This is a genomic window from Achromobacter spanius, from assembly GCF_003994415.1.
Lineage (GTDB): Bacteria > Pseudomonadota > Gammaproteobacteria > Burkholderiales > Burkholderiaceae_B > Achromobacter > Achromobacter spanius_C.
Genome location: NZ_CP034689.1, coordinates 453,030 through 907,711 on the forward strand (window position 1 = coordinate 453,030; position 454,682 = coordinate 907,711).

Annotated in this window: 411 protein-coding genes, 3 tRNA genes, 5 pseudogenes and 1 riboswitch (2 of these 420 cut by a window edge); of the genes and pseudogenes, 238 read left to right on the top strand and 181 right to left on the bottom strand. The window is 62.5% G+C overall.

Going from position 1 to position 454,682, the window contains the following annotated elements; genetic code table 11:
• From ELS24_RS01960 to ELS24_RS01970, 3 genes are all read left to right on the top strand, one after another.
• Positions 1-47: the 3' end of a UbiH/UbiF family hydroxylase gene (locus tag ELS24_RS01960; protein WP_050446789.1), read on the top strand. It extends 1,123 nt beyond the left edge of the window; only the last 47 of its 1,170 coding nucleotides appear in the window; its start codon lies off the left edge, out of view; the stop codon is at positions 45-47.
• A 183-nt stretch (positions 48-230) separates the two neighbouring features.
• A complete protein-coding gene (locus ELS24_RS01965) occupies positions 231-1,019 on the top strand; it encodes a DsbC family protein (protein ID WP_050446788.1) in 789 nt (262 codons plus the stop codon).
• Positions 1,020-1,083: 64 nt separating this feature from the next.
• Positions 1,084-2,052, top strand: a complete 969-nt coding sequence (locus tag ELS24_RS01970; RefSeq protein WP_050446787.1) for a D-2-hydroxyacid dehydrogenase family protein — start codon at positions 1,084-1,086, stop codon at positions 2,050-2,052.
• 60 nt (positions 2,053-2,112) lie between these two features.
• On the opposite strand, the gene ttcA is transcribed toward ELS24_RS01970, so the two are convergent.
• The gene (gene ttcA, locus ELS24_RS01975) at positions 2,113-3,102 is read right to left on the bottom strand and encodes a tRNA 2-thiocytidine(32) synthetase TtcA (protein ID WP_127183250.1); all 990 of its coding nucleotides are present in this window, start codon (positions 3,100-3,102) and stop codon (positions 2,113-2,115) included.
• A gap of 2 nt (positions 3,103-3,104) precedes the next feature.
• Positions 3,105-3,464: a dihydroneopterin aldolase gene (folB, locus tag ELS24_RS01980; protein WP_050446785.1), complete on the bottom strand. Its 360-nt coding sequence runs from the start codon at positions 3,462-3,464 to the stop codon at positions 3,105-3,107.
• A gap of 123 nt (positions 3,465-3,587) precedes the next feature.
• Here folB and ELS24_RS01985 point away from each other — a divergent pair, with 123 nt between their 5' ends.
• From ELS24_RS01985 to ELS24_RS02025, 9 genes and pseudogenes are all read left to right on the top strand, one after another.
• Complete coding sequence (locus ELS24_RS01985; RefSeq protein ID WP_127183251.1) at positions 3,588-4,490, top strand: NAD(P)/FAD-dependent oxidoreductase; 903 nt, start codon at positions 3,588-3,590, stop codon at positions 4,488-4,490.
• Positions 4,491-4,652: 162 nt separating this feature from the next.
• Positions 4,653-5,621: a Bug family tripartite tricarboxylate transporter substrate binding protein gene (locus tag ELS24_RS01990; RefSeq protein WP_127183252.1), complete on the top strand. Its 969-nt coding sequence runs from the start codon at positions 4,653-4,655 to the stop codon at positions 5,619-5,621.
• Positions 5,622-6,287: a 3-oxoacid CoA-transferase subunit A gene (locus tag ELS24_RS01995; protein ID WP_127183253.1), complete on the top strand. Its 666-nt coding sequence runs from the start codon at positions 5,622-5,624 to the stop codon at positions 6,285-6,287. It begins immediately after the preceding gene.
• 1 nt (position 6,288) lies between these two features.
• On the top strand, positions 6,289-7,035 hold the full coding sequence (locus ELS24_RS02000; protein WP_240669419.1) for a 3-oxoacid CoA-transferase subunit B: 747 nt from the start codon (positions 6,289-6,291) through the stop codon (positions 7,033-7,035).
• A 35-nt stretch (positions 7,036-7,070) separates the two neighbouring features.
• A pseudogene (locus ELS24_RS02005) lies at positions 7,071-8,032 on the top strand (Bug family tripartite tricarboxylate transporter substrate binding protein).
• Positions 8,033-8,184: 152 nt separating this feature from the next.
• A complete protein-coding gene (locus ELS24_RS02010) occupies positions 8,185-8,724 on the top strand; it encodes a fimbrial protein (protein WP_050446780.1) in 540 nt (179 codons plus the stop codon).
• On the top strand, positions 8,721-9,518 hold the full coding sequence (locus tag ELS24_RS02015) for a fimbria/pilus periplasmic chaperone (protein WP_050446779.1): 798 nt from the start codon (positions 8,721-8,723) through the stop codon (positions 9,516-9,518). The genes ELS24_RS02010 and ELS24_RS02015 overlap by 4 nt, the downstream gene beginning before the upstream one ends.
• An 8-nt stretch (positions 9,519-9,526) precedes the next feature.
• Positions 9,527-12,091: a fimbria/pilus outer membrane usher protein gene (locus ELS24_RS02020; RefSeq protein WP_127183254.1), complete on the top strand. Its 2,565-nt coding sequence runs from the start codon at positions 9,527-9,529 to the stop codon at positions 12,089-12,091.
• Entirely contained in the window at positions 12,088-13,038 is a 951-nt protein-coding gene (locus ELS24_RS02025; protein WP_083447354.1) for a fimbrial protein, read from the top strand. The genes ELS24_RS02020 and ELS24_RS02025 overlap by 4 nt, the downstream gene beginning before the upstream one ends.
• A 48-nt stretch (positions 13,039-13,086) precedes the next feature.
• Here the strand turns inward: ELS24_RS02025 and ELS24_RS02030 are convergent, their stop codons facing one another.
• Positions 13,087-14,859, bottom strand: a complete 1,773-nt coding sequence (locus ELS24_RS02030; protein WP_127183256.1) for a M61 family metallopeptidase — start codon at positions 14,857-14,859, stop codon at positions 13,087-13,089.
• A gap of 39 nt (positions 14,860-14,898) precedes the next feature.
• On the opposite strand from ELS24_RS02030, the gene ELS24_RS02035 reads away from it, so the two are divergent.
• The 16 genes from ELS24_RS02035 to ELS24_RS02110 all read left to right on the top strand — a co-directional run bounded on the left by ELS24_RS02035 (position 14,899) and on the right by ELS24_RS02110 (position 32,867).
• Positions 14,899-15,675, top strand: a complete 777-nt coding sequence (locus ELS24_RS02035; RefSeq protein ID WP_127183257.1) for an enoyl-CoA hydratase — start codon at positions 14,899-14,901, stop codon at positions 15,673-15,675.
• 253 nt (positions 15,676-15,928) lie between these two features.
• Positions 15,929-17,488 (top strand): DUF1254 domain-containing protein, encoded by a 1,560-nt coding sequence (locus tag ELS24_RS02040; RefSeq protein WP_050446774.1) that lies wholly within the window; start codon positions 15,929-15,931, stop codon positions 17,486-17,488.
• Between the two features lie 397 nt (positions 17,489-17,885).
• Positions 17,886-18,389, top strand: a complete 504-nt coding sequence (locus ELS24_RS02045) for an ATP synthase subunit I (RefSeq protein ID WP_230694986.1) — start codon at positions 17,886-17,888, stop codon at positions 18,387-18,389.
• A gap of 87 nt (positions 18,390-18,476) precedes the next feature.
• A complete protein-coding gene (gene atpB / locus ELS24_RS02050) occupies positions 18,477-19,358 on the top strand; it encodes a F0F1 ATP synthase subunit A (protein WP_050446773.1) in 882 nt (293 codons plus the stop codon).
• Positions 19,359-19,475: 117 nt separating this feature from the next.
• On the top strand, positions 19,476-19,718 hold the full coding sequence (gene atpE, locus ELS24_RS02055; protein ID WP_003815363.1) for a F0F1 ATP synthase subunit C: 243 nt from the start codon (positions 19,476-19,478) through the stop codon (positions 19,716-19,718).
• 144 nt (positions 19,719-19,862) lie between these two features.
• Positions 19,863-20,333, top strand: coding sequence for a F0F1 ATP synthase subunit B (locus ELS24_RS02060; protein WP_006227275.1), 471 nt, complete (start codon positions 19,863-19,865; stop codon positions 20,331-20,333).
• 12 nt (positions 20,334-20,345) lie between these two features.
• Positions 20,346-20,885 (top strand): F0F1 ATP synthase subunit delta, encoded by a 540-nt coding sequence (locus ELS24_RS02065; RefSeq protein WP_050446772.1) that lies wholly within the window; start codon positions 20,346-20,348, stop codon positions 20,883-20,885.
• Between the two features lie 28 nt (positions 20,886-20,913).
• Entirely contained in the window at positions 20,914-22,455 is a 1,542-nt protein-coding gene (gene atpA, locus ELS24_RS02070; RefSeq protein WP_006217061.1) for a F0F1 ATP synthase subunit alpha, read from the top strand.
• A gap of 98 nt (positions 22,456-22,553) precedes the next feature.
• Positions 22,554-23,459 carry a F0F1 ATP synthase subunit gamma gene (gene atpG / locus ELS24_RS02075; protein WP_050446771.1) on the top strand — a complete coding sequence of 302 codons (906 nt, stop codon included), beginning with the start codon at positions 22,554-22,556 and terminating at the stop codon, positions 23,457-23,459.
• Between the two features lie 42 nt (positions 23,460-23,501).
• Entirely contained in the window at positions 23,502-24,905 is a 1,404-nt protein-coding gene (gene atpD / locus ELS24_RS02080; RefSeq protein WP_050446770.1) for a F0F1 ATP synthase subunit beta, read from the top strand.
• Positions 24,906-24,914: 9 nt separating this feature from the next.
• Positions 24,915-25,340 carry a F0F1 ATP synthase subunit epsilon gene (locus ELS24_RS02085; RefSeq protein ID WP_006217064.1) on the top strand — a complete coding sequence of 142 codons (426 nt, stop codon included), beginning with the start codon at positions 24,915-24,917 and terminating at the stop codon, positions 25,338-25,340.
• A gap of 196 nt (positions 25,341-25,536) precedes the next feature.
• Positions 25,537-26,376: a helix-turn-helix domain-containing protein gene (locus ELS24_RS02090; RefSeq protein ID WP_240669420.1), complete on the top strand. Its 840-nt coding sequence runs from the start codon at positions 25,537-25,539 to the stop codon at positions 26,374-26,376.
• A gap of 57 nt (positions 26,377-26,433) precedes the next feature.
• Positions 26,434-27,507 carry a uroporphyrinogen decarboxylase gene (gene hemE, locus ELS24_RS02095; protein ID WP_127183258.1) on the top strand — a complete coding sequence of 358 codons (1,074 nt, stop codon included), beginning with the start codon at positions 26,434-26,436 and terminating at the stop codon, positions 27,505-27,507.
• Between the two features lie 352 nt (positions 27,508-27,859).
• On the top strand, positions 27,860-29,950 hold the full coding sequence (locus ELS24_RS02100; protein ID WP_127183259.1) for a primosomal protein N': 2,091 nt from the start codon (positions 27,860-27,862) through the stop codon (positions 29,948-29,950).
• Positions 29,951-29,963: 13 nt separating this feature from the next.
• The gene (locus tag ELS24_RS02105) at positions 29,964-32,024 is read left to right on the top strand and encodes a UvrD-helicase domain-containing protein (RefSeq protein WP_050446767.1); all 2,061 of its coding nucleotides are present in this window, start codon (positions 29,964-29,966) and stop codon (positions 32,022-32,024) included.
• Between the two features lie 15 nt (positions 32,025-32,039).
• Complete coding sequence (locus ELS24_RS02110; protein ID WP_127183260.1) at positions 32,040-32,867, top strand: AraC family transcriptional regulator; 828 nt, start codon at positions 32,040-32,042, stop codon at positions 32,865-32,867.
• Positions 32,868-32,895: 28 nt separating this feature from the next.
• Here the strand turns inward: ELS24_RS02110 and ELS24_RS02115 are convergent, their stop codons facing one another.
• Positions 32,896-33,951: a threonine aldolase family protein gene (locus ELS24_RS02115; RefSeq protein WP_127183261.1), complete on the bottom strand. Its 1,056-nt coding sequence runs from the start codon at positions 33,949-33,951 to the stop codon at positions 32,896-32,898.
• A gap of 122 nt (positions 33,952-34,073) precedes the next feature.
• Between ELS24_RS02115 and ELS24_RS02120 the strand changes: the two genes are divergently transcribed.
• Complete coding sequence (locus ELS24_RS02120) at positions 34,074-34,925, top strand: class II glutamine amidotransferase (protein WP_127183262.1); 852 nt, start codon at positions 34,074-34,076, stop codon at positions 34,923-34,925.
• 156 nt (positions 34,926-35,081) lie between these two features.
• On the top strand, positions 35,082-35,702 hold the full coding sequence (locus ELS24_RS02125) for a hypothetical protein (RefSeq protein ID WP_127183263.1): 621 nt from the start codon (positions 35,082-35,084) through the stop codon (positions 35,700-35,702).
• A 116-nt stretch (positions 35,703-35,818) separates the two neighbouring features.
• On the opposite strand, the gene dapD is transcribed toward ELS24_RS02125, so the two are convergent.
• The 12 genes from dapD to ELS24_RS02185 all read right to left on the bottom strand — a co-directional run bounded on the left by dapD (position 35,819) and on the right by ELS24_RS02185 (position 48,722).
• Complete coding sequence (gene dapD, locus ELS24_RS02130; protein WP_127183264.1) at positions 35,819-36,796, bottom strand: 2,3,4,5-tetrahydropyridine-2,6-dicarboxylate N-succinyltransferase; 978 nt, start codon at positions 36,794-36,796, stop codon at positions 35,819-35,821.
• A gap of 42 nt (positions 36,797-36,838) precedes the next feature.
• Positions 36,839-37,816: an IS110 family transposase gene (locus tag ELS24_RS02135; RefSeq protein WP_127183152.1), complete on the bottom strand. Its 978-nt coding sequence runs from the start codon at positions 37,814-37,816 to the stop codon at positions 36,839-36,841.
• A gap of 542 nt (positions 37,817-38,358) precedes the next feature.
• Positions 38,359-39,489, bottom strand: coding sequence for a M20 family metallopeptidase (locus ELS24_RS02140; RefSeq protein ID WP_050446855.1), 1,131 nt, complete (start codon positions 39,487-39,489; stop codon positions 38,359-38,361).
• A 44-nt stretch (positions 39,490-39,533) separates the two neighbouring features.
• Entirely contained in the window at positions 39,534-40,439 is a 906-nt protein-coding gene (locus ELS24_RS02145) for an alpha/beta hydrolase (protein ID WP_127183265.1), read from the bottom strand.
• On the bottom strand, positions 40,439-41,449 hold the full coding sequence (locus ELS24_RS02150; RefSeq protein ID WP_050446760.1) for an ABC transporter ATP-binding protein: 1,011 nt from the start codon (positions 41,447-41,449) through the stop codon (positions 40,439-40,441). The genes ELS24_RS02145 and ELS24_RS02150 overlap by 1 nt, the downstream gene beginning before the upstream one ends.
• The gene (locus ELS24_RS02155) at positions 41,446-42,429 is read right to left on the bottom strand and encodes an ABC transporter ATP-binding protein (protein WP_127183266.1); all 984 of its coding nucleotides are present in this window, start codon (positions 42,427-42,429) and stop codon (positions 41,446-41,448) included. The genes ELS24_RS02150 and ELS24_RS02155 overlap by 4 nt, the downstream gene beginning before the upstream one ends.
• 37 nt (positions 42,430-42,466) lie before the next feature.
• Positions 42,467-43,384, bottom strand: coding sequence for an ABC transporter permease (locus ELS24_RS02160; protein ID WP_050446758.1), 918 nt, complete (start codon positions 43,382-43,384; stop codon positions 42,467-42,469).
• A 6-nt stretch (positions 43,385-43,390) separates the two neighbouring features.
• Positions 43,391-44,368: an ABC transporter permease gene (locus ELS24_RS02165; protein ID WP_050446757.1), complete on the bottom strand. Its 978-nt coding sequence runs from the start codon at positions 44,366-44,368 to the stop codon at positions 43,391-43,393.
• 88 nt (positions 44,369-44,456) lie between these two features.
• Entirely contained in the window at positions 44,457-45,428 is a 972-nt protein-coding gene (locus ELS24_RS02170; RefSeq protein ID WP_050446756.1) for a succinylglutamate desuccinylase/aspartoacylase domain-containing protein, read from the bottom strand.
• Between the two features lie 93 nt (positions 45,429-45,521).
• A complete protein-coding gene (locus ELS24_RS02175) occupies positions 45,522-47,135 on the bottom strand; it encodes an ABC transporter substrate-binding protein (RefSeq protein ID WP_050446755.1) in 1,614 nt (537 codons plus the stop codon).
• 354 nt (positions 47,136-47,489) lie between these two features.
• Positions 47,490-47,723: a hypothetical protein gene (locus ELS24_RS02180; protein WP_050446754.1), complete on the bottom strand. Its 234-nt coding sequence runs from the start codon at positions 47,721-47,723 to the stop codon at positions 47,490-47,492.
• A gap of 120 nt (positions 47,724-47,843) precedes the next feature.
• Positions 47,844-48,722 carry an NAD(P)H-hydrate dehydratase gene (locus ELS24_RS02185; protein WP_127183267.1) on the bottom strand — a complete coding sequence of 293 codons (879 nt, stop codon included), beginning with the start codon at positions 48,720-48,722 and terminating at the stop codon, positions 47,844-47,846.
• A gap of 115 nt (positions 48,723-48,837) precedes the next feature.
• On the opposite strand from ELS24_RS02185, the gene ELS24_RS02190 reads away from it, so the two are divergent.
• Entirely contained in the window at positions 48,838-49,671 is an 834-nt protein-coding gene (locus tag ELS24_RS02190) for an enoyl-CoA hydratase/isomerase family protein (protein ID WP_050446752.1), read from the top strand.
• Between the two features lie 173 nt (positions 49,672-49,844).
• Here ELS24_RS02190 and ELS24_RS02195 read toward each other — a convergent pair whose 3' ends face one another.
• Both ELS24_RS02195 and ELS24_RS02200 read right to left on the bottom strand, forming a co-directional pair.
• The gene (locus tag ELS24_RS02195) at positions 49,845-50,582 is read right to left on the bottom strand and encodes an enoyl-CoA hydratase-related protein (protein WP_127183268.1); all 738 of its coding nucleotides are present in this window, start codon (positions 50,580-50,582) and stop codon (positions 49,845-49,847) included.
• Positions 50,579-51,550 (bottom strand): NAD(P)H-dependent flavin oxidoreductase, encoded by a 972-nt coding sequence (locus ELS24_RS02200; protein WP_127183269.1) that lies wholly within the window; start codon positions 51,548-51,550, stop codon positions 50,579-50,581. Before ELS24_RS02200 ends, ELS24_RS02195 begins: the two co-directional genes overlap by 4 nt.
• 204 nt (positions 51,551-51,754) lie before the next feature.
• Between ELS24_RS02200 and ELS24_RS02205 the strand changes: the two genes are divergently transcribed.
• From ELS24_RS02205 to ELS24_RS02220, 4 genes are all read left to right on the top strand, one after another.
• The gene (locus ELS24_RS02205; RefSeq protein WP_050446749.1) at positions 51,755-52,378 is read left to right on the top strand and encodes a TetR/AcrR family transcriptional regulator; all 624 of its coding nucleotides are present in this window, start codon (positions 51,755-51,757) and stop codon (positions 52,376-52,378) included.
• A 48-nt stretch (positions 52,379-52,426) separates the two neighbouring features.
• The gene (locus tag ELS24_RS02210; RefSeq protein WP_050446748.1) at positions 52,427-53,575 is read left to right on the top strand and encodes an acyl-CoA dehydrogenase family protein; all 1,149 of its coding nucleotides are present in this window, start codon (positions 52,427-52,429) and stop codon (positions 53,573-53,575) included.
• A gap of 206 nt (positions 53,576-53,781) precedes the next feature.
• Positions 53,782-55,011, top strand: a complete 1,230-nt coding sequence (locus ELS24_RS02215; RefSeq protein ID WP_127183270.1) for a CaiB/BaiF CoA transferase family protein — start codon at positions 53,782-53,784, stop codon at positions 55,009-55,011.
• 89 nt (positions 55,012-55,100) lie between these two features.
• Positions 55,101-56,624: a 3-hydroxyacyl-CoA dehydrogenase gene (locus tag ELS24_RS02220; protein WP_127183271.1), complete on the top strand. Its 1,524-nt coding sequence runs from the start codon at positions 55,101-55,103 to the stop codon at positions 56,622-56,624.
• A gap of 210 nt (positions 56,625-56,834) precedes the next feature.
• On the opposite strand, the gene ELS24_RS02225 is transcribed toward ELS24_RS02220, so the two are convergent.
• A complete protein-coding gene (locus ELS24_RS02225) occupies positions 56,835-57,806 on the bottom strand; it encodes a c-type cytochrome (RefSeq protein ID WP_127183272.1) in 972 nt (323 codons plus the stop codon).
• Positions 57,807-58,037: 231 nt separating this feature from the next.
• Here ELS24_RS02225 and ELS24_RS02230 point away from each other — a divergent pair.
• Positions 58,038-58,112 (top strand) — tRNA-Arg (locus ELS24_RS02230).
• 79 nt (positions 58,113-58,191) lie between these two features.
• On the opposite strand, the gene ELS24_RS02235 is transcribed toward ELS24_RS02230, so the two are convergent.
• From ELS24_RS02235 to ELS24_RS02250, 4 genes are all read right to left on the bottom strand, one after another.
• Positions 58,192-59,358: a site-specific integrase gene (locus tag ELS24_RS02235; RefSeq protein ID WP_127183273.1), complete on the bottom strand. Its 1,167-nt coding sequence runs from the start codon at positions 59,356-59,358 to the stop codon at positions 58,192-58,194.
• Positions 59,359-60,299: 941 nt separating this feature from the next.
• Positions 60,300-61,520, bottom strand: a complete 1,221-nt coding sequence (locus ELS24_RS02240) for a DUF1173 family protein (protein WP_240669421.1) — start codon at positions 61,518-61,520, stop codon at positions 60,300-60,302.
• 71 nt (positions 61,521-61,591) lie between these two features.
• Complete coding sequence (locus ELS24_RS02245; RefSeq protein ID WP_127183275.1) at positions 61,592-62,086, bottom strand: hypothetical protein; 495 nt, start codon at positions 62,084-62,086, stop codon at positions 61,592-61,594.
• Between the two features lie 36 nt (positions 62,087-62,122).
• On the bottom strand, positions 62,123-62,467 hold the full coding sequence (locus ELS24_RS02250; RefSeq protein ID WP_127183276.1) for a hypothetical protein: 345 nt from the start codon (positions 62,465-62,467) through the stop codon (positions 62,123-62,125).
• Between the two features lie 1,641 nt (positions 62,468-64,108).
• Between ELS24_RS02250 and ELS24_RS02260 the strand changes: the two genes are divergently transcribed.
• From ELS24_RS02260 to ELS24_RS02285, 6 genes are all read left to right on the top strand, one after another.
• A complete protein-coding gene (locus tag ELS24_RS02260; RefSeq protein WP_240669422.1) occupies positions 64,109-64,864 on the top strand; it encodes a ParA family protein in 756 nt (251 codons plus the stop codon).
• Complete coding sequence (locus ELS24_RS02265; RefSeq protein WP_127183277.1) at positions 64,861-66,042, top strand: DUF7673 family protein; 1,182 nt, start codon at positions 64,861-64,863, stop codon at positions 66,040-66,042. Before ELS24_RS02260 ends, ELS24_RS02265 begins: the two co-directional genes overlap by 4 nt.
• Before the next feature lie 43 nt (positions 66,043-66,085).
• Positions 66,086-66,454, top strand: a complete 369-nt coding sequence (locus ELS24_RS02270) for an H-NS family nucleoid-associated regulatory protein (RefSeq protein ID WP_240669424.1) — start codon at positions 66,086-66,088, stop codon at positions 66,452-66,454.
• A 56-nt stretch (positions 66,455-66,510) separates the two neighbouring features.
• On the top strand, positions 66,511-66,759 hold the full coding sequence (locus tag ELS24_RS02275) for a hypothetical protein (protein WP_127183278.1): 249 nt from the start codon (positions 66,511-66,513) through the stop codon (positions 66,757-66,759).
• Positions 66,760-66,858: 99 nt separating this feature from the next.
• Entirely contained in the window at positions 66,859-67,065 is a 207-nt protein-coding gene (locus ELS24_RS02280; protein ID WP_205736951.1) for an antitoxin VbhA family protein, read from the top strand.
• Complete coding sequence (locus ELS24_RS02285; RefSeq protein ID WP_240669426.1) at positions 67,019-68,005, top strand: Fic/DOC family protein; 987 nt, start codon at positions 67,019-67,021, stop codon at positions 68,003-68,005. Before ELS24_RS02280 ends, ELS24_RS02285 begins: the two co-directional genes overlap by 47 nt.
• 375 nt (positions 68,006-68,380) lie before the next feature.
• On the opposite strand, the gene ELS24_RS02290 is transcribed toward ELS24_RS02285, so the two are convergent.
• A complete protein-coding gene (locus ELS24_RS02290) occupies positions 68,381-68,758 on the bottom strand; it encodes a hypothetical protein (RefSeq protein WP_127183280.1) in 378 nt (125 codons plus the stop codon).
• Between the two features lie 510 nt (positions 68,759-69,268).
• On the bottom strand, positions 69,269-69,580 hold the full coding sequence (locus tag ELS24_RS02295) for a hypothetical protein (protein ID WP_127183281.1): 312 nt from the start codon (positions 69,578-69,580) through the stop codon (positions 69,269-69,271).
• Between the two features lie 91 nt (positions 69,581-69,671).
• On the opposite strand from ELS24_RS02295, the gene ELS24_RS02300 reads away from it, so the two are divergent.
• The gene (locus ELS24_RS02300; protein ID WP_127183282.1) at positions 69,672-69,869 is read left to right on the top strand and encodes a hypothetical protein; all 198 of its coding nucleotides are present in this window, start codon (positions 69,672-69,674) and stop codon (positions 69,867-69,869) included.
• Positions 69,870-69,879: 10 nt separating this feature from the next.
• On the opposite strand, the gene ELS24_RS02305 is transcribed toward ELS24_RS02300, so the two are convergent.
• Positions 69,880-70,557 carry an SOS response-associated peptidase gene (locus ELS24_RS02305; RefSeq protein WP_127183283.1) on the bottom strand — a complete coding sequence of 226 codons (678 nt, stop codon included), beginning with the start codon at positions 70,555-70,557 and terminating at the stop codon, positions 69,880-69,882.
• 102 nt (positions 70,558-70,659) lie between these two features.
• On the bottom strand, positions 70,660-71,733 hold the full coding sequence (locus ELS24_RS02310) for a hypothetical protein (RefSeq protein WP_127183284.1): 1,074 nt from the start codon (positions 71,731-71,733) through the stop codon (positions 70,660-70,662).
• A gap of 195 nt (positions 71,734-71,928) precedes the next feature.
• Between ELS24_RS02310 and ELS24_RS02315 the strand changes: the two genes are divergently transcribed.
• From ELS24_RS02315 to ELS24_RS02345, 7 genes are all read left to right on the top strand, one after another.
• Entirely contained in the window at positions 71,929-72,993 is a 1,065-nt protein-coding gene (locus ELS24_RS02315) for an IS110 family transposase (RefSeq protein WP_127183285.1), read from the top strand.
• Between the two features lie 444 nt (positions 72,994-73,437).
• Positions 73,438-73,848, top strand: a complete 411-nt coding sequence (locus ELS24_RS02320; protein ID WP_127183286.1) for an antirestriction protein — start codon at positions 73,438-73,440, stop codon at positions 73,846-73,848.
• A gap of 301 nt (positions 73,849-74,149) precedes the next feature.
• The gene (locus ELS24_RS02325) at positions 74,150-75,052 is read left to right on the top strand and encodes an N-6 DNA methylase (protein ID WP_127183287.1); all 903 of its coding nucleotides are present in this window, start codon (positions 74,150-74,152) and stop codon (positions 75,050-75,052) included.
• A gap of 301 nt (positions 75,053-75,353) precedes the next feature.
• Positions 75,354-76,001: a DNA methyltransferase gene (locus tag ELS24_RS02330; RefSeq protein ID WP_127183288.1), complete on the top strand. Its 648-nt coding sequence runs from the start codon at positions 75,354-75,356 to the stop codon at positions 75,999-76,001.
• Positions 75,998-76,252 (top strand): hypothetical protein, encoded by a 255-nt coding sequence (locus tag ELS24_RS02335; RefSeq protein WP_127183289.1) that lies wholly within the window; start codon positions 75,998-76,000, stop codon positions 76,250-76,252. The genes ELS24_RS02330 and ELS24_RS02335 overlap by 4 nt, the downstream gene beginning before the upstream one ends.
• Positions 76,253-76,255: 3 nt before the next feature.
• Entirely contained in the window at positions 76,256-76,450 is a 195-nt protein-coding gene (locus tag ELS24_RS02340; protein WP_127183290.1) for a DUF6900 domain-containing protein, read from the top strand.
• Positions 76,451-76,632: 182 nt separating this feature from the next.
• Entirely contained in the window at positions 76,633-76,968 is a 336-nt protein-coding gene (locus ELS24_RS02345) for a ClpX C4-type zinc finger protein (RefSeq protein ID WP_127183291.1), read from the top strand.
• Between the two features lie 644 nt (positions 76,969-77,612).
• On the opposite strand, the gene ELS24_RS02350 is transcribed toward ELS24_RS02345, so the two are convergent.
• Complete coding sequence (locus tag ELS24_RS02350) at positions 77,613-78,332, bottom strand: hypothetical protein (RefSeq protein ID WP_127183292.1); 720 nt, start codon at positions 78,330-78,332, stop codon at positions 77,613-77,615.
• Complete coding sequence (locus ELS24_RS02355) at positions 78,329-79,231, bottom strand: hypothetical protein (protein WP_127183293.1); 903 nt, start codon at positions 79,229-79,231, stop codon at positions 78,329-78,331. Before ELS24_RS02355 ends, ELS24_RS02350 begins: the two co-directional genes overlap by 4 nt.
• An 829-nt stretch (positions 79,232-80,060) precedes the next feature.
• Here ELS24_RS02355 and ELS24_RS02360 point away from each other — a divergent pair.
• The 6 genes from ELS24_RS02360 to ELS24_RS02380 all read left to right on the top strand — a co-directional run bounded on the left by ELS24_RS02360 (position 80,061) and on the right by ELS24_RS02380 (position 83,885).
• A complete protein-coding gene (locus tag ELS24_RS02360) occupies positions 80,061-80,552 on the top strand; it encodes a hypothetical protein (RefSeq protein ID WP_127183294.1) in 492 nt (163 codons plus the stop codon).
• Positions 80,518-80,988: a hypothetical protein gene (locus ELS24_RS02365; RefSeq protein ID WP_164741201.1), complete on the top strand. Its 471-nt coding sequence runs from the start codon at positions 80,518-80,520 to the stop codon at positions 80,986-80,988. The genes ELS24_RS02360 and ELS24_RS02365 overlap by 35 nt, the downstream gene beginning before the upstream one ends.
• A gap of 72 nt (positions 80,989-81,060) precedes the next feature.
• The gene (locus ELS24_RS30765) at positions 81,061-81,210 is read left to right on the top strand and encodes a hypothetical protein (RefSeq protein WP_164741202.1); all 150 of its coding nucleotides are present in this window, start codon (positions 81,061-81,063) and stop codon (positions 81,208-81,210) included.
• A 26-nt stretch (positions 81,211-81,236) separates the two neighbouring features.
• A complete protein-coding gene (locus tag ELS24_RS02370) occupies positions 81,237-83,222 on the top strand; it encodes a ParB/RepB/Spo0J family partition protein (RefSeq protein ID WP_127183296.1) in 1,986 nt (661 codons plus the stop codon).
• An 81-nt stretch (positions 83,223-83,303) separates the two neighbouring features.
• On the top strand, positions 83,304-83,582 hold the full coding sequence (locus ELS24_RS02375) for a type II toxin-antitoxin system RelE/ParE family toxin (RefSeq protein WP_127183297.1): 279 nt from the start codon (positions 83,304-83,306) through the stop codon (positions 83,580-83,582).
• A 12-nt stretch (positions 83,583-83,594) separates the two neighbouring features.
• Entirely contained in the window at positions 83,595-83,885 is a 291-nt protein-coding gene (locus tag ELS24_RS02380; protein ID WP_198158204.1) for a HigA family addiction module antitoxin, read from the top strand.
• A gap of 535 nt (positions 83,886-84,420) precedes the next feature.
• On the opposite strand, the gene ELS24_RS02385 is transcribed toward ELS24_RS02380, so the two are convergent.
• Complete coding sequence (locus tag ELS24_RS02385) at positions 84,421-86,376, bottom strand: heavy metal translocating P-type ATPase (protein ID WP_127183298.1); 1,956 nt, start codon at positions 86,374-86,376, stop codon at positions 84,421-84,423.
• Positions 86,377-86,707: 331 nt separating this feature from the next.
• On the opposite strand from ELS24_RS02385, the gene ELS24_RS02390 reads away from it, so the two are divergent.
• Together ELS24_RS02390 and ELS24_RS02395 are read left to right on the top strand one after the other, a co-directional pair.
• Positions 86,708-87,043, top strand: a complete 336-nt coding sequence (locus ELS24_RS02390; protein WP_164741203.1) for a DUF4148 domain-containing protein — start codon at positions 86,708-86,710, stop codon at positions 87,041-87,043.
• Positions 87,044-87,144: 101 nt separating this feature from the next.
• Positions 87,145-87,426, top strand: a complete 282-nt coding sequence (locus tag ELS24_RS02395) for a DUF4148 domain-containing protein (RefSeq protein ID WP_127183300.1) — start codon at positions 87,145-87,147, stop codon at positions 87,424-87,426.
• Positions 87,427-88,520: 1,094 nt separating this feature from the next.
• On the opposite strand, the gene ELS24_RS02405 is transcribed toward ELS24_RS02395, so the two are convergent.
• Positions 88,521-88,832, bottom strand: a complete 312-nt coding sequence (locus ELS24_RS02405; protein WP_240669429.1) for a DUF4148 domain-containing protein — start codon at positions 88,830-88,832, stop codon at positions 88,521-88,523.
• A 498-nt stretch (positions 88,833-89,330) separates the two neighbouring features.
• On the opposite strand from ELS24_RS02405, the gene ELS24_RS02410 reads away from it, so the two are divergent.
• A complete protein-coding gene (locus tag ELS24_RS02410) occupies positions 89,331-90,488 on the top strand; it encodes a porin (protein ID WP_127183301.1) in 1,158 nt (385 codons plus the stop codon).
• 122 nt (positions 90,489-90,610) lie between these two features.
• Here ELS24_RS02410 and ELS24_RS02415 read toward each other — a convergent pair whose 3' ends face one another.
• The 3 genes from ELS24_RS02415 to ELS24_RS02425 form a co-directional block, all read right to left on the bottom strand.
• Positions 90,611-91,303 carry a heavy metal response regulator transcription factor gene (locus ELS24_RS02415; protein ID WP_127183302.1) on the bottom strand — a complete coding sequence of 231 codons (693 nt, stop codon included), beginning with the start codon at positions 91,301-91,303 and terminating at the stop codon, positions 90,611-90,613.
• Between the two features lie 383 nt (positions 91,304-91,686).
• A complete protein-coding gene (locus tag ELS24_RS02420; RefSeq protein WP_127183303.1) occupies positions 91,687-93,021 on the bottom strand; it encodes a heavy metal sensor histidine kinase in 1,335 nt (444 codons plus the stop codon).
• On the bottom strand, positions 93,021-93,710 hold the full coding sequence (locus ELS24_RS02425) for a heavy metal response regulator transcription factor (protein ID WP_127186229.1): 690 nt from the start codon (positions 93,708-93,710) through the stop codon (positions 93,021-93,023). The genes ELS24_RS02420 and ELS24_RS02425 overlap by 1 nt, the downstream gene beginning before the upstream one ends.
• Positions 93,711-94,077: 367 nt before the next feature.
• Between ELS24_RS02425 and ELS24_RS02430 the strand changes: the two genes are divergently transcribed.
• The 7 genes and pseudogenes from ELS24_RS02430 to ELS24_RS31135 all read left to right on the top strand — a co-directional run bounded on the left by ELS24_RS02430 (position 94,078) and on the right by ELS24_RS31135 (position 103,802).
• Positions 94,078-95,337 (top strand): TolC family protein, encoded by a 1,260-nt coding sequence (locus tag ELS24_RS02430; protein ID WP_127183304.1) that lies wholly within the window; start codon positions 94,078-94,080, stop codon positions 95,335-95,337.
• Positions 95,338-95,349: 12 nt separating this feature from the next.
• Positions 95,350-96,822, top strand: a complete 1,473-nt coding sequence (locus tag ELS24_RS02435; protein WP_338076769.1) for an efflux RND transporter periplasmic adaptor subunit — start codon at positions 95,350-95,352, stop codon at positions 96,820-96,822.
• 13 nt (positions 96,823-96,835) lie between these two features.
• Complete coding sequence (locus ELS24_RS02440) at positions 96,836-99,994, top strand: CusA/CzcA family heavy metal efflux RND transporter (protein ID WP_127183306.1); 3,159 nt, start codon at positions 96,836-96,838, stop codon at positions 99,992-99,994.
• A 123-nt stretch (positions 99,995-100,117) separates the two neighbouring features.
• Positions 100,118-101,152 (top strand): glycosyltransferase family 2 protein, encoded by a 1,035-nt coding sequence (locus tag ELS24_RS02445; RefSeq protein ID WP_127183307.1) that lies wholly within the window; start codon positions 100,118-100,120, stop codon positions 101,150-101,152.
• On the top strand, positions 101,142-102,602 hold the full coding sequence (locus ELS24_RS02450; RefSeq protein ID WP_240669430.1) for an ArnT family glycosyltransferase: 1,461 nt from the start codon (positions 101,142-101,144) through the stop codon (positions 102,600-102,602). The genes ELS24_RS02445 and ELS24_RS02450 overlap by 11 nt, the downstream gene beginning before the upstream one ends.
• A gap of 162 nt (positions 102,603-102,764) precedes the next feature.
• Positions 102,765-103,109, top strand: a pseudogene (locus ELS24_RS31645) (glycosyltransferase); the annotation flags it as partial.
• A gap of 39 nt (positions 103,110-103,148) precedes the next feature.
• Complete coding sequence (locus ELS24_RS31135) at positions 103,149-103,802, top strand: glycosyltransferase family 4 protein (protein ID WP_240669431.1); 654 nt, start codon at positions 103,149-103,151, stop codon at positions 103,800-103,802.
• A gap of 1,268 nt (positions 103,803-105,070) precedes the next feature.
• Here the strand turns inward: ELS24_RS31135 and mobF are convergent.
• The 33 genes from mobF to ELS24_RS02610 form a co-directional block, all read right to left on the bottom strand.
• Positions 105,071-107,947, bottom strand: a complete 2,877-nt coding sequence (gene mobF, locus ELS24_RS02460) for a MobF family relaxase (protein ID WP_127183309.1) — start codon at positions 107,945-107,947, stop codon at positions 105,071-105,073.
• A 56-nt stretch (positions 107,948-108,003) separates the two neighbouring features.
• Positions 108,004-109,632, bottom strand: coding sequence for a type IV secretion system DNA-binding domain-containing protein (locus ELS24_RS02465; RefSeq protein ID WP_127183310.1), 1,629 nt, complete (start codon positions 109,630-109,632; stop codon positions 108,004-108,006).
• A gap of 479 nt (positions 109,633-110,111) precedes the next feature.
• Positions 110,112-110,819: a StbB family protein gene (gene stbB, locus ELS24_RS02470; RefSeq protein WP_127183311.1), complete on the bottom strand. Its 708-nt coding sequence runs from the start codon at positions 110,817-110,819 to the stop codon at positions 110,112-110,114.
• A gap of 9 nt (positions 110,820-110,828) precedes the next feature.
• Positions 110,829-111,248 carry a hypothetical protein gene (locus ELS24_RS02475; RefSeq protein ID WP_127183312.1) on the bottom strand — a complete coding sequence of 140 codons (420 nt, stop codon included), beginning with the start codon at positions 111,246-111,248 and terminating at the stop codon, positions 110,829-110,831.
• A 690-nt stretch (positions 111,249-111,938) separates the two neighbouring features.
• On the bottom strand, positions 111,939-112,985 hold the full coding sequence (locus ELS24_RS02480; protein ID WP_127183313.1) for a helix-turn-helix domain-containing protein: 1,047 nt from the start codon (positions 112,983-112,985) through the stop codon (positions 111,939-111,941).
• Between the two features lie 64 nt (positions 112,986-113,049).
• Positions 113,050-113,319 (bottom strand): hypothetical protein, encoded by a 270-nt coding sequence (locus ELS24_RS02485; RefSeq protein ID WP_127183314.1) that lies wholly within the window; start codon positions 113,317-113,319, stop codon positions 113,050-113,052.
• 64 nt (positions 113,320-113,383) lie between these two features.
• Positions 113,384-113,617: a hypothetical protein gene (locus ELS24_RS02490; protein ID WP_127183315.1), complete on the bottom strand. Its 234-nt coding sequence runs from the start codon at positions 113,615-113,617 to the stop codon at positions 113,384-113,386.
• Complete coding sequence (gene virB11, locus ELS24_RS02495; protein WP_127183316.1) at positions 113,614-114,633, bottom strand: P-type DNA transfer ATPase VirB11; 1,020 nt, start codon at positions 114,631-114,633, stop codon at positions 113,614-113,616. Before virB11 ends, ELS24_RS02490 begins: the two co-directional genes overlap by 4 nt.
• A 118-nt stretch (positions 114,634-114,751) precedes the next feature.
• Positions 114,752-115,921, bottom strand: coding sequence for a type IV secretion system protein VirB10 (gene virB10 / locus ELS24_RS02500; protein ID WP_127183317.1), 1,170 nt, complete (start codon positions 115,919-115,921; stop codon positions 114,752-114,754).
• A complete protein-coding gene (locus ELS24_RS02505) occupies positions 115,918-116,736 on the bottom strand; it encodes a TrbG/VirB9 family P-type conjugative transfer protein (protein ID WP_127183318.1) in 819 nt (272 codons plus the stop codon). The genes virB10 and ELS24_RS02505 overlap by 4 nt, the downstream gene beginning before the upstream one ends.
• Positions 116,733-117,320 carry a hypothetical protein gene (locus ELS24_RS02510; RefSeq protein ID WP_127183319.1) on the bottom strand — a complete coding sequence of 196 codons (588 nt, stop codon included), beginning with the start codon at positions 117,318-117,320 and terminating at the stop codon, positions 116,733-116,735. Before ELS24_RS02510 ends, ELS24_RS02505 begins: the two co-directional genes overlap by 4 nt.
• 5 nt (positions 117,321-117,325) lie before the next feature.
• Complete coding sequence (locus ELS24_RS02515) at positions 117,326-118,021, bottom strand: virB8 family protein (RefSeq protein WP_127183320.1); 696 nt, start codon at positions 118,019-118,021, stop codon at positions 117,326-117,328.
• Between the two features lie 628 nt (positions 118,022-118,649).
• Entirely contained in the window at positions 118,650-119,543 is an 894-nt protein-coding gene (locus ELS24_RS02520) for a type IV secretion system protein (protein ID WP_127183321.1), read from the bottom strand.
• On the bottom strand, positions 119,543-120,292 hold the full coding sequence (gene virB5, locus ELS24_RS02525) for a P-type DNA transfer protein VirB5 (protein WP_127183322.1): 750 nt from the start codon (positions 120,290-120,292) through the stop codon (positions 119,543-119,545). The genes ELS24_RS02520 and virB5 overlap by 1 nt, the downstream gene beginning before the upstream one ends.
• Positions 120,293-120,294: 2 nt before the next feature.
• A complete protein-coding gene (locus ELS24_RS31140) occupies positions 120,295-121,014 on the bottom strand; it encodes a hypothetical protein (protein WP_240669432.1) in 720 nt (239 codons plus the stop codon).
• On the bottom strand, positions 120,975-122,753 hold the full coding sequence (locus tag ELS24_RS02530) for a hypothetical protein (protein WP_240669433.1): 1,779 nt from the start codon (positions 122,751-122,753) through the stop codon (positions 120,975-120,977). Before ELS24_RS02530 ends, ELS24_RS31140 begins: the two co-directional genes overlap by 40 nt.
• On the bottom strand, positions 122,750-123,190 hold the full coding sequence (locus ELS24_RS31580) for a VirB3 family type IV secretion system protein (protein ID WP_342672805.1): 441 nt from the start codon (positions 123,188-123,190) through the stop codon (positions 122,750-122,752). Before ELS24_RS31580 ends, ELS24_RS02530 begins: the two co-directional genes overlap by 4 nt.
• Positions 123,150-123,479, bottom strand: a complete 330-nt coding sequence (locus ELS24_RS02540) for a TrbC/VirB2 family protein (RefSeq protein WP_127183324.1) — start codon at positions 123,477-123,479, stop codon at positions 123,150-123,152. The genes ELS24_RS31580 and ELS24_RS02540 overlap by 41 nt, the downstream gene beginning before the upstream one ends.
• A gap of 110 nt (positions 123,480-123,589) precedes the next feature.
• The gene (locus ELS24_RS02545) at positions 123,590-124,255 is read right to left on the bottom strand and encodes a lytic transglycosylase domain-containing protein (protein ID WP_127183325.1); all 666 of its coding nucleotides are present in this window, start codon (positions 124,253-124,255) and stop codon (positions 123,590-123,592) included.
• Positions 124,256-124,258: 3 nt separating this feature from the next.
• Positions 124,259-124,825, bottom strand: coding sequence for a TrbM/KikA/MpfK family conjugal transfer protein (locus ELS24_RS02550; protein ID WP_127183326.1), 567 nt, complete (start codon positions 124,823-124,825; stop codon positions 124,259-124,261).
• 73 nt (positions 124,826-124,898) lie between these two features.
• Entirely contained in the window at positions 124,899-125,729 is an 831-nt protein-coding gene (locus ELS24_RS02555) for a hypothetical protein (RefSeq protein ID WP_127183327.1), read from the bottom strand.
• Positions 125,730-125,789: 60 nt separating this feature from the next.
• Entirely contained in the window at positions 125,790-126,518 is a 729-nt protein-coding gene (locus ELS24_RS02560) for a hypothetical protein (RefSeq protein ID WP_127183328.1), read from the bottom strand.
• Positions 126,519-126,739: 221 nt separating this feature from the next.
• Positions 126,740-127,066, bottom strand: coding sequence for a prepilin-type N-terminal cleavage/methylation domain-containing protein (locus ELS24_RS31650; protein WP_127183329.1), 327 nt, complete (start codon positions 127,064-127,066; stop codon positions 126,740-126,742).
• A 66-nt stretch (positions 127,067-127,132) separates the two neighbouring features.
• Complete coding sequence (locus tag ELS24_RS02570) at positions 127,133-127,756, bottom strand: type II secretion system protein (RefSeq protein WP_127183330.1); 624 nt, start codon at positions 127,754-127,756, stop codon at positions 127,133-127,135.
• A gap of 76 nt (positions 127,757-127,832) precedes the next feature.
• The gene (locus ELS24_RS02575; RefSeq protein ID WP_127183331.1) at positions 127,833-128,933 is read right to left on the bottom strand and encodes a hypothetical protein; all 1,101 of its coding nucleotides are present in this window, start codon (positions 128,931-128,933) and stop codon (positions 127,833-127,835) included.
• Positions 128,930-130,723 (bottom strand): ATPase, T2SS/T4P/T4SS family, encoded by a 1,794-nt coding sequence (locus tag ELS24_RS02580; RefSeq protein ID WP_127183332.1) that lies wholly within the window; start codon positions 130,721-130,723, stop codon positions 128,930-128,932. The genes ELS24_RS02575 and ELS24_RS02580 overlap by 4 nt, the downstream gene beginning before the upstream one ends.
• Positions 130,720-131,256, bottom strand: a complete 537-nt coding sequence (locus tag ELS24_RS02585; protein ID WP_127183333.1) for a hypothetical protein — start codon at positions 131,254-131,256, stop codon at positions 130,720-130,722. Before ELS24_RS02585 ends, ELS24_RS02580 begins: the two co-directional genes overlap by 4 nt.
• Positions 131,240-132,601: a type 4b pilus protein PilO2 gene (locus ELS24_RS02590; protein ID WP_127183334.1), complete on the bottom strand. Its 1,362-nt coding sequence runs from the start codon at positions 132,599-132,601 to the stop codon at positions 131,240-131,242. Before ELS24_RS02590 ends, ELS24_RS02585 begins: the two co-directional genes overlap by 17 nt.
• Positions 132,602-132,603: 2 nt before the next feature.
• Positions 132,604-134,295, bottom strand: a complete 1,692-nt coding sequence (locus ELS24_RS02595; protein ID WP_127183335.1) for a type II secretion system protein GspD — start codon at positions 134,293-134,295, stop codon at positions 132,604-132,606.
• 24 nt (positions 134,296-134,319) lie between these two features.
• Positions 134,320-135,060 carry a toxin co-regulated pilus biosynthesis Q family protein gene (locus ELS24_RS02600; RefSeq protein WP_127183336.1) on the bottom strand — a complete coding sequence of 247 codons (741 nt, stop codon included), beginning with the start codon at positions 135,058-135,060 and terminating at the stop codon, positions 134,320-134,322.
• Between the two features lie 40 nt (positions 135,061-135,100).
• Positions 135,101-135,448: a hypothetical protein gene (locus ELS24_RS02605; protein WP_127183337.1), complete on the bottom strand. Its 348-nt coding sequence runs from the start codon at positions 135,446-135,448 to the stop codon at positions 135,101-135,103.
• Positions 135,432-135,599 (bottom strand): hypothetical protein, encoded by a 168-nt coding sequence (locus ELS24_RS30770; RefSeq protein WP_164741206.1) that lies wholly within the window; start codon positions 135,597-135,599, stop codon positions 135,432-135,434. The genes ELS24_RS02605 and ELS24_RS30770 overlap by 17 nt, the downstream gene beginning before the upstream one ends.
• A 570-nt stretch (positions 135,600-136,169) precedes the next feature.
• Positions 136,170-136,415: a hypothetical protein gene (locus ELS24_RS02610; protein WP_006217094.1), complete on the bottom strand. Its 246-nt coding sequence runs from the start codon at positions 136,413-136,415 to the stop codon at positions 136,170-136,172.
• A gap of 199 nt (positions 136,416-136,614) precedes the next feature.
• Between ELS24_RS02610 and ELS24_RS02615 the strand changes: the two genes are divergently transcribed.
• The 12 genes from ELS24_RS02615 (at position 136,615) to ELS24_RS02670 (ending at position 148,169) form a co-directional block, all read left to right on the top strand.
• Positions 136,615-137,739 (top strand): cupin domain-containing protein, encoded by a 1,125-nt coding sequence (locus tag ELS24_RS02615; RefSeq protein WP_127183338.1) that lies wholly within the window; start codon positions 136,615-136,617, stop codon positions 137,737-137,739.
• Positions 137,740-137,853: 114 nt separating this feature from the next.
• Positions 137,854-138,765 (top strand): fumarylacetoacetate hydrolase family protein, encoded by a 912-nt coding sequence (locus ELS24_RS02620; protein WP_050449138.1) that lies wholly within the window; start codon positions 137,854-137,856, stop codon positions 138,763-138,765.
• A gap of 46 nt (positions 138,766-138,811) precedes the next feature.
• A complete protein-coding gene (locus ELS24_RS02625) occupies positions 138,812-140,005 on the top strand; it encodes an ABC transporter substrate-binding protein (protein ID WP_205736952.1) in 1,194 nt (397 codons plus the stop codon).
• On the top strand, positions 140,002-140,916 hold the full coding sequence (locus tag ELS24_RS02630; RefSeq protein WP_050449136.1) for a branched-chain amino acid ABC transporter permease: 915 nt from the start codon (positions 140,002-140,004) through the stop codon (positions 140,914-140,916). Before ELS24_RS02625 ends, ELS24_RS02630 begins: the two co-directional genes overlap by 4 nt.
• Complete coding sequence (locus ELS24_RS02635) at positions 140,913-141,899, top strand: branched-chain amino acid ABC transporter permease (protein ID WP_127183339.1); 987 nt, start codon at positions 140,913-140,915, stop codon at positions 141,897-141,899. The genes ELS24_RS02630 and ELS24_RS02635 overlap by 4 nt, the downstream gene beginning before the upstream one ends.
• Positions 141,889-142,659 (top strand): ABC transporter ATP-binding protein, encoded by a 771-nt coding sequence (locus ELS24_RS02640; RefSeq protein ID WP_127183340.1) that lies wholly within the window; start codon positions 141,889-141,891, stop codon positions 142,657-142,659. Before ELS24_RS02635 ends, ELS24_RS02640 begins: the two co-directional genes overlap by 11 nt.
• Complete coding sequence (locus ELS24_RS02645) at positions 142,646-143,350, top strand: ABC transporter ATP-binding protein (RefSeq protein WP_127183341.1); 705 nt, start codon at positions 142,646-142,648, stop codon at positions 143,348-143,350. The genes ELS24_RS02640 and ELS24_RS02645 overlap by 14 nt, the downstream gene beginning before the upstream one ends.
• A gap of 95 nt (positions 143,351-143,445) precedes the next feature.
• Positions 143,446-144,207 (top strand): GntR family transcriptional regulator, encoded by a 762-nt coding sequence (locus ELS24_RS02650; RefSeq protein WP_127186232.1) that lies wholly within the window; start codon positions 143,446-143,448, stop codon positions 144,205-144,207.
• Positions 144,200-145,084: an alpha/beta hydrolase gene (locus ELS24_RS02655; protein ID WP_127183342.1), complete on the top strand. Its 885-nt coding sequence runs from the start codon at positions 144,200-144,202 to the stop codon at positions 145,082-145,084. Before ELS24_RS02650 ends, ELS24_RS02655 begins: the two co-directional genes overlap by 8 nt.
• A gap of 25 nt (positions 145,085-145,109) precedes the next feature.
• Entirely contained in the window at positions 145,110-146,024 is a 915-nt protein-coding gene (locus ELS24_RS02660) for a LysR family transcriptional regulator (protein ID WP_050449152.1), read from the top strand.
• 156 nt (positions 146,025-146,180) lie between these two features.
• On the top strand, positions 146,181-147,173 hold the full coding sequence (locus ELS24_RS02665; RefSeq protein ID WP_050449131.1) for a Bug family tripartite tricarboxylate transporter substrate binding protein: 993 nt from the start codon (positions 146,181-146,183) through the stop codon (positions 147,171-147,173).
• 51 nt (positions 147,174-147,224) lie between these two features.
• Positions 147,225-148,169, top strand: coding sequence for a succinylglutamate desuccinylase/aspartoacylase domain-containing protein (locus ELS24_RS02670; RefSeq protein ID WP_127183343.1), 945 nt, complete (start codon positions 147,225-147,227; stop codon positions 148,167-148,169).
• Between the two features lie 86 nt (positions 148,170-148,255).
• On the opposite strand, the gene ELS24_RS02675 is transcribed toward ELS24_RS02670, so the two are convergent.
• The 3 genes from ELS24_RS02675 to ELS24_RS02685 all read right to left on the bottom strand — a co-directional run bounded on the left by ELS24_RS02675 (position 148,256) and on the right by ELS24_RS02685 (position 151,367).
• Positions 148,256-148,774, bottom strand: coding sequence for a lipocalin family protein (locus tag ELS24_RS02675; RefSeq protein ID WP_050449129.1), 519 nt, complete (start codon positions 148,772-148,774; stop codon positions 148,256-148,258).
• 95 nt (positions 148,775-148,869) lie between these two features.
• Complete coding sequence (gene gshA, locus ELS24_RS02680; RefSeq protein ID WP_127183344.1) at positions 148,870-150,441, bottom strand: glutamate--cysteine ligase; 1,572 nt, start codon at positions 150,439-150,441, stop codon at positions 148,870-148,872.
• 32 nt (positions 150,442-150,473) lie between these two features.
• Positions 150,474-151,367 carry an alpha/beta hydrolase gene (locus ELS24_RS02685; RefSeq protein WP_050449127.1) on the bottom strand — a complete coding sequence of 298 codons (894 nt, stop codon included), beginning with the start codon at positions 151,365-151,367 and terminating at the stop codon, positions 150,474-150,476.
• Positions 151,368-151,425: 58 nt separating this feature from the next.
• Between ELS24_RS02685 and ELS24_RS02690 the strand changes: the two genes are divergently transcribed.
• On the top strand, positions 151,426-152,073 hold the full coding sequence (locus tag ELS24_RS02690; RefSeq protein WP_240669434.1) for a hypothetical protein: 648 nt from the start codon (positions 151,426-151,428) through the stop codon (positions 152,071-152,073).
• On the opposite strand, the gene ELS24_RS31585 is transcribed toward ELS24_RS02690, so the two are convergent.
• A complete protein-coding gene (locus ELS24_RS31585; RefSeq protein WP_050449151.1) occupies positions 152,066-152,284 on the bottom strand; it encodes a helix-turn-helix domain-containing protein in 219 nt (72 codons plus the stop codon). The genes ELS24_RS02690 and ELS24_RS31585 overlap by 8 nt on opposite strands.
• Before the next feature lie 281 nt (positions 152,285-152,565).
• On the opposite strand from ELS24_RS31585, the gene ELS24_RS02700 reads away from it, so the two are divergent.
• Positions 152,566-153,462: an AEC family transporter gene (locus tag ELS24_RS02700; protein WP_050449126.1), complete on the top strand. Its 897-nt coding sequence runs from the start codon at positions 152,566-152,568 to the stop codon at positions 153,460-153,462.
• Positions 153,463-153,554: 92 nt separating this feature from the next.
• Here the strand turns inward: ELS24_RS02700 and ELS24_RS02705 are convergent, their stop codons facing one another.
• Positions 153,555-154,562: an Ldh family oxidoreductase gene (locus ELS24_RS02705; protein WP_050449125.1), complete on the bottom strand. Its 1,008-nt coding sequence runs from the start codon at positions 154,560-154,562 to the stop codon at positions 153,555-153,557.
• 137 nt (positions 154,563-154,699) lie between these two features.
• A riboswitch (SAM riboswitch) is annotated at positions 154,700-154,781 on the top strand.
• On the opposite strand from ELS24_RS02705, the gene metX reads away from it, so the two are divergent.
• The 3 genes from metX (at position 154,771) to ELS24_RS02720 (ending at position 158,014) form a co-directional block, all read left to right on the top strand.
• The gene (metX, locus tag ELS24_RS02710) at positions 154,771-156,045 is read left to right on the top strand and encodes a homoserine O-succinyltransferase MetX (protein WP_205736953.1); all 1,275 of its coding nucleotides are present in this window, start codon (positions 154,771-154,773) and stop codon (positions 156,043-156,045) included. (Overlaps the previous riboswitch by 11 nt.)
• Entirely contained in the window at positions 156,042-156,656 is a 615-nt protein-coding gene (gene metW / locus ELS24_RS02715; protein WP_050449123.1) for a methionine biosynthesis protein MetW, read from the top strand. The genes metX and metW overlap by 4 nt, the downstream gene beginning before the upstream one ends.
• Positions 156,657-156,703: 47 nt before the next feature.
• Positions 156,704-158,014 (top strand): muropeptide transporter, encoded by a 1,311-nt coding sequence (locus ELS24_RS02720; RefSeq protein WP_428839676.1) that lies wholly within the window; start codon positions 156,704-156,706, stop codon positions 158,012-158,014.
• A 36-nt stretch (positions 158,015-158,050) separates the two neighbouring features.
• Here ELS24_RS02720 and ELS24_RS02725 read toward each other — a convergent pair whose 3' ends face one another.
• Positions 158,051-158,923: a universal stress protein gene (locus ELS24_RS02725; protein ID WP_050449122.1), complete on the bottom strand. Its 873-nt coding sequence runs from the start codon at positions 158,921-158,923 to the stop codon at positions 158,051-158,053.
• A gap of 287 nt (positions 158,924-159,210) precedes the next feature.
• Here ELS24_RS02725 and ELS24_RS02730 point away from each other — a divergent pair, with 287 nt between their 5' ends.
• Together ELS24_RS02730 and ELS24_RS02735 are read left to right on the top strand one after the other, a co-directional pair.
• The gene (locus ELS24_RS02730) at positions 159,211-159,849 is read left to right on the top strand and encodes a trimeric intracellular cation channel family protein (protein ID WP_050449121.1); all 639 of its coding nucleotides are present in this window, start codon (positions 159,211-159,213) and stop codon (positions 159,847-159,849) included.
• 127 nt (positions 159,850-159,976) lie between these two features.
• A complete protein-coding gene (locus ELS24_RS02735) occupies positions 159,977-160,678 on the top strand; it encodes a GntR family transcriptional regulator (protein WP_083447517.1) in 702 nt (233 codons plus the stop codon).
• Here the strand turns inward: ELS24_RS02735 and ELS24_RS02740 are convergent.
• Genes ELS24_RS02740 through ELS24_RS02750 form a run of 3 tightly spaced genes read right to left on the bottom strand, consistent with a single transcriptional unit; the run spans position 160,663 to position 162,880 of the window.
• Positions 160,663-161,694 (bottom strand): biotin-dependent carboxyltransferase family protein, encoded by a 1,032-nt coding sequence (locus ELS24_RS02740; RefSeq protein ID WP_050449119.1) that lies wholly within the window; start codon positions 161,692-161,694, stop codon positions 160,663-160,665. The two genes, ELS24_RS02735 and ELS24_RS02740, sit on opposite strands and share 16 nt — an antisense overlap.
• A complete protein-coding gene (gene pxpB / locus ELS24_RS02745) occupies positions 161,691-162,425 on the bottom strand; it encodes a 5-oxoprolinase subunit PxpB (RefSeq protein ID WP_127183345.1) in 735 nt (244 codons plus the stop codon). The genes ELS24_RS02740 and pxpB overlap by 4 nt, the downstream gene beginning before the upstream one ends.
• 23 nt (positions 162,426-162,448) lie before the next feature.
• Complete coding sequence (locus ELS24_RS02750) at positions 162,449-162,880, bottom strand: VOC family protein (RefSeq protein ID WP_050449117.1); 432 nt, start codon at positions 162,878-162,880, stop codon at positions 162,449-162,451.
• 124 nt (positions 162,881-163,004) lie between these two features.
• On the opposite strand from ELS24_RS02750, the gene ELS24_RS02755 reads away from it, so the two are divergent.
• Positions 163,005-163,862: a LysR substrate-binding domain-containing protein gene (locus tag ELS24_RS02755; RefSeq protein WP_050449146.1), complete on the top strand. Its 858-nt coding sequence runs from the start codon at positions 163,005-163,007 to the stop codon at positions 163,860-163,862.
• A 210-nt stretch (positions 163,863-164,072) separates the two neighbouring features.
• On the opposite strand, the gene serA is transcribed toward ELS24_RS02755, so the two are convergent.
• The 8 genes from serA to phoB form a co-directional block, all read right to left on the bottom strand.
• On the bottom strand, positions 164,073-165,269 hold the full coding sequence (serA, locus tag ELS24_RS02760; RefSeq protein WP_050449115.1) for a phosphoglycerate dehydrogenase: 1,197 nt from the start codon (positions 165,267-165,269) through the stop codon (positions 164,073-164,075).
• 96 nt (positions 165,270-165,365) lie between these two features.
• Positions 165,366-165,821, bottom strand: coding sequence for a DUF411 domain-containing protein (locus ELS24_RS02765; RefSeq protein WP_127183347.1), 456 nt, complete (start codon positions 165,819-165,821; stop codon positions 165,366-165,368).
• A gap of 38 nt (positions 165,822-165,859) precedes the next feature.
• Positions 165,860-166,780 carry a copper resistance protein B gene (locus ELS24_RS02770; protein WP_127183348.1) on the bottom strand — a complete coding sequence of 307 codons (921 nt, stop codon included), beginning with the start codon at positions 166,778-166,780 and terminating at the stop codon, positions 165,860-165,862.
• Positions 166,781-166,807: 27 nt separating this feature from the next.
• Entirely contained in the window at positions 166,808-168,610 is a 1,803-nt protein-coding gene (locus ELS24_RS02775) for a copper resistance system multicopper oxidase (RefSeq protein WP_127186235.1), read from the bottom strand.
• 91 nt (positions 168,611-168,701) lie between these two features.
• The gene (locus ELS24_RS02780; protein WP_127183349.1) at positions 168,702-170,096 is read right to left on the bottom strand and encodes a heavy metal sensor histidine kinase; all 1,395 of its coding nucleotides are present in this window, start codon (positions 170,094-170,096) and stop codon (positions 168,702-168,704) included.
• Entirely contained in the window at positions 170,093-170,779 is a 687-nt protein-coding gene (locus ELS24_RS02785; RefSeq protein ID WP_050449111.1) for a heavy metal response regulator transcription factor, read from the bottom strand. The genes ELS24_RS02780 and ELS24_RS02785 overlap by 4 nt, the downstream gene beginning before the upstream one ends.
• A gap of 131 nt (positions 170,780-170,910) precedes the next feature.
• The gene (phoR, locus tag ELS24_RS02790; protein WP_050449110.1) at positions 170,911-172,218 is read right to left on the bottom strand and encodes a phosphate regulon sensor histidine kinase PhoR; all 1,308 of its coding nucleotides are present in this window, start codon (positions 172,216-172,218) and stop codon (positions 170,911-170,913) included.
• 12 nt (positions 172,219-172,230) lie between these two features.
• A complete protein-coding gene (gene phoB / locus ELS24_RS02795; RefSeq protein WP_006227196.1) occupies positions 172,231-172,929 on the bottom strand; it encodes a phosphate regulon transcriptional regulator PhoB in 699 nt (232 codons plus the stop codon).
• Positions 172,930-173,091: 162 nt separating this feature from the next.
• On the opposite strand from phoB, the gene ubiE reads away from it, so the two are divergent.
• From ubiE to rfaE2, 6 genes are all read left to right on the top strand, one after another.
• A complete protein-coding gene (gene ubiE, locus ELS24_RS02800; protein ID WP_050449109.1) occupies positions 173,092-173,868 on the top strand; it encodes a bifunctional demethylmenaquinone methyltransferase/2-methoxy-6-polyprenyl-1,4-benzoquinol methylase UbiE in 777 nt (258 codons plus the stop codon).
• A 176-nt stretch (positions 173,869-174,044) separates the two neighbouring features.
• Positions 174,045-175,043 carry a Tim44 domain-containing protein gene (locus ELS24_RS02805; protein WP_050449108.1) on the top strand — a complete coding sequence of 333 codons (999 nt, stop codon included), beginning with the start codon at positions 174,045-174,047 and terminating at the stop codon, positions 175,041-175,043.
• Between the two features lie 188 nt (positions 175,044-175,231).
• On the top strand, positions 175,232-175,870 hold the full coding sequence (locus ELS24_RS02810) for a ubiquinone biosynthesis accessory factor UbiJ (RefSeq protein ID WP_050449107.1): 639 nt from the start codon (positions 175,232-175,234) through the stop codon (positions 175,868-175,870).
• A gap of 3 nt (positions 175,871-175,873) precedes the next feature.
• Entirely contained in the window at positions 175,874-177,427 is a 1,554-nt protein-coding gene (gene ubiB / locus ELS24_RS02815; RefSeq protein WP_127183350.1) for a ubiquinone biosynthesis regulatory protein kinase UbiB, read from the top strand.
• Between the two features lie 180 nt (positions 177,428-177,607).
• A complete protein-coding gene (locus tag ELS24_RS02820; protein WP_050449105.1) occupies positions 177,608-178,486 on the top strand; it encodes a ferritin-like domain-containing protein in 879 nt (292 codons plus the stop codon).
• Between the two features lie 84 nt (positions 178,487-178,570).
• A complete protein-coding gene (gene rfaE2, locus ELS24_RS02825) occupies positions 178,571-179,059 on the top strand; it encodes a D-glycero-beta-D-manno-heptose 1-phosphate adenylyltransferase (protein ID WP_050449144.1) in 489 nt (162 codons plus the stop codon).
• A 204-nt stretch (positions 179,060-179,263) separates the two neighbouring features.
• Here the strand turns inward: rfaE2 and ELS24_RS02830 are convergent, their stop codons facing one another.
• The 6 genes and pseudogenes from ELS24_RS02830 to ELS24_RS02855 form a co-directional block, all read right to left on the bottom strand.
• Positions 179,264-180,595: a TolC family outer membrane protein gene (locus ELS24_RS02830; RefSeq protein WP_050449104.1), complete on the bottom strand. Its 1,332-nt coding sequence runs from the start codon at positions 180,593-180,595 to the stop codon at positions 179,264-179,266.
• Between the two features lie 79 nt (positions 180,596-180,674).
• On the bottom strand, positions 180,675-181,355 hold the full coding sequence (locus ELS24_RS02835) for a protein-L-isoaspartate O-methyltransferase family protein (protein WP_050449103.1): 681 nt from the start codon (positions 181,353-181,355) through the stop codon (positions 180,675-180,677).
• 172 nt (positions 181,356-181,527) lie between these two features.
• Entirely contained in the window at positions 181,528-182,370 is an 843-nt protein-coding gene (gene thiD / locus ELS24_RS02840) for a bifunctional hydroxymethylpyrimidine kinase/phosphomethylpyrimidine kinase (protein ID WP_050449102.1), read from the bottom strand.
• On the bottom strand, positions 182,367-183,176 hold the full coding sequence (locus ELS24_RS02845) for a thiazole synthase (RefSeq protein WP_050449101.1): 810 nt from the start codon (positions 183,174-183,176) through the stop codon (positions 182,367-182,369). Before ELS24_RS02845 ends, thiD begins: the two co-directional genes overlap by 4 nt.
• 156 nt (positions 183,177-183,332) lie before the next feature.
• Positions 183,333-184,354: pseudogene (locus tag ELS24_RS02850) on the bottom strand (cobalamin-binding protein).
• Between the two features lie 52 nt (positions 184,355-184,406).
• Positions 184,407-186,608, bottom strand: a complete 2,202-nt coding sequence (locus ELS24_RS02855) for a TonB-dependent receptor (protein WP_240669435.1) — start codon at positions 186,606-186,608, stop codon at positions 184,407-184,409.
• 300 nt (positions 186,609-186,908) lie between these two features.
• On the opposite strand from ELS24_RS02855, the gene metH reads away from it, so the two are divergent.
• Positions 186,909-190,682, top strand: coding sequence for a methionine synthase (gene metH, locus ELS24_RS02860; protein WP_127183351.1), 3,774 nt, complete (start codon positions 186,909-186,911; stop codon positions 190,680-190,682).
• A gap of 151 nt (positions 190,683-190,833) precedes the next feature.
• Here metH and iaaH read toward each other — a convergent pair whose 3' ends face one another.
• Entirely contained in the window at positions 190,834-192,312 is a 1,479-nt protein-coding gene (gene iaaH, locus ELS24_RS02865) for an indoleacetamide hydrolase (protein ID WP_127183352.1), read from the bottom strand.
• A gap of 182 nt (positions 192,313-192,494) precedes the next feature.
• Between iaaH and ELS24_RS02870 the strand changes: the two genes are divergently transcribed.
• From ELS24_RS02870 to ELS24_RS02910, 9 genes are all read left to right on the top strand, one after another.
• On the top strand, positions 192,495-193,223 hold the full coding sequence (locus tag ELS24_RS02870) for a FadR/GntR family transcriptional regulator (protein ID WP_127183353.1): 729 nt from the start codon (positions 192,495-192,497) through the stop codon (positions 193,221-193,223).
• Positions 193,224-193,318: 95 nt separating this feature from the next.
• A complete protein-coding gene (locus ELS24_RS02875; RefSeq protein ID WP_050450253.1) occupies positions 193,319-194,182 on the top strand; it encodes a substrate-binding periplasmic protein in 864 nt (287 codons plus the stop codon).
• Positions 194,183-194,343: 161 nt separating this feature from the next.
• Positions 194,344-195,192, top strand: coding sequence for a substrate-binding periplasmic protein (locus tag ELS24_RS02880; RefSeq protein WP_050450252.1), 849 nt, complete (start codon positions 194,344-194,346; stop codon positions 195,190-195,192).
• Between the two features lie 10 nt (positions 195,193-195,202).
• A complete protein-coding gene (locus tag ELS24_RS02885) occupies positions 195,203-196,240 on the top strand; it encodes an L-idonate 5-dehydrogenase (protein ID WP_050450251.1) in 1,038 nt (345 codons plus the stop codon).
• Between the two features lie 41 nt (positions 196,241-196,281).
• Positions 196,282-196,947, top strand: a complete 666-nt coding sequence (locus ELS24_RS02890) for an amino acid ABC transporter permease (RefSeq protein ID WP_050450250.1) — start codon at positions 196,282-196,284, stop codon at positions 196,945-196,947.
• Positions 196,944-197,603 (top strand): amino acid ABC transporter permease, encoded by a 660-nt coding sequence (locus ELS24_RS02895; RefSeq protein ID WP_127183354.1) that lies wholly within the window; start codon positions 196,944-196,946, stop codon positions 197,601-197,603. Before ELS24_RS02890 ends, ELS24_RS02895 begins: the two co-directional genes overlap by 4 nt.
• A complete protein-coding gene (locus ELS24_RS02900) occupies positions 197,600-198,418 on the top strand; it encodes an amino acid ABC transporter ATP-binding protein (protein ID WP_050450248.1) in 819 nt (272 codons plus the stop codon). The genes ELS24_RS02895 and ELS24_RS02900 overlap by 4 nt, the downstream gene beginning before the upstream one ends.
• Positions 198,419-198,452: 34 nt before the next feature.
• A complete protein-coding gene (gene manD / locus ELS24_RS02905) occupies positions 198,453-199,664 on the top strand; it encodes a D-mannonate dehydratase ManD (protein WP_127183355.1) in 1,212 nt (403 codons plus the stop codon).
• Positions 199,652-201,205: a mannitol dehydrogenase family protein gene (locus ELS24_RS02910; protein ID WP_127183356.1), complete on the top strand. Its 1,554-nt coding sequence runs from the start codon at positions 199,652-199,654 to the stop codon at positions 201,203-201,205. Before manD ends, ELS24_RS02910 begins: the two co-directional genes overlap by 13 nt.
• Before the next feature lies 1 nt (position 201,206).
• Here the strand turns inward: ELS24_RS02910 and ELS24_RS02915 are convergent, their stop codons facing one another.
• Complete coding sequence (locus tag ELS24_RS02915; RefSeq protein WP_127183357.1) at positions 201,207-201,977, bottom strand: class I SAM-dependent methyltransferase; 771 nt, start codon at positions 201,975-201,977, stop codon at positions 201,207-201,209.
• A 93-nt stretch (positions 201,978-202,070) separates the two neighbouring features.
• On the opposite strand from ELS24_RS02915, the gene ELS24_RS02920 reads away from it, so the two are divergent.
• Positions 202,071-202,901 carry a helix-turn-helix transcriptional regulator gene (locus tag ELS24_RS02920; RefSeq protein ID WP_127183358.1) on the top strand — a complete coding sequence of 277 codons (831 nt, stop codon included), beginning with the start codon at positions 202,071-202,073 and terminating at the stop codon, positions 202,899-202,901.
• A gap of 63 nt (positions 202,902-202,964) precedes the next feature.
• On the opposite strand, the gene mutY is transcribed toward ELS24_RS02920, so the two are convergent.
• On the bottom strand, positions 202,965-204,044 hold the full coding sequence (gene mutY / locus ELS24_RS02925) for an A/G-specific adenine glycosylase (protein WP_050450243.1): 1,080 nt from the start codon (positions 204,042-204,044) through the stop codon (positions 202,965-202,967).
• Between the two features lie 172 nt (positions 204,045-204,216).
• On the opposite strand from mutY, the gene ELS24_RS02930 reads away from it, so the two are divergent.
• A complete protein-coding gene (locus ELS24_RS02930; protein ID WP_127183360.1) occupies positions 204,217-207,828 on the top strand; it encodes an indolepyruvate ferredoxin oxidoreductase family protein in 3,612 nt (1,203 codons plus the stop codon).
• A gap of 613 nt (positions 207,829-208,441) precedes the next feature.
• On the opposite strand, the gene glpK is transcribed toward ELS24_RS02930, so the two are convergent.
• Positions 208,442-209,962, bottom strand: a complete 1,521-nt coding sequence (gene glpK, locus ELS24_RS02935; RefSeq protein WP_127183361.1) for a glycerol kinase GlpK — start codon at positions 209,960-209,962, stop codon at positions 208,442-208,444.
• Positions 209,949-211,403, bottom strand: a complete 1,455-nt coding sequence (locus ELS24_RS02940; RefSeq protein ID WP_127183362.1) for a DHA2 family efflux MFS transporter permease subunit — start codon at positions 211,401-211,403, stop codon at positions 209,949-209,951. The genes glpK and ELS24_RS02940 overlap by 14 nt, the downstream gene beginning before the upstream one ends.
• A gap of 101 nt (positions 211,404-211,504) precedes the next feature.
• Here ELS24_RS02940 and ELS24_RS02945 point away from each other — a divergent pair, with 101 nt between their 5' ends.
• The 4 genes from ELS24_RS02945 (at position 211,505) to ELS24_RS31485 (ending at position 214,059) form a co-directional block, all read left to right on the top strand.
• Positions 211,505-211,693 (top strand): DUF3460 family protein, encoded by a 189-nt coding sequence (locus ELS24_RS02945; protein WP_050447026.1) that lies wholly within the window; start codon positions 211,505-211,507, stop codon positions 211,691-211,693.
• Positions 211,694-211,710: 17 nt separating this feature from the next.
• Positions 211,711-212,601 (top strand): segregation and condensation protein A, encoded by an 891-nt coding sequence (locus ELS24_RS02950; RefSeq protein WP_050447028.1) that lies wholly within the window; start codon positions 211,711-211,713, stop codon positions 212,599-212,601.
• A 36-nt stretch (positions 212,602-212,637) separates the two neighbouring features.
• Positions 212,638-213,492 carry a pantoate--beta-alanine ligase gene (gene panC / locus ELS24_RS02955; RefSeq protein WP_050447029.1) on the top strand — a complete coding sequence of 285 codons (855 nt, stop codon included), beginning with the start codon at positions 212,638-212,640 and terminating at the stop codon, positions 213,490-213,492.
• 126 nt (positions 213,493-213,618) lie between these two features.
• Positions 213,619-214,059 carry a response regulator transcription factor gene (locus ELS24_RS31485; protein WP_127183363.1) on the top strand — a complete coding sequence of 147 codons (441 nt, stop codon included), beginning with the start codon at positions 213,619-213,621 and terminating at the stop codon, positions 214,057-214,059.
• Between the two features lie 134 nt (positions 214,060-214,193).
• Here ELS24_RS31485 and ELS24_RS02965 read toward each other — a convergent pair whose 3' ends face one another.
• Positions 214,194-214,949, bottom strand: coding sequence for a copper resistance protein NlpE N-terminal domain-containing protein (locus ELS24_RS02965; protein ID WP_050447030.1), 756 nt, complete (start codon positions 214,947-214,949; stop codon positions 214,194-214,196).
• Between the two features lie 193 nt (positions 214,950-215,142).
• Between ELS24_RS02965 and ELS24_RS02970 the strand changes: the two genes are divergently transcribed.
• The 8 genes from ELS24_RS02970 to ELS24_RS03005 all read left to right on the top strand — a co-directional run bounded on the left by ELS24_RS02970 (position 215,143) and on the right by ELS24_RS03005 (position 228,090).
• On the top strand, positions 215,143-216,012 hold the full coding sequence (locus tag ELS24_RS02970; protein WP_417221133.1) for a prepilin peptidase: 870 nt from the start codon (positions 215,143-215,145) through the stop codon (positions 216,010-216,012).
• Between the two features lie 31 nt (positions 216,013-216,043).
• Positions 216,044-216,661: a dephospho-CoA kinase gene (coaE, locus tag ELS24_RS02975; protein WP_127183364.1), complete on the top strand. Its 618-nt coding sequence runs from the start codon at positions 216,044-216,046 to the stop codon at positions 216,659-216,661.
• Positions 216,662-216,730: 69 nt separating this feature from the next.
• Positions 216,731-217,483 carry a cell division protein ZapD gene (gene zapD, locus ELS24_RS02980; protein ID WP_050447032.1) on the top strand — a complete coding sequence of 251 codons (753 nt, stop codon included), beginning with the start codon at positions 216,731-216,733 and terminating at the stop codon, positions 217,481-217,483.
• 372 nt (positions 217,484-217,855) lie between these two features.
• The gene (locus tag ELS24_RS02985) at positions 217,856-219,130 is read left to right on the top strand and encodes an MdtA/MuxA family multidrug efflux RND transporter periplasmic adaptor subunit (protein ID WP_050447033.1); all 1,275 of its coding nucleotides are present in this window, start codon (positions 217,856-217,858) and stop codon (positions 219,128-219,130) included.
• Positions 219,131-219,142: 12 nt separating this feature from the next.
• The gene (locus ELS24_RS02990) at positions 219,143-222,241 is read left to right on the top strand and encodes an MdtB/MuxB family multidrug efflux RND transporter permease subunit (protein ID WP_050447034.1); all 3,099 of its coding nucleotides are present in this window, start codon (positions 219,143-219,145) and stop codon (positions 222,239-222,241) included.
• Positions 222,238-225,351, top strand: coding sequence for a multidrug efflux RND transporter permease subunit (locus ELS24_RS02995; RefSeq protein ID WP_127183366.1), 3,114 nt, complete (start codon positions 222,238-222,240; stop codon positions 225,349-225,351). Before ELS24_RS02990 ends, ELS24_RS02995 begins: the two co-directional genes overlap by 4 nt.
• The gene (locus ELS24_RS03000; RefSeq protein WP_240669436.1) at positions 225,348-226,892 is read left to right on the top strand and encodes an efflux transporter outer membrane subunit; all 1,545 of its coding nucleotides are present in this window, start codon (positions 225,348-225,350) and stop codon (positions 226,890-226,892) included. Before ELS24_RS02995 ends, ELS24_RS03000 begins: the two co-directional genes overlap by 4 nt.
• A 181-nt stretch (positions 226,893-227,073) precedes the next feature.
• The gene (locus ELS24_RS03005; RefSeq protein ID WP_240669438.1) at positions 227,074-228,090 is read left to right on the top strand and encodes a Bug family tripartite tricarboxylate transporter substrate binding protein; all 1,017 of its coding nucleotides are present in this window, start codon (positions 227,074-227,076) and stop codon (positions 228,088-228,090) included.
• A 130-nt stretch (positions 228,091-228,220) separates the two neighbouring features.
• Here ELS24_RS03005 and ELS24_RS03010 read toward each other — a convergent pair whose 3' ends face one another.
• The 9 genes from ELS24_RS03010 to ELS24_RS03050 all read right to left on the bottom strand — a co-directional run bounded on the left by ELS24_RS03010 (position 228,221) and on the right by ELS24_RS03050 (position 238,014).
• Positions 228,221-229,471: a D-amino acid dehydrogenase gene (locus tag ELS24_RS03010; RefSeq protein ID WP_127183367.1), complete on the bottom strand. Its 1,251-nt coding sequence runs from the start codon at positions 229,469-229,471 to the stop codon at positions 228,221-228,223.
• 93 nt (positions 229,472-229,564) lie between these two features.
• Positions 229,565-231,082, bottom strand: a complete 1,518-nt coding sequence (locus ELS24_RS03015) for an N-acyl-D-amino-acid deacylase family protein (RefSeq protein ID WP_127183368.1) — start codon at positions 231,080-231,082, stop codon at positions 229,565-229,567.
• Between the two features lie 7 nt (positions 231,083-231,089).
• Positions 231,090-231,752, bottom strand: coding sequence for a TetR/AcrR family transcriptional regulator (locus ELS24_RS03020; RefSeq protein ID WP_050447040.1), 663 nt, complete (start codon positions 231,750-231,752; stop codon positions 231,090-231,092).
• 3 nt (positions 231,753-231,755) lie between these two features.
• Positions 231,756-231,923, bottom strand: coding sequence for a DUF7259 domain-containing protein (locus ELS24_RS31655; protein ID WP_428839677.1), 168 nt, complete (start codon positions 231,921-231,923; stop codon positions 231,756-231,758).
• A 351-nt stretch (positions 231,924-232,274) separates the two neighbouring features.
• Complete coding sequence (locus ELS24_RS03030) at positions 232,275-233,237, bottom strand: Nudix family hydrolase (RefSeq protein ID WP_127183369.1); 963 nt, start codon at positions 233,235-233,237, stop codon at positions 232,275-232,277.
• A complete protein-coding gene (locus tag ELS24_RS03035) occupies positions 233,230-234,096 on the bottom strand; it encodes an ATP-binding protein (protein ID WP_127183370.1) in 867 nt (288 codons plus the stop codon). Before ELS24_RS03035 ends, ELS24_RS03030 begins: the two co-directional genes overlap by 8 nt.
• 982 nt (positions 234,097-235,078) lie before the next feature.
• Positions 235,079-236,305 (bottom strand): bifunctional glutamate N-acetyltransferase/amino-acid acetyltransferase ArgJ, encoded by a 1,227-nt coding sequence (argJ, locus tag ELS24_RS03040; protein ID WP_050447043.1) that lies wholly within the window; start codon positions 236,303-236,305, stop codon positions 235,079-235,081.
• A gap of 112 nt (positions 236,306-236,417) precedes the next feature.
• Positions 236,418-237,458, bottom strand: coding sequence for a hypothetical protein (locus tag ELS24_RS03045; protein ID WP_127183371.1), 1,041 nt, complete (start codon positions 237,456-237,458; stop codon positions 236,418-236,420).
• Between the two features lie 61 nt (positions 237,459-237,519).
• On the bottom strand, positions 237,520-238,014 hold the full coding sequence (locus ELS24_RS03050; RefSeq protein WP_050447045.1) for a MarR family winged helix-turn-helix transcriptional regulator: 495 nt from the start codon (positions 238,012-238,014) through the stop codon (positions 237,520-237,522).
• A gap of 338 nt (positions 238,015-238,352) precedes the next feature.
• Between ELS24_RS03050 and ELS24_RS03055 the strand changes: the two genes are divergently transcribed.
• The 17 genes from ELS24_RS03055 to ELS24_RS03135 all read left to right on the top strand — a co-directional run bounded on the left by ELS24_RS03055 (position 238,353) and on the right by ELS24_RS03135 (position 258,704).
• Complete coding sequence (locus ELS24_RS03055; RefSeq protein ID WP_050447046.1) at positions 238,353-239,516, top strand: ABC transporter substrate-binding protein; 1,164 nt, start codon at positions 238,353-238,355, stop codon at positions 239,514-239,516.
• 131 nt (positions 239,517-239,647) lie between these two features.
• The gene (locus tag ELS24_RS03060; RefSeq protein WP_050447047.1) at positions 239,648-240,568 is read left to right on the top strand and encodes a branched-chain amino acid ABC transporter permease; all 921 of its coding nucleotides are present in this window, start codon (positions 239,648-239,650) and stop codon (positions 240,566-240,568) included.
• A complete protein-coding gene (locus ELS24_RS03065; RefSeq protein WP_050447048.1) occupies positions 240,568-241,533 on the top strand; it encodes a branched-chain amino acid ABC transporter permease in 966 nt (321 codons plus the stop codon). Before ELS24_RS03060 ends, ELS24_RS03065 begins: the two co-directional genes overlap by 1 nt.
• Positions 241,530-242,318, top strand: a complete 789-nt coding sequence (locus ELS24_RS03070; RefSeq protein ID WP_050447049.1) for an ABC transporter ATP-binding protein — start codon at positions 241,530-241,532, stop codon at positions 242,316-242,318. Before ELS24_RS03065 ends, ELS24_RS03070 begins: the two co-directional genes overlap by 4 nt.
• Positions 242,318-243,022, top strand: a complete 705-nt coding sequence (locus ELS24_RS03075; protein WP_050447165.1) for an ABC transporter ATP-binding protein — start codon at positions 242,318-242,320, stop codon at positions 243,020-243,022. Before ELS24_RS03070 ends, ELS24_RS03075 begins: the two co-directional genes overlap by 1 nt.
• A gap of 238 nt (positions 243,023-243,260) precedes the next feature.
• Entirely contained in the window at positions 243,261-245,249 is a 1,989-nt protein-coding gene (siaA, locus tag ELS24_RS03080) for a biofilm regulation protein phosphatase SiaA (protein ID WP_205736954.1), read from the top strand.
• A gap of 23 nt (positions 245,250-245,272) precedes the next feature.
• On the top strand, positions 245,273-245,812 hold the full coding sequence (gene siaB / locus ELS24_RS03085; RefSeq protein ID WP_050447051.1) for a biofilm regulation protein kinase SiaB: 540 nt from the start codon (positions 245,273-245,275) through the stop codon (positions 245,810-245,812).
• A 40-nt stretch (positions 245,813-245,852) separates the two neighbouring features.
• Complete coding sequence (gene siaC / locus ELS24_RS03090; RefSeq protein WP_050447052.1) at positions 245,853-246,230, top strand: biofilm regulation phosphoprotein SiaC; 378 nt, start codon at positions 245,853-245,855, stop codon at positions 246,228-246,230.
• Positions 246,227-247,027, top strand: coding sequence for a biofilm regulation diguanylate cyclase SiaD (gene siaD, locus ELS24_RS03095; RefSeq protein ID WP_050447053.1), 801 nt, complete (start codon positions 246,227-246,229; stop codon positions 247,025-247,027). The genes siaC and siaD overlap by 4 nt, the downstream gene beginning before the upstream one ends.
• A 39-nt stretch (positions 247,028-247,066) precedes the next feature.
• Positions 247,067-249,640, top strand: a complete 2,574-nt coding sequence (locus ELS24_RS03100; protein ID WP_230694853.1) for a sensor domain-containing protein — start codon at positions 247,067-247,069, stop codon at positions 249,638-249,640.
• Between the two features lie 1,232 nt (positions 249,641-250,872).
• On the top strand, positions 250,873-253,224 hold the full coding sequence (locus ELS24_RS03105) for a bifunctional salicylyl-CoA 5-hydroxylase/oxidoreductase (RefSeq protein ID WP_127183372.1): 2,352 nt from the start codon (positions 250,873-250,875) through the stop codon (positions 253,222-253,224).
• Entirely contained in the window at positions 253,221-254,012 is a 792-nt protein-coding gene (locus tag ELS24_RS03110) for an SDR family NAD(P)-dependent oxidoreductase (protein WP_127183373.1), read from the top strand. The genes ELS24_RS03105 and ELS24_RS03110 overlap by 4 nt, the downstream gene beginning before the upstream one ends.
• 42 nt (positions 254,013-254,054) lie before the next feature.
• Positions 254,055-254,912 (top strand): enoyl-CoA hydratase family protein, encoded by an 858-nt coding sequence (locus tag ELS24_RS03115; RefSeq protein ID WP_127183374.1) that lies wholly within the window; start codon positions 254,055-254,057, stop codon positions 254,910-254,912.
• A 2-nt stretch (positions 254,913-254,914) separates the two neighbouring features.
• Positions 254,915-256,084, top strand: coding sequence for an acyl-CoA dehydrogenase family protein (locus tag ELS24_RS03120; RefSeq protein ID WP_050447166.1), 1,170 nt, complete (start codon positions 254,915-254,917; stop codon positions 256,082-256,084).
• Positions 256,085-256,145: 61 nt separating this feature from the next.
• Positions 256,146-257,786 carry an AMP-binding protein gene (locus tag ELS24_RS03125; protein ID WP_127183375.1) on the top strand — a complete coding sequence of 547 codons (1,641 nt, stop codon included), beginning with the start codon at positions 256,146-256,148 and terminating at the stop codon, positions 257,784-257,786.
• Between the two features lie 34 nt (positions 257,787-257,820).
• The gene (locus ELS24_RS03130; protein ID WP_050447059.1) at positions 257,821-258,246 is read left to right on the top strand and encodes an acyl-CoA thioesterase; all 426 of its coding nucleotides are present in this window, start codon (positions 257,821-257,823) and stop codon (positions 258,244-258,246) included.
• 50 nt (positions 258,247-258,296) lie between these two features.
• On the top strand, positions 258,297-258,704 hold the full coding sequence (locus ELS24_RS03135) for a RidA family protein (protein WP_050447060.1): 408 nt from the start codon (positions 258,297-258,299) through the stop codon (positions 258,702-258,704).
• Between the two features lie 17 nt (positions 258,705-258,721).
• Here ELS24_RS03135 and ELS24_RS03140 read toward each other — a convergent pair whose 3' ends face one another.
• A complete protein-coding gene (locus tag ELS24_RS03140) occupies positions 258,722-259,708 on the bottom strand; it encodes an AraC family transcriptional regulator (protein ID WP_127183376.1) in 987 nt (328 codons plus the stop codon).
• A 277-nt stretch (positions 259,709-259,985) separates the two neighbouring features.
• On the opposite strand from ELS24_RS03140, the gene ELS24_RS03145 reads away from it, so the two are divergent.
• Genes ELS24_RS03145 through ELS24_RS03170 form a run of 6 tightly spaced genes read left to right on the top strand, consistent with a single transcriptional unit; the run spans position 259,986 to position 265,774 of the window.
• Positions 259,986-261,164: an ABC transporter substrate-binding protein gene (locus tag ELS24_RS03145; RefSeq protein ID WP_050447063.1), complete on the top strand. Its 1,179-nt coding sequence runs from the start codon at positions 259,986-259,988 to the stop codon at positions 261,162-261,164.
• A 60-nt stretch (positions 261,165-261,224) separates the two neighbouring features.
• Positions 261,225-262,469, top strand: a complete 1,245-nt coding sequence (locus ELS24_RS03150; RefSeq protein ID WP_127183377.1) for a dienelactone hydrolase family protein — start codon at positions 261,225-261,227, stop codon at positions 262,467-262,469.
• A gap of 9 nt (positions 262,470-262,478) precedes the next feature.
• Complete coding sequence (locus ELS24_RS03155; protein ID WP_127183378.1) at positions 262,479-263,822, top strand: aromatic ring-hydroxylating dioxygenase subunit alpha; 1,344 nt, start codon at positions 262,479-262,481, stop codon at positions 263,820-263,822.
• A complete protein-coding gene (locus ELS24_RS03160) occupies positions 263,813-264,346 on the top strand; it encodes an aromatic-ring-hydroxylating dioxygenase subunit beta (RefSeq protein WP_127183379.1) in 534 nt (177 codons plus the stop codon). Before ELS24_RS03155 ends, ELS24_RS03160 begins: the two co-directional genes overlap by 10 nt.
• Positions 264,346-264,954, top strand: a complete 609-nt coding sequence (locus ELS24_RS03165) for a cysteine hydrolase family protein (protein WP_127183380.1) — start codon at positions 264,346-264,348, stop codon at positions 264,952-264,954. Before ELS24_RS03160 ends, ELS24_RS03165 begins: the two co-directional genes overlap by 1 nt.
• A 13-nt stretch (positions 264,955-264,967) precedes the next feature.
• The gene (locus tag ELS24_RS03170; RefSeq protein WP_127183381.1) at positions 264,968-265,774 is read left to right on the top strand and encodes an SDR family oxidoreductase; all 807 of its coding nucleotides are present in this window, start codon (positions 264,968-264,970) and stop codon (positions 265,772-265,774) included.
• 37 nt (positions 265,775-265,811) lie between these two features.
• Here ELS24_RS03170 and ELS24_RS03175 read toward each other — a convergent pair whose 3' ends face one another.
• Entirely contained in the window at positions 265,812-267,602 is a 1,791-nt protein-coding gene (locus ELS24_RS03175; protein ID WP_127183382.1) for a DUF342 domain-containing protein, read from the bottom strand.
• A gap of 245 nt (positions 267,603-267,847) precedes the next feature.
• Between ELS24_RS03175 and ELS24_RS03180 the strand changes: the two genes are divergently transcribed.
• Positions 267,848-268,615 carry a lytic transglycosylase domain-containing protein gene (locus ELS24_RS03180; protein ID WP_127183383.1) on the top strand — a complete coding sequence of 256 codons (768 nt, stop codon included), beginning with the start codon at positions 267,848-267,850 and terminating at the stop codon, positions 268,613-268,615.
• A 59-nt stretch (positions 268,616-268,674) separates the two neighbouring features.
• On the opposite strand, the gene hemL is transcribed toward ELS24_RS03180, so the two are convergent.
• Genes hemL through ELS24_RS03195 form a run of 3 tightly spaced genes read right to left on the bottom strand, consistent with a single transcriptional unit; the run spans position 268,675 to position 271,429 of the window.
• Complete coding sequence (hemL, locus tag ELS24_RS03185; RefSeq protein WP_050447072.1) at positions 268,675-269,952, bottom strand: glutamate-1-semialdehyde 2,1-aminomutase; 1,278 nt, start codon at positions 269,950-269,952, stop codon at positions 268,675-268,677.
• A 5-nt stretch (positions 269,953-269,957) separates the two neighbouring features.
• Positions 269,958-270,623 carry a thiamine phosphate synthase gene (gene thiE / locus ELS24_RS03190; RefSeq protein WP_050447073.1) on the bottom strand — a complete coding sequence of 222 codons (666 nt, stop codon included), beginning with the start codon at positions 270,621-270,623 and terminating at the stop codon, positions 269,958-269,960.
• Positions 270,620-271,429 (bottom strand): hydroxymethylpyrimidine/phosphomethylpyrimidine kinase, encoded by an 810-nt coding sequence (locus ELS24_RS03195; RefSeq protein ID WP_127183384.1) that lies wholly within the window; start codon positions 271,427-271,429, stop codon positions 270,620-270,622. Before ELS24_RS03195 ends, thiE begins: the two co-directional genes overlap by 4 nt.
• A gap of 162 nt (positions 271,430-271,591) precedes the next feature.
• Between ELS24_RS03195 and ELS24_RS03200 the strand changes: the two genes are divergently transcribed.
• The 6 genes from ELS24_RS03200 (at position 271,592) to ELS24_RS03225 (ending at position 276,020) form a co-directional block, all read left to right on the top strand.
• On the top strand, positions 271,592-271,756 hold the full coding sequence (locus ELS24_RS03200; protein WP_003814980.1) for a rubredoxin: 165 nt from the start codon (positions 271,592-271,594) through the stop codon (positions 271,754-271,756).
• A 148-nt stretch (positions 271,757-271,904) separates the two neighbouring features.
• The gene (locus tag ELS24_RS03205) at positions 271,905-272,492 is read left to right on the top strand and encodes a YqgE/AlgH family protein (protein ID WP_050447075.1); all 588 of its coding nucleotides are present in this window, start codon (positions 271,905-271,907) and stop codon (positions 272,490-272,492) included.
• A complete protein-coding gene (ruvX, locus tag ELS24_RS03210; RefSeq protein WP_050447168.1) occupies positions 272,485-272,886 on the top strand; it encodes a Holliday junction resolvase RuvX in 402 nt (133 codons plus the stop codon). The genes ELS24_RS03205 and ruvX overlap by 8 nt, the downstream gene beginning before the upstream one ends.
• 22 nt (positions 272,887-272,908) lie before the next feature.
• Complete coding sequence (locus ELS24_RS03215) at positions 272,909-273,943, top strand: aspartate carbamoyltransferase (RefSeq protein WP_127183385.1); 1,035 nt, start codon at positions 272,909-272,911, stop codon at positions 273,941-273,943.
• Positions 273,940-275,283, top strand: a complete 1,344-nt coding sequence (locus ELS24_RS03220; RefSeq protein ID WP_127183386.1) for a dihydroorotase — start codon at positions 273,940-273,942, stop codon at positions 275,281-275,283. Before ELS24_RS03215 ends, ELS24_RS03220 begins: the two co-directional genes overlap by 4 nt.
• Positions 275,280-276,020, top strand: a complete 741-nt coding sequence (locus ELS24_RS03225) for a lysophospholipid acyltransferase family protein (protein WP_050447078.1) — start codon at positions 275,280-275,282, stop codon at positions 276,018-276,020. Before ELS24_RS03220 ends, ELS24_RS03225 begins: the two co-directional genes overlap by 4 nt.
• Positions 276,021-276,032: 12 nt before the next feature.
• On the opposite strand, the gene ELS24_RS03230 is transcribed toward ELS24_RS03225, so the two are convergent.
• Entirely contained in the window at positions 276,033-276,923 is an 891-nt protein-coding gene (locus tag ELS24_RS03230; protein WP_050447079.1) for a LysR family transcriptional regulator, read from the bottom strand.
• 214 nt (positions 276,924-277,137) lie between these two features.
• Between ELS24_RS03230 and ELS24_RS03235 the strand changes: the two genes are divergently transcribed.
• From ELS24_RS03235 to ELS24_RS03260, 6 genes are all read left to right on the top strand, one after another.
• The gene (locus tag ELS24_RS03235) at positions 277,138-277,812 is read left to right on the top strand and encodes an RraA family protein (protein WP_127183387.1); all 675 of its coding nucleotides are present in this window, start codon (positions 277,138-277,140) and stop codon (positions 277,810-277,812) included.
• A complete protein-coding gene (locus tag ELS24_RS03240) occupies positions 277,809-279,026 on the top strand; it encodes an aminotransferase class I/II-fold pyridoxal phosphate-dependent enzyme (protein ID WP_127183388.1) in 1,218 nt (405 codons plus the stop codon). The genes ELS24_RS03235 and ELS24_RS03240 overlap by 4 nt, the downstream gene beginning before the upstream one ends.
• A gap of 63 nt (positions 279,027-279,089) precedes the next feature.
• Positions 279,090-279,917, top strand: coding sequence for an ABC transporter substrate-binding protein (locus ELS24_RS03245; RefSeq protein WP_127183389.1), 828 nt, complete (start codon positions 279,090-279,092; stop codon positions 279,915-279,917).
• Positions 279,918-279,944: 27 nt separating this feature from the next.
• The gene (locus ELS24_RS03250; RefSeq protein ID WP_050447083.1) at positions 279,945-280,646 is read left to right on the top strand and encodes an amino acid ABC transporter permease; all 702 of its coding nucleotides are present in this window, start codon (positions 279,945-279,947) and stop codon (positions 280,644-280,646) included.
• 1 nt (position 280,647) lies between these two features.
• On the top strand, positions 280,648-281,364 hold the full coding sequence (locus ELS24_RS03255) for an amino acid ABC transporter permease (protein ID WP_050447084.1): 717 nt from the start codon (positions 280,648-280,650) through the stop codon (positions 281,362-281,364).
• Positions 281,361-282,086 (top strand): amino acid ABC transporter ATP-binding protein, encoded by a 726-nt coding sequence (locus tag ELS24_RS03260; protein WP_127183390.1) that lies wholly within the window; start codon positions 281,361-281,363, stop codon positions 282,084-282,086. The genes ELS24_RS03255 and ELS24_RS03260 overlap by 4 nt, the downstream gene beginning before the upstream one ends.
• A 327-nt stretch (positions 282,087-282,413) precedes the next feature.
• Here ELS24_RS03260 and ELS24_RS03265 read toward each other — a convergent pair whose 3' ends face one another.
• The 8 genes from ELS24_RS03265 to mpl all read right to left on the bottom strand — a co-directional run bounded on the left by ELS24_RS03265 (position 282,414) and on the right by mpl (position 291,181).
• Positions 282,414-283,247, bottom strand: a complete 834-nt coding sequence (locus tag ELS24_RS03265) for a symmetrical bis(5'-nucleosyl)-tetraphosphatase (RefSeq protein WP_050447086.1) — start codon at positions 283,245-283,247, stop codon at positions 282,414-282,416.
• Complete coding sequence (gene lptG / locus ELS24_RS03270) at positions 283,244-284,422, bottom strand: LPS export ABC transporter permease LptG (RefSeq protein WP_127183391.1); 1,179 nt, start codon at positions 284,420-284,422, stop codon at positions 283,244-283,246. The genes ELS24_RS03265 and lptG overlap by 4 nt, the downstream gene beginning before the upstream one ends.
• 91 nt (positions 284,423-284,513) lie before the next feature.
• A complete protein-coding gene (mtgA, locus tag ELS24_RS03275) occupies positions 284,514-285,239 on the bottom strand; it encodes a monofunctional biosynthetic peptidoglycan transglycosylase (protein ID WP_127183392.1) in 726 nt (241 codons plus the stop codon).
• Between the two features lie 5 nt (positions 285,240-285,244).
• The gene (gene aroE / locus ELS24_RS03280) at positions 285,245-286,108 is read right to left on the bottom strand and encodes a shikimate dehydrogenase (protein WP_050447089.1); all 864 of its coding nucleotides are present in this window, start codon (positions 286,106-286,108) and stop codon (positions 285,245-285,247) included.
• Entirely contained in the window at positions 286,105-287,001 is an 897-nt protein-coding gene (locus ELS24_RS03285; RefSeq protein ID WP_127183393.1) for a TonB family protein, read from the bottom strand. The genes aroE and ELS24_RS03285 overlap by 4 nt, the downstream gene beginning before the upstream one ends.
• 211 nt (positions 287,002-287,212) lie before the next feature.
• The gene (locus ELS24_RS03290) at positions 287,213-289,105 is read right to left on the bottom strand and encodes a ribonuclease catalytic domain-containing protein (RefSeq protein ID WP_127183394.1); all 1,893 of its coding nucleotides are present in this window, start codon (positions 289,103-289,105) and stop codon (positions 287,213-287,215) included.
• A 77-nt stretch (positions 289,106-289,182) separates the two neighbouring features.
• A complete protein-coding gene (locus ELS24_RS03295) occupies positions 289,183-289,785 on the bottom strand; it encodes a YqiA/YcfP family alpha/beta fold hydrolase (protein WP_050447091.1) in 603 nt (200 codons plus the stop codon).
• 25 nt (positions 289,786-289,810) lie between these two features.
• Positions 289,811-291,181 carry a UDP-N-acetylmuramate:L-alanyl-gamma-D-glutamyl-meso-diaminopimelate ligase gene (mpl, locus tag ELS24_RS03300; protein ID WP_127183395.1) on the bottom strand — a complete coding sequence of 457 codons (1,371 nt, stop codon included), beginning with the start codon at positions 291,179-291,181 and terminating at the stop codon, positions 289,811-289,813.
• A gap of 139 nt (positions 291,182-291,320) precedes the next feature.
• Here mpl and ELS24_RS03305 point away from each other — a divergent pair, with 139 nt between their 5' ends.
• The 13 genes from ELS24_RS03305 to ELS24_RS03365 all read left to right on the top strand — a co-directional run bounded on the left by ELS24_RS03305 (position 291,321) and on the right by ELS24_RS03365 (position 302,817).
• On the top strand, positions 291,321-291,854 hold the full coding sequence (locus tag ELS24_RS03305) for a TlpA family protein disulfide reductase (RefSeq protein WP_127183396.1): 534 nt from the start codon (positions 291,321-291,323) through the stop codon (positions 291,852-291,854).
• A gap of 97 nt (positions 291,855-291,951) precedes the next feature.
• Positions 291,952-292,386, top strand: a complete 435-nt coding sequence (aroQ, locus tag ELS24_RS03310; RefSeq protein WP_050447094.1) for a type II 3-dehydroquinate dehydratase — start codon at positions 291,952-291,954, stop codon at positions 292,384-292,386.
• 90 nt (positions 292,387-292,476) lie between these two features.
• Positions 292,477-292,932: an acetyl-CoA carboxylase biotin carboxyl carrier protein gene (gene accB / locus ELS24_RS03315; RefSeq protein ID WP_050447095.1), complete on the top strand. Its 456-nt coding sequence runs from the start codon at positions 292,477-292,479 to the stop codon at positions 292,930-292,932.
• A 9-nt stretch (positions 292,933-292,941) separates the two neighbouring features.
• On the top strand, positions 292,942-294,288 hold the full coding sequence (gene accC, locus ELS24_RS03320) for an acetyl-CoA carboxylase biotin carboxylase subunit (RefSeq protein WP_050447096.1): 1,347 nt from the start codon (positions 292,942-292,944) through the stop codon (positions 294,286-294,288).
• A 95-nt stretch (positions 294,289-294,383) separates the two neighbouring features.
• Positions 294,384-295,310: a 50S ribosomal protein L11 methyltransferase gene (gene prmA, locus ELS24_RS03325; RefSeq protein WP_127183397.1), complete on the top strand. Its 927-nt coding sequence runs from the start codon at positions 294,384-294,386 to the stop codon at positions 295,308-295,310.
• Between the two features lie 27 nt (positions 295,311-295,337).
• On the top strand, positions 295,338-296,630 hold the full coding sequence (locus ELS24_RS03330) for a DUF3426 domain-containing protein (protein WP_127183398.1): 1,293 nt from the start codon (positions 295,338-295,340) through the stop codon (positions 296,628-296,630).
• A gap of 12 nt (positions 296,631-296,642) precedes the next feature.
• Positions 296,643-297,584: a carbohydrate kinase family protein gene (locus tag ELS24_RS03335; RefSeq protein ID WP_050447099.1), complete on the top strand. Its 942-nt coding sequence runs from the start codon at positions 296,643-296,645 to the stop codon at positions 297,582-297,584.
• Between the two features lie 205 nt (positions 297,585-297,789).
• On the top strand, positions 297,790-298,293 hold the full coding sequence (locus tag ELS24_RS03340) for a glycine zipper 2TM domain-containing protein (protein WP_050447100.1): 504 nt from the start codon (positions 297,790-297,792) through the stop codon (positions 298,291-298,293).
• 372 nt (positions 298,294-298,665) lie between these two features.
• Positions 298,666-298,905 carry an acyl carrier protein gene (locus ELS24_RS03345; RefSeq protein WP_050447101.1) on the top strand — a complete coding sequence of 80 codons (240 nt, stop codon included), beginning with the start codon at positions 298,666-298,668 and terminating at the stop codon, positions 298,903-298,905.
• The gene (locus ELS24_RS03350) at positions 298,883-300,070 is read left to right on the top strand and encodes a D-alanyl-lipoteichoic acid biosynthesis protein DltD (RefSeq protein WP_127183399.1); all 1,188 of its coding nucleotides are present in this window, start codon (positions 298,883-298,885) and stop codon (positions 300,068-300,070) included. Before ELS24_RS03345 ends, ELS24_RS03350 begins: the two co-directional genes overlap by 23 nt.
• Complete coding sequence (locus ELS24_RS03355) at positions 300,067-300,219, top strand: hypothetical protein (RefSeq protein WP_127183400.1); 153 nt, start codon at positions 300,067-300,069, stop codon at positions 300,217-300,219. The genes ELS24_RS03350 and ELS24_RS03355 overlap by 4 nt, the downstream gene beginning before the upstream one ends.
• Before the next feature lie 8 nt (positions 300,220-300,227).
• A complete protein-coding gene (locus ELS24_RS03360; RefSeq protein ID WP_127183401.1) occupies positions 300,228-301,355 on the top strand; it encodes an MBOAT family O-acyltransferase in 1,128 nt (375 codons plus the stop codon).
• Positions 301,356-301,371: 16 nt separating this feature from the next.
• Complete coding sequence (locus ELS24_RS03365; RefSeq protein ID WP_127183402.1) at positions 301,372-302,817, top strand: D-alanine--poly(phosphoribitol) ligase; 1,446 nt, start codon at positions 301,372-301,374, stop codon at positions 302,815-302,817.
• A 38-nt stretch (positions 302,818-302,855) separates the two neighbouring features.
• On the opposite strand, the gene ELS24_RS03370 is transcribed toward ELS24_RS03365, so the two are convergent.
• The 5 genes from ELS24_RS03370 to ELS24_RS03390 all read right to left on the bottom strand — a co-directional run bounded on the left by ELS24_RS03370 (position 302,856) and on the right by ELS24_RS03390 (position 312,621).
• Positions 302,856-303,416, bottom strand: coding sequence for a YggT family protein (locus ELS24_RS03370; protein WP_050447105.1), 561 nt, complete (start codon positions 303,414-303,416; stop codon positions 302,856-302,858).
• Between the two features lie 148 nt (positions 303,417-303,564).
• Positions 303,565-304,317 (bottom strand): histone H1-like DNA-binding protein, encoded by a 753-nt coding sequence (locus ELS24_RS03375; protein WP_127183403.1) that lies wholly within the window; start codon positions 304,315-304,317, stop codon positions 303,565-303,567.
• A 347-nt stretch (positions 304,318-304,664) separates the two neighbouring features.
• Positions 304,665-305,861, bottom strand: coding sequence for a ribonucleotide-diphosphate reductase subunit beta (locus tag ELS24_RS03380; protein WP_127183404.1), 1,197 nt, complete (start codon positions 305,859-305,861; stop codon positions 304,665-304,667).
• 19 nt (positions 305,862-305,880) lie between these two features.
• Positions 305,881-308,811: a ribonucleoside-diphosphate reductase subunit alpha gene (locus tag ELS24_RS03385; RefSeq protein WP_050447109.1), complete on the bottom strand. Its 2,931-nt coding sequence runs from the start codon at positions 308,809-308,811 to the stop codon at positions 305,881-305,883.
• A gap of 303 nt (positions 308,812-309,114) precedes the next feature.
• Positions 309,115-312,621 (bottom strand): indolepyruvate ferredoxin oxidoreductase family protein, encoded by a 3,507-nt coding sequence (locus tag ELS24_RS03390; protein ID WP_127183405.1) that lies wholly within the window; start codon positions 312,619-312,621, stop codon positions 309,115-309,117.
• A 130-nt stretch (positions 312,622-312,751) separates the two neighbouring features.
• Between ELS24_RS03390 and ELS24_RS03395 the strand changes: the two genes are divergently transcribed.
• The gene (locus ELS24_RS03395) at positions 312,752-313,201 is read left to right on the top strand and encodes an Lrp/AsnC family transcriptional regulator (protein WP_046806515.1); all 450 of its coding nucleotides are present in this window, start codon (positions 312,752-312,754) and stop codon (positions 313,199-313,201) included.
• Positions 313,202-313,262: 61 nt separating this feature from the next.
• Here ELS24_RS03395 and ELS24_RS03400 read toward each other — a convergent pair whose 3' ends face one another.
• Positions 313,263-314,228 carry a Bug family tripartite tricarboxylate transporter substrate binding protein gene (locus ELS24_RS03400; protein ID WP_050447111.1) on the bottom strand — a complete coding sequence of 322 codons (966 nt, stop codon included), beginning with the start codon at positions 314,226-314,228 and terminating at the stop codon, positions 313,263-313,265.
• Between the two features lie 85 nt (positions 314,229-314,313).
• Positions 314,314-315,192, bottom strand: a complete 879-nt coding sequence (locus ELS24_RS03405; RefSeq protein WP_240669440.1) for an alpha/beta hydrolase — start codon at positions 315,190-315,192, stop codon at positions 314,314-314,316.
• A gap of 104 nt (positions 315,193-315,296) precedes the next feature.
• On the opposite strand from ELS24_RS03405, the gene ELS24_RS03410 reads away from it, so the two are divergent.
• The 3 genes from ELS24_RS03410 to ELS24_RS03420 all read left to right on the top strand — a co-directional run bounded on the left by ELS24_RS03410 (position 315,297) and on the right by ELS24_RS03420 (position 318,197).
• Positions 315,297-316,196 carry a LysR family transcriptional regulator gene (locus ELS24_RS03410; RefSeq protein ID WP_050447112.1) on the top strand — a complete coding sequence of 300 codons (900 nt, stop codon included), beginning with the start codon at positions 315,297-315,299 and terminating at the stop codon, positions 316,194-316,196.
• 189 nt (positions 316,197-316,385) lie between these two features.
• Complete coding sequence (locus ELS24_RS03415; RefSeq protein ID WP_050447113.1) at positions 316,386-316,892, top strand: hypothetical protein; 507 nt, start codon at positions 316,386-316,388, stop codon at positions 316,890-316,892.
• Between the two features lie 105 nt (positions 316,893-316,997).
• On the top strand, positions 316,998-318,197 hold the full coding sequence (locus ELS24_RS03420; RefSeq protein WP_050447114.1) for an MFS transporter: 1,200 nt from the start codon (positions 316,998-317,000) through the stop codon (positions 318,195-318,197).
• A 187-nt stretch (positions 318,198-318,384) separates the two neighbouring features.
• Here ELS24_RS03420 and gltX read toward each other — a convergent pair whose 3' ends face one another.
• Positions 318,385-319,791, bottom strand: coding sequence for a glutamate--tRNA ligase (gene gltX, locus ELS24_RS03425; protein WP_050447116.1), 1,407 nt, complete (start codon positions 319,789-319,791; stop codon positions 318,385-318,387).
• Positions 319,792-319,910: 119 nt separating this feature from the next.
• Here gltX and ELS24_RS03430 point away from each other — a divergent pair, with 119 nt between their 5' ends.
• Complete coding sequence (locus tag ELS24_RS03430) at positions 319,911-322,352, top strand: GNAT family N-acetyltransferase (RefSeq protein ID WP_050447118.1); 2,442 nt, start codon at positions 319,911-319,913, stop codon at positions 322,350-322,352.
• Between the two features lie 55 nt (positions 322,353-322,407).
• Here ELS24_RS03430 and ELS24_RS03435 read toward each other — a convergent pair whose 3' ends face one another.
• The 6 genes from ELS24_RS03435 to yjgA form a co-directional block, all read right to left on the bottom strand.
• Complete coding sequence (locus ELS24_RS03435; protein ID WP_127183406.1) at positions 322,408-323,100, bottom strand: isochorismatase family cysteine hydrolase; 693 nt, start codon at positions 323,098-323,100, stop codon at positions 322,408-322,410.
• A gap of 9 nt (positions 323,101-323,109) precedes the next feature.
• Positions 323,110-323,946, bottom strand: a complete 837-nt coding sequence (locus ELS24_RS03440) for an ABC transporter permease (RefSeq protein ID WP_050447120.1) — start codon at positions 323,944-323,946, stop codon at positions 323,110-323,112.
• 3 nt (positions 323,947-323,949) lie between these two features.
• Positions 323,950-324,762, bottom strand: coding sequence for an ABC transporter ATP-binding protein (locus ELS24_RS03445; RefSeq protein ID WP_050447122.1), 813 nt, complete (start codon positions 324,760-324,762; stop codon positions 323,950-323,952).
• Positions 324,762-325,778, bottom strand: a complete 1,017-nt coding sequence (locus ELS24_RS03450; RefSeq protein ID WP_127183407.1) for an ABC transporter substrate-binding protein — start codon at positions 325,776-325,778, stop codon at positions 324,762-324,764. The genes ELS24_RS03445 and ELS24_RS03450 overlap by 1 nt, the downstream gene beginning before the upstream one ends.
• A 522-nt stretch (positions 325,779-326,300) precedes the next feature.
• Positions 326,301-326,978 (bottom strand): alpha/beta hydrolase, encoded by a 678-nt coding sequence (locus ELS24_RS03455; RefSeq protein WP_050447124.1) that lies wholly within the window; start codon positions 326,976-326,978, stop codon positions 326,301-326,303.
• A gap of 32 nt (positions 326,979-327,010) precedes the next feature.
• Positions 327,011-327,562, bottom strand: coding sequence for a ribosome biogenesis factor YjgA (gene yjgA, locus ELS24_RS03460; RefSeq protein WP_050447125.1), 552 nt, complete (start codon positions 327,560-327,562; stop codon positions 327,011-327,013).
• A gap of 58 nt (positions 327,563-327,620) precedes the next feature.
• Between yjgA and pmbA the strand changes: the two genes are divergently transcribed.
• From pmbA to erpA, 12 genes are all read left to right on the top strand, one after another.
• Complete coding sequence (pmbA, locus tag ELS24_RS03465) at positions 327,621-328,985, top strand: metalloprotease PmbA (RefSeq protein ID WP_050447126.1); 1,365 nt, start codon at positions 327,621-327,623, stop codon at positions 328,983-328,985.
• A gap of 280 nt (positions 328,986-329,265) precedes the next feature.
• Entirely contained in the window at positions 329,266-330,360 is a 1,095-nt protein-coding gene (locus ELS24_RS03470; RefSeq protein WP_127183408.1) for a TRAP transporter substrate-binding protein, read from the top strand.
• 260 nt (positions 330,361-330,620) lie between these two features.
• On the top strand, positions 330,621-331,775 hold the full coding sequence (locus ELS24_RS03475) for an ABC transporter substrate-binding protein (protein WP_050447128.1): 1,155 nt from the start codon (positions 330,621-330,623) through the stop codon (positions 331,773-331,775).
• 172 nt (positions 331,776-331,947) lie between these two features.
• Positions 331,948-332,829: a branched-chain amino acid ABC transporter permease gene (locus ELS24_RS03480; protein WP_050447129.1), complete on the top strand. Its 882-nt coding sequence runs from the start codon at positions 331,948-331,950 to the stop codon at positions 332,827-332,829.
• Between the two features lie 3 nt (positions 332,830-332,832).
• On the top strand, positions 332,833-333,714 hold the full coding sequence (locus ELS24_RS03485) for a branched-chain amino acid ABC transporter permease (protein ID WP_050447130.1): 882 nt from the start codon (positions 332,833-332,835) through the stop codon (positions 333,712-333,714).
• Positions 333,707-334,495, top strand: coding sequence for an ABC transporter ATP-binding protein (locus ELS24_RS03490; RefSeq protein ID WP_050447131.1), 789 nt, complete (start codon positions 333,707-333,709; stop codon positions 334,493-334,495). Before ELS24_RS03485 ends, ELS24_RS03490 begins: the two co-directional genes overlap by 8 nt.
• Positions 334,496-334,550: 55 nt before the next feature.
• The gene (locus tag ELS24_RS03495) at positions 334,551-335,261 is read left to right on the top strand and encodes an ABC transporter ATP-binding protein (RefSeq protein WP_050447132.1); all 711 of its coding nucleotides are present in this window, start codon (positions 334,551-334,553) and stop codon (positions 335,259-335,261) included.
• 317 nt (positions 335,262-335,578) lie between these two features.
• Entirely contained in the window at positions 335,579-336,007 is a 429-nt protein-coding gene (rplM, locus tag ELS24_RS03500; RefSeq protein ID WP_006217309.1) for a 50S ribosomal protein L13, read from the top strand.
• Positions 336,008-336,016: 9 nt separating this feature from the next.
• Positions 336,017-336,409 (top strand): 30S ribosomal protein S9, encoded by a 393-nt coding sequence (gene rpsI, locus ELS24_RS03505; protein ID WP_006217310.1) that lies wholly within the window; start codon positions 336,017-336,019, stop codon positions 336,407-336,409.
• A gap of 213 nt (positions 336,410-336,622) precedes the next feature.
• A complete protein-coding gene (gene argC / locus ELS24_RS03510; RefSeq protein ID WP_050447133.1) occupies positions 336,623-337,687 on the top strand; it encodes an N-acetyl-gamma-glutamyl-phosphate reductase in 1,065 nt (354 codons plus the stop codon).
• A 46-nt stretch (positions 337,688-337,733) separates the two neighbouring features.
• Positions 337,734-338,483, top strand: coding sequence for a DUF6776 family protein (locus tag ELS24_RS03515; RefSeq protein ID WP_428839678.1), 750 nt, complete (start codon positions 337,734-337,736; stop codon positions 338,481-338,483).
• 86 nt (positions 338,484-338,569) lie between these two features.
• Entirely contained in the window at positions 338,570-338,941 is a 372-nt protein-coding gene (erpA, locus tag ELS24_RS03520; RefSeq protein WP_006217313.1) for an iron-sulfur cluster insertion protein ErpA, read from the top strand.
• An 85-nt stretch (positions 338,942-339,026) separates the two neighbouring features.
• On the opposite strand, the gene ELS24_RS03525 is transcribed toward erpA, so the two are convergent.
• Together ELS24_RS03525 and ELS24_RS03530 are read right to left on the bottom strand one after the other, a co-directional pair.
• Entirely contained in the window at positions 339,027-340,106 is a 1,080-nt protein-coding gene (locus tag ELS24_RS03525) for an anhydro-N-acetylmuramic acid kinase (protein WP_127186239.1), read from the bottom strand.
• 133 nt (positions 340,107-340,239) lie between these two features.
• Positions 340,240-341,649, bottom strand: a complete 1,410-nt coding sequence (locus ELS24_RS03530) for a M23 family metallopeptidase (RefSeq protein WP_050447135.1) — start codon at positions 341,647-341,649, stop codon at positions 340,240-340,242.
• A 256-nt stretch (positions 341,650-341,905) separates the two neighbouring features.
• Between ELS24_RS03530 and tyrS the strand changes: the two genes are divergently transcribed.
• The 4 genes from tyrS to nrdR all read left to right on the top strand — a co-directional run bounded on the left by tyrS (position 341,906) and on the right by nrdR (position 346,139).
• The gene (tyrS, locus tag ELS24_RS03535; protein ID WP_127183409.1) at positions 341,906-343,135 is read left to right on the top strand and encodes a tyrosine--tRNA ligase; all 1,230 of its coding nucleotides are present in this window, start codon (positions 341,906-341,908) and stop codon (positions 343,133-343,135) included.
• Positions 343,136-343,207: 72 nt separating this feature from the next.
• Positions 343,208-343,861, top strand: coding sequence for a YbhB/YbcL family Raf kinase inhibitor-like protein (locus ELS24_RS03540; RefSeq protein WP_050447137.1), 654 nt, complete (start codon positions 343,208-343,210; stop codon positions 343,859-343,861).
• Between the two features lie 328 nt (positions 343,862-344,189).
• On the top strand, positions 344,190-345,440 hold the full coding sequence (gene glyA, locus ELS24_RS03545) for a serine hydroxymethyltransferase (protein WP_050447138.1): 1,251 nt from the start codon (positions 344,190-344,192) through the stop codon (positions 345,438-345,440).
• 219 nt (positions 345,441-345,659) lie between these two features.
• Positions 345,660-346,139 carry a transcriptional regulator NrdR gene (nrdR, locus tag ELS24_RS03550; protein WP_050447139.1) on the top strand — a complete coding sequence of 160 codons (480 nt, stop codon included), beginning with the start codon at positions 345,660-345,662 and terminating at the stop codon, positions 346,137-346,139.
• A gap of 41 nt (positions 346,140-346,180) precedes the next feature.
• Here nrdR and ELS24_RS03555 read toward each other — a convergent pair whose 3' ends face one another.
• Both ELS24_RS03555 and ELS24_RS03560 read right to left on the bottom strand, forming a co-directional pair.
• Positions 346,181-347,143 carry a GlxA family transcriptional regulator gene (locus ELS24_RS03555; RefSeq protein WP_127183410.1) on the bottom strand — a complete coding sequence of 321 codons (963 nt, stop codon included), beginning with the start codon at positions 347,141-347,143 and terminating at the stop codon, positions 346,181-346,183.
• A 17-nt stretch (positions 347,144-347,160) separates the two neighbouring features.
• Positions 347,161-347,724, bottom strand: coding sequence for a cysteine hydrolase family protein (locus tag ELS24_RS03560; protein ID WP_050447142.1), 564 nt, complete (start codon positions 347,722-347,724; stop codon positions 347,161-347,163).
• Between the two features lie 196 nt (positions 347,725-347,920).
• On the opposite strand from ELS24_RS03560, the gene ribD reads away from it, so the two are divergent.
• From ribD to ELS24_RS03595, 7 genes are all read left to right on the top strand, one after another.
• The gene (gene ribD, locus ELS24_RS03565) at positions 347,921-349,072 is read left to right on the top strand and encodes a bifunctional diaminohydroxyphosphoribosylaminopyrimidine deaminase/5-amino-6-(5-phosphoribosylamino)uracil reductase RibD (RefSeq protein ID WP_050447144.1); all 1,152 of its coding nucleotides are present in this window, start codon (positions 347,921-347,923) and stop codon (positions 349,070-349,072) included.
• Positions 349,073-349,864: 792 nt separating this feature from the next.
• Positions 349,865-351,781 carry a PrkA family serine protein kinase gene (locus ELS24_RS03570; protein WP_370641244.1) on the top strand — a complete coding sequence of 639 codons (1,917 nt, stop codon included), beginning with the start codon at positions 349,865-349,867 and terminating at the stop codon, positions 351,779-351,781.
• A 12-nt stretch (positions 351,782-351,793) separates the two neighbouring features.
• A complete protein-coding gene (locus ELS24_RS03575; protein WP_050447146.1) occupies positions 351,794-353,053 on the top strand; it encodes a YeaH/YhbH family protein in 1,260 nt (419 codons plus the stop codon).
• Positions 353,050-354,603: a SpoVR family protein gene (locus ELS24_RS03580; RefSeq protein WP_050447147.1), complete on the top strand. Its 1,554-nt coding sequence runs from the start codon at positions 353,050-353,052 to the stop codon at positions 354,601-354,603. The genes ELS24_RS03575 and ELS24_RS03580 overlap by 4 nt, the downstream gene beginning before the upstream one ends.
• Positions 354,604-354,746: 143 nt before the next feature.
• Positions 354,747-354,837 (top strand) — tRNA-Ser (locus tag ELS24_RS03585).
• Positions 354,838-355,132: 295 nt separating this feature from the next.
• Positions 355,133-355,507: a hypothetical protein gene (locus ELS24_RS03590; protein WP_127183411.1), complete on the top strand. Its 375-nt coding sequence runs from the start codon at positions 355,133-355,135 to the stop codon at positions 355,505-355,507.
• A 588-nt stretch (positions 355,508-356,095) separates the two neighbouring features.
• On the top strand, positions 356,096-356,605 hold the full coding sequence (locus ELS24_RS03595) for a hypothetical protein (RefSeq protein ID WP_127183412.1): 510 nt from the start codon (positions 356,096-356,098) through the stop codon (positions 356,603-356,605).
• 2 nt (positions 356,606-356,607) lie between these two features.
• On the opposite strand, the gene ELS24_RS03600 is transcribed toward ELS24_RS03595, so the two are convergent.
• Positions 356,608-356,835 carry a helix-turn-helix domain-containing protein gene (locus tag ELS24_RS03600; protein ID WP_127183413.1) on the bottom strand — a complete coding sequence of 76 codons (228 nt, stop codon included), beginning with the start codon at positions 356,833-356,835 and terminating at the stop codon, positions 356,608-356,610.
• A 116-nt stretch (positions 356,836-356,951) separates the two neighbouring features.
• On the opposite strand from ELS24_RS03600, the gene ELS24_RS03605 reads away from it, so the two are divergent.
• The 3 genes from ELS24_RS03605 (at position 356,952) to ELS24_RS03620 (ending at position 359,662) form a co-directional block, all read left to right on the top strand.
• Complete coding sequence (locus ELS24_RS03605) at positions 356,952-357,431, top strand: hypothetical protein (RefSeq protein WP_127183414.1); 480 nt, start codon at positions 356,952-356,954, stop codon at positions 357,429-357,431.
• A gap of 42 nt (positions 357,432-357,473) precedes the next feature.
• Positions 357,474-357,839, top strand: coding sequence for a hypothetical protein (locus ELS24_RS03610; protein WP_127183415.1), 366 nt, complete (start codon positions 357,474-357,476; stop codon positions 357,837-357,839).
• Between the two features lie 647 nt (positions 357,840-358,486).
• Entirely contained in the window at positions 358,487-359,662 is a 1,176-nt protein-coding gene (locus ELS24_RS03620; protein WP_240669444.1) for a site-specific integrase, read from the top strand.
• A 266-nt stretch (positions 359,663-359,928) separates the two neighbouring features.
• Here ELS24_RS03620 and ELS24_RS03625 read toward each other — a convergent pair whose 3' ends face one another.
• Positions 359,929-360,342: a helix-turn-helix domain-containing protein gene (locus ELS24_RS03625; protein WP_127183416.1), complete on the bottom strand. Its 414-nt coding sequence runs from the start codon at positions 360,340-360,342 to the stop codon at positions 359,929-359,931.
• A 171-nt stretch (positions 360,343-360,513) separates the two neighbouring features.
• Between ELS24_RS03625 and ELS24_RS03630 the strand changes: the two genes are divergently transcribed.
• Entirely contained in the window at positions 360,514-360,969 is a 456-nt protein-coding gene (locus tag ELS24_RS03630) for a DUF697 domain-containing protein (RefSeq protein ID WP_127183417.1), read from the top strand.
• 173 nt (positions 360,970-361,142) lie between these two features.
• Entirely contained in the window at positions 361,143-364,076 is a 2,934-nt protein-coding gene (locus tag ELS24_RS03635) for a DNA methyltransferase (protein WP_127183418.1), read from the top strand.
• Between the two features lie 180 nt (positions 364,077-364,256).
• On the opposite strand, the gene ELS24_RS03640 is transcribed toward ELS24_RS03635, so the two are convergent.
• On the bottom strand, positions 364,257-366,155 hold the full coding sequence (locus ELS24_RS03640; RefSeq protein ID WP_127183419.1) for a UvrD-helicase domain-containing protein: 1,899 nt from the start codon (positions 366,153-366,155) through the stop codon (positions 364,257-364,259).
• Positions 366,152-368,512 carry an AAA family ATPase gene (locus tag ELS24_RS03645; protein ID WP_127183420.1) on the bottom strand — a complete coding sequence of 787 codons (2,361 nt, stop codon included), beginning with the start codon at positions 368,510-368,512 and terminating at the stop codon, positions 366,152-366,154. The genes ELS24_RS03640 and ELS24_RS03645 overlap by 4 nt, the downstream gene beginning before the upstream one ends.
• A gap of 1,231 nt (positions 368,513-369,743) precedes the next feature.
• Here ELS24_RS03645 and ELS24_RS31035 point away from each other — a divergent pair.
• The 3 genes from ELS24_RS31035 to ELS24_RS03660 are packed head-to-tail and all read left to right on the top strand — an operon-like array spanning position 369,744 to position 377,371.
• Entirely contained in the window at positions 369,744-370,910 is a 1,167-nt protein-coding gene (locus tag ELS24_RS31035) for an ATP-binding protein (protein ID WP_240669446.1), read from the top strand.
• An 18-nt stretch (positions 370,911-370,928) separates the two neighbouring features.
• Positions 370,929-372,257 (top strand): HD domain-containing phosphohydrolase, encoded by a 1,329-nt coding sequence (locus ELS24_RS03655; protein ID WP_127183422.1) that lies wholly within the window; start codon positions 370,929-370,931, stop codon positions 372,255-372,257.
• A 29-nt stretch (positions 372,258-372,286) separates the two neighbouring features.
• Positions 372,287-377,371, top strand: coding sequence for an EAL domain-containing protein (locus ELS24_RS03660; RefSeq protein WP_127183423.1), 5,085 nt, complete (start codon positions 372,287-372,289; stop codon positions 377,369-377,371).
• 710 nt (positions 377,372-378,081) lie between these two features.
• Here ELS24_RS03660 and ELS24_RS03665 read toward each other — a convergent pair.
• The 3 genes from ELS24_RS03665 to ELS24_RS03675 all read right to left on the bottom strand — a co-directional run bounded on the left by ELS24_RS03665 (position 378,082) and on the right by ELS24_RS03675 (position 382,064).
• Entirely contained in the window at positions 378,082-378,459 is a 378-nt protein-coding gene (locus ELS24_RS03665) for an H-NS family nucleoid-associated regulatory protein (protein WP_127183424.1), read from the bottom strand.
• Between the two features lie 1,431 nt (positions 378,460-379,890).
• On the bottom strand, positions 379,891-380,766 hold the full coding sequence (locus ELS24_RS03670; RefSeq protein ID WP_164741207.1) for a phage/plasmid replication protein, II/X family: 876 nt from the start codon (positions 380,764-380,766) through the stop codon (positions 379,891-379,893).
• A 347-nt stretch (positions 380,767-381,113) separates the two neighbouring features.
• Positions 381,114-382,064, bottom strand: a complete 951-nt coding sequence (locus tag ELS24_RS03675) for a Trp family transcriptional regulator (RefSeq protein WP_127183426.1) — start codon at positions 382,062-382,064, stop codon at positions 381,114-381,116.
• A 195-nt stretch (positions 382,065-382,259) separates the two neighbouring features.
• On the opposite strand from ELS24_RS03675, the gene ELS24_RS03680 reads away from it, so the two are divergent.
• Both ELS24_RS03680 and ELS24_RS03685 read left to right on the top strand, forming a co-directional pair.
• Positions 382,260-382,574 carry a DUF1153 domain-containing protein gene (locus ELS24_RS03680; protein WP_050446432.1) on the top strand — a complete coding sequence of 105 codons (315 nt, stop codon included), beginning with the start codon at positions 382,260-382,262 and terminating at the stop codon, positions 382,572-382,574.
• Positions 382,541-383,392, top strand: a complete 852-nt coding sequence (locus ELS24_RS03685) for an IS3 family transposase (protein ID WP_165720955.1) — start codon at positions 382,541-382,543, stop codon at positions 383,390-383,392. Before ELS24_RS03680 ends, ELS24_RS03685 begins: the two co-directional genes overlap by 34 nt.
• Before the next feature lie 490 nt (positions 383,393-383,882).
• On the opposite strand, the gene ELS24_RS03690 is transcribed toward ELS24_RS03685, so the two are convergent.
• Positions 383,883-384,683: a transcriptional regulator domain-containing protein gene (locus ELS24_RS03690; protein ID WP_127183427.1), complete on the bottom strand. Its 801-nt coding sequence runs from the start codon at positions 384,681-384,683 to the stop codon at positions 383,883-383,885.
• 90 nt (positions 384,684-384,773) lie between these two features.
• Complete coding sequence (locus ELS24_RS03695) at positions 384,774-386,033, bottom strand: tyrosine-type recombinase/integrase (protein ID WP_127183428.1); 1,260 nt, start codon at positions 386,031-386,033, stop codon at positions 384,774-384,776.
• An 878-nt stretch (positions 386,034-386,911) separates the two neighbouring features.
• On the opposite strand from ELS24_RS03695, the gene ELS24_RS03700 reads away from it, so the two are divergent.
• The 4 genes from ELS24_RS03700 to ELS24_RS03715 all read left to right on the top strand — a co-directional run bounded on the left by ELS24_RS03700 (position 386,912) and on the right by ELS24_RS03715 (position 395,760).
• The gene (locus ELS24_RS03700; RefSeq protein ID WP_127183429.1) at positions 386,912-387,430 is read left to right on the top strand and encodes an Hcp family type VI secretion system effector; all 519 of its coding nucleotides are present in this window, start codon (positions 386,912-386,914) and stop codon (positions 387,428-387,430) included.
• A gap of 146 nt (positions 387,431-387,576) precedes the next feature.
• Complete coding sequence (locus ELS24_RS03705; RefSeq protein WP_127183430.1) at positions 387,577-390,498, top strand: type VI secretion system Vgr family protein; 2,922 nt, start codon at positions 387,577-387,579, stop codon at positions 390,496-390,498.
• A gap of 11 nt (positions 390,499-390,509) precedes the next feature.
• Positions 390,510-395,351, top strand: coding sequence for an RHS repeat-associated core domain-containing protein (locus ELS24_RS03710; protein ID WP_127183431.1), 4,842 nt, complete (start codon positions 390,510-390,512; stop codon positions 395,349-395,351).
• Positions 395,352-395,361: 10 nt separating this feature from the next.
• Positions 395,362-395,760, top strand: a complete 399-nt coding sequence (locus ELS24_RS03715) for a hypothetical protein (RefSeq protein WP_127183432.1) — start codon at positions 395,362-395,364, stop codon at positions 395,758-395,760.
• A 110-nt stretch (positions 395,761-395,870) separates the two neighbouring features.
• On the opposite strand, the gene ELS24_RS03720 is transcribed toward ELS24_RS03715, so the two are convergent.
• Positions 395,871-396,988 (bottom strand): IS3 family transposase gene (locus ELS24_RS03720; protein ID WP_428839679.1). Its coding sequence is split into 2 segments (ribosomal slippage): positions 395,871-396,739 and positions 396,739-396,988, totalling 1,119 coding nucleotides; the frame shifts between segments, so codons are not numbered across the junction.
• Between the two features lie 372 nt (positions 396,989-397,360).
• Here ELS24_RS03720 and ELS24_RS31165 point away from each other — a divergent pair.
• The 5 genes and pseudogenes from ELS24_RS31165 to ELS24_RS31180 form a co-directional block, all read left to right on the top strand.
• Positions 397,361-398,206: pseudogene (locus ELS24_RS31165) on the top strand (RHS repeat-associated core domain-containing protein); the annotation flags it as partial.
• On the top strand, positions 398,203-398,535 hold the full coding sequence (locus tag ELS24_RS03730; protein WP_127183435.1) for a barstar family protein: 333 nt from the start codon (positions 398,203-398,205) through the stop codon (positions 398,533-398,535). The pseudogene ELS24_RS31165 and the gene ELS24_RS03730, both read left to right, overlap by 4 nt.
• Before the next feature lie 121 nt (positions 398,536-398,656).
• Positions 398,657-398,953, top strand: coding sequence for an RHS domain-containing protein (locus ELS24_RS31170; RefSeq protein WP_240669537.1), 297 nt, complete (start codon positions 398,657-398,659; stop codon positions 398,951-398,953).
• A complete protein-coding gene (locus ELS24_RS31175) occupies positions 398,875-399,171 on the top strand; it encodes an RHS repeat-associated core domain-containing protein (protein ID WP_240669538.1) in 297 nt (98 codons plus the stop codon). Before ELS24_RS31170 ends, ELS24_RS31175 begins: the two co-directional genes overlap by 79 nt.
• Positions 399,123-399,239 (top strand): annotated as a pseudogene (locus ELS24_RS31180) (IS30 family transposase); the annotation flags it as partial. The gene ELS24_RS31175 and the pseudogene ELS24_RS31180, both read left to right, overlap by 49 nt.
• Positions 399,240-399,332: 93 nt before the next feature.
• Here ELS24_RS31180 and ELS24_RS03740 read toward each other — a convergent pair.
• The 3 genes from ELS24_RS03740 to ELS24_RS03750 form a co-directional block, all read right to left on the bottom strand.
• Positions 399,333-400,037, bottom strand: coding sequence for a DUF1120 domain-containing protein (locus tag ELS24_RS03740; protein ID WP_050447148.1), 705 nt, complete (start codon positions 400,035-400,037; stop codon positions 399,333-399,335).
• Between the two features lie 45 nt (positions 400,038-400,082).
• Positions 400,083-400,784 carry a DUF1120 domain-containing protein gene (locus ELS24_RS03745; RefSeq protein ID WP_050447149.1) on the bottom strand — a complete coding sequence of 234 codons (702 nt, stop codon included), beginning with the start codon at positions 400,782-400,784 and terminating at the stop codon, positions 400,083-400,085.
• Positions 400,785-400,968: 184 nt separating this feature from the next.
• Positions 400,969-401,688, bottom strand: coding sequence for a DUF1120 domain-containing protein (locus ELS24_RS03750; protein WP_050447150.1), 720 nt, complete (start codon positions 401,686-401,688; stop codon positions 400,969-400,971).
• A gap of 180 nt (positions 401,689-401,868) precedes the next feature.
• Between ELS24_RS03750 and ELS24_RS03755 the strand changes: the two genes are divergently transcribed.
• Complete coding sequence (locus ELS24_RS03755) at positions 401,869-402,570, top strand: response regulator transcription factor (protein WP_050447151.1); 702 nt, start codon at positions 401,869-401,871, stop codon at positions 402,568-402,570.
• A gap of 39 nt (positions 402,571-402,609) precedes the next feature.
• On the opposite strand, the gene ELS24_RS03760 is transcribed toward ELS24_RS03755, so the two are convergent.
• From ELS24_RS03760 to ELS24_RS03775, 4 genes are all read right to left on the bottom strand, one after another.
• Positions 402,610-403,221 (bottom strand): hypothetical protein, encoded by a 612-nt coding sequence (locus tag ELS24_RS03760; protein ID WP_127183437.1) that lies wholly within the window; start codon positions 403,219-403,221, stop codon positions 402,610-402,612.
• A gap of 32 nt (positions 403,222-403,253) precedes the next feature.
• Positions 403,254-405,689 carry a fimbria/pilus outer membrane usher protein gene (locus ELS24_RS03765; RefSeq protein ID WP_127183438.1) on the bottom strand — a complete coding sequence of 812 codons (2,436 nt, stop codon included), beginning with the start codon at positions 405,687-405,689 and terminating at the stop codon, positions 403,254-403,256.
• 104 nt (positions 405,690-405,793) lie between these two features.
• Positions 405,794-406,501 carry a fimbria/pilus chaperone family protein gene (locus ELS24_RS03770; RefSeq protein WP_083447380.1) on the bottom strand — a complete coding sequence of 236 codons (708 nt, stop codon included), beginning with the start codon at positions 406,499-406,501 and terminating at the stop codon, positions 405,794-405,796.
• A gap of 186 nt (positions 406,502-406,687) precedes the next feature.
• Positions 406,688-406,918, bottom strand: coding sequence for a hypothetical protein (locus ELS24_RS03775; RefSeq protein WP_050447155.1), 231 nt, complete (start codon positions 406,916-406,918; stop codon positions 406,688-406,690).
• A 177-nt stretch (positions 406,919-407,095) separates the two neighbouring features.
• On the opposite strand from ELS24_RS03775, the gene ELS24_RS03780 reads away from it, so the two are divergent.
• The 3 genes from ELS24_RS03780 (at position 407,096) to ELS24_RS03790 (ending at position 410,039) form a co-directional block, all read left to right on the top strand.
• Complete coding sequence (locus ELS24_RS03780) at positions 407,096-408,076, top strand: NUDIX hydrolase (RefSeq protein WP_127183439.1); 981 nt, start codon at positions 407,096-407,098, stop codon at positions 408,074-408,076.
• A gap of 82 nt (positions 408,077-408,158) precedes the next feature.
• Entirely contained in the window at positions 408,159-409,043 is an 885-nt protein-coding gene (nadC, locus tag ELS24_RS03785; protein ID WP_050447158.1) for a carboxylating nicotinate-nucleotide diphosphorylase, read from the top strand.
• Between the two features lie 9 nt (positions 409,044-409,052).
• The gene (locus ELS24_RS03790; protein ID WP_050447160.1) at positions 409,053-410,039 is read left to right on the top strand and encodes a tripartite tricarboxylate transporter substrate binding protein; all 987 of its coding nucleotides are present in this window, start codon (positions 409,053-409,055) and stop codon (positions 410,037-410,039) included.
• Positions 410,040-410,091: 52 nt separating this feature from the next.
• Here ELS24_RS03790 and ELS24_RS03795 read toward each other — a convergent pair whose 3' ends face one another.
• Positions 410,092-410,784 carry a tellurite resistance TerB family protein gene (locus ELS24_RS03795; RefSeq protein WP_127183440.1) on the bottom strand — a complete coding sequence of 231 codons (693 nt, stop codon included), beginning with the start codon at positions 410,782-410,784 and terminating at the stop codon, positions 410,092-410,094.
• Positions 410,785-410,942: 158 nt separating this feature from the next.
• On the opposite strand from ELS24_RS03795, the gene ELS24_RS03800 reads away from it, so the two are divergent.
• Complete coding sequence (locus ELS24_RS03800; RefSeq protein WP_050447162.1) at positions 410,943-411,341, top strand: OsmC family protein; 399 nt, start codon at positions 410,943-410,945, stop codon at positions 411,339-411,341.
• Between the two features lie 43 nt (positions 411,342-411,384).
• On the opposite strand, the gene fabI is transcribed toward ELS24_RS03800, so the two are convergent.
• From fabI to gloB, 3 genes are all read right to left on the bottom strand, one after another.
• Complete coding sequence (gene fabI / locus ELS24_RS03805; RefSeq protein ID WP_050447163.1) at positions 411,385-412,170, bottom strand: enoyl-ACP reductase FabI; 786 nt, start codon at positions 412,168-412,170, stop codon at positions 411,385-411,387.
• Positions 412,171-412,294: 124 nt separating this feature from the next.
• On the bottom strand, positions 412,295-413,710 hold the full coding sequence (locus ELS24_RS03810) for a transglycosylase SLT domain-containing protein (RefSeq protein ID WP_127183441.1): 1,416 nt from the start codon (positions 413,708-413,710) through the stop codon (positions 412,295-412,297).
• Positions 413,711-413,717: 7 nt separating this feature from the next.
• Positions 413,718-414,539 (bottom strand): hydroxyacylglutathione hydrolase, encoded by an 822-nt coding sequence (gloB, locus tag ELS24_RS03815; protein ID WP_127183442.1) that lies wholly within the window; start codon positions 414,537-414,539, stop codon positions 413,718-413,720.
• A 20-nt stretch (positions 414,540-414,559) separates the two neighbouring features.
• On the opposite strand from gloB, the gene ELS24_RS03820 reads away from it, so the two are divergent.
• From ELS24_RS03820 to ELS24_RS03845, 6 genes are all read left to right on the top strand, one after another.
• A complete protein-coding gene (locus ELS24_RS03820; protein ID WP_050449155.1) occupies positions 414,560-415,339 on the top strand; it encodes a class I SAM-dependent methyltransferase in 780 nt (259 codons plus the stop codon).
• Positions 415,340-415,391: 52 nt separating this feature from the next.
• Positions 415,392-415,853 carry a ribonuclease HI gene (gene rnhA, locus ELS24_RS03825; RefSeq protein ID WP_050449156.1) on the top strand — a complete coding sequence of 154 codons (462 nt, stop codon included), beginning with the start codon at positions 415,392-415,394 and terminating at the stop codon, positions 415,851-415,853.
• Positions 415,854-416,030: 177 nt separating this feature from the next.
• Entirely contained in the window at positions 416,031-417,116 is a 1,086-nt protein-coding gene (locus tag ELS24_RS03830; RefSeq protein ID WP_050449157.1) for an efflux RND transporter periplasmic adaptor subunit, read from the top strand.
• A 33-nt stretch (positions 417,117-417,149) separates the two neighbouring features.
• The gene (locus tag ELS24_RS03835) at positions 417,150-420,266 is read left to right on the top strand and encodes an efflux RND transporter permease subunit (protein ID WP_127183443.1); all 3,117 of its coding nucleotides are present in this window, start codon (positions 417,150-417,152) and stop codon (positions 420,264-420,266) included.
• 3 nt (positions 420,267-420,269) lie between these two features.
• On the top strand, positions 420,270-420,992 hold the full coding sequence (gene dnaQ / locus ELS24_RS03840) for a DNA polymerase III subunit epsilon (protein ID WP_127183444.1): 723 nt from the start codon (positions 420,270-420,272) through the stop codon (positions 420,990-420,992).
• 61 nt (positions 420,993-421,053) lie between these two features.
• A tRNA-Val gene (locus tag ELS24_RS03845) sits at positions 421,054-421,128 on the top strand.
• Between the two features lie 26 nt (positions 421,129-421,154).
• On the opposite strand, the gene ELS24_RS03850 is transcribed toward ELS24_RS03845, so the two are convergent.
• On the bottom strand, positions 421,155-421,400 hold the full coding sequence (locus ELS24_RS03850) for a hypothetical protein (protein WP_127183445.1): 246 nt from the start codon (positions 421,398-421,400) through the stop codon (positions 421,155-421,157).
• 61 nt (positions 421,401-421,461) lie between these two features.
• Between ELS24_RS03850 and ELS24_RS30780 the strand changes: the two genes are divergently transcribed.
• Positions 421,462-421,629 carry a tellurite resistance TerB family protein gene (locus tag ELS24_RS30780; protein WP_164741208.1) on the top strand — a complete coding sequence of 56 codons (168 nt, stop codon included), beginning with the start codon at positions 421,462-421,464 and terminating at the stop codon, positions 421,627-421,629.
• Here the strand turns inward: ELS24_RS30780 and ELS24_RS03855 are convergent.
• The 5 genes from ELS24_RS03855 to ELS24_RS03875 form a co-directional block, all read right to left on the bottom strand.
• Positions 421,616-422,068 carry a YaiI/YqxD family protein gene (locus tag ELS24_RS03855; protein ID WP_050449160.1) on the bottom strand — a complete coding sequence of 151 codons (453 nt, stop codon included), beginning with the start codon at positions 422,066-422,068 and terminating at the stop codon, positions 421,616-421,618. The genes ELS24_RS30780 and ELS24_RS03855 overlap by 14 nt on opposite strands.
• Before the next feature lie 6 nt (positions 422,069-422,074).
• On the bottom strand, positions 422,075-422,341 hold the full coding sequence (locus tag ELS24_RS03860) for a hypothetical protein (RefSeq protein ID WP_006217385.1): 267 nt from the start codon (positions 422,339-422,341) through the stop codon (positions 422,075-422,077).
• Positions 422,342-422,383: 42 nt separating this feature from the next.
• Positions 422,384-423,886: a TAXI family TRAP transporter solute-binding subunit gene (locus ELS24_RS03865; RefSeq protein WP_050449161.1), complete on the bottom strand. Its 1,503-nt coding sequence runs from the start codon at positions 423,884-423,886 to the stop codon at positions 422,384-422,386.
• Positions 423,883-425,091, bottom strand: a complete 1,209-nt coding sequence (gene gltS / locus ELS24_RS03870; protein WP_050449162.1) for a sodium/glutamate symporter — start codon at positions 425,089-425,091, stop codon at positions 423,883-423,885. The genes ELS24_RS03865 and gltS overlap by 4 nt, the downstream gene beginning before the upstream one ends.
• Positions 425,092-425,253: 162 nt before the next feature.
• Complete coding sequence (locus tag ELS24_RS03875; RefSeq protein ID WP_127183447.1) at positions 425,254-425,760, bottom strand: GNAT family N-acetyltransferase; 507 nt, start codon at positions 425,758-425,760, stop codon at positions 425,254-425,256.
• 235 nt (positions 425,761-425,995) lie between these two features.
• Here ELS24_RS03875 and ELS24_RS03880 point away from each other — a divergent pair, with 235 nt between their 5' ends.
• A complete protein-coding gene (locus ELS24_RS03880; protein ID WP_083447520.1) occupies positions 425,996-427,096 on the top strand; it encodes a glycosyltransferase family 2 protein in 1,101 nt (366 codons plus the stop codon).
• A gap of 33 nt (positions 427,097-427,129) precedes the next feature.
• On the opposite strand, the gene ELS24_RS03885 is transcribed toward ELS24_RS03880, so the two are convergent.
• Entirely contained in the window at positions 427,130-427,522 is a 393-nt protein-coding gene (locus tag ELS24_RS03885; protein WP_050449166.1) for a GtrA family protein, read from the bottom strand.
• A gap of 37 nt (positions 427,523-427,559) precedes the next feature.
• Between ELS24_RS03885 and ELS24_RS03890 the strand changes: the two genes are divergently transcribed.
• Positions 427,560-428,369 carry a ChbG/HpnK family deacetylase gene (locus tag ELS24_RS03890; protein ID WP_050449167.1) on the top strand — a complete coding sequence of 270 codons (810 nt, stop codon included), beginning with the start codon at positions 427,560-427,562 and terminating at the stop codon, positions 428,367-428,369.
• Between the two features lie 18 nt (positions 428,370-428,387).
• Here ELS24_RS03890 and ELS24_RS03895 read toward each other — a convergent pair whose 3' ends face one another.
• Complete coding sequence (locus ELS24_RS03895; RefSeq protein ID WP_127183448.1) at positions 428,388-429,269, bottom strand: LysR family transcriptional regulator; 882 nt, start codon at positions 429,267-429,269, stop codon at positions 428,388-428,390.
• A gap of 98 nt (positions 429,270-429,367) precedes the next feature.
• On the opposite strand from ELS24_RS03895, the gene ELS24_RS03900 reads away from it, so the two are divergent.
• Positions 429,368-429,898, top strand: a complete 531-nt coding sequence (locus ELS24_RS03900) for a multidrug/biocide efflux PACE transporter (protein ID WP_230694771.1) — start codon at positions 429,368-429,370, stop codon at positions 429,896-429,898.
• Here the strand turns inward: ELS24_RS03900 and ELS24_RS03905 are convergent.
• The 4 genes from ELS24_RS03905 to ELS24_RS03920 all read right to left on the bottom strand — a co-directional run bounded on the left by ELS24_RS03905 (position 429,888) and on the right by ELS24_RS03920 (position 433,187).
• A complete protein-coding gene (locus ELS24_RS03905) occupies positions 429,888-430,538 on the bottom strand; it encodes a GntR family transcriptional regulator (protein WP_050449169.1) in 651 nt (216 codons plus the stop codon). The genes ELS24_RS03900 and ELS24_RS03905 overlap by 11 nt on opposite strands.
• 100 nt (positions 430,539-430,638) lie before the next feature.
• Positions 430,639-431,526 (bottom strand): alpha/beta hydrolase, encoded by an 888-nt coding sequence (locus ELS24_RS03910; RefSeq protein WP_050449170.1) that lies wholly within the window; start codon positions 431,524-431,526, stop codon positions 430,639-430,641.
• Between the two features lie 99 nt (positions 431,527-431,625).
• Positions 431,626-432,270: a LysE family translocator gene (locus tag ELS24_RS03915; protein ID WP_127183449.1), complete on the bottom strand. Its 645-nt coding sequence runs from the start codon at positions 432,268-432,270 to the stop codon at positions 431,626-431,628.
• Entirely contained in the window at positions 432,267-433,187 is a 921-nt protein-coding gene (locus ELS24_RS03920) for a DMT family transporter (protein WP_127183450.1), read from the bottom strand. Before ELS24_RS03920 ends, ELS24_RS03915 begins: the two co-directional genes overlap by 4 nt.
• A 177-nt stretch (positions 433,188-433,364) precedes the next feature.
• Here ELS24_RS03920 and ELS24_RS03925 point away from each other — a divergent pair, with 177 nt between their 5' ends.
• The 4 genes from ELS24_RS03925 (at position 433,365) to fusA (ending at position 438,131) form a co-directional block, all read left to right on the top strand.
• Positions 433,365-434,780 carry a PLP-dependent aminotransferase family protein gene (locus tag ELS24_RS03925; protein ID WP_127186243.1) on the top strand — a complete coding sequence of 472 codons (1,416 nt, stop codon included), beginning with the start codon at positions 433,365-433,367 and terminating at the stop codon, positions 434,778-434,780.
• 29 nt (positions 434,781-434,809) lie between these two features.
• On the top strand, positions 434,810-435,154 hold the full coding sequence (locus tag ELS24_RS03930) for a TIGR01244 family sulfur transferase (protein WP_050449206.1): 345 nt from the start codon (positions 434,810-434,812) through the stop codon (positions 435,152-435,154).
• Positions 435,155-435,241: 87 nt separating this feature from the next.
• Complete coding sequence (locus ELS24_RS03935) at positions 435,242-435,706, top strand: universal stress protein (protein ID WP_050449174.1); 465 nt, start codon at positions 435,242-435,244, stop codon at positions 435,704-435,706.
• 313 nt (positions 435,707-436,019) lie between these two features.
• Complete coding sequence (fusA, locus tag ELS24_RS03940; protein WP_050449175.1) at positions 436,020-438,131, top strand: elongation factor G; 2,112 nt, start codon at positions 436,020-436,022, stop codon at positions 438,129-438,131.
• A gap of 27 nt (positions 438,132-438,158) precedes the next feature.
• On the opposite strand, the gene ELS24_RS03945 is transcribed toward fusA, so the two are convergent.
• The gene (locus ELS24_RS03945) at positions 438,159-438,968 is read right to left on the bottom strand and encodes an alpha/beta fold hydrolase (protein WP_050449176.1); all 810 of its coding nucleotides are present in this window, start codon (positions 438,966-438,968) and stop codon (positions 438,159-438,161) included.
• A gap of 158 nt (positions 438,969-439,126) precedes the next feature.
• On the opposite strand from ELS24_RS03945, the gene ELS24_RS03950 reads away from it, so the two are divergent.
• Positions 439,127-439,624 (top strand): YbaK/EbsC family protein, encoded by a 498-nt coding sequence (locus ELS24_RS03950; RefSeq protein WP_050449177.1) that lies wholly within the window; start codon positions 439,127-439,129, stop codon positions 439,622-439,624.
• 66 nt (positions 439,625-439,690) lie between these two features.
• On the opposite strand, the gene ELS24_RS03955 is transcribed toward ELS24_RS03950, so the two are convergent.
• From ELS24_RS03955 to ELS24_RS04000, 10 genes are all read right to left on the bottom strand, one after another.
• Positions 439,691-440,488 (bottom strand): ABC transporter ATP-binding protein, encoded by a 798-nt coding sequence (locus ELS24_RS03955; RefSeq protein ID WP_050449178.1) that lies wholly within the window; start codon positions 440,486-440,488, stop codon positions 439,691-439,693.
• Positions 440,485-441,528 (bottom strand): FecCD family ABC transporter permease, encoded by a 1,044-nt coding sequence (locus ELS24_RS03960; RefSeq protein ID WP_127183451.1) that lies wholly within the window; start codon positions 441,526-441,528, stop codon positions 440,485-440,487. The genes ELS24_RS03955 and ELS24_RS03960 overlap by 4 nt, the downstream gene beginning before the upstream one ends.
• Positions 441,528-442,214, bottom strand: a complete 687-nt coding sequence (gene ybgF / locus ELS24_RS03965) for a tol-pal system protein YbgF (protein ID WP_050449180.1) — start codon at positions 442,212-442,214, stop codon at positions 441,528-441,530. The genes ELS24_RS03960 and ybgF overlap by 1 nt, the downstream gene beginning before the upstream one ends.
• An 85-nt stretch (positions 442,215-442,299) precedes the next feature.
• Positions 442,300-442,800 (bottom strand): peptidoglycan-associated lipoprotein Pal, encoded by a 501-nt coding sequence (pal, locus tag ELS24_RS03970; protein ID WP_050449181.1) that lies wholly within the window; start codon positions 442,798-442,800, stop codon positions 442,300-442,302.
• A gap of 31 nt (positions 442,801-442,831) precedes the next feature.
• On the bottom strand, positions 442,832-444,151 hold the full coding sequence (tolB, locus tag ELS24_RS03975) for a Tol-Pal system beta propeller repeat protein TolB (RefSeq protein ID WP_050449207.1): 1,320 nt from the start codon (positions 444,149-444,151) through the stop codon (positions 442,832-442,834).
• Between the two features lie 16 nt (positions 444,152-444,167).
• Positions 444,168-445,337 carry a cell envelope integrity protein TolA gene (tolA, locus tag ELS24_RS03980; protein ID WP_050449182.1) on the bottom strand — a complete coding sequence of 390 codons (1,170 nt, stop codon included), beginning with the start codon at positions 445,335-445,337 and terminating at the stop codon, positions 444,168-444,170.
• A gap of 39 nt (positions 445,338-445,376) precedes the next feature.
• Positions 445,377-445,838 carry an ExbD/TolR family protein gene (locus ELS24_RS03985; RefSeq protein WP_050449183.1) on the bottom strand — a complete coding sequence of 154 codons (462 nt, stop codon included), beginning with the start codon at positions 445,836-445,838 and terminating at the stop codon, positions 445,377-445,379.
• Positions 445,838-446,518, bottom strand: a complete 681-nt coding sequence (gene tolQ / locus ELS24_RS03990) for a protein TolQ (RefSeq protein ID WP_046807611.1) — start codon at positions 446,516-446,518, stop codon at positions 445,838-445,840. The genes ELS24_RS03985 and tolQ overlap by 1 nt, the downstream gene beginning before the upstream one ends.
• Before the next feature lie 2 nt (positions 446,519-446,520).
• Positions 446,521-446,943, bottom strand: a complete 423-nt coding sequence (gene ybgC / locus ELS24_RS03995; RefSeq protein ID WP_127183452.1) for a tol-pal system-associated acyl-CoA thioesterase — start codon at positions 446,941-446,943, stop codon at positions 446,521-446,523.
• 58 nt (positions 446,944-447,001) lie between these two features.
• Positions 447,002-448,732, bottom strand: coding sequence for a proline--tRNA ligase (locus tag ELS24_RS04000; RefSeq protein WP_127183453.1), 1,731 nt, complete (start codon positions 448,730-448,732; stop codon positions 447,002-447,004).
• Between the two features lie 65 nt (positions 448,733-448,797).
• Here ELS24_RS04000 and ELS24_RS04005 point away from each other — a divergent pair, with 65 nt between their 5' ends.
• The 6 genes from ELS24_RS04005 to ELS24_RS04030 all read left to right on the top strand — a co-directional run.
• Positions 448,798-449,370, top strand: a complete 573-nt coding sequence (locus ELS24_RS04005; RefSeq protein WP_006217428.1) for an RNA pyrophosphohydrolase — start codon at positions 448,798-448,800, stop codon at positions 449,368-449,370.
• The gene (locus tag ELS24_RS04010; RefSeq protein WP_050449185.1) at positions 449,351-450,040 is read left to right on the top strand and encodes a response regulator; all 690 of its coding nucleotides are present in this window, start codon (positions 449,351-449,353) and stop codon (positions 450,038-450,040) included. Before ELS24_RS04005 ends, ELS24_RS04010 begins: the two co-directional genes overlap by 20 nt.
• Positions 450,037-451,569, top strand: coding sequence for a sensor histidine kinase (locus tag ELS24_RS04015; RefSeq protein WP_230694764.1), 1,533 nt, complete (start codon positions 450,037-450,039; stop codon positions 451,567-451,569). Before ELS24_RS04010 ends, ELS24_RS04015 begins: the two co-directional genes overlap by 4 nt.
• A gap of 265 nt (positions 451,570-451,834) precedes the next feature.
• Entirely contained in the window at positions 451,835-452,263 is a 429-nt protein-coding gene (locus ELS24_RS04020; RefSeq protein ID WP_050449210.1) for a tripartite tricarboxylate transporter TctB family protein, read from the top strand.
• A 6-nt stretch (positions 452,264-452,269) separates the two neighbouring features.
• Positions 452,270-453,805, top strand: a complete 1,536-nt coding sequence (locus ELS24_RS04025; RefSeq protein ID WP_127183454.1) for a tripartite tricarboxylate transporter permease — start codon at positions 452,270-452,272, stop codon at positions 453,803-453,805.
• Between the two features lie 111 nt (positions 453,806-453,916).
• Positions 453,917-454,682, top strand: the 5' portion of a protein-coding gene (locus ELS24_RS04030) for a 2-hydroxyacid dehydrogenase (RefSeq protein ID WP_127183455.1). It continues 164 nt past the right edge of the window; only the first 766 of its 930 coding nucleotides appear in the window; it begins with the start codon at positions 453,917-453,919; its stop codon lies beyond the right edge, outside the window.

A 454,682-nucleotide genomic window follows, 5' to 3' on the forward strand; every position in this document is an offset into this window, starting at 1 on the left:
CGCCCCTGATCAAGCGCCGCCTGATCGCCGGGGCCTCGGCCAATTGATACGGCTTCTAGGCGCGCGCCTTGTGGTGCGCGCTTTGAGGTTTTCTTTTGGAACCTTGAAGGGCGGCTGGCGTCTGAAGGACACTCCGCCTTTCCGCGTCGCCCCGGCAAGTCGTCCGGCCCGGCTCCCTGCCGGATGAGTTACGCTTTTCCCCAAAGAACACGATAAGTACAGGAGCACCCATGACTTTCCGCATCTCCGCCACGCTGGCGGCTTGTTTCCTGGCCGGCGGGCTGGGCTTGTCCGCCTCGGCGCTGGCACAGTCGCCCGCTCAAGGCGCCAAGACCATTTCCACCGACTCGGTCGGCCAACCCGGCAAGGGCGAGAAAAGCGTGTCGACGCCGCAGCTCGACGCCGTCAAGGAACGCTTCCAGCAACGTTTTTCCGGCATGGACGTGACCGCCGTGCGCCTGACGCCCTACGGCATTTTTGAAGTGCAATTGGGTATGGACCTGATCTACACCGACGAAAAGGTCACCTGGGTCATGGAAGGTCCGTTGATCGACGCCATGACGCGCCAGGACGTCACGCGCGCTTCGCAAGAAAAGCTCAGCGCCGTCACCTTCGACCAACTGCCGCTGGAATTGGCCATCAAGCAGGTCAAGGGCACCGGCGCGAAAAAGGTCGCCATTTTTGAAGACCCCAACTGCGGCTACTGCAAGCAGTTGCGCAAGACGATGGAAGAGCTTACCGACGTCACCGTCTACACCTTCATGTACCCGATCCTGTCGCCGGATTCCAAGGACAAGGTGCGCAACGTCTGGTGCGCCACGGATCAGGGCAAGACCTGGGACGACTGGATGGTGCGCAACAAGAAGCCAGCCACCGCCAACTGCGACGTGCCCGAAGACAAGCTGCTTGCGCTGGGCCACAAGCTGATGGTGCGCGGCACGCCCACGCTGTTCTTTGCCGACGGCTCGCGCGTCAGCGGCGCCATTCCGCTGGACCAATTGAAAGAACGCTTGAACTGACCGGCGCTGATCGCGCCGGCCGAGTGGCTGGCGCGATCAGCGCCTAGCCACCCGGAGACCTCACTTGAAAATCGCAATACTCGACGATTACCACGACGTAGCTCGGCGCTATGCGGATTGGACCTCGCTGGGCGGTGACGCCGAGGTGCAGATCTTCAATAACTTCATTCCGGTGGAACAGGTCGAGCCCACGCTCGAACCCTTCGACGTGATCGTCGCAATGCGCGAACGCACGCCGTTCCCCGCCGAGCGCATTCGCGCCTTGCCCCGCCTGCGGCTCTTGATCACCACCGGCATGCGCAACAACGCCATCGACATGCAAGCCTGCACCGAGCAGGGCATCGTGGTGTGCGGCGCGCCCGGCAGCGCCGACGCCAGCACGGCGACGGCCGAGCTGGCCTGGGCGCACATACTGGGCCTGTTCAAGAACCTGCCGACTGAAGACGCGGCCATGCGGCGCGGCATGTGGCAAACCGCCATGCCCGAACCGCTGGCCGGAAAACGCCTGGGCGTGCTGGGCCTGGGCAAGCTGGGCGCGGCCGTGGCCAAGGTGGGCTTGGCGTTCGGCATGGATGTGGTGGCCTGGAGCCCCAACCTGAGCGACGAACGCGCCGAGGCCGCGGGCGTGAAGCGGGTCGACAAACATGCGCTTTTTTCCACGTCCGACGTGGTCAGCCTGCATCTGATCCTGTCCGACCGAACCCGCCACGTGGTGGACGCCGCGGCGCTGGCCGCGATGAAACCCACCGCCTATCTGGTGAACACGTCGCGCGCCGGGCTGGTGGACAACGAAGCCTTGATGGACGCGCTGGTGAAGTTTCGCATCGCGGGCGCCGGCCTGGACGTCTATCCTGAAGAGCCCCTGTCGCCGACAGACACCGTGCGCGACCTGGACAACGTGATCCTGACCCCACACCTGGGCTATGTCAGCCGCGAGAATTTCGAGGCGTTCTACCAGAACGCGCTGGACGCCGTGAAGGCGTTTCAGGCGGGCAAGCCGATTCGGGTGCTGAACGCATCATCCACGGCTTGATCGCAGGCGCGCCCGTTCGCGCGCCTGTCCACAAAAAAACTGAGGCCACCGCCCAGGCAACTACCCGCGCGTGAACATCACCTTTTTCTCGATGATGCCGCTTGCGTCGGTCGCTGCTTCGGGAGTGTCGCCGCAAGCCTCGTCCGCGCTGTCGTCCGGGTCCACCGCGTCAAACGCCGTGTCGCCGTTCGCATCCGGCACGCCGGTGGGCTTCAGGCCGACAAAGTCGAACAGGTCGCGATCCATCAGGTGCGAGGGCACCACGCGCGACAAGGCGTTGAACACGTTCCACGAACGGCCGGGGTGCTGCTTGTCCCAGTCCTTGATCATCCGGCCCACTTCCTTGCGCTTCAGGTTTTCCTGCGAGCCGCAAAGATTGCACGGAATGATCGGGAATTGCTTGAGTTCGGCGTAGGCCATCAGGTCCGTTTCGGCCACATAGGCCAGCGGGCGGATCACGGTGTGGCGGCCGTCGTCGGACACCAGTTTGGGCGGCATGCCCTTGGCCTTGCTGCCATAGAACAGGTTCAGGAAGAACGTGGCCAGGATGTCGTCGCGGTGGTGGCCCAGCGCAATCTTGGTGGCGCCCAGTTCAGACGCGACGCGGTACAGAATGCCGCGGCGCAAGCGTGAACAGAGCGAGCACATCGTTTTGCCTTCTTCCAGCACGCGGGTCACGATGGAATACGTGTCCTGCGTTTCGATATGGAAAGGCACGCCCAGGTCTTTCAGGTACTGGGGCAGGATGTGGTCGGGAAAGCCCGGCTGTTTCTGGTCCAGGTTGACGGCGATCAGTTCAAACTTGAACGGCGCGCGCTTCTGCAGTTGCAGCAGGATATCCAGCATGGCATAGGAATCCTTGCCGCCCGACAGGCAGACCATGACGCGGTCGCCTTCTTCAATCATGTTGTAGTCGGACAGGGCGCGCGTCGTTTCGCGGGCCAGGCGCTTGGTCAGCTTGTTGCCTTCGTGGCGGGCCTTTTCCTCGGCCTCGGTACGGTAGCGGACCTCGGGGGAGCGGACGGCGGGGGGCGGAGCAATATCGTTCATGGTCAGCGCGTGATCTGGATTTCCACGCCTACCGCCGCGCAGTCGGAAAAGGCCATGGGCTTGCTGATGCGCAAGCGCAACGAGCGGATTTCCTGAAAGTCGGCCAACAGGCGCGCGGCGACTTGTTCGGACAGGGTTTCGATCAGGTTCACATGCGCCTGCGTGCATTCCTCGACGATGGCCTCGCGCAGACGGCGGTAGTCCAGCACGCTGTGGATATCGTGGTCGTCGACCGAGCGATGGATGTCCACGTCGAACTCGGCGTCGACATGCAGGGGCTGGGTGGCGCGGCGCTCGTGTTCGAGGATGCCGATGCGGGCGTCGAGCGCAAGCCCGGAAAGGATGATGCGACGTGTGGGCATGATGAAAACCTGGGTGGGACAGCCGGAATTGTAAGGGGATGGCGGATCGGGGGCGGCGCGCTGGCTACAATTCAGCCACGTCCGTGCGCCCGTAAGGCGCCGGCGCGGTCAATAAGGGTTCAAATGCAACAAATGCACGATGCGGTGATTGTAGGCGGCGGCCCGGCCGGCGCGTCCTGCGCCCTGTGGCTGGCCAGGCTTGGTTTGTCCCCAATATTAATTGAGGCCAGCGCCCGCCTGGGCGGCCTGGCCCAGGACAACCCCTTCGCCGACGACTGGATCGCGGTGCTGCCTGGGGTGACCGGGCAACAAGTGGCTGACAACATCGACGCCAGCGTCCGCGCGGCCCAGGTGCCGCTGCGCATGGAAACCCGCGTCGTCGGCGTCGTGCCCTGCAAGGGCGGCATTGAAGCCAGCCTGGCCGGGGCGGATGGCAGCCAGACGCAGGTGCGGGGCCGCACGCTGGTGATCGCCTCGGGCGTGCGCGCCAAGGGCCTGCCGGATCACCCCGCTGGCGCGTCATGGCCCGGCGTGCTGATCGGCCCGGGTTCGCCCATCGTTGCGCAAGACTATTCCGGCTTGTCGGTGGCGGTGCTGGGCGGGGGCGACAACGCCTTCGAAAACTACGTCTATGTGCGCAACCGGGGCGCCCGCGCCGTGCATCTGTATGCCCGCAGCGTGCGCGCCCAGCAGCAATGGGTCACGCGCGCCAGCCGCGAAGGCGTGCGCATCGGCCCGTACACCGTGGACCCCGCCAGCCGCAGTGTCGATGGCCGGCAGTACGACTTGATCCTGGTGTTCTATGGCTGGGAACCGCAGGCCGCCTTTGCCGACACCCTGCAACTGGCCCGCGACGAACGCGGCTATATCCGTACCGACTTCGCCACCGCCGAAACCAGCGTGCCGGACATCTATGCCATTGGTGAAGTCGCCCATCGCATGCACCCCTGCGTGGTGACGTCGATGGCCGACGGCGTGGTGGCGGCCAAGGCCATCCAGCGCCGCTGGGAGCGGGCGGGCGACTAAGTCCCCGCGCGGCTGCTTGGCAGCCCAAGCCCGTTGGCGCGACCAGCCCGGCGTTCAGCCCAGGCGAAGCCTGCCCTCCAGATTGCAGAATTGGCATTTGCCCGCGTGGCGCACACACTTGCCTCACAAGTTGGTCACCCATGACCGCGTTCGGAGACAAGCATGTTGCAAGCGCATCGCTGGCTGGCCGCGGGCGTGATGGCGGCCGCCATTGCCAGCCCCGCCCTCGCCGCCTGGCCTGAACGGCCGATCACCCTGATTGTTCCGGCGGCCCCGGGCGGCACCACCGACATTTCCGCGCGGCTGATCGCCGACAAGATGGCCGCCAAGCTTGGCCAGCAGGTCATCGTGGAAAACCGCGCCGGCGCCGCCGGCATCATCGGCGCGCAAACCTTGGCGCGGGCCAAGCCCGACGGCTATACCCTGCTGATGGGCAACATCGGTCCCAACGCCATCAACTACGCGCTGTACAAAACACTGCCCTACAAGCCCACCGATTTCGCGCCCGTGACGCTGGTGATCTCGGTGCCCAACGTGCTGGTCGTCAACGAAGCGTCGCCTGCCCGCAGCGTGAAGGAATTGCTGGCCGAGGCCAGGCGCGACCCGTCCCAGGTGTCGTTCGGCAGTTCCGGCGCGGGCCAATCGCCGCACCTGTCCGCCGAACTCTTCAAGCAGCGCGCGGGCATCGCGGGCACGCATGTTCCCTACAAAGGGGCCGGCCCCGCCGTCGCCGCGCTGCTGGGCCAGCAGTTCACCTTCATGATCGACAACCTGCCCAGCTCGATGCCATTCATCCAGTCCGGCAAGCTGCGCGCGCTGGCCGTCACCAGTGACACCAGGCTGGCCGAGCTGCCGGACGTGCCCACCATGGCCGAGGCGGGCGTCAAGGACATGGTGGTCACGGCGTGGTTCGGCTTGATAGCCCCGGCCGGCACGCCCGAGGACGTGGTCGGCAAGCTGTACGCCGCCGCGCGCGACGTGGTGCGCAGCCCCGACATCAGCGGCCGGTTCAAGGCCATGGGCGGGCAGGCGGGTGGCAATACCCCTGCCGAGTTCACAGCCTTCATCGACCAGGAGCGCGCGCGCTGGAAGCAGATTGTGGATACGGCCGGACTGGCCCGGGAGCAATAGATGATCGACAAGATCCAAGCGTCCATGGCCGAGGCCGTGGCCGTGATTCCCGACGGCGCCTCGGTGCTGGTCGGCGGCTTTGGCGAAGCGGGCGTGCCGTACGAGTTGCTGCAATGCCTGGCGGATGCCGGGCGGCGCGACCTGACCATCATTTCCAACAACGCTGGCACGTTCGAACGCGGCATCGCTGCATTGCTGATCCGCAAGCAGGTCAGGAAGATCATCTGCTCGCATCCGCGCCCGCCCAATTCCGATGCCTTCGCTCGCGCCTACCGGGCCGGCGAGGTCGAATTGGAATGCGTGCCCCAAGGCACGCTGGCCGAGCGCCTGCGCGCGGCGGGCGCCGGGTTGGGGCCGTTTTTCACGCCCACCGGCTACGGCACGGAACTGGCCGAGGGCCGCCGCCAGGAAGTGATCGACGGGGTGGGCTACGTGCTGGAGCAGCCGCTGCGCGCCGACTTCGCGCTAATCCGCGCGCATCTGGGCGACCGCTGGGGCAACCTGATGTACCGGCACGCGGCGCGCAACTTCAACCCGGTCATGTGCATGGCCTCGGGCCACGCCATTGCGCAGGTGGACGAGGTGGTGCCGCTGGGCACCTTCGTGCCGGAACAGGTGATGACGCAGGGCATCTTCGTGAAAGCCGTGGTGCGGGTGGAGGCCTGACATGCAAGACGCGAACAGCACGAACAGCACCAACAACGCCGCGAACAGCGCGCAGGACATCAAGGGCTTGACCCGGCAACAGATTGCGCAATTGCTGGCCAGTGATATCCCGGACGGCTCCATCGTCAACCTTGGCATCGGCATGCCAACGCTGGTGGGCGACTATCTTCCGCCCGACAAAGACATCCTGCTGCACAGCGAAAACGGCATCCTGGGCATGGGCCCCGCCGCCAGCGGCAAGGACGTGGACCCGGACCTCATCAACGCCAGCCGCCAGCCCATTACCTTGTTGGGCGGCGCGTCCATTACCGAACACACGGTGTCGTTCGCGATGATGCGCGGTGGCCATCTGGACTACGCCGTGTTGGGCGCGTTCCAGGTGTCGGAAAAGGGTGACCTGGCCAATTGGAAAACGGACGCGGCCGACGCCATACCCGCCGTGGGCGGCGCCATGGATCTGGCCGTGGGCGCCAAGCAGGTGCTGGTCACCATGGAGCACCGCGGCCGAGACGGCACGCCGAAGGTGCTGCGCCAATGCACGTATCCGCTGACCGGCAAGGGCGTGGTGACGCGCATCTATACCGACCTGGCGGTGATCGACGTAACGCCGGATGGGCTGGCCGTCTACGCCATGGTCGACGGCGTCGACGCCACCTTTCTGCGTTCCGTTACCGACGCACCCCTGAACTTTCCGGCGACGCCACGCGTGATCGTCCTGGACCCGGCCGGCGCGCCGCGCTACGCCTGATTGTTAGCGCCCGGCCCGGGCCAAGGAGACCGTTGATGATCCGTTCCCTGTTCGCCGCAGCCTCGCTCTGCCTGGCGTCTTTGGGCGTCGCGCAAGCCGCGCCCACGTATCCCGACAAGCCCGTCACCTTGCTGATTCCATACCCGCCCGGCGGCAGCGCCGACATGCTGGCGCGCCCCTTGGGGCGGAACTGCAAAAGAAATGGGGCCAACCCGTGGTGCTGGAATACAAGCCCGGCGCGGGTGGGGCGATCGCCTCGGCGCAACTGGCTCGCGCCAAGCCCGATGGCTACACCCTGCTGATGGTGCTGGCGGCCCACGCCATCAACCCCAGCCTGTACCCGTCTCTGCCTTACGACACGCGCAAGGATTTTGCCCCGGTGTCCCTGGTGGCCACCTTGCCGATGCTGGTGGCCGCGCCCCTGGGCACGCCGGCCAACAACATTGCCGAGCTGATCGCCTACGGCAAAAGCCATCCCGGCAAGCTCAGCTTTGCGTCGGCCGGCAACGGCAACACCAGCCATCTGGCCGCCGAGATGTTCAAGAGCCAGACGGGCGCCGACATGATGCACGTGCCCTACAAAGGCAGCGGCCCGGCCGTGGTGGCGCTGTTGGGCGGCGAGGTCTCGTTGATGTTCGACAGCATTTCCACGTCGTTGCCGCAGGTGCAGGCCGGCAAGTTGAAGGCGCTTGCGGTGACGGGCGAACGCCGCTCGCCCCTGTTGCCCGATGTGCCGACGGTGGCCGAGACCGTGCCCGGCTTCGTGGTCAACGGCTGGTACGGCGTGCTGGCGCCCGCGGGCACGCCGCCCGCCGTGGTCAACGCGCTAAGCCGCGCCATCGCCGACGCGGTGGCGGTGCCCGCCTTGAAGCAGCAACTGATGGGCTATGGCTACGAAACCGTCGGGTCCACGCCAGAGGCCTTCGCCAGCCATATCGATCGCGAACTGGATACGTGGAAGCAGGCGGTCGAAAGGTCGGGCGCCAAAGTGAATTGACGCCTGTCGATCACCAGCAGGATATGTGGCGCGGCAACACCACTATTTTTCCAGCGTCTTTCCTTTGAGAACTTTCTCATATTGCTTGCCGAGTGAAATCGAAACAATGACTGCCATCCCTCACATGGGGAAACAGGCATTCGGAGATTTCGGTGAATAAGAAGATTGTTGCGGCAAGTTTGGCCTTCTCGTCCCTGCTGTTGTGCGGCAGCGCGATGGCAGCGGATGTGAAGTTGGTGTTCACGGGCAAGGTGTCTCCGTCCACTTGCAAAATCGCGGATCTGGGCGAGCAAGGTGTCTTTCAGGTGGATCTCACCACCGTCAGCGTCAGCGCGCTGGCCAAGCAGAACGATGTGGCCGGCCGCAAGCTGGTCGCGTTGGACCTGACCGGCTGCTCGGGCAGCAAGGTCACCACGCGCTTTAATTCCGGTTCGAGCGTCGATCCCTCCACGGGCGCCTTGATCAACCAGGCCACGCCCGGCGGCGGTGAGACGCCGTCCAACGCACAAGTCCAGTTGCTGAACAGCAAGTACCAGCCCATCCATCTGTCCAACGGCGCTGGCACCGAAACCGTTAGCATCGAGGGCAACGCTGCAAAGATCGAGTTCTACGCCCAATACCTGGCGGCCACCGCCAACACCACGCCCGGCCCGGTCCAGACCGAAGTCCTGCTGGACCTGATCTACGAATGAAGCCGATCCCCCTTGAGCGCACGCTTGAGGGGCTTCCGGACCGTACCCGCCAGGCCATGTTTCGCCGCTTCTGCGCGTTGCTGTGCCTGGCATGCGCGACCCTGCTGCCCCCAGCCGCCCAGTCCAACGTGGTGATGGGCGGTACGCGCATCATTTACCCCGCCGAAGAACGCGAAGTCACGCTGCGCCTGAGCAATGACGGCAGCCAGCCGGCGCTGGTACAGGCGTGGATTGACGACGGCGACATGGACGTCGGTCCGGATGAAGTCAGCGTGCCGTTCATCATCATGCCGCCGCTTGCGCGCATCAATCCCGGCAAGGGGCAAACGCTGCGCATTGCCTATGCGCCATCCGCCAACATTCCTTCAGACCGGGAATCCGTGTTCTGGATGAACGTGCTTGACGTACCACCCCTGCCGTCCGCCCAGGTTGCCAACCACATGCAATTGGCTTTCCGCAGCCGCATCAAGCTGTTCTTCCGGCCGATGGGGCTGCCTGGAACGGTGGCGGATGCCGCCGCCCAATTGCGCTGGCGGGTCGTGCAGGCGGGCAAGGGTCCCACGCTGCAAGTGCGTAACGACAGTGCTTTCCATGTGTCGCTGACCTCGGTCGAATTGAGGCTGCCGGAGGGGCGGACAATGTCGCTGCCGAGCCGCATGCTTGCCCCTCGTTCCGTCACGGAACTCGACGACGGAAAACTGCCGCATGCGGCGGGCGCCAAGGGCGCCGTGGTGTTTGAATGGATCAACGACTACGGCGCCACGGTTCGGCGCGAAAGTCGTCTTGATCCTTAAACGGCGCCATGCTCCGCCGTCTCTCCATCAGCCGCTGGCTTTTACTGTGCTCCGGTTTGGCCAGCGCTGCGGCGCAAGCCAGCGAAGCGGTCGAATTCAACCCCGCGTTCTTTGGCAATCGCCGAGGGCAGGCGGTGGACTTGTCGCGCTTTCAGCAGGGTAATCCGCTGGAGGCGGGCAGCTATCAATTGGATCTGTACCTGAACGGCAATCGAGTCGGTCGCGAGCAGATCCAGGTCAAAGCCTCGCCTTCGCCCAAGCCCAATGCCCATGCAAGCATGCAACCGTGCTTGCCGGCCAAGGTATTGGCGCGGATAGGTGTAAACCTTGCCGCTCTGGGTTTGGCGTCCGACGCTCTCGCGTCGGATACGGCCTGCCTGGGCCCGGATCATCTTCCTCCCGCCAGCCAATTCCAGATTGACATGGGCGAGCTGCGCGCCGATCTCTCCATTCCTCAGATCTACCTGAAGTCGGTGGCGCGCGGCTATGTGCCGCCGGAAGAATGGGACGCGGGCATCGACGCTGGTTATCTGGGGTATGGCATCAACCTGTCGTCCAACCGCCTTGGCAACCGCACCGAGCGCCAGTTCTTCAGCAGCGCGAACGCGGGCCTGAACCTGGGTGACTGGCGCTTTCGGCACAACGGGTCGTTCAGCTATACCGATCGGCCGGGCGCTCCCCAGCGCAGTCGCTATCAGGCGTTAAGCAGTTATGCGCAGCGTGACGTGACGGCAGCCAGCGCCCAGCTCACGCTGGGGCAGTTCTACACGCCCGGCAATCTCTTTGACAGCATGCCGTACACGGGCGTCCAACTCAGCAGCGACGAACGCATGTTGCCGGATTCGATGCGCGGCTTTGCGCCGGTGGTGCGCGGCGTGGCCGACACCACGGCCAAGGTCAGCGTGCGCCAGGGCGCCAACCTGCTGTACGAAACGACCGTGTCGCCCGGGCCTTTTGCCATCGATGATCTCTACAACACCGGTTACGCCGGGGACCTGGACGTGACCATCACCGAAGCCGATGGACGCACCAAGCAGTTCGTGGTGCCTTATGCGTCGGTGGCGCAATTGTTGCGCCCCGGCAGCGCGCGCTTCAGCGTGACGGGCGGACGGTATCGCGACCACACCCTGGATGCGCCGCCCGCCTTCGTGCAGGGAACGTATCAGCGCGGGCTGTCCGACACGGTGACGGGCTACGGTGGCGTCATCGCGGCGCAGCAGTATCGGGCGATGCAGGGCGGCGTTGCCTTGAGCACGCCGCTGGGCGCGTTGGCGGCGGACTTGACGCAGTCGCACGCCACAATGAAATCCACCGGTAACACCTCAAGCGGGCGCAGTGTGCGGCTCAGTTACAGCAAGCTGCTGGAGCCTACATCGACGAACTTCAGCGTGGTGGCGTACCGGTTTTCCAGCGAGGGCTATCTGAGCCTTGGCGAATTTGCGCGTCTACGCGAATCACGCGGCGCGGCGGTGTTTAGCGGCAAGGAACGCAGCCGCCTCCAATTCAACGTCAGCCAACCCCTGGGTGAAGGCTACGGACACGTGACGCTGTCCGGCGTGTCGCAGAACTACTGGAACCGCCACCAGAGCCGCGATACCAGCTACTACGCCAGCTACGCCAACGGCTACGCGTGGGGCAGTGTCAGCATCAGTCTGGTGCGCACCCGTAACGATCGTGGCCGTTTCGGCAACCAGTATTTGCTTAGCCTCAACCTGCCCTTGGGGCGTGGGCCAAACTCGGCGTATCTCAGTACGTCGCTGAACCTTGATGGCAATGGCAAGCGCGGCGCCAATGCATCTGTCAGCGGATCCGCCGGTGATATGGGGCAGTTCGGGTACAACGTTTACGGAACCTATAACCGCACCGACGGCCAAGGCAGCCGCAATCAGGGTGGCAGCCTGCGCTATGACACGGCGCACGCGAACTACACCTTGTCGAGTAGCGGCGGCAGCGGCTATCGCCAATACGGCGCAGGCATGCGCGGCACCTTGATCGCCCACGCGGGTGGCATCAACGCGACCCAGGCGCAGGGTGAAACGATGGCGGTGCTTGAAGCCCCCGACGCCTACGGAGCCGGAATTGTGTCGGGCTCGCGAGGGCGCATCGGCAGTAACGGCTATGGCGTCATGGCGGGCCTGATGCCTTATCGCCGCAACGAGGTCGCGTTGGATCCCAAGGGCACGTCGCGTGACGTTGAACTGGAAATGACGTCACAGCAGGTTGCCCCGCGCGCGGGAGCGATCGTGTTGCTGCGTTATCCCACCGTGGCGGGCCGGCCGATCTTGTTGAAACTGGTGCGTGACAACGGCGCAACCATACCCATGGGCGCCGAAGTGATCATCACGGGCATCAAGGCCGTCACCCTGGTGGGCCAGGGCGGCCGGGCCTTTGTGCGCGGCTTGCAAGGGCAAGGGCAGTTGGCGGTCAAGTGGGGAGAAGCTGCCGACCAGCAATGCCAGGCCATCTATCAGGTGGACGAGCAGGCGGCGTCCGAAGACGCGCATTACTACCCGCAGTTGGAGTTGTCGTGCACGTCCGTCCAACCCTTTGCTCTACAGGATTCAGCGTCATGAATACAAACTTGCGAAGGGTGGTTTTGGGAGTCGCCCTGTTGATGTGCCTGGCGCGTCCGGCTTGGGCGGCATGTACCGGAATGTCTTTGACGACGACCATCACCGCGCAGCACTTGAAAGAAATGAAGCCACCGCGAGACGCGGCGATAGGCAGCACGATCTACAAGAAAACGATTAACGAGGGTATTGCCTATCTCCATTGCAACACCGTCGGCGAGCGGTTCTCGTATGGTCTGCAGGCGGGTGCGAAAGCGGTGCCAGGCTACAAAAACGTGTATGAGAGTGGCATTCCGGGTATAGGTATGCGGATATTCTGGACGCACGAAGGGGGTGTGTATATGAACTACCCCAGACATGGGTTCAAGCTCGGAAACTACAAGTATTACCCGCCGCAGCATTTCGAGTTCGAGCTCATCAAGATCGGCCCCATCAAATCCGGCGTGTCCTTCGCGCATCGCGCTGATGTTTATTACGGCGCGCTGCGCAGCAATATGGTGGAGTTCAGTAACGTGGCCTACGAAGCCAATAGCAGCGGCTGCACGGTCGGCGAGCAAACGGTGAAGGTGGAGCTTCTTACGATCAACAACCGTCACCTGGGCCATCGCGGCGCCACGGCCGCGGACAAGGCGTTTGGCATCAAGCTGGAATGCGATCAAGGCGTCAAGGTGGCCTATCGGATCGATGCGGATGGCACGCCGGAACACGTCATCAAGAACGCTCATGGGGCCGATATGGCGCGGGGCGTCGGCGTGCAATTGCTGCAGGGCGATCTTGGCAGCAATCTCGTCCAACCGCTTGCGACCCGCACCGAATTCACAACCGCCGTGACGACGGTTGACAAGGAAATGCTGACTATCCCGCTGGTAGCGCGCTACTACCAGACCGATGACACGCTGGTGGCGGGACACATCAATACCACGGCCACCGTGACGCTGTTCTACGAATAGGGACCCGTGATTGGGGGCGGGCGCGGATAAAGCGGCCCGCCCGTTTTCCTACACCGTCAGCACGCAGTCCAGTGCTTCGGGCGCATTCAGCTTGACGCGGAACGCGCGCAGTTCGTCGCGCCGGAACACATGCACCGTCACGCGGTCGCCGGGCAGATACTGCGACAGCAGCATGTCCAGGCCTGCCGGCGAATCCACGCGCAGCCCGTCCAGCGCCACCAGCACGTCTCCCGCCGATAGTCCCCCCTTGTGGCCTGCGCCGCCTTCCAGCACCGTGGCCAGCATCACCGTGTCACCTTGCTTGCGGGGGCGCACATCCAGAGTCGGAATGTTCATCGCCGTTTTCCAGCTCAGCGTGATGCCCTGATCGGCCAGCAGGTCTGCCAAGGGCACATCCGCCGTGCCGTAAGCATGGCGCGCAATGAAGCGGCGGGTGTCGACGCCAGTGGCCTCCCGGATCAGTTCGGGCAGCGCGTCTTCGGGCAGGCCTTGCGGCTTGCCTTGATAGAAGTCGCGGCCATAGCGGGTCCACAGCAGGCGCATCACGTCGTCCAGCGAATGCTGGCCGCCGCTTTCACGGCGGATCAACAAGTCCAGGCCCAATGCCACCAGCGCACCCTTGGTGTAGTAGCTGACCAGCGCGTTCGGCGAATTCTCATCCTGCTTGTAATAGCGCGTCCAGGCGTCGAACGAGCTTTCCGCCACCGATTGCTTGGCGCGGCCCGGGGTGCGGGCCACGCTGGTGATGGTCTTGGCCAGCAAGCGCAGATATTCCGTTTGAGTGATCACGCCGGAACGCAGCAGCAGCAAATCATCGTAGTAGGACGTGAAACCTTCGAATACCCACAACAGGCGGGTCAGGTCGGGCTGCTCCAGATGGTAGGGGGCAAAGGCTTGCGGCTTGATGCGCTTGACGTTCCAGGTGTGGAAGTACTCATGGCTGACCAGCCCGAGAAACCCGCGATAGCCTTCGCCCTGGCCTTGCTGGCCCAGCACGGGCAGGTCTTTGCGCGCGGTCATCAGCGCGGTGCTGGCGCGATGCTCCAGGCCGCCGTAGCCGTCGCCCGTGACCATGGTCATGAAGACGTAGCGGTTGGCGCTGTCCAGGAAGGGCGCGCGCTTGGTGCGCGGTTCAAAGAATGCAATCTGCGTGTCGCAAATCTTCTTCACGTCGGCCGCGATGCGCGCCAGGTCCAGATTGGGGGCAACGCCGGTGAAGACCAGTTCGTGCTCGGCGCCATGGGACGTAAAGCTTGTGACCTGCGGCGTGCCCATTTCCACCGGATGGTCGATCAGCGCATCGTAGTCGGGCGCCTGGTACAGGCCAAAGCCGTGGCGCCGTGCCGCGCCGCGCTGGCCCGCCGCTTCGGGCAGGCTGGTGTAGACCTTCCAGCCGTCGATGCCGCGCGGGGGCGCCAGGTCAACCAGGCAGGGCAGGTGGTCTTGCCCATGCACGCGCAGGAACACGCTGGTGCCATTGAAGAAGCCGTGGGTTTCGTCCAGATGCGCGCCACGCACCGACAAGTCCCAGGCGTAGACCACGTACTCCACGCGCAGCGGGCCGTCGGTGGGGGCGGCCTGCCAGGTGTGGTTGTCGATCTTGTCGACAATCACGCGGCGCGAGCCCGCGTAAGCCGCCACCGATTCGATCTGGCGCGAGAAGTCGCGGATCAGGTAGCTGCCAGGAATCCAGGCCGGCAAAGACAAGCGTTGGCCGTCGGGCGAGGGGGCGTCGATCGTTAGGGTTATCCGGTAGCGGTGTCCGGCCGGGTCATGGGGCGTCAGGCGGTAAAGTACGGGGCAAGCGTTGTCTTTTTTCATGCTCGTATCTTATTTCATACTTCCTACTGGAGACATTCAATGAGCGAGTCGTTTGTACTGGTCGAAACCCGGGGCCGCGTCGGTCTGCTGACGCTGAACCGCCCCAAGGCGCTCAACGCACTCAACGATCAACTGATGGATGAGCTCGGCGCGGCGCTGCTGGCGTTCGAGGACAACGCCGACGTCGGCTGCGTGGTCATTACCGGCAGCGAAAAAGCCTTTGCCGCGGGCGCGGACATCGGCGCCATGAAAGACTGGTCGTACATGGACGTGTACGGCAGCGAATACATCACCCGCAACTGGGAAACCCTGAAGCGGATCCGCAAGCCCGTGATCGCGGCCGTGGCCGGCTACGCCTTGGGCGGCGGCTGCGAACTGGCCATGATGTGCGACATCATCATCGCCGCCGATACGGCCAAGTTCGGCCAGCCCGAAATCAAGCTGGGCGTGATTCCCGGCGCGGGCGGCACGCAACGCCTGCCGCGCGCGGTGGGCAAGGCCAAGGCCATGGACCTGGCCCTGACCGCCCGCATGATGGGCGCCGAGGAAGCCGAACGCGCCGGCCTGGTGTCGCGCGTGGTGGCCGCCGACAAGCTGATGGAAGAGGCGCTGGACGCCGCGACTGTCATCGCGTCGATGTCTTTGCCGTCCGTCATGATGGCCAAGGAATGCGTGAATCGCGCGTTCGAAGGGTCCTTGAACGAAGGTCTGTTGTTCGAGCGTCGGGTGTTCCATTCCCTGTTCGCCACGGAAGACCAGAAGGAAGGCATGGCCGCATTCACTGAAAAGCGCAAACCTGACTTTAAACACCGTTAAGCCTTGTTACGGCCGCGAAATGCCCGCGGCCACGTGACAGGATCCCCAGCGCGCCGACTCCGGCGCGCTTTTTCATGGGCGCCGAGGCCGCGCGCGGCCGTTGCGCCTTGAAACGTCTGGGCAGCACCTTGTTGCAGGCTTCTTCCCTATGCTGGTTAGGCGTCATCAAGAGGTGCCGCGCCAGAGCGGCTTGCCCCACTGGCAAGTCCCGCGCGGCGGCTCGCTAGCAAACAAGATAAAGAAGGAGCCTTGCATGCGTACATTTATTGCTCGCCGCCGGTGGTCAACCGCGGTGCTTGCCGGCGCGTTGAGCGCCTGCGCCATGACCGCCACCCAGGCTCAAGCGCCGCAGTCCACCCTGCGGCTGGTCTCGGAAACGCCGTACCCGGCTTCTTCCGCGCCCGCCCCGCAAATGAGCGAACAGGAACTGCGCGACACGGCGATCGACGCTTACGTCTACGCCTACCCGATGGTGTTGATGGAACTGGCGCGCCGCAAGGCCACCGCCGTGCAGACGCCCCTGGATGGCCGTGCGCCGGTCAACCAGTTCGGCCACAAGACCGCTTTCCCGGATCCGCGCGCCGCCGACACGCCGTGGCCCAGCGCCGATGCGCTGTATTCCAGCCTGTGGTTCGACGTGTCGCAAGCGCCCTTGATCGTGAACCTGCCTGATACCGGCGGCCGCTATTCGGTGCTGTCGGCGCTGGATATGTGGAGCGACGTGTTCGCCTCGCGCGGTACTCGCACCAACGGCTCCGGCGCGCAGTCGTTCGCCATCGTCGGCCCCAACTGGCAGGGCAGCGTGCCCGCGGGTGTCGATGTCATCCATAGCCCCACCTCCACGGGTTGGTTGATCGGCTGGACGCAGGCCAAGGGGCCGCAGGACTATGCCGCCGTCAATCAGATCCAGGCCGGCATGACGGCCTCGCCGATGATGGCGCCGATGGCCGCGACCCCCACCGGCTCTGCGCGCAACCGCAACGCCGGCAACGCCTATCCGCAAACCGGCTCGCGCGTGGGCTCGGCGCCCATCGGCAGTGGCTTGCCCATGCCAATGCCGGTGAACGTGCCTGACGGCACGCCCGCCGAACAAGCGGCCAGCATGGACGCGGCCTCGTTCTTTACGCTGTTCTTTGACGTGTTGCGCAACAACCCGCCGCATGCCAACGACACGCCGATCCTGGACCGCATGCGCCGCATCGGCCTGGACAGCCGCCAGCCGTTCTCGTACGGACGCTTGAGCCCGGCCGTGCAACAGGCGCTGGCCGACGCGCAGCCGCTGGCCGGCCGTCGCATTGCCGACGGGGTGTCGCGCCTGGGCACGCCGATCAATAACTGGAACACGGTGCTGTCGGGAATTGGCACTTATGGCACCGACTATTCGCGTCGCGCCGCCATTGCCTACGCGGGCTTGGGCGCGCCCACGCCGGAAGATGTGCTGTACCCGGTGACCATGTCGGACTCCAAGGGCCGCCAGCTGGATTCGAACGAAGACTACGTGCTGCATTTCGACAAGGGCCAACTGCCGCCGGCCAATGCGTTCTGGTCGCTGCATGTCTATAACGACAAGCATGGTTTTGCCGAGAATCCCGCCAATCGCTACGTGCTGCGCAGCACCGATGAACTGAAGTACAACGACGACGGCTCGCTGGATATCTACATCCAGCGCCGCGATCCGGGCGACCGGAAGCGTTCGAACTGGGTCAGCACGCCGGCCGCCGACGGCCCGTTCCTGTTGAGCATGCGTTTGTATTGGCCGCAGGATACGGCGCTGGACGGCTTGTGGGCACCGCCGCCGGTCAAGGAAGACTGAGCTTGGTCGCGGTTTAGAACCGCCTGACGGAACCAACAGCGGCTCTTCGATGAAGGGCCGCTTTTTCGTGCCGAGGCCACGCTGCGCAAGGCTTGCGCAGCGTGCGGCCAGCCCGGGTTCGCGTCCCTAATTTCGATGCTTGCCGGGACGTTGCGTGCACCTTACAAACTCCCGAAAGTTCATTTGCTTGGGAAAAAAGATTCAAGCTATACTCTGCGGGTTTGACGCTTGCGGGATAAGAACACGTGGCGGCCGGGTAGGCAAAAGTAGTTGAATAACACTGCTTTTGCGCAGGCTAAGCCGGTTCTGACAGGGGCAAGAAGTAGCGGGGTTTTTGATGCATGAGCCAATGCAAAACTCGATGCAAAGCACAGTGCGGGACTCAGTACGAGACACAATGCAAAGTGCGCAGCAGCGAGGGTTGTCGGGCCAGGGTGGGGGTGAAGTTGGCGGGGGTGGCATCAACTGTGATGGCATCAACGATGACGACATCAAGGTCCTGGTTCTAAGCGACGCGGATCGCGTGGCGTTGAATGCTCAGGCAAGCCGCGGTCTCCTGTTGGCACTGGCGGCGCAAGGCGCCATGGGGCTCGCAGCAGCGGTAATTGCGGGAGTTGTCGGAGGGGCGGCGGCTGGTTGGTCGGCGCTGGCGGGGGCGGGAGCGTATTTCATACCCAATGCATTGTTTGCATTGCGCCTGGCTGTCAGTGTTCGGGCCGGCAAAGCCAATCCCTTTACCTTTCTCTCTGGTGAGTTGATCAAGTTGTTCGCAACGGCGTTGTTGTTGTGGATGCTTTCGCGTGTTGCACAGGACAGCCTGGTTTGGCCTGCCGCATTGCTGGGTCTGATACTCACATTGAAGGGTTATCTCTTGCTCTTGATGTTCCGCAAGTTGTCTTAGCGCCGAGCAGTAAGTAGCGGCAAACGTGATCGTGGAATCGTCCGGCTCGCAAGGGTTCGGGCATACAGCAAATAGGGTAGGATTCAAATGGCTGCTGCCAGCGACGTGTCGCCTCAGTCCGCGTATATTCAGCATCACCTGGTGCATCTGAACAATACCGGTGAAAAACAGAGCGCAATTGCTCAGTTCGACATCATCAATTACGACTCGTTGTTCTGGTCCGGCCTGATGGGTCTGATCGTCATTTTCTTTCTGTGGCGCGCTGCTCGCCGCGCCACCAGTGGCGTGCCGACCCGCTTCCAGGCTTTCGTGGAAATGATCGTCGACATGGTCGACGACCAGGCCAAGGGCATCGTCCACAACGCCAAAAGCCGTCTTTTCATCGCCCCGCTGGCGCTCACCGTGTTCCTCTGGATCATCCTGATGAACGCGCTGGACTTGCTGCCGGTTGACCTGTTGCCTTCCATCTGGCGCCTGACCGGCCTGGGTGCCGAGCACGGCGATCCCCTCTATTACCACCGCATTCTGCCGACGGCCGACCTGAACGTGCCGATGGGCATGTCGCTGGGCGTGTTGCTGCTGATGTTCTACTACGGCATCAAGATCAAGCACCCGGGCGGCTTCGTCAAAGAATTGTTCACCGCGCCGTTCCACGCGCATGGCCTGGGCGCCATTGTGCTGGCCCCGTTCAACCTGCTGCTGAACCTGATCGAATACGCCGCCAAGTCCGTGTCGCTGGGCATGCGGTTGTTCGGCAACATGTTCGCCGGCGAACTGATTTTCATGCTGATCGCCCTGTTGGGTGGCGCCTGGACCGGCTTTAACGGCGCCAGCATCGGCTTGGGAATCGGCCACATCCTGGCCGGCTCCATCTGGGCGATCTTCCACATCCTGATCGTCCTGCTTCAGGCCTTCATCTTCATGATGCTGACGCTGGTTTATCTCGGCCAGGCACACGAAGGCCACTGATCCCCCGAATTTCCTGCGCTGGCCACCCGGCCAGCGTGGGATAGCAAGATTATCTTGCATTGAGCTGTACCCCTTATTTTCAATTTTTGACTTCAGATTTCTAACCAAGGAGTTGTCATGACCAACGTCGCTTTCGTTGCCCTCGCTTGCGGTCTCATCATCGGTTTGGGTGCTATCGGCGCTTGCATCGGCATCGCATTGATGGGCGGCAAGTATCTGGAAGCTTCGGCTCGTCAGCCTGAGCTGATGAACGCTCTGCAAACGAAGATGTTCCTGCTGGCCGGCCTGATCGACGCGGCATTCCTGATCGGCGTGGGTATTGCCATGCTGTTCGCCTTCGCCAACCCGTTCGTCGGCTAAGGCAGCGCCCGCCGGCGAATAGGCGGGTCATGACGTTGGCGGCGATGTGGGCAACAGCCCCGTCGCCGGCCAGCAAAGTATCGAGTGCTCCGTGACGCCCCTTTCCGGGTGCGGTCGGAGCCGCAAGGTGTTAAAGGAACGACCGTGAATCTGAACGCGACGATCATTTTCCAGATGCTCGTGTTCTTCGTTCTGGGCTGGTTCACGATGAAATTCGTGTGGCCTCCTCTGACGAAGGCGATGGACGAGCGCCGCCAAAAAATCGCCGACGGCCTTGCCGCCGCCGAGAAGGGCAAGGCCGATTTGGCTCAAGCCCAGGCGCGTGTCAGTCTGATCGAGGCTTCTGCCAAGTCCGAAAACCACGCCCGCATCATCGAGGCCGAGAAGCAAGCCGCCTCCCTGATCGAGCAAGCCCGCCGTGAAGCGGAAGCTGAACGCGCCCGTATCGTGGCTCAAGCCGCTCAGGATGCCGCGCAGGAAGTCCAGCGCGCTCGTGACTCGCTGCGCGACGATGTTGCCGCGCTGGCTGTCAAGGGTGCTGAACAGATCCTCAAGCGCGAGGTTGACGCCCGCGCCCACGCCGAGCTGCTCAACCAGCTTCGCGCGCAGCTTTAATCCGGGACCGTCATGGCTGAACTTTCCACTGTTGCCCGGCCCTACGCTGAAGCGCTCTTCAGCGCAGCGCGCGACGACAAGGCCGGCTTGCCGGCCTGGGCCGACCTGGTCAGCGAAATGTCGCAGGTCGCCTCCAACCCCGACGTGCGCGAGGCCATGGCCGACCCGCGTCTGGGTGACAAGCAGCGCGTCGAGCTGTTCTCCGGCCTGATCAAGGCCGAACTGCCCCAGGCCGCCCGTAATTTCATCGAGCTGCTGGTTGAAAACGACCGGCTGCTGCTGCTGCCCGACATCGCCACGCAATTCGTGGTGCTGCGCAATCGTCACGAGGGCACGGCGCAGGCGGAAATCACCAGCGCGTTCGAACTGAGCGACGCCCAGGTCAAAGACCTGGTCGACGCGCTCGAACAAAAATTCGGCCTCAAGCTCAAGCCCAACGTCACCGTCGACCAGTCGTTGATCGGCGGCGTGCGCGTGGCTGTCGGTGACCAGGTGCTCGATACTTCCGTACAAGCCCAATTGGTCCGCATGCGCGATCAGCTCGCCGCTTAAGGCAACTAACAGGATTCCAGGAGTCAATATGCAACTCAATCCCTCCGAGATCAGCGAACTGCTCAAGAGCCGCATCGAGGGCCTGGGCGCTTCGGCTGATGTCCGTACTCAGGGCACCGTCGTGTCCGTGACCGACGGTATTACCCGCATCCACGGCTTGTCCGACGTGATGCAGGGCGAAATGCTCGAATTTCCCAACAACGTTTTCGGTCTGGCGCTCAACCTCGAGCGCGACTCCGTCGGCGCCGTTATTCTGGGCGACTACACCGGCATCTCCGAAGGCGACCAGGTCAAGACGACCGGCCGCATTCTGGAAGTTCCGGTCGGCCCGGAACTGAAAGGCCGCGTGGTCAACACGCTGGGCGAGCCGATCGACGGCAAGGGCCCGGTCAACGCCAAAGAAACCGACATCATTGAAAAAGTGGCGCCTGGCGTTATCGCCCGTCGCTCGGTGTCGCAGCCGCTGCAAACCGGCGTCAAGGCTATCGACTCGATGGTGCCGATCGGCCGTGGCCAGCGCGAGCTGATCATTGGCGACCGCCAAACCGGCAAGACCGCTGTCGCCGTCGACACGATCATCAGCCAGAAGGGCAAGGGCGTCACCTGCGTGTACGTCGCTATCGGCCAGAAGGCTTCCACGATCAACAACGTGGTGCGCAAGCTGGAAGAGCACGGCGCGATGGAATACACCATCGTCGTGGCCGCTTCGGCTTCGGACTCGGCCGCCATGCAATACCTGGCCGCCTACGCCGGTTGCACGATGGGCGAATACTTCCGCGATCGTGGCGAAGACGCCCTGATCGTTTATGACGACCTGACCAAGCAAGCCTGGGCCTACCGCCAGGTGTCGCTGCTGCTGCGCCGTCCGCCGGGCCGTGAAGCCTACCCGGGCGACGTGTTCTACCTGCACTCGCGCCTGCTGGAACGTGCTGCCCGCGTGAACGAAGACTACGTCGAAAAGTTCACCAACGGCGCCGTCAAGGGCAAGACCGGTTCGCTGACCGCACTGCCGATCATCGAAACGCAAGCCGGCGACGTGTCCGCCTTCGTTCCGACCAACGTGATCTCGATCACCGACGGCCAGATCTTCCTGGAAACCGACCTGTTCAACGCCGGTGTCCGCCCCGCCATCAACGCCGGTATCTCGGTGTCGCGTGTGGGTGGTGCCGCGCAGACCAAGGTTGTGAAGAAGCTGTCCGGCGGTATCCGTACCGACTTGGCGCAGTACCGTGAACTGGCCGCCTTCGCGCAGTTCGCTTCCGACCTGGACGACGCTACCCGTCGCCAGCTGGAACGCGGCAAGCGCGTGGTCGAACTGCTCAAGCAGCCGCAATACCAGCCGCTGCAGGTGTGGGAACTGGCCGTCACGCTGTACACGGTCAACAACGGCTACCTGGATGACGTGGACGTGGCCCAAGTGCTGTCGTTCGAGAAGTCGCTGAAGGATCAGTTGAAGGCCAAGCATGCGGCCATGATCCAACGCATCGAAGACACCAAGGAACTGTCCAAGGACGACGAGGCCGAACTGGCCACCGCCGTTCAGGAATTCAAGAAGCACGGTGCTTTTTAAGAAAGTGATGGGTTAGGCGTCTGCAACGCCTCACCCGTCCTTACCGGATGGTTGAGGCGTGAGCGGAACCCATCGGCCAGTCTTCACAGGAAAGCGCAATGCCCGGAATTAAGGAAATCCGAACCAAGATCAAGAGCGTGCAAAACACGCGCAAGATCACCAAGGCGATGGAAATGGTCGCCGCATCCAAAATGCGCAAGGCGCAGGAACGGATGCGTGCTGGTCGTCCGTACGCCACCAAGGTGCGCGAGATTGCTGCGCACCTGATGCAGGCCAACCCCGAGTACAGCCACCCGTACCTGGTCGAACGCGAAGTCAAGGCGGTCGGCGTGGTCATGGTGACGACTGACAAGGGTTTGTGCGGCGGCTTGAACACCAACATCACTCGCGTGACGTTGGGCAAGCTGAAAGAGTTCGAGAAAAACGGCATCGCCGTGCAAGCGACCGCTTTCGGCAACAAGGGCGTGGGTGTGCTGACCCGTATCGGCGCCAAACTGGTGTCCCAGGAAGTGCAACTGGGCGACAAGCCGCAACTGGACCGCCTGCTGGGCGCGATCAAGGTGCAGCTGGACGCCTACCTGGAAGGCCGCATCGACGCGCTGTACGTGGCTTCGACCCGCTTCGTCAACACGATGAAGCAGGAGCCGTTGTTCTTGCGTCTGCTGCCCTTGGCCAGTGGTTTGGACGATCCGTATCAATCGGGCGCCGAGAGCCTGGCCAAGACGTCGGAAGTGAAGTCGGACTACAGCTGGGATTACATCTACGAACCCGACGCCCGTAGCGTGATCGACGACCTGCTGCAGCGTTACGTTGAAGGCCTGCTGTATCAAGCCGTGGCCGAGAACATGGCTTCGGAGCAGTCGGCCCGGATGGTCGCCATGAAGGCGGCGTCGGACAACGCCAAGAAGGTCATCGGAGAGCTGCAACTGGTCTACAACAAGACCCGTCAGGCCGCGATCACCAAGGAAATTTCGGAAATCGTAGGGGGCGCTGCCGCCGTATAAGGCAGGCAGCTCCCATCTAAAGCTATCAAGCAAGGAATCGACATGAGCAACGGAACCATCGTTCAGTGCATCGGCGCCGTGGTGGATATTCAGTTCCCCCGCGATCACATGCCCAAGATCTATGAGGCGCTTACCCTGGCCGACGACGAGTCCTCCTCGTTCGCCGAGAAGGGTCTGACGCTGGAAGTGCAGCAACAGTTGGGCGACGGCGTGGTGCGTACCATTGCGCTGGGCTCCAGCGACGGCCTGCGCCGCGGCATGCAAGTCACCGGCACCGGCGCCCCGATCTCGGTGCCCGTCGGCACCGGCACGCTGGGCCGCATCATGGACGTGCTGGGTCGTCCCATTGACGAAGCCGGCCCGATCCAACACGAAGAAAAGCGTGGCATTCACCAACCGGCTCCCCGTTTCGACGAACTGTCGCCGTCGGTGGAACTGCTGGAAACCGGCATCAAGGTTATTGACTTGGTCTGCCCGTTCGCAAAGGGCGGCAAGGTCGGCCTGTTCGGCGGCGCCGGCGTGGGCAAGACCGTGAACATGATGGAACTCATCAACAACATCGCCAAGCAGCACAGCGGTTTGTCGGTGTTTGCCGGCGTGGGTGAGCGTACCCGCGAAGGCAACGACTTCTACCACGAAATGGAAGAGTCGAACGTTCTGGACAAGGTGGCGATGGTGTTCGGTCAGATGAACGAACCCCCGGGCAACCGTCTGCGCGTGGCGCTGACCGGCCTGACGATGGCCGAGAAGTTCCGTGACGAAGGCCGCGACATCCTGTTCTTCGTGGACAACATCTACCGCTACACCCTGGCCGGTACCGAAGTGTCCGCACTGCTGGGCCGTATGCCGTCGGCCGTGGGCTACCAGCCCACGCTGGCTGAAGAAATGGGCAAGCTGCAAGAGCGCATCACGTCGACCAAGACCGGTTCGATCACGTCCATCCAGGCCGTGTACGTTCCCGCGGATGACTTGACCGACCCGTCGCCTGCTACGACCTTCCAGCATTTGGACTCCACCGTCGTGCTGTCGCGTGACATCGCTTCGCTGGGTATCTACCCGGCCGTGGACCCGCTGGATTCGTCCAGCCGCCAGCTCGACCCGCAAGTCGTTGGCGAAGAGCACTACGCCGTTGCCCGTGGCGTGCAGCAAACGCTGCAACGCTACAAGGAACTGCGCGACATCATCGCGATTCTGGGCATGGACGAACTGTCGCCGGAAGACAAGCAGGCCGTGGCCCGCGCGCGTAAGATTCAGCGCTTCCTGTCGCAGCCGTTCCACGTTGCTGAAGTGTTCACCGGCTCGCCCGGCAAGTACGTTCCGCTGTCTGAAACCATCCGTGGTTTCAAGATGATCGTGAACGGCGAATGCGACGCGCTGCCGGAACAGGCCTTCTACATGGTCGGCTCGATCGACGAGGCCTTCGAGAAGGCCAAGAAACTGCAATAAGGAACCGATATGGCTACCCTGCATGTGGATGTCGTCAGCGCAGAGGAAGCGATCTTCTCCGGTGAGGCGAAGTTCGTGGTGCTGCCTGGCGAAGCGGGTGAACTGGGCATTTTGCCCGGCCACACCCCGCTGATTTCGCGCATACGCCCCGGGACGGTCAAGATCGTTCGTGCCGACCAAGGCGAGGAAAACATCTTCGTCGCCGGGGGCATTCTGGAAGTGCAGCCGGGCAGCGTGACGGTTTTGGCCGACACCGCTATCCGTGCTTCCGACCTGGACGAAGCCCGCGCCGTGGAAGCTCGCAAGAAGGCCGAAGAGGCCCTGGCGAACGCCAAGGACAAGGCGGACATCGCAGTTGTCGAAGCCGAACTCGCCATGCTGGCTGCGCAAGCCATCGCGGCGCGCAAGCTGCGCCAAGGCGGCCGTTCGCACTAAGCGGCAAAGTAGTACGCCGGGGCTTGCTCCGGTAAGAAGAAAGCGGCCTCCGGGCCGCTTTTTTCATGCCCGCTCGAGCTGCGTCGGCAAGCCGCGCCGGCTCTGCGCGTGGCGACCGCAATGCGTTCGATACGAATAGCTGGGCGGGTTATGCAACAGTAGCCTTCAAGCTTGCCTAACGAGCCTGGGGGAAAGCGTGCGAGAAGTCCTGGATTGCGGGGTGCTGCTGGCGCCCGGCCATGAAGCCGCCATGCGCGACTGGGTGGCGCGGTATCGGGCCGGGCTGCCTCGCGTGCGCCTGCACCTGGTGCCCTTGGCAACGCTGACGGCCGCGCCAACCGGGGCCGGGCCTGACGCCGCCGGCCTGCCCCCGAGCTTGCCAGCGGATGTGCAGGCGCTGGCCCGCGTTGCCGTGTCGCTGCGCCGTTATGACAGCTGCGTGCTGCCGGTGGCGCCGTCGTCGGTAGCCTGGGCGCGCATGGCTCTGTCGCACGCCGGCGATGCGCTGACGACGCCCTTGCTGCTGCTGATGGACGGCATGAAAGCCCCCGCCATCGAAGACCTGCTGGGCCTGGGCGTCACTGATTTCATGGCGCAACCCGCTTGCGTGGAAAGCATGCGCGTGCGCTTGGGCCGTATGCGCCGGCCCAATTCAGGCGCGCATCCCATGTGGCACCAGGTCGGGCTGGAAGAGGCGCCGGCGCGCTACCACTCGCCAGGCGGCAGCCCGGCACTGCCGCTGCAAGGTGCCCGGCCTGTGGTGGCGCCCGAAGTGCTGGAGCAAGGCCTGGCCAACTTGCGCGACACTCGACGTGAAGCCGCGCAAGAATCGTTTCGCCAGGCCAAAGCGCGGGTGGTCGACAGATTCGAACGCGACTACATTCGCCATGCTTTGTCGCGCCATGGCGGCAACGTGGCGCAGGCCGCGAGGGCCTGCGAAAAGCATCGGCGCGCGTTCTGGGCCTTGATGCGCAAGCATGGCATCGAGGCCGCGCCGTATCGGCAGGCGACACAAGGACGCAGGATGCGTGACTAAACCGCCCTTGGGCCTCAAGGGAAGTAAAATCACGGCTTCCGACCAACGAGGATAGTCGTGTCTGCTTCCAGCTTGAAGAACGATGTGTTCTTGCGCTCGCTCCTGCGTGAGCCCGTGCCCTATACCCCGATCTGGCTGATGCGCCAGGCGGGTCGCTACCTGCCCGAGTACCGCGCCACGCGGGCCCGTGCAGGCTCCTTCATGGGCCTGGCTCAAAATCCGGACTACGCCATGGAGGTCACGCTGCAGCCGCTGGCGCGCTACGACCTGGATGCGGCCATTCTGTTTTCGGATATTTTGACGGTGCCGCATGCGATGGGCCTGGGCCTGGACTTCGCCGAAGGCGAGGGTCCGCGCTTTGCGCACCCGGTGCGCACCGAGGAAGACGTCGCCCGCCTGGCCGTGCCCGACATGGACAAGCTGCGCTACGTCTTTGACGCGGTCGGCGTGATCCGCCGCGAGCTGGACGGCAAGGTGCCGTTGATCGGCTTTGCCGGCAGCCCGTTCACCATTGCCTGCTACATGGTCGAAGGCAAGGGCAGCGACGACTACCGCCTGATCAAGACCATGCTGTATTCGCGCCCGGATCTGCTGCACCGCATCCTGGAAATCAACGCCGAAGCCACGCTGCAATACCTGAACGCGCAGATCGCCGCCGGTGCGCAGGCCGTCATGCTGTTCGACAGTTGGGGGGGCGTGTTGGCCGATGGCTTGTTCCAGCAGTTTTCGCTGGCTTACACCAAGAAGGTCGTTGACGGCCTGACCCGCGAAAACGAAGGTCGGCGTGTGCCCGTCATCGTGTTCACCAAGGGTGGCGGCCAATGGCTGGAACAGATTGCGGCTTGCGGTTGCGATGCCGTGGGGCTGGACTGGACAGTGGATCTGGCCGCGGCGCGCCGCCGCACGGGCGACTCGGTGGCCTTTCAGGGCAATCTGGATCCGATGGCCTTGTTTGGCGGCGGCCCCGCCATCCGCGCGGAAGCCCGGCGTGTGCTGGACGCTTTTGGCCCGGTCGGCAAGGGCGGCCATGTGTTCAACCTTGGACATGGAATTTCGCGTTTCACCCCGCCGGAAGCCGTAGCCGAATTGGTCGATGAAGTCCACCAACACAGCCGCACGCTGCGGGGGTAAGTGAGTGAACGCTTCGGTCCCAAGGGCCGACATTTGAGGGCCCCGGCAAGTACTTGTGCACAGCAAGAATTTGCTTGGGGAAAACCCTTTAGAAGCTAGTTTACAATCTTGGAACGTTATATAAGCCACTGTTTTTAAATGGAAAAACTGAGTTTTCCACCGGATTGCAACGTACTGCGCAATCTTGGCTTATTCCTAAAATTGACGTTGCTCCAGCCTTTTCCCCAAAGTTATCCACAGGCGGCGTTCCCGCCGTCCGGCGCGCCCAGGCGGCATTTGTCCGGCGCCGCCATCCCCCATCCTCTATCCGCCATTCGGATTAAAACTCTTTTTATGACCCGTCCAAGCCTCCATGTCTGAACCGTTGCCAGGAACGACTCCCGAAGCCGTCTGCTGGGTGCGGGTGGCGTTGGACGTGCCCTTGCCCGGCCCGTTCGACTACCGCAGCGACGCGCCTGTCGCCGTGGGCTTGCGGGTCATTGTTCCTTTCGGGCGGCGCAAGATGGTCGGCGTAGTGGTGGAAAACCCGGCCGAGCCGTCATACGACCCCAAGCAGATCCGGCCCATCGAACAGGTGCTGGACGACCTGCCGCCCTTTGACGAAGACTGGCTGCGCATGGCGCGTTTCGCGGCGGACTACTATCAGCGACCCCTGGGCGAAGTCATGCTGCCGACCTTGCCGCCGCCGTTGCGCAAGCCCACCGCGTATCAGGGCAAGCGGTCAGCAGGCGGCCCGGTGGCCCGCCTGGACAACCGCAAGCGCAAGCCGGTGCGTGCGCCGGCCAAGGCCGATCAGCCGCCCGAACTTAACGACGCACAGTGCGCCGCCGTGGACACCATTGGCGCACTGACCGGCTTCAAGCCGGTGCTGCTGCACGGCGTGACGGGCAGTGGCAAGACCGAGGTTTACCTGCGCGCGGCGGAAAAAGTGCTGGGCCAGGGGCGGCAAGTGCTGCTGATGGTGCCCGAGATCAACCTGACCCCGCAGTTGGAAGCCGCGCTGCGCGCGCGTCTGGAAGCCTTGGTGGGGCCGGATGGCCTGGCCGTCATGCACAGCGGTTTGTCCGACGGTGAGCGGTTGCAGGCCTGGGCTCGCGCCCAACGCGGCGAGGCGCGCATGGTGCTGGGCACGCGGATGTCGATCTTTGCGCCCCTGAGCAAGCTGGGCTTGATCGTGGTGGACGAAGAGCACGACGCTTCCTACAAGCAGCAGGACGGCCTGCGCTATTCGGCGCGTGACCTTGCCGTGTGGCGCGCGCACGATCTGGATATTCCCGTGGTCTTGGGCTCGGCCACGCCGTCCCTGGAAACCTGGCAGCACGCCGAGCGCGGCCGCTATCTGCGCCTGACGCTGCCGGGCCGGGCGCGCTCCAGCACGCTGCCGTCGATGCGCCTGGTGGACACGCGCCGCCTGCAGATGAAGCACGGCATGTCGCCGCACTTGCTGGAGGCCATCGGCCAGCGGCTGGAACGCAAAGAGCAGTCGCTGATCTTTCTGAACCGGCGCGGCTATTCCCCGGTGCTCCATTGCCAGTCCTGCGCCTGGGTCAGCAATTGTCCGCGCTGCACCGCGTTTACCGTGCTGCATCGCACGGATGGGCGCGGCCATCGGCTGCAATGCCATCACTGCGGCTACCAGGCGCCGGTGCCGCGTGCGTGCCCGGAGTGCGGTGACCAGGACCTGGCGCCCATGGGCCGTGGTACCCAGCGCATCGAAGAGCATCTGGCCGAGCTGTTCCCCGGGGCGCGCATCCTGCGCATCGATGCCGACAGCACGCGCAAGAAAGGCAGTGCCGAAGCGCTGTTTGCCTCCGTGCACGCGGGCGAGGTCGACATCCTGGTGGGCACGCAGATGGTGGCCAAGGGGCATGATTTTGCGCGGCTGGGCCTGGTGGGCGTGCTGAATTCTGATTCGATGCTGTTCGCGCACGACTTCCGCGCGCCCGAGCGTCTGTTTGCTCAGCTGATGCAGGTGGCGGGCCGGGCCGGCCGCCACCAGGGCAACGGCGAGGTGCTGATCCAGACCGGCTACCCCGAGCAGCCCGTGTATCAGGCTTTGCTGCGCCATGACTACGCGGGCTTTGCGCGCCATGCCCTGCACGAACGCGAAAGCACCGGCTTGCCGCCCTTCGTCTATCAAGCCCTGCTGACGGCCGAAGCGCGCGAACTGAAAGTGGCGCAAGCTTTCCTGGAGCGCGCGCGCGTGCTGCCGGAAGGGGAGTGGGCCGTCGACTTTCCCGGCCTGGACGCCATCATGCTGTACGACCCGGTGCCGCTGCGGGTGGTGCGGGTGGCGAATATCGAGCGTGCCCAACTGCTGGTGGAAAGCAGCAGCCGGCCGGCCTTGCAGGCCTTTCTGACGTCGTGGTCGCACCACTTGCCGTATATCGCCAACGAGGCGCGGGTGCGCTGGCAGTTGGAAGTCGATCCGCTTGAAATCTAGCTTAAGGTTCAACATGTCCGCCAACGAAGCCATTGCCCAAGGGATGAACCCCGCTCAACGAGAAGCGGTGCTGTACCTGGACGGCCCGTGCCTGGTGCTGGCTGGCGCCGGCAGCGGCAAGACGCGCGTGATCACGCAGAAAATTGCGTATCTGCTGCGCGAATGCGGCTACATGGGCCGCAACGTGGTGGCCTTGACCTTCACCAACAAGGCCGCGCGCGAGATGGACGAGCGCGTGAAGACGCTGGTGGACCGCAAGCTGTCCAAAGGCCTGATCATCAGCACGTTCCACTCGTTGGGCGTGAAGATGCTGCGCGAGGAAGCGCGCAACGCCGGGCTCAAGCCCACGTTTTCCATCCTGGATGCCGATGACGCCATGTCCATCATCCAGGAACTGCTGGCCACCACCGACAAGGCGCGGCTGCGGCACGTCCAGGGCATTATTTCGCTATGGAAGAACGCGCTGATGGAACCCGACGACGCCGCGCGCGAAGCCGTCACGCCGGGCGACGTGGAAGCCGCCAATATCTACCGCAGCTATGCCGCCACGCTGGCGGCCTATCAGGCGGTGGACTTCGATGACCTGATCCGCATTCCCGCCTTGCTGCTGTCCAGCAACGAAGAGGTGCGCACGCGCTGGCAAAACCGCGTCCGCTACCTGCTGGTGGATGAATACCAAGACACCAACGTGTGCCAGTACCGCTTGGTGCAGTTGCTGACGGGCTCGCGCGCCATGTTCACGGCGGTGGGCGACGACGACCAGGCCATCTATGCCTGGCGCGGCGCCACCATCGAAAACCTGGCCAAGCTGACCACCGACTACCCCAACATCAAGCTCATCAAGCTGGAACAGAATTACCGCTCGGTGCAGCGCATTCTGGCCGCCGCCAACGCAGTCATCGAGAAGAACCCCAAGCTGTTCGACAAGAAGCTGTGGTCCGACCTGGGCGTGGGCGAGCCCATCCTGGTGTCCGCCATGGATGGCGAAGAGCAGGAAGCCGAATCCATCGCCATGAAGGTGTCGGCCTCGCGCTTTGAACGCCAGGCGCAGTGGAAGGATTTCGCCATCCTGTACCGCAGCAATCATCAGTCGCGCATTCTGGAGCAGGCGCTGCGCAACCTGAAGATTCCGTACACGATCTCGGGTGGGCAAAGCTTTTTCGACAAGGCGGAAGTGCGCGACGTCTTGTCGTACCTGCGCCTGTTGGCCAACGACGATGACGACCCCGCGTTCATCCGCGCGGCCACCACGCCCAAGCGCGGCATCGGCCAGGCCACGTTGCAGGTGCTGGGCCAGTACGCGGCCACGCGCGAACTATCGCTGTTGGCCGCCGTGGCCGAGACCGGCTTGGAAAGCCTGCTGGCGCCGCGCCAGTTGGAGCCCTTGCGCACCTTTGCGGAATTCATCCGCCGCATGCAGTGGCGCGCCGGGCGTGGCGCCACCGGCAAGGACGCGGCGCCGGCCGAGCCCGCCGGCGTCATCCTGGACGACCTGCTGGAAGCCATACAGTACGAACGCCATCTGTTCGAACTGTTCGAAGAACGGCCCGCGCAAACACGCTGGCAGAACGTGCTGGAACTGACCGGCTGGCTCAAGCGCAAGGCCGAAGAGGACGACATGACGCTCTTCGATCTGGTGCAGCACGTAGCGCTGGTCACGATGCTGGAACGCGGCGAGGAAGACGAGCCCGATGCGGTGAAGATGTCGACCCTGCATGCGTCCAAGGGCCTGGAGTATCCGCACGTGTACCTGGCGGGCGTTGAAGAAGGCCTGCTGCCGCACCTGGGCAAGGACGACGAAGTGGGCGACCCCGCGCGCGCGGCCGAAAACCTGGCCACGCGCATCCAGGAGGAACGCCGCCTGATGTACGTGGGCATTACCCGCGCGCAGCGCAGCCTGAACCTTAGCTGGTGCAAGCGCCGCCGCCGTGCGCGCGAAGACCTGGTGCGCGAGCCATCACGCTTCATTGAAGAGATGGGGCTGGGCGATGTGCGCGTGCAGGAAGACGAAGCCACCGCCGCCATGAACCCCAAGGAGCGCATGGCCATGTTGAAAGCACTGCTGAAGAAGTAGCGCGCGGCCCGTCCCATGAAAGACGACGTCCGCTATCTGCCCGTGTCCGGCACGCCGGGGCTGGTGCTGGGGCAGGCGCGTCTCAGCGAATTCCAGTTCGACCGCCACTATCACGAGGACTATCACATCGGCCTGGTGACCCACGGTGTGCAACGCCAGCACTTTCGCGGGCAGAGCATTCTGCTGGGGCCAGGGGGTATTGCGCTGATGCCGCCCGGTGAAATCCATGACGGCATGGGGGCGGACGACCAGGGCTCGGCCTATGTGCTGAAGACGTTTCGGATTTCTTCGGCGCTGATGCGCAACTGGATCGAAGACGTATCGAATGCCGCGCCCCGCGAGCAGTTTTTCGGCACGCTGCTGCAAGACGCCACGCTGGCGCAGCGCTTCATGGCCTTGCACAACGTGTGGATGTCGCGCGCGCCGGACGAACCGCTGGCGCGGCAGTCGCAATCACTGGCCTTGATGGCCGACTTGTTCGTGCGCACGCGCACAGTGACGCCGCAGCAGGTCAAAGGCGGCCTGTCGGCGGCGCATCGGCTGGCCGTGCGGGATTACTGCCATGCGCATTTGAGCGAGAAGATCGCGTTGGACGATCTGGCCCGCTTGTGCGGACTCAGCCGGTTCCAGTTCCTGCGGCGCTTCACGCACACGGCGGGCTTGACGCCCCACGCCTGGCTGGTGCGGCTGCGGCTGGAGCGGGCCTGCGCGGTGCTGGCCACCGCGCGCATGTCGGTGGCCGAGGTGGCGGCGGAAGTGGGCTTTTATGATCAAAGCCATTTCAACCGCGCCTTTCGTGCGGCCTACGGAGCACCGCCTTCGGCCTATCAACCGGCGGTGTAGGTAAGGCCGAAAGCGCCCGCCGGCCGGTTCAACCCACCCGCGCGCGCAACGCCGACAGGAAGTGGTCGACGTCTTGTTCCGTGGTGGCAAAGGACGTCACCAGACGCACGACGCCCGGACCCCAGCGGTCGTGATAGAAGCGGAAACCGTCGGCCAGCAGGCCGTCGATGGCGGCGGCTGGCAATTGGCAGAACAGGATGTTGGCGTCGGCCTTGCCTTGCAGCGTCACGCCGGGCAGGCCTTGCATGCCTGCCGCCAGGCGGGCGGCCATGGCGTTGGCCTGGCGCGCGTTGTGCAGCCACAGGCCATCATCCAGATACGCTTCCATCTGTGCGGACAGCAGCCGCATCTTTGACAACAGATGGCCGCCGCGCTTGCGCCGGAACGCCAGGTCGCGCGCACGCTCAGGGTTGAACATCACGATGGCCTCGGCGCCCAGCACGCCGTTCTTGGTGGCGCCGAACGACAGGATCTCGACGCCCGCCTTCCACGTCATTTCCGCCGGCGTGCAGTCCAGGCTGACCAGCGCGTTGGCAAAGCGCGCGCCGTCCATGTGCAGGGGCAGGCCCGCATCGCGGCAGACGCTGCCGATGGCCTGGATCTCATCCAGGGTGTAGACACTGCCGGTTTCCGTGGCCTGCGTGATGCTGACGCAGGACGGCTGCACGGAATGCACGTCGCCCACCTTGCGCCGCGCCTGCTCGGCCAGTTCGACCGGGTCGATCTTGGCGTCGGTGCCGCCCAGCAGCATCAGGCGGGCGCCATGGGTGTAGAACTCGGGTGCCCCGCATTCATCATTGGCGATATGGCTTTGCGCATGGCACAGCACGGCGCCCCAGGGCGGCGTCAGCGCGGCCAGGCTGAGCGAATTGGCGGCCGTGCCGGTGGGCACCAGCAGCACGTCGACCTCGTGCTCGAACAGCTCGGCCAGCCGGCGCTGCACATTCAGGGTGCTGTCGTCGGCGCCATAGGGCTGGGCCTGGCCGGCGCTGGCGCGCAGCAGCGCCTGCATCACTTCGGGGCTGGCGCCCGCGATGTTGTCGCTGGAAAAGCCCATATTGGGGGCGGGGACGGATAAGGGCATGTTCACGGTTGGCGTTGGCGGATTCGGGAAAGTGGCCACTATGCCGGGGCGCGCGCATGCGGGCTTGTAGAAAATTGCGGCTGGCTCCTACACTGGGCAGGTCCATCTTGAAGGAGCGCATCATGTGTCGTTGGCTGGCTTACACCGGAAGTCCCCTACAGATGGAAAGCGTGCTGTTCAAGGCCAAGCATTCGCTTATCGACCAGAGCCTGCATTCGCGCCTGGGCGTCACCACGACCAATGGCGATGGCTTTGGCCTGGGTTGGTACAGTCGGTTGTCCAATAGCCACATCGAGCCGCCGTTCCGCTACCGCAGCGTGCACCCCGCCTGGAACGATCGCAACTTGCGCGAAGCAGCGCGCGCCATCCACGCGCCGCTGTTCGTGGCGCACATCCGCGCGGCCACCGACACGCCCGCGCAAGAAACCAACTGCCACCCGTTTCGCCACGGCCAGTGGCTGTTTGTGCATAACGGGGTGATTCGCGACTACCCCTTGCTGCGTCGCGACCTGATGCTGATGATTGCGCCGGCCTATTTCGGATCGATGGAAGGGTCCACCGATTCCGAGGTGATGTTCCTGCTGGCACTGACTTTTGGCCTGGAGGAAGATCCGATTCCCGCGCTGGCCCGCATGGTGGGCGCGGTGGAAGAAACGGGCCGCCGCCACGGCGTGACGCATCCCATCAACATGACGGTGTGCGCGCTGGACGGCGAAAGGCTGATTGCGGTGCGTTATTCCAGCGAGGCAGAGTCGCGCAGCCTGTTCCACAACACCTGCGTGCGCCATTTGCGCGAGCTGTATCCGCAGGATCCGCAGATTGCCGCGCTGGACGAAGACGCCTTCCTGCTCTTGTCCGAACCCTTGAGCGAGATGCCCGGCGTCTGGAAGGAAGTGCCCGAAGCCACCGCCATCATCGCCGGGGGCGGCGACGTCCGGCATTACCCCTTCGCGCCGATCGCGCCAGGGCCGTAACGGGTATTTTGAGCAAAATCCGGCCAAATATCGTCGAAAATGGCCGATAAATAGGGGTCATCAAGCACGTATCGCCCATATAAGGGAGAATGCGTGTCGCAATGACTTTGCGACGTCCTGGGCCGCGAAAGCACCCCAACTCAATAAGGAAGTTGCATGACAGATAGCAAAACCCCGCAGGTCTCAGACGCATTGGCGGTGTTTACGCACACGGGGAACGCCCCGCTTCGCTTTGAATTGCATGACAAGGGCGTGGTCCACCAGCAAGGCGACACACGCAGCTACACCGCCTTCGCGGATGTACTGGATCTTTGCCTGTTCCCCGCTGAAGCGGGCGCAACGGCAGGCCCGATCCACCAATTTGCCTACCGTACCAGCACGACGCAAGACTGGACCGTGGTGTCCGGCGACGTCAGCAACTTCGCCCAGCTCCTGGATGCATTCCGTTCGCGCTACGTCGCGCAGCGCCTGCCCGTGCTGGAAGCGTTGATGGCCGACGGCAAGCGCGTGGCATTCCGGACGATCAAGTCCGGTGAGTTTCCCGGCTTTGACATGCAGGAACTGGCCCTGTCGGCCGAAGGCCTGCATATTGATGGCGCCACCTGGCCCTATGAATCGTTGCAGCGCATAGACCTGAACGACTGGACCGAAACGATCACCCTGCAAGACGACAACGGCAAGACCGTGTTTTCATGCGTGGCAACGCGCATTCTCAGCTCGGATCTGCTGGTGAACCTGGTGTACGACCAGTTGGGTCAAACGGCGGAATACGCCTGACGGGAGTCGTCCCGCAAGCAGCGTAACGGGCTTGCTTGATACGTAATGATGAAGGGCCGCCCCAAGCGTTACGAGCGGCCCTTTTGCATGGGGTTTGGTGATTGTTGTTACGAGGATCAATGCCCCGCGTGCAGCGCGGGATTCAGCGTACCCCAGGCCGCGGTGCGGACCAGTGTTTCCACGACGCCCGTCTGTGAATTGCGGCGGAACAGCAACCCATGCTGGCCCGCCAGCGACGCGGCTTTCACCACCGCGCCTTCCGGCGTCAGCACCCGCGTTCCAGCGGTGATGTAGCAGCCGGCTTCCACCACGCAGTCGTCGCCCAGCGAGATGCCGATGCCTGAGTTCGCGCCCAGCAGGCAGCGCTTGCCGATGGATACCACCTGCTTGCCGCCGCCAGACATCGTGCCCATGATGGACGCGCCGCCGCCGATATCGCTGCCGTCGTCCACAATGACGCCCGCGCTGATGCGGCCTTCGACCATCGAGGCGCCCAGCGTACCGGCGTTGAAGTTGCAGAAGCCTTCATGCAGCACGGTCGTGCCCGCCGACAAGTGCGCGCCCAGACGCACGCGTGCCGTATCGGCAATGCGCACGCCGCTGGGCACGACGTAGTCCGTCATGCGGGGAATCTTGTCCACGCCGCGAATTTCCAGCGTTTGCCCCGTGGCGCGCAATTGCCAGCGCAAGGCGTCCACCTGATCCACCGCGCACGGCCCCACGGACGTCCACGCCACGTTGGACAGCACGCCGAACAAGCCATCCAGGTTCGCATCATGCGGGCGGATCAGGCGATGGCTGAGCAGATGCAGCCGAAGATAGGCGTCATGCGCATCGGCGGGCGGCTCATCCAGCGACGCAATGGCGGTGCGCACGGCAACGATATCCACCTTGCGGCGCGTGTCGCGGATCAGGGCCGTGGCCACATGTTCGCCCAGCGCCGCGCGGGCTTCTTCAGGCGTAAGGCGGCGCGTGCCGGCAGCGGGCGTACCCTCGGCCAGCGACGGGCGTGGATACCAGGTGTCAAGCACCGAGCCATCGGCAGCAAGCGTGGCAAGGCCATAGGCAATGGCGCTGGAAGAAGCGGCGGACATAATAATTTTCGGTAAAAAAAATAGAAAAATTCGACGTAGATTCTATGGTTTGGCGCAAGCCTGGCTGGCCATAAAGAGGTTTACATCGAAGGGTTTGCGCGATTTCCATACGCCGAAGGCGATGCGTAGGAGTTTTCTGGCGATGATGTTTAATGCCTGCGTTGAGGCCCAGCCCTTGACTCGTAGCGCTGTGTAGAGGGGTTTGAAGGCAGCTGTTCGGCTTGCTGAGGATGCCGCGTTGTAGGCAAGGCTTCTCAGGGCCGCATCGCCTTGCTTGCTGAGTTTACGCAGGCCTTTGTAGGCGCCAGACTCCTTGGGCCTGGGGTCTAGCCCCGCGTAGGCCACCACGGCGTCCGAGGAGGCGAACGGGATGCGGGCGAAGGCGGTCACCAGTGCGGCCCCAGTCAGCTTTCCCACGCCGGTAATGCTGGTGATTAAGTTGAAGTCGTCGGCCAAGGCGGGTTCGGCAGCGATCTGATCGAGCATTTCGCGCTCAAGAGCGTCTGCCAACTGCGTCAAGGCATCCAACGCTCGCTGGACCTGAGCTTGCGAGCCCACGTGTTTGTGCCGATCGCTGGACAGGCGCAGCCTCGTGCGCGTCGTGACCGCCACCTTGCGTAAGCGTTGGATCTGACTCAGGCGCTCGATGTGCTCCGGGCAAGGTTCGTACCTATGCAACCGCTCGTGCTCGAGCGCCACGTAACGCGCAATCATGACAGCGTCGAGTCGGTCGGTCTTGCCCCGTTGAGCCTGCGACTTGGCGTAATGGTGCAGGGCCTTGGGGTTCAGCACGTAGACGCGCAGCCCACGCTCATATGCCAGGTCGGCCAACAGGCGCTCGTAGCCACCGGTGGACTCCATGGCAAGAACGCTTCCGCGCGGCAGCGTTTGCAACCATTTTTCCAAGCCAGTCGTTGAGTTTTTGACGGCCCGGGTCAACGGCTTGGCCGCCCCGTGCATCGCCACAACAACCTCGGATTTCCCCACATCCACACCAAAGAAAGATTGAGACGTTTGCATCTCTAGACTCCCTGCGATAGCGTTGTGTCTGCTGGGGAAGCCGCGCCCGATTCGTTACCTTGCGATCAATCGGCGGTCATGGCCGCTAGATTCTTAATCGACGTATTTGGGCGGGGTGGGATATCTACCGACGTCAGTCCGCTAGTGACGGCTGATGGATGGGTGCGTCCCGATCCCCAGCACCCCCGAAGCAAGATCGGTAAGTGCTATGAAAACATACAAGGATGGGTGAAGCGCGAGATACCGTTCAAAAGAACACCACCGTAGATCGCGCGCAACCCATCAACCGCCCGTGGATCAACCCGTGACCACCGCAAGATGGGTTACGCGCGATGGGCCACCGGCGCCCTTGCCAGGGACCCCGCGCGCTTCACCCATCCTACGATCCGCGGTAACGCGAATCACCCGTTCAATAGAACACCACCGTGCAACGCGCACAAGCCAACAGCCGCCGGTGGATCAACCCGACCATCGTAGGATGGGTGAAGCGCGAACCGCAGTTCAAAAGAACACCGCCGTAAATCGCGCGCAACCCATCACCCCTACGCCAATTCCTTCAACAGCAATTCCCAGAACTTCAGCCGCTGTTCCAGCGTCGACACCAGCACATACTCATTCAGCGTATGCGCCCCATCCCCATCAGCGCCCAACCCGTCCAGCGTGGGAATCCCCATCGCCGACGTGAAGTTCGCGTCGCTGCCGCCGCCGGTCATCGGCGCGTCTTCCAGCAGGAAGCCCGCCCGATCCGCGTAGCCCTGCACCAGCGACAGCAAGGCCGCCGCCTCGTCCGTCTTCACCATCGGCGGGCGGTTCAGTTCAACGTTGATGTCCAGTTCCACATCCGGCCCCACCGCGCACAACTCACGCATGCGGCGCAGCACGTCTTCGGCAGCGCCCATGTCGGGCACGCGGAAGTCCACCACGCAGCGGCACAACGCCGGCACCGTATTCGTGACCGTGCCGCCCGCAATCGTACCCACGCTGACCGTGATGCCGCGGTCATAGTCGGTCATGGCTTCCAATGCCAGCACCTGGTGCGCCATTTCGCGGATTGCACTGCGACCCTTCTCGTGCTGCATGCCGGCGTGTGCCGGGCGGCCCTTCACGTTCAGGTTGAGCATGCCCGTGCCCTTGCGCGCCGTCACGCACTTGCCGCCGTTCGGGCGGGCCGGCTCGCACACCAGCGCGTACTTGGCGTTGGCGGCAAAGCGTTCAATATGCACGCGGGACGCATGGCTGCCCGTTTCTTCATCCGGCACCACCAGGAAGTCCACCGGCAGTTGCGTCGCGCCGGGCCGCGCCACGCCGGCCAGCGCGGTCAGCGCCAGGTAGATGCCCGCCTTCATGTCATAACTGCCCGGGCCGTAGAGGCGGTCGCCATCAATACGCACCGGGTTCTCCAGCAGCGTGCCCACCGGATGCACCGTGTCCATGTGCGCCAGGATCAGGATGCCGGGGCGCGTGTCGCCGGGGGCGCGGTTGGTGGCGTACAGCAGCGGACCCGTGGTGGGGCCCAGCGACGACAGCTCAACCGTCAGGCCCGCGGCGGCCGCGTAGTCGGCGATGATGCGCGCCATGGCGGCGATGCCTTCGGGAAAGTTGGACGGCGATTCGCATTGCAGCCAGCTTTGAATGCCGGCGACGATCTGTTCAGTGCTCTGGGTGTTGGACATGGCGGGTTCGGTGTTCAGCAATGAAAAAGAGTTGGCGATCAGAATCAGGCGACCTGCTGGCCGGCCAGGCGGGCCAGTTCGGCGTCGTCGGGCATCTTGCCGTCAAACCACAGGCTGGCGCAAACGGCCGACATGGCGCGGCCATCGTGGCCGATGCCGGGCACCACTTGCAGCGTCCAGCCAAACGGCACGCCACGGCGCTCGGCCTCTTGCTTGCCGAACTCGTAGTAGTTCTTGGCGCGCGCAAAGCGGTGCGGGCCTTGGCGCATCGCGGCGGGTTCGGACGGCAGGTTAGGGTCGTCGGTGGCGATGTCCTGATCGCCCGCCAGAATCGTCATCGGGTAGGCCAGCAGCTTGACCAGATGCTCTTCGGTCAGGCCCACGCCGTCCATGCCTTCGGGGAACGGGTAGTCGAACGTGGGCAGCGTGTACCAGCCGGGGTTGCCCGCCGTCACGGCCTTGAACGGCGCGTGCGACTGGCTGCTCATCAGGCGGTGCACGAACTGGCCGCCGGCCGAGTGGCCGAACAGGTAGACGTTCTGGCCGTCGGTGATTTCGCCGTCGATCATGTCCTTGATGACGTTGCCCACCAGCGCGTAGGTCCAGCCATCGATGTGGCGCGGGTTGCCACCAGCCGAGAACACGCGGCCGTTGTTGTAGCTTTCAACGCCGGGCCAGATTTCGTTGGAGAAGGTCAGCGCCACGATCAGCAGCTTGTGCTTGTCGGCCGCTTCGACCCAGAAGTCGCGATATTCATCGCCGTTGCGCAGCACGCCGTGCTGCACGATGACGACAGGGCGGTCGGGCGTGTAGCCGTAGGGGCGATATGTTTGCAGCTTGAACGGACGGTCGGAGTTGCGGTCCTCGTCGATGTACTGGATGGTGTTGCGGCCCGCATGGCCCATTTCGATGGCGATGCGGTCCACGTTGGACATGTCGGAGGGTTTCATCAGGCGCTCGCTTCGTTCAGGTGACAGGCCGACCAGTGGCCCGCCGAGATTTCTTTCAGGGCCGGCGCCTGCTCGCGGCAGCGCGGCATGGCGTGGGGGCAACGGGGGTTGAAGGTGCAGCCCGGGGGCGGGTTCAGCGGCGACGGGATTTCGCCCTTGATCGGTGTGAACTTGCGGCCACGGCGGGCCACGTCCGGCACCTCGGCCATCAAGGCCTGAGTGTACGGGTGGTTGGCGCGCGCGAAGATCTCGGCCGACGTGGAAATCTCCACGATCTTGCCCAGGTACATGATCGCGACGCGGTCCGAGATGTGCTTGACCACGCCCAGGTCGTGGCTGATGAAGAGATACGTAAAACCGTGCTGCTCGCGCAGGTCCATGAACAGGTTGATCACTTGCGCCTGGATCGATACGTCCAGCGCGGCCACGGGTTCATCGCACACCAGGAACTTGGGCGCCACCATCAGCGCCCGGGCAATGCCGATGCGCTGGCGCTGGCCGCCGGAAATCTGGTGGGGAAAGCGGTCGCGGTATTCGGCGTCCAGGCCCACTTCCTTCAAGGCCTGGTCGATACGCGCGGGGATCTCGGCTGGCGGCGCCAGCTTGTGGACCTTCAGCGATTCGCCCAGGATCTGGCGCAGGCGCTGGCGCGGGTTCAAGGACGCTTGCGGGTCCTGGAAAATCATCTGCACGCCCAGCGTATAGGCCAGCTTGTCGGCGCCGCGCAGGCGCACGGCATCGCGGCCCTGGTACAGCAGTTCGCCTTCGGTCTGCCGGTGCAGGCCAGCCACGACGCGGCCCAGCGTGGACTTGCCGCAACCCGACTCGCCCACCAGCCCGACGACTTCGCCGCGCTTGATGGACAGGTCCACGCCGTTCACGGCATACACCGTGCGGCGGTCCAGCGGGCGGCCGGTCAGGGCCAGGATGCGCTGGGCCAGGTCTGGGCGCTGTTCGAATCGCTTGTGGACGTTCTTGAGCTCGATGACGGGAGTATCGGCTTGGCTCATGCTTGCTGTGCCTCGCGGGCTATCGGCACGTAGCAGCGGTAGCTGCGCGGACCTTCGGTGGTAACAGAGGGGGCTTGTTCGGTGCAGCGCGTAATCGCCTTCGGGCAGCGCGGCCGGAACGCACAGCCCGACGGGCGGCCGGCCAGGCTGGGCGCCATGCCGTTGATCTGGTGCAGGCGCGCGCCGGGTTGGGTGGCGCCGGGCATCGAATCCAACAGGCCCCGGGTGTAGGGGTGGCGCGGCGATTCCAGCACCTGTTCAACCGGGCCGCTTTCCACGATGCGGCCGGCATACATGACGGCCACGCGGTCGGCCAGTTCGGCCACCACGCCCAGATCGTGCGTGATCCAGATAAGCGCGGTGTTGTGCTCGCGGCAAATCTCTTGCATGCGGTAGAGAATTTGGCCCTGGATGGTGACGTCCAGCGCGGTGGTGGGCTCGTCACAGATGATCAGGTCGGGCTTGTTCAGCATGGCGATGGCGATCGCCACGCGCTGGCGCATGCCGCCGGAGAACTCATGCGGGTAGCTCTTCAGCCGCTTTTCGGGCGACGGAATGCCCACCATCTCCAGCGCTTCGCGGCAGCGTTCCTCGGCTTGTGCCCGGGATACGTTTTCGTGCGTGAGGATGGCTTCCATCATCTGCTCGCCGATGCGCAGCACCGGGTTCAGCGTCATCAAGGGGTCCTGGAAGATCATGGCGATGCGGTTGCCGCGCAACTGGCGCATCTGCTCTTCCGTGAACTTGCGCAGGTCCGTGCCCTTGAAGTTCACTTCGCCGTCGACGACTTCCCCGGGTGGGTCGATCAGGCCCAGCAGCGAGAAACCGGTCACGGATTTGCCGGAGCCGGATTCGCCGACCAGGCCCACGATTTCACCGCGGCGCACGGTAAGGTCGACGCCATCGACGGCCAGATACGCGCCGGCTTCGGTATGGAATGCGGTGCGCAGGCCGCGCACATCAAGAAGAATATCGCTCATTTCAGTAGTCCATTGCGCCACAGGCGACGGGCGGGCGTCATCGCTTGGGATCCAGGCTTTCACGCAGGCGGTCGCCCACGATGTTGATGGAAAGAATCAGCACCAGCAGGGCGATACCCGGGAACAGGCTGATCCAGTAGTCGCCGGACAGCAGGTATTGGAAGCCGTTGGAAATCAACAGGCCCAGCGACGGCTCGGTGATCGGCACGCCGACGCCCAGGAACGACAGGGTGGCTTCCAGCGCGATCGCGGTGGCGATCTGGATGGTGGCGAACACCATGACGGGGCCCAGGCAGTTGGGCAGCAGGTGGAACACCATGATGCGCCAGGCCGGAAAGCCCAGGTTGGCGGCGGCTTCCACGTATTCCTTGCGGCGTTCCTGCAGCGCGCGGCTGCGCATGATGCGGGCATAGTGCCCCCACTGCACCAGCACCAGCGCCAGGATGACTTTGTCCACGCCGCGCCCCAGCACCACCAGCAGCACCAGCGCCACGAGAATGGTCGGAAAGCCCAGGATGAAGTCGACGATGCGCATCAGGATGGTGTCGACCAGGCCGCCCACGTAGGCGGCGATCAGGCCGATGGCGCCGCCGATGGCGGTGGCCAGCACCACGGCCGACAGGCCCACCATCAGGCTGATGCGCAAGCCATACAGGATGGCGCTGAGCATGTCGCGGCCCTGGTCGTCGGTGCCCAGCCAGGCGATGCTGCCGTCCATCAGCGCCTGGCGCGGCGCCAGGCGGCCGTCCAGCAGCGACAGATTGGCCAGGTCGTAGGGATTCTGCGGCGCGAAGTAGGGCGCGAAAACCACCAGGATGATCAGGACGGCTAGCGCGATCACGGAGCCGCGCACGGTGGGACGCGCACGGAGTTTCTTCAGGATGGAGGCACGCTGCGGGGTCTCGGCCAAAGGCTGGACGGTGCGGGTGCGGCCGGAATTGGGAATGTTAGCCATGGCGGATTATTGAGCGGGGGCCACGAGCTGCACGCGCGGGTCGAGCGCGGCGTACAGAATGTCCACAACCAGGTTGATGACCACGAAGATCAGGGTGACGAGCATCACGTAGGCGACCACCACAGGGCGGTCCAACTGGTAGACGCTGTCGATCAGCAGCTTGCCCATGCCCGGCCACGCGAACACGGTTTCGGTGATGGTGGAATAGGCGATCAGGCTGCCGAACTCCATGCCGATCACGGTCACGACCGGGATCAGGATGTTGCGCAGGATGTGGCGGCGCACGATGCGGCCGGGCTTGACGCCCTTGGCGCGCGCGAATTTCACGTAGTCCTGGCTGCGCGCCTCGACCACGCCGGACGCGGTCAGGCGCAGCACCAGCGCAATGTTGGCCAGCGCCAGGTTGATGGCCGGCATGATCAGGTGCGACCAGCCGTCGGCGGTCAGGATGGACAGGCGCACGCCCAGCACGGTGACCGTATCGCCGCGCCCGGTGGCCGGCAGCCAGCCCAGCCACACGGCGAACAGCAGAATCAGCATCATGCCCTGCCAGAAGTTCGGCAGCGAAAAGCCCAGTACCGACGACGACATGATGCCCCGGCCCAGGTAATCGTCGCGGTACAGGCCGGCGACCAGCCCCAGCGGAATCCCGATCACACAGGTCAGCATGATGGCCACGATGACCAGTTCGAACGTGGCGGGAATGCGCTGCACGATCAGTTCAATGGCCGGGATGCCATGCACGAAAGACGTGCCCAGGTCGCCGTGCAGCGCGCGCCACAGGAACCCGGTGTATTGCTGCCAAACCGGCAGGTCCAGGCCCAGGCGGGCGATCATCGCCTCGCGAGCTGCCTGGCTGGCTTCGGGGCTGACCAGCAATTCGATCGGGTCGCCCACGGCATACACCGCGAAAAAGACCACGACCGAAACGGCCAGCAGTACGAACAGACTCTGTATCAGTCTGCGCAGGATGAACAAGGCCACGTGATGATTTCCTTGGTGGGCTCAGGGTTGCTTGGCGCCGAGTGTTGACTTGGCGTGTTTGGCCGATATGGCCAGGGGTTTTTCAAAGTCAGACGATAGCTTGCGCGAGTCGGACCACGGTGACGCCAGGGCGCAGATTGGCGGTGGACGGCATGATCAGCACGCAGTCGTCATAGGGCGTGACAACGGCTTCGCCTTCGGACCAACCGATGACGGTGCCCGCCGTGGCCAAGGTTTCAAGGCCCTTCCAGGGCTGGTCGAAACGGAAGTCCGCGCTTTTGGCGGCGATGGCGTGGGTGACGCGCAGCGCGCGTTGGGCCGTTGCGGCGGGCGCGAACCAGGTGTCGGGGATATCGCCGCGGTCCACCGTGCCGGCTTCTACCAGGAAGCGCGCCATCTGGTCCACCGCCACGCCGCGCGCTTCGGGCGCGCCGTGGAAGCCGCATTCGATCAGCAGCGAGCGCGTGCCGTTGTCGCCGGCTTCGCCAAAGCGGCCGTAGTCGCGCATGCGCACGCCGGCGGCATGGCCCGCGTCCGCGATGATGGTGGCGGGGTTGCCCAGCGCCAGCGCCAGGTCGATATTGCGCTGTTCCATGCCGGTCAGTTGCAGCGGCACGTCGGAATTGCTCATGGAATGAAAGTCCAGCAGCCAGTCAGCCTGTTCCACCCACGGGCGGATCTGCGCGGCGCGGCGGCGTTCCTGGCTGATCGGCACGCTGAGCTTGTCGTCGCTCCAGACGCGGTTCATGTCTTCGTCGACAAAACGCGCGGGCGCGTAGTTGGTGGAGTCGAACCGGTCGAATGCCGCCAGGTTGCAAAAGGCCAGGGTCAGCGAGCCCCGGCGGGGGCGCAGCCCGGCCGCCAGCGCTTCCTTCAATGCCCAGGCGCCGCACAGCTCGTTGCCGTGGATCAATGCGCTCAGCATCACCCGCTTGCCCGGCACGCCGGAATCAAAATGCCAGACGCCGGGCGTATCCGTATTGCCCAAACGCTCCGACGACAAATCCGGACAGGCAAGAAGAAAGGGGCGCGGCTGAACCGCGGGGGATGGCGTGGGCATGAGGAACTCCGATGAAGCGGGGGAATTGTATAGGGATCCGGCAAAAGAAAACGGCTGCGCGAGGCAGCCGTTTTACGGTTCAGACGAACCAGATTACTTCTTTTCGGGCGTGACCGACGTCGCCAGGGTGTATTGGTCGCGGCGGCCTTCGTAGGTGATGCCCTTGCGGAACGCCCAGATGCTGCTTTCAAAGTGCAGGGGAATCAGCGGCACGTTGTCCAGGGCGATCTGGGTGGCTTGCTCAAGCAGCTTTTCGCGCTTGGGGGCGTCAACCGTCACAATGGCTTCCTTGTAGACCTTGTCGAAATCGGCATTGGAGAAGCCGCCGTAGTTGCTGGTGCCCAGGCTCTTGGGCGAATCCAGCGACGCGACCCACAACTGGAACAGCGCCGAGGCTTCACCCGTTTCCGCCGGCCAGCCGCCCATCGAGAAGCTGAACTCGCGCTTGGCGCGCTTGGGGAAATAGATCGAGGCCGTCATGGCGTCCACGTTGGTCTTGATGCCGACGCGGGCCAGGTACTGAGCCACGGCCTGGGCAATCTGGCCATCGTTGACGTAGCGGTCGTTGGTGGACGACAGCGTCAATTCAAAGCCGTTGGGGTAACCGGCTTCGGCCAACAGCTTCTTGGCGCCTTCGGGGTCGTACTTGATTTCCGGGGCCTTGGGCAGCGCGCCGAACATGCCGTCGGGCATGAACTGGTAGGCCGGGGTGGCCATGCCGTCCATGATGCGGGCGGTGATGGTCTTGCGGTCGATGGCCATCGAAATAGCCTTGCGCACACGCAGGTCCTGCAGCGGGTTCTTGCCGTCGGCGCTCTTGACGAACGGGCTCGGGTTGCGCGCCACGTCCGGCTGGAAGAACACCAGGCGGGTGGACGGCGTGGCCACGAAGCCGAACTTCGGGTTGTCCTTCAGGCGGGGCAGATCGCGCGCGGCGGGGTTTTCGATCATGTCGAAATCACCCGACAGCAGGCCGGTCAGGCGCGGGCCGGCGGACGGCACCGGCACGAACTTCACTTCCTTCCAGGCCGGCTTTTCGCCCCAGTAGTTCTCGTTGCGGACGAGTTCGATGCCCGTGCCCTTCACGTAGGACTTCAGGGTGTACGGGCCGGTGCCGATGGCGTCCTTGCCGTTGTTGAAGTCGGCAACCGTGGGCCATGCGCCCGTCACGCCGCAACCCTTCTTGGGGTCGAACGTCAACTTGCCGTGCTCAACAATGCCGTTCCAGATGATGGGCAGCGAGCGGGCCAGCTCGGCGGGCATCAGCGGGAAGGGTTCGGCGGTCTTGATGATGACGGTGTGCGCGTCGGGCGTCTGCACGTCGGCGATGCGCTTGGTCATGTCCATGTAGGACTGCGACACGTTGGTTTCGTTGTTCAACGTGCGGCAGATCGTGAACAGCACGTCTTCGGACGTGAACGGCTTGCCGTTCGAGAATTTGACGTCGTCGCGCAGCTTGAATTCCCAGGTCAGGTCGTCCAGGTTCTTCCAGGACGTGGCCAACTGGGGCTTCAACTTCATGTCGGCGCTGCGGCCCACCAGCGAATTGTAGACGTGCGCGGAGAACGCATCGTTCTGCGTCATCTTGTGATAGTGGGGATCCGCCGAAGTGGGTTCGGCCGACAGGCCGATCTTCAGCGTCTGGGCTTGAGCGGCTGCCAAGGGAATGGCGGCGGCCACAAGGGCCAGGGTGGTGCGCAACTTCATGGTGACAACTCCGGAGGAATAACGAACCGGATCGTGCCTGCGCAAAAACCACCGCGGCTGCGGCCGAACACTTTTTCGGCCGCAGAAAATGGGATGGATTGGCGCCTGGCACAACGGCAAGGGGCCGATTATCAATAGGGGCTTCGCGCGTTGTCAATGAAGAACGGCGAATCTGGCGCTAGGGAAAACGCCGAGAAGAGGGTGCAGCGGGGAACGAAAATGGCGGCAAAGGTGCCAACATCGGCACCGAATGCCTGCCGTTGGGGCGCTTGCCGGGCAAGCGGGCCGCACAACGGCAACGCGCCGGGCGAAACCGCGGATATCTATTGCGGTTTCAGCCCAGCGCGGCTGTTTTTACCACTGCGAGCCGGAGAAGCGCGAGCTGGCGGCGCGAGCCTTGTTCATCGATTCGTTCACTTCGTCGATGAAGGCAAACACGCTGGCGACAGCGGCGATCACGGCTTGGCCGGCCTTTTTCAGGCTGGTCAGCGGATGGGAATTGGGTTGGTTCTCGAGGGCGCCGCGGAGCAGGTCGCGCTCCAGCGCGTCGGTCAGGCGGGCAGTGCTATTCAGGGTCAGTTCGCTCATGGTCTTTCTCCAGTCCGTTTCGTCTTGGTGAAAACCATTATAGGGATAACCCTAGTCACAAGCAATGATCTTTTCAGGGAAAACCCTAGTATGTTGTAAAAATGTTTATTTGACGGGGACTTAGCCGCGGAAGCTGCCCCAGTTTTCGTTCCGCAAGGCGCGGGCGGCGTCAGCGAGTTCACCCGCCGTTAAGCCGATTGGGCCGATTCCCTGGGCCACTAGCGCGTCGGCCGCGGCGCCGTGCAGCCAGACTGCCCCGGCCACGGCTTGGTCCACCGGCAGTTTTTGCGCCAACAACGAGCCAAGCATGCCGGCCAATACGTCGCCCGTACCCGCCGTGGCCAAACCCGGGTTGCCGCTGGTGTTGATCCGTATGTCGCCCGCCGGGCTGCAGACGATGGTGCCCGCGCCCTTCAGTACGATCCAGCCGTGGTAACGCTGCGCCAGTTGCCGGGCCGCGCCGGGCCGGTCGGCCTGGATCTGTGCGGCGCTGACGCCCAGCAAGCGCCCGGCTTCGGCGGGATGTGGGGTCAGCACGAGCGGGCCCGCGCCCCAATTGGGCTGGATGCCGCCCGTGGCCAGCAGGTTCAGGCCGTCAGCGTCCAGCACCAGCGGGGCTTCGCGCCGCAACACGAATAATTCCGACAGCGCGTTGGCCGCAAGCGCATCCGTGCCGATGCCGCAGCCCGCCACCCAGGCGGTCACGCCCCAGTCCGAGTCCAATAGCGAACGGGCGTCGCGCAGCATCAGTTCGGGTTGCAGCGGGTCGCACGCCAACGGCGCGGTTTCCTGGGCGAAGCCGACCAGCACCTTGCCGGCGCCCGTCTTCAATGCGGCGCGGGCGGCCAGCAGCGCGGCCCCGGTCATGCCCGGCCCGCCGCCCACAACGCCGACGGTGCCGAAGCTGCCTTTGTGCGTGTCTTGCCCCCGGGGGGCGAACAGGGCGGGCAGGCTGGCGCGGTCGATGGGGGCGCCGACGGACGGGACGAGGGTGTTCATTGGCTGAGGCTCCATGGGAAAGCGGCGGGGCGGGCGCCCGCGTATCCACTATAGTGCGCAAAAACGCGCCGGGCAGAAGGCTCGCGCAGCGGCTAAAGACAACGCGGAGTAGACAATGACTGATATCACGCTGCAACACTATTCAGCCTATGAATCCCTGAAGCTGCGCCGGCATCCCGGCGGGGTGCTGGAGGTGATCATGGGGGCCAAGGGCGGCCAGCCCGGCAAGCTGTCCACGGCGGACGACCGCATGCACCGCGAGTTGGCCGACATCTGGCGCGACATCGACACCGATCCCGACACCCGCGTGGTGGTGATTCGGGGTGAAGGCAAGGGCTTTTCGGGCGGCGGCGACCTGGAACTGGTGCAGCAGATGGCCGACGATTTCGACGTGCGTACCCGCGTGTGGCGGGAAGCCCGCGATCTGGTCTACAACATCATCAATTGCAACAAGCCCATCGTGTCCGCCATGCACGGCGCGGCCGTGGGAGCGGGGCTGGTGGCGGGTTTGCTGGCCGACATTTCAATCGCGGCGCGCGATGCACGCATTATTGACGGCCACACCCGTTTGGGCGTGACGGCGGGCGACCACGCCGCCATCGTCTGGCCGCTGTTGTGCGGCATGGCCAAGGCCAAGTATTACCTGATGCTGTGCGAAACCGTGACCGGCGAAGAGGCGGAGCGGATCGGCCTGGTGTCGTTGTGCGTGGATGAAGCCGAGCTGATTTCGCGCGCGTTCGAGGTGGCCAACAAGCTGGCGGCAGGCTCGCAGACGGCGATACGCTGGACCAAATATTCGCTGAACAACTGGCTGCGCATGGCGGGGCCAAGCTTTGATACGTCGCTGGCTTTGGAATTCATGGGGTTTGGCGGGCCGGACGTGAAAGAGGGGATTCAATCGTTGCGCGAACGCCGGGCGCCGAATTTTCGGCCGGATTCACCGTTTTGAACGGTGTTGTTTGATGGCGGCTGTTTGATGGGTTTGCGCGGTTGGCGGCCGGGTTCTTTTGTCGGTCGTGCCGCGCCGCACCCATCCTACGTCCCAACCGTAGGATGGGTGAAGCGCGAATGACCCGACGTCAGAACGCCAAAGCCCAACGCGCGCAACCCATCGCTTCGTCCCTATTTCTTAAAAAACTTCGCGAACGCCGCCTGCGCTTCCTCTGTCTGCAGGCGGGCGCGGAACTGCTGGGCTTCATAATCCAGCGTTTCCTGTATGGCCTGGCGGTCCGCACGTTTCATCATGGCCTTGGTCAGGCGCAGCGCGGCGGGCGGTTGGCGCGCCAAATCAGCAGCCGTGGCCTGGGCCGCGGCCAGCGCCTGGCCTTGTGGCGTAACCGACGTCGCCAAGCCGGCTTCGCGCGCGTCTTCGGCGGAAAATGCCTTGCCCTGCAACAGCCATTCGGCAGCGCGACGCCCGGCCAGTCGGGGCATCAACAGACTGGAGGCGCCCTCCGGGCACAGGCCCAGCGCCACGAATGGCATGCGCAGCGTGGCGCCTTCGCCGATGTGGACAAAGTCGCAATGCTGCAGCAGCGTCACGCCGATGCCGATTGCGTAGCCTTCGACCGCGGCAATGACCGGGACCTCGGCGGAGGACAAGGCCCGCAGGAACGTCAGCCCGGCGCTGTCGCCCGCCCCACGCTCAGCCTGAAAGTCGCGCAGGTCGTTACCCGCCGTGAAGTGTTCGCCCGCCCCGGTCAGGATCACCGCTGACACTGCCTGATCGGCGCTGGCCAGGGAAATCTGTTCGGTCAGCGCCGCGTAGGTGGCCGTGTCCAGCGCGTTGCGGCGGTCCTGGCGGTTGATGACCAGGGTCAGCACCGCGCCATCACGGCTGACTGTCAGGCCCGCGCTCATGCGAACGACCTGGCGTTCAGTTGCGCCTTGGCCTCGGCGTATTCGCGGCGCAGCGTCTCGACGATCTCCCGGGTCGGGAGCACGCTGGCGATGCCGCCCACGCCCTGGCCGGCGCCCCAGATGTCTTTCCACGGCTTGACGCGTGTCGATCCGAAATTGGACGCGCCGCTGTCAGGCTGCGGCAGGTTGGCCGGGTCCAGCCCCGATGCGGTGATGCTGGCCTTCAGATAGTTGCCGGGAATGCCCGTGAAAAACGGGGTGTACAGAATGTCGGACGCGCTGGCCTCGACGATGGCGGACTTGTAGCCCTCGCTGGCGTTGGCTTCCTGGCTGGCGATGAAGCGCGTGCCCATGTAGGCAAAGTCGGCGCCCATGGCCAGCGCGGCCAGAACATGCGCGCCGGACGTGATGGCGCCCGACAGGATCAGCGGGCCGTCGTAAAAACGGCGCACTTCGGACAGCAACGCGAACGGGCTGAGCGTGCCCGCATGGCCGCCGGCGCCCGAGCACACCAGGATCAGGCCGTCCACGCCCGCTTCCAGCGCTTTTTCGGCGTGGCGCAGCGTGGTGACGTCGTGAAAGACCTTGCCGCCCCAGTCGTGCACACCCTTGACCAGGTCTCCCGGCGCGCGCAGGCTGGTGATGATCAGCGGCACGCGGTGGCTGGCGCACACGGCCAGGTCCTGTTCCAGGCGGTCGTTGGACTGGTGGATGATCTGGTTGACCGCGAACGGCGCCACGGCAGCGCCGGGGTTGGCTTCGCGGTACGACGCCAGCCCGGCCTGGACTTCGTCCAGCCAATCGGTCAAGAGGCTTTGCGGGCGCGCGTTCAGCGCGGGAAACGAACCCACGATGCCGCTTGTGCACTGCGCAATCACCAGTTGCGGGTTGGACACGATGAACATGGGGGCGCTGATGACCGGCAGGGACATCTGGCCATACAAATCTGTCACAAGAGAGTGGGGCATAGCGTCGTCGCGTTGTGTTCAGGTCAGTCCAGAAAAGGCGTTCCGCGATTGGGCCTTGAGCCTTGAAAGCGGATATGCCTATAATTACCTACCGACCGTCCGGTAATTAATTAATCTTTATTTAACGGCATGCGCCGAACCGCTGTCAATGGAGGCCCGCGCGGCCTGCCCGCAGCCTCAGGCGCGGCCCTTGCAAAGGCTGTCATGGCGACCTCCGCCCCTCCTGCTCAGAAACGCGCCCGCGCTGGCCGGCCCCCCACCCTGGTGGCCCCGCGTGAACGCATCCTGGAAGAAGCCGCCAAGCTGTTCGCGCAAAGCGGCTACGACGGCAGCTCGGTGGCCGACCTGGCCGCCGCCATCGGCGTGTCCAAGGCGGCCATCTATCACTACTACACCACCAAGCAGGACATCTACGACGCCATCATCCTGGGCGTATTGAACGGGCTGACGCAAAACGTCGGCCAGGACGTGGCCGATGCCCAGGGCGCCGCAGACCGGCTGCGCGCGTTCATGGTGGGCCACGCCCGCTACTTTGAACAGCACCACGCCGAATTCGTCACCATGCTGATCGGTTATTCCGGCATGGCGCTACCCGAACGCGAAGACGCCGCCCGCCTGCGCGACGGCTACGAAAAGCGCCTGCGCGAACTGATCGCCCAGGGCGTGGAACAAGGCGTGTTCCGCCCGCTGGACGTGGCCGCCACCGGCCGCGCCGTGCTGTCCATGCTGAATTGGATGGTGCGTTGGTACAAGCCCGGCCAGGGCGATAGCGCCGAAGCCATCGCCGCCGGTTACTTCGATTTATTGGTCGGCGGCATGCGCGCCTGATCGCGCCGCCGTCCGGAAACGCATTGCTTATCTACTGAGACTTCCATCATGGCCCTCGACACCGAAACCCTGAACCTGTTGCTGGACGCCGTGCACCGCTTTGTGCACGAACGTTTGATTCCCGCCGAAGACGAACTGGCCTCTAGCGGCCAGGTGCCGCCGGACATCGTTAACGAAATGCGCGAGCTGGGCCTGTTCGGCTTGTCGATTTCGCCCGACTTCGGCGGCCTGGGCCTGACGATGGAAGAGGAAGTGCGCGTGGTGTTCGAACTGGGCCAGACCTCGCCCGCGTTCCGTTCGCTGGCCGGCACCAATATCGGCATCGGCTCGCAAGCCATCGTGCTGGCGGGCACCGACGAGCAACGCGCGCGCTACTTGCCCAAGCTGGCCAGCGGTGAATTGATCGGCTCGTTCGCCTTGACCGAGCCGGACGCCGGTTCCGACGCCATGGCGCTGCGCCTGTCCGCCGAGCGTGATGGCGACGGCTATGTGCTCAACGGCACCAAGCGCTACATCACCAACGCACCCATCGCCGGCCTGTTCTCGGTGATGGCGCGCACCGCGCCCGAACGCCGCGCCAATTCCATTTCGTGCTTTCTGGTCGAAGCCGGCACGCCTGGCCTGATCATCGGCAAGCCCGACAAGAAGATGGGCCAGGCAGGCGCCTTGACCAGCGACGTGGTGTTCGACAACTGCCGCGTGCCCGCCAGCGCCTTGCTGGGCGGGGAAGAGGGCAACGGCTTCCGGACGTCGATGCGCGTGCTGGACAAGGGCCGGCTGCACATTTCGGCGCTGTGCGTGGGCATTGCCGAGCGCCTGTTGTCCGACGCGGTCAAGTACGCGCTGGAACGCAAGCAGTTCGGCCAGCCCATCGCCGAATTCCAACTGATCCAGGCGATGATCGCCGACAGCCAGGCCGAACTCTATGCCGCCCGCTGCATGGTGCTGGACGCCGCCCGCATGCGCGACCGCGGCGAGAACACCACCATGCAGGCCGCCTGCTGCAAGCTGTATTCGACCGAAATGGTGGGCCGCGTGGCCGACCGCGCCGTGCAGATCCATGGCGGCGCGGGCTATATGTCCGAGTACGCCGTGGAACGTTTCTACCGCGACGTGCGCTTGTTCCGCATCTTCGAGGGCACCTCGCAGATCCAGCAACTGGTGATCGCGCGCGAGACGATCAAGGCGCATTCCTGAGCCGGCAGCAAGCGGAAATCCGGCCAGAGTGTCCAAACAGCTAATATCCGGATTGACGAATGGTGCTCTGGGCGCGACCCTAACGGTCCGCGTCCGGGTATGACGCGCTGGCGGCCCGGGCCGCCAGCATGACGGAATTCCAGTCTGGCTTCGCGCATGGCCGCAAGCCGGACGTTTTCATTTCTCATCTAGCGAAAAGACTACAGATGTCGCAACGTCCTGCTCCCCTTACCGGCATCCGCGTGCTGGACCTGACCCGCGTGCTGGCGGGCCCCTGGTGCACCCAGAACCTGGCCGATCTTGGCGCCGAAGTGATCAAGATCGAACGGCCCGGCGCGGGCGACGATACGCGCGCCTGGGGGCCGCCCTACCTGAAGGACGAAGCGGGCAACGACACCACCGAAGCGGCCTACTACCTGTCCGCCAACCGCAACAAGATGTCGGTGGCGCTGGACATCGCGTCGCCGCGCGGCGCCGAGCTGGTGCGTGAACTGGCGCTGCAAAGCGACATCCTGGTTGAAAACTTCAAAGTGGGCGGCCTGAAGAAATACGGGCTGGACTACGAAAGCCTGAAGGCCATCAACCCGCGCCTGATCTATTGCTCGATCACCGGTTTCGGCCAGACCGGCCCCTATGCCAGCCGCCCCGGCTATGACTTCATGATCCAGGGCATGGGCGGGCTGATGAGCATCACCGGCGAACGCGACGACCTGCCCGGCGGCGGTCCGCAAAAGGCCGGCGTGGCCGTGGCCGATCTGATGACCGGCATGTATTCCACGGTAGGCATCCTGGCCGCCCTGCTTGAACGCGCCAACAGCGGTTTGGGCCAGCACATCGACATGGCCTTGCTGGACTGCCAGGTCAGCATGATGGCCAACCAGAACTTGAACTTCATGACCTCGGGCGTGGCGCCCCAGCGCGCGGGCAACGCGCACCAGAACCTGGTGCCGTACCAAGTGTTCGCCGCGGCTGATGGCCATTTGATCGTGGCGGTGGGCAACGACAGCCAGTTCCGCAATTACTGCGGCGCCATCGGCCTGCCCGAGTTGTCGGCCGACCCGCGTTTTTCCACCAATCCCCAGCGCGTGAAGAACCGTACCGAGCTGGTGCCGTTGCTGGCCGAACGCATGGCCACTGGCGCGCGCGACCACTGGCTGGCCGCGCTGGAAGCCGTGGGCGTGCCGGCCGGCCCCATCAACACGCTGGATCAGGTCTACGAAGACCCGCATGTGCTGGCGCGGCAGATGAAGCGCGAGCTGCCGCATCCGGCCGCCGGCAAGGTGCCGATGGCCGCCAGCCCGTTGAAGTTTTCCGATAGCCCCGTTGAATACCGCCGTCCGCCGCCCATGCTGGGCGAGCACACCGTGCAGGTGCTGGCGGAAAAGCTGGGCTTGTCGGCCGAAGACATCCAGGCGCTGGCCCAAAGCCAGCCTTGATCGCGGCGGGGTGGCCGCACGCCGCCCCGCTTGCCACGCGCCATGCCGCGGCGCGCACCATCCATTCCAATACAGGCAGGAGAGAGTTGATGACGGAGATTCAAACCATCGGCGTCGTGGGCGCCGGGGCCATGGGGCGCGGCATTGCGCAGATCGCGGCGCAAGCCGGATTGCGCGTGCGTTTGTACGACACCAGCGCCGATGCGATCGCGGCCGCGCGCGAATCCTTGCGCCAAACCTGGGACAAGCTGGCGCAAAAGGGCAAGCTGACCGCCGCCGATGCGCAAGCCGCCTTGGAGCGTGTGGAGCCCGCCACCGCGCTGACCGACATGTCGGCCTGCCAGCTGGTGGTGGAAGCCATTGTTGAACGGCTGGACGTGAAGCGCGACCTGTTCGCGGCGCTGGAAGGCGTGGTGTCGGAAGACTGCATCCTGGCGTCGAACACGTCGTCCTTGTCCATCACCGCCATCGCGGCTGCTTGCAAGCACCCGCGCCGCGTGGTGGGCTATCACTTCTTCAACCCGGTGGCGTTGATGAAGGTGGTTGAAGTGATCGATGGCCTGCGCAGCGCGCCCGAAGTGGGCGATGCATTGGCGGCATTGGCCCGCCGCATGGGCCACACGCCCGTGCGCGCCAAGGACATGCCCGGCTTCATCGTCAACCATGCCGGTCGTGGCATGAATACCGAAGGCCTGCGCGTGGCGCAAGAAGCGGTGGCCACGTTTGCGCAAGTCGACGCCGTGATGCGCGAGCAGGCCGGCTTTCGCATGGGGCCTTTTGAACTGCTGGACCTGACCGCGCTGGACGTGTCGCACCCGGTGATGGAATCCATCTACCGCCAGTTCTTCGACGAAGCGCGTTTCCGCCCGTCGCCGATCACGACCGTGCGCCTGGCGGGCGGGCTGATCGGCCGCAAGGCGGGCGAAGGCTTCTACGTCTACGCCGACGGCCAGAAGCAGGTGCCGGCCGAACCGCCCGTGCCGGCGCTGCCGGAAGGCCTGAAGGTCTGGGTCAGCCCCAAGCACGCGGAAGGCTACGCGCGCGCATCGGCACTGATCGAAAAGCTGGGCGCCACGTTGGTGACAGGTGCAACTCCCGATGCCGACGCGCTGATTGTCGTCACGCCGTTTGGTGATGATGTGTCGACATCGGTGTCCGCCCAAGGCTTGAACGCCGGCCGCACGGTGGGTTTGGATACCTTGTATGCCTTCGACAGCGCCAAGCGCCGCACCGTCATGGTGTCGCCCGCCACCGAAGCCAAATGGCGCGACGCCGCGCACGCGCTGCTGGCCGCCGATGGCGTGCCGGTCACGGTGATCGAAGACTCGCCGGGCTTTATTGCGCAGCGCATTGTGGCCATGATCGTCAACATCGCCAGCGACATCGCGCAGCAGCAGATCGCCACGCCGGAAGACATCGATCAAGCCGTGACGCTGGGCCTGGGTTACCCGGTGGGTCCGTTGGCCTTGGGCGACAAGCTGGGCGCCGACCGCATCCTGGAAATCCTGAAGAGCATGCAACGCGTGACCGGCGACCCGCGCTACCGCCCCAGCCTCTGGCTGCAACGCCGCGTCCAATTGGGCCTGTCGCTGCTGAAATCGTCCGACACGTAGGATGGGTGAAGCGCGCGAAAGTCGGCAGAAGAATTCTGACGGGCAACGCGCGCAACCCATCAGGCAGCGCCCCAAGCTTCACCTGATCCAGGCGAGAAAAAACCCCCTGAGTTTCTTCTTCAGGGGGTTTCTTATTTGTACGGTTGCTTGATGGGTTGCGCGCGTTGGGCGGTATCTCAGTGGCATGAATCCTGCCGCGCTTCACCCATCCTACTTGGCGTGGTCGACCATGTATTGGACGGCTGCGCGGATGTCTTCTTCCGAGGCGTTGGCGGCGCCGCCCTTGGGGGGCATGGGCGGCTTGCCTTGCATGGCGACCTTCACCATGGCGTCCATGCCGGTCTTGATGTAGGGTTCCCAGGCGGCCTTGTCGCCAAACTTGGGCGCGTTGGCCACGCCGGTGGCGTGACAGGCGAAGCAGACGCTCTTGTAGAGCTTTTCGCCGGCCGGGTTGACGGCGGCGGCCTGTTGTGGGGCGGCGGCGGGAGCGGCGGCAGTGGCGGGCGCGGGAGCGGCAGCAGGCGTGGCGCCAGATGCAGCGGCAGGAGCAGCAGCAGCAGGAGCAGCGGCAGCAGTAGCTGCCGGAGCCGCACCAGCGGCCGGCGCCGCGGCAACGGCCGGCGCGGCATCGGCCGCCGCGGCATCCGCTTCCTTCTTCGCGCCTTCTTCGGCGGGGGCGGCGGGTTCGGGCAGCGATGCGCCGGACTTGTTGGCCATGTAGACCACCGCGCGCGCGACTTCGTAGTCGGACAGCGTGGGGTTGCCGCCCTTGGCGGGCATGCCGCCCTTGCCGTGCAGGGCCACGTTCAGCATGGTGTCGTAGCCGGCCTTGATGAAAGGCGCCCAGGCCGCGTTGTCGCCCATTTTGGGTGCGCCGGCCACACCGGCGGTGTGACAGGCCGTACAGACGGCGGCAAAGACCTGTTCGCCCGTCTTGAAGACTCGGGGCGCGTTGGCGTCTACCAGTTCAAACCCCGCGACCGGGGCGATGCGCTTGGTAATGGCTTCCGGGGTCAGCGTGTCCGAGCCGGCTCCGGTCTTGTTGCCGGAGACCACCATGTTCACCAACAGGATGATGATGGCGATTGGGATCACGAAAGACAGGACGATCGTGACGACCAGTTGCTTGGGGGTCTTGATGGGGGAGGAGTGCTCTTCTATGTGTTCCTGCTCGTTGCTCATGACCAAATCCTGCTAACGGGTGGGGCGCCTGACGGCGGCAACAGAAAATCAGTAACTGCACAAATCGGCGAACAAGTCGGGCATCCGCCTGCAAGCAAACGCTGGATTATATAACGGTGTCAGGGACGCACGTCCAATGCCTCTGGCCGGGTTTTCGATGAGATTCGCAGAAGATTTAATGCGCTTCATGCAGGCCACTCAAAACTAGGTACAATGTCGCCTCTTTGCGCTGCGCCCGTAGTTCAATGGATAGAATGAGAGTTTCCGAAGCTCTTGATACAGGTTCGATTCCTGTCGGGCGCACCACTAGATCAAAGACTTACGTTTTTTTGGGCCCATTTTGGGCCCAAACCACGCAAATTAACGCGAGTTCTTTAGAGTCCTTTTAGGTCTCTGGTGGGGGCAAATGCTCCGCATATAGCGCTGTCATTTTCGCCTTTTCCCGCTGGTTGGATTCGCCATCGATCCACTTGGAATAGACCCGAAAGAACATCTGCGCGTTCTTGTGGCCCATCTGGCGCGAGAGATACCCAGGATTCATCCCAGCGTGCAGTCCGAGCGTGGCGTATGTATGCCGCGTTTGGCGGGCATCCCGATCCCGGATCCCTAACGCGGCAAGCGTTGGGCGCCACACCTTTCGAACCGCATCCGCCGTATCAACGAACGGCTTTCCTGTATCAGGATTCAGGAAGACATGGCCTCCAGGTTCAAACGTAAGTTGCCTCTGTCGTCTGATAGCTTCCAGCGCCGGCCCTTGTAGGTCCACGTCTCGCGACTTGTACGTCTTGGTAGCTTTGTTGTGGCGCCTTACTAGCGCCCGGTCGATTCGGATTTGCTCCCTTGAAAGATCCACGCGAGGCCACTGAAGGGCGATCTGCTCCGAAGGCCTGACACCGGTAAAAAACGCGACTTCGAAATAGTTGCGCCAGGTCGCACTGAAGTGTTCGTCGATGTATTGGACGACTTGGAGTACTTCCGACATGAGCAGAGGATCGGGTTCCGGATCTTGGCCTTTACGGCTTTCGATCTCCAGCGTGATGTTCTCCGGAGCTTTCCTCATCTTGAATGCCAATGCCCAAACTTGCCGAGCCGGCGTCATGACGTTGTTAAACGTCTTGGCCGCCATGCGCGGAAAGTCGGCCAGGTCCATGGCGAGCTCTTCATAGGTGATCTCCGCGATTGGGCGATTTCCGTACAAAGGGCGCCACCGCGAGTTCAAGAGGTTCTCGTATTCGCTGAGCGTCGTTGGCGCTTTGTGGCTGATGAGCTTCAGCCACATGTCTGCTACCTCGTTGAACGTGACTTTTCTTGTCGCCTCTTTGACTGGAATGCTGGGGGACTGGGGGAAGTAGCGAGCGAAGTCGTCCCAAGTGAAGACGCCGAGGTCGATCGCTTGCAGAATCTCGCTGCGCATGCGTGCCGCAGCGCGCATGTTGGCGGCGGTGGGGCGTAGTGCTACGCGCTCGCGGAAGCGGCGATCATTCCATCGGAAGTCGATTCGGATCGACGTCGTCCGCGCGATGATCCCTTCGAGGTGCTCTTTGATACCCATTCGTCGTACGCTTCAAGATTGATGTGTTGTCGGTTGTCGTCGGACCATTTCCAATGCTTGCCTTCGATCAAGTGGCCGTCGCGGATCAGATGCCGGAAGGAGTGGACCGATCTGCCGGTGCATTCGGCAGCTTTTTCCATTACGACCCACACAACGGGTCGATAGCGTAAAGGCATGAGTCTTTCCTCATAACGTTGAGTAGGCGAAGTAGCCGAATCCGATAAGGGCCTCACTGAGCACTAGGATCCAGGCTGCTCGCGTCTTGGTCATCAGCGCGTATCCCACTGTGCCAACGAACACCAGGGCTGAAATTCCAAAAATACTGGTCATTCCGTTGCCCTCATCTGGATAGCCCAAGCATGCGAGAGAAGACGGGACTGCATTCAGGTTGTCCAGAGGCGCAGGAGTAATAAATCACCCCCACTGCCGTAAGCCCAATACCGAGACCGAGTGCAGCGCATATCAGCATTTCCGGCGTGGTCTGCGCGCGCATGACGCGATTCATTAAGGCCATGGCCGATAGCAAAAGCGAAAACAAGATAGTAAAAGTGAGCACGCTCATCGGTTCCAATTGAACTTCAGGAGGGCTGGGCCAGGTCCGAAGGCCAGCTACATCCAGACAATGTAGTAAGCCGTGGCCGCGGAGATGACGCATACACCGAGGTCGCGTACAAACTCTCTTCGCCCCGACACAACCACGGAGATGCACAGAATCAAGATGGCCGTCGAGTACCAGAAGATGATGAGTAGACGCTCCAATCCGGCCTGAGCCCGCTCGGGCCACATTCCCGAATTCATCACGAATCCCATCAGAGCCGTGGAAACTAGCATTGAGAAAAATACGAAGGCATCTCTCTTCGATCCGCGAATTCCGGCGTTCACGCATCCCGCAACTGACACGCCTACGAGCAAGCAGAGAGCCAGAACTGTCGAATGTTGAATCATTCGTCCACCTGAAGTGAATTGAGGGGTGCGGGGAAATCCGGAACGGGATCTCCGATTGATGCGTTCCAAGACCACCAGCCGTCTTTGCCGTATGTCTCGTCGTAATGAGCGCCCTTCTCCTCCTTGCGCGCCAAGTATTCGGGAGTGCTCATGCCCCATACCTCTAACGGCGCTGGCGTGCGCATGTCGCGCAACCAAAAATCCGGAAAAGCTGCGTCCTCGCCAGCATCAAACCTCAGCGGCTTTTCAAACCGGCGCTTTTCAGCCACGAGCTTGTCAGCGACGAGACCCTCGAAGCCCGAATCGACCGGGATCCAGTCCCGCGTGGTTTGCATGAGAGCGATATCGACGACCTGTGCGCGCATGCTCCCGCCAGAAGACTTGGGCGGATCGGTTTGTACGACAGCGATGACGATATTTCCTGCCCGCCAAGAGTCGATTTCTCGGCCAAAGCGGCGTTCCAAAGGTTCCCAGACGTTCTCGTCGAGATTTAAGTGTGGGATGCCATGAAACCCGGCGATAGGCAGCGTCGCGCTGCCATCCATTCCTTCATGGTGCTGTGCGAGAGGTGCAATCACAACCAAGCGGCGCCTTTGAGTGATCGCTTCCAATGCCTTGGCCTTGTTGTGTCCCGCTTGCTGCCCGTTCGCGGTCGGCGTGGCGATCACGAGGTTTTGAGCCAGTCGAACACGTCCCGCATAGGTGGTCATTGCCGAGCGCATCAAGTGGTAATGCACCACCCCTAGATTGCGCTTTCCTTCCATGCCTGGTGACCATGCGTGCAGTCCAGCCTGCGTCCAAAGAAAATGGAGAAGACCGAGCAGTGTCATGCTGGCTTGACCGGTTCGCGGGCGCGTTGCAGGCATCGACGGCGCGGCGGCGGACGAGGCGTCCCCTTCTTCTGGGGCGGCTGTTGCACGCTGTTGAAGCCCAACCTTCAGCTTAATCTTGACCGCGCCGTCGTCGAGTTCCTGCACCACGCCGCGTCGGTACGCACCAAGACCGGACATGCTCGGATCCACGCCGTAATAAACGCAGTCTTCGCTGTGCTCCGATCCTGTCTCGGGGAAGCGGGCGAGGTGGAAGCGGTCGGAATTGGCGCGGCTGTGGATCGAGAGGCGTTTTTCACCTGCGCCGGAACACGTGCAGCGTACGTCTGCCTTGCCATGCGCCATCAACAGTACGCGTTTCCAGCCGTCCTTGAACTGATCAGCCATTTGGAACTCCGACGAGTACGGTCGGGTCATTCCGGCTAGCGTAACCTCCACGGTATATATCTTTCGATCCATCAGTCGCCTCCGGCCTGCATCACCGCGTGCAGGATAAGGACGGGAACCCCTATGATGATGGGGACGCGCATAACGGCCACAGCGATCTGTTGATAGATGTTCAATTCGCTGAAGGAGCCGTAAGAAAAGTACAGGGAGACGTTAGCGACAAGGAAAATCACTAGACCCGCCACCCCGCTGACGCCCAGCCAGAACAAGACCGCTGCCTTACGCTTTGATGCGTCAGGGGCTATTGGCGGCTCTCTTTCCCTCATGCCATAACTGACCAGCCCGGCCCAAGCAGCGCATGCGACGCCGATTAGTCCTACTGAGACAGCTCCCCAGAGCCGCCCGCCCAGGGAAACCAGCCACAGAACATTTGCCCATTCTTCAATTAGCTTTCCAACCGTGGCCAGGACCACGACGATCAAGGCCAGCCCTATTGCGACCTTTATCGCGGACGAAGCCATTAACGTGCTGTTTGGGTTTCGATGAGTCGGATGTTTTTTGTGCAAGATGTACTCCGTTTTTCGGACTGCCAGCCTTTCGCTTTAGATCAACGCCGTACTCAGCTTTGAGAGCTCCGAGGCACGAACGTAGATAGCTCTCTTGCCGCCGCGCAATCCTGCGACCGTCGACATCAACGCGAGGGCAACAAGAAGTTGCGCATCCAGCAGGATGGCCATAAACGCCTCCTGGAACGCTTCGACGATTGGTACTTCATGGCTGTGCGCATGCCAGATAGCTGTGCCGAGGATGGTCAGGGCCACAAAGTGCGCAGCGGCATTCTTCGTTAAGGCCATCAGCCATCGTCGGTTGGTTGCGCGGCTCCCATCAGCCTGGCTACAAAATTGATACTTGCTGTTGAACTCGCGCTTTCTTTGAAGAGCGTTCATTTGTGTATAGATCTCCGTGAGATGGAGCCATGTGCCATCCGAATCGGAGCGCTCGATTTTCGAAGTGTTTAGCAGCTAAACACCGGGAAAAATCCTGATGAACGCCGATTCGGATGCCGCCGCCGAGATACCACAACGTTGGCGGCTTCCTGCCGACTTGCACGGCACAGGCAAGTTGAGACCCTGCCCGGTGTTCGCCCAACACGTTATTCGCCACGTGGGGCATGTCTTACTTAGGCGCTCGTCTGAATGCCCGACCTCGCTTTCGCGGTCAGTCGGTCCACTTCAGCAGGGATGGAAAGCAACTCCATTCACTGCACGAGATCAATGCGCCCGCCAGGCTCTGCACCTGGCCGGATTTGTACGTCAGCGCTGTCGCTAACGAGCTTCACGGGCCTCGTCTGGCGCATTGAATCTTGCCGCTTCTTTAATGCCCGGGGCCAAGCTTTCGCTCGCGGCAATCTCCCCTACCGCAGCGCTCAATTAGCCGCTGCGGGGCGTTTACTTGTTTCGTCGTGTTAAAGAGCGTGTGAAAAGCACTGTACTCTTTAGTACATATCTGGTCAATACCTTTTAGTACATATTTCGGAAAGTCTCCGATAATCGAGCTTTTTTTATTTATTGATACACTGAGAAACAATACTGATACACATCGCGACTGCCCCTAGAAAGTGGGAAGTCTTAGCCGCCAGCCGAGGGCGCGGACCATACCAATCGCAGGTGCAAGCGTTTGGCGGACGCGTGTGTCCGGCCAACGCTGCACGCATGACTGCTCATGCGAGGATTAGGCCGTTCTTTTTTTCTGGATTGCGCCCGCGATGAATTCCGACACTCGAACGTCTAATTCGTGTCGCTTCTCGGGGCTTAGATGCAGGAAATCGTCGTAAGACGCCAGCCGAAAGGGCCATTCGGTGTGGGGCGACGATGGTGTACGGCTAGGCGGCGTCGCTACCGGCGTGCCTTCCCTCTTCATCACGCCCTCTAGATAGCGCAGTGGCATGCCCACAGTCGCTTCTAGGTTCCTGGCGCGCCGGGAGCCAAAGCTCTTCGTACGCAGTAACTGGGAGATTTCGCTCTCATTGAGATTGTGAGCGATGCAAAACGCGCGCGTGTTCGCATGGTGCGCAGATATCCACGCACGTAACTGGTCCCGGCGGACCTGCATCTCCTGCGCAGCGGCGTCCATGGGCCGGATTCTGCATGACTGGACATCGCTTTACCAAAAAGTACAAGACATATGTGCCAAAAAAATGTACTCTTTAGTACATATGAATGCCGCTAAACGATACCCCCGCATTGAATCCCTGATCAAGTGGCTGAAGGTAACGCCTGTTGCCGAGGCTCGCGCGCAGTGCCTTGCTCAGCACACCACGTGGGAATACCTACGCCAAATCGCATATGGCTACAAGCTCGTCGGCCCTCGCAGAGGCGTGGCCATCGAACGGGCTACGGGCGTCCCTCGTCGCGAGTTGCGCCCTCATGATTATTGGCTTGCCTGGCCTGATCTCCCCGAGCCCTCGGATCAAGAACACACTGGCGAAGCCGAGTTGAAGCGCTTTCCCTAATTCAATGTTTAGCGGCTAAACACATCGCCGCTTTAGCCGCTAAACGCCCGCACCTCAATGCAAAAGAGGAATGCTTATGGAAATGAAAATTCTCGCAGTCGCACAAGGAAAGGGCGGTGTTGGCAAGACCACGACCGCCGTCAACACCTCATTTGAAGCAGCCGAAGCAGAGGCTAGGGTCTTGGTTGTCGATTTGGATTCTGGCGACCTCTCCAAGACCCTGGCTCGGTTCAAGCTGGACATCCCTGCAAGCGCACTCTTTCTCGACAGTCCGCCGGTAGTGCCTACTCACGAATCGAACATCTCCTTGATCGCAGCGGATCAGTTGCTTGCGAACTTGATCTACATGCCGCTTGAAACCGCGCTAAGAAATTTCCGGGTAAATCTGTCGGCCTTCGCTGAAAAGGGCTATGACCTCTGCGTGATTGATACAGCGCCGGGCGTAAGTATCGCCTTGGCAGCAGCGCTCCACGCTGCCGATGCGGTCATATCCCCTGTGGAAATGGAGGAGTACAGCATCGAAGGGATCAAGAAGATGATGCGCGTGATACTCAATGCTCGGCAGCGCAATCCTAAGCTGCAATTTCTTGGGCTACTTCCCAGCATGGTGGACCGGCGGAATCCGCGTCAGGTGCGACATCTGGAAGAAGTGCGCGCTGCACACGAGAAGCTGCTTGCTCCCGTCACCATCGGCCTGCGCAGCAGTGTCGCCGAGGCGCTGGGTATGGGTGAGCCCGTCTGGAAAAGCAAGAAGACTTCGGCGCGTGCGGCCGGCGCTGAAATGCGCGCCCTGGGCCAGTACATCCGCACCAAGATGGGAGTAAAGGCATGATGGATCTAAAAGGACTGGGAGACTTGGCGTCCATCTTGGATATGCCGTCCACTACAACCGGTGAACCGATGATGATCGATATCGACCTCATCGACGAAGATTGCAACGTTCGCTCAGAAGGCAATCCGGGGTTCAGCGAGGAAAGTATTGGCGAACTGCGAGCCTCTCTTCGCACGGATGGGATGGAAAGCCCGATTTCCCTTTATCCCAACCCTGATCGACCTGGTCGCTTCATTATCAACTTTGGTCACCGGCGATTTCGGGCCGCAAAGGCTGAGGGTTGGCGCGAAGTGCCAGGCTTCCTGACGCTTAAGAAAATCAGCCGCCGTGCCCAAGCCGCGGAGAACATCCAACGGGAAAACCTAACTGCCCATGAGATCGCCCTCTATATCCGGGACGAACTGGCAGATGGGCAGAGCCAGACCGCCATCGCTGAGAGTCTTGGTAAGTCCAAGGCATGGGTAACCCAGCACGCCAAACTACTGGACCTGCCGGACCCAGTAGCAGGTGCCGTGGCCTCCGGCAAGGTCACGGACGTAACGTTGGCAAATGAACTCGCGGTCGCGCACAGGGAGGATCCGAAAGCAGTCGAGGACCTGTTGAAAGCGCCAGAACAAAAGCCCACGCGCGCCGCCGTTAAAGCCATCCGGCAAGGTAGCAAGCCGAAGGTCCAATCGGCCGAGCCCAAGGGCCCTACGCAAACCGAAGATCCCTGCGATGATCGGCACGCTGGCCAGCAAGCAGAGCAGGGCGTGGCGATCACGTTTGTTGCGGACACGAATGGCATCCGCTTTCGACGTGAAGTCCCCGATGAGGTGAAAGCCGAATTTCAACGCCGGCGAGAGCAGCTTGCGCAGGAGCAACGCGACAGCGCCAACCCCACGCTGCGCCGGGCCGGTATGGACGCCTTGAATCGCCTCATCGAAATTGCTCGACGGGACACCGGCCAGAGCAAGCGTGTCGCGGACTTTCTGCTTGCCTGGTGGAACGCCACCAGCTGCCGTGGCTTCGACCTGACAGACCTATGGAACGTAGATAAGGAGATCTACGACGACATGCTGGGGGTCATCAACCTGATCCGCCATACTCGGTCCTATCCAGATAGTCTGAGCACGCCTGTGCACGAAGCGTTCAAGGAACTGGTCAAACTCTGGCGGCCGCACCTCGATCAGGACTGATCCGCAGATACGGTGTTTAGCAGCTAAACGTAGGAAACCAAAAATGAAACGTAAGGAAACTGCAATGCCCTTGAACAAACCGCTCGCCAAGCTCAATGCACAAATCCAAGCTCTCCAGCGACGTGCCGAAACCCTTCGCATCAATGGCAGGACGGCAGCTGTACAAAAGATCGTCGCGCAAATGCACGAGTTTCAGATTTCTCCCTCGGATATCCAGGCCGCATATGGCGCAACGAAGTCTGCTCGCCCCAAGCGCAAAAAGGCTGTTGAGCGAACCGAATCCCGTCGCCCGGTCGCGCCGAAATACCGTCATCCTGAATCTGGTTATACCTGGACCGGACGTGGGCGAGCGCCGCGCTGGCTGACTGCTGCGGAGCTCGCAGGAGCGTCGCGCGAACAATTCAGAATCTGAAGCAGGATGGATCAGACGCCATCCTGGAAACAACATTGCGACTTTGGAGATATGTCATGAGCGATAGCCATTTGCGTCCCAGACCCCGTCAATGCCTGGGCAACTTGTGGGTGTACAGGGCGACTGTGATCTGCATGCTGCTTATGGCCCTCGCGGCTGCGATCGGGCTCTTCTACCTCGCATCCATTTTTATGGACAGCCTGGCCCCAGACACAAGGATGTTCGTCGACATTCTCTCGTTCTTCTTTATCGCTTTCCTCATCGTCGTCAGTGCATGCTTTATGTCGCGGCGTTGGCCAGAGTGACTCGGCCGGCTTTACGTCGTGCAGTTTCGTCCACCCGGTAAGTTAGCCCCTAACGCAGGACTTGTTGCAGTAAAATGAAAGACCTTCGGAGATACCCCAATGCTGACTTCTAAAGACGTGATAGAACGGCGCCGCGCTGTAGCAAATGCGGTGGCGAACCAGCGGCTGGAAGGCTTGGAACCCGACTCACGCACAGTTGCCGACCTTGAACGTGCAGCGGCTGGTGAATTGAGCGTGTCGGACGTCCTCCGTACCCTGCATGCCCGCATCGCCGCTGGCGAATTTCGTTCGTCGCCCGCTCGATAGCTTCAATGACCGCATAGGCCAGTTCATGGCCAAATACCCCATCAACGCGCAAGATCCATACGTAGACCCTGTTTCCGGGGTTCTGCGTAATCGTCTTGCAATCACTGACCAGGCCGAACTGGACAAGGTGGAGGCAACCTTCGCCGCCGTGCGCTCTTATGAACTTGCTACGGACCCCATTCGGGGGCAGTTTGACCTGGCGCACCTTCAACAGATCCATCAGCGGTTGTTCGGCGACGTCTATGACTGGGCGGGCAAGATCCGCACGGTCGACATTTCGAAGGGCACAACACGCTTCGCCAGCCACGAGCAGATCACAAGCTATGCGCCCCAGATCACGAGACCACTTTCGCGCGAAGGTCTCCTGAAGGGCCTTGCGCCTGATTCGTTCAGTGAGCGTGCTGGCCATTACTTGGGCGAGTTGAATGTGCTTCATCCCTTCCGGGAAGGCAATGGCAGAAGTATTCGGGAGTTCATCGGTCAGCTTGCAAGGGATGCAGGCTACGGCATTGACTGGCAGGGCGTTGATCGGGGCGAGATGACGAAGGCGTCGATCGAGGCCTATCAAGGAGACTCGCAGCGCATGGCGCACCTGATCCGCGCCAGTCTCCGAGAAGTTGACTGGGAATACGCTCTGGATCTGGCGAGGGCGGTGGCGGGCGATCGCGCACACGTCGTTCAGGCTATTCCTGGGCAGAGTTATGAAGGCGTGGTTATCGGATTGACCGAGCGGTACCTGGTTCAAGAACAAAAGGGCCAGGCTGGGGAGATGGTCCTGCACAGCCGTCGCGCGCTCCTCAACGTGGATCTCGCCCTTCCAGGGCAGATGATCGGAATCCGCTATCCGCATGGTGGCGTCGGCTTGGTGGAAGCATCTCTGTCACAACCAGAGCGAGAGAACTCAATGCAGCTGCAACGCGACCGCGGGCATGAGCGGTGAGATGGACTTGTTTAGCCGCTAAACAATTGGCTGGCCGCTTCACCACACATACAACCCGAAAAGACGTTTATCCGAACCCGTGGATATGTGGATGATCGCTGCGCGACCACCCGGCTCGCTTCGCTCGGCCCATGGACAACCGCTGATGGACAAACGGTGGACAGGCTCCGCCTGACCACGCGCTTGACCACAGGGATTGCCCACCGGCTTCCCGAGTTTCACCCACATACCCACCGGCCCCCACCGACCAAACATGAGATACAGAAGTTCAAGACACGCGCCCGAATGTGGCGACCGACGCAATTAAGTCATCACATTCAGGGTACGGACTGCGAATGCTCGGCCGGTCCTATGACGCGATGCAGAGATCGCCGACTAAGAGGTGGGGCTCGAGGCAGAAGTGATTTCGACCTCGACTTTGCGGGTATTCAGATTCCACGGCTTGTAGTGATATGCCTTGCGTTTCGATTTGAGCCGCTTCTGACGGACCAAGTACACGTGGATAAGGCCGGTGCCCAGGACGCCCATGGCTTTGGGTTCAGACACGGTCGCACGTGCCGTAAGGCCATTGTTCGCCAGCACCCTATCCAGCTTTCCCTGCAACAGACGCGCCGTGGCGTCGTTGACCAATAGCGGGGACTTAAACTTCAGGCCCTCAATCCCGGCAGCCCTTGCCATTCGAATCAGATTGTCGAGTTCTTCGAACGCCCCTTTCCACAATGTGGCTGGTTTATCTGCCTTGAGGAGATTCATATGCACCGTCCACCTGGCAGTCCCGATATTGCTTACGAGGAGGATTCGCCCGTGATAGTTGAACAGAACTCGTCCAATGGCGACCACTGTCAAGCTCAAGCCAGCGCCCACCCAAGGATCCAGATGTAGAGGTATGGCCACCACGAACGCGAACAATGCTACCCACCAAACTCGTGCCCGCGATCGGCTCACCGTCACAAAGCATCGACGGCCCCAACATGTCCTGGATATCGGTCCTAACGCGAATTGCATAGGGACGGCGAGGAAGACATGCACAAGCCAGCCAAGAATTGCAGCGGCGGTGTATCCGATGAAACGAAGCAGGGTCAGGAGTGATTTGCGCATGTAGATATCGATGAAATCAGATATCTCATGATATGTCTAAACGCAACTTAACTGCGCAACGCGCGCGGTTGTTTAGCAGCTAAACGTCGCTCTGAAAAAACGATTCGCCCAGCAGTGGGGCGCTTTCGGGCAGTTTCCAGCCAATGATCTGGCCCTGCGTGCGACCTACCGTGGGGCCATTCCCTTGCGCAGTTTATTTGGGGCTTCTAGCAATTCGCGAATCATCTGTTCCTGTTCGGCCACGCATGGCTCGGCCAGCAAGGTGTTCCACCACTCGTCGTACACAGGCGCCAGCACACCGGCAGGCCGCTTGAATTCGCTGGACAGTTGCTTGGTGCGCAGGATGAAGGATCTGTAGCGCTTGACCTCTAGCAGCAGAGCGAGGACGTCCGCGTCATGGATCTTGCCGTCCGGGCCGCGATGACGATCCTGAATGGCACGAAGCTGGGCAAGCGGAAGGGGAGGTCTGAACGGCATGATAGAACTACTGTATGTATATACAGTATAAACAAGCCTAGAATCCGCGCCATACCACCCCGATTTATGGGGCCGAAATAGGGGCAGCAAGGTGATTGATCCCGAAGAGTGGCGCCGCATGGATGACTACTACTGGGCCGGGCCGGCAGGCTGGACGATCTGTCGCGTATGGGTAGATGGCCGGTATCAGCACGAGCTGTGGCATACCCGTGGAGAAGCAGGGCGGCTTATCGGCATGCGAGCTTCATTCGAAGCCGCGATTGCGCTTTTCGACCATCAGACTGGTTGATAGCGCGCATTCAGATGGGGTCTACGGGGTCAATAGCGTCGGGCAGTTGATACTTCGAGTTGCCAACCTCCCGTCGTACCGGATGCCAGCTAAATGCATCCTCGGGCAATCCGGATTGCAGCAGTTCAAGCGCGTGCTGCGTGGGGAAGTCGGGGTCGATCCAATGGATGGCCAGCTCGGGCGGCAGCGCCACTGGGCGTCGATCATGGACATCAATCATGCCGCCCAGCGCATCGTTGGTCACGATGGCGAAACCGTGGGCTTCATCCTTTTCATCACCAGGCCGCCAGCCGGTGAGTCCCGCAAAAAATAGTGGTCCATCCCCATGAATGTAGTAGGGCTGCTTGGGAGCTTTCGTTCCTGTCCCGAGGGCTTTCCACTCGTACCACCCATCTGCCGGCACAAGGATGCGGCCGTGAGCTACGAGCATCTTCCACGGCCAGCCGCCAGCCAGGACCTTGTCCAGGCGTGCGCAATTCATCTTGTACTTCGAGCCTTGGGGTCGATACGTCCAGAACTGGCGGTCCAGCTCGTCAGCACCGGTCAGGCGATGCAACGTGAGCGGGCGTGTGCCCGGGGGTATGTTGAATCGCGGCCCCGCTGGGTCCGCGAAGATCTTACCCAGGTTGGTAAAGATTCGCTCAACGTAGTCCAACGAGCCAGATTTCTGAACGATTCGACCGCACATTGATCACCTCTCCCCCTATGCAGATGTCAGGCCAGTATAGGCGCGTGAATGCAGTGTCAGGAGTGTCGGGCGTTGAAGGACGGAACATCTATCTAAAGCGAATCACTTGGCTAAGAGCGGCGTATGTGGGAAAGAGTTGACTGTCTCTCTCCATGTATTCGCTCGCTTTGGAATCGCCCTTTGACCATTGTTGAACGAAAAGAAAAATGGATTAGCACTGACAGCGAAGCGCCGGATTCCCGACACGTTCTCTAGCGGCTTAGTGGAGATCATATCAATCACTGCTGTCGCAATTTTCAGCAAGAGCCGCATTAATTCTTTGAAGTCTGCTTCCGACACAATATTGAGCTGGTGCCCGCCCAAATGATGCGGAATGAAGAAATAATTATCCGAGGCGTTGTCTATCCCTACGTGATCGAAGATCTCATAGGTCTGGAGCAAAACTACGTAAATAGTCGTCGCTTCGTCTCCAATACTTGGTTGATCGTTCTTCATCGCCCGCTCAACGTGATTCCAAAGACCATCGTTAATGGATGCTATTTTAAGTCGAATGGCCGCCTCAAAACTAGGCTCGACAGAATAGCTAGCCTCGGCCGTGCCTTTAGCTCCAGGATATATCTTCCGATATAGCAATCGGGGATATGCGACGTAAACCGACGATATGCGATCGTCAGAGTTAAATATCTTTGTTTCGCCAAATTTCCAGGTGGCTACATGCTCGATGAAGTCTTTCTGATGCGCGTAGAAGCCGTCAAGAGAGTTCTTTGCGCTAGCCATTGACAACTGCAAAGCGGCTTGCTGCATCTGCGACGCTGTTTGCGTCGTGCGGTGGATCGCAGCGACTATGGCGGAAAACGGTATCGAAAGCGACAGGAAAGCTAGCGGAAGTTTGCTGATTTCGATGAATTTCGCATAGCCGTTCGGGCTCCAGTCAAATTCATATCCCTGCCATGAAAAGCATCCAAAAAACAAAAACGATGCCGCAGGCACCAAAATGCTGATCCAAAAAATTGGTTGCGCGGACAGTGCTTTTCCGTCGATTCGATACCATTTTCTATAATGGGCAAAGGCTGCAGTTATGCACAGGCCTGCCAGATATACGCCAAGAACTAACATCATCTTTTCCGTTATGTAACGGCATGGAATATAGCGGGTCGGGGAGAATTCTGCATGCACCTGCCGCTGCACCTTCGCGGTGCCGCATCTATTCTCTCGACCTACGTGAGGTCCGACCTGGTGTCAGGCCTGGGCGCATCTTGGCCCTGCGCGCACCGAACGCAAGGGGCTTTCGAATACAAAGGGACTTCCTTCTGATGGCGAACTCCGCAGCCGTACTATCAATCGTCATCTTTATTCCTTTGGAGACGAATCATGGCGCAGATTGTTAGGGTTGGGGTAGACCTGTCGAAAACCGTCCTGCAGATCCATGCTGTTGATGACGCGGGCGCGACCATAGTCAATCGAGCCGTATCTCGAGAGAGATTCTTCGAGTGGTGTATTCAACTTCCAGAAGGATGCGTGGTGGCAATGGAAGCCAGTTCGGGCGCCCATCATATTGGGCGCAAGCTAACTGCGTTTGGCCTGGATGTGAAGATCATTGCCGCGCAGTTTGTTGCGCCGTACCGAATCCAGGGAAAAACCGGGAAGAACGATGCAAACGACGCAGCTGCGATCTGCGAAGCCGCTTCGCGACCGCACATTCATGCGATCCCGATTAAATCGGCAGAGCAGCAGGCAATCATGAGCGTGCATAAGGTCCGCGAGGGCGTTAAGGAAGAACGAACTGCGTGCATCAACAGGATTCGTGGACTTTTGGCGGAATTCGGCATCGGCGTCTCTCGTTCTCCGGAAGTGCTGCGACGTAGGTTAGCGGACATAATCGATGACGCTACCAACGAAATGCCAGCATTTGCACGCCTCGTAATCCGGCAGGCGTACTCACATTGGATCGAGCTTGAAGAGCATCTTGCCTGGTGTGATGACCGCATTAACGAGCATGTGAGGCGAGATCCCCAGGCGCGACGCGCGACAGAATTGGTGGGCATTGGCCCGATTACCGCTTCGGCTCTGGTCGCCTACGTCGGCGACTTTCGACAATTCAAGAGCGGAGCCCAGTTCGGCGCTTGGCTTGGGTTGACGCCCAAGCAGTCCTCAAGTGGAGGAAAGGCCAATCTCGGGAAAATTACAAAGCGCGGGAATTCCTACTTGCGGTGCCTGATCGTCACCGCCGCCAAGGCGGCAATTTTCTCGTGCGCGAAGAGAAATGATCCATCCTCAGTCTGGGCGAAAAAACTATGTGACCGTATCGGATGGCAGAAAGCGACCGTTGCTTTGGCCAACAAGAACGCCAGGATTCTGTGGGCGGTCCTGGCGCTTGATCGGAAATTTGATCGAGCGTACGTGAGTCCTAGCCCGTTCAGTACGTCATCATCCTGAGTCTGTGTAACGCATCGGCAGCTCGCAAGCGAAGATACTAGAACTGGTCAGACCGTCAGCAAGCAAGCTCGTATATGCCGCCGGCGTGAAGTTAGCGCCGACTTTCGAATGGAGCCTTGCTGAGCGGTTTGTATCTGGGTCCGCGTGATGTTAAGCGCACAAGACCGACTGTAGAAGCGCAGTCTGCACCATGTTCGTTCGTCATCTTCGAATCGGCGCTGCGTTCACGTATGCGTGTGTTCGTTCCCGTACGGTTCTTAATTAACGCTTTGATGGCAACTTTTCTATGGCTCTTGCAACGACCAGGAAGTCCCTGTAGCGGCATATAGCCGCTCGCTGTGCTCGCTTTATATTCCACGTCCCCTTGCCTGCGGCGCTTGTTCCGCAGGGCGCCAGTGCTCCCGTCCCGCCACCCGGCCGGGCCCCACTTCTAAGGAGCACGACATGACGCAAGCCACCAGCGCTGAAGCCCGCCTGGTCCCCGATCACGAGCGTCTGGCCTTCTTGCCCAAACACTTCGGCACCCGCCTGATGCTGCGCGGCGAAATTTCGGTCTACAACTGGCTCGATCGCTTGGCCCAGGACTACCGCGGCGGATACTGGCACTACTACGAGATTCCCAGCGGCTTCTACATGGCGCCGGCTGGCTACGACAAGCTGCGCATCGAGTGGCCCATGAACTGGTGCGACCGCAATATGTCCTCTGATGCCGCCGGCATCGTGGCGACGTTGTACGCGCTGAGCGAACTGTGCAGCCAGTATCAGGTCGACGACCTGATCGAGAAGTACCACGCGTTGCGCGACTTCGCTGGCGAACATGCCGAGGCAAGCGCCATCTTCGCTGCCATCAATTGAGAAATGTACTGCCCGCCTATGGCGGGCATTTTTCTTTTGCTGCGTCGGCGCTGGCATGCCGCGATGCCCCTACTAAGCAGCGCTGGCGGGGGGGAGGGTAGCCCTTCGAAGGTAGACCAGTAAAAGCCACAGGGGGTGGCGGGTCTGCATTCCCCGTCAGTGTGCCACGGCGTTCTCGCGTTCAAGTGCGGCGCTGCGCCGGCGCAGCTTGCGGCCGCTGGCCGTCTTCGACACTTGAGCGCTGCGCTGCGCCGTGACTTTAGGTTCCGGGCATTCCCGCCCTGGCAACCGGAGAAACCACATGGCCAAAAGCAGCAAAGCACAACAGCGCAAATTCCTCAATTCGGCCGACGAGCACCAAAAGGTCATCGTCAAGATCATTCAGGAATTGTCTCGTTCGCACGGCATTGACCGTACCTGGTCGGACTGGGTCGAGATGGGCGCGCTGGCGATGGCCAATGCCGTCGACAAAGCCCAGTTCGAAAAGCGCGAGAAGCGCTACATGGAGATCATTTCCCACTACAAAAAGGACGAGGTGCACCAGCTGGCTGAAGCGTTCGCGCATTTGGTCCAGTGCTGGGATATGAGGGTCGCCGTAGGCGATTTCGGCGACGTGCTGGGCAGCACCTTCATGATGCTGGATATGGGCAACTCTGGGACCGGTCAGTTCTTTACGCCTTACGAAGTGTCTCGAGCGATAGGTGGGATCGTCATGGGTGATCGCGAAGCACTGGCCAAGCAGGTTGCCGATCGTCGGTTCGTCCGGGTATCGGAGCCGACGAGTGGCGCCGGCGGGATGATCATTGCTGCGGCGCATGCGATGTCCGACGCAGAGATCAACTATCAGGAAGCCATGCACGTGACTGCGATCGATATCGACCACCGCTGCGTACATATGACGTACTTGCAGCTGGCCTTGCTGCATGTGCCGGCGATCGTCATTCACGGCAACGCGCTGTCGCTCGAGGAATGGGAGCATTGGTTTACTCCGGCGCACGTGCTGGGCGGCTGGAGTGCGCGGCTGCGTCAACGTGAGGCACTGGATGCGATGCGCAATCTAGTGGAGGCACCGTCGGACGCTGGCCAGGCGCACGAGGGACAGCCCGCAGTTGAGGCGCACAAGTCCCAAATCAACGAGTCGCTGTACGCAATGCCGAAGGCAGCACGTCAGGCCGCTGCCGCTGGCCAAATGTTGCTCTTCTAGGCTCACCGCGATGGCCCCTCATCGGGGCCTGGCGCGCTGGCGACGCGCCAACTTTGGACCATGCAGAGCCACAAGCACTGCACGGAGCATACAGTCGCATCCCCCTCCCGCACGGACGCTAGGGCCGCTGCGCGCGGCTTTATAGCCGCGGCCCCAACTTCAAGGGCTTTCGCGGCATAAACCGCTCACTGCGTTCGCTATTTATTCCACGTCCCTTGACCGCGCATTCGTGGGCTGCGCCCGCCTGCCCCGTGCAGTGCAATGCAGATCGGCTGACATTGCTGCACGCAAGGAGCCAACCATGAGTCGTGTTGTCCTGGGCGATTGCCTGTCCGTTCTTCCCACCTTGCCGGATCGCTGTGTTGACCTGGTGTTGACCGATCCGCCGTATCTCGTCAATTACGTGGACCGCTCCGGCCGGAGTATTGCCAACGACCGCACCGACGAATGGATGACGCCGGCGTTTGCGCAGATGTTCCGCGTGCTTCGCGATGATGCGTTCTGCATTTCGTTCTACGGGTGGAATCGCGTTGATCGGTTCTTTGCCGCCTGGCGCGCGGCAGGCTTTCGTGTAGTAGGCCATATCGTGTTCGCCAAGCAATATCAATCGAACGCGCGATTCTTGGCGTACCAGCACGAGTCCGCATACTTGCTGGCCAAGGGCCAGCCCGCGCTGCCGGCGACGCCGTTGCCCGATGTGCTGCCCTGGAAGTACACCGGGAACCGCCACCATCCGACCCAGAAGCCGGTTGAATGCCTGACGCCGTTGATCGAGACCTTTAGCCGCCCGCGCGACATTGTTCTAGACCCGTTCGCCGGCTCCGGTTCCACGTGCGTGGCCGCCCGCCAAACCGGACGGCGCTTCTACGGAATCGAAATGGACCCGAAGTACCACGAGGCCGCAGTGCAGCGTCTCGCACTGGCCAACCAGGAAAGGATCGCAGCATGAGCCGCGATGAAAACGAACTGAAGAATGGGTTAACCGCATACCTGCAAGGCTACGGCCGCAACAATCGGGCCGGTCTATCCGCGATCGCCGCATACGGCGCCTGGCCGGTGCTTGCGGCACGGGAAACCGAACGACGCATGGCGCGATTCCTCGAATCCTTGCCGCCGGACGAGGTGCAGGCCATCGTCCAGTTGGAAGTCAACCTCAACGAGCTGGCCAGCCAGGTGCTGGTCGAACTGGATAGGGAGTAACGGATGGCAAAGCCGCAACTATCCGAGGCCGCGGAACTGGCCATCGAAAACATCGCCCTGGAAATCTTGGACATTGAATGTCTGGAACTCCAGAGGATCCGCTCCAAGGACTATCGCGAAATTCCGGTGTGGGATCTTTGGAGGGCATTGCAGGCGGCGTACTTGGCCGGCATGGTGGACCATCACCGAAACGGCTGAACGGCATAGCCAGGCCTGCCGGCCTGGCTTTCTCACCTCAGCAATCAGACACCAACAACATGCCGAGGGTGGCGCGAAATTGGGATGCAACTAGGAAAAATACGCATCCGGCCTGCCGAGGCCTGTGCTAGATTTCGCACCTACTCTGACCTAGCGACGCGTTGACGCGGACCCTGCGCTCAATGGACGAAAACAATAAAAAGAACCCGCGGAAAAAAGGGCAGCCTGCCCTGCTGCATTGCTCGTTTTGCGACAAATTTCAGAACGAAGTCCACAAGCTGATAGCGCGGGACAATCCTGCCGGCAAGAAGGCGCTCACGATCTGCGACGAGTGCGTTGAGATGTGCACCGAGATCATCAACGAGCGAGGTTTGGTCGAAGCCGAAAATAGCCCCAAAGCTCTGTACAAGTATATCGTTCGGCAGAACGAAATCATCGGCGACGCACGGGATAGGGCAAATAAGGCTTTGGATCTGCTGAATGTCTCGATGCCGCCGGCGTCCGAATCTCAGCACTGAGGTTCTGATCACGAATCCCCGTTAGGCGTGCCCCTCCGGCTTGCGCCTGCGGGTCGGGCTCTCGCGCTGCGCGTCAAGCCTGGCCAACCCCGCCAGTCTTGCCCCTGTGGGGCTTCCATCCTTCCCTCCCGTTGGTCGGCTCACGCCTCCGCGCATGACGGCGCTGCGCGCTATCGCTTGCCAACGGCCTGCGGCTTAATTGAACCCTGCGGGCTTTGAGGCGCTCGCCGCGCGGCACGCCTGCATCTCTCTGGCTATCTCACGGAAGCCTGGTGCCCTGTCAGTCCCCCGCGCCCTAGAAACGCCGACTGTATCACTGCGTTCGTCCCTCCGGGTTCGCTTCGCGAGGTGCGCCCGGTCCTTGTGCTGGGAGCAAGGATGCGGCCTTCGTTCCTGCCGGTCTCCGAACTCTCTTTGTGATCTAGGTCGGCGCGGGCTTGGCGACTCACTGGACTGGCGGCAAAAACCGCGAAGACTTCAGCCGCAGCCGTGACGCCGACGAGACTGCCCAACCGGCTAGCAGCGAGGCCATAGGGTAGATAGCATTGTGTTGATGTCGGGCTAGCCTATTCTCCGTGCGGCCAAGTTCATCGCGCATGGCACGAGCACCAAAAATAATGGCCCCGGTGTGCCGGGGCCATTATTTAAACAGCGTACATTTCGGGATATGCCTTTCGGCGGCGTTCGCGCACGATCTCGGGAACGTAGCGGTTCTTATCCTTTTCGCCTTGGAACCCAAGGCGTTCGTAGACCGATCCGCCAACGCCGGGAATCACTTCCTCCCCGTCTGCGCTCTTCTCGGAGTCGGTAGCGTAACTAACGAATTCGAACTTTCCTGCCACGTCGGCCGGGAACTCAGCCTGAAGTCGCAACTCTGCCCCCTTCAGCATCACGGGAGAGGCGATAAAGATCCGCTTCGGGTTGTTATCCGAAATAGCTTTTGTCAAATTAGTCTTCACCACACAAGCGCCCGAGATAATCGACTTGACGATAATGAATACCGCATTATCTTTATCAAACGACTCTTCATAAGAGCGCAACACTGGCGAAATTGATACGCCTTGGACCTTGGCGCGAGCATTCCACATGCAGATCAAGTGGGTCTGATCACCGAGATGGTGAGCTTCCAGCTTCTCGATTAGGCCCCTTGCCAAGAAGTCCGCATCTTCAACGGTGCAAATAACGCAGATATCTTTAGGATTTGCTGCCAACAACTTAGGGAAAAGGCTCTCAGCTAAATGTCGGCCGATTTCGAGCATATGCTGCCGATAGGTGGGGACGTCGTCCACCAACCGAGGAAGCTCATTTACGAGCGTCTTCACGGCAGGGTCTTGCTCTGCGAAGGATGTAAAAGTTCTGCTCATGGTAGAACCCCTTCGAAATCTTCGAATGTTTTCGGGGCGGTGCGAACGACGGTGTCCTGAAATTTGACGAACTCTTCGCTCATAACACTCGAACCGAAGATACCAGAGGTCCCAAACGCTTGCCAGCGAAAAAAACCTCTATCGGCACTGTAAGCCAAGCCGCGGATTGTAGCAAGAATCTTTGTGAAATCAACCCGAAGTTGGTCTTGCCAATCCTTCTCAGTAGGGAACAGCCGTACGGTGCCAGGATAGAAGAGGGAGGCGTCGCTCAAAAGTTCTTCTACGTGCGCGCCTTCTGGCCTGTTGATGCAGGCCATCATCAGCGCTCCGAATGCACCGCATAGAGCCTCTTTGGTGGCATCTGGGTTATGAGCCAGCTCCTTCAGCCACGCCTGCAACTGTGGATCCTCTAGGACCAGCCGATTCGCGGTGACTGTCCAGGGGAAATGGCAAACGCTAGTGTGCGCTTCGATGACTTTTGGGATTGAAGCGTCCAGTGACACTTTTAGGTCGCTGGAGCTTACAACCAGGGTGGTGCGGGGCGCCCTTTCTTGGAGGTGAGTGGACAGTTGATGCTGCATCGAGAAATCAGTCTGAATTGGATGCTCGCCCGCGGTCCAACTTACCGAAGCCTTATTCTTCAGCTGAAAATACTCCGTGGCGCCGTCTTCTTCTATGCGTACATCATCGACGAACCCTAAAGCTTGGCCCCTGATGTGCGGATTGTCGTGGCGACGGAGACACGCAATTGCCGAAGCCACTTCAACAAGCTTATAGGTCAAGTAGAAGTCTTCATAACGAGTGCCCTTGCTTCCGTTATTTCCACCAGTGTTTTTGTTGGTGGCGTACTTTGCTGCTTCTTGTCCCAAACATTTTTCGATATCTTCAAGCGTAGCCACTTCTCTGTATCCCAGAATAGTTTTCTATATATTACAACAGGCTAGTTTCATGTATGGCGTCGACAATCGTTACGGGTCCATCAAGCCGGTCGAGTGTAGCGGCCGAGCGCAGTGGAGCCGTTCATAAGGATTTTCTGTAAGCCCCCGCTCTTCGTGCTGAAGCTTTCCCGTTGCCCAGCGCGACTGGCGTCGCGATGCCTCGGGGCGGGGGGCTGCGGATTCTATGGCGTTGAGATAGGCCCTAATTACGAGGCTGAGGCGATTTAGCGCCTTCAGGATGCGAATACTCAAAAGGTTGCTGAACGAGGCTTCGAAAGGAAAGAGATTGAACTAGGAATCCAAGCATTTTCTGTGTGGCTGTACGAGCCATCCATATATGGAATCCCTTGCATGGGCGAGCACGTCAGCTAAGTCCAAGTTCCCGTACCTATTCATACCGCGCCCCACCAGCGGTGCTGCGGGCGGGCTGTCTCCCTCCGCGTCAAGCTTGGCCAACCCAGCCAGCCATGCCCCTTTGGGGCTTCCATCCTTCCCTACCTATGGTCGGATCACACCTCCGCGCCTAGCGGCGCTGCGCGCTGCCGCTTGCCCGCGGCCTACGGCCGAATTTGAGCCCTGCGGGCTTGGGGCGCTCGCCGCGCGGCACGCCTGCGCCTCTCTGGCTATCTCACGCAGGCCTGGCACCCTGTCAGTCCCCGGGCCCTAGAAACGCCGACTGTATCACTGCGTTCGTCCCTGCAAGGGGTTCGCTTCGCCAGGTACTCACCCGGTCCTTGCGCTGCGCGCAAGGCTGCGGCTTCCGTTCCTGCCCCTTTCCGCTCCTCTCTCCATGATCCAGATCGGCACGGGCTCGGCGACTAACAGGACTGGCGGCAAACACCGCGAAGACAAAGTCCAGCGATTCCAGCCGTTCACGATCGGGCTAACGATCTTCAGGCCCGGTCAGCACTTCAAAACACTCTTGGATGTAGAGGAAATAGCCATGGCAAACAATGCTCAGAAAACTGCAACGCCGAAGCCCGTCGTTGTATTCCTTCGCGGCCTTGACGCCCGCGTGGCCCGCGCTCAGGCCAACGGAATGTTCGATGATGAAAGCCGCTTCATGGATCTTGGCCACTCGCAAATGCTGGCTCACGTTCAAGGCCGGGAAGACTTCAGCAGGGGCCGTGACGCTGAAGATGTACCGCCGCTGCTGGCGGATGTCGCCGAACTGGCAAGCGCATGGGTAGACGGCTGGAACGACGCAGAAGAGTCCGTAGCCATGGCCGCATGCTCGGGTTGCAACGATGGTTCCGGCAACCCTTGCCCCCATCACGGTTGAAAGGGGATCCACCATGTCTTGCGACGTCGTTCTGTACACACACCTTGCCTGCGCGCAGTGCGAGCTTTCCAAAAATGATCTTGCCGAACGCGGCATCGAATTCTGCGAATGCAGCGCTGCCCACTTTGCTCAAGCGCTCTCGGCAAAAGGCTATGACTCCGCGCCGGTCTTGGCCGTCGCCATCGAAAATGAGTTGGTCGCATGGCAAGGCCACAGGCCTGACATGATCGAACTACTCGCGGATCTGTTTGATCTCGGAACGGTTTCGGCCGAGGGCCTGCGCGATAGGGGATCGGCGGACGAAGCCGTGTTGACGCGCATCCAGGTCATGGAAGAAATCGGTAGGCATCAATTGAACGCTCAAGAGTTCTTTGCCGACTGCGGCAATCATCCGCTGTATCGCGGCCGCGTGCTGCTGGAATGGCTTGGCTATTAAACGAAAAGCCCCTAATCGGCGGCAACCGATAGGGGCTTGCACCTCGACCCACCCGTCAAAAGGAGAACCGTGATGAACCACGACTTTATCAGATTGGCAAATGACATGCGCCGTGCCCACGTGCTGGGCCTGGGCTTTCGTATTCCCGCGATGACCATGCGCCAGCTTACCGCCCTCATCGCCGCGCTCGACGCGCCCGAAGTCCCGACCCAACTGCACTGACCTCGATATCGACCTGGAGCATTCTGATGAAACTCGATTCCCACGAACTCGCCGCCATCCACGCAGCCGCAACGCGCATGGATATCCCGCATTCGCAACTGCGTCTCAGCGAAGCGTATCAAGCCCGTAGCTCACAGGACCGCAAACAGGACCCGGAAATCCTGGAACTGAAAGCCACGATCCAGGCCATGGGCGTGCTGCTGCAAAACCTCGTTGTCGTCGCCACGCCGGACGGCTCCTATGAGGTGTGCGCGGGCGGGCGGCGCTGGACCGCCCTCGGCCTGCTGATCGAAGACGGTGCTTTTCCCACAGACTACCCCGTCCCCTGCCTTGTGATTCCGGCTGAGTATGCCCATCACGCGAGCTTGATCGAAAACATCGGGCGCAAGGCGATGCACCCGGCAGACGTGTATGCGGGATATGCACGCCTGCGCGCCGAGAACTGGACGGTCGCGGCCATCGCTGCCGCACATGGCGCGTCGGAATCGGCTGTAAAGAAGCTGCTGGCGCTGGGGAGTGTATCGCCCGCGCTCATGCAGTTGTTCCGAGACGGCAAGGTCAAGATGGAAGAGATGCAGGCGCTGGCCTCGGTGTCGGACCAGGCCCGCCAGGAGGCTGCCTGGAAGGCATCGGCGGGCCAGTACTGGAACCGAGATGAACACATCCGCCAATTGCTGGCCGAATCCGAAATGCGGGGCGATTCGCCTGCGGCGCGGTATGTGACTGTTGCCGCCTACGAGAAGGCAGGCGGGGAGGTTCGCCGCGACCTCTTTGAGAACGACGCCTATTTGGCCGACCCGGAGAAAGTGCGCAGCATGGCGGTAGCCAAGATGCAGCGGTCCAAGCTGTTCAAGGCGGCGCAGGCGGAAGGCTGGATGTGGGTGGAGTGCCGAGTGTCGTTCGAGTACGCCGACAAAAAATCATTTGGCGAGATTCAGCGCGTCCACCAGGAGCCGAACAAAGCCCAGGCGAAGCAGATCGACGGGCTGGAAAAGCAGATCGAAGCCGCTCGGGACAAGTTGGCGGCACTGCAAGAAGTCGAGGGCTACGACGAGGCGGACCTGGGCAAGGTGCGTGAGTTGATCCGGGGCTACCAGGGACAAATTCGCGTGGTCCGCGACGAACTGTACGACTACCCGGTGGACCTGAAAACCCTGGGCGGCGCGATCTTGCACCTGGACCACAAAGGGGATTTGACCGTCACCCGTGGCCTGATTCGGCACGACGAGCGCGAGGCAGTGGCGCAGATCGTGCGCGATAAGACAGGGGAGGGTGAGACGGTTGCGGGAGTGGACCTACCGCCCGTCAAGACCCGGCCCGTGCATTCTGAAGCTCTGACGAACCGCCTCCAGGCACAGCGCGTGATTGCGCTTCAGGCCGAAATCATCGCCCGTCCGAATCTGGCGCTCTGCCTGCTGATCGAGCAGATGCTGGGCGACTTCGACGGGAGTCGCCGCAGTAGCGCCGGAGATACATTCGACTTTTCTTTGCGGCCTGCACATCACGAGCTGGCGAACACGGATGCGGACATCAAGGGCAGCCCTGCCTGGGCGCAGGTTCACGAGCAGATTGCAGCCGTCACGAAGCATGTGCCGGAGGACGACTCGGCGGTGCTGCCCTGGCTGTTGGAGAAGCCGCAGCCGGATCTAATCGAGTTGCTGGCCGTGCTGACCAGCGTTTCGATTTATCGCCGCCAAAGTCATTCCTATGGTGCGGAACCCCGGCACCTGGACCGCCTTGGCGAAGTCGTTGGTTTGGACATGAGCAAATGGTGGCGGCCCACAGCGCAGTCCTATCTCGCGCATGTGTCCAAGGACCGGATCGCGGAGGTCGTTACGGACGCGGTCGATGCGGAGCAGGCCAAGCCGCTGTTGGCGATGAAGAAGGCACAGGCTGCAGCGGCCGCCGAGCAACTGCTGGACGGCAGGGGTTGGGTGCCGGAACTGATGCGCGGGAAGCCTTTGGTGGCTACCCCCGAGCCGACATCTCAGGAGGCGGAAGCCGAAGCGTAGGGCATCTGTATGGACCGGGCTGCACGCCGATAACGCGTGCGGCCCTATTGCATCGTGTATCGTTACGGGATACAATAGCGCATGATCATCGGATTTCGCCACAAAGGTCTTGAGACCTTCTACCGCTCCGGTTCAACCCGAGGAATTCAGGCAGCACACGCTAGCAAGCTGAGCCGCATCCTGGCCCTGCTTGATGTGGCGAAGGGACCGCAGGATATGAATATCCCGGGCTACAAGCTGCATTCGCTTAAGGGCGGTCTGGCCGAACATTGGTCAGTCTGGGTCAACGGCAACTGGCGCGTGACCTTTCGCTTTACCGAGGCCGGTGCTGAACTGGTCGATTATCAGGACTACCACTAGGAGCCAATCATGATGCACAACCCTCCGCATCCCGGCGAGATTCTCCGGGAGGATGTAATTGCCCCCCTGGGGCTATCGGTGACCGAGGCTGCTGACCGGCTGGCCATGTCGCGTGTGGCGCTTTCTCGGGTGCTCAATGGCAAGGCTGGCATCAGCCCGGATCTTGCAGTCCGCTTGGAGCATGCTGGGGCCAGTACTGCCCAGGCTTGGGTCGCAATGCAGGCCAACTATGACTTGTGGCAGGCACTACAGCACGAGCAGCCGCCTGTTCGGCCCTTGGCCTCAACGGCAGCAGCGCACTGACCTAACCCATCCGCCAAAGCAAAAGGCCGCCCTAGGGCGGCCTTTTGCTTTGGATGTGCCACCGGATTTGGTATGGGGCGGCCTTTCCCACCGGCTGCGCCGGCGGGGCCGTCCTGCGGACTTCGTGAGCGTCCCCCGGACGCTCACAGGTGCCCTTAAGTCCCCCGCCACCAGGGCGGCGGCGGGTCCCTTAAAGCCACCACACAGGACGCACCCTCCGGGTGGGTTCATCTCTTTGATTTTTTTGAGTTTTCTTGGCGGCGAGACGTATTCTATTGTCTTACAACGAGATCGAGGAAGCACCGCTCCAAGCCGAAAATACGACGTGTCCGCGGCCAGCATCCGTATACAAGACGACAGTCGAGCCATGGCCGAGCGCGCTCAGCCCCACAAATGCCCGTTTGTGACCCGATATGCCCGTGGAGCGACGGCTCGTGACTCGACGTGACCGTATACTCCCACCCCGTGACTAGTTACTCCCCACGGGTGACTCATTGCAATGGAAATTGATGCGACGTCCAGGCATATCGATACGTCATGCGTTTCGGTACGCCAGCAATCGCAATGCATTGAATACCACGAGCAGGGTTGAGCCCTCGTGAACGGCGACCGCAGCTCCCATACTGAGTCCCATGATCGTCGCGGGTACTAAGACTGCAACGATGCCCAGACTCACGTAAAGATTCTGTCGGATGATCCCTCGTGTTTGGCGGCTCAGGCCGACGACAAAGGGCAGGTGGCGTAGATCGTCAGCCATCAAGGCAACGTCCGCAGTTTCGAGCGCAACATCAGATCCGGCAGCGCCCATGGCGATACCCACAGTCGCGTTCGCCATCGCAGGTGCGTCGTTGACGCCATCACCAACCATTGCGATTCGAGACTTTTCCTTGAGCTCGCGAATGACTGTCACCTTGTCCTCTGGCATCAAGTCACCCCGAGCGTCCTCAATGCCGACCTCGGTGGCGATGGCTTTGGCCACCTTCACATGATCGCCAGATATCATCACCATGTGCGAAATACCGAGCCGTCGCAACTCTTCGATAGTTTCACGAGCTCCCTGTCGTGGAGTATCCATTAGGCCTATGGCGCCGAGATCGCGATCTCCAAGTTTTACGACCATCGTGGTTCGGCCATCTTCACGTAGTTCGTTGGCCCAAGCAATCGCTTGACTACCTAATTCAGGGATACCAGGCGTGCCAAACATTTCGACCTTACCGATCCAGACTTGCTGTTCGCCCACGTTGGCCGTGATACCTCGTCCAACGAGATTCTCGACTTGGTTAGCCTCTGGGATTGGGTAAAGTCCGAGCATTTTCCTGCCGTCGCGGACAATTGCTGCGGCCAGCGGATGATCGCTCAGCGACTCTACTGCGACTGCAATCGCAACCAATTCTTGTTCGGAGACGCCAGGGAGGGCCAAGACGTCGGTTACGCGAGGCCGGCCTTCGGTTAGCGTTCCAGTCTTGTCGAAGGCAAGGGCATTCAGGCTACCCAGTTCTTCTAGCGGGGCTCCTCCTTTTATTAAGACACCGCCACGCGCAGCACGAGCAATCCCCGATAAGACCGCGCTAGGCGTCGCGATTGCAAGAGCGCATGGGCTGGCGGCAACCAGTACAGCCATCGCTCTATAGAAGCTGTCTCGAAATGGCTCATCAACAACGACCCATGCGAACAGTAGGATAAATGCAAGGAACAACACTGAAGGCACAAAGATCCGTTCGAATCGGTCTGTGAATCTCTGTGTGGGGGATTTTCTAACTTCAGCCTGCGCGACCATTGCGATGACTCGTGCGAGAGTGGAGTCACTGGCCTTACGGGTGACCTCAACCTCCAACAGACCTGCCCCATTTATCGTTCCTGCAAATACTTGAGACCGTGCTTCGATGAGTGTGGGACGACTGCGCGCGAGGGCTACGTCGGACACGGGAGATTTGTCGACGGGAATGCTCTCGCCTGTTACCGGTGCTTGATCGACGCTTGACGTTCCGCCTATGACAAAGCCGTCTGCGGGAAGCCGCGAATTAGGCTTGACAAGTACCTCGTCACCTACAGCGAGTTCCTCTATCGCGACCTCAACGATCACTCCGTGGCGTCGGACCGACGCTGTTTTTGGCGCTAGTTCGCCTAAAGCCTCAATCGCGCGTTTCGCCCGGCCCATTGCGAAATGCTCTAGCGCATGCCCGATGCTGAATAGGAAGAGAAGGAGAGCACCTTCGGCCCAAGCGCCCAGCGCCGCAGCGCCCGCGGCAGCTATCAACATCAAACTATCAATCTCTAAACGCCGCTCTTTCAAATTCTTGATGGCGTCGCGTACTGTGAACGTTCCGCCGAACACATACGCAATGATGTACATGGCTAAGGGAACGACGCCGGGAACCGTCGTCCACCAACGTTCGATCGCGGTACCGATTCCCAGCAGAGCTCCACACGCTAAAGCAAAGTACATTTCCGCCGAAATTGATGGAATTTTCCAGGTCGACTTGATTTTCATATTTGAACCATTGCCTTGAATATAAGACGCTTTTTTAAGTCAAGCGACGGCGCTCGATTTTGGGGCGCTTGCGGCGCGCAATCGAGCAGGGATGTCCAAGAGGATTGGAAGAAATTTATTCCAGTAGTTAGTTCACCGTAAGTCGTAAAAAAGATATGATGCTGGCGGCACGAACAACCTCCCTGGTCAGAATTCTAAATACGAAAAATCAAAAAAATTGAAGATTACGAATTTGTAATTTTAATGACTGCAAATTGTCGAGCCTCAATCCTTACATTATTAATTCAGTCGCAAGCCTACGCGATGATTTAACCAACTAAGGATGTTCGATATGAAAGCAATTCTCTCTGGCGCTGCCATCGCACTCGCACTTGCCACCATCGGGACTTCCGCTCAAGCGGAGACATTCCATCGTACCAACACCGAAATCGGCTACGAAGTTCACGTTGGTGATAGCCCGAAGGGTAAAACCTCAGAGCAGGTTCGCGCGGAGTTGATTGCCGCGAAGGCCGACAAAAAGGAGTGGTTCTTTACCAACCTGAATGCTGCTAAACCGGGCTGGATGGTAAAGACCGAAAAAACGCGAGAGCAGGTCAAGCAAGAACGCGACTCTGTCACCCCCGAAGAGCAAGCACGGATAGACGAGATCTACAACACGGGCGCTTAAGTGTTGCCATTGTTGGAGGAGCTTTCATTGCTTAGACGCATGGTTTGCGTTTGGGCCCTCCTCCGATCATTTGCGGATGTTTAGCCTAACAGGGACGTTGTATGAAGATTCAACTTGCAGTTGCCGCCTTGGTAGTCTCACTTTCCGGTTGTGCGATAGCGAGTAGTCCGACCCCCGTGTCAGACAGTGGGAAAACGCGCGCGGAGGTGCGTGCGGATCTGGCGATGTGGAAACGCGCGGGGATGGAAAAGTTCTACCGTGGAAGGATCTCGCCCAATGTATATAGTGAAAAATATCGAGCTAGTTATGCAACGTATTTAAAGCTCCGCAACGGGCAGGAGTACAAGGACGAAGTCGCCCGCCTAACTAATGGCGAAAAATAGCGGCTCGGCCCACGCTGCACGAGAATTTTGATACCGACAAGTCTCGTGCTGATGAGTCTGATGATGACTTTTGATGAGGTCATCGGGATCTGCCGGTCCACGAATTAAGAAAATTTCGGAAGTGATCCGAATTTTGAAAAGCGATACTCCATGACTCCTTTTGTTAGGACGGGTATCGCTTTTTTTATCTGGGTCGTATGGGTTGTTGGAGCACTACTAATATGAAAAAAATAATCTGGATCGCTTTCACACTGCTAATAGCTCTTTGGACTGGCCTAGTCGCGCTGGCCTTACAGCTGGTCAATTGGATCCTGGCTTCGATTGCTACGGCTCAAGTGCCAGGCGCGGCACTCAACCTGTCGCAAATGGCTGTGCCCAAATGGGCTGCTGGCTTAGTCGATCCGGCTTGGCTGGCGGCGGCACAGGGTGGTATGGAATGGGTATTGCAGGCTCTAGTGCAAGTCCTGCCCGCAGTCACTGGCCTAGGATCGTTAGTGGCTGTGGCCGGTTGGGTTTTGTGGGCAATAGTCGTGGTCGGCCTTCTCGCGCTGGCCTTGATCTTGACTCGACAAGGCTTTCCGCAACGCGCGGTGGGGGCTGCTCGTTCTCGCGCAGGTCGTCATTCATCTTCAGGCGCAGAAGGCCATTCATCCCCTCGCGTAGACAGTCATTCAGCTTCTCGCGAAAATCGTCATTCATCTAACCGTAAACGGCCACACCACTGACGACTCTACCTCAGGGTTCATAAGCCGACATTCCTCTAAGCCCAAAAGCTCGCCGTGCCCCCCCCCCACGCATACTGCCTCCAGGGCAGGTGGGGCACCAATGATGGAGATAGGACAAATTTTGCAGCCGCAAGGCGCCTCAGTAAGTCCCCATCCCCTGTATTGTCTCCAGACGAGTTGTCATCCCTTGATCGTAATTGGCTACGGCGGCTTATAGCTGCAAACTAGATAAGATCAAGCGCAAAAATACATATCTGAGAATAATCTCAACAAAAAAAGGGCGCACACCACGACCTGTGGTGTGCGCCAAAAAGACCTCTTCCCTTCGCGGTGGAGGAGGCCGCTCGTCACCCTCGGCTGAGGGTTCTGTTAGCGCTTGAGGCGTTCCAACTCCTGTTGGTATTCGGGGCCTCCGCGCAGGCGGACATACTCTGCGTATGCCGCCTTGTATTCACGACTGTAAAAGTCAGGAGTCTCGCTTTGATTCCAGAATGCATCCATTCCCGCTTTCTTCCACATAGCAAGATCCGCCCGTACCTCGGCTCGGGTAAGTCCCCGGTCGACGTTGCTCGTGTACGTCTGAGCCTTCACGCCCGCTGGCGAGGCTGGTTGTGCACTCAAATAAGACATGGGGGCTGCTACCAAAACGGCGGCTGACAACATTTTGAGGGAAATTTTCATCGCCAACTCCATTTGATTACCGGCTCTACGCATCGAGACCGGTATTAATAAATCATCATCATTTAACGCGTATAAGAATTGTAGCGAGGCGATGCGATCCAAACTGCGACTAAAGCATTACGTTTTAGTCGGAAAACTGAAATCTTCTTAAGAGGCGCGACAAATGTATTTTGAAAGTGTTCGTCGCAAATTTCCAACAATGTAGGCCGGGCGCACAAAAATTGTGAGTTCTAACACTAATCTTGTTCGTCCCTCGCTCTGATTTATTCTTTAAAAAACAGAGAGTTACGTAGAGAAAAGAGGGCGGCGATGGATTAATTACCGAATGCGGGCATATTTGTAATTATGTAGTCCGTTTTCTGTCGGTGAGTGCTCTCCAGACTTGCTTTCGTACTCGCTGATAGGACGCTGCTTATAGCAGCAAGCTGCGAATCAGAATTCGCGCTTCACCTATCAGCGAGGCAATTCAGCCTGTCTCTGCGATAAAGGAGCATTTTTGTGAAGAAAACTCTACTGCTGGCAGTTTCCGCAGCAACGCTTTCCACCGCCGCTTACGCCGATACTTCGGTCACGCTGTACGGCATCATCGATACTGGCATTGGCTACGCCAAGGTCAATGGTTCTTATGTTGACCCGCAAACTGGCGCAAAATCTGACCTGAAGGCCAGCCGTCTTGGAATGACTTCAGGTCAAACCGCTGGCTCGCGCTGGGGATTGCGCGGGAAAGAAGACCTGGGCGACGGTTTGTACGCGACCTTTCGCCTCGAATCTGGCTATGACTCCGCAAACGGTTCGTCCAGCCAGAACAGTCGTCTGTTTGGCCGGGAAGCCACAGTCGGACTCGGCAGCGATCAATGGGGTGAATTCCGTCTCGGACGTCAGTACAACGTTGCGTCGCGCTTGATGGCCGCGATGTATGGCTCCAGCTTCGGCGGTGGGTTCACCCAACTAAACACCGGCGGAGGTTTGGGCTTCAGCGGTTCAAATTTCGTCCGCTATGACAACTTGGCGTTGTATGAAAGCCCTTCGATTGGCGGATTCCGCGTTTCGGCCGGCTATGCGTTTAACGCTGATGACCGGACTACGGCTCAAACGGGATTTAAGACGGCGGATAACACTCGCGCAATCACCAGCGGTGTTAGCTATGCCAACGGTCCGCTGATGGCCTTCTTCGCCTATGAGCAATTGAACGCATCGAACAAGCTATCGTCCGCGCAGACTGCGGCAACGCCTCGTTCGTTTACGCTGGGGGGCTCTTACGACTTCGAAGCATTCAAATTGGCACTGGCGTACGAGCGCGCCACGGACGGGTGGTTCGCGGGCAAGAGCCTGCCGTCGAGCGCCTCGATCGGGTCGTTCCGAGGCACCCCGTCTAATGCATTCGTTGACGGCTTCAGCACTAACTCCTATCTGTTGGCCGCATCCGTGCCTCTGGGTGGTTCCAGCAGCATGTTCGGTTCGTGGCAGCGCGTTGATCCGAACAATAGCGATCTCACTGGTGGCGATTCGACCAGCAATACGTTTGCGCTGGGCTATTCCTACACCCTGTCGAAGCGCACGTCGATGTATGCGCTCGCGTCGTACACCAAGAACTTTGCCTTCCAGAGTGATGCCAAAGCGACGGAAGCAATGGTCGGGTTGCGCCATTCGTTCTAAGGCCTAACGGAAACCTAACGTTGCTGCGACATAGAGGGAAACTGACTCCTCTATGTCGCATTTCCGTTAATTGTGAGTGCGTGAACTCCTAGCGCAAAAACTGCGCTCGCGCCTTGAGCGGGCTAGTCTCCGTCCCGATGCTCAAGTGTGTACCCCATCCCCCTGACAGTGTGGAGCAGCTTGGTATCGAATGGATCGTCGACCTTCGCACGAAGCCGCCGAATTGCCACTTCTACGACATTCGTGTTGCTATTGAAGTTCATATCCCAAACCTGTTCCGCGAGCACAAGTCGCGATAGCACTTCGCCGGGCCTACGCATCAGGTAGGTCAGCAGGCCAAACTCTTTGGCCGTGAGGTCAATGCGTGAGTGGCCGCGTGCGACTCGTCGTCGAAGAAGATCGAGCTCAAGGTCAGCCACACGCAGAATGTTTCGGCCTGACATGGCGTCGCCCGACCCCACCCCTCGCCGCTTCAAAGCAAGCACTCGAGCCTGAAGCTCGGAGAGGGCAAATGGTTTCATCAGATAATCATCGGCTCCTTGTTCTAAGCCGCGGACTCGGTCTTCTAGGCTGCTTCGAGAACTGAGCATCATGACGGGTACGTTGTCATGCTGTCGAATCCGCTGCAATACTTCAAACCCGTCTAATCCTGGCAGGCCAATGTCCAGAATTATCAGGTCGTATTGAGTCTCGTGAGCGAGTTGCAGTCCGCTAACGCCGTCCAAAGCGATGTCAACGATATAGCTATTCTCCGTGAGACTGCGGCGTAGCATTTCAGCGAGTTTCCGCTCGTCTTCAATAACTAGGATTTTCATTTGTCGTTTAGAAACGTCATTCAAAAAAATGACGTTGAAAAAAAACGAAGTGCGCGGATCATTAGATCGCTCCGCTTCTCTGAACACAGCAGAACAATGATTATGTTCAGCGTGTACTGTTCCGGCTCCTCGCATCGCTTTATATGAAGAGCTACTTTAGCGGTCGAGCTTCGTCAGAACTCGAACTCCTCAATTACGAATCTGCAATAAAAATGGAGGAATGCCGTCATTTTGTTGTCGGAATTCATGAGAGACCACATTTATGGCCCGATGTACGGGTGACCTTGTTTGGCGTGCGCCTCGCCACATCTGGCTAAGCACAAAAAACGCCCGCTGCACATGGTGCAGGGGCGTCATATTGCAAACCTGGTTTGGCCGAAAGACTAAGAATCTTCGGATATGCTGAAACCTATCGTCGTGCCCGTCTCGTCTGAATTAACGAAAGGCGTGCCGCCGTGCATGCGTGCAATTGCTGCAACGATGGCCAATCCTAATCCATGGTGATTGGCATCACTTGTCCGAGAAGAGTCAGACCTGTAAAAGCGGTAGAAAAGTCGCGGAAGATGCTGTTCTTCGATCCGTTCACCGACATTGTGAATAGCGATACTAACTTGTCCGTCCTCATTTTTACCAAGACTGACGGTGACAACTGAATCTGGTTTGCTGTAACGGATCGCGTTCGTCACTAGATTGGAGACGGCTCGTTGATAGAGAGATCTGTCCACTTCCCCGGGTTGGTCGCCAATCAAAGTCAGACTGACTTTTGCTTCGAGTGCTTCGGCCTCGTGGTATTCGAGTACCTCTTCAGTGATCTCTCGAAGGCTCAATACATGGATAGCCCTAGCCTTCGCACCGCGGTCCGCTTGAGAGAGGAAAAGCATATCGTTAATTATTGCTGACATGCGCTGCAATTCCTCAAGGTTTGAGCCAAGTATGTCTCGTAGCTCAAACGTTGACCGGTTTCCCGCCAGTGCAAATTCAGTCTCCCCTATTAGCGTGGCGAGGGGAGTGCGCAGTTCATGAGCTACATCTGCGTTGAAGCCTTCCATTTGGACATAGGCCCGTTCCAAGCGCTGAAGGACAGCGTTGAATTGCAGAACCAATGGCTTAATTTCTTGAGCGAGGCCTTCTTCGCCTAAACGCTCTCCGATGCGGTCAGGAGAAATCAATGCTGCTTGCCGCGCAACTTCGTGCAGAGGATGCAATGCGCGCCGCACCAGCACGTTGGCTATAACGGAAACCACAATTGCTCCGACTAATGCGCAAGCGAAAAGCGTCCATGCCAACATTACCCGGAGGCGCACATCGGGAGTCGTGTCGAGAAATAGCTCAGCAGTCATTCTCCTGTCCGGTTCGCTTGGCGCTGGCAGAGAGAAGACGACATGTATTCGAGAGGAGTCATTTGCAGCGACTTTCGGTTCGCCGTAAACGCTTATCTTTCCCTTTATAACGAGGCGTAGAGAAAACTCCGATTTTCCATAGAAGAAATCGTTTAGCTTATGCTCAAGAGCAGATAGATCACCTTTGATTGCGAATTCGTCAGCAAGGTGTTCGATCACCTCTCGCTTTTGCTCCAAAAGCGCCTGTTGGCGATAAGTGAGATTGAGGTTTGTCGCGACGTACACGACAACGCAAACAAGTCCGAGTGCGACAAAGGTTTGTATCGCAAGCCACCGCGATAGCCATTCGCGCAGTGAGTTGATCGCTCGAAAGCGCATCACTCATTCCTCAGTTCAAGCACATAGCCCATCCCGCGCACGGTGTGAAGTAACTTTACTTCGAAAGGATCGTCCACTTTTCCGCGCAGTCTTCGTACAGCAACCTCGACCACGTTCGTATTGCTATTGAAGTTGATGTCCCAGACCTGTTCTGCAAGGTCCAGACGAGATAGGACCTCACCCTGCTTTCGCATTAGAAGGGCAAGCAGCGTAAATTCCTTAGCCGTCAAGTCGAGCCGCGTGCCGGCGCGACTGGCCTTCCGTCGGAGAAGATCAAGTTCCAGATCTCCGACTCTCAACACGTTTTGCCTGCTGGACTCCGTGACTACCTGGCCTCTCCGGCGGCCGATTGCTAGGACGCGGGCTAGCAACTCGGACAGCGCAAACGGTTTGACCAGGTAGTCATCGGCGCCGTCCTGCAAACCTCGAACCCTGTCTTCAACCTTGTCCCGTGCTGTGAGCATCAGAACCGGTACGCGGTCTGACTTGCGAAGCTCGTTCAGGACAGAAAACCCGTCCATTCCCGGCAGCATCACATCCAAAAGTATGAGGTCGTACTGGGTCTCGCGTGCCAGGTGTAGGCCGCTGACTCCGTCCGACGCAACGTCGACGACGTAGTTGTGTTCTGAGAGGGCTCGCTTTAAGTACTCAGCAAGTTTGCGCTCGTCTTCAACGACCAGAATCTTCATGTTTTCAACCGTTCGAACTGTAATCGGCACCATGTATCGATCCACGCTGGTGCCGCTAAATGGAAAGGAGCGAACTCTTGCGGTCGAGCTCGTAGCGATTTCGCCGAGAGGGGCCGTCTCACGGCCGCTGGCTATCCGCGCCGCGCCAGGCATTTTAGGAATGGCTGATCGTCAATCTCCCTTCGCAAAGATTACAAATCTGTAATGCACAGAAACCTTACCAATTTGTCATCTTAGGGTCCGGATTCTGACGAAGGCGCTTGGATACAGTACGGGCGGTCATATGTCCGGGTCGATCTTGCAGAGATCTTAGGTGGGGTTGGATCGAACCAAGGACCAACATCTCCTCAGAATTCACCAAGGTTGAATGATGCGCTTTAAGACAATTCCGCTGTTGCTTATGGCCGTTGCGCTGTGCGGCCCGCAGGTGTGGGCACAGACTACGCCTGAACAATACACCAAGGGAGACGCACCATCTGCGTCCGGAAAAATTCTCACTTTGTCTGAGGCGATGGATGCAGCGTTCAATTTGAACCCTCAACTGTCAGCAGCGAAGAACAATTTTGGCGCTTCAAAGGGTTTGGTAGATCAAGCAGGCCTTCTTCCAAATCCTTCTCTAGACGTCAGCGTCGACGATCACCAGCGTGCGACGCGGACAACAACAACAATGCTAAGCATGCCCATCGAGTTAGGTGGGAAGAGAAGCGCACGCACGAAGGCGGCCCAGCTAAGCAGCGAACTCGCCGGCCGTGACTATGACGTCGCGAAGTCAGAGATAAAGACCTCCGTGCTGTCCCGCTTTTATGCGGTTGCGATTGCCCAGGAAACGCTGCGCGTGAACCAAGATATGGCCGAAGTTGCCGTTGGGGCTCTTCGCGTTGCCCAGAAGCGAGTTGACTCTGGAAAGGCTCCTCCTTTGGAGCGAAACCGGGCAGATATCGAACTGACAAAAGCGCAGCTCGAGGTGCGGCAAGCAGAAAATGATCTCAACGTTGCACGCAGAGAACTCTCCCTTCTTTGGGGTGATCCGATTCCAAAATTCGATCTTGTGCGCGCGAATATTGACGATCTACCTCCGCGTCGAACTCTTGATGAGTTGCGCTCTGCATTGTTGGATTCGCCCCGAATGGCAGCAGGACGTCTTGCCTTGGAAGTGAGTAAGGCAGAACTGAATGTCGAGAAAAGCAAGCGGTATCCGGACATTACTGTGAGCGGAGGAGTGGCTCGTGACAATGAGGTTGGTCGCAACAAAGCTCAGTTTGGTGTCTCCTTGCCCTTGCCTATTTTCGATCGAAATCAAGGCAACGTCTACGCCGCCACGATGCAGACGTACAAGGCGCAAGACGTCTATCGGGAGCTGGAGGCACGGTTGAGCGCTGACTTGGTGATAGCCGCTTCCACTTATGACCTTGCGATTGCATCCGCGACGGAGTATCGCCAGTCCGTCATTCCAACTTCGCAGAAGGCCTACGAGGGAGCCCGGAAGGGCTTTGAGGCCGGAAAGGTCGGGTACCTGGAAGTCCTCGATGCTCAGCGAACGTTGTCGCAAGGGAACATTTCTTACCTAACGACATTGTCGAGAGCTGCGTCAGCCCGCGCCGAAATTGAACGAATTCTTGGCCAATAAATAGAGATGAATATGAGTCCGTACTTCACGTTAGTTCGGCGCCGCGCCGTGATTGCCGTCGCGTTGTCGCTTCAATTTCTAATTCCGGCACCTGTTTTTGCGGGTCCATCAGACCATGGGAGTGGAGGCCATTCCGAAGCAGCGGCAGGTCCGAATGGAGGCGAAATTACAAAGGACGGAGACGACACGGTCGAGGTCGGACTAGTCGAGGAAGGCGAAACTGCCCGTCTAAAGATTTGGGCAGCGACAGGGGGCAAGCCGGTAAGGCCTGGTGACCTGAAGGCAACTGCAACCCTGAAAAGGCCAAATGGGGATGAAGTGTCCCTCACACTAAAGCCTTCGTCGGCGGGCCTGGTGAGCGATCAAGTCATTCCCGAGCCACACTTCTTTGAAGTAGACATTAGCGTGTCATTGCCGGGCCGCGAGGGCCCCCTACATGCAGAGTTGCACAAGGAGGAGGGCTTGGTGGCGCTTACCGCTGAGCAGGCGTCTGCTGCTGGGATCGTTACGAGCGAAGCTAAGGCCGAAAGCCTTCAAGCGAGCACGCGATTTCCTGGAGAGATTCGATTTAACGCTGATCGGACAGCGCACGTTGTACCGAAGGCAGCAGGAACAGTTCAACAGGTATCTGCTGATCTAGGACAAGAAGTGAAGAAGGGCCAGCTGTTGGCAGTTATCTCCAGCGCTTCGCTTTCCGAACTTCGAAGCGAGTGGCTTGCCGCTACGAAGCGTCGAAACTTGGCCGCGGCGACGAATGCTAGAGAGCTAAAGCTGTGGCGCGAACAGGTATCAGCCCAACAAGACTACCAGCAGGCTCAGACTGCACTTCAAGAGGCCGACATTGCTGTCCAAAACGCTCTACAGAAGCTCCGTGCTGTTGGGGCGGAGCCCTCGGCGAAAGACTTGAGCCTCCTCGAAATTCGCGCGCCATTTGACGGCACTGTCGTCGAGAAGCACATCGCGCTGGGTGAAGCACTGACAGACGCGTCGAACGTCTTCACGATTTCCGATCTGAGTACAGTCTGGGCGGAATTCGTTATCGCACCTAAAGACTTGCAGACTGTACGAGTGGGTGAAGATGCGAAGGTGACGTCCACCGCTTTTGCCGAAGAAGCATCCGGTACCGTGTCATACATAGGCAATTTGCTAGGACAGCAAACGCGCACTGCCACCGCCCGGGTGACTTTGAAGAATCCGGATATGGCTTGGCGACCCGGTCTCTTTGTTTCTGTAAACGTGGTCGTCGAGCGCAATGAAGTGGGGGTTGCAGTGGAGAGCGACGCAATTCAGGACATCAATGGACAGCCCACAGTCTTCGTGGAAGTTCCTGGTGGATTTCTGCCGCAGGCAGTCAAGCTAGGTGCGACTACGGAGAAAAGCTCTGAGGTGGTATCCGGCCTACGGGCGGGAACGCGATATGTCAGTTCCAATGCTTTTGTGCTGAAGTCCGAGTTGGGCAAGGCAACGGCTGATCACGCGCATTGAGTCGGAGCCCCATATGTTTGAACGTCTAATTCGCTTCGCCATCGAGCAACGTTGGCTAGTTCTATTATTTTCTCTGGGGATCGCTGCCGTCGGGGTCTACAACTACTCGCGGTTGGCTATTGACGCTGTACCGGATATTACAAACGTTCAGGTCCAGATCAACGCCAGCGCGCCAGGCTATTCGCCTTTAGAGACGGAGCAGCGCGTAACCTATCCCATCGAGACGGTCATGGCTGGCCTTCCCGGGCTGCAGCAAACTCGCTCATTGTCTCGCTACGGCCTCTCCCAAACGACGGTGATTTTTGACGATGGAACGGACATCTACTTTGCCCGCCAACTCGTTAATCAACGTCTGCAAGAGGCAAAAGAGAGTCTTCCGGAGGGCATTACTCCCGTCATGGGACCCATTTCTACTGGACTGGGAGAGATCTTCCTTTGGACCGTGGAAGCGACTCCTGAAGCGAAGAAAGAAGACGGAACGCCCTACACATCCACTGATCTTCGCGAGATTCAAGATTGGGTAATCAAACCCCAATTGCGCAACGTTCGAGGGGTGACGGAGGTCAACTCAATCGGTGGCTATGCAAAGGAATATCAAGTCGCTCCAGACATGGAACGCTTGGCGTCCTACGGCCTTTCGCTGACTGACATCATTACGGCTCTGGAACGAAACAACGCCAATGTGGGCGCGGGCTACATTGAACGAAAGGGCGAGCAGTACCTGATTCGGGCTCCCGGTCAGGTAAAGTCGATGACCGATATCAAAGATATCGTCCTAACAGCCGTTGACGGGCAAGCCATCAAAATTCGAGATGTCGCTGACGTTGCGATAGGCAAAGAACTTCGCACGGGTGCCGCCACAGACAACGGCAAGGAGGTGGTGCTCGGCACTGTCTTTATGCTAATCGGGGAGAACAGCCGTGCGGTCTCTCAGGCGGTCTCGCAAAAGCTCCTTGAAATTAACAAGACGCTGCCAAAAGGTGTAGAGGCGATCACCGTCTATGACCGCACCAATCTCGTGGATAAGGCGATCGCCACGGTAAAGAAGAATTTGCTGGAAGGCGCGATCCTAGTGATCGTGATCCTTTTCGTCTTCCTAGGGAACATTCGCGCCGCCATCATCACTGCGATGGTGATCCCGTTGTCGATGTTGTTCACTTTCACAGGCATGGTGACCTACAAAGTGAGCGCAAACCTAATGAGCCTCGGCGCATTGGATTTCGGGATTATCGTCGATGGCGCAGTAGTGATTGTTGAAAACTGCGTGAGGCGGCTGAGCCATGCGCAGCAACATCATGGCCGCCCGTTAACGCGCTCAGAACGTTTCCATGAGGTGTTTGCCGCAGCGCGCGAAGCCCGGCGTCCGCTGCTGTACGGTCAACTGATCATTATGGTGGTGTATCTTCCGATATTCGCGCTCAGCGGTGTCGAAGGTCGTATGTTCCACCCGATGGCTCTCACCGTTGTCATGGCTCTGCTCGGCGCAATGATCTTGTCGGTGACGTTCGTACCGGCAGCGGTGGCTATGTTCATCGGGGATAAGGTATCGGAGAAAGAGATCCGGGTGATGACCTGGGCTCGTAAGCGCTATGAACCGCTGCTTGACCTGGCGCTTCGTCGCACTCCTATGATGCTCGCGGGCGCTCTGGGGTTTGTGCTCGTGTGCGGCTTTATCGCATCGCGGTTGGGTAGCGAATTTATTCCGAACCTCAACGAAGGCGATATGGCAATCCAGGCATTGCGCATTCCCGGAACAAGTCTGACGCAATCAGTCGCCATGCAGATTCAGATTGAGAAAAGGCTGAAGGAGAAATTCCCGGAGATTGAGCGCGTGTTTGCTCGAACGGGGACGGCGGAAATCGCTTCCGATGCAATGCCCCCGAATATCTCGGACGGGTACATCATGCTCAAGCCAGAGAAAGACTGGCCTAGTCCCAAAAAGACTCATGCTGAGTTGCGAGAAGCGATCCAACGCGAGGCGCAGACCATCCCTGGGAACAACTACGAATTCTCGCAACCGATTCAACTTCGCTTCAACGAGTTGATCTCGGGTGTACGCAGTGACGTCGCAGTAAAGATCTTTGGTGACGACAATGACGTGCTAAATCGCACTGCTACAGAGGTCGCCGAAGTTCTTCAAAAGATCCCAGGGGCATCTGAAGTCAAAGTGGAACAAACCACAGGTCTTCCTATGCTGACCGTGTCGATCGATCGAGCGAAGGCGGCACGCTATGGTCTAAGCCTTTCTGACGTCCAGGACGCGCTGACGATTGCTGCGGGTGGTCGAGAGGCGGGAACGTTCTTCCAAGGAGATCGGAGGTTCGAGATCGTGGTGCGGCTGCCTGAAAAAGTGCGAGAGAACATCACTTCTCTCAAGAACTTACCCATCGCTCTCCCAAGGGCGGAGGGGCAGGTTCAGACGGCATACATTCCGTTGTCAGAAGTCGCGACGTTTGATTTGGCGCCTGGCCCCAATCAAGTATCGCGCGAAGACGGAAAACGTAGGATCGTGGTAAGCGCCAACGTCCGCGGCAGAGATCTCGGGTCGTTTGTCGGCGAAGCAGAAACGGCGATTGCTGAGCAGATCACCGTGCCAACCGGATACTGGACGGCATGGGGAGGTACTTTCGAGCAACTCGAATCAGCCACAAAGCGCCTCCAAATTGTGGTGCCCGTTGCGCTTCTTCTTGTGTTTGTACTGCTGTTCGCGATGTTCGGAAATGTCAAAGATGGGCTACTCGTGTTTACCGGCATCCCCTTCGCCTTGACGGGAGGAATTCTTGCTCTGTGGCTGCGAGGGATACCTTTGTCTATTACGGCGGCGGTGGGATTTATTGCCCTTTGTGGCGTTGCTGTGCTCAACGGCCTCGTGCTGTTGTCCTTTATCCGCTCGCTCAGGGAAGAAGGTCGACCGCTGGACGTCGCAGTGAGAGAGGGCGCCTTGACACGTCTGCGGCCGGTGTTAATGACTGCGTTGGTCGCATCTCTTGGATTCGTGCCCATGGCAATCGCGACGGGAACGGGTGCGGAGGTGCAGCGACCCTTGGCAACGGTCGTCATCGGCGGCATCGTTTCCTCGACATTTCTGACCCTCTTGGTGCTTCCCGCGCTGTATCGCCTGGTTCATAGACGGGATCCCGAAGAACTGGAGCTTTCTGAAGCGAAGGCTTGAGCCATCTCAAGCTTGGAGAGGCTTAGGCTTCTCCAAGCTTGCGGAAATGTAATTCTCGCGTATGACGATTGTCGTGCGGTCCTACGTAAATTGGCAGCCTTCAATATTTAGTGGTTCCACTCCATGGTTACGTTGCCGTCGAATCCTGTTAAGTCCGTCAATGGGGCAGAGCACGAGATTCAGCTCTCCGTTGTCATTCCGTTCTTGAATGAGCAAGAAGTCTTGCCGATCTGTCACGCAAAACTCGAGCCGATTCTGCGCAAGCTTGAGTTGTCTTATGAGATTGTTTTCGTTGACGACGGAAGCACAGATGAGAGCGTGTCACTGTTGACGGCGCTGATGCGTCGAAATCCTAGAGTACGCGTAGTGCGTTTAAGCCGAAATTTTGGGAAAGAAGCCGCCATGAGTGCTGGCCTGGCGCAGTCTCGAGGTTCGGCAGTGATCGTATTGGACGCCGACTTGCAGGATCCTCCAGAGTTAATTCCTGAGATGGTCAAGGCGTGGCAGAATGGTTTCGACGTAGTTTCGATGCGTCGACGCAAGCGTGAGGGAGAAGGTATGGCAAAGCGGATTTCCGCGTACGCCTTCTACCGAATCCTCAGCCGCTTAAGCCGGTCTCGCATCCCCGCAGACACTGGGGACTTTCGGCTGATGAGCCGTCGCACAGTGAATGCCTTACTCGAGATGCCAGAGCGATGCCGCTACATGAAGGGCATGTACGCTTGGATTGGTTTCCCGACCACAGTCATCGATTATGACCGTGCTGTTCGTGCCGCTGGAAAGACCAAGTGGAACTACTTCGCATTGTTTGGCCTTGCGCTTGAGGGTATCACCTCCTTCTCGACGGCTCCGTTGCGATGGGCGACAGGCATAGGCGCGCTGGTCGCGTTAGCAGGCGGATCGTTCGGTCTTTGGATAATCTTCAAGACCCTTGTGTTCGGTCATGATGTACCAGGCTACCCATCTCTGACAGCCATGATTACGCTTTTAAGCGGTATCCAGCTTTTGACAATCGGTCTGTTGGGCGAGTACGTGGGTAAGGGATACATGGAAACGAAGCAACGTCCGATTTACATAGTGCGTGATGTGCTTGATCCGAATTCCGTAACTGATCTTCGTGTGCCTGAGGTCAAGACGGAGAACGCAGTTGAAGGCTAAATGGTTTTTCTGGGGCTTGGCGGCAATTGTGCTCGCTCGCCTTTTTTCAATGGCGGTCATGCCGCTAATCGACACTTCAGAACCAAGATACGCCGAGATTGCACGTCTGATGGCGGTGTCTGGCGATTGGATAACTCCTTGGTTCGAACCCGGAGTTCCCTTCTGGGGAAAGCCACCATTATCGTTTTGGAGTCAAGCGCTCGGAATACGAATTCTAGGGGAGTCAGAGTTCGCAGTTCGAATTCCGTCGTTTTTGGCTATGGCTGCTCTTGTCGCATTGCTTTATCGTGCGACCGAGATCTTGGTCGGCCGTGACTCCGCACGATGGGCAACGCTCGTATTCTCCACAATGCTGCTGCCGCTTGCGGCAGCCGGCGCAGTGTTGACAGATTCGATTTTTGCGCTAGGTGTTACCTACTCAATGCTGGCGTTCATTGTTGCGCCGGCGAAACCTACGCTGTTCTGGCGATACGGCTTCTTTGTGGGCTTGGCAATTGGACTTCTGTCCAAGGGACCATTGACATTCGTCTTAGTCGGCATCGTCTTAGTGCCATGGCTTGCGTTGCGTCGCGAGCGTGTGCTCATTTTGACCAAATTGCCGTGGATTAAGGGAACGTTGCTGACCCTTGCGCTGGCCGTTCCTTGGTATGTCTTCGCTGAACTCAAGACCCCGGGGTTCGTCCAGTACTTTTTAGTGGGAGAACACTTCCTGCGCTTCGTCGACGCTGGCTGGAGGGGGGACTTGTATGGCACCGCACATGAGAGACCGCTTGGCAGCATATGGGGAGAGTGGCTCCTCGCATCTTTCCCTTGGGGCTGGGTGGGCGTTCTGCTGGCAGGCTGGGCAGTATCGCGGGCTTCGCGCAGGGTAAAGGCACTTCAGATCTTCAAATCGCCGCTTGTGGGCTATCTGGCAATGTGGGCACTTGCCGCGCCAGTGTTCTTCACCTTCTCTGGAAACATACTATGGACGTACGTGCTGCCCAGCTTGCCCGGCTTCGCTCTGCTTTTCACGATTTTTGGCAGAGAGTTTGTTTCCGAGTGGGACGAATCTCGCGTGAGACGCATATCGATTAGCGTTGGAGTGTTAGTCCCTCTGACGGCGGCTTTCCTTGGGCTTGTTTCGCTGACTGTTCCGACGAAACTTAAGACAGAGAAGCAGTTGATTGCGGCAGCCAGCGAGTACATGACCAATGGCGAAAAACTCTACTTCGTGCACAGTCGCCCGTTTTCGGCGCGGTTCTATTCAAATGGCCAGGCGGAAGTTATCGCCCTCGATGAGTTGAAAGGGCTGGCTGTCGAGAAGGGTGGAGCTGTTCTGTTGGCAATTCCGAAAGGAAAGGAGTCCGCGCTTAGTAGTGACCTAGAAGATAGGTTTGAAGTGATATACAAAAGCCGCCGCTACACACTCTATAGAGTAGAGGGGTACAGTTTTGATGCGCCAAAATAGATTGCTGATGGTTTTTGGATCTGCGGTTGGCTTGGAGGGCGCGTCCTCCAGATTCCTATCTGACCGGACGTTTGAATAATGCCTCGCCTGCGAATTCTGCACGTCAACCTGAGCTCCAGCTTTGGAGGGCGAGAGCTACGAGTCCTGAACGAGATGCTGGCCATGCGCGAGCGAGGGCATCGACTGGAGATCGCTTGTTCTGCGAGGTCTGAGCTAGAGCGTAGGTCAACTAGGCATGGCTTTACGACGCACTCCGTTGAGATGAGCGGGTTGTTCGCGGCAGCATGTGCGCCGCTCCGAATATTGGCAATACTGCACGCCGGTGATTTCGAGATTATTAACACTCATTCAGTTTCGGATGACCTACGCACCGGGCTTTTGGGGCGATTTGTTAAGACGTGCTTGTTGGTTCGGACCCATCACCGAGAAGAGCGGCGTCGGCTGCCAAAATTTTACGAAAGTGCGAGTGATCATGTCATAACCGTCAGTGACTACCTAAGACGTCGGTACCTTGACCGAGGCTTTCCGACCCATCGAGCGATGGCAGTGCCAACGAGCCTAGATGTCGCTGGTGCCTTTCCAGAGTCTGCTTCAACTCGATTGGCGCTAGGCCTGCCCGACTCAGCGATCATTGTTGGCAGCATGGCGGATGAGCGAGACGGAAACGGCCTACTCCTCCTTGTCGAGGCGATGCGTCCGCTGATAGAAATGCGTCCTGATGTTCATTTGGTGCTGGCGGGACTGGATGGGGCTCGCCTGAATTTGATAAAGCGGCGAGCCTTGGATATCGGACTGAAGGGAAGGGTTCACTTTGCAAACCGCGCGCTGCCCGATGATAGGTTGATTGAAACGTTTGATATCTATGCTGTGACGCCTGAAATCGACGTCGAGGGATCTGCATTTATTCGCGCGTCCGCATCTGGCCTGCCTGTTGTCGGTACCGCGGTAGGTTGCATCCCAGAGGTTATTAAAAATGGTGTCTCAGGATATGTTGTGTTGGCTTCCGATGTATTGATTCTTCGATCGGTGCTCGGAAAGTTGATTGAGGACGATGGCTTGCGACGCCGTCTTGGAAGGGGGGGATACCAACGGTTTCAGCGTCACGGAAAATTTGGTACGGCTAGAACGGCCGAGGTTTTGGAGCATGCCTACCTTGGATGGCTGAAGGCTGGGGAGCAAAGGGCGGGCGAAGGTATTTGATTGCCTACCGAGAGTCGTTGTGCGGTTCTAGTTCTTAGTGCGCCTATCGACCCGCGCAACGCTAGCTTCACGTACACGAGTTGGCCCAACAGTTCCATGAATGTCTGGGTGACTATGAAGCCCGGCACAATTGGTATCGCGATGGGCATGGCTAGGCCAAGAGATAAGACCACGAGAGTGTTGTGCGTTGCGGTGCTGAACGCCACAGCCAGTTTTGGCTTCGACGGTAGGCGTAGCATTGCGGCGCCAGCGCAATCGAGTGCATGCGCGACGACGGCATAGGCCAGATACGCCGGGGCGATCCACCAGGCGGCGCGGCCTGCCAGCCCGAGTTCAGGCAGGGATTAGCCCAACGCAAAAAAAATGGGCCGCGTATGCGGCCCATCCGGACGTCTCTACTTCTGACTGTCCTGTGATTCATCCCTGCGATCTAGCAGGTCACGCAACGGTATGCGGAACGGTCGACCATTGGAACGGCGAATCACACGACCATTTTTTAGCCGGATGGTCATCCGGTAAATCACGTTGGCATCTGACATTGTCAGCTCCTTTGAAGGCGGGGGTAACCCACCTGGGCGATACGTCCACCCAATTCGGAGCGTTGACAACTCTACTTGACCGGAATTACGATCAAGTTTCCAAAGCGCTATCAACGCACCAAGATGCCTGTCTCAGGGTTACCCCCGAAATATGAGATGGGCATTTTCGCGGCCCCCGAATTTCCTAGATTCGGGGGCCGCTACCTTTTGGGCGGCCGGTTTAGGGCTTCCCTCAAAGCGTGAAGCCATTCTATGGCAAAAGCCGTCCCCCGGGCAAGAAAAAGCTGAAGAGCAGTCGAAACCCACCCCTCAGACGCTCCAGGAGGCCCGTAGGGAGCATTTCGGGCCCGCGGACCGCTGCGGCCTCGCCCGGGCAGCTGAAGGCCTTCAGTGGCCTCAGGATGCGATTTGCGGGGTTCTCCAATTCGCCAGCTGGCTCTTGCGCTGGCCGTAAAAAACCCAATCGTGCCGGGGGTTCAATGATGATGGGCAGAGGAGGCGCCACATCCGATTCCCCTTGAATATGTCCGCGATTGGCTTTGACCGGCGCACTTGTTGGGGCCTTACGACGAGTCATTGACAGGAAACAATCGTGGTTGTTGTGTATTTGCAACAAGTGTTCTAATTGTTGCACCTCACTGCATTTAAGCCCTAATTAGTTTCGCTTCCCCGCCAATCAGCTCAGAAACTATTCAGACTGAGGAAGCCCCCCGCGTGCCACCCCGCACTTCAAGTTCCCAGTTGAAGCTTTTCGCCTATTTCCACCCGCCTCCAAGGCCGCTGGGTTTCTAGGCCAATATCCAGAGCGGCTGTCTTTTCTTCAAGCCGGTCCACCGCACCATGCAGTTTGCTGGAGTTGTCTGTGAAGATCTCCGTGCGGTAGCGCGCCCGGGAGATCGCTACGTAGTAGACGTCTCGCTGCGTCGTGCGCGAAAAACTCTCGGAATTAATCAGCGCACGATCACACGTCAGTCCCTGCGCGCTATGGCTTGTGGACGCGTAGGCACGGTCTAGATGCAGGGGCGCTGTTGCCGCGTCCATCGTGATTCGGCGGCCCCTTCCGCCGATGGTGACTGTTGTGGGTGTGACAGCAAGCACTTCAAACCGATCACCGTTGGCCAGATCGAGCGTCGCATTGTGTCTGGTGACCCGAACCCAATCCCCGGCTGATAATTCCGCTTCGACGGGTTCGTATACAGAGAGCTTAGCCGCGCGAGCAGGATTGAAGGCTGTCTTGACCTTGCTCTCAATATGCTCGACAACCAAGTCGTTTGGCTTTCCGGAAAGTGTACCGACGACGCGGTACATCTCTCCCTGCCGTAGGTTGCCGGCTCTGTAGTCCCTTTCGGGCTGCACAACATCACCAGCGATGAAATACTTGGCCACTCGTCGCTCTGCCTGAGTAGTGTCCCGGCGGGTAAGCAGATTGAATCCAAAGCCGCGGCCGCTCAGCCCGAGAGCTTGGTGAGTAGCCTCATTTAACGCGTTGCGCGAATCGTTCGTGCCAGTCACGATGAGCGTTTCCCGGCGTTCGTCGTCGTTGAGCCCCGCGTATCGCGTCGCTATCGCGCCATAGCGTTCGCCATCATCCTTGATGGTGTGCACCGCTCTCAGCTGCGCATCCAAAACGCCCAGGGACGCTGACGCCTGTCCCTTGGCGGCTAGCTCTACAGCAGCCTTCAATTCAGGCGACTTTTGACGGATGATGTCTCCCATTTGCGCGGTGGCCATGCCAGCTACCTGCAACTGGTGGAACGGACGGCCGGCCTCGATGGCCTTGGTTTGGCCCGTGTCGCCCAGCATGACGATGCGAGCGCCGTCAGCCTCAGCCATCTTCATCAGTCGTTCCATGAGACGGGCTGGAACCACGCCTGCCTCATCGATGACCAGAAGGGTTTTCGGGTCGAGCTTGAAGCGGTCTTTCTGACGTGCCTCCAGAATAGACGCCACGGTCCTGGCTTCCATCCCAAGTTCTCGCAAGGCCTCGATCTGCTTCCCATAGGAGGCAACGGCCTGCACCTTGTAGCCCGCCGTTTCCGCAGCCTCCTTCACTTGGGCCAGCATGTGCGACTTTCCGGTTCCTGCTAAGCCTTGGACGCCAATGAATCGGTGCGGCGTGCTCAGGATTAGGTTCGCAGCCGCCAACTGACCCGGCTTGAGAGAACGACCGGCCATAGCACTTTGGGCTGCTTTGATATCCAGGATGGGCGCGACCTGGTCGCGCCCCTCGCGCTCAATCTGAAGGATTCGCTTTTCACGCTCCCGTGCCACCTGGGTGGTGTACCTTGCGCCGGTCGGAACAAGTTCGCCACGAGCTATGGAAATGCGGGTTTTCTCGTCTGCATGCTTCTTGCTCATCCCGTCGGCGACTAGGGTGGCCACCAAATCCGACCTGGAGGCGCCGGCCCCGTCTTTGTCCTTTGCGTGGCGAAATTGAATCGTCCCTAAGATGAGATGGCCTTTATCCAGTGAGCGCTTGACGGCCGATTTAAGATCGCCCAGCTTGATGCCCATCCCGTGTGAGCGATACAGGGCAGTTTTCAGCATCTCCTTACCGTCCATTACGGACTCTCGTTCCGTGTGGTGTTTGATCGCCCATCGAAGGCATTCGTCGGAAATGAGCGCGGCTGCCTCTGGCGTAAGTTCGCGTCGGGGTTTAACGCCAGCTTCTCGTCCACGGTCCTTGCCGTGATCGAGCGGCCGCTTCCCGCTGTCGAACTCGATCCCCAGTTCGACGGCTTGGCGTTCCCAATCTCGCTGAAGCTCCTCGCGTGAGATTTCGGGCGTCTTGTCTAGGCGAGTTTTGAGGGCGATTGTTTGCTTGAGTGCGCGGCTTGCAGTCTCTCGCGTTTGCCCCATTTCGGCCAGTTCGGCATTGATATCCTGCGAACGCTTCGAGAATCCTTCGATGTGATCTCGGGAAATATGGGAAAGCTCGAAACTCTTGCCTTCGTAGCGGACCTGATGACCCGCCTTTTCCAGACCGCTCGCTAATTCAGCGTGGTACACCGATTCCATCATGGACTTCAGTCGATAGATTTCGTCGTTCGATATGGCGACCCAGCGCCCATCAGCGCGCTGGGTAAGGTTCATCAGCAGCGCATGTGTGTGAAGTTGAGGATCCGAGTAGGCACCGTCCGTTGGCCTGGCAGTCTCATGCCGGAACTTTGCGACCACCGCGTTGCCTGTGCGCTCCGTAGTCGTAATCCCGTTTTCAGTTTGGCGCGCGCGTAAGAGTTCATGTTCTAAGAACTCCAGAGCCTTGGTGACTGCGTAATCGTGAGCCTCGATAACCGAAGGGTCCTTGCCGGCCAGCGCTTGAATGCTGACGCTCTTGGGCGGAGAGAATGTCATATCCAGTGCCGCACGCGCCTCAGCATCCAGCCTGATAGATCGCGATAGTTTGACGTCTGGACCAAAGTCACCGCGCAGCGCACGCAGAAATTCCTCTTGCTGAACCGCGCCGGTAAGTCCGAGCGCGTCGGCCGCCTTGCCTTGCCATTGCGCGGCCGTGCCATCGCGACTGTAGTAATCGTCTTTCTGGTCCGCGTAGTAGTGCGACGCCTTTGTGGCGGCGCTCCGATGGATCGATTTCAAAGAGATCATTGGATTTTCGAGGCGAGCAGAGCCGCCATGGATGATGGCGGCCCTGCGTGAAATGGTTATGTGGCCATGGTGGGGTCTTCGGGCAGGCCGACCTGGGTCCAAGGCTGCGGCTGGGAAACATCCCCGCGCGCGACCTGGTGTGCTGTCTTGCGCTTGGCCTCAACAAAGGGTGCATTGCGGATGGCGAAGTTGCGAGCCTCGAGCACGAACTTAGCGATCGGCCGATCTCCCGAGAACGCAATCCAGCCCGTTAGGTCGGGAAGGGTCTGGACTTGAGCCGGAGTTACGACTCGCTCCGTAGTGCGCACCAAGCGCTCGCTGGTGTTCCGTGCGCTACCGGGGTTGCGGCTGTCCGTGTATTCGGGCCGAGCTACCTCATGTTCTCCTAAAGCCAGAGACATCGCTTCGGCGGTTTCAGAATCTGTCTTCGATCCGCCCAGGACTACTAATGAGCGGAAGCTCGCGCGCAACGTCGTCGCCTGTTCCTTGCCATAGATGTCAGTAAGTTGCGAGACTGACTGGAGGCCAGCGATAACCCGAACCCCATGCTTTCGTCCTTTGGTGAGAACGTCCTGCAACGAGGCTAGCTTCTCCAGTGATGCGAGTTCGTCCAAATCCATCCACCACGGGATGGCTTCTCCTTCCGGCAATGACAGGACAGATGAGCCAAATACGTCCACCCAGGCAGACACGAGTGGTTTCATGGCCTCCTTCATATCCTCGCGCCAGGTGATGAACAGCGAGCCAGAACCGTTCTCCATCCAGTCACGAATACTGAACCTTCCATCCGGCATGCTCATGTGCTCAGCCAGATACTTCGAAAGAACGAAGCGAGCACTGGTCAACGCTTTGCTGGCCTCAGTAGAGCCAGCGAACAAGGATTCGGCCAACGTCCCGGCGAGGAACGTTCGTAGGTCCTTGTCTGACGCAATTGTGGTCCATCGGAATAGCTCCTCAACGGACGGCGTCCCTAGTTCGTAGAGTTTTCGAGCAGTTTCCCGCATCAGCAAGCGCCCGTATCCATTCCACTCCTCGGCATTCGCGTCCTTGCCCAATGGAACGATGGAGAGAGCGAGGCGCTTCCAGTCATAGTCCGCACGAACTTCATTGAAGAACGACCATCCCTCCGTCCGCTCGTCATACGGGTTCAAGATCACATCTCCCGCCTGACCAAACGTGCTGTAAAAGGTGCCGTTAGGGTCTACGATGATTGAGCGATCCGCGCGCTTGAGCGTGGAGAGCAGCGTGCCGCGCAACAGCACGGTTTTCCCGCTGCCAGTGGCTCCACCTATCAGGAGGTGAAGGTTCTCGATCGCGGTGGGCATAGGCACGCCTGCGACATCGATCTGCTGCTTTCCCCGCTCGGTGCATAGTTTGCGAAGCGCTTTGATCGGCACCGCTTCTGTGCCGCGGATGTGGATTTTGTAGCCCGCGCCGTCGAACCCGGCTTTGGTCGCGTGCCGTTTGAGTGTGAGCGCCAATGCAAGGGCGATCACGAAGCCGATGATCGGAGCTGCGACTAGAGGCGTGTAGTCTGGCGTAGAGACGACCCAGTGGGAAAGCACCAGCCAGGTGATGTGTGAGAAGGGAATGCCTGACATGAACTTGGCCGTTAGAAGCCAGGCAGAAAGGGGCAAGAACAAGAGGACGAACTTGATAATTCGCCGGCGTATGTCGGGTGCCATGAAAGTCCTTGTGAGATGGCGGCGGTGCGATTAGGCGCCGCTGTATTGCCTCGTGGATGTGTACTAAGCTCGAAGGCATAGCGCCACTACTGCTGCGCCTAATCCGCTCCCAATGAAAGCCGAAATTGCGCAGAGCAACCCAGCGCGCCACGCAGCAGCCGGCAGCGCTTTTGTGGCGACGCGTGTTGCGATACGAGCGTCAGTGGCCGATTTTCCGAGCGTTCGACTTGCTTCTAACAGGGCCCGCGCCGCGTTGCCGCTCGCGTGCGTGGCCGCGTCTAAGCCGGCTTGACGCACCATGGCCGGAACCGCCTGCATCCTGTCCGCGATTTCTTGTTGACGGACAGTCAGCTGCTCCATCATCGCAACAAGCTGAGCGCTCTCTTGCAACATGTCGCGAAACAAAAGCTCCATCTTGCTGCGTGGTATGGCCGAGGATGCTGCTGGTGGCGTATTCGGTTGGGTTGACACAGAACCTCCTACATGAAGAGGGCGGCGAATGCCTTGTCCAGTTGGCGGTCTACGGGTCGTGCCAACGACTGCAACGCGTGCATGTCGCTCAGGTGGCTGATGAGCTTTTGGTCGTTGCGATCCGCTTCACGTAGCTCCTGCCGGTAGTTGCGCGTATCGCGAAGGATGTCGGCAATCGTCGTGCGCTTGTTGGCCAAGAGATCGAACACCTCATTCTCGAGTATCGCCGCGTCGGGGTTAGCGACGAAAGATCGTGCTTGTCGGGCATACCCAAAGATCGGTGCGAATTCCTCTTGTACGCTGGAATCCACTCGGTTGAAGAGCACCCGCACGCGGTCGGCAGGTACGCCCATCTGCTCAAGCGCCAAGATTGTCTTGATAGTCTCGCGCTGAGCTTTACCCGACGTGACGACCGGCAAGACGTAGTAGTCGATTTCCAAGTGCGCCTCGTCGTACTTCACGAGTTCAGCTAGGAAGTCCTCGATATTGGAGGCGCCCACGTCGACGATCGCGGCCTGGGCGGTGAGCAGCTTGCGGAAAAGACGACCGAACTGCCCGCCCCGAAGCTGTTCGACATCAAGACCGAGGTCGGCCGCGCTTTCGTTGGTCGACTCAACTGCGATGATTTCGGCATCGGGAACGCGAGGCGCGAGGAGGTGGCTGGTGGTGATGGTTTTTCCGACGGAGCCAGAGTAGTTAACGGTGGCGATTTTCATACTGTTTTCCTATTTTCTTCGGCCGAGCTCGGCCAATTCGTTGAGGTCAATGTGGTCGGACAAATCGCGAAGCCGTTTCAAGTCGGCCTTGCTGGTGATTGCTGCCAATCCCGTTTCGGGGCGGGGTATGAGGACCGCAGAAAACTGCGTTGTGGCCGGGGGAGGTTGATGCGAGACGGCCGCGTGGATACCGGCCAATGCGGCTGAGCGGCGCCGCCACCGCGACAGCGACTTGCGCAGCGCCACGGCCGTGATGGGGATACCGGCCTCGGTCAAGGTGTTGGCCAGCAGCTGCTGGCGGACACCTCGGCCGCAAAGGTCGTGGATGACGGGCATGAGCGCGAGCAGACGTGCTCGTCGGTCTCGCTGTGCGATATCGAGCAGGAGTTGTTCAATTGCATCGGATGTGTGATCGATTGATGAGGTCATAGTTGACGTGGCTGGCGGCCTGTGGCTCGTCTTGCTGGAGACCGGGCTTGATGGGAGGGGGGGCCTCGCCCGGTAACGGGCGTGGGGGAACCCTTGAGGTTCCCCTGGGGGGTCGGAAGCGCGGACGCCCTTGGGCGTCCGGCCAGGGGGCAGCTGCCCCCGCGCTTTGGGGTCTATGGTTCCCCGCCCGGCGGCGGTACGCAGTCGGGAAGGGGACGCACCTTCTTTGGCGTTCGCCTGGGTACGTTGTGCGCTTGAGCGTTAGCTGCCGTGGCCAGCCTTCGTGGCGGCTTGTGGCGGGGATGGTGGTGCGCATGGCGTTGCGTGCCTGGAAGGCCGCCAACGCCCTCGGGGGGTACCGATTGTTCCCCCCGGCCGGCGGCGCGGCGCGCCGGCGGAGAGGGGGGACTTTTCCTATGGGTTTCAGGCCGGCGCCGCAGGCGGCGGGGCGGAGGGAGCGGAGCGACCGGAGGGTAGGCGGATCGGTCTTCGCGATGAGCCAGCGCCTCGCGCACGACTCTCTCTAAAACCTATAAAACCTATATATACCTATTAGGTACCGTTTTCGGTACTGGCAAAAAGCCGTTTTCGGTACTGGCGAACGGACAAATTGGGACGGGCAAAAGCACTTTTCGGGCTAGGCCCAAAAATGGGACTGGTCCCGATATCGGGCCAGGCTGTGGACAACTTCTAGAGGGACGGCACGAGCCCGGCGGCGACAAATACGCGCGCCTTGAAATTGGGCGGCGGCTCGTTCGGAGCTTGTTCAACGCCTAGCTTCTTGCCCGTGGCCACGATGCCGGTCCAACTGTCCTGCCATGCCGCGCCCGCCGACTGCACCGGCTCCCGCTCTCGGAAAACCCAAAGCCGCCATGACTCGAACCAATCGGGCGACATGCCCAGCTCCCCGGGCCTGGAACGCATGTAGGCGCTGAAGGTGGCGGCCATGGCGTCGATCTTCTCGTGCGTCCAAAGCGGTCGCTGCTCCTGCGTCCAACTTCGCCACCGTTCCGGCAGCGCCCATGTTGTTGGAAGCCTGGTGGGGCCAGTGCCGGCACCGCGCGCTTCGGACTGGCGCTTTCGGCCCTTTCGCTTGGCTCCCCTGAGGGCCTTGCTGGCAGGCAGGTGCCCTGCGCCAGGGGATGTTGGAAGGCATGCTGCGGCGCTAGGACTCGTTGCTTCGGTTGATGCGCCCGCTGAATGAAAACTTCCGTCCGCCCCGCCGCAGTGCGGCAAAGAGGTGTCCCCATCGGGGAGAGACAGCGACTTGTCCACAGCGGCTCCATCCTGCTCTGACGGCTCGCTTTGGTCGGCAGGCGTCCCGCTGTCGCTGCCTGGAGCTGCCGAGGGCGCATTTCCATCCTCTGCCTCAGAGCGGTCCTGCAGCGCGAGATCCTGCTGCGCTGCCTGCGATTCGCCGCCGGCGACGGCGCCGGGGGGCGCGAGGTCGACCAGGGGGACCGCATTTGGGCACAAGCGATAAATGATGCTGCTGCGGTTGTCGCCTGCACGCCGCCCGGTATCCCGGATCGCGCCCAGATCGCGAAGGCGGCCGAGGGCTTCGATGACTGTCTTGCGATTCAAATGGGTGACCTTGGCCAAGTAGTCGATCGATGCGAAAACCGTCCAGTGCTCGGAATCGTAACGAACGAGCTGTGCCAGGTTCAGCAACACGAGCTTGGATGAGGATTTCTGGACGTCGGCCATTCTGGCCCATTTGGATGCTTCGACGCTCATGTTCGCCCCTTGCGTTGCTGCGAGTTATTGCCGGGTAAAGGATCTTGCCGGTACAGCGTGCTGGTCACGAGTCCGTCTCCAGTGATTCAGCGATGGTGCGACGTGCCCGCAGGGGCAGGCCGTGTGCTTCATAGAACTCGCGGCGGGCCATTAGCCACGCCTTGTAGGGCCAGGCGCGGCGCTCACCCCAGGGGTAGGCGTCTTTGATGGCCTGGTGGGTTTGTTCGGCGCTGAGGCCTTCTGCGCGGCAGCGTTCGAAGACGCTTTGCATGATCTTGTAGGCCATGCGGGTGCGTGCTTCCTGCGCGCCGCGTTTGCGGTTCGCTCGGGTCATGGAAGTCTCCGGGAGGAATTGACGGTGGGACGCTGTGGTCGGCCGCCGGCGGCCAAATTTGGATTTACAGCCGCTCTTGTCGTTCGTTGGCTTGGATCGCGTCCATCAATCCGTCTACAAGCTGATGCATGTCGGCAGTGGTAAGGGGTGCGGATCCAATCGGCACGCCAAGCATGTCACGGCACTCCATGGAAAGAAGTGCAGTTTTCCCCTTGCTGCATTCGTGCCGGAGCCGCAGAACACCTGGCAGTCCTGCCGGCGATATGACCAGAAGTTCGACGTCTACAAGCGTGCTCATTGCACGCGCCCAGGGTTGAAATAGACCTGCGTCAGCTTGTAGTCGGCGAAGTACAGCGAGATATCGAGCGTGGAAAACAGGTAGCGCCGAATGGTGTCGATATCCATCTGGTTTCCGGCTGCCGACTGCTTTACTAGCAGAGCGACGCGTTCGAACGTATCGCGCGCACTGTTGGCGTGCGTGGTCGTGACAGACCCAGGATGGCCTGTGTTGAGCGCGTTCAGGTAATCCCATGCTTCAGGACCGCGCAGTTCGGATAGGAAGATCCGATCGGGCGAGCTGCGCATGGCGGCCTCAATGCACTCTGTGGCCGACATCCGGCCAGCACCTTTGCCGTAGATCATGTGCACGCGATTGTGATGGTTAGGCAGAAAGAGTTCGTGCACGTCTTCGATGGTCAGGAGGCGTTCGAGGAACGGCACACAGTCGATGAGACTGCGTGCGAACGTTGTTTTTCCTGAGCCGGTCTTGCCCGCGACAATGATGTTGCGGCATTGAAGGACAGCTCGTCGTAGAAACTGAAGGATGTCCCCTGCCTTCATGAGGTCGACCAGTTCCTTGTCGTGGTCGGTCAGATTGTCGGTGCTCCCCTTGGGGCCGCTCTCATCGACCCAATTGGCGAACGCTCCTTCGGCGGCCAGTTCGTCCAGGTTCTTCACAACGCTGCTGTGCTTGCGAATGTTGATCGAAAGCATGCCGTCGATCACGGCAGGGGGCTGCGCCACCTGCGCTCGCTCGCCGTCGGGCAGCAGCAACGACATGATCGGCGTGAAATTGACGTTGTTGTAGCTGGCCATGGCGGACACCAGCGCCTCCAGAAAGCTGAAGGTCAGCTTCGGATCGTGGCGTTCGTGCCATTTCCCTTTAGAACGCGTAAAGATTACGCCAGGTCGGGTGATGGTGATCTCCCGGACGGCGTCATCTGCCAGGTAGCCGGAGAGAGGGCGCATCATCTGACGCAACGCGGTGTCGCGGCCGCCCGAGTCGACGGGCGATGTGCTGGAAGAGTCTTTCATAGGATGCCTATTCCATGGGGTAGGCCCGCCGAAACACATATTCGGTCGGGCCTGGCATTGGGTTGAATCGAAGGCGTCGGCCGGAAGAACGGCGATCGCGGTTCAGCCATGCGCGCAGCTAGCGGGCGACGGACCTGAGCGAGTAAACCGAACTGAAATCCAGATCGCGAGCGACATAGATTCCCAATCTGCCGCCCTGGTTGCGATAGAGCGTCGGCGGGATGTTGATGGTGTTATCCAGCACCGTGGTCACTGCGTTGGTAGCCGCATCGCCAGTGGTGTTGAATTGCACCTGACCGTTGTCGCTGCTGCCTCGTGAGGTGGCCCACGTGCCCAGATCGCTGATCAAGCTAACCATGATTGCCCCGCCAAACCGCTCAGCGAAGTGCGTGTCGATGAAGCCGTCTAGGCCTGCTTCGCCCAGGGGGCCTGTACCTGGGGAGTCCAGATGGATAACGACGCCCTTGGGGGTTTCCAGTCGTGACCATACGACACCGACACGTGGCTGGCCTTGTGCCAGCACGCCTTGCTGATAGCCGATGAATCGCGTCCCTTTGTCGATCAGGACCACGCGGCCGCTGGTTGAGCGGATATCGTGCGGCGCATAGCAGGCGAGCATGCCTGCCTGCGCGGTGACGAGCTTAGTTTCCTGCACGCAATCAATCATCGAACCTTGAGTGATCAACATGTCCCGATTGCCAATCAGTCCGGCGCGAGACGCTGAGAGCTTCATCGGGGTGAGCTTGCTGGCCATCGGCCCGCTATCTGCTTCCCGCGGCTGCTGCTGCGAAGGCGCCTCCTGGTTTGAGGACTGACCGCCCTCTCCCTTTGTGGACCGCAGCCCGCTCGCCAAGCGCCGCTGCATGATGGGGTCGACTACAACGGCTTCAGCCAGATTGGACAGAGCATCCTTCTGTTCAGGTTGGCGTGCCGGGCCCGGGTCTGTCGGCGCACCAAGTAACGGTTCCTGGGGCGCCGCCGGCGGCGGTGGCGGCGGATCGGGCCTGAGCTTTAGACCGGGAAGCACGTTCTCGATCTTGGCTTGCATCGCGGGTGCGGCTTCTTCGGCGGCGGGCGTGTTGAACACTCGCCAACCCATCGTGCCGATCACCATGCACGCCATCAGGGTTAGAAGCCACATAAAGGCTTTGGCGCCTTGCTGCATGGGCTTGGCAGTGCCCGAAAGGTCCGGGCGGCCGCGGCCTTCGATATGCGCCTGATAGTCCTCGATCTCAGCCACAGCGTCAATGATTTGACGGGGCTTTTTTCGCCTTTTGAAAAGTCTCATGGCGCTGTTTCCTCACGAACGACACGCTCGACCTGCGGCGAGACGGTTCCGGTGGCCAGGCTACGTGCAACAGGCGGTCCGTCGTTGTGAATCGCCAAGACCTGGTTGCCCATACGCAAGTGCCAGCGCTTGGCGACCCGGTGGAGCACAACGGTCTGCTCGTCCTCCATATGCCGATTCACAATCACCTCCTGGCCGTCCGTGTCTACGAAATAGATCGCGGGCAGGTCCTGACCAGGCGCGAACCGAATCCACGTTTGTGCGCCGTCATCCCATGCGGCGGTCGGCGCCAAGCTGGTATCGCCGCTCATCGAATAGGCCTGCCAATTGATCGCGACGTCGGCGGTGGCCAGATCGCGCTGCACGCGCTCACTTTCTTGCTGCGCCGCAGACTTCGCCTGCTCGAGCTCGGGATACCGCAGCACCACGCGAAAGACGCCGCCGCTCTTACGCGCCTTTTCATATTTCAGCAGGAACGAGTAGTTCCGCTTGGTGGTGATGTAGAGCAAGTTGGTATCCGCTTGCTCGACGATGGGCTTGAGCAAGAGGTGCTTGCCCACCTGCTGGAAGTCGTACGCGGCCGAGTCGCCAAAGGCATGGGTCACATAGTCCTCATCTTCATTGAGCTGAATCTGGGTCGCAACTCCTAAGGTGGTGTCGACCTGAATGACGTCGGCGGCGTCATAGTCTGTCCAGCGGATTCGCTGATCCTTGGGCGAAGCGGCAGGTCGGTCAAGCGACCAGGCCGGCGCTGCGGCCGCGCAAAGCGCGACCGACAGCACCGCCACGGCCAAAGGCCTGAAGCGGATGTTCATCGGGCGTGTCCCATCTCGAGGTCGCTCTCACGTTGCCGCGCCGACTGGTGCGTATGTTGATGGTCCATCCCCATCTCCGCCTGCTTGTCATGGTCAGCGTCGCGCACCAGGCCCACGCCGCCTACCGCCTTGAAGGGGTAGCTGATGGCGAGCGCCTCTTCCTTGCCGCTCATCTCAAAGGACCGGTTCAGCGTGTTGCGGGCATGGACGATGAGGTCCCCCGTTTCGTTGTCACGCTGGATCAAGCAGTTTGGCGTTGTGCCCACGATCGGACCCTTGTATTCGCGTCCATCTTCCGGCTGACGAATCTGCCGGTCTTGCTCGCCGTACAGCTCTACCGGCCGGCGCGCCTCACGGATGCGCTCTTCAAAGTGCTTCCCGATACGATCGGCAGCCAAGACAGGCGTGGGAAGGCGAAGGTTCGCGTCCTTGTGCAGATGGTCCTTGCAGAGGCGCGCTGCGCCGTAGAGATCGCTCTTCGCGTACCGTTCGATGTCGCGCAGCAGTGCCGTGCGCTCTGCGTTGCTCATGCGTCCTGCATTTTCGAGGCGGCGGGCGAGTTCGTTGATTTGTGCTTTTTGCATGACGATTACCTCAGCGTTTCGACAGCGGTCGAGTAGGAAATGACTTGAAAGCCCAGGGGGTTGTCACGAATCACGCTTTCCGACATCGGTGCGTTGACAAACCTGTAGGCGATGGTGGCGATAAATTGCTCACTGTTGGGTGAGCGCTGTGGGCCCATCTCGCTGCGCGTGAACCGGACCGTAGCGGTCTGGTTGGGTCCCGGAGTGATCGACCGGACGTTGATGACCAGGCGGGTATGTTCCCCATACTTTTTGTCCAGAGCTTCACGGCCGGTCTTGGCGTCGTCTTCAAACTTGGCGTGGTACTGCTGCTGCACATCCGGCGAGCTGAACAGCCCGCAGCGGTCGTACATGTTTTGCAGGGTGCGCCAGTCGTAGCCTTCGCACGACAACACGTACTGAGTGACGAAGTAGCGCGCGATCCGAGGGCCATAGTCCTCCTGTGCGTCGCCGAGCTGGGATACGTTTTCGACCTCACCTGTCGCATCGTTGACGCGCACTACGTAGGGTGGCTGGGGCGTGTAGCTCAGCAACAGTGAGGCCAGGGCGCCGACCGCCAAGAACGCCAGCACAAATGCGCCTACTGCGACGCGCCATGCTTTTGATCTGGAGGAAAGGATCTCCGTCAGGAAGTCCTGGTCTAGGCTGCGGTTTCGGTCCAGCTCTTGCTGGAGCGAAAGCTTCGGGTCTTCAAAGGACATGTTGGTCCTCCGATTGCCGAACGAGATGATGGGGCCGCACGTTTCGTACGGGCGTGAAGGTGCGTGCCGCGGCAAGCGCGGGCAGAAATGCGTGCTTCATCGGTTCTCCGAAGAGACTAGGGGATTTGAATCAGACGGCGCTGGCTAGTACGCAGCGCAATAAGAAAGGCACAGCGATTGCTGTGCCCTGTGCTTTAAATACTAAGGTGTCGGCGGGCCGGAGGCCAACGACAGATATGCCGAGTCAATCCTGGCTAGTGTTGCGTCTCCATTCGGCAATCCTGTTTTCGTGCAATTGGCGTTCATGCTCTCTCTGCCAATTCGAACGCCTGTCGTCGCGTCCACCTTTTGGTGTGGCCATACCCATGCCCAACAGCTGCACGGGCCATTGGAAGCACAGGTACCAGATGGGCCGCAGAATCCAAGTCCACGTCGCCTTCGCTAGGCTCATCCATTGGAAGGCGGAAATCGGCTGTTCTGGGGCAACGCCGGGCGGTGCAGATAACGGCACGTCATTGCCCAGCAAGGGGTTCTGAGAAAGGGCCTTCCCCAGCGGCTTCAACGGATCCATCTTAATCCTCGCGATTATTAGTGCTTGTCAGGGAGGACGGCTATTAGAGATTCAATGTTAGCCAATCTTCCCAACGAAGGGAACTGAAATCCCGCTTCCACTGCCGCCTCCGCTTATCTTAGTGGCAACTACGGAAACCTGTTCTAGCATGAATTTTGAACACATCATGAAGAATACAATCGCAGTGAGCATGGAGAAAATATTGATCTGGTCTGCCTTTGTTAGATCAATCAAGCCTTGTTGCAACATACCGAACATTCCCATGATGAACATGAAAACCACCATGAAAAGGCCGGCATAGATGGCATAGTAGACAGCCTGACCTAACCACGCTTTGAAGAAGTCCTTTGTTTGGTCAAACAGCAGTGCCAATATGCAAAGCGGTCCTAGTACGACGACTAAGCCCATCCCAACTTTTACCGTGATCAGCACTAGCATCCCGATCGCGCTCATGACCGCTGAGATAATGGTGATGATGACCGAGACAACCACAAACACAAAGGCCTGCGCGATTTTCTTTAGACCGCTCGGTGCGCGCTCCTGCAACCGTGTGCCAATCTCTGCGCCATTGTTCGCTGCGTCGTCCATCATTTCGGATGGGGTTTTGACGGTGCCCGTGAACAGCTGAGCCACCGAGGTGGGTAAGTCGAGCATCACACCGACAATCTGCTGTTGGTACAGTCCATTTGCGCTGGCGACGCTCACGATGATTGCAATATTGACGACACGCCGACACGCATGGAGGACCGGAGTTTGAATGGCGCCCGAGCAAATTAACCACCCGTACCAGACCAGCGCGACGGACAAAGAAACGGACACGAACGGCAATAGCTTGGCGGTGACGGACGCGACCATCGGCGTGATGACGCTAGTTAGCATCTTGGTCACCGACTGGTCGATCCAGTTCGCGATCCCGCCAAGACTGGCCAGACTGACCGCGGTGGTGGCCATTATCTCGCTCCAGGAAGCGGCGCGCGGATTGCACCAAGGCTGAAAGAGCTATCGGCAAGCTTTTCGGCTTGCTGCTCCATCAGGGCCTGCTCGGCTTCAATCTGGCGGGTAAGTATGTCGGCCCGAGTTTGGTCGGCCTGGATGTTCGCCTGCTCGACCAACAGACGGGCTTGCAGGTCTGCGATGGCCTTCGGATCCTGGGCCTGATTGATCTTGGCCTGGAGCTGATCCACCTGTTTGACACGGGCGGTCATCGCCTTCTGGGTCTGCTCCATCATCGCCTGACTGCGGATCGCGAGCTTGTCGGCGCGGGCGTCCAGGTTCTTTTTGTCTTGTTCGTAGTTGCCAGTTAACCGTTCCTCGCGCTCAATGCGCTCCACAACGTCCGAGATTCCACCCAGACCACCGTTGGAGGCGCGAAGAATATCCCGGGCGTCGGCCGGCAGCGCATCGCGAATCGCCGGGTTGTTCAGGATATCGCCGAGGTTACGCGTGCCCGTGAGCGCTTCGAGCTGCCGTTTCTGGCTTTCAAGCTGGTCCCTGAGGACGGCGATCTGTTCAGCGTACTTTGCCAGCGTTTCGACGTGCTTGAGAGCGCGATCCATGATGCTCGCGGCGTCCACGACCGGGATGCCACTCGCGTGGACAGGCGTCAGTGAGTTGGAGAGAAGGACGGCGGCCAAGAATGCGGTAAGCCGTGCGCGTCCGGCATGGTTCGGGCGGTGGTTGGGGGTGTGCGTCTGGGACATTATCAGCTCCTTGTCGCCTCTTGGGCGAGCTTGAGGTAGTGGGGCAGCCAGAGGGCGGGGTCGTCACCATGCTTGGCAACTGCCGCTTCGGCAATTTCGGCCAGGTCTTCGGATCCGGAGAAAACCAGTAACGACTCGGGGCATGAGGACAGATCTAGTTCGGCGGTGACGGCGGAATCGCCTTGCTTGATCACGAACTGGCGACCAAACGCCGGCAGATCCTTGACCATCTTGAATACAGCCGGGGGAAGCTTGAACCCATCGATGTACTCCTCGGCCGTCGCCTTCGGGTTCTCGAGAAAAATGGCAGTCGCCGACTGTTGAATGAGCGATCGACCAACAGGATTCTCAAGGATCGCTGCGGGCTCTTGCGTCGCGAAGACGAGTACGCCGTTTTTCTTGCGAACTGTCCGGCTTGCGTCCTGCATGGCATCCTGGAAGTACTGCACCTTCAGAGGATGCTGCACCTCGTCGAAGAACATCGCCATGCGCCGTCCGTCCATCATCTGGTCGGTCCGATAGAGCAAGTAGGTAATTGCGGCGTCACGGATCGGACCTTGGTCGAGGAATTCCGTCAGATCGAATCCGAAGAGGTTGTTTACGGCGAGGTCCAGCTCGTCCTTCGGGTTATCGAATAGCCAGCCGTTCTCACTTCCGGCACACCAGCGCTTGAGACGGTCCTTCAGGCTGAGCTGGCCGTCGGGTGCCGGAGCCGAAGGCACGAACTGGAGCAGGGTTGAGAGACAACGGCTATCCAGGTCGATGTGGGTGACGAGATGGTCGATTGCTTCAGCAATCTGCTTCTGTTCGGAACTGCTGGGGGATCGTCTCCCCTCGCGGCCAGCTGCCGGGTCATGCTTGCCATGAAGGCGACGTTTGATGCGTTGGGAGGCAATTGCAGATAGTTCCAGCCGGTCGCTTCGCCCAAGCGCAGCGTGAAGTACTTCCCTCGATTCGCCATGACGGTGACTTGCATGCCCCTGTCCTTGTCGAACACCACGCCGGTATAGTTGAACTTGCGCGCTTGAGTAATAAAGTGCCCTAACATTGCAGTCTTTCCCGCACCCGATTGCCCGATGATTGATGTGTTGCCCAGCCGGCGTTTGCCCGTCTCGTCAACGTCATGGAGCGAAGCATGAAAGTTCAGGTAGTACGGCGTACCTCCCGTTGTCTTGAGCATGGTGACAGCAGGCCCCCAAGGATTGCCGGCTGGCTTTCCGAAGAGGTAGTTGTGCATCGAGGAGAAGCTCAAGAAGTTCAGCGAGGTAATCGGCGCCGGGCGAGGGCGCCATTTCCAGTTGCCCGGTAACTGGGCGGCCCACGCGGCCAAAGATGAGCGATCACACAGCCGACCGATGATCTCTTCGTCAGCCAGTGCACCGCTGATACTCGCAGCAGCCCGTAGGGCGCCCTCGCTGTCTTCGCCGAACACCTGGATTGTGGCGTGGTGATCACCCATGATGAAGCGACCCGCCGCCAGTTCGTCGCGGGCCTTTCTCAGATCTTCGATCTGGGACGCCGAGTAGTCGCCAGAGTCTTCCAGCCACTTGATCTGGCGTGAAAGCGCCTTCAGCCCATCGGGCTTGGACATCGCACCAAAAGACTGCGACAGCACAAACTCATGTGGCTGGTTGAGCAGGCAGTTCAGATGGCCAGCTCTGGTGTTGTTGGAGTATTCCCGCATTTCCAGCATCACGTAGCGGCGCGTCCAGTCAGGCCCCCGCATCTCGCCGAGTTCGCCATGTGTGGAGAAGAACTGACGGCTCGTGGGCAGATAGTTGTATAGGCGCGCGTTCACCAGCGGCACAGGCTGCATCTTGCCGTTGAGCAGAAAGCCCAGGAATTCGGCCGGTTCCGAAAACCGCGATTTCCGGCGGGGACCCATCTCGCCGCCCAGGTCGGCCGTAGATTCCCGCTCGACAATGGATAGCAGTTCCGGCGAATAGCGCTTGAGCGACCCGCGAAGCTTGCGGTTGACGTCATCGAGCTGCTCAATCGCCTGGTTCTGCCAGGCTAGCGCCGAGCGCGCGGTGCGCTTTTCGAAGTTTGACAGCAAGCGCAAGGCGGGGTCGATCTGCGCACGCATGATCACGGTCAGGTACATCTCGTTGATCATCGGCGGCTTGCCGGCGAAGACTTTCCGGTAGGCCGCATCGTGATCGCGCGAGAAGGCGTCCGGATAGTCGCTTTCGGGATACTCGAAGACCCTTCGGCGGACAAGGTGCGACCAAATTCCGAATCCCGTTGGAAACCCCCGGAACGTGTTGTTCAGTTCCTCGACCCAGCGGTAGTGCTCCTCATCGCTGTAGCCTTGAAAGGTGCGTCCGTCGATTCGCCAGACCGAAAGGTATTCCCAGTTGCGGGTCGCGATGATGGTGGGCGTGACGTGGTGGGAGTAGGGAACGTACGTGCTAACCGCCGGCTCGTACGCCGGCAGCGCGACGATGGATTGCTGTTTCATCGGTCGTGAACTCCGAGCCAGCGGGCCCATGGGCGCCGCCGGCTGTAGGGTGTTGGAGTGAGGGATATCGCGCCCCAAAAGCGCTTGTTCTTAGCCAAGAACTTGGTCTTGACCCAAAGCTCCCAGATCCAGAAGGCGCGGTCATCATGGCGGCTCAGAATGGCCATCACCGGATAAAGGACGGGAAAGAGTAGCCAGCCCCACAGCGTGAATGAGGCGGCGGTGACGGTCACAAAGACCAGTCCAGCAAATGCCCGTGTGGGCACTCCCCCGGGGACGGTGGCGACGCGGGTGGCACCCTTGAAAAGGGGAAAGCGGTTGGGTGGCACTTCTGACCCCACCGCGACTGGGGCGGCTGTAGGGGGGCTTTGGCCTTTTGCTTGGACGAGGTGGCCATCAACCGAAGACCAGCTTGATGATGCCGCCAGCGATGGCACCGGAAAAGACGATACCCACCGCCCATTGATAGGCGGTCTCCTTGCGAATCACATCGAACGAGTAAAGGATGCCGATGATGCCGGCGGAAACAAGACCAATGACAGGAATGATGAGCCACAGCCAATCTTTGATCTTCTGCACGGTAGTGGTGGCCTTCTCGAACTGCGCCATCGCCAGTTCCGGTTGCAGCAGGAGGAGCACGGCAAGGGTCGCGTATGCCAGGGCGACAAGCGTGTGGCGGCTCTTGGGCTGCGAGTCGGCAGGGGACATATTCGATGCTGCGGTCATTTTGAAACTCCAAGGGGTGACGCCACCCGGCCGATGGGCGGGGCGGCATTCGTTTGAGGTAGATGAGAGGGGCGGTGTTTAGCGGCTAAACACCGGCGAGGGGTGCGCTTCTACTGCGCCGGCAGGCGCGAGGAAGGCTTTGGGATAGGCCTACCGAATGTGGCATCTGGGCGCGGCTCGAATGCGTCTTTGCGAGGCGCCACGAAAGCGTCGTTGCGGGGCTTCTGAAAGGCATCGGGTTTGGACGACTTCGGCAGCGGTTGGGTACGCGTCTTCGTGTCAGCATTGGCGGGCGCGCCGCCCTCCTTCACGATGGCCGGTACCGCCAGGCCAGCGCCGGCGATGACCTTGCCGACATACCCATTCCTGAAGCCCGAGGTCAGGTTGCCCGTGTTGTAGCAGCTGAATGCCGCATATAGAGCGTTCTGTCCAGGGCCGTGCAGCTTGGCGGCTCGCTTGTAGCAATCGACGAGGACGCGCTGGGCAGATGCGAGGTTGACGCACGGGTCGAAGACGCTCTCGGGCGTGACACCGAGCCACTTCCAGTTCCGCACGTTGATCTGGCCGTAGCCGACGTCGAAGTCCACACCTTTAGCCATCAGATCGCGCACCGCCTGGACTGCCTCCTCTTTGGACTTCGGGCGGATGCTTACATGGGGCTTGGCGTTGACGCCAATGGCCAGAGGATTGAATGCGGACTCGTGACGGACCACAGCGCTGAGCGTACTGATGTGCACGTCGGGCGCACACTGCCTCGCGAGGGTAGGGAAGTCCATCAGTCAATTCCCCACCATGCCGAAGCCAGGCCCCTTGCCGTTCTGCTCGCGCTCTTTGCGTTCTGCAAGCGCCTTTTCGTACTTGGCAAGCTCGTGTTGGTAGTCCCGTGGCTCCACCCAGTAACCGCCGTAGGCGGGCGTGCCAACGTAAAGCGGTAGACCATCGTCAAAGGCTGTGTATTCATGTGACGTGTAAACGTTGCAATAGCCCGGGCGTTTGTCGCTGATGATGAGGCTGCCGTCGTCGTTGCCGCCGCGCCAGGTGCGAAGCGCGACGTTCAACGCTGCGGCGTCGCACCGGCCGGCACCTTGGGAAATGGCGCGGACTAAGTCGCTCATCTCCTTGGAGTCTCCCGATGCAGGGCATAGCGAAAGAAAATCGCGTCGGGCTTCCAGCGTGTCGGATAGCTTCTTCATGTTGATGCCGAAGTATCGCGACAGGGACGGCGCACACTCGCTGGGCCGGGTGCCGCTGGACAAGCAAAGAATGGCCTCGCATGCCAGGCGCTTGTCGCCTTCCATAACGTCACCGACGTCGAAGCTGGTCGCTCCATCGGCGTGTGCCGGCATGCAAAACGGCCCGAGCGTCACGGCCAGCAGTAGGAACAGGTGTCGGAGGGGTCGCATATTTGTTCTCCCGAAATTAGTTGCAGATGCCGTAGTTGCCGACATCGATGAGCTGGCCACGCAAGCGTGTTTCAGTCGTGACCGTGCATCCGCTGACCGAAGTGATGTTGACGATCCGCGTCGCGCTCTGGCAGATGTCCGCGTCTCCGCCGCTTCCTGTGTCGCAACTGCCGAATAAGGTGGCAGTTCGGTTTCCATTGGAAAGCTCGCAATGACCAGAAGCGCCCTTGTTTACGGATGCGCCGGGCGGCATGAGCTGACCCATCCATGCGCGTGAGGTGTCCCCTGACGTCGTGCCGGATGCGAAGATGCAGTTAAGTTCGGCGGTGGGGCGATAGATGGTCGCCCCAAACATCGTGCCGTAGTTGACTTGCATCTGTGCGGCGATCGCTCCACCAAGGCTATTGGGGAACGTCTCGCCCGTCTCGTTGCCACGGGCTTTCGCGATCACGACATCGAGTACGCCGCCGGCGCGGGATGCCGTGCAACCGTCTTGCCATGGCCCCCATCCCTCGTAGGCCACATCGCTCGCGTTGGCTTGTAGAACGTAGTAGGTCCGGTAGCGGACTTGACTGCCGGTGTACCCGGCTGGGCACTGCGAATATTCCGTTTGCGTTTGCGGGACTCGGCAGCCGCCGTATGTCGTGTGCCAGGAGTAGCCCCCAGCGCAGCCACCTGGTGGCATCGGGGCGCTTTGGTCGACGCGCACGACCATCGTGTTGAGGTCGGTCTGCAATTGGACGTCGGCCTGGTTGGCGGTGGATGCGTGGCCGCCCGTGGGCAAGAGCAGCGCGAAGAGCAGGGCGAGCAAAGCCCCGCTCTTTCCCCGCGTGGGAGGAAGGAACATGGATATCTCCGATAGATTTGCCGCTCGTTATGCGGCCTGGGGAAAGACCTGCTGGAGGAGCTAGCTTTTGCAGCCTTGGATCACCGAGGCGCGGGCGCCCATGTCTGGGGGTGAAATCACGACGCGGTCACCGGCGATGCTGGCGCGCTGCGCCATACGGACGTAGCTATTTCCAGAGTTCTGAAATGAGCCACTGAAGGAACCGCCGACCGAAACGGCACCAGCGGCGTTGACGTAGCCTGAGCCTTGGATGCTCCCGCCGATCGCGCCACCGATATTGATGTCGCTGCCGCGCGCTGTAGCGTCGAGCGCCTGTAGCGCGACCTGCCTCCAGGGCGAGAGCCCTGCCGGGCATGTTACAGCCGGAATCGCGGCGTCGTTGGGAAGATCACCATACGTGCCAGTGATGACGTGGCCAGTCTGGGCGAACCACACGCCACCGGTGCAAACTGCAAGCTGCTTGTTTGCAGTAGAAGCGTACAACCCCTCCGGGGCGCACGCCTCGCCCGGTGCAACGGCCGTGTTGAGCAGTAGGCCCGTGTTGGTCTGAATCGCACCGGCCACCGTAAGGGAGTTGTTGAACGTGACAGCTCGGGTTTCACCGTGGCGGACAAATTGACCGAATGGCGTGGCACTCAAGCCTGCGGCCAGGACGGCGTGGCCATCCTCTGCTCCGAAGTCGAACCAGCCGCGCGGAATGTTCATAAGCGGGCCACGCACATTGGTGCCGCCGTTGGCGTCATGACCACCATATCCTTCGGACGCTGCCATCACCTTGCCGAGCAGCACTTGATTGAACCGCGCAGCCTTGCCGGTCGGGGCGGTGCAGGTGTCATTGAGTCGACGGCTCCGCACATCGCTGATCGGTTGGCAGGTATATACGTAGGCGCCCGTTCGGCAGTCGTCACCGGGGCATGCTCCTTCGCGGACAAGGATGAAACGGGCGGTTTCGCCGAGGGATGGGAAGCGGGGCGTGCTAGGTGGTAGCAGGCCGAGTGCTGCAAGATCCGCTACGCCACCTCGCGCGACCTGTGCTCCCGGGGCAGCGACCCAGCTAAGTGCGGGCGGCGGGGGGTAGGTGCCTGCCGGGGCGCTAGCGATATTCTCGCCGCGCAGCCACGCTTCGTGCTTAACCTGGAGGTCCACAACTGCACCGCGAAGTTGCGCAAGGTAACGGCCGGTGGATTCCGCAGCGGTCGCGTCAACTTGCCGCTTAAGCGACGGCCCCCCAGGACAATGGCGAGCGTAACCAGCGCGATCACTACCATCAGTTCGATAAGCGTGAAGCCGGCCTGGCGGGGTAGTGATCGAGGCACGTAAACGTCAAAAGGACACATGGCAGCTTCGTCATCAATGCAATGCCAGGCGAGGTAGCGCCACGCCCGGATTGCGGGTTTACGGATTCATCGCGTGGCGAAGACGAAGGTATTGTTGTCACCCTTCACGCAAAGATCTTGAGCTGTGACCGCATTGAAGGACCCCGGCTCGTTGTTCGTGCCTAGCGTTTTCGCGGCGGTTCCATTCACGCTGATTGTCTCGGCTACCGAGTTCAACGTGGTGGCAAGACCTGGGCACGCCCGGTGGTTCACGTTGGTCAATGTCAGCCCGAAGCCGCTTCCGGCAGCACCCCCGCCGAGGGCCACGGGGCCGATGGTGATCGTGCCACTCGAGCCCGCACCTGAGCCGCCCAGTCGGTGCGCCACCGTGGCGCCGTTCACTTTGAATACTGAAGACTCGGCCATTGCTGGCGCAAGATTCGATGCGTTGCTGATGGCTGCGTAGGGCGTGACGGAGTCGCCCTCGCCCAGCAAGCGAGTCGCGGTCATGAAGCGTTGAAGTTCAGCAGATGCCGGACCGACGCGGGCTTGAACAAAGATGCCTTTGATTGCCGGCATGCTGATAATCACCAGGAAGCCGATGAGCGCGATCACGGCGATCACTTCTGCAATGGTGTAGCCGCCTTGGCGAAGGCGCTGCCGTGCCGCGTGGCTCTTGAAGGTTCGAGCTTGTTTGGGAAATTGGTTCATTTTGAATTCCAGGGTTTAACTCTGAAGTAACGGGCCGCCATTGCGGCACGGGCTTGCGTGATGGTTTGGGCTTGCACTAGCTCATGGCGTCGAGGACGGCTGCGTTCTGCATGTCCCATAGGACGCTCTGATGCCACGCATAGAGGCCCGCCATTGCGAACACAGCAAAGCCCAGGATGACCCAGCGCAGAACTTTTGCGCGTGCTTCGACGCGCTTGAGGACGACCGTTTCCATCCTGTTGCGAATCCTCTGCAATGCGACGTCCAAGCCGTGGGTGTTTGTGAGGTCTTCGAGGTACCAATATGTCTCTTGATCCATCAGCCCGACATTGAAAACTTGAGCGCCCGATTTTGAGTCTTCAAGTCGATGCTGAATGGCCTGCAAGCGGCCCACTAGCCAACGAGATGCACCGTCGAACTGAAGTTCGATAGCCTCGCGCAATTGCATCGTCTTTCCGGTCCGTGGTTTGACCGCAGTTGCCGCTGTGCTGATGACACCAATGCCCTGGACATCCCGGTATAGGCTGTATGGCCCCCAACGGTCCAAAACCCTTCGTATTGGCCCGTCCAGGTACGGAAACGACAGTTGGAACGCGATTCCGACCGCGATCGTCCCCACCCAAACTCGAGCGCCGCTTTGGCGTATCCAGTCGGCGAGGTCGAAGAACGCCTGGGTGTATGGACTCAGATACGCGCGTGGCGCCGCAGGCAGCGATTCGAGAATCATTGGTGCGGTGAAGTAGGGGATCCCGACCATGATCACAAACCATAGCAACGCCATTGCCAAGGCCGAAGTCATGAGCGTAGTGACGAGGATCGTCTTCAGCCTGGAGTTCAAGCGCACAAGGCTGGCCATATCCCGCAGTCCGCTGGCCAGCACGGCTTGGCCCTGGCGCTGCAAGGAAACAAATTCAGCGACCTCTTTAGACGGGAGTGTGCCGTGGAGGGTTTTGCCGATCTCGCCGGTTTCGACAATCTTGTGCGCCCAGTGTGCCGAAAGGATGCCTCGCGCGCTGCGCCCATAACGCTGGGCATCAGTGTCAAGGATATTGAGGATCGTCCGTTTTCCTTGGGTGTCTTCGGTCATGTCGGCCAGATACTCGTACCAGTCCGCTCGCTGGCGGGCGAACTTGCGCGCGGCCTGGCCGGCCCGGGTCAGTACGAAGGGCAGCCTCATTTCCGCTCGCCTTGTCGAAGCAGCGTGGCAAAGGCTTGAAAATGCGGCTCAATGTCCCGCGGATCGATCATGCCTTGACTCATCTTGTAGACAGCGCAGTCCATGGTGGTCTTGCCTTCCATGTCGGGGTGGTCATATGCGGCGGTCCGGTGACCAGCGTAAATTTCACGCAGACGGAGCTCATCGCCGCCGCTGATGGCACGAAGCGCTTCTGGATCTGACGAGGGTTCGAACATTTCGGCGACTACGGTCCGTCCGGCATAGCCGAACAGTTCCGGGATCCCCTTTACCCGACATTTCTCACAACCCTGTGGATTGCGAACTTTGATGCGACTGCTGCCGAAGTCGTAAAGGGTTTCGATGTCGTCGAGGTAGCGTGCCCACTCATCCCGTGTCCGGCGCACTCCTAGTCGATCGGCGGCGCCTTCAAACAGTGAGTCTGCCGGCAGTGCGCAGTTGCAGGTGACCGGCATCAGTGCTTGGTGTGAGAGCAGCTTCAGGACGCCAGGCGTGCCCAGAGTTGTTGGGGGAACGCCGATTTCGCTGGAAGCAAATCGCTGCGGAATCGAGAGCGCGTGTCCAACGTGTGTCGTGGTGTACAGGCTGCTTCCCGACAGCACGATGTCCTGAAACGCTGATCCGGTAAGTGAGTCGCGGATTTCACCCAGAAACACGTCGCTCGCTGCGGCTCGCTTGAGCGCCATCAGCTTGGAACGCATCGTGTCGCGGTCCGAGCCATCAAGCGATCGAGAGACGCTGGCGGCCAACGCGCGCGGAATGGTCAGTTCGACAGGATCCTCGATCGTCATAACCTTGCGTGTCTCTGGCAAGCGCACGATCAATTGGGCGTTGGTGACGGTTTTGCCCGATCCAGGAATGCCGCCCGTCACGATGGCGCCGCCCATGCTTTGCAGACACCGTTGAAACTTTGCGACGTGCGAAGGCAGGAAACCTAGTGTCTCCATGTCCACCGGCTCCACCTTGGCATCCATATCGAGAATGCGCAGGGTTATGGAGGGTCCTTTGTCCGCAACAAATGATCCCCAGCGCAGCATGTAAGAGCGGTCGTCGACAACTTCGTATAGCCGGCCCTGTTGCTCGTTAGTCATGTCGAGAAAAAGCCCGTTGCCGCCGTGGACATCCAGCCATGCAACGTTTCCCATCTCAATGAGCCGTTCGGTCGGCATCGCCAGTTGCTTGGGCGTCGTGTACTGCCCATCGATCGTGGCGCTGACGTGGGAAATCGGAGCGGTCGTGTCGATGTTCAGGTGCATGTCGCTTGCGCCGTTGCGGATGCCCCAGGCGGAAAGATCGTGAAACCCCACGCGCACCGCAGAGCGCGCGCCAAGCGCGCGCGTCCTGGATGTGCGCTGCTTGACGTCCTTCGCTTGCATGCGCTCACGTACCAATGCGAGCAAGACTACGGGGTTGACTGTGTATACGTCCACGTTGTCGCGCCCGGCGGCTTCCCGAGCACGTAACAGAACGGCACGGTACAGGTCCGAGTCCTGTTCCCCCTGTTTGACGAAGACCACATACCGCTTGCCTTCGAGTTCTGCCACGCATGCTTTCGCTGCGGCTTCAGAGCCGCACCAATCCACGCGCAGAAGTTCGAAGGCCGGTCGCATATTTTCAACATCCTCAAAAGAGTCAAGATGACCTTCAGGGGAGTCGTCAGTTTGGACAGGCGTCAGCGACATGCTCAGGACAGGCGCCGGCTCTTCTTCGCGAAAGCCGACGCGCAAAATGCGCATCATTCGCCGAGTCCATTGGAAAAAGCTGAATTTCATGGTGCCCTCTCGTCTAGGCAATAGGTGAACGTCTCTTCCTCTTGCGATAGGAACGTGGCGCAGGGTGGAGAAATCTCCAGCAGACGCATGCCCTGGCCAGCGCCCGTGGCCGGCGCAGCTTTCCCGGTCACGTAGACGGCCTGTCTGTTGTCCAGTTGCAGGTGCGCGGCCAGGTGGCCGCCGACTCCGACGATGGCGATTAGCCGCGCCAGGCGTTGCTTCGACGGTGATGCCGAGGCAGCGGCCGCCTGTTCGGAATCTGCCGACGTGATTCCTATGGAGGGCGGTGCTGCGAACGACGAGCTCGCGAGCGCTGTCTTGGTCTTCGAGCGTTCCAGGGCGAGCGCCTGTTTTGCGTCATGCTCCAGCAGCTCGCGCACGAGGTGGCTCGGCGGTGCAGCCGGAGCTTCAGGCGCAACGGAGAGAGTGTCGGATTGCGCCGATACCGTGGCATGCAGGGAAGCGGCCAGGGCGAGACCCGCCAGGCCAGGCGCGAGCCGATTGCGCAGCGAAGTTTCACGGCGCGAGTACATAGATATCTCCTTTCAAGGTGGCCGAGAACGCGCTCGCCGCAAGCCCGGGTGCTGAGTCCGGCTGATAACGCACATGAAGCTGCGTTATCTGGGTGGTCGTCGGTAAGGCCAGGCCATAGAGCGAGCGCAGGGGCGCATTGACCACCAGCGCGCGGCTGGCGGGTAGCTTCGTGCCCTGTGGCATCGGCACAGGTTCTTCCAGTCCGTTGGGCAACTTGATGTTGGGTACGATGACCTGCACGTTTGCCGGCTTTGACAACGTGAAGTCTTGCAAGGCAGGTCGGAGCGCTTGCCAGCTGGGCTCCCACGCGGTCTGGATATCAATGGCGGTGGGAAGGTCCAGCAAGGGCATCGTTCGCGCGAAGAGCACCTGGGGAAGTGGCCATGTTGCGGTGGCCGTATCCAAATCCGGATGGGTGATGCGGAACGATTCGGCCAGCGCCGCTCGCAGCGTATGGTTGTCAGCCAAACGGGTACGGCGGTATGTGGCGGTGCACGAACCGACGCCGGGGCGGCAGTCGACTTCTGTCAGCCGCCACCGCCCAGGTTCTACCGGGACTGTGAGGACGGCATTGAGAAGGTCGGCCAGACCCGTGCTGCCTTGGGTCTTGACTGACTTCGCCCAGGTACCTATGGCGTTGTTCCACAGTGCAGTGGCGTCGAACTGCGGTTGTGCGGCCTCAGCCAACGCCTGACGTCGTGCCTGTCGTTCGTCCCACCAACTGGACCCGTAGTCCCAAGCCTCATAGGCGAGGACCGCAGCGATGAACACCCACCATATGGGCGACACCATGGAAAGTCTGAAGGAAGCCCTGCGCAGAGCCGACTGAGCATTTACATGCGCAGTGAGCTGTTGCAAAGAGAACAGGCGCGCTTGCGTGATGTAGTTGCTGTGCAGCTGGTGCTCACGGTAGCGCGCAGTCAGTTCTTCGACGGAGTTAGTTGCGGTCGCTTGGTCGGGGAAAATTGTATCGCCGCCCGTCTGCACCACCCCGTCGATGACCACCGCCAACCATACGGATTGATCGGGTAGCGTGCATACAACGATGTGCGTGCCATGTCGATGCATCTGTGCAAAAGCAGCGGCGCCAGAGAAAAGCGTTGCTCGGCCCTTTGCGCGTGTTTCGCTTCCTTTGGCTGCCAACAAGCCTACCGAGGAACTGCGAGCATCGCTTTGCACAAAGTGCGTTGCCCGTGCCTTTCTGGCGGTCTTAAGGGCAATCTTTTCCAGGTCTTCGCCAAGGACTGTGCGCCACTTGAGCCCGAGGACAAGTTGATTCGGCGAGCCCGGTATCGCGACGAGCTTGAAGCTCGTGCGCCGAGCGACTTTCTGTCGCGTTGCCACGGTCAGAATCCTTCCTCTGGAATTGCGGTTACGAGCACCACTGTCAGCAGTTGCTGCTCTTGCGAGGCGTCAGACCCACCCAAGAGCATTGGCGCCTTGTCGTCGAGACGGCGGCGGGTCGAACTGTCGGCAAATTGTTGATACCCGCCAATGACCACTTGCTCACCAGGGCGAACCATCACCTGCTGTACGCGTCCTTGGCCACCGATGTTGGTCTGCTGCACGAACGACTGATCATCGCGCGACCCCACCGGCTCCTTTTTCATTTCGATGAGTCGGGTGTCGTCGTAGGCAATCGTCAAGAGCACCTGGCCGTCGTCCTGCGCATCGGGCACGACGGTGAGGAAGGTGCCGACCGTCTTTTCGTCTTGCGTGACCGTGACCGTCGGCGCCGAGCTGTCGGACGTGCTCTGGGTTTGTTGCAGATCCTTGATGTACTGGAAGGTGTTGCGCGTGTCGTACTTGGCGGGTCGACGGTTCTGCGAAAGAAGCGGAATGCTCTTGTGATTGACGATCGACCCGAGCTGCGAAAGTGCGCTCAGTGCGATGTTGGTGCCGGCGAAGGGGCCACTGCCCACTGATGCGCCCACGCTGCCCGCCGCTTTGGCCGTGTCCAGCAAGGGACCGACGCCAATTGCCGATGCAGTGTTTTCGCGCCCAAGGCTGTTGAAAAGAATCTTCCAGTCGATGCTTCCTTGATTGAGTAGATCGCGTTGGACCGTGATTTCTTCGAAGACGAGCCGCACGCGGCGTGTCATCTGGCGGTTCTCAGCGTCCAGAAATTCGCCGATCCGGTCCTGCGCGTCCTTTGTATCAGTGACGACGATGGTGTTGGCCGCGCCGTCCGCCGACTTGATCACGCCTGCGCGACTGAGGAATTGACTGACCTTGGTGACGACCGCCGCCAGTTCGCGGGCTTCTTCTTTAGAACTGCTGGTCGACTTGTCCGCGAGCGTCGAATTGGCCGACTTGATATCGCGTTGAAGGTTCTCTTCAGCTGCCTGGGTCGGCGTGCGCACGACGTAGCTTTTCGTCTCCGTGCGATAGAAGCGAAGCGCACCGATTTTTTCGTCGTAGCGCCAGTAGACGCCCAACCGCAGTGCAATCGAGTCCAGTACGGAGGCGAGGGGTGCTTGGCCTGGGGGCAGGGGGGCCATCTTCGTGCGAGCAACGCCTTGGGGCAGGACGGGGCCTGCGATCCGGTCGACGGCAACTCCGGGTACGAGAGCTGGAACCAGCGTGTCCGCCGTTGCGGCAGCAAAGTTCGCACTTGCTGTAGCAACACTCTGTTCGACCGCCAGGCGCGGAAGGAAATACTCCGCTGGCAGCATAGCGTCGGCAGACACGTGGGTCAGGATTCCGGTTGCGAGTTGGATGCGGTCGGCAAGGGTTTTGAGGTCGGCCGCGCTGTTTTCGAACAACAGCGTCGTATTGACGTTGGCGCGAAGCGCCGGCGGCAGGGTGACATCGCGGGCAAGCGGTTGGGGCCGGCCTGCGATCCAAGGCAGTTCTACGACCTGGCCTTTGGCCCGGTCGGTGTCGCCTGCCATGCCCTTGAAGGCGTCCATAGCGAACGCGCCCTTTGAGCCTTCGTGGTCAGCACGGGTGCTGACTCGGTCTGTCGATTGGAGCGCGGAGCAGCCCGAGAGCGCTGCAAGCGTCAGTGCGGCCGCTACAGTGCGGTATGCAGTCATGGGTATTCCTGGTCAACGCCACGGCTAGGATTGCGTGGCTGGGGATCGGTTGCAGCTGCGGGTGAAGGGCAACATGCGCAGGACGCGGTTGCCGTAGAAGCAGGGGCGGATGGGCGATTCGCTCATCGCGACCGCCTGGGACAGCGCCTGAGTGGCCTCCCGGAAGGAGGCCACCTCGAACTCGGCCGGAGCCTGTATCGGTATGTCGAAATTCAGTTCCCACTGGTCCGGCCCAAACGTCCAGTTGGCGTCGGACGCCCAGCGCACGAGCGCTTGGCGGACCGTCCCGTCCTGCGGGCTAATGCGCCAAATTTGCTTGGGCGGTTCCACGATCTCGGGTTCTGCTACAGCCGGCGTCGGTGTGGCATCGACAGTCACGACTTGCGCGGGAGTCGCCGCAGTCAGCGCGCCAGTTGCGTCAGCTGGCGGTGGCTGCAAGGCCACTTCGGATGCCGGCGACTTCATTTCCGCCTGGGCGGTGGGGTTCGCGCTCGTTGTTGGAAGCTCTCCACTGCCGGAAGCCAATGTGGACTGGGCGGAAGGCGTGGTTTCAGCGATCGGCGGCGCGTCGGGCACCGGGATGGGCGGAATGGGCGCGGAAGCGACCATCGACGGCGATTTACCCGGTAGAACACTGCGTGGATCTACTCGATTAATCAACACGCGACCGGAATCGGACGGGGCTGGAGGCGCGGGCGGTACGAAACCGCAGGCCGAAAGGAGGCAGGCCACCGATATAACGGCGGCCATGAGGGGGACTTGCATGGGTAGCTCCAGAGAAGATGCGGCCGGAATGGCCGGGGTGTTATTCCGGCAGATCACGGCCCTGGGCCGGTGTCCACGGCGGGATACCTTGACGCTCAAGTTCGAGATGCACGGCTCGCATATCGCCGGGGGAACAATGGCGACGCGATAGCAGCAGCAGTTCTAAGACGATGGGGAGCATCGGGGCTGCTTCGGCGCCGTTGGCTCCGGTGTCCATCAATGTGAGCCGAAGTTGAGCAACGTGTTCGGCGACCTGGTCGTCGACTTCAAGTCGATCCCGCAGAAAAGCCGAAAGTGTCATGCCCCTATCTGCGGCGGCGCTTTCGTAGCGTCTGTAGGCGGCGTCCGAAAGGCGGAAACTAACTGGACGCTCAAGCAGCGAGCGCATGGAAACGTGCTTCTTCAACGACGATGTGGCCGATGGCTTCGGCGAATGCCTGCTTGAATGCGTCCCGGCGAATCCTGCGTTCGAGGGCGGAGTCAGGTTTGTCTTTGCAATGGTCCCGGAACTGTTGATCACGGTATTTGGCGGGACTCAAGTCTGGGGCCGTCTCGAACCAGGTTCGAGCAGCGTGGCGGGCGGCACGTGCAGTCGAAGGGAACTCGAAGGACGCGTGGTGCCCGCGGGACGCGATTGCGTCCGCAGGTTGTATGGACCTCATAGGGGAGCTTTCCTGAATGGCTGAGCGCGAACCTCGAGGGAGGCTGGCGACGCTTGGGGCAGGGAAATGCCCCGAGGGTGGTTGGGTCCGTTTTTGGGACCAGGACCGCGAATTAGTGCAACTCTATGCGCCCAACATGTAGGCAACGCCGGGGAAGTTCTGCGTTAAATGTCGCTAATTGGTGCGCTCACAGATTCGATTCCTGTCGGGCGCACCACACATCATGCAGTGACGAGCAATACCTGATGCAGAACGACGTGGCATAGAAAGTCGAATCCCGGATTCGATATTCGAAACCCGGGATCCATCAGCGTGTACACATCAGCGTCTGCGCACCAACGTCTACACATCAGGGTGGCCATCCAGTCATACGGCCATCAAGCTCCCTGAATATCAAACCCCCTGGATTTGAAATTCGCTTCAATACGCGCGGCGGCTTTGTTGCGTTCAATCATCCAGCGACGGCACCGTGCCGATCTGCGTCAGGATGCGCGGCGATTCCATGTCGCCGGTTTCTTTGTCGATCCATACTTCATAAGCGGCCACGCCCGCGAATTTGGAAGCCATGGAATTGGCGATTCGGATGGCGCCGAATTCGCTGCTGGCTGGACGGATCTCCCCAGGGGCCACGCCGTTGGCGGCGGCGCGATAGGGCACGACGATGTACTGAACAAGATGAGCGGCTTCTGACACAGGTTTCTCCCTGGATGACAGGTTTTTGGGCGAGCGAAATGTATCACGTCGTACTGTGTTTTTGTACAGTATTTTGAAGCGTCGCACCAACTAATTCTTGCTTGGCGGGAAAACCCCTAGCGGGCAATCGTTGCCCGAAATTCCGCTCGCCTCTATTATTTTCGAAAATCTTCACGGTTTTATAAAAAAGAGGCAAGGGATGGAAGCGAACCGGTACGACGCCTATCGCGAGGACACCGCAGGCCGCGCCAACGTGGCGGACTCGCCCGAACGCATCGCCTATTACCAGGAGCTGGCGCGCCTGGAAACCGGCGCCTTGTGGACCGTGGCGAACAAGATTGAACCCTGGGCGCCGCGTTCGGCGTCGGTGCCAGTGGTGTGGCGCTACCAGGACTTGCGCGCGCATGTGCTGCGATCGGCCGAACTGGTGTCGCCCGAGGAAGCGGGCCGCCGCGTGATCTACCTGAACAACCCCGGCCGGCGCGACGTGGCCGCCGCCGTGGGCTGGTTGTATTCCGGCTTGCAGGTGATGCAGCCGGGCGAACTGGCCTCGGCCCACAAACATTCGCATTCGGCGCTGCGCTTCATCATGGAAGGCCAGGGCGCCTACACCGTAGTGGATGGCCACAAGATGACGTTGGGCGCGAACGACTTCGTGCTGACGCCCAACGGCACCTGGCATGAGCACGGCGTGGCCGAAGACGGCACCACCTGCATCTGGCAGGACGGCCTGGACATTCCGCTGGTCAATGCCTTGGAAGCGGGCTTCTACGCCGTGCATCCCGACCTGAACCAGACCGTGACCCATCCGGTGGACGACACCAGCGCCGCCTGGGGCAACGCGGCCTTGCGCCCGCAAGTGTCGGGCTGGACCAAACCGTATTCGCCGCTGTTCAAGTACGAATGGGAGCCCACCTACGACGCCTTGCGCCGTTATGCGCGCACCACCGCCGGCAGCCCGTACGACGGCATCCTGCTTGACTACGTGAACCCCGCCACCGGCGGCTCGGTCATGCCGACCATCGGCGCCAGCATGCAATTGCTGCGCCCGGGCGAACACACCAAGGCGCATCGCCACACGGGCAGCTTTATCTACCAGGTGGCCAAGGGCAGCGGCTTTTCCATCATCGACGGCAAACGTTATGACTGGACCGAACGCGATATTTTCTGCGTGCCGTCCTGGGCCATCCACGAACACGCCAACCTGTCCAGCAACGACGACGCCTGCCTGTTCTGCTTCAACGACCTGCCCGTGATGCGGTCGCTGGCGCTCTACCGCGAAGAAGCGCTCAAGGAAAACGACGGCCATCAAGTGCTGATCTAGCACCGCCCCCCATTCGAATTTTTATCCGCCGCGCGGGGCTTGCTCGCGCGCCTGGCTCAACTCGTCCTGATTTAACTCTTCCTACTCAACTCGTCCTGAATCAATGGAGTTCCTATGCGCTTGGTGACTTTTCGCGCTCATCCCACCGCTGCCGCGCGGCTTGGCGCGCTGGCCGAAGGCTATGTAATCGACCTGGCCCTGCTGGGCCGCGCCGGCGGCGTGGACCTGCCCGACGACATGCTGGCGTTCATCGACTTAGGCCCGGTAGCCGTGGCGCAGGCCAGCCGCCTGATGGATGCCTACCGTGGCGCGTGGCCGGTGGGCACGGCGCTGCCGCAAGAAAACGTGAAGCTGCTGGCGCCCATTCCGCGTCCGCGCAAGAACATCTTCGGCATCGGCCTGAACTACGTTGAACACGTGGCGGAATCCAGTCGCACGCTGGATACCTCGGCCGACCTGCCCAAGCAGCCGGTGATCTTCTCCAAGCCGCCCACCACCGTGATCGGCCCGGGCGACGCCATCGAGCACAACGCCAAGATTACGCAGCAGCTGGACTGGGAAGTGGAGCTGGCGGTGATCATGGGCCGCCGTGCCTCGCGCGTGGCCGAGGCCGATGCGCTGTCCTACGTGTTCGGCTACAGCGTGATGCTGGACATGAGCGCACGCGACTGCCGTCGCGCCGGCCAGTGGATCTATTCCAAGGGCCAGGACACCTACGCGCCGTTCGGCCCGTGCATCGTCACCGCCGACGAAATCCCCGACCCGCAGGTGCTGGACTTGTGGCTCACCGTCAACGGCGAAAAGAAGCAGGGATCGAACACGCGCCACATGCTGTTCAAGGTGCCGTTCCTGATTGCGGACATCAGCGCCGGCATCACGCTGGAACCGGGCGACATCATCGCCACCGGCACGCCGGAAGGCGTGGGCGCGGGCCGCAAGCCGCAGGAATGGTTGTGGCCGGGCGATGTGGTGGTGGCGTGCGTGGAAGGCATCGGCACGCTGCGCCATCCGGTGGTGGCGGTCTAGCTCAGGCCTGCCGCCAGGCGGGCAACGCAGTCTTCAAGGGGAAAACATGATCAAGAAACAGCATCTGGGCGGCGTGGCCGCCGCGTTGTCCGTCGCGCTGGGCGCGGCCTTTTCAACAAGCGCCGCGCGCGCCGCCGAGCCCGTCAAGATCGGCTTTATCGCCACCTTGTCCACGCCGGCCGGCTACATCGGCGAAGACGAGCGCGATGCCTTCAACCTGGCCATCAAGGAAGGCGGCGGCAAGCTGGGCGGGGTTCCCGTGCAACTGGTCATCGAAGACGACGGCTTGAAGCCCGCCAACGCCAAGCAGGCCGCCGACCGCCTGGTGCAATCGGGCGTGAAGCTCTTTACCGGGGTGAACTTTTCCAACGTGCTGGCGGCCGTCGTGCCGGGCGTGGTGAAGTCAGGCGGGTTCTACGTCAGCCTGAATCCTGGCCCGTCGAACTTCGCGGGCGAAAAGTGCGACCCCAACTATTTCGTGGCGTCTTACCAGAACGACGCCTTCCACACGGCGGGCGGCGTGGCGGCCAATGAACTGGGCTACAAGCGCGTGGTGCTGCTGGCGCCCAACTACCAGGCTGGCCGCGACGCCATCGAAGGGTTCAAGCGCACATACAAGGGCGAGGTGGTGGCCGAGATCTACACCAAGCTCGACCAGTCGGATTTTTCCGTGGAGCTGGCGCGCCTGCGTTCGCTGGCGCCTGACGCCATCTACCAGTTTCATCCGGGCGGCACCGGCATCAACTTCGTCAAGCAGTATGCGGCGGCGGGCTTGAACAAGAGTATTCCCATGCTGATGCCCAGCTTCTCGATGGACGCGCGCATGATCCAGGCCACGGGCGATGCGTCCTTGGGTTCCTACACCACGGGCATCTGGTCGCAAGACTTCAACAACCCGCAGTCGCAGGCCTTCGTCAAAGCCTTCAAGGAAGCCTATGGCCGCGTGCCCACCGACTACGCCATGCAGGCTTACGACACCGCGCAGTTGATCGGCGTGGGTTTGAAGGCCACGGGTGGCGATCTGTCCAAGGCGGCGGAATTCCGCGCGGCGCTGCGCAAGCCCGGCTTCACGTCCTTGCGCGGCAACTTCAGCTTGAACACCAATCAGCATCCCATTCAAGACCTGTACCTGATGCGTATCGACAAGGACAGCGCAGGCGGCCTGGCGCCGCATCTGGTCCGCAAACTGGTGTCTGACGACAAGGACGCCTACGCCCAATTCTGCAAGATGCCGTCATGACGCTGCTGTTCGAACAACTGCTTAACGGGCTGCAGTTCGGCGCCATGCTGTTCATGCTGGCGGCCGGACTGACGCTGATCTTCGGCATCATGGGCGTGGTCAACCTGACGCATGGCTCGTTCTACATGGTGGGCGCGTACTGCGCGGCCTATGCCATCGGCACCACCGGCTCGTTCCTGGCGGGCGTGCTGGCGGCGCTGCTGGGGGCGGGGCTGTACGGCATATCCGTCGAAGTGCTGGTGATACGCAAGCTGTACAAGCGCGATCACCTGTACCAGGTGCTGGCCACTTTCGGCCTGCTGCTGTTCTCGAACGAAGCCGTCAGCCTGATCTTTGGCCGGCGTCCGCCGCTGGTCAGCATCCCGTCGTTCCTGGAAGGCGCGGTGACGCTGGCGCCGGGCTTTCAGTATCCGCTGATCCGCCTGTCGTTCATCGCCATTGGCGCCTTGGTGGCGGTGGGCTTGTGGTGGCTGGTGAACCGCACGCGTATCGGCATGCTGATACGCGCGGGCGCGGATGACCGTGAAATGGTCGACGCGCTGGGTGTGGACATCCGCAAGCTCTACACGCTGGTGTTCGGGCTGGGCGCGTTGCTGTGCGGCTTGGCCGGCGTGATGGCCGCGCCGCTGCTGGCGGTGGAAATCGGCATGGGCGAACGCATCTTGATCACCACCTTCGTGGTCATTGTGATTGGCGGGGTCGGCTCGGTGCGCGGCGCCTTGGCGGGCGCCTTGCTGGTGGGCATGGTCGACAGCCTGGGCCGTGCCTTCCTGCCGCAGTTGCTGTCCACGATGTTCTCGCCCGCCACGGCGGACCCGCTGGCCGCCGGCATGGCGTCGGCCAGCATTTATGTGTTGATGGCGATTGTGCTGATCGCCAAGCCGGGCGGCTTGTTTCCGGCGCGAGGATGATGATGGCAAAAACACTTTCAAATCGCGCCCGCTGGGGCTTGGCTGGGCTGGTGGTGCTGATCCTGCTGCCCGCCGCCGCGCTGGCCTCGGGTTCGCCGTTCCTGATTGGCGTGGTGACGCGCTTTCTTATCTACGGGCTGGCCGCGGTCAGTCTGGACCTGGTGATCGGCTATGGCGCCATGGTCAGCTTTGGCCACGCCATGTTCTTCGGCCTGGGTGGCTACGCGGTGGGCATCATTGCCTTTCACACGGCCGAAGCGGGGCCTATCTTCGGCTGGGCCGGCAGCAATGCCGCGTTGGTGGTGTGGCCTATTGCGCTGGCCGTGTGCGCGTTGGCGGGCTGGGTCTTCGGTTACCTGGCGCTGCGCACGCGCGGTGTGCAGTTCATCATGATTACGCTGGCCTTCGGGCAGATGGTGTATTTCATCCTGGTGTCGCTGCAGTTCTATGGCGGCGACGACGGGCTGATGATCACGCAGCGCAACGTGTTGCCGGGCCTCAATCTGGAAAGCCCCATGGTGTTTTATTACGTGTGCCTGGCGCTGCTGACGGCGTGGACGCTGCTGTGCATCCGCATCACCAATTCGCGCTTCGGCATGGTGTTGCAGGCGCTGCGCCAAAGCGAGCGGCGCGCGCTGAACCTGGGCGTGGCGCCCACGCCGTACCGCCTGAGCGCGTTCGTGCTGTCGGCCGTGGGCACGGGGCTGGCGGGCGTGCTGTGGGCCAACTATGCCGGGCTGGTGACGCCCGACATGGCGGCGTGGACCAAGTCCGGCGAGCTGATGGCGATTGTCATCCTGGGCGGCGTGGGCACCTTGCTGGGCCCGATTGCGGGCGCGGCGGTATTCCTGGGGCTGGAGCAGATGCTGTCGTCCTTGACCGAGCATTGGCTGCTGTACATGGGGCCGATTCTGGTGCTGGTGGTGCTGTGGGGCCAGAAGGGCCTGTTCGGCAAATTGCTGGAGACGCGCCATGCCGACTGATACGCATGCAAGCCTGCTGCGCTTGACGCAGTTGCGCAAGGCGTTTGACGCGGTGGTGGCCACCAATGGGGTGGACCTGGATGTGCGGGCCGGCGAAATCCACGCCATCATCGGCCCCAACGGCGCGGGCAAGTCCACGCTGATCGCGCAGATCTGCGGCGAGATCCAGCCTGACTCCGGCACCATCCATCTGGACGGGCAGGACGTGACCGGGCTGCGCGCGTTCGAGCGGGCGCGGCTGGGCCTGGGGCGTTCGTTCCAGATCACCGAGCTTTGCCACGAATTCACCGCGCTGGAAAACGTGATCTTGTCGCGCATGCTGAAGGACGGCCCCGCGTTTGGCGCCTGGTCCGATCCGCGCCGCGACGCCAGCCTGAAGGCCGAGGCCATGCAGTGGTTGACACATGTGGGCCTGGCTGAGCGCCGCCATGTGCGGTCGGCGGACCTGGCGCACGGCGAACGGCGGCAACTGGAACTGGCGGTGGCGCTGGCGCGCGAGCCGCGCCTGTTGCTGCTGGACGAACCCATGGCCGGCATGGGGCCCGAGGAATCGGCGCGCATGACGCGCCTGCTGCAAGGCATGAAGGGCGATTACGCGGTGCTGCTGGTCGAACACGATATGGACGCCGTCTTCGCGCTGGCCGACCGCATCAGCGTGCTGGTGTATGGCCGCGTGGTGTTCAGCGGCACGCCGGACGAGGTGCGCCGCCATCCGGAAGTGCGCGCGGCCTACCTGGGAGAAGAACATGTTGAAGGTTGACGGCCTGACGGGCGGTTACGGATCCAGCAAGGTGCTGTTCGGCATGTCGTTCGAGGCCAGCGAGGGCGAGGTGATTTCGCTGATAGGCCGCAACGGCATGGGCAAGACCACCACGGTCAAGACCTTGATGGGCATGCTGCCCGCCACCGGTGGCGCGGTGCAGTTTCGGGGGCAGACGCTGGGCCGGTCCGCGCCCAGCACGGTGGCGCGCCTGGGCGTGGGGCTGGTGCCGGAAGGGCGGCGCGTGTTTGGCTCGCTGACGGTGCAGGAAAACCTGGTGGCGACGGCGCGCCCGGCGGCGGGAGGCTCATCGGGAGGCTGGGACCTGGAGCGCGTCTACACGCTGTTCCCGCGCCTGAAAGAACGCCGCACGCAGTCGTCGCGCACCTTGTCGGGCGGCGAGCAGCAGATGCTGGTGGTGGGCCGCGCGCTGATGACCAACCCCAAGCTGCTGATTCTGGACGAGGCCACCGAAGGGCTGGCGCCGCTGATCCGCCAGGAGATCTGGCGTTGCCTGCGGTCGCTGAAGGCCGAGGGCCAGACCATTCTGGTCATCGATAAGAACCTGCCCGAGATGGCCACGCTGGTGGACCGACACTACATCGTGGACAAGGGCCGCGTGGCCTGGTCTGGCAAGCCCGCCGAGCTATCCGCCCAACCCGAATTGGCGCAGCGGTATCTGGGGATATGAGGTGGCCGAGCCCACGCGTGCCGCCCACGGGCGCGAGTAGAATGGGCCGCCTGTGCGCGGATCAGCGGACACGCCGCTGACATCTGGAGAGCATGTTGAAGCCAAGAATCAAAGCTTCCCGCCAGGACGATTCCGGATCGGCCGGGAATGCCGACGTGGAAGACATCACGCTGTCGGAGCAGGTTTACCGCCTGCTTCGGCGCGACATCATGAGCGGGGTTTTCGCGCCGGGCCAATCGCTGCGGCTGGAATTGTTGAAGCAGCGCTACGGCAGCAGTTTTTCGCCCATCCGCGAAGCGCTCAACCGCTTGCGCAGCGAACGCATGGTGGTGAACACCACGTCGCGCGGCTTCAGCATCGCGCCCTTGTCGGTCGAGGAAATGTGGGACGCCTGTGAAACCCGCATCCTGATCGACTGCGATGCCTTGCGCCGGTCGCTGGCCAACGCGGACGACGCCTGGGAAGCGCGGCTAGTGGGCGCCTATCACGCGCTGACGCTGGCGGCGCAGCGGGCGGGCGAAGCGTCAGCCCCGTCCGACGAACTGGAAGATCTGCTGGAAGCTCGCCATCTGGATTTCCATCATGCGCTGATTGGCGCATGCCGCTCGCATTGGCTGTTGGACCTGTCCACGCAGCTGTATGCGCAAACCGAGCGCTACCGCCGCCCCGCGCGCGCGGGCGCCACGGCCTATGGGCCGGAACGCAACGTCGACGACGAACACCGCCAACTGCTGGACGCCGCGATCTCGCGCGACGCCGAGCGTTCCGTGGCCATGCTGGCCGCACACTACCGCAAGACCGCGCAATTCATCGAACGCATCATTTCACAGCCCGACACCCAGGCACGACATGCATAACGCCGAGATCGATCTTTTCTTTTCCTCTATCGCCGAGCGCGACGTGCAATACAACGCGCGCGAATCCGTGGCCGACTTCGACGCCTGCGTGCGCCGCTACGCGGAGTCGTCGGCGCGGGTACGCTCGCGTCGCCCCGGCGTGCTGGACCTGCGCTACGGCATGGGCCAGGACGAACGGCTGGACCTGTTCCTGCCCGCCGCGTCCCACGCGCCCGCGCCGCTGTTCGTGTTCATTCATGGCGGCTACTGGCGCGCGCAGCGCAAGGAAGACGCGCCCGTGATGGCCGAGGCCTTCAACGCGGCGGGCGCGGCGGTGGCCACGCTGGAATACACGCTGGTGCCCGAAGCCACGCTGGGCGAAGTGGTGCGCGAAGTGCGTTCCGCCGTGGCCTGGCTGTACCAGAACGTGGCGGCCTACGGCGTGGACCCCAAGCGCATCTACGTGAGCGGCAGCTCGGCCGGCGGCCACCTGGCCGGCATGCTGGCGGCACCCGGCTGGCCCGCGCGCTATGGCGTGCCGGACGACATCATCAAGGGCACGCTGGCTTTGTCTGGCCTGTTCGATCTGCGTCCGCTCTGCGACATCCTGCCCAACACCTGGCTGCGACTGACGCCGGAGCAGGCCGCGCATCAAAGCCCCATCTTCAATCTGCCCGAGCGCGCCGGCCCCATGCTGCTGGCCGTGGGCGGGCTGGAGACGCAGGGCTTCAAGAACCAGACGAGCGCGTTCGAGGCGGCCTGGAACGCGGCGGGCCTGGCGTCCACCCGCATTCCCACGCCGCACTGCAATCACTTTGACCTGGTCAACGAGCTGGAAGACCCGGACAGCGCGCTGACCCGGGCCACGCTGGCGATGATGGGGCTGGCCGCCCGTTGAGGGCCAGCGCTGATGGCCGCCGCGCATGGCTGACCTGAAACTCCTGGAAGACCTGATCGCGCTGGCGCGCACGGGCAGTTTCGTGCGCGCCGCCGAACTGCGCCACGTGACGCATCCCGCATTCGGGCGGCGCATCCGCGCGCTGGAAGCCTGGGCGGGCGCGCCGCTGGTCGAACGCCAGCACCTGCCCGTGACGCTGACCCCGGAAGGCGAGGCGCTGCTCCGGACGGCCACGCAGGTGGTCGAGCAGATGGGGCTGGTGCGCCATCGCATCAGCAGCTCGGGCGCGGGTGGCGAAGCCGTGTTGCGCATCGCCACCGGCCGCAGCCTGGCCCGCACGTTGGTGGCGGACTGGATTGCGCGCTTGCGGCATCGCACGCCCAAGGTGCTGACCGAAGGCACGCAGGTTGAACTGTCGACCGGCCAGGCCAAAGACCTGGTGGTGCGCCTGGAGCAGGGCAAGGTGGACCTGCTGTGCTGCTACGAGCATCCGGCCTTGTCCGTGCCCTTGAGCCCGGCGCGCTACCGCTACATGACGCTGGCCACCGACAAGCTGGTGCCCGTAAGCCAGGTGGATGCGCGTGGCCGTACCCGATATACGCTGCAAGACGGCGGCCAGCCGGTGCCGCTGATCACCTACACGGGCGGCCTGGCGATGGAGCGCATTGTGGGCGACCGCCTGGAAACGACGCCCTATGCGCTGACGCCTTTCGTGCGCAGCGATTCGCTGGATGCCGCGCACGGCGCCGTTGCCAAGGGTCTGGGCGTGGCGTGGTTGCCATGGTCCATGGTGGCGGCGGATTGCCGTCGCGGGGCCTTGGCCGCGCTGGGCGGCCGCAGTGAAGAGATCGCTTTCGAGGTGCGCCTGTACCGTCCGCGCGCCCGCTTGACGGACCTGGCGGAGGCCGCCTGGGAGGCCACCGCCAACCGCAAGGTCTGACGCGCGCCGCTGCGTCAGCCGTTTTGGGCCAGGCCGGATCGGCACGAAGATGTGCCGTTTCGGCACAGTGGGTGGCCGGGGCACCCGTGAAAATACAAGCCTATACCTCCAACGAGACGGCCACGCCGTCCACCTCAGCACCCCAAGGAAGAAAACATGAAATCTCACCTGCATACGCTGCGTGCAGCGCTTGTTGCGCTTTGTGCCGCCTCGGCCGTGGCGGCCGCGCCGTCCGCCGTCGCCGCCGATTACCCCTCCCGCAGCATTTCGCTGGTTGTTGGCTACCCCGCTGGCGGTAGCCTGGACTTGACCGCGCGCCTGTTGGGCGAAGAGCTGGGCAAGCGCCTGGGCCAGACCGTCGTGGTTGAAAACGTGGGCGGCGCTGGCGGCACCATCGGTGCGCAGCGCGTGGCGCGCGCCGCACCCGATGGCTATACGATTTTCCTGGGCTCCACCAACGAAATGGTGATTGCCCGCATGATCAACACCGCGGTGAAGTACGACAGCGCCAAGGATTTCACCCCCTTGGGCCTGGTGGCGTCGCAGCCGATGCTGCTGGCCGCCAGCAAGAATTCCGGCGTCAAGACGGCGGCGGAGTATCTGCAGAAGCTGCGTGGCGCGGAAGCGGGCACGTTCAATTACGGCTCGTCCGGCGTGGGCACCACCTTGCACCTGGCCGGTGAAATGATCAACCGGGCCACCGGTACGCGCGCCGAACACGTGCCGTACCGTGGCGTGTCGCCCCTGGTCACGGACCTGATGAGCGGACAGCTGGACTTCGGCATGCTGGTGCTGTCTTCGGGGCTGCCGCAAGTACGCAGCGGCAACATCGTGGCGCTGGGCCTGACCGAAAACAAGCGTTCGCCGGCCGCGCCTGAAATTGCGCCGCTGGCCGCAACACCGGGTTTTGAATCCGTCGACATCAACCTGTGGTTCGCGCTGTATGGCCCGGCCGGCCTGCCGGAGCCGGTAGTCGCCAAGCTGCGCGGCGCGCTGGACGAGACGCTGAAGTCGGATCAGTTCCGCGGCAAGTTGCAGGACGCGGGCGGTGAAATCGCCAAGCCGGGTGTGGATCTGGCGGCCTACCAGGTTGAAGAAACGAAGAAGTATGGCGCGCTGGTCAAGGCCGCCAAGATCGAAGCGCAATAAATCAGGCGCCAGCCCAAGCTCTTGCCACACCGGAATCAAGCGGATCACACCATGGAATTCAAGCTACCCGTTCCCGACCTGAGCGCCGAGCGCGCGGGCAATACCGACACGCCGGGCGTCTGGCATTTTGATTCGGGCGTGCCGGGGCGGGCGCTGATGGTGACCGCGCTGGTGCATGGCAACGAGCTGTGCGGCGCCTGGGCGCTGAAAGATCTGCTGGCGGCCGGCGTCAAGCCGCGCCGTGGCAGCCTGACGCTGGCCTTTTGCAACCTGAACGCCTTCGATCGCTTTGACCACGCCAACCATGACGCCTCGCGTTTTGTGGCCGAAGACATGAACCGCGTCTGGAGCGCCGAGCGTCTGGACAACCCCACCACGCCCGACCGCCAGCGCGGCGCTGAGCTGCGCCCCTGGGTGCAGCGCGCGGATTGGTTGCTGGACCTGCATTCCATGCACGAGCCGGGCGCGCCCTTGCTGCTGACGGGCGTACTGCCGCGCAACATCGCGCTGGCGCGTCGGCTGAAAGCGCCGCAGCACGTGATCGTGGACGCGGGCCACAAGGACGGCGTGCGGATGCGTGACTTCGCGCAGTTCGGCGAGCCCGCGCGTGAAGACGCCTGCGCCTTGCTGATCGAATGTGGTTTCCATGGCGAGTTGGCCTCGCGCGATGTCGCCCGCGACATGGTGGCCCGCATGCTGGTGGAGTCGAAGGTGCTGGACGCGGCTGATGTGCCGGCCGGCTGGCGCTTGCCGGACCCGGCGGCGCAGCGCGTGCTGGAAGTGACGGACGCCGTGGTCGCGCCGTCGATGGATGTGACGTTTGCGCAGCCATGGACGGGCCTGGAAACGTTGGAGCAGGCCGGCTCGGTGATCGGCTGGGCGGACGGCCAGCCCATCGTGACGCCTTACGATAACTGCACGCTGATCATGCCGTCGTTGCGGCAGTTGAAGCCCGGCGTGACGGTGGTGAGGTTGGCCCGCGATTACGTGGGCTAATTACGCGGGCTGATTACGCGGGCTATCGCGGGGGTTGATCGCGCGGGCTGAACCCCCGCGCAAAAGCCCCGCGTGGGACGCCCGCGTTATTTCTGCGGCGTGTACCGCAGTTCGTCCAGCTCGTAGCCTTGGGCCTTGGCGGCAGCCAGGGCCTTGTCCAATTCTTCCTTGGGCAATTGGGGCGAACGCGACAATATCCACAAGTACTTGCGATCGGGCGTGCCCACCACGGCCCAACGGTATTCGGGGTCCAGGCCGATGACCCAGTAGTCGCCCTTGAACGGCTTGAAGAAGGTGACTTCCAGCTTGGCGTTGTTGCTGCCTTCCACGACGGTGGCGGTGCCGGATGCGGAATCAATGTCGCCATCCTTGGTGCGGCAGCGATTGTTCACGCCGACGGTGCCATCGGCATTCGCGGTGTATTCCGCGGTGGTGTCGCCCACGCAGTTGCGCTGGAAGAACATGGGGAAATTCGCGATTTCGTACCACATGCCGGCGTAGCGTTTCAGGTCCACCGATTCCACGGTCTGCATGGGCGGCGGCGCGGCGTGGGCGATGCCCACACTGGCGGCCAAGGCCATCAGGAATGTTGCGGTGCGGCGCATGAAAAAAACCTCCGGAGTAACGGATAAGGAATTGAGCCACGGCGCGCCTGCCCGTTGGGCACGCGCGCCGCGAACGCAAACCCTAACGATACGCTTTATTTACGCGGCGCTTTCAGAGCGTCGTGATAGCGGGCCACGTAGGTGGCGAAGTCCACCGTGTCCGATTCCTCAAGGCGTTGCTGTTCCTGCGTGGATTGCACCGCCGCCTGCTGATAGGCCGCCGCCACGTCCGCGGGCAGTGCCTGCGCACGCAGCGTGTTGGCGTGCTTGGCGCTTTGCGCCAAGGAGTAGTCGTGAAACGACATGCCGCTTTGCGTCAGGGCTTCCAGCAGGCGTGCCGACGGGGTGGTGTCAGGCTGATCCAGCTTGAGCCGTTGCGCGGCCAGGGCGTCCGCGTAGGCGGTGCCGCCCAGGGCCGAATCAAACAGCGCGGCATAGGGCGCGATCTGGTCCAGAAGATCGTGACCCCACTGCGGCAGCGCCACGGCCTGGCCGTCGCGGTCCAGCGTCAGACCGGGCTTGCGGCCTTCTTTGACCACCGTGGAAAAATTGTCGGCGCTGCGTTGACAGTAGCCGTTAGCGGGAAAGAAGGGGCTGTCGGACGCCGCGCAGAACAGCAGGAAGGCGTCCACGAAGCGGCTCGTGCTGGCATCGATGCCCACGGGCGATTCGGGGTCGATATCCAGGCAGCGCACTTCCACGTACTGCACGCCGCGTTCCGCGAGCGCGGTGATGGGGCGTTCGCAGCGGCCGGTGGCGCGCTTGGGGCGGATGCTGGAGTAGTACTCGTTTTCGATCTGCAGCACGTTGGTGTTCAGCTGGATCCATTCGCCGTTGCGGTGCGTGCCGATCTTTTCGTAATCGGGCCAGGGTTTTGTCACGGCGTCGTACAGGCGGCCCAGGAAGGTGTCGAGGTCGTTGTAGCAAAGCTTGAGCTGCGACTGCGCCTTGTTCTGGTAGCCAAGATCGCTCATGCGCAAGCTGGTGGCGTAGGGCAGGTAGAGCGTATGGTCGCCCAGGCGTTGCAGCGGGTGGTCCTGGCCGCGCAGGAAGTCGCTGGCCAGCGCGGGGGCCGCGCCAAACAGGTACATCAGCAGCCAGGAATAGCGCGTGAAGTTGCGGATCAGGCTGATATAGCCGCGCGAACGGCGGTCTTGCGCGGAGCCGGCCTGCGTGTCCAGCACCGACCACAGATCTTCCGGCAGCGAGAAGTTGTAATGCACGCCGGCAATGCATTGCATTGTCTTGCCATAGCGTTCGGCCAGCCCGCGGCGATACACATGCTTGAGCATGCCCGTGTTGGACTTGCCGTACCAAGCGATGGGAATGTCCGCTTCGGCGGGCAGCGTGGCGGGCATGGACTGGTTCCAGATCAGCTCGTGGTCCAGCACGCTGTAGACGTGGCGGTGGGTGTTGGTGAGCTCGGCCAGCAGCGCATCCACATCGGTGTGCGTGCCCGTGATCAGTTCCAGCAGCGATTCGGAGTAATCGGTGGTGACGTGTTCATTGGTCAGCGCCGAACCCAGGCCGGCAGGGTGGGGCGTGCGGGACAAAATGCCCTGCTCGTCCACGCGCAGGCCTTCTTTTTCAATGCCTCGCAGCGTCTGGGTCAGCAGCGAGCGGTTGGCCTCTAGGCGGGAGAGGCGGTTGGCGGCGGTATCAGTCACGGATTCTTCTCGTTGGGGTCTGTCGCGGGATTTTACGGGGTGCCGGCCTCCTGTGCCGAGGGAGTCAATACAGGGGGCAGGGACAATGCCTGTGCCGTGCGCGCCAGCCATTCGTCCAGGTCAGCATAAACCGGATCAGAAATAGGGGCCGTTTCATTGAAGATCTCGTGCCAGGCGCTGTCGTACCAGCGCAGGGTCAGCAATTCGGCGGGCGCGCGCTGGGCGAATTGGCGGCTGCCCTCGGCCGCGACGATGGAGTCATCCCCCGCCACCATCAGCAGGGTGCGGCAGGGCAGCAGGCCGGCTTCGCGCAGGGATTCGCGGCCGTTTTCATCGACGAAGCGGGCCAGCCGGCCCGTCATGCGCCGCCGCACCAAGGGGTCGGACCGGTAGGCTTTGACGACGGCCCGGTCGTGCGAGATACGCGCGGGCGCCAGGCCGTGGGGCACGCGCAGGTCAGGGGCATGCAGCGACATCCAGGTCAGCGTGCGGCGCACCCACAGGGGCACGTTGACGACAAAGGGCGGCGAGCTCAGGACCAGCGCGTCCAGTTCGGCCATGCGGCGCAGGGCGACACGCACGGCCACCAGCGCGCCCAGGCTATGGGCCAGCAAGATGGGTGGGCGGCCCTGGGCCTGGGTCCAGGCCTGCAGGCGGTCCACGGCGTCGTGAACCAGATCGTCCTGGTGGCTCAGGGTGGCGGGCGGGCCGCCCGACCGCCCATGGCCGCGGTGGTCATGCGCGCCCACGGTCCAGCCGCGGGCGGCCAGCCAACGGGCCAGGCGGTCGTAGCGGCCGGCGTGTTCGCTTAGCCCATGCATCAGGTAGACGCTGGGGGTGCCGGGGCCGGTGATGGGGGCGGGCACATTGGGGGCGGCGGGCCAAAGATAGTTGGCCAAGGGGGTGCCGTCGGGCGCGGGGGTCATGGAAATCGGCGACAATTTCAGCCTTCCTAGAAATGAATGGGCCCGTCGGGTCACGGTAATGACGATTTCATCGCTGTTTCGTTTCATGTTCAAGAAAGCCGGCCTGATTGTGGGGCTGGCCTTGCTGGTGGCGGCGTGCTCGCCCCGTTACAACTGGCGGGAAGTCGACGTGGCCGATGGCCATGTGCGCGCGGCATTCCCGGACCGCGTGTCCACCGATAGCCGCGACCTGCGCCTGGATACTCATACCTTGCGTTTTACCCTGTCGACCGCGACCGTGGGCGAAGCCGTGTTCGCGATCGGGTCCGCGCCGCTGCCGCCCGAGATGGCGGCGGACCCGGCTGCCCGGCAGGCGCTGGGCATGGCGCTGATGCAGTCCCTGTACACCAACATGCAGGCGCCGCCGCCCGCACAATGGCCAGCCTACGGGCAGGTCATTGAGGTGCACGGCAAGGCCATGGGCAAGCCGGGATGGCTGCAGGCCAGGGTCTGGGTGACCGACACGATGCTGATCGAAGCGGTGGCCGCCGGCACGACGGAAAGCCTGCCCCCGGAACGCGCGCGGGAATTCCTGCAGTCAGTGGTGATCAAGCCCGGCGCGCCCAGCCAGCCTGGCCAGCCCAGCCAGCCCAGCCAGCCCAGCCAGCCGGCGATCCCTGCCGGCGTTTCTGGCGGTATCCCAGAACCCGCCAGCCCCGTCAGGTAATGACGGTGTCCAGCAGCCCCTGGCGCAGCGCCGCCACCACCGCGGCCCTGCGGCCCCGCACGCCCAGCTTGGCGCAGGCGTTGCGCAGGTGGAAATTCACGGTGCTTTCACTGACGCCCAGGATGCGGCTGGTTTCCCAACTGGTCTTGCCCGCCGCCGACCAGAACAGGCACATGGCCTGGCGGTCGGACAGCGTTTTCGGGGCTGGCAGCGCTGATAGTGGCGAGAGCGGCGCCAGCGGTGGCCCCAGCGCCGACAGCGGCCCGCCGCCCTGGGCAAGCTCTGGGTGGAACGCGCACAAGCGTTGAAAGGCGGACGACCGCGGGAACGTGGACGAACGCGGGAAAGTGGGCATGCGACGGCTGGCGGTCATGGCGGCTGGGGGTACGAAGCCCCGTCATTGAAGTTGCTGCATGCTGCGGCCGCCACGGGCGCTGCGCAAGCATTGATGCGTACGCGCATTGATCTCCTTATCTCTAACGGAATAGCTGTATGTTTGCCATCGCCCAGTTCTACCTTTCAGCCATTGTGCTGATGCTGCCCTTGCTGTCCTGCGTGGGCATCGGGGTGTTCTGGGGCAAGCGCGACATCCCCTTTGGCGGCGCGTTCATCACTACGCTGGTGACCTCGGTGACCACCCCCGCGCTGGTGTTCCACACCTTCGTCACGACCCACCTGGACGACCGCGCGTTGGCCGACATTGTTGGCGCTACGCTCTTGGCCTTGCTGCTGTGCGCGCTGATCGGTGCGCTGCTGCTCAAGGTCTGGAAGCTGCCCGTGCTTACGTTGCTGCCCACTGCGTGCCTGCCGAACGCCGGCAACCTGGGGCTGCCGATCTCGCAACTGGCGTTTGGCGACGCGGGCCTGTCGGTGGCGGTGGCGTTTTTTGCGGTGAACTCATTCGTCATGCACACGGTGGCCGTGCGGCTGCTGCCCGGCGTCAACACCAAGGGCAGTTGGAAAAGCCCTATTTTGCTGGCGTCGGTGGTGGCGGTGGCAATGCGCTTGTTGCACATTCCAGTTCCCGAATGGCTGATTGAAACAGCCCGTATGCTGGGCGCCGTCACGGTGCCGCTGATGCTGCTGAGCCTGGGCCACGCCTTGGCGCTGATCCCGTCCAATGGCCTGCGCGACGGCGCCAAGGTGGCGGCGATCCGGCTGGTGGTGGGCCTGGGGGCCGGACTGGCCGTGGTGTGGGCGCTGGACCTGGAACCCGTGCTGGGCGGGGCGCTGACCCTGCAGATGGCCATGCCCTGCGCCGTGGTCAGCTATATGTATGCCAAGCGCTACACGACGATGGGCGACACCGCGGCAGGCGCGGTGCTGGTGTCGACGGTGGTGTTCCTGCTGCTGGCGCCGCTGATGCTGTGGTTCACGCATGGGGCATAGCGGCGCGGCTGGGCACGCGAAGTAGGGCGTGGCGGGGTGCGAAGCATGGCGCGGCCAGGTACGCGAAGCATGACGCGGCCACACCGGCTACTTCAAGCCGCCCCGGCCATGTCGCGCAACTGCGCCATGAGCGCGTCGGGGATGTCCACGCCATGCTTGATGGCGGCGTCGCGCAGTTTGCGGCGGCGGTCGCCGGGCAGGCGCACGCCGTCGTCTTCCAGCATGGCGTCCACCAGGGTCTCGACGCGTTCCAGATAGGCGTTGTTGCCGGCCAGCGCGCCGGGGTCGATCGCCATGAACGCCTGCCCCAACCGGGCGGGGCCGCCCGCGTCGACAAAGAACGATTCCGTTTCGAAGCCGAAGTGCGCGCCCGTCAGCGCGCAGGCCAGCAGTTCGACAATCAACGCCAGCATGGCTCCCTTGACGCCGCCCGCCGGCAGCATGCTGCCCGCCAGACCGGCCTTGGGGTCGGTGGTGGGTTGGCCATCCGCGTCCAGCGCCCAGCCCAGCGGAATGGGCTGGTTGTCGCGCGCGGCGATCATCAGCTTGCCGCGCGCCACTTGCGACAGCGACATATCGATCACCAGCCTTGCGCCGTTGCGCCGGGGAAAGACCGCCGCGATGGGGTTGGTGCCGAACAGCGGGCGCTTGCCGCCCCAGGCGGGCATGGCGGCGGGGGAATTGCTCAGGGCCAGCGCCACCAGCCCGGCGTCCGCCAGGGCTTCAAGGTGGTAGGCGGCTTCACCGAAATGATGGCTGTTGGCCACGCCGATGAAGGCGATGCCGTGCTCACGGGCGCGCAGCGCGGCTTGTTCGACCGCCATCGCGCAGGCGGGAAACGCCAGGCCCGAGCCCGCGTCGATCAGCGCCGCGCCACCGCGTTCATGCACGATTTTCGGCACGGCCGAGCCGATGGCGCGGCCCGCGCGCAGGTGCCCCGCATAGAACGGCACGCGCGACAGACCGTGCGAACTGATGCCCTGGCTTTCCGCAAAAACCAAGGCGCGGGCGGTGCTGTCCGCCATGGCCGGATTGGCGCCGGCGGCGGCCAGCGCGGCGGCCGCCAGATGTTGCAGTTCGTCCAGATAGATATGAGCCATAGCCTTCCTGTCAGGGGGGCGCGCGCGTCCGGTCGAAAGTGGGGCGCCGCCAGCAGGCACGATTGTCCCACCAGCCTGAGGTGGCTGCAGCATCCGCAAGCAGTGCTAGAATTCTTTTCGCTGTACCCATGCAGCACCCATATTTCGGCGCCGATTTGCCTGATCCGCTTGCGGGCGCCTTCCAATAAATCCAGCTAAAGAGGTCCGTATGACCACTCCTGCCCAACATTTGGCCGGTGATCTGGCCGCTGATCCGGCCAACGGGTTCGTCCCCGCCACCGTCACGACTTCCGACACCGTTGATCCCGGTTCCGTCGGCCTGGTCGCACCCACCTTCATCCGCTTCGATGAGCCGCTGCCTTTGCTTAGCGGCCAGTCGCTGGCTGCCTACGAACTGGCCGTGGAAACCTACGGCACGCTCAACGCCCAGCGCAGCAACGCGGTCTTGATCTGCCACGCGCTGAACGCCTCGCACCATGTTGCCGGGCTAGCGGCCGACAACCCCAGCGATGTCGGCTGGTGGGACAACATGGTGGGCCCCGGCAAGCCGGTGGACACCAATATCTTCTTTGTGATCGGCGTCAACAACCTGGGCTCGTGCTTTGGTTCGACCGGCCCGGCAAGCATCAACCCCGCCACCGGCAAGCCCTGGGGCGCGGCGTTTCCCGTGTTGACGGTGGAAGACTGGGTGCGCGCCCAGGCCCGTGTGGCCGACCACTTCGGCATCGACCGCTTCGCGGCCGTGATGGGCGGATCCTTGGGCGGCATGCAGGCCCTTAGCTGGGCCATCACCTTGCCCGACCGCGTGGCCAATTGCGTGGTCATCGCCAGCACGCCACGCTTGTCGGCGCAGAACATCGGCTTTAACGAAGTGGCGCGCCGCGCCATCATCACCGACCCGGATTTCCACGGCGGCGACTACTACGCGCAAGACACCGTGCCGCGCCGCGGCCTGTCGGTGGCGCGCATGATCGGCCACATCACGTATCTGTCCGACGACGACATGGCCGAAAAATTCGGCCGTGCCCAACGCGCGCCGGCCGAGAACGGCGCCTATCACTACGGCTACGACGTTGAATTCGAAGTGGAGTCGTACCTGCGCTACCAAGGCGAGAAGTTCACTCGCTATTTCGACGCCAATACCTATCTGCTGATTACGCGCGCGCTGGATTATTTCGACCCGGCCCGCACCACGGGCGGCGACCTGGCGCGCGCACTGGCGCCGGCCAAGGCCGACTTCCTGCTGGTGTCGTTTTCCACCGATTGGCGCTTTCCGCCGGAACGCTCGCGCGAAATCGTGCGCGCGCTGTTGAAGAACGCCAGCCCCGTGACCTACGCCGAAATCGACGCGCCGCATGGGCACGACGCCTTCCTCTTGGAAGACGCGCGCTACCACGCCGTGGTGCGCGGCTACTACGAACGTATCGCGCGCGAGCTAGGCCTGGCCGCCGGCGCCGCGCAGACCGAAGGACGCTCCGAATGACTCCTGTCACCCCCCGCTATGCCCATAGCGCGCTGCGGCCCGACCTGGCGCGCATCGCTGGCTGGATCGACCCCGGCAGCCGCGTACTGGACCTGGGCTGTGGCGACGGCGCGCTGCTTGCGCATCTGCGCGACCATCGCCAGGTGCGCGGCGCGGGCGTCGAGCTGGACGACACCTGCGTCATCGCTTGCGTGCGGCGTGGGGTCGAGGTGATTCAGCAAAACCTGGAAGACGGGCTGGCGCTGTTCGACGACAAGCAGTTCGACACCGTGGTGCTGTCGCAGACCTTGCAGTCCATGCATCGCACCGAGCACATTCTGCGCGAGATGGCGCGCGTGGCTCGCCACGGCATCGTGTCCTTTCCCAACTTCGGCTACTGGCCGCATGGCTGGGCCATTCTGCGCGGCCGCATGCCGGTGACGGGCCAGATGCCTTACCAGTGGTACAACACGCCGAACATCCACTTGTGCACGCTGCGCGATTTCGAGCAACTGGCCGGCGAGCTGAAGCTGCGCATTCTTGAACGCGCCACCTTCAACGAAGGGCACGAGGTCAAGCTGTTCCCAAGCTGGCGCAGCACGCTGGCGGTGTACCGTTTCGCCACGCCCTGACATTCCGACACCGATCCTCCTGACGGCACGGCTGAACAGGCCCTAAAATGCCGCAAGCCCGTGGCGCAACCCTGTTGCACCACGCCGCCGCGTTTCAGGAGACCGTCATCACCGTTGTATCCAACGTCTATACCAGCCCCCGCGTGGCCCCGTTGCTGGTCCTGGGCTTTGCCAGCGGACTGCCCCTGGCGCTAACCGGCGGTACCTTGCAGGCCTGGGCCACCGTCGAAGGGGTGCCGCTACAGGAAATCGGGTTTCTCACGCTGGTGGGCACCGCCTACACCATCAAGTTTCTTTGGGCTCCCTTTGTTGACCGCTACGTGCCGCCCCTGCTGGGCCGGCGCCGGGGCTGGATGCTGCTGACGCAACTGCTGCTGGCCGTGACGATCATGGTGATGGGGGCGCTGTCGCCGTCCACCGCGCTGATGCCGCTGGCCATGCTGGCGGTGCTGGTCGCCTTCCTGTCCGCCACCCAGGACATCGCGTTCGACGCCTATTGCACGGACGTGTTGCGCAAAGAGGAGCGCGGCGCGGGCGCGGCGGTCAAGGTCATGGGTTACCGGCTGGCGATGATCGCGTCCGGCGGCTTGGCGCTGATCATGGCGGACCAGTGGATCGGCTGGGGCTATACCTATGTGCTGATGGGCGGCCTGATGCTGCTGTGCGCGATCGCCACGCTGCTGGCGCCCGAGCCCGAGCACGTCGCGCGCGCGCCGCGCAACCTGGGCGAGGCAATCGGCGAGCCTTTGCATGAATTCTTCACCCGCCGTGGCGCCCTGTCGATACTGGCGCTGATCGTGCTGTATAAGCTGGGCGACGCCTTCGCGGGCGCTTTGTCCACCACCTTTCTGATACGCGGCGCGGGCTTTTCGCCCACCGAGGTCGGCACGGTCAACAAGGTGCTGGGGCTGGCCGCCACCATTGTCGGTGCGTTGGCCGGGGGCACCTTGATGGCGCGTTGGGGGTTGTACCGGTCTCTGATGGCCTTTGGCCTGTTGCAGGCGGTGTCGAACCTGGCGTATTGGCTGATCGCCATCAGCCCGAAAACGCTGTGGCTGATGGCCACCGGCGTGGGCATTGAAAACCTGTGCGGCGGCTTGGGCACCGCGTCTTTCGTGGGCCTGTTGATGGCGCTGTGCCAGCGGCGGTTTTCCGCGACGCAGTTTGCGCTGCTATCGGCGTTGTCGGCGGTGGGACGCACCTATCTGGCCGGGCCGCTGACCCCACCGCTGGTGGACTACATGGGTTGGCCGGGCTTTTTCCTGCTGACGGTGGTGATCGCCTTGCCGGGCCTGGTGCTGTTGCAGGTCTTGCGCGGCACCATCGACACCATGGAAAAGCAGGGCGACCAGGCCTGAAGTCATGGCGGCGCGCGATGCGCCGCCATGTGCCGTCTAGCTTTCGTCTTGCAGCCGGACGATCAGCACGTCGCTGGGTAGCGCTTCCAGCAGGCGCTCGGCCACGCTGCCGATGGCGGTACGCAGGATGCCGGTGCGGCCATGCGTGCCCGTCACCACCAGGTCCGAACGGTGGTTGAATGAATATTCCGACAGCACGGTTTCGGGCTGGCCGGGTTCCAGCACCACCTTGGGCGGTGGCAGGCCCGCCAATTCAGGCGTGTTGGCGGTGAATTCGCGCGCGCTCTGTTCCGCGCCCTTGTAGAAGCTGCGGGTGACGGCGTCGTCGGGCACGGTCGCCTTGCCCTGGAACGGCACGTCATAAGCGTGGAACAAGGTCAGGTTGGCGTTGGGCACCAGTTGCAGCGCGGCACGCAGGGCATGGCGGGATCCGGCGGAAAAGTCGGTGGCGACTAGCACGTCGCGATACGGTTTGCGCGGACGGGTCTTCACCACCAGTACCGGTTGGCGTGCCTGGCGGACCAGCTTTTCCACGGTGGTGCCCAGCAGCAGCCGGCCCAGGGTTTCGTCGCGGGCGGTGCCGGTCACGATCAGCGAGCAGCCGTAGCTGTCGGCGGTTTCGATGATGTGCGTCAGCGGGTCGCCCGACACGACGACCACTTCGGTGGATACGTCGGCGGCGGCCAGGTCTTCGGCCAGCTCGCGTTCGGCCAGCGCCTTGTGGTCGGTGGACAGGCGCCGCCAGACCGGGGTGGTCAGGCGGGCCGGCGTGGCGTGGCTTTCCATGACGTGCAGCACGATCAGTTGAGTGCCGAGTTCACGCGCGAGCTGTAGCGCGCGGTCCAGGGCTCGGTCGCCGCGTGCGCTCAGGTCTGTCGCCAAAAGGATGGGGCCTGTTTGTTGTGTCATACGTTTTCTCCCGGTTGTGGCCAGAGTGGCGACTCCCGCGTCCGCGCAGCCTGGCTTTGTTGCCCATGAGGGCATGTCCCCATTGTCCTGCCGCGATGCCAAACGGGGATTGATTGATATCAACGCACGGTCCAGCGTAGGGGATGGCGGGGCGGGTGGCAATGCGATCGGGGCGGGGGCAGTCTCAATACAATGGGGGCCGGCCTTGCCTTGCGGTTCAGCCGTTGTCGCCGTCGCCTGTCTCTTGCCAGGCAACGTCCGATCACCGCCTTTCCTGACTGTTTCTCATGCTCTCAGACATATCCCCCTTGTTGCTGCACACGCTGTACCTGGTTGCCATCGTGGCCGAAGCGATGACCGCGGCGCTGTCCGCCGGCCGGCGTGACATGGACTGGATGGGCGTGTGCATCATTGCCTGCGTAACGGCGCTGGGCGGCGGTTCGTTGCGCGACGTGCTGCTGGGGCACTACCCGCTGACCTGGGTCATCCACCCCGAGTACCTGTGGATGACGGGGGGCGCGGCCATCCTGACGGCATTGATCGCGCCGGTGATGCGGCGGCTGCGCAGCCTGTTCCTCCTGGCCGACGCGCTGGGCCTGGTGGCCTTTACCGTCATCGGCTGCCAGGTCGCGCAGATGATGCAACTGCCCATTACCGTCGTGCTGATCAGCGGCATGATCACCGGCTGCGCGGGCGGAGTGCTGCGCGACGTGCTCTGCAACGAAGTGCCGCTGCTGTTTCGCAAGGAGCTCTACGCCAGCGTGTCGGTGGTGACCGGGGCGCTGTACCTGGGTGGCCAATCCCTGGGGCTGTCGGCCAATGCGGCCGTGCCGCTGGCGCTGGTGGCAGGGCTGGCGCTGCGGCTCCTGGCCTTGCGTTTCAACTGGCAAATGCCCAAGTTTGTGTACCGAGACGATTGGCATTGAGCCGTTCGCCAGGGCTGGCGGGCGGGCGACAGCGGCTCTGCAACAATTTTCTTATTTGTGTTTCAATAAATTTCTAGTATCTTCTCGCTGTCTCATACCATGCCTCGCGCAGTACAAGGGGAGCCGATTGGACGTCAAAGCGCCCGCCACGATTCCGTATTTTCTGCAGGAACAAATTCGTGCGTTGATAGTGGATGGCACCATCCGGCCCGGGCAGCCCTTGCGGGAGCAAGAACTGGAGCAGCGTTTCGGCACCAGCCGCAGCCCGATCCGGGAAGCGCTGCGCTTGCTGGAACTGAGCGGCCTGGTCACGCATATCCAACGCAAGGGCTTTCGGGCCACGCTCTATACCGAAGCGCAGATCCGTCATCTGTACATGCTGCGCGCCGAACTGGAGGCGTATTGCCTGCGCCAGCTGGCCGACATGCAAGACCTGGCGCCGCTGTTGGCCGAACTGCGCAGCTATGACCAGGCCATCGCGTCCGCGATGGCCAAGCGCGATGCGCGGGCCTGCATCGCGGCCGCGCGCGAGTTCTATCTGGCCTGCGCCCGGTATACGGGCAATACCCCGCTGACCAGTATGTTGAGCAAGCTCTATGAACAGGTAGAGCCGCTGCGCTTCCTGCTGGCCAAGCGGTCGGTGCAAACCCATGTGATCCAGTCGTACACCCACGGCATCACGCAGGCCTTGGCGCTGCGCGACGTCGACCGCGCGGCCGATCTGACGCGCACCTATGTGACGGAAGTGCTGCCGAGCATTCTTGAGGCTTATCACGAAGCCGCGGGTCAGGTTTCGGCGGACGCGCCGGCCCGCTACGCCCGCGTCTGATCCGTCACGTTGACGCCATCGGCTGACAGCAGCGTGGCGCGCAGCGGCGCCAGCGCCTCGTGTAATTGCGCAAAGGCGCGTTCGCGCTCGGCGTCCAGACGCTGCGCCTCGTCCATGTCGATCGGCTCGAAACGCAGCGTTTGGCCGGGCGCAGCCTGGGCCAGCGCCGCCAGGTCCACCGTGGCAACCTGGGCAATCTTGGGATAGCCGCCAGTTGTCTGCCGGTCGGCCATCAGAATGATGGCTTCGCCGCCCGCGGGCACCTGCACGGTGCCGAAGCTGGCGGCCTCTGACAACATCTGGCGCGGTGCGTCCATGAACAGCGCCGGACCCGCCAAGCGATACCCCATGCGATCCGACTGTGGGCTGATACGGAATTCCGCCGTGGTGAAGGCCTGGCGCGAGGCCTCGGAAAACTCAAGCCAATGCATGCCGGGCAGAAAGCGGATCGGCCCCCGGCGCTTGCTGGCCAAGATGCCGGGCAGATAGATGCGCAGATTCCACAGCGATTGGCGCAAGCGGCCCACGTCGCGGTCTGTTGCCAGGGGCGCGCGCAGCGCAACGCGGTCGCCTTTGATCAGCGCGCGTCCGTTGAATCCGCCGAAACCGCTGCGCAGATACGTACTTTCGCTACCCATCACGGGCGGCAAGGCAAAGCCGCCATGTACGGCCAGGTAGCCCCGCACGCCCGTCGCCGGGCGAGCGCCGAAGGCCAGGATGTCCCCCGCCTGGGCCACCAGCGGCCGGTGCACGGGAATGTCCTGGCCGTTCAGCGTGGCGCCCAGGTCGGCGCCGGCCAGGGCGAAACAGGTGGACGCATCAAAGCGCAGGGTGGGGCCGGCCAGCGTCATTTCCAAGGTGGCGGGGTCACCCGTATTGCCGGCCAGCGCATTGGCAAGACGGTGCGCGCGCTCGTCCATGGCGCCCGCGGCGGGAATGCCCTGGTGCTGGTAACCCGCGCGGCCGCTGTCCTGAAAGCTGGACAGCATGCCGGGTTTGATAACGGTCACGCTCATGGCTGGCCTTGGCGCATACGGTCGAATTCCTCGGGCGAAATCGGCACGAAGCGGACGGAATCGCCCGGCTGCAGCAACGATGCGGGTTCGCGGGCGGGGTCGAACAGGGTCAGCGGGGTGGCGCCAATGATGCTCCAGCCACCTGGCAGGCGGCTGGGGTAGATCACCGTCTGGCGGTTGGCGACCGCGACGGCGCCCGCGGGGACCGCGGTGCGGGGCGAGGCGCGGCGGGGAAGGTTCAACTTTTCATCGTGCACGCCCAGGTAAGCATGGCCGGGGGCAAAGCCCAGCATGAAGACCATGCTGCGTGGCTGGCTGTGCAGGGCAATGACGGCCTCGGGCGACAAGCCCGCGGCTTGCGCCACGTCGGCCAGGTCGGGGCCATGTTCGCCGCCATAGCAAACGGGGATGTCGATGTCGCGTCCGCCCACGGCGTCGGTGGGGATGCCTTCGGCCAGCAAGGCGTCGATGCGGGCGGAAAGGCTGGCGCAGGTAGGGCCGTTGCCCTGGCCGTCGGGGCGGTAGTGCACCGCGACCGCGGCAAAGGACGGCACCACGTCGGTGACGCCCGCCCAGCGCGCGTCGCGCAGTTTGCGCGCGGCGGCCAGGCAGGTGCGCCCCAGCGCGGGGTCTATGCCGTCGCCAAACGAGACGATGATGCAGCGGTCACCCTGGGGCAGGATGCGCCAGCGGGGACAGGCCGAGGAAGGGGGTTCTGAAGAATCGTTCAACGGCGCGACACCTGTTAGGCGGATTACTTGGCGAAGAGCGAATCCATGTTCTTGAACGCCTTGAATTCCAGCGCGTTGCCCGACGGATCCAGGAAGAACATCGTGGCTTGTTCGCCGACTTCGCCTTTGAAGCGGATGTAGGGCTCAATGACGAATTCCGTGCCGGCGTCGATCAGGCGCTTGGACATGGCTTCCCATTGTTCCATGGAAAGCACGGCGCCGAAATGGCGCACGGGCACGTTGTGAGAGTCCACGGCGCTGGTGGCCTTGTGACCGCATTCGCTTGGGGCCAGGTGGGCAACGATCTGGTGGCCGTAGAAATTGAAGTCGATCCATTCGTCCGAGCTACGGCCTTCCGGACAGCCCAGCTTTTCGCCGTAGAAGGCGCGGGCTTCGGCCAGGTCGCGAACCGGAAAGGCCAAATGGAACGGCGGCAGATTGGTTTGGGCAGTCATGAAGAACTCCGGGTCATTCAAGGTGTGAGGGCGATGCGGATGCTTGCACCAGTGCCTAGTTTAGGGATTGTTTTTTTGATTGAAAAACGATATTTTTTGTTTCTTAGCCTCAAAAAAATTGATCGTGATCAAAGAATTCAAGACATTCATCGCGGTAGCGCGAGACGGCACCTTCACCGGCGCGGGCACGCATCTGGGCCTGACGCAGTCGGCGGTCAGCGCCCAGATCAAGCGTCTGGAGGAATATTTGGGGGTGGCGCTGTTCGATCGCAGTGCGCGGGCGGCGGTGCTGAACGCCCATGGTCGCGAGATGTTGCCGCAGGCGGAAGAACTGGTGGCCATGGCTGAACGCATGGTCACCACGGCTGGCGCCGGGCAGGTCAGCGGGTCCCTGCGAATCGGCGCAATTGCGTCGGTGCAGCAAGACTTGCTGGTCAAAGCGCTGGGCCGCTTTCGCGCGGTGTATCCCGACGTGCGGGTACGCGTGGTGCCGGGGGTGTCGTTATCGCTCTTGGGGCAGGTGGACGCGGGCGAGGTGGACATGGCCGTGCTGATCCGCCCACCGTTTGCGCTGCCGCCGGAACTGGGTTGGCAGCGTCTGTTGAGTGAGCCGGTGGTTTTGGCCATGCCGGAATCCATGCCGGTGGCGCCGTGGCGAGAGCTGCTGGCCACGCAGCCGTTCATCCGGTATGACCGTGCTTCTTTTGGCGGGCGCGTGGTGGATATCTTTCTGAAGAAGCATCGCATCAACGTGCACGAGGCCGTGGAGCTGGATGAGATTGAGGCGATTGCCAGCATGGTGCGCCACGGCGTGGGGGTGGCGCTGCTGCCGCAGTTGCGCGGGTTGGACGTGACGGGCTTGCGCTTGGTGCCGCTGGGCGAACAGGCTTTCTACAGGGAAATCGGCATCATCGGCCGCCTGCCTTTCGATGCCGGCAGCGTGCGGGAAAAAATGGCGGAATGTTTAGCCGCGTCCGCATAACCTCGCGCAGCCCCCTCCCACAGGCGACCGCGGCTCGTAGGATGGGTGAAGCGCGCCAGGGCCATCAGAAAAACCCCGCTCTAAATCGCGCGCAACCCATCAAGCAGCGGTAAAACCACAACAAAGCCGCCACATAGGCAACGCCGCTAGATGGGTTACGCGCGAACCACGGCAGTGTTCTTGCCGCTGCCTTCGCGCGCTGCACCCATCCTACAGTCGGTCGCAGCGGACGGTGATGGGGTGGCTGCGTAATGTGGTCATGACGATGTCGTCTACCTGGCCTTCTACGTCGGTGATGACGTAGCCGATTTGGCCCTTGGTTTGCAGCGTCTGGCTGACGATGTTCAAACCATGTTGCGCCATCAGGTTGTCCAGGGTGCCCAGCGCGCCCGGGGCGTTGCGGTGTACGTGCAGGATGCGGGTGGCGCCGGCCGGTTCCAGGTAGGGCAGTTCGGGGAAATTGACCGCGCCCTTGGTGGTGCCCGCCTGCATGAAACGCACCAGCTTTTCGGCCACTTCGCGGCCGATGTTCTCTTGCGATTCCTGCGTGCTGCCGCCAATGTGCGGGGTCAGGATCACGTTTGGCATGCCGATCAAGGGGCTGGCCAACGGTTCGTCGGCGCTCTTGGGTTCGGTGGGGAACACGTCCAGCGCCGCGCCGGCCAGATGGCCGGACTTCAGTGCCGCGTGCAGCGCGTCGATGTCCACGACCGTGCCGCGCGAGGCGTTGATGAGGATGGCCCCGCGCTGCATGCGCGCGATGGTCTCGGCGTTCATGATGTTCTCGGTCGACTTGCCGCCCGGCACGTGCAGCGTCACCACGTCGGCCTGTTCCAGCAACTCGTTGAGCGTGCCGGCGGGCCGTGCATTGCCCAGCGGCAGCTTGGCTTCGACGTCGTGGTAGATGACCCGCATGCCCAGGCTTTCGGCCAGCGTGCTGATCTGCGAGCCGATGTTGCCGTAGCCGACGATGCCCAGCGTCTTGCCACGGGTTTCAAACGCGCCCGAGGCGCTTTTGTCCCAATGGCCCAAGTGCACACGAGCGTTCTTTTCCGGGATGCGGCGCAGCAGCAGGATCGCTTCGCCCAGCACCAATTCAGCCACCGAGCGGGTGTTGGAGAACGGCGCGTTGAATACCGGGATGCCGCGCTGCATGGCCGCGTCCAGATCGACCTGGTTGGTGCCGATGCAAAAGCAGCCCACCACGCGCAGGTCGGGGCTGGACAGCAAGGCGGCGTCCAGGTGCGTGCGAGAACGGATCCCCGCCACTTGCGCGCCGCGCAGGGCGTCGTGCATCTGCGACGGCGGCAAGGCCGCTGCGTGCGTGACGATATCGGTGTAGCCGGCGGCTTCGAAGACCGCGCGGGCGCTCGGGTGGATGTTCTCGAACAGGACGATTTTTGCCATGACTGCCAGGGGGTGGTGAGAAAGCTTGTTATTTATTGTGGCGCATTTTTGCTGCAGTGCAAGGAGTAGCCATTGAGACGGTGTGGATGAATTGTTTCAACGGTAGCCCTGGAATACCTGGGCGCCACCTTGCTTGCCGACCAGCAGCACGTCGTGCGGCGTCTTCCTGCCGCCGTACTCGGGGCCGTCCATGCCCGGCGTACCCAGCGGCATGCCAGGGGCGGCCAAGCCGGCGGCTTCGGGCTTTTCCAGCAGCAGGCGGCGCACGTCGCGGGCGGGCACGTGGCCTTCGACCGCGTAGCCGTCGACCATCGCGGTGTGGCAAGAGCCGTAGTCGGCCATGCCCGCGTTGCGGCGGATGGGGCCGGTGTCTTGCACATCATGCGTGGTGACGATGAAGCCGTTGTCGCGCATGTGTTTGACCCAGTCTTCGCAGCAGCCGCAAGTGGGCGTCTTCCAGACCTCGACCTTGACGGGGCCTTGGGCGGTGGCGAACGCTGACGCGCAGAGCGCTGCGGCAAGAACCAGGCGAGTCAGTCGGGATACGTTCATGATGCTCCGATCAGGGTAATGGACAAGGGCAAGGTTCATCAGAACCAGAATCGTACGCCGGCCATGACGGCGGTCTGCGACCGGCTGGCGCCGGCGTCCGACGCGTAGCGTGCCGTCTGGCCGAACTTTCGTTCAAAGGATACGCCGATATACGGCGCGAATTCGCGCGTGATTTCGTAGCGCAAGCGCAAGGAAAGCGAACCCGTTGACAGGCCCGACCCGATGCCGCGTTCGGCGTCCGACTTGCCATAGAGGCTGGCTTCCAGCTCGGGCGTGAAGATCAGCCGTTGCGTCAGCAGCAGGTCGTACTCGGCCTTCAGCGCCAGCGCCGTGCGACCCGACGCGCCCACATATGCCGTGGTTTCCAGTTCCACGTTGTAAGGCAGCACGCCTTCAATGCCGAAGGCGGCCCAGTTGCGCTTGGGGCCTGAGCCGATGTCGCGGCGCGCACCCAGTTGCAGATCCCAGAAGGGCGATACCGCGTGGCTCCAGAACGCTTCGACCTTGCCGTCCGAGCCGCCGCCGTTTTCGCGTTCGCCTTCGCTCTTGACGACCAGGCGGTCGGTGGCGGTGCCGAACCAGAAGCGGCCATCCCAGTTCAGCGCATTCTGGCCATCGCGGTTGCGCGACACGCCGAACTTGTCGAACAGCACCTGCCAGGCGGGCGCGTTGTCCATCATGTGCGGGTGGATGCCATAGCTGTCATAGCCGCGTTCGCTGCCGCCATCGCTGGACGGCAGGCTGCCCACGGGGGGCGAGCCCGAAGCGGGGGCGTCATGGTTCATGTCCGCGTGATCCAACGCGGCCGGAGCAGTTGGCGGCGTCGCGCCGTGGTCCATGCTGGAGTGGTCCATCGCGCCGTGATCCACGGCGGGCGACTGCGCCTGCGCGCCCGCCGCGGCCAGCGTCGTTGCCATTGCCAGGACGCACAGCTTCAGTCGCCGTGTGCTCGATGTCATCAAGGTTTTCATCGAAAGCTTCATCGCTTACTCCACCACGACCGCTCTGAACATACCGGCCTCCATGTGATACAGCAGGTGGCAGTGGTAAGCCCATAGCCCGCGGGCGTCGGCGCTGACCCGGTAGCTGAGCCGCTGCGCGGGGTTCAGCGTGATGGTGTGCTTGCGTACCTGGAAGGCGCCGTCGGGCGACTCCAGGTCGCTCCACAGGCCATGCAGGTGGATGGGGTGCGTCATCATCGTGTCGTTCACCAGCACAAAGCGCACGCGCTCGCCGTAGCGCAGCACGATGGGCTTGGCATCCGAAAATTTCACGCCGTTAAATGACCACATATAGCGTTCCATATTGCCCGTCAGATGCAGTTCGATTTCACGCGATGGCGCACGGTTGTCGTCGGGTTCGCGCAGCGAATGCAGGTCTGCATAGGTGAGCACGCGGCGGCCGTTGTTGCGCAGGCCCACGCCCGGGTCGTCCAGGCGGGTCGATACCTGGTCGGGCAACATGGAATTGCCCACGCCGCGTTCCGTGGCGTAGGGATGTTGGACCTCGACCATGCCGCCTTGGCCTGCCCCCGAGTCGTGCGCGTCGCCGTGCTCCATGCCGGGCACGGCGCCGTGGTTCATCGCGCCATGGTTCGTGTCGCCGACATTTTCCACGGGGGCTTTCATGCCCCCACCCATGTCATGCGACATCCCCATGTCCATCATGCCCAGCAGTTGCACGCGGTCCAGCGCGGGCACGTCCGCCTGCATGCCGGCGCGCGGCGCCAGCGTGGCGCGGGCGTATCCCGAACGGTCCATGGCTTGCGAGAAGATGGTGTAGGCGCGTGCGTCCAGCGGTTCCACGATGACGTCATACGTTTCCGCCACGCCGATGCGGAATTCCTCTACCTCCACCGGCCGCACGTCTTGCCCGTCGGCGGCCACCACCGTCATCTTCAGGCCGGGAATGCGCACATCGAAGTAGGTCATTGCCGAGCCGTTGATGAAGCGCAGCCGGACGCGTTCGCCCGGCTTGAACAGCCCCGTCCAGTTGCCAGCGGGCGTGGCGCCGTTGGTCAGGAAGGTATAGGTGGCGCCAGACACGTCCGCCAGGTCCGACGGGTTCATGCGCATCTGCTCCCACATCAGCCGTTCGGAGAGCGCGGCGCGCCAGCCGTTTTCGCGCGCGTCGGCCGACAGGCTTTGGACGCTGGGCTGGATGCCGTTGTAGTAGTCGGGCATGACCTTGAGCTTGTTGAAGAGCCGCATGGGGTCTTCGTCCGTCCAGTCGGACAGCAGCACGGTGTGCTCGCGGTCGAAGGCAACAGGGTCGTGGTGGCGCGGGTCGATGACGATGGCGCCGTACAGGCCGGTCTGTTCCTGAAAACCCGAGTGGCTGTGATACCAGTAGGTGCCGCTTTGGCGCACGGGGAAACGGTAGGTGAACGTCTGGCCGGGGTCGATGCCGTCAAAGCTCAGGCCTTGCACGCCGTCCATGTCGGAGGGCAGAAGAATGCCGTGCCAATGAATGGATGTTTGTTCGCGCAGCCGGTTGGTGACGTGCAGCGTGACCGTGTCGCCTTCGCGCCAGCGCAGTATCGGCGCGGGCAGTCGCCCGTTGACTGTGGTGGCGATGCGGGCCGCGCCGGTGTAGTTCACGGGTGTTTCGCCGATCTCCAGATGGAACTCGGTGCCGCGTAGTTCGGCGGATGTGGACATGGGCCGGGGCGCGGCCAAGGCGGCGCGCCAGCCACCCAGCGCCGCCAACGCGCCGCCCGTGGCCAGGCCTTGCACAAAGCGGCGGCGGGCAAGAGATGAGGTGCCCTTGGGCTTTGCGGCGGGGCGCAAGCGGGGCAGAGCGTCTTTCACGAAAGTCCTTGAAGGAGTGACCGTGATGACACTTTAGGAAAACCGGGGTGACCTGATTCTGTCGCCTAGATTACGGATTTGTAATGTTCGCCCGGGGCGGGGCCGAATTGCGCAGTGTGATGCCCACCACCGTGCCGTTCGCGTCAGACGCCGCATCGACATCGCCGCCATGCATGCGGGCGATGGCGCGCACGATGGCCAGTCCCAGGCCATGGCCCTCGCTGCGCGGCGCGCGTGATGCGCCCGACCGGAAGAACCGGTCAAAGATGCGGGGCAGGTCCGCCGCCGGAATCGGCGTGCCGGGGTTGCGCACTTCCACGCGCGCGCCCGGGGCTTGTGCGAAACAGCTCAGCACGATTTCGCCTCCGGCTGGCGTGGCCTTGATGGCGTTGGCGATCAGGTTGGCCAGCGCGCGGCGCACCAGGCCGGGGTTGGCCGCCACCGTCGCGTCGCCCTCGCAGCGCAGGCGCACGCCTTGCGCCTCCAGCATGGCCTCGTAGTAGTCCGCCACGCGCCGCGCTTCGGCGGCCAATGACACGGGCGCCAGGTCGGCCGCCTGTTCGCCCCGGTCGGCGCGGGCCAGGAACAGCATGTCGTTGACCAGCGTCTTCAGGTCTTCAAGTTCTTCCAGGTTGGATTCCAGCGCGTCACGCAGTTCGGCGGCATCGCGGGGCGACGACAACATGACCTGGGCGCCGTTGATCAGAGTGGCCAGCGGCGTGCGCAGCTCATGCGCCACATCGGCGTTGAAGCCTTCCATCTGCTGATAGGCCGCTTGCAGGCGCTCCAGCGTGCGGTTGAACGAGCGCACCAGGTCGTGCAGTTCGCGGTCGGTGTCTTCCAATGGCAGGCGGTGCGCCAGATTGTCGGGCTGGATGCGCGCGGCTTGCTCCGACAGGCGCCGGGTGGGGGCCATGCTGCGTCGCACGGCCCAGGCCGCCAGCACCACGGTCGCGCCCACCCACAGCGCGCAGATCAGCACCAGCGCGGTGCCGTAGGCGTATAGGAATTGCGAGCTGGTGCGGGTACTGACCGCCACGGTCAATTGCGCGCCGGGCAGGATGCGGTCGTTCATGGCGACGCGCAGCCCGCGCATGCGGCCGCCGTCGGCGGTTTGCAGCACTACCTGCCGGCCGTTGACCATGTCCAGCGTTTCAGGTGGCGCTCCGCCATAGACGGCATGGCCTTGCGCGTCCACGATCCAGATGCCCAACTGGCCTTGCCCCGCGCGCATCTGGTCAAAGGTGGCGGCCAGGTCTTGCAGGCCGCTGGCGCTGTTCTGCATGTCGATCAAGTGATCGATCAGTTCCAGCTTGCCGCTGACCTCGGTAATTTCCTGACGTTCGACTTCGCGCTTGAGCGCCCAGAACAAGGTTGCGCCCGCCAGGCTGGACACCAGCAGCGCAATGGCGCCCAGCAGCAGCGTCAGTCGTGCTTGCATCGAGCGCATGCGGGGTGGCTTCATGCCGGCAGCGGCTGGCTGCGCGACTCCAGCACGTAGCCCATGCCGCGCACGGTATGCAGCAGCTTGGCCTCGTAGGGGTCGTCCAGTTTGCTGCGCAGGCGGCGCACGGCCACGTCGATGACGTTGGTGTCGCTGTCGAAATTCATGTCCCACACCTGTTCGGCCAGCGTGGTGCGCGACAGCACCTGACCCTGGCGGCGCAGCAGCAGCGCCAGCAGGCTGAATTCCTTGGCGGTCAGGTCCAGCCGACGCCCGCCGCGTTGGGCGCGCCGGCTGGCCAGGTCCAGTTCCAGGTCGGCCAGCCGCAGCAGCGTGGGCTCCTGCGCGCGGCCCCGGCGCAACAGCGCCTGCACGCGCGCCAGCAATTCCGAAAAGGCGAAGGGCTTGACCAGGTAGTCGTCGGCGCCGCCTTCCAGGCCGCGTACGCGGTCTTCCACCGCGTCGCGTGCGGTCAGCATCAGGATGGGGGTGTCTTTGCGCGCTCGCACGGCGGCCAGAATGCCGAAGCCGTCCACGCCAGGCAGCATCACGTCCAGCACGATCAGGTCGTACGCGCCTTCCAGCGCCAGATGCAGGCCGTCCACGCCGTCGCGCGCCACGTCCACGACATGGCTCTGTTCCGACAAGCCCTTGTTCAGGTAGTCGGCCAGTTTGGGTTCGTCTTCGATGACCAGGATGCGCATGGCCCGGAATTTACCACCCGCGCCGCAAGCGCGGCGGGGGCGGGGGCGGGGGGCAGCCGACGGCGCCGCAGGGTTGCGGCCAAGCTCGCAGCCGGGGGTGCAGTCGAGCTTGCAGCCGGGGCCGCAACCCCTTATTCGGCTTCGTCCACGGCGATGCGTTCGGGCGGAAAACGCAGGGAGAAAACGCTGCCCTTGCCGGGTTCGCTGGTGATCAGCAGTTCGGCGTCATGGCGCATGGCGATGTGCTTGGTGATGGCCAGCCCCAGGCCGGTGCCGCCGACTGCGCGCGAGCGCCCGCGATCCACGCGGTAGAAGCGTTCGGTCAGGCGCGGCAGGTGGCGCGCGGGGATGCCGATGCCGGTGTCCTGCACGCTGTAGCGCGCGCCGCCATCGGCTTCGCGTTCCCAGCGCACGGTGATCGTGCCGCCGTCCGGCGTGTAGCGCACCGCGTTGGTCAGCAGGTTCGACAGCGCGGAAGTCAGCTCCGTTTCGGCGCCCAGCACGTCCAGCGCTTCGTCTATATGCCATTCCAGCACGTGGCGGCCGCCCGACAGTGCTTCGATCTGCTGGCGCGCTTTTTGCAGCAGCGCGCCCATGTTGACGGCACGCGGGTCGCTGCCCGGTGACGATTCCAGCGTGGACAAGGTCAGCAGGTCTTCGACAATGGCCTGCATGCGCTGGGCCTGCTCGTGCATCATGTCGATGTACTGCTCGCGCTGTTCCGCAGGCAGCGCGTCGGCCGGCATGTCGCGCAGCGTTTCCAGAAAGCCCGCCAGCACCGTCAGCGGCGTGCGCAGTTCATGCGAGACGTTGGCGACGAAGTCGCGGCGCGTCGTTTCCAGGCGTTCGATCTGCGTCACGTCGCGCGTGATCAGCAGGCGCTGGTTGCTGGCGTAAGCGGTCAGCTGCATCATCATCAGCCGTTCCTGGCCCTGTTGGCCCAGGCGCACCAGGATGGGCTCAGGCCACGCGGGCCGATGCGCGTATTCCACGAATTCGGGCGCGCGCAGCAGGTTCAGCAGGTTGTGGCCCCGATCGGCCGGCAGGCGCAAGCCCAGATGCTGGCGCGCCATGCGGTTGCACCAGTCAATCTGGAAATCTTCATTCAGCGTGACCGCGCCGTCCGGCAAGGCTTGGGCGGCGGCCAGCATGCCTTGCATGGCATCGCGGGTTTCGGCCAGTTCCCGGGCGCGGGCCCGGGTGTAGCGGTAGAGGGGGGCGAGGATGTCGTCCCAAGGCCCGACGGAAGCGGGGGGAGACGTGTCCGGGTTATTGGCCCAGTGGGAAACCAGCGTCAGGCGCCAACTGCGCCAGAGCAGCATGGCGGTCAGCGCGGCTGAAAACACGATCCAGCCCAACGGATCGCCTATGAGCCATTGCGCCAATAGTGAAACAACCGCCCACAGGGCGACCAGGAAAAGTGTGCGCAGCCAGATCATCGTGCGGGAGTTTTACCGCGTCGGAAGCTGTGCCGTAAACCGGTAACCGCTGCCGCGCACGGTTTCCACGTGCGCGTCATGGCCGCTGGGCTCCAGCGCCTTGCGCAAGCGGCGGATATGGACGTCCACGGTGCGCTCTTCGACGAACACATGGTCGCCCCAGACCTGGTCCAGCAATTGCGAACGCGAAAACACGCGCTCGGGGTGGGTCATGAAGAAGTGCAGCAGGCGGAATTCGGTGGGGCCGATCTGCAACGACTGGCTGTTGCCCGACAGGCGATGCGTCACCGGATCCAGCTTCAGGCCGCCCACGTCGATGACGTCATCGGTCAACTGAGGCGCGCGGCGGCGCAGCACGGCCTTGATGCGGGCCATCAGTTCTTTGGGCGAGAACGGCTTGGTGATGTAGTCGTCGGCGCCGGCTTCCAGGCCGTCCACCTTGTCTTGTTCGGAGCCCTTGGCGGTCAGCATGATGACCGGCACGGCGCGGGTGCGCTCGTCATTGCGCAGCTTGCGCGCCATGGCCAGGCCGGAGGTGCCGGGCAGCATCCAGTCCAGCAGGATCAGGTCGGGCAATTCGGCGCGGATAAGGGTCTGGGCTTGGTCGGCGTCGAAGGCGCGCAGCACTTTGTGCCCCGCGAAGGACAGGTTGACGGCGATCAGTTCCTGGATTGCGGGTTCGTCTTCGACGACGAGGATGGTGCTGGACATGGCGAATTTGGCACGCTTCTGAGCGCCGGCGCGGCGCGAACATTGCGATAGTATGGCCGCAATATTTCAGGTATGTGACCATGGCGGGCTTGCCGGGCCGGATTTCGGGCCGTCGGCCCCTGCCCGATAGGCTACCATTGCCCGATATATCGGGAATTCACCATGCAAAACCCCTCCGAATCGCAACATTCCACGCCATCCAACGACTCTTCCACGCATTTCGGCTTTCAAACGGTGCCGGAAGGCGAAAAGGCCCGTAAGGTCGCTGAAGTCTTCCATTCGGTCGCTCAGCGCTACGACGTCATGAACGACTTCATGTCGGCCGGCCTGCACCGCGTCTGGAAGGCCTTCACCATAGGCCGCGCCGCCATCCGCCCCGGCATGAAGGTGCTGGACATTGCCGGCGGCACGGGCGACCTGGCCAAGGCGTTCGCCAAGCGCGCCGGCCCCACGGGCGAGGTCTGGCTGACCGACATCAACGATTCCATGCTGCGCGTGGGCCGCGACCGCATGACCGATGCCGGCCTGCTGCTGCCCACCGCCGTGTGCGACGCCGAGCGCCTGCCGTTCCCCACCGGGTATTTCGACCGTGTCAGCGTGGCCTTCGGCTTGCGCAACATGACCCACAAGGACCGCGCGCTGGCTGAAATGGCGCGGGTGTTGAAGCCGGGTGGCAAGCTGCTGGTGCTGGAGTTTTCGCGCGTGGCAAAGCCCTTGTCGCCCGCCTACGACTGGTATTCGTTTAACGTGCTGCCCTGGCTGGGCAAGAAAATCGCCAACGACGAGGCCAGCTACCGCTATCTGGCCGAATCCATCCGCATGCATCCCGACCAGGACACCCTGGCCGACATGCTGCGCACCGCCGGCCTGGAACGGGTGCAGTATTTCAACCTGACCGCCGGCATCGCCGCCCTGCACGAAGGCGTGCGCCTGGGCTGAAGCCGGCGTGTTCATCGGCTGAGGCGACCACCCACGGGGAACTTGTGAGGCAGTCGCTTGTCCGTTATTCTTACGACGTTCAGATTACTGTAAGAAAGTCGCGTATAGGTCCCACTGTCCGTGGGGCTCCTTGCTGCTCGGGGCAGCGGGGGCGCGAGTACGAGGGAGCAAACTCTATGTCCAAATTCTGTCTTTCGCGGTTTGTCGCCGCGGCGCTCATCGCCGTTTCCGGCGCGGCGTTGGTTACGGCATCGTTTGATGCCGAAGCTCGTCGCGCGGGTGGTGGTGGCAGCTTCGGCCGTCAATCCTCCAATGTGACCCAGCAGCGCCAGGCCACCACGCCGCCGACCGCCACCAACAATACGGCCGGCGCCACCGCGGCCCCGGCGGCTGCTGGCGCGGCCACGGCCGGTGCCGCGGGCGCCGCCGCCAAGAGCGGCGCGTCGCGCTGGCTTGGCCCCATCGCCGGCATCGCCGCTGGCCTGGGTATCGCCGCCCTGTTGTCCAGCATGGGCCTGTCGGGCGCGTTCGCCGAATTCCTCGGTTCCGCGCTGCTGATCGCCGCTGTTGTGTTCGCCGTCATGTTCATCATCCGCCGCCTGCGTGGCGCCGGTCCGCGTGCGGCAACGCAAGGCGCGTTCAATGGCGCCAACAACGCACCGGGCCAGCAACAGCAGCCCATGTGGCGTGAAGCGCTGAAGCCGACCGCCGCTGCCGCTCCGGCCGCTGCCGCCGCACCCGTGGCGCCGCCTGCCGTGCTGCCCAAGGCGGGTGAGGACAACAACTGGTTCGTGCCGGGCGACTTCGACACGCCGGCGTTCCTGAAACAGGCCAAGGAGCAGTTCGTCCGCATCCAGGCAGTGTGGGACAGCGGCAGCACCGACGGCCTGCGCGACTTCCTGACCGATGACCTGATCACCGAGCTCAAGCCGCAACTGGCCGAGCGCGGCGCGGCGCCCAACAAGACCGAAGTGGTCCTGCTGAACGCTGAAATGCTGGGTATCGAGACGGTGTCCGACGGCCACCTGGCCAGCGTGCGCTTCTCCGGCATGCTGCGCGAAGCCCCGGGTACCGAAGCCTTCCGTTTCGAAGAAGTCTGGAACCTGTTCAAGCCCGCCAACGGCGGTTGGCTGTTGGCTGGTATTCAGCAGATCCCCGTGGATCTGGCCAGCTAAACGCTGTTTGACCGGGGTTGACCCTGTCCTCTGCTGAAGGATGCCGCCCGGCATCCAATTGAACCGGCCCTAGATGGGCCGGTTTTTCCTTGTCTCGCTACGTGAAACACGCTCGCATCTAACCCGTTACACTCCCGATTTACCCACTAATTTCGGCAACCCCGGCCACCGGGTCGTTGCAAACCGTCATGCTGCCTTTTTCGTTCCTGCCCACCCCCTCGCGAATGGCTGTCAGCGCGCTCAACGCCTTGTTGCGGCGTGAGGACTGGGCGCGCGAGCGTTTGGCCAGGCACGCCGGCAAGACCGTGCGATTCGCCTTGGGCGGATTCACCTTGGCCCTGACGATCGATAGCGAAGGGCAGGCGGCGCAAGCTGACCCGGCCGTGGTGCCGGACGTGACCTTGACGGTCGCCCCTGAAAAACTGCCCTTGCCGCGCCTGGGGGCAGAGCGTGACGCGCCTGATTTCGCCGAAGCCACGCACATTTCTGGCGATGCGGCCCTGGCGCAGGTGGTGGCGGATCTGTCCAGGCAATTGCGCTGGGATCCCGAAGATGCGCTGGCCCGCGTGGTGGGCGATATCGCGGCGCTGCGCATCGTGGGCGGCGCGCGCGCGGCAGCCGATGGCGCGCGCACGGCCAGCAAGCGGCTGGCCGAAAACGTGTCTGAATACCTGGCCGAAGAAAGCGGCGTGCTGGTGGGCCGCCCCGCGTTGGAACAATGGCGCCTGGACCTGGCCGAGCTGAACGCGCGCGCGGATGCGCTGGTGCGTTCGGCCGGCGCGCTGCAAACCCGTCTGGCGTCCGCCAGCGCAAAGCGGGGTGCCTGATCCATGTTTCCCCTGCTGCGCCTGCTTCGCATCATCGTCGTATCGCTGCGCTATGGCCTGGACGAACTGGTCCTGTCCAGCCTGAACCATCCCTTGGCCACCTGCCTGTTGCGCGTCATTCGTCTGGGCACGCGTCCGCGCCAGCCGCGCGGGCAGCGTCTGCGCCTGGCGCTGGAATCGCTAGGCCCCATCTTTGTGAAGTTCGGGCAGGTGCTGTCCACCCGCCGCGACCTGATCCCCGCTGATATCGCCAACGAGCTCGCTCTGCTGCAGGACCGCGTACCGCCGTTCCCGTCGGCACAGGCCGCGGCGTGCATCGAGGCCGCGCTGGGCGCGCCGCCCGACAAGTTGTTCGCGCAGTTCGACGTGGATCCGGTGGCGTCGGCGTCCATCGCGCAGGTGCACTTCGCCGTGCTGCACGACGGCCGCGAGGTCGCGGTGAAGGTGTTGCGGCCGGGCATGCTGGGCATCATCGAAAAAGACCTGTCGCTGCTGAAGATCGTGGCGCGCATCATCGAACGCCTGGGCGCCGACGGCCGCCGCCTGAAGCCGCGCGAAGTCGTGGCCGAATTCGACAAATACCTGCACGACGAACTGGATCTGGTGCGCGAAGCATCCAACTGCAGTCAGTTGCGCCGCAATTTCGGCCCGGAATCCGGCCGGGGCGACATGCTGATCGTGCCCGAGGTGATCTGGGAATACACCGCATCCACCGTATTCACCATGCAACGCATGTACGGCATGCCGGTGGGTCAGGTGCAACGCATGCGCGAGGCGGGCATCGACATCCCGACGCTGGCGCGCACCGGGGTGGAAATCTTCTTCACGCAGGTGTTCACCGACGGTTTCTTCCACGCCGACATGCACCCCGGTAACATCTACGTGTCGGATCGCCCCGAGACGCTGGGCAGCTATATCGCGCTTGACTTCGGCATCGTGGGCTCGCTGTCCGAGTTCGATAAAAACTATCTGGCGCAGAATTTCCTGGCCTTTTTCCATCGCGATTACCGGCGTGTGGCGCAGTTGCACATTGAATCCGGCTGGGTGCCCGCCGACACGCGCGAAGAAGAACTGGAAGGCGCCGTGCGCGCCGTCTGCGAACCGTACTTTGACCGGCCGCTGTCCGAGATCTCGCTGGGGCAGGTTCTGCTCCGCCTGTTCCAGACGTCGCGCCGGTTCAATGTAGAGATCCAGCCGCAACTGGTCTTGCTGCAAAAGACCTTGCTGAACGTCGAGGGCTTGGGCCGTCAGCTCGACCCCGACCTGGATCTCTGGAAGACCGCCAAGCCGTATCTGGAACGCTGGATGCGTCAGCGTGTCGGATTCAAGGGCTTGCGCCAAAGCCTGGAAAAAGAAGCCGTGCAGTGGTCGCAAATGCTGCCCGCCTTGCCCAGGCTAGTCCATGACCACCTGAGCCGTCCGAATGTCTCGCCAGCGCTGCTGGCCGAGATGGTTCACTTGCGGCGCGCCCAGGAACAGAACAACCGGCTGGTTGCAGCGCTGGTTGGGGTAGTGGCTCTTGCGATCGGGGTCGCAATATGGGCCTTGACCCGGTAGGCGGCGCGATGATCTAGACGAACGCTGTCATGTTTCATTCATGAAACGGTCATCATAGCTTCGCGGGAAACGGCGAAAAATAGCGCTGCGGTGGATGAATGCAGCGTTACGCCGACAAGACGCGTGCGCCATTCATTAATTTCTATCGCCCCACAAGCGGGACGAATACAAGGGCAGACCATGCTTTATCCTGAACTCTTCAAGACCATGGAAGCGGTGCGCTGGAACATGGCTCATGACATCCCCTGGGGGGATTTCGATCGCAGCAAGCTCTCGGACGAGCAGGCGCAAACGATCAAGATGAACGCCATCACCGAATGGGCGGCGCTGCCGGCCACGGAGATGTTTCTGCGCGACAACCGCGGCGACAGCGATTTCTGCGCATTCATGTCGGTGTGGTTCTTCGAAGAGCAGAAGCACTCGCTGGTGCTGATCGAATACCTGCGCCGCTTCCGTCCGGACCTGGTTCCCACCGAAGAAGAGCTGCACAACGTGCGCTTTGAATTCGACGTTGCGCCCGAACTTGAAACGCTGATGCTGCATTTCTGCGGCGAGATTCGCCTGAACCACTGGTATCGCCGTGCCGCCGAATGGCACACGGAACCGGTCATCAAGGCCATCTACAAGACTGTGGCGCAAGACGAAGCCCGCCATGCCGGCGCGTACCTGCAATACATGCGCCGAGCGCTGCATGACCGCGGCCAGGACACCAGCGAACAGGCTCGCCTGGCGTTCTCGAAGATCGGTGTGCTGATGGCTTCGGCCGGCCGGACCCAGCAGGCGCTGCACCCGACCAACCTGCACGTGAACAAAGACCTGTTCCCCAACGACACCGTGCAATCGCGCCTGCCCGAGCCGGGCTGGCTGGAGCACTGGCTCGACACGCAGATTCGCTTTGACGGCATCTGGGAACAAAAGGTCGCCAGCCGCATCCTGCACATTTTGTCCAAGCTGATGGATCGCAGCTTCGAAACGGTGAAAGACCTGAATCGCTACCGCAAGGAAATGACGGCGCTGGTCGTGCCCAAGGAAAAGAAGATCATCCTGGGCGGCGCCTGATATTTCGGGGCGACCGGGAAAGCTCGCCGGAGAGCCCCCGGGGATGCTGCTTCTTGGCGGCGGATGCGCGGATATAATCGCCGCATGTCCGCCGCCCGTTTTGAATCCAAAGTCCTGTCCCGCGACGAATGCGTCGCCGCCGTCGCCGCTGGCCGCCTGCCGCGGCCGCTGGTATTCACCAACGGCGTCTTCGACATCCTGCATCGCGGCCACGCCACGTATCTGGATCAGGCCGCCCAGCTGGGCGCGACGCTGGTGGTGGCAGTGAACACCGACGAGTCGGTGCGCCGCCTGGGCAAAGGCGCCGAACGCCCGTTGAATCGCATGGAAGACCGCGCCGCGCTACTGGCCGCGCTGGGCTGCGTGACCGTGGTCACGTCGTTCCACGAAGACACGCCCGAAGCCTTGATCGGCGAGATCAAGCCCGATCTGATCGTCAAGGGCGGCGACTACGACATGGAAACGCTGCCGGAAACGGCGCTGGTAAAAAGCTGGGGCGGCCGCGCGGTGGCGATCCCGTTCGAATTCGAACGGTCCACGACGGCGCTGGTGAAGAAGATTCAGGGCGGCTGACAAACATGCGGCTCAAGGGCCGCATCTTTTTGCGCGGGAAGGTGATGGATTCCGCGCGATCTTCGGTGGGGTTCTTGCGACGGGTATCGCGCGCTTCACCCATCCTACGAGCGAGGCCGCTTGTCCTTGATGCGTAGGATGGGTGAAGCGCGGCACATCGGTCATGAACGACCAAGCGCCCATCGCGCGCAACCCATCACCTCCTTACCTCGGGTCCCTCAACAAGCGATTGATCGCTTCCAGATCCGTTTCGGCCAAAATCCCGCTGCTTGCCTTCAGCCTCAACCCCGACAGCACCGTGCTATACCTCGCCAGCGCCAGATCGCGTTGCGTCGCATAAAGCTGTTGCTGCGCGTTCAACACATCCAGGTTGATCCGCACGCCGACTTCGTATCCCGTACGGTTGGCTTCCACGGCTGCCCGGCTGGATTTTTCACCGGCTTCCAGCGCCCGGATACGTGCCAGCCCACTCGTGACGCCGGTGTAATACTGGCGCGCGGCCTGAATTGCCTGGCGGCGCGCGGTTTCGAAATCGTGGCGGGCCTTCTGTTCCAACTGCACCTTTTCGGTCACTTGCGACGACACGCCGCCACCGGAATACAGCGGAATCGACAGCACCACGCCCACCGTGTTGTCGATCGGCTTGCCCGGCGCGGCATTGCGCATGACTGCGTCGCTGGCGCTGCCGCTGGTGGCGCGCAGGTTCAGCGTGGGATAGTGGCCGCTCTTGGCGATCTGGATTTCTCGCCCCGCGATGCGGGTCAGTAATTGCGCGCGCAGCACTTCCAGGCTGGACGATTCGGCCTGCGTGCTCCAGTCGTTGACGCGCGCGGGTTGGGGCGCCGGCAATTGCACGCCGTAGGGCAGTTCGGCCAGCGCGCCAGGCGGTGACCCTATGATCTTGGCGAGTTCGTCGCGGCGCACGTCCAGATCGTTCTGCAGGCGCAGTTCCTGCGCCACCACCAGGTCGTAGCGCGCCTGTGCTTCATACGTGTCGGTGACCGTGGAATTGCCCAGCTCGAAATTGCGCTTCGCCGATTCCAACTGTCCGGCCACGGCGGCCTTTTCGGCCTCGGTGGCGGTCAGCGCGTCTTGCGCATACAGCACGTTGAAATAGGCGTCGGCCACGCGCAGCAGCAGGTCTTGATAGGCCTGCTGCAGTTGCACCTCGACGTCGGCAACGATCAGTTTGGACTGCTCGTAGTTCTGCCAGCGGCCCCAATCAAACAGAGGCTGGGTCAGCGCCAGATCCCAGACGCCGCGCCCGCCGCTATACGACACGCCCAGGCCGCGCGTGCTGCGGGTTTCCTGGTAGGCGCCGCCAGCTTCCGCCGAGATCAGCGGCAGCAGCAGCGAACGGGCTTGGGGTTCTTTTTCCAGGCCGGCGCGATAGTTCGCGCGGGCCGCGGCGTAGATCGGGTCATTGCCCAGCGCGGCTTGCCAGACCTGGATCAGGTTCTGCGCGAACACGGACGACGAAGCGACGCTTGCGGCGCAGGTAAAAACCAGTAAAGCCGTAAGCAGTCGGACGCGCATGATTGTCAACGATACGCCGGGCCGTCCCAGGGCGCGCGGGCCCCGATGCGGGGCGGGCGCGGGGCGGCAGGGAGGGGGGTTAGAACTTGAACTGCGACACCGCAACGCCACGCAGCGGCTTGATCACGGTTTCGAACAGGTTCACCGTTTCAAAGCTGGCGGCGGTGGTGCGGGTGATGCGACAGGCCGTCATGACGGGGGCCTGGCCCACGATCACGACCAGACGGCCACCCACGCGCAGTTGGTACTTCAGCGCGTCCGGCACGACCGGCACCGAACCCGTGACCAGAATGGCGTCGTATTCGGTGGAGCCCCAGCCGTTGCGGGCGTCGCCGGTTTCAACCTTGACGTTGGTGACGTTGTTCATTTGCAGGTTCTGCTGCGCGAACGTCACCAGGCGGCTGTCGATTTCAACCGAGGTCACCTGTTGGGCCAGATAGCCCAGCAGCGCGGCCTGGTAGCCGGAACCGGTGCCGATTTCCAGTACGCAGTCGGACTTGGTCAATTGCAGTTCTTGCGCCAGACGCGCTTCAACCTTGGGGGCGAGCATGGTCTGGCGGGTGTTGACCGCATTGATTTCAAGCGGCAGTTCCAGGTCGGAAAACGCCAGGGCGCGCAGGGCCGGCGGAACGAATTGTTCGCGGCGCACATCGAACAGCGCTTGCAGCACGTTGGCGTCCAGGACGTCCCACGGGCGGATCTGCTGTTCCACCATATTGAAGCGGGCTTGTTCTACGTCGGGCAGGGTCGAAGCGTTCATGACGGTCAGGAAAAAACAGAGGAATCAGGCGGCCATTGTACCGATTCGTAGCGGCCTGTGACGGCGCGCGCCGCAGGCAGGTGTTTCAGCGCCCGGAAACGATTGCGGCGCTTCGAAAAGCGCCGCGATTATCAGCATACCCAGCGAGCAAGCCCCGGGCTGGGGCCGTCCGTTACCACCAGGCGTGGAAGTGATGCACCGGGCCGTGTCCCGACCCCACCGACAGCCGCTCGGCGTGGCGAATGGCTTCGGTCAGATAAGCCTTGGCGCGGCGCGCCGCCTCCGGTGCGTCCCCAATTTGAGGCAACAAGGCCGCCAGCGCTGCCGACAGCGTGCAACCGGTGCCGTGGGTATTTGCCGTTTCAATGCGGTGGCCGGGCAGCTCGATCATGCGGTCGCCGTCGTGCAGCAGGTCGATGGTCTCGTTGCCAGGCAGATGGCCGCCCTTGACCAGCACCCAGCGTTCGCCCGAATGCGCCAGCTTGTTGCGCAGGCGTTCGGCCACGCGCCGCATTTCCTTGACGGTTTCCACCGGCCGCTCTTCCAGCAGCACGCCGGCTTCGGGCAGGTTGGGCGTCAGCATCGTGCATTGCGGCAGCAGCGCTTCGCGCATGGCGCCCACGGCGTCGTTCTCCAGCAGCAGGTCGCCGCTTTTGGCCACCATGACCGGGTCCAGCACCACATGCGCCGGGGTCCACTTGGCCAGCTTTTCAGCCACCACTTCAATCACCGGGCGCTGGCCCAGCATGCCGATCTTGACCGCGTCGATGCGCACGTCGGCGAACAGCGTATCGATCTGCAAGCCCACAAACGCGGGCGGCACGGCCGAGATGCCGGTGACGCCCTTCGTGTTCTGGGCCGTCAGCGCGGCGATGATGGCGCAACCATAGGCGCCCAGCGCGCTCATCGCCTTGACGTCGGCCAGGATGCCGGCGCCGCCGGACGGGTCGACGCCGGCAATGCTCAGCGCGTTGGGAATGGGACGGGCGTTGCCGTCCTGTTGGCGCGAACTCATTTCGCCGCGCCCGGGCCGCCGGTGATCAGCCCTTCGGTGGGCGAGCTGGGCGCGCCGCTGTACAGCTTCTTGGGCATGCGGCCGGCCAGGAAGGCCTCGCGGCCGGCTTCCACGCCCTTCTTCATGGCGCTGGCCATCAGGATCGGGTCTTGCGCGCCAGCGATGGCGGTGTTCATCAGCACGGCGTCGCAGCCCAGTTCCATGGCGATGGCGGCATCCGACGCGGTGCCCACGCCAGCGTCCACCACGACCGGCACGCGGGCCTGATCGATGATCAGGCGCAGGTTCCAGGGGTTCAGGATGCCCATGCCCGAGCCGATCAGGGACGCCAGCGGCATCACCGCCACGGCGCCCATGTCTTCCAGCATGCGGCACTGGATGGGGTCGTCGGTGCAATAGACCATGACCTTGAAGCCCTCGTCGACCAGCGTCTTGGTGGCCTTCAGGGTTTCGGGCATGTTCGGGAACAGCGTGTGCGGGTCGCCCAGCACTTCCAGCTTGACGAGATCGTGGCCGTCCAGCAGTTCGCGCGCCAGGCGCAGCGTGCGCACGGCGTCGTCGGCGCTGTAGCAGCCGGCCGTGTTGGGCAGCAGCGTGAATTTGGATGTCGGGACGTAGTCCAGCAGGTTCGGTTCGCCCGCGTTCTGGCCGATGTTGGTGCGGCGGATGGCGACGGTGACGATTTCCGTGCCGCTGGCGTCCAGCGCCGCGCGGGTCTGTTCAAAGTCCTTGTACTTGCCGGTGCCGACAAGCAGGCGCGACGAATAGGCGCGTCCGGCGATGGTGAGAGTGTCTTGTGTGGTCATGGCGGTGTTTCAAAGGGCGGGTGCGCACAGCGATGCCCGCGGTAGGCTGACTGAAAGGCTTTGGCGAATGATAAAGCACGATGTCACGCCGCACGCCGAAGTCCATGAGAAGCGGCGTTCCGTTTTTCAAGGATTGCGCCAAATACCAAGAACGGATCAGCGCAGCCGGTCCAGGTCGGCGCAGATGGCTTCGGCCGCGTCGATCAGGCGCGGCCCAGGGCGATACAGCGCGTCGGCATCCACGCCGTAGACGTGCCCAAGGCGCGCGGCGGGCAGCCCCAGCGCCTGCCAGGCGGCCAGGTTGCGGGCTGTGTCCTCGGGCCGGCTTACGCCCGCCAACACGGCTTCGGGCCGGGCCGCCAGCACGCCTTCCAGGCTGACCTGGGGGGCCACGATGGGCGCCTGCCCAAAGACGTTGACGCCGCCGCAGATGCGCAGCGCGTCGCTGACGATGCTGCTGTCGTTCAGGGTGTAGATCGGGTCCAGCCCCGCCTGGATAAAGACGCGCACGGGCCGGCGGCCGGCGTAGCGCGCGGTCAGGGCGTCCAGGCGAGCGCGCAGTTGCGCGGCGGCCGGTTGGGCTTGTGCCTGGGTGCCGAACAACACGCCCATGCGTTCCACGGCGTCGGGTATGGCGGCCAGCGTCAAGGGGTCGCTGTAGAACACCGGCACGCCCAGCTTGTCCATGACGCGCACCACGGGTTGGGCCGCGGTGGGTTGCCAGGCAATCAGCAGGTCGGGGCGGACGGCGGCCACGCGTTCGGCGTCGGGTTGTGTGCCGTCGCCGATGACGGGCACCTGGCGCGCGGCGGGGGGTAGTCGCTGCCGCGGATGGTGGCGGCAAGGTAGTCGCCCGCACCGGCCGCGAAAACCAGCTCGGTCGCGTGCGGCGCCAGCGTGATGGCGCGGCGCGCGGGCGCGGCCAGGGAAACCGGGCGGCCCTTGTCGTCCTGCGTGTGGATGGCGGTGTCGGCGGGCGTTGCGGCCGGGGTAGCGGCCAAGGGGGCGGACGAAGGTACGACCGAGGGGGCGTCCGAAGTTGCGGCCGACGCTGCGACCGAGGGCGCGGCCAGGGTCGCCGCCCAAGCCAGCAGGGCGCCCTGGGCCAGCAGAAGGCCCAGGGACCGCTTCAGGAACCGCCCCGGGCAGGGGCGAATCAATGCGCGTGCGTACGTCATGCAAGAGCCGATAAGGTCAGCGAAGAACGCCGACTATATCGGATGTCCGCCATCAATAGCGCAGGGTGAGCGACGCGTAGAAATTGCGGCCCGGCGCCGGGTACAGGTTGTAGTTGGCAACCGGCCCCAGCATTTCGAACGATGCATTGCCGCCGCGTATGCCGTACGTGGCGTACTGGCGATCGAAGATGTTGTTCACGCCGATGGCGCCTTCGATGTTGCGCGTGAATTTGTACGCAACCTTCGTGTTGAACAGCACGTAGGCGTCCAGTTCCTTGTCGAACTGGTTGGCCTGGTCGTTGTCCATGCGCGACTTGCCCACGTACTGCGCCGACACGTTCCACAGGAAGGCGTCGGTGGGGCGCCAGGTCACGCCGGCGTTGGCCAGCCACTTGGGCGCCAGCGGCACGGTCTTGCCGGCCAGGTCCACGCCCGCGTAGGTGCCCGAGCGGAATTGCGCTTCCATCCAGGTCAGGTTGGCATCCAGCGTGACGCTGCTGGACACGGCGGTGCGGCCTTCCAGTTCGATGCCTTGGCGGCGGGTCGGATCCAGGTTGGTGTTGGCGCCGGTGCCCGGGCCCCACATGCCGTCGGCCAGCGGGTTGTACTGGATTTCGTTGGTCAGGTCATAGCGGAAGTACGACAGGCGGGCGCTGCTGGCCGCGCCTTGCCACGTCACGCCGATTTCCTTGTCGGTGGACGTTTGCGGGGCCAGCGGGCTTTGCACCGACAGCAGTTCGTCTGCGTTGGGCAGGCGGAAGCTGCGGCCGACCTTGCCGTACAGGCCGAAGCCGGCCGACAGTTCCTGGCGCACGCCCAACTGCCAGGCGGTCAGGTGGTTGCTGCGGTCCGACGCGGTGCCCGATCCGCTAAGCACTTCCAGGTCGTCCGAGGCGTACTGGCGGCGCACGCCGGCCGTGACGGTGGTGCTGTCGGTGGCGCGGATCTGGCCTTCGGCGAACAGGCCGTACTGGTGCTGGCGCGATTGCCACTTCGACGGTTCGAAGTCGTAGTAGGCGTTCTGGTCGGCGGTGGTCTTGGATTCTTGCGCGTCGGCGCCGAACACGATGCTATGGCCGCCGTTGATCGGCAGGCGATAGCGCACGCTGGCAATGTTCTCTTCCAGCTTCTGGTCGCGCAAGGTGTCGCCAAAGCCGTCGAAAGACAGACCGTTCAGCTTCTTTTCGCGGGTGGACAGGTCGGCGTACAGCATGCCCGTGCCAATGGCTTGCTCCACTTGCAGGCCGAAGGTGGTGGACGTGGTCTTGACGTAGTCCACATCGTTCTTCGAGCCGCGCGGGTCGTCCTGGAATTCGTTCACGCCCGTCGACGGGCTGATCAGGCGCGGGCCGGGCAGTTCCAGCTTTTGCGTGGTGGTGCGGCCGTACAGGCGGATCGAGCCGTTGTCGTGGCGCAGCGTGATGCCACCGCCGCCGCCTTCGCGGCGCTCGCCGCTGTGGTCGCGGTAGCCGTCGCTGTGCAGCGACTGCATGTAGGCGTCTACGCCGACCTTCTGGTTGTTCAGGGCCACCGCGGCGTCGTACTGACGCAGGCCGTAGCTGCCAAACGTGGCGGTGGCGCGGGCCGTCACCGGCTCTTTCGAGAAATCCGATTTTGTGATGATGTTGATGACGCCGCCGGTTGTGCCGCCGCCGTACTGCACCGAACCGCTGCCGCGCACGATTTCAACGCGTTCCACCTGGTCCAGTGGCACCACGCCCAGGCTGGGGGCGGACAGGTCATTCGTGTTCTGCTTCACGCCGTCGATCAGGATCAGCGTGTTGCTGGCGCCCGTGATGCCGAAGCCGCGCAGGTCGACAATGGCGTTGTCGCTGGAGCTGCTGGTGTTGATCAGGTTGATGCCGGCCTGGGTCGACAGCAGGTCCTGCATGGTGCGGGCGCTGCTGGCGGCGATGTCTTCGGCGGTGATCACCGAAATGGACACCGGCAGCGTGCGGCCGTCGGTCGGCACGCGCTGGGCGGTGACGGTGACCGTGTCGAGTTCGGGGTGGGGGAGGCAGCTTGCTGGGCGGCGGCGATGGCCGGAGCGGAACAGAGCAGGGCGCCGGCGTAACGCCGGATAGAGCGGGCTTTCATCTACGTAACCTCGATGCGACCCGCGACCCCGCAGGCCAATCACGATGGGAGGATGCCACCGCGCCACGTTGGGCCAGACTGGCCTGGCGCGGCGGCGATGGACTTCCTGACGAGCGAACTGGCCGGTATCGGGCTGCCATGGGCGCAAAGCGCGCATGGGGACCGTTGCGGGGGCAGCACAGGCTGGACGCGGGGCCTGCCGGCAGCCTGCTGTGTGGCAAGGCGGCGGCGGCCCGGGGGGCGTCTTCCTGTTTCCCGTTTACCTTTCGCACGCGGGCAGGCAAGTGTTGCGTTCTTGCCAGCCCAATGCGCCGAAAGCACCGGTTCGGGGCCGAAACTGTATCACCCGAGGGCGCGCGGGACCCCGTTTTGTTACGATCAGGGCTTGTTTTTTCGGCGTTTTTCGCTTTTTAGCCACATCCGCGCCGCCGTTGGCCAACTTTATCCGGACCTGCCCGTGTCGTATCCCCGCCTGCCGTACCCGCCCGAAGCCTATACCCAAGGTGGTGAATTCGCCCGCCTGCTGGGCAAGCGCATCCTGATCCTGGACGGCGCCATGGGCACCATGATCCAGCGCTACAAGCTGGGCGAGGCCGACTTCCGGGGCGAGCGGTTCGCCGACCACGGCAAGGACGTCAAGGGCAATAACGAACTGCTGTCGCTGGTGCGCCCCGACGTCATCTCCGAGATCCACCGCCAGTATCTGGAAGCGGGCGCGGACGTCATCGAGACCAACACCTTCGGCGCCACCACCATCGCGCAGGGCGACTACGACCTGCCGGAACTGGCCTACGAACTGAACCTGGTTTCCGCGCAACTCGCGCGCGAAGCCTGTGACGCCTACAGCACGCCGGACAAGCCGCGCTTCGTGGCTGGCGCCCTGGGCCCGCAGCCCAAGACCGCGTCGATCTCGCCCGACGTGAATGACCCCGGCGCCCGCAACGTCACCTTCGACGAATTGCGTGTGGCTTATATAGAGCAGTTGAACGGGTTGCTGGACGGCGGCATCGACATCGTCCTGATCGAAACCATCTTCGACACGCTGAACGCCAAGGCGGCCATCTTCGCCACCGAAGAAGTGTTCGAAGCGCGCGGCATCCGCCTGCCCGTGATGATCTCGGGCACCGTCACCGACGCCTCGGGTCGCATCCTTTCCGGCCAGACGGTCGAAGCCTTCTGGAATTCCGTGCGCCATGCGCGCCCCGTCACCATCGGCCTGAACTGCGCGCTGGGCGCGGCGCTGATGCGGCCCTACGTGGCCGAGCTGTCCAAGATCTGCGACACCTATGTCTGCGTGTACCCCAACGCCGGCCTGCCCAATCCCATGGCCGAAACCGGCTTTGACGAAACGCCCGCCGACACGTCCGCGCTGCTGGAAGAATTTGCCCGCGCCGGCTTGGTGAACATGTCGGGCGGCTGTTGCGGCACCACGCCCGACCACATCCGCGCCATTGCCGACAAGGTCGCATCGCTGACGCCGCGCGTCGTGCCCGACATTCCGGTCAAGACGCGCCTGTCCGGCCTGGAAGCGTTGAACATCGACGAAGACACGCTGTACGTCAACGTGGGCGAACGCACCAACGTGACGGGCAGCAAGATGTTCGCCCGCCTGATCCGCGAAGAAAAGTACGACGAGGCGCTGGCCGTGGCCCGCCAGCAGGTTGAGAACGGCGCGCAGATCATCGACATCAACATGGACGAGGCCATGCTGGATTCGGTGGCCTGCATGCACCGCTTCCTGAACCTGATCGCGTCCGAGCCCGACATCGCCCGCGTGCCGGTCATGATCGACAGTTCCAAGTGGGAAGTTATCGAAACCGGCCTGAAGTGCGTGCAGGGCAAGGCGGTGGTGAACTCCATTTCCATGAAGGAAGGGATCGAGCCCTTCCGCCATCACGCCCGCCTGTGCCGCCGCTACGGCGCGGCCGTGGTCGTCATGGCTTTTGACGAACTGGGCCAGGCCGACACGCTGGAACGCCGCAAGGAAATCTGCGGCCGCGCGTACAAGATCCTGGTGGACGAAGAAGGCTTCCCGCCGGAAGACATCATTTTCGACCCGAACGTTTTCGCGGTCGCCACCGGCATCGACGAACACAACCACTACGCGGTGGACTTCATTGAAGGCACCCGCTGGATCCGCGACAACCTGCCGCACGCCCGTATATCGGGCGGGGTGTCCAACGTCAGCTTCTCGTTCCGTGGCAACGAGCCGATGCGCGAAGCCATCCACACCGTGTTCCTGTATTACGCGGTCAAGGAAGGCATGACGATGGGCATCGTCAACGCCGGCCAGTTGGGCGTGTACGCCGACCTGGACCCCAAGCTGCGCGATCTGGTCGAAGACGTGGTGTTGGACCGCGCCGAACCCGTGGGCAAGACGGACCCGGCCGACGAACGCACGCCCACCGAACGCCTGGTGCAGTTTGCCGACAGCGTGAAGGGCTCCGGCGCCAAGCGCGAAGAAGACCTGACCTGGCGCAAGGCGGATGTCGAACAGCGCCTGTCGCACGCGCTGGTGCACGGCATCACCACCTTCATCGTGGAAGACACCGAAGAAGTGCGCCAGAAGATCTTTGACCGGGGCGGCCGCCCCATCGAAGTCATCGAAGGCCCGCTGATGGACGGCATGAACGTCGTGGGCGACCTGTTCGGCGAAGGCAAGATGTTCCTGCCGCAAGTGGTGAAGTCGGCCCGCGTCATGAAGCAGGCCGTGGCCCATTTGATTCCGTTCATCGAAGAAGAAAAACGCCAGATCGCGGCGGCCGGCGGCGACGTGCGCGCCAAGGGCAAGATCGTCATCGCCACCGTCAAGGGTGACGTGCACGACATCGGCAAGAACATCGTGTCGGTGGTCTTGCAGTGCAATAACTTCGAAGTCGTGAACATGGGCGTGATGGTGCCCTGCGCGCAGATCCTGGAAAAAGCCAAGGAAGAAAACGCCGACATCGTCGGCCTGTCCGGCCTGATCACGCCCAGCCTGGAAGAAATGGCCTACGTGGCCAGCGAAATGCAGCGCGACGAGTACTTCCGCAGCCGCAAGCTGCCGTTGATGATCGGCGGCGCCACCACCAGCCGCGTGCACACCGCCGTGAAGATTGCGCCCAACTACGACGGCCCGGTCATCTATGTGCCCGACGCCAGCCGTTCGGTGGGCGTGGCCACCAACCTGATGTCGGACCAATCCGAAACCTACCTGGCCGACTTGGCGCAGGAATACGAAGACGTGCGCCGCCGCCACGCCAACCGCAAGGCCACGCCGATTCTGCCGCTGGCCGACGCGCGCGCCTCGCGCCCCGTGATCGATTGGGACAACTACACGCCGCCGCGCCCGAAGTTCATTGGCCGCCGCACGTTCAAAAGCTATGACCTGGCCGAGATCGTGAAGTACGTGGATTGGGGTCCGTTCTTCCAGACTTGGAGCCTGTTCGGCCCGTTCCCCGCCATTCTTGACGACAAGGTCGTGGGCGAGCAGGCGCGCAAGGTCTACGCCGACGGCCTGGCCATGATGAAGCGCATCGTCGAAGGCCGCTGGCTGACCGCCAACGGCGTGGTGGGCTTCTACCCGGCCAACAGCGTCAACGACGAAGACATCGAAATCTACAAGGACGAAACGCGCAGCGAAGTGCTGTTCACGTATCGCAACCTGCGCCAGCAGGGCGCCAAGCGCGAAGGCGTCAGCAACAAGTCGCTGTCGGACTACATCGCGCCCAAATCGTCGGGCAAGATGGACTACATCGGCATGTTCGCCGTCACGGCGGGCATTGGCATCGAGAAAAAGGAAGCGGAATTCGAGAAGGCGCTGGATGACTATTCCAGCATCATGTTGAAGTCCCTGGCCGACCGCCTGGCCGAAGGCTTCGCCGAATGCCTGCATGCCCGCGTGCGCCAGGACCTGTGGGGCTATGCGCCCGACGAGGCCCTGAGCAACGAAGACATGATTGCCGAAAAATACGTGGGCATCCGCCCCGCGCCCGGCTACCCGGCCTGCCCGGAACACGTTGTGAAAACCGACATGTTCCGCGTGCTGGACGGCAGCGACATCGGCATGATGCTGACCGACAGCTACGCCATGTACCCCGCGTCCAGCGTGTCCGGCTTCTACTTCAGCCACCCCGACTCGCAATACTTCAATGTGGGCGTGATCGGCGAAGACCAGCTTGAGGACTACGCCAAGCGCAGCGGCCGCAGCATCGAAGACCTGAAGCGCACGCTGGCGCCGAACCTGGGCTAAGGCGCCGGCCTTTCGGGCCGAGGCGCTGGCCCTTTGGTCGGATCAAGGAGCCGGCCCTTCGGACAAAGGTGCCGGCTCGGCGGGACTAAGCGCCAGTCCCGGTCATTGGCGTCTGTGGCGCCTATATCCGACCATCGCCGCCCATTCCCGCTTATTGCTTCGGCGGGGCGATGCGGCCCAGGATGCATTCAACGGTCAGCCCGATGGCCAGCACCGTCCGGTCTTCGCCCGGCAGTCCGTCGATTTCCAAGCCCACCGGCAAGCCTTCTTTCGACAGCCCGGCAGGCACGCTCAAACCCGGCAGGCCGGCGTTGCTGCCGGGGTCCACGTTGCGGGCCAATTCGCTGAACGTCTCGAAGCTGCTGGCTTCCGGCGTGGCGGCCGGCGGCAGGATCGGCACCGTGGGAAACAGCAGGCCGTCCAACTGGTGTTCCTGGAACGCGCGGCGGTAAACGTCGATGAGTTCATCACGCTGTTGCGCGATAACGCGCTCGTACAGCGGTTGCAGCGCCAGCACCTGGCCGTCCGGCGTGGGCAGCACGCCGGGCACGATCAAGCCGTCGAAGATACCTTTGACGTCGGGGCTGGATATCTGCGCCACCACCTCGTCAAAGCTCACGCCCGTGCCATAGCGTTGCAGGTAGGCGGTCAGGTCGGGCTTTTGTTCGTACAGGCATAGCGGCATGCCCACCGCCGCGTTCGCGGCCGGCAGCTCGGGCATGTCGATTTCCACCAATTGCACGCCCGCATCACGCAGCTTTTGCAGCGCAGCGTAAGTAACGTCGCGCACCTGCGGGTCCAGGTCCGTCCAGAAATAACTGGCCAGCCCCAGGCGGATGTTCTGCGCGGGCAGGGCGGCAAGCGGGGCGGCGTCGTTGGCCAGCACCGCGTCCAGCAGCACGATGTCGTCCATGCGGTTGGCGATGGGCCCCGGCGTGTCGCGCGTGTGCGAAATGGGCGTGATGCCCGCGCCGTCGTAGCGCCCGACCGACGGCCGGAAACCCGCGGCCCCGTTCACCGACGCGGGCAGGCGCACCGAAGCGCCCGTGTCGGTGCCCAGCGCGGCCGGCGTTAGGCGCGCGCCCACCGCCGCGCCGCTGCCGGACGACGAGCCTCCGGCGATGCGGCTGTGGTCGTAGGCGTTGCGCGTGCCGTCGCCCAACGGGCCGGGAAACGCGGTGTTGTAGCCCGACACGCCAAAGGCCAGTTCATGCATGTTGGTCTTGCCCACGATGACCGCGCCCGCCGCGCGCAGCCGTTGCACCACCGGTGCGTCCTCGGCGGGTCGAAACGATTTCAGCGCGGGTGTGCCGGCCGTGTTGGGCAAGCCGGCCACGTGGATGTTGTCCTTGATGGCGATGGGCACGCCGCCCAACGGCCCCTTGCCCGGTTTCGCGTCGTAGGCGTGGGCTTGCTCCAGCGCGCCGTCGCGGTCCACGGTGATGAAGGCGTTCAGCGCCGCATGGGCGTCGATGCGGTCCAGGCAGGCCTGGGTCAGCGCGACGCTGGACAAGCGCCCTTCGCGGATCAGGGCGGCGGCCTGGCCGACGGTCAGGGTGGCCAGGGTATCGTCGCCCGCCGGGTGCGGCACAGGCTGGGCGGACGAGGGCTGTTGGGATGATTCGGGCATGACGCTCCCTTCTGCTCGATCTATGGAACCGCCATCTATACCTGCTACAGGCCGGGCCTGTCGAGCGCGGCGCGGCGGCGCACCCATCGATGCACTGTGGTTTACCACTTTAATAGTGGTAAACCATGATTCCGAATATTGGTAAACCACTTATGATTTGGTCTAACCACTTTTTGAACGCCATGACTCTGCAACTGATCCCCAAACCCGACGAAACGGCCAGCAAGCCGGTGGCGGACCGCGCCTATGTGCGGCTGGCCGCGCAGATCCAGGCTCTGGTCGCCCAAGGCGAATTCGCCGTCGGCAAGCGGCTGCCGGCCGAACGCGCGCTGGCTGAACGTTTCGACGTCAGCCGCACCGCGTTGCGCGAAGCGATCATCGCGCTGGAATTGCAAGGGGTGGTGGAAGTGCGGGGCGGGTCGGGCATCTACGTCTGCGAATCCAAGCCCGGCGTGGCCCGCCTGCCAGCCGCGCAGGAAGTCGGGGCCGGGCCGTTTGAGTTGCTGCGGGCGCGCTGCCTGATCGAATCCGAAATCGCCGCGCTGGCCGCCACTACCCGTAATGACGCCGACCTGGACCGCATCTTTGAAGCGCTCACCACGATGCGCGAACAGATGATGGACAAAGCGGCCAACGAAGAGGCCGACCGCCGCTTTCACCTGTACATCGCCCAGTCCACCGGCAATAGCGTGCTGCTGGCGACGGTGACGTCGATGTGGGATCAGGCCCAAGGCCCGATCTGGGAAAAGATTGAACAGCATTTCCATACGCAGGCATTGCGCCAGGCATCGCAGGAAGACCACCAGCGCATCTTCAGCGCCTTGGTCGCGAGCGATGCGCAGGCGGCCAGGCAAGCGATGCGCGCTCACCTTGAGCGCGTTATCGGTGAGTTCGCGCAGGGGTGGCGATAGCGCATCCCGGCATGCAGTGCCCCAGGTGGCCCCCGGCAGAGCGCGGAAGATAACCGCGTCCCGGACCCGGGCCTTACAAGATCAGGAGACAAGCAATGCAGCAGCAGGACAAGGGGAACGGCGCGCTGGCGCGCCTGGCGGCCGCCACGGTGCTGGCGGTGTCGATGCAGGCCGTGTCGCTTCCGGCCAGCGCGCAGACAGCGCCCGCGCCCGGCCAAAGCCCGCGCGTGGATGCGATTCGCAAAGCCGGTGAACTGCGCGTGGGTGTGCTGCAGAACGCACCGTGGCTGATCCAGGATGTGTCCGGCAAAAGTGGCGAGGCCTGGAGCGGCCCCGCCTGGCTGCTAGCCAAGGAAACCGCGCGCCAACTGGGCGTCAAGCTGACCGCCATTCCTGTCTCGCACGAGACCAAGGTGCCGGTGCTGGCGGCCAACCAGGTCGACATGACCATCAGCCCCCTGGCCGAAACGGCCGACCGCCTGAAGGTGGTGGACTTCGTGCTGTATTCCGCCACCAGCGTCTGCATGTTCGGCCGCGCGGGCAACGACAAGCTGGCCCGAGTCAAATCGGTTGACGACCTGAACCAACCCGACATCACCATCGCGTACTTCACGGGCGGGGCTGAAGAGGCCTGGGTGAAGGAACGTTTCCCGCGCGCACGGTTGCGCGCCGTCGCCAATTCCGGCGCTACCGCGCCGATCGAGGAAATCATGGCCAAGCGCGCCGACGCCGCGCCGATCAACCGCGTGCCGTGGGTGGGGTTGAACCACAAGGTGCGCGGCCTGGTGGTGTTTCCCGCCGAGGCGAACTGCCAGCAAAGCACCGAAAAGGCGTCGCCGGTAGGGCTGGCGGTGGACAAGAACCAACCCGAATTCCTGGCCTGGCTGCGGCAGGTGGCGGAAGCGATGAAGCCCGCCTTGCTGGCCGACGAAACCCGCATCATCGAACAGAGCAAGTAGGCCGCTCGGCCGCATTCCAAACGATCACTTTTCCGCACGCGCGTGGCGCGTGCGTATCTGGCGAACCCGCCGGCGCCTGCGCGCGCCAGTACCCGCCGCGCCGCCTCCGGGCGAACGCGGCGGGAATCCCCGGATTTCGATGTTCATCAAGGAGACTTTGCATGCCGTCCCGCTTCCCCTCGCGCCACCGCGCCGCCCGCTTCTTCCTGACCGCCGCGATGCTGGCGGGCGCGGCTTCCGCCCAGGCGCAGACCCCGCCCGCGCCCGGCGAAAGCGCCCGCGTGGACGCCATCCGCAAGGCGGGCGTGCTGCGCGTGGGCGTGGTCAACAACCCGCCGTGGCTGGTGCAGAACACCAGCGGTTCGGGCGAGCCGTGGATGGGATCGTCGTGGACGTTGGGCAAGGAATTCGCGCAACTGCTGGGCGTGAAGGTCGTGCCCGTGCAGGTCAGCCATGAAACCAAGGTGCCCGCGCTGATCGCCAACCAGATGGACATCATGATCGGGCCTCTGAACGAGAACGCCGAGCGCGCCAAGATCATCGATTTCGTCACGTTCTCAAGCACTAGCGTGTGCATGTTCGGCCTGGCGTCCAACCCCAAGTTCACCAGCGCCACCAAGGTCGAGGACTTCAACCAGCCCGGTATCACGATGGCGTACTTCTCGGGCGCGGGCGAAGAGCCGCTGGTGCGAGAACATTTTTCACAGGCCCGGCTGCGTGGTGTGACCAATTCGGGTTCGGTCGCGCCTATTGAAGAAGTGCTGGCCGGCCGGTCCGACGTGGCGCCTCTGAACCGCATGCTGTGGCCCAACATCAGCAAGAAGGTGAAGGGCCTGGCGGTGTTCCCGAAGGAAAACGATTGCCAGGACAGCAAGATCTTCGAAATCAAGGCGGGCATGGGCGTGGCGAAGAATCAGCCCGTCTACCTGGACTGGCTGCGCAAGGTGGAAGCGCGCCTGCACCCCGAGCTGGCGGCCGAAGAACGCCGCATGACGCAAACCCTGAAGTGAGCACACAACCATGTTGAATTGCGCGATTCATGGGGCACAGGACCTGCGCCTGACCGAACAGTCGCTCGAGCCGTTGGGCGCGACACAGGTGCGCGTGGGCATCAAGGCCGTGGGCATCTGCGGGTCAGACCTGCATTACTACCGTCACGGCAAAGTGGGCGACTTCGTCATCCGCGAACCGCTGACGCCGGGACACGAGGCGTCCGGCCAGGTGCTGGAAGTGGGCGCGGCCGTTACCAGCGTCAAGCCGGGCGACCGCGTGGCGCTGGACCCCGCCCGCACCTGCGGCGTGTGCCGCTATTGCCGCCAGGGCGATTCCAACCATTGCGAAGCGGTGCATTTTTTTGGCAGCGCCAGCAAGTATCCGCACATGCAGGGCGCAATGCGCGAGCAGGTGGTAGTAGAGGACAAGCAGTGCCTGCTGGTGCCCGACGACTTGTCGTTCGAACTGGCCGCCTTTGGCGAGCCGCTGGCCGTGGCGCTGCACGCGGTGCGCAGCGCCGGCAGCCTGCTGGGCAAATCGGTGATGGTGGTGGGCGCCGGCCCCATCGGCGCGCTGACCTTGATGGCGGCGCGGCTGGCGGGCGCCAGCCAGGTGACGGTGGTCGACATCGTGGACGAAACGCTGGCCACCTGCGCGCGCGTGGGCGCCACGCGCACCATCAACGCCGCGACCGACCCCGCCGCCATCGATGCGCTGGCGGCGGGCAAGGGCACCATCGACGTGTGCTTCGAAGCCTCGGGCAATTACGCCGGGTTGGCCAACTGCATACGCGCCACGCGCCCGCGCGGCGTGATCGTCACGGTGGGCACCTTGAACGGCAGCAGCGAGCAATGCCCGTTCAACCAGATCATGGTCAAGAGCCTGTCGGTGATCGGCAGCTTCCGCTTTGTCGACGAATACGCCTGGGCCGTGGATTACCTGAGCCGTGGCGTGCTGGACGTGTCGCCCCTGTTGACGGCGGCGGTGCCAGTGCAGAACGTGCACGCCGCGTTTGCGCTGGCGGCCGACCGGCATCAGGCGATGAAAGTGATGGTGACGTTCTGAGGCGTCGCGCGTTCCTTGCGTCCTAATCCCACGGAGACTCCATGGATCTCGATTTTTCTCCCATCGTCGATAACTGGCGTTTTTTTGCCGGCGGCCTAGGGATCACTGTCGCGCTCAGCGCCATCACCGCGATATCCAGCATTCTGCTCGGCCTGGTGATTGCCCTGTTGCGTCTGTATGGGCCGCGCTGGCTGCGCGTGGCGCTGGTGTTCTACATCGACAGCATGCGCGCCATACCCGTGCTGGTGGTGCTGGTCTGGATCTACTTCGCGTTCCCCTTGCTGGCCGGGGTGAACTTCGCGCCGTTCTGGGCGGCGCTGGTGGCGCTGACGTTGCATATCGCGGCCTATTCGGCCGAGGTGATACGCGCCGGTATCGAATCGGTGCGGCCGGGGCAGATGCGCGCGGGGCTGGCGCTGGGCATGTCGCGCGCGCAGGCGCTGCGCAAGATCATCCTGCCGCAAGCCACCATCCGCATGCTGCCCGCCTTCGGGTCGGTGCTGACGGTGGCCATCAAGGACACGGCCATCGCCACCGTGATCGCCGTGCCGGAGCTCATGCACAAGGCAGAGACGATCGCGGGCCAGAGCTACCGGCCCATTGAAGTGTTCACGGCGGTGATCATCGCGTACTTCGTGATCCTGTTTCCGGTCACGCGCGGAGTGGATCGTCTTTATCAACGCTATGCACACCTGGGGCGGTCATGAATCTGGACTGGGGAATCATCTGGGATTCGCGCAACCTGCTGCTGCAAGGCGCGGCGATGACGATCATGTTGACGGTAGTGACGATGGTGCTGGCCGTGCCGGGAGGCATCGTGCTGGCGCTGATGCGGCTGTCGTCCAACCGCGTCGCCAACGGCGTCGCGGTGGCCATCGTGGAGTTCTTTCGCAACCTGCCGCTGATCCTGGTGATCTATTGGGCGTTCTACGTCATGCCGATGGCGCTGGACGTGCAGTTTTCGGCGGTCACCACCGCGCTCGTCGCGCTGGTGTTGAACGTATCCGCCTACAACTCTGAAACGTTTCGCGCCGGCATCAACTCCATCCGCAAGGGCCAGATGGAAGCCGCGCTGGCGATGGGCATGTCGCGCCACCAGGCGATGTTCAAGGTGCTGATCCCGCAGGCCGGACGGCGCATTCTGCCGGTGCTGGCCAGCACCTGGATTTCGCTGTTCAAGGATACGTCGCTGGTGTCGGTGATTGCGGTCAGCGAACTGGCGTACGCCTCGATGCAAGTGCGCGCGCAGAGCTTTCGCGTGCTGGAAATGCTGACCGCGATGGCGGTGATCTATTGGCTGATGGGTTATCCGCAAGCCAAGCTGGTCGACTGGGTCCATCGCAAATACGGAGTCAAGGAATGAACGACATGATCCTGGAACACCCGCCGGCCGTGGCAGGCGCCGCCGCCTCTGCCGCCGCGCGCAAGGGCGCGGACCAGCCGCCCGTGCTGGTCTACGAGCACGTGCGCAAGGTCTATGGCGATTTCGTCGCGCTGAACGACGTGTCGCTGCAAGTGAACAAGGGCGAAGTGATGTGCTTGATCGGGCCGTCCGGCTCGGGCAAGTCGACCCTGCTGCGTTGCACCAACGCGCTGGAAAAGCTGGATGGCGGCCGGGTGCTGCTGGACGGCGTGGCGCTGCCCGAATCGGAATCCGACGTGCGCCGGGTGCGCCAGCGGATGGGCATGGTGTTCCAGAGCTTTGAGCTGTTTCCGCACAAGTCGGCACTGGACAACGTGGCGATGGGCCCCATCACGGTGCTGGGCATGTCGCCCGAGGCCGCGCGCGCCCGCTCCATGGCGCTGCTGGAAAAGGTGGGGCTGGCCGCCAAGGCCGGCAACTTTCCCGCCAACCTGTCGGGCGGACAGCAGCAGCGCGTGGCGATCGCGCGCGCGCTGGCGATGGAACCCGAAGTGATGTTGTTCGATGAACCCACGTCGGCGCTGGACCCCGAAACCGTGGGCGAAGTGCTGAACGTGATGAAGAAGCTGGCGCAGGAAGGCATGACGATGATCGTCGTGACGCATGAAATGAGCTTTGCGCGGCGCGTGGCCAATTGGGTGGTGGTGTTCGAGAACGGCGCCATCCTGGAACAAGGCCCGCCCACACAGATTTTCGATAACCCGCAAGTCGCCCGCACCCGGGACTTCCTTAGCCACCTGGGCTGGGAAGGCTAGGCCGCCTCTTTTCCCGTCTACTCGGAAATCCAAAATGAAAATTACGAATGCACGCGTGATCGTTTGTTCGCCGGGCCGCAACTTCGTGACCCTGAAAATCGAAACCGACCAGGGCCTGACCGGCATTGGCGATGCCACCTTGAACGGGCGCGAACTGGCGGTGTCGGCCTATCTGACCGAACACGTCATTCCCTGCCTGATCGGGCGCGACGCGCATCAGATCGAGGACATCTGGCAGTACCTGTACAAAGGCGCTTACTGGCGGCGCGGCCCGGTCACCATGACGGCGATTGCCGCCGTGGACACCGCGCTGTGGGACCTGAAGGCCAAGGCCGCGGACATGCCGCTGTATCAGTTGCTGGGCGGCAAGAGCCGCAGCGGCGTCATGGTTTACGGCCACGCCAACGGCTCGGACATCGAGCACACGCTGGATGAAGTGCTGCGCTATGCCGACATGGGCTACCGCGCCATCCGCGCGCAAAGCGGCGTGCCGGGGCTGGACAAGGTCTATGGCGTGGGGCGCGGCAACCTGTTCTACGAACCCGCTGACGCCGACCTGCCCAGCGAACACGACTGGTCCACCGAAAAGTACCTGCGCCACACGCCGCAGCTATTCGACCGCATCCGCGACAAGCTGGGCGTTGAACACCATCTGCTGCACGACGTGCATCACCGCCTGACGCCGATCGAAGCCGGGCGACTGGGCAAGTCGCTGGAACCCTACAACCTGTTCTGGATGGAAGACGCCACGCCGGCCGAAAATCAGGATGCCTTCCGCCTGATCCGGCAGCACACGACCACGCCGCTGGCCGTGGGCGAGATCTTCAATTCCATCTGGGACTGCAAGGACCTGGTGCAGAACCAGTTGATCGACTACATCCGGACCACCGTGGTGCACGCGGGCGGCATCACGCATCTGCGACGCATTGCGGACCTGGCCTCGTTGTATCAGGTGCGCACCGGCTGCCACGGCGCCACCGACCTGTCGCCCGTTTGCATGGGGGCGGCGCTGCACTTTGATTTGTGGGTGCCCAACTTCGGCATCCAGGAATACATGCGCCACACGGCAGAGACCGACGCCGTGTTCCCGCACGCCTACACGTTCGACCAAGGCATGCTGTATCCCGGTGATGTGCCCGGCCACGGCGTTGACATCGATGAAAAGCTGGCCGCCAAGTATCCGTACAAGCGCGCCTACCTGCCGGTGAACCGCTTGCAGCAGGACGGCACGCTATGGAATTGGTAGCGGTCGATGCCGCGCGCCTGACGCCCGCTTGTCTGGCCTCGCTGCCCTTGGACGTGGCACGGCCTTCTTACGACCGCAACGCCTTGCGCGTGGGCATCGTGCATCTGGGCCTGGGCGCGTTCGCGCGCGCGCATCTTGCTGCGGTGAACGAAGCCGCGCTGCATGTGGGCGGGGGCGGGGGCGCGGACCTGGCCTGGGGCATTTGCGGCGTGTCCTTGCGGCAGGCCGACACGCGCGATGCGCTGGCGCCGCAAGCGGGCTTGTACACCTTGGCCTTGCGCAGCGCCGACGCGACCGGTCGCGAGCAACAGCAGGCCACGGTAATCGGCTGCCTGCTTGAAATGCTGGTTGCGCCGGAAGATCCGCAGGCTGTGCTGGCGCGCATTGCGCATGCGGACACGCGCATCGTCAGCGTCACCGTTACCGAAAAAGGCTATTGCCACGACCCGGCCAGCGGTCGCCTGAACCTGCACCACCCCGACATCGTGCATGACCTTGCGCAACCTCGGTTGCCGCGCAGCACCATCGGCTTTCTGGTGCGGGGCTTGCAGCAACGGCGTGCGGCGGGGCAGGGGCCGATCACGCTGATGTCGCTGGACAATCTTCCCAGCAACGGGCATTTGCTGCGCGGCTTGGTGCTGGCGTTTGCACGGCGGGTCGACCCGGCACTGGCGACGTGGATTGACACCTTATGCGCGTTCCCCAGTTCAATGGTGGACCGCATCGTGCCCCGCACCACCGATCAGGACCGGCGCGACGTTGCGCGGGCGCTGGGCCTGCACGATGCCTGGCCGGTGATGGCGGAGCCCTATCTGGAATGGGTGGTGGAAGATCAGTTCGCGGCCGGCCGCCCGGACTGGACCGCGGGCGGCGCGCGCTTCGTGACCGAGGCCGCGCCGTTTGAAACCTTGAAGCTGCGCACCGTCAACGGCGTGCATTCGGCGCTGGCGTATTTGTCGGTGATGGCGGGTTGGGCAACCGTGGACGAAGCCATGGCGCAGCCCGCGTTGAAAGCCTACCTGGCAGCGTTGATGCAGGACGAAATCGTGCCGACGCTGCCGCCCTTGCCGGGCCTGGACCTGGCGCGCTATCAGCAAAGGCTGTTGCAGCGTTTTGAGAACCCGGCGTTAAAACACCAGACCCGGCAGATTGCGATGGACGGTTCGCAGAAGCTGCCGCAGCGCCTGTTGGACACCGTGCGGGCACGGTTGGCGGCGGACTTGCCGATTGGCAAGCTGGCGCTGGCGGTGGCCGCGTGGCTGCATTTCCTGCGCGGCGTTGACGAGGCAGGGCTGCGCTACGACATCCAGGACCCGATGGCCGCCGAGCTGGCGCAACGCTACGGGCAAGCGGAACTGGCCGCTGAACTTGCCGCTGAACGTAGTGGCCCGGGGCCAGCCGCCATGCTGGCCTGGACGGAAACGCTGACCGGGCTGGCTGCGGTGTTCGGCGACCTGGGCGCAGACCCGCGTTTTGTGCGGGCCGTGTCGCAAGCGGCGCATGCGCTACGCAGTCAGGGGGTAGGCGGGGCGCTGGCGTGAATCAGCCCGGCTTCTTCACCACGATCGTGGCCGTGTCGCTGGTGAATGAGCCGTCTTCCTGCACATCGAAATGCGCGCGCACCACGTCCGGCGCAATGCTGAACATATGGCGCAGCGCCGCCACCAGCGTGTCCGGCGTGCGCATGCGCGTGACCCAGGTCTGGAATTCCAGTGGCAGACGGCGCGGCGACAGGCCTTGCAACGTGAAGCCCGCCTCGGTCAGCATGCGCGTCCATTCCGCCACCGAGTAGTCGCGCACGTGGGAGGTATCACGCAGCACTTCTATCGTTTGCAGCCAGGTGTCCAGCAGCGGCTCGCCGGGCGACACCACATCGGCAAACACGGCAGTGCCACCGGGCTTGAGCACGCGAAACGCTTCGCGCAAGCCCCGGCCGGCGTCTTGCCAGTGATGCGTGGAATAGCGCGACATCACCAGGTCGAACTCGCCGTCGGCAAAGGGCAGGTATTCGGCCTTGCCCTGGCGCGTGGCCAGGTTCGCCAGGCCGCGCTTGGCGGCTTCGCCCGCGACGACGTCCAACATCTGTTGGGACAGGTCGTAGGCGGTGACTTCCTTGACCTCGGGCGCCACGTGAAAGCTCACGTGGCCGCCGCCACAGCCCAGGTCCAGCACGCGTGCCGCCGGATGCTGGCGGGCGATGCCGGCCATTTGCAGCAGGTCTTCGCCTTGGGCGTGGACGGCGCTGGTCAGGTACGCCGTGGCGCGAGGGCTGAACTGGCGGTCGACGGCGGCGTCGTGGGTGCTGGCGGTCATGGAATTCCTTTGATGGCGTTGTGCGGGATGTCAGGTGCAGGCGCTAAGATAGGCCGGCCTTTATACACGTACAAGTCCATTGCTTATCCTGGTATGACTACTTCCCCCCAAGGCTCGGCCTCCCAAGACGGATCGCCCCTGCGCCGCCAGGCACTGGGCGAATTCGTGCGCAGCGCGCGGTCCCGCATCACCCCGCGCATGGCCGGCCTGCCCGACGGCATGCGGCGGCGCACGCCGGGCCTGCGCCGCGAAGAGGTCGCGCAGTTGTGCGGCATCAGCGTCACCTGGTACACGTGGATCGAACAGGGGCGCGAGGTCTCGGTGTCGCCGTCCGTGTGGTCGCGCATTGCGGGAGTGCTGCAATTGGCGCGCGCGGAACGCGCCTACCTGTTCGACCTGGCCGACTGCGCCGACCCCCAGCATGCGCGCGATGACGCGGGTGCCGCGCCCGGACCCTTGCAGGAATGCGTGGACGCGATCAACGCACCGGCCTATGTGTTGGACCGCGCCTGGAATGTGCTGGCCTGTAATGCGCCACTGCGCGACCTGTTCGACAACTGGCCCACGCGCGACCCCGAACCCAACCTGCTGCGCTACATCTTCCTGGACCCGGCCGCCCGTGAATTGGTGGTGGATTGGGAGCAGCGCGCGCGCCGCGTCGTGGCGGAGTTTCGTGCCGACGCGGGGGCGCATCTGGATGAGTCCGCCGTGCTGGCTTTGCTGGACACGCTGAATCGCCAAAGCCCCGTCTTCGCCCATTGGTGGACGCGCCACGCGGTGGTGGAACGCGAAGGCGGCTTGCGCGAATTTCAGCATCCGCGCGACGGCAAGCTGGCGTTTCAGCAGATCACGTTCCGGCTGGCCACGCATCCGGACTTGAAGCTGGTGATGTTGTTGAGCGGGTCGGCGCCCGAAGACAAGTAGCGGTTCAGAGCGCCATTCGCGGTCCGCTGGCGTCCGCTGTTTGCCGCCCGCCGCGATCACGCTTCAGGCCTTGGCCGTGGAGAACAAACTGTCTTGCATCCCCGCGTCGACCAGGCCCTGCAATAGCTTCTTGACCGGCGCGGGCAGCGCCATCGATGCCAGCTTGTCGGCTTGCACCCAGCGTTCGGGCAGCGGCGATTCGCGCAGACTGGCCGCGCGCACCGGCACCAGCCAGGGGCGGATGTGCAGGCGGTAGTGCGTGAACGTGTGCGCGAAGGCGGCCAGTTCGAAGCGTTGTTCGGGTTCCAGGCCCAGCGCGCGGGAAGCGGCGTCGGGGTCGCCCGACACATCGAATTCAGGCAGGCTCCAGAGCCCGCCCCAGATGCCCGGCTCGGGCCGCTGCTGCAACAGGAACGCGCCCTGGTATTGCAGCACCAACATGCCCGTCTCGCGTTCAGGGATCGTCTTGCGTACCTTGGGAGTGGGCAGTTCGGCCTGGCGCCCTTCACGACGGGCGACGCAGGTCTCTGCCATGGGACATCGTTCACAGGCGGGCTTGCCGCGCGTGCACAGCGTTGCGCCCAGGTCCATCAAGCCTTGCGTGTAGGCGGCCATGTCCAGGCCGGGCGCAGCCTCGACCTGCGCGTCGGCCAACGCCCACAGCCGGGTTTCGACCTCGCGCTTGGCGGGGTCGCCGGCGATGCCGAAGTGGCGGGTGAACACGCGCTTGACGTTGCCGTCCAGAATGGGTGAGCGCTCGCCGTAGGCGAAGGCGGCAATGGCGGCGGCGGTGGACCGGCCGATGCCGGGCAGTGTGGCGATGGCTTCGGCCGAAGGTGGAAAGCTGCCGTTCCAGTTTTCGGCGATCTGCACCGCGCAGCGATGCAGGTTGCGGGCGCGGGCGTAGTAGCCCAATCCGGCCCAATACGGCATCACCTCTTCCTGCGTGGCGGCGGCAAGCGCGGCCACGTTCGGAAAACGTTGCAGAAAGCGTTCGTAATACGGAATCACCGTGGCCACTTGCGTTTGCTGCAACATGATCTCGGATAGCCAGATCCGATACGGGTCACGTGTGTTTTGCCAGGGCAGATCGTGGCGGCCATGCTGGCGTTGCCAGGCAACGATTCGAGGGGCGAAGTCCATGGCGGCAATTATCGCATCGCCCTATTGCCCGGGTTTGGTCGACCGGTTACAACTATCGGCACAATAGCGCGAACGCGCCACGACTTCACTTTCACGGCCCTTGTTGGCCCGCGTGACCGTCAAGCGAGGCGGCTCGCGTAGCTGGAGGGGCATCCAGGATCTTGGAGTAGACATGAATGCCCCCCTGCCAGCCGCCTTGCGCGCGGCGCTTGAATCCGTCCAGCTGGACGACAAGTACACCTTGGAATCCGGGCGCGCCTGGATGAGCGGCATCCATGCCCTGGTCAGGCTGCCCATGATGCAGCGCGTGCGCGATGCGCAAGCGGGCTTGAACACGGCGGGCTTCGTGTCCGGCTACCGGGGGTCTCCGCTGGGTGGGGTGGACCAGAACATGTGGAAGGCGGCCAAGTACCTGAAGGCGCACCACGTTGAGTTCCAGCCTGGCATCAACGAAGACCTGGCGGCCACGGCGGTCTGGGGCTCGCAACAGGTCAACCTGTTTCCCGGCGCGAAATACGACGGCGTCTTTGGCATGTGGTACGGCAAGGGCCCCGGCGTGGACCGTTGCGGCGATGTCTTCAAGCACGCCAATGCAGCGGGTACGTCGCGCCATGGCGGTGTGCTGGTGGTGGCGGGCGACGACCATCCGGCAAAGTCATCCACCTTGCCGCACCAAAGCGACCACATCCTGAAGGCCTGCATGATTCCGGTGCTGTTTCCGTCCAGCGTCCAGGAAGTGCTGGATTACGGCCTGCACGGCTGGGCCATGAGCCGCTACGCGGGCGTGTGGGTGGGCATGAAGTGCATCACCGATATCGTCGAAGTGTCCGCGTCGGTGGACGTGGACCCGCAGCGCGTGCAGATCCTACTGCCCGAAGATTTCATCCTGCCGGCCGACGGGCTGAATATCCGCTTGGCGGATACGCCCTTGCAACAAGAGGCGCGGCTCTTGGACTACAAGCTGTACGCCGCGCTGGCCTACGCGCGCGCCAACAAGCTCAACCGCGAGCTCTGGCACGTGCCGCAGCGCGATGCGCGCTTTGGCATCATGACGTCGGGCAAGGCGTATCTGGACACGCGCCAGGCGCTGTCGGATCTGGGCTTGACGGAAGCGGTGTGCCAACGCATCGGTCTGCGCCTGTTCAAGGTGGGCATGGTGTGGCCGCTGGAATCCACCGGCACGCAGCAGTTTGCGGAAGGGCTGGACGAGATCCTGGTGGTTGAGGAAAAGCGCCAGGTGCTGGAATACCAACTGAAGGAAGAGCTGTTCAGCTGGATCGGCAGCGGCAAGAAGATTCCGCGCGTGGTCGGCAAGTTCGACGACAAGGACGGCGGCGAATGGTCCGTGCCGCAGGGCAACTGGCTGCTGCCTGCGCACTACGAGTTTTCGCCCGCGATGGTGGCGCGTGCCATTGCCGCGCGGCTGCTGCGCTTTGATCTGCCTGAAGACGTGCGCGCCGGTATCGATGCGCGCCTGGCATTCATCCGCGACCGCGAACAGGCGCTGGCGCGTCCGCGCGTGGTGGAAGAGCGCAAGCCATGGTTTTGTTCGGGCTGTCCGCACAACACCTCGACCCGCTTGCCGGAAGGCTCGCGTGGCATGGCGGGCATTGGCTGCCACTACATGGTCAGGTGGATGGACCGTAACACCGAGGTCTACACGCAGATGGGAGGAGAAGGGGTGCCCTGGGTGGGCCAGGCGCCGTTCACCGAAGAGAAGCACGTCTTCGCGAACCTGGGCGACGGCACGTATTTTCATTCGGGCCTGTTGGCGATCCGCGCGGCGGTGGCGGCCAAGGTGCCCATCACGTACAAGATTTTGTTCAACGACGCGGTGGCCATGACGGGCGGGCAGCCGGTGGACGGCCCCATCAACGTGCCGATGATCAGCCGGCAGGTGGCGGCCGAGGGCATCGACAAGATCGTGGTGGTGACGGACGACCCCGACAAATACAAGGACATCACTGACTTGGCGCCGGGCGTGCCGGTGATGCATCGCGACGAACTGGACGCGGTGATGCGCGACCTGCGCGAGCATCCGGGAGTATCGGTGCTGATCTACGACCAGACCTGCGCCACCGAAAAGCGCCGCCGCCGCAAACGCAATGCCTATCCTGACCCCGCCCGCCGCGTCGTCATCAACGAGCGCGTGTGCGAAGGCTGTGGCGATTGCTCGAAGGCGTCGCATTGCTTGTCGGTGGAGCCGCTGGAAACGGAGTTCGGCCGCAAGCGCAAGATCAACCAATCAAGCTGCAATAAGGACTTTTCCTGTTTGAAGGGCTTTTGCCCCAGCTTTGTGACGGTGGAAGGCGGCAAGCTGAAAAAGCCCAAGGCCTTGTCGCAAGAGGGCGTGGTGGACGAAGCCGTGCCGCCGCCCGGTGTGCCGTTGCTGGATCAACCGTATGGCGTCTTCATTGCCGGCGTGGGCGGCACGGGCGTGGTCACCATCGGGCAATTGCTGGGCATGGCCGCGCACCTGGAAGGCAGGGGCTGTTCGGTGCTGGATATGGCCGGCCTGGCGCAAAAGGGCGGCGCGGTGTATTCGCATGTGGTGCTGGCCGAATCGCCCGACCATCTGCTGAATACGCGGGTTGCCATGGGCGAGGCCGACTTGCTGCTGGCGGGCGACCTGGTGGTGGCAACCAGCGCGGATAGCATGGCGCGGGTAAGCCCCGGCCGCACACGGGTGCTGCTGAATAGCGATACGGCGCCCACCGCCGCTTTCGTGGCCAACCCCGATTGGACGCTGCCCGGCGCCAACCTGACGGCGGATCTGCAAGCTGCGTGCGGCACCGACAAGTTCTACGCCGTCGATGCCGCTGCAATGGCCGTGGCGCTGCTGGGCGATGCGATCTATTCCAATCCCTTGATGATGGGCTATGCCTATCAGAAGGGCTGGATCCCGCTATCGCAAGCGGCGCTGCTGCGCGCGATTGAATTGAACGGCCAGCAGGTCCCCAACAACCTTCGCGCCTTCGCGTGGGGGCGACGCGCCGCGCATGACCCGGCCGACGTGGCGCGGCTGATGGCCAATGGCGGCGTGCCATTGGCGCCGCCGGAAGACATCATCGAGATCAAGCGGCCGCGCACCGCCAGCCCGGTGGTCGAGCTGAAAAAGCCGTCGGGTGAACTGGCGCAAGTGGTGGCGCAGCGCAAGGCCTTCCTGACCGAATACCAGAACGCGGCCTACGCCAAGCAGTACACGGATCTGGTGGACAAGGTGGCCCGCGCCGAACAGGAAGCTACGGGTACGCAGCGCCTGGCGCTGGCGGTGGCGCGGTATTACTTCAAGCTGATGGCATACAAGGACGAGTACGAAGTGGCGCGCTTGTATTCGGATGGCGAGTTCGTACGGAAAGTCAGCGAGCAGTTTGAGGGGGACTGGAAGCTGCATTTCCATCTGGCGCCACCGCTGTTCTCGCGGCGCGATAAGAAGGGGCATCTGATCAAGCGCAGCTATGGGCCGGGGATGCTGAAGGTTTTTGGGGTGCTGGCGAAACTGCGGCGCTTGCGTGGGACCAGGCTGGATGTGTTCGGGTATACGGCGGAACGGCGCGCGGAGCGGGAGTTGATTCGGGAGTACCGCGAGACGTTGACGGCGATCTTGGCGAAATTGAATCGCGGGAATCTGGATAAGGCTGTCGCGCTAGCTAGTGTGCCGGAAGAGATACGTGGGTATGGGCACGTGAAGGAAGAAGCGTTGGAGCGGGCGGAGCAGGTCAGGGAGGAGTTGTTGAAGGAGTTTAGTGCGCGCGTGGTGGCGATTGGAGTGCGGGCGGCTTGATGCTTTTTTTGCGGCGATGGGGTTCTTGCGTGGGGCCTTACGCGCTGCACCCATCCTACGGTGGGGGGGCTTGATGGGTTTCGCGCGGTTGGCGATGGGGTTCTTGCGTCGGGCTTTGCGCGCAGCACCCATCCTACGGTGGGGGTTGCTTGATGGGTTTCGCGCGGCTGGCTATGGGGTTCTTGCGTGGGGCGTTGCGCGCTGCACCCATCCTACGGTGGGGGTTGCGTGATGGGTTTCGCGCGGTTGGCTATGGGGTTCTTGCGTGGGGCTTTGCGCGCTGCACCCATCCTACGGTGGGGGGTGCTTGATGGGTTTCGCGCGGTTGGCGATGGGGTTCTTGCATCGGGCTTTGCGCGCTGCACCCATCCTACGGTGGGGGGGCTTAATGGGTTTCGCGCGGCTGGCGATGGGGTTCTTGCATCGGGCTTTGCGCGCTGCACCCATCCTACGGTGGGGGTTGCTTGATGGGTTTCGCGCGGCTGGCTATGGGGTTCTTGCGTGGGGCCTTGCGCGCTGCACCCATCCTACGGATGCGGGGCCGTGCCTTGTAGGATGGGTGAAGTGCGAGGGGGGCGGCCCGCGGACGCCGGCCTGTATCGCACGTAACCCATCACTTCCCCGAGCTCCACCCCTTCGATAATTCCACCGCCTGCCGCCACCGTTTCATCCGGGCTTCGCGCACGGCTTGTGGCCAGGCGGGTTCGAAGGTGCGTTCGGCTTGCCATTTGGAGGCGAATTCTTCCTGGCTGCCCCAGAAGCCTACTGCCAGCCCGGCCAAGCCCGCGGCGCCCAAGGCTGTCGATTCTGGTACTCGCGGGCGCACTACCGGAACACCCAGTAGGTCTGCCTGCATCTGCATCAACAGGTCGTTGCGGGCGGCGCCGCCGTCTACTCGCAGTTCGGTCAGCGCGATGCCGCTGTCGCCATTCATGCAGGTCAGCAACTCCGCGCTTTGCAAGGCGATGGATTCGAGCGTGGCTCGTGCAATGTGTGCGCGGGTGGTGCCGCGGGTCAGGCCCACCAGCGTGCCGCGCGCATAAGGGTCCCAGTGCGGTGCGCCCAGGCCCGCGAAGGCCGGCACCATGAAGACGTCGTCGGTATCCGATACGCTGGCAGCCAGGGACTCAATGTCTTCCGAACGCTGGATGATGCCCAGCCCATCACGCAGCCATTGCACCGCCGCGCCCGCCACGAACACGCCGCCTTCCAGCATGTAGGTGGGCTTCCAGCCGTCTACGCCGGCTTGCGGCAGGCCCCAGCCTACCGTCGACAGCAGGTGGTTCTTCGACTGCACTGGCTTGTCGCCCACGTTCATCAGCATGAAGCAGCCGGTGCCGTAGGTGTTCTTCGCCATGCCAGGGGTGAAGCAGGCCTGGCCGAAGGTGGCGGCTTGCTGGTCGCCGGCCACGCCCGCGATCGGGATCGAGCCGCCCAGCCATTCCGGCAGGGCTTCACCCACGACCGCGCTGCTGGGCGCAATGCTCGGCAGCACACTGCGCGGGATGTTCAACAACGCCAGGATCTCGTCATTCCAATCCTGCGTATGCAGATCGAACAACATCGTGCGCGACGCGTTGCTGCAATCGGTGCTGTGCACTGCGCCGCCGGTCAACTGCCAGATCAGCCAGGTGTCCACCGTGCCGAAAGCCAGCTCGCCGCGATCGGCCATCTTGCGCGCGCCCGGTACGTGGTCCAGCAGCCATGCCAGCTTGGTGCCCGAGAAATAGGCGTCCAACACCAGGCCCGTGCGCGATTGCAGGAAGTCGGCGTGCCCGTCGTTGCGCAGTTGGTCGCACATGGGTGCGGTGCGGCGGTCTTGCCAGACGATGGCGCGGGCCAGCGGGCGGCCGGTGGCGCGTTCCCAGATCAGCGTGGTTTCGCGTTGGTTGGTGATGCCGATGGCGGCGACATCAGCCGCCGTGGCGCCGGCGTTGCGCAGCGCTTCGCGCGCCACGTCCAGTTGGCTGTGCCAGATCTCGCCGGCATCGTGTTCCACCCAGCCTGGCCGTGGATAGTGTTGGCGAAATTCACGCTGGCCGACGCCGCGCACCACGCCCGCGCGGTCGAACACAATCGCCCGCGAGCTGGTCGTGCCCTGGTCCAGGGCTAGAACAAATTCATTCGTCGTCACTTTGTTTGCCGCCGTTCAGGTGTGCCCCGGCCTGCGGCTCAAGGCGTCTAAAGGAAAGGACCGAGGCCATGCACATCAGCCCGATGACGAGAAAGCCCGCGATGACGTCGCGGACCGCAAGCGTCTCGGCGCCGCGCAGGGTCATGCTGATGTTCAGCGTTACCGCGGCCACCCCGACGCCCAACGTGATCCCCAGTTGTTGCGCCATGGCGGCGAAACTGCTGGCGTGGCTCATTCTGGACGGGGGTATGTCGGCATAGGTTAGCGTATTTACCCCGGTGAATTGCAGCGAACGGAAGAAGCCGCCGACCAGCAGAATGGCGATCATCAACCACACCGGCGTGGCGGGCGTGAAGGTGGCGCACACCATGATGAACATACCGGTAAGCAGTGCGTTCACGGTCAGCACGCGGCGGAAGCCGAAGTGCCGGACGATGGGCGTGGCTACGAATTTCATCAACAGCGCGCCAGCGGCACTGGCAAAGGTGATCATGCCGGCCGCGAACGGCGTCAGGCCAAAGCCCACCTGCAACAGCATGGCCAGCAAAAACGGGGTGGCGCCCACGGAGAAGCGGCACAGATTGCCGCCCAGCGTGGAAATGGCGAAGGTGGGAATGCGCATCAACGACAGGTCGATGATGGGGTGTTCAATGCGCCTGGCGTGCCAGGCGTAAAGGAACCCGCACGCCGCGCCCACCGCGATCAACCCCAGCAACAGGGGCAAGGGCATCACATCGCGGCCGATGGCCTCAAAGCCGCTGACCAGCGACGCCAGGCAGACCGCGCTAAGCAGAAACCCCAGCCAGTCCAGCCGCGGTGCCGATTCTTCCTTGATTTCCGCCACATAGCGCAGCACCAGCGCAATACCCAGCACACCAATAGGGATATTGATCAGGAAAATCCAGTGCCACGACATGTACGTGACCATGAAGCCGCCCAGCGGTGGTCCGATCACCGGGCCCAGCAGCGCCGGGATGGACAAAAACGACATGGCCTTCAGCAAATCCTGCTTGGGCACCGTGCGCAGCAGGATGATGCGCCCCACCGGCACCATCATTGCGCCCGCCATTCCCTGGACGATCCGTGCCATGACCAACTGAGGCAGGTCCTGCGAAATGGCGCAGGCGACCGAACTGAGCGTAAATAGCCCGATGGCTGCCAGGAACACCCGGCGGGCGCCGTAGCGGTCAGCCGCCCAGCCACTGATCGGCACGAACACGGCCACCGCCAGCAGGTAGGACGTAATCGCCACGTTCAGCCGCACCGGCGTGGACCCCAGCGCCCGCGCCATGGCGGGCAGGGCGGTGGCCACGACGGTGGCGTCCAGCATCTGCATGAACAGCGCACAGCCCACGATGAAGGGAATCATGCGTGCCGCGCGCAGCGCGTCCGGGTTTGAGGGCGGAGCGGGATTGGCTGCGGCTGCGGATTCGGCTGACATGGGGGGAGGGGGGGCGTTGGATGCCTGACGATTGTAACGCCGGGGATTTTGCCCGGCGTGAAGTAAACTCGTCGGATCTGCAACCTACTGAAATTGGCGTCATGGCGACCAACTACGAATCCGAGATCACCCTTTTCCTGAAAGACTTCAAGCAGTCGCACCCTGGCACCGAAGAACGCCAGCGTGAAGGCCGCGCCCGTCTTTGGGACAAACCGCAAGATTCGGAACTGCTTGAAGGCTTCCGCGCGGCCCGCGTGCCGCAAAAACCGTACGTGTATTCGGCAGACTGATCCCCGTTGCGGCAGACATGTCCCGTAACCCTTCAGTCCCTGGCGAGGCGCTGGACAAGCTAGTGGCGCCGCCCGTGGACAGCACGCCAGACACCGTCGACAGCGTGGCGTTTGCGCGCCTGTACGGCGAGCCGCTGTTCCAGATGCCGACGGATCTGTACATTCCGCCGGATGCGCTGGAAGTGTTTCTTGAGGCGTTCGAAGGGCCGCTGGACCTGTTGCTGTACCTGATCCGCAAGCAGAACTTCAATGTTCTGGACATCCCGATGGCGGATGTCACGCGGCAGTACCTGTCTTATGTGGACCAGATCCGCATCACCAATCTGGAGCTGGCCGCCGAGTATCTGCTGATGGCGGCCATGCTGATTGAAATCAAGTCGCGCATGCTGCTGCCGGTAAAGAAGACCGACACCGGCGAAGAGCCCGAGGACCCGCGCGCCGAACTCGTGCGCCGCCTGCTTGAATACGAGCAGATGAAGCTGGCCGCGCAAAAGCTCGACAAGCTGCCCCAATTGGGCCGCGACTTCGTCAGCAGCCAGGCCGTGGCCGACCTCAGCGTTGAACGCATGATGCCCGAGGTCAGCGTGGACGACCTGCGCCAGGCCTGGGCCGACATCATGAAACGGGCCAAACTGAACCAGCACCATCACATCACGCGCGAACAGTTGTCGGTGCGCGACCACATGACGCATATCCTGCGGCGCCTGAACGACGTGCGCTTCATGGAATTCGGCGACCTCTTCATGGAGCGCGTCCGCGAAGGCGCGCCCGCGGCTGTGGTCGTCGTGCATTTCATCGCCATGCTGGAACTGGCCCGCGAATCCTTGCTAGAGATTACGCAGGCCGAGCCCTACGCGCCCATCTATGTCCGCCTGGCCTATACCAGCGTGGCGGCGGTCGCGGCCTGATCCTGACCGGGCTGCCCCTAACCCCGGAGAGTCCTCTTGAAAGTCGTACACACCATCCAGGAATTGCGCGATCACCTGCGCGGACAAAACCGCGTGTCTTTCGTGCCCACGATGGGCAATCTGCACGAAGGCCACCTGTCGTTGATGAAGTTGGCGCGTCAGCACGGGGACCCCGTGGTGGCCAGTATTTTCGTGAACCGCCTGCAATTCGGGCCCAACGAAGACTTTGACCAATATCCCCGCACCCTGGCCGCCGACATCGAAAAACTGGAGCAGGCGCGCGACGTTTACGTGCTGTTCGCGCCCAATGAGCGCGAGATGTACCCCGAACCGCAGAACTTCCGTGTGCAGCCGCCGAATGATCTGGGCGATATCCTGGAAGGCGAGTTCCGCCCCGGTTTTTTCGAAGGTGTCAGCACGGTGGTGCTGAAGCTGTTTTCCTGCGTGCAGCCGCGCGTGGCGGTGTTCGGCAAGAAGGACTATCAACAGCTGATGGTGGTGCGCAATATGTGCCGCCAGTTTCAACTGCCGGTGGAAGTGCTGGCGCATGAAACGGTGCGGGCCGATGACGGCCTGGCGCTGTCGTCGCGCAACCGCTATCTGACCGAGGGCGAGCGCGCCGAGGCGCCCGCGCTGTACGCCGCGCTGCAGAACATCGGCCAGCGTCTGGCCGAAGGGGCGCGCGATGCGCAGGCCCTGGAGCGCGACGCCGCCAACCACCTGAGCCAGCGCGGCTGGAAGGTGGATTACATCGCCTTGCGCCGTCAGCGTGACCTGAACCGCCCTGACGCCGCCGACCTGCAGGCAGGCGAACCCCTGGTGGTGCTGGCAGCCGCCAAGCTGGGCGCCACCCGTCTGATCGACAACCTGGAACTGGCTTACAAGGCCTGATCCTGCGTGCGGGGCGGGGCCTGTATTCATGCGGCGCCCTGACCCCTGACAGAATTGCCAGCTATCGCCGTTTTGGGCGGCCGGGCAGACTTCTTGTAATCCTACATTGCAAAAACGAGTCGCCCCATGCGTGTTTCCCGTCCCGATCTTGAAACGGCGCTTTCTGCGTTGACTCCCCGCGAACGGCAAATCGTTGACTATGTGGCGGCCGGCCGCCCGAATAAAGTCATTGCCATCGACCTGGGCATTTCGCTGCGCACGGCAGAGGCCCATCGCGCCCGCATCTTCATCAAGCTTGATGTGCGCAACGCCATGCAACTGGCTTGCCGCCTATGCGCGCACGGGCGTTCCGGCGCGTCTCCCATTCTTGAAGCCGCACAGGACGATTTGCCCGCGGGGTTGATGGTGCCCACCGCACATGCGCCAGCGTCTGGCCACGTGTTGCATGAACCTGCGCAGGAATACGGCGGCAGCCCGCCCGGTGCTGGCCGGTCTGGCTTCGAACCGGAGCCCAAGGCTGAGCCTGCGCCCGGGCTTGACCCTGACTCCGCCGGAGTCGAGCCATGACGCCTTCGTGCAGCGCCAGGTTGCGCCGCAAAAGAATCGGGCCCGGCGAACGCGGTGTTCGTCAGGCCCGATGGGTGTGGCGTCGTGGGACAGGGCCGATTCAGCCGGCCCGTCGTTGCACTGCCTTCATGGCATCAGGGGCACTTGGGCGCCGTGGCCTTGGCCAGCTCGTCAATCGGGTCCAGGTCCGGTTGGCGGGTCAGGTTGTAGTTCAGGTTGGGCGTTTTGCCGCCAATGGAACGCACGCGCAGCACATTGTTGGCGGCTACCAGGAATTCAACCCGCACATTGCCGTTGGCATCCATCAGGATGACGCGCGGCGGGCGTTCGTCGGTGGCGTCCCAGCAGCCTTGTTCGGTAACGGCAGGGCCCTTCTTGGGGTCGTCGTCCAGGTAGGCCGTGCGGCCGCGCCAACGGCCGTTAGGGGCCAACGTCAGCGTGACGCGCTGCGCCGTGCATTGCATGGCGGGCGAAAAACACGGCAGGGTGCCCATATAGGTTTGCGGCTGCGGCACCAAGCTTTGCGACGCGGCATTGGGGGCGGGGGCCGGGGCGGACGCGCCGCCGGTATCGGTGGCGCCTTCCGGCACGGGCTGGCCGTCTTCCGTGGTGGGCGCATCGGCCGAGGCTTGCGGGGCCTGGTTCTGCGGTTTGCGGGCATCGGGCTTGAGCGCGATTTGCACCTGCGACGGCGCGCGGATGACGCTGCGGTAGCCAGCACCCGAACCCTGGTATTGGGCATCGGTTACCGTGCTTTCCACCGGTGGGTCGTAATAGCCTTCGGTTTTCTGTTGGGCGCAGCCTGCCGCCCCAAGGGCGGTTCCGGCTAGCAGCAGCCCCATGACGCTGAGTTTGCGGGATCGGGAAACGATGTCGACGCGGGCGGTCATGGCAGCTTATCCGTGAATTGAGTCTGTCTCCGATTTTACGCACTTATGCGAAGATTCGATACGTTCCCTTAGCCACTCTTGGGTGTAGCCCGCACTTTATGCACAATAAACGACACGGCCGGCGCCTTGCTTTTTGCCATCCGGCCGCAAGGCTTGGCGCGGAATGGAGCGCGCGCGTTCGTCGGGCGAGAACATGAGCATGACGTCGAGCATGGTGTGGCAGGCCTTTGATATTCCCTTGGGCGCGTTTATCGGCGCGGCCGCCTTGGCCGGGCTGTTCATCGGCGGCTGGCTGACCGTGCTGACGTACCGGCTGCCCCGCATGATGGAACGCGAATGGCAGGCGCAATGTCTGGATGCGGTGGGCCGCGCGCGGCCCGATAGTCCTGATGGCCTGTTCCGCCCCGCGTCGCAATGCCCTGCCTGCCAAGCTCCGGTACGCGGATGGCGTCGGCTGCCCGTGCTGGGCTGGCTGCTGCTGCGTGGGCGCTGCGCCGCTTGCCACGCGGTGATCGCTTGGCGCTATCCCGCGATTGAATTGCTGACCTGCGCCTTGTTCGCCGCCTGTGCGTGGCGCTACGGCGCAACGCCCGTGGCCTTGTTCGCCATGGGCTTGTCGGCCATGCTGATCGCCCTGGCCTGGATTGATTTTGAAACCACGCTGCTGCCGGATGTGCTGACGCAGCCGTTGGTATGGGCGGGCCTGCTGGTCAATCTGTTCGGCACGTTCTCCACGCTGCCCCTGGCGGTGATCGGGGCCGTGGCCGGCTATGTGTTCCTGTGGCTGATCTTCCATCTGTTTCGTTTGCTGACCGGGCGCGAAGGCATGGGATACGGCGACTTCAAACTGCTGGCGGCCTTGGGCGCGTGGTTTGGCGCGGAGTCACTGCCGATGTTGTTGTTGGCGGCATCGGTGGTGGGCGTGGTGATCGGCGGCGCGCTGACGCTCAGCGGACGCGCCAGCCGCGGGCAGCCACTGCCCTTTGGGCCTTACCTGGCCCTGGCGGGCATCGTGATGCTGCTGCTGGGTGGCGACGAAGGCTTGTGGCGCTTAATGCACTAGGGCGTAAGCCCGGCAAGAAAGGATAAGCATCATGTTCAAGATTGGGCTGACGGGCGGTATCGGTTCGGGCAAGTCCCGCGTGGCTGACATGCTGGCGGAATGGGGCGCGACCCTGGTCGACACGGATGAGATCGCGCGTGCGCTGACGGCGGCCGGTGGGGCCGCCATGCCCGCCATCGAAGCCGAATTCGGTACGCAGGCGCTGACGTCCGATGGTGCGCTCAATCGAGAATGGATGCGTGAGCGTGCCTTCTCGGACCCGGACACGCGGCTGCGGCTGGAAGCGGTGCTGCATCCCATCATCACCGAAGAAACGCGGCGCCAGGCCGCGGCTGCCGCCGGATCGTATCTGGTCTTCGTGGTGCCGCTTTTGGTGGAGTCACTGGCGCGATGGCGCGGGCGTGTGGATCGCATCTGTGTGGTGGACTGCGACCCTGACACGCAGGTGGCCCGCGTGCAGGCGCGCAGCGGGCTGACGGAGCCAGCCATCAGGCGTATTATGGCGGCACAGGCTGCGCGAGAAACTCGCCTGGACATCGCGGACGACGTCATCACCAACGACGGCGCCACCTCACCAGAGCAGTTGCGCGCGCAAGCCAGGATTTTGCATGACCGCTGGCTTGCGCTGGCGGCGACAATGGGCCGGTAAGCGCCAGCTTGGCCGGCACTCTGAACCTTTCGGCCGCCTGGCCGACCACTGACGGGCCTGAAAAAAAGCGTGATTGTTTACGAATATCCCTTCAACGAGCGCATCCGCGCTTACCTGCGATTGGAATACCTGTTGGACAGGTTGTTTTTCTTTTCGCGGGCAGGGGACTCTCGCCAACATCAGGTGGCCGTCACGTCTCTGTTTGATCTGCTCGACGCCTGCGAACGCACCGACGTGAAAGGCGCCGTGCTGCAAGACCTTGAGCGCCAACGTACGGCGCTGATGGGTTTGCGCGATCATCCCGGCGTGGCGCAGGATGCGTTGGAAGGCATGCTGCGCGAGCTGGAAAAAGTCAGCAGCGCCTTGGCCGCTCCTGGCAAAACCGGGCAATCCCTGCGCGAAAACGAATGGTTGACCAGCCTGCGTGGACGCCTGTCCGTGCCGGGCAGCGCGACGCAAGTGGACATGCCTTCTTACTTTGCCTGGCAGAACAAGTCCGAAGCCGCCCGCTGCGCGGACCTGCAGGCCTGGGTGTCTCCCTTTTTGGCGTTGCATGACGGGCTGACGCTGGCCTTGCGATTGCTGCGCGAATCCGGCCGCAAGACCGATATCGTGGCCGAGCAGGGCGCTTATCAGCAGATGCTGGGTGGCAAGCAATTCCAGTTGCTGCGTGTCTGGGTGGACGAGGATCAAGGCCTGTTTCCCGAGATTAGCGCCAATAAGTACATGATCTGGATACGCTTTTCCACCCAGGACGGCGAATTCAAACCCCAGCAGGTCGCCCGCGACGTGGCTTTTCAAATGACCCTCTGCAGCTCGTAGGATGGGTGCAGCGCGGGAACTCAGCGGCAAGAACCCCACCGTGCATCGCGCGAAACCCATCAAGCAACGCTGAACCCCAAGCAGGGCTAGCCACAGCGCGGCCGCCGCGTGATGGGTTTCGCGCGATACGCAATCATGTTCTAGCAGATAGCCTCCCGCGCGCCACCCATCCTACGATCAACATCGCGCCATCCGTCAGGTAGGCCGCGTGCAGCGCCAGTCCAAAGCCAAGAACCCGGCCCCCTCCGCCTCCCCCCCACCCTTCAAACCCGATTCTTGTTGCGGCCAGTTTCAACTGGATCGCTCCGTGCGCGAAACCGGGACTGACTAGTAGACAATACGGCTTTCCGCATTAGTGCCCGGAACCGTTCCATGTCCGAAAGTCGTCCTGTTTCCCAAGCTTCCCGCTGGAGCCGCCGCCGCGTTGTCGGGCTGGCGGTGTTGTTGCTAGTGGCGGCGGGCGTTGCCTGGTTTGCGCTGCGCCCCGCTGCCAAGCAGGCCGGGCCGGGTGGGGCGCGGGGGCCGGGCGGGGGCCGCCCGCCGATGGTCGCCATGGCCAACATGCCCGTGCCGGTGCGCATTGCCACCGCCACCACGCAGGACATCGACATCTACCTGAAGTCGCTTGGCACCGTCACCGCTTACAACACTGTCACCGTGCGCAGCCGTGTCAGTGGTGAACTGGTGGACGTGGCGTTCCAGGAAGGCCAACGCGTGAAGGCGGGCGACCTGCTGGCGCAGGTGGATCCGCGAGCGTTCCAGGTCGCGCTGGATCAGGCGCGTGGCACGCAGATGCAGAACCTGGCCCAGCTTGAAAACGCGCGCCGCGACCTGCAACGCTATCAGACCCTGTTCAAGCAAAACTCCATTGCCAAGCAGCAGGTGGATACGCAGGCGGCGCTGGTGCGCCAGTACGAAGGCACCGTCAAAAGCGACCAGGCCAACGTGGACAACGCCAAGCTGCAACTGGACTATGCCCGCATCACCGCGCCCATCAGCGGCCGGCTGGGCCTGCGCCAGGTTGACCGGGGCAACCTCGTGTCCAGCTCAGACACCAACGGGCTGGTGGTGATTACGCAAACGCAGCCGATCTCCGTCGTCTTCACGCTGCCCGAAACCCAGCTACCTGAAGTGCGCGCTGAACTCGCCGCCGGCCGCACCCTGCCGGTTGACGCCTATGACCGCGCCGACACCCGCCGCATCGCCACCGGCGTGCTGGAAACCCTGGACAACCAGATCGACGTCACCACTGGCACCTTGAAGCTGAAAGCCAAGTTCGACAACGCCGACGACGCGCTCTTTCCCAACCAGTTCGTCAATGTGCGCCTGCACGTACTGACGCGCAAGGACGTCACCGCCATTCCCACCGCCGCCGTGCAGCAAGGCTCGGCCGGCGCCTTTGTCTTCCTGGTGCAGCAAGACAACACCATTGTCGTGCGCCCGGTGAAACTGGGCGCCATCAACAACGGCATGGTGGCCGTGAACGAAGGGCTGAAGCCGGGCGACCGCGTCGTAACCGAAGGCACCGACCGCCTGCGCGCCGGCGCCAAGGTTGAAATCGTGGGCGGCGCCGAAGTCATTCCCGCCACCCGCGACAAGACGCTGGGCGCGGGCGCGCCGGCCGGCACCACGCCGCCGTCGAAATAAGCCGAGCCCATCGTGAGTCCGTCGCGTCTGTTCATTCTTCGCCCCGTGGCCACCACGCTGGCGATGCTGGCCATCCTTATCTCTGGCTTCATCGCCTACCGGCTCTTGCCGGTATCCGCGCTGCCCGAAGTGGACTACCCGACGATCCAGGTGGTGACGCTGTACCCGGGGGCCAGCCCCGACGTGATGACTTCCCTGGTCACGTCCCCGCTGGAACGGCAGTTTGGGCAGATGCCGGGCCTGAACCAGATGTCGTCCACCAGTTCGGGCGGCGCCTCGGTCATCACCATGCAGTTCAACCTGACGCTGCCGCTGGACGTGGCCGAGCAGCAGGTGCAGGCCGCCATCAACGCGGCATCCAACCTGCTGCCCAGCGACCTGCCGGTGCCGCCCACCTACAACAAGGTGAACCCGGCCGACGCCGCCGTGCTGACGCTGGCCATCACGTCGCCCACCATGCCCTTGCCGCAGGTGCGCGACCTGGTCGACACGCGGGTCGCGCAGAAGCTGTCGCAGATTCCGGGCGTGGGCCTGGTCAGCGTGGCGGGCGGGCAGCGTCCGGCCGTGCGCGTGCAGGTCAACCCGCAGGCGCTGGCCGCCAATGGTTTGGCGCTGTCGGATCTGCGCACCGCCATCGTGGGCGCCAACGTCAACCAGCCCAAGGGCAACCTGGACGGGCCGCTGCGGTCCACCACCATCAACGCCAACGATCAACTGAAGTCGCCCACTGACTACAACGACCTGATCATCGCCTACAAAAACAACGCGCCGCTGCGCCTGTCCGACGTGGCGCGCGCGGTCGAGGGCGCCGAAGACACACGCCAGGCCGCATGGGTGGGCGACAAGCCCGCCATCCTCTTGAATATCCAGCGCCAGCCGGGCGCCAACGTGATCGACGTGGTCGACCGCATCCAGACGCTGTTGCCGCAGTTGCGCGCCGCCTTGCCCGCCACGTTGGACGTGACCGTGGTGTCGGACCGCACGCAGACCATTCGCGATTCCGTCGAAGACGTGAAGTTTGAAATGCTGCTGGCCGTGGCGCTGGTGGTCATGGTGACCTTTGTGTTCCTGCGCAGCCTGACCGCCACGCTGATCCCCAGCGTGGTGGTGCCGCTGTCGCTGGTGGGCACGTTCGGCGTCATGTACCTGGCCGGCTTCTCCATCAACAATCTGACCTTGATGGCGCTGACGATCGCCACCGGTTTCGTGGTGGACGACGCCATCGTCATGATCGAGAACATCGCCCGCCACATCGAAGAAGGCGAAACGCCGATGCAGGCCGCGTTGAAGGGCGCCTCGCAGATCGGCTTCACGCTGATCTCGCTGACCTTCTCGCTGATCGCCGTGCTGATTCCGTTGCTGTTCATGACGGAAGTCGTGGGCCGCTTGTTCCGCGAATTCGCCATCACGCTGGCGGTATCCATCCTGATATCGCTGGTGGTGTCATTGACCCTGACGCCGATGATGTGCGCGCGCCTGCTGCGCGCCGAATCGGAACAGAAGCACGGGCGTTTCCATACCGCCACCGGCAACTTCATCGACCGCGTCATCGCCGGCTACGACCGTCTGCTGCAAGTGGTGCTGCGGCATCAGACGCTGACCCTGCTGGTGGCGCTGGGCACGTTCGCCCTGACGGTGGTGCTGTACCTGATGGTACCCAAGGGCTTTTTCCCGCAGCAGGACACCGGCCTGATCCAGGCCATTACGCAAGGCCCGCAATCCATCTCGTTCCCCGCCATGGCCGAACGCCAGCAGGCCGCGGCGCGCCTGGTGCTGGAAGACCCGGACGTGCAGGCGGTGTCGTCGTTCATCGGGGTCGACGGCAGCAACGCCACGCTTAGCGCCGGGCGCATGCAGATTGCGCTGAAGCCGCAGGCCGAGCGCAACGGCGACTTGGCTACCGTCATGGCGCGCTTGCAGGAATCATTAAGCAAGCAGGACGGGCTGACCGTCTACATGCAGCCCGTGCAGGACCTGACGATTGAAGACCGCGTCAGCCGCACGCAATACCAGATGACGCTGTCCAACCCCGACCTGAAGGTGTTGAGCGAATGGACGCCCAAGCTGGTGGAGCGGCTGCGCCAGGTGCCGGGCCTGAAAGACGTCACCGATGACCTGCAGGACGACGGCTTGCAAACCTGGGTTGAAATCGATCGCGATGCGGCGTCCCGTTTGGGCATCACCGCCGCCGTCATCGACGAGGCGCTTTACGACGCCTTCGGCCAGCGGCTGATCTCTACGATTTTCACGCAGTCCAACCAGTACCGCGTGGTGCTGGAAGTGCAGCCGCAGTTCAGGATGAACCCATCCTCGCTGGGTCAGATCCATGTGCCAACCTCGGCCGGCACGCAGGTGCCCTTGTCGTCGGTGGCGCATATTTCCGAAGGCAAGACCGTGCTGGCCGTGAACCGGCTGGACCAGTTCCCGATGGTGACCGTGTCGTTCAACCTGGCGCCGGGGGCGTCGTTGTCCAATGCGGTTGAAGCCATCACCGCCGCCGAGGCCGAGATCGGCATGCCCGCCAGCGTTGAAACCCGTTTCCAGGGCGCGGCGCTGGCGTTCCAGAATTCCCTGACCAGTACGCTGTGGCTGATCCTGGCCGCCGTGGTCACCATGTACATCGTGCTGGGCGTGCTGTACGAAAGCTACATCCACCCCATCACCATCCTGTCCACCTTGCCGTCAGCCGGCGTGGGCGCCTTACTGGCCTTGCTGATCAGCGGTACCGAGCTGGACATGATCGGCATCATCGGCATCATCCTCTTGATCGGCATCGTGAAAAAGAACGCCATCATGATGATCGACTTCGCGCTGGACGCCGAGCGCAAGCGGGGCTTGAGCCCGCGCGCGGCCATCCACGAAGCGGCGCTGCTGCGCTTTCGCCCCATTCTGATGACGACGCTGGCCGCCTTGTTCGGCGCCTTGCCGCTGATGCTGTCCACTGGCACGGGAGCCGAACTGCGCCAGCCGCTGGGCCTGGTCATGGTGGGCGGCCTGCTGCTTAGCCAGGTGCTCACGCTGTTCACCACGCCGGTCATCTATCTGATGTTCGACCGACTGTCGCGCCGCTGGCGTGGCGTGCGCGAGCCGGCGGCCGGGGACGCGTCATGATTCTGTCGGCGCCTTTCATCATGCGGCCGGTAGCGACCACGCTGCTTAGCCTGGCGGTGGTGATGGCGGGCTTGCTGGCCTTCTTCCTGCTGCCGGTGGCGCCGCTGCCGCAGGTGGACATTCCCACGATTTCGGTGTCGGCCAGCCTGCCGGGCGCCAGCCCCGAAACCATGGCGTCCAGCGTGGCCACGCCGCTGGAACGATCATTGGGCAGCATTGCCGGCGTGACCGAGATGACGTCGCGCAGCTCGCAGGGCTCGACCCGCATCACCTTGCAATTCGATCTGTCGCGCGACATCAACGGCGCCGCGCGCGACGTGCAGGCCGCCATCAACGCCGCGCGTTCGCTCTTGCCAACCAGCTTGCGCAGCAACCCCACGTATCACAAGTCCAACCCGTCGGACGCGCCCATCATGACCTTGGCGTTGACGTCCGACACGCTGAGCCAGGGGCAGTTGTACGACATTGCCTCCACCATCGTGGCGCAGAAGCTGGCGCAGGTGGATGGGGTGGGCGAAGTCACGGTGGGCGGCAGTTCGCTGCCGGCCGTGCGCGTGACCGTGCTGCCCGGCGCGCTGGCCAACCAGGGCGTGTCGCTGGACCAGTTGCGCAGCACCCTGGCCAACGCCAATGCGAACCGGCCCAAGGGCGTGCTGGAAAACGATCGCTACCACTGGCAGATCATGGCCAGCGACCAGCTCAGCCGCGCCGAGCAGTACCGGCCGCTGATCGTTGCCTGGAAAGACGGCGCGCCGGTGCGCGTGTCGGACGTGGCCACGGTGGAAGACTCCGTCGAAGACCTGTATCAGACCGGCTTCTACAACGACCGCAAGGCCATCCTGATGATCGTGCGGCGCCAGGCGGATGCCAACATCATTGAAGCCGTCAACGCCGTGCGCGCGCAATTGCCCGTGCTGCAGGCGCTGATGCCGGCGGACGTGAACATGACGGTGGCGCAAGACCGCACGCCCAGCATCCGCGCGTCGCTGCACGAGGCCGAGCTGACGCTGATCATCGCCGTGGGTCTGGTGGTGCTGGTGGTACTGCTGTTCCTGCGGCGCTGGCGCGCGGCCATCATCCCCAGCGTGGCGGTGCCGGTATCGCTGATCGGCACCTTCTGCATCATGTATATGTGCGGGTACACGTTGAACACGATTTCGCTGATGGCGCTGATCGTGGCCACGGGCTTTGTGGTGGACGACGCCATCGTGGTGCTGGAAAACATCATGCGGCACGTGGAAAACGGCATGTCGCCGATGCGGGCGGCGCTGCGCGGCTCGCGCGAGGTCGGCTTTACCGTGCTGTCCATGAGCCTGTCGCTGGTGGCGGTATTCATTCCCATCCTGCTGATGGGCGGCGTGGTGGGTCGCCTGTTCCGCGAATTCGCCGTGACTTTGTCGGCCGCCATCATGGTGTCGCTGGTGGTGTCGCTGACCTTGACCCCGATGATGTGCGCGCGGCTGTTACGCCCCGAACCTGAAGAAGCTCCGCCGCCCGGCCGACTGGCGCGCTGGTCCGAACGCGGCTTCGAGGCCATGCTGGACGGCTACCGCCGCAGCTTGCGCTGGGCCTTGGCGCATGGCCGGCTGATGATGTTGACGCTGGCGGTGGCCGTGGGCCTGAACGTGTACCTGTACATGGCGGTGCCCAAGGGATTTTTTCCGCAACAGGACACGGGCCAGCTGCTGGGCTTTTTCCGGGTGGACCAGGGCACGTCGTTCCAGGCCACGGTGCCCAAGCTGGATGCGCTGCGCAAGGTGGTGCTGGCGGACCCGGCGGTACAAAGCATGACGGGTTACGCGGGCGGGCGCGGGGGCAGCAACAGCAGCTTCATGCAGATCCAGCTTAAGCCCCTGGAAGAACGCAAAGTGTCGGCCGACGACGTCATCAACCGGCTGCGCGGCAAGTTGCAGAACATGCCGGGGGCGCGCATGTTCCTGGTGTCGCAACAAGACATCCGCATCGGTGGGCGCCAAAGCCAGGGGTCTTACGACTACACGCTGATGTCCGGCGACCTGCAATTGCTGCGTACCTGGATGCCCAAGGTGCAGCAGGCCATGGCCAAGATTCCCGAGATTACCGACGTGGATATCGATGTCGAGGACAAGGGCCGCCAGATTGATCTGGTGATCGACCGCGAGGCCGCGACCCGGCTGGGCGTCAGCATGTCCACGATATCCACGGTGCTGAACAATTCTTTCAGCCAGCGCCAGGTGTCGGTCATGTACGGCCCGCTGAACCAGTATCACGTGGTGCTGGCGCTTGAGCCGAAATTTGCCGAAGACATTGAATCGCTCAAGCAGGTGGAGGTCATCACGTCGACCGGAGCGCGCGTGCCGCTGCTGGCCTTTGCCCGGCTGGAAAATTCCAACGCGCCGCTCAGCGTGCAACACCAGGGCCTGTTCGTGGCGGACACGGTGTCGTTCAGCCTGGCGCCCGGCGTGTCGCTGGGGCAGGCCACGGCCGCTATCGATGCGGCGGTGGCGCGCATCGGCTTGCCGTCGGACCAGATTCAGGCGGGCTTCCAGGGCACCGCGGCCGCCTTGCAGCAGACCTTGTCGCAACAGCCCTGGCTGATCCTGGCGGCGCTGGTCACCATGTATATCGTGCTGGGCATACTGTACGAAAGCTTCGTGCATCCGCTGACGATTCTTTCAACGCTGCCGTCCGCCGGGCTGGGCGCGCTGCTGGCGCTGCTGCTGGTGCGCCATGACTTCACCTTGATTGCGCTGATTGGGGTGTTCCTGCTGATCGGCATCGTGAAAAAGAACGCCATCATGATGGTGGACTTTGCGCTGGAAGCCCAGCGGGTGCAGGGCATGGCGCCGCGCGAAGCCATCTTCCAGGCCTGCGTGACGCGCTTTCGCCCCATCATGATGACGACCATGGCCGCCATCTTCGGCGCGCTGCCGCTGGTGCTGGCCACCGGCGCCGGTGTCGAGATGCGCCAGCCCTTGGGCATTACCATCGTGGGCGGCCTGGTGCTCAGCCAGATCCTGACGCTGTACACCACGCCCGTGGTTTATCTTTACCTGGACCGATTTCGCCTGTGGGCCGCGCGCGGGCGCGGCCGGCGCAAAGACGCCCCTGCTTCCATAGAACCTACATGATCCGACCCAAGCCGCTTGTCACCTTCCGTTTGTCCCGCAGCGCCGCCACGCTGGCGCTGTGCGCGCTGCTGGGCGCCTGCGCGGTAGGCCCTGATTATCAACGCCCCGAACTGGATGTGGGCGCGTCCTACAAGGAAGCTCAGGGCCAGCAGCAGGTGGAAGGCTGGAAGCCAGCGCAGCCGCGCGACGAGGCGGACCGTGGCAAGTGGTGGCTGGTGTATGGGGACGACACGCTCAATGCCTTGGTGGAACGGCTGAATACGTCGAACCAGACCATCGCCCAGGCCGAAGCCAATTACCGCCAGGCGCTGGGCCTGGTGCGCGCCGCGCGCGCCGGCTTCTACCCCACCGTGGGCGCCAGCGCGGGCATGTCACGCGCGGGTGCCGGCACCGGGTCATCGTCATCGACCAACGGCAGCAACGTGTCCAACCAGTATTCCGTGACCGGCAGCGTCAGTTGGGAAGTGGACGTGTGGGGCCGCGTGCGGCGAAGCACCGAGTCGTCCGAGGCCAGCGCGGCCGCCAGCCTGGCGGACCTGGGCGCCACCCGCCTGAGCGCGCAGGCGGCGCTGGTGCAAACCTATTTCCAGTTGCGTGTGCTGGACGAACAGAAGCGTTTGTTGGATGCCACGGTGGCGGCGTATGAACGGTCGTTGAAGCTGACGCAGAACCGCTACGAAGTCGGTGTGGCGGGGCAGGCCGATGTGGCGGTGGCGCGCACGCAGGTGGAAAGCACGCGTGCTCAGTCCATTGACCTGGACTGGCAGCGCGGCCAGTACGAGCACGCCATTGCGGTGCTGATGGGGCAGGCGCCGTCGCACTTCAGCCTGGTGCCCAGCGTCTTCACCTTGCAGTTGCCGCAGATTCCGGTGGGTCTGCCGTCCGAGCTGCTTGAGCGCCGCCCGGACATCGCCGCGGCCGAGCGCCGCGCGGCAGCCGCCAACGCGCAGATTGGCGTGGCGCAGGCTGCCTGGTTCCCGTCGTTGATCCTGTCGGCCGATGGCGGTTTTCGCAACGGCCAGTTCGCCGACTTGTTGACCGCGCCCGCGCGCTTCTGGTCCCTGGGACCGGCGCTGGCGCTGACGATCTTCGACGGGGGCGCGCGCGCCGCGCAAGTTGAACAGGCACGCGCTTCCTACGATTCGCAGGCGGCCGCGTACCGCCAGGCGGCGTTGGTGGGCCTGCGCGAAGTCGAGGACTACCTGATCCAGCTACGGGTCATGGAACAAGAACAGATCGTGCAGCGCCGCGCACTGGAGTCGGCGCGCGAATCGCTGCGCTTGATTCAGAACCAGTACCAGGCCGGGCTGGTGGACTACCTGAGCGTGGCGGTGGTGGACGCCACCGCGCTGAACAGCGAGCGCAATGCGATAAGCCTGTTGGGCACGCGGCTGGTGGCCAGCGTGAACCTGATCGTGGCCCTGGGCGGCGGCTGGGAGGGGACTTCCCAGGAAACCTCTTCAGCCCAGGAAGCCCAAGCAACCCAGCAGCCCCAGGAGCCGCAAGTGTCCCAACCGCCCCAGATGTCGCAAGGATCCTAGGGGATTCCTGGGGCTAGGGATTACGCCTAATTCTCTTTGCTGCCGTTGACAAGTTTTCGGCGCAGGTTCTTAATGCGAAAAAAGTGACCATGCGGTCACTTTTGCCATGCATGTCGTCATGCTGCACCGACGCCGACTTCCGTTTGATCACACGAACACAATCATGCGAAGGGGAAAGAGGATGGGCTGGTCAATTCAATGGCGCGCCGCCGCCTGTGCTGGACGCCGGGCAGGCAAGGTGACTTCCGCCGTGGCAGCCGCCACGCTGGCATTTTCGGCGGTGGCCGCCGCGGAAACATGGCCAACGCGGCCCATCACCCTGATCGTGCCGTTCCCAGCGGGCGGCACCACCGACCTCTTCGCGCGCACCATCGCGCAGCACATGGCGCCCACGCTGGGGCAGTCCATCGTGGTTGAAAACAAGCCGGGCGCGGCGGGCAATCTGGGCGTGGCCGCCGCGACGCGCGCACCCGCCGACGGCTACACGATTGTGCTCGGGTCCATCGGCACGCAGACGGTCAACCAATTTCTGTACAGCAACATCGGCTTCAACCCCGCCACCGATCTGGTGCCGCTGGGCATCATCGCGTCCACGCCCAACGTCATGGCGGTGGCCGCCACGTCGCCATGGCGCAATCTGGATGACGTGATGAAGGCGGTGAAGAAGGACCCGGGCAAGTATTCCTATGCCTCGCCCGGCATCGGCTCATCGGTGCATCTGACCGGCGCCTACTTCGAATCGCTGGCGGGCTTGCAGATGCTGCATGTGCCATTCAAGGGATCGTCGGCGGCGATACCCGCCGTGATCGGCGGCCAGGTCGATATCCTGATGGACAACCTGCCCAGCTCCATGAGCGCGATGAAACCGGGTGGACGCTTGCGCGGCATCGCCGTCACGTCGGCAGAACGCAGCCCGGCCGCGCCCGACCTGCCGACGATGGCTGAAGCCGGCCTGCCCGGCTTCGAGGTCACCGCCTGGTCCGGCCTGTATGCGCCGCGCGGCACACCGGCGCCCGTGGTCGACAAGCTGATCGCCGCCATGAAGCAGGCCTTGAAAGCACCCGAGCTACAGCAATCGCTGGCGCAAGGCGGCGCCACGCCGGGCAATGTCTTTGGCGCCGACCTGGCCGCGTTTGAAGAGAAAGAACGCGGCAAGTGGAGCAAGCTAATCCAAAGCCGAGGCATCAAGGCCGACTGATTACGCCGGGCCTGGGCGGAACCAGGCCCACGCTTAAGCCCAAGCCTGCGCGCAAACCCACGCTTGGGCCCACAGGCGAAAGCCCAGGCGCAAGCCAAAGCTCATGCCAGCGCCTGTGCCCGTTCCTGCTTTATGCCAATGCAAATGCGGATGGGTCCACGGCGGGGTCGCGGCCCCGCATCAAATCCGCCAAGACCCGCGCGCTGCCCAAGGCCAGCGTAAAGCCCAACCCGCCGTGGCCGGTGTTCAACCACAGGTTGCGGTAGGGCGTGGCGCCGATCAGCGGCTTGCCGTCCGGTCGGGCCGGCCGCAGCCCCGCCCAGGCGCTCGGCGCGCCTTCGGGCTTCAGGCCGGGAAAGAACTGCGCCACGTCGCGCTCCAGGCTGCGCACGCGCTGCGGGTCCACGCCCGCGCCGCCCGTGCCGATGTCCACCATGCCCGCCACGCGCAGCCGCTGGCCCAGCCGCGCATATACGACCTTGCGGCGGATATCGCTGATGCTGGCGGTAGGCGCCACGCTGTCCGGCGTCAGCGTGTAGGTCAGGCTGTAGCCCTTTAACGGATAGATACCCAGGTTCAAGCCCAGCGGCCGCGCCAGCGCTTGCGCGCCCATGCCGCTGGCCAGCACGAAATGGTCGGCTTCCAGGTCGCCTGCCGAGGTGGATGCGCTCATCACGCGGCCGTGTTCACGGCGCAGCGTGTCCACCCGCGTGTTGAAGTGGAAACGCACGGGGTCGGGCGCGGCGCGCAGGATGCGTTCCAGTTCGGTACACAAGCGCTGGCAGTCGCCGGCGTCTTCGGTGGGGGTATAGAGCGCGCCCTGAATGCTGGCTTCGATGCCGGCCAGCGCGGGCTCCATCTCGAGGCAGGCGCGCCTGTCCATCACCCGTTGCTCGCAGCCCAGGCCAGCCAAGTAGTCACGTTGCGCCAGCGCCTGCTGGTAGGCGTCGGCATCTTGGTAGACCAGCAGCTTGCCCGCCGTGGTGAAGTCGAAGTCGGGTTGTTCATCACGCACCAGCGTGTGTACGCACAAACGGCTGTACATGCCCAGCGCCAGCAGTTCACGCGTGGTCTCACGGTTTCTGTCGCGCGTGCAGGAGCGTAGAAACGCCAGGCTCCAACGCCATTGGTCGGGGTCCAGCCGAGGGCGAAAGCGTAGCGGCGCATCTTGGGCCAGCAGCCAGGACGGCAGCTTGGGCAAGACGGCGGGGTCGGCCAGCGGGGCGACAAAGCTATAGCTCAGTTGTGCGCCGTTGGCCATGCTGGTGGCTTGGCCCGGGCCGGACCCCGCATCCACGACCGTCACGCGATGGCCCTCGCGATGCAGGAAGTAGGCGGTGGCCATGCCGACCACGCCCGCGCCGATGACAACGATGTGCATGATGCTCCAAGGAAGCCGCCGCGCGCCAAGGGCGCGACGTTCAGGGTTGCTATTTGCTAATTGCCTTTGGCTATTCGCTATTCGTTATTCGCTTCACGTAGCGCTTGCGTTACAGGCCGCCCAGGCCGGTGTTTCGAAGCCGGGGGCGGCGCGCTCGTCGCCGCGCAGCAGGCGGCCCGGGCGGGCGCCGGTGGGCGCGCCGTTTTCCTCGACCACTTGGCCATTGACCAGCACCGCGTGGATGCCGGTGGACGGCAGCGTAGGCTCGGCAAAGCTGGCCAGGTCGGCGACGGTGGCGGCGTCGAACACCACCACGTCGGCATAACAGCCGGCGCGCAATACGCCGCGGTCTTTCAAGCCGAATTGCGCGGCGGTCAGGCTCGTCATGCGGCGCACGGCTTCTTCCAGGCCCAGCACGCGCATCTCGCGCACGTAGCGCGCCAGCACGCGCGAAAACGCGCCCCACAAACGGGGGTGCGGGCGCTGGTCATGCGGCAGGCCGTCCGACCCGATCATGACGCTGCCATGCCCGATGACCCGTTTGACGTCGGCTTCATCCATCGAAAAATAAATGGCGCCGCCCGGCGACAGTTCTTCGGCCAGGCGGGTAGGGTCCTTGCCTTCACGCGCGGCCAGTTCGCGCAGGTCCACGCCCTGGATTTCCGGGCGCGTTTGCGACCACGTCACGATGATCTTTTCGCCCGCCGCCACGCGGCGCGGTTCCAGAATGGTGGACGACGCGGCGTAGGGGTAGACATCCATGCCCACGGGTTGGTCAGCGCGCACGCGGTCGAACAGCGCCAGCGTTTGCGCGGTGCGTCCGTGGTTGTGCTTGCCGGTGACCTTGTGGTGCGACAGGATGGCCGGCACGTCCGCCGCGCGGCCAATCAGGAAGGCTTCTTCCATGGCGTCGCAAACGTGGTCGGCTTCGTCGCGCAGGTGCGTGGTGTACAGGCCGCGCCAGGCCTTCAAGGGCTCGGCCACGCCGATCACTTCCTCGGTGCTGGCGTGCATGGCGGTGGGGTAGTACAGGCCCGTGGACAAGCCGGCGGCACCCGCCGCCATGGCCTCGTCCAGCGCGCGTCGCATGGTGGCGATCTCGCCTTTGTCAGCGGGGCGGTCCAGCCGGTCCATGGCCGATACGCGCAAGCTGGAATGGCCCACCAGCGCCAGGCTGTTGACGGCGGCGGGCGTGGCTTCCAGCGCGTCGGCGTAGTCCTGCATGCGGGCGTAGAGTTCCCCCGTGTGCTTGGCCAGCAGGTTCAGCGGGGGCGGCACCACGTCGCCCGGCGTGCGCACCGGCGCCAGGCTGATGCCGCAGTTGCCGGTGACCACGGTGGTGATGCCCTGGCTGACTTTGGGCCGCATCAGCGGCGTGCCCAGCAGCGCGCGGTCATCGTGGGTATGGCAATCGATGAAGCCCGGTGACACCACCTTGCCGGTGGCGTCCAGGCGGCGCCGCGCGCGCCATTGTGCGCCGTCGCCGATGGCCGCGATGCGCTCGCCCTGAATGGCGATGTCGGCGCGGCGGGCGGGTCCGCCCAAACCGTCGGCCACCTGGCCGCCTGTGATGATGATGTCGTATTCCTGCGGGTCGGGATGCGCGGGCATGTAGGGCTCAGGTTGGGGGATCGGCGGCTGGCGGTTTGCCGCGCCGCGCCTCCAGGGTGGCAAGGGATTCGGTATTCAAGGGGTCTGGAAAGCCATGCGCCACCAGGTGTTCCAGCGCACCGCTGATGCGCTCCCAGCCTTCGGGCGTGCGCAGCGGCACGCCCAGGAAGTGGGATTCGGTTTTGCCGCGCAGCATCAGGTACAGCACGCCGGCCAGCATCACGCTGACCATCGCGGGCATGTCCACGTCGGGCGCCAGGCCGTCCACGCGGTCGATGAAGCCGCGCGCCGCGCGTTCACGCCGTTCGGCCAGGGGGGCCGACACCTCGTTGCGTTCTATCAGTTCCCAGCGGCGCACTTCGCGCAGGGTTTCATTGCCGGCCAGCGCGTCGATCTGCGCGCGCAGCATGGACAGCACCAGTTCTCCGGGCGTGCGCTGGCTGGACTCATCTTCCGCCAGCAACCCGGGGTTGCGTGTCCAGAAATCCTGTTCCTGCATCCAGGCCAGCATCAGGCCCGGCATGCCGTCGAAGTAGCGGTAGATAAGCTCTTTGCTGACCCCTGCGCGCTTGGCGATGGCGTTGATGCCCACCCCGCCCATGCCGGTTTCCAGAATCTGGGCTTCCAGCGCTTGCAAGATCAGTCGTTCGGTATTTTCGCGGCGGGACATGGCCTATTCCTTCATGAGGATGAGGGAGCGGGCGGGGGCCGGCACGCCGGTCACTCGCCCGTCAGCCAGGTCGGCAATGAGTTCGCTGACGGTATGGCCGATACGCCTGCCATCTTGCCAGACTTCGCTGCCCAGATAGGCGACATTCGCACGCCTTGGCGTACGCGGCAATGAAGGGTCGGATTGCTCGGCAAGAATGCGTCCATGCTGGACTTCCTTGTTGTAGGGACGACGACAAAGAGAGGGTGCAGCGACTGCGGTTCAGATGTCATGTGACTACGTGGTCACATTAAGGGCTCCAAGGTATTGCTTTCGGCCAGAGGGCAGCAAGGGGGGAGTTTCCCTAGGGGCAATGCGGCGACGGCGCATGGGCAATGCAGCCGAAGGGAAGGGGTACGCGAGCGACGGACAATCGGAACGCAACCAAGCGCAATCGAAGCGCAATCGGAATGTAAAAACGCCGCGCCGTGGCAAGCACGGAACGCGGCGTCTTGATGCAGCCGACAGACGATAAGGTGCGTGTCAGATCACGCCACGAATGCCGGCGATGCCGTGCGCGCCATGGCGCAGCGCGTGCGACACGGTCGTGGTCGACTGGCCGCCCAACGCGAACACGGGGATGCCCGCATCACGGTTGCCGGCAACAAAGCCTTCCCAACCCAGCGTGGCCGCGCCGGGGTGGCTGGGCGTGTCCAGCACCGGACCCAGCACCGCGAAGTCGGCGCCGAGTTCGCGGGCGTGGACCACCTGCGCATTATCGTGCGCGGACACGCCGACGAGCGCGCCGGCCGGCAGTTCGGGCCGCGCGTGCAGGCGGCCCGCATCCGCCGTGCGCAAATGCACGCCGTCGGCTTCCTTCCACCATGCGGCGGGGTGTGCGCTATTGACGAGCACGCGCGCACCGGCGGCGTGGCAACGCTTGATCACCTGCTGCAAGACCTCGTGCAGCGAGCTTGCGTTTGCGCCGTCCGGCCATTGCGGTTCACGAAACTGCACCAGCTTCACGCCGCGCGCCAGTGCCGCGTCCAGACGGCCCAGGAACGCGGCCACGCCCGCGCGCGAGCCGATCGAACTGATGCCGTAGGTAGTGGGCAGTTGCAGCCAGCGCAAGGGGGGCAGCGTGGCGGGCAAGAGATCGCCGACCGACGCTGCGTTGGCGGGGGCCACCCATTCCAGGCGCTGGTTCTCAAGCCCTTGCGGCTCGCCTTCCCAGGCGGTCACGTGGCAGAACGCCAGGCGCACGGTGGTGTGCGGATACACGTGCACATAGGTCACCCACGGCCGCGACTGCGTCACGCGGATGCCCAGCTCTTCGTGCAGTTCGCGGGCCAGCGCTTCCAGCACGGTTTCGCCCGGCTCCAGCTTGCCGCCCGGCAATTCCCACCAGCCCGACCACGGCTTGCCTTCGGGCCGCTGGCCCAGCAGCAGCATGCCGTCGGGGCGCAGGATCAAACCGGCGGCAACGTCAACGATCTTCTCAGACATGGCGGGCCGCCCAATCACGCGCGAACTGATAAGCCACCCGGCCCGAACGCGAGCCGCGTTCGATGGTCCATTGCAGCGCCTCGGTGCGCGACGGCTCGATATGCGCTTCGGGGCATCCCAGCTCGCGCAGCCAGTGGTAGACGATGTCCAGATAGTCGTCCTGCTTGAAGGGGTAGAACGACAGCCACAGGCCAAAGCGTTCCGACAGCGAGATCTTTTCCTCGACGGTCTCGCCCGGATGGATTTCGCCATCGGGCTGATGTTTGGCTTGCAGGTTTTCGCTCATGTATTCCGGCATCAGGTGGCGCCGGTTGGACGTGGCGTAGATCAGCACGTTGTCGCCCGAGGCCGACACGGAACCGTCCAGCACGGACTTCAGCGCCTTGTAGCCGGGTTCGCCTTCTTCGAACGACAGGTCGTCGCAGAACACGATGAAGCGTTCGGGGCGCGCGGCGACCAGTTCAACGATGTCGGGCAGGTCGCCCAGGTCGGATTTGTCGACTTCGATCAGGCGCAGGCCACGCTCGCCATAGGCCGCCAGCATGGCCTTGACCAAGGAGCTTTTGCCGGTGCCTCGCGCGCCGGTCATGAGCACGTTGTTGGCGGGCTTGTTCTCAAGGAACTGCAGGGTATTGCGGTCGATGGTGGCTTTCTGGCGCTCGATGTGCTGAAGGTCTTGCATGTCGATGCGCGCGACGTGGCGCACCGCGTCCAGCCAGCCGCGCGAGCCACGCTTGCGCCAACGGAAAGCATGCGCGCTCCAGTCGATCTCGGGCGTGGCGGGCGGAAGAAAGGCCTCAAGCTGCGCCAGCACACGCTCGGCGCGCTGGATCAGGGTGGAAAATTCGGTTGCGGTCACGTCTGCATCCTTGGGTGGCGTGGGGGCGGTTGTTGTGGGTCGCGGTTGTGCTGTGGATGATTTTGGTTGGAGTTCGGGCGCTGCTTGATGGGTTTGCGCGTTTGGCGCTTGTGTTTTTGGCGGCAGCCTGCCGCGCGGCACCCATCCTACGATGGTCGTCCAACCGTGCGATGGCCGTCCAATCGTTCGATGGTCGTCCAACCTTGGGATGGTTGTCCAATCGTTCGATGGTCATCCAACCGTGCGATGGTTGTCCAACCGTACGATGGTCGTCCAACCGTGCGATGGTTGTCCAATCGTACGATGGTCGTCCGATCGTTCGATGGTTGTCCAATCGTTCGATGGTCGTCCAACCGTGCGATGGTTGTCCAATCGTTCGATGGTCGTCCGACCGTGCGATGTTTGTCCAACCGTGCGATGGTTGTCCAATCGTACGATGGTTGTCCAATCGTTCGATGGTCGTCCAACCGTGCGATGTTGTCCAATCGTTCGATGGTTGTCCAACCGTGCGATGGTTGTCCAATCGTGCGATGGTCGTCCAATCGTTCGATGGTTGTCCAATCGTGCGATGGTCGTCCAATCGTTCGATGGTCGTCCAATCGTTCGATGGTCGTCCAACCGTGCGATGGTTGTCCAATCGTTCGATGGTCGTCCAACCGTGCGATGGTTGTCCAATCGTTCGATGGTCGTCCAATCGTTCGATGGTCGTCCAACCGTACGATGATCGTCCCACCGTTCGATGGTCGTCCAACCGTTCGATGGTTGTCCAATCGTTCGATGGTCTTCCAACCGTGCGATGGTTGTCCAACCGTACGATGATCGTCCCACCGTCCGATGGTCGTCCCGTCGTACGACGGTTGTCCCGGCGTAGGATGGGTGAAGCGCGCGATCGCTTCAAGAGGAACACCGCCTAAGATCGCGCGCAACCCATCAACCTATATCGCGGGCACCTCACCAAATAAATGGCTCGCGCCCCATCAATTTACGAACGGTAATCCGCGTTGATCGATACATACTCATGCGAAAAATCGCAGGTGTACACCGTGTCCGCCACCGTGCCGCGGCCCAGCGCGATGCGCACCTGGATCTCGGCCTGCTTCATCACGCGCTGGCCGTCGGCTTCCTGGTAATCCGGATTGCGGCCGCCGTCTTTCGCCACCAGCACATCGTCCAGCCACAGGCGAATGTTCGACACGTCCAGATCGTCGATACCCGCGTAGCCCACCGCCGCCAGGATGCGGCCCAGGTTGGGGTCCGAGGCAAAGAACGCGGTCTTGACCAGCGGGGAATGCGCCACCGCATACGCCACCTTCAGCGCTTCTTCCGTGGTGCCCGCTTCTTCTACGCGGATCGTCATGAACTTGGTGGCGCCTTCGGCGTCGCGCACGATCTTCGTGGCCAATTCCAGCGCGGCGGCGGTCAGCGCCTCGCGCACGGCGGCGTAGGCGGCGTCGGACTCGCTGTTGACGTTCACGCCCGACTTGCCGGTGGCGGCGATGATGAAGGAATCGTTCGTGGACGTGTCGCCGTCAACCGTGATGCGGTTGAACGAAGCATCGGCGATTTCCACCGCCAGCTTCCGCAACAGCGGCTGGGCGATGCCGGCATCGGTGGCCAAAAAGCTGAGCATCGTGGCCATGTTCGGGCGGATCATGCCCGCGCCCTTGCTGATGCCGGTGAAGGTAACGGTCTTGCCGTCGATCTGTACCTTGGCCGAAGAAATCTTCGGCAGCGTGTCCGTCGTCATGATGCCGTGGGCGGCGCTGGACCAGTGGTCGGCGCCCAGGTTGGCGATGGCGCCCGGCAGGCCGGCGACCAGGCGGTCCAGCGGCAGGGGTTCCAGAATGACGCCAGTGGAAAACGGCAGAATCTGCGCGGCCGGCACGCCCAGCAACTTACCCAGCGCGTCGCAGGTGTCGCGCGCTTTCTTCAGGCCTTCTTCGCCCGTGCCCGCGTTGGCGTTGCCGGTGTTGATGACCAGCGCGCTGATCGGGCCGCCGGCGGCCAGGTGAGCCTGGCAAACCTGCACCGGCGCGGCGCAGAAACGGTTGCGGGTGAACACACCCGCCACGCTGGTGCCTTCGGCCAGGCGGAACACGGTCAGGTCACGTCGGTTGGCTTTGCGGATGCCGGCCTCGGTGACGCCGATTTCAACACCGGCAACAGGAAAAATTTCGGACTCGGAGGGGATCTGCAAATTAACGGCCATGACTTCGTCTCTATGAGTAGGCAGGACAAAATCGCCGCCAGGCTAGGCGGCGCGCGGGGGAAAGCTCAGTATTATCCCACCGCTTTGGAGCAGCGATTTTTCAGGGGACGGCTCAGGGGGCCATGCGCATGGCGGCCACGTCCAGCACCCCGGCCTCGCGGTTGCTGAGCACGCTGCGCACCGTGCCGTCGGGCGCTTGCAGCACCGAACTGCCGGCCGCCACGTCTTCGCCGCCGTCGCGTCGCGCCGAGCGGCCGCGCGATGGCGAAAACAGCAGGTCGCCGGGCTGGGCGCCGGGCAGGCGGGGGTTGGCGGTCAGCACGCGGGTGCCGGGCGGGTAGGTCATGGGGCCCAGCGTGGTGTCGCGGGCCAGCAGGCCTTCAAAACCCAGCAGGCGGCGCTGGCCGTCCAGCCGCATGTCCACCTTCAGCAAGGGCAGTTGGCGCAAGTCCATCGCGTCGCTGCCTTCGGTGCGCAGCAGCCAGCGCGGCGCGCCAGCGCTGGCGTCCGGGGCCGTGCCGCGCGCGGACTCGTCCACCTTCAGCCAGGCGCCGGGCGGCACCGCTTGCTGGTCCAGCGTGTTACCCACGGCCAGGTGGCAACTGGCAAACCGGGGCTTGCCGCCTTGCAAGACGAATTCAAGCCGGTGCCCATGCGCGCACAGCCAGCCTTCCTGCGCCTGGTCGCGGGCGATTTCCACCGACAGGGTTTCGGGTTGCTTGGCGGTGGCGGCGTAGCGGAACAGGCGGGTGGCGGCAAGACCGTCGATGGCGGCGGGCTGGGTGTCGGGGAAGACGGCGCGGTCGAATGAGGCCAAGTCGCCTGGCTGCGTCAGGCTGAGCACGGTGCCGGCGGGCATGTCCACGCCGGCCAGCCGCGTGGGCTCGGTCAGCGTCGTCTTGCGGCCGGCGTCGGCCTGGGCGTCACGCTGCGCGGTGAACCACACGCTGAGCTGCTGATAAGGAAAAATGGCGCCCACCAGCGTCAGAATGGTCATCAGGATCGTGCCAGCGCGCCGGTGGTCGCCCAGCCAGTGCCGCGCGCTGGGCGTGGTGGCCAGCACCGCCAGCCAGGTCAGCAAGGTAGCCAGGCAGGCCAGCGAGGCCACCATCAGCACGTAGAAATTACCGCCAGGAAGAGAAACCGGAATCATGGCGGCAATTATGCGCCAATCCGCATGCGGTTTTCAGCCCTGGCGGCAAGGTGCGGCGAGGTCAGGTCTTGGCGGATTCCGAGCGGGTGGCCACCACTTGCAGCTTGAGTTCGCCCAGCGCCTGGAACAGCGCATTGCGGGTGGACTCCGGCATTTCACCAAACATGGATTTGACCCAGGCCTCGTGCGCGCGCGCCATGCGCGCAAAGCTCTTCTTGCCCTGGGGCGTCAGCTTGATCAGCGAACTGCGGCGGTCGGATTCCACCTTGGTGCGCACCACCAGCCCCTCTTTTTCAAGCTGGTCGGTAATGCCGGTGATATTGCCGTTGGTCACCATCATGTGGCGCGACAGCTCGCCCATTTTCATGCCCTTGGGCGCGCGTTGCAGTTGCGCCATCAGGTCGAAGCGGGGCAGGGTAGTGTCGAATTCGTTACGCAGGCGGCTGCGGATTTCGCCTTCGATGAGATTGGCGCAGGTGAGCATGCGCAGCCATAACCGCAGCGCGTGGTGGTCGTCGGGCGCGGCGCGGGATTCGAGATCAGGAGCGTCAGTCATCGGCGTTTTCTTGAGGTTCGGCGAGATGTCGGGTACTGTCGCGCGAGCGTCGTACCAGGCGTTTCGTCGATACGGTCTTCGTTGATGGAAGGGCTGGTGTAAACCCAGGGCTGGTAAAAACCCTAGTCTTGTTTTGAAGAATACTTTAAACCTAAACTATGAACCGCGCCAGCTTTCCCTGTGCAGCACAAGGGGGATGGTGGGGCGGCAAGCTCAGGCTTGCAAGCACGTGTTTGACGGCGGCGCACTGGCGCCGGCAGGCCGGGCATAGAAGTCATTCGAATCGCACCCTCAATAAGAACACCCTCTGCGCGGGCTCGCGCACGGAGCACACCACCATGCGTTTGATCACTTCCCTTATCGCCGCCGCCGCACTGGTGCCGGCCGTAGCCATGGCTGACGCCGTCAAGGTCGGCATCGCCAACGACATTTCCGGCCCGTTCTCGGCGCTGGGCGCCGAAGCGCGTGACGGCTTCAACCTGGCCATCAAGCAACTGGGCAGCAAGCTGGGCGGTCAGCCCGCCGAATTCGTTCAGACCGACATGGGCGGCAACCCGGACCAGGCCCGCCAGTTGGTCACGCGCTACATCCAGCGCGAAAAAATCGATTTCTTCACGGGCCCGATTGGTTCGAACGTGGCGCTGGCCGTGGGCCCCGCGCTGTTCGCCGCCAAGATTCCGTACCTGTCGAACAACCCCGGCCCCAGCCAATTTGCCGGCGCCCAATGCAATAACTACTGGTTCGGCACGTCCTACCAGAACGACGCCTTCCACGAAGCGGCCGGCAAGGTTGCCGCCGACCGCGGCTTCAAGAAAATGTTCATCATGGCGCCCGACTACCCGGCCGGCAAGGACGCGCTGACGGGCTTCAAGCGCGGCTACAAGATCGCCCCGGGCGACGAGGTCTACACCAAGCTGGGCCAGATCGACTACGCCGCCGAAATCGCGCAGATCCGCGCCGCCAAGCCGGACGCGGTCTACATCTTCCTGCCGGGCGGCATGGGCATCAACTTCGTCAAGCAGTTCGTGTCGGCGGGCCTGTCGCAAAGCGTCAAGCTGATCGGCCCGGGCTTCTCGGCCGACGAAGACGTGATCCAGGCCGTGGGCGAACCCATGCTGGGCATGTACAACACGGCACAGTGGGCGCATGACCTGGACGTGCCGCAAAACAAGACGTTCGTGGACGCCTTCCGCAAGGAATACAACGGCCGCTACCCGTCGGTGTACGCTGCCCAGGCCTATGACGTCATCATGGCCATGGACGCCGCCGTCAAGCAGGCCGGCGGCAAGGCCTCGGACCGCGCGGCCGTCATCGCCGCGCTGGAAAAGGCCGACTACCCCTCGGTGCGCGGCAAGTTCACCTACGGCAAGAACCACTATCCGATCCAGGCCTACTACCTGCGCGTCGTCGACAAGGACGGCAGCGGCCGCATCACCAACAAGCTGGTGGGCAAGGTGTTCGACAAGTACCAGGACGTCTACGTCGGCGAGTGCAAGCTCTGAGGTAAGACGCCCAAGCTCGCGCCCGCCGTGTTTTCCGGTAATGCCGGACGCGGCCGGCGCGGGCCGCCGTCCAATGTAGGTTTGAATCGCACGCGCACCGCTCGCAAGGTACGCGGCAGGGGGAAGTGTTCATGACGTTTACGCTGATCGTCGAGCAATTGCTGAACGGTCTGCAGTTTGGGTTGATGTTGTTTTTGATTGCGGCCGGGCTGACCCTGGTTTTCGGCATCATGGACATCATGAATCTGGCTCACGGCTCGCTCTACATGGCCGGCGCCTATGTCGCCGCCGAAACCATGCAGCGCACAGGTTCATTCACCGCCGCCGTTCTGGTGGCGGCCGTCGCCACCGGCCTGGTCGGCGTGGTGCTGGAACTGACGCTGATCCGCCGCCTGGCGCTGCGCGACCACCTGGCGCAGGTGCTGGGCACCTACGCCGTCATTCTTATTGCCAATGACCTGGTCAAGATGATCTGGGGGCCTGCCCCGGTCATGCTGAACATGCCGGCCATGCTGTCAGGACCCGTGCGCCTGATGCCCGACCTGCTGTATCCCGCCTATCGCTTGATGATCATTGTGTTCGGCGTGGCCGCCGCCGCGGGCCTGTACTGGTTCGTGACCCGCACCCGTGCCGGCGTGCTGGTGCGGGCCGGCGCGTCCAACCGCCAGATGGCCACGCTGATGGGCGTGCGCGTGCCGCTGCTGTTCCTGGGCGTGTTCGTGCTGGGCGCCATGCTGGCCGCCGTAGCCGGGGCGCTGCTGGGGCCGATCACCGCCGTGCAGCTTGGCATGGGCGAAGATATTTTGATCCTGGTGCTGGTGTGCATCGTCATCGGCGGCATCGGCTCCATCCGGGGCGCCTTTGTGGGCGCCTTGCTGGTGGGCATGGTGGACACCGCCGGGCGCGCCTTTCTGCCCATGCTGCTGCGCCAGATCTTTTCGCCGGCCGTGGCTTCCAGCGTCGGCCCGACGCTGGCCGCCATCGCCATTTACGTATTGATGGCGGCTGTGCTGGTGTTCCGGCCCTCTGGCCTGTTTCCGGCGCGGGGTTGATGATGAAAAGCACAATCTGGACCGTAATCCTGCTGCTGGCGCTGGCGGCGTTCCCGCTGGTGGCCCCGGCGCTGGACCTGGACTTCTATATTTCCTTCGTGCGCCGCGTGCTGATCTACGCACTGGCCGCGACCAGCCTGAACCTGATCCTGGGCTATGGCGGCATGGTGGCGCTGGGGCACGCGGCCTTCTTCGGCGCGGGCGCGTACGCCGTGGGCATTCTGGCCATGTCGGGCATCACATCGGCGCTGATCGTCTGGCCGGTGGCCATGGTGCTGGCGGGCGTGCTGGCGGCAATCACGGGCGCGATTTCGCTGCGCACCCGTGGCGTGTACTTCATCATGATCACCCTGGCGTTCGCGCAGATGCTGTACTACATCTTCATTTCGCTGCGCCAATACGGCGGGGAAGACGGGCTGAACCTGCCCGGCTATTCCACGCTGCCCGGCATCGACCTGGCCAACGACGTCAGCTTCTACTACCTGGTGCTGGTGCTGTTCGCGGTGTTGATGTGGGTGTTCAGCCGCGTGGTGTCCTCGCGTTTCGGTACCGCCTTGCAGGGCATCCGCGAAAACGAATCGCGCATGGAAGCCATGGGCTATCCGGTCTACCGCATCAAGCTCGTTGCCTTCACGCTTAGTGGCGCCGCGGCGGGCCTGGCAGGTGCGCTGCTGGCCAACCACAACCTGTTCGTCTCGCCCAACCTGATGCAATGGACCCAGTCGGCCAACCTGCTGATCATGGTGCTGGTGGGCGGCATCGGCCTGCGTTGGGGCGGTGTGGCCGGCGCGGTGGTGATGCTGACGCTGGAAGAAGTGCTGCGCATGTGGACCGAATACTGGCACCTGCCCCTGGGCGTGCTGTTGCTGTGCGTGGTGTTTGGCGCGCCGCGCGGTCTGGTCGGCCTGTTCGGCCCGATGTTCGGCGGACGCGCCGTGGCCCAATCCGGCAAGGTGGGATCATGAGCTTGGCATCCAACACCAACAACAACTCGGGCGTGCCGGCCTTGCAGGCCACCGGCCTGGTACGCCGCTTTGGCGCCCTGGTCGCGACCGACAACGTGTCGCTAACCCTGAACCCGGGTGAAATTCACGCCCTGATCGGCCCTAACGGCGCCGGCAAGTCCACGCTGATCCATCTGCTGTCGGGCACGCTGGCGGCGGACTCCGGCACGCTGACCGTGGGCGGGCGCGACGTCACCAGCATGAACGCGCACCAGCGCGTGGCGGCCGGGCTGTCGCGGTCCTACCAGATCACCAACATCTTCAAGCAGTCCAACGTGTTGGACAACCTGGTGCTGGCGGTGCAGGCGCACGCGGGCAGCAGCTTCCGCTTCTGGTCGCCGCGCACGGCCCAGACCGCGCTGTACGAGCAGGCGCGCGAACTGGCGCGGGAATGCGCCATCGACGCCAGCCTGCTGGAACGCCCGGCCGGCACCTTGCCGCACGGCGAGCAGCGCAAGGTGGAGTTCGCGCTGGCCCTGGCCGCGCGCCCCAGCGTGCTGCTGCTGGACGAACCCATGGCCGGCATGGGGCCGGACGAAACTGTGCGTCTGACCGAACTGATCGAAACCCTGCGTGGCCGCGCCGCCATGCTGCTGGTCGAACACGACATGCAGGCGGTGTTCCGCCTGGCCGACCGCCTGTCGGTGCTGGTGTATGGCCGTGTCATCGCCACCGGCACCCCTGACGAAATCCGCGCCAATCCGGAAGTGCGGCAAGCCTACCTGGGCGACGAGGAGACCGCATGATGCTCACCATCGAATCCGCCGAAAGCGGCTACGGCGCCAGCCAGGTGCTGTTTGGTGTGGACCTGCAGATTGGCGCCGGCCAGGTGGTGACATTGCTGGGCAGGAACGGCATGGGCAAGACCACGCTGCTGCGCACGTTGTTCGGGCAACTACCGCTACGTGGCGGCAAGATCCATTTCGCGGATCAGGACATCAGCGGCTGGAGCTCCGACCGCATTGCCCGCGCTGGCGTGGCCATCGTGCCGGAAGGGCGGCAGTGTTTCCCCAACCTGACGGTGCGCGAACACCTGACGGCGTTTACCGCGGCACGCAACCCCGGCATTGGTGAACCCTGGACGCCAGATCGCGTGTTCGATCTGTTTCCGCGCCTGCGCGAACGCGCCCGCAACATGGGCAACCAGTTGTCAGGTGGCGAGCAGCAGATGCTGGCCATCGGCCGCGCCTTGGTCACCAACCCGCGCCTGCTGATCCTGGACGAAGCCACTGAAGGCCTGGCGCCCAAGATCCGCGAAGAAATCTGGGCTTGCCTGGCGCGCCTGCGCCAAGCGGGCCAGACCATTCTGGTCATCGATAAATATGTTGAAAGATTGCTGAGCCTGGCCGACCAGCACGTCATCCTGGAACGCGGCAAGGTTGTCTGGACGGGTGACTCCAAGGCCTTGGATGCCGACCGCGGCCTGTGGGAACGCTATCTGGGCGTGTAGCAATAAAGCCGCAAAACACGCGGGTGAGCGAAAGAAAAACTAGATATAAATCGCAATAAACCGCCATTTTCATTGCTGCGTTGAAACACAGGGTGTCTAGCCCGCATCCTGATGTTTGCACCTGTTTCAATTGCCCCGGCTGTTCTCTACACTTGTCCCGCCAGGCCCATCGCGTGCCTACCGAGCGGGCACGCACGTTACGCAAGTACGTCTTATCAAGCTGTCAGGAAGACTTCGCATGGCGAAATGGGGTTTGCGCAAAAAATCATTAATGGCGCTGTTGTTGGCGTGCGTGGTCGCCCTGGCGCCCGCGGCGGTAATCGGTTGGATGGTGCTGGATGGGGTCAGGGACCACTTCGGACGCGCCTTTGCCGACAACTTCACGCAGTTGAACCGGCAACGCATTCTGGCGCCGGTGTCCCGCGAACTGGCCTTGTCCTTGCGCCTGGCCGACAGCGAAGTCACCCGCCGCTGGTTGCGCGATGAAAGCGACCCGGCCGCGCGCGAATTGTTCTTTCGCGAAGCCGATGGCTACCGGCGCGACCTGCTCGGGCGCGCCTACTTCATCGCCAGCGCCGCCACCGGAAACTACTACTTCAACGACGACAAGCCGCTGTCCGAAGCGCCGCGCTACACGCTCAGCCCCAACGCGGCTGACGACGGCTGGTTCTACGCGTCGTTGAAATCGCCGGCCAAATACAACATCAACGTCAACCCCGACCTGAAGCTGAAGACCACCAAAGTGTGGATCAACGTCCAGGTGCGCGACGGCAACAAGGTGGTGGGGCTGACCGGCGCGGGTCTGGACGTGGGCGGCTTCCTGCGGGAATTCGTCAACAGCGGCCAGCCCGGCGTCACCCCCATCATCGTGGACGAAGACGGCGCCATCCAGGCGCACATGGACGCCTCGTTGATCGCCTACAACTCCGGCGCGGGCGGTGGTGCGGCGGATCGCGGGCGTGTGTTCAACCTGTTGGACGCCGGGCCTGGGCAGGACGAACTGCGCTCGGCCATGCACGCGGCGCAAGCCGACCCGCAATCGGTGCAGACAGCGTGGGTCAGCATGGACGGCACGCGCCAATTGGTGGCGGTGGCGTATATGCCCGAGCTGCACTGGCACGTCCTGACGATGGTGGACCTGGGCGCCGCGCGCGTGCTGGACACCGGCTGGCTGTGGCCGGCGGCTATTGGCCTGGTGGTGTTGTTTGCCGCGATGCTGCTGTGCTTCGGCTACGCCATTGAACGCCTGATGCTGCGCCCCTTGCGCCGCCTGCAGCAATCAGCCCGCGCCATTGCGGACGGCAGCTACGACGTGCGCCTGCCGCCGGGCGGCCAGGACGAAATTGGCGACCTGAGCCGCGCCTTCGGCGTCATGGCCGACAAGGTCCGCCAGCACACGGCCGAACTGGAAACCAAGGTGCGCGAACGCACCTCGGCGCTGGAAGACGCCAACCGCGCCATGGCCGCCGCGCACAAGAAAATTGGCGACTCCATCGATTACGCCAGCCTGATCCAACGCGCCATTCTGCCCGACCGCCAACTGACGCAGTCGCTGGGCGCGCACCATTTCGTGCTGTGGAAGCCGCGCGATGTGGTGGGCGGTGACTTCTACGTGTTCCGCTCCGACGGCGCCAACTGCTTGCTGGGCATCATGGACTGCGCGGGCCACGGCGTGCCCGGCGCGCTGATGACCATGCTGGCGCGCGCCGCCATTGATCTGGCGATCACCGAGGTCGGCCCCGCCGATCCCGCCGGCGTCCTGACCCGTACCGACGGCGCCATTCGCGCCATGCTTGCGGATGCGCAATTGCCACGCGCGCTGGCCACCAATACCGACGCGGGCCTGGTATATATTGACCGCCAATCCAAGCGCCTGCGCTATGCGGGCGCCAAGATCAGCCTGTATGCCAGCGATGGCGAGACCTTGCGTGAAATACCTGGCGGCAAGCGCGCGCTGGGTGACAAGCGGGTCGGCCGCTACGAAAACATCGACGTGCAATTGGAGTCTGGCTGGACGTATTACCTGGCCACCGACGGTTTCCTGGACCAGGCGGGCGGCGAGCACGGCTTTGGATTCGGCAATACCCGTTTTGCGGAAATGCTCAAGAGACACGCGCGCCGGCCGTTAACTGAACAGGCCGCCGCGTTTTCGCAGGCGCTGGCCGAATACCAGGGGGGCCGTCCGCAACGTGACGACATCACCCTGTTGTCTTTCCGTTTCGAATAATTGTTATCAGGGTGGTAACCCCTATGAATGCCTCCGATCTCTACGCGCTGGGTGAACGGTTCAACCAGAACCGCACCCTGCTCTGCTTTAACGGGCCGATCTCCCGCAGCCTGATCGAAGAAATCGGCAACGCGCTCAAGAATTACCTGAATGCGGAACATGCGCGCCCCGCGGAAGCCATGGACGTCTTTTCGGTCTATATCGAAATGATCCAGAACATCCGCCAGTACGCCGCCGCCAATGGCGATGCCGAGGCCAGCGCCACGGTCGTTATCGGCCGCCGCGACGAAAGCCGCTACGTGGTTTCGGCGGGCAACCTGGTCAAGTCCGACGATGGCCACGCGCTGGTCGCCCGCATCCGCGAACTGGCCGCGCTGGACAAGGCGGCGTTGAAGGCCGAATACAAGACACAGTTGCACAAGCCGCGCGCCCAGGGCGTTGCCTCGGGCGCGGGCTTGGGTTTGATCGATATTGCGCGGCGCGCCGGCGCTCCGCTGGAAGCCAGCCTGACGCCCACCGCGCACGAAGGCAAGGCGTTCTTCAGCCTGAGCGTTGTGATCTGAAGGCTCCGCGCGCATCAAAGAATTATTTTCGGAGTATCTGATGAAAGACCTGAACATTCCCGGGACGCAGTCCACGCCCGCCATCACCGCCGACGTCGCCGCCGGCGTGCTGGCGATGCGCGGCGACTCCTATCCCGAGAATTCCTTTGAACTGTTCGGCCCGGTCATTGAATGGGTCGAAGCCTATCTGCTGGGTTCGGCCGCGCCGCTGAGCCTGGAACTGGAGCTGCTGTATCTCAACACCAGCAGCATCAAGTCCGTCATGGACATCTTTGACCAGCTCGAAGCGGCCCATTGCAAAGGTCGCGAAGTCAGCGTCACCTGGTTCTACGACAAGCGCAATGAACGGGTCGGCGAGCTGGCCGAGGAATTCAAGGAAGACTGCACCTTTCCGTTCTCGGTGGTTGGCCGCGAATGAAGCCGGGCGCCGCCGACCTGGATCGCCGCATCACTGAGCTGCTGGCTGACCCCGCTCATGCCGGACACCCGCTGCGCGAAGCGCTCGAGGCGCTGTGGCGGCATACGGCGGACCAGATGGCGCGGATTCAGCGCATCACCCAGTTGTCGGACGCCTATCAATCCATGGCGCACGAGCGAGAGCTGGGCCTGTGCGACCAGTTCGAGCGCCAACTGCGGCGCTTGACGCGCATTGCGCGCATCTCCGACCACTACCAGAACATGATGCGCGACCTGAACACGGCGCTTGCGGAAACGTCCAGCCGCGATCCGCTGACCGGCTTGCTTAACCGACGCGCACTGATGGACATGATCAAGCAGGAAGTCGAGCGCGCCGCGCGCAGCGGAGAGAGCTTTGTGGTGGCCATGCTGGATGTGGACCACTTCAAGGCGGTCAATGACCGTTACGGCCACGAAACGGGCGACCGCGCCCTGGTCGAACTGGCGGGCGTGCTGGGCGAAAGCCTGCGTGAATACGATATGTGCGGCCGTTGGGGCGGCGAGGAATTTCTGGTGATGCTGCCCAACACCCAACCCGAAGCCGCCCAGGGCGTGATGGACCGACTGGTTGGCGCCGTGCGCGGGCTGGTGGTGGCGGCGGGCGAAAACGACGTATTGAGGCTGACGGTCAGCATTGGCATGGCGCATCACCAGTTGGGTGAAACCTTCTCGGAAACGCTGAGCCGCGCTGACCAGGCGCTGTATCTGGCCAAGCAGGACGGACGCGATCGTGTCGCCCTTGGTTTTCCCAAGCGCTGAATGAAACCGGAACAGCTGTATTCCGGTATGGAGCCCCTTATGCTTGACACTCAAGCAAGCGTTTCAAGCGCGGGCCCCCAGGGCGCCGCGTGGCAGGCCGACAATTACCTGGCGTCGATGGACCGGACGCTGTTGCTGTTTGATTTCGATGCGGACGGCGTGCTGTTGAACGCCAACGCCAATTTCCTGGCCGCCATGGGCTACACCCTTGAGGAGGCCTTGCGGCTACGCCATGACATGCTGTGCGACAGCATGGACGAAGGCAAGGGCATCGCCAGTGGCGAGGAAGTGTGGGCCCGCCTGCGTCGTGGTGAACACTTTTCGGGCACCTGCCGCTACCGCGCGCAAGACGGCGCCAGCCTGTGGATCGAAGCCACCTATCTGCCCATGGCAGGCGATGACGGTGTGACCGCCCGCGTGTCGGTCGTGTCTCGCAAATCCATCGCCGACGCCGAACGCCAGGAAGAGATCCGCCTGCTGCTGCTGGGCATCAACGAAACTGGCAACGCGGTCGCGGTATCCGGGTCTGACGGCCGCATCGTCTACGTGAACGATGGATTCCAGCGCATGCTGGGCTTTGCGCGCGGTGACGCGCTGCATCAGGAACTGGGCGAGTTGCTTGCCGGCGGCCGCCCTGACGGCGGCACCCGCGAAGAGCTGGACCGCCGCATTGCCTGCCGCGAAGGCTTCCACAAGGATGTGCTGGTCTATGACCGCTGCGGCAAGCCGCTGTGGGTGTCGGTCATGGCCAATTCGGTTTTTGACGACCGTGGCACGCTCGTCAATATCGTTGACGTGCTGACCGACATCACGCCCACCAAGGTGCATGAGGTGCTACAGCGCCGCGTGCTGCAGGCCATGGTCAACGAGGCCTCGGTGGTTGAGGTCATGAACATGGTGTGCCGCGAGGTCGAGCGCCTGGCGCCCGAAGTGGCCGCCACGGTTTTGCGCGTGGATGACACCGGCCATTTGCGACACCTGGCCGCGCCCAGCATGCCGGATGCTTATTCGAACGCGTTGGACGGCGTGAAGATCGGCCCGCAAGTGGGCGCCTGCGGCACGTCGGCGTTTCTGGGCCGCCCGGTCATCGTGCCGGACATCGCCACCGATCCGCTGTGGGACGAGTACCGCCATCTGCCCTTGCCGGACGACATCAAGGCGTGCTGGTCGTCGCCCATCAAGTCCAGCGATGGCCGCGTGATCGGCACCTTCGGCTTCTATTTCCGCGAACGCCGCCTGCCTGATGATTTCCATCATCGCCTGGTCGACGTGTGCGTGTACCTGTGCGCGCTGGCGCTGGAACGCGAGGAGGCGCGCGCCCGCATCCGCCAGTTGGCGTTCTATGACGAGCTGACAGGCCTGCCGAACCGCAACCTGCTGCTGGCGCAAGCCGAGCAGGCGATTGCGCGCGCCGAGCCTGATCGCAAGCGGGTGGCGGTGCTGTTCCTGGACCTGGATCGTTTCAAGCAGGTCAACGACACGCTGGGTCATCCCGTGGGCGATGCGCTGCTGCGCGATGTGGCGCAACGCCTGCGCCGCCTGGCGCGCGCGTCGGACATCGTCGGCCGCCTGTCAGGCGACGAGTTCGTGATGCTGATGCCGGACTTTGAACATGGCCGTCTGACCGCGGCCGCCGAGCACGTGCTGGTGGCATTGGCCCAGCCGTTCTCGGTGGGCGGCATCACACTGAACCCGTCGGTCAGCATCGGCATCAGCGTGTTCCCGGAAAACGGGCGCGACATGGATACCCTGTTGCGCCACGCGGACATGGCCATGTACCAGGCCAAGACGGCGGGCCGCAACCGCATTTCGTTCTTCAGCGCCGAAATGAACCGCCAGGCGCAAGAACGCCTGGCCCTGGAAGCGGCGCTGCGCGATGCGCTGGAAGCCAAGGCGCTGCGTTTGCACTATCAGCCGCAGGTGGGCTTGAAGAACGGCAGCCTGTATGGGGTGGAGGCGCTGGCCCGCTGGCGTCATCCCACGCTGGGCGACATTTCGCCGGCGCGCTTCGTGCCGCTGGCCGAGGAATGCGGCCTGATCGGCGACCTGGGCGACTGGGCGCTGCGCGAGGCGTGTTCGCAACTGGCGATCTGGCGCCACAACGGGTTGCGGGTGCCGTCGGTGTCGGTGAACTTGTCGGCGACGAATTTCCACAACCTTAACCTGCCACGCATGATCGCGGCGACCCTGGCCGAGTTCGGCTTGCTGCCGGCGGATCTGATGCTGGAGATCACCGAAGGCGTGGTGCTGGACGCCACGGCCGGCACGCTGCGCACCATTGCCGAGCTGCATCGGCTGGGGGTGCGGCTGTCGATGGATGACTTCGGCACGGGGTATTCCAGCCTGGGGCACTTGCGGCGCTTGATCGTGGATGAGTTGAAACTGGACCGCAGTTTCGTGCAGGGCCTGGAAAGCGACGATGCGGCGCGGGCGCTGACCAGCGCCGTCATAAGGATCGGGGAAAGCCTGAGCCTGCCGGTGGTGGCGGAAGGGGTCGAGAATGAGGAGCAGCGCAGGTTCTTGATCGAGCAGGGCTGCGCGGCGGGGCAGGGGTTCCTGTTTTCACCGCCGTTGCCGGCGGAGGAACTGGAGGAGTGGCTGCGGGGCAGGTAGGAATACGTCTCGTAGGATGGGTGAAGGGCGCGAAGGCGGCCCCGCGAACGCAGAAGCCGATCGCACGTAACCCATCTCCGCTGACGGTATGTCTTGGGTTGGGGCGCTGCTGATGGGTTCGCGCGCTGGGGCTGTTGTTCTTCTCTTCATGTGTGCGCGCCACACCCATCCTACGGGGCCGCGTCGGACGTTGTCTTGGGGCGGGGCACCGCTGATGGGTTTGCGCGCTGGGGGCTGTTGTTCTTCTCTTCATGTGTGCGCGCCACACCCATCCTACGGGCCGCGTCGGACGTTGTCTCGGGTTGAGGCGCCGCTGATGGGTTCGCGCGCTGGAGGGCGTTGTTCTTCTGTTCATCTGTGCGCGCCACACCCATCCTACGGGGCCGCGTCACACGGTGTCTCGGGGCGGGGCACCGCTGATGGGTTTGCGCGCTGGGGGCTGTTGTTCTTCTGTTCATCTGTGCGCGCCACACCCATCCTACGTGGCCGCGTCGCGCGTTGTCTCGGGGCGGGGCACCGCTGATGGGTTCGCGCGCTGGGGGCTGTTGTTCTTCTCTTCATGTGTGCGCGCCGCACCCATCCTACGGGCCGCGTCGGACGTTGTCTCGGGGCGGGGCACCGCTGATGGGTTCGCGCGCTGGAGGGCGTTGTTCTTCTCTTCATGTGTGCGCGCCGCACCCATCCTACGGGCCGCGTCACACGGTGTCTCGGGGCGGGGCACCGCTGATGGGTTTGCGCGCTGGGGGCTGTTGTTCTTCTGTTCATCTGTGCGCACCACACCCATCCTACGGGCCGCGTCACACGTTGTCTCGGGGCGGGGCACCGCTGATGGGTTTGCGCGCTGGGGGCTGTTGTTCTTCTCTTCATGTGTGCGCGCCGCACCCATCCTACGGGCCGCGTCGGACGTTGTCTCGGGTTGGGGCACCGCTGATGGGTTCGCGCGATTGAGGGCGTTGTTCTTCTCTTCATGTGTGCGCGCCACACCCATCCTACGTAGGATGGGTGAAGTGCGGGAAGGCCTCCCCGCGAATGGCGGCGCCCAGCGCACGTAACCCATCTCTTCCCCGCCACCAAAGCGTCCCCCATTTCAATCCCACCTAATAGCTTTCCCCCATTTGCGAACCCCTTGCTTCAGGTATATATTTCAAGCCTAAACTATCCAGACCTAAATATCCGCGGCGCCTCGCTCCCGATAAATGAGCGACTGTCGCGTACCTCGGAGCGTTACGGCAATGAAAATAGTCTGCATCGGCGGCGGTCCCGCCGGCCTGTATTTCGGTCTGCTCATGAAACTGCAGAACCCCGCCAACGACGTCACCGTCATCGAACGCAATCGTCCGTATGACACTTTTGGATGGGGCGTGGTGTTCTCCGACGCCACCATGCAGAACCTGCGCGAGGCAGACCCCGTTTCCGCTCAGACCATTGGCGACGCGTTCAACCATTGGGATGACATCGACATCCACTTCAAGGGCCGCAGCATCCGCAGCAGCGGCCACGGCTTTATCGGCATTGGCCGCAAGAAGCTGCTGAACATTCTGCAGGCGCGTTGCGAAGACGTGGGCGTGAAGCTGGTGTTTGAAAACTTCGTCCAGGACGACCAGGCCATCGCCCGCGAATACGACGCCGACCTCGTCATTGCCTCCGACGGTATCAACAGCCAGGTCCGCACCCGCTACGCCGACACCTTCCACCCCGACATCGACCAGCGCCGCTGCCGCTTTGTCTGGCTGGGCACGAAGAAGGTGTTCGACGCCTTCACCTTCGCCTTCGTCCAGACCGAACACGGCTGGTTCCAGGCGCATGCCTACCGCTACGAAGACGGCATGTCGACCTTCATCGTCGAAACGCCCGAGGAAACCTGGCAGGCTGCCGGCATCGAACAGATGAGCCAGGAAGACGGCATCGCCTACTGCGAAAAACTGTTCGCGCCCTGGCTGGACGGCAATGCGCTGATCAGCAACGCCACGCACCTGCGCGGGTCCGCCATCTGGATTCGTTTCCCGCGCGTCATCTGCAACACCTGGGTGCACTGGAACACGCTGGACACGGCGCGCGGCCAGCGCCGCGTGCCTGTCGTGCTGATGGGCGATGCCGCGCACACCGCGCACTTCTCCATCGGCTCCGGCACCAAATTGGCGCTTGAAGACTCCATCGAACTCGCGCGCTGCCTGAGCGGCGCCGAAGGCAGCGTTGAAGCGGGCCTGAAGCACTACGAGGAAGTGCGTAGCGTCGAGGTCCTGAAGATTCAGAACGCCGCCCGCAACTCCACCGAGTGGTTCGAAAACGTCGAGCGTTACGCCGAACTGGAACCCGAGCAATTCGCCTATTCCCTGCTGACCCGCTCGCAGCGCATCTCGCACGAAAACCTGCGCTTGCGTGACCCGGCCTGGCTGGAAGGCTTTGAGCGTTGGATCGCCGAACGCGCCGGCGCACCGGCAGCCGCCGGCCAGCGTCCCGCCATCCCCATGCTGACGCCGTATCAGGCGCGCGGCGTGCGCTTGAAGAACCGCATTCTGGTGTCGCCCATGGCCATGTATTCCTGCACCGACGGCGTGCCGGGCGACTTCCACCTGGTGCACCTGGGTGCGCGCGCCATGGGCGGCGCCGGCCTGGTCATGGTGGAAATGACCTGCGTGTCGCCGGACGGCCGCATCACCCCGGGCTGCCCGGGCTTGTGGAACGACGAGCAGACGCAGGCGTTTGCCCGCATCGTGGATTTTGTGCATGGCAATAGCGACGCCCGCATCGGCGTGCAGCTTGGCCATGCCGGCCGCAAGGGCTCCACGCAACTGGGCTGGCAGAAAATCGATCACCCCTTGGCCGAGGGCAATTGGCCGCTGTTGTCGGCGTCCGCCTTGCCGTACATCGAAGGCGTGTCGCAAACGCCGCGCGCCATGACGCGCGCCGACATGGATGACGCGCGCGACAACTTCGTTGCCGCCGCCCGCCGCGCCGAGCAGGCCGGTTTTGATTGGCTTGAACTGCACTGCGCCCACGGCTACCTGCTGTCCAGCTTCATCTCGCCGCTGACCAACCACCGTGACGACGAATACGGCGGCAGCCTGGAAAACCGCCTGCGCTATCCGCTGGAAGTGTTCAAGGCCGTGCGCGCCGTCTGGCCCGAAGACAAGCCCATGTCGGTGCGGATCTCCGCCAGCGACTGGGTCGAAGGCGGCATCACCGCTGATGACGCGGTGGACATCGCGCGCTACTTCAAGGCCGCCGGCGCCGACATGATCGACTGCTCGTCCGGCCAGGTCAGCAAGGAAGAAAAGCCCGTCTACGGCCGCATGTTCCAGACCCCGTTCGCCGACCGCGTGCGCAACGAAGCGGGCATCCCCACCATTGCGGTGGGCGCCATCTTCGAAGCTGACCACGCCAACGGCATCATCGCGTCGGGCCGCGCCGACCTCTGCGCCCTGGCGCGTCCCCACCTGGCCGACGCGTCCTGGACGCTGCGCGAAGCCGCCCGCGTGGGCTACCGTGACATCGCCTGGCCCAGCCAGTATTTCGCGGGCAAGCGCCAACTGGAAACCAACTTCGAACGCGCCGCCGCCATGGCGCAACTGGACATCAAATGACGAGTCTTGCGCAACCCCTGGCCGGTCGCCACGCGCTGGTGACGGGCGGTGCGCGCGGCATCGGGCTGGCCAGCGCGCGGGCGCTGCTGGCGCGCGGCGCGCGTGTCACGCTGCTGGGCCGCGATGGCGCGGCGCTGGATGCCGCCGCCGACAGCCTGGCCAGCCTGGGGCAGGTGCAGGCCGTCAGCGCCGACATCGCGGACGAAGCCTCGGTGCGTACCGCCTTTGCCCAGGCCGAAGCCGAATTTGGCCCGGTGCTGGTGCTGGTGAACAACGCCGGCCAGGCCGTCAGCCAACGCTTTGACCGCACCGACGCCGCGCTCTGGCACCAGATGATTGCCGTCAACCTGACCGGCACGTTTCACTGCATCCAGGCCGCGCTGCCCGGCATGCTGCAAGCCAAGTGGGGCCGCGTCATCAACGTGGCCAGCACCGCCGGCCTGATCGGCTACGGCTATGTAAGCGCTTACTGCGCCGCCAAGCACGGCGTGATCGGGCTGACCCGTTCGCTGGCGCTGGAAACCGCGCAAAAGGGCGTGACCGTGAACGCCGTCTGCCCCGGCTATACCGAAACCGACATCGTGCGCGGCGCGGTTGCCAACATCGTGGAAAAAACCGGCATGACGCCGGACGCCGCCCGCGCCAAACTGGCCGAGCGCAACCCCCAGGGCCGCCTGGTGCAGCCCGACGAAGTGGCCGAGACCGTGGCCTGGCTGGCGCTGCCGGCATCTGCCTCGGTCAATGGGCAGGCGATCGCCGTGGACGGCGGCGAAGTGATGACCGGCTAAGCCCGGCGCCCCATCAACCCCTGGATAAAGAACGGAGACACCATGAGCACCCAGTCCGAAGAGCACACCATGAAGCACCACAAGCGCCCGCTGGCCGGCTATCAGGCCAAGACGTTCCTGTGGGAGGTGTCGGCCGACGGCAAGATCGGCACGGTCACGCTGAATCGGCCCGAACGCAAGAACCCGTTGACGTTCGATTCCTACGCCGAACTGCGCGACCTGTTCCGCTCGCTGGTGTATGCCACCGACGTCAAGGTGGTGGTGGTGACGGGCGCGGGCGGCAACTTCTGCTCGGGCGGTGATGTGCATGAAATCATTGGCCCGCTGACCAAGATGAGCATGCCCGAACTGCTGGACTTCACCCGCATGACGGGCGATCTGGTCAAGGCCATGCGCGCCTGCCCGCAGCCCATCGTGGCGGCGGTGGACGGCGTGTGCGCGGGCGCGGGCGCCATGGTGGCGCTGGCCGCCGACATGCGGCTGGGCACGCCCGCCGCGCGCACCGCCTTCCTGTTTACCCGCGTGGGCCTGGCCGGCGCCGACATGGGCGCCTGCACCTTGCTGCCGCGCATGATCGGCCAGGGGCGCGCCTCTGAACTGCTGTACACCGGCCGCGCCATGACGGCTGACGAAGGCGCAAGCTGGGGTTTCTTCAACGCGCTGCACGATTCCGCCACCTTGGCCGAAGCCGCGCAGACGCTGGCCGCGCAACTGGCCGCCGGCCCCACCTTCGCGCACGGCGTCACCAAGAAGCTGCTGCATCAGGAATGGAACATGGGCGTGGACGAGGCCATCGAGGCCGAAGCCGAGGCCCAGGCCATCTGCATGCAGACGCGCGATTTCCACCGCGCTTACGAGGCCTTCGTGGCCAAGCAAAAGCCCGTCTTCGAGGGGAACTGATGATGCGTGACGCAAGCTGGTTGGACTGGCCCTTTTTTGACGACGCGCACCGCAAGCTGGCGCACGACGTCGACGCCTGGTGCGAAGCGTCCTTGGGGGATGTCGACCATCACGACGCCGACGCGGCCTGCAAGAAACTGGTCAAGGCCATGGGCCAGGCCGGCTGGCTGCGCTACGCGGTGGCGGGTGGCCCGGGCGGCGCCTGGGGCGGCGCCTTGCCGGAAGTCGATTCCCGCGCCGTCTGCATCCTGCGTGAAACCTTCGCCCGCCACGAAGGCCTGGCGGACTTTGCTTTCGCCATGCAGGGCTTGGGCAGCGGCGCCATCTCCTTGATGGGCTCTGACGAACTGCGCCAGCACTACCTGCCGCGTGTGGCGCGCGGCGAAGCCATCGCCGCCTTCGCGCTGTCTGAACCCGACGCGGGCTCGGACGTGGCCGCGCTCGCCTGCGAGGCCAAGCTGGACGGCGAGCATTACGTGCTGAACGGCGCCAAGACCTGGATTTCCAACGGCGGCATCGCGGACTTCTACGTCGTCTTCGCCCGCACCGGCGAAGCGCCGGGCGCGCGCGGCATCAGCGCCTTCGTGGTGGATGCCGACACTCCGGGCTTCGAGGTCAGTGAACGCATCGAACTGATCGCCCCGCATCCGCTGGCCACCATCACCTTCGACAACTGCCGCATCCCGGCCTCGCATCGCCTGGGCGATGCGGGCCAGGGCTTCAAGCTGGCCATGATGACGCTGGATATTTTCCGCGCTTCGGTGGCGGCAGCCGCGCTGGGGTTCGCCCGCCGCGCGCTGGATGAAGGCCTGGCGCGCGCCAAGTCGCGCCGCATGTTCGGCCAGACGCTGGCCGACCTGCAACTGACGCAAGCGGCGCTGGGCGACATGGCAACCGCCATCGACGCGTCGGCGCTGCTGACGTATCGCGCCGCGTGGATGCGCGACGTGCAAAAGCTGCGCACCACGCGCGAAGCCGCGATGGCCAAGATGACGGCCACTGAATCGGCGCAGACCGTGATCGACCGCGCCTTGCAGATGTTTGGCGGCGCGGGCGTGGTGTCGGGGATGCCGGTGGAGAAGCTTTACAGGGAAATCAGAGCGCTGCGTATCTACGAAGGCGCCACCGAAGTGCAGAAGTTGATCATCGCCCGTGAACTGCTGAAGGCGTAAAGGGCCATCGAGCTCTCGCCATCAGCACAGCAAACCACAACGCACAAGCAAGGGGAATTTCATGGAAGTATCCGCCCACACCGACACCTTCGCCCGGGACAATCTACCCCCGGGCGATCAATGGCCTGAATTCTTGCTTGATGGCCCCGACGTGGCCTACCCCAAGCGCTTCAACTGCGCCGTTGAACTGGTGGATGCCATGGCTGAACGCGGCTTCGCCGACCGCGTGGCGCTGCGCTGGCGCGATGGCGAGAAGCAGGCCACGATGACCTATCGCGAACTGGCCTCGCTGACCAACCGCATTGCGCGCGTGCTGACCGAAGACATGGGCCTGGTGCCCGGCAACCGCCTGCTGCTGCGCGGCCCGAACAACCCGATGATGGCGGCGTCCTGGCTGGCCGCAATCAAGGCGGGCCTGGTGACGGTGCCCACGATGCCGCTGCTGCGCGCCAAGGAACTCAAGCAGATCATCGAGAAGGCCCAGATCCAGGCGGTGCTGTGCGATGCGCGCCTGAAGGAAGAAGCCGGGTTCTGCGTTGAACCTGGCCACGAGCATCATTGCCCGCAACTGACCAAGGTCATGGTTTTCAACGACGCCGCGCCCGATGCGCTGGATGCGTTGGCCGCGGCCAAGCCCGACGATTTCACGGCTTGCGACACGGCCGCCGACGACGTCTGCCTGATCGCCTTCACCAGCGGCACCACGGGTTCGCCCAAGGGCTGCATGCACTTTCATCGCGACGTGCTGGCGATGTGCGACCTGTTCCCCAAGCATGTGATCAAGCCGGGTCCCGACGACATCTTCTGCGGCACGCCGCCGCTGGCCTTCACGTTTGGCCTGGGCGGCCTGCTGTGCTTTCCGTTGCGCGTGGGCGCCAGCACCGTGCTGGCCGAAAAGCTGTCGCCGGAAAGCCTGCTTGAACTGATCCAGGACTTCCGCGCCACCATCGTCTTTACCGCGCCGACGTTCTATCGCCAGATGGCCGCGCTGGTCGGCAAGTTTGATCTGTCTTCGCTGAAGAAAAGCGTGTCGGCCGGCGAAGCGCTGCCGGACGCCACGCGCCAGTTGTGGAAAGAGGCCAGCGGCATCGAGATGATCGACGGCATCGGCGGCACCGAAATGATCCACGTGTTTGTGTCCAGCCCGCCCGAAGCCGTCAAGCGCGGCGCCATTGGCAAGGTGGTGCCCGGCTATGTGGCGCAGGTGGTGGACGACGACATGCAGCCCGTGCCCAACGGCACGGTGGGCCGGTTGGCCATCAAGGGCCCCACGGGCTGCCGCTATCTGGCGGATGACCGCCAGCGCCGCTTCGTGCAGCAGGGCTGGAACTTGCCGGGCGACACCTTCATGCAGGACGACGACGGCTATCTGTACTACCAGGCGCGCAATGACGACATGATCGTCTCGGCGGGCTACAACATCGCCGGCCCCGAAGTGGAAGACGCGCTGCTGCGCCACGAAGCGGTGGCGGAATGCGGTGTGGTCGGCGCGCAGGACGAGGAACGCGGCCAACTGGTCAAGGCCTTCGTGGTGCTCAAGCCGGGCTTTGCGCCCAGCGACGCGCTGGTGGCAGACATGCAGGCGTTCGTGAAGGCCAGCATCGCCCCGTACAAATATCCGCGCGCCATCGAATTCGTGGCCACGCTGCCCCGTACCGAAACCGGCAAGCTGCAACGCTTTGCGCTGCGCCAGATGGCTTGAATCGGATGTTCAGATAAGTAATCAGGAAATCATCATGTCCGCAGCTTTCACCAGCCAGGTAGAAGTCCGCTTCCGTCATTGCGACCCGGCGGGCATTGTCTTCTATCCGCGCTATTTCGAGATGATCAATGACTTTGTCGAGGAATGGTTCGACAAAGGCATGGGCCTGCCGTTTCATGCGCTGCATGTTGATCGGCATATCGGTACACCGATGGCCTCGGTCACCTGCGATTTCAGCGCGCCCAGCCGCTGGCATGAACGCTTGCGCCAGACGCTTGAGGTACAGCGCATTGGCGGCGCATCGTTCAAGGCGCTGGTGCGCTTCGAAGGCCCGGACGGACAGTTGCGCTTGTCGGCCACGCTGACGATCGTGACCGTGGATTTACGGACGATGAAGTCCATGCCCATGCCTGCCGACCTGCGGGAACGCATGCAGGCTTATCTGGTTCCCGCGGCGTAAGGCCGCGAGACCACCCTGTCGTTTGTTTTTTATAAATAGGATGAGACGTTATGAAGATTCTGCAACCGCCGGATTGGATGGCGCCCCGGGGCTATTCGAATGGTGTGCTTACCGAAATGACGGTGGGCAGCAAGCTCGTGTTCGTGGGCGGGCAGGTGGGGTGGAATGGACAGCAGCAATTCGAATCGGATGACCTGGCGGACCAGGTCCGCCAGACGCTGTCGAACATTGTCGCCATCCTGGCCGAAGGCGGCGCCAAGCCCGAACACATTGTGCGGATGACCTGGTACGTCACCGACAAGGACGCCTATGTGGCCGCGTATCCGGCCATCGGCAAGCACTACCGCGAATTCATCGGCCGGCACTTCCCGGCGATGACGGCGGTGGAAGTGGCTGACCTGGTCGAGGACCGCGCCAAGGTGGAAATCGAAGTGACGGCGGTGGTGCCGGCGGCCTGATCGCGGCGGGGCGCCGTTTACCCTTGCCCACGCCGCGTCTCGCGCGGCAGTTCTCCAAACCGTTCCCGGTAGTACTCCGAGAACCTTCCCAGATGTCCAAACCCCACGCCCAGCGCGACTTCGGTCACGCTGGCGTGGGCGTTCGCCCGCAGCTTCTGCCTGGCCGTGTCCAGGCGCAGCGACCGCAGCGCCATCATGGGCGTGGTGTCGCGGTGTTCCTGGAACAAACGGGTCAGCGCGGTGGCGCTGGCGCCGGCGTGGCGGGCGATGTCCGTCAACGTCAGCGGGGCCGCCAGGTGCTCGCGCATATAGGATTCCGCCAGCGTCAGGCGGCGCGGCAGGTCTTGGGCTTGCCCCGCCTGCGCTTGCCAGCTATTGGGCTGGTTGTACAGCAGGTGCAGCACCAGCGTGTCTTCCAGGTGTTCCAGCCACGCGGCGGGCGGGCGCCGCGCGCCGTCGTCCAGCGTGGGCAGCAGGTGGATCATGCTGGTGACCATGCTGCGCCAGGCCGCGCCCACCGGGTTGTCCAGCCGCAGGGCGGGGCTGAAGTCCAGCGCCAGGGTGGCGGCGTCGCCAAAGGCGCGGCGGCCCATGGCTTCGAGCTTGCCGCGCGGAATCTTCAGCAGCAGTTGTTCGCAGCCGGCTTCCCAGTGCAGCCGCAGCGGGCGGTTGGGCGCGATGACGGCGGCGCAATCGGGGTGGGCGTCCACGTAATCGTCACCGCACTCGATGCGCGCGCGGCCCCGCAGCGGCACTTGCACCAGCATGAAGTCCTGCAGGCGGTCGGGTTCGATATGCACTTCGGCGCCGTAGCGCAAGGTACAGACCGTTAGCGAGCCGAACCGGCCCCGGTTCAATTCGGCGTCCACGCGGCCCGCCTTCCAGGTCAGCCGGTGTTCTTTCAGCGCTTCCGACACGCGGGTGCGTGTTTCGTCCTGTTGGGTGGAGCTGAACACGCGCCGCTTGAAAAGCGGCGCCAGTTCGAGTCGGGACCAGCCGTGCATGGGTGCCTCCGGGACGGGAACGCTCCCGTATCAGCAGCCCAGAATAAATTAACTGTCCAGGCTTTGGAATTAAGTGAATCCCGGATAAGACTGCGCGTATTCGGATAGAGCGGCGCGCCTGCGCGGCATACGCTAGCCAGCAGGCCCTTTGCTATTGGAGGGCGTCGTCACGGCGCGTAAGCTTGGCGACTTTGATCGGCGGCATGCGTGTACCGACGGCAGACGGGATCTGTCAGCTTTCCGCCAGCGCGGCTGGCGGCAGAATCGAAGGTGGCCCATGAATCGACATCTCTGGAGCCGGCGCGCGCTGGCGGCGCTGGTCTGTATCTCTGCCGTGGCCAGCGCCTCGGCGGCTGACAAGATCAAGGTAGGCATGCTGACAACCTTGTCCGGACCGGGGTCCGCGCTGGGCAACGAGATCCGCGACGGCTTCAATCTGGCGCTGCAGCATACGGGCGGCAAGCTGGGCGGGCTGCCCGCCGAAGTCGTGGTGGCCGACGACCAGCAAAAAGCGGACACGGGCCGCCAGGCGGTGGAAAGGCTGCTCAAGCGTGACCGCGTCGACGTCATGACGGGCATCGTGTTTTCCAACGTGCTGCTGCCCGTGATGCCAGCCATTTTGCAGTCTGACACCATTTACCTCAGCACCAATACCGGCCCCGAAAACTACGCGGGCGCGGGCTGCAACCCGAACTTCTTCGCGGTGGCCTGGCAGAACGAAGACATTCCCGCCGCCATGGGCAAGTACGCCACGGACCAGGGCTACAAGAGCGTGGCGCTGATTGCGCCCGACTACCCGGGCGGCCGCGAATCGCTAAAGGGTTTCAAACGTCTGTACAAGGGCGGCTTGTCTGAAGAGATCTACACCCAGCTCGGCCAGTTGGACTACGGCGTTGAAATCTCGCGCCTGCGCGCCAGCAAGCCGGATGCGGTCTTCTTCTTCCTGCCAGGCGGCATGGGCGTGAACTTCATCAAACAGTTCAATGGCGCGGGCCTGTCCAAGGACATCGCGCTGTTGGCGCCGGGCTTCTCGGGCGACGAGGACACCATCGCCGCCGTCGGCGCGCCGATTGCCGGCATGCGCAACACCTCGCAATGGGCGGCTGACCTGGACAACCCCGCCAACCGCAAGTTTGTTGAAGACTTCAAGAAGACCTACAAGCGCACGCCCACGCTGTACGCCTCGCAAGGCTATGACGCCGCCATGCTGCTGGACAGCGCGGTGCGGCAGACGGGCGGCAAGCTTGATGCTGACGCGCTGCGCCCGGCGCTGCGGCGCGCGGATTTCAAATCGGTGCGGGGTGACTTCAAGTTCAACCGCAACCAATACCCCATCCAGAACTACTACCTGCGCGTCGTGGAAGCGGGCGCGGACGGCAAGCTGGCCAACAAGCTGTCGGGCACGGTGCTGACCCAGTACCAGGACCCGTTTGCCGCCACCTGCCAGATGAAGTAGGCGGCGGGCCACGCGCAGCGGGCGTCTTGCAGCAGGCATCAAGCAACACAGGAGAACCGAATGACCCAACACATCACGACGCGCGAGGTGACTGTTCCCTCGCACGATGGCAAGACATTCAGCGCCTACCTGGCCGTGCCCGCCTCGGGCCATGGCCCCGGGCTGGTGCTTTGCCAGGAAATTTTCGGCGTGAACGACTTCATGCGCCGTGCCGCGCAGTTGCTGGCCGAAGAGGGCTACGTGGTGCTGGTGCCCGACCTGTTCTGGCGCCAGCAGCCCGGCATTCAACTGACCGACGGTCCGGCCGACATGCCGCGCGCGTTCGAGCTTTACAAGGGCTTTGATGTTGAGCAGGGCTTGAAAGACATCGCGTCTACCATCGCCTTGCTGCGCGAACTGCCCGAGCAACAGGGCGGTGTGGGTGTGCTGGGCTACTGCCTGGGCGGCAAGCTGGCCTATCTGGCCGCCTGCCGTACCGATGTGGACGTGGCCGTGGGCTATTACGGCGTGGGCATCGAAGACAGCCTGGACGAAGCGGCCAACTTGCGCGGCCGCCTGGTGCTGCACATAGCCGAACAGGACGGCTTCTGTCCGCCCGCCGCGCGCCAGCGCATCCTGGATGCGCTGAGCGGCAAGCCCGGCGTGGAACTGTACGTGTACCCCGGCATGGACCATGCGTTCGCCCGAACGGGCGGCGAGCACTACGACAAGCCGTCGGCACTGATGGCGCACCAGCGCAGCATGGCCGCGCTGCAACGCGCCATCGGCCCCGAGTTCGATTATTCGTACTTGTGGGACAAGCACTGCGAATACGAATTTGGCACGCGCGACGTGGCCGCCACCATGGCCACGATGGTGGCCGAACCCTATGTGAACCACATCCCCACCATGACGGGCGGCGTGGGCCACAAGGAACTGTCGCGCTTCTACCAGCACCATTTCGTCAACGGCAACCCGCCCGACACGCGCTTGATTCCGCTGTCTCGCACGGTGGGCGCCACGCAGATCGTGGACGAACTGCTGTTCTGCTTCACGCACACCACCGAGATCGACTGGATGCTGCCCGGCGTGGCGCCCACGGGCCGTACCGTGGAAATTCCGCTGATCGCCGTCGTGAAGTTCCGGGGCGACAAGCTCTACCACGAGCATATCTACTGGGATCAGGCCAGCGTGCTGGTGCAGGTGGGCTTGCTGGACCCTGCCGGGTTGCCGGTGGCGGGCCGCGAAACCGCCGCCAAGCTGCTGGACGAGACCCTGCCGTCGAACACCTTGATGGCGCGCTGGAAAGACAGCGAGAACAAGTAGGAGCACCCCATGTCTTACACCGACGAACAACTGTCCGCGATGGTGCGCGGCGACAGCGTGCACCGCGGCGTTTACACCGATCCGGCCATCTTCGACCTGGAAATGCAGCGCATCTATGGCCGCGCCTGGATCTACGTGGGCCATGAAAGCCAAGTGCCCAAGACGGGCGACTATCACACCACCCGCGTGGGCGACCAGGACGTGCTGATGGTGCGCGCGTCCGATGGCCGCGTGCACGTGCTGTACAACCGCTGCCCGCACAAGGGCGCCAAGGTGGTGGCGGACGGCGAAGGCTGCGTGGGCAAGTTCTTCCGCTGCCCCTACCACGCCTGGACCTTCAAGCTGGACGGCAGCCATTTGGGCGTGCCGCTCAAGCAAGGGCTGGAAGGCACGTCCTACGACCCCACCGACCCCACGTTTTCGATGCGCCGCCTGGCGCGCGTGGAAAGCTATCGCGGTTTCGTGTTCGCCAGCCAGGCCAAGGAAGGCCCGGCGCTGGCCGACTTCCTGGGCGGCGTGCGCTCGTCCATCGACAACCTGTGCGACCGCTCGCCGGTAGGCGAGGTGGAAGTGGCCGGCGGCATCTTCCGCGTGATGCAACGGTCGAACTGGAAGGTGTTCTACGAAAACCTGCACGACACCATGCACGCCCGCGTCACGCATGAATCGTCCTATGCCGCCGCGCGCGACGAAGCCAAGGAAATGGGCGAAATGCCGCTTGAGCTGCACATCATGGACGGCAACGGCGAGCCCTACGAGTTCTGGGAAAAGCTGGAGCTGCGTGCCTACGAAAACGGCCATGGCTATATGGAAGGCATCTTCAACCCGGGCGCCGCCGAACGCGACCCCGTCTCGCGCGCGCATTTTGAAACGTTGACCGCCGCCTATGGCGAGGAACGCGCCCGCGAAATCCTGGGCATGAACCGCCACAACACGGTCATCTACGGCAGCGGTTCGCCGCATACGGTGTTTCAGCAGTTCCGCGTGATCCGCCCGATTGCCGTGGATCGCACGCTGATCGAGATCCAGACCTTCCGCTGCAAGGGCGCGCCCGACGGTGTGTTCAAGCGCGCGATGCTGTACGCCAACGTCATCAACTCGCCGTCGTCCAACGTCATGCCTGACGACATTGAACTCTACAACCGCTGCCAGGAAGGCAACGCCACGCGCGGCGGGGAATGGGTCAGCATGCACCGCTACCACGGCAGCGACCGCAGCGACGCGGACGGCATGGTGTCCGTCAACGGCACCAGCGAACTGCCCATGCGCAACCAGTTCCACGCATGGAAGACCTATATGGAAGCCGGCGCCGCGTCGAACGCGCCCGCCACGGGAGAAGGCGCATGCTGCTAGACCTGGATTTCGATGTCGGCACGGCCGACCTGGCACCCGCCGAGGTGCCCGCCGACGCCTATCACCGCATCGCGCAGTTTCTGTACCGCGAGGCGCGGCTGCTGGACGAGCGGCGCTACGACGACTGGCAGGCGCTGTGGACGCAAGACGGCATGTACTGGATGCCGCGCGTGCACGGCCAGCAAAGTCCGTATGACCATATTTCGCTGTTCTGGGAAGACCGCATGTTGCGCGACGTGCGCATCCGCCGCCTGGAACACCCGCGCAATTGGTCGCAGCAGCCGCCCACGCGCAGCGTGCGCCTGGTGGGCGGCGTGCAGGTGGAAGGCGTGGACGCGGGCGGCAACCTGGTGGTGCATTCCGCGTTCCAGATGACCGAATGGCGCAAGCGCCAGCCCCGCCAACTGGCCGGCCGCTACACGCACAAGCTGGCGGCCGACGGGGATGGCTGGCGCATCCGCATGAAGCGCGTGGATCTGGTCAATTGCGATGACGTGCATGACGTGTTCGAGGTGTTTGTCTGATGACGGCGGACACCGCGGTGCTGGCGCTGCACTATCAGAACGACGTGCTGCATCCCGACGGCAAGATCCGCGTCGGGCTGGACGCCGACCACGGCGCGCGCCAGCGCCTGCTGGACAGCGCCGCCGCCTTGCTGGATGGGGCGCGTGCGCAGGCGATGCCCATCGTGCATGTGCGCATCGCCTTCCGCCCAGACTACGCCGACCTGCTGCCCAACTGCGCCATCTTTCGCAACGTGGCCGCGATTGGCGCGGTGCCGGAAGGGCAGTGGGGCAGCGAGTTCTACGACGGCTTGCAGCCCTTGGCCGGGAGCCCGCGCGAGTTCATCGTGAAGCACACGCGCATCAGCGCGTTCTACGGCACGCCGCTGGAAGAAACGCTGCGGGTGATTGGTGCGCGCCGCTTGGTGGTGGCGGGCGTGGCCACGCATTCCGTGGTGGAAGGCACGGTGCGCCACGCCGCCGACATCGGGTTTGACGTGATGGTGGCCGAAGACGCCTGCGCCTCCGCCGACCCGGCGGTGCACGAGGCCTCGCTGGCCAGCATGCGCCTGATTGCGCAAACCGGCTCGGTGGCGCAAGCGGTGCGCTGGGCCGCCGCGCCGCATTGATCAAGGATCACTCATGGATTTTTCAGGCTTTCCCGGCTTGGCCGGCAAGACCGCCATCATCACCGGCAGCACGCAGGGCCTGGGCGCCGACATCGCGCGTGGCCTGGCCGCCGCCGGCGCTCGTGTGGTGCTGGTGGGGCGCAACGCGCAAGCGGGCCAGGCGCTGGAACAGGAACTTGACGGACGCGCGCTCTATTGCGAAACCGACATCGGCAGCGACGCGCAGATCCAACGCTGCATTGACGCCACGCTGGCGCGCTTTGGCCGCCTGGACATCCTGGTGAACAACGCGTGTCAGTATGCCGACAGGGGGTTGGCCTCCACCCGCGAAGAATGGCACGCCACGCTGGACACGAACCTGGTGTCGGCCGCCATCTTCACGCAGTTGGCCGCGCCGCATCTGCCGCGCGGCGGGGTGGTGGTCAACATGGGCAGCACCGGCGGCAAGTTCGGCGCGGCGGGGCGCGCGCTGTATCCGGCGTCCAAGGCGGCCATGTTGCAGATCACCAAGAATTTCGCCGTGGAACTGGCGCCGGCTGGCGTGCGCGTGTTGGCGGTGTCGCCGGCGTGGACCTGGTCGCCGTCGGTGGAACAGTTGTCAGGCGGCTCGCGCCAGGCGGCGGATGCCGTGGGGGCGCACTTTCATCCGCTGGGGCGGGTGGGGTCGGGCGAAGAAATCGCCGCCGCCGTGTGCTTTGCGTGTTCGGATGCGGCGTCCTGGATGACGGGGGTGGACATCCCCGTGGACGGCGGCTTTTCCATCCTGGGGCCAGACCGCGGCATTTCGCCGCGCGTCTGGTTCAAGGAACTGGCGCCTTGATTCCCCGCGCGCCCGCCCGCGAGGGCAGGGCGCGGCCTCAGCGAATGACGATCTCGCCTTCTTCCAGCCCGGCCTTGCCGCCGATCTGGTCTTCCAGGAATTCCTGCATCTTGTTGCCGAGTTGAATCTTCACGCCGCTGCAAAAGCGCCGCGTGGCGGCGATGGTGGCGGTGTGCAGTGGTTGCAGGTCGCGCACCAATTGGGCTTCTTCTTCGTCCAGCGCCAGCAAGTCGCTGCCCAGCTTCATATGGGTATTGCGGGCGCGTTCCACTACGTCGCCAGGCGCGCGCTGCGGGTTGGCCTGCAGGAACATCAGCAGTTGCTCCAGCTTGGCCTTTTCCTCGTTCATCTTCAGGCGCTTGCGTGTCAATGCCGAGCGCTTGATGTCGGCATGCGGATCCAGACCGGCCTGCACCAGCGTGGGTATGCCCGAGGGAGACCCGATGGTGCCGGCGCGCACGGCGTTCAGCGCGCGGATCTGGCCGCCCGTGATGGCGCTTTGTTGCGTGTTGGGCGGGCCGACGTTGACGCTGCCGCCCGCCGCAATGCTGCTCTGGCGGATCTCGCGTTCAACGTCCACGTCCTGCCCGGCGCTGATGATGGCGTTTTCAATGAACTTGGCGCGCAGCATGCCGCCACAGACGATGTGAGCGGTGCGCGCGGTGGCGGCGGGGTCTTGCAAGGCTTCGGCCATGCCGATGATGCCGCCTTTGACCGTGACGCTGCCGCCGGCTTCCACCAGCGCCGCCTCGATGGTGCCGTTGACCACCACGTCGCCCGTCACGCGCACTTCCATGGTGGCGGCGATGTCGCCGCGCACCTGCAGCGAGCCTTCAAAGGTGATGTTGCCGGTGGACAGGTTGACGGCATCTACCTCGACCATCGGGTTCACCTGCACGCCGTGGCTGACCAGCGTGGGCGTGCCGGCGATGGTGGCGCGCAGCAGTAGCGGGTCTTCGGGGTCCACGGCGACGCCGCTTACGTCCTTGGAGAAGGGCGTGTCGGGCAGTTCTTCCGGCATCACCGGTTCGCCCAGCACGTTGACGCCGTCCACGCCGGGCAGGGGCGGGTACCGGCGCATCAGGGGCGTGCCCGGCGACACCAGCAGCAGGCTGCCCAGGTCGCGGTAGTCCACCTGGGCCAGTTCGTCGATTTCCTGCGCGCGCGGCTTGAGGCGGTCCAGCAGGCTTTCGAAACGGGTGGGGGTGCCGCGGGTGGGCGGCGTGCCTTGGGCAATGACGACGTTGTCGCCGCTGCCCTTTTCCACGGCCTCGGCCAGTGCCTGTTCCTGCACGCCATGCACAATGCCTCGGTCGGCTACGGCCTGGCGCAGCGTGTCCAGGGTGACGGGTTGCCCGCCCCGGGGCGGGTGCAGCGTCAGCAGCGCGGTCATGCGGTCGGGGTCGAGCTCCAGCTCGAACGAGCCATCCATCACCTGGCCGACCGGAAACTGAATCGGTTCGGCGGTGCTGCGGCAACGGTCGATGAAGGCCAGCACGGCGTGGTTGTCCAGCGCCTCGGCGCTCCAGCCTTGGGCGACAGCGGCGGTAGTCAGCGTTTCCCAACTGGGAATGTCGGTGTTGATGATGGGGGCTGCCCCAGCCAGGGCTTCCTCAGGGAGGGCTTCCTCCAGGAGGGCTGCCCCATCGCTGTCCGCGTCGGCTTCCCGGGCATCGTCGCCGCTGTTGTCCGCATCCGCTGCACTGGCCGCGGGAGAAGGGGCCGGGGGCGCAGGGTCGGGGTCGGGGCGCGGCGGGGGCGTGTAAATTGCCGACAGGACGTTGGTGCTGGCGTCCAGCACCAGCTGCAACGTGTTTTCTGCGTCCATCTTTGCCTCTCCCAGCCTGGCACGAGCGGCCAGGTTCAATCATTTGGTAAATAAACGAAATATTGCGACATATTAGCCTAGTCGTCCGCCGTATGCCCTAGGTAAGTCCCCGATGTTTTCGAAGTTTTCCGGGGGCGGCCAGGGCGGGGTCAGGACTAGGACGTAGGACCGAGCGACAAACCGATTTGATCGCCGCAGCATAGGGGCTCGCCAACGCGTCTTCGGACGCCGCCGGAGCCCCAACCATGGACCCACGACACCGAGGTAACCCGCCAACGTACTCCGCCTTCTTTTGCGCCCTGTTGGCGCGCACCGGCGGCTTGGCGATGTTGATGGCGCTTGTGGCGGGTGCGCTGGCGCTGGCGCCCGCAAGCCCCGCACAGGCCGCCGAAGTCTACCGCTACAAAGACCCCTATGGCGTCTGGCGGGTCATGAAAGTGCCCACGGGCTATGCCAAGCATTACAAGCGGGCGCAGGCGCGCACGGCCTGGCGCCGTAACACCACCACCAAGGTCTGTCTGGAATGTGCACCAAAGCAGGGCGACGGTGCGCGGCTGGCCACGCTGGCGCCGACGGCCCGGGCGCAACGCTGGGGTGAGATCAAGCTGCCCACCGCGCATGACAGCCTGATCGAGCGGGCCGCCAAGGATTCCGGCGTGGACCGGGCCTTGCTGACGGCTGTCATCGCGATCGAGTCCGGTTTTCGCAGCGACGCGCGCTCGCCCAAGGGCGCGCTGGGGTTGATGCAGTTGATGCCGGCCACGGCGGCGGCGGTGCTGGCGGTGGATGATATTGAACGCGCGCTGGTGGACCCGGCGACCAATGTGAAGGCGGGTTCGCGCCATTTACGTCGGCTGATCGACCAATACCCTGGCCGGCTGGACCTGGCGCTGGCGGCGTACAACGCGGGCGAGGGGGCGGTGCGCAAATACGATGCGGTGCCGCCGTATGCCGAAACCCAGGCGTATGTCAGGGACGTGACCGCCCTGTACGAACAGTACAAGACGCCCTGAGGAGGGCGTTCTGGGTGGTGGGGTTTTGAGGGGATCCCCCAGCAGGGACCCCCAGCCGCTTACATCGCGGCGAAGACCTTTTCGGCGATGTCCAGTGTGGACTTGATCACCGCGTCGTCGTGCGTGGCCGACACGAAGCCGGCTTCGAACGCGGACGGCGCGAAGTGCACGCCGTGGTCCAGCATGGCATGGAAGAAGCGATTGAACGCCGCCGTGTCGCACTTGGAGACCTCGGCGAACGAAGTGGGCACCGTGTTGCTGAAATAGATGCCGAACATGCCGCCCACCGAATCGGCCGAAAAAGCCAGGCCGGCGGCGCGCGCGCGTTCTTGCAGGCCCTGGGCCAGCTTGGCGGTTTGCGCCGACAGCTTGTCGTAAAAGCCGGGCGCGGCAATCAGGCGCAGCGTGGCCAGGCCGGCGGCCACGGCCACCGGGTTGCCGGACAAGGTGCCCGCCTGGTACACGCCACCCAGCGGGGCGATGTGCTTCATGACTTCAACGCTGCCACCGAACGCGCCCACCGGCATGCCGCCACCAATCACTTTCGCCAGCGTGGTGATGTCCGGCTTCACGCCGGTCAGCCCCTGCACGCCTTGCGGACCCACGCGGAAACCCGTCATGACTTCGTCAAAAATCAGCAGCGCGCCGTGCTGCGTGCAGACTTCGCGCAGGCCTTCCAGGAAGCCGGCCGTGGGCTTGATCAGGTTCATGTTGCCGGCGACGGGCTCGACGATGATGCAGGCGATGTCGGCGCCGTGCTGGGCGAAGGCCTCGCGCACCGCATCCAGATTGTTGTATTCCAGGGTCAGCGTGTGCGACACGAATTCGGGCGGCACGCCGGCCGAGCTGGGGTTGCCGAAGGTCAGCAGGCCCGAGCCCGCCTTGACCAACAGGCTGTCGGAATGGCCGTGGTAGCAGCCTTCGAACTTCACGATCTTGGCGCGGCCGGTGGCGCCACGCGCCAGGCGGATTGCCGTCATGGTGGCTTCGGTGCCGGAGCTGACCAGGCGCACCTGCTCCAGTGACGGCAGGCGCGAGATCAGCACTTCGGCCAGTTCGATTTCGGCTTCGGTGGGCGCGCCGAACGACAGGCCGTTGACGGCGGCTTCCTGCACCGCGCGCACCACGTCGGGATGCGAATGGCCCAGGATGGCGGGGCCCCACGAGCCCACGTAATCGATGTACTGCTTGTCGTCCGCGTCCCACACGTACGGGCCTTGCGCGCGCTTGATGAAGCGCGGCGTGCCGCCCACGGAGCGGAAAGCGCGCACGGGCGAATTGACGCCGCCGGGGATGCTGAGGCAGGCGCGTTCAAAAAGCTGTTCGTTACGGGACATGGCGTTCAAGGCTTGCGTAAAGGGTTGACGGAATAGGGCGCGGAGCAGGCCGCCGCGGCGGCGCGGATGCTGGGCGCTTCGAAAAGGGCGGTGATGACGGCGATGGCGTCGGCGCCGGCTTGCGCCACCAGCGGCGCGTTGTCGGGCGTGATGCCGCCGATGGCCACCACGGCGGGGCGGGGCGCATCACGTTCGTCGACCAGGCGGCGGGCTTCGGTCAGCACCGACAGCGGCGCGCGCACGGTGTCGGGTTTGACGGTGGACGCGAACATGGCGCCGAAGGCGATGTAGTCGGCGCCCGCGTCCAGCAGTTCGCGGGCGCGAGTCAGGTCGTCGTAGCTGGAACCGCCCAGGATCAGGTCGGGGCCGGCTTCGGCGCGGATGCGCGCCAGGCTTTCGTCGTCGCGGCCCACGTGCGCGCCGTCGGCGCCCACGTCCAGCGCCAGGCGCCAGTCGTCATTGATCAGGAACACCACGCCCAGCTCGCGGCACAGCGGCGCCAACGCGCGGGCCTGTTCGGCGCGCACCGCGTCGGGCACGTTCTTGCGCCGCAATTGCAGGGAACGCATCCCGCCCTCGGCGGCCTTGCGCACGGCTTGCAGCAGGCGGTCGGTGTCGTCCCATTCAGGCGTGACGCCATACAGGCCGGCAGGAAAGCGCAAGGGTTTCATTGCGGTTGGATCCGGTTGGGAATGCGCCGGCCCATGCCCGGCAGGAAACTGGCCGCGACCGACGCATCGGCGTGCGCCAGGCCTTGGCGCACGGCCTCGGGCATGTCCAGCCCGCGCGCCAGCATGGCGGTAATGGCGGTGGCGGCCAGGCCGCCGGCATCGCCATTGCGGTCGGGCGGCGTCTGCCACGGCCAGGTGTGGGTTTGGCCGTTGGGGCCCAGCAGCACATTGGCAAAATGGCCGGGCCGCTGCGGGCTGCCCAGCACCAGCACCCATTGCGCGCCCGCCGCCACCAGGGCGTGCATGGGCGAAGGTGCGTCCCCGATATCGATGTCGCCGTCGGCGTGCCACTGCGCCAGGCGCAGATGCTCGATGATCACCAGATCGGTCTGCGGCAGCACCAGTTCAAGCGTAGCGGCCAGGAGGTCGTCGGCCTCGTCTTCGTCGGCGGCATCGGTGGGCACCGGGGCGCGCTGGCCCAGGTGCAGCACCAGCGGCACCTGGCTGTAGTCGGCGGCGACTTGGGCTGCCACGCTGGCAGTTTCAGCGGTGTATAGTCCGCCCACCTTGATGGCCTGCACGGACATGTCTTCCAGCAGGCAGCGTGCCTGGTCGTCCAGCAGGTCGGGCGAAACGGGATGGATTTCTTCGATGCCGGCAGTGTCCTGCACGGTCAGCGCGGTCACGGCCGCCAGGCCATGGCAGCCCAGCCGGGCGCAGGTGACGGCATCCGCGGGCAAGCCGTCGGATCCCGAGGGATCGAACGGGCCGAAGACCAAAACGAGGGGGGGAGTAACGGGGGCCACGTAGACAGCGCTTGAGCTTTGAGCGGAGTACCCGGATTCATTTTGAGGTGAATCAGGGGAACCCCTATTGGGTTTCGGTAAGATTGTCCCCATTCTAATGGAAGCCCCCCACCTTTGCCCCGCCACGGGGAACCGGGTGGGGTTTTGATGTAAGAGAGAACTATGCGTACTTGGATGTGTCTGATTTGTGGCTGGGTCTATGACGAAGAGGCCGGCCTCCCCGACGAAGGCATTGCTCCCGGCACCCGCTGGGAAGACGTGCCGCCGAACTGGGTCTGTCCCGAATGCGGCGCCCGCAAAGAGGACTTTGAATTGATGGAAATCTGAACCCGACCCGCTGACCCATTCCGCCAGGGCTCGTAAGATGGGGCATGACCCCATCCCACGTAACCAAAGACGGTCTGCCGCCAGGCAAGACGGCCACGCTCGCGTGTGCGACGTCCACGGTTCTTTCAGACTACCCAAAGGGGTTGCCATGACGGAAAAACACCACGAATCCGCCGCATCGCAGGCGGCCAACTTTGCCAACCAGTTCCTGATCGCCATGCCTGGCATGGTGGAAGGCAGCCTGGCCGGCTCGGTCATCTACGTGTGCGAACACACCGAACGCGGCGCGCTGGGCCTGGTCATCAACCGGCCCACGGACCTGACCCTGGGCACCTTGTTCGAGCGCATCGAATTGACGCTTGAAATCGGCCCGGTCAAAGACACGCTGGTTTACTTCGGCGGCCCGGTCCAGACCGACCGCGGCTTCGTGCTGCACGCGCCCGCCGGCGACTACAGTTCCAGCATCAAGATGGGCGCCATGGCGCTGACCACCTCGCGCGACGTGCTGCAAGCCGTGGCCGACGGCAATGGCCCCGCCCGCATGCTGGTCACGCTGGGTTATGCCGGCTGGGGCGCTGGGCAACTGGAAAGCGAAATGGGCCAGAATGCCTGGCTCAGCGTGGGTGCCGACGACCACATCATCTTCGACGTACCCGCCGAAGACCGCTACCCCGCCGCGCTCAAGCTGCTGGGCATTGATCCGGTCATGCTGGCGGGCGATGCGGGCCATGCCTGAAGAAACACTGCTTGGTTTCGACTTTGGCGAAAAGAAGATCGGCATCGCCATCGGCAACACCCTGACGCGCCAGGCGCGCCCGCTGGAAATCATCTTCAGTGAAATCCGCGATGCGCGCTTTGGCCGCATCGCGGCGTTGTTGCAGGAATGGCAGCCCCACCGCGTGGTGGTGGGGCTGGCGCTGGATGCCGATGGCGGCGAACAGCCGGCCACCGCGCGCTGCCGGCGTTTCGCCAATCAACTGCATGGTCGTTTCGGCATCGCGGTCGAGCTGGTGGACGAGCGCGGTTCCAGCATGGAAGCGCAACGCCTTCTGGGCACGCACGCCGCCGATGACGCGATGGCGGCGGCTGTTATCCTGCAACGATATCTCGACACCCTGCCTGCGGCGTAACGCGCCTGGCCCGGCTTTTTCTATGCTGAATCCGCAACTTGATCGCCGCGGCGAACTCATACATCTGCTGACAACGGAAGGGCTGCCCAAGCGCCACGTCGAGCGCTTGCTGGACGCCGCGCGTGCCTATGCGGCAGCGGACGACGCCGGTTCCCCGGCCACTCCGATGCCCGATGGGCACGCCGCGCCATGCCCCGTTTTTCTATCCCTTGGCGATGACCTTGCCGATCGCGACGCCTATGCCGCACTGGCAACGCGGTTGTCGCTCTTGCCCGTGGTGCTGGACGCGCAGGATGTGCAAACCGCGCAAAACGGGCAGCACGCACAACACGCACAACACGCGCCCGACGTGCATGTACCGCCAGGCGCGCCTGCCGGCACCGCGCATGTGGGCGACGCGCTGGCCGAGACGGTGGCGCGCTTGCAGCCCGGCGTGTTGGTGTTGCGCCACGCGGCCAGCGGCGCGGCTCATTGTGCCGCCGCGCACGCTGCGCCGGGCCTGCGTGTCATCAATGCCGGTGACGGTTCGCACGCAGACCCCTTGCCTGCCTTGGCGCTGATACAGGCCATGCTGCACGCCAAGCAGGACCTGACGAATCTGGCCGTGACCTTGGTGGGCGACATCCGCCATTCGCGCCTGGCGCGGTCGGTCATCCACGCCATGACGACCCTGGGCGTGCCCGAGGTACGTGTGGTGGCGCCCCGCACGCTGCTGCCAGAAGGCTTGCCGCAGTTGGGCGTGCGCGAATGCGCGAGCTTGCACGACGGGCTGCAAGCGGCCGACGTCATCATCGTGCTGCCCTTGCAGGTGGAACGCATCAGCGGCGCGCTACTGCCGTCCGCGCGCGAATACGCCCACCTGTATGGGCTGACACCCGTTGCGTTGGCCGCAGCCAAACCCGATGCGCTGCTCTTGCCCGGCGGCGCGCTGACCCCGGGTGTGGAAGTGGATGGCGACGTGGCCGCGGCCCTGCCGCCCGTGCAGGCGCAGTTGGCCGACCTGGAAGACCGCTTGCGCCTGGCCGCCCTGAGCGTGCTGGCCGGAGACACGCCATGAGGCTGCACATCGCCAATGGCCGCCTGATCGATCCCGCCAATGGGGTGGACGGGCAGCATGATCTTTTTCTTGCCGATGGCCGGGTGATGGCCGTGCTGGCGGCTGGCGCCGCGCCGGATGGCTTTCAGGCGGATCGCGTGCTGGACGCGACCGGCCTGGCGGTATTGCCGGGCTTGGTGGACCTGTCCGCGCGCGTGGCCCAGCCTGGCCATGCAACGGGCCTGGCGTTCGCGCCCGCCGAGTTGCGCGCGGCATTGGCCGGCGGCGTGACGCGGCTGGTGATGCCGCCGGATTCAGATTTGGAATCGGCGCTGGACGAACCCGGCAAGGTCGACGCCTTGACGCGCCAGATGGAAGCCGGTCAGCCCCGCATTCATCCGCTGGGCGCGATGACGGTGGGCCTGGCGGGCGAGACGCTGACGGAAATGGGCCTGCTTGCGCAAGCGGGCTGCCTGGCCTATGCGCAAGGCGAGCACGGCATTGCGGATACGCGCGTGCTGTGGGGCGCGATGCGTTATGCCAGCGGGCTGGGCTACACGCTGTGGCTGCGTCCGCAGGACCCATGGCTGGCCCAGGGCGCGGTTGCCGCCAGCGGCGCCTATGCCGAACGCCTGGGCCTGGAAGGCCTGCCGCCGCAAGCCGAGACGGTGGCCCTGAACACCATCTTCGAGCTGCAACGGGCCACCGGCGCGCGCGTGCACCTGACTCGACTGTCCACCGCGCCAGGCTTGGCGTTGCTGCGCGCGGCCAGGCGCGAAGGCCTGGCGGTAACGGCCGACGTGTCGGCGCACAACCTGCACCTGACCGATGTCGATATCGGTTTCTTCGACACGCACTTCCGCCTGCGGCCGCCGCTGCGCGGCCAGCGTGATCGCGACGCCATCCAGGCGGCACTGGCTGAAGGGCTGGTCCAGGCGCTGTGCTCGGATCACACGCCTGTGGACAGGCACGGCAAGGCGGCGCCGTTTCCGCTGTCCACGCCGGGCGCAACGGCTTTGGAACTGTTGCTGCCGCTGACCTTGAAATGGGCGCGCGACCACCGCGTGCCGCTGGCCGACGCGCTGGCTCGGGTCACATCGGGTCCGGGCGCGGTGCTCAGCGGTATCGGCAGCGGCACCAGCACCAGCACCAGCACCAGCAACCCCGCCGCCCAGGCCGGCCAGTTGGGCGTGGGCGCGCCCGCCGACGTCTGCGTGGTGGATCTGGACGCCGAATGGCTGGTGACGCCCACGGCGCTGCAAAGCCGCAGCCCGCATACGCCGTTCGCGGGTATGATGCTGCCCGGTCGGGTACGCGCCACCGTGGTCGGTGGCCAACTGGTCTGGGAGACCTCAGTTTGAAGCTGCTGCGCTTTGTCTTACGGCTGGCCTTGGTGCTGCCTCTGATCGTATTTGGCTTGTTTTGCGTGGGGCTCGTCTACCCCTTCATCCGCCCGCGAACGCGGGCCTGGCTGAACCGGTCGTGGTCGCGCGCGCTGATGGCGGTCTGCGGCCTGAAAGTCAGCTTCAGGGGCGACCCCCGCATGACCGGGCCGGTGCTGCTGGTGGCGAACCATGTCTCCTGGATCGACATCTTCGTCCTGAATTCCGCGCGCCCCACGTCGTTCGTCGCCAAGAGCGAGATCCGTAAATGGCCCGTGATCGGCTGGCTGGTGGCGGGGGCGGGCACGCTCTTCATCGAACGCGGCCAACGCCACGCGGTGCACGCCATGGGCGAGGCCATGCAGGCCCGCTTCAAGCTGGGCGATGCGGTGGGGCTGTTCCCGGAAGGCACGACGACGGAAGGCTTCGACCTGCTTCCCTTCCACGCCAGCCTGTTCGAACCGGCGCGTTCAGCGGCCGTGGAAATTCAACCCGTGGCCTTGCGCTTCCTGCGCGATGGCAAGCGCGACGGCTTCGCGGCGTTCGTGGGCGAAGAAAGCCTGGTGGCCAATCTGTGGCGCGTGCTGGGCGCCACGGGCTTGTCCGTCGAAGTGGTGTTTCTGCCGGTATTGGCGGCAAGGCATCCGGATGGCAGCTTGCCGACCCGGCTCGAGCTGTCGCATCAGGCGCGCGACGCGATCCTGAGCGTGCTGTAAAGGCCTTTCCCCCTACACCCCGCCGGAAAACTCGCAGCAGCTTTCCGCCAGTTCCGCCACGCTTTCACAGAACGCCACGTCCGCGTCACGGCGGAACATCGCGCTGTAGACCGATTGCGGCGGCGCGGTGCTGGTACGCGCAATCACCAACTGCTTCTTGCTGACCATGTCCGCGAAATAATCGCGGGGCAGGCAACTGACGCCGAAGCCGGCGGCAGTCAGGCCCGCCATGGCGATCAGGCTGTTGATCGTGAAGATATTGCTGTCCGGCGTGTGCGGCCGCAGCCAGCCGTCATAGATCATGTTCAAGCCTGACTCGCGGCTTTGACGCAGTAGCGGCAGGCGCGCGATGTCGGCGGGCGTGTAGATGCGGCTGGCGTCGATCAGGTCAGGGCTGCCCATCCAGGCGAATTCCAGGCGTTGCAGCGCCACGACTTGCAAGTTCGGTTCCGCGAATTCCCCGTGCAGGAACGCCATGTCCAACTGCCCCGCCTGCAAGCGCTTGAGCAGGTCGGCCCCGAGGTCGATGTGCGGTTCCAGCGTGATACGCGGATAGTGCGCGCGCAGCAGGCGGATCAAGGCGGGCAGCCACGTCATGGCCGTGATCTCGGTAATGCCGAAACGGAATGTGCCGGTCAGCGTGTGCTGGCCTTTCAGCCGCACCAGCAGGCGGTCGCGATGGCCCAGCATGTCTTCGGCCAGCGCATAGACCTCGTGCCCTCGCGCGGTCAGTTCGGCGCGATGGCCCGAGCGGTCGAAGAGCGCCACGTTGAAGTCCGCCTCCAGCTCCTGGATGCGCTTGGTGATGGCCGATTGGGTGGTGTGCAGCTTCTGCGCCGAGGCGGAAAACGTGCCCAGCCGGACGGTCCAGTACAGGGCCTCGATCTGCTTGAACGTCAGCATGCCGGGCACCGCGTCATAGGGATGTTCATTCCGAAATTTCCGCCTAGGGCTAACCCCTATATTCCAAAAATTGATGAGGCTCGTGGAAATTTAATCCCTTTTTCTGAAAACGAAAAGCTCGCAACATGCCATCTGATTGTTCACCCGGCCGGCCTGCATCCTGAAAAATCCACAGGGTTGCCGGCGGCTACCGACCCAGGAACTGCAGATCGTCATGGCCAATATCCTTACCGGCGCCCGCCAATTGCCGGCTTCCCCCGTTGCCCCCGCCGCCATTCTTGAAGCGCTTGCCGGCATCGTCACGCCCCACCTTAGCGACAACCTGGCGCGCCGCGAGGGCATCTCGGGCCTGCACCGCTACAACGGCAGCGGCAAGCTCGTGGGTACCGCGCTGACGGTCAAGACGCGTCCGGGCGACAACCTGATGATCTACAAGGCCATGATGCAGATCCAGCCCGGCCACGTGCTGGTGGTGGACGCGGGCGGCGACCTGTCCAACGCCGTGCTGGGCGAAATCATGAAGCGCTACCTGCAGTTGCATGGCTGCGCGGGCGTGGTGGTGGACGGCGCCATCCGCGACGTGGCCGCGTTTGAAGCGGACAGCTTCCCCTGCTATGCGCGCGGCCACATCCATCGCGGCCCCTACAAGGACGGCCCGGGCGAGGTCAACGTGCCCGTGTCGATTGGCGGGCAGGTGGTCAACCCCGGCGACATCATCGTGGGCGACGAAGACGGCCTGGTCTGCTTTGCCGCGTCCGACGCGGAAAGCCTGATTGCCGCCGCGCACGCGCATGCGGCCAAGGAAGAACGCATCATGGCCGAGATCGCCCTGGGCGATAAGACGCAAAGCTGGATGCAGGCCGCCTTTGCCGCCAAGGGGCTGGCATGAGCGCCGCCGACACCGCCTTCCTGGCTGAACGCGCCCGCGCGATCAAGCCGTCGCCCAGCATGGCCGCCAAGACGCGCGTGGACCAGTTGCGCGCGGAAGGCCGCGACATCATCGACTTCACCGTGGGCGAACCTGACCTGCCCACGCCCGCGCATATTGTGCAGGCGGGCATCGATGCGCTGAACAGCGGCGACATCCGCTACACCGCGTCGGCCGGCGCCAAGCCGCTGCTGGAAGCCGTGCGCGCCAAGTTCCAGCGTGAAAACGGCCTGGACTACGGGCTGGACGAACTGATTGTCGGCGTGGGCGCCAAGCAGTTGATCTTCACCGCGCTGGCCGCCACCGTGCAGGCGGGCGACGAAGTCATCATCCCCGCGCCGTACTGGGTGTCGTACCCGGACATGGTGCTGGTCAACGATGGCACGCCCGTGGTGCTGGCCTGCCCTGAAGCCGATGGCTTCAAGCTGACGCCGCAAGGGCTGGAACACGCCATCACGCCGCGCACGAAATGGGTGCTGCTGAACACGCCCAGCAATCCTACCGGCGCCATGTACAGCGCGAACGAACTGCGTGCCTTGGGCGAGGTGTTGGCGCGCCATCCCCACGTGTGGCTGATGACGGACGAAATCTATGAACACCTGGCCTACGGCGACGCGCGCCACGCATCGCCCGCCGCGGTGGTGCCGGCGTTGGCGGGCCGCACGCTGACGATCAATGGCGTGTCCAAGGCCTACGCCATGACCGGCTGGCGCCTGGGTTACGCCGGTGGCCCCAAGCCGCTGATCAAGGCCATGGCCACGCTGATCTCGCAAAGCACCAGTTGCGTCAGCGCCATCAGCCAGGCAGCCGCGCGCGTGGCCTTGACCGCCGACCAGCGCTGCGTCAGCGATGCCGCCGCCGTGTTTCACGCGCGCCGCGACCGCATCGTGGCCCTGCTGAACGCGGTGCCGGGCATCCGCTGCCCGGAGCCTCAGGGCGCGTTCTATGTCTATCCGTCGGTCGAAGGCCTGCTTGGCAAGCGCACGCCGGCCGGCCGCGTGTTGGAAAGCGATCTGGACGTGGTGATGTACCTGTTGGACGAGGCCGGCGTCGCCGTGCTGGACGGCGCGGCCTATGGCTTGTCGCCCTACCTGCGGCTGAGCTTCGCCACGTCGATGGAGAACATCGAAGAAGGATGCCGCCGTATCAACAGCGCCTGCGCGGCGCTGCGTTGAACGTGCTTTTTCAGCAGTACCCATAACGGGCAGTACCCATACCTATATTCAAGGGGAATTACCATGAAGACCACCATTGCTTCCTTCGTTGCCGCCGTCGGCCTGGCCGCCACGCTGGCGCCCGCCGCGCATGCGGACACCGTGCAAGACATCAAGGCGCGCGGCAAATTCATCTGCGGCACCATGGGCACCGCCGAACCCTTCAGCTTCCAGGACCCGAAGACGCGCGCCGTCGTCGGCTACGAAGTCGATATGTGCCAGGCCGTGGCGGATAGCCTGGGCGTGCCGCTGGAACTGAAGCTGATCGCCGTCGAGGCCCGCATCCCCGAACTGATTGCCGGCCGCGTCGACGTGGTGGCCGCCAACCTGGGTTGGAGCCCCGACCGCGCGAAGCAGATCGACTATTCGCATCAGCATTTCGTGAGCCTGCAGAAGATCCTGGCGCGCGAGTCCGAGAAAGACGTGAAGGCGCCTGCCGACCTGGCGGGCAAGCGCGTCAGCGCCGTGCGTGGCTCGTCCTCGGAGCAGGGCGCGCGCAAGAACATCCCGAATGTGGATACGGTGACGTTCAAAGACCCCAGCGGCGCGTTCCTGGCGCTGCAACAGGGCAAGGTCAGCGGCTTTGTGGCGTCGGAAATGATGCTGGTGAAGCTTCAGCAGCAGGCCGCCGGCAGCGCGGTGCCCGTGAAGATTCTGCAACCGGCGCTGTTTGTTGAACCCTGGGGCATGGGCGTGCGCAAGGGCGACACCGCCATGCTGAATCAGGTGAACAAGGTGCTGGACGGCATGGAGGCCTCGGGCCAGGCCGCCAAGCTGTTCGACAAGTGGTTTGGTGCGGGCACGCAGTTCAACCTGAAGCGCGACTTCCGCATCGAAGCCATCAAGGGTTGATGCGCGCACGCGCTGGAGCCTCTTTCGATGCACTACGTTTTCGACTTCAGCGCCATTTTCCAAGGCGAGTACCCGGACTGGCTGCTCAGGGGGTTGATCACCACCCTGGCGCTGGCCGGGCTTTCCTGGATTCTGGCGTTCTGCCTGGGCAGCCTGCTGGCGGTGATCCGCCTGACGGGCTCGCCCGTGGCCAACGCGGTGATCGCGGTGTACGTCGCGTTCCACCGTAACGTGCCCATGCTGGTGCACATCCTGTTCTGGTACTTCGGCGTGCCGGCGTTGCTGCCGCAAGGCTTGAGTGATTGGCTCAACAGCCACGGCAGTGAATTCATCATGTCGTGCATCGCGATCGGGCTGGTGATGTCGGCCTACATCTGCGAAGACCTGCGCAGCGCCGTGCGCGGCATTCCGCCGGGGCAGGTGGAAGCATCGCGCGCGCTGGGCCTGAGCTTTCTGCGCACCATGCGTTGCGTGGTGCTGCCGCAGGCGTTTCGCATCGCGATTCCGCCGCTGCTGAACCAGACACTGTTGCTGTTGAAGAACACCAGCCTGGCGATGGCGATCGGCGTAACGGAACTGACAGCGGCGGGGCGTGAGATCGAGAACTACACGTTCCGCACCTTTGAGGCCTATGCCGTGGTGACGGTCATCTATCTGTTGCTGTCGTTCTTGATCATGGGCGGCGGCGCGATCTTGCAACGACGTTATCGTCCGCTGGGGGCGCGCTGAGATGTGGGACATACTGAAAGACAATTGGCTGCTGCTTCTGATCGGGCAGTATCCGCACGGCCCGATAGGCGGGCTGGTGGCCACGCTGGGCCTGGCGGCCGTCAGCCTGACGCTGGCCTTGCCTTGCGGCGTGCTGCTGGCGCTGGGCCGCATCAGCCCGTACCGCATCTTCTACTGGCCGTCGTCGGCGGTGGTGTATCTGGTGCGCGGCCTGCCGCTCTTGATGTTCATCTTCTGGGCGTACTTTTTTGTACCGATCATCATCGGCCGCCCCGTCGCGGGCACGACCACGATGGTGGTGGCGCTGGTCTGCTACGAAAGCGCCTACCTGGCCGAGATCATCCGCGCGGGCATCCAGGCCTTGCCGCCGGGGCAGCAAGAGGCCAGCCGGGCGTTGGGCTTGTCGTACATGCAGACGATGCGGCGGGTGATTTTGCCGCAGGCGCTCTACAACATGCTGCCCAGCATGCTGAGCCAGTTTGTGTCGACGGTGAAGGAAACGTCGCTGGCCTATGTGATCAGCGTGCAGGAACTGACCTACGCCGCCAACCAGATCAACAGCGTCTTGCTGACCAAGCCGTTTGAAGTGTTCGGCCTGCTGGCGATGACGTATTTCATTCTGAATTTTGGCCTGAGTTCATTGGTGCACCTGACCGAACGACGTATCGGCAGGCGGCGCGCCGGGCTTGGGGCTGTTTCTAAAGTGGTGCCGACATGATCCGATTTTCACAAGTGCAGAAGTGGTATGGCGACTACCAGGCGCTGGCCGATGTGACTGAAGAGGTCACGCAAGGAGAGGTGGTGGTGGTGTGCGGGCCGTCGGGGTCGGGCAAGTCGACGCTGATCCGTACCGTGAACCGCCTGGAACCTATCCAGAAGGGCGTGATCGAGGTCAACGGGCAAGATATCTATGGCCCGAAGGTGCACCTGGATCAGTTGCGCAGCCATATCGGATTCGTGTTTCAGCAGTTCAACCTGTTCCCGCATTTGTCGGTGCTGGAAAACCTGATGCTGGCGCCGCTGCAACTCAAGCGCGCAAAACGCGCCGAGGCCCGCGAGCGGGCGATGCAGTTGCTTGAGCGGGTGGGCCTATCGCACAAGGCAGAGGCGTACCCCGCCCAGCTTTCAGGTGGGCAGCAGCAACGGGTAGCGATTGCGCGGGCGTTGGCGATGAACCCGCCGGTGATGTTGTTTGATGAGCCGACCAGCGCGCTGGACCCGGAGATGGTGGGCGAGGTGCTTCAGGTGATGAAGGGGTTGGCCCGCGACGGGATGACGATGGTGTGCGTGACGCACGAGATGGGGTTCGCACGAGAAGTGGCGGACCGGGTGTGGTTCATGGACGCGGGGCGGATCGTGGAGACGGGAACGCCGGAGGCGTTTTTTAGCAGGCCGGGAACGGTGCGGGCGCAGAAGTTCCTGGCGGAAATTCGGCATTGAGTGTTTGCGGAGAGATGGGTTGCGCGCGTTCGTGGATTGGGTTCTTTTGGCGGCCTTGGCGCGCTTCACCCATCCTACGGGTGTCGTTTTGGGTGTGGCTGTTTGATGGGTCGCGCGCGTTCGTGGATTGGGTTCTTTTGGCGGGCTCGCCGCGCTTCACCCATCCTACGGTTTGGGATCGTAGGATGGGTGGAGGGCGAGATGGTTTGCCTGGGAAAGCCGGTGCTGGCCGCCCGGAACCCATCTGCAGCGGTTGCGCGATGGGTCGTGCGCGTTCGTGGATGAGGTTGTTTTATCGACCCCGCCGCGCTTCATCCCGCGTACAGCTTATTCCGACAACGGATCCTGGAACTGCGAACACTTGACCTGCACCAGCTTGCGGTCCTGCAAGCGTAGCGCGGTCAAGGATCCGCCCCAGACGCAGCCGGTGTCCAGGCAGATGACGTCGGGGCGCTGCAGCAGGCCCAGCGTGGACCAATGGCCGAACACCGTCGTGATGTCGCGCGTAGCGCGGTTGGGGACGTCGAACCAGGGCACAAGGCCTGGCGGCCACGCGCCGGGGGTGACCTTGGTGGCGAACTCCATGTGGCCGTTCGGCGTGCACAGGCGGATGCGTGTCAGCGCGTTGATGATGACTCGCATCCGTTTGCCGCCCTTGTGGTCTTCTTTCCACGTGGCCGGCTCGTTACCGTACATCTTCTGCAGCGCCTTCTGCCAGTTCGGCCCACGCAAGGCGTCCTGCACTTCACCCGCCAGGGCCAGCGTCTTGGCCACATCCCACTTGGCCAAGGTGCCCGCGTGCACCAGCAGGTGACCCTGTTCAAAATGCGCCAGAGGCCGAAAACGTAGCCAGTTGATCAGGTCGCTGGCGTCCGGCGCTCGCAGGATTTCGTCCAGCGTGTCCGACTTGGACGGCTTGCGCACCCCGGCGGCGGCAGCCAGAAGGTGCAGGTCATGGTTGCCCAGCACCGAGGTCGCGCGGTCACCCAGGTCGATGATGCGACGCAGGGTTTCCAGCGACTGCGGGCCACGGTTGACCAGGTCGCCTGCGAACCAGAAGCGCGAGCGGGGATCTCCGACCAGGTCGGGGTGGGCCAGCAAGCGATCCAGCGGCGAGCAGCATCCCTGCACGTCGCCGATCATCCAGATACTGCCGTTCATGCGGGACTCTTGCTCCAAGGCCAACGTTGTTGGACGATGCGGGTAATGGTGTGGCGGTATTCCATATAGCTCATGGCGCTCAGCGCCAGCGCCATGGCGCCGATGTTCGGACCCAGGGCCGTCAGCCAGGGCGGCCACTTGCCCAGCATGCCCACGTTCAGGGCCAACTGGTTCAGCATGAAGAAACCCACGCCCAGCAAGATGCCGATGAACACCTTTGCGCCCACGCCGCCGCGACGCGTCTGCATCAGGCCAATGGGGGCGGCAATCGTGATCATCACAAGCAGGGTGAAGGGATACGCCAGTTTGCGCCACAGGGCAACAACCTGTCGACCATATTGCAGTTGGTTGTCGCGCAGGTACTCCACATAGTCCAACAAGGTGATGATGGACATACGCTCGGGCGTCAGCACACGGGCCAGCAGGCGTTCGGCGCTAAGGGTCGTATCCACCGTGCGCTCGGGCAGCTTCACCACCGAGGCGGGCGGGTTCTTGGGTTGACGCGCGTCGGCCAGGGCGTCGGCCGCGTCATCATCCAGGCGCGTTTCCGATACGTCCTTGAGCACCAGGTCGCCGTGGGCGAACGAGCCGGTGGGCGCGGTGGACAACGCGGTCAGGGTCTGGTCTTTCTTGAATTCGTACAGGGTGATGCCGGCCACCTGGCCGTCGCCCTTGAGTTCGGCGATGTTGATGATGCGCATGCCGCCGTTGGCGGTGGGTTCCTTGAACCAGTAGCCGCTGTTCAGGCGGTCGCCGCCGGCCTTGCCGCGAAACATCAGATTGGCCTCGCCGCTTTTGATCTCGGCCCAGGGCGTGACGTATTCGGACAACAGGGCGGCGCCGATCATCAGCGGGATGGTCACTACCCACAGCATGCGCAACAGGCGCATGCCACTGACGCCCGACACGCGCAGGATGACAAGTTCGTTGCGCTGGGCCAGGCCGGCCAGCGCCAGGATCGCGCCGATCAGCAGCCCGATGGGCAGCAGGTCGTACAAGCGGGTGGGAATGGCCAGCGCCTGCATGTAGAGCAGGGCCATCATGGAGAACTTGTCGCCCACGTTGTCCAGGTCGTCCACCAGCGCGAAGAACGTGAAAAGGCCTAGCAGGGCCATAAGGACCACTGCACAAGAGCGATAGATCTCGCGGGCCAGGTAGCGACGGGCGGTACGCATGAAAATGATGGGGGAGCGCTAAACGTGAAAGCTTAACAAATCCCGCCGCCCAGGGTGGGGATGGCAGGATGCCGGTGCGCGCTTTTACGTGTCAGGGAATGTCAACCATCCGCATGCGGCGGGTCAGGACACCCACGCGGGAGTTCAGGTAGTTGGAATTGCGGCGGGTGTCGTAGAAGCGGGGGTTGGGCAGCATGGCTGCCAGCCGGGCCGACTGGCTGGCGCTGAGGTTGGCGGCCGAGGTATTGAAATAGTGCTGTGCGGCCGCCTGTGCGCCGAACACGCCCACGCCCCATTCCGCCACGTTCAGATACAGCTCAAGAATGCGTTCCTTGGTCATGACGTGTTCGATCATGTAGGTCAGCACCAATTCCTGGCCCTTGCGGATGTAACTGCGCGAACTGGACAGGAACAGGTTCTTTGCCAATTGCTGGGTGATGGTCGAGCCGCCGCGCATCTTGCTGCGTCCTGCCTCTTCCTGCCTTTGGTTGTATTCCCAGGCCTTGCGGATGGCGTCCCATTCGACGCCATCGTGTTCGGTGAATCTGGAATCTTCGGAGGCCACCACCGCGCGCTTCAGATTGCGGCTGATCTTGTCGTAGGGCACCCAGTCGTACTTCAGTTGGAAGGCCGGGTTGCCTTCGCGCAGGCGCGAGCGTTCTTCGCGCATGATGGCGCTGCTGCCGGGGTCGCGGTAGTTGAACCAGACCACCTGGGCGAACAGCCAGAACTGATAAAGCAGCACCGCGCACAGCAGCGCCATCAGCACGCCGGTGGTGATCCGGAACCAGGATCGGCCTTGCTTGCGCGTCGCCATGCCGCTCAGCGTCCGGCCACAAGGGCCTCGCGCAGCGCCGCCAGCACGGGGGCTGGGTCGGGGCGCACGCCGTGCCAGATGAAAAAGCTTTCAGCGGCCTGGCCTACCAGCATGCCCAGGCCGTCAGCCGTCAGCGCGGCGCCGTCGGTTTCGGCCTGCTGCATGAAGGCGGTGGGTCTGGCGCCATACATCATGTCGTAGGCCGCCGCGCCATCGGCGTACAGCCCCGGCGGCAAGTCCGGCGCGGCATCCTGCAAGCCGCTGGCCGTGGCGTTGATGACCACGTTCCAGCCGCCAGGCCGCGCGGCGTCCGAGAGCCCGCCCGCCGTGACCTGGGTTTGCGGCGACACGCCGCTGGCGCGCCAGGCGTCGGCCAGTTCCAGCGCCTTGGACGCAGTACGGTTGACGATATGGATGCGCGCGCAGCCGGCTTGCGCCAGTGGTTGCAACACGCCCCGGGCGGCGCCGCCGGCGCCCACCAGCAGCACGGCGGCGTCCGGCAGGCGCACGCCCAGGCGCAGCAGGTCGGACACCAGGCCAACGCCGTCGGTATTGCAGCCGTGCCAGGCGCCATCGCGCCAGGACAAGGTGTTGACCGCGCCGGCCAGCCGCGCGCGGGTGGACAGATGGCCCGCCGCCAGCGCGTAGGCGTCCAGCTTGAACGGCACCGTCACGTTCAGGCCCTGCCCGCCTTCGGCCACGAAGGCGGCCACGGCATCGGCAAAGCCATCAACCGGCGCCAGCAGCCGCTCATAGCTGAGCGGTTTGCCGGTTTGCTGGGAAAACAGGGTGTGGATCTGGGGCGAGCGGCTGTGCGCGATGGGGTTGCCGATGACGGCGTAGCGGGCAAGAGGGGACGCCTCGGTCATGGAGCTTGTGTTTCCAGGGTGTCGTTGACGAAGTGCCAGGTGCGAGTGATGACCAGCACGTCCGTATCGCGGGCGATATCGGGCGGGAAGGGGGGAAAGGGCGCAGCCAACTGGACAATGCGGCGCGCAGCCTGGTTCAGCACGGCGTGTGGGGACGGTTGGTCGATTTCCACGTCGGCGATGCTGCCGTCGGCACGCACCGATACGGTGATGCGCAACGAACCATAGATGCGTCCCCGGGCTTCGTCGGGATAGTGCTGGGTGCCGATGGCCTCGATGCGGGCGCGCCAGGCGTCCAGGTACGCGGCGTAGCGCGAGGCTTCGGCCGAGGGGGCCACGAATTGCTTGCGCGGTTCATTGCTGTATTGCTGGACCCGTTCGGCCAGGGCGGCGACCTGCGCATTCTGGATGACGCTGGCCTGGTCTTCGGCGTCTTGGCCCAGGTCGGCGCCATCGGGCCACGGGTTCACGGCCTGACGTTCGGCGCCCGCCTTGTCCGTTGAGCGCAACTGGGTCATCAGGCGGGTCTGTTCGGCTTCCAACTGCACCTGGCGGCGGCGCATGGCCTCCAGCACGATGGTCTCGGCGGACTCGCCGGTCTGGGGCAGCGGCGTGGTGGTCATGCCGTGTTCAGCGTTGCCGCCGCCGCTCATCTGGTTCTGGGCCTGGGCGCGCGGCGCCTCGGGCGGCGTTTCGCTGCGCGCGTTCAACAGCACCACTTCCAGGCTGGTCACGGGCGGGCGCGTGAGCGCTGGCGCGCCGAAGCGCCACGCCAGCGCGCCGGCGTGCACCAATAGCGATATTGCAATGCCGATACGCAGGTAGTGCTGGGCGGGAGCGCCCAGCCACCGCAGGTAACGGCCTAGCGGGGAGGGGGAGTCAGGGCGTTGCACGGTCGCATTGTAAGGCGAGTCCGCGTCGGTCGGCCATGCCGACCGACCGCTGTGTAACAGCTTTTGGACGGCACGCCGCAAGGTGGCCACGCCGTCGCGCACCCACTGACGCTGTGGCCGGGTTGGGGCGTTGGGTGGTTACGGGCGCTTGATGGGTTGCGCGCGCGGGGCCGTGTTTCAGTTGCATGAAGCCCTGCGCGCTTTACCCATCCTACGTGGCCGGGCTGAGTTCGCCTACGTAGCGGCAGTCCAGTTCCAGGCCTAGTTCGTCCATGCCCAGGATGTCGATTTCCACGGCGGTGCCGCGTTCCAGTTCCGGCATGCCGCCCACGCGGGTCACCAGCGGTGCGTTGGCGAAGCGGACCAGGTCGTCGCGCAGCACGTGCGCCACGGTGCGGGTCACGCCGTGCTGCTTGAGCCAGCGCAGGCACCAGTAGCGTTCCATGGCGCTTTGGAATTCGGCCCAGGCGGCGTATTGCGCGTCGAAGGCGCCGATGATGGCGAACAGGTCCGCGTCGCGCGGCTTGAACGGGGCCACCAGGCGCGCCGACACACCGTGTTCCACGGCGGCAATCAACTGCCATTGGTTGACCAGGTCCACGTAGCGGCGCAGCGGCGACGTGCTCCAGGCATATTGCGGCACGCCGATGGCTTCGTGCGGCAGCGCCTGCGTGCTCATGCGCACGCGGCCCGCCTGCTGCGAACGGTAGATGCCCGGCACGCCATGCTGGTGCAGCAGGCCGCCCCACAGGTTGTTGGCCAGGATCATGTATTCGGCCACCATGCGGTCCAGCGGCGCGTTGCGCTGGCGCGGCACCAGGCGCACCGGGGTGTCCGGGTCGTCGGGGTTGCCGTCCAGATAGAAGCTGTATTCCACGCGGGAATTGTTTTCGGGCTTGCCGCGCACGTTTTCGCGTTGCGCCGACAGCGCCTGCGCCAGCTTCCACAGCGGACGCAGCCAGTGGCCGTAAGGAATATCGGCAGACGGGTCGGCCAGGCTGGCCTCGGTGACCTGCGCGTCCAGCATGTTGTGGCGCAGGTTTTCGCGCACCACCACCCGTTCCAGGCGCGTCTCGGATTCAATGACTTCGCCCGTTTCAGGGTCGGCCACCACGTACAGCGACAGCACGGGCACTTCGCGGCCCGCGTCCAGCGAAAACGCCTTGATGACGTTGTCGGGCTGCATCGGGATCTTGTCGCCCGGCATGTAGACGGTGGACAGGCGCGCGCGCGCCAGCTTGTCGAACTCGCTGTCGCGGGTGACCGACAGACCGGGGGCGGCCACGTGCACACCCACGCGCAGGCGCCCGTCGGGCAGCGTGGTGACGGACAGCGCGTCGTCGATCTCGGTGGTGGTGACGTCGTCCACCGAATAGATCTCGGCGTCCGACAGCGGCAGTTCACGGTCGATGGGCGGCAGTTCCAGTTCGGGGAATTCCAGTCCACGCGGGAAGTTCACCGCCAGGAAGCGCCGCTTGTGCAGGGCTAGCGCATGCGGCCACGCGCCCAGTTCCAGCAGCAGGCGGTCGGGGCTCTTGCCCAGCTTGGCGCAGGCGGCGTCCAGCGCCTTCCATTGCTGCGAATTCTTGTCCGGACGGATCAGCAGGGTTTCAGCAACCTGGGCAATGGGCTCGGGCAAGCGGCCCGCGGCCATCTCGTCCACCCATTCCTGTTGCTGCTCGGCCTGGCGCTGCTTTTTTTCCAGCGCGGCCAGCGCGGCGGCCAGGATGTCCGGCGGGGCAGGGCGGTAGCGCCCTTTGCCTCGGCGGTGGAAATACGCGGGCGCGCTGTGCAGGCGCATCAACAGCGCGGCATGTTCCACGGGCGTGGGGGCATGGCCAAAGTAGTCGGTTGCCAGCGAGGGCGTGTCGAATTCTTCCTGGGGGGCACATTCCCAAAGGAATTGCAGGTCCAGCTCATCGGCGGCCGCGGCGGCCTGGCTCATCAGCGCCGCCGGTTCGGGCGACGCGAAATTGAACAGGGTATTGGCGCGCTTGATTTTGCTGCGCTTGCCCGATTCCGACTCCACCTGCAGGCTGGCGTCGGTCTCGGACAGGATGTTGCCGGCCTTGAAGCTGCCGTCATCTTCGTAAAACACATACATGGTGGGGATCTTCCTGGGCGACGCGCACGCGCCGCCTTGCGCAGCTATATAGATAGAGTGTTGATGCCTGGTACTGATTATTGAGGGCGAACCTGCTTGCCGCCAAGGGCGAATTCAAGCACCTCGGGCATCCAACGTTCAAAATCGGACAAACCGTGGTCGCTGCCTTCGACGATACGCTGCTGGCAACCCAGGTAGCGATCGCGCATTTCACGCCAATCCAGCACCTCGTCGCCAGTTGCCGCCAGCAGGAAGTACCGGTCGGGCTGGGTGATGCGAGGCACGTGGATGGCCGCCAATTCGTCCACATATTCGGGCAGAAAGACGAACGGCGCGTTGGAATGATACATGTGGTGCTCGCCGACCTGGGTCGCCAGGTCGCGCGCCGCTTCCACGGCCGGGTTCAGCAGCACGGCCTTGCAACCCAGTTGCTCGGCCAGCCAGGTGGCGTAGAAGCCGCCCAGCGATGAGCCGATCACGGTCAGCGCGCGGGGGCTGTCCGCGCCCTGCAATTGGCGTTGGGCAATGTCCATGCACAGCGCAATGGCTTGCCGGGGGCTGGCGGGTAGCTGCGGGCAGGCCCATAGCGCGGCGAGCCCGCGCTGGGCCATGGCGTCGGCCATCTGCCGGGCCTTGGTGGAGCTTGGCGAGGAACGAAAACCGTGCAGGTAGAGGATCATTTCGTGCTCGTCCAAGAGTGGAGGGTCAGCCGCGCGCCCGCAGCGCGTCCAGCAGCTTGCCGTGGACGCCGCCAAACCCGCCGTTGCTCATGACCAGCACCTGGTCGCCGGGGCGGGCGGCGGCGGTTACGGCCGCGACCAGCGCGTCGATGTCATCGTAACTGGAAGCCCGGTCGCCCAGCGGCGCCAGGACGTCCGCCGGGTTCCAGCCCAAGGCGTGCTTGCCGCTGTGCGCGCCGAAGCAGAACACCAGGTCGGCATCCGTCAGGGCATCGGGCAGGCGGGCGGCCATGGTGCCCAGCTTCATCGTGTTGGAACGCGGTTCCAGCACCGCCAGGATGCGGGCCGATCCGACCTGGCGGCGCAGGCCTTCCAGGGTGGTGGCGATGGCGGTGGGGTGATGCGCGAAATCGTCGTACACCTTGACGCCGTTGACCGTGCCGCGCAGTTCCATGCGGCGCTTCACGCCGGCAAAGCGGGTCAACGCGGCGATGCCGTCGGCGGCCGATACGCCCGCGTGTTCGGCGGCGGCCAGCGCGGCCAAGGCGTTCATGCGGTTGTGTTCGCCGCTGAGGCTCCAGCGCACGGTGCCGGCTTCAACGCCGTTGCGCAGCACGGTGAACGCGCCGTCGTCATCGGGCGGCGAGGCTTGCCAGGCGCCATCGGGACCGAACGTGACGGTTTCAGACCAGCATCCGCGCGCAATTACACGGTCCAGCGCGTCGCAATGGGCCGGGCGCACGATGCGGCCGGACCCGGGGATGGTGCGCACCAGGTGGTGGAATTGGGTTTCGATGGCCGCCAGATCGGGGAAGATGTCGGCGTGGTCGTATTCCAGGTTATTCAGAATGGCGGTGCGCGGGCGGTAATGAACAAACTTCGAGCGCTTGTCGAAGAAGGCCGTGTCGTATTCGTCCGCCTCGATCACGAAGGGACGGCGCGCGGGGTCGTAGCGGGCCGACACTTTCAGGTCCGCCGCCACGCCGCCGATCAGGAAGTTGGGCGCCAGGCCCGCGGCTTCCAATATCCAGGCCAGCATCGAGCTGGTGGTGGTTTTTCCGTGGGTGCCCGCCACGGCAAGCACGTGCGCGCCCGGCAGGATGTTGTCGCCCAGCCATTGCGGGCCGGACACATAGCGCGCGCCCGATTCCAGAATGGCTTCCATCAGCGGGTTGCCGCGGCTGACCACGTTGCCGATCACGTACAGGTCGGGCGCAAGCGCCATCTGTTCGGCGCCAAAGCCTTCGATCAGCTCGATGCCTTGTTCGGATAACTGGGTGCTCATGGGCGGGTACACGCCCGCATCGCAACCCGTGACCTTGTGGCCGGCAGCCCGCGCGATCAGCGCCAAGCCGCCCATGAACGTACCGCAGATGCCAAGAATGTGCAGGTGCATTGAAAACTCTCCTGTCCGGCATTGTATATATAGCGGTGAGCGGCGGCGCCGAGCCGGGGGCGCCGAGCCGGCACCACCCGGGGCCGCCCGGCCACGCCGCAACAACGCGTAAAACAGCGGCAGCGGTTATGATCGCGCCATGAATCGACGCCTACTTCTATCCGCCGGCGTGGCCGTGGCCGCCACGGTTGCGGGCGCCTACACCTTGCTGGGGCAAAAGCCCCGCACGTCTTCGGCACCGGCCGACGCCAGCGACCCCGTCGCCGGACTCATGCAATTGCAGTTGCCCGACCTGAACGGTGCGACGCAGTCGCTGGCCAACTGGAAGGGCCAGCCGATGGTGGTTAATTTCTGGGCGACGTGGTGCGCGCCGTGCGTGCGCGAAATGCCCGAACTGGATGCGCTGCAGAAAAAATACCCGCATGTGCGCTTTGTCGGCATCGGCGTTGATTCCGCCGCCAACATGCAAAAATTTGTCGAGAAAGTGCAAGTTTCCTACCCGCTTTGGGTTATCGGGGTAGGCGCCATCGATACCTTGCGCAAGCTTGGAAACCCCAGCGGCGGCCTGCCTTTTACCATCGTGTTCAATGCTGATGGCGCAATTAACCGGAAAATACTGGGAGAAATCCAACCAGACGACCTGAACAAAACCCTGTCGGGACTGAAGGCGTAAGTCTGTTGGACAAATAATAGGAATTGGCGTAAAAAGCTGGTTTATCGGCTGTTTTGCCAGCAATTCCACCGTTGGCAATCCACTCATTGGCAAGCGCATGGCGCAAAACATACTGGTATTGCATGGCCCGAATCTGAACCTGCTTGGCACCCGGGAACCTCATATCTACGGCAGTTTGACGCTGCCCCAGATCAATGAGCGCCTGGAGCTGCTTGGCGGGGAATTGGGCGCCAAGTTGACTACTTGGCAAGGCAATCACGAAGGTGCGTTGGTCGACCGCATTCAGGCGGCGCGGCAAGACGGCACGGACTTCATCATCATCAACGCGGCGGCTTATACGCACACCAGCGTCGCGATTCGCGATGCGCTGGCTGGGGTCGCGATCCCATTTATTGAAGTACATTTGTCCAATCTGTATAAGCGAGAGCCCTTCAGGCATCACTCTTATCTGTCCGACTTGGCGATAGGCCTTATCACCGGCCTCGGCGCGGACGGCTACGAGGCGGCTCTGCGTTACGCAGTGCGGCACTGATCTCGCACCAAACTCACGGCTTTTACATCTTATACACGGCGCGGGCCCCACGCTGGGACGCCGCCGACACTATCTCGGGAAGCAGCTTCTATGGACCTTCGAAAACTCAAAACCCTGATCGACCTGGTGGCTGAATCGGGTATCGCCGAGCTGGAAATCACCGAAGGCGAAGGCAAGGTACGCATCGTCAAGTTCTCGCAAACCTTGCAGCCGGTGGCTTACCATCAGCCCGAAGCCGGCGTGCCCGCTGCACCGGTGGCTCAGCCCGCCGCGCCTGCCGCGCCGGCCGCCGAAGCCGCCCCGGTCATCCAGGGCCACGTCGTGAAGGCGCCGATGGTCGGCACGTTCTACCGTTCGCCGAACCCGGGCGCCGCTCCGTTCATCGACGTGGGCGCCACCGTCAAGGAAGGCGATCCGCTGTGCATCATTGAAGCCATGAAGCTGCTCAATGAAATCGAAGCCGACAAGTCCGGCGTCATCAAAGAAATCCTGGTCGAAAACGGTGAGCCCGTCGAGTACGGTCAACCCCTCTTCGTCATTGGCTGATAGCTGAAAATGTTCGAAAAAATCCTGATCGCCAATCGGGGCGAAATCGCCCTGCGCATTCAGCGCGCTTGCCGTGAGCTGGGCATTAAAACCGTGGTCGTGCACTCCGAGGCTGACCGCGAGGCCAAGTACGTGCGCCTGGCCGATGAATCCGTGTGCATCGGGCCTGCGCCGTCGCGTGACAGCTACCTGAACATGCCGGCCATCATTTCGGCCGCCGAAGTGACGGATTCCGAGGCAATCCACCCGGGTTACGGGTTCTTGTCCGAAAATGCCGACTTCGCCGATCGCGTCGAAAAGAGTGGCTTCGTCTTCATCGGCCCGCGTCCCGACACCATTCGCCTGATGGGCGACAAGGTCAGCGCCAAGCGCGCCATGATCGAAGCCGGTGTGCCGGTGGTGCCGGGTTCCGAGGGTGCGTTGCCCGAAGATCCGCAGGAAATCATCCGCATTGCGCGCGAAGTCGGTTACCCGGTCATCATCAAGGCAGCGGGCGGCGGCGGTGGCCGTGGCATGCGCGTGGTGTACACCGAGGCCGCGCTCTTGAACGCCGTCACCATGACGCGCTCGGAAGCGGGCGCCGCGTTCAACAACCCGGAAGTCTATATGGAGAAGTTCCTTGAGAACCCTCGCCATGTGGAAATCCAGGTGCTGGCCGATGGCGGCCGCAACGCCGTCTGGCTGGGCGAACGCGACTGCTCCATGCAGCGCCGCCACCAGAAAGTCATCGAAGAAGCACCGGCTCCCGGCATCGCCCGCCGCGCCATCGAGCGCATCGGCGACCGTTGCGCCGACGCTTGCCGCAAGATGGGCTACCGTGGCGCGGGCACGTTCGAGTTCCTGTTTGAAAACGGCGAGTTCTATTTCATTGAAATGAACACCCGCATCCAGGTCGAACACCCGGTCACTGAACTCATCACCGGCATTGACCTCGTGCAGCAGCAGATTCTGATCGCCGCGGGCGAAAAGTTCACGCTGCGCCAGCGTGACATCACGTTCAAGGGCCATGCGATCGAATGCCGCATCAACGCGGAAGATCCTTTCCGCTTTGTGCCCAGCCCCGGCCGCATCACCAACTGGCATACGCCGGGCGGTCCTGGCGTGCGTATCGACTCGCATGCCTACAATAGCTATTTCGTGCCGCCCAACTATGATTCGATGATCGCCAAGGTCATCACGTATGGCGATACGCGCGATCAAGCCCTGGCCCGCATGCGTATTGCGCTGTCGGAAATGGTGGTGGAAGGCATTTCCACCAACATCCCGCTGCATCGTGAATTGCTGCAAGACGCCCGCTTCATTGAAGGCGGCACCAGCATCCACTATCTGGAAAACAAGTTGGCTCAGCGTCCCTGACCGACGACCCCGGGGCCTCACGGCCCCTTTTTACGTTTATGGTCCATCGGGCCGCGGCGCGAGCCGTGGCCCGATGGCCAGATGGAAGAATAATCATGCGTGAACTCGTGCTCCATTGCCTGGAGGCGCAGGCCGAAGCCCTGTCGGATGCGTTGCTGGAAGCGGGCGTGCTGTCGGTATCCGTGGAAGACGCCGACTTCGGCACCGATGACGAACGCCCCTTGTTCGGCGAACCTGGCACCGAGCCCGACATTCAAGCCTGGGACCGCAACCGCGTCGTGGCCTTGCTGCCCGATGGCGCCGACCCCACGCAGATCATGGAAGAGGCCGCCGCGGCGGGCGAGCTGGACCCGGCGCTGTTTGCAGGCTGGACGCTGCGCGACGTGCCGGACGCCGACTGGGTGCGCCTGACGCAATCGCAGTTCGGCCCCATCCATATTGCTGAACGCCTGTGGATCGTGCCCAGCTGGCACCGCGACAACCCCGACGTGCCCGGCCTGGACCCGGCTGCCGCCGAAGACGGCGCCATCCATATCGAACTGGACCCCGGCCTGGCCTTCGGTACCGGCAGCCATCCCACGACGCATCTCTGCCTGGCCTGGCTGGAAGCCGAATTGCCGGCGGGCGCCACGTTGCTGGATTACGGCTGCGGCTCGGGCATCCTGGCCATTGCCGCGCGCAAGCTGGGCGCGGGCCCGACGCTGGCCGTGGACATCGACGCGCAGGCGGTGCAAAGCACGGCCTATAACGCCGAAGTGAACCACGTCGAACTGCAAGCCATGCTGCCCGACGCGCTGGCTGACGGCACCTTTCAGGTGGTGGTCGCCAACATCCTGTCCAATCCGTTGAAGGTGTTGGCGCCGATGTTGGCGGGCCGCGTTGCCGCGGGCGGCCATTTGGTGCTGTCCGGCGTGCTGGAGCGTCAGGCCGAGGAAGTGGCCGCGGCTTACGCGCCCTGGCTTGCCATGTCGGTCTGGCGTGCCCGCGACGGCTGGGTATGCCTGCACGGCCAGAAGGCCTGAATAGCCGGATCGGCAGGATTGCATCACATGGCTCTGACCACCCGCTGCCCGCAGTGCGGCACCACGTTCAAGGTGGTGCCTGACCAGCTTCGCGTTCGCAATGGCCTGGTGCGCTGCGGCGCCTGCTCCACCGTCTTCGACGGCCGCGCCTGCCTGCTGCCCGAAGCGGGATCGCCGCCGCCCGCCGCGCCATCCGTGCCGCCTGCGCCTTCTTCGGCAGCCGCCGCCGCCGCGCCAGTGCTGGCGCCGACGCTGGCGCGCCCGTCAGCCGAGCCGCGCCAGACACCACCCTGGGAAGACGAATCCGCCGCGCCACAGTCGGCTCCCAGTGCGCCTGTTGCGCCCGTCACGCCCACAGCGCCCATCTCACCCACTGCGTCTACCGCACGCGCCGAGCCTGTGATTTCGCCAGTGGCTACGCCCGCGATTCCACCGGCGGTCCTGCGTGGGCGTGATGCGATACGCCGCCCGGTGGAGCCCGAAGACACGCTGCCGGAAGACGAACCCGACGACGATCACGACCTGGAAGACGAAGTCCGTGAAGCGCCGCATGGCCGTGTCGATCAGGGCCGTTCCGATAACTTCCGCACCGATTCCCACTACGAAAAGCCCATCATCGCCTCGCGCGACAGCGAACCCGTCATCAGGTGGGACGACCGCGACACACCCGATGAGCGCGACCACGACGACGATCGCGACCACGACGACGATCGCGACGAGGACCGTGAGCCCGTGCTGGGCGAGGCGCGCACCCGCTACTCCAGCGCCACGGACGTAGGCCGTGCTCCGCCCGAGTTCCTGGATCAGGACCGCAGCGAACGCCGGGGCCTGATGCGCAAGATCTGGGCTTCTGCCTGCCTGCTGGGCCTGATCGCCCTGGGCCTGCAACTGCTTTACGTCTACCGTACCGACATCGCCAACTCCATGCCCGTGATGCGCCCGGTGCTGGAAACCGTGTGCCAGCCGCTGGGCTGCACCGTGGGCTATGCGCGTCGCCTGGAACGCATCGCCATTTCATCATCGTCGCTACAGCCGCCCACGGGCGCCGCCGCGATCGACGATGGCCGCAGCCGGCTGGTGTTGAACCTGGTGCTGCGCAACCGCTACGACAAGCCGCAGCACTGGCCCGCGCTGGTGCTGGACCTGACGGACCTGTCCGACACGGTGGTGGTGCGCAAGGTGCTCAAGCCCGAAGACTACCTGACGCCCGAACAACTGCGCGGGCCCTTCGCCCCGGCGGGCGAGCTCAAAATTTCCGTGCCCATTGAAGTGACTGGCGTTCAAGTCAATGGCTACCAACTTGATAAGTTCTTTCCTTAAAGGATGACACGCATGGCAACCCCCGTCCTGGTTTGCGGTTCGATGGCGTTCGACACGATCGCCGTGTTCGAAGGCCGCTTCAAAGAGCACATTCTTGCCGACCGCATCCAATCCTTGAGCGTGTCCTTCCTGGTGCCCAGCATGCGCAAGGAATATGGCGGCTGCTCGGGCAACATTGCCTACAACATGAATCTGCTGGGCGGCAAGCCCGTGCCGGTGGCCACCGTGGGCGAAGACGCTGGCGAATACATGGAGCGCCTGTCGGGCCTGGGCATCGACACCTCCCGCGTCAAGGTGGTGCCCGGCACGTTCACCGCGCAATGCTTCATCACGACCGACCTGGACGACAACCAGATCACCGCGTTCCACCCGGGCGCCATGTCGTTCGCGGCGGACAATGACCTGAGCGACGCGGACGCGGCCTGGGCCATCGTGGCGCCGGACGCCAAGGAAGGCATGTTTGCCCACGCGCAACGCCTGCACCAGCGCGGCATCCCCTTCATCTTCGATCTGGGTCAGGCCATGCCCTTGTTCGACGGCGCCGACCTCGAACGCATGCTGAAGATGGCGCAGGCCTTGACCGTGAATGACTACGAAGCTGGCGTTGTCGAGCAGCGCACCGGCCGCAGCATGGCCGATATTGCCCAGACGCTGCAAGCCGTGGTGGTGACGCGCGGCGCGGAAGGCGCCACGCTGATGACCGGCGGCAAGACCATTTCCATCGCGCCTGTGAAGGCAACGCAAGTGGTGGACCCCACGGGTTGCGGCGACGCGCAACGCGGCGGCCTGCTCTACGGCTTGACCAGCGGCTGGAACTGGGAAGACAGCTGCCGCCTGGGCAACGTCATGGGCGCCATCAAGATTGCCTCGCGCGGGCCGCAGAACCACACGCCGTCGCGCGCGGACATCAACGCGGTATTGCACGCTACTTACGGCATCCATCTGCCGGCGTGAGCCTTGGGCGGCGCACGGGAACTGCCTGGTTCGTGCGCGGTCGAAGGTTCGTTGAAACGTCTTGTGCGGTGGCCTCGTTGCCACCGCGTTCAACGGGTGTTTTCTGGCTTTGGCCGTGAGTTTCAGTGTGTTGCAGCCGAGCCTGGCCAAGATGGCGGGCGCGGTATGATCAACGTCGTCGGCAGTGCCCGATCGAGGAGTCCAAATGAACCAAAGCAAATCTCTTTCCCTGGTAACGCCGCGTACTGGCAGGTGGCTGGCCGTTGCGGCCGTCGTGACGTCGATGGCAGTCTTGGGCGGCTGCGCGAATCCCAGCGCATCCAGCGGGGTTTATAGCTACGACCAAGCTCAGCGCGAACAGATCGTTCGTACGGGCACCGTCACGGGCGTGCGCCCCATCGTGATCCAGAATGACAAGTCCAGCGGTGTCGGCATGTTGGCCGGCGGTGCGCTGGGCGGCGTGGCCGGCAATGCCGTCGGCGGCGGCACGGGCCGCACCATCGCCACGGTGGGCGGCGCCATCTTGGGCGCCCTGGCCGGTAATGCCGTGGAGAACCGGGTGGGCAAGAATTCCGGCTACGAAATCACAGTGCGCCTGGACAACGGCGAGACCCGCGTCGTGGCGCAAGAAGCCGACTTGCCCATCAGCGTGGGCCAGCGTGTACAGGTGATCAGCGGCGCCGGTCCGACGCGCGTCACCCCGATGTAAATCAAACGCCTGCGTATGCGGGCGTTTCAGTCGCCGCGCCGATGCGCGCACAGGCCCCTTTGATGGGGCCATTTTTTTGCCCAAATGTCGCTCGGCCGCAACGTGATCCCCCAGGATTTACCCGCAGGTGCCGCCTTTCCTGGCCTTTTCGCGCCATGGATCCTGAAAGTTCCATGGCGATTCGACGATCGAAATGCAATGATTGCGCCTGCGAACGAGGCCAACGCCGGTTTTTAATGTAACCGAGTGCGTCTTGATCTTGTTCTGAACGGCTGAACTCCGTCAGTTGAGCTTCAGCTTTTTTCTATATTCTCAAGCACCTGAATCCCTGCGAGCGGGGGCGTTTCACCGACGAGACGCCCTGCACACCTTATGTATACCGAGCAAGAACTCCACACCAAGATCGGCGATATCGTCGAGTCGATCGTCATGAAGAAAGTCACACCCGACACGCAATTGATCGCCACAGGCCTGGTGGATTCCCTGGCCGCCGTGGACATCACGCTGGCGGTTGAGTCGGAGTACGGCTGCAGCATCCCGGCTCCTGAAATCGCGGAAATCCTGCAGTCGGTTCGGTCGCTTGCCGGCTATGTTGCTGCCCATTCTGCGTAACACGCGCTTGCTGTCCCACGTTGCGGCTGCCGCGACGGCGGTCGCACTGGCGGTTGGCGCGTATTGCGGCGCGGACGATGTGCTCAGCCGCATCGTGACGCCCGCCGCCGCACCCTTGTCGGCCACGGCCGGCAAAAACAACTACCTGCCCAATCTGGGACCGGACTGGGGCACTCAGCACGTCAACCTGAATCGCCTGGGCAACGCGCTAAGCGACGGCACGCTGGTCGTGCTGGGCTCGTCCGAACTGTCCAGCCACGACCTGCGTTTCGTTCCTTACCGCTTCTTTCCCGACGAGCTGAAAATGCCGACGCTGGCCTATGGCCATGCCATGTTCCAGTCTTATGGAATTGTCAGCGTGCTGGAATCCGTGGCCGATTCCCTGACGCCGAACACGCGGCTGGTGATCATGGTGTCGCCCGCATGGTTCGCCTCGGGCGGCCAGTTGCCGCGCAGCGCGTTCGCCGAGCACGTGACCGGCCCGGTCTGGGACCGCCTGTGGGACCAGCCCAGCACGCGCGAGCAGATGCAGACCTGGATCACCGACAACGCGAATTGGGGTCTGCTCTGGCTGATCGCCAACGGTCAGGCGGCCGAACTGAAAGACAAGTTGGTGCTGTGGTGGCATGCCCGCCAGGACCCCGCGCCTGACCGCCCGCGCACCAAGCTGTCGGTGCCCGCGCATCGTTTCGTGTCCTGGCCGTCCGCCGCGCGCTTGAACGAAGGGCAGTGGGGGCGGCTGACGCATCAGGCGCGCGAGGTGGAGCACAATCTGGGCGGCCACAACCCCTACGACGTACGCGACGACTACTACAAGCAATACCTGGCGCCGCTGTACTCGCCGGCCCGCAACGAGTTCGCCGACGTCGACCCCATCACCCGCGCCGAGCTGGGCGATCTGTCGCGCGTCATGGCCTTGCTGCAAAAGCGCAAGGTGAAGGCCTACTTCGTCATTCAACCGTTCAACCCCAAGCTCATCCTGGATGTCGAGCGCTTCGATCCGGTGGTGGCCGCCATCACGGGCATGTGCGCGCGCTATCAAATGGGTTGCCTGGACCTTTACAGCATCCCGTTCGAACCGGGCATGCTGCGCGACGACATGCACCTGGCCGAGCTGGGCTGGGCCATGGCCGACCAAGGCATTGCGGAGTACTTTTCCCGATGAAATTCTTTCGCAAAGACGGCGCCGGACGCCGCTTTTTCTGGCATGTGTGCCTGTACATCGGGGTCATCCTGGTGTTTGTGCTGCAGGCACAACCCACCACGGGCAGCGGTGGACCCATCAAGGTCGAATTCCAATACCAGCAGTTCTGAGCCTCGCCATGGAATTGTTTGCAAGCTTGAGCTTCTTTGGCGGCGCCCTGTGCGGCGGCCTGGGCCTGTTGGCGTACCGCTCGTTCGGCATGCCGTTTCGCATCGGCTATCGCCACATCATCGGGGTGATCTGCCTGGGTGTCTGGATGGCGGTATTCTGGGCGCGCCCCTATCAGCCCATCGCGCTGCTGGCCATGTCGGGCGGCGCCTTGTGGGCCATGCGCCGCGGCTACATTCCCACCTGGCTGGCCGTCATCATCACCATGGCGCCGTTGCTGCTGGTGAAGACCGGCGTGTCGCACCTGGGTGCGATGCTGGGCCTGTCGTTCGCCACCTTCCGCGCCATCGACGTGCTGCTGTTTGCGCAACGCAACGAGCGCGTGTCGCCGCTGGATTACTTCATCTACCTGTTCTTCCCGCTGACGCTGTTGGCAGGCCCCATGTACCGCTGGCGCAATTTCCAGGCGGATCTCAAGCGCGGCTATGAAGGCGTGAACCTGAACACCTGGCTGACCGGGCTGGAACTGATCATGCTGGGCGTGATCCAGAAGTTCGGCCTGGCCGAGCTGATCTGGCGTTATGGCCTGGCCACGCTGGATGCGCACGACTATTCGTTGACCGGGGTTGCGCTGAACGCTTCGCTGTACAGCGCGTATCTGTTCTTCGACTTCGCCGGGTATTCGACGATGGCAATCGGCATCGGCATGCTGTTCGGCTTCACCTTGCCGATCAACTTCCGCAACCCCTTGGCCACGCTGAACCCGCAGGACTTCTGGCGCCGCTGGCACATCAGCCTGTCGGAGTGGTTGCGCGACGTGGTGTTCATGCCGATCTACAAGGCGTTGAGCAAGACCAGGTTCTTCGGACGGCATCGTTTGGCGGCGCAGAACATCGGCATCTTCGCCACGCTGCTGGCCATGGGGGTGTGGAACGGGCTGTCGCTGCATTACATCGTCAGCGGCCTGATGTTCGGCACGTATTCGGTGGGGCACAACCTGTTGGTCAACGCGGCGCGCACCCGACCTGCCTTGCAGTCCACGTTGGCGCACCCGGTGATGCGGCTTTTGGGCCGCGTGCTTACCTTGATTCTGGCCGCGCTGGCGCTGTACGTGTTCAGCGGCCGCAGCCCCATCTGACGCCGGGAGCATCGGCATGCGTTTTGATCTGAAAACGTTCCAGTTTGTTGATACCGGAATGTCACCCGACGCCTTGGCCGTCGCCGCCGCCGATCGCTCTTTGAGCTGGGCGCAGTTGCGTGACGAGGCGTACGCCTGGGCGGAGAACGCGCGCCAACACGGCGCGGCCCCGGATGTGCCGGTGGCTATCTACGGCCACAAAGAAGCGTCGTTCTTCGTCGCCATGGTGGGCGCGCTGCTGATCGGCGCGCCGTTCGTGCCGGTCGACACCATCTACCCGGTGGAGCGGCTGCGCCGCATTGTCGAGATCGTGCGCGCCGCGGCCGTCTACGACGCCGCCACCGGCACGTTCACCGAAGGGGAAGGCGCCATGCTGGCCGAGCGCGGCCTGGCTTACGTCATGTTCACCTCGGGCAGCACGGGCGACCCCAAGGGCGTGCAGATCGGCCGCGAAAGCGTGGGCTTGTTGGGCGATTGGATGGGGGGCAGCTTTGGCCTGGGCGACGCGCCGATATTCATGAACCAGGCGCCGTTCAGCTTCGACCTGTCCATGTACGAGGTCTTCGGCACCCTGGCTGCGGGCGGCGCCTGCGTGCTGAACGCTCGCGAGCAGATCGCGGCGGCCGGCACGTGGATGCCGCGCTTGGCACAACATGGCGTGACGGTGTGGGTGTCGACCCCGTCGTTTGCCCATCAGCAGCTGGCCAACCGGGATTTTTCCCCGGCCACCTTGCCCGCGCTGCGCACTTTCCTGTTTTGCGGCGAGCCGCTGCCGGCGGCCTTGGCTAAAAAGCTGCGCCAGCGCTTCCCCGATGCTGTCATCCTGAATACGTATGGCCCCACGGAAGCCACCGTGGCCACCACCTGGATCGAAGTCACCGACGCCGTGCTCGCGGCCCACGACCCGCTGCCGGTGGGCCACGCCAAGCCAGACAGCCTGTTGATCGTGGATGAAGGCGAGATCTGCATCGTGGGCGACCACGTCATGCGCGGCTACCTCAACCGCCCTGATCTGAACGACGCCAAGCTCTACACCCACGAAGATGGCCGCCGCGCTTTCCGCACGGGCGATCTGGGCCAACTGGAAGAGGGCGGCCTGCTGTTTTGCCGAGGCCGCATGGACGACCAGATCAAGCTGAACGGCTATCGCATCGAACTGGCGGAAATCGACGAAGCGCTGCACGGCCTGCCGGGGGTGGAAGGCGGCGCCTGCGCGGTGCTGCGTCGTCCCGATGGCACGGCGGTGCGCCTGATTGGTTTTGTGGCCGGCGTGGCGCAAGAGCCGGATGCGCGCTTTCTGGCGCCCGATGCGCTGGCCGATTGCAAAGCGCGGCTGGCCCAGCGCCTGCCGCCCTATATGGTGCCGTCGGAATTGGTGGCTTGCCCGGCATTGCCCATGTCGAACAACCACAAGATCGACCGCAAGAAGCTGGTCGAGATCTACGCCGGGATTCCGGCGTAGCGGAAAAAAGAACGGGGCGCGATGCCCCGTGTCTTGGTCTACAGACCCATCATGCGCTGGCTCAGATTGGCCAGCACCATCAGCAGGATCTGCGCCACGATCAGTAGCACCAGGGGTGAAAAGTCGATGCTGGTGCGCGGCAGGATGCGGCGGATGGGGTCCAGCATGGGCGCGGTCAGCGCCTGCAGCAGCGGCATCATCGGCGCCGTCGGATTGACCCAGGACAGCACGGCCTGGATCAGCGTCAGCCACACCACCAGGTTCAGGGCCCACTTGATGGCCATGATCAGGGCCGAGCCCATGGCGGCGGGCAGCAGCGCGGCGGGAATCAGCGCGCCCAGCGCAACCAGCCAGATCAGCACGATGTACAGAAGCGCTGCCAGCCAGGCGGCGACCAGGCTTGTCCAGTCGATCTTGTTGCCAGCGGGAATGACCTTGCGCAGCGGCATCACCAGCCAGTTCGTCGCCTGGTAGATGGTGCGCGCAATCGGGTTGAAGGCATGGAGGCGGATCGCGTGCATCCAGGCGCGGGCAATCAATGCCGCGCCGAACAGCGTGAACACGATTTCGAGAAGGAAGCGGAAGATATCACCGAGCATGGACGCGATCACCGAAAAAATGAGGAATCAATTGTCGCACGCTGCGTCGAAAGTTTGCGGCGGCGTTTGGAGGATGGGGGCGACGCAAAAAAGCCGCCTAGCCAAGGCCAGGCGGCTCTAGTGAAGCTAATGCTTCGAACCGTCCGAATTAAGGACGGCCACCCGTGGGGAACGGCCACGAAGCGGCGGGATTCAGCGCGGTCTTTGCACCCGGGGCAGCAGCCGTGGAGGGCGGCGTTGCGGGCTTCTTGGGAGCGGCTTTCTTCGCGGCAGGCTTCTTGGCAGCGGCGGGCTTGGCGGCAGCAGCCGGCTTGGCGGCGGCGGGAGCCTTCTTTGCAGCGGGAGCCTTCTTGGCGGCAGGCGCCTTCTTGGCAGCGGGGGCCTTCTTGGCTACCGCTTTCTTGGCAACTGCTTTTTTGGCAACTGCTTTCTTGGCGGCGGGCGCCTTCTTGGCAACGGCCTTCTTGGCTACCGCTTTCTTGGCAACGGCTTTCTTGGCAACTGCCTTCTTTGCGACGGCCTTCTTGGCTACCGCTTTCTTGGCAACGGCTTTCTTGGCGACTGCCTTTTTGGCGACGGCCTTCTTGGCTACCGCTTTCTTGGCAACGGCCTTCTTGGCGACAACCTTCTTGGCTACCGCTTTCTTGGCGACGGCCTTCTTGGCGACTGCCTTTTTAGCGACGGCCTTCTTGGCTACCGCTTTCTTGGCGACGACCTTCTTGGCTGCCGGCTTCTTGGCGGCAACCTTCTTCACTGCCGGCTTCTTGGCGGCGACGACTTTCTTGACAGCTACCTTCTTGACAGCGGCTTTTTTGGCCGGTGCGGCCTTCTTAGCGACTGCCTTCTTGGCGGCGGGCTTCTTCGCCGCGGCTTTCTTTACGGCTTTCTTGGCTGTTGCCATGGTCATGCTCCTTAGGTTCAGGGGTCCCAGAACTTAAACCCGTGCCCCGACTCGCCAACAAAGCGAATCGTGCCCGGGCTATTCATCGGCGCATGCCGCTGTTCTGTGCGAGCAACAGCTACTACGGTTTGCGCTAATGAATTCGGCACAGCCATTTGATATGGCCCCCGCTCCTTTGGCGCGAGCCATTTCAAATGGCGCCGGTCGCAGCCTGATCACAGGCCGCCGACCGCTTGTTCTACGTGTTCGAAAACACCCTGACCAGGAAGCGCGTCATCAAGCCTGTCGCGAACGCGACGCTCTGTGTTGGCAGAGCGTGCCCGCGCCGGGCCTGATGACGTACTGCTTTACTCCCAGCTCAGCGTGCCACCGGTTTGGTATTCGATCACGCGAGTTTCAAAAAAGTTGCGTTCCTTTTTAAGATCGATCATTTCCGCCATCCAAGGGAAGGGATTCTCTTCCTGCGGGTACAGCGGTTCGATACCGATTTGCTGGCAACGACGGTTGGCGATGAAGCGCAGGTAGGATTTGAACATAGGTGCGTTCAAGCCCAACACGCCGCGCGGCATCGTGTCTTCGGCGTAAGCGTATTCGAGTTCGACCGCTTTGCGGAAGAGTTCTCGAATTTCTTCGCGGAAAGCCGGCGTCCACAGATGCGGATTTTCCAGTTTGACGGTGTTGATCAGGTCGATGCCGAAGTTGCAGTGCATGGATTCATCGCGAAGGATGTACATGTACTGCTCGGCCGCGCCGGTCATCTTGTTCTGGCGACCCAGCGCCAGGATCTGCGTGAAGCCCACGTAGAAGAACAGGCCTTCCATCAAGCAAGCGAAAACGATCAGCGACTTCAGCAGCGTCTGGTCGGCTTCGGGCGTGCCCGTCTTGAAGTGGGGGTCCGCGATCGCGTCGATGAACGGGATCAGGAACTCGTCTTTGGCGCGGATGGACGGAACTTCGTTATAAGCGTTGAAGATCTCGGCTTCGTCCAGGTCCAGGCTTTCGACGATGTATTGATAAGCGTGCGTGTGGATTGCTTCCTCGAATGCCTGGCGCAGCAGGAACTGGCGGCATTCGGGAGCCGTGATGTGGCGGTAGGTGCCCAACACGATGTTGTTCGCGGCCAGCGAGTCGGCCGTGACGAAGAAACCCAGGTTGCGCTTGACGATGCGGCGTTCGTCTTCGGTGAGCCCGTTCGGGTTCTTCCAAAGCGCGATGTCGCGCGACATGTTGATCTCTTGCGGCATCCAGTGGTTGGCGCACGTGGCCAAATACTTTTCCCACGCCCACTTGTACTTGAACGGCACAAGTTGATTGACGTCGGTTTCGCCGTTGATGATGCGCTTGTCGGCAACCTTCACGCGCTGCGCGGTGGCTGCGCCGCTGGCGGCCAGACCCGCCGCGTGTTCAGGCGCGGCAGGCGTAGGCATGGCGGTGTCGCCGAACACACCCGTCGCCGCCCGGACTTCGGGCGCAGCCTGCTGGCCGCCCGCGGAGGCGGGGGAAGCAGGTTGCGTGGCGGTGGTGTCGTCTTCCCAATTAATCATTTCAATTCTCCGGAGGCGGTTATTGGCAGGCTTCGCACTCTTCGAAGCCGGGGTCGCCCGGCCGCATGGTGCAAACCGCCCCGAGAACTTCGGGTTCCGGCAAAACAGGTGCGGCGCCCACGGCCGCGGCCGTGGATTGGCCACCAGCAGTGACGGCGTTCAATTCGCCGCCGCGACCGGTGGACTTCTCGGCGCTGGTGGCGCCCAGGGTACGCAGGTAGTACGTGGTCTTCAGGCCACGCAGCCATGCCAGCTTGTAGGTGTCATCCAGCTTCTTGCCCGACGCGCCCGACATGTAGATGTTCAGCGACTGGGCTTGATCGATCCACTTCTGACGGCGCGACGCGCATTCAACCAGCCAGCTCGGTTCGACTTCGAACGCAGTGGCGTAGAGTTCGCGGAGTTCGGAAGGTACGCGATCGATGCGGGACAGGCTGCCGTCGAAGTACTTGAGGTCGGCGACCATGACTTCGTCCCAGAGACCGAGTTTCTTCAGGTCACGCACGAGGTAATCGTTAACGACCGTGAACTCGCCGGAGAGATTCGATTTGACGTACAAGTTCTGGAAAGTAGGTTCGATGCACGCAGATACACCAATGATATTGGAAATAGTCGCGGTTGGGGCAATTGCCACGCAATTGGAGTTGCGCATGCCATGTTGTTTGATGCGCGCGCGCAACGTATCCCAATCGAGCGTGCTCGATTCATCAACTTCAACGTGACCACCGCGTTCATCACGCAGCATCTTCAACGTGTCTTGCGGCAAGATGCCACGCGACCACAACGAACCTTCATACGATTGATAGCGGCCACGTTCTTCGGCGAGCAGGCTCGACGCGAAGTACGCGTGATAGCAAACGGCTTCCATCGAACGATCAGCGAATTCAACGGCGGCTTGCGACGCATACGGCACGCGCATCATTTGCAGGCAGTCTTGGAAGCCCATGATGCCCATGCCCACCGGACGATGGCGCGCGTTGGAATTGCGGGCCTTCTCGACGGCGTAGTAGTTGATGTCGATGACGTTGTCGAGCATGCGCATCGCGATGCTGACGGTGCGCTTGATCTTGTCGTGATCCAGTTCGAAACCACCACCGGCAGCCGGCTTCATGTGCGCGACCAGGTTCACCGAACCCAGGTTGCACACCGCGATTTCGGATTCGTTGGTGTTCAGCGTGATCTCGGTGCACAGGTTCGAGCTGTGAACCACGCCCACGTGCTGCTGCGGCGAACGGATGTTGCACGGATCCTTGAACGTGATCCACGGGTGGCCGGTTTCGAACAGCATCGACAGCATCTTGCGCCACAGCGTCAGCGCCGGCATCTTCTTGTAGAGCTTGAGCTCGCCGCTGGCGACGCGCTTTTCGTGGCCGATATAGGCTTCTTCAAACTCGCGGCCGTACTTGTCGTGCAGGTCGGGGCAGTCGGACGGCGAGAACAGCGTCCATTCGCCACCTTCCATGACGCGCTTCATGAACAGGTCGGGAATCCAGTTCGCCGTGTTCATGTCGTGCGTGCGGCGGCGTTCGTCGCCGGTGTTCTTGCGCAGTTCCAGGAATTCTTCGATGTCCAGGTGCCACGATTCCAAGTACGTGCACACCGCGCCCTTGCGCTTGCCGCCCTGGTTCACCGCGACGGCGGTGTCGTTGACGACCTTCAGGAACGGAACCACGCCCTGGCTTTCGCCGTTGGTGCCCTTGATGTGGCTGCGCAGCGCGCGCACCGGGGTCCAGTCGTTGCCCAGGCCGCCGGCGTACTTGGCCAGCAGCGCGTTTTCCTTGATGGCGTCGTAGATGCCTTCCAGGTCATCCGACACGGTGGTCAAGTAGCACGACGACAATTGCGAGTGCAGCGTGCCCGAATTGAACAGCGTCGGCGTCGAGCTCATGAAGTCGAACGAGGACAGGATCTCGTAGAACTCGATGGCGCGCGCTTCGCGGTCGGCTTCACGCAGCGCCAGGCCCATGGCCACGCGCATGAAGAACACCTGCGGCAGTTCGATGCGGGTGCCGCGGATGTGCAGGAAGTAGCGGTCGTACAGGGTTTGCAGGCCCAGGTAGCCGAATTGCAGGTCGCGCTTGGCGTTCAAGGCCTTGCCCAGGCGGGTCAGGTCATAGTTGGCCAGTTCGGGCGACAGCAGGCCGCCTTCGATACCGCGAGCGATGAACGTGGGGAAGTATTCGGCGTAGCGCGCGATCATGCCGTCTTGCGAGACTTCTTCGCCCAGCACTTCCTTGCGGATCGTGTGCAGCAGCAGGCGAGCGGTGACCTGGCTGTAGGCCGGGTCTTTTTCAACCAGCGCGCGCGCGGACAGGATGGCGGACTTGAACACTTCGTCAACGGGGATGCCGTCGTACAGGTTCTTGACCGTTTCCTTCAGGATGGATTCGCTGTCGATGAATTCGGCCAGGCCTTCGCCGGCGGCGACGATGGTCGCGCGCAGCTCAGCCAGGTCCAGCGGACGGCGCACGCCAGCGTCGGTCACGTTCAGCACGTGTTCGGCGGGCGCGGCGGCGGCCTTTTCCTGGCCTTCGGCGGCAGCAGCGGCGGCGCGCTCTTGCGTGCGCTTCTCGCGGTACAGGACGTAGGCGCGGGCAACATCATGTTGGCCCGAGCGCATCAGCGCCAGTTCAACCTGGTCCTGGATGTCTTCAATATGGAAGGTGCCGCCGTTGGGGCGGTTGCGCACCAGAGCGTTCACGGCCTGGCTGGTCAGGTTTTCGACCAGTTCACGCACACGGGCGGACGCGGCGCCCTGGCCACCGTTCACGGCCAGGAAGGCCTTGGTCATGGCGATGGCGATCTTGCTGGGTTCAAACCCGACCACCGAGCCATTGCGGCGAATGATGTTGTAGCTGGCCCATTGCCCGCCATTGGCGTCGGCAGGGGAATCGGTTTGTGAGGGCGGCACGGCCGAAGGCCGGGTCACAGAGGCGATCGTAGTCTGCATGGAAGCTCCTGTGCGAAAACGCGTAGATAGCGACATGACGGCGGTCATGTCCGGTATGAATGGTGATCTTTTGAGGGGGTCGGAACGGCTTGGACGGCTTAGTCCAAAAGGCGTGGCCGACGAGAATCAGCGCTTAGGCGACCACAACATGTAGTGTAGCACCCCTCGTTGGACACTAATTCTAGTGATCGAGAACTACTGAAACAAGAAGAAGATATGACGAAGCCTACAAAAGATTGTTACTAAATGCACTGGGCGCGCCCAATAAGGCGCGCCCAGGAGTGCACGGCTCAAAGCGACTGTTTATGCGGTTTTCCGCAGGGGCATGTCGCGCGGGGCCGGTGCTGTATAGCTTTGCATCAATCGACCCAATTGCGTCCGGTACTTCTCGACGCTCGCAGCCTTCACGTGGCCGTAGCCGCGGATGGTTTCTGCAAGGCCGGCGATTGTAGCTGCTTGCGCGATGTTGTCCCGGCTCAACCCTACAAGAAGTTGGTCTATGGTCTGGCGGTACTCGGCGACAAGCGCCCGTTCCATCTTGCGTTCGGCGGTATGGCCGAAGGGATCGAACCAGGTGCCGCGCAGGCCCTTCAGACGCGTCAGCAATTTCAGTGCCGTCATCGTGCGCGGACCCAGCGTCATCTTGCGCGGCACGCCCGTGCGCGGGTCCTTGCGGGCGAAGATCGGTGGGGCCATATGAAAGCGCAGGCTGTAGTCGCCTTCGAACTGACCCTTCAGTTGCGCCTGGAAGGCGTCGCCGGTGTAGAGCCGCGCGACTTCGTATTCGTCCTTGTAGGCCATCAGCTTGAACAGACCGCGCGCCACTGCCATTGCCAGGCGAGGAGTCTTGGCGTCGGGCGCCAGTTCACGTTCGCGCGCCACGACGGCTTCGACGACGTCTTGGTAGACACGGGCATAACGGGCGTCTTGATATGCAGTCAGGTCGGCGATGCGGCGAGCCACGGCGCGGTCAAACGTTTCCGGCACATGCAGTTGCACGACCTGGGCGCGCGGACGCAAGGCGCTGTCCAGCGCGTCGGGCTGGTGCGCGGCCAGACGGCCGCTGTCAAAGGCGGCGCGATTGGCCGCGATGGCCACGCCGTTCAGTTCGATGGCGCGGTTGATGGACGCTTGCGACAGCGGCACGCCGCCGCGTTGCCACGCATAGCCCAGCATGAACATGTTCGACAGGATGCTGTCGCCGAACAAGGCCAGCGCGGCTTCATGTGCATCGATGGCGGCCGTGTTGGCATCGCCCGCGGCGTGACGGATCTTGGCCAGCAGTGCTTCCGGTCGCATGGCGGCGTCGGGGTTGCGGGTGAATTCGGACACCGGCGCGACATAGGTATTGACCGTGACCTGGGTGTGCCCACGACGCAGCGCGCCCAGCGAATCCGGCGCCACCGAGGCCACCGGGTCGCACAGGATGGCGGCGTCGGCTTGTTGCCAGTCCAGGCGGACCGGGCCTGCCGGCGCGCCCGCCGGCGCCAGCCGGATATGGCTGACGACCGTGCCGCCTTTCTGCGCCAGGCCGGTCAGGTCCAGCACCGCGGCAGACAGGCCTTCCAGGTGCGCGGCCATCGACACGATGGCGCCAATGGTGATGACGCCCGTGCCGCCCATGCCCGCGACCAGCAGGCGATACGGGCGGTCCAGCGACGGCGTGGCCGGTTGCGGCAATTGTTCGATCAGGTGTTGCAGGCGTTCCTGATCCGTCTTGGGCGCCGCGCTCTTGCGCGGCTTGCCGCCCATGACCGACACAAAGCTGGGGCAGAACCCTTCCGCGCAGGAGTAGTCCTTGTTGCAACTGGACTGGTCGATGGCGCGCTTGCGGCCGTATGGCGTTTCCAACGGCACCACCGACAGGCAGTTCGATTGCACGCCGCAGTCGCCGCAGCCTTCGCACACCGCGCTATTGATCAGCATGCGGCGTGCCGGGTCGGGAAATTGGTTCTTCTTGCGGCGGCGGCGCTTTTCGGCGGCGCAGGTCTGGTCGTGGATCAGCACGGTCACGCCGGGAATCTCGCGCAGCTCGCGCTGCAACGCGTCCAGCTCGCGGCGATGATGCACCTTGATGTTGGGGCCCAGATCCACGCCTTGGTACTTTTCAGGCTCGTCGCTGGTGACGACGATGCGCGCCACGTTTTCGCCGCGCAATTGCTGGCAGATCTGCGGCACCGAGATCGGGCCGTCCACGGGTTGCCCGCCCGTCATCGCGACCGCGTCGTTGAACAGAATCTTGTAGGTGATGTTGGCGCGCGCTGCCACCGCCTGGCGGATCGCCAGATAGCCCGAGTGGTAATACGTGCCTTCGCCCATGTTCTGGAAGATGTGCGGCATCTTGGTATAGCGCGACAAGCCGATCCAGTCGACGCCTTCGCCGCCCATCTGCGTCAGCCCGCCCGTGTCGCGGTCCATCCAGGCGGCCATGTAGTGGCAGCCCACGCCGGACAGCGCCTGGCTGCCCTCGGGCACCTTGGTCGATGTGCTGTGCGGACAGCCGGAACAGAAATAGGGACGGCGGCGCATGCCATCGGCATCGTTGGACAACGCCGATTGGCATTCGAATGCCGCCAGGTCCGCGCCCAGCGGCAGGCCGGCGGTGCGCGTCAACCAGGCGGCCAGCGGCTGGGCCAGCAGCGACGGGCGCAACTGCCCGGCCGAGGGCACCAGCGTTTCGCCATCAAACCCCTTCTTGCCGATGACCGTGGGGCGTTCCGGCAAATTGAACAGCAGGTCCTTGATCTGGCTTTCGACCACGGCGCCTTTTTCTTCAACCACCAGAATGTGCGACAGCCCGCGCGCAAACTCCAGCAGCCGTTCGCCATCCATCGGCCAGGTCAGGCCCGGCTTGTAGATACGCACCGGTGCGTTGGCGGTAACGGTGTCCACGCCCAGGCGCGACAGCGCTTCCATGGTGTCCAGATGCGCCTTGCCGACCGTCACGATGCCCACGGTGGCGCGCGGCGCGGCACAGGTCAGGCGGTCGATGCTGTGGCGGCGCGCGAACGCGGCCACGGCCTTCATGCGCAGGTTCATGCGCGTTTCGACAGCTAGCGACAGGAAGTCGCGAGCGGAATATTCCAGCGCTTCGGGCGGCATGTCGGGGTCGGCCGGCATGTCGTAGTGCTGCACGGCGGTCGGGGTGAACGAGTGGCCGCTTTCGATGGTTTCGGACACCGCCTTGAACGCGACCCAGGTGCCGGCATAGCGCGACAGCGCCCAGCCCCACAGCGCGAACGTTTCGTACTCGTCGATAGAGGTCGGATGCACGATAGGCATCTGCCAACCGATCAGCGACGCTTCGCTGGCATGCGGAATGGACGACGACACGGCGGTGTGGTCATCGCCCACCACCACCAGCACGCCGCCATTGCGCGAGGCGCCCGCCGCGTTGCCGTGGTGCAGCGCGTCGCCCGCGCGGTCCACGCCGGGGCCCTTGCCGTACCACATGGCGAACACGCCATCGACGTTGCGGTCGGCGCGCACGCCGGCCTGCTGCGTGCCCATGACGGCGGTGGCCGCCATGTCTTCGTTGATGCCGGGCAAAAACGAGATCTGGCTGGCGTCCAGCGCCTTCTTCGCCTTCCACATCGCCATGTCCACGCCACCGAGGGGCGATCCCCGGTAGCCCGACACAAAGCCGGCGGTGTTCAAGCCGCGTTCGCGATCGACCCTGGCCTGCGTGAGCATGATCCGGACGAGCGCTTGCGTCCCCGTCAGGAAGATGCGGCCGGACTCACGGGTGAGGTTGTCGGCTAGCTGGTAGTCAAGGTCCAACTGGGGATCGGGGGCGGGAGTGCCGTCCATAATGAATGCTCCTGGTATTTGGCACCATGATAGGTTCGTGGAGCATCCGATTTATTGCGTTTTTGGATCGTGCTATCCCTATAATACGCAATGAACATTTCGTGTTCGACAAAAACCAGGAGACAAAGCGATGGACAAGACCGATATCGGCATCCTCAAGGCCCTGCAGGAGGACGGCCGGGCTTCGGCGCAGCAGTTGTCCGATAAGGTGGGGCTATCGGCCGCGCCGGTGTGGCGGCGGGTAAAGGCGATGGAAGCCAGCGGGGTCATCCAGGGTTATAGCGCCCAGGTGGACCGCAGCAAGGTGGGGCTGGGCTGCATGTTCGCGCAGATCAGCCTGGAGCGGCATTCCTCGAATACGGTCGAGCATTTTGAGCGTTCGGTGCGCGACGCGCCCGAGATCCTGGAATGCTATGCGGTGACCGGCGATTCCGACTTCCTGTTGAAGATCCTGGTGGAAAGCCCGGAAGCGTACGACCGTTTCCTGCACCGCTTTCTGTTCAACATGCCGGGCATCCGCCAGACGCGCACCATCGTGGCGCTGCGCGAGATCAAGCACGAACAGCGGCTGCCGCTGTAATCGATATAAGACGCTCTCTATATATAGAGAGCGCCAGGGAAAGCGCCGCGCGCGTCTCTCTTTATTGAGGCTGGATCCCTGAGATGCGGATCCATTCCTTCCAGCGCGCGGTGTCTTCATGCACGAAGGCGTCAAAGCGCGCCACGTCCATCGATTCCGGGGTCAGACCCAGCGCGCGCAGCTTGCCGGCCGTGACCTCGTCCTTGACCGCGGCCTGCAAGTACGCATTCATCTTGTCCACGATATCGGGCGGCGTGCCGGCTGGCGCCGACAGGCCCAGCCAGCCCGCCACGACGAAGTCAGGGTAGTAGCTGGCCATGGTCGGCACGCTGGGCCAGGCCGGATGCGCCTGCGCGCCCGTGACGGCGATGGGCACGAGCCCCTTGCCGTCGATCTGTCCCATGGCGGTCAGGTAGTCCACGAAGGCGAAACCGATCTGCTTGCCGCGCAGGTCCGTGATGATCTGGGTGATGTTCTTGTAGGCCGCTCCGCTGACGTTGATGCCTGCGCGTTGCTTGAAAAGCTCGGACGGCACCTGCGACGATGAACTGTAGTAGCCGAAAAAGACCTCGCCGGGGTGCTTGTTGGCGTAGGCCACCAGTTCCGGCACGCTGCGGTAGGGGCTGTCCGGCGACACCACGCCCACTGTGCCGAATGTGCCCAGCATGCCAACCTGGCGAAAATCCTTCTGTGCGTCGTAGGGCAGGGTCTTGTACAGGAATTGATTGGCGGCGTGCGTCGAATTTGTCGACAGTAGGAACGTGTAGCCATTGGGCGCGGCATTCTTGGCCGCGTTGGTGCCGACGATGCCGCCAGCGCCAGGGCGGTCTTCCACAACGATCGTTTGCCCGGTCTTTTCGCCCAGGTATTGCGCGAACGTGCGTGCCGTCAGGTCGGCCGCGCCGCCAGCGGCGGAGGGCACGATGATCGTGACGGGTTTTTCAGGCCAGCCGGCCGCGCGCGCAGGGGCGGTCAGCAACAGGCCCGCGCCGAGCAGCGCGGGAAGTAGGGTGCGGGTAAGGATCATGCGTGTCTCCTGATGGCGGTCTGGCGCGGTGCGCCGCGTTGTTGTCGTTATCGGTGTGAGTGAAGTTGTCCGTGGGGCCGAGCATTCATCCGATGTGCTCGCGATACCAGCGCAGGATGGCGGATGCGCTGACTTGCCATTGGTCTGCGTACATCATGCAATGCGGCTGCCCGGCAAGCACCGCGTGCGTAAATCCGTAGCGGCGCGCGATGGCCGCGTCCTGGCCGGGCGGGTGGCGGTCGTGCGTGTCCAGGCCGGCTTCCAGGCACAGACCCGGCGCGGCGATGGGTGCGTCGCCGATCGCGACGCGCAGCAGATAGCGGTCGTTCAGCACCTGTGGGCTTTCCGCGCTCAGGCGTTGCGATACGGCGCTAACGTCGCGGTCGGGCGTGGTGGCGAGGAAACGGGCGCGAATCTCGGTCTCGGCGGGGGGCGGCCGCGCGGCATCTTTGGGTACGGCTGGCAGGGCCTGCGCGCCGGGCAGATCGCCAGGAGGCGAGGGCGCCAGCAGCACGACACCAGCCACGGGCCGCGCCCGCGCTGCCCATAAGGCCGGCAACGCGCCCATGCTGTGGCCGACGACAACGGTGGGCCCCGTCAGCGCATCCAATGCGCTGACGACATCCTGCCCCAAGTCCGCAATAGCGACGCGGGCAAATGCCGCGTCCTGGGCCAGCGCGCCATGGCCGCGCACGTCCAGCGCTGCGCAGCCCAGACCGGCGGCGGCAAAAAACTCCAGATAGTGCGCATAACACCAGGCCCCGTGGTAGGCACCGGGCACGAACAGCAGGCCGGGTGGGTGGCCAATTGAGGGGGCGCCGATCACCAGTCGGCCACGGCCCGCCGGGCGGCTGGGCAGTCGGTCGACCAGGCTGAAGTCCAGCGGATCGCGCGGTGGGGGCGCTGCTTGGGCGCGGGGGGCGGGCATGTAGTCGTATGTCTCGTTATGCGAACGGGGCGACATCCGGTGTTCGCCTTGCGGTCATCTTAAGTGTCGCCCTATCATCAGAAAACTTTATTTTTCCTATGCTTTGATAAGTTTCACAAATCAGTTGAAGACGCCCCTCCATGCCCGCTGCACCTGATCTTTCCATCACGCATTACCGGCACTTTCTGTTGGTGGCCGAACTGCGCAGTTTCCGCGCCGCGGCCGCCCGGGCATTCCGCTCGCAGCCGGCCCTGTCGCTGTCCATCCGTGAAATGGAACAGCGCCTGGGGCAGCCGCTGTTCGAACTCGGTAATCGCAATACCCTCACCCGATTTGGGCAGGACTGCCTGCCGCTGGCGCGTGAACTGGTCGAACATCACGACCGCGTTGCCGGCACGCTGTCGGGGCTGGCAAATAATGGCGCGGGCACCTTGACGATGGCCTCTGTCGCAACCGTGGCCACGCATTGGCTGCCGGAACTGGTGGCTGCGTATCGCGAACGCTTTCCGGCCGTAGCGTTACGGCTGTTCGATGACAACTCCGAAGGCGTGGAACGCATGGTGCTGGCGGGCGAGGTCGAACTGGGGGTGTGCAGCCCGGTGCTGGGGGATCGTCGGCTGACCTTCGAACCGCTGCTGCGGGACGCTTTCGGCCTGGTCTGCCACCGTGCCCATCCGCTGGCCACGCGCAAATCGGTGACCTGGCGCGCGATCGCCGACCTGCCGCTAGTGGGCACCGTGGCGCACCGCCAATTGGCCGACTACCCCCAAGCGGCTTTCATGTTGGACCGCCAGGTGTTCGTGTCGAACATGATGTCGCTGTTGGCCATGCTTGAACGCGGCGTGGGCGTGACCGTGCTGGCGCGGCTGGGCGTGCCACCGGATTCGCCCGGGCTGGCGTTCGTGCCGCTGACGCGCCCGTGCATCGAACGCGAACTGGGCATCACCAAACTGGCCGGCCGCAGTTTGTCGCCGGCGGCGGCGCGCATGGAAGAAATGCTGCGCGCCAAAGCCGCTGCAAGCCGGCGCGGTGTCGCTTGAAACCAACGCATTCGTGCGCTTTCCAGACCTAAAACCGGCGCATTCCGGCATGCACTGTTGCGCAATTGCACACGGCGCGGATCGTCGTTGATTCTTCCCTGGCGGCTCATTAGAGTGCGTCATGTTTGCTGCGCGAAGGACGTGCCGGTCTGATCGGTGCGCCGCGTCGACAGACGTGTTGAGGAAGTCATGAGCAGTGTGTATTTGCGTTCGGCCAGCATCGTCTGCGCCGTTCTTGTCCTGGCCGGTTGCGCGGCCAGAAAGCCCGCCGCCATCACGGAAGGCCAGCCCGAGGCGCCGCCCAAGCCGGTGGCATGTGTGCCCGCCAAAACGGGTGATCCCATGATCGGGACCTGGCTGTCGAACACACGGCCGCGCGACGTCAGCGGGGAACTGCAATCGCTGATCGTCTTGTCCGCCGATGGCACGATGGCCTATGAGTCGTTGCTCAAGATCGGCCGCAAGGCGCGTCCGGCCTTGCGTGAGACAGGCTGCTGGACCGTGGCCGACAACGTCTACACGATGCAGACGACCAAATCCGCCGGCGAACCCGTGGATGCCAAAGACCCCATCTACGTGAGCCGCTATCGCGTCGAAAAGGTCGAGCGCGCCAAGCTCACGCTGCGCGAGCTCAAGAGCGGCGGCCAGTTGGTTACCGCGCGCCGCATGCCGCAGGGCTACCGCCTGCCTTACTGACCGTTTGACCGTTGCGCGGGGCGGACACTGCCTATGTCCGCCAAGCCAAGATGGGCTGGCTGCGGTAAGGTGCGGGCTTCGACTTTGCCTTGCCGCCGGTTTTCCATGCCCGCCATGTCTTCTGAAGCGCGCGCGATCGCGTTGCTTGCCCTGGCTGCTTTCGTCAGCGCCAGCGCCTTTCGTATCTGTGATCCCATGCTGCCGCAACTGGCCGCGGAATTCGGCACCTCTACCGGGCAGGCCGCGCGCGTGGTGACGGCATTCGCCGTGGCGTATGGCGTGTTGCAGATGTTCTTCGGCCCGGTGGGCGACCGCTACGGCAAGTACCGCGTCGTCAGCGTGGCGACGGTGGCCTGTGCCCTGGGCAGCGCCGGCGCGGTGCTGGCCCCTTCGTTGGATATGTTGGTCTTGTGCCGCGCCGTGTCAGGCGCGGCAGGGGCGGGCATCGTCCCGCTGTCGATGGCCTGGATTGGCGACAACGTGCCTTATGAGCGTCGGCAGGCAACGTTGGCGCGCTTTCTGACCGGCACCATTCTTGGCATGTCAGCCGGCCAATTGGCGGGCGGTCTGTTCGCCGATACCGTGGGCTGGCGCTGGGCGTTCGCCGCGCTGGTGGTCGGTTATCTGGTCGTTGGTGTTCTGCTGCATCTGGAAGTGCGCCGCCAACGTGCGGCGGGCTTTGCGCAGGTGGACCCCAACGCCGTCCGGCAGGGCTTTGTCGGGCAGGCGCGGCTGGTGTTGGGCACCCCCTGGGCGCGCATTGTGTTGGCAACGGTGTTCATCGAAGGCCTGCTGGTCTTCGGCGCCTTGGCGTTTGCGCCGTCCTACCTGCACGAGCGCTTCGATATTTCGCTGACTGCCGCGGGCGCCTTGGTGGCGGTTTACGCGGTGGGCGGGCTGATCTACACGGTGGTGGCCGGTCGCATCCTCAAGCGCCTGGGCGAACGTGGCCTGGCGGTGGCGGGCGGCCTGGTGTTGGGTGTGGCCTTCCTGTCGTACCTGCTGGGGCCGGTCTGGATGTGGAGCCTGCTTGCCAGTGTGTTGGCCGGCTTCGGGTATTACCTGCTGCACGCCACGCTGCAAACCAACGCCACGCAGATGGTGCCGTCAGCGCGCGGCACCGCCGTGGCCTGGTTCGCATCCTGCCTTTTCATGGGCCAGGCGGCCGGCGTGGCGCTCGCGGGCGCGGTCGTAGACGAGATAGGCGCCGCGGCCCTCTTCGGCGGCTCCGCCATCCTGCTCCCCCTACTAGGCGCCTTCTTCGCCCGCGCCCTGAAAGCCCGCCCCAAACCCTCAACCCCGTAGGATGGGTGAAGCGCGCGCCCGTGCCAAAAAGAACACTAGTGCCGATCGCGCGCAACCCATGCGGCGCTACATAGAACACCGCCGCAGATCCCACGCCACCCATGCGGCGCCAAAAAGAACACCACTGAAGACCGGACGTAACCCTTGGGGCCCCAAACAGACCAGCACCACCAAGGGCCCCAAAACCCTAAATACCCCCCAACCGTCCCAGCACCGTTTCCTTGCCCAACAACGCCAGCACTGCATCCACCGCCGGCGTCTGCGTCTGACCGGTCACCGCCACGCGCAGCGGAATTGCCAGTTGCGGCATCTTCAAGCCACGATCAGCCAGCACCGCCTTGATCAGCGCCGACAACGCTTCACGAGTCCAGTCGATATCCTTGGCCCGCAGCGCGAAGTCAGCCAGCGCCTCGCGCGCGGCAGGCGTCAGGTGTTGCTCGACCAGTTCCGGCGCGGCGGGCGTGAACGGCGCGCAGAACAGCATGGCGCCGTCGGCCAGTTGCTCCAGCGTTTCGGCACGGTCCTTCAGCAAACCCATCACGCCCGGAAGATCGATCTTTTCCGGATGGCCGCCACGGTTCGCCACGCGCGGAGCCACGCGCTCGGCCAGTTCCGCGTTGTCCATCTGCTTGATGTAGTGGGCGTTGACCCAGTTCAGCTTCTTCGGATCCCATTGCGATGCGGACTTCGACAAATGCTTGGTGTCGAACCACGACACCAATTGTTCGCGCGAGAAAAGCTCGTCGTCGCCGTGGCTCCAGCCCAGGCGGGCCAGGTAGTTGATCATGGCCTCGGGCAGATAGCCCTCGTTGTCGTACTCCATGACATTGACCGCGCCGTGGCGCTTGGACAGCTTTTCGCCATCCGGACCCAGGATCATCGGCACATGGCCATATTCGGGCAGCGTCGCGCCCAGCGCGCGCAGGATGTTGATCTGGCGCGGCGTGTTGTTGACGTGGTCATCGCCGCGCAGCACGTGGGTGATGCCCATGTCCCAGTCGTCGACCACGACGCAGAAGTTGTAGGTGGGGGTGCCGTCGGGGCGCGCGATGATCAGGTCGTCCAGCTCGGTGTTGTCGAAGCTGATCGTGCCCTTGACCATGTCGTTCCAGGACGTGGCGCCTTCCTGGGGGTTCTTGAAGCGCACCACCGGCTTGCGGCCTTCGGGAACGGCGGGCAGCGTCTTGCCCGGTTCCGGGCGCCAGGTGCCGTCATAGCGCGGCTTGTCGCCGCGCGCGCGGGCGGCTTCGCGCATGGCTTCCACTTCCTCGGGCGAGCTGTAGCAATGGTAGGCGGTGCCGGCGGCCAGCATCTGCGCCACCACCTCGCGGTAGCGGTCCATGCGCTGCATCTGATAGAAAGGGCCTTCGTCGGGCTGCATGCCCAGCCATTCCATGCTGTCCAGAATGGCCTGCACGGCTTCCGGCGTGGAGCGCTCGACGTCAGTGTCTTCAATGCGCAGCACGAACGTGCCTTGGTGATGGCGTGCGAACGCCCAGGAGAACAGCGCGGTGCGCGCGCCGCCCAAGTGCAAAAAGCCCGTGGGCGAAGGCGCGAAGCGGGTACGGATGGGGGAGGTGGCGTTGGAAGTCATAGGGGGCAATGATAGCGGCTGCGGCGCCACAAAGCGGCGTCGGACACGGTCCACATCAAGCGGACGGCGGGCTGGTCTTGTTACGATGAACGGTATTTTAGATTAGGGCGCACCTCCCTATGCTGCGACACGCGCTTGCCCCGATGTTCGAACCCAGTTCGCTGGTGATCGTTGCCGACCGGCCCTTGCCGGCGGCGGGTTCGCTGTCGCCCGCGCTCAAGGCGAAAACCACGGTGGTGGATTGCGAACCGGGCGCGGCGCCCGAACTGCCCGTGGCGCTGGAAGGCCTGGCGGCGGGGGCGCGGCCCGATCTGGCCCTGGTTTGCGTGTCACCGGCCGTGCTGCCAGAGACGCTGCGCCGACTGTCCGCGCTGGCGCCCCGCTCGGTGATTTTGCTGCCCCATCAATTACCGGACCCGTATCCGCGCGGCACGTGGGCCTTGTGCCGGGCCTGGGCGGAAGAAAACCGTTGCGAACTGCTGGGCCCGCGTTCCTTCGGCGCGCAGCGGCCGCACGCCGGCCTGAATTTTAGCCAGCACCCGGTGTTGGCGCGGGCCGGGCGCGTGGCGCTGGTGGCGCAGTCGCGCTCCATCATGGCGGCGGTCATGGACTGGGCCGAAGACGTGCATATCGGCTTTTCCACCGCCGTGTCGCTGGGCGACGAAGCGGTGGTGGGGTTGTCCAAGGTGCTGGACTACCTGGCCAGCGACCCCCGCACCGACAGCATCGTGCTGTACCTGGAAGACGTGGGTCCGGCGCGCGAATTCATGAGCGCGCTGCGCGCCGCGGCCAGCGTGAAGCCGGTCATCGTGCTCAAGGCCGGGCGGTCCGACGCCGACGGTGCCGACGCCATTTTCGATGCGGCCTTGCGCCGCGCGGGCGCCGTGCGCGTGCGCTACTTTGTGCAACTGTTTTCGGCCGTGAAGGTGTTGGGCTACACGCGCCGCCCCAAGGGCCGGCGCGTGGCGCTGATCTCCAACGGCAATGGGCCTCCGCAATTGGCGATGGACCTGATCGGCCCCGACGCGGCCGTGCTGCGTGCCGACCTTGCGCCCACCACCCGCCGCGCGCTGGAGTCCATGCTGGAGCCGGACGCGGCCTGTCAGAACCCGGTCATCACCTACACGCCGCTGACGCCCGAGCGTATACGCGCCATTTTGGAAACAGTGCTGGACGACATTGGCGTGGACGGCGTGCTGGTGCTGCTGGCGCCCGACGCGCTGGCCGACATGCCGGCTGTTGCCCGCGAGCTTGCGCAGATTGCACCCACGGCCAAGAAGCCGGTCGTCAGTTGCTTCATGGGCGACGCCGGCATGCGACCGCTGCGGCGCATGCTGGACGACGCGGGCACGCCCGCCTTCCGGACCCCGGAATCCGCCGCCGATGCCTTCGGCGTGCTGGCGTCCCACCACTACAACCAGCAACTGCTGCTGCAGACACAACCGCAGGAACCTCCCAGCCATGTGCCGGACCTGACCGCCGCGCGCGAACTCATCGCGCGCGTGCGGGCAGATTGCCGGCGCGAACTGAACACGTCCGAAATCCGCACGCTGCTGGGCCTGTTCTATGTGCCGCTAAGCGATATGCCGGTGGACGTGGCCTCTGCCGAACCCGAGTCGCGCCCCATGGCGATCCGGGTGCAGCGCGATCCGCAATTCGGCCCGGTCATCCGCTTTGGCGCAGGCGGGCCAGACGCGGTGCTGTCCGTGTCGGACCGCGGCATGGACCTGCCGCCGCTCAATGGCTTTCTTGCCCGCCAGCTTATTGAACGCAGCCGGCTGTGGCGCCGCGTGCTGGCGCCGCGCGTCGGCCACATGGCGGCGGAAGCCTTGCAGCAGGCGGTGGTGCTGGTGTCTGAACTGGTGTCTGAACTGCCCGACATTGAATCGCTGGATATCGACCCGCTCTACGCTGGTGAAACGCATCTGCGCGCGGGCGGGCTGCGCATGACGCTGACCGAGACGCCCGGCTGCGAAACGCCGCAGACCTCGGGCTATCCGCACATGGCGATCCACCCGTACCCGACGCGGCTGGTGCATGTGCGCCGTTTCAACGACGGCATTCCCTGGGTGCTGCGCCCGATTCGTCCGGAGGACGGGGGCGCGCTGCAGGAATTCATTCGTGGGCTGTCAGAGCGTTCGCGCTACATGCGCTTTGTGTCGATGATGCGCGAACTGACGCCGCGCATGGTGTCGCGCTACACGCAGGTGGACTATCACCGCGAACTGGCGCTGGTGGCGGCCACGCAGGTGCCCAACCCGGCCAACCGCGGGCATCCGCGCGAGGTGATCGTGGGCTTTGCCCACTACCTGCGCAACCCGGATGGGCGTGGCGCGGAGTACGCGCTGGTGATCGGCGACGACTGGCAGCGGCGTGGCCTGGGCCGTCAGTTGATGGCGGCGCTGATCGACGCCGCGCGCGAGCAGGGGCTGGAATACATCGATGGCCTGGTGCTGTCGACCAACCGGCCCATGCTGGCGCTGATGACCAGCCTGGGCTTCACCAACGACGCGGATCCGGAAGACCCGACGATGCGTCGCGTGTGGCTGGACCTGGCCTGAGGCTATGACGGCCAAGGCGCGCGGCCGGCCCCGTGACGGGCCGCGGCGCTCGCCGTCAGGCGGTCTTGCGCATGGCCTGGGCGGGCGCCAACCGCGCCGTCACCTCGTCCACCGACAGCACGTCGCCAAAGAACAGCATCCACCCCTGCAAGGAATGCTCGTGTTCGGCCGGCGTCACCGCCGCCAGCGCGTCGTCCACCATGATGGTGCGAAAGTCGCGCATCATGGCGTCGCGCGCGGTGGACTCGCAGCACACGTTGGTGACGGTGCCGGCGATCAGCAGCGTGTCCACGCCCAAGCCGCGCAACAGCGGTTCCAGTTCAGACGAGCCGGGCGCCATGGCGCTGTAAAAGCGCTTGACCACGCGCAGGTCGGTATCGGCCGCGTGCAGATCGGGGTGCAGTTGAAAGCCCGGCGAATCGCTGCGCAGCGTTTCCAGCCGCCGCTTGCTGCGCTCGGGCGTCAGCATCACGCCGTGATGGTGCGACCAGAAAGCGTCGGCATTGTCGGACGCCGTCTGCACCCACACCACCGTGCCGCCCGCCGCGCGCACCGCGTCGCACAGGCGGTTGACGGGGGCGATGATCTCGCGGGCCGGCGCGCATTCGCCCTGATAGCCGGGCAGGGTGAAATACTGCTGCATGTCGATCACGACCACCGCGGTACGGCCGGCGGGCAGTTCGTCATACGGATGCAGGCAACCTTGGCGGGCCATGACGCGGTCTTGTACCCATTGCGGAAATTCCATGACGGTTCCTTATCCGTAGCGCCGCGCCACGGCGGCTTCGATGCGGTAGATGATCATGTACATCACGCTGGAAATCAGCGCCAGCATGGTGATGGCGGTCATGACGATGTTCAGCTTGAATACCTGGCTGCCGTTCATGATGAGAAAGCCCAGGCCGGAATCCGCCGACTGGAATTCGCCCACGATCACGCCCACCAGCGCCAGGCCGATGTTCATTTTCACGGCGGCGATCAGGGTGGGCACGCTGCCGGGCAGCACCACCTTGGTCAGCACCTGCCAGCGGCTGGCGCCGAAGGTGTGGGCAAGCTTCACCTTGTTCAGGTCGATGCCGCGAAAGCCCGCGTACACCACCATGATGGTGACGAATACGGCAATGGCGACGGCCATGCCATACACGGCATAGTCAGACCCCAGCCACAAGTAGAAGATCGGCACGAAGGCGATCTTGGGCATGGCGTTGGCCACCACCAGAAAGGGGTCCAGCACCTTGTACAGAAAGTCGGACCACCACAACGCCGCGGCCACCACGATGCCGATCGCCATGCTCAAGGTAAAGCCGACCAGCGTGGCCGATAGCGTGGTCATGATGTGTTTGGCCAGTTGGCCGTTGGTCCACAGGTCAAGAAAGGTGGGCCACAGCGCGCTGGGGTAACTGGTCAACAGCGGGTTCAGGATGTGCATGCGCGGCAGGATTTCCCACGCGCACAGGAAAACCACCATCAGCAGGGCCTGGGTCAGGCGGATGTTGCGCTTCTTGGCGCGGTCGCGCCGCAGGTAGTCCAGGTATTTGGCGCTGGGCGCGGGCACGGCGCGCAGCGGTACGGTATTGGCGATGGGAGCATTCATGGGTCAACCCTCCACATGGACGTCCAACTCGTCCCATAGCTGTTTGAAGTAAACGTTAAATTCGGGCCGCGATCGCGCCTGGAAGGGCGTGGGCCGCGCGCCGTCGCCATAGTGAATGCGGTACTGGCTTTTCAGCCGGCCGGGCCGGCGCGACAACACGATGACGCGGTCGGTCATGGCAATGGCTTCGCCGATATCGTGTGTGACCAGCACCACGGTCTTGCCTTCGCGCCGCAGGATGTCCACGACTTCATCCGAGATCGCCAGGCGCGTCTGCGAGTCCAGCGCCGAAAAGGGTTCGTCCAGCAGGATCACGTCGGGCTCGGTCACCAGCGTGCGCGCCAGCGCGGCGCGCTGTCGCATGCCGCCCGACAACTGCCGTGGTGTGTGCGACAGGAACGCACCCAGCCCGCATTTTTCCAGCAGATGCACGGCACGCGCCTCGCTTCGCGCATCGCGTCGGCCCTGGATCTCGGCGCCCAGCATCACGTTGTCCAGAATCGTGCGCCATTCAAACAGGTAGTCTTGCTGCAGCATGTAGCCAATGCGCGGGTTTGGCTTGGTCACGCCTTGGCCGTCGATCATCACCGCGCCAGACGTCGGCGGGATCAGCCCGGCAATCAGCGACAGCAGCGTGCTCTTGCCGCAGCCGCTTTGGCCGATCAGGCTGACGAATTCGCCCGGCGCCAGCGAGAACGACACGTTCGACAGCGCCTCGGTTTCGCCTTCGGCCGTGAAGTACGACAGGCACACGTCGCGCAGTTCGATCTTCGCCGTGGCGGTGGCGGGCTTCAGGTTGTGGACGGCGGCTCCCATTACTGCACCTTGTTGGCAAAGTCAGCCACCACCACGTCTTCGTATTTCACGCGGGCGGTGTCCTTCATCACGGCGCTGGCAATCAGCATGTCTTGCAGCCGGTTCATGGCCTCGGCCGTGACCAGCGGCGTCGTCTTCCAGATCTGATATTGCTTGTAGCGCTCGATGGCTTCGGTCACCGCGCCCTGGTCCATGCCCGGGAAGTACGTCATGATCTGCGGCGCCAACGTGGCGGCCGGTGTGTCCTTCACGTATTTCTCGGCGCGCGCGACCACATTGGTCCAGGCCTGGATGACCTTGGGGTTGTCGCGTATGTATTTGTCGGTGGCGGTAAAGACGGTGTAGTCCACCTGGCCGACCTCATGGCCCACCGAGGCCACGATGTAGCCCTTGCCGTTGCGGACCAGTTCACCGGCCTCGGGTTCCAGGAAGATGCCGTATTCACCTTGGCCTGCCATCCATGCGCCGGCACGGGCCGGAATGCCGATGTTGTTCAGCAGCTTCACGTCTTTCTTCGGGTCTACGCCATGTTTGCGCAGCGCGGTTTCCAGGAACACGATGGGGTTCGACCCGGGCCGAAAGCCGATGACTTCCTTGCCCTTGAGCATGGACCAGTCAAACTTTTCGATCGGCTTGCGCGCCAGCAGGAAGAAGCCGTCGGTAGCGGTCAAGCCCGCGAAGATTTTCGGCTTGACCGGCGATTCGCTGTTCTGCACGTAGATGGACGCCTCGGGCCCGATCAGCACGATGTCGGCGCTGCCGGACAAGAGCGCCGTCATGCCCTTGTCGGTGCCCTGCGAGGTTTTCATCGACACGTCCAGCCCAGCGTCCTTGAAGTAACCCTGCGACAGGGCCACGTATTTCGGCACGTACAGGATGGATCGCACGACCTCTTCGTAGCGAACCTTCACGGGGGGATTCAAGGCTTGGGCCTGAGCGCCCGGGGGGGCAAACAGCGGGGCGATCAGCGCAAGCAACGCCGCGCCCGCCAGACGGGGCAATGGCAAGAATTTCACGGGACTTTCTCCTGCGTCTTTGTGGCACGCCGAAACCCGGCGCGGCACGGCCAATGGGGTGGAATCGACAACAACAACAGGGAAGCCCGAACACCTGCTGCCCGGGCCGATAAGGCATGGATCGAATACTATATTCAATACAAGAGGGCGACAAGCATTTTGGGATTGGCGTTTTTCTCTATGGACGAGCGCCGTTCAGCCCAGGAGAATTTAGGGCTTGGATACCAGTTGGTATACAGAATAAGGTTGGGATGGGTTGATGGGTTTGCGCGCTGACGGATGGCGCTCGCGCGGCGATCTGGGCGCGCCACACCCATCCTACGAACGACGGTCGAGCCCCGTAGGATGGGTAAAGCGCGAAATCACAGGCAGCAGATCACGACCGCCAAGCGCGCGGAACCCATCACAGCCCGACGGCAGTCGAGCCCCGTAGGATGGGTGAAGCGCGAAATCACAGGCAGCAAATCACCAGTGCCCACCGCGCGGAACCCATCACAGCCCCCGCGACAGTCGACCCCAGCATCACCTCAGCACGTCATTCAAAAACGCCGAAATGTCCCGCACTTCCTCGGCGCAAACCGAATGCGGCATTGGATACGTGTGCCAGCGCACGTCGTAACCCAAACGCTTCAACTCCGCCAACGACGCCTCGGCGCGCGCCAGCGACACGACCGGGTCGTACTGCCCATGGGCCATGAAGATAGGCGTGGCGTTATTGGCGGCATTGCGTTCCGCCTCGGCCGTGTCCACCAGCGGCAGATACCCGGACAGCGCCATCATCCCCGCCAGTTTCTCCGGCAGCCGCAGCCCCGTATGCAAGGTCATGGCGCTGCCTTGCGAGAATCCCGCCAGCACGATGTTCGACGTCGGAATACCGCGCGCATTTTCGCGGGCGATCAGCTTGTGCACGGCGGCTTCCGACGCGCGGATGCCCTTGGCGTCTTCCACGCGCACCAGGTCCATGACCAGGATGTCGTACCAGGAACGCATCGCCATGCCGTTGTTGATCGTCACGCGCTGGACCGGCGCGTTCGGGAACACAAAGCGCACCCCCAGGCCCGCGGGCAAGTCCAGTTCCGGCACGATGGGGGCGAAGTCGTTGCCATCGGCGCCCAAGCCATGCAGCCAGATGACGGCGTGCGTGGGGTTGGGGGCGGTTTCGATCTCGATGCAATCGAGCAGGTCAGTGGGAGCGTTCATGGCGGCCGCGGGAGATGTTCAGGAAGGGGGAATCAGAGCGTCAATGTCTTCAAGGCTTGGAACAAGGCGCGATAGTGCTTCTTTTGCGGTTCCTGACCTTGCAGCAGCGAGGCGTTGCCCAGCTTTTCCTTGCGCGCGGCGCGGATCAGCGTGCGCAATTGCTGCGCATCGGCTTGCGGGTTTTTCGCCAGCAGCGTGGTCAGCGCGTCGTCGTCGTCCAGCAGACGGTCGCGCAGCCCTTCCAGGCGATGCATGGCGGCGGTTTCTTCACGCGACCCGTTTTCCCAGACATCAAGCTGGGCGCGGATTTCGTCAGCGGGCGCGTCGCGCATCAGCTTGCCCACAAAGTGGACTTGGCGGCGTCGGCCTTCGCGCCCGGTCGTGCGCTGCGCTGTGCGGATCGCCTCATAGAGGCGCTCGGCCAGCGGCAATTGCTTGAGGCGGTCGGGGGACAGTTCGATCAGCTGCTTGCCCAGGTCCAGCAGGGCGTGCATTTCACGCTTGACCTGGGACTTGCTGGGACGGTCGTAGCCGTTCTCGTCGTAACCGTCGTCGACGGATTCTTCTTCAGTATGGGAATTCATGGAAAACTGCGCAATGACAGACTTGGCTATGATAACCGTCTCTGCAAATTGGACAGCAATGGTTAAATCCTCCTCATCCCTGCCGCTGGCGGCGAATCACGCGCGTTTTTCCGAACTCGTCGAACAAACCCTTGCCTATGCGCGCCAGATCGGGGCCTCGGACGCGGCGGCGGAAGTCTCGGAAAGCCTGGGGCTGTCGGTCACGGTCCGCAAGAACGACATCGAGACCGTTGAGCAGACGCGCGACCGCTCGCTGGACCTGACGGTCTACGCCGGCCAGAGCCGTGGCTCCGCCTCGACCTCCGACTTTTCCGAAGCCGCCCTGCGCCAGACGGTCGAAGCCGCCTGGCACATCGCCCGCCACACCGCCGCCGATCCGGCCGCCGGCTTGCCCGACGCTGATCAGTTGGCTACTGAATTTCCCAACCTGGACCTGCATCACGCCTGGACGGTTTCCACCGAAGAAGCCGCTGAGCTGGCGTTGCGCGCCGAACGCGCCGCGCGCGACGTCGATTCGCGCATCACCAACACCGATGGCGCCACCGTCGGCACCTACGAAGGCCAGTTCGTGATGGGCAACAGCCGCGGCTTCCTGGGCGGCTACCCCTATTCGCGGCACAGCCTGTCGGTGGCCCCCATCGCCGGCCGTGGCAACGGCATGCAGCGCGACTACTGGTACACGTCTGAACGCGATCCCGCCAAGCTGGCCTCGCCCGAGTCCATCGGCCGTTATGCCGCCGAACGCACCTTGTCGCGCCTGTCGGCCCGCCGCATCCGCACCGGCAAGTTTCCGGTGCTGTTCGAGGCCCCGCTGGCGCTGGGCCTGGTGGGCGCGCTGACCCAAGCCGTCAATGGCGGGGCGCTTTACCGCAAGGCCAGCTTTCTGCTTGATGCGCTGGGCAAGCCCATCTTCCCCAAGCACATCAACCTGACCGAAGACCCGCACATCCCGGGCGCCATGGGCAGTTCGCCGTTTGACGACGAAGGCGTGCGCACCCGCCGCCGCAATGTCGTGTCGGCCGGCGTGCTGGAAGGTTATTTTCTGTCCAGCTACACGGCGCGCAAGCTTGGCATGGCCACCACCGGCAACGCCGGCGGCTCGCACAACCTGGTGTTCAGCTCCACGCAGACCAAGCGCGGTGACGATTTCGAAGCCATGCTCAAGAAGATGGGCACGGGCTTTCTGGTTACCGAACTGATCGGGCAGGGCGTCAACTACGTCACGGGCGATTACTCGCGTGGCGCGTTCGGCTACTGGGTGGAAAACGGCAAGATCCAGCACGCCGTCCAGGAAATCACCATCGCCGGCAATTTGGCCGACATGTTCCAGCAAATCGTGGCAGTCGGCGCCGATACCATTTCGCGCGGCACGAAGACCACGGGTTCGATCTTGATCGAGCAAATGGCGATTGCGGGTACGTGATTGATCAGCGCGCGGGGGCCATGATGGGTTAGCGCGGCGGCGGTTTGTTTTTTCTTCAGGGCTTGCCGCGCTACACCCATCCTACGATCGTAGGATGGGTGTAGCGCGAGACCGCAGGCAAAAGAATGAAGGCCTGCAACGCGCAAACCCATCACCACCCTCCCACCCAAACCATCCCCCATAGCCCGGGAATTCCTCTACTCACCCACCCGCGCTCAGCGTGTAATATCCGGCGGGTATTGCTCGAAGTCCCTAGAAGCTGCTGTTCAGGAGCATCGCGATGCAACGACGTTCATTCTTGAAGCACGCAGGGCTGGGCGCCGTCGCAACGGGCGCCGCGGTCAGCACGCCTGCGTTTGCGCAAGACATGCCGTCGTTAAGTTGGCGTCTGGCTTCGGCCTTTCCCGCCGCGCTGGACTTGCGCATTGGCGCGGGCGAGCAGTTCTGCAAATTCGTGTCGGAATCCACGGGCGGAAAATTCAACATCCGCCATTTCCCCGAAGGCGAGATCGTGCCGGCGGCAGACCTGCTGGAAGCGGTCTCCACCAACAAGGTGGAATGCGGTCACGGTTCCTCGCGCGCCTTTTACGCAAAAAGCCCAGCATTCTGTTTTGACGCCGCCGTTCCCTTCGGGCTGAACGCGCGCCAGATGAATGCCTGGATGAGCGAGGGCGACGGCCTGCGCCTGACGCGCGAACTCTTCAAGCCCGAAAAGATCATCAATTTCCCGCTGGGTAATACCGGCGCGCAGATGGACGGCTGGTACGCCAAGGAAATCAAGCGCCAGGCCGACCTGAAAGACCTGAAGATGCAGATGGCTGGACTGGCCGCCGACGTGCTGGCGCGCTTGGGAGTGGCGCCGCAGCCGGCAAGCCAGGCGCCGCTGGCCGAAGCCTTCGAAAAAGAGGGGCTGCAGGGCATTGCCGGGGCAGGCGCCTATGACGACGCCAAACTTGGGCTGAATAAAGTAGCCAAGTATTACTACGGGCCGGGATGGTGCGTCCCCGGCGAGCAGTTGTCGCTCTATATCAATGACGAAGCGTGGAACAAGCTGCCCAAGCACTATCAGTCGGTCGTTCAGGCTGCGGCGCTGGCCGCGCATGGATCGCTGACCGCGCGCTACGACGCGCGCAACCCGGCCACGCTGGCGCAATTGTCGGCAAGCGGCACGCAAGTGCGCGCGTTTCCGCGCTCTATCCTGGACGTGGCCTTTGAGGCCACCCAGAAGGTCTATCAGGACTTGAGCGCCAAAGACGCGCGGTTCAAGGCAATACACGACAGTTACATGGGCTTTCGCGACAGCGAAATGCCGTGGTTCCGCTTGACGGAAAACGCCTATGGCCAGTATGTGGCCGTGGCGCTTTCTGGCAGGTAGCAAGGAGGGCGCCGATGGCCGAATGGCATTCGGTGCAAAGTAGGGTTTTTGCTAGTAATACCGCATTTTTTACAAAAAAATGGGCGGTTTTCGGGCTTTTCTCGAACCACATTCGAGTTTCGGCCTGATACAAAGGAGTAATATCCCGGGTCTTGACGCGCAACCATGGCGCCTTTAGGCGGCATATGACGTCAATCCGGTGGGATTACACCAGCCCGGATTACCAATATTCCGAGACAGACTTTAAGGTGGTATCAACCATGCAATCCAAGACCAAGAAGCTGCTGGCCGCGCTGATCGCCGCCGGTATCGTCCCGGCTGCGCACGCGGCTGACATCAAGCTGGGTGTGGCGGAAGCCCTGTCCGGCGGCGCCGCTCAGTATGGCGTGTCGATTCGCAACGGTTTCCAGCTTGCCGCTGACGAAATCAACGCCGCGGGCGGCATCAACGGCAACAAGCTGGTGCTGGTGGTTGAAGACGAACAAGGCAAGAAAGAAGAAGCCATCAACGTCTTCAAGAAACTGATCTTCAAAGACAACGTCCTGATGGTCTTCGGCCCGACGCTGTCGAACTCGGCCCAAGCCGCCGACCCTGTCGCCCAAGCAGCCAAGACGGTTGCCTTTGGCACGTCCAATACCGCTGACGGCATCACGTCCATCGGCAACTACGTGTTCCGCAACTCGGTCACTGAAGCCGACGTGCTGCCGGCCACCATTTCCACCGTCAAGGCAAAGACCGGCCTGAAGAACGTGGCCGTGCTTTACGGTAACGACGACGTCTTCACCAAGAGCGGCTACGACAACTTCAAGAAGGCCCTGGAAGACCAGAAGATTCCGGTCACCACGACCGAAACGTTCGCCAAGGGCGACGTGGACTTCAAGGCGCAACTGACCAAGATCAAGGGCACCAACCCCGACGCCATCGTGCTGTCCGCACTGCTGGCCGAAGGCGCGCCCATCATGGTGCAGGCCCGTCAACTGGGCCTGAACGTGCCCGTCATCGGCGGCAACGGCATGAACTCGGTCAAGATTTTCGACCTGGCCCCTGGCGGCGCATCGAACAATCTGTGGATCGGCAGCCCGTGGTCCATCGAGAACAAGGCCCCCGAGAACGTCAAGTTCATCGATGCCTACAAAGCCAAGTTCAACGGTTCGCCCGACCAGTTCGCGGCGCAGTCGTATGACGCCCTGTACATCGTGGCCCAGGCGCTGAAGAACACCAAGATCACTGGTGAACTGGCCAAGGACCGCGCGGCCCTGCGCGACGCCTTGCCCGCTGTGACCTGGACCGGCGCCACTGGCCCGTTCAAGTTCCGCCAAGCCAAGGACCGTGCCGGCAAGCCCGCTGGCTACGATGCCGACCAGTCGCCGATCGTCAGCGTGACCAAGGACGGCAAGTACGTCATCGAGAAGTAAGCGCTACGCATCCCCGCGCGGGGGGATGCGCCTTGCGGACCGCCGTCAGGCAGCCCGCAAGGCGCTTTTTATCGCAGGGCCGTCCCCATAAAAGCAATGCCGTCTTCGCGGGCGGCGTCAGGCCATGCAGTGGGCGCTGCATGGGGCCCTCATAGATCTGGAAAGTCCCATCATGTTCGAACAACAATTCGTCAATGCCTTGTCGCTGGGCTGTGTGTATGCACTGTTCGCGCTGGGCTTCACGCTGATCTTCGGCGTGCTCGGGGTGATCAACCTGGCGCACGGCGCCGTCTTCATGGTTGGCGCCTATGCGGCACTGTTCGTGGTTCAGCAATTCGGCCTGCCCCTGTGGGGCGCGCTGATGGCCGCCTTCTTCGTCGCTGGCTTCACTGGGGTCATCATCGACTACCTGGTGCTCAAGCCGCTGCGCAAGCGCAACGCGCCGCACTTGATTCCCATGATCGCCACCATTGGTGTAGGCATCATCCTGAATAACGGCGCCCAGAGCATCTTCGGCGCCAGCAACCTGCGCTTCCCGCACGGCACCGTGCCCGAAGAAGTGATCGAAGTCGCGGGCTTGCACCTGACCGTCATCGAACTGGGCATCATCTTCCTGTCGTTCGCGTTGATGGCCGTGCTGATGTACGTGATGCGCCGCACGCAATTCGGCCGCGCGCTACGCGCCATCGCCGAATCGCCCAAGGCTGCGTGGCTGCTGGGCATCAACGTTGAAAAACTGTTCGTCACGACCTCGTTCGCCGCCGCCGCCCTGGGTGGCGTGGCCGGCGTGCTGATCGGCCTGTACTCGAACGCGCTGTTCCCGCTGATGGGCCAGCCGATGCTGCACAAGGGCATCGCGGTCATCATCCTGGGTGGCATGGGCGACATACGCGGCGCCATGCTGGGCGGTCTGTTCCTGGGATTCGCCGAGGTGCTGTCGGTGGCCTATATCGGCTCCACCATGCGCGACGCGGTGGCTTTCGGCCTGCTGTTCCTGATCCTGCTGGTGCGCCCGCAAGGACTGTTCGGCAAAGTGGTTCAACGCAAGGCTTAAAGAATGAGCGGATTCGAAAACTTCTGGGCCATTTACGGCAACCTGGTGCTTACGCTGGGCACCAATGCCTTGCTGGCCCTCTCCATCTGGCTGACCCTGGCCTGCGGCATGCTGGCCATGGCCAATGCCGCCTTCATGGGTATCGGGGCGTATACCGCCGCGCTGCTCACCATGAACTACGACGCCCCGTTCTCGGTCGCGCTTGCCGGGGGCATGGCTGCGCCCGCATTGGTCGCGGCCTTGATCGGCCTGCCGACACTGCGGTTGTCAGGGGTCTATCTGGCCATGGCCACGCTGGGCTTTGGCGAAGTGGTGCGCGTCACCATCCTGAACACCGAATCGCTCACTGGCGGCGCCCTGGGCCTGAACGGCATTCCGCAACTGACGCAGTGGTGGCACGTGGTGCTGGCGGTGGTGATCGTTCTGTTCGTGCTGTGGCGTGTGCGCGCCTCCAAGATCGGACGCTCGTTCGACGCCATCCGTGGCGACGAAACGGCGGCTGGGCTGATGGGCATCGACGTGCGCGCCAACAAGATGCTGGCGTTCGTGGCCGGCGCGATGATCGCGGGCCTGGCTGGCGCCTTGAACGCGCACCTGACCTTCTTCATCGGCCCCAATGAATACGGCTTTGACCGTGGTGTTGAAATCCTGACCATGGCCATCCTGGGCGGTATCGGCGGCTTGGCCGGTCCCGTGCTGGGCAGCTTCATCATTACCGTGCTGCCGGAATTGCTGCGCGGTTTTGCGGATCTGCGCCTGGTCGCCAACGGAGTGATTCTGGTGGTGATTGTGTTGTTCCTGCCGCAAGGCATCTGGGATCCGGCGCGTTTCAAGCGCTGGATGCGTCAAGGCTCGGGCGGCCAGGGAGGCAAGCGCCATGCTTGAGCTTTCTTCCGTCTCCAAGAGCTTCGGCGGCCTGCATGTGCTGCATGACGTCAACCTGTCCGTGCCCGAAGGGTCCATCTTCGGCTTGATCGGCCCCAACGGCGCCGGCAAGACCACGGTGTTCAACCTGATCACCGGCCTGCTGCCGCCCAGCGGCGGCACCATCACGTTCCAGGGCGACAGCGTGCTGGGCAAGAAGCCGCACAGCATCACGCGCATGGGCATTGCCCGCACGTTCCAGAACATTCGTCTTTTCAAAGAGATGACGCTGCTGGAAAACGTGGTGGTCGGCGCCTACCGGCACATGAATTACGGCTTTCCCAGCCTGCTGCTGGGCCTGCCGGCCTACCGCGAGCACGAAAAGCGCGCTCGCGAACGCGCGCACGAACTGCTGACGTGGATGCGTCTGGATCACAAGGCCAATGATCTGGCCGACAACCTGTCCTACGGCGAACAGCGCCGCCTGGAGCTGGCGCGTGCGCTGGCCACCGAGCCCAAGCTGCTGCTGCTGGACGAGCCGGTTGCGGGCATGAACACCGGCGAACGTGCCGAACTCATGCGCGAGATCCTCGCCATTCGTGACCGCGGCTACACCATTCTGATGATCGAGCACGACATGCGCTTCGTCATGGGCTTGTGCGAACGCATCGCGGTGCTGAACTTCGGCAAGATCATCGCTTGCGGCGGCCCCGACGAGATCCGCAACAACGAGCAAGTCATCGAGGCCTATCTGGGTCGCGAAGACGACGAAGACACCGAACAAGTGGAGGCAGCCAAATGAGTCGCTGGGCCGCTCCCAATACGAATCCCGTAGCGCGTTGCGCGGAGGTTGCACAATGAGCGCGATGCTTGAAGTCCGCGGGCTCGAGGTCAACTACGGCCATATCGAAGCCGTCCGCGGCATCGATCTGGACCTGAACGCCAACGAAATCACCGCCCTGGTCGGCGCCAATGGCGCCGGCAAATCGACCACGCTGCTGGCGCTGTCGGGCCTGTTGCCCAAGGCGCGCGGCCGCGTCATGTTCGAAGGCGAAGACATCACCAACCTGGCGCCACACCAACTGGTGGCGCGCGGCATCGTGCAAGTGCCGGAAGGCCGGGCAATCCTGACCACCATGACGGTGCAGGAAAACCTGGAACTGGGCGCCTACCGCCGGGGCCTGAAGAATGTGGGTTCCGATCTGGAATATGTGTTCAACCTGTTTCCGCGCCTGAAGGAACGGATCACGGGCATCGCGGGCAACCTGTCCGGCGGCGAACAGCAGATGCTGGCTATCGGCCGGGCCCTGATGGCCAAGCCCCGCCTGCTGCTGCTGGACGAGCCGTCGATGGGCCTGGCGCCGATCGTCGTGCAGGAAATTTTCCGATCACTGCGCGCCATCAATGCCGACGGCCTGACCCTGTTCCTGGTGGAGCAGAATGTGCGCCAGGCGCTGAAGATTGCCCAAAGCGGCTATGTGCTGGAAAACGGCGCCATGGCGCTGTCGGGCACGGGCCGCGAATTGCTGGGCCATCCGCGGGTGCTTGAAGCGTATCTGGGCGCCTGACCGTGCCTCGCGTTCCGGGTTTTGTCCCCGGATTTGCATGTGCGCTGGCTGCAACATGGCTTGCGGCCAGCCACCGCCTGACTTCATTTCACTTGCCCAATTTTTGAGCAGCCGTGTTAGAATTTCAGGCTTTCCCTCATTTTGACCATTGCACGGGCGGGTAATAACGCTTAGGCGGGACGTCGATAAAGGCAAAACTGAAGGCAAAAACCCGAACCAAAATTCTGGGTTTCGGTTGATCAGCTTTTGCCCAGTTGGGGAAAGAACACTGGCTAGACGTTCTAGCCAGCAAGAACTTTTTATTCTTAGGAACCATCATGAAGACCTTTGTGGCCAAGCCGCATGAAGTCCAACGTGACTGGTTTGTGATCGACGCCAAGGGCAAAGTCCTCGGTCGTGTGGCCAGCGAAGTCGCACGTCGTCTGCGTGGCAAGCACAAACCTGAATTCACGCCGCACGTTGATACTGGCGATTACATCGTCATCATCAACGCTTCCGATATCGTCGTTACCGGTACCAAGGCGAAGGACAAGAAGTACTTCCGCCACACCACGTACCCGGGCGGTATCCGCGAAACGAACTTCGAGAAAATGCAAGAGCGTTTTCCCGGTCGCGCCATTCAGAAGGCTGTCAAGGGCATGCTGCCCAAGGGTCCTCTGGGCTACGCCATGATCAAGAAGCTGAAGGTCTATGCTGGTGCCGAGCACCCGCACACCGCCCAGCAGCCCAAGACGCTGGATATCTAAGGAAACGCCATGATCGGTAACTGGAATTACGGAACCGGCCGTCGCAAAACTTCGGTGGCTCGCGTTTTCATCAAGAAGGGCACGGGTAAGATCGTTGTCAACGGCAAGCCCGTCGACGATTTCTTCGCCCGCGAAACTGGTCGCATGATCGTGCGCCAACCGCTGGAATTGACCGGCCACCTGGAATCGTTCGACATCAAAGTCAACGTCCACGGCGGCGGTGAAACCGGCCAGGCTGGCGCAGTCCGTCACGGCATCACGCGTGCCCTGATCGACTACGACGCGACCCTGAAGCCCGCACTGTCGCAAGCTGGCTTTGTGACCCGCGATGCCCGTGAAGTCGAACGTAAGAAGGTCGGCTTCCGCAAGGCACGTCGTCGCAAGCAGTTCAGCAAGCGTTAATGTTGCTGCAAAAAACCCGCTTCGGCGGGTTTTTTGTTTTTTGGGCGGTGATGACGCTACGGCTCCGGTGGCCAGCTTCTGCTGCGCGGAACTCCGCCCCATCTAAGCCGGTCGGATGAGTCCAGATGGCCATCGCGATGCTCGCGTCGGCACAACCCTGTATTCTCCGGGCGATACAATCTGTTTTCGTCCTACGAAGAGTTCATACCTATCATGGCCCAAGCATCGAATACCCGTATCAAGGTTGGTATTGTCGGCGGCACCGGTTATACCGGCGTCGAGCTGCTGCGCTTGCTGTCGCAGCATCCCAACGTGGAATTGACCGCCATCACGTCCCGCAAGGAAGACGGGCTGCCGGTCGCTGATATGTACCCGAACCTGCGAGGCCGAGTGAACCTGGCCTTTTCCGCGCCCGAAAAGGCCTCGTTGACGGACTGCGACGTGGTGTTCTTCGCCACACCTCATGGCGTTGCGATGGCGCAAGCCCAGGAACTGATCGCCGCGGGCACCCGCGTCATCGACCTGGCCGCTGATTTCCGTCTGCAGGACATCCCCACGTTCGAACGCTGGTACAAGATTCCCCACACCTGCCCCGACATCCTGGCCGAATCCCAATATGGCCTGGTGGAGCTGAACCGCGACGCCATTGCCAAGGCCCGCGTCATCGGTAACCCCGGCTGCTACCCCACCACCGTGTTGTTGGGTCTGGCGCCGCTGCTGGAGGGCGGCAAGTCGCTGGTGGATACGCAAACGTTGATCGCCGACTGCAAGTCCGGCGTGTCGGGCGCGGGCCGCAAGGCGGAAGTGGGTTCTCTGTTTTCGGAAGCGTCCGACAATTTCAAGGCTTATGGGGTGGCCGGCCACCGCCATCATCCGGAAATCGTAGCCCAGTTGGAGAAGATTGCCGGGGGCAAGGTTGGTCTGACGTTCGTGCCGCACCTGGTGCCGATGATCCGTGGCATGTTCTCGACCCTGTACGCCCGCATCTTGCCCGAGGCGCGCGACACGGACTTCCAGGCGTTGTTTGAACAGCGCTACGCCAATGAGCCTTTTGTTGACGTCATGCCGGCCGGCAGCCTGCCCGAAACCCGTTCAGTGCGCGCGTCGAACAACCTGCGTATCGCACTCAGCCGCCCGGGCAATGGTGACCAATTGATCGTCCTGGTCGTCCAGGACAACCTGGTCAAGGGCGCCGCGGGCCAAGCAGTACAGAACATGAACTTGATGTTCGGTGTTGCCGAGTCCACGGGCCTGGACCAGGTGGCCATTCTGCCTTGATGTTTTGCAAGGGCTGGCGCTGTATGCTGCCGGCCTTGCGCGCTTTATGCCAGCCGACTCCGCTTCCCCCAGCCCGCCACCCCGCTCCAGGAGCGGGCTGCGCCGCATGCTGGCAGGGGCGCTGATCGGCCTGTTGGTGGGCGGCTCCGCTGGTTACGGCTACGCGCTGCGGCAAGCACGGCCGCAGGACGCAGTGGTGATCAGCAAGCAGCAGGCCGAGGCGCAAACCGAAGCCATGCGCCAACAGGGCGCGCAGTTGCGCTACACCCAAAGCCAGTTGGATACGGCGGACGGCGAACTCGTCATCGAGCGCGCGGCACGCCAAGAGCTTGAAACCCAGTTGCGCACGGCTCAGGCCGAGCTTGGCCGGGTACGCGACCAATTGGCGTTCTACGAGCAGTTGTTGCCCGCTGGGCCGGAAGGGTCGGTGGATATCCGCGGCGTGCAGATAGACCGTGAAGGCGGCGGTTTGCGCTACAAGGTGCTGCTGATGCGCAGCGGCCGCAATGGCGGTGCTGTTTTTGCGGGTGCGCTGCGGTTTCAGGCCACCGGTGTGCTCGGGGGAGAGACCGTTACGGTGGAACTGGCCCCCATGCAGGTGAGGGCCGAAGCTGGCCCGGTAACCGCCACGGGCGAGTCGACGTCAGCCGCATCGCTGGCCTTGCAGTTTGATCAGTACCAACGCAGCCAGGGCATCCTGGCGATTCCCGAGGGATTTGTCCCCGAAAGTGTGACCGTCAGCGTCCTCGAAGGCGAAACCGTCCGCGCCTCGCGAAGTGTCAAACTGGAACTTTGAGTCTAGTCAAGCCCTGCGCTATAGTGACACCATGCGAGCGCCGTTGCCGCTCACCGAAATATGGCCGATCCGGCCAGGAGTGAACCATGAATGCAGTAACCGAAACCGTCGATCTTCAGGCCGCCCCGCCTGTGCCCTTGGTATTTACCGACTCGGCTGCCGCCAAAGTGAAGGATTTGTTGGCCGAAGAAGGCAACCCCGACCTGAAGCTGCGCGTCTTCGTCCAAGGTGGCGGCTGTTCGGGCTTTCAGTATGGCTTTACGTTTGACGAAGTCGTGAACGAAGACGACACCGTGCTGGACAAGGCTGGCGTTCAACTGCTTGTTGACCCGATGAGCTTTCAATACCTGGTCGGTGCTGAAATCGACTACAAGGAAGACCTTGAAGGCGCCCAATTCGTTATCCGCAATCCCAACGCCAGCACCACCTGCGGCTGCGGTTCCTCGTTCTCGGTGTAATCGCCCTGGCAGGAAAGTAAAAGCCCTTCGGCATGCCGAAGGGCTTTTTTGCATTGGTCTGACACTCCCGCGAAACGCTCGCCCGTCATGCCGGATACAGTGCGCCCAGCACCCGCGGGCCGCGCGCGCCTGTCACCGCGGGTTGTCCCGCGGGTTTGCGTTGAACAAAGGCCTGCGCCAGCCAGGCGAAGGCCAGCGCTTCGACCTGCTGCGCCGGCACGCCAAGCGCGTCGGTCGGATGCACGGGGCGTTGCAGGCAATACGTCAGTTCCCGCATCAGGCCGCCGTTGCGCGCCCCGCCTCCACACACGAAAACCTCTTGCGTCTGTGCGGCAGCCGCGTCGATGGCGTTGGCAACCGTACGCGCGGTCAGGCGTTGCAGGGTCGCCTGCACGTCTTGCGGAGCCGGCGTAGGGCCGTCAAATGTCGCAAGGCGGTCATCCAGCCATTGCAGGTTGAATAGATCGCGACCGGTGGATTTCGGCGCGGGAAGGGCGAACCAGGGTTCGCTGGCGATCAACTGTTCAAGCAGGGGGGCCACGACCTGGCCCGTGGCGGCCCAGCGGCCGTCCGCGTCATAGGGCGAGCCCAAATGACGTTGGCACCATGCGTCAAGAAGAACATTGGCCGGCCCTGTGTCGAAGCCGCGTGCAGGCATGCCAGGCACAAGCAGCGTGACGTTGGCGATGCCACCCAGGTTGAGAACGGCACGGCCTTGCGGCGCGCCGAAGATGGCAGCGTGGAAGGGAGGAACCAGCGGTGCGCCTTGGCCGCCCGCCGCCACATCCCGGCTGCGGAAATCCGCCACCACATCAATGCCGCTGAGTTCCGCAAGCAGGGCGGGTGCGTTGAGCTGCACGGTATAGCCGCTCTCTGGACGGTGCCTGACGGTCTGGCCGTGCGCGCCGATGGCGGTCACATCGCGGGCGCTCAACCCCGCATCCCGCAGCAAGCCGGCCACGGCCTGGGCATACAGCCGGGCCAACGCATTGGCGGCCAGGGCGGCGCGCGCCAGCTCATCGTCGCCGGATCGGTTCAATGCCAGTAGTTCGCGCCGCAAGTTCTCGGGCATGGGCAGGCTGGCGCTGGCCAGGACCTGGGGCGCTTGCGTGTCGGCCAGGCGCACCAGCACGCCGTCTACGCCGTCGACGCTGGTGCCCGACATCAAGCCGATATAAAGCGCCGCGCTGGCGGACGATACAGGTACGGTGGAGTTCACGGGCGCCTCAAGAAAGAAAAAAGGCGGCCGGCAGAGTGTGCGCGGGCCGCCTTTCAGGACGTTTGCTATTGCTAGCCGTCTAGCGGCTGGCCACGTTGGTCAGCGCGTCGGGCAGCGTCTGCTGGAACTGCGTCAACAGTTGGATTTGCTGCTTGTACGGCGCCACTGCCTGGTTGAACGCGCGAGCTTCCGCCGGCTCCAGGGCGCGGGCAACGGGCAGGTCCACCGACAGGGGGTCGATCGGCACGTTGTTGACGCGGAACTCGTAGTGCAGGTGCGGGCCGGTGGCCCAGCCTGTGGACCCGACGTAACCCAGCAATTGGCCTTGCGAGATTTTGGAACCCTTGGTGATGCCGGCGGCGATGCGGCTCTGGTGAGCGTACAGCGTCGAATACTTGCCGTGATGCTTCACGATGACCACGTTGCCGTAGCCGTTCTGCCAGCCCGAGAACTCAACCGTGCCGTCCGCCGTGGCATGGATCGGCGTGCCCGAAGGCGCGGCGTAGTCCACGCCCTTGTGGCCGGTCCAGGTCTTGTGGATCGGATGCATGCGCATGCCGAACGTGGAGCTGATGCGGCTGAACTTCAGCGCGGTGCGCAAGAAGGCGCCGCGCAGGCTGGTGCCGTCGAAGTCGTAATACGAACCCGACTTTTCGTCCGGGCTGAACCACACGGCGTTATAGGTCTTGCCGCCGTTGATGAATTCCAGGGCCAGCACGCGGCCCGCGCCAGCGTAGCGGCCGTCGTGGGAGCGGACTTCGTACACCACGCGGAATTGGTCGCCTTGACGCAGGTCGCGCAGAAAGTCGATCTTGGCGCTGAGGATGTCGGCCATCTGCATGGTGACCGAATCGGGGATGCCGGCGCCGTCCGTGGCGCCAAAGAGCGACGACTTGATCGTGCCCACGGCAACGCGTGTCTGGCGCTCGGTGCTTTCAGTGACTTCCTCGGCCTTGTAGCTATCGCCCGAGGGGGCAACATGCAGCATGCGCGTCACCACCTGGCCATCGCTTTCGTTGCCGGGCGTGTGGATGTAGCGCAGCCAGATCAGCTTGCCCTGCTCATCCGTGGCGGCCTGCACCGAGCGTCCCGGGTACAGCTTATAGATGCTGCGGGCGCTGGCGTCGTGCGTCAGGAAACTTTGCAGGTTGGGCGCGTCCAGCTCCAGCCGTTGCAGTACCGCGGAAAGCGTGTCCCCGGGGCGGATGCGGGTTTCGCTGATGTACGGCGCGGCGCTCGGCGTGCTGACTTCGACTTGCTCGGCGGTCAGCGGCAGAATGCTCTGGATGATGCGGGACGGGGGGAGTTCGGAGCGGTCGGGTTGCTGCACCATGCCCAAGGCGGCGGCGCCGGCAAACAGACCGATTGCGGTGACGAGAAGAGTGCGGCGGAAAAGTCCCGAGCGATGGGGCTTGGGCTCAACGGGCGCAAACAGGGCAGCAACTTTGCGCTTGATGCTACTCGCCAGTTCGTGGAGGCCACGATTCATCGTGAAGATACCCTCTCAGGTGGCTGGGCTCTCAGGGTGCGTGGCACGATCGGCCCCGCGCGCCACGATATCCGGGGCAAGGGCTGGCGCTGCGCGCATCTTGTGAACAACGGGGTGGTAGGCCGAACCGCAACTGCGTATAGATAGTAGTTGCGTATGATTGGGCGGTATCCTAGCTGATTCGGCTAGAATTTTCGATAGTTTTCGTCACTTTTTACACCTTTTTGTCGGCTGAAGCCGCTTTGGTCCCCCTGCCATGTCTCCCTCTGAAGCCCCTATTACTCCTGAAGTCGAAGCCGATCTGCGTATAGCCAAGCGCGGTTGCGACGAATTGCTGGTTGAATCCGAATTCGCTCGCAAGCTGGCCAAGAGCCGCGCGACCGGCGTGCCGCTGCGCATCAAACTGGGGCTGGATCCCACCGCGCCGGACATCCATCTGGGCCATACGGTGGTGCTGAACAAGATGCGCCAGTTGCAGGACCTGGGGCACAACGTCATTTTCCTGATCGGCGACTTTACCTCCACCATCGGCGACCCCAGCGGCCGCAACAGCACACGGCCGCCGCTGACCCGCGAACAGATCGAGTCCAACGCCAAGACCTATTATGCGCAAGCCAGCCTGGTGCTGGATCCGGCCCGCACCGAGATCCGTTACAACTCCGAATGGTGCGATCCCCTGGGCGCGCGCGGCATGATCCAACTGGCTTCGCGCTATACGGTGGCCCGGATGATGGAGCGCGAAGACTTCACCAAGCGCTTCAAGGGTGGCATCCCGATTTCGGTGCATGAGTTCCTGTATCCCTTGATGCAGGGCTATGACTCCGTGGCGCTGAAGTCCGATCTGGAGCTGGGGGGCACCGATCAGAAATTCAACCTGCTGGTCGGGCGCGAGTTGCAAAAGGAATATGGCCAGGAGCCCCAGTGCATTCTGACGATGCCGCTGCTGGTGGGTACGGACGGCGTCGAGAAAATGTCCAAGTCCAAGGGCAACTACATCGGTATTTCGGAGTCGCCCGACTCGATGTTCGGCAAGCTCATGTCGATTTCCGACACGCTGATGTGGCGCTACTTCGAACTGCTGTCCTTCCGTTCGCTGGAAGACATCGCAGCCCTCAAGCAAGAGACGGATGGCGGCCGCAACCCCCGCGATGCGAAAGTCATGCTGGCTCAGGAAATCATCACCCGCTTCCATTCCGCCAAGGCGGCGGACGACGCGCTCGCCTCCTTCGAGGCGCGCTTTCGCGACGGCGCCATTCCCGAGGACATGCCCGAGGTGAACATAGGCGGCGCGCCGATTGGCATTCTGAAGCTGCTGCGCGAGGCGGGTCTGGTGGCCTCCGGCTCGGAAGCCCAGCGCAACGTGGAGCAGGGCGGTGTGCGTGTCAACGGCGATCGGGTCGAAGATAAATCGTTGCAATTGCCGGTTGGAACTTACGTGGTGCAGGTGGGCAAGCGCAAGTTCGCGCGTGTTAACTTGAACCCATGATTGCGAACTTTTGATACGCTGAGCAAACGGACAAGGGCTGGTACGCCCTTGCGGCATTTCAAGGAGCACGACATGGAACTTTCGAGTTTGTCTTTTTCCGATCACGAGTCGATTCCGGATCGCTATGCGTTCGGCAAGATCGATGCGCAATCGCACGTCGCGCTGGCTGATAACTACAACCCGCAGTTTTCCTGGGACAACGTCCCGGCGGGAACGCAGTCGTTCGCGTTGATCTGCCATGATCCGGACGTGCCGTCGCGGCCCGATGATGTCAACCAGGAAGACCGCGAAGTCCCAGCCGACCTGCCGCGCGTTGATTTCTTCCATTGGGTGCTTATTGATCTGGCGGCTGACATGCGCGAGATTGACGAAGGCGCCTTTTCCAATGGCATCACGCCCCGTGGCAAAGGCGGCCCTCTGGCGCCCATGGACGCCCGCCAAGGTATCAATTCGTACTCGTCGTGGTTCGCCAACGACCACGACATGAGTGGCGATTATTTCGGCTATGACGGCCCGTGCCCGCCCTGGAACGATTCCATCGTGCACCGCTACGTGTTCACCCTGTATGCGCTGGACGTCAGCAGCCTGAACCTGAACGGTTCGTTCACGGGCGAAGACGCGCTGCGCGCCATGCAGAAACATGTGCTGGCGCAGGCGTCGGTAACGGGGACATACACGCTCAACCCGCGTCTTGCCCCCAAGCAGATTGGCGCCACCGAGGCCTAGTTTGCGTCACGGGCAACCTCGATAGGGCCGCGATGCGGCCCTTTTTTCGTTCAAGGGCCGGCGGCGCAGCGGTGAGGCTGGCCAACGTCGGCGCCGTCGTCACTGCCACTCCGTCGCCATTGCATGAAAGTTCTTCAAGTCGGGTTGAGCAGCGTTTTCGGCCAGCAGCCGGTGCCGTGGTTTTCGCGCTCTTCGACCGAAATTTGCCCGCTTCGGGCGCATTTTGGCGGCAATTGATTCCGGCTGACGGGGTAAACTACGCAGATTCTTCGGGTTTACCCACCCGACACTGCTTTCTCCTCTCTTACCGCCTCAGGAATCCCCCGTCATGTTTGACCGCAACCTCACCTTGTCCAAGGCTGACCCGGACGTTTGGGCCGCCATCCAGAAGGAAGACGTACGCCAAGAGCAGCACATTGAGCTGATCGCTTCGGAAAACTACGCCAGCCCGGCCGTCATGCAGGCCCAGGGCACGCAGCTTACGAACAAGTACGCCGAAGGCTACCCGGGCAAGCGGTACTACGGCGGTTGCGAATACGTGGACGTGGTTGAACAACTGGCCATTGATCGCCTGAAGCAGATCTTCGGTGCTGAAGCCGCCAACGTGCAGCCCAACTCGGGTTCGCAGGCCAACCAGGGCGTGTACATGGCCGTGCTGAAGCCGGGCGATACCGTGTTGGGCATGAGCCTGGCCGAAGGTGGCCACCTGACGCACGGAGCGTCGGTCAATGCTTCGGGCAAGCTGTACAACTTCATCTCGTATGGCCTGGACGAAAACGAAGTCCTGAACTACGAGCAAGTTGAGCAACTGGCCAAGGAACACAAGCCCAAGCTGATCGTGGCCGGCGCATCGGCCTATGCCCTGCACATCGATTTCGAACGCATGGCCCGCATCGCGCGCGAAAACGGCGCGCTGTTCATGGTCGACATCGCCCACTACGCGGGTCTGGTTGCCGGCGGCGCCTATCCCAACCCGGTGCCGCATGCCGACTTCGTCACGTCGACCACGCACAAGTCGCTGCGCGGCCCGCGCGGCGGCGTCATCATGATGAAGGCCGAGCACGAAAAGATCATCAATTCGGCCATCTTCCCGGGCATTCAAGGCGGCCCGCTGATGCACGTCATCGCCGGCAAGGCCGTGGCGTTCAAGGAAGCCCTGGATCCCAGCTTCAAGGACTACGCGCAGCAAGTGGTCAAGAACGCCAAGGTCTTGGCGGACACGCTGGTCAAGCGTGGCCTGCGCATCGTCTCCGGCCGCACCGAAAGCCACGTCATGCTGGTTGACCTGCGCGCCAAGGGCATCACGGGCAAGGAAGCGGAAGCCGTGCTGGGCCAGGCACACATCACGGTGAACAAGAACGCCATCCCGAACGATCCGGAAAAGCCCTTCGTGACCAGCGGCATCCGCCTGGGAACGCCGGCCATGACCACGCGCGGCTTTACCGAAGCCGAAGCCGAACTCACCGCCAACCTGATCGCCGACGTGCTGGACAATCCGCGCGACGAAGCCAACATCGCCGCTGTGCGTGCCCGCGTCAACGAACTGACCTCGCGCCTGCCGGTCTACAGCAAGCAATAAGCATCCGGTGACAAACCTTCGGGGGTTTACCGCCGAAGGATCACGACACGCAAGGGACGGCCCCGCAAGGTGCCGTCCCTTTGCTTTCAGGGCGGCGGGCGCTATCCTCGTTCCTAGCCGTGATGATATTGGGGACGAATTAGCCCGTCTCGACGCTTCCCGGGGTAGCGTCGTTACAATATGCTCAAATTTTGCTATCCGTGCCTATAGGGAACACACATGCGGTGTCCATTTTGCGGCCATGCCGAAACGCAGGTTGTCGACAGCCGGGTCTCGGAAGAGGGCGATGCCATTCGTCGTCGCCGCCGTTGCCTGTCTTGTGACAAGCGCTTCACCACCTATGAACGGGTTGAGCTCGCCATGCCTTCCATCGTGAAGCGCAACGGCAGCCGCAGCGACTACGATCCCGTCAAGTTGCGCGCCAGCCTGAGCCTGGCGCTGCGCAAACGCCCCGTCAGCACCGAAGACGTGGATGCGGCGGTTGCGCGTATCGAAGAACAACTGCTGGCCAGCGGCCAGCGTGAAGTGCCGTCCGAACATATCGGCGAACTTGTCATGAACGAACTGCGCAAGCTGGACAAGGTGGCCTACGTTCGCTTTGCGTCCGTTTACAAAAGCTTCGAGGACATTGGCGAATTCGTCGAGGCCATCCGCGAAATGCAAGGGCCGCTGCTGCCCGGCAAGCTGCGCAAGGAATAAACACGGTTCACGCGCCCGCGAATAACGGCGCTTCGGCGCCGTTATTGCATGGGGGCCGACCGCGCCAGGCTGGGCGTATTCGGCTGGAACTTGCGCCAGACCCGGCGCATGTGCTGCGCGGATCCAAATCCTGACTTCTCCGCCACGCGCTCCAGATCCAATCGCGTTTCGCGCAGCAGGTCGCGTGCCAGCGCCACCCGGATCTGATAGAGGTAGTCCATCGGCGTACAGCCAGCGTGTTCGCGAAAAAGCCGGGTCAGGTGGCGCGGGCTGGTATGCGCCTGGTCCGCCAAGGATTGCGCGGACCAGGGCGCCGCCGGATTGCGGATCACCGCATCCTGGACGCGGTGCACGCCGGGGTGCATGTGGCTGCGGTGTTCCAGCCACGGCGACAGCGCGGAGTCCGTGCCCGCGCGGCGCTGGTAGACGACCATGTCGCGGGCCACCTCGCTTGCCACGCGCGGCCCGCAATGACGCGCCACCATATGCAACGCCAGGTCGATGCCCGCCGTGATGCCGGCGCTGCTGACCAGGTTGCCGTCTTCAACGAAGATTCGGTTGTCGTGCACGCGCGCACTGGGGTCGATGTCCGCCAATTGCGCAAGGCAAGAATGATGCGTGGTGCAGTCGCGCAGGCGGGTCAGCCCGGCGGAGGCCGCGAACAACGCGCCCGCGCACACCGTCATCAGCGTGAACTGGTCCGCGGGGTGGCGCAGGGCCAGCCAGTCGATGATGGCGTGCGCATCCGGCGAGTCCAGGCGCGTGTGCTTGTCTACCACGCCCGAAATAATGACTAGCGCGTTGGCGGGCAGAGCGGCCGGTAATGGCCGGATGCGCGCCAGATTCAAGCCCGGTAGACCACTTTCCACTTCAGGTGTTGGGCCGCAGAAGTGCTGTTCGAATGTTCCCGGGCATCGCTTTTCGGCGACGCGGAACGCCTCGGCGGGCCCCGCCAGGTCCAGCAGGACGATGCCCCGCGTCAGGATGAAATACACGGGAATCATGCGGCGCTTTGCCTTGTTCAGCCGGCCAATGCGTCGGCCGCGTGGGTGATGCGGGCAAAGCGGCCGTTCAGCACCAGCTCGGTGTGGTCCCGGATCTCGGCGGGGGTGTAGTGCTTGCCCGAGGGGCTTTGCATGGCGAAGGTCAACGTGGCGTCCGTCGGGAACACCACCTTGAAGCCGGCGTCGCTGGCGTGGCGCGATGTCGTCTCGCAGCACTGTTCGGTACGAATACCGCTGACGATGATGCCTTCGATGCCGTTTTCACGCAGCCAGTCGTGCAGTGTTGCGCCGTCTTCGCCCTGTGCATACAGCGACGAATGTACGGTTTTGTGGAACACGGCCGTGGGCGAAATGCGCAATTCCTCAAGCGTCCTGACGTGTCCCGAGGCAAGGGAAAACGGGTTGGCGGCATCGTCGGACGGGCTTTTGTGGAACACCTGAAGCACCGGAATACCCTGGGCGCTGGCTGAATCGATCAGCCCTTGGATCTTGGTCAGAAATGCGGGATATTCGGCTTCGTCCCAAAACGGACGGTGGCGAAAAGACTCTTGTGCGTCGATGACGATCAGTGCTTGCTTCATGTTCCGGGCTCCTGGCCAAGGATTTTAAAGGGTGCGAACGTATTCTGCGCGACATATCGGCCCTGAACGAGATCCCCCCAAGCCACATACCAGCCCAAAACGGACATGCGGGTGGCCGGCGCGCTTGGGGCCAGCATACGCCGTGCGAGTGCCCGGAGGTCCACCGCACACCTGCGGCCAGACATACAATTCCGCCATGACGACCCCAAGCGAATCCGACGATATCTTCTGGATGCGGCGCGCCCTGGCGCTGGCTGAAAGCGTGCTTTACACCACATCGCCCAACCCTCGCGTGGGGTGCGTGATTGTGCGTGATGGCCGGGTGCTGGGCGAAGGGGCCACCCAGCCACCCGGCGGCCCCCATGCCGAGATCCGCGCATTGCGCGACGCCGCCGCGCATAACGAAACGGTGGCGGGCGCCACGCTGTACGTCACGCTGGAACCCTGCAGTCACTTCGGGCGCACCCCACCCTGCGTGGATGCCGTGCTGGCGGCAAAGCCGGCGCGCGTGGTGGTGGCCATCGGTGACCCGAATCCGCTGGTCAATGGCCAAGGCCTGGCCCGTTTGCGCGCGGCGGGCATCGCGGTGACGACAGGCGTCTGCGCCGAAGAGGCGCTGGCGATCAACGCGGGGTTTATCTCGCGCATGAGCCGCGGCCTGCCTTGGGTCTGGATGAAGATGGCGGCGTCCCTGGATGGTCGCAGCGCCTTGCATAACGGCATGTCGCAATGGATCACCGGCCCCGAAGCCCGTGCTGACGGCCATCGCTGGCGCGCGCGTAGTTGCGTGGTGCTGACCGGCATGGGCACTGTGTTGAAGGACGATCCGCTGCTTAATGTGCGTGACGTTGAAACGCCGCGCCAACCGCGCAAGGCGGTGGTGGACGGCATGTTCGCCATCCCCGAAACCGCCCGCTTGTTCGATGGCGCTGAAGTGATTATCTTCACCGCGCGTGAAGACGCCGCCAAAGCCGCGCGCCTGGCCGACAAGAACGTGCAAGTTGTGGTGCTGCCGGGCGCGATGGCGGGCCGCGTGGATCTGCCCGGCATGATGCAATGGTTTGCGCAGGCACAGTTCAATGAAGTGCATGTGGAGGCCGGGGCGGGCTTGAGCGGGGCGTTGGTGGCATCGGCTTGCGTGGACGAGTTGCTGCTGTATCTGGCACCCGTGCTGCTTGGTGACGCCGCAGGCATGGTTCGTTTGCCGATGCTTGAGCATCTGGATGCCGCGCGACGCTATGCATTCATCGAGAGCACCCGGGTGGGGGCGGACCTGCGTCTGCGCGCGCGCGTTGAAGGCGCTTGGCGCACGCTGATGCAGCGCGTTGCGTTGCCGCCAATTGCCTGATCCACACGGCGCAGCGCTTCACAAGCGTACGCCACAGGCCATGGCGGCGTGGTCGCGTGTGCTAGCACTCGGACTCAACGGCTGCTAATGCGGTCGTGCAAAGTCGGGTTGGCGATGACCGGCGTCGCGTTCGGCACGGCAATTGCAGCAAGTTTGCGAATGATTCACTTGCGTGGTTTTCCTTGCTGAAAACCCGCATTACGATTTTGATCATTACGCCAAATGAATTGCCACAAAACCGTCAATTGGCTTTAGCATAGGTGCATGACTTGGCGCTCCGTGCATACGGCCATCACCGAACCGCGCTACACGCCCTCGTCACCACGGATTCCCGTGCCGCGATATCGGCGCTATTTCACAACCGAACCGGCACGCTGCTGAACGAAGCGCAACGCGCTCTTCAGAACGTCCGCTGCCATCGCATGGCGGGCGCATCGGGCTACTGCTCGAATCATAAGAATCCATCGGGATATCGCTCATCCCTTCAAATCATTGCTGTCCATTTCATGTGCAGTCGCACCACGCGTGCCTGCCACAGCAATATGCTGAAGACGAGCCAGTTAACTTATTCACGTAAGTTGCATTCCCTGACGGAACTTGTGTCAGGCGCGTGCAGCCTAAACGATAAGGGTCCGATCGTGCTTCATGGTTGCTGTGTGGCGAAAGCAACATAACAACTGGCCGGAAATGCCAAATGCGAGTTTGACTAGTATTGCGCAGGCACTTAGGCACAATGGGGACACGTAGGCGTAGTGAATTTTTCGCGTGTTGTAGGAGGTTTCCGTGCAAAACATCGTCGAAGGCTTCAAGTCGCAGTATGCAAGAGAGCAGGAGTCAGAGCTTTCTCTTGAGGAATATCTGAACCTCGCCAAACGTGATCCCATGGCGTACGCCAGTCCCGCTGAGCGCATGCTTGCGGCAATCGGCGAACCCGAGGTCGTGGATACGCGTAACGACCCACGTCTTTCCCGTTTGTTTTCCAACCGGACCATCCGGCGCTATCCGGCGTTTCAGGAGTTCTACGGCATGGAGGACGTGATCGGGCAGATCGTCGCGTTCTTCAAACACGCCGCGCAGGGGCTGGAAGAGCGCAAGCAAATCCTCTATCTGTTGGGCCCTGTGGGCGGCGGCAAGTCGTCCATTGCGGAACGGCTGAAGGCCCTGATGGAGAGCTATCCCATCTATGCGCTCAAGGGCTCGCCCGTCAACGAATCACCGCTGGGCCTGTTCCATCCGGAGCGTTTTGGCGACACGCTTGAAAAGGAATACGGCATTCCGCGCCGCTACCTGACGGGCATCATGTCGCCTTGGGCAGTCAAGCGCTTGAAGGAATTCGACGGCGACATTTCGCAATTCCGCGTCGTGCGCCTGAACCCCTCGGTGCTGCGTCAGGTGGCCATCGCCAAGACCGAACCCGGCGACGAAAACAACCAGGATATCTCCTCGCTGGTGGGCAAGGTCGATATCCGCAAGTTGGACCGCCACTCGCAAGACGACCCGGATGCCTACAGCTATTCCGGTGGCTTGTGTCTGGCGAACCAGGGCCTGCTGGAATTCGTCGAGATGTTCAAGGCTCCGATCAAGATGCTGCATCCCTTGCTGACGGCCACGCAGGAAGGCAACTTCAAGGGCACGGAAGGCTTCTCCGCCATTCCGTTCAACGGCACGATCCTCGCCCACTCGAACGAATCCGAATGGCAGACCTTCCGCAACAACAAGCACAACGAAGCGTTCCTTGACCGTATCTATATCGTCAAGGTGCCTTACTGCTTGCAGGTGTCTGAGGAAGTCCGCATCTACGAAAAGCTGCTGCACCACAGTTCCTTGTCGGCCGCTCCGTGCGCGCCGGGAACGCTGGACATGATGGCGCAGTTCTCCGTGCTGACCCGCCTGAAAGAACCCGAAAACTCCAGCATCTATTCCAAGCTGCGCGTGTACGACGGTGAAAGCCTCAAAGACGTGGACCCGAAGGCCAAGGCCTTGCAGGAATACAAGGACTACGCTGGCACGGACGAAGGCATGAACGGGGTGTCCACGCGATTCGCGTACAAGATCCTGTCCAGCGTCTTCAACTACGACCAGACGGAAGTGGCCGCGAACCCGGTGCATCTGATGTACGTGCTGGAACAACGGATCGGCCGCGAAGACTATCCGGAAGAGATCCGCCGCCGGTATCTGGAATTCATCAAGGGGTTCCTGGCGCCGCGTTATGCGGAATTCATAGGCAAGGAAATTCAGACTGCCTACCTGGAATCGTATTCGGAGTACGGCCAGAACATCTTTGACCGCTACGTCACGTTTGCCGATTGCTGGATTCAGGACGAAGAATTCCGTGATCCGGAAACGGGCGAAAGCTTCGATCGCAGCGCGTTGAACGACGAGCTGGAAAAGATCGAGAAGCCTGCTGGAATCGCGAACCCGAAGGACTTCCGCAACGAGATCGTGAACTTCGTGCTGCGGGCGCGTGCTAATAACAATGGCCGCAACCCGACCTGGACCAGCTATGAAAAGCTGCGCGAAGTGATCGAGAAGAAGATGTTCTCGAATACGGAAGATCTGCTGCCGGTGATTTCGTTCAACGCCAAGGCTTCGGCCGAGGACAAGTCGAAACACCAGAGCTTCGTGGATCGCATGGTGGAAAAGGGCTACACGGAAAAGCAGGTCAGGCTGCTGTGCGAGTGGTACCTCCGAGTGAGGAAGTCTTCCTGAGCGAGGTGAATCATGAATTCACTGATCGATCGCCGTCTTAACGGGCGCAATAAAAGCGCCGTCAACCGCGAGCGTTTTTTGCGGCGCTACAAAGACCAGATCCGCAAGGCGGTTCACGGGATGATCCGTGACCGCTCCATTCAGGATATGGATCAAGGCGGAGAGATCAATCTGCCCGCCCGGGATATTTCCGAACCCACGTTCCACCACGGTTCGGGCGGGGATCGCGAGATGGTGCACCCGGGCAACCGCGAGTTCGCCAAGGGCGACACCATCGACCGGCCGCAGGGTGGCCAAGGCGAGGGCGGGTCCGACCCTGGCGAAGGCGAATCGGTTGATCAATTCACCTTCAGCTTGTCGCGGGCCGAGTTCCTGAACCTGTTCTTCGAGGACCTGGAGCTGCCGCATCTGGCGCGCAACCAACTGGGCGAAGTCAGCCAGAAGAAGTGGCAGCGCGCCGGTTACACCACGACCGGCTCGCCCAGCATGTTGAGCATCAGCCGCACGCTCAAGTCATCGTTGGCGCGTCGCGTTGCGCTGAACGTGAAAGCGCGCGCCGATCTTGAAGACGCTGAAAAAGCCTTGGCCGAAGCCCAAGCAGCGGGCGCGCCCGCCGCGACCCTCCGCACATTGGAGCAGGAGGTCGAGGACTGTCGCGAGCGCCTTGCCCGCGTGCCGTTCCTGGATGACCTGGACCTGCGCTACCGCAATCGGGTGTCAGTCGCCATTCCGATGGCGCGCGCGGTCATGTTCTGCTTGATGGACGTTTCGGGGTCCATGGACGAAGGCAAGAAGGACCTGGCCAAGCGCTTTTTCACCCTGCTGTACCTGTTCCTGTCGCGTAAGTACGAGCACGTGGACCTGGTCTTCATCCGCCATACCGATAACGCCGAGGAAGTCGACGAACAGACCTTCTTCTACGACCCCAAGAGCGGCGGCACCATCGTGCTGTCCGCGCTGGAGCTGATGCGCGAGATTCTGGAAAAGCGCTATCCGCCCTCGGGGTGGAACGTGTACGCGGCGCAAGCCAGTGACGGCGATTCTTTCGGCGCCGACGCGGGCAAGAGCGCGCGCTTTCTGGCGGAGCATCTGCTGCCGTCGACACGGTACTTCGCCTATATCGAAATTCCCGACTCGCAAGAGGCTCGCAAGAGCAGCCTGTGGGCCGAGTATGAACAGAAGCTGGAGCCGCATTTCGTCATGCGGCGCATCTGCGATCGCGGCGAGATCTTTCCCGTGTTCCATGACCTGTTCAAGAAGGAAACCGCATGAATGCCATCGTGGGTGCTCTCGTGGAGCCGGGATCGGCCGGCGGCGCTCGGCCGATATCCCAAGGATCCGAATGGACGTTCGAACTGATCCAGTCCTATGACGACGCGATTTCCAAGGTCGCGGCCGAGTACGGCCTGGATACGTATCCGAACCAGATCGAGGTGATCACCTCGGAACAGATGCTGGACGCCTATGCGTCGGCCGGGCTGCCTATCGGCTATCCACACTGGTCTTACGGCAAGGAATTCATCCGCAACGAGCAGTACTACCGGCGCGGCATGCAGGGCCTGGCGTACGAGATCGTCATCAATTCCAACCCGTGCATCTCTTATCTCATGGAAGAAAATTCCATGACGATGCAGGCGCTGGTGATTGCGCACGCGTGCTATGGGCACAACTCGTTCTTCAAGGGCAACTACCTGTTCAGGCAATGGACCGACGCTGATGGGGTGCTGGACTACTTGGTATTCGCGCGCAAGTATGTGATGTCGTGCGAAGACCGCTACGGTATCGACGCGGTGGAAGCCTTGCTGGATTCCTGCCATGCGCTGTCGCACCACGGGGTGGACCGCTACAAACGGCCCGCGCCGATGTCGTTCAAGGAAGAGGCCGCGCGCCAGGCCGAGCGCAAGGAACATGCGCGGCTGCAATACAACGACTTGTGGCGCACGTTGCCACGCCTGGAAACCGACAAGGACACCCGTACCGACACGTCGGTGTTCCCGCCGGAGCCCGAAGAAAATCTGCTGTACTTCATTGAAAAGTACTCGCCCAAGTTGGCGCCCTGGCAAAAAGAGCTGGTGCGTATCGTCCGCAAGATTGCCCAGTACTTTTACCCGCAGACGCAAACCAAGGTCATGAACGAAGGGTGGGCCACGTTCTGGCACTACACCATCCTGAACCGCTTGCATGAAAAAGGGCTGGTCAACGACGGCTTCATGATGGAGTTCCTGCAAAGCCATACCAATGTGGTCAGCCAACGCGGCTTTGACGAACGCGGTTATGGCGGCATCAACCCGTATGCGCTGGGCTTTGCGATGATGTCGGACATCCGCCGTATCTGCGAAGCGCCCACGCCCGAAGACCGGAAGTGGTTTCCCGATATTGCGGGGGGCGATTGGCAGAAGACCCTGGACTTCGCCATGCGCAATTTCAAGGACGAGTCCTTCATCTCGCAGTACCTGTCGCCGCGGCTGATCCGCGAGTTCCGCTTGTTTGCAATCTCGGACCATCAGTCGAATCCGAAGCTGGAAGTGGCCGCCATCCACAACGACGAGGGCTACCGCGACATTCGCCGTCTGCTGGCCGCGCAGCACAACCGCGACAACCAGGTGCCGGACATCCAGGTGGTGCGGTTCAACCGCGATTCGGATCGCTCATTGGTATTGCGGCATTTGAAGAGTCGTGGCCGCCCCTTGGCGGGCGAGGATGCCGAGCAGGTGATGAAGCATCTGGCGCGCCTGTGGGGCTTCAGGGTCAGGCTGGAAGAAACCGAGCCGGACGGCACGGTCAGCTCTTATCGCGAGCAGGAACCGCCGTCTTCGCACTGAAAGGTAAAAAGGGGGGGCACACTGAGCTAGAGCGCTCGGTGCGTCCCCCTTTGTGCTTCGGCTTGCTGCGTTGCGCCGAAACCTGCTAGAATCGCGGATTCGCAATTTTCGTAGTGCCTTTTTACCTACGAAATTGCCGATTAGGACAGGTGGCCGAGCGGTTGAAGGCGCACGCCTGGAAAGCGTGTATACGTCAAAAGCGTATCGGGGGTTCGAATCCCCCTCTGTCCGCCATGAATCTAAGTAAGCTGCTGTTTTTACTGAAAATTTTTAGCTTACTATCAAGCTGCTATCAAAGCAACTATCAAAAGCCACGGCTCATGTCGTGGCTTTTTTTTTGGGCTCCTCGCCGATTTCCGAGAAGGCCCTCCGAATCTTTAGGCCATGGTTAACCTTGGCTTGCTGTGCACAGTTAGGCGGGATTACTGATAATCGCTAGGCCTTCAGTGGGTATGAACGATAGCTTGCGGGGATAAGCGGACAGTAATAAAAACACGGATCATTGGGCCGCCGTCGAGGAGAGCCGCGAATGCGCGACATTGATCTTCCTGCACTGCAGATCGCCTGCCGCACCCTAGCGCGGCAAGCATTTTGGTCTGAGCAAGGCACACCCGAAATCGCCTTGGCTCAGCTTGCCGGCGAGTTCGTTCGACTCGCCAATGAACAAGTCGTCAGCCTAATCGAATCGGGCCGAGATCCCAACATAGTGACCCGTGCGATTGCCTACTTAACATATACCCACGTCGTTCCATCCAACGGTTTGGCGAAGTGGTGGTTCGCCGAGATGCTGACCTGCCTGCTTGAACTTGCAGTCCCTACAATGATTCAAACCCCCGAGTCGGGCTCCTTCCTTCATGATGTTCGGGAAGGAATTGCAGAAGTGACGGGTCCAACTGAGCTGTAAGGAGGCGCGGTTAGAATCGCTTCGCAGGCGTCACGGCCGCATCTTCGCTGAGGGGCGAAACTTCGCGCTGCTTTTCACTGTAGCTGCTGCATTCAGCACCGCCCGACAGCTGGGCGCAGCAATATTTCTTCCCCAGCCTACCGTCAGAGCGACGCATTACCTAACCAACCCGGAAGTTGGCAAATCGCTGGTTTATGACTGCAAACGACGACGACCGCGTTGTGGTGGGCAGTGATCATTGCCCCATCGCTCAGAACGTTATTCTGCATCCATGCGGTCGTGTTCCTAGCCGCTCAGGAGCAGAGATTTCCCTGCGTTTGACGGTCCGATCCTGGCGTTGCCGACTTTGATCTTTGCGAAATTGCCAAAGTTATTTGGTGGTTGATCCGATACAGCCGCCACGTTTAAGCTGGTTTTAGCGCGCCACGGCTCGGCCCCTGGCTCGCCCCTCAACCAGCGCCGCAACGCTGCCTGAAAGACGACTGCCTCAACGGCAATCTGCACTTTCAGCCTCTCCCGTTTGTCCATTGAGTGCCCCTGATGGTCTGGGCGGCTTCGTTGCGCGCACCTGAAACGAAGGAATGTGCCATGCCTAGCATACCCAACACCGTGACCTCGACCGCAGAGGGCTTCCAGCCCGCCTTCGCTCGCGTCGCCCAGAACAACGACTTCGATTGTGCCTTCGCGTGTATCGCCAGCATCACAGGGAAACCGCTTGCAGAGGTCCGCGAGCTTGCAGTGAACCGGTTCAAGCATCCCGCGCATGGTCCCTACTGGATCACCGAAGACCTGATTGCCGGACTTCTGGCGCACTATGGCTGGGTTGCCACGGTTTACAAAGAGGTAAGCAAGCTGGCGGATGTCCCGGATCTGGCCATCCTGATGGTGGACTACGACCCCGACAAGGAAATCGGCCGCCACGTACTGTTCCACCGTGCGTCGGCGAGCCACTCGCCAAAGACCACCATTGCCTACGTGGTAGATCCTGCATACTGGATCGAGACGCCCGCGCATGTCCGAACTGATCTCAAGCCGCTTGGCGCGGCTTGGTATATCAGCGTGCATCCCATGGCCACGAAAAGCGCCGCCGGCAAGTAGAGCTAGGGGGTGACCAGCTCCGCCATCGTGACATCGAGTGCGCATGCGATGCGCTGGATGTTGGCGATCGATAGATTGCGTTCCCCGCGTTCCACAGAAGACACGTAGTTCGGATGCAGGCCCGCCCTTTCAGCCACCTGCTCCTGAGTTAGCTGCTTTTCTTTGCGAATGCGGCGCATGTTCGCGGCGAACAACACCTGCGCATCACACTTTTGCGTTGGGTTAGACATGCCGCAGTTTTTCTTATCCCTTACCTCCCATCCACACACTTTGGGTTTGGTTTTGGTACATTTAGCCCTGCAACCAAACCCAAAGTGTGATTTTTAAGAATTTCTAACCCCTTGATATGCAGACCCAACTAAAAGCCTTTAGCAGACACCCCATCCACAAAGCGACGCTAGCCTTCGTAGGCATTGTTGCGGCTCTTCTCACGACAGGCTGCGGAGCAGCGGCGCCAGGCAATGCGGAAGCCAAAAACTACCTTGAAGGCCGATTCTCTGGCTGCCCTCTGTGGACTATTTCAAACGCGAGGAAGATCGACAGCGTCCGCCGAGGCGACAAGTTCCAACTCGACTACGAAGCGACATTGACGTTCCGAGACGATTTCGCCCGCACCACCTACGCAGGTGTACGTGCATTCGTCGATGACCCTCGCAACAAACCCTGCATGGACGAAATGGGCAATGTCGTCGCTGGCATGGCGGGCGCGGTGAACGCGCAAACGCGACAGACCGTGCTGCAAGGGGCGGTGCTGCTAATCCAGTCCGAACAAGGCTGGCGACTTCTCGGACGTCCCCAAGAAGAATTCGTCATGCCGGGCCGCTAGCTATACGCCCGTTCTGTTTTCAGCCCCACTTTTAAGGACTTCATGATGCGTTCGTACGCGTTGGTACTACTTCTAGCGCTCTCAAGCCCTGCCGCCCTTGCAGGAGTCACGGGCAAATACATCAAACAAGGCGGCGAGCTAATCGTCAAAGAATCCCAGCAGGGCGTCCAGTTCGCCTTTAGCACCAATGTGGGCACCCATGCATGCAGCCTGGGAGAAGACGACCCGTTATTTGCTCGTCCCATTGACGGCACCCGAGCGGCCTGGACTTCGGAAGACCCGGCAGACCAGTGCGTCGTGCTGTTGAACTTCTCCAATCGCGCCGTTCAAGTGACCACGAAGGGATGCGACAGCTACTGCGGCATGAACGCTGCGGGTTCTATGGCAGGCAAGTACAGCCAGAAGTAACCCTTTCGACTAGCAGCATCCTCTGCAGGAGCCAAGGCCACACACCTTGGCTCTTTTGCATTTCTGATGTCCAACGTCTTTTTGCGAATCAAAAGCGAAAGCCCATGCAAGCATCTCACTGTGACACTTCCTTGGCCGCACAGGGCCGCGGTCTACCCATTCCTCTTGGCCAAGTCGTGGCAACTCCGGGTGCGTTGAACCTATTACAGCGCGCGCGCCTGAACCCGTTCCAGATGCTGTTGCGCCACCGGTCTGGAGATTGGGGCGATGTTCAACCGGAAGATGCCTTGGCCAACGAGGTAGCGGCTATACATGGCAACCGCGTCATATCCTCGTATGACGCAGCGGGTGAGCGGTTATGGATCATCACGGAGGCCGATAGGTCCGCTACTACGCTCATGCTGCCAGAGGAATATTGAACATGGGGTCAAACCAAAATCCTGGTAAATCGGCCACGCATAGAGCTCCATTGCGTGACCTTTGCGCGATGCTCTGTCTGTTGCCAAAGACTGCAGATCCTCATATCGACTTCGCAGAGGCAGATCCCGAACTCCTGCTGGCATTGGCCTCGCAACTAGACCTCACTCTTGATTGTCTGCATAAAGGGATCGCCGGGCTTGGCGCGCTCCTCGCCTGTGTCCCACTAGATGATGCTGGCGATGCCGCCGCGCCACAGCACTCTATTGCAAGTGTTGGCGCGCTACTTGCCGATCTGGGAGAGGTACTCCTGTATATCGGTGAGCTCTCTAGCGCTTGTCGACCCCATCTGGCTGATTACGCGCCTTGAAGTCGCTTCATTCGTCCAACCTTCCCGCCGTCAATGGTGCACTTTCAACGAGGATTCCATTTCAATCATGAAATTCCCGAGCAGACATGCTGCCAAGGTAGCAAAATCAAAGGCCTCCAAGGCTCAAAGTGGCTGCGTCAGTAGCGCCGCATCATTGACGGCGGAGCATTACATTGATGCAGCCCGATCAGCCGCGACGAAGAAGGCCTATGCGTCCGATCTCGCTCACTTTTTGGCGAACGGCGGAGAGCTGCCGGCGACGCCGCAACAACTATCCGCATATTTGGCAAAGCTCGCGGCAACTTTGGCTGTAGCGACCATAGAGCGAAGGCTTATCGGAATCCACCGTGCCCATCAGGATCGAAACCTCATGTCGCCCGCTGTCCATGTCAGCGTGCGACAGACAATGCAGGGCATACGTAGAACCTTAGGTACAGCGCAACGTCGCGTCCGAGCCATCGTCAAGGACGATCTGTTAGAGATGCTTGCCCTGATCGACCAGCAGAAGCCGGTGAGAGCCGCACGGGACCGAGCGCTTCTACTAATTGGCTTCGCGGGAGCATTCCGACGCGCGGAACTTGTTGCCGTTCAGTATGAAGATATAACAGTAGTAGATGAAGGCATCGAGATTTTGCTTCGGCGTTCCAAGACAGACCAGGAAGGGGTGGGGCGAATCGTCTTTATCCCGCGCGCCAAAGGTGCCAGGTGCCCAGTCGCTGCCATAGATCAGTGGGCAGCATTGAGCGGAATAGACACCGGTTACGTATTCCGAAGGGTGACGCGCCACGACACCGTAGGAAGTCGTCCACTTACCGGTCAATCAGTCTCGCTAATTCTCAAATCAGCGTATCAACGTAGCGGTGGCAATGCGAGTCTTGTGGCCGGGCACAGCCTGAGAGCGGGGTACGTAACCACCGCTGCGATGGCTGGTTTACAGCCTTTTCAGATTCAGCAACAGACGGGCCACCGTTCGACGGCGACCTTGGCTCGATACATCCGACCAGTGGAGCGGCGCAAGATACCAACCCTGCTCTAGAACAGAATCCTTTGGAGGGACTTAGCGCATTCGGGATCAGCCTAAGCACCTGCCTGCTCTTGCGGCCGCACCCTATCCGCTCATCTGGCCGGTCTTCAAGACTGTCCGCGGTCGAGGTTTTGTGAGAACGCAACTGGCGATTTCCATCGCCCCTCACTTCTTGCCGAACTCGTGAAAATCGATGATGCGGCGCTCTGCGGGCGGATTTACACACACGGTTGAGAAGCGCGCCAGTTGACACCGTCTGGGCCAGAAGTGGACTGCGATTATTTATTCCGCGCCTTCTGTGCGTTGGCCGCCAAGACTCCCCCGACGATGCTTGCGAGCACAGGTCCTACTATCGGGATAAAACCTGCGGCAATGGCGCCAGACGCAGCAGCAGTGGTCCATTTCAGATTGCCAATTGGCTCACGCGAAATGCCTTTTGCGACAGTCGCCTTCTCAGCTAGATCCACCAACTCAAGAATCCGCGACGCCGATATGTTCAAAGCGTCCGATGCCAGCTTCAGCTGATCAACCGACAGCGAGCTTTCCCCTTTTTCGATACGGGACCACGTCGAAGGACCAATTCCTATCGCCTTAGCTAAGTCCCCCTGAGTCAAGCCTGCCGCAATGCGAACCTGTGCCAGAACGGCTCCGACAATGGCGGCGTATGTAGTTACAGGCTTCATTTCGGTCATCGCTTACTCCGGCTTGTGGCGAACGTCAACATCCTACGCCATTCACCGTTCCGTGCAAAGTCTCTTCTGCTACAAATTTCCTTTATAGGCATACTTGCACTACATGCATATATGCAATACAGTGCCTCTATCTGCCGAACGGCGACACTGACCATCTAATTGGAGAAAGCAATGAAGCACGAGAGCCTCGACCAACAAGCCACGGCTGTACTTAGAAAATATGTGATGGCGGCCATAGCCACGGGGGCTATCCCTGTGCCCGCCGCGTCAGCTGCGATCATTGCCGAGAACGCCCTCATGGTGAATCACATAGCAGGCGCGTACGGCAGCAAGATAAGCGTAGCGGATATCGCTAAGTCGATAGGCCTTCTCGGTTCGGCAAACCTTGCTGGACGTGCGGTTTTCGTCGAAGCCGCTAGATTGCTCAGTTGGGGTGCAGCATTCACGGGAGCGCCCGCGCTTGTGTCGGCTATCGGCGCTGGCACGGCGGGTCTTCAAACGTACCTAATCGGGCTTGTCGCCATCGAAATCGCCAAGCAGGGTGGCGTAAGACTATCGCCGCCCGCGACGGCCGCCATCTTGCACTACGGTCGAGAGAGCTTTGAGGGGTTCCGCACGGGGGGATGATTGCGGTTGGCCTTGCCTCGTCCAACATGCACATTGTCGCAACGACCTCCGCTCGTCACGAAGACGTGTTGACAGACACAACTCCCCGCTAGCCACAAAAGCGGGGTGGGTCAGATCCGGGCACAATACGTAGCTTTCGGGTCTGCAGACCAGTTGATGTGAGGGGAAAACGCGTGACTGAAAAGGCGAAGAAGCTAGAAGAATTCGTCCGGTGGGTTGAGCTCCACGTCAAAGGCGACGAGAAGGGTGAAGCTCAGATCTTCTTGGACCGTCTCTTTCAGGGCTTCGGGCATTCCGGCTTTCGGGAGGTAGGTGCCACATGCGAGGAGCGAGTTAAGAGGGGCGGGACGGGCGGCACAGCGTTCGCGGACCTTGTGTGGAAACCACGCGTCGTTATCGAGATGAAACGGCGGGGAACTGATCTTAAGAAGCACTACAGTCAAGCTTTCAGTTACTGGACGTATTTGGTTCCAAACCGGCCAAGATACGCAGTGCTTTGTAATTTCGACGAGTTTTGGGTCTACGACTTTGAGACTCAGATGGATACCCCTGTTGACCAGATTCCGCTAGCGGACTTGCCCAGTCGCTACGGAGCTTTGAACTTCCTCTTCCCGGGAGACGTTGCTCCCATATTCGGGAATCACCATGAAGACGTGACCCGCGAGGCTGCCGACAAGCTTGCAACCTGCTTCAATTCCTTGGTTGACAGAGGCATTGAGCGTCCTCTAGCGCAGCGCTTTATCCTCCAAATCCTCTTGGCTTTTTTTGCCGAAGATATCGGCCTGCTTGAGAAGTACCTGGTTAAGAGGCTGTTCGGGGATTGCAAATCTCCTCAAGATACCTATGACATCCTCGGCGGGCTTTTTGAAGCCATGAATCGTCCGGAGGGCAACGGCGGCGGCCGATACAAGGGTGTTGCTTACTTCAATGGCGGGCTCTACGCACTGCCCGCCAAAATCGAGCTATTGCCTGAAGAGGTTTTCCTGCTTAAGGATGCCTGTGACTTCGACTGGTCTAAGGTGCGACCCGAGATTTTTGGGACGTTGTTCGAGCGGTCTCTTGGAGAGACTGAGCGACATGCAAAGGGGGCACACTTTACCTCGCCGGTTGACATCATGAAGATCGTGGGGCCAACTATTGTTGAGCCTTGGCGGCAAGCCATTGAGGCCACCAAGACGCTAACTGAGATGCAGGCTCTTGCTAACCGCATGCAGACATTCACGGTTTTAGACCCGGCATGCGGAAGCGGCAATTTTTTGTTTACGGCTTATCGTGAGCTGAAACGCCTTGAGGCCCAGCTATATCTGCGAATGGCCGAGCGGTTCCCCAGGTCGGTGGACGTCAACCAGCGAACACTTGGGTTCGTGACCACCACGAACTTCTACGGTATGGACGTGAATCCATTCGCCGTTGAGATTGCCAAGGTCACGATGATGTTGGCTCATAAGCTTAGCATCGATGAACTTCATGTCTCGGAGTCCGCGTTGCCCCTGGACAATCTCGACAGGAACATCGTACATCGCGACGCATTAGTGACTGAGGCGGGGGCCAAATCAGAGTGGCCAAAGGTCGACGTCATCATCGGCAACCCGCCATTTTTGGGTGTCAAAAAAATGAAACCAGCGCTTGGTGCCGAGTATATCAAGCGCATCCGCGTGGCCTATCCTGAGGTGCCTGGAATGGCCGACATGTGTGTGTACTGGATCAGGCGGACGCACGACGAACTGCCTGCTTGCACAGTCGCTGATCCGCTGCGAGGCCGGGCTGGGTTGGTCGGTACACAGAACATCAGAAGCAACGAATCCCGCATCGGAGGCTTGGACTACGTGAGCGCGAGTGGAACCGTGGTTGAAGCTGTGGAGAGCCAACCGTGGTCGGGTGAAGCCAACGTTCATGTCTCCATCGCTAACTGGACCAAAACGCAAGACGAGAAGCTCCTACCTGCGTCCAAACGCTTGTGGTTTCAATCAAAGACGTCGCTGCGCAGGCCGAAGAGCGCCAAAGGCACGTTACTCGCGGCCAAAGAATACGATTTGGACATGAGAGAGGTCTCATACATTAGTTCTGCACTGTCGGACACTACCGACTTGAAAACCGCAGCGGTCCTTTCGTGTAACTCCAAGCCAAAGCGTACGTTTCAAGGCGTGACTCCGGGCCATGAGGACTTCGTTCTTCAGTGGTCTGACGCACAGGCGCTAATTGCCGAGGAGCCAGAGGCGGAGGAGCTATTAAAGTCCTATGTCGTTGGCAAGGAGGTGCTTGGCGGCGCGACAAAGGCCACGCGAATGATTCTTGACTTCGGTCAACGCGATTTGTTGGACGCGCAGCAGTTTCCAAAGGCGCTTGCGTTAGTCAAGAGGAACGTATTACCCAAGCGCATGAAGGCAGCTGAGAAGGGGGAAGGCGGCGATAAAGAAGAGCGCTCACACCATGTGCAGTTTCTCGAACGATGGTGGCAACTCTCTTATCGTCGAACGGATCTTCTGGAAGCGATTGCACGCCTTCCGCGCTACCTCGCGTGTTCGCGCGTGACATCGCGTCCCATCCTGTTCTTCGTAGACTCACAGGTGACACCGGGGGACGCGCTTCAGGTGTTCGCCTTCGAAGACGACTATAGCTTCGGAATTTTGCACTCGAAGCCTCACATTGAGTGGTTCATGAGCAAGCGCTCGAACATGAAGTCAGACCCGCGCTATTCATCGTCCAACGTTTTCGGCACGTTCCCTTGGCCACAGTTTCCAACAGCTGCGAAGGTCGATGCGGTCGTTATGGCGTCGCGCAAACTGCAAGCGGTTCGCTCAAATGCACTCAAGGCAGCCAAAGGTGGCCTCAGGGCGCTATATGACACCTTAGCGCTCCCTGGAAAGAACCTTCTGCGTGACGCCCACGCCGCTTTGGACAAGGCTGTAATGGACGCGTATGGCTTCTCAGTTGGGAAGGATTTGCTCGCGCAGATTCTCGAGTTGAACGCTGCTGTTGCGGCCCGGGAGAGTGCTGGTCAGCCTGTGACGCCTCCGGGGGTGCCGACCAGTGTTTTTGATCCGTCGGTTTTGGTGTCCAGTGATTGTGCTGTGCGGCCTGCCGAGCGGCTGATAGGCACCGCTTGATCCTATACCTTGGTCCATAACATTCAGCCTTCATCGTGCTCTTGGAAACGTCCGCTCTTCGGCTGGTGACGGCATCCAAATTTCCTCGAGGGGCCATTCGCACCACATAGTCGGCATCGGCCAATTGAAGCTCGGACGGCTGCATTCAGCCGGAGACTTTATTTCAGGTACGAGCTAAGGTTAGGACCCGGAGTCGCCGCAGGCTCCCTGGCTTACTGGTGGCGCAGCAATTCCTGATAAATCCAAAACGACCTCTTCCTGGCGGAACCATCTTTGGTGTAACACGAACGATTTGACTCGTTCAGTTGAAGACGTGTATGCGACAAGCGCAAGACTCTTCTTTGCACGACTTGCAGTGACATAGAACAGGCGCTTGGTGGCTTCGACAGTCTTGTCTCCCGAGGGCTTTCCGCCGAACAAATCATCGTACTTAAACATAAAGCCCCGCGCTTCGGAGTCGTCCATAATAACCATGACGCGCTCGAATTCTAGCCCCTTCACTCCTTGGTGGGTGTCGAAGCGCGCTCGGCCCGACAGATACTCGGTCATTGTCTCGATCTGCGAAAACGGTACCTTCAGAAACTTCTGAATGGCAAGATCTCGTTCCGTTTGGGGATCGGCCCGCTCGTCTTCCTCGGACAGGCGTGCCACCCCGTTCTCCGCCGCCCGGGGCGTGTGTGCCTGCAACGCTTCGGGAATTTCAAGAAGTTTGGTGTTCGCGACATAGAGCAATATGTTGAGCAATGAAGGGGCAATATCACCTTTCCACAGCTCGAGCAGTCCATCTACCGACCTGTTCACGTTGTCCATCAAAGACTTGGCATCGTTCGCTTGACGCAGTGCTGCTGCGTTTAACAACGGGGAGTGTGCTTTGATAATGCGCGCGACCGCGAATCGATCACCTGCCTGCTTTGCCCGAACAAGCGGTAGGATCTGATCCGAAAAAAATCGAGAGATCGGAAGAGTTCCCTCCAGAAAGCTCGTTCGCCAGCTCTCGAAGTCATAGAGCGCCGCAAAAGCGTCGAGAAAGCCGAGCCGCGAAGCTGCCATGCGATGCTCCAGGGTCAACGTCTTCAATTCCTTCGGCTCTATCCATTTCTTGTCGCCTGTAATGTGAGCCATGTGCGCCGCGATAGCGCGCTCAACTGCCGGCTTGCCCTCCAGGTCGCTGTGAAGAATGAAGAGCCTTACAAATCCTTCGTCAGCTGCGGGCTGTGGCTCTTGTTGCTGTTTATCGGTGGTGCTCCGAACTTTATTGAGTAGCTGAACAACGCGCTTCGGGCATCGATAATTCAAGACCTTTCTTGGGGTTGCCCAGTCATCGGGAAGGCCTTCCCCAAGCCGCTCCGTCCCGTCGGAGTAAATACGTTGCATCGTATCTCCAATCAGTCCGAGCAAAAACCTGCCCTTTAAGTTAGATTGGACGACGAAGAGTGCATCAATAAGCCGCTTGTTGGTATCCTGGCTCTCATCGATGAGCATAATTGGATAACGGCCTGCGAGGATGCTTTGCATCGCCGACTTTTGAGTTAGGAAGTGCGCAGTAAGCTTTATCACTTCAGAGTGATTTAAAGCGCCGCGTCCGCTATTGTCGCCGGTGGGGCTATATGTGAACGATTTAATGTTCGGCAAATTATGGAGCCGCCGCGTCTTTGACTCGATCTTGTTCAGACGAGTGGTGGAAGCCTTAGTCCCTTTGCGCCCCTTGGCCTCCTCTGTTCTCAACTGCGCGATGTCATTCGCAAGATCAATTCGCAACCATTCCCGAATGTCGTAATTCAGTCCCTCAATAAGGGACCAGGAAAAGCTGTGAATGGTCCGAACGTCGATCAAAGGATCGAAAAGGATTCGCCTTTTGATCTCGTCACTAGCGGCATTCGTAAAAGTGATGACCGCGACCCGTTGACCTTTGGCCCTCATCCTTTCGGCCACTGTGTGTTGAACATGCCGAAGGGCGGCTACCAGAGAACTGGTCTTGCCCGACCCCGCTCCGGCAAACAGGACGAAACTTTTGGGCGCATCCAGATTGAGGCACTCCGCCAACTCGTCATCCACATGTGCATCGTTCGGCTCCGTCATGCAACCACCGAATTCGCAGCGGTGTCTTCGGTCGCAATCTCCGTTGGGACCGAGGCGGTCGCTGGTCCCTTTCCGAGGACATCATCTTCCCGACGCTTCAATTGCGCAGCAAGCCATAGCAGCCCTTTATTGATGTAGGAAGGAACCGTCATGGTGTCAATAGCGCTGCCATACAGAAGCTCCATAGCAAATTCCGCCTTGCCGCCCTTTGCAAGATCGCCGGCTAGCCTAGTAGCAAGGTCGCTGGCGTCTACCGCTTCTTCGATTGATCTCCTGAATCGTCCCATCAGGCTCGCGCCGTCCAACGTCTTGAATAGCTCCAAATTCTCGTACACGAGCGCATCCTCGAACGTGTTCGCCAGTAGTTCAACAGAAGATGTTTTTTTGAAGTTGGCCTGCATGGGCAGTTGATAAGCCACACGAACCCCGTAGCCGCTGCTATCAAACAAAGATAGGTGCTCTTCCTTGGCGTCCAGCAACGAATCTAGTGCCTCGTCTTTAGGTACCCAGGTTTTCAGCGTTTCGTTACGAGCCTTGAGGCCAAGACCACGCGCTGGCGGAACGGACTTGTTCGCTGAATCCTTGGCATCCAGGTCTGTGATGATTAGCGTATTCAGCCCGAGCTGTTCGATGAGCAACCTTAGCCGGTGGGCGTGACTGCCTCCTATCTCCAGCCACGTCACATAACAGCGTCGTAGGAACTCATACTCATTCCTTGATCTTACGAAATGAGGCACGAGTATGCGTTCGGCTGGACCTTCGACGAGTATGGCCCCGTCTGCGAAAAACAGATCGCAATGCGTAGCCTTTAGGTATCGCTTAACGAAGCGACCTGTATTGTCCTCGTCGCCAAACGTGTCCGACAGGTTCACGACACACGAGACTGGCACCGAGCCATTCTCGATCTTTACTGGGAGTCGCCGAAAATATCTCAAGGATGCAAACTCAGCCTCGTGCGCAAGATGGCTGGAATGAGTGCTGACCACGAGTTGTGTGCACAGATCCTTCGACGCTTTGAGCTTGTCGTGCTTGCGCAGAACGTCATAGGCTTGTCTTATGAAGACTTGCTGGACCTGCGCGTGCAAGTGCGCCTCAGGTTCTTCAATGAGAACAAGATGAAGTGGAGGAATTGCGTGATCTTCCTCTTCTGTCGTTCTGGCAGCCTTTCCGACACGCATCCATTTGTCGCGAAAGCTCATTAGAGCGAAGATGATAGAAACGAGGTTTTGGTATCCCAACCCGTTCGAATCTTCCGGGAGATGATGAACTGAGGCGCTCCCACTAGCCCCATGCGCGGGAACAACGTATTGAACGGCCGACGGGTGATTTAAACCGTCCACTGGAGTAATGTTTGCGCGGATTGTCAGCTTGGGATCTGTTACGCCAGGGTATCCAATGTCCTCCAACTCCTTGAGCGCATCCGCAAAGCAGACCTCAAGGCGCTTGCCAAAGGCTGCTTGCGCTCCATGAAGTGCCTGCAAGGCTTCCAAATCCTTTGGCTCAGGTTGATCGAATGGATCCAAGTGCTGTGTGTAGTAGTGCCTTAGCTGACTGGAAAGTTTCTTCCCGCTACGCGAGCGTCCTCCGTCCTGGTCGGCATCGCTCCGTGGCGAAAATGCTGCAAATCCAAAGCCACGCTGAGCGCTGATCTCATCGATGCGGATAATATTCTTGAGAGGATCGCCCTCGACCGGCTCGCTGTCCGGTGGAAGCATCTGCGGAACGGCCACGCCATCCTTCGGGAAAACGAGCTTGGCAGGGTCAAGAAGATACGCGCGAACTTCAAATGTCGCGCGCAGTCTTATGGACAAAAAGTCCATGAGCGACCGGGGCCAAAGCGCAAAACCCTCCGTCCCTTGTGGGGCTGCTGGAAACGATGTTCCATCTGCCGCCGAGTTCGCGTTCATGACCGCTTCTGCGGCAAGTTTTGCCTTTAGATATTCGGCCTGAAAAGCTTGTATGTCCTTAGGCTCATACCGCAACCGCACGCCAATAGGCGCTCCCGCCCAGTCGAGCGTGGGAAGAATTTTTTGGACGTGATGAAGCTCTTTTGGTGGAACGTTGAGCCACACGTCGAGATGCGGCAGCACTGCGTCCCAGTCAAATGGATGCACGCTTTCCCCGGGCTTGGTTAACTCCCATTGCTGACCAAGCGCGTCCAACGTTGTCCAGTTCGATAGCGTGAAGTCGTTGATAGAAAAATCGGCGCGCCCGACGAGGAATTGTCGAAGTGCAATCATCGCAGAGGTCTTCCCGCTGTTATTGGCTCCTACAAAGACGGTCGTCTTCTCCGCGAGATCTACCCTCACTTTGCGAAGCTTGCGGAAGTTTCCTATTTCGACGAGCTCGATACGCATTTAATCTCCCGGGACGTTTTTCTGCCTATCTACATTTGATCGTCTATCTACAAGGCAGTCTAGCGGAATCCAACTGCTGGCAATGATCGAATGGGCACATGTTCAATCAAGGTGCGCCCCGCACGACGCATGGAATATCACATAGTTTGAAATAGCGCAAACACATCATTATCGTTAATTTGAAAATGTGAAATTTTGAGATTCGACGGCAAGGTGATGTCGTGAGACGTGACGGGGGCACAACTATGCGCTTGCTCACCCACAGCCATCACCAACGGAGCAGGTCGGGTCGCGATTCCAACATCGCGACGCGGGCAGTCAACTGCCTCGCGCCAGCCCATGTCGTCCTGTCCTGAGACTTGCAAAGTGGTGGTGGTGCACTGAAATGTTGAGATGCCTGCTTGAACTCGCCATCCCTTGGGTGACTCAGGCACCAAGCTCGGCGGCATGTACTCGGATGTGCAAGAAAGGGATAGCAGAATCACAACCACATCCGCCCATAACGAGCGGATCTCCTTGGCCACCACCCATCAGACAATCCGGTCCGCCTCGGCCCGTTAAGGGGCCATTCGGTCAAAGTAGCTAACGCCGCTCTATGAACGGGGGGCTATCTGCCTCCCGCCCAATCATTCCCTGTGAGCGACGCAGCGGCGCTGGTTGATCCGCGCCGATCACTTCGTTTGCTCTCATGCATCAACGCTAACCCAACATACGGCTGCCGTAGCAATATGAATTGCCTCGGACAACTGTGCTTGCGATAAGAGTTCTCTGCTCTACCGTCGATCACATCTCGCCAGGAATCTGCGCGGCAACCCTCAGCGCATTGGCGCTCGTGACCGGAGCTCGGTCTTCACTGTATGGCCTAGCTCAAGCACGCCGACCCCACTGCGGCGTTCGTAGTTTCATGCGCTGCTTTATGCCGTCCTTCAGGCCACGTGTAAGGCAGCCGCTCTCTGTCTTGGCCCCTTTCCTCTCATCTCTCGGTGAACCTAAGTTGATAGGTCGGCTAGACAGAGCGCTGGTGTTCAACGGCGGGCCGATGGCGGATGGTCGAAATTTCTAAGTAGTGCTACGTCACTCTCCGGCTTGCGACGTTGAACAAGTCGCAACAGCGCAACAGTTACACATTCCGTATCGTTTATAACGCATTGATACGTAAAATTTCGAAAAACGGAAATAAACCGTAATGTGCTGCGGTAGATTCGCCTCTGATTACGCAAGCATGGGAGGCATGCAAATGGTTGCTATTCAAAAAAAAGTTCTTAGGCAGTGCGGCGTCGTGATGGTGGGCGAGGCGGGAGATATTCAGTCGTGGGACCAGGCCATGGAGCGTTTAACGGGGATCGACGCTAGCTCAGCGATTGGATTGCGTTTCGAAGACTTAAAGTGTTTGAAAATCCTAGAGGAGCCAGCGAAGACGCTAGCTGCCAATGGCCATGACGTCGGGTTTGCGACAGTCGCCGATTTCGTCGTCCCGCCCACCTACAGTGCCTCACGATGCCTAGTATTTGCGTGTCATACCCCAGCACCAAGGGAAAGTGACTCCATCCAATATCCAACCTCGGGGTCACAAAGTGAAGTGACCGCAAAGCAGGTGCGACAACTGAATCCCACGCAGAATCAAGTCATGCAGACGGAAAAGTTGGCGGCAATCGGTCAGCTTGCGGCAGGCGTCGCCCACGAAATAAACAATCCAATCGGGTACGTCTTTTCGAATCTGAAAACTCTTGGAAACTATGTGCGGGATTTACTGAAAATCGTTGATGCCGTTGAAGGAGTTGCGCATCTCGACGACCTGCGCCACCTTAAGCGGAATCTTGAGTACGATTATATTCGTCATGATTTGGAGGCCTTGCTTAGCGAGTCAGCGGACGGCATTGATCGCGTAAAGAAAATAATAACAGCGCTGAAAGATTTTTCGCGACCGGAAGAAGAAGGGTTCCGCGAATTTGACTTGCATCACGGTATAGAAACGACACTAAAGGTCGTAAATAATGAACTCAAATACAAGGCAAACGTAATCTGCGAGTTCGGGGCCTTGCCTCTTGTGGAATGCAATGGCTCACAAATCAATCAGGTCACGTTAAACCTGCTCATCAACGCTGCTCAGGCCATTGAGACGCGAGGCACGATCACCGTTCGTTCGGGAGTGGAGGGCGAGGAGGTCTGGTTCGAGGTGCAGGACACGGGCTGTGGAATTGAAGCAGATGCTCTGCGTCGAATCTTCGAGCCTTTTTATACCACCAAGCAATTAGGGAAAGGCACGGGGTTGGGGTTGGCGCTGTCGTACAACATCGTAGAGCAGCACGCGGGTCGTATTGAAGTATTTAGTGACCTGGGCCGCGGATCCCGTTTCAGGATCTGGCTTCCAATTCACCAAAAGGTGCGCGAGGCGTAAATGTCCGAGATGACAAACATGGAAGTCCCACAAAGCGAGGGGCTGGAAGGCGCCATTCTTTTAGTCGATGACGAACCGCATATCCTGTCAAGCCTGGTGCGAGAGCTCCGAGGTACGCACTCGTCGATACTCACCGCGACAGACGGCGTTGATGCAATCAATAAAATGGTGCGCAACAAGATTGATCTCGTCATCTGTGACGCCAACATGCCGGGGATGTCGGGTGCCGACCTGCTTGCAACAGTACAGCAGCGGTGGCCCGATACTGTTCGTATCCTGCTCACGGGCTATCCGGAACACAACAACACGATTCGTGCCATTAACGAGGGGCGTATTTATCGATACCTGACGAAGCCGTGGGATGCCGATCAATTACGCATCGCAGTGAGTCAAGGCTTGGCGCTTCATCAAGCGCAAGCCGAAAGAAAGCGGTTAGAGCAGATCAATCGTCAGCAGTATCAGGCGTTACAGCATCTAAACAACTCATTAGAAAGGCGCGTGAAGGAGCGCACGGCGCAGCTTGAGCGAGCGAACGCTGAGATCGAGAAGGCGCACCAAAGCCTGCAGCAAAGTTATGTCATGGCCACGCGAGTATTTGCTTCACTGATAAATCTAAGGCTGCCTGCAGAAAAACAATCCAACGCAAAAGTTGCATCACTTGTGAGCGCCTTCTGCGACAAAATGCAGATGAACGAGAAGCAGATGCAGGATCTGGCCATCGCTTCGGCGCTCTATAACATTGGAAAACTGACTTGGGACGATACGCTCATTGCTGGATCTCCGGACCGAATGGAAAGGACTCAGCGCGACCGATACCGGACCTATCCGGTGGTGGGAGAGAGTTTGCTCATGTCGCTTGAGCCGGCCAACGACGCTGCCAACATAATTCGTCATCATCAAGAGCGCTGGGATGGCGCCGGCTTTCCCGATGGCTTGGCAGGCGAGGCCATCCCTTATGGCGCGCGCATTCTGAAGATTGCCACCGATTATGTTGAACTTCGAATGGGAGTCTTGCTATCGAGAAAACTTGGCCATGAAGAAGCCATTGATGCGGTTCGTAGATACTCTGGTCGACTTTATGACCCGAGTTTGTGTGAGCCGTACATCGAGGTCATGGAAAGCATTGAAAATTCCGACGCCGCCGATGAGACTGTTTTGGTGCTCGATACCGCCAGGCTCGAGCCGGGGATGATATTGGTAAAGGACCTTCACGCTTTAAGCGGCATGTTGTTAATAAGCGCAGGTAAGCCCCTGACGGAGCGGCTGATAGATAAGCTGATGGTCTTTGAGCAAAATGAAGATGCCACGTATCAATTGTTCGTTCGTATGCCTGAGACGGAAGATTAATTGACGCATGCACATTGCGGGGTATCTCCATGAAGATGCGACATATCGTTATTTCTGCTTTGCCCATTGTTGTCGGATTCATACTTCTATGGGTCGGGCTTGCATGGCTTATATGGAGACCGTTGCTGGCAGAGCACCTGCCCGAGCTGGCAGGCTCTATCGAGCAAGGGGCATTGCTTTTCGGCGCCGCAGGGGGCACGCTGTTGCTGAGCGCGCTTGGCGTTCGGGGCCTGGCATTGCTGGTAAATGCATTTGCATTTTCCGTAAACGCATGGATCGCCGTTTCTCGAATGCCTCCCATCGGCTGGGATTTGTGGAGTCAGCAGTCGTCGCTCACGCCGCTAATGCAAATCTCCATCGCGTTTGTGTGTTGCGCGCTGGGCTTGATAGAAGTCTTTCCGCGTTTTAAACGACTGAGTTGGACGTTGGGCGGCGTGGCCTGTATTGGGGCGGTGCTTCAAACGGTCGCGAGAGTGCAGGCCTGGCCGGCGGGTAATCCCTTGGCGGTAATATTCCGTATCGAAGGCCTATATACGTTGCTCCTCGTGCTCATGGCACTGAGCGCGATGGCTCTGATTACGCAAAGACGTTCGGAGAAGGTTATAGCCCGACAGACGGCAAGTGTCTGGTTGGCGGCTTTGGGGACGTTCGTCGCGGTCCTGTGTTGGTGCGTCATCGGCACTCACGAACTGAGCATAAAGGTTAATCAGGCAAGGATATTGTTGGATCAGGCTGACAGACAGGTGAACGCAGCGGTGAGGGTTCGCTTTACCGTGCTGAATAGATTGGCTGCCCGATGGGGGATCGAAGGCGGATTGCCCGAACCCACATCATTTAAGTTCGACGCCACCGCATTCCTCCGCGACATACCCGGGTTCAAAGGGATGGCGTTGATCGACATTGACGGAAGCATCCTTCTGTCCAACGCAGAGAACGCCGAAATCGACCAATTGATGAAAGCGTATTTTTCAACCCCGGCCGCGAGAATTTTCTTGCATCACGTTGAAGAAAGCGGCAAGCCACACATTGGCAGACCCATCCCAAGCGCCGGTCTGCCTTCACTTGCTTTGGTGGCGGCGAAATTGCCGATGCAGAGTGGAAAGGCTACGTATTTAGTCGCAGTTCAGCAGCTCGCGGATCTGTTCGTCAGCATTCCGGGACCCGCTGTCGGCCTGGCAGCGGTTTCCGTCGATCTCGCTGGCGCGGAAATATACAGCGTGGGTGCCGCCAGCCGGGGCGATCTACTCGTTCAGGCAGCGATCGAAATCGATCATGAAAACCTGGCTACGATCAAGGGGTGGTACCGGGGAACGGTTACGGAAGGGCCAATTTCATTTCTTTCCACATCCGCACTGCTCGTCGGCATCGTGTCGACCCTATTTCTTATGCTGAACCAGCAGTTGAGTTGGTCATCGCGGCGAAGATCGTACAAGCTTGCAATGGCCCACGGCGCACTTCAGCGAAGCCTGGATGCCCAGCATCGTCTTAATGGGATGAAGGCGAGAATTATGCGGCTGTCCGGGGATATTATATTTTCGCTGAACCGGGACCTTGCTTTTACCGAGGTGAGCGTCTCTGTGGAGAGAATTTTGGGATACTCGCCCCACGAATTAAAAGGCAAGCGAGTCATCGACTTTGTGCAACGAACCGATCGCCGGCGTACCGGATTAGCGCTAGAGTCGGCGATGGAAAATTCTTCGGAAGACTGGAAGTTTCAAAATCAGTTGAATGACAAGTTCGGGGTGCCGCTCGAGATGAAATGGTCCGCCGAATGGGTTGAATCCGAGCAGCTTTTGTATTGCGTAGTCCGCGACGTCGACTGGATCCGACAGCAGGACGTGTTTAACGCTGCATCGCGACGCGTCTATGACCAGATCATTGCCAGGGCATCCTTGGATACCGTCTTACGTTCCATAGCCGGCTTGGCTCGAGCGATTGTTCCAGGCGCTAGTTTCGCTGTACGTCGCCTCGTGGAAGACCAGGGCACGCTCCAACTACTCATGGCGGAAGGGCCGGGGGCTGATTTCGAAAGTAGTCTTGGCGATCAACTCCCGCTGACTGCTGATTCGCCCCAGTGCGACGCGGTTCGCAATGGAGCCCCTGTATTTATTGATCAGGTCGATTGTTCGGACTGTGCATCAATGTGCGGAGCCGCTTCATTCGCTTATTGGGCCTCGCCGATGTCCGTGGGACCGAAACTGCTTGGCGCCGTGGGAGTGTACTCGCCCGACGATCAACGGATGAGCTACGACACACAGGCTCTTGCAGCAATCTGCCAGTTGGCTGCGGTTGCCATTAAAGCGGCGGATGATCGCAAGAGCCTTGAAGCAAGCGAACAGCGATATCGCTCCCTGTATCACTTCAATCCCGATGCGGTTTATTCGTTTGACTTGACGGGGCGCTACACAAGCGTAAACCCGCAGGCTGGCATATTGACCGGTCTCTCGGAGAGAGAGCTATTGCAGCTAACGTATCGTTCGGTTGTCACTGCAGAAGACCTCGAAATGGTCAATAGGCATTTCGACGCGGTCCTGAAGGGAGAAGTGCGCCGATACCTTGCAAGGTGCAAGGTCGCAACCGGAAAAGTTCGAATATTCGATGTCACCAATATGCCTATTCAGGTTGAGGATCAAGTGGTAGGCGTTTTTGGTATCGCGAGAGATGTGACGGAACAGGAGAGAGCGGGTGCCGTAATTAGAGCGAAGGAGAAGCAGCTTCGCCAGTTGCTCATTGATATGCGAGATGCGGTGTTGGTTGTGAATCAAGGTGGCTACGTGCGCTTTGCAAACGAAGCGGCACAGCAAATGTTCGGCAGAAGCCAGGCGGGGTTGCAGAACATGCATGTTCCCCTACCAGAAGTTCCCCCAAAGTTGTTTGAGTGGAAAACGGTAGACCGGGGGGGAGGTACCTTGGACGTGGAAGTCGCCCTCTCGGAGACAGAGTGGGAGAAGCAGCCAATGCGGCTGCTGTCTCTTCGAGATTTGCGACCGCGTAAACACTTTGAACAGCAATTGCACTTGCTCCATCGCAGCCTCGAGGCTTGCTACAACGCAGTAACCATCGCTGATGCCACGGATCCCGAGTTTCCGTTGATTTATGTCAATCCGGCCTTTGAGCGGATGACTGGTTTCAGTCGCACGGAAGCGCTCGGCAGAAACTGCAGGTTCTTGCAAGGGCCGGAAACGGATCAGGTAGCCGTCGAAAAAATTCGTGCAGCCTTGTCAGACAATCGTGAAATTGACATTGTCATCCAAAATACGCGAAAGGACGGCACTGCTTTCTGGAATCATCTATTTATCGCCCCGGTTCCGAATGAACTGGGTAGAGTAGGGAATTTTATTGGAATCTTGAACGACATCACGCAGCAAAAGAAGATCGAGGAGCAACTTGAGTATGGTGCGACGCACGACATATTGACTGAGCTTCCAAATAGGCGGTTGCTTCGAGAATACCTGACTAAAAGCAGCGCCGAGGCTCGGAGACGGGGCGATACGCTCGCCGTGGGATTCTTCGACCTGGACGGCTTCAAGCTGATCAACGATTCGATGGGGCACGATTTCGGCGATCGTGTATTGATACAGGTTGCCCAGCGAATGAGAGCGTGCCTTCAAAAGGGAGAGATGGTTGCCCGTGTTGGCGGAGACGAGTTCGTTATCGTATTGCCATCTACGACGCGTGAGCGTTCGCATAGATTGATAGAGGCTGCTATTAACGCCGTGGGCGCGCCCTATAGGTTCGGCGAGTTGGAAGTGCATATCACGGCAAGCGCGGGACTTACAGTGAGCGACGGGGCAATCAAAGATCCGATGCAGTTGGTTCGCGAGTCAGATCTGGCGATGTTTCGTGCGAAGCGCGAGGGAAGGAATACGTGGCATGAATACACGATCGATCTTGGCAAGGACATTGAAGAGCGTTTAGCTCTGCGTGGAGACCTGAAGCGCGCGCTAGATAATGGAGAGCTAGCTCTTTATTATCAACCAATCATTGATGGCCGTACCCATCGCATAGCCAGTGTTGAGGCGCTCTTGCGTTGGCAACACCCAACTCGTGGATTTGTTTCCCCATCGTTCTTCATACCGTTGGCGGAGGAGACGGGACAGATCATTCCCTTGAGTAGATGGGTGCTGGAAAGGGCATGTCGCGATGCCGCTGCATTGCAGGACCTAGGATGGTCCGATTGCCCTGTGGCATTGAATGTTTCAGCCCTTTACTTCCAGCGGACAGATTTTGTATCTGAGCTCGAGAGTGAACTGCTCCGTTGGAATCTAACGTCGAGAAGCATCGAAATCGAGATAACTGAAAGTGTTCTGCTTGATGATGCTGAGAGAGCAATCGATACGCTTCGGCAGATCAGGGAACTTGGGGTGAAGATTTCGATCGATGATTTCGGTACAGGCTATTCAAGTTTGAACTATCTCAAGAACCTTCCAATTGACAAGGTGAAGATAGATCGGTCGTTCGTTCAGGAAGTTATCAGCGATCGGCATGATGCATCTATCGCCAAGGCGATTATATCGATGGCGCACCATCTTGATCTGAAGGTGGTTGCAGAAGGCGTTGAGATCGAGGCCCAGTACGCGTTCTTGCGCAGAAATCACTGCGATTATTTTCAAGGCTACTTATTCGCGCACCCTATGCCGTATGAAGCGCTGGCGCGGTATCTGAGAGACGGCTCCCAAGGAAGCAAAACTTGGGGCGAAAGCGGAGCTGCTGAGGTGGAGCGGGTGCTCCTGCTATTAGATGACGAAGAAAATATACTGCGGGCTCTTGTGCGTGTCTTGCGGCGGGATGGTTATAAAATTCTAACCGCCCAAAGCCCCCAAGAGGCATTTCGTTTGCTTGCGAGCAATAAAGTGGATGTTATTGTTTCTGATCAACGGATGCCCGAGATGACAGGTACGGAGTTTTTTCATCAAGTCAAGGACATGTACCCGGAAACGGTACGCATTATCTTGTCGGGCTATACGGACTTGGCGTCAGTAACTTCCGCGATAAATAAAGGCGCCATCTATCGATACTTCACGAAACCTTGGGACGATGAGGAGTTGCGGGATTCCATCGCTATTGCATTTCGCAAACGAGAAGGCGAAGGGGCTGCAGCAGAGAACTATTGATATGCGCTATGTTGAAAGGAGCGTTGAATTCTTGGCTGCCGGCATCACTGGATTGGCTGTTGCTCAGGAGTCTAGTGTGTGCCTAAGAACTCGTAGAACCGGGGGAGTAAACTAGGGAGTCTGTTGCCGGACTAGTGCTAAATCCGGTGAAATTTGGCTCGGCGATAGTCCGCAAATGCGATCTCTTACTGCGGGTCTAGAATGCCGAAGGGTATTTCTAGGCGGGTGTCAATGATCAGCTTGAGAGTTGAAAGCACATGGGTCTAGACACTTGAATTAGCTCCCCTGATATACCGATTGAGACTGCTACCAATCCTGTTGTTGGTAAGGGATATATTATTTTTACATAGCGATGGGAGATGCCGCATTGCGGGAAGTGCTCGCCCAATCCGAGACAGCGACCCACCCCGAATTTCAAAAAAAAACCTGTCCAGTTACGGACAGGTCTGAAGCACGCCGATTACTGCTTGCAGTATTCAGCGCCAGCCACCCTCGCCGGCACGAGGATAGACCAGCTATTGTAGCTGCAGCGACATCCCGGCCGAAGGGTTCTCGAACGGTGATGCACATACTGGACAGTGAACTTGGTAAATTTGATTTTCACAGATGTAACTTTGGTGGCCCCATCGCGCTCGCCCAAGCCTATTCGATTAGTTGGAGTCGGGCGCAATCACCAGTTTAGGGCGATCGGGCATAGTAAATGGCAATCTCTATTTAGGTACACGTAATCCCTGGCGTGGAGGGGGCATGTCAATTAGGAAGTCGCCACGACTCTCGCCTCGCGACTCAGCGGCGGTAAGCCAACGGGGCGGCACACCCCGGCCAGTCCATGTTTTGCCGGTTTCAGGGTCGCGGTATTTTGCTGCTACTACAAATCGACCGTCCGTTTGCGGCGCATTGCTTTTAACTGATGTTTGGAAGCTATCTCGGTATGCAGCTAGCACGTCTTCAACGGCTATGCCGTGCGCGCGCATCAGACTGAGAATTTCGCGGACTGATAATGATTTTCGCTTAGCGTGTAGCGCTTTAACTTGACGCTCCAACGCGCTAATTTTCACATCTATGCCTTTCAAGGCGTGTTTTGCCATCACTATGGTCTCCCTTTGGCCGATACTGCACTCTATTGCTGATGAAGCCCGCGGGAAGTTGAGAATAGCGCTAATTATTGAGCTCGTTTTCGGTGTAAGCGATCCTTCCTCCTTCGCCGTATCATCTATACAACGGATGTGCCCTTAAGCCCGATTCCGTACCATCCCTCTCCGGGCGAAACTGGGAGCGTGAACTTTGAGCATCAAGGAGAGAGAGGGTGCCGGCAAACTTCAACGAGACTCTAACAGCAGTAATTGCAACTGCCGACGACGGCTCCTCTTACCTTTTCGAACGACGAAGGCGAACGTTACCCGGAGGAAAAGGCAGAGTGTTCTTTTTCTGCTGTCTGCCCAACGGAGAGGTCGTCGGTTGGTTAGGTTACGGGCAATACGAGATGCCAGACGGCACCATAGTTCGAGTTCGCGGATGCTCACGACGTCGTCTGGACCGCCTGTAATCTATACCGGTATAAGCAGACTCGATCGGGGGGCTCAAGTCCGTTGAGGCTGTCTCCTATATCGTATTGCCGGATTGACGTAATCCCCGATTAGTGCCCCAATGAATCACGCTACGCGCGCGTGCTGTAGGGGAACGCCATGACGGAGTACACCCAGCGGGCTCTTGAAATACTTGCAGTCAGTTGTGACGGCGACATCTACAGAATTGAAAGGCGGTGCCGAACACTTCCAGGGGACGATTCCGGCTCGCATTATTATTGCTGTTTGGCGGATGGCCAGCAGGTGACATGGCTAGGCGAAGGACGATATGAGTTGCCGGACGGAACAGTCGTGAAGGCAGTGGCTTGCCAGCTACGGACGTGACAAGCGATGTTCATTCAATGCAGAAATGCAGGAAGCCGCTGTTGTAGCAGTGAGTTCCAACTGCGGACCGCTGTCAGGAAGGTCGAGCACGCTGGGTTCCCTGGACAGCACTGCGGTTGGGTTTCCAGCGGACGCTGTTAACTCATGAAGCTTCGCGCGGCTAAGCCCATGAAGCGTGCGACGAGCCTTTTTGATCATAACGGAAAACAACCGGCGAAGCGTAGGGGCGCGAAGAATCCCGTTGATCGAGACTTCAAGGGTGGTATTTTTTTGGCCGAGGTTGAAATCAAGAGCTCTACCTTCGCGAGCCGCGCTCCTTGAGTCGTCCGTGGATTGCGGCGGGAGGGGCGCATGCCTTTACTTTCTCGCTGCTGTCTATTTCAGCGGCTAGATAAGGATCCACGCTGCGGCCACGCCGCGCTAGCTATGCGCAGGCATACCGATCGTAGTTCGGTTAAGGGCGCTGTGGGGCACCCAGCACCCCCGCAAAAGAGTGGTTGCTAACAATGGGGGGCACGCTAAGGGCAGATTGACGGCGCTCGGCAGGATATGCCATGGTGTCAGCCACTTCCCTGCAGGGGATATTGCGTAAATTCGCCCAACGGCGCCCTACACGGGCGGCGAATAGCGCTGGCTGCCGTACGCCCATTCGGGAATCGGCACGATGTTCTCTCGAGTAAAAATCTCAGCCGTATTTACCACTGGCAGTGCCTCCGGTCGACGATGCCCCGTTATATCGATTCCCACGCGCTGTTTTAGCTCCTTCGCATGCTGCCACACGGTAGTTCTATTAAAATGCTCATGCAGATTTTCGCCGTTGAGCCAAAGTAGATAAGCACGGCGCACGTTCTTCGGCAATTCTTTTGCCTCGTATTCCGTGAGGACCGGTTGCACAGAATTGGTGATCTTATAGCGGCCCAATAGGTCAAAAAATAGTTTGTCCACGTCTTCGTGCTTCCACCTCGACACGTATTGGAGATTTCGCGTGCGCAGGCCCTGGTGGTGGAGCTTGATCTCGACGCGGATGCTGAGACGTGCCAGGTCAAGTATCGCGGTTTGATATTCACCAGGGTTCTTCCACTGCGATGCCAACAGCTCATGTTTGCTGTAGACAGTTGCGCTGTGATACACGGAACGCCTCTTCGGACCGTGACCCAGTTCGATAGAAGTTTCGCGGTTACGGCGTTTCCCTTCGCGATTATTGGCGTCTATCGCGTCAATGATCTCTCTTTGCACGGGGGGGCACCAGAAGTTCGCCGTCAGGTGGATTTCGGTGATGCCAACTTGTCCGTTGGCCCACTCCGCCCGCTCTTCATCTGTTGGACTAAGCGCCATGGCAGTGGTTTGTTGTTCGAAAATCTGGTGTACATACGATTGCAGATTTGCATGTCCGAAAAAGTTGTGTCGCTGCAGAATCTGAGGCGGGCAGCAATCAAGTTCGATCTGGTGCGCCCGGTCAATACCTCTTATGTCTCGCGACTTCATCCAAACCTGATCTGCAGGCCCGTAAGAGGCGCCTCGTGGCTTTCTAGCGCTGGCTGCTATGGGCACGAGTTCCCCCGTGTCTCCCATTAGCTGGAACCATAGTTTTCCCAAAGGACGATGAGCGAGCGAGCCTTTAACCCTAATGCGATCTATATGCACATGGCCGTTGGTTGTGTTGGTGATATACGGGTTCATTGGTCTACAGTGGGGATTGATGGATAGCTAGGTCGGGGGCGTGGGGGCAGTACAAATTACGAACAAATGTTGGCTTGTATAGTTGCTCGGCCACTTGTCTTTCCCAGGAGACGTTGTGGCTCGTCGTGCAAATTTGAAAAAAATCGGTTTTTTTATGTGCGTCCTACGTCAGGTGCCTCATGCAAAGGAGGCCTTTCTGCAATGTCTCTGGAGAGCGTTGCGACGGATACGCCGAGGCGAACCGCGATTTCGCTTCTACTTATACCTTGCTGCAAAAGCTTCGGAATTTGGAGTCGCCGTTGTCGAATTTCCTGTTGCTTTGGAGAAAGTAGCTGCGTTGAATCTACAGCTGAGAATTCAAAGGAAAGTGGGCCGGCCGACGTGTACGTGAAGTCGAGCGGGCTGGGCGAACTAGGAGGGTAATGGTTGCTCTGGCGGAAAATGCGGATAGCGTTGTGGTCGGCACACGTGGTGTTGCCGCTGGCTAATCGAAGTACGTTAAGGGCAGGGAACGCTTCCATCCATTTTTCGCGTTTCCTGTAATCGTTACGGAACGCAAGGACGGTTATCCCACGTTTGTTTAGCTCAGCGAACTGGTCGGCGATTTGACGTATAGCGTGTGCTGAGGTGGAAATGTCGAACCACGTCGCCAGATCGTAGATAACCCAAAGCTGATGGGTGGGCTTTCCCGCTTGGAGGCGCAGTCCACGCACAACGTCGATCCCCAGGCCATGGTCTTCGCCGGGGTCAATCAAGCTAACCGTAAGGTTGTCGGCAGCAAGAGCGCGTGCCGGTGCCGGTTGTTGCTTCTCCGATAGCCGTTTGAATGCAGCCTGCACGCCTTGGGCCTGGTGAGCTGGCGCAAGGAAAGTCACTCGTCCGGTAGAGCACCGGCCAAACACTTCGAGCGATTTGATAGGCAGAGCGGCAGCCACCGCATATGCCGCGAGAGTCGCGAGAGTTAGTGGGAGGACTCCTGGACTGGAAAACGCGATTGTGGTGGCTGCGGTGGGAATAAGCGGCGGGAAAAAATAGTCCGGCGATGGGATCTTTGCATCCAGCAACTGGGATAAGGAAAGCTCAGGAAAGTGTGGGTTTTTCATGGGTCTGGTAGGGGAGTGGGGTCGAGGAACGGGCACAGAAAACTATGCTGCGTCGATGAACTACTGGGGTTCGGCAGTGCTGGGCGCGTAGCGGCGCGCGGCAGCGAGAGTGAGGACATAGCTCGTGATCTCACTTTCAATCCACTGTAATGACCCAGTGAAAACCTGCTCACGTCATAATCGAGGGAATTGACGATGAGCATGAAGATGGAAGACGACATCAAACGCTGGACGGCCAAGCGCAAGAGCGCGCTAGTGCTGGACATCATTCAAGGCAAGGTCACCGTCGCAGAGGCCAGCCGCCAATACGACCTGTCGCCCTCAGAGGTCGAACAGTGGGTCGACGATGGCAAGCGGGGCATGGAGAATGCCTTGCGGGCCAATCCACAGGACGTGCGCGAGCAGTACGAGCGCCAGCTCAAGGACCTTCAAGAGGCCTACGGCGAGGCGATGCTGGAGCTTCGCGCGAGAAAAAAATTGCAGTCCCTGCTGGGCGAGGACGAGAAGTGATCGAGACGATCCACCAGGGACTGCAAGCCGACGGCATCACCGTCTCGATCGCCAAGCTGTGCCGCTGGTTCAACGTGCCTCGCCGCACCGTCTACTACAAGGCGGTGAAGGCATCGCCAAAGCTCGATCCGCAGTTTGTCGCGCCCATCAAGGCGCTGATCGAAGAATCGCCGTCGTTTGGCTATCGAACGGTGGCGCATCTGTTGGGGTTCAACAAGAACACCGTGCAGCGCGTGTTCCAGTTGATGGGCTGGCAGGTCCGTAAGCGGCCCATCGGCTTCAGGCCCCGGATCCAGGCATTGCCGTCGGTGGCCACGAGGCCTAACGAGCGCTGGTCGACGGATCTGTGCCGCGTCTGGGCGGGTCGGGATGGCTGGGCGACGCTGGCGCTGGTGATTGACTGCCATACCCGGGAGTTGCTGGGCTGGCATCTGTCGCGCAGCGGCAAGGCCTGCACCGCAGGAAGCGCACTGGAACATGCCCTGATCGCCCGCTTCGGAACGCTGGGCCGCGTGCCTGTGCCGTTCCTGCTGCGATCCGACAACGGGTTGGTCTTCACCTCTCGTAGCTATACAGCGTTGGTGCGAGGCTACGGGCTGCGCCAAGAGTTCATCACGCCGCACTGCCCGCAACAGAACGGGATGGTCGAACGCGTGATCCGCACGTTGAAAGAGCAATGCGCGCATCGGCATCGCTTCGAGACCATCCAGCACGCCAGCCGCGTGGTAGGGGACTGGATACGCTTTTATAACCACCGGCGCCCGCACCAGGCGCTCGGCATGAAGACCCCGGCTGAGGCATTTGCATTAGCCGCTTAACCTGAGCAGGTTCTGCTGGGTCATTACACCACCGCGCTGCGGCACGACGGCTATTTCCGAATTTGATGGGCGGCGGAAGTTCGCCAGAAGCGACTTTGGCGTGGATTGCCGAGTTTTTCAGCCCCAAGATGTGGCTTACGCTTTCGATGGGGATAAGGCGGGGAGGGGACGACGATGGCTGTTCGTGCTGCAGCAGAGCGGCTGACGAAGTGTTAGAGGGCGCGGCGCTGAACAGGCTACGCGATGTGTTGAGGTTGGTGGTCACGGCGAATCTCCATCAATGAAGCCGTCTGAAGCGGCGATGTAGAGATTCTGACGATATGGACTTCCATTTAAAACGGCTTAAGTCGGACTAAATCTATCGGTATAAGTCAGACTTGGGGCCGGCGAGCTTCTGATTTAGCTTATTCCAACGGGAACCGGTAGAACGCATAGGCCAGGCAGGAAAGTCTGATTATTTTAGTTAATTAAAGTCAGACAAAAAATTTTTTTATGCCGCTTTGTCTGGGTAGGTCAGCAGATTTAGGCACTTCCATTTGTAGATGTAGTCCCAAGCCTGTTTGGCGTATCTGTAGGCACGGTCCTGACGCCGCTTGAACTCCGCTTCGCGAAGCTTTTCGGACAATAAACGGAATGTCACTGCTTCGAACAGAAGGTGCTCTGCGGCTTGGTCCACGGTGATAAGGTGGGCCGGGCCGTAACCTTTAATGCTCTCGGCCCAGAGGCGTTGCGGATACGTTAAGCAGTCGGCCATTTGTAGGTATGTCCTGAGCGTGCGTTTACTTGGCTTGATGTGCTCTTCTTTGAGCTGTTTCTTAGTCATCCAACTAGCCAGCTCCTCAACCGCGATTTCCAGTTGATGCCTGAGACCTATGCAATCGGGCCCAAATTGTTCTGATAGGTCGATGACCAATGCTGTTTGTGGTCCCTTGACCTCGATGATTGGCTGGTTCGCCGGACCTAATCCAGCCGTTTTCATAATCGCTTCTCGTATCAGTAAGCGACTTTGCTCGATGGGCTCCCAGCGGATGCTGGTGGAATATTTGTTCCTGTAGGGGATCGGACGACAAACGCCGAAGTGTGGCAGGTGACCCGGACTGGGCAAATAGCCCCATAGTTCAATGTGTTGAGGGGCTGTGTTGTCAATCATCCTTTGATAAAACGAGTTTCGGCGTAGGAACTCCCAGGCATACTCAGCATAGGAAGTCGAGTCATCCAGATGCCCGTACCGAGCTTCCTCGGCGAAGAGGTCGCCCGTCTCGATGCTGTATTTCGGTGTGTAGTGGGTCATACCGCGAGGCCGAAACCCCACATCCCGAGCTCGGGACGTCGCCGCCGACCGCGTAAGTGCTTGCTTCGTTGTCATCTGTGGTCTGCGAAGCTATTCGTTAACCAACTGCGCTGGCGAGGCGCTGCGGTAGCAATACTGCTCCCATTCACTCATGAGGGCTGCGCGCTTGTCATACAGATCGGTACGTGCGTACGCGGCCGCCACCTTGTCTCGCATTGTGTGAGCCAGCGCCGCTTCCGCAGTGCTGAAGTCGTGTGTAGTCATTTCTGCGGCGAAGTCCCGAAAAGTGCTTCTAAATCCGTGCACGGTGATAGCGTCGTAGCTCATCCGGCGTAGTAGCATGCTCATCGCCATGTTGGATAATGGTTTGTCCATCCGACCTCCGGGGAAGAGGAAGCCTCCATTTGCAAGCGGCAAACGGGATTCGACAATAGTCAGAGCCCGGGGCGTTAACGGTACTCGGTGTTCTTTGCCTGCCTTCATACGCTCTTTCGGGACGGTCCACATCCCTCTTTCTAGATCGATCTCGCGAACATGTGCCCCAGTCACTTCGGACGTGCGACCGGCCGTGAGGATTAAGAACTCCAAAGCCCAGCGTGCGCTACCGTCTTGGGCCTGAAGGCGGCGTAAGAACTCAGGAATTTCCGAATAGGGCAGTGCGGCATGGTGTTTTTGTGCACGGCTTGATTCCGTGGACTTCGCCAAAAGGTGCTCTAAATGCCCCTTCCATCGCGCTGGATTATCGCCCTGCCGAAGACCATGCGCGGTTGCCCAGTCTAGAACAGCGGCTACTCGTCCCTGTAAGCGCGTCGCTGTCTCGTGCTTTATATTCCATATCGGCGCTAGAACGAGCTTGATATCTACTGTCGTAATCGCCGAGATGGCTTTGGTTCCAATGTGCGGCGAGGCGTACGTCGCAAGGGTGTTTCGCCATTGCTGGGCGTGTTTAGTGCTTTTCCACTCAGCGCGGTGGTCAGCGATGTACTGGGCGGCGCAATCGTCGAAAGTCTTAACGCTAGATGCGGCTGCTTTCTTTTCCGCCGTTTTGGCAAGCTTTTGGTCAGCGGGGTCGAGCCCCTCCGCCCGAAGTTGGCGCTGCTCTGAAGCTCGCTCGCGTGCTAGGCGCAGGCTTACATCGGGATATTTTCCAAGTCCGATCGCTATGGCTTTGCGATTGCGCATGTACCGGTAGAGCCATGACGAGGTGCCGCTGGTTGTGATTTGGAGTGTCAGACCACCTCCATCTCCGAGGAGGATGGGTCTGCCTAGGCCTTGCTCAATGGCCTTCCTCGCTTCCTTGAGCTTTGCTTCTATCTTGGTATCACTGAGTTTATTGATCGCGCCGCGCACTTGTCGCTCCTTGAGAACCCCACGGAAGCATACTCAGTTCGATGGCTAGAATCCGCTTTCAACTATCAAACCAACTATCAAAGATGCCGTCGATGTTGGCGAACCACAACGGATAATGGCGTAGACGCCAGCATCAAGCGGCCGAGCGGTCTACTAGTAGTTTGGTCAATAGTGGCGATTAGCGCTGTTTCTTGAGAGAGACCCTCTGTCCGCCAAGAACGCATCTAAGCCCTTGATTTCGTTGAGAAATCAAGGGCTTTTTGTTTGCCGTTTACAAATGGCTATCAAAAATTTGGCGGTTGGCTCTGGTGTATTGACCCAGCAGAATCTGCGCATGTTTAGCGTTCTTCATGCGGCATAGCCACTCATCACATGCGCTACGGAACACAAGGAGGAGACCGATACGCGCTTAGTGACGCCTCTGCCCATTGGCGGTATGCATCTCAACCAGGCAGCCTTGCCGAAGATCAGTTTCTGCGGGGGGCAGGAAGCGCTAAGTCACGTACATAGGCTCGTAGCCCATGCGCTCTAAGAAAGTTTCAACGCGATTTGCCTCCGAAGCGGGTTCCATCAGATAGAGCGGGCCAATTTTGACCCGATTGGGCCAACTTTGACCCGCTAAATTTCGTTATTTATCAATAGGTTATGAAATTTAGGGCCAAATTTGGCCCGATTTTTCATGAAAACCCCCGGGTTTTTGGCTTCATGACAGCGAACAGAAACCAAAAACACACCGGAACAGTTGCCAAGCAATTGATTTATATGGGTTTATTTTGAATAAATAATGCTGGCACGAATTTTGCATATGTCATCGTACCGCCTCCTTCGGGATGCATTCCGGCCCTTGCGCCCATTTACGACGACAACGGATTCCATTCATGCCTACTCCCGCCTACATCAGCATAACTGGCAAGACCCAGGGCAACATCACCCAGGGCGCCTTCACCGCCGACTCGGTCGGCAACGTCTATGTAGAAGGTCACGAAGACCAGATTCTGGTCCAAGAGATTGAGCACCGCGTCAACACCCCGACCGACCCGCAAAGCGGCCAGCCCTCCGGCCAGCGCGTGCACAAGCCATTCACCTTCACCAGCGCGCTCAACAAGGCCACGCCCCTGATGTATCAGGCCCTGGCCGCTGGCGAAATGCTGCCCAAGGTGGAAGTGAAGTGGTACCGCACGTCCATCGACGGCAAACAGGAGCACTTCTTCACCACCGAACTGGAAGACGCCACGATCGTGGACATCACCAGTGTGCTGCCGCACGCGCAAGACCCGAGCAAATCGGACTACACGCAGCTGATCAAAGTGGCCATGGCCTACCGCAAGATCACCTGGACGCACACAGTCGCGGGTACGGAGGCCTCGGATGACTGGCGCAAGCCGCTGGAAAGCTGATCCTGCCTCGGGGCTGGGCGTGAGCGTCCGGGCCCGTTGTGTCAGCCAGGAACGGAGTTGCCGTGAGCGGGGATTCCGTCTTCTTCTTCTTGTTCATATGCCGCCGGAACGCTTGGCTTTGCGTTCCGGGGGTTCAGGATCGCGACATGCCCCGTTTATCCAATATGCGCTTTACGTTTGCCGCGATAGCAGTTGGCGTGGATTTCGAAGTGGTGGAGTTCACGCTCGACGAAGCCCTGTCCGAGACCTTCCTATTGCGCGTGGAACTATCGAGCTTCGACCCCGCGGTGGACTTCGGCGCGGTGCTGGACCAGCCCGCGCTCTTTACGATCTGGCGCGGAGAGGAACCCGTGCGCTACGTTCACGGAGTTATCTCGAGCTTCCTGCAATCTGATAGTGGGTTCAGGCGGACGCGCTATAGCGCCGTCGTGGAACCGGCCCTGGCGCGCGCCGATTTGTGTTCGGACTGGCGCATCTTTCAGCAGCAGTCAGTCCCCGAGATCCTTGCCCAGGTCATCAAGTCGCACGGCATCACGGACTACGAACAGGTTACGACCAACGAGCACCTGCCGCGCGAATACTGCGTGCAGGCGGGCGACACCGATTTGCAGTTCCTTGCCCGATTGGCGGCGGAAGAAGGATTCTTTTACCGCTTTGTGCACACGGACAAGGGCCATCGGCTGATCCATGGCGATCGGATCTACATACATGGGGAGATTGAAGGCGGGCCGGTTGAGTACAACCCTGCGCCCGGTGGCGATCAGCCCGAGCCAGCGCTGCGCAGGTTTACTTACGCCGAAAATGTGCGAACCGCCCGTAGCACTCAAGCTGATTATTCCTACACGAATCCCAGGTACGATCAGCAACATTCGTTCGTCGCCACGGACCTGGAACATCAAGATTGTCGCTACGAGCGCTATGACTACCCGGGCCGCTACAAGCGCGACGAGGCGGGCAAGCCGTTTACCCAGAGCCGCCTTCTGGGCCTGCGTCGCGACGCGCGCATGGCGCGAGTCGAAGGCGACGACGCACGGTTAATCCCTGGCGTGGCCTTTGATCTTATTGGTCATCCACGAGAAGACTGGAACCATGGCTGGCGTCCGGTGCGCATGCGGCACCACGGCGTTCAGCACACGAGCCAGCAGGAAGAAGGGTCCGAGGCATCGCAAGGAACTCAGTACCGCTACGCGGCCGACATCGTCCCGGACAAAGTGGACTGGAAACCCGAACCCGCTCCGAAGCCGCGCATCGACGGTCCGCAGATCGCGACGGTCGTGGGCCCGCCCAACGAAGAGATCTACTGCGACGCCTTTGGCCGCGTGAAGGTCCAGTTCCCATGGGATCGCCTAGGTAAGAGCGACGAGCACAGTTCGTGCTGGATCCGTGTGTCACAGAACTGGGCGGGCGAGGCCTGGGGCCACATGGCGATACCGCGCATCGGGCAGGAGGTAATCGTTGACGCGGTAGATGGGGATTGCGATCAGCCGATTATCGTCGGCCGCACCTATCGGGCGACGAACTTGCCGCCGTACGAACTGCCCCGGCACAACATCTTGAGTACCGTCAAAACTAAGGAACATAAAGGCATTCGCGCCAACGAACTGCGCCTGGATGACACCTCGGGGCAGATCAGCGCGGCGCTGATGAGCGATCACGCGGCTACGGCATTGCACATCGGCTATCTCACGCATCCGCGGCCCTCGGGCGGCGTGCCGCGCGGCGAAGGCTTCGAGCTGCGCACGGATGCGCACGGCGTGTTGCGCGCGGGCGGGGGCATGCTGCTTACCACCGAAATGCGCGCCAACGCCAGCGAGCATCACAAGGATCTGCCCGAAACTGCCGAGCGCCTGTCTGTTGCGCGCGACCAGCAAGAGACCTTCGCCAGCATGGCGCGCGAGCTCATGGCGCAAGAGGCAGGGGATCAGGACGAGGTGGCTAAAGCGCTGCAAACCCAGCATCGGGATATTCAGGGGCAAGGCCCGGGCAATCCGCAGTCCAATCAGTACCCGGAACTCAGCGCACCGCATCTGGTACTGGCCAGTCCCGTTGGGATTGCCGCGAGCACGCCGGGATCGACTCACATAGCAAGCGGCGAACACGTTGCGCTCTCTAGCACCGGCCACACTAGCGTGTCGGCTGGCAAGCGCCTCCTGGCGAGTGCCAGCCGCGGCATGCGCTTCTTCGTGCAGAGCCTGGGATACCGCCTGGTCGCCGCGGCGGGCGACATCGACATCAAGGCGCTCAAGGACAGCATCAACGTGCTGGCCAAGTTGAATATCACGATGAGCGCCACTCGCATCACGATCAGCGCAAAGGAAGAACTCGTGATCAACGCGGGCGGCAGCGGCACGACCTACAACGCTGGCGGCATCACGCACGCGACCAGCGGGCCGTACAAGGTGCACGCTACCAACGTGAACTTCAGCGGCCCCAAGAGCCAGGCGGGGGCGTTCCCGGACGAACCCAAGCCCGCTAAGGGCAGTCTGGAACTGTTCAACAAATACGCCAACCACAAGGGGTTCAAGGCCGGAGAATTTGAAGTCGAAGATGCGTTGGGGAAGGTGTTCAAGGGCACGCTGGATGGGCAGGGGTTTGCGGCCGTGTCGGGAGCCGCACCAGGGCCGGCCACCGTCGCGTTCGGGAAAGACCCGTCCGACACTTGGGACATCGCAAATTACAAGCGAGGCGCGGTGTGGCCGAGCGGCTCTTCACATGCTGCGGCGCTGCCCGCGCAAATCCGGTCCCTGGCAGGCGAGATCGCTGGTGCCGCGCAACAGGCTCAACAGGCGGTGGAATTCGCCCGCCAGGCGCAACAGTTGGTCAGTTCACCCAATTTTTCGGCTATCTCGGGCGGTGTGATTGACGGCGTGAAAAGTGCTTCGGCCTTGTTAGCGGCGCGTGCCGACACCGCAAAGCCGGGTGTATCCGCAGCGGCCCGGCAGGCACAGCCGTCCATTGCACTCGTGCAGCTTGGAAAAAAGGCGGCAAGCCCGCTCGGTGCGGGCGCCGCCAGGCCCGATGCTGGCGCCGCGCGCGCTGCAGCTAAAACCCTGATCCAAAAACGATAAGAGCCTCAACAATGATTACCGGTACGCAATCGAACTCGCCTCCGATGGAAGAGGAATACACCGAAGCCGAATATCAGGAAGCCGAAGCAGAGAACGACGGCAAGGAGTGGAGCGACGAAGAGCTGGACGGCCCGCAGGGCGTCGTGGCGCCGCTCAACACGATCGCCGTGGAAGATGTGGAAGCTGGCGTCAATGCCTTTGACGCCTGGCTGCGCAAGAACAGCAACGATATCATCACGTTGCCGCGTTTGGCGGCCGCCGCGGGGGTAGTGCCCGTGTTGGGCAATATCATGGCGCTGGTGGATGCCGTGAGCGACATCATCAAGTTAAGCGATAGTCAGCGGCGCCAGTTTACGGATTGGGTCAGCCTGGGCATCAACTTGTTCGGGGTGATTCCCGCGCCGGGTACCGCGGCGGCGCGTATGAGCTTGCGTCCGGCCTTGTTCCTGGTGCAAAAGGAACTCGCGCGGCAAGCCAAGGCCGGTCTGGGCGATGCCATCATCAGCGTGCTGGCGGCTCACCTGAACGAGAACATTGCGGGCGATATCGAGCAATTCGCCGAAGAGGCTCAGGCTCGCCTGCAACAGTTGCTCAAGGATGCCGGAGACAAAGCCGAAGAAATCATCAAGTCAATTTCCCTGGGGCTGGAAAGCCTGACCAAGCCCGAAAAGGCCGAAGCGGCGTTTGCAAAAGCCGACCAGCTTTGGGCTTCGGCACAGGACAAGATTCTGGACGACCCTACTGCTGCGCTCGAGGATGCCTGGGGCGCTCTTTGTAGTTTCTGGGGCGGTGGAAAAATGGCCGTACACAACACGGCCAAGGGGCTTATCCCGCGCGAGGCCAAGCGCCTGATCCTGGGAGGCGCGAGTCGTTTGAATCAGTTGGCCCCGGCGGTCAACCAGGGCATACAGTCGGTGGGTGACGAAAGAAATACGGCTAGTATCGCCACGTTGCTGACGCAGTTGTCCGTGGCCGTGCTGCTCTGGCGCCAGCGCAAAGGCTACGCCATCGGCGCAAACGTGCGTCCCGCCGTGGCGAACCAGGCCCGGCGGATTGCCCGATCCATGCGGTTGGCCCGCATTCGGCGCCAGCGCAAAGCCCGTCAAAATGCCAACGGAAAAAAAAATGGCGCCTGCCCGGCCACCTGCTGCAGCATCAGTTTTGCCATGGGCACCGAAAGCTTCACGCACACGGACTTCTCGCTGCCCGGACCTTTCCCGCTGAACTGGTCGCGAACCTACTACTCCAATCTGGCGGCCTACGACAAAGGCTCGCTGGGGGCACGTTGGGTTAACGAATTCACGACGCGTTTTGACGTCAAGACATCGGGAGTGGACCGTGAGGAATTGCGCTATCACGCCGCTGACGGCCGAACGCACGCGTTTCCGCTCCCCCCGATTGGCAAGTTTCACTATGACCCGATCGAGAATCTGACGCTGGTGCGCGTATCGGAGAGCGAACTGACCCTGGCCGAAGGCTATGAGCGGCGTGCGACCTATCAACGAGACGGGCGTGGCTTCCGCCTGACCGGCATCCACTTGCGTGGTGGCGCCCGCGTGGCGCTGCACTATCAACACTCGGTGGGCCGACGCAGAGTCCTGTCGGACCTCATCACGTATCAAGACGATGAGGTCCACACGCATGTTGGCACGCAACCGGATGCCCAGGGACGAATCATCGCACTCTGGCTGATCGTGGGCGGGGAGTTGAAACGCCCGTTGGCGCAATACCGATACGACGAACAGGGGGACCTGGCGCAGGCGCGCGACGAGCACGAACACCAATGGAGCTATGAATACCAGAATCACCTGATCTCCCGCTACACGGACCGCACCGGGCGTGGCATGAACCTGGAGTGGAACGGCACGGGGCCTATGGCGCGAGCCATCCGGGAATGGGCGGACGACGGTAGCTTCGATACCCAGTTGCGTTGGCATCCCGAAATTCGCCTGACCTATGTCACGGATGCTCTGGGCCAAGTCACGGAGCATTACTACGATATCCTGGGCTACACCTACCGCATCGTGCACCCTGACGGGCTGTCCGAGTGGTTTTACCGCGACGACGCCAAGAACATCGTCACGCACGTCCACACCGACGGCAGCACCGATAGCTACGCATACGACGAGCGCAGCAATCTGCTGGAGCATATGCGCCCGGATGGCACGACGATGCACTACGCCTACGACGACCGCGACCAGCTCTTCAAGATCCGCGACGCCGAGGGCGGCTTGTGGCAGCGAGACTACAACCCGCGCGGCTACCTGACCGAGACGATCGACCCGCTGGGCAACAAGACCGAATATGCCTACGACAGCGCCGGCAATCCGGTCGCCGTAAAGGACGCTCGGGGCGGCCAGAAGCAGTTGTCCTATAACGCTGCCGGCCAAATCAAGCAGTACACCGACTGCTCGGGCAAGACCAGCGCCTGGGCCTATGACGAACTAGGCCAGTTGCGAGAGTTCACCGATGCGGCGGGCAATGCCACGCGCTATGTCTACGAAGCGGGGAACCTGGCCAGCATCACTCACCCTGATCAAACCCAGGAACGCTTCGAGCGCGACGCCGAAGGCCGTCTGCTTGCCCACACCGACGCGCTGGGTCGGCGCACGCAATGGAGCTATACCGCGGCGGGCCTGGTCGCCCAACGCCGCGACGCCGCTGGCTACACGCTGCACTATCAATGGGACAAACTCGGCCAACTGACTACCCTGGCCAACGAGAACGACAGGCAAGCCCGTTTTGCGTACGATCCGGCAGGACGCCTAGTGGAGCAGCGCGGCTTCGACGATCAGGCCACGCGTTACCACTATGACCCGGCCAGCGGTACGCTGCTCTCCACACAAGACGGCGACCGCATCATCGAACTCGCGTTCGACGCCATGGGACGCGTCACGCAACGCCATGCGCGCCCCTATGTCCCGTCCACCGGCACGGCGGCGCAAGCGGCCGGTACGCAGACCGAACGCTACGCCTACGACGGCAACGGCCGCCTGATCCTGGCGGAAAATCCCGCCTGCCGCTTGCAATGGTTCCACGACGCCGCAGGCAACCTTACACGCGAACATCAACATTACCAAAGCCTGCCGGCGCCGGTTACGGCAGTCTGGAAGCACGAGTACGACGAACTGAATCAGCGCATCGCCACGCTTCGCCCGGACGGCCATCGAGTCAGCTTGCTGACCTACGGTTCCGGCCACGTGCACGGCATGCTGATCGACGGGCACGAACTCGCGCACTTCGAGCGCGACGACCTGCACCGGGAGGTGGAGCGCCACCAGGGGAATCGTCTGGTGCAGACGCAAGCCTGGGACGCGATGGGGCGGCTGGCCGAGCAGAGCGTTGCGTGGATGCCAGGCATCTCTGGCACCTCCGGCATGGCCGCGTTGCCTGGCACGCCTGACGCCGTTGCGCGCGCAGGCGGCCACGGCCGCACTCAGCGCTTGCTGCAACGTGGGTACCGCTACGACGCCGCAGGCCAGCTCGAGGCGATCCAGGACAGCCGCCGCGGCCCCCAGGCCTATCGCTATGACCCGGTCGGGCGGCTGCTCGAAGCCACCAGCGGCCTTGGCAGAGAGACTTTCGCCTTCGACCCGGCCTGCAACCTGGTGGACCCGGCAAGCGCGCGGGGCGAAGAGGGCACCTTGGGTATGGGCCGCCCCGTCTACACCTATCGCCAGCGCTCGGCGTGCTTGGACAACTTGTTGCGCGAGTACGCCGGCACGCACTACCAATACGATGCGCGCGGCAACCTCATCGAAAAGCTGCAGCACGGCAAGCGCTCGCGCTTCGAGTGGGACTTGTTCAATCGCTTGACGGGGTACAGCAACGATACGCTGCAGGTGACTTACCAGTACGACGCCTTGGGCCGCCGCCTGATCAAGCAATCGGAAGCCCACTGGCGCGAGCGCCCGGGCATGACGCATGTGCAGCGCCAGGCAGAACGTGCGCGTGCGAACAAGGCCGCGGGTTGCACAACCACGCTATACGGCTGGGACGGCGACACACTGGCCTGGGAAGGCGGCGAGAGCCAAACGACGCACTACCTGTATGAGCCGGGCAGCTTTGTGCCGCTGGCGCAGGCCATTAGCAGGAAACCTGTGCTGCTGCACAAGCAGCCGGAGTATGCGGGTGCGTATGACATTGATCGGGATCCGCTGTGGACGACCTCGCCTGAGCCGGATCCGCTGGACGCGCTCGCCTGGTACCAGTGCGACCACTTGGGCACGCCGCAAGAGCTGACGGATGCGCAAGGCGAGATCGTCTGGAGCGCGCAGTACAAGGCTTGGGGCGCGGCGAGGGAGGTGATCTCAAGCGCCGCGCAGGCGGCGGGGATACGGAATCCGATCCGCTTCCAGGGGCAGTATTGGGATCAAGAAACCGGGCTGCATTACAACCGTCACCGGTACTATGATCCGGAGGTCGGACGGTTTATTGCGAAGGACCCGATAGGGCTGGCGGGGGGGGTAAATCTGTATGCCTATGTCAAAAATCCGCTGGCCTATGTTGATCCTCTCGGATTAGCTGCTTGCAGTATAAGCGCGGGTAAAAACTTTAAAGATCATTTTATTCGGCATAAAGATATTCTTGAAAAAAGCCTCGGCAAGAAATATCCCAAATGGAAAACTAGTGAAGGTGCTGAGTTTCTTAAGGATATTGAAACGCTTCGAGATAATGGGAAGTTAACTCATGTCGGGCAGGGGACGATTAAAAAAGGCCAGCCAGTTATGGAGATATATAGAGGCGAAGGGATGAATTATGTATCTAAAAAACTGCCTAATGGCACGGAAGAGTTTGTAACTCTTGTTGAGTCAGGTAGGGGGATGGACCTCGGAATTGTTTTATTGCCATAGAGGATTAATCATGGAAAGCTTTATTAACTACCTCACTCAAGAAACGCTGAGTGACGTAATTGTTACCGGTTATATTGATTCTGAGGGGTTGCCTGTTTTTCATCCAATGTATGAAAGATTGTTTTTTGTCTTTAGCGATCTTATTTATGAAGTGTATTTAGATGATGGATTGATTAAAGCAAATGGAGTCAATGAAATAAAAGTATGGTTTGATGTTGATGAAGATGATAAGTTTTCATTGATGTCAATATACTCTCAGTTATTTAAAACTGAAAATAAAATAAGCGTGTCAAAAGTTAGTTATGAACAAATACCTCTTTCGGGTATGTCTATTACATGCCATGAGGGTGATATTGAAAGAGTTCTGATACTAGATCCTAATAACTTTTTTGGCTTTACTTTCTTATAAACCAAGCCCAGAATGATCCCGTAAAGGTCCTTCCGGGCTTTTGTCAATGGCTAAGTCAGCATATTGCTCTGTTGTACTTGAGTCACCACCTCGCTGCGTAAGCACCCCTGTCAAGTAGACATCGGTTGATAGACGATCGGAGCAAGGGTTAGCCGGGGCATGAATTGCACCGGCGGGAGGCCACCCAGCGATTCATGCGGGCGGTACTGGTTGTAATCGACCAGCCATTGATCGGTAATCGCCTGGACCTGCTCAAGGTTGGCGAACAGGTGCGCGTCGAGCACCTCGGTTCGATAAGTTCGATTGAAGCGCTCAATGAAAGCGTTCTGATTTGGCTTGCCCGGCTGGATATAGCGGATCGCGATGCCCTTTGCGCTAGCCCATTGGGTGAACGCCTCTGAGATCATCTCCGGACCGTTATCCAGGCGTATTGCGTCAGGCGGCCCATAGCAGTCGATCAAACGGCTCAATACCCGAATGAGGCGCGCAGACGGGATGGACACGCCTACCTCGATGGCCAAGCACTCCCGGTTCGCCTCGTCGATCACGTTCAGAGTGCGAAACCGCCGGCCGCAGTAGAGAGCGTCATGCATGAAGTCGAGCGCCCAACAACGATTAGGCTCTGTGGCCAGATCCAGCGGCTGTCGCGGTCGGTCGGGAAGCCGCTTTTTGCGGCGCCGAGGCAAATTCAGACCCATGTCGCAGTACACCCGATGAACGCGCTTTTTGTTCCAGCCGCGACCGTCGAGGCGCAGCCGGGTGAAACACTTCCAGAATCCCCAACGCCCATGCCGGGTCACAATGGCATTGAAAGCATCAATGACTTGGGAATCCCGCTCAGATGCCGGCATTGGCTTCTTGTAGTACGCCGCCCGCGATAGGCCGGCAATCTGACAAGCGCGCGTGATTGAGAGCTTGGCTTGCACCAGCTGTCCCACCACTTCGCGCCTGGCCGACGGCGTCAGGATTTTCGATTCAAGACATCCTTGATCGCTGCATTCTCCAGCGCCAAGTCGGCAAACATGCGTTTGAGCTTGGCGTTTTCAGCTTCCAGTTCGCGCAGCCTCTGCAACTCGGAAACTTGAACGCCGGAGAACTTGCTCTTCCAAAGGTAATACGTGGCGTTGCTGATGCCGTGTTTGCGGCACAGCTCGGCGACCGGCATGCCGGCTTCGCCTTCCTTCAGAACAGCAACGATCTGGCTCTCGGTAAATCTGCTTTTCTTCAAGGGAATCTCCAACTCAGGGAGGCTCCGAAATTCTACCGGGCGGTGTCTACCTGAAGGGGGAGCTTACGGCTGGGCATCACGCTGATCGCCAGCGGTTGCCCGGTTAGGCCCCACTGCGTCAATCAGCCCCCCCTGCCAGATACAGTTCACCGTTATCCTGTATCCAGTCCGCATCAATATGGATGAGCGTCTGCTTCCAACAATAGCCGCTAAATCTCTCCCTTAGCACGTTGTTATAAGTCCTTCCGGATACGGTTCCATATTAAATGCAGCCCCCGCTACAAATTCCGCCTTGATAATATCCTGGCTATCGATCAACTCAGGAATATAGCCGTCTGTGGTTGTCTGCGTAATATTATTTACGTTCAGACGACGCACTACCTGTATGAGCCGGGCAGCTTTGTGCCGCTGGCGCAGGCCATTAGCAGGAAACCTGTGCTGCTGCATAAGCAGCCGGAGTATGTGGGTACGTATGACATTGATCGGGATCCGCTGTGGACGACCTCGCCTGAGCCGGATCTGCTGGACGCGCTCGCCTGGTACCAGTGCGACCACTTGGGCACGCCGCAAGAGCTGACGGATGCGCAAGGCGAGATCGTCTGGAGCGCGCAGTACAAGGCTTGGGGCGCGGCGAGGGAGGTGATCTCAAGCGCCGCGCAGGCGGCGGGGATACGGAATCCGATCCGCTTCCAGGGGCAGTATTGGGATCAAGAAACCGGGCTGCATTACAACCGTCACCGGTACTATGATCCGGAGGTCGGACGGTTTATTGCGAAGGACCCGATAGGGCTGGCGGGGGGGATAAATACCTATGCATATGCGCCGAGTCCGCTGGCGTGGATAGATCCACTGGGGTTGAGGTGCGGTCATTCTGCTGAAAATCCCAAGCAGGCGCATGCTGCTATAAGAGATCAATGGGGACATGATATGAGTCCCGCTGAAATGAGGGAACTACATAAAACGATCGATAACATCAAACTAAATCGACCAGCTTACGCAAGGGACGGTATCGAATTTGAGAATAGTTTCCGTATTTCTCCAAATAGTCAACGATTAGATACTGGCAGTGGGCCATATAGAGAATGGACGGCTAAAACACCTGGCGTTGGCAATCGAGGTGCAAGGCGTATTGTTATTGATAACGCGACAGGGAAAGCGTATTACAGTCATGACCATTATGAATCTTTTATAGAAATAAATCTTGGGGGTTGGAGATGATGAAATTTAAAAAATTATCCTCTGACTTTTATAAAATAAAAATAGATGATGATTTTCATGATGAAATGAAGAGGTTGTTTGGTTTTCCTGATTTCTATGGGAAGAACTTCAACGCTTTTATTGATTGCTTAAGCAGCCTTAGATTTCCTGAGGATGGAATGACAAATATACACTTGGATAAGGATGAGTATTTATTGATGGAGATTAAGGGTATTCATTCTTTATCTGATGAGATTAGGCATGGATTTTTGTTATCAATAGAAGTTATTAATCAAGGGGCAATATCTTTCGGTGATGAGGTATTGATTTTTTTGTTGCTGATTAAATAGAAAGTGGCCGGTTATCACTAGCCGGCTTTTATCTGTCACTACGTCCGTGCGCGTGCAAACAAGGCCGCTGGCGCAGGCCATTAGCAGGAAACCTGTGCTGCTGCATAAGCAGCCGGAGTATGTGGGTACGTATGACATTGATCGGGATCCGCTGTGGACGACCTCGCCTGAGCCGGATCTGCTGGACGCGCTCGTCTGGTACCAGTGCGACCACTTGGGCACGCCGCAAGAGCTGACGGATGCGCAAGGCGAGATCGTCTGGAGCGCGCAGTACAGGCTTAGGGATGGATCAAAGAAGAGCGATCAAGCAGCGCATTGCAGTAAGGGATTAGCAACCCGATCAGGTTCCAGGGGCAGCATCACGATCCAGAGACTGGGCTACATTACAACCGGTATAGGTACTATGGTCCGCAGGTAGGGCGATTGGTTAGTCGAGATCCAATTGGGTATGCAGGTGGGTTAAACGTCTTCCAATATGCACCGAATCCGATTGAATGGATTGTTCCATTTGGATTAGCTGGCCATCGAACTGCGACAAGGGCTGACCAGGGAGTGGAACTCGGAAGGCACCTGACAGATAAGCAAGCTTGGCAAGCTATACGCAGTGCGAGCTTGATGCAGTTGCCGCCAGGCTAAATCCCCGGCCCAGAAAAACGTTGGGATTCAAGATTCCGGCTGAAGCGCTGGACGCAATGTTGCACTGACCGTCTGAATCCACAACAACGCTTTTGCGGGGGGGATTACCCCTCGACTTCAAGGACGTCGAGGGCCTTTTTGTATGGCCACGGGCCACGAGGCTACAGGTAGCGCAACGTGAATGTCACCGAACCATCCAGTGGAATTTCCTTGGACGTCGGCAAGGCAGTGGTTCCGTTCAACACGGGTGTCACGGCCAAGCTGACGGATACTGTCGTGATGGGCATGGCGGTGGCATCTTTGCCGAACGAGTATTCGTCCGCCGGATTCACGTTGATGGTGTCTATGGCGGACTGAACAGGCCAGCTTGCGCTGCCGCGTGGACGGGAAAGGACCATGGACGTACTTTGGAAGGGCGGGACGCCGTCAACCACCGTGGCGTGGGGACGTACCAGCAGCACGACGGCACCGATCTTGACATCGTCGATACGGCCCAAACCCCAAGCGTGGGGTGTGCCGTTCAGTGGGTTTTGATAGGGCCACGGCATGCCGCTGGCGATGGCTGCCTGATGCGTGATGGCAGTGTCCGGACGATTTTCGTGAACCGTGAAAGAGACGCGCGTGGGGCCGCCACACGCGATTTCCAGGCGTGGACGCTGTTCAGGCAGCAGCGTTCCATTGCGGTTCAGACTGTGAAAGGGCAGGGTGCCAAAGTCGACGGGGCTTGCCCCGCCAAAGCCCATGCTGCAGGCTGGCGGGGTGAGTTGGCCGCCGATGACCAGATCGGCCTGGTTAGTGGCGGCATGCGTGGTGCTTGCCGCAGCCAGAGCCAGACCGACGCAAAGGCGTGGCAGGGTTTTCGTCATGTGAGCGAATGGAGGCAGGTTCGTGCGGGTGAGGTTGGATCGCGGTTACAGGTAACGCAACGTGAATGTGATCGAACCGTCCAGCGGAATTTCGTTCGCGGCGGGCAGGGTTGATGGTTGCCCGATCATGGGGGAGAGCCCGATCGCCAACTGCGCGTTCGTAATTGGTACGGCGGGTCCGCCTGTCGGGCCGAACGAGTATTCAAAGTCAGGGCTGAGGTTGAGCGAGTAATGCGATGACGCAACCGACCAGCTATTACTGCCTGTGGGGCGTGCCAGGATCTTCTGCACTCCCGCTGTGGTCAGGACCGCCCCGTCGACCGTGGTGGTCTGCGGGGTGATCAATGCAATCAATGCGCCTGTCTTGATCTGTTTGCCGTCTGCAAAACCCAGCCCCCAGGAATATTTGGGACCATTCACGTCATTCTGGTACGGCCAGTTCAGGTTGGGGGCTTCCTGGAGCGTGATGCCCGAGCCTGCCCGGTTATCCAGCGCGACAACACTGACGCGCGTGGGGCCGCCGCAGTTGATTTGTAGAGCGGTGTCTTTGCTGCCCAGTTTCGTCCCATTGTTGTCCAAGGCGTTGAACACGATGGAGTCAAAGTCGAGCGTTGCGTTGCCGCCAAAATGGGCGTTGCATGCTGGCGGCGTGAGCTTGCCTGTCACGTTGAGATCGCTGTTGCCGGCAGCGTGCGATGCGGCAGCTAGCGTGGCAAACGCCACGCCGACGAAGAATTGATTTTTCATAATGAACGTTCCTGATGTCAACAAATGCCGTCCTCGAGAGGCAGCGAACGAGCTGGTTCTGGCGTTGCCCAATTGCAGCGAGACTGTGCGGCCTTCAACGGTCGCACAGCCGTACGCTGCACTTATTTCAAGGGCTTGCCCGATTGCGAGGGGGCGCCACAGCGCGCCCTCCGCGGTACCCTTCTTACAGGTAAACCAGCGAGATCGTGGCGCTGCCATTCAGGTTAATGGCCTCGGTGGTCGGCAGAGCCGCGGCGCGGTTGATCGTCGGGGTGACGGTAAGCGAGCCAGTGACCGAGTCGACTGCTGCAGGCGTGGCACCGGCACCTGGCGAACCCACGAAGAAGGCGTAGGTGAAATTGGGGCTGATGAACTGCCGCTGTATGGTCTCGGCGAGCCAGGTGCGTTTGTCCGCGCTGTAGAGGACGGTGGCTTTGTTCAAGTCGGCTTGGACGTCGCCTTCCTTGAAGCCGAACATGTAGCCGCCGATAGGAATTTGAGTGCTGTCGGGTCCCGCAACGGAACCCAAGCCGAAGATGAAGGCGTCGGTGATGGTGGCGTTGTTTGACCCCCATGCATTGACGTTTAACGAGGCTTTCAGAACTTTGCTGCTGGCGCGGTTGTCTACCACGTGCAGGCCGACGCGCGTCTTGCCCTCGCACGTGATGTTCAGGCCAATTGTTTTGGAGTCAAGTTTGGTGCCGTCGAAAACGAGTGAGTTAAATGCGTGCTCACCGAAGTCGAGGGTGCCTCCGCCGTCAAGCGACAGGTTGCACGACGGCGGGGTGATGCGGCCGGTGATTGTCAGGTCCGCGGTGGGAGCGGCTTGGGCGGAGGCGGCGATCAAAAAGCTTGCGGCCAGGAGGTATCGCAGAGCGGGCAGGGGGCGTACCGAGTGATTCATGACTATCCAGTTTCTGGTGGAACAAAGGAATCACTCTAGGAAACGCATGACTTTTAGGATATAGGCATGCGCCTAATCTTCATTACGGTTGTGTAAACGGCTGCGTTACTATTTGTCCACGTTGGTTTTTCGTTCAACGAGAAACAGTGGAAAATCTGGGCTCTACCGGGGAATTCCATATTGTCAGCATCCAATTTTCATCCGTTGCGCATCGCAATCCTGGATGACCATCCGGTGGTGCGGGCTGGCATGTCCGCCTACCTGTCGCAAAACCGCGACATCTTTGTCATAGGCGAGTTCGAGACCAGCCGCGACATGATCCGGACGCTTGTGGATCAACCCGTCGATGTGCTGTTGATCGACTACTCATTAGGTCCGACTGAAGTCGACGGCATTTCGCTGATCAAGATGTTGCGCATCAAGTTTCCCGACGCGCGCATTCTGGTGTTCTCCGCGCTCTACGATCCGGCCACGGTGGCGTTGGCCCTGCGTTCCGGTGCGCACGGCTTTGTGGGCAAGGGCGGGCGCGAAGAGGAAATCGTGCTGGCGCTACGCAAGGTGGCAGCGGGCGGTACCTACTGCGATCCCCAGATGACTTACCTGCTGTCTGGCGCAAGCACCGAGCAGATTGAGCCCTTGGCGCGAGACACGCCGGCCGACCCTGCCTTGTCCGCCTCGACAAGCGGCCTGCTGGATGGCGCATCGTTGTCTGGGCGCGAGCGTGAAGTGATTCGCTGCCTGCTCGCGGGGATGACCATTTCCGACATCGCGATCAAGTTTGGCCGCAGCCCCAAAACCATCAGCGCGCAAAAGGGCACCGCCTATCGCAAGCTGGGGGTCACAACGGACAACGGCCTGTTCAAGCTGTGCGGGCTTTTGTAAGCGCCGGCATTCAACCGCGCGGATGGTGACGGGCACGCGCTACATGTCAACCAATTCAAGCTGCAAGGTCGCCGACCATACCGTCTGGTCGGCGACGCGAACGTCGGCATCGGCGACTTCAGGGTTCAACGCAATCTGGGCGGTAAGACTGCGTCCGGCACGGCCATGTTCCAACATCACCGTGTCGCCGGGCCGCAGGGAGATCCGGGGCTGGGCGCCATGAGGCGCGTCTGGGTTGACCAGACGGGTTTCATCACCGTCGATCCGGACGTGACTCAGGACGATGTGCAACGCGCCGGTGCCGGCGAATTTCGTGGCGCCATGTTGCCCTGCGGTGGCGTTCAGACGCAGTGCGATGGGGCGGGCAGTAGGGCAGTTGATGGTCAACGGCACCAGACGCGGCTCAAGCTGATAGCGCCGGTTGCCGTCCAACGTCAGTTGTCCGGCGGTGAAACTGCCGTAGTCGACGGTGGCTTGGCCGAATGACATCATGCAGCCCGCTATCGGCGCCGCGGCTGCTCCGCGCATCATGGGCGGCAGGGGCGATGCTTGCGCCGCCGCGGGCGTGGTCCAGGCGGCGGTCACGAGCAGCGTTGCCACCGCCAGCGCGGGCCGGCACGATCGAACGAGACGAGAGTTTGCGAGAGTCATGGGTTCCTTTTGCGATGAGCGGGATGGGGCGGCTACGGGATGCACGTCGCCTGGGTGCGCTCGTACAACGCGTTCAGGTCGGGTGTGTCGGCAATGTCGAATTCGAGCGTGCACGACGCTTCTTCCGTGGGCGACACGCTGAACGGTGTGGCCCCTGCCAGCATGTCAGGCAGGAAGATCTGGCCGCCGCTGCCCACCAGCGTGACGAACACGCCATTGGCATCCAGCACGGCCGCGCCCTTGGACACCGGCGAGCCGTCAGCGTAGGTGGCGGTCAGCAATGCGCGGCGAACCGTAACCACCTTGAAGTCCACGGCCGATACCGACCCGCGCGCCGGGTCTAGGCTGTAGCGGCCGTTGATCAAGTCCACGTTGCGCGCCAGTGATGTCGTGGCGACCTGGATCTGCCCGTTCCGATAAGCAGGCAGCGACGGGATGACGGCCCGGCCCCAGAGGTCGGTCCACACGCTGCCCGCCGGCGTGCTCAAGCGTATGCCGGATAGACCACCCACCGATGCGATGGCGAACGTGTCCTGCACCCGGTAGGGCGAAAAGCTCAAGCCATGTGCGTGCCCGACCAGCCCACCGCGCATGCGCGCGGAATGGCTGTACCCGCCCTTGAAACTGCTGGCCGCCAGATTCAGATGCGTATAGGCCGAATTGACGCCGACCGAACCGGAATAGCTGGTCTGGCCGTGAGAACTGGTGGTGGCCGCGAGGGTGTAGCTGCTTCGCTCGTTGATTGATGCGCCAGTATTGACGCCATAGCTTGTGCCGCTGTCCTGGCGTTGCATCGACGCGCTGACCCTTTGCTTGCCCAAGGGCAAGCTCAGGTTCAGATACATGAGGCTGCCCTGATTGCGGTGGCTGGAACCCATGTCGCGTTCGAAAGACAGCGACACGCTGGCCCGACCGAAGCTCTTGCCCCAGCTGAAAATGCCGCGACGCGATGAATTTCCGCGGGTACTCAGGGATTCGCTGACGTTCATATTGAAGCCGCCCAGCGTGGATCCGCTCCAGCCCAACCCTGCGCTGATCTGTTGCTTGATACGGTCTTCGCGAAGATGCGGATACCACTGCGTACCGCTAGTCGGCCTGTTGGCGCTGTCCAACACCTCGCTGTAGCCGTCGGTGCGCCGCAAGAGCGAGAGGTTCGAAGACACGCCCGGCAGCACTTGCCCCGAGACCGACACGATGTGCTGCGAGCCGCTACGCCCGGTGCGCGAATTTTGCGAGAAAGTGCTCTGCACGCCGGTCTGGATGCTGCCGGGCAGAGCCATATCCGAGCGGGCGCCGAGCGACCGATAATCCTGCGTCAGCAATAGTCCGGCCGCGATGTTGGCGCGCCTGCCCAACGCGATGCCGTATTCGGCCGCGGCGACCGGCATGGAGCCGCCACCTCCCGCATCCGTTTGGCGCAGCGTGCCCAAACCGCCGGTGAATCCAGTGGGCGTACCAACACGGTCTACCTGCAACGCGGCCGCGGGCACGTAGAACACACGCTCTTCGCCCGAGGTTTCGTGGATCACAACCTTGAGGTCTTGCGTCAATGACCGGGGCAGTACATCGGTCATGGTGAACGGGCCGGGGGGCACGATGGCGGACGCCAGTGGAATGCCGTTCTGCGAGACTTCGACTCGGGCCTGTGTGTGGGCGATGCCGGTGATGGGCGGGCCTTCCTGTTCGCTACTTTGTAATGCGGTTTCCGGAAACAGTTGCATGCCGTTGACGGGAACGCCGGCAAACAGCGAACCGCGCAGATTGATTTGCCCCGCCTGAAAGGTGGTGTGCCAAGAGGGCAATGTACGCTGGGCGTAAGCATCGACGTGGTTCCACGTCGACTTCCCGCCGTTATTGGAATAGGTGCTGTTGCTGCGCAGGATCCAATCGTTCGCGTTCAGGCCCAGTTCGGTATAGGCCTGCAGATATGTCGACTTGCCGCCGAGATGGCGCGTCTGGCTGGACAGTACGTCGTAGTTCAGGATGGCGGCGCGTCCCCCCGATTGATAGGTCGTGGCGGTGGCTGCTCGGTCCATTGCGCCGGGAGGCGCGACGATGTCCACGGTCATGCGTTCGGGCTGTAGCGCGATGGTGGTGGTGGGCCAGGCCTGAAGAAATGCGTCAGGACAGGCCTGTGGGTCGCTGCGTTGCGCTTCAGGCACCTTCAGCTCGGCCAGGGTCAGCAGTTCCGAACTCAGGCAGAGTCTGCCGCCGGTATCGAATGTGGCCAGGGCGCGCCCGACGTTGCGCCCGTTGACGCTCACGTGCACGGTGTGTTGGCCCGGCATGAATTGTGGCCCGTTCTTGAAGTGCGATGCGATGGCCGGATTCAAGCCGCGGCTTTTCAGGGTTTCAAGGTCGAACCCGCCTGCACCGGGTTGCGCGATGGCAGCCCCGTGCAGGCACAGCAGGAGGCTCGCGGCGACGAAGGCGCCACCGCGAGCATTGCGTAAGCGGTTGCAGAACATGAAAAGCCACGAGTGGAGCCGGCGCGCAACGCCCGCAAGACCCGGTTGCCGGGTCTTGCGAGCATGGCCAAGCGTGTTGATGCCCCGCGGGGGCAGTGATGCCGTCAGTTTTTGATCGGCGCGTCGAAGGACGAGACTTGATAGCCGTAGACGCTGGCGGGATACAGGCGAACGCTTGACTGTCCGGCTTGCAGGGGGGCCTCTGTGCCGACCAGCTGCAGCGTTTCACCCGGCAAGACGTACGTCTTGGGCAGGATCAGCGCCTGATCCGACGGCTGCACATTGACGCGTTGGTCCATGCGCACGATGTAGGGGCTGGGGTTGTGCACCGTCAGCTTGCCGTCTTGCACAGTCCACTGCAGCGAGCGCCACGGCGCATTGTCGTTGGCGATCTTCTTGGGCAGCGCGATCAGCGGAAGATCCTGCCTGATGGTCAGGTGCAGCTTGTTGCCCTGTTCACCGGTTTGCGGAATGCCTTCGAAGATGGCGCGCTTCATGCGCTGCGCGTCCAGCGGCTTGTCGTGGGTGAGCAAAAAGCGCACCAACTGCGTTTTGCCGGGAGCCACCACGGCAGCGGGCGGCGACACCATGACCCAATTTTCTTGGTCTTCGGCAATGTGTTCGATCATGGAGATCAGCAGCACGGGTTCGTCACCCGTATTCTTGATGCCGATCGTGCCTTCGCCGGTATTTTCGTGCACGAGCACAACCGACGTTTCAGGCTGAATGCCCATTGCTAGGGCTTGGCTGGCGGGGAAAAGGAGGGCGAATAGAGATGCCGCGACGATGCGCGGGAAGGTGTTCTTGAACATGGAGATATCGCTAAGGCATCGGCCCAAAGGGCCTTGAAAGCGTAGCAGTGTAGAAACCGGCTCGTTCGCCTGATATAGGCGAACGCCTATTTCGCGTGTTCAAGTGCAGCGGGCCGAACCGTTGCCGGTCCGGCCCGCACGCCAACCGCGTCAAGCGGCCCGCGCATCATCGTTCGTCGCGCGGCGTCAGGTTTTGCGGTTCTCGTAGGACGTATCCAGCACATCGTCCTCGGGCGTGATGACGCCGGGTTCTCCAGGTTGCGCAATGGCGCGTCCGTCGCGTGGCATGCCTGCCACTTGCTTGCTCTGATCCGGCATCGGTAGCGTTTCCGTACCTTTGCGCGGGTCGGTGGGCGGGCGTGGGTCAACGGCCTTGGGGTTGGCCGGGGCTTGGGGGTCGGGGGCAGTTTTCAACATGGCTCTTGCTCCGCTTGCGGGCGTCCCAGGATGGCGACGCGCCTGTGTACCTGCGGTTTATCTTAGACCTTGAGCGCGCGCTCGCAGCCATCTGGCCTGTCACGTTTGCAAGGGGCTGTTGCAGCAGCGGAACCTTATAATTCCGGCTCCTCGCCGATACGCGGCCAGGCCTGTGCAATGCGCTTGCTCACCCCTTTGCCCACCCCTTCGCGACATCTATCCTTGACCGAATCCGTCGAACGCTCCGTCCATACCGAACTCGTCGCCGTGCTGGTGGCCGTGACCAACGGCGAGCCGCGCGTGTTGACCACGGATGACGCAAGCGCCTTGCCGGCCGGGCCGTTTGAACTATCGCATCGCTCTTTACAGGCGGGCCTGCGCGCCTGGGTGGAAACGCAGACGCATCATCCGCTGGGCTATGTGGAACAGCTCTACACCTTTGCCGACGGCGATCGATCCGACGAGTCGGGTGCGCGCGTCATGTCGGTCAGCTATCTGGGCCTGACGCGCGAAGCCGGCGAAACCGGCGTGGCACAGGTTGGCTGGCAGGACTGGTACCGTTATTTCCCGTGGGAAGACCGGCGTGCCGGCGCGCCCGCGCTGGTCGAGGATCTGATCGTGCCGTGGTTGGCGCAATGGTGTGAGGCCACCGCCGACCCCGCCGTGCGCACGCGCCGCCAGCAGCGTGCCGCCATTACCTTCGGCCTGGACGGCGCCGCCTGGAACGAGGACATGGTGTTGCAGCGCTACGAGCTTTTGTTCGAAGCCGGAGCAGTGCCCGAGGCGGCACGGCGAGGTCATGGCGACGGCAAGGCCGTGTTGCCCGGTGAACCGATGCGCCACGACCACCGCCGCATTCTGGCGACCGGCATCGCGCGCCTGCGCGCCAAGATCAAATACCGCCCCGTGGTGTTTGAATTGATGCCGGCTCAATTCACCTTGCTGCAACTGCAATTGGCGGTCGAAGCCTTGGCGGGCAGGGCACTGCACAAGCAGAATTTCCGTCGCCTGATCGAGCAGCAGGCACTGGTGGAAGAAACCGGCGAGATGGCCACGGGCACGGCGGGCCGGCCTGCCAAGCTGTTCCGTTTCCGGCGCGACGTGCTGCTGGAACGCGCCATTGCCGGCAGCAAATTGCCCTTGTCCCGCACCTTGTGACGCTTGACAAGGCTTATGCTCGTATTTAGCATAACTAGTGCGCAATCTCTGCGCGCCTTTTTTTAACTCATAAATACTCAAAATGAGCATTAATGCCGAAGTGCCTTCGAATGCCTTTCGCCTGACGGTTCCGCCTCTGCCGGATGTCATGCTCTTGCCGCTGGTTCAAGCAGCCTTGCTTGAAGACCTGGGCCGCGCTGGCGACTTGACCACCGATGCCATCGTGCCGGCCGACGCCGTCGCGGAAACGCGCCTGGTGTCCCGCCAAGAGGGCGTATTGGCCGGTTTGGATATGGCGCGCCTGGCTTTTCAAACCATGGATCCGCAAATCAAGTTCAGCGCATCGCTACGCGACGGCGCCGACCTGTCGCCCGGGACCGAGATTGCGCGTTTGCATGGCAACGCCCGGGCGATGCTGACCGCGGAGCGGGTGGCGCTGAACTTCCTGTGCCACCTGAGCGGCGTGGCCAGCGCCACGGCGTCGATTGCACGGGCCATTTCGGGCTACGGCGCGCGCGTTACCTGCACCCGCAAGACCCTGCCCGGCTTGCGCGCCGTGCAGAAGTACGCGGTGCGAGTGGGCGGCGGCAGCAACCATCGCTTCGGCCTGGATGACGCCGTGCTCATCAAAGACAACCACATTGCACTGGCGGGCGGCGTGGCCAACGCCGTACAGCGTGCGCGAGCGGGCGTGGGCCACATGGTCAAGATCGAGTTGGAGGTGGACACGTTGGCGCAATTGGAAGTGGCGCTGTCGCTAGGCGTGGACGTGGTGTTGCTGGACAACATGAGCCTGGACGACTTGCGGCGCGCCGTCGACATGGCCCGGGGCCGCGCGGTTACCGAAGCCTCGGGCCGCATCACCCCCGAGACCGCCGCCGAGGTGGCCGCCACCGGCGTGGACCAGATTGCGGTCGGCTGGCTGACCCACAGCGCCAAGGTGCTGGACATTGGCCTGGACGCCTGAGAGCCCGATATGAAAAACCTGCTTCGACTTTGCCTTGCGCTGTGCGCGGTTCCGCTGGCGTCCTGCGGTAATTCTCCGTCGGGCGATGCGGCGACCGACGCCACCTACCCCGATCACGCCATCACGATCGTGGTGACATTTCCGCCCGGCGGCGGCACCGATCTGCTGGCGCGCCGCATTGGCGCCAGTCTGCAGGAAGAGCTGGGCCAGCCGGTGATCGTCGAGAACCGGCCCGGCGCAAGCGGCAATATCGGCGCGCGCGCCGTGGCCGAAGCGCCGCCAGACGGCTATACGGTGTTGATGGTGAACAGTTCATTCGCCATCAATCCGGGGGTCTATCGGAACCTGGATTTTTCGCCCAAGCAGGATTTTGCCGCTGTGATCAACGTGGCGTTCGTGCCGTCCGTCTTCGTGGTGCCGGCCGCATCACCGCTGCAAACCTTGGGCGATGCACTGGCCGTGGCCGTGCCGGGCCAGCCCTTGCCATTCGCGTCGTGCGGCAACGGCACGCCTCAACACCTGGCTGGGGAAATGCTGGCGCGATCCAGCGGCGCCGTGTTGCAGCAAGTGCCCTACAAGGGATGTGGCCCTGCGCTGAAAGATGTGACGGCCGGTCAGGTGGCGATGGGTATCGTGACGGCGTCCAGCGCGGCGCCGCTGATTGCCGCCGGCAAGCTGCGCGCGTTGGCGGTGACATCGCCGGCACGTTCGCCGCTGATGCCCACCGTGCCCACGGTTGCCGAAGCGGGCATTGCGGGCTACGCGCTGGACCAGTGGCATGGTTTGCTGGCGCCAGCGGCCACGCCGCGAGCGGTGGTCGACAAGCTGAACGCCGCCGTGACGAAGATCGTGCGGCGGCCCGAGACGCAAGCCGCGCTGCGCGAGCAAGGTTTCACGCCCGCCAGCAGCACACCGAAAGAGTTCCAGTCGATGATCAACGCCGACATCGACCGCTATACGGCGTTGACGGAATCCATCGGTCTGCGCGCGGATTGAAAGATCGTGGGGTTTGATGGCGTCGGCGCGGCGCCGACGCCATCTCAGCCGTTCAGGCGACCGCGCTCTTGGCGTGCTGTTCCAGCTTTTCCTTCAAGCCGGGTTCCAGCTTGAGCTGACGCGCCAATTCGTCCAGGTAGGCGCGTTCCATATAGCTTTCCTCGTCCACGACGAGCAGGCTGGCCAGATACATTTCAGCGGCCATTTCGGGCGTCTTGGCGGACTGGGCCACCGACGCAGGGTCCAGCGGCCGCGACAATTCCGTTTCCAGCCACTGGCGGTCTTGGGCATCGGATGACAGCTTGGCCAATTCGGTTTCGAGCAGGCCGCGTTCTTCGGGGCCGATGTGGCCGTCGGCCTTGGCCGCGCCGATCATGGCGGTCAAGACGGCATTGCTGTGCTGCTCGGCCTCGGGCGCGGGCAGGCGGTCCAGGGTTTGAGGGGGCGCGGCTTGTGCGCCACCGGCCTGGTTGCGCTGCCAGTCGCCATAAGCGCGATAGGCCAGCGCGCCCAGCGCGGCCATGCCGCCATACATGGCGACTTTGCCGCCGATCTTGCGTGCCTTCTTGCTGCCCATCAACAAGCCCAACGCGCCCGCGCCCAGCGCACCGCCGCCCAGACCGGTCAAGAACGAAGCCTTGCCGCCGCCAGCGCCGCCCGTCGCGCCTTGCACGCGGTTGGTGGCGTCCGAAAGCAGGCCTTGGCCCGATTGCAGCAATTGATCAAGAAGTTGTCTGGCGCTCATGCGTCCCCCTAAGTCAGTTCGTGAATTGCGGATAGGGATATCCGACCGACGGCGCGAAAATAAGTTCAGCCTGCCGTCAGGTGTCGGTGACATCGGCGGATGCTACAAATTGGCCTTGCGGCGTCCGCAACGGATGCCGAACCCAGGAGATCGAATTCATGAGCATCCGCGTCCACCAGAATGCGCCCAATACATTGCAATTCACCGCTACGGCCGAGGGCCACGACTTGCCGCTGGCAATGCCGCACCCGCAAGGCGAGGGCCCGGATCCGCATGATTATTTCGATACGGCGCTGGGCGGTTGCAAGGCAATGACGCTGATGGTCTACGCACAGCGCAAGGGGTTGCCCCTGACGTCGGTGGATGTGGAGGTGGTGCGCGATGCTAGCGAAGAGCGCAAGGGCGTGTACCGCCTTACCGCCCAACTGACGTTGCACGGTGAACTGTCGGACGCCCAGATCGACGAGCTGCTGAAGGTGGCAGAGAAATGCCCGATCCACAAGTTGATGACGGCCGTGGACGTGCAGGTGTCCACGCTGGTGGCGCGGCCGGCTTGAACCGGCCGTGGGGCGGGGGAAGCCGCCCCGCCCAAGGCAAGAATCAGTCTTCCATGCCCGGGACGACGGTCGAGAAGCCGGCGTCCACATGGGTGATTTCGCCGGTGACGCCGGCGGCCAGATCCGACAGCATGAACGCCGCCACGTTGCCTACGTCGTCAATGGTGACGTTGCGGCGCAGCGGCGCCTGCGATTCCACGAACTTCAGGATGGACGAGAAGTCCTTGATGCCGCTTGCGGCCAGCGTCTTGATGGGACCGGCCGAAATGCCGTTGGCGCGAATGCCGCGCGGGCCAAGCGCCGTGGCCAGGTAACGCACGCTGGCTTCCAGCGACGCCTTGGCCAGACCCATGGTGTTGTAGTTGGGAACCACGCGTTCGGCACCCAGGTAGGTCAGGGTCAGCACCGAGCCATTGCGGCCTTCCATCAGCGGCAGCGCGGCCTTGGCCATGGCGGCGAAGCTGTAGGCGGAAATGTCGTGGGCGATGCGGAAGCCTTCGCGCGACAAGCCGTCAAGGAAATTGCCGGCGATGGCTTCGCGGGGGGCGAAGCCGATGGAATGCACCAGGCCGTCCAGGCCGTCCCAATGTTGGGCCAGCTCGGTGAACGCGCCTTCAATCTGGCTGTCTTCGGCCACATCGCAGGGCAGCACGATCTTGCTGCCGAATTCAGCAGCGAATTCGACCACGCGATCCTTGAAGCGGTCGCCCACGTAGGTGAACGCCAGTTCGGCGCCTTGCTGGTGGCAGGCGCGCGCGATGCCGTAGGCGATGGATCGGTTTGAAAGCACTCCCGTAACGAGAATGCGCTTGCCGGCGAGAAAGCCCATGATGGTTCCTTTAGTTTTTTTCCTGCAGAAAGACCGCCCATTTTAAGGAGTTTGGCGGCTTCCGCGTACGTGTAAAAACGGCGCCCCACTGGGGGCGCCGTTCTGTGTTGACGAGCGGCGAATATCAGCCGCGGGCGTTGGTGCCCGGCACACGCAAAGGCGTGCCGATCTTCAGGGCGCTGCCCTTGATGTTGTTCAAGGCGCGCAGGGTGTTGACCGAGGTGCCGTATTGCTTGGCCAATGAGAACAGCGTGTCGCCCTGACGCACCTTGTGGGTGCGCACATTGGGGCGTGCGCTGGCGACGCGGGCGGCGGGGGCCGGCGCGGCGCGGCCACGCGGGGCGGCTGCCTTGTTGTCGGACGGCGCCTGCTCCAGCGCGCCCACTGGCGCTGCCAGCGACGCCAGTTGCACGCCACCGTTGCCGGGTTCGCCGGGTACCAGCAGCGCCTGGCCCGACGCCGACTTCTGGCGTGAGCTGATGTCGTTGGTTTCGCGCAGCTCGGCCAGCGTCACGCCAAAGCGCTTCGCGATCGAGGCGTAGGATTCCCCACGGCGCGAGTGATAGATCTTCCAGGCGCTCAGGTCGCCCTTGTAGTTCGTGAGGTTGGCGTTGAAGATTTCGACGCGGTCGGCCGGCAGCAGCAGGGTCGGGCCGTGGTCGCCACGGATGACCGGGCGGTTGAACGACGGGTTCAGCGCCTTGAATTCGTCCAGCGGCATTTCGGCCAGCTTGGCGGCGATTTCAACGTCGATGTCGCTGTTTTTCTGCACCGTCACGAAGTAGGGCGTGTTGCCCACGGGGGGCAGCGACACCGCGTAGCGTTGCGGGTCGGCGATGATGTTCTTGATGGCCTGCAGCTTGGGCACGTAGTTGCGGGTTTCGCTGGGCATGTTCAGGGACAGGTAGTCCGTGTTTTGGCCAGCCGCTTCGTTCTTGGCCATGGCGCGCTGCACCGAGCCTTCGCCCCAGTTGTAGGATGCCAGCGCCAGGTACCAGTCGCCCTGCATTTCAAACAGCTTTTCCAGATAGTCCAGCGCGGCGTTGGTCGACGCGATGGGGTCGCGGCGTTCGTCGCGCCACCAGTCCTGCTTCAAGTTGAAATGCTGGCCGGTGGCCGGCACGAACTGCCACAGGCCGGAAGCCTGGGCGCGCGACAGGGCGGTGGGGTTGTAGGCGCTTTCCACAAAGGGCAGCAGCGCCAGTTCCGTGGGCAGGCCGCGGCGGTTGATTTCGTCGACGATGAAGTACAGGTACTTGCCCGCGCGTTCGGCCATGCGCTGAACGGACTCGGGGTGGGACGCGTAGTACTCGGTCCACTGCTGCGAGAGCTCGGTGTTCAGGTTGGGAATGGCGAAACCGCGGCGGATGCGGTCCCAGGCGTCGCTCGGCGGGTTGGTCAGGTCAACCGTTCGGGACGTATCCCGGGCGATGTAACGCCCTTGGGAATTGGTGGTGAGGTTTTTGTCGGGGGCTTTAGTTCCTGCGCAACCGGCGAGGACTGCCACCATGAGCGGCAGAAGGAGTCGGGATAGATTCATCAGGCGGTCACTTGAAATCGTTCTTCCATTCACGCAGGGAGGCAAAGACCTCTACCGGCGTAGGTTGATTGTGTCCGGCCCAGCTGGCTGCGGCACGGATGACGTCGACTTGCTGCGTACGCAGAAACGGGTTCGTCGCGCGTTCCTGGCCGATCGTCGACGGAAGCGTGGGAAGTCCTTCTGCTCGTAATTGCTGGGCTCGCTGATACCACTGAAGCAGGGTGCGATTGGCGGGATCCACAGCCAATGCCCAGCGCAAGTTCGCTAGAGTGTACTCGTGCGCGCAAAAAACCTGTGTATCTGGCGGTAAAACGGAAAATTTTTCCAAGGAATCATGCATTTGCGCGGGAGTTCCCTCGAAAAGCCGACCACAGCCCCCGGCAAACAGCGTGTCGCCACAGAACAGAACCGGTTCTATTCCGGCCGCCCGGCCGGTGTAAGCGATGTGCCCGGCGGTGTGCCCCGGCACATCCAGCACGCGCAGGTCCAGGTCCAGTTCGGGCAGCGCCACGCGGTCGCCTTCGGTCAGCGCGACATCGCAGCGCGGCAGGCGTTCACGGGCGGGTCCGTATACGGTAAGGTCCGCCATGCGTGACAATTCAAGCACGCCGCCCACATGGTCGCCATGATGGTGCGTGAGTAGAATGGCGCGCAGCCTCAAGCCTTCCTGCTCCAGCCATTGCAATACCGGGCCCGCTTCGCCCGGGTCCACCACGGCGGCGTTTTCGCCACGGACGATGGCCCAGATGTAGTTGTCGGTAAAGGCGGGTAGAGGCAAGACCGCGGCATGTTGCTCGCGGCCGCCTGCGGGGGCGGTCAAGGCTTGCATGAGATTCGAAGGAATAGAACGTGGCAGAAGAAACTCCGCCGATTGTAGAACTGGCCGAATGGTTCCAGACGCCACCGGGGCAGTACGCCCTGGCCTGGGAACGAGCCCAGTTCGACGCGGCTGTCGCGGATGTGTTTGGCTATTATGCCTGGCAGGTCGGCCTGGCCGACATGAATCTGCTGCGCGCCAACCGCATGCCTTTCAAGGGCTATGTGGGCACTGAAACCCCGTCGGCGGAAAGCGTGGCTGACTGGCAGTCGCGGGTGGTGCTGGCCGAACCCGAGGCCCTGCCATTCGAATCCCAAAGCGTGGACCTGCTGATCCTGCCGCATGCCTTTGAATGCACGCAGGACCCGCACAATGTGCTGCGCGAGGTCGAGCGCGTGCTGGTGCCGGAAGGGCGGGTGGTGATTTCCGGCTTCAACCCCTGGAGCATGTGGGGCGCGCGCACGCGTATGCCCGGCATGGAACCCTGGCTGCCGCAGCCGCCCTCGTCGCAGGTGTCTTTGGCGCGCCTGAAAGACTGGTTCAAGCTGCTGTCGCTGGAAGTCGAAGAGAGCCAGTTCGGCTGCTATGCGCCCGCCTGCCGCAGCGAAAAATGGTTGCAGCGCTGGGGCTTCCTGGAGCCGGCCGGCGCCCGCTGGTGGAGCCGGGGCGGCGCGGTGTATATGGTGTCGGCCGTCAAGCGCGTGGCCGGCATGCGTATCATCGGGCCGGCCTGGAAGACCAAGCCCAAGCGCGCGCGTGCCGCTTCCGTGGTGGTCAACCGCCAGGCGGACGACGGCTTCGATCGCTCTTGATAGCGGCAGCGCACGTTTCACTTTGCACGAACAAGGACTACAAAGCAGCACCATGCAGGACAACAAAGCGATCGACCAGAAAGTGGAAATGTGGACCGACGGGGCTTGCAAGGGCAATCCCGGTCCGGGCGGCTGGGGCGTCTTGCTGCGCGCCGGTGGCCACGAGAAAACCTTGCATGGCGGAGAACTCCAGACCACCAACAACCGCATGGAGCTCATGGCCGTCATTGAAGGCCTGCGGGCGCTCAAGCGCACTTGCGTCGTCACCATCCACACGGACTCGCAGTACGTGATGAAGGGCATGACCGAGTGGCTGGTGAACTGGAAGCGCCGTGGCTGGATGACCGCCGAGAAGAAGCCAGTGAAGAACGCCGAACTGTGGCAGGCGCTGGACGAGCAGGTGCAGCGGCACCAGGTGTCGTGGCGCTGGGTGCGCGGCCACACGGGTGACGAGGGCAACGAGCGCGCCGACCAGTTGGCGAATCTGGGCGTGGAAGTGGCCCGGCGGGCCTGAGGGCATCGGTGAATACCCTGAAATCCGCCTGATGAGGCGGATTTAGTTCTTTCATCCGGCTTCTGGATTGTTCCAGTATGTAAATTCGGGTGCTACAGTGCCTTCCCCCATTCCAGTTCCTGCGGCGTCGTCCAAGTGGGGAATCCGGGGCGCGCCGCATCAAAGCCACATTCGCGCATGAAAAAAGCTGTACTGCTGGCCGCCGTTGCGGCCGGGTTGGCCGTGGGGGCCGCGTTGGGTGTTTTCGTGCCGCGATGGCTTGCGCCCGCACCAACTCCGCCCACCCAGAGCGCCGCCCAGCCCGTTACTGCGCCTTCCGCTCCTGTTCGGGTCGAGGTTGCCGCCGTCAAGGAAGTTCCATTCGCGCGCGGCCTGTCCGCCGTGGGCAGCTTGCGGTCGGATGAATCCGTCGTGCTGCGGCCGGAAGTGGTGGGGCGGATCCAAGCCATTGAATTCAAGGAAGGCCAGCCGGTTACCCGGGGGCAGGTGCTCGTCCGGCTGGACGATTCCGTGCCGCGCGCCGAACTGGCGCAGGCGCGCGCGAACCTGACGCTGGCGCAAAGCCATTACCGGCGCGCCGTGGAATTGCAAGGCAAGGGTTTCGTCAGCCAGCAGGCGCGCGATGAGTCCGCCAGCACGCTGAAAGTGCAGGAGGCGGCTGTGGCGCTGGCGCAGGCGCGCCTGGACAAGATGACGATTTCGGCGCCGTTCGCCGGCATCGTGGGCTTGCGCAGCGTGTCCGTGGGCGACTACGTCAACCAGGGGCAGGACCTGGCGCCGCTGGAAGCGATCGACCCCTTGAAAGTGGACTTCCGCGTGCCCGAAATGTACTTGAGCAAGGTGCGCGTGGGCCAGCAACTGACGCTGCGCCTGGATGCGCTGCCGGGGCAGGAGCGCCAAGGGCAAGTCTATGCCGTCAGCCCGCTGGTTGACGCGGGTGGCCGGTCCATCCTGCTGCGCGCCACGGTGGCCAACAACGACGCCGTGCTGCGCCCCGGCATGTTCGCCCGCGTGCAGTTGCTGTTCAATCAGGACAAGGCGCTGGTGGCGCCGGAAGCCGCATTGTCGCCGTCGGGTGAAACGCAGTACGTTTACCGGGTCAGGGACGGCAAGGCCGAAAAGCGCGAAGTCACCATCGGCGAGCGCCGCGAAGGCCGCGTGGAAATCCTGACCGGCGTGGCGGCGGGCGACCAGCTTGTGGTGGCGGGCATACAGCGCGTGACGGACGGCGCCGCCGTCAACGTCGTCGGCGGCGGCTCGTGAGCGCGACTCCTCTCTCTTTTTAGCGGTGACGCAATGCGTATCTCGGAAACCTGCATCAAGCGGCCGGTGTTTGCGTCGGTTCTGTCGCTGATCATTGTCCTGATCGGGCTGATCTCGTATTCGCGCCTGACGGTGCGCGAATATCCGAAGATCGACGAACCCATCGTCTCGGTGGATACGACCTACAAGGGCGCCTCGCCCGAGGTGATCGAATCCCAGGTGACCAAGCCGCTGGAAGACCAGTTGGCCGGCATCGAGGGCGTAAACGTGATGACCTCGCGCAGCCGCTCCGAACGCAGCCTGATCAACATCAAGTTCAACCTGTCTCGCGACCCCGACGCGGCGGCCGCGGAAGTGCGGGACAAAGTCTCGCGCGCGCGGCGTTTTTTGCCCGATGAGATCGACGAGCCCATCATCGGCAAGGTCGAGGCCGATTCCCAACCCATCATGTACATCGCGGTGGAAGCGGGATCGTATTCGGCGATCCAGACGTCCGACTACATCAACCGCTACATCAAGACCCGGCTGTCCGTGCTGCCGGGGGCGGCGGAAGTGCGTGTGTTTGGTGAACGCCTGCCGTCGATGCGCATCTACGTGGACCGCGACAAGCTGGCCGCTTACGGCTTGACCGTGCAAGACGTGGAAGCCGCGCTGCGCAGCCAGAACGTGGAGATTCCGGCCGGGCGCATTGAATCGCGGGCCCGTGAGTTTTCGGTGGTGTCATCGACCGACCTGCAAACGCCCGCGCAGTTCGAAGACGTGATTGTCGCGAACGTGAAGGGTTACCCGGTACGCCTGCGCGACGTTTCCACGGTGGAGATCGGCGCGGCCAACGACCGCATACTGTCGCGCTTCAACGGCAAGCCCGCCATCAATATCGGGCTTACCAAGCAATCCACCGCCAACCCGCTTGAGCTTTCCAAGGCGGCTCGCGAGGAGGTGGCGCGGCTGAACGAGACGCTGCCGGCGGGCATGAAGCTGAACATCGCGTACGACTCGTCGGTGTTCATCGAGCGTTCCATCGATTCCGTGTTCCACACCATCGGCGAGGCCATCGTCCTGGTGGTGCTGGTGATCTTTTTCTTTCTGCGCAATCTGCGCGCCAGCATCATCCCCATCGTCACCATTCCTGTCTCGCTGGTGGGGGCCTGCGCGCTGATGTACCTGTTCGGATTCTCGATCAACACGCTCACGCTGCTGGCCATGGTGCTGGCCATCGGGCTGGTGGTGGATGACGCCATCGTGGTGCTGGAGAACATTTTCCGACACATCGAGGAAGGCATGCCGCGCAAGGAAGCGGCGCTGCGTGGGTCCAAGGAAATCGGGTTCGCCGTGGTGGCCATGACGATGACGCTGGTGACCGTGTACGCGCCGTTGGCGTTTGCCACGGGCCGCACCGGGCGGCTGTTCATTGAATTCGCGTTGGCGCTGGCCGGCGCGGTGCTGGTCTCGGGTTTCGTGGCCCTGACGCTGACACCCATGATGTGCTCGGTGCTGCTGCGCCATCAAAGCAGCCACAACCGCTGGTACAACCTGATCGAAGGCTGGCTTAACGCCTGGAGCAACGGCTATCGCCGCCTGCTGGGTGCGTCGTTGCGTCATCGTTGGCTGGTGGTGGTGATTGGCGTGGCGGTGGCGGCGGGCAGCGGCGTGCTGTTCAAGGTGGTGAAAAGTGAATTGGCGCCTGTGGAAGACCGTGGCGTGGTGTTCGGCATCGTCAATGCGCCCGAAGGCGCCACGCTGAATTACACGCTGGACAGCATGCTGGGCATCGAGAAGTTCTATGCAGATATTCCCGAGGCCAGCGGCAGCCAGGTCACGGTGGGCTTTCCCACCGTGACGGACGGCACCGCCATCCTGCGCCTGAAGCCTTGGGAAGAGCGCGGCCGCAAGCAGCAGGAAATCACCCGGCAGTTGCAGCCACAGTTCGCATCCCTGCCCGGCGTGCGGGCATTTCCCACCAATCCGCCGTCACTGGGCCAGTCTGCCCGGTCCAAGCCGATCGAATTCATCATCATGAGCCAGGCGTCCTACCCGGAATTGGCGCGTCTGACCGAGGTCTTCCTGACCGAACTGCGCAAGTATCCCGGCTTGCTCAACCTGGATACGGACCTGCGCTTGAATACCCCTGAATTGCGGGTGCGGGTGGACCGCGACAAGATGGCCGACGTGGGCGCCAACGTGGATACCGTGGGCCGCACGCTGGAGTCCATGCTGGGCGGGCGCCAGGTCACGCGCTACAAGGACGAGGGCGAGCAGTACGACGTGATCGTGCAGGTGACGCCGCGCGACCGTGCCAACCCGACGGATATTTCCGGCATCTACGTGCGGGCGCGCGACGGCAGCATGGTGCAGCTGGATAACCTGCTGGGCGTGCATGAAGGCGTGTCGCCGCAGTCGCTGAACCACTTCAACCGCCTGCGAGCGGTAAAGATCGATGCGGCGGTCGCGCCGGGTTACGCGCTGGGCGAGGTGCTGACGCACATGCACCAGGTGGCGCGCGACGTGCTGCCCAACACCATCATCACGGACCTGGACGGCCAGTCGCGCGAGTTCCGCGATTCCTCGGGCAGCATCTATCTGGTCTTCGCCATGGCGCTGGCCTTCATCTACCTGGTGCTGGCCGCGCAGTTTGAAAGCTGGCGCAACCCCTTCATCATCATGCTGTCGGTGCCGCTGTCCATGACGGGGGCGTTGCTGGCGCTGTGGCTGACGGGCGGCACGCTGTCGATCTACAGCCAGATCGGCCTGATCACGCTGGTGGGTTTGATTACCAAGCACGGCATCCTGATCGTGGAATTCACCAACCAGTTGCGCGACGAAGGCAAGGAGCTGTTCACCGCCGTGATCGAGGCCAGCGTGCTGCGGCTGCGCCCCATTCTGATGACGACGGGGGCGATGGTGTTGGGCACCGTGCCGCTGGCCTTGTCCACGGGCGCGGGGGCCGAGTCGCGTCAGCAGATCGGCTGGGTGCTGGTGGGCGGGCTGTTGCTGGGTACACTACTGACCTTGTTCGTCGTGCCGGTGGCCTATACGCTGATTGCCACCGCACGCAAGAAACCCGGCCATGCCGGTAGCGCGGAGCACCCGCCGGCCCACCCGCCGGGTGCCCACACGCCGCCGTCTTCGGCCAACGCAGCGTCGGAATAAGTAATGCGCCAGATCATCTTTGACACGGAAACCACCGGACTGGACCCCGCACAGGGTCACCGCATCGTTGAGATCGGCTGTGTGGAACTGGTCAACCGGATGCCCACGGGCAATAACCTCCATATCTACCTGAACCCGGACCGCGATAGCGACCCCGAGGCCTTGGCCGTGCACGGGCTGACGACGGAGTTCCTGTCCGACAAGCCGCGCTTTGCCGAGGTGGCGGACAAGTTCGTCGAGTTCATCCAGGGCGCGGAACTGATCGCGCACAACGCCGCGTTCGATGTGAAGTTCTTCAACGCCGAACTGGCCAAGACGGGCCGCGGCCCGATCTCGGAATTCTGCGAGACGATTACCGATTCGCTGCTGCACGCGCGGTCGCTATTCCCGGGCAAGCGCAATTCGCTGGACGCCCTGTGCGACCGCTTCGGCATTTCGAACGCGCACCGCACGCTGCACGGCGCATTGCTTGACTCGCAATTGCTGGCGGAAGTGTGGCTGGCCATGACGCGCGGGCAGGACGCATTGCTGATCGATGTCGACGACAACGATGGCGCGGGCAGCGACGGCATCGTGCTGGCGAAGTTTGACGCGTCGGGGCTGATCGTGTTGAAGGCCAGCGATGAAGAGCTGGCCGAGCATGACGCCTATCTGGCCGCGCTGGACAAGTCGGTGGGTGGCGAGTGCGTGTGGCGCAAGCTGGATGCGCCGGTGGCGGCGGCGTAAATAATCGCCGCAGTCCGCTTGCGCACGTTTTTAAATCTATGCTATTATTTCGCCTCTTTCAGGGTGGTTAGCTCAGTGGTAGAGCACTGCCTTCACACGGCAGGGGTCACAAGTTCGAAACTTGTACCACCCACCAAAGACCCTTGGAAGGCTGCGCGGGAATCAATTCATTGCCATGAATTCATTGCTGTTGCCGCCCAAGCCAAATGTCATTTGGAACCAGCAAACCAGTTGAAAAACTGGAGAGCGAAGAAAGAAAAAAAGAAAGGAAAAAAAAGCAAAGCAAGCCAACCCTAACCGGTTGGCTTTTTTGTTTTCTTGACTTGGCGCAAGCATGGCGCTTGCCGTTGTGCGCCATCGTGTCCCCAGATCCCTATGATTGTTTTGCGGCAACTCGCGGAAGAGCATCCTTCAACGGCGCTTGTCCGTGCATAGGGAAGCGGCGCTTGTCGGCGCCTGGGAGACGTCCATGTATACCCACAACAACACCATATTGATCATTGTCGTCACGGGTGTGGCGATGATGTTGGTCGGTTTCGGCTTTCGCGACCGCAATATCGGAATGGGCCTGATGGGCGTTGGCCTGATCACGGCCATCGGCACCATCTTGTACAAGGCCTACATCACTTTTTATTAAGGCGCGCCAGCAGGGTATCCAACTGATTGGCGAACGCTTTGCGGTCGGCCTGGCTGAACGAGGACGGGCCGCCCGTATCGATGCCGGCGGCCCGCAGTTCTTCCATCATGTCGCGCACCGCCAGCCTTTCGCGGATGGTTTCAGGTGAATAGCGCTCGCCCCGCGGGTTGAGCGCCATCGCGCCTTTGGCCAGCACTTCGGCGGCCAGCGGAATGTCGGCGGTAATCACAAGGTCGCCGGGTTCCGCGCGTTCGACGATGTGCGCGTCGGCCACGTCAAAGCCGCGCGGCACCTGCACCGCGCGGATCAGCGGCGAAGGGGGCGTGAATAGCGCCTGGTTGGCCACCAAGGTCAACGGCACCTGCCAGCGCTGCGCCGCGCGGAACAAAATGTCTTTGATGACTACGGGGCAGGCATCCGCATCGACCCAGATGTGCATACAGGTTTATTCGCCCAAGGCTTTCTGCAGGACTTCAGCCACGATGTCATTCGTGGACACACCGCGCTCGGCCGCCAGGGCACGCAGCTTGTCGGCGTGCGCCTGCGACAGCTTCAGCGGAAACGGCACCAGGCCGGCCGCCTGATCCAGCTTGCGCTGTTCACGGCGGTCGGGCGCCTGTGACGCCACGCCGAAGCGGTCGGGGGTGGCGGACTGCTTGAGCTGGCCGGCCAATTTCAAGGCCTGGTTTTTTTGGAGGTCGAATTTATTCATGGGAATTCCTGATTAGGAGCGCAATCATAAGCGCATCCGCGATCAGTGCGGCTTGGCGTGCTCCAACCCCGCCAAACCTTCCTCGGCGCCGTCGTGCAGCGGCACGCTGAGGCCGCGTCGCGCATTGGCAACCGACACCTGCGCGCCCTGGGTCGAGCCGGCAGCGAGCAGGTCCTGCCCGGTCTGGTAGACGGCGCGCACCACCACCAGCGCTTCGTCGCGGGTGAGGTTTGCCGTAGTGAGCAACAGCGCCGCCGTGCCGACGGTGGTGACGGGCGCGGACTGGTTGGGATACGTGCCCGCCGCGATTTCCAAGGGCATCAGGTCGCTGTTGCTTGCCGTCAACGATTTGATCGCGGCAGGGTCCAGGGGCAGCAGCTTCAACTGCGCCTGGGTCAGCGCATCGCGCAACGGCGTGGCGGGCACGCCGATGACCTGAGCCGCCGCGTCCACCGTGCCGGCATTCAGCGCGGGCAGGGACGTGGCGAAAGGCGTGTCGGCCACCGTGTAGTCGCGCCCGGGTTGCAGCCCGTGGGCGGCCAGCACGGCCTCCAGCGTGGCGCGCACGGCGGAACCTTCCGGCCCCAGCGCAATGGTCTTGCCCTTCAGGTCGCGCACGCCCTGCAATGCGGGGTCATCGCGCACCACAATATGAACCAGTTCCGGATACAGGCTGCCCAGCGCGCGCAAGCTGCCGAATGGCCCCTGCGCGGCGAACGGGCCACGGCCTTCATAGGCCAGGCGCGCGGTGTCGGCTTGCGCCAGCCCCACCACCGCGTCGCCGCTGCGCAGCAGCGCGATGTTCTCGGCGCCGCCGCCAGTAATAAGCGGCGTTACGCGGATCTGGCGGGCGCGCGCCACGGCGCTGAGGGCGCGCGCGAATGCCACGTATTCGCCACCGTCGGGGCCGCCCGCCAGCGGGTAGCCTTGTTGCAGGCGCGCCAACCGGCCGTTGATGCGCGCGACCGAGCGTTCCAGTTCCTGCTGCACCACATTCTGTGCCGTGCTTGACGCGTTGTAGGCGACGGAATGGGTGATCTGGTCCAGGGCGTCCAGCAATCGCCGGGTGACGGGCGGCGGGGCGCCGGTGTCCAGCGACGGCGCTTCGGCTGCCTTGAAGCCCGCTGGCGTAATGCGTTTCCAGGTGTCGCCCTCTTGGCGATAGATGGCGCTGGCGTGGGCCACCAAACGGTCGCCGGCCTGGTTGCCGCCAGATTTCACGCCGATGATGCTGCGTGGCCCCGCGCCCAGCAAGGTCACCAGCGACGCGGCGCCGGGTTGGTCCCAGGCGCCCAACGCGATGTCGCGCCCCAGGGTCAGTTCGACGTCGTAATACACCACACGGCGGCTTTCGCCCGGGGGCGCATTGCTGTCGGCGGCGGAGCCACGGCGTTTCAGGTCCGTGATGCGGAACAGTCCCTCGCCATAGGTGGTTGCCAGGGCGGTGTTGACGTCGGTACGTAGCGCATCGGCGTCGGGTGCGCGGCCGCAAGCGGCCAGCATCAAGCAGAGCGCTATCAGGACAAGGCGTTTGAACATGGTCACATCCCTCCCACGAACGGCAAGGAGATCAAGGACGTCAGCACGATGACGTTCAAGATGTCGACCAGGAATGCGCCCGTGACCGGCACCACGATGAACGCCTCCGGCGCGGGGCCGTGCCGGCGCGTCAAAGCCTGCATGTTGGCGATGGCGGTGGCGGTGGCGCCCAGGCCGAAGCCGCAGAAAGCTGCCGACATGATGGCGGCTTCGTAGTCGCGCTTGAGCAGCCGGAACACCACCCAGGCGGCATAGAGCGCGCAGAACAGCGTTTGCACCAGCAGCATCAGGGCCAGCGGGCCGGCCAGCCGCGCCACGCTGGACAGGTCCAGCGTCATCATGGTCATGCCCAGGAAGAGCGACAGCGCGATGGTGCCGATGATTTCGGTGGCGCGGTCGTCCAGCTTCAGGCCCAGGCGCGCACCGCCGTTGCGGATGAGCACGCCGGTGGCCAGGCACCACAGGAAGTTGGGCAGGCTGACCGGTGCGCCTTCGACCAGCATCGCCAGATAGCCGCCCACCACAAGGCAGACAAACGCCGCCGTCATCGACACGATGAACGACCCGGCGGTGGCGGGTTCCGTGGGCTCGGCCAGGTCTGGCACCTTGTTGCCGGTATCTGCCTGCGGGTCCAGGCTGCCGGCCAGCTTGTGCCGGCGCATCAGCCATTCCGCCACCGGACCCCCCACCACGCCGCCCAGCACCAGACCCAAGGTGGCGGATGTCATGGCCAGCGCCATGACGTCCTGGATGTTGTTGAAGTCGGCAAAGCGGGTGGCGTAAGCGGCGCCGGTGCCATGCCCGCCGACCAGGGTGATGGTGCCGCCCAAGAGACCCATTAGCGGATGCATGTCCAGCAGCCAGGCCATGCCGAGGCCCACGGCATTTTGCAGGATCAGGAAAGGGATCAGCGCCAGTAGAAAGGCGATCAGGCGGGGGCCGCCCTTGGCCAGCAGTTTCAGGTTTGCGGTCAGGCCGATGCAGCCGAAGAACAGCAGCAGCAAGGTGGGCCGGATGCTGGTTTCCATCGAGACGGAAACGCCGCCCCAGTTAGCCAGGGCGTAGGCCAGGATGGCGAACAGCAGGCCGCCGACGATGGGGTCGGGAATGCTGTAGCGGCGCAGGATGCCGATGTGGGTGGTCAGCACGCGGCCGATGACAAGCACCAGGCAGCACGCTAGCAAAGATTGGACGGGCGAAAGCGAGATCATATAAACCTTCGCGCCCGCGGGGGCGCAGCAAGTCAGACTATCGGAACCGTTGCCGCCACATCACTGGATTGCGACCCTATATTACGACCGCGGATGTCGCGATGTATAGATGAGAAGCGGCAACGCGCCGGGCCTTGCGCTGCAAGGTCCGGGAAAGGGCGGCTACAGCGGGAGGCCGCGCGCCAGGTAGCGGGCTTGAGGGCCATAGCCCGCCAATTTGTCGGCCAAGGCCAAGTCGTTTTGATCGGGCGCGGCGGGCAGGGGGCGGTAGCCGTGGCGGTGCCAGTAGCTTGCCGCCGACGCCAGCGACACCAGGCTTGCGCGTTGTAGTCCGCATTCCACGGCGCGCGTGGCCGCCGTGTGCAATAGCGCACGGCCCACCCCCAGCCCCTGCGCGGCTGGCGCGACGGCGCAGTCGTGCAGGAACCAGTGGTCGGCTTGCGCGGGCAGCGCCGTCAACGCCACGCCCAGCGCGGGTGGTAACCCCGCGTCCCAGGGATACGAGATCAGATAGCCCAGCAGGGCGTCGTCATCTGACGCGCAAGCCACCCAGCAGTGATCGGGCGCGAGCAGCAAGCGATTCAAAAAGAACGCAGCGCTTTCCAGCAGAAAGTCGGGATAGGCAAGGGCCTGGGTATCCAAGATGCCGTCCACGTCGCTGGCCAGCATAGGTCGGACTCGGTATGGCATAACAACCTGTAAAGACGAAAACTGGCGCGCATTTTAACGATGTGGAGCGGGACACCGCGTCGCGCGGCGTGGTGAATCGGGGACGCATAGACGCGGTTGCGGGGCTGCCTTCAGCCGGTGGGCAGGCGCGCGCGGGGGCATTTCATGAAAATTCGACGCAGCGCCGCCCATACTTCGCGTCATTGCATTCCCTGCATTTCTAGACCACCGTCTTATGCATCTTCATTTCCGGTCTGATCCGATTCCTCAGCGCCCGCTGACCAAGCCGTACCCGCTGCAAACACCTTGGTCCGCGGGCGGGGCAGTCGTGTCCGCCAACGCACCAGACGTGGCGCCCGTCGTGGTGCCATATGACAGTAGTGTCTCTTGCGTGATTCCCTGCCTGAACGAAGCAGAGAATCTGCGCGTTTTGTTGCCGCTCTTGCGTGGCCGGCTGTCTGCGCTGTGCTCACGCTGGGAAATCATCGTGGCGGACGATGGCAGCACGGATGCCACGGAATCGCTGATGGCCGAATGGACGCAGCACGCGGGCTTTCGCTATGTGCAGTTATCGCGCAACTTCGGCAAGGAAGCCGCGTTGAGCGCCGGGCTGCAAGCCGCCATCGGCGACGCCGTGATCAGCCTGGATGCCGACCTGCAGCACCCGCCCGCCTTGATCGAACAGATGCTGGCCCGTTGGGCGGCGGGTGCGGAAATGGTCTATGCCGTGCGCGCGACCCGTCAGGACGAGTCTTGGCTCAAGCGATCCGGCGCACGCTGGTTCTACAAGCTGTTGAGCAGTGCGCGTGGTATCGATGTGCCGGCGCACGCGGGCGATTTCCGTTTGATGGATAGGGGCGTCGTGGACGCGCTGAACGCCTTGCCTGAACGTACCCGCTTCATGAAGGGCCTGTACGCCTGGGTCGGCTTCAAAGGCGAAGCGTTGCCCTACATCCCTGACGAGCGCATGCATGGCGACAGCCGCTTTGGCGGGCTGCGCCTGTTTCGCCTGGCATTGGACGGCTTGACGGCCTTTACCACCTGGCCGCTGCGGATGGTGAGCCTGGCCGGCGTGGTCTTCGCGTTGGCGGCGATGTCTTACGCGGCCTATCTGGTGGGTGATTACCTGCATTCAGGCAACCCCGTTTCGGGGTGGACGACCATCGTTACCGCTGTCCTTTTCTTTGCCGGCGTGAACCTGATTTCGCTGGGTGTCGTGGGCGAATACGTCGCGCGCATCTTTGACGAGGTCAAGGGGAGGCCGCTGTATGTGGTGCGGCAACGTCGTGGGCGGGCCATGGACGCCAGCACGGACGCCGGCAAGCCCGGCGGCTGACCTTGGCGCACTTCTGATCCCGGCGCGCATCGCTCAGGTGACGGGTCTGCGAAAGGCCCACAGCCGGCTCGCCACGAATGTGGCGACTGCCAGGCCGATCAGGATCAATGCCAGCAAAACGTCATAGCGGATGTTGGTGGTGTGCAGCAGCAACGCATACGCCGATTCATTGATGACGAAGCCCACGGCTGAAATCAAGAAGAAACGACGGATTGCTATGGTCCAGGGAATCTGGGCGTGTTGGAACGTCAGCCGATAGTGTCCCGCGAACGACACCGCGAAGGCGATCAGCCATCCGATCAGATTGGCGCCCAAGGGCGGCATGGCGACGGCCTCGACGCAGCCCACGGCAACCGCCCAATGGGTTGCAGCCGCGGCACATCCGACGGCGACAAAGAGGCTGATTTGGTGAAGCAAGGGGCGCATTGATGGCCGGCGTGAACAGGAAACTTGAGGTAATGCAATGAGCAAGCGAGTGATTGTCTGCGGCGACGATTTTGGCATGAATGCCGACATCGATGAAGCCATGATTGCACTGGCCGACATGCGCCGGATCAGCGCGGTAAGTTGCCTGGCGCTGGGGCCCACGTTTGCCGCCAACGCGCATCGCCTGCGCGATGGCAACGTCGATATCGGGCTGCATGTGAACCTGTCCGAATCGTTGGATGGCGGAGCCGAGCCCATGCCTTCCTTGGGTACGTTGATATTCAAGGCCTACGCGGGCCGGCTGGATGCGGGTTGGGTCCAGGCGCAACTGAATCGGCAGTTCGATGCGTTTGAAGCCGCGTTCGGCCGCGTGCCGGATTATGTCGACGGCCATCAGCACGTGCATCAGTTGCCGGGCATACGCGATCAGGTGCTGTCGCAGTTAAAGCGCCGCCAGGGCGCGCATCGACCCTGGTTGCGCCAGACGGCCCCCGGCATGCTTTGCGGCATTCCACTCAAGGAATCGATCAAGGCGCGCCTCATCGGGGCGCTGGGCGCGGGCGCGTTGGCACGCCAGGCCAGTCGGGATGGGTTGCGCACCAACCGCCGGCTGCTGGGCGTGTATGGATTCGAAGGCGGCAAGCGGCGTTATGCGGACCTGTTGCAGCACTGGCTGTTCAACGCGCGCGACGGCGACTTGCTGATGTGCCATCCCGCCATGCGCAGCCAGGACGGCAACCCGATGTCAAGCCAGCGCCGCGCCGAGTTCGACGTACTGGTCAGCCCGAAGCTCGGTGATTGGATGAACGCCAATGGCGTGCGGATCTCTCGACTGCCCGCGCATTGAATGGTGGCGGGGCGGGGGTCAAGCACCCTGCCGGGATGCGTCGCGGGTCAGGCTATCCAGCAGCCAGGCCCCAGCCGGCCCCAAGGCGCGGCGAGTGGACCACACGGCGTCAACGCGGATGTGGCGGGGCCAACCCGGCACCGTCAGTTCCACTAGCTGCTCGCGGCCAAAGCGTTGAATCATCCAGCGGGGCAGTTCAGCCCAGCCAAAGCCCAGGCTCGCCATTTCCAGCAGCATCAGGTAACCCGGCGCCGACCACGTTGCGTTGGGCGGCGCCGCGTCTTTATCGTCCAGTTCGAAGGTGCTCAGGCGCAGTTCGCGTTCCGTACCAAGCGCATCGGTGCCGACGTTGGGTTGGCTGGCCAGCGGATGGTTGCGGCCCACGCACAGCACGATCTCGGAAAGCTCGGATAGCGTCGCGTGGGCCACGTCGGGCGGATAGTCGTCCTGTGCAGCCATCAAGCCCAGGTGTGCGCGGCCTTGCTGCACCTGCGCCACCACGTCTTCGTATTCGGCAATCAGGCATTCGAAGCGCAGCGCCGGATAGCGCTGGTCGATCTGGCTGAGCATGTTCTCGAATGTCTTTGATTGAAACGTGTCCGACAGCACCACGGTCAGCCTGGGCTCCAGACCCTCGGCCAGCTGATTGGCGCTGCGGTTGAAGCGGTCGTTGGCGGCCAGCACCTGCAACGCCTGGCCCAGCAGCACCTGGCCGGCTTCCGTCAAAACGGGCTGCCGCTGGCTGCGGTTGAAGAGGGTGACATTCAGGTCCACCTCCAGGTTGGCGATGGTCTCGCTGATGGTGGACTGGCTTTTGCCCAGTTTGCGCGCGGCCGCTGAGAAGGAACCTTCGGAGGCGACTTGGGCGAAGGCCGCCAGGGATTCAAGCGAGTGGCGCATAGTGATATCGGTTTTTCCGATGGATAGTATCTTTATCGTACCGGAAAAATCCTCGAAAATCGCCACCGTTCCGTGAATCCGACCGTAGGTGGGTCAAGATGCAAACCCCCAAAACCCCAGCCCAAAGCAGTAAAACTCCTAGCAGCAAAAACCCCGGCAGCAAAACCCTGAAAGAACGTTTCTTTCACGCTTTTCTGTTCGAAATCCTGGCCATCGGCCTGTGCGCGCCCGCCGCAGCCTGGGCCATGGGCAAGTCCTTGTTCGAAATGGGCGTGTTGACCGCGGTGATCGCCTGGATCGCCCTGGTGTGGAACATGATCTACAACGCCGGCTTCGACCGCGTGGAAAACCGTCTGGGCATCACCCGCAACATGCGCGTACGCGTCGTTCACGCCTTCGGCTTCGAATTGGGCCTGATCCTGATCGTGATTCCCCTGGCGGCCTGGTGGCTCAATATCAGCCTGTGGGAAGCTTTCGTGCTGGACATCGCGCTGGTGCTGTTCTACCTGCCCTATGCCTTCCTTTACAACCTGGCTTACGACCGCTCGCGTCCTCGCGTCATGCAGTGGCTGAACCGGGGCAAGCACGCAGACGCCGTGCCTTCGGCGGCCGCCAGCATCACGCGCTGATCACCTTGCGCGTGAACATCTCCAAGTAATCCATCAATGAATCCGCGCCCTTGATGGCGGCGGATTCATTGCCGGTGGCGATGCCCTCAGCCATCGCCATGTGGCGGCGTGCCCCTTCGGCGATATCGCCTTCGTGCTGATAGGCGTACCAAAAGCGCCGACATTGAATGATCAACGGTTCAACGGCGTTCACCGCCGACTCGTTGCGACAGGCCGTGTGGCAGACGTGGTCCAGCAACTGGTCGGCGTGCATGTAGTCGTCCAGGTTGCCGCCTTCCGAGGCGCGGATCATTTGCGTCGCGCATTCCACGATCTGGCTGCGCTGCGCGGGTGTGGCCCGGCGCGCGGCGTTGGCGGCAATCAGATGCTCCAGCGCGCGGCGGGTCTGAATCAGGTCCATGTGGTCCGCCAGTTGGATCATCGACACGCGCAGGCCGCGCCGAGGTTCCTGGCGGATCAGGCCGGCCGCCACCATGCGCAGCAGCGCTTCCCGCAGCGGCGTACGCCCCAGGCCGGTTTTCTCAACCAGATCCGCTTCCACGACCGCGCTGCCCGGCTCCAATTGCAGCGTGGCGATCATGCTTTCGATCTGGTCGTAGGCGACGTCCGCGGCGCGCCGCTTGGGCTCTGCTCCTGCCATGAATGGTTGCTTTCCTTCGGCTTGCGCCATTGCCTATCGGCCAGTAGCTTGCGCCGATCAGTATCGTAACCTAGCGAAATGGCGCACGTGAAGGCGGAGCCTAGCCTTCCTTGTTGGCATAGGCGCGCGAGGCGTCCTGCATGAAGGTTCTGACGGCGGCATCGTATTGAGGGCCGCTACGGAAGGCGCCCGAGTGCGACGCGCCTTCGATTTTTACCAAGCGCTTGAGCTCCGGCGCCACGTTGCGGGCGGCGGCGAACAGTTCGTCGCTCATCGTGTGCGGCACGACGCGGTCGGCCGTGCCGTGCATGAACAACATGGGCGTTTGCATGCGCGCCAGTTTGTCCACCGAATCAAAGGGCTGGGTGACCAACAGCCCGGCGCCGGGCACTTTTCCCCAGCGCAAAGTGCCCAGCATGGCGCCGATGCTGGTGAAGCTGGATTCCACGATCAGGCCGGCAAATTCGGGTTGTTCGGGGCGGGCCGCCAGGTCGATGGCGATGGCGCCGCCCAGGCTATGGCCATAGACGAAGCGGCGCGCTGGGTCTGGCTGCAGCCGGGCCAATTCCTTCAGTCCCGCCATGGCGTCTTCCTGCGCGCTTTCTTCCGAGGGCAGGCGCGGCGTCGAGGCCCCAAAGCCCCGGTAGTCGATGGCCAGCACCGAATAGCCCATGCGCGCCCATCCGTCGATGCGAAATGCGCTGCCGTTCAGGTTCCAGCGCGCGCCATGCAGGTAAAGCACGGTGGGCGCGTTTGCCCGGGAGCTTTGCCGGTACCACGCGCGAATCTTGTCACCGTTGGCCAGCTTCAGGTCATAGACCTCGGTGCCGGCGGCAGGTTCGCGCCACCACGTTTGTGGTTCGGACTGGGGTGAAAAGATCGTCTGGCGTTGCCAGGAGTCCAATTGCGAGCAGCCGACCACGCTGGCGGCGGCAAGCAGGGCGGCGATGAATAGTCGGCGGGGCGAAAAGCGGGGCAGGGCGGGCATGGAAAATATGACCCTGTCGGGCCGGCTGGGTTCCGCCGTCAGCATACTCCCGGATGCGCCGGGGCCGTCAACACCCCGCGCGCGCCAGCGGCCTGGGCTTCAGCGCAGCAGGTCCAGCGCCACGGGATACAGCGAGGCGACCAGCAGCAGCGCCATGCCTACATTGAATGCGCGGATCGCCCAGGGCCTGTGCAGCACGCGGCGCAGCGCGGTGCCGAAGGTGACCCATACGCCGATGCTGGGCAGGTTGACCACGCCGCACACCACGGTGGCAATGACCAGATTGGCGAAGAAGCCGTTTTGCGGCGTATAGGTGGCCACCACGCCCACCGCCATCACCCAGGCCTTCGGGTTGACCCACTGGAACGCCGCGGCTTGCAGAAACGTGAACGGCTTGCCGCGAGCTTCGCCATCTTCCATGTCGCCGGCGTTGGCGATCTTCCAGGCCAGATAAAGCAGGTAGACGGCGCCCGCATACTTCAGCACGGTGTAGAGCTCGGGTACCCGTTGGAATGCCGAGCCCAGCCCGATGCCCACCAGGAAAATCATCAAGGTGAACCCCAGATTCACGCCCAGCAGGTGGGGCATGCTGCGGCGAAAGCCAAAGTTCAGGCCAGACGACGCCAGCATGACGTTATTGGGCCCCGGCGTAATCGAGCTGACCAGCGCAAACAGGGCCAGCGGCCCCAACAGCGACATGGAGGCCAGGGGCACGTCGCCCCAGTTGGTGGGGAGCAGATTCATTTTTGGGTCCTTACGATGGCGCGGCGTCCGCCGGCAATAACGGCGATCACGGCAGCGGCGAAGACGAACGTCGATGCCTCCACGGATTCGCCAAACAACAATGCGGCCGCCACGACGGTCAGAAAGGGTTGCAGCAACTGCACTTGTCCGACCCGGGCAATGCCGCCCACGGCCAGGCCGCGATACCAGGCGAAGAATCCAAGAAACATGGATCCGATCGCAAGATACGCGCAAGCTGACACCACGGCCGCGCTGGGCCAGACGGCTTGCGCCGCCATCCAGCCGACAGGCGCGGCGACGACGGGCGCGCTGATCGCCAGCGCCCAGCAAATGGTGCGCGAACCGCCCAGCGTGCGCGCCGCGCGTCCCCCTTCCGCATACCCCATGCCGCCCAGCACAACGGCCACCAGCAACCACAGGTAGCCCGTGGTCAAGGTGCCGTCACCCTGGCGCAGCGCATAAACCGTGACCAACGCCGCGCCCGCGATCGCCCAGCTCCAAAAGGCGGCAGAGGGCCGTTCGCCGCTGCGCAGCGCGGCAAAGGCGGCCGTCGACAGCGGCAGCAGCCCGTTGAACACTGCCCCGTGGGCGGCCGGCACCGTCTGCATTGCCAGCGACGACGCCAGCGGCCAACCCACCACAATACCCAAGGCCGCCAGAATGACGCCGGGCCATTCCTGCCGGTTCGGACGCCGGCTGCGCGTCACCCAAAGCAGGGCGATGGCCGGTACGGCCGCCACCAGCGCCCGGCCCAACCCGACCAGCAGCGGGGCCAGTTCGGCCACGGCCAGACGGGTCATGGGCAGCGTCAGGGAGAACACCAGGACGCCCAGGAAGCCGTAACCATAGCCTTCCCATACAGAGGGCGGCGCGGCGGACTCAGCCTGGGCTGGCGGGTAGAGAGCGGAACGGGGCATGTGATTACCGGGAGACAAAGGGCGCACACCCGTTGCGGGCGCGCCGTATTGCTGTCACTCTACGCATAGTTATCGGTACAGTACCGGTACACCTTTGCATATCACTTTAATCACTGGCCTGGTCAAATTCCCATGACAGTTGCACCTCCCCCCGCTTCCTCTCTTCCCTGGCTGCCCGTGCGGCAGGCCGATGCCTCGCTGGTGACGCAGTTGGCCGACGGCCTGGCGCGCCGCATCGACGAGCAAGGCCTGCGTCCGGGGACGCGGTTGCCTTCCATCCGCAAAATGGCCGAGCAGTCGGGCGTCAGCCGGTTCACCGTGGTCGAGGCGTATGACCGCCTGGTGGCCCGAGGCCTGGTGCAGTCGCGCCGGGGGGCCGGCTTTTTCGTCCGCGCGCGCAGCGGCCCCCTGGCGGCGGTGGCCGCCGCGCCGGCCACGTCGCTCGCGCCGCCTGCACGCATCGATATTGCCTGGCTGTTGCGCAGCATGTTTCGCGAAACCGCCGCGCAGGGCATGCCGGGCGGTGCGGGCTTGTTGCCGGCCGACTGGCTGGATCCGGAAATGGTGGCTGGCGCGGTGCGCGCGGTGGGCCGGTCAGTGCGCGCGCATCTGGTCAGTTACGGGCACCCGCAGGGCTTTGCGCCGTTGCGCCAGCAGATTGCGGCGTCGCTGCAGAACGACGGCGTGCCCGCCCACCCCGAGCTGAATCTGCTGACCACCAACGGGGTCACGCATGGCCTGGACCTGATTGCGCGGCACCTGGTCAAACCGGGCGACACCGTGCTGGTCGAAGACCCCGCCTGGTTCGTCATCTTTGGCCGACTGGCCGCGTTCGGCGCGCGCTTGATCGGCGTGCCGCGTGGGCCGGACGGCCCGGACATCAGCCGCTTGGAGCAACTGGCCGCCGAGCACAAGCCCAAGCTGTTCATCATCAACAGTGCCGTGCACAACCCCACCGGCCACACACTGTCGGCGGGCGTGGCGTACGACATCCTGCGCATCGCCGAACGCCACGACTTCATGGTCGTCGAAGACGACACCTACGGTGAATTGCATCCCGGCGGCGCCATGAAACTGGCTGTGCTTGACCGATTGAACCGCGTCATCCTGGTCAGCGGCTATTCCAAGATGCTGGCCGCCAGCCTGCGCGTGGGCTTTGTCGCGGCCAACCCCGACATCCTGCAGAAACTGGCCGACCTTAAAATGCTTGCCGGCCTGACCTCGCCCGAACTCGGCGAGCGCGTGATCCATCGCATTCTCATGGAAGGGCAATATCGCCGCCACATCGAGCGCGTCCGCGCCCGCGTGGACGAGGCGCGCCAACGGTGCCTGAAAGGCCTGCTGAAGCTGGGTTTGACGGTGCCGCACGAGCCCAACGCGGGCATGTTCGTCTGGGCCGACTGTGGACGCGATAGCGAGGTGCTGGCGCGAGAGGCTGCCGACCAAGGGATGCTGCTGGCGCCGGGCACGCTGTTTTCACCGTCGCAGGCGCCGTCGACCATGCTGCGTTTTTCCGTCTCGATTGCCGATGACCGCGGGATCTGGACCCAATTGGAAAAACTCTTCGCGCAAAACGGCTCCTACAATCAATAATGTGCAGCTATCTATTTGAAGGAACCGCCATGTCCGCACCGATCAAGCCCCTGACTGAAAACTTCGCCGTCGCGCCGCAACTCGGCCCCGACGACATGGCCGACGTTGCCGCCGCAGGCTACAAAAGCGTCATCATCAACCGCCCCGACTTCGAAGGCGGTCCAGACCAGCCCACTGCCGCGGATGTGTCCAAAGCCGCTGAAGCCGTTGGCCTGAAGATCGAATACCAACCCGTGGTGGGCAGCGCCATGACGGTTTCGGACGTGGTGCGCTTTGCCGAATTGCTCAACACCCTGCCGGGCCCCGTGCTGGCATACTGCCGCACCGGCACGCGCTGCACCAACTTGTTCGCCGCCGCCCAGCAATTAGGTTGACGCGCGTCAAGCCCGCGGGATTCCATTGATGTGAGCCGCGTGGCTTTCCGGTAGCATAAATATTCCTCTCAAACAGGAGCAGGCAAGATGTTCAAGAAGATCCTGATTCCCACCGACGGTTCGCCGCTGTCGGCCCAAGCCGCCAACGCGGGCATTTCCTTCGCACGTTCGGTCGGGGCGGAAGTCGTCGCGCTGTATGTGACACAGCCCTTCGCGGCCACCATTGGTTTTGACGGCATGGCCGCCGCCTACGCCATTACCGACGAAGACTACGAGAAGGCATCGGCCGAGCAAGCCGACAAGTATCTGAAGCAGATCACCGACCGCGCCGATACCGCCGGGGTCAAGTCCGAATCGCGCGCCGTGTCCAACTTCAACGTGGCTGACGGCATTGTGCAAGCCGCCTCTGACGTCGGCTGCGACCTGATCTTCATCGGCAGCCACGGCCGCAGCGGTCTGTCGCGCCTGCTGCTGGGCAGCGTCACCGCCAAGGTGCTGTCGCTGGCCACCACCGCCGTGCTGGTGTATCGCGTCAAGGAAGACAAGAAGTAAGGCAGGGCGTTCGCGCCTGACCCGATCGCCGCCGCGCCCTGCGCGCCGCGCGCAGCCCCTCTTCGCAAGAGGGGCTTTTTTGTGGGCGCCGCCCGTGTCATTGCCGCGCAGGGGGCGCCGCTGAGCCATGACGCCGGGATTCCGGGTCGGCCGTAGTGGCAATGCTTGAAACTTGGCGCGCGGCGCGTAATATTCACGCATCAGCGCGGGCGCGGTTACGCATTACCCCCTACGAAACGCGGCATGGCGCCCGCCGCGGCAGCGCCCGGTCGGGCTTGCCGTACTGCCTAGTGGTTACTGCAAGGAAGAGGCCATGACTCGCAAGACGCGCATCGAGCTTTACCGCAATATCGGCATCAGCGCCCATATCGACGCGGGCAAAACGACGACCACCGAGCGCATCCTCTTCTACACCGGCATTACCCACAAAATCGGCGAAGTCCACGACGGCGCCGCCGTGATGGACTGGATGGAACAAGAGCAGGAACGCGGCATCACCATCACGTCGGCCGCCACCACCGCCTTCTGGAAAGGCATGGCGGGCAACTACCCCGAACACCGCATCAACATCATCGACACGCCGGGCCACGTCGACTTCACCATTGAAGTTGAACGGTCCATGCGCGTGCTGGACGGCGCTGTCATGGTCTATGACGCCGTGGGCGGCGTGCAGCCGCAGTCCGAAACCGTCTGGCGCCAGGCCAACAAATACAAGGTGCCGCGCCTGGCATTTGTGAACAAGATGGATCGCGTGGGCGCCGATTTCCTGCGCGTGCAGCGCCAGATCGCCGAGCGCCTGAAAGGCGACGCCGTGCCGATCCAACTGCCCGTGGGCGCCGAAGACCACTTCGAAGGCGTGATCGACCTGGTCAAGATGAAGGCCATCATCTGGGACGACGCCAGCCAGGGCGTGAAGTTCCAGTACGTTGACATTCCCGCCGCCATGCAGGACGAGGCGCGGACGTGGCACGACAAGATGGTCGAGAAAGCCGCCGAGGCCAACGAAACCCTGCTTGAAAAGTACCTGTCGGGCGAAACCCTGACGGAAGACGAGATCAAGCAGGGCCTGCGCGCGCGCACGATCGCCAACGAGATCGTGCCCATGTTGTGTGGCAGCGCCTTCAAGAACAAGGGTGTGCAAGCCATGCTGGACGCCGTTATCGACTACATGCCGTCGCCGTTGGACGTGCCCGCCATCAAGGGCCACGACGAGCGCGATGGCGAGATTGAACGCCATTCCGCCGACAACGAACCGTTTTCGGCCCTGGCGTTCAAGATCATGACGGACCCTTTCGTCGGCCAGTTGGTGTTCTTCCGCGTGTATTCAGGCGTGGTGAAATCTGGCGACTCTGTCTACAACCCCATCAAGGGCAAGAAGGAACGGCTGGGCCGCATCCTGCAGATGCACGCCAACGAGCGGCGCGAAATCACCGAGGTGTACGCGGGCGATATCGCAGCGGCTGTGGGCATCAAGGACGTCACCACCGGTGACACCCTTTCAGACCCCGCCCACATCATCATCCTGGAACGCATGGTCTTCCCTGAACCCGTCATTTCGCAGGCAGTGGAGCCGAAGACCAAGGCCGACCAGGAAAAGATGGGCATCGCGTTGAACCGGCTGGCGCAGGAAGATCCGTCATTCCGCGTGCGCACTGACGAGGAATCCGGCCAGACCATTATTTCGGGCATGGGTGAGCTGCACCTGGAAATCCTGGTCGACCGCATGAAGCGCGAGTTCAACGTCGAGGCTACCGTCGGCAAGCCCCAGGTGGCCTACCGCGAAACCATCCGCAAGGTCTGCAACGAGGTCGAAGGCAAGTTCGTCAAGCAGTCAGGCGGACGCGGCCAATACGGCCATGTGGTGTTGAAGCTGGAGCCGCAAGAACCCGGCAAGGGCTATGAGTTTGTCGACGCCATCAAGGGCGGCGTGGTGCCGCGCGAGTTCATTCCGGCAGTCGACAAGGGCATCCGCGAATCGCTTAACGCGGGTGTGCTGGCGGGCTACCCGGTGGTCGATGTGAAGGCCACGCTGTTCTTCGGCTCGTACCACGACGTGGATTCCAACGAAAACGCCTTCAAGATGGCGGGGTCAATGGCCTTCAAGGAAGGCATGCGCCGTGCCGACCCGGTCTTGCTTGAGCCGATGATGCAGGTCGAGGTGGAAACGCCCGAAGACTTCACGGGCAACGTCATGGGTGACCTGTCTTCGCGGCGCGGCATGGTGCAGGGCATGGAAGACATTGCGGGTGGCGGTGGCAAGGTCGTGCGTGCCGAAGTGCCGCTGGCCGAGATGTTTGGCTATTCGACGTCGTTGCGCTCGCTGACGCAGGGCCGCGCCACGTACACGATGGAGTTCAAGCACTACGCCGAAGCGCCGCGCCAGGTGGCGCAGGAAATCATCGCGGCGCAAGGCTCGGGGCGCTGAGCGCCTACGCAGCGTAGCGCTTGAGCCTTAGCCGCCGATGAATTCCTGGATGGCGCCATTGAAGGCGCGCGGGTTGCCCAGGTTCATGCCATGGGAAGAGCCCACCACAGTCACGCGCTGTGCCTGTGGCAGCCATTCCGACAAGGCATCCAGCACGGCGGGGTAGGGGGCGGGGCTCAGTGCCCCGCCGATCAACAGCGTGGGCAGCTTCAGGGTACGGATCTGTTGCGGGGTCAGCGCTTCGGGGTGTTCGTCGGCCTGGCCGAAGAGCGTGCCCACGTTGTCGCGCACCATTTCCTTGAACCAGGGCACCATGCGCTGCCAGGTGTCAGGCCCGGTCACGGTGTCGACGAACAGCGCCAGGCCTTGCTCGACCTCGCCCTGGCGGATCAGCGCCAAGGCGCGTTGGCGGAAGCCTCCGCGCGCGTCGCCGCCGCCAGGCAGCGGCAGGCCCGGGTCAGCCAAAGTCAGGCTGCGTACGGCATCGGGCTGGCTCAGCGCCGCTTCCAGCACCACCCGGCCGCCGCGGGAATGGCCCACCAGATGGGCAGGGCCGCCCGCCACGGTATCGATGAATTCCAACACGTCGGCGGCGTGCTGCTCAATGGAAAACCCCTCGCCTTCGCCGTCCCAGGTCTCGGGCCAATACCGGCGCAGGCACACGGCCAGCACCCGGAACGATTTGCCCAGCGGCGCCATCTGCGACTTCCAGTAGCGGCAGTCGGACAGTGACCCGTGCACCAGCACCAGCGGCACGCCGCTGCCGTATTCGGTGTAGGACATGGCGTAGCCGCCTATCAGGGCGGTTTGCAGGGGCAGGACAGGTTCGGAACGCATGGGCAAAGAAAGCGGAAAGGCCAGGTCCGCATTCTAGCCCGGCACTGGCGGCGTCCCATCTGCCCAAGCGCCCCGGGGCGGCGCTGATAAACTCAGCGTCGGCTTTCCGAACGCAGCGTCTGCATCGCTGCCGTCTTGTATCCATGGAGTCTGTCACGATGTCCCCTGAGTCCCTTGCCCTGTTGCCCGAATCCGCCCAACGCGTCGCCCGCCTGTTGCTGGAAATCGGGCATGACAAGCCGGTTGTGATCCTGCCGCAAACTGGCAAAACCTCGGCGGAAGCGGCGGCGGGCCTGGGCTGCGAGGTGGCGCAGATTGCCAAGTCGATCATTTTTCGGCGTGCGTCCGATGATGCTCCAGTGTTGGTCATTGCCAGCGGCGCGAATCGCGTGGACGAGGCCAAGGTGGCGGAGCAGGTGGGGGCGCTTGCCAAGGCCGACGCCAAATTTGTGCGCGACATGACGGGCTACGCCATCGGCGGCGTGTGCCCCATCGGCCACGCCGTCAAACCTGTCATGCTGCTGGACGCGGATCTCTTCAATTACGACAGCCTGTGGGCCGCCGCGGGCCATCCGCATGCCGTGTTCAACCTGACGCCGCGGCAACTTGCCGACATGACGGGCGCACCGGTGGTGGATGTGGCCCAGCGCGGTTGACCACGCCTATGTGGGCCAAGTGATTGGCCAAGCACATCGGCCAAGCACATCGGCCAAGCGTCGATGTCAGCGCGGGTGCTCGTCCAGCCCGTCGATCAGCACCTGCCGCAGTCCGCGCGAACACGCTTCCACGCGGCCCTGCACGCCATACACCGCGGCCAGGGAGTCCGGTGTGATCACCTCGGCCGGCGTGCCTTCTGCGTGCAGGCGACCGTGTTGAATCATTACCGCCCGATCGGCGTGCTGCAGCGCCACGTTCAGGTCATGCAGAACGATGACGCTGATCAGCCCATGTTCCTGCGTTTCCTGTTTCAGCAGGCGCATCACGTGAAACTGGTAGTTCAAGTCCAGCGCGGACAAGGGTTCGTCCAGCAGCAGCACGCGGGGTTGCCGGATCAGTGCCTGCGCCAGCCCCACCAACTGCTTCTGTCCACCGGAAAGCGCGTCCAGGTAGTGCAGCGCAAGATGCGCAATGCCCAGTCGCTCCAGCAGATGGTCGATGTCCGTCAAAGCCAATGCAGGCGTCGACGCGTGCCGGCTGGCGTTCGCAGCGACCAGCACGGACTCAAACACCCTCAAGTGCACGGCGGCGGGCAGGCTCTGCGGCAGGTAGACCAGATGCCGGGCGCGCTCTCCCACCCCCAGTCGGCTTAGGTCCTGCCCGTCCAGCAAGACACTGCCGCCGCGGGTGCGCACCAGCCCCGCCAAGGCTTTCAGCAAGGTCGATTTACCGCTGCCGTTCGGCCCGAGCAGGGCGGTGACTTCGCCCGCGGCCAGCGACGGAATCGACAGCGCATGCAGCACATCGTCGCGGGCATAGCCCGCACTCAGTTGATGCACGTTCAAGGCCGCACCGCGTGTCATGGCAGTTGGCGGCGCAAGATCACCGCGAGAAAGAATGGAATGCCGACCAGCGCCGTGACAATGCCCACGGGCACGACCACGCCGGGCACCAGGTTTTTGGACACGACCGACGCCAGCGACAAGATCAAGCCGCCCACCAATGCACTACCGGGTAGATAAAAGCGATGATCTTCGCCGAATAGCCGTCGGGCGATGTGCGGCGCCACCAGGCCGATGAAGCCGATAGTGCCGACAAACGCTACGGCTAAGGCCGACAAAAGGCTTACGCGCGCCAGAGCCGCCACCCGCACTCGGCGTACGTCAACGCCGAAACTGGCGGCGCGGTCTTCGCCCAGCCGCAGCGCGGTCAGCTTCCATGACTGGCGCATCGCCAGGGGCAGGACAATGGTGACGGACAGGGCCACGACCCCCGCGCTTGTCCAATTCGAGCGGGACAGGCTCCCCATGGTCCAGAAGGCCAGGCTTTGCAGTGCTTCGGCGCTGGCCAGAAACTGCACCAGCGACACCAGGGAGTTGAACGAGAACACCATCGCGATGCCGAACAACACGACGCCTGAGGTGTTCATGCCGCGCCATCGTGCGACCACGTCCAGCAACAGCGCCGCCAGCATCGCAAACAGGAAAGCGTTGCCCGCGATCAGCCAGGCGTCGGGAATGCCCGGTACGCCCAATTGCAGAACAATCGCCAGCGACGCGCCGAACGCGGCGGCCGATGACACGCCCAGCGTAAAGGGGCTGGCCAGGGGGTTGTTCAAGATGGTCTGCATCTCGGCGCCGGCCAGTCCCAGGGCCATGCCAACCAGCGCCGCCATCAATGCGGAGGGCAACCGGATGTCCCAGACAATCACACGGTACGTCGCGTCGGCGGAAGCGGGCGTGGTCAAGGTGCGCCAAAGATCCCGCCAGGGCAGGCCGGAAGGCCCGATGGTGAAGTCGATCAGCAGCGCCATGAAAATCGCCGCCAGCAGCAGGGCGATAAGCCCTGCGCGGCGGCGCACGATGTGCCGGTAGGCGCTGACCGCGCTTGCGGCGCTCGCCATTACTGCAGCAGTTGCAGGCGGCTCTTGGCCGTGCTGGCGGCCTGGGCGTTCGGGTAGTCGCGCACGATGCGTTGCAAGGTGGCCTTGGCGCCGGCGCGGTTGTTCAATTCGATCTGGCCACCCGCAATGATCAGCAGGGCGTCCGGCGCGCGCGCGTTGTCGGGAGACTTCTGGACCATGGCCGTCAACTGCTCGATGGCGCCCTTGAAGTCTTTCATGCCGTAGCGGCTGCTGCCCAGATAGAACTGGGCGCTGGGGGCAAGCTGGCTGTTGGGGTAGAGCGCGGTGAAGGCGGCCAACGACTCGGCGGCGTCTTTGTATTGGCCCTTGCGGAACAGGTCCATCGCGCCATCATAGGCTGCCTGCTCTTGCGGATCGCCCGCGGAGGCGCCTGGCGGGTTGGTGTTGCTAGGCGCTCCCGGCCGGGCGCTGGGCTGCTGGCGGGACACCAGTTCCAACTGGTCGCGCAGTTGGGCAATTTCCTGCTGCAGGGCTTGGATCTGGTCGGCCAATTGCAACTTGGCGCGTTGGCTTTGCTCGTTCTGCTGCTGAACCTGCTGGCGCAAATCCAGGATGGCCTTGCGGGCCTCATCGTCGGAAAAAGCGTGAGCAGGCGCTGCCAGAGCCGCAAGCACCAGGCCGGTGGCCACAATCAGAGGACGCAGGGACAGAACGTTATCGCGCATAAATATTCCCGGTATAAAAACAAACGTCGGGACGGCCGGCTGACCGTCCCGACGCGTGGTAGGGCTCTTGGACTAAGCGAAAAGCTTAACGCAGATATTCGATATCGGCGCGGCGGTTTTCAGCAAAGTCGGCTTCCGACGTACCCGTCGACTTCGGCTTTTCTTTACCGAAGCTGATGGTTTCGATCTGGTTGTCGCTGACGCCCAGCAGGGTCATCATGCGACGCACGGCGTCTGCACGACGCTGGCCCAGGGCCAGGTTGTACTCAGCACCGCCGCGTTCGTCGGTGTTGCCTTCGATCTTGACCTTCTGCTGCTGGTGCGAAGCCAGGTAGCGGGCGTGGGTTTCGACCAAGCCGCGGTACTGGTCCGACACGGTGTAGCTGTCGAAATCAAAGTACACCGAGCGCTGTTGCGCCAGGATGCTTTGGGGGTTAAAGGGATCAAGGATTTGGCCAGAGGCCGAAGATCCTTGGCCAGCGCCTCCGCCCTGACCCGCTTTATCGTCGAGAGGGACGGAGCTGCAAGCCGCCAGGGTGGCGGCCAGAGCGGCAATGGTCAGGCTTTTGGCAATGCGCGACTTCATGATAGTTCCTTTGCAAAGAGAGTCACACGTGTTATCGGGTAAATGGGCCCCAAGTCGGTTCACGTATTTCCCCGTTCAGTACCGAAAGCGTCTGTCGTACGCGGCCATCGCTCGAAACACCCGCAAGTACGCTACGACCATTTTGAATGGCGGCGTATAGGACTTGCATGCCATTCGGCGCGAAACTTGGCGACTGATCGTCACGACCATCAGTGATCAAGGTTTCGGAGCCTGTGGACAGGTTCAACGACGCGATTCGAAACGCGCCGTCGCGTCTTGCAACGTACAGCAGCGTCGATCCATCGGGGGAAATTCGGGGTGAGATGTTGTAACCACCATTAAACGTGAGGCGGCGTGCGTCGCCACCTGTCGAGCCGGTCTGGTAGATCTGCGGCCCGCCGCTGCGGTCACTGGTAAAGATAATGGAAGCCCCGTCCGGCGTAAAGGTCGGTTCGGTGTCGATCCCGGGAGAACGCGTAATTCGCGTGGGATTGGACCCATCCGTCGCGCCAACGACGTAAATTTGCGACAGCCCGTCTCGGGTCAATGCCACGGCCAGCTTGGAACCGTCGGGCGACCAGCCGGGTGCGCTGTTGTTACCCTTGAAGTTGGCAACCGGCACGCGCGCACTGGTGGCAAGCGTATGCACATACACAACAGGCTTGCCGGACTCAAAACTTACATAGGCCAGTTTGGAACCATCGGGCGACCAGGACGGCGAAATAATGGGTTCGCGCGAACGCAGGGCAACCTGCGGATTCTGCCCGTCAGCGTCGGCCACTTGCAGTTCGTAGGTGGCGCCCTTCTTCAGCACATACGCAATACGTGTCGAGAACACGCCCCGAACGCCGGTGATCTTCTCGTAGATGCGGTCGGCGATCTGGTGGGCCACGCGGCGCAGCTCTTGCTCGGTGCCCGAGAACGCCACGCCATCCAACTGCCCCTTCTTGACCGTGTCGGCCAGGCGGTAGCGCACGTCGTAACGGCCATCGGCGCCACGCGTGATGCTGCCATATGCCAGGAAGTCGGCGCCTTTGCCGCGCCAATCGTCGTGGGCGACGGGGGAGTCGACATTCAGACCGGAACCGGCGGCGTTGATCAGGCGGAACTGGCCCGTACGGGTCAGGTCGGCGCGGATCACTTCTGCCAGGGCTCGGCCATGGGTGTCGTCGACGGCAAAGTCGGCAATTGCGACTGGGTACTGCGTGGCGCCCGTGCCGGAAATATCAACGCGCAATTGCGCGTGGGCGGGCTTGGCAACCATCAGGCATAACGCGAGCATCAGCAAACCTAGCCCATACGATCGCCAGAGAGCGAGGAGGGAGCCTCGTCGGCTATAAGCGGGAGTCATATTCATCAATCTCCTGTCAATCATACATTTTGTGCACTACGTCAATGAACTTGTCGTAGCCGCCCGTCGAGGGCTTCGGGAAGGGGTTGCAACGGCGGATACCCGTTTCGACTGCGCGGTCGAAGGCCGGATTCCCCGAAGATTGGGTCAAGTTCACGCCGTTCACTTTCCCGTCAGTCCCTAACTGTACCCGGTATTGTGCGGTGGGATTCGCGGACCCGTTGCGGGGCGGAGGCTGGTAAGCCACGCCGGGGAGGATGCAAGCACGGACCTTCGCGGCATAGCCGTTGTCGCGTCCACCGCCCGCTTGATTGCGGTCTGCTGTGCCACCCGGCATGCCGGCGGCGCCCAGGGCGTCGTTGCGGAATGCTTCCTTCAGCGCCTTGTCCGCGGCGGCCTTCTTGGCGGCGGCAGCCTTCTCGGCGGCCGCCTTTTCGGCTGCTGCTTTTTCAGCGGCGGCTTTGGCTGCCGCTGCCTTGTCGGCCGCGGCTTTCTCTGCCGCCGCCTTTTCAGCCGCGGCCTTGTCGGCGGCAGCCTTCTTGGCGGCGTCTTCGCGAGCCTTCTTTTCGGCGGCTGCCTTGTCCGCTGCCGCTTTCTCTGCGGCAGCCTTTTCAGCAGCAGCCTTGTCAGCGGCCGCTTTTTCCGCAGCCGCTTTGGCAGCCGCGGCCTTCTCGGCAGCCTGGCGTTCCCGTTCCAGGCGCTTCTTCTCTTCTAGTTCGGCTTGCTTGCGCTCTTCTTCCAGACGCGCCTTTTCCTTGGCCTCGGCGGCTTCACGCGCCTTTTCTTCCTGCTCGCGTTTCTTCTTCGCTTCCTGGATGGCGATTTCGGGGTCGACTTCCTCGGTCTTCGCCTGAACCTCGGGTTCGGGGGGAGGCGGAGGAGGGGGCGGCGGAGGCGGCGGCGGTTCGGGCGCCTTTTCGGGCTCGGGTTCCGGCTTGGGCTCGGGTTTCGGCTGCGGCTTGGCCTCGGGTTGCGGCGTGGGCGGCGGAGCGTCCGGCGAATCGCCTTCGGCCCAGAGCTGGACTTGGACGGGGCCGGGGGCCTCAGTGCGCCAGTTCACGCCGAAGATCAAGGCGACCAGCAGCAGCAAATGCACCGCCACGGCCAGAATGAGCGCATTCCGGTTGTCGTTGTTAGGCGGGGTGGCCGGTGGGCCGCTGCGGTGTCGAATAATGGGTGGCGTCATGGGCGTTGCATGCCGGCCAAGCCGGCGGAAGGCGGCGCGTTAGCGTTTAGTCGCGGATGCGGGCTGGGAAGTGCCGGCGGCGGATTGGTCCACCAGCAAGCCTAGGCGGGTGATGCCGTTGGTGCGCAATTCGTCCATCACCTTCACGACCGTCTCGTAAGGCACTTTGCCGTCCGCGGCAATGACCACCGGCGTTTCAGCGGTAATACGCGAACGCACCTGCGCCACGAGCTCCGGGCGCGCGATGTCCTGCATCGTGGCGCCGGGCTCGCGCATGCGCAGGGCGATCTTGCCGTCTTCCGAAATCTGGACTTCCAACGGTTTCACGGGCACGTCCGAAGCTGCCCCGACCGAGGGCAGTTGGATCAGGCCGGGCGTGATAAGGGGAGCCGTCACCATGAAGATGACCAGCAGCACCAGCATCACGTCGATATACGGCACCACGTTGATGTCGGCCTTCATGCGGCGGCCGGACCTGCCGCGTGAGCTTACCGAGGGCATTAGCGCACCTGCCGTTGCAGAATGTTCAGGAATTCATCGACGAAGCTGTCGAAACGGATCGAGATGCGGTCGATGTCGTTCGTGAAACGGTTGTAGGCGACCACGGCGGGAATAGCCGCGAACAGGCCGATGGCGGTGGCGATCAGCGCTTCCGCAATGCCCGGCGCCACCGAAGCCAGCGTGGCTTGCTGCATGTTCGACAGGCCGATGAAGGCGTGCATGATCCCCCAGACCGTACCCAACAGGCCGATGTACGGCGACACGGAACCGGCGGATGCCAGGAAGTTCAGGTGCGATTCCAGTGCGTCCATTTCGCGCTGGTAGGCGGCGCGCATGGCGCGGCGCGGGCCGTCCAGCAGGGCGGTGGCGTCACCGGCGGAATTGCCGCGGCGCGCCTTCAGGAATTCGGTCATGCCGGCATCGAAGATGCGGGCCAGGGCGCCTTGTTCGTCGCGGCGCGATGCAACGGCTTGCTGCAGCATGGACAGGTCGCCGCCGGACCAGAAGTCGTCTTCAAAACGGCGGGTTTGGGTGTGCGCGCGCTTGATGGCCAAGCGCTTGGCGAAGATGTAGGTCCAGGACATGATCGAGATGCCCAACAGCATCAGCATGATCAGCTGGACCGGCACGCTGGCGTGCGAAATCAGCGAAAGCAACGACATGTCGTTGGTGACTTGCATGGTTATTCCTGAATGAATTCCAGTTTTGCGCGAACGTCGGCCGGCAACTCCGTCGGCCGCATATGAATGGCATCGACACAGCAGACTTGGATGTTGCCCTCGGCAAGCAGTTCCCCGTCGCGTTCCGCGCGCTGCGCGAAGTGTATCGAAGCGCGGCCGAGTTTGGTGATCCGGCTGCGTATGGTAAGCAAATCGTCCAGTTTGGCCGGTTTCCGGTAGGACATGTCCAAGGAGCGGACAACGAACAGCCGTTGTTCTCGGGTGGCCAGTTCGGACTGGTTGACCCCCAGGCCGCGCAACCACTCAGTGCGTGCGCGTTCCAGGAATTTCAAGTAGTTGGCGTAGAAGACAACCCCGCCCGCATCCGTGTCTTCGTAATAGACACGGACCTGCAGGAGGGATTCGTTGGACTTCGGATCGGTCACGGTACAAATAAACAATGAGGCGGGTCGGGACGCGGTGAAGTCCGTATCTACTATAGGGTTAAAGGGTGTCGAGTTTCGTCAGCACCGTTTCAAGCGCGGACTCTACCGGAATCTTGGCGGCTTCGGTTTCCCGACGTGCTTGCAATTCCACCACACCATCGTTCAAGCCGCGTTCTCCAACTGTTACACGCAGGGGCGCGCCGATCAATTCCCACTCGGCGAACATGACACCGGGGCGGGCATCGCGGTCATCCAGAATGACATCCACGCCCCGCGCCAACAACGATTCATAAAGCTTGGTGGCGGTGTCACGCACCGTTTCACTTTTGCCCCAGCCCACAGGGCAGATCACTACCTCGAAAGGCGCGATCGCGCGCGGCCAGATGATGCCGCGCGCATCGTGATTCTGCTCGATGGCCGCACCCACGATACGCGTCACGCCGATGCCATAGCAGCCCATTTCCAGAACGGCCGGCTTGCCGGTTTCGTCCAGGAAGGTGGCCTTCAATGCTTCTGAATACTTCTTGCCCAGATAAAAGACGTGGCCAACTTCAATGCCGCGCTGGATGGACAGTGTGCCCTTGCCGTCCGGCGACGGGTCGCCCGCGACGACGTTGCGCAGGTCCGCCACCAGCTCGGGTTCGGGCAAGTCGCGGCCCCAGTTCACACCTTGGATGTGGAAGTCTTCCTTGTTTGCGCCGCAGACGAAATCGGCCATGTGGGCGACGGTGCGGTCGGCAATCACGTGTACGGGCTTGGCCGTCTTGACGGGGCCCAGGTAGCCGGGCTTGCAGCCAAAGTACTCAACGATCTCGCTTTCCGTGGCGAAGCGGAAGCCCGCCAGCCCGGGCAGCTTGCCTGCCTTGATTTCGTTCAACTCGTGGTCGCCGCGCAAGAGCAGCAGCCAGATATCCACCTTGCCCTTGTCGCCGTCGGTGGCAAGCACAATGGACTTGATCGTCTTTTCCAGCGGCAGCCCCAGCAGCTTGGCCACGTCTTCGCACTTGGCCGCGCCAGGGGTGGCGACGTCGGCCATGGCCTGGGTGGCGTCGCCCCGGGTCGGGTACAGCGCCACGGCTTCGGCCAGCTCGATGTTGGCGGCGTAGTCGGTGTCGGCGTTGTAGACCAGCAGGTCTTCACCGGTGTCGGCGATGACCTGGAATTCATGGCTGCGCGTGCCGCCAATGGAACCCGTGTCAGCCGCCACCGCGCGGAATTCCAGCCCCAAGCGGCCAAAAATTCGCATGTACGCGGCGTACATGGTGTCGTAGCTCTTCAAGGCGCCGGCTTCGTCACGGTCGAAGGAATAGGCGTCCTTCATGGTGAATTCGCGGCCACGCATCAGCCCGAAGCGCGGACGGCGCTCGTCGCGGAACTTGGTCTGGATGTGATAGAAATTCAGCGGCAGTTGGCGATAGCTGTGGATTTCATTGCGCGCGATGTCGGTGATGACTTCTTCAGACGTAGGCTGCAGCACGAAGTCGCGCTGGTGGCGGTCCTTGATGCGCAGCAGTTCGGCGCCGTACTGCTCCCAGCGGCCCGATTCCTGCCAGAGCTCGGCGGGTTGCACCACCGGCATCAGCAGTTCGATGGCGCCCGACGCATTCATTTCTTCCCGGACGATAGCCTCGACCTTGCGGATGATCTTCAGCCCAAGGGGCATGTAGGTGTAGATGCCGCCCGCGAGTTTGCGGATCATTCCGGCCCGGGTCATCAGCTGGTGGCTGGCGACTTCGGCTTCGGAAGGGGCTTCTTTGAGGGTGTTGATGTGGTAGTTGGATGCGCGCATGTTTAAAGGTGGCAGCAGATACGTATAATCGACCGTAATTGTATTGAATTCGGTGGGGGTGGCCCATGCTTGACCGCGAAGGCTACCGCCCCAATGTCGGCATCATTCTCGTCAACAGTCGAAACGAGGTCTTTTGGGGCAAGCGTATCAGGGAACATGCATGGCAGTTCCCTCAGGGCGGCATCAAATATGGCGAAAGCCCGGTGCAGGCCATGTATCGCGAACTCCATGAAGAGGTGGGCTTGAAGCCCGAGCATGTCCGTATTTTGGGGCGTACACGCGATTGGTTACGTTATAACGTGCCCGATCACTTCGTCCGGCGTGAGTGGCGTGGCCACTATAAAGGACAAAAACAGATTTGGTTCCTGTTGCGCCTGGTGGGACGCGACAGCGATGTATGCCTGCGCGCGACGCAGCACCCGGAATTCGATGCCTGGCGCTGGAGCCAGTATTGGGTTCCGCTGGATGCCGTGATCGAGTTCAAGCGAGACGTCTATACCCAGGCTTTGAACGAGTTGTCGGCGATCCTCTTCCGGCGTCATCACGAAACCCGCTATCTGCGCCAGCGCGTGCATGGGCAGCGGGCAGCAGAGAATTTGCCCGAAGGAACGGACGGTCATGCGCATATTGTTGGTTGAAGACGAACGGGACATGGCGTCCTGGTTGATGCGCGCGCTTGCTCAAAGCGGATTTGTCCCGGATCACGCGGCCGACGCCCGTACGGCCGAGGCCTTCATGGCCGGCACCGAATATGATGCCATCGTCATGGACCTGCGCCTGCCCGACAAGCACGGGCTGGTGGTCCTGCGCGAAATGCGCAACCGCGACGACCGTACGCCCGTCCTGTTGCTGACCGCGCAGGGCGCGCTGCAAGACCGGGTGCGCGGGCTGAACCTGGGCGCAGATGACTTCCTGACCAAGCCCTTCGCCCTGGAAGAGCTGGAAGCGCGGCTGACCGCCCTGGTGCGCCGCAGCCGTGGTCGCCAGCATCCCCGCTTGCAATGCGGTTCGCTTTCCTACGACAGTGAAAGCCGGGCGTTCACCCTGGACGGTTCGCTGCTATTCCTGACCCCGCGCGAACACGCGGCACTGGCGGCGCTGCTGACCCGCAGCGGCTATCCCGTCGACAAATCCCAGCTCTTCGGCAAGGTCTTTACTCACGATAGCGAAGCCAATCCTGACGCCATCGAGGTCGTGCTGCATCGCCTGCGCAAGAAGCTCGCCGGCAGTGACGTGCGCATCGTGACGGTGCGCGGCCTGGGTTACATGCTGGAAAGCGTGGCCAGCGAATCCACGGAATCTGAGTGAGCCTGCGGATCCCCGGGCTGCCGCGCGTCGGCATCCGCGCGCTGCTCATCATCTTGCTGCTGCCCGGCGTGGTGGTGTTGCTGGTTATCGACAGCCTGAACGATTACCGCACGCTGTCCGAGATCACCAACGAAGCCTATGACAGCGCGCTGGTGGAACCCGCCCGCGTGTTGGAAAGCAGCCTGGAATTCACGCCCGACGGCAATCTGCAGGTGGCTACGCCCTTGTACGCGCAAGTCATGCTGGAGTCCCGGGCGGGGCTGCGCAAGTACTTCCGCATCGAACAGATAGATCCGCCCATCCCGGACGACTCGACCGTACCCAAAGAGCAGGGCAAGACCCTCCTGGGCATGCCCGAAATGCCGCGGCCGCCGACGTGGCCGCGTTCCAACGGCCAGCCCGTCTTTTACGACGGCGTCTACCGCAATGACCCGGTTCGGGTCGTGGCCGTGGTGCGCGATCTTTACTATCAGGGTCTGCACCGCCAGGTGCTTGTGGTGGTGGCCGAAAGTACGGGCAAGCGGATTGAAGCCGAGAATAACGCGCGGCGCCAGGAAATCCTGCGCGATGCCCGCATGCTGGCTCTGGTCGTGGTGCTGGTGTGGTGGGGTGTCTCGTGGGCGCTGAAGCCCTTGCGCCGGCTGCGTGCCGATATCCGCAACCGCCGTCCCGATGACTTGACGCCGCTGGATGCCTCGCGCGTGCCGAGCGAAGTGGCACCGCTGGTCGACGCCGTGAATCATCACATTGCCCGTTATCGCCGCGTGCTGGACGAGCAGTCCCATTTTCTGGCCGACGCCTCGCACCAACTGCGCACGCCATTGGCCATCATGCTGACGCAGGCGCAGTACGCGTTGCGCGAGCGCGATCCCGCGCGTACGCGCGAAGGCTTGCGCGCCATCGTCGACCAATTGGGCCGCACCCGCCGCCTGACCGAACAATTGCTGTCCTTGGCTCACGCCAATCAGGCGGAACCGTTGCCGCGGCAGTTGCTCGATATGAACGCGGTGTCGCGCGAAGTCGTCCTGCAGTACCTGCCCCTGGCTCATGAAAAGCAGCAGGACCTGGGCTGGGTACAGGCGGTCTCTGAAGAGGGGCAGGAAACGTCCGCGTCAGTGTCGGGCAACGAAGCCGAACTGCACGAGGCCCTGTCCAATCTGGTTCACAACGCCATCAACTACGCGCCTGTGGGCGCGCGCATTACGGTATCGGTCAGCCGCCTGGAAAATCGTGCCGAAGTGTCTGTTTCGGATAACGGCCCTGGCCTGGACCCCGTGTTGCGCGGCAGGGCCTTTGCACGCTTCGAGCGGGTTGGTACTGACAAGCCCGTGGTGTCGTCAGGTTCCGGGCTGGGCCTGGCGATTGCCCGGGCTTATGCCCGCCGCAATGACGGTGATATTGAATTGCGTGACGGCGAACCCAACGCGCAGGGCGGCATGGGCTTGGCGTCAGTGCTGTGGCTGCCGTTGGCACCCACGGTCTCGCAGTATCCGCGTCCGGCGGATGTGGACCTGAACGGCGAGCAATAAAGCCGCCTGGCTTTCAATATTTTTTCTCTGCTTCCCCTTTCTTCGGCCTTTTCCTGTCAGGGATAACCCCTGGATTCAGGAATGCGACAGCGCATAGAAAGCGGATTAGCAGCTTCCCTCCGTAATCTGCGCTCCGGTTCGTTGCAAAGGGCCGGGCGAGGCTCGTGTCGAGCGGCGCATCAAGGGCCAGCACGGTCCTGCACCCGGAAGGAGGAAGCAAGTGCAAAAAAATATCAACAGAAAGGACTACTACGGCGGAGCGCTGATGGTCCTGATCGGGTTGGGGGCGATATACGGCGGCAGCGGTTATCACATCGGCACATTGAGCCACATGGGACCTGGATTTTTTCCGGCAGCGCTGGGCGGGCTGCTTGCCTTGACCGGCGTGTTGATCGCGGTCTCCGCGCGCTCGGGCGAATCCACGCCGCCCGCGCCGGGCGACGGCCATGCCCACGGCTTGCCCGACCTGCGCGGCAGCGTCTGCATCATTCTTGGCATCCTGGCCTTTCTGCTGCTGGGCGAGTATGGCGGCCTGTTGCCGGCCACCTTTGCCATTGTCTTCATCTCGGCGTTGGGTGATCGCAAGAACACCATCAAGCAAGCCATCCTGCTGTCGATCGCGATGTCCGCGATCGCGGTCGTCGTGTTCTGGTGGGCGCTGCAACTGCAGTTGCCGCTGTTTCGTTGGGGTTGAAGTGCCATGATCTCTCAGTCTTTGATGGACCTGTGGTATGGCTTCGGGGTTGCGTTCCAGTGGCATAACCTGGTGTGGTCGTTCTTTGGCGTGCTGGTCGGCAACCTGATCGGCGTGCTGCCTGGCATGGGCGCTTTGTCGGCAATTTCGATCCTGTTGCCGCTTACCTACGTCATGCATCCCGTGCCCGCCATCCTGATGCTGGCGGGTATCTTCTACGGCTCGCAATATGGCGGCGCCATCGGCGCAATCCTGCTCAACCTGCCTTCGCACCCGCCACACGCGGTGACCTGCCTTGACGGCTATCCATTGACCAAGCAGGGCAAGGGGGGAACGGCGCTGGGCATCACGATGATCTGCTCGTTCTTCGCCGCGTCGGTCGGCATCATCGTCATGATTTTCGCTTCGCCCTTGCTGGTGGAAGTGGCGTTCAAATTCGGCCCGACCGAGATTTTCTCGATCATGCTGCTGGGTCTGTTGGCCGGGGCGACGATGTCGCGCGGTTCGCCTCTCAAGGGCGTGGCGATGACGCTCTTCGGCCTGATGTGCGGCGTGGTCGGCACGGACGTGAACACGGGCACCATCCGCTTCTCGTTCGGCTTGCTGGACTTGTCCGACGGCCTGGAGCTGGTGGCTATTTCGATGGGCCTGTTCGGCGTGGCCGATTTCCTGATGAGCGTCAACCGCATGACCATTATCGGCAGCGGCGCCAAGCTGCGTATTAGGGACATGCGACCGTCAAGGCAGGAACTGAAAACGGCGTTCTGGCCTATGGTGCGCGGCACGGCGGTGGGTACGCTGTTTGGCGCCATGCCGGGTACGGGGCCGACCATCACGACGTTCGTCGCCTACGCGCTGGAACGCAAGATTTCCAAGACGCCCGAGAAGTTTGGCACCGGCATGATTGCCGGCGTGGCCTCGCCGGAGGCCTCGTCGCACTCGAAGACACAGGTGGACTTCATCCCCACGATGAGCCTGGGCATTCCGGGTGACGCGGTGATGGCGCTGATTCTGGGGGCACTCTTGATTCAGGGCATTCAGCCGGGGCCGCAGTTGATCACCGAGCATCCGGACATTTTCTGGGGCCTGATCGCCAGCTTCTGGGTCGGCAACGTCCTGCTGATGGTGCTGAACGTGCCGCTGATCGGCGTGTGGGTCAAACTGCTGCAAGTGCCTTATCGCTACCTGTTCCCGTCCGCACTATTCTTCATCGCGGTGGGCGTGTTCAGCACACAGAACAGCCTCTTCCAGATTTGGGAAGTGTTGGCGTTTGGCGTGATCGGCGCAATCCTGATGACCTTGGAGTTCTCGGTGGCTCCCATCTTGCTGGGCTTTGTGCTGGGGCCGATGGTGGAAGAAAATTTCCGCCGTGCGCTGCTGCTGTCACGCGGCGACCTTGCGGTGTTCGTTGAGCGCCCCATCAGTGCGTGGTTCATCGGAGCAAGCGCCTTGTTGGTCATTTTGCAGCTCTGGGCCTTTGCGCGACGTGGCAAAGGCAAGGGCAAGGACAACAGCAAGCCCGAGGTCCCGCAAACCGCCTGAACGGGCGCTGCGCAGTCACGGCGACGGCCCGGCTTCACGCCGGGCCGTTTGATTTGTAGGGCGTCATCCTGCATGCTTGCAGCTTCGAAAACGCCTTGCAGAACCGCCACCATGCATATCCTTTTTGCTTGCCCCCTCCACGATCCCGATGTCTGGGTGCCGCGCCTGGAAGCCGCAATGCCCGGCTGCCGCATTTCGGTGTGGAACCCCGATGGCCCGCCCTCGGGGGCTGAAGTGGCGCTGGTCTGGCGCCCGCCCGTGGAACTGTTCAAGCACGAAACCGGCATCTCGACGCTGTTCAATCTGGGCGCGGGCGTTGATGCTCTGCTGAAGATGCCCGAAATTCCTGCGCATGTTCGCATCGTGCGCCTGGAAGACGCGGGCATGTCGGTGCAAATGGCCGAATACGCGCTATACGCGTTGCTGCGTGTGTCGCGTGATTTTGAAGCGTTCGATCAGGCGCAGGCGCGCCAACACTGGGATACCCGTGAAGGCACGCGCCAGGCGGACTGGCCCGTTGGCGTACTGGGTCTGGGGCAGGTGGGCGCACGCGTGGCGCAGACGCTGGCTGAATTCGGCTATCCCGTCGCCGGCTGGTCGCGGTCCCCGCGCGATTTGCCCGGCGTGGAATCCTTCGCGGGCGAAGCCGCCTTGCCAGCCTTTTTGGCCAGAACGCGCTTCCTGGTGAACGTGTTGCCGCTGACGCCCGACACGCACGGCATCCTGAATCGCGACACGCTGTCGCAATTGCTGCCCGATGCGCACCTGGTCAACGTCGGCCGCGGCGAACACCTTGTCGAAGACGACCTGGTTCAAATGTTGGAAGAGGGCGAGATCGCCGGCGCCACACTGGATGTGTTCCACACCGAGCCGCTGC

What these genes read in the sequence shown, in the direction of transcription:
- ELS24_RS03415 (WP_050447113.1), top strand. Translation starts at nt 316,386, where the DNA reads ATGAGCAGTGTGTATTTGCGTTCGGCCAGCATCGTCTGCGCCGTTCTT.
- siaD (WP_050447053.1), top strand. Translation starts at nt 246,227, where the DNA reads ATGAAGCCGGGCGCCGCCGACCTGGATCGCCGCATCACTGAGCTGCTG.
- ELS24_RS03365 (WP_127183402.1), top strand. Translation starts at nt 301,372, where the DNA reads ATGCGTTTTGATCTGAAAACGTTCCAGTTTGTTGATACCGGAATGTCA.
- ELS24_RS02630 (WP_050449136.1), top strand. Translation starts at nt 140,002, where the DNA reads ATGACGCTGCTGTTCGAACAACTGCTTAACGGGCTGCAGTTCGGCGCC.
- ELS24_RS02100 (WP_127183259.1), top strand. Translation starts at nt 27,860, where the DNA reads ATGTCTGAACCGTTGCCAGGAACGACTCCCGAAGCCGTCTGCTGGGTG.
- ELS24_RS03780 (WP_127183439.1), top strand. Translation starts at nt 407,096, where the DNA reads ATGCGCTTGCTCACCCCTTTGCCCACCCCTTCGCGACATCTATCCTTG.
- nadC (WP_050447158.1), top strand. Translation starts at nt 408,159, where the DNA reads ATGAGCATTAATGCCGAAGTGCCTTCGAATGCCTTTCGCCTGACGGTT.
- ELS24_RS02545 (WP_127183325.1), bottom strand. Translation starts at nt 124,255, where the DNA reads ATGGACTTCCCTACCCTCGCGAGGCAGTGTGCGCCCGACGTGCACATC.
- ELS24_RS03705 (WP_127183430.1), top strand. Translation starts at nt 387,577, where the DNA reads ATGCCCCGTTTATCCAATATGCGCTTTACGTTTGCCGCGATAGCAGTT.
- ELS24_RS03580 (WP_050447147.1), top strand. Translation starts at nt 353,050, where the DNA reads ATGAATGCCATCGTGGGTGCTCTCGTGGAGCCGGGATCGGCCGGCGGC.
- ELS24_RS03055 (WP_050447046.1), top strand. Translation starts at nt 238,353, where the DNA reads ATGCGTTTGATCACTTCCCTTATCGCCGCCGCCGCACTGGTGCCGGCC.
- ELS24_RS02220 (WP_127183271.1), top strand. Translation starts at nt 55,101, where the DNA reads ATGACGGAGATTCAAACCATCGGCGTCGTGGGCGCCGGGGCCATGGGG.
- accC (WP_050447096.1), top strand. Translation starts at nt 292,942, where the DNA reads ATGTTCGAAAAAATCCTGATCGCCAATCGGGGCGAAATCGCCCTGCGC.
- ELS24_RS02640 (WP_127183340.1), top strand. Translation starts at nt 141,889, where the DNA reads ATGCCGACTGATACGCATGCAAGCCTGCTGCGCTTGACGCAGTTGCGC.
- ELS24_RS03935 (WP_050449174.1), top strand. Translation starts at nt 435,242, where the DNA reads ATGTTCAAGAAGATCCTGATTCCCACCGACGGTTCGCCGCTGTCGGCC.
- prmA (WP_127183397.1), top strand. Translation starts at nt 294,384, where the DNA reads ATGCGTGAACTCGTGCTCCATTGCCTGGAGGCGCAGGCCGAAGCCCTG.
- ELS24_RS03265 (WP_050447086.1), bottom strand. Translation starts at nt 283,247, where the DNA reads ATGAACGGCAGTATCTGGATGATCGGCGACGTGCAGGGATGCTGCTCG.
- ELS24_RS03640 (WP_127183419.1), bottom strand. Translation starts at nt 366,155, where the DNA reads ATGACGGAGCCGAACGATGCACATGTGGATGACGAGTTGGCGGAGTGC.
- ELS24_RS04020 (WP_050449210.1), top strand. Translation starts at nt 451,835, where the DNA reads ATGGTCCTGATCGGGTTGGGGGCGATATACGGCGGCAGCGGTTATCAC.
- ELS24_RS02805 (WP_050449108.1), top strand. Translation starts at nt 174,045, where the DNA reads ATGTCCAAATTCTGTCTTTCGCGGTTTGTCGCCGCGGCGCTCATCGCC.
- ELS24_RS03485 (WP_050447130.1), top strand. Translation starts at nt 332,833, where the DNA reads ATGAGCGGATTCGAAAACTTCTGGGCCATTTACGGCAACCTGGTGCTT.
- ELS24_RS02890 (WP_050450250.1), top strand. Translation starts at nt 196,282, where the DNA reads ATGGATCTCGATTTTTCTCCCATCGTCGATAACTGGCGTTTTTTTGCC.
- ELS24_RS02320 (WP_127183286.1), top strand. Translation starts at nt 73,438, where the DNA reads ATGACGCAAGCCACCAGCGCTGAAGCCCGCCTGGTCCCCGATCACGAG.
- ELS24_RS03645 (WP_127183420.1), bottom strand. Translation starts at nt 368,512, where the DNA reads ATGCGTATCGAGCTCGTCGAAATAGGAAACTTCCGCAAGCTTCGCAAA.
- ELS24_RS03345 (WP_050447101.1), top strand. Translation starts at nt 298,666, where the DNA reads ATGTATACCGAGCAAGAACTCCACACCAAGATCGGCGATATCGTCGAG.
- mpl (WP_127183395.1), bottom strand. Translation starts at nt 291,181, where the DNA reads ATGCACCTGCACATTCTTGGCATCTGCGGTACGTTCATGGGCGGCTTG.
- ELS24_RS01985 (WP_127183251.1), top strand. Translation starts at nt 3,588, where the DNA reads ATGCAACAAATGCACGATGCGGTGATTGTAGGCGGCGGCCCGGCCGGC.
- ELS24_RS01965 (WP_050446788.1), top strand. Translation starts at nt 231, where the DNA reads ATGACTTTCCGCATCTCCGCCACGCTGGCGGCTTGTTTCCTGGCCGGC.
- ELS24_RS03470 (WP_127183408.1), top strand. Translation starts at nt 329,266, where the DNA reads ATGCAACGACGTTCATTCTTGAAGCACGCAGGGCTGGGCGCCGTCGCA.
- ELS24_RS02575 (WP_127183331.1), bottom strand. Translation starts at nt 128,933, where the DNA reads ATGAGGCTGCCCTTCGTACTGACCCGGGCCGGCCAGGCCGCGCGCAAG.
- ELS24_RS03105 (WP_127183372.1), top strand. Translation starts at nt 250,873, where the DNA reads ATGAAAATAGTCTGCATCGGCGGCGGTCCCGCCGGCCTGTATTTCGGT.
- ELS24_RS03985 (WP_050449183.1), bottom strand. Translation starts at nt 445,838, where the DNA reads ATGCCCTCGGTAAGCTCACGCGGCAGGTCCGGCCGCCGCATGAAGGCC.
- tolQ (WP_046807611.1), bottom strand. Translation starts at nt 446,518, where the DNA reads ATGCAAGTCACCAACGACATGTCGTTGCTTTCGCTGATTTCGCACGCC.
- ELS24_RS02325 (WP_127183287.1), top strand. Translation starts at nt 74,150, where the DNA reads ATGGCCAAAAGCAGCAAAGCACAACAGCGCAAATTCCTCAATTCGGCC.
- ELS24_RS02625 (WP_205736952.1), top strand. Translation starts at nt 138,812, where the DNA reads ATGATCAAGAAACAGCATCTGGGCGGCGTGGCCGCCGCGTTGTCCGTC.
- ELS24_RS03370 (WP_050447105.1), bottom strand. Translation starts at nt 303,416, where the DNA reads ATGCTCGGTGATATCTTCCGCTTCCTTCTCGAAATCGTGTTCACGCTG.
- ELS24_RS02260 (WP_240669422.1), top strand. Translation starts at nt 64,109, where the DNA reads ATGGAAATGAAAATTCTCGCAGTCGCACAAGGAAAGGGCGGTGTTGGC.
- ELS24_RS02645 (WP_127183341.1), top strand. Translation starts at nt 142,646, where the DNA reads ATGTTGAAGGTTGACGGCCTGACGGGCGGTTACGGATCCAGCAAGGTG.
- siaB (WP_050447051.1), top strand. Translation starts at nt 245,273, where the DNA reads ATGAATGCCTCCGATCTCTACGCGCTGGGTGAACGGTTCAACCAGAAC.
- ELS24_RS04025 (WP_127183454.1), top strand. Translation starts at nt 452,270, where the DNA reads ATGATCTCTCAGTCTTTGATGGACCTGTGGTATGGCTTCGGGGTTGCG.
- ELS24_RS03945 (WP_050449176.1), bottom strand. Translation starts at nt 438,968, where the DNA reads ATGCGTTCCGAACCTGTCCTGCCCCTGCAAACCGCCCTGATAGGCGGC.
- ELS24_RS03665 (WP_127183424.1), bottom strand. Translation starts at nt 378,459, where the DNA reads ATGGCAAAACACGCCTTGAAAGGCATAGATGTGAAAATTAGCGCGTTG.
- ELS24_RS02190 (WP_050446752.1), top strand. Translation starts at nt 48,838, where the DNA reads ATGACTGATATCACGCTGCAACACTATTCAGCCTATGAATCCCTGAAG.
- ELS24_RS03800 (WP_050447162.1), top strand. Translation starts at nt 410,943, where the DNA reads ATGAGCATCCGCGTCCACCAGAATGCGCCCAATACATTGCAATTCACC.
- ELS24_RS03895 (WP_127183448.1), bottom strand. Translation starts at nt 429,269, where the DNA reads ATGCGCCACTCGCTTGAATCCCTGGCGGCCTTCGCCCAAGTCGCCTCC.
- ELS24_RS02040 (WP_050446774.1), top strand. Translation starts at nt 15,929, where the DNA reads ATGCGTACATTTATTGCTCGCCGCCGGTGGTCAACCGCGGTGCTTGCC.
- siaC (WP_050447052.1), top strand. Translation starts at nt 245,853, where the DNA reads ATGAAAGACCTGAACATTCCCGGGACGCAGTCCACGCCCGCCATCACC.
- ELS24_RS30765 (WP_164741202.1), top strand. Translation starts at nt 81,061, where the DNA reads ATGAACCACGACTTTATCAGATTGGCAAATGACATGCGCCGTGCCCAC.
- ELS24_RS02415 (WP_127183302.1), bottom strand. Translation starts at nt 91,303, where the DNA reads ATGAAAATCCTAGTTATTGAAGACGAGCGGAAACTCGCTGAAATGCTA.
- ribD (WP_050447144.1), top strand. Translation starts at nt 347,921, where the DNA reads ATGACGACCCCAAGCGAATCCGACGATATCTTCTGGATGCGGCGCGCC.
- ELS24_RS03740 (WP_050447148.1), bottom strand. Translation starts at nt 400,037, where the DNA reads ATGACGAAAACCCTGCCACGCCTTTGCGTCGGTCTGGCTCTGGCTGCG.
- ELS24_RS03480 (WP_050447129.1), top strand. Translation starts at nt 331,948, where the DNA reads ATGTTCGAACAACAATTCGTCAATGCCTTGTCGCTGGGCTGTGTGTAT.
- mobF (WP_127183309.1), bottom strand. Translation starts at nt 107,947, where the DNA reads ATGATCTCTTTGAAATCGATCCATCGGAGCGCCGCCACAAAGGCGTCG.
- ELS24_RS02965 (WP_050447030.1), bottom strand. Translation starts at nt 214,949, where the DNA reads ATGACCGCCCGCGTCGACATCGTTTCCCGATCCCGCAAACTCAGCGTC.
- virB11 (WP_127183316.1), bottom strand. Translation starts at nt 114,633, where the DNA reads ATGAAAGACTCTTCCAGCACATCGCCCGTCGACTCGGGCGGCCGCGAC.
- mutY (WP_050450243.1), bottom strand. Translation starts at nt 204,044, where the DNA reads ATGGACTTCGCCCCTCGAATCGTTGCCTGGCAACGCCAGCATGGCCGC.
- thiE (WP_050447073.1), bottom strand. Translation starts at nt 270,623, where the DNA reads ATGAAACCCTTGCGCTTTCCTGCCGGCCTGTATGGCGTCACGCCTGAA.
- ELS24_RS03355 (WP_127183400.1), top strand. Translation starts at nt 300,067, where the DNA reads ATGAAATTCTTTCGCAAAGACGGCGCCGGACGCCGCTTTTTCTGGCAT.
- argJ (WP_050447043.1), bottom strand. Translation starts at nt 236,305, where the DNA reads ATGGCCGTTAATTTGCAGATCCCCTCCGAGTCCGAAATTTTTCCTGTT.
- ELS24_RS03810 (WP_127183441.1), bottom strand. Translation starts at nt 413,710, where the DNA reads ATGAATCTATCCCGACTCCTTCTGCCGCTCATGGTGGCAGTCCTCGCC.
- ELS24_RS02110 (WP_127183260.1), top strand. Translation starts at nt 32,040, where the DNA reads ATGAAAGACGACGTCCGCTATCTGCCCGTGTCCGGCACGCCGGGGCTG.
- ELS24_RS03340 (WP_050447100.1), top strand. Translation starts at nt 297,790, where the DNA reads ATGAACCAAAGCAAATCTCTTTCCCTGGTAACGCCGCGTACTGGCAGG.
- ELS24_RS03790 (WP_050447160.1), top strand. Translation starts at nt 409,053, where the DNA reads ATGAAAAACCTGCTTCGACTTTGCCTTGCGCTGTGCGCGGTTCCGCTG.
- ELS24_RS02520 (WP_127183321.1), bottom strand. Translation starts at nt 119,543, where the DNA reads ATGGCCACCACCGCGGTCAGTCTGGCCAGTCTTGGCGGGATCGCGAAC.
- ELS24_RS02765 (WP_127183347.1), bottom strand. Translation starts at nt 165,821, where the DNA reads ATGAACGTATCCCGACTGACTCGCCTGGTTCTTGCCGCAGCGCTCTGC.
- ELS24_RS03020 (WP_050447040.1), bottom strand. Translation starts at nt 231,752, where the DNA reads ATGTCCCGCCGCGAAAATACCGAACGACTGATCTTGCAAGCGCTGGAA.
- metX (WP_205736953.1), top strand. Translation starts at nt 154,771, where the DNA reads ATGACCACTCCTGCCCAACATTTGGCCGGTGATCTGGCCGCTGATCCG.
- ELS24_RS02360 (WP_127183294.1), top strand. Translation starts at nt 80,061, where the DNA reads ATGATCCAGATCGGCACGGGCTCGGCGACTAACAGGACTGGCGGCAAA.
- tolA (WP_050449182.1), bottom strand. Translation starts at nt 445,337, where the DNA reads ATGACGCCACCCATTATTCGACACCGCAGCGGCCCACCGGCCACCCCG.
- aroE (WP_050447089.1), bottom strand. Translation starts at nt 286,108, where the DNA reads ATGACCGAGGCGTCCCCTCTTGCCCGCTACGCCGTCATCGGCAACCCC.
- serA (WP_050449115.1), bottom strand. Translation starts at nt 165,269, where the DNA reads ATGGCAAAAATCGTCCTGTTCGAGAACATCCACCCGAGCGCCCGCGCG.
- ELS24_RS02020 (WP_127183254.1), top strand. Translation starts at nt 9,527, where the DNA reads ATGCTCCGCCGTCTCTCCATCAGCCGCTGGCTTTTACTGTGCTCCGGT.
- gltX (WP_050447116.1), bottom strand. Translation starts at nt 319,791, where the DNA reads ATGACTTCCAACGCCACCTCCCCCATCCGTACCCGCTTCGCGCCTTCG.
- ELS24_RS03430 (WP_050447118.1), top strand. Translation starts at nt 319,911, where the DNA reads ATGCTGCGACACGCGCTTGCCCCGATGTTCGAACCCAGTTCGCTGGTG.
- ELS24_RS02155 (WP_127183266.1), bottom strand. Translation starts at nt 42,429, where the DNA reads ATGAGCGATATTCTTCTTGATGTGCGCGGCCTGCGCACCGCATTCCAT.
- ELS24_RS02375 (WP_127183297.1), top strand. Translation starts at nt 83,304, where the DNA reads ATGATCATCGGATTTCGCCACAAAGGTCTTGAGACCTTCTACCGCTCC.
- ELS24_RS02530 (WP_240669433.1), bottom strand. Translation starts at nt 122,753, where the DNA reads ATGAAACAGCAATCCATCGTCGCGCTGCCGGCGTACGAGCCGGCGGTT.
- ELS24_RS03170 (WP_127183381.1), top strand. Translation starts at nt 264,968, where the DNA reads ATGGATTTTTCAGGCTTTCCCGGCTTGGCCGGCAAGACCGCCATCATC.
- ELS24_RS03235 (WP_127183387.1), top strand. Translation starts at nt 277,138, where the DNA reads ATGGCCAATATCCTTACCGGCGCCCGCCAATTGCCGGCTTCCCCCGTT.
- ELS24_RS03530 (WP_050447135.1), bottom strand. Translation starts at nt 341,649, where the DNA reads ATGAATCGTGGCCTCCACGAACTGGCGAGTAGCATCAAGCGCAAAGTT.
- ELS24_RS02105 (WP_050446767.1), top strand. Translation starts at nt 29,964, where the DNA reads ATGTCCGCCAACGAAGCCATTGCCCAAGGGATGAACCCCGCTCAACGA.
- ELS24_RS02340 (WP_127183290.1), top strand. Translation starts at nt 76,256, where the DNA reads ATGGCAAAGCCGCAACTATCCGAGGCCGCGGAACTGGCCATCGAAAAC.
- ELS24_RS02150 (WP_050446760.1), bottom strand. Translation starts at nt 41,449, where the DNA reads ATGAGCCAAGCCGATACTCCCGTCATCGAGCTCAAGAACGTCCACAAG.
- ELS24_RS02605 (WP_127183337.1), bottom strand. Translation starts at nt 135,448, where the DNA reads ATGCGCTCGCTGCTTGAGCGTCCAGTTAGTTTCCGCCTTTCGGACGCC.
- pal (WP_050449181.1), bottom strand. Translation starts at nt 442,800, where the DNA reads ATGAAGTCGCGCATTGCCAAAAGCCTGACCATTGCCGCTCTGGCCGCC.
- ELS24_RS03575 (WP_050447146.1), top strand. Translation starts at nt 351,794, where the DNA reads ATGAATTCACTGATCGATCGCCGTCTTAACGGGCGCAATAAAAGCGCC.
- ELS24_RS03715 (WP_127183432.1), top strand. Translation starts at nt 395,362, where the DNA reads ATGGAAAGCTTTATTAACTACCTCACTCAAGAAACGCTGAGTGACGTA.
- ELS24_RS03305 (WP_127183396.1), top strand. Translation starts at nt 291,321, where the DNA reads ATGAATCGACGCCTACTTCTATCCGCCGGCGTGGCCGTGGCCGCCACG.
- ELS24_RS02225 (WP_127183272.1), bottom strand. Translation starts at nt 57,806, where the DNA reads ATGAGCAACGAGCAGGAACACATAGAAGAGCACTCCTCCCCCATCAAG.
- ELS24_RS03375 (WP_127183403.1), bottom strand. Translation starts at nt 304,317, where the DNA reads ATGGCAACAGCCAAGAAAGCCGTAAAGAAAGCCGCGGCGAAGAAGCCC.
- ELS24_RS02435 (WP_338076769.1), top strand. Translation starts at nt 95,350, where the DNA reads ATGAGTCCGTACTTCACGTTAGTTCGGCGCCGCGCCGTGATTGCCGTC.
- ELS24_RS02440 (WP_127183306.1), top strand. Translation starts at nt 96,836, where the DNA reads ATGTTTGAACGTCTAATTCGCTTCGCCATCGAGCAACGTTGGCTAGTT.
- ELS24_RS03525 (WP_127186239.1), bottom strand. Translation starts at nt 340,106, where the DNA reads ATGTCGGGCACCAGCGTCGACGGCGTAGACGGCGTGCTGGTGCGCCTG.
- ELS24_RS03030 (WP_127183369.1), bottom strand. Translation starts at nt 233,237, where the DNA reads ATGTCTGAGAAGATCGTTGACGTTGCCGCCGGTTTGATCCTGCGCCCC.
- ELS24_RS04010 (WP_050449185.1), top strand. Translation starts at nt 449,351, where the DNA reads ATGCGCATATTGTTGGTTGAAGACGAACGGGACATGGCGTCCTGGTTG.
- ELS24_RS31650 (WP_127183329.1), bottom strand. Translation starts at nt 127,066, where the DNA reads ATGTGTCCTTTTGACGTTTACGTGCCTCGATCACTACCCCGCCAGGCC.
- ELS24_RS02945 (WP_050447026.1), top strand. Translation starts at nt 211,505, where the DNA reads ATGGCGACCAACTACGAATCCGAGATCACCCTTTTCCTGAAAGACTTC.
- ELS24_RS03885 (WP_050449166.1), bottom strand. Translation starts at nt 427,522, where the DNA reads ATGCGCCCCTTGCTTCACCAAATCAGCCTCTTTGTCGCCGTCGGATGT.
- ELS24_RS03410 (WP_050447112.1), top strand. Translation starts at nt 315,297, where the DNA reads ATGCCCGCTGCACCTGATCTTTCCATCACGCATTACCGGCACTTTCTG.
- ELS24_RS03475 (WP_050447128.1), top strand. Translation starts at nt 330,621, where the DNA reads ATGCAATCCAAGACCAAGAAGCTGCTGGCCGCGCTGATCGCCGCCGGT.
- ELS24_RS02480 (WP_127183313.1), bottom strand. Translation starts at nt 112,985, where the DNA reads ATGAGCGTCGAAGCATCCAAATGGGCCAGAATGGCCGACGTCCAGAAA.
- ELS24_RS02880 (WP_050450252.1), top strand. Translation starts at nt 194,344, where the DNA reads ATGCCGTCCCGCTTCCCCTCGCGCCACCGCGCCGCCCGCTTCTTCCTG.
- ELS24_RS02885 (WP_050450251.1), top strand. Translation starts at nt 195,203, where the DNA reads ATGTTGAATTGCGCGATTCATGGGGCACAGGACCTGCGCCTGACCGAA.
- siaA (WP_205736954.1), top strand. Translation starts at nt 243,261, where the DNA reads ATGGCGAAATGGGGTTTGCGCAAAAAATCATTAATGGCGCTGTTGTTG.
- ELS24_RS03120 (WP_050447166.1), top strand. Translation starts at nt 254,915, where the DNA reads ATGCGTGACGCAAGCTGGTTGGACTGGCCCTTTTTTGACGACGCGCAC.
- ELS24_RS02510 (WP_127183319.1), bottom strand. Translation starts at nt 117,320, where the DNA reads ATGCAAAAAGCACAAATCAACGAACTCGCCCGCCGCCTCGAAAATGCA.
- ELS24_RS02635 (WP_127183339.1), top strand. Translation starts at nt 140,913, where the DNA reads ATGATGATGGCAAAAACACTTTCAAATCGCGCCCGCTGGGGCTTGGCT.
- ELS24_RS02675 (WP_050449129.1), bottom strand. Translation starts at nt 148,774, where the DNA reads ATGCGCCGCACCGCAACATTCCTGATGGCCTTGGCCGCCAGTGTGGGC.
- atpB (WP_050446773.1), top strand. Translation starts at nt 18,477, where the DNA reads ATGGCTGCTGCCAGCGACGTGTCGCCTCAGTCCGCGTATATTCAGCAT.
- rpsI (WP_006217310.1), top strand. Translation starts at nt 336,017, where the DNA reads ATGATCGGTAACTGGAATTACGGAACCGGCCGTCGCAAAACTTCGGTG.
- ELS24_RS02600 (WP_127183336.1), bottom strand. Translation starts at nt 135,060, where the DNA reads ATGCAAGTCCCCCTCATGGCCGCCGTTATATCGGTGGCCTGCCTCCTT.
- ELS24_RS03100 (WP_230694853.1), top strand. Translation starts at nt 247,067, where the DNA reads ATGCTTGACACTCAAGCAAGCGTTTCAAGCGCGGGCCCCCAGGGCGCC.
- ELS24_RS02200 (WP_127183269.1), bottom strand. Translation starts at nt 51,550, where the DNA reads ATGCCCCACTCTCTTGTGACAGATTTGTATGGCCAGATGTCCCTGCCG.
- ELS24_RS03930 (WP_050449206.1), top strand. Translation starts at nt 434,810, where the DNA reads ATGTCCGCACCGATCAAGCCCCTGACTGAAAACTTCGCCGTCGCGCCG.
- ELS24_RS02345 (WP_127183291.1), top strand. Translation starts at nt 76,633, where the DNA reads ATGGACGAAAACAATAAAAAGAACCCGCGGAAAAAAGGGCAGCCTGCC.
- ELS24_RS02570 (WP_127183330.1), bottom strand. Translation starts at nt 127,756, where the DNA reads ATGAACCAATTTCCCAAACAAGCTCGAACCTTCAAGAGCCACGCGGCA.
- ELS24_RS02655 (WP_127183342.1), top strand. Translation starts at nt 144,200, where the DNA reads ATGCATAACGCCGAGATCGATCTTTTCTTTTCCTCTATCGCCGAGCGC.
- ELS24_RS31485 (WP_127183363.1), top strand. Translation starts at nt 213,619, where the DNA reads ATGCGTGTTTCCCGTCCCGATCTTGAAACGGCGCTTTCTGCGTTGACT.
- ELS24_RS03620 (WP_240669444.1), top strand. Translation starts at nt 358,487, where the DNA reads ATGATGCTGGCGATGCCGCCGCGCCACAGCACTCTATTGCAAGTGTTG.
- ELS24_RS03655 (WP_127183422.1), top strand. Translation starts at nt 370,929, where the DNA reads ATGGAAGTCCCACAAAGCGAGGGGCTGGAAGGCGCCATTCTTTTAGTC.
- ELS24_RS03955 (WP_050449178.1), bottom strand. Translation starts at nt 440,488, where the DNA reads ATGACACGCGGTGCGGCCTTGAACGTGCATCAACTGAGTGCGGGCTAT.
- ELS24_RS02385 (WP_127183298.1), bottom strand. Translation starts at nt 86,376, where the DNA reads ATGAAAATCAAGTCGACCTGGAAAATTCCATCAATTTCGGCGGAAATG.
- ELS24_RS02910 (WP_127183356.1), top strand. Translation starts at nt 199,652, where the DNA reads ATGGAATTGGTAGCGGTCGATGCCGCGCGCCTGACGCCCGCTTGTCTG.
- ELS24_RS02015 (WP_050446779.1), top strand. Translation starts at nt 8,721, where the DNA reads ATGAAGCCGATCCCCCTTGAGCGCACGCTTGAGGGGCTTCCGGACCGT.
- dapD (WP_127183264.1), bottom strand. Translation starts at nt 36,796, where the DNA reads ATGTCCGCCGCTTCTTCCAGCGCCATTGCCTATGGCCTTGCCACGCTT.
- ELS24_RS02275 (WP_127183278.1), top strand. Translation starts at nt 66,511, where the DNA reads ATGAGCGATAGCCATTTGCGTCCCAGACCCCGTCAATGCCTGGGCAAC.
- aroQ (WP_050447094.1), top strand. Translation starts at nt 291,952, where the DNA reads ATGGCGCAAAACATACTGGTATTGCATGGCCCGAATCTGAACCTGCTT.
- ELS24_RS03745 (WP_050447149.1), bottom strand. Translation starts at nt 400,784, where the DNA reads ATGAAAAATCAATTCTTCGTCGGCGTGGCGTTTGCCACGCTAGCTGCC.
- ELS24_RS03590 (WP_127183411.1), top strand. Translation starts at nt 355,133, where the DNA reads ATGCGCGACATTGATCTTCCTGCACTGCAGATCGCCTGCCGCACCCTA.
- ELS24_RS02895 (WP_127183354.1), top strand. Translation starts at nt 196,944, where the DNA reads ATGAATCTGGACTGGGGAATCATCTGGGATTCGCGCAACCTGCTGCTG.
- rplM (WP_006217309.1), top strand. Translation starts at nt 335,579, where the DNA reads ATGAAGACCTTTGTGGCCAAGCCGCATGAAGTCCAACGTGACTGGTTT.
- ELS24_RS02035 (WP_127183257.1), top strand. Translation starts at nt 14,899, where the DNA reads ATGAGCGAGTCGTTTGTACTGGTCGAAACCCGGGGCCGCGTCGGTCTG.
- tolB (WP_050449207.1), bottom strand. Translation starts at nt 444,151, where the DNA reads ATGACTCCCGCTTATAGCCGACGAGGCTCCCTCCTCGCTCTCTGGCGA.
- ELS24_RS03730 (WP_127183435.1), top strand. Translation starts at nt 398,203, where the DNA reads ATGATGAAATTTAAAAAATTATCCTCTGACTTTTATAAAATAAAAATA.
- ELS24_RS03140 (WP_127183376.1), bottom strand. Translation starts at nt 259,708, where the DNA reads ATGCACGGCTGGTCCCGACTCGAACTGGCGCCGCTTTTCAAGCGGCGC.
- ELS24_RS02395 (WP_127183300.1), top strand. Translation starts at nt 87,145, where the DNA reads ATGAAGATTCAACTTGCAGTTGCCGCCTTGGTAGTCTCACTTTCCGGT.
- ELS24_RS03610 (WP_127183415.1), top strand. Translation starts at nt 357,474, where the DNA reads ATGATGCGTTCGTACGCGTTGGTACTACTTCTAGCGCTCTCAAGCCCT.
- manD (WP_127183355.1), top strand. Translation starts at nt 198,453, where the DNA reads ATGAAAATTACGAATGCACGCGTGATCGTTTGTTCGCCGGGCCGCAAC.
- ELS24_RS03125 (WP_127183375.1), top strand. Translation starts at nt 256,146, where the DNA reads ATGGAAGTATCCGCCCACACCGACACCTTCGCCCGGGACAATCTACCC.
- ELS24_RS03690 (WP_127183427.1), bottom strand. Translation starts at nt 384,683, where the DNA reads ATGACCCACTACACACCGAAATACAGCATCGAGACGGGCGACCTCTTC.
- fabI (WP_050447163.1), bottom strand. Translation starts at nt 412,170, where the DNA reads ATGGGCTTTCTCGCCGGCAAGCGCATTCTCGTTACGGGAGTGCTTTCA.
- folB (WP_050446785.1), bottom strand. Translation starts at nt 3,464, where the DNA reads ATGCCCACACGTCGCATCATCCTTTCCGGGCTTGCGCTCGACGCCCGC.
- atpG (WP_050446771.1), top strand. Translation starts at nt 22,554, where the DNA reads ATGCCCGGAATTAAGGAAATCCGAACCAAGATCAAGAGCGTGCAAAAC.
- ELS24_RS02295 (WP_127183281.1), bottom strand. Translation starts at nt 69,580, where the DNA reads ATGCCGTTCAGACCTCCCCTTCCGCTTGCCCAGCTTCGTGCCATTCAG.
- ELS24_RS02730 (WP_050449121.1), top strand. Translation starts at nt 159,211, where the DNA reads ATGCTCTCAGACATATCCCCCTTGTTGCTGCACACGCTGTACCTGGTT.
- ELS24_RS02485 (WP_127183314.1), bottom strand. Translation starts at nt 113,319, where the DNA reads ATGACCCGAGCGAACCGCAAACGCGGCGCGCAGGAAGCACGCACCCGC.
- ELS24_RS02555 (WP_127183327.1), bottom strand. Translation starts at nt 125,729, where the DNA reads ATGTTCCTTCCTCCCACGCGGGGAAAGAGCGGGGCTTTGCTCGCCCTG.
- ELS24_RS03440 (WP_050447120.1), bottom strand. Translation starts at nt 323,946, where the DNA reads ATGAATGCTCCCATCGCCAATACCGTACCGCTGCGCGCCGTGCCCGCG.
- ELS24_RS03000 (WP_240669436.1), top strand. Translation starts at nt 225,348, where the DNA reads ATGATCCGACCCAAGCCGCTTGTCACCTTCCGTTTGTCCCGCAGCGCC.
- ELS24_RS03950 (WP_050449177.1), top strand. Translation starts at nt 439,127, where the DNA reads ATGTCCCCTGAGTCCCTTGCCCTGTTGCCCGAATCCGCCCAACGCGTC.
- ELS24_RS02660 (WP_050449152.1), top strand. Translation starts at nt 145,110, where the DNA reads ATGGCTGACCTGAAACTCCTGGAAGACCTGATCGCGCTGGCGCGCACG.
- ELS24_RS02515 (WP_127183320.1), bottom strand. Translation starts at nt 118,021, where the DNA reads ATGTCCTTTGAAGACCCGAAGCTTTCGCTCCAGCAAGAGCTGGACCGA.
- ELS24_RS03215 (WP_127183385.1), top strand. Translation starts at nt 272,909, where the DNA reads ATGCTGAATCCGCAACTTGATCGCCGCGGCGAACTCATACATCTGCTG.
- ELS24_RS03160 (WP_127183379.1), top strand. Translation starts at nt 263,813, where the DNA reads ATGCTGCTAGACCTGGATTTCGATGTCGGCACGGCCGACCTGGCACCC.
- ELS24_RS02875 (WP_050450253.1), top strand. Translation starts at nt 193,319, where the DNA reads ATGCAGCAGCAGGACAAGGGGAACGGCGCGCTGGCGCGCCTGGCGGCC.
- ELS24_RS02405 (WP_240669429.1), bottom strand. Translation starts at nt 88,832, where the DNA reads ATGAAAATTTCCCTCAAAATGTTGTCAGCCGCCGTTTTGGTAGCAGCC.
- ELS24_RS03700 (WP_127183429.1), top strand. Translation starts at nt 386,912, where the DNA reads ATGCCTACTCCCGCCTACATCAGCATAACTGGCAAGACCCAGGGCAAC.
- ELS24_RS02045 (WP_230694986.1), top strand. Translation starts at nt 17,886, where the DNA reads ATGCAAAGTGCGCAGCAGCGAGGGTTGTCGGGCCAGGGTGGGGGTGAA.
- ELS24_RS03220 (WP_127183386.1), top strand. Translation starts at nt 273,940, where the DNA reads ATGAGGCTGCACATCGCCAATGGCCGCCTGATCGATCCCGCCAATGGG.
- rnhA (WP_050449156.1), top strand. Translation starts at nt 415,392, where the DNA reads ATGCAGGACAACAAAGCGATCGACCAGAAAGTGGAAATGTGGACCGAC.
- ELS24_RS03795 (WP_127183440.1), bottom strand. Translation starts at nt 410,784, where the DNA reads ATGAGCGCCAGACAACTTCTTGATCAATTGCTGCAATCGGGCCAAGGC.
- ELS24_RS02995 (WP_127183366.1), top strand. Translation starts at nt 222,238, where the DNA reads ATGATTCTGTCGGCGCCTTTCATCATGCGGCCGGTAGCGACCACGCTG.
- glyA (WP_050447138.1), top strand. Translation starts at nt 344,190, where the DNA reads ATGTTTGACCGCAACCTCACCTTGTCCAAGGCTGACCCGGACGTTTGG.
- ELS24_RS02025 (WP_083447354.1), top strand. Translation starts at nt 12,088, where the DNA reads ATGAATACAAACTTGCGAAGGGTGGTTTTGGGAGTCGCCCTGTTGATG.
- ELS24_RS02585 (WP_127183333.1), bottom strand. Translation starts at nt 131,256, where the DNA reads ATGTACTCGCGCCGTGAAACTTCGCTGCGCAATCGGCTCGCGCCTGGC.
- ELS24_RS03860 (WP_006217385.1), bottom strand. Translation starts at nt 422,341, where the DNA reads ATGAATAAATTCGACCTCCAAAAAAACCAGGCCTTGAAATTGGCCGGC.
- ELS24_RS03915 (WP_127183449.1), bottom strand. Translation starts at nt 432,270, where the DNA reads ATGAATCTGCTCCCCACCAACTGGGGCGACGTGCCCCTGGCCTCCATG.
- ELS24_RS03150 (WP_127183377.1), top strand. Translation starts at nt 261,225, where the DNA reads ATGACCCAACACATCACGACGCGCGAGGTGACTGTTCCCTCGCACGAT.
- tyrS (WP_127183409.1), top strand. Translation starts at nt 341,906, where the DNA reads ATGTCTCCCTCTGAAGCCCCTATTACTCCTGAAGTCGAAGCCGATCTG.
- ELS24_RS03180 (WP_127183383.1), top strand. Translation starts at nt 267,848, where the DNA reads ATGGACCCACGACACCGAGGTAACCCGCCAACGTACTCCGCCTTCTTT.
- ELS24_RS02595 (WP_127183335.1), bottom strand. Translation starts at nt 134,295, where the DNA reads ATGACTGCATACCGCACTGTAGCGGCCGCACTGACGCTTGCAGCGCTC.
- ELS24_RS02120 (WP_127183262.1), top strand. Translation starts at nt 34,074, where the DNA reads ATGTGTCGTTGGCTGGCTTACACCGGAAGTCCCCTACAGATGGAAAGC.
- ELS24_RS03960 (WP_127183451.1), bottom strand. Translation starts at nt 441,528, where the DNA reads ATGGCGAGCGCCGCAAGCGCGGTCAGCGCCTACCGGCACATCGTGCGC.
- ELS24_RS03110 (WP_127183373.1), top strand. Translation starts at nt 253,221, where the DNA reads ATGACGAGTCTTGCGCAACCCCTGGCCGGTCGCCACGCGCTGGTGACG.
- ELS24_RS02330 (WP_127183288.1), top strand. Translation starts at nt 75,354, where the DNA reads ATGAGTCGTGTTGTCCTGGGCGATTGCCTGTCCGTTCTTCCCACCTTG.
- ELS24_RS02780 (WP_127183349.1), bottom strand. Translation starts at nt 170,096, where the DNA reads ATGAAGCCACCCCGCATGCGCTCGATGCAAGCACGACTGACGCTGCTG.
- ELS24_RS03835 (WP_127183443.1), top strand. Translation starts at nt 417,150, where the DNA reads ATGCGTATCTCGGAAACCTGCATCAAGCGGCCGGTGTTTGCGTCGGTT.
- ELS24_RS03880 (WP_083447520.1), top strand. Translation starts at nt 425,996, where the DNA reads ATGCATCTTCATTTCCGGTCTGATCCGATTCCTCAGCGCCCGCTGACC.
- ELS24_RS03595 (WP_127183412.1), top strand. Translation starts at nt 356,096, where the DNA reads ATGCCTAGCATACCCAACACCGTGACCTCGACCGCAGAGGGCTTCCAG.
- ELS24_RS03395 (WP_046806515.1), top strand. Translation starts at nt 312,752, where the DNA reads ATGGACAAGACCGATATCGGCATCCTCAAGGCCCTGCAGGAGGACGGC.
- ELS24_RS03600 (WP_127183413.1), bottom strand. Translation starts at nt 356,835, where the DNA reads ATGTCTAACCCAACGCAAAAGTGTGATGCGCAGGTGTTGTTCGCCGCG.
- ELS24_RS02065 (WP_050446772.1), top strand. Translation starts at nt 20,346, where the DNA reads ATGGCTGAACTTTCCACTGTTGCCCGGCCCTACGCTGAAGCGCTCTTC.
- ELS24_RS02615 (WP_127183338.1), top strand. Translation starts at nt 136,615, where the DNA reads ATGGAAGCGAACCGGTACGACGCCTATCGCGAGGACACCGCAGGCCGC.
- ELS24_RS03175 (WP_127183382.1), bottom strand. Translation starts at nt 267,602, where the DNA reads ATGGACGCAGAAAACACGTTGCAGCTGGTGCTGGACGCCAGCACCAAC.
- ELS24_RS03855 (WP_050449160.1), bottom strand. Translation starts at nt 422,068, where the DNA reads ATGCACATCTGGGTCGATGCGGATGCCTGCCCCGTAGTCATCAAAGAC.
- ELS24_RS02390 (WP_164741203.1), top strand. Translation starts at nt 86,708, where the DNA reads ATGAAAGCAATTCTCTCTGGCGCTGCCATCGCACTCGCACTTGCCACC.
- ELS24_RS03420 (WP_050447114.1), top strand. Translation starts at nt 316,998, where the DNA reads ATGCCCGCCATGTCTTCTGAAGCGCGCGCGATCGCGTTGCTTGCCCTG.
- ELS24_RS02940 (WP_127183362.1), bottom strand. Translation starts at nt 211,403, where the DNA reads ATGTCAGCCGAATCCGCAGCCGCAGCCAATCCCGCTCCGCCCTCAAAC.
- ELS24_RS02270 (WP_240669424.1), top strand. Translation starts at nt 66,086, where the DNA reads ATGAAACGTAAGGAAACTGCAATGCCCTTGAACAAACCGCTCGCCAAG.
- ELS24_RS03630 (WP_127183417.1), top strand. Translation starts at nt 360,514, where the DNA reads ATGAAGCACGAGAGCCTCGACCAACAAGCCACGGCTGTACTTAGAAAA.
- gltS (WP_050449162.1), bottom strand. Translation starts at nt 425,091, where the DNA reads ATGATCTCGCTTTCGCCCGTCCAATCTTTGCTAGCGTGCTGCCTGGTG.
- dnaQ (WP_127183444.1), top strand. Translation starts at nt 420,270, where the DNA reads ATGCGCCAGATCATCTTTGACACGGAAACCACCGGACTGGACCCCGCA.
- thiD (WP_050449102.1), bottom strand. Translation starts at nt 182,370, where the DNA reads ATGAGTTCGCGCCAACAGGACGGCAACGCCCGTCCCATTCCCAACGCG.
- ELS24_RS03045 (WP_127183371.1), bottom strand. Translation starts at nt 237,458, where the DNA reads ATGATTCCGGTTTCTCTTCCTGGCGGTAATTTCTACGTGCTGATGGTG.
- ELS24_RS03490 (WP_050447131.1), top strand. Translation starts at nt 333,707, where the DNA reads ATGCTTGAGCTTTCTTCCGTCTCCAAGAGCTTCGGCGGCCTGCATGTG.
- ELS24_RS03200 (WP_003814980.1), top strand. Translation starts at nt 271,592, where the DNA reads ATGCGTACTTGGATGTGTCTGATTTGTGGCTGGGTCTATGACGAAGAG.
- ELS24_RS03675 (WP_127183426.1), bottom strand. Translation starts at nt 382,064, where the DNA reads ATGAAAAACCCACACTTTCCTGAGCTTTCCTTATCCCAGTTGCTGGAT.
- ELS24_RS02770 (WP_127183348.1), bottom strand. Translation starts at nt 166,780, where the DNA reads ATGACATCGAGCACACGGCGACTGAAGCTGTGCGTCCTGGCAATGGCA.
- ELS24_RS02290 (WP_127183280.1), bottom strand. Translation starts at nt 68,758, where the DNA reads ATGAATCTCCTCAAGGCAGATAAACCAGCCACATTGTGGAAAGGGGCG.
- ELS24_RS02970 (WP_417221133.1), top strand. Translation starts at nt 215,143, where the DNA reads ATGAGCATGACGTCGAGCATGGTGTGGCAGGCCTTTGATATTCCCTTG.
- ELS24_RS03330 (WP_127183398.1), top strand. Translation starts at nt 295,338, where the DNA reads ATGGCTCTGACCACCCGCTGCCCGCAGTGCGGCACCACGTTCAAGGTG.
- ELS24_RS03760 (WP_127183437.1), bottom strand. Translation starts at nt 403,221, where the DNA reads ATGACTCTCGCAAACTCTCGTCTCGTTCGATCGTGCCGGCCCGCGCTG.
- ELS24_RS03625 (WP_127183416.1), bottom strand. Translation starts at nt 360,342, where the DNA reads ATGACCGAAATGAAGCCTGTAACTACATACGCCGCCATTGTCGGAGCC.
- ELS24_RS03115 (WP_127183374.1), top strand. Translation starts at nt 254,055, where the DNA reads ATGAGCACCCAGTCCGAAGAGCACACCATGAAGCACCACAAGCGCCCG.
- ELS24_RS02740 (WP_050449119.1), bottom strand. Translation starts at nt 161,694, where the DNA reads ATGAGCGTGACCGTTATCAAACCCGGCATGCTGTCCAGCTTTCAGGAC.
- ELS24_RS04000 (WP_127183453.1), bottom strand. Translation starts at nt 448,732, where the DNA reads ATGCGCGCATCCAACTACCACATCAACACCCTCAAAGAAGCCCCTTCC.
- ELS24_RS03360 (WP_127183401.1), top strand. Translation starts at nt 300,228, where the DNA reads ATGGAATTGTTTGCAAGCTTGAGCTTCTTTGGCGGCGCCCTGTGCGGC.
- ELS24_RS03890 (WP_050449167.1), top strand. Translation starts at nt 427,560, where the DNA reads ATGAGCAAGCGAGTGATTGTCTGCGGCGACGATTTTGGCATGAATGCC.
- ELS24_RS03060 (WP_050447047.1), top strand. Translation starts at nt 239,648, where the DNA reads ATGACGTTTACGCTGATCGTCGAGCAATTGCTGAACGGTCTGCAGTTT.
- ELS24_RS04005 (WP_006217428.1), top strand. Translation starts at nt 448,798, where the DNA reads ATGCTTGACCGCGAAGGCTACCGCCCCAATGTCGGCATCATTCTCGTC.
- atpA (WP_006217061.1), top strand. Translation starts at nt 20,914, where the DNA reads ATGCAACTCAATCCCTCCGAGATCAGCGAACTGCTCAAGAGCCGCATC.
- ELS24_RS03380 (WP_127183404.1), bottom strand. Translation starts at nt 305,861, where the DNA reads ATGATTAATTGGGAAGACGACACCACCGCCACGCAACCTGCTTCCCCC.
- ELS24_RS02685 (WP_050449127.1), bottom strand. Translation starts at nt 151,367, where the DNA reads ATGACCCCCGCGCCCGACGGCACCCCCTTGGCCAACTATCTTTGGCCC.
- ELS24_RS02140 (WP_050446855.1), bottom strand. Translation starts at nt 39,489, where the DNA reads ATGTCCAACACCCAGAGCACTGAACAGATCGTCGCCGGCATTCAAAGC.
- ELS24_RS03390 (WP_127183405.1), bottom strand. Translation starts at nt 312,621, where the DNA reads ATGGACGGCACTCCCGCCCCCGATCCCCAGTTGGACCTTGACTACCAG.
- erpA (WP_006217313.1), top strand. Translation starts at nt 338,570, where the DNA reads ATGAATGCAGTAACCGAAACCGTCGATCTTCAGGCCGCCCCGCCTGTG.
- ELS24_RS03400 (WP_050447111.1), bottom strand. Translation starts at nt 314,228, where the DNA reads ATGATCCTTACCCGCACCCTACTTCCCGCGCTGCTCGGCGCGGGCCTG.
- ELS24_RS02240 (WP_240669421.1), bottom strand. Translation starts at nt 61,520, where the DNA reads ATGGCTGATCAGTTCAAGGACGGCTGGAAACGCGTACTGTTGATGGCG.
- ELS24_RS02915 (WP_127183357.1), bottom strand. Translation starts at nt 201,977, where the DNA reads ATGACCGCCAGCACCCACGACGCCGCCGTCGACCGCCAGTTCAGCCCT.
- ELS24_RS03905 (WP_050449169.1), bottom strand. Translation starts at nt 430,538, where the DNA reads ATGGCAGGAGCAGAGCCCAAGCGGCGCGCCGCGGACGTCGCCTACGAC.
- ELS24_RS02620 (WP_050449138.1), top strand. Translation starts at nt 137,854, where the DNA reads ATGCGCTTGGTGACTTTTCGCGCTCATCCCACCGCTGCCGCGCGGCTT.
- ELS24_RS03445 (WP_050447122.1), bottom strand. Translation starts at nt 324,762, where the DNA reads ATGGGAGCCGCCGTCCACAACCTGAAGCCCGCCACCGCCACGGCGAAG.
- ELS24_RS02830 (WP_050449104.1), bottom strand. Translation starts at nt 180,595, where the DNA reads ATGCGCGTCCGACTGCTTACGGCTTTACTGGTTTTTACCTGCGCCGCA.
- ELS24_RS02115 (WP_127183261.1), bottom strand. Translation starts at nt 33,951, where the DNA reads ATGCCCTTATCCGTCCCCGCCCCCAATATGGGCTTTTCCAGCGACAAC.
- ELS24_RS03900 (WP_230694771.1), top strand. Translation starts at nt 429,368, where the DNA reads ATGCAAACCCCCAAAACCCCAGCCCAAAGCAGTAAAACTCCTAGCAGC.
- ELS24_RS02285 (WP_240669426.1), top strand. Translation starts at nt 67,019, where the DNA reads ATGCCCGCATCGCCGCTGGCGAATTTCGTTCGTCGCCCGCTCGATAGC.
- ELS24_RS02350 (WP_127183292.1), bottom strand. Translation starts at nt 78,332, where the DNA reads ATGAGCAGAACTTTTACATCCTTCGCAGAGCAAGACCCTGCCGTGAAG.
- ELS24_RS02145 (WP_127183265.1), bottom strand. Translation starts at nt 40,439, where the DNA reads ATGAAACCCTCCGACATGTCCAACGTGGACCGCATCGCCATCGAAATG.
- ELS24_RS03295 (WP_050447091.1), bottom strand. Translation starts at nt 289,785, where the DNA reads ATGATCCTCTACCTGCACGGTTTTCGTTCCTCGCCAAGCTCCACCAAG.
- ELS24_RS03075 (WP_050447165.1), top strand. Translation starts at nt 242,318, where the DNA reads ATGCTCACCATCGAATCCGCCGAAAGCGGCTACGGCGCCAGCCAGGTG.
- lptG (WP_127183391.1), bottom strand. Translation starts at nt 284,422, where the DNA reads ATGCGTACCGCCCGTCGCTACCTGGCCCGCGAGATCTATCGCTCTTGT.
- virB5 (WP_127183322.1), bottom strand. Translation starts at nt 120,292, where the DNA reads ATGTCCCAGACGCACACCCCCAACCACCGCCCGAACCATGCCGGACGC.
- ELS24_RS02205 (WP_050446749.1), top strand. Translation starts at nt 51,755, where the DNA reads ATGGCGACCTCCGCCCCTCCTGCTCAGAAACGCGCCCGCGCTGGCCGG.
- argC (WP_050447133.1), top strand. Translation starts at nt 336,623, where the DNA reads ATGGCCCAAGCATCGAATACCCGTATCAAGGTTGGTATTGTCGGCGGC.
- fusA (WP_050449175.1), top strand. Translation starts at nt 436,020, where the DNA reads ATGACTCGCAAGACGCGCATCGAGCTTTACCGCAATATCGGCATCAGC.
- ELS24_RS02490 (WP_127183315.1), bottom strand. Translation starts at nt 113,617, where the DNA reads ATGAGCACGCTTGTAGACGTCGAACTTCTGGTCATATCGCCGGCAGGA.
- ELS24_RS02000 (WP_240669419.1), top strand. Translation starts at nt 6,289, where the DNA reads ATGCAAGACGCGAACAGCACGAACAGCACCAACAACGCCGCGAACAGC.
- ELS24_RS02550 (WP_127183326.1), bottom strand. Translation starts at nt 124,825, where the DNA reads ATGCCGGCACACGCCGATGGAGCGACCAGCTTCGACGTCGGTGACGTT.
- ELS24_RS03290 (WP_127183394.1), bottom strand. Translation starts at nt 289,105, where the DNA reads ATGTATGTGTTTTACGAAGATGACGGCAGCTTCAAGGCCGGCAACATC.
- rfaE2 (WP_050449144.1), top strand. Translation starts at nt 178,571, where the DNA reads ATGTCCGCCGCCCGTTTTGAATCCAAAGTCCTGTCCCGCGACGAATGC.
- ELS24_RS02920 (WP_127183358.1), top strand. Translation starts at nt 202,071, where the DNA reads ATGACTACTTCCCCCCAAGGCTCGGCCTCCCAAGACGGATCGCCCCTG.
- ELS24_RS02700 (WP_050449126.1), top strand. Translation starts at nt 152,566, where the DNA reads ATGTTTGCCATCGCCCAGTTCTACCTTTCAGCCATTGTGCTGATGCTG.
- ELS24_RS02670 (WP_127183343.1), top strand. Translation starts at nt 147,225, where the DNA reads ATGGAATTCAAGCTACCCGTTCCCGACCTGAGCGCCGAGCGCGCGGGC.
- ELS24_RS02690 (WP_240669434.1), top strand. Translation starts at nt 151,426, where the DNA reads ATGACGATTTCATCGCTGTTTCGTTTCATGTTCAAGAAAGCCGGCCTG.
- nrdR (WP_050447139.1), top strand. Translation starts at nt 345,660, where the DNA reads ATGCGGTGTCCATTTTGCGGCCATGCCGAAACGCAGGTTGTCGACAGC.
- ELS24_RS03205 (WP_050447075.1), top strand. Translation starts at nt 271,905, where the DNA reads ATGACGGAAAAACACCACGAATCCGCCGCATCGCAGGCGGCCAACTTT.
- ELS24_RS03515 (WP_428839678.1), top strand. Translation starts at nt 337,734, where the DNA reads ATGCCAGCCGACTCCGCTTCCCCCAGCCCGCCACCCCGCTCCAGGAGC.
- ELS24_RS03765 (WP_127183438.1), bottom strand. Translation starts at nt 405,689, where the DNA reads ATGTTCTGCAACCGCTTACGCAATGCTCGCGGTGGCGCCTTCGTCGCC.
- ELS24_RS03750 (WP_050447150.1), bottom strand. Translation starts at nt 401,688, where the DNA reads ATGAATCACTCGGTACGCCCCCTGCCCGCTCTGCGATACCTCCTGGCC.
- ELS24_RS02475 (WP_127183312.1), bottom strand. Translation starts at nt 111,248, where the DNA reads ATGACCTCATCAATCGATCACACATCCGATGCAATTGAACAACTCCTG.
- ELS24_RS03385 (WP_050447109.1), bottom strand. Translation starts at nt 308,811, where the DNA reads ATGCAGACTACGATCGCCTCTGTGACCCGGCCTTCGGCCGTGCCGCCC.
- ELS24_RS02135 (WP_127183152.1), bottom strand. Translation starts at nt 37,816, where the DNA reads ATGCAAACGTCTCAATCTTTCTTTGGTGTGGATGTGGGGAAATCCGAG.
- ELS24_RS03710 (WP_127183431.1), top strand. Translation starts at nt 390,510, where the DNA reads ATGATTACCGGTACGCAATCGAACTCGCCTCCGATGGAAGAGGAATAC.
- ELS24_RS02750 (WP_050449117.1), bottom strand. Translation starts at nt 162,880, where the DNA reads ATGACTGCCCAAACCAATCTGCCGCCGTTCCATTTGGCCTTTCCGGTT.
- ELS24_RS03250 (WP_050447083.1), top strand. Translation starts at nt 279,945, where the DNA reads ATGCACTACGTTTTCGACTTCAGCGCCATTTTCCAAGGCGAGTACCCG.
- ELS24_RS02365 (WP_164741201.1), top strand. Translation starts at nt 80,518, where the DNA reads ATGGTTCCGGCAACCCTTGCCCCCATCACGGTTGAAAGGGGATCCACC.
- ELS24_RS02540 (WP_127183324.1), bottom strand. Translation starts at nt 123,479, where the DNA reads ATGACCGCAGCATCGAATATGTCCCCTGCCGACTCGCAGCCCAAGAGC.
- gloB (WP_127183442.1), bottom strand. Translation starts at nt 414,539, where the DNA reads ATGCAAGCCTTGACCGCCCCCGCAGGCGGCCGCGAGCAACATGCCGCG.
- ELS24_RS31035 (WP_240669446.1), top strand. Translation starts at nt 369,744, where the DNA reads ATGCAAATGGTTGCTATTCAAAAAAAAGTTCTTAGGCAGTGCGGCGTC.
- ELS24_RS02665 (WP_050449131.1), top strand. Translation starts at nt 146,181, where the DNA reads ATGAAATCTCACCTGCATACGCTGCGTGCAGCGCTTGTTGCGCTTTGT.
- virB10 (WP_127183317.1), bottom strand. Translation starts at nt 115,921, where the DNA reads ATGAGACTTTTCAAAAGGCGAAAAAAGCCCCGTCAAATCATTGACGCT.
- ELS24_RS03770 (WP_083447380.1), bottom strand. Translation starts at nt 406,501, where the DNA reads ATGTTCAAGAACACCTTCCCGCGCATCGTCGCGGCATCTCTATTCGCC.
- ELS24_RS02335 (WP_127183289.1), top strand. Translation starts at nt 75,998, where the DNA reads ATGAGCCGCGATGAAAACGAACTGAAGAATGGGTTAACCGCATACCTG.
- ELS24_RS03435 (WP_127183406.1), bottom strand. Translation starts at nt 323,100, where the DNA reads ATGGAATTTCCGCAATGGGTACAAGACCGCGTCATGGCCCGCCAAGGT.
- ELS24_RS02235 (WP_127183273.1), bottom strand. Translation starts at nt 59,358, where the DNA reads ATGGGTATCAAAGAGCACCTCGAAGGGATCATCGCGCGGACGACGTCG.
- ELS24_RS02175 (WP_050446755.1), bottom strand. Translation starts at nt 47,135, where the DNA reads ATGAAGTTGCGCACCACCCTGGCCCTTGTGGCCGCCGCCATTCCCTTG.
- ELS24_RS03145 (WP_050447063.1), top strand. Translation starts at nt 259,986, where the DNA reads ATGAATCGACATCTCTGGAGCCGGCGCGCGCTGGCGGCGCTGGTCTGT.
- ELS24_RS02725 (WP_050449122.1), bottom strand. Translation starts at nt 158,923, where the DNA reads ATGACACAACAAACAGGCCCCATCCTTTTGGCGACAGACCTGAGCGCA.
- ELS24_RS02820 (WP_050449105.1), top strand. Translation starts at nt 177,608, where the DNA reads ATGCTTTATCCTGAACTCTTCAAGACCATGGAAGCGGTGCGCTGGAAC.
- ELS24_RS02380 (WP_198158204.1), top strand. Translation starts at nt 83,595, where the DNA reads ATGCACAACCCTCCGCATCCCGGCGAGATTCTCCGGGAGGATGTAATT.
- ELS24_RS03910 (WP_050449170.1), bottom strand. Translation starts at nt 431,526, where the DNA reads ATGCCCGCCCTGCCCCGCTTTTCGCCCCGCCGACTATTCATCGCCGCC.
- ELS24_RS02505 (WP_127183318.1), bottom strand. Translation starts at nt 116,736, where the DNA reads ATGAACATCCGCTTCAGGCCTTTGGCCGTGGCGGTGCTGTCGGTCGCG.
- ELS24_RS03010 (WP_127183367.1), bottom strand. Translation starts at nt 229,471, where the DNA reads ATGCACATCGTTGTCATCGGCGCGGGCGTGGTCGGCATGGCCACCGCC.
- ELS24_RS03455 (WP_050447124.1), bottom strand. Translation starts at nt 326,978, where the DNA reads ATGAACGCTCCCACTGACCTGCTCGATTGCATCGAGATCGAAACCGCC.
- stbB (WP_127183311.1), bottom strand. Translation starts at nt 110,819, where the DNA reads ATGAAAATCGCCACCGTTAACTACTCTGGCTCCGTCGGAAAAACCATC.
- ELS24_RS30780 (WP_164741208.1), top strand. Translation starts at nt 421,462, where the DNA reads ATGTATACCCACAACAACACCATATTGATCATTGTCGTCACGGGTGTG.
- ELS24_RS03015 (WP_127183368.1), bottom strand. Translation starts at nt 231,082, where the DNA reads ATGCCCGCGCATCCCGACCCGCAGGAATACGACATCATCATCACAGGC.
- ELS24_RS03660 (WP_127183423.1), top strand. Translation starts at nt 372,287, where the DNA reads ATGAAGATGCGACATATCGTTATTTCTGCTTTGCCCATTGTTGTCGGA.
- ELS24_RS03495 (WP_050447132.1), top strand. Translation starts at nt 334,551, where the DNA reads ATGAGCGCGATGCTTGAAGTCCGCGGGCTCGAGGTCAACTACGGCCAT.
- ELS24_RS02030 (WP_127183256.1), bottom strand. Translation starts at nt 14,859, where the DNA reads ATGAAAAAAGACAACGCTTGCCCCGTACTTTACCGCCTGACGCCCCAT.
- ELS24_RS02855 (WP_240669435.1), bottom strand. Translation starts at nt 186,608, where the DNA reads ATGCGCGCTTTGCGCCCATGGCAGCCCGATACCGGCCAGTTCGCTCGT.
- ELS24_RS03155 (WP_127183378.1), top strand. Translation starts at nt 262,479, where the DNA reads ATGTCTTACACCGACGAACAACTGTCCGCGATGGTGCGCGGCGACAGC.
- ELS24_RS03605 (WP_127183414.1), top strand. Translation starts at nt 356,952, where the DNA reads ATGCAGACCCAACTAAAAGCCTTTAGCAGACACCCCATCCACAAAGCG.
- ELS24_RS02835 (WP_050449103.1), bottom strand. Translation starts at nt 181,355, where the DNA reads ATGAACGCTTCGACCCTGCCCGACGTAGAACAAGCCCGCTTCAATATG.
- ELS24_RS03005 (WP_240669438.1), top strand. Translation starts at nt 227,074, where the DNA reads ATGGGCTGGTCAATTCAATGGCGCGCCGCCGCCTGTGCTGGACGCCGG.
- ELS24_RS02985 (WP_050447033.1), top strand. Translation starts at nt 217,856, where the DNA reads ATGTCCGAAAGTCGTCCTGTTTCCCAAGCTTCCCGCTGGAGCCGCCGC.
- ELS24_RS02425 (WP_127186229.1), bottom strand. Translation starts at nt 93,710, where the DNA reads ATGAAGATTCTGGTCGTTGAAGACGAGCGCAAACTTGCTGAGTACTTA.
- ELS24_RS01995 (WP_127183253.1), top strand. Translation starts at nt 5,622, where the DNA reads ATGATCGACAAGATCCAAGCGTCCATGGCCGAGGCCGTGGCCGTGATT.
- ELS24_RS03070 (WP_050447049.1), top strand. Translation starts at nt 241,530, where the DNA reads ATGAGCTTGGCATCCAACACCAACAACAACTCGGGCGTGCCGGCCTTG.
- ELS24_RS03850 (WP_127183445.1), bottom strand. Translation starts at nt 421,400, where the DNA reads ATGCTCTTCCGCGAGTTGCCGCAAAACAATCATAGGGATCTGGGGACA.
- ELS24_RS03165 (WP_127183380.1), top strand. Translation starts at nt 264,346, where the DNA reads ATGACGGCGGACACCGCGGTGCTGGCGCTGCACTATCAGAACGACGTG.
- ELS24_RS02085 (WP_006217064.1), top strand. Translation starts at nt 24,915, where the DNA reads ATGGCTACCCTGCATGTGGATGTCGTCAGCGCAGAGGAAGCGATCTTC.
- ELS24_RS02810 (WP_050449107.1), top strand. Translation starts at nt 175,232, where the DNA reads ATGCTGCCTTTTTCGTTCCTGCCCACCCCCTCGCGAATGGCTGTCAGC.
- ELS24_RS02845 (WP_050449101.1), bottom strand. Translation starts at nt 183,176, where the DNA reads ATGACCACACAAGACACTCTCACCATCGCCGGACGCGCCTATTCGTCG.
- ELS24_RS02930 (WP_127183360.1), top strand. Translation starts at nt 204,217, where the DNA reads ATGAATGCCCCCCTGCCAGCCGCCTTGCGCGCGGCGCTTGAATCCGTC.
- atpD (WP_050446770.1), top strand. Translation starts at nt 23,502, where the DNA reads ATGAGCAACGGAACCATCGTTCAGTGCATCGGCGCCGTGGTGGATATT.
- ybgF (WP_050449180.1), bottom strand. Translation starts at nt 442,214, where the DNA reads ATGCGCGATAACGTTCTGTCCCTGCGTCCTCTGATTGTGGCCACCGGC.
- ELS24_RS03670 (WP_164741207.1), bottom strand. Translation starts at nt 380,766, where the DNA reads ATGAAGTCGCGAGACATAAGAGGTATTGACCGGGCGCACCAGATCGAA.
- accB (WP_050447095.1), top strand. Translation starts at nt 292,477, where the DNA reads ATGGACCTTCGAAAACTCAAAACCCTGATCGACCTGGTGGCTGAATCG.
- ELS24_RS03560 (WP_050447142.1), bottom strand. Translation starts at nt 347,724, where the DNA reads ATGAAGCAAGCACTGATCGTCATCGACGCACAAGAGTCTTTTCGCCAC.
- pmbA (WP_050447126.1), top strand. Translation starts at nt 327,621, where the DNA reads ATGGTTAAATCCTCCTCATCCCTGCCGCTGGCGGCGAATCACGCGCGT.
- ELS24_RS02950 (WP_050447028.1), top strand. Translation starts at nt 211,711, where the DNA reads ATGTCCCGTAACCCTTCAGTCCCTGGCGAGGCGCTGGACAAGCTAGTG.
- ELS24_RS02195 (WP_127183268.1), bottom strand. Translation starts at nt 50,582, where the DNA reads ATGAGCGCGGGCCTGACAGTCAGCCGTGATGGCGCGGTGCTGACCCTG.
- ELS24_RS02280 (WP_205736951.1), top strand. Translation starts at nt 66,859, where the DNA reads ATGCTGACTTCTAAAGACGTGATAGAACGGCGCCGCGCTGTAGCAAAT.
- ELS24_RS03065 (WP_050447048.1), top strand. Translation starts at nt 240,568, where the DNA reads ATGATGAAAAGCACAATCTGGACCGTAATCCTGCTGCTGGCGCTGGCG.
- ELS24_RS02580 (WP_127183332.1), bottom strand. Translation starts at nt 130,723, where the DNA reads ATGAAATTCAGCTTTTTCCAATGGACTCGGCGAATGATGCGCATTTTG.
- hemL (WP_050447072.1), bottom strand. Translation starts at nt 269,952, where the DNA reads ATGTCCCGTAACGAACAGCTTTTTGAACGCGCCTGCCTCAGCATCCCC.
- ELS24_RS02465 (WP_127183310.1), bottom strand. Translation starts at nt 109,632, where the DNA reads ATGGCACCCGACATACGCCGGCGAATTATCAAGTTCGTCCTCTTGTTC.
- ELS24_RS02180 (WP_050446754.1), bottom strand. Translation starts at nt 47,723, where the DNA reads ATGAGCGAACTGACCCTGAATAGCACTGCCCGCCTGACCGACGCGCTG.
- ELS24_RS03255 (WP_050447084.1), top strand. Translation starts at nt 280,648, where the DNA reads ATGTGGGACATACTGAAAGACAATTGGCTGCTGCTTCTGATCGGGCAG.
- ttcA (WP_127183250.1), bottom strand. Translation starts at nt 3,102, where the DNA reads ATGAACGATATTGCTCCGCCCCCCGCCGTCCGCTCCCCCGAGGTCCGC.
- ELS24_RS03680 (WP_050446432.1), top strand. Translation starts at nt 382,260, where the DNA reads ATGAGCATGAAGATGGAAGACGACATCAAACGCTGGACGGCCAAGCGC.
- ELS24_RS02370 (WP_127183296.1), top strand. Translation starts at nt 81,237, where the DNA reads ATGAAACTCGATTCCCACGAACTCGCCGCCATCCACGCAGCCGCAACG.
- ELS24_RS03555 (WP_127183410.1), bottom strand. Translation starts at nt 347,143, where the DNA reads ATGATTCCCGTGTATTTCATCCTGACGCGGGGCATCGTCCTGCTGGAC.
- ruvX (WP_050447168.1), top strand. Translation starts at nt 272,485, where the DNA reads ATGCCTGAAGAAACACTGCTTGGTTTCGACTTTGGCGAAAAGAAGATC.
- ELS24_RS03540 (WP_050447137.1), top strand. Translation starts at nt 343,208, where the DNA reads ATGGAACTTTCGAGTTTGTCTTTTTCCGATCACGAGTCGATTCCGGAT.
- phoR (WP_050449110.1), bottom strand. Translation starts at nt 172,218, where the DNA reads ATGATCTGGCTGCGCACACTTTTCCTGGTCGCCCTGTGGGCGGTTGTT.
- ELS24_RS03350 (WP_127183399.1), top strand. Translation starts at nt 298,883, where the DNA reads ATGTTGCTGCCCATTCTGCGTAACACGCGCTTGCTGTCCCACGTTGCG.
- ELS24_RS02215 (WP_127183270.1), top strand. Translation starts at nt 53,782, where the DNA reads ATGTCGCAACGTCCTGCTCCCCTTACCGGCATCCGCGTGCTGGACCTG.
- ELS24_RS02315 (WP_127183285.1), top strand. Translation starts at nt 71,929, where the DNA reads ATGGCGCAGATTGTTAGGGTTGGGGTAGACCTGTCGAAAACCGTCCTG.
- ELS24_RS03050 (WP_050447045.1), bottom strand. Translation starts at nt 238,014, where the DNA reads ATGACTGACGCTCCTGATCTCGAATCCCGCGCCGCGCCCGACGACCAC.
- ELS24_RS03130 (WP_050447059.1), top strand. Translation starts at nt 257,821, where the DNA reads ATGTCCGCAGCTTTCACCAGCCAGGTAGAAGTCCGCTTCCGTCATTGC.
- ELS24_RS03875 (WP_127183447.1), bottom strand. Translation starts at nt 425,760, where the DNA reads ATGCTGGCCAGCGACGTGGACGGCATCTTGGATACCCAGGCCCTTGCC.
- ELS24_RS03245 (WP_127183389.1), top strand. Translation starts at nt 279,090, where the DNA reads ATGAAGACCACCATTGCTTCCTTCGTTGCCGCCGTCGGCCTGGCCGCC.
- ELS24_RS03230 (WP_050447079.1), bottom strand. Translation starts at nt 276,923, where the DNA reads ATGCTGACGTTCAAGCAGATCGAGGCCCTGTACTGGACCGTCCGGCTG.
- ELS24_RS02785 (WP_050449111.1), bottom strand. Translation starts at nt 170,779, where the DNA reads ATGCGCATCCTGGTCATCGAAGACGAACCCAAACTGGCCGACTACCTG.
- ELS24_RS03260 (WP_127183390.1), top strand. Translation starts at nt 281,361, where the DNA reads ATGATCCGATTTTCACAAGTGCAGAAGTGGTATGGCGACTACCAGGCG.
- ELS24_RS02185 (WP_127183267.1), bottom strand. Translation starts at nt 48,722, where the DNA reads ATGAACACCCTCGTCCCGTCCGTCGGCGCCCCCATCGACCGCGCCAGC.
- ELS24_RS03920 (WP_127183450.1), bottom strand. Translation starts at nt 433,187, where the DNA reads ATGCCCCGTTCCGCTCTCTACCCGCCAGCCCAGGCTGAGTCCGCCGCG.
- coaE (WP_127183364.1), top strand. Translation starts at nt 216,044, where the DNA reads ATGTTCAAGATTGGGCTGACGGGCGGTATCGGTTCGGGCAAGTCCCGC.
- ELS24_RS02720 (WP_428839676.1), top strand. Translation starts at nt 156,704, where the DNA reads ATGCCGCAAGCCCGTGGCGCAACCCTGTTGCACCACGCCGCCGCGTTT.
- ubiE (WP_050449109.1), top strand. Translation starts at nt 173,092, where the DNA reads ATGCAAAACCCCTCCGAATCGCAACATTCCACGCCATCCAACGACTCT.
- ELS24_RS02705 (WP_050449125.1), bottom strand. Translation starts at nt 154,562, where the DNA reads ATGGCTCATATCTATCTGGACGAACTGCAACATCTGGCGGCCGCCGCG.
- ELS24_RS02160 (WP_050446758.1), bottom strand. Translation starts at nt 43,384, where the DNA reads ATGGCTAACATTCCCAATTCCGGCCGCACCCGCACCGTCCAGCCTTTG.
- ELS24_RS02305 (WP_127183283.1), bottom strand. Translation starts at nt 70,557, where the DNA reads ATGTGCGGTCGAATCGTTCAGAAATCTGGCTCGTTGGACTACGTTGAG.
- ELS24_RS02430 (WP_127183304.1), top strand. Translation starts at nt 94,078, where the DNA reads ATGATGCGCTTTAAGACAATTCCGCTGTTGCTTATGGCCGTTGCGCTG.
- ELS24_RS03830 (WP_050449157.1), top strand. Translation starts at nt 416,031, where the DNA reads ATGAAAAAAGCTGTACTGCTGGCCGCCGTTGCGGCCGGGTTGGCCGTG.
- ELS24_RS02125 (WP_127183263.1), top strand. Translation starts at nt 35,082, where the DNA reads ATGACAGATAGCAAAACCCCGCAGGTCTCAGACGCATTGGCGGTGTTT.
- yjgA (WP_050447125.1), bottom strand. Translation starts at nt 327,562, where the DNA reads ATGAATTCCCATACTGAAGAAGAATCCGTCGACGACGGTTACGACGAG.
- ELS24_RS03405 (WP_240669440.1), bottom strand. Translation starts at nt 315,192, where the DNA reads ATGTCGCCCCGTTCGCATAACGAGACATACGACTACATGCCCGCCCCC.
- ELS24_RS01990 (WP_127183252.1), top strand. Translation starts at nt 4,653, where the DNA reads ATGTTGCAAGCGCATCGCTGGCTGGCCGCGGGCGTGATGGCGGCCGCC.
- ELS24_RS02445 (WP_127183307.1), top strand. Translation starts at nt 100,118, where the DNA reads ATGGTTACGTTGCCGTCGAATCCTGTTAAGTCCGTCAATGGGGCAGAG.
- ELS24_RS03135 (WP_050447060.1), top strand. Translation starts at nt 258,297, where the DNA reads ATGAAGATTCTGCAACCGCCGGATTGGATGGCGCCCCGGGGCTATTCG.
- ELS24_RS03240 (WP_127183388.1), top strand. Translation starts at nt 277,809, where the DNA reads ATGAGCGCCGCCGACACCGCCTTCCTGGCTGAACGCGCCCGCGCGATC.
- ELS24_RS02250 (WP_127183276.1), bottom strand. Translation starts at nt 62,467, where the DNA reads ATGAACGCTCTTCAAAGAAAGCGCGAGTTCAACAGCAAGTATCAATTT.
- ELS24_RS02210 (WP_050446748.1), top strand. Translation starts at nt 52,427, where the DNA reads ATGGCCCTCGACACCGAAACCCTGAACCTGTTGCTGGACGCCGTGCAC.
- atpE (WP_003815363.1), top strand. Translation starts at nt 19,476, where the DNA reads ATGACCAACGTCGCTTTCGTTGCCCTCGCTTGCGGTCTCATCATCGGT.
- ELS24_RS02900 (WP_050450248.1), top strand. Translation starts at nt 197,600, where the DNA reads ATGAACGACATGATCCTGGAACACCCGCCGGCCGTGGCAGGCGCCGCC.
- ubiB (WP_127183350.1), top strand. Translation starts at nt 175,874, where the DNA reads ATGTTTCCCCTGCTGCGCCTGCTTCGCATCATCGTCGTATCGCTGCGC.
- ELS24_RS02420 (WP_127183303.1), bottom strand. Translation starts at nt 93,021, where the DNA reads ATGCGCTTTCGAGCGATCAACTCACTGCGCGAATGGCTATCGCGGTGG.
- ELS24_RS02170 (WP_050446756.1), bottom strand. Translation starts at nt 45,428, where the DNA reads ATGCCCACGCCATCCCCCGCGGTTCAGCCGCGCCCCTTTCTTCTTGCC.
- metW (WP_050449123.1), top strand. Translation starts at nt 156,042, where the DNA reads ATGACTCCTGTCACCCCCCGCTATGCCCATAGCGCGCTGCGGCCCGAC.
- ELS24_RS03775 (WP_050447155.1), bottom strand. Translation starts at nt 406,918, where the DNA reads ATGTTGAAAACTGCCCCCGACCCCCAAGCCCCGGCCAACCCCAAGGCC.
- mtgA (WP_127183392.1), bottom strand. Translation starts at nt 285,239, where the DNA reads ATGGCGACGCGCAAGCAAGGCCGATCCTGGTTCCGGATCACCACCGGC.
- ELS24_RS02870 (WP_127183353.1), top strand. Translation starts at nt 192,495, where the DNA reads ATGACTCTGCAACTGATCCCCAAACCCGACGAAACGGCCAGCAAGCCG.
- ELS24_RS02265 (WP_127183277.1), top strand. Translation starts at nt 64,861, where the DNA reads ATGATGGATCTAAAAGGACTGGGAGACTTGGCGTCCATCTTGGATATG.
- phoB (WP_006227196.1), bottom strand. Translation starts at nt 172,929, where the DNA reads ATGTCCAGCACCATCCTCGTCGTCGAAGACGAACCCGCAATCCAGGAA.
- iaaH (WP_127183352.1), bottom strand. Translation starts at nt 192,312, where the DNA reads ATGCCCGAATCATCCCAACAGCCCTCGTCCGCCCAGCCTGTGCCGCAC.
- ELS24_RS03335 (WP_050447099.1), top strand. Translation starts at nt 296,643, where the DNA reads ATGGCAACCCCCGTCCTGGTTTGCGGTTCGATGGCGTTCGACACGATC.